Annotated in this window: 274 protein-coding genes and 1 pseudogene (1 of these 275 running past the window's edge); 125 read left to right on the top strand and 150 right to left on the bottom strand. The window is 74.6% G+C overall.

Annotated elements, in window-relative coordinates:
• The 3 genes from NHH00_RS16780 to NHH00_RS16790 all read left to right on the top strand — a co-directional run.
• Positions 1-870, top strand: partial view of an NAD(P)/FAD-dependent oxidoreductase gene (locus NHH00_RS16780; RefSeq protein WP_253054349.1) — the 3' portion only. Its footprint begins 450 nt before the window's first position; the window shows 870 of its 1,320 coding nt (coding positions 451-1,320); its start codon lies off the left edge, out of view; the stop codon is at positions 868-870.
• Positions 871-983: 113 nt separating this feature from the next.
• Positions 984-1,577, top strand: a complete 594-nt coding sequence (locus NHH00_RS16785) for a hypothetical protein (RefSeq protein ID WP_253054351.1) — start codon at positions 984-986, stop codon at positions 1,575-1,577.
• A 147-nt stretch (positions 1,578-1,724) separates the two neighbouring features.
• Positions 1,725-2,408 carry an SDR family oxidoreductase gene (locus NHH00_RS16790; protein WP_253054353.1) on the top strand — a complete coding sequence of 228 codons (684 nt, stop codon included), beginning with the start codon at positions 1,725-1,727 and terminating at the stop codon, positions 2,406-2,408.
• Positions 2,409-2,411: 3 nt separating this feature from the next.
• On the opposite strand, the gene NHH00_RS16795 is transcribed toward NHH00_RS16790, so the two are convergent.
• Positions 2,412-3,671, bottom strand: a complete 1,260-nt coding sequence (locus tag NHH00_RS16795) for a hypothetical protein (RefSeq protein WP_253054355.1) — start codon at positions 3,669-3,671, stop codon at positions 2,412-2,414.
• A 122-nt stretch (positions 3,672-3,793) separates the two neighbouring features.
• Positions 3,794-5,560: a M28 family peptidase gene (locus NHH00_RS16800; protein WP_253054357.1), complete on the bottom strand. Its 1,767-nt coding sequence runs from the start codon at positions 5,558-5,560 to the stop codon at positions 3,794-3,796.
• Between the two features lie 208 nt (positions 5,561-5,768).
• Between NHH00_RS16800 and NHH00_RS16805 the strand changes: the two genes are divergently transcribed.
• The 4 genes from NHH00_RS16805 to NHH00_RS16820 all read left to right on the top strand — a co-directional run bounded on the left by NHH00_RS16805 (position 5,769) and on the right by NHH00_RS16820 (position 10,295).
• Positions 5,769-7,106 carry an exonuclease domain-containing protein gene (locus NHH00_RS16805; protein ID WP_253054359.1) on the top strand — a complete coding sequence of 446 codons (1,338 nt, stop codon included), beginning with the start codon at positions 5,769-5,771 and terminating at the stop codon, positions 7,104-7,106.
• A complete protein-coding gene (locus tag NHH00_RS16810; RefSeq protein ID WP_253054362.1) occupies positions 7,103-8,122 on the top strand; it encodes a hypothetical protein in 1,020 nt (339 codons plus the stop codon). The genes NHH00_RS16805 and NHH00_RS16810 overlap by 4 nt, the downstream gene beginning before the upstream one ends.
• A 153-nt stretch (positions 8,123-8,275) precedes the next feature.
• Entirely contained in the window at positions 8,276-9,622 is a 1,347-nt protein-coding gene (locus NHH00_RS16815) for a carbohydrate-binding protein (RefSeq protein ID WP_253054364.1), read from the top strand.
• 139 nt (positions 9,623-9,761) lie between these two features.
• The gene (locus NHH00_RS16820) at positions 9,762-10,295 is read left to right on the top strand and encodes an Hsp20/alpha crystallin family protein (protein WP_253054366.1); all 534 of its coding nucleotides are present in this window, start codon (positions 9,762-9,764) and stop codon (positions 10,293-10,295) included.
• Between the two features lie 127 nt (positions 10,296-10,422).
• Here NHH00_RS16820 and NHH00_RS16825 read toward each other — a convergent pair whose 3' ends face one another.
• Positions 10,423-10,902 (bottom strand): heme-degrading domain-containing protein, encoded by a 480-nt coding sequence (locus tag NHH00_RS16825; protein WP_253054368.1) that lies wholly within the window; start codon positions 10,900-10,902, stop codon positions 10,423-10,425.
• Positions 10,903-10,928: 26 nt separating this feature from the next.
• On the opposite strand from NHH00_RS16825, the gene NHH00_RS16830 reads away from it, so the two are divergent.
• On the top strand, positions 10,929-12,305 hold the full coding sequence (locus NHH00_RS16830; protein ID WP_253054372.1) for an ADP-ribosylglycohydrolase family protein: 1,377 nt from the start codon (positions 10,929-10,931) through the stop codon (positions 12,303-12,305).
• A 70-nt stretch (positions 12,306-12,375) separates the two neighbouring features.
• Here NHH00_RS16830 and NHH00_RS16835 read toward each other — a convergent pair whose 3' ends face one another.
• The 7 genes from NHH00_RS16835 to NHH00_RS16865 form a co-directional block, all read right to left on the bottom strand.
• Positions 12,376-14,526: a fibronectin type III domain-containing protein gene (locus tag NHH00_RS16835; protein ID WP_253054374.1), complete on the bottom strand. Its 2,151-nt coding sequence runs from the start codon at positions 14,524-14,526 to the stop codon at positions 12,376-12,378.
• Positions 14,527-14,698: 172 nt separating this feature from the next.
• Entirely contained in the window at positions 14,699-15,034 is a 336-nt protein-coding gene (locus NHH00_RS16840; protein WP_253054376.1) for a nuclear transport factor 2 family protein, read from the bottom strand.
• A gap of 19 nt (positions 15,035-15,053) precedes the next feature.
• Positions 15,054-15,941, bottom strand: a complete 888-nt coding sequence (locus NHH00_RS16845) for a PaaX family transcriptional regulator (RefSeq protein WP_253054378.1) — start codon at positions 15,939-15,941, stop codon at positions 15,054-15,056.
• Complete coding sequence (locus tag NHH00_RS16850; protein ID WP_253054380.1) at positions 15,938-17,182, bottom strand: kynureninase; 1,245 nt, start codon at positions 17,180-17,182, stop codon at positions 15,938-15,940. The genes NHH00_RS16845 and NHH00_RS16850 overlap by 4 nt, the downstream gene beginning before the upstream one ends.
• Positions 17,179-18,336: a hypothetical protein gene (locus tag NHH00_RS16855; RefSeq protein ID WP_253054382.1), complete on the bottom strand. Its 1,158-nt coding sequence runs from the start codon at positions 18,334-18,336 to the stop codon at positions 17,179-17,181. Before NHH00_RS16855 ends, NHH00_RS16850 begins: the two co-directional genes overlap by 4 nt.
• Positions 18,333-19,202 carry a tryptophan 2,3-dioxygenase gene (locus tag NHH00_RS16860; protein ID WP_374615174.1) on the bottom strand — a complete coding sequence of 290 codons (870 nt, stop codon included), beginning with the start codon at positions 19,200-19,202 and terminating at the stop codon, positions 18,333-18,335. Before NHH00_RS16860 ends, NHH00_RS16855 begins: the two co-directional genes overlap by 4 nt.
• Before the next feature lie 61 nt (positions 19,203-19,263).
• The gene (locus NHH00_RS16865) at positions 19,264-19,953 is read right to left on the bottom strand and encodes a histidine phosphatase family protein (RefSeq protein WP_253054384.1); all 690 of its coding nucleotides are present in this window, start codon (positions 19,951-19,953) and stop codon (positions 19,264-19,266) included.
• Between the two features lie 97 nt (positions 19,954-20,050).
• Between NHH00_RS16865 and NHH00_RS16870 the strand changes: the two genes are divergently transcribed.
• Both NHH00_RS16870 and NHH00_RS16875 read left to right on the top strand, forming a co-directional pair.
• Positions 20,051-20,992, top strand: coding sequence for a ribonuclease Z (locus NHH00_RS16870; RefSeq protein ID WP_253054386.1), 942 nt, complete (start codon positions 20,051-20,053; stop codon positions 20,990-20,992).
• A 108-nt stretch (positions 20,993-21,100) separates the two neighbouring features.
• Positions 21,101-21,670: a dihydrofolate reductase family protein gene (locus tag NHH00_RS16875; protein WP_253054392.1), complete on the top strand. Its 570-nt coding sequence runs from the start codon at positions 21,101-21,103 to the stop codon at positions 21,668-21,670.
• A gap of 54 nt (positions 21,671-21,724) precedes the next feature.
• On the opposite strand, the gene NHH00_RS16880 is transcribed toward NHH00_RS16875, so the two are convergent.
• The 4 genes from NHH00_RS16880 to NHH00_RS16895 all read right to left on the bottom strand — a co-directional run bounded on the left by NHH00_RS16880 (position 21,725) and on the right by NHH00_RS16895 (position 25,912).
• Positions 21,725-22,510, bottom strand: coding sequence for a glycerophosphodiester phosphodiesterase (locus tag NHH00_RS16880; RefSeq protein WP_253054394.1), 786 nt, complete (start codon positions 22,508-22,510; stop codon positions 21,725-21,727).
• Positions 22,507-23,895: an ABC transporter substrate-binding protein gene (locus NHH00_RS16885; protein ID WP_253054396.1), complete on the bottom strand. Its 1,389-nt coding sequence runs from the start codon at positions 23,893-23,895 to the stop codon at positions 22,507-22,509. Before NHH00_RS16885 ends, NHH00_RS16880 begins: the two co-directional genes overlap by 4 nt.
• A 152-nt stretch (positions 23,896-24,047) precedes the next feature.
• A complete protein-coding gene (locus tag NHH00_RS16890; protein ID WP_253054400.1) occupies positions 24,048-24,956 on the bottom strand; it encodes a carbohydrate ABC transporter permease in 909 nt (302 codons plus the stop codon).
• The gene (locus NHH00_RS16895) at positions 24,953-25,912 is read right to left on the bottom strand and encodes a carbohydrate ABC transporter permease (protein WP_253054944.1); all 960 of its coding nucleotides are present in this window, start codon (positions 25,910-25,912) and stop codon (positions 24,953-24,955) included. Before NHH00_RS16895 ends, NHH00_RS16890 begins: the two co-directional genes overlap by 4 nt.
• A 703-nt stretch (positions 25,913-26,615) precedes the next feature.
• Here NHH00_RS16895 and NHH00_RS16900 point away from each other — a divergent pair.
• Positions 26,616-27,044: a DUF6318 family protein gene (locus NHH00_RS16900; RefSeq protein ID WP_253054402.1), complete on the top strand. Its 429-nt coding sequence runs from the start codon at positions 26,616-26,618 to the stop codon at positions 27,042-27,044.
• A gap of 342 nt (positions 27,045-27,386) precedes the next feature.
• A complete protein-coding gene (locus NHH00_RS16905; protein ID WP_253054404.1) occupies positions 27,387-27,950 on the top strand; it encodes a hypothetical protein in 564 nt (187 codons plus the stop codon).
• Between the two features lie 99 nt (positions 27,951-28,049).
• On the opposite strand, the gene NHH00_RS16910 is transcribed toward NHH00_RS16905, so the two are convergent.
• Complete coding sequence (locus NHH00_RS16910) at positions 28,050-28,913, bottom strand: DUF4352 domain-containing protein (protein WP_253054406.1); 864 nt, start codon at positions 28,911-28,913, stop codon at positions 28,050-28,052.
• Positions 28,914-29,118: 205 nt separating this feature from the next.
• Between NHH00_RS16910 and NHH00_RS16915 the strand changes: the two genes are divergently transcribed.
• On the top strand, positions 29,119-30,564 hold the full coding sequence (locus tag NHH00_RS16915; protein ID WP_253054409.1) for a sensor histidine kinase: 1,446 nt from the start codon (positions 29,119-29,121) through the stop codon (positions 30,562-30,564).
• 167 nt (positions 30,565-30,731) lie between these two features.
• Here NHH00_RS16915 and NHH00_RS16920 read toward each other — a convergent pair whose 3' ends face one another.
• Entirely contained in the window at positions 30,732-32,912 is a 2,181-nt protein-coding gene (locus tag NHH00_RS16920) for a family 43 glycosylhydrolase (protein ID WP_253054411.1), read from the bottom strand.
• Between the two features lie 292 nt (positions 32,913-33,204).
• Here NHH00_RS16920 and NHH00_RS16925 point away from each other — a divergent pair, with 292 nt between their 5' ends.
• Positions 33,205-34,515: an FAD-dependent oxidoreductase gene (locus NHH00_RS16925; protein ID WP_253054414.1), complete on the top strand. Its 1,311-nt coding sequence runs from the start codon at positions 33,205-33,207 to the stop codon at positions 34,513-34,515.
• Positions 34,516-34,548: 33 nt separating this feature from the next.
• Here NHH00_RS16925 and NHH00_RS16930 read toward each other — a convergent pair whose 3' ends face one another.
• Positions 34,549-34,854 (bottom strand): hypothetical protein, encoded by a 306-nt coding sequence (locus tag NHH00_RS16930; protein ID WP_253054416.1) that lies wholly within the window; start codon positions 34,852-34,854, stop codon positions 34,549-34,551.
• A 142-nt stretch (positions 34,855-34,996) separates the two neighbouring features.
• Between NHH00_RS16930 and NHH00_RS16935 the strand changes: the two genes are divergently transcribed.
• On the top strand, positions 34,997-35,650 hold the full coding sequence (locus NHH00_RS16935) for a response regulator (RefSeq protein WP_253054420.1): 654 nt from the start codon (positions 34,997-34,999) through the stop codon (positions 35,648-35,650).
• Between the two features lie 382 nt (positions 35,651-36,032).
• Here NHH00_RS16935 and NHH00_RS16940 read toward each other — a convergent pair whose 3' ends face one another.
• Complete coding sequence (locus NHH00_RS16940) at positions 36,033-36,554, bottom strand: hypothetical protein (RefSeq protein ID WP_253054423.1); 522 nt, start codon at positions 36,552-36,554, stop codon at positions 36,033-36,035.
• A 153-nt stretch (positions 36,555-36,707) separates the two neighbouring features.
• Here NHH00_RS16940 and NHH00_RS16945 point away from each other — a divergent pair, with 153 nt between their 5' ends.
• Entirely contained in the window at positions 36,708-37,685 is a 978-nt protein-coding gene (locus NHH00_RS16945; protein WP_253054425.1) for an SHOCT domain-containing protein, read from the top strand.
• A gap of 186 nt (positions 37,686-37,871) precedes the next feature.
• Positions 37,872-38,501 carry a glycosyltransferase gene (locus NHH00_RS16950; protein ID WP_253054427.1) on the top strand — a complete coding sequence of 210 codons (630 nt, stop codon included), beginning with the start codon at positions 37,872-37,874 and terminating at the stop codon, positions 38,499-38,501.
• Between the two features lie 241 nt (positions 38,502-38,742).
• On the opposite strand, the gene NHH00_RS16955 is transcribed toward NHH00_RS16950, so the two are convergent.
• From NHH00_RS16955 to NHH00_RS16975, 5 genes are all read right to left on the bottom strand, one after another.
• Entirely contained in the window at positions 38,743-41,208 is a 2,466-nt protein-coding gene (locus NHH00_RS16955) for an OmpL47-type beta-barrel domain-containing protein (RefSeq protein ID WP_253054429.1), read from the bottom strand.
• A gap of 167 nt (positions 41,209-41,375) precedes the next feature.
• A complete protein-coding gene (locus NHH00_RS16960) occupies positions 41,376-45,308 on the bottom strand; it encodes a ThuA domain-containing protein (RefSeq protein ID WP_253054432.1) in 3,933 nt (1,310 codons plus the stop codon).
• A 184-nt stretch (positions 45,309-45,492) separates the two neighbouring features.
• Positions 45,493-46,659: a multicopper oxidase domain-containing protein gene (locus NHH00_RS16965; protein ID WP_253054435.1), complete on the bottom strand. Its 1,167-nt coding sequence runs from the start codon at positions 46,657-46,659 to the stop codon at positions 45,493-45,495.
• A gap of 568 nt (positions 46,660-47,227) precedes the next feature.
• Complete coding sequence (locus NHH00_RS16970; protein ID WP_253054437.1) at positions 47,228-48,094, bottom strand: alpha/beta fold hydrolase; 867 nt, start codon at positions 48,092-48,094, stop codon at positions 47,228-47,230.
• A 136-nt stretch (positions 48,095-48,230) separates the two neighbouring features.
• Positions 48,231-48,959 (bottom strand): hypothetical protein, encoded by a 729-nt coding sequence (locus NHH00_RS16975; protein WP_253054439.1) that lies wholly within the window; start codon positions 48,957-48,959, stop codon positions 48,231-48,233.
• A gap of 347 nt (positions 48,960-49,306) precedes the next feature.
• Here NHH00_RS16975 and NHH00_RS16980 point away from each other — a divergent pair, with 347 nt between their 5' ends.
• Both NHH00_RS16980 and NHH00_RS16985 read left to right on the top strand, forming a co-directional pair.
• Positions 49,307-50,545: a hypothetical protein gene (locus NHH00_RS16980; RefSeq protein WP_253054441.1), complete on the top strand. Its 1,239-nt coding sequence runs from the start codon at positions 49,307-49,309 to the stop codon at positions 50,543-50,545.
• Between the two features lie 193 nt (positions 50,546-50,738).
• Complete coding sequence (locus tag NHH00_RS16985; RefSeq protein WP_253054443.1) at positions 50,739-51,413, top strand: histidine phosphatase family protein; 675 nt, start codon at positions 50,739-50,741, stop codon at positions 51,411-51,413.
• 109 nt (positions 51,414-51,522) lie between these two features.
• Here the strand turns inward: NHH00_RS16985 and NHH00_RS16990 are convergent, their stop codons facing one another.
• Positions 51,523-51,981 carry a DUF6194 family protein gene (locus NHH00_RS16990; protein ID WP_253054445.1) on the bottom strand — a complete coding sequence of 153 codons (459 nt, stop codon included), beginning with the start codon at positions 51,979-51,981 and terminating at the stop codon, positions 51,523-51,525.
• A 39-nt stretch (positions 51,982-52,020) separates the two neighbouring features.
• Here NHH00_RS16990 and NHH00_RS16995 point away from each other — a divergent pair, with 39 nt between their 5' ends.
• Entirely contained in the window at positions 52,021-52,842 is an 822-nt protein-coding gene (locus tag NHH00_RS16995) for a MerR family transcriptional regulator (RefSeq protein WP_253054447.1), read from the top strand.
• Between the two features lie 167 nt (positions 52,843-53,009).
• Positions 53,010-54,899, top strand: coding sequence for a glycerophosphodiester phosphodiesterase (locus NHH00_RS17000; RefSeq protein ID WP_253054449.1), 1,890 nt, complete (start codon positions 53,010-53,012; stop codon positions 54,897-54,899).
• Between the two features lie 64 nt (positions 54,900-54,963).
• On the opposite strand, the gene NHH00_RS17005 is transcribed toward NHH00_RS17000, so the two are convergent.
• The gene (locus tag NHH00_RS17005) at positions 54,964-56,349 is read right to left on the bottom strand and encodes a hypothetical protein (protein ID WP_253054451.1); all 1,386 of its coding nucleotides are present in this window, start codon (positions 56,347-56,349) and stop codon (positions 54,964-54,966) included.
• A gap of 66 nt (positions 56,350-56,415) precedes the next feature.
• Entirely contained in the window at positions 56,416-57,249 is an 834-nt protein-coding gene (locus NHH00_RS17010; RefSeq protein ID WP_253054453.1) for a VOC family protein, read from the bottom strand.
• A gap of 150 nt (positions 57,250-57,399) precedes the next feature.
• Between NHH00_RS17010 and NHH00_RS17015 the strand changes: the two genes are divergently transcribed.
• Together NHH00_RS17015 and NHH00_RS17020 are read left to right on the top strand one after the other, a co-directional pair.
• The gene (locus tag NHH00_RS17015; protein WP_253054454.1) at positions 57,400-58,713 is read left to right on the top strand and encodes an endonuclease/exonuclease/phosphatase family protein; all 1,314 of its coding nucleotides are present in this window, start codon (positions 57,400-57,402) and stop codon (positions 58,711-58,713) included.
• A gap of 284 nt (positions 58,714-58,997) precedes the next feature.
• Positions 58,998-60,146, top strand: coding sequence for a ScyD/ScyE family protein (locus tag NHH00_RS17020; RefSeq protein ID WP_253054456.1), 1,149 nt, complete (start codon positions 58,998-59,000; stop codon positions 60,144-60,146).
• Between the two features lie 84 nt (positions 60,147-60,230).
• Here the strand turns inward: NHH00_RS17020 and NHH00_RS17025 are convergent, their stop codons facing one another.
• Positions 60,231-60,773: a hypothetical protein gene (locus NHH00_RS17025; RefSeq protein WP_253054458.1), complete on the bottom strand. Its 543-nt coding sequence runs from the start codon at positions 60,771-60,773 to the stop codon at positions 60,231-60,233.
• A gap of 91 nt (positions 60,774-60,864) precedes the next feature.
• Entirely contained in the window at positions 60,865-62,316 is a 1,452-nt protein-coding gene (locus tag NHH00_RS17030) for a pyridoxal phosphate-dependent decarboxylase family protein (RefSeq protein WP_253054460.1), read from the bottom strand.
• 220 nt (positions 62,317-62,536) lie between these two features.
• Between NHH00_RS17030 and NHH00_RS17035 the strand changes: the two genes are divergently transcribed.
• Both NHH00_RS17035 and NHH00_RS17040 read left to right on the top strand, forming a co-directional pair.
• Positions 62,537-64,156, top strand: coding sequence for an asparaginase (locus NHH00_RS17035; RefSeq protein ID WP_253054462.1), 1,620 nt, complete (start codon positions 62,537-62,539; stop codon positions 64,154-64,156).
• Between the two features lie 215 nt (positions 64,157-64,371).
• Entirely contained in the window at positions 64,372-65,025 is a 654-nt protein-coding gene (locus NHH00_RS17040) for a chitinase (RefSeq protein ID WP_253054464.1), read from the top strand.
• Positions 65,026-65,147: 122 nt separating this feature from the next.
• On the opposite strand, the gene NHH00_RS17045 is transcribed toward NHH00_RS17040, so the two are convergent.
• The 11 genes from NHH00_RS17045 to NHH00_RS17095 form a co-directional block, all read right to left on the bottom strand.
• Complete coding sequence (locus NHH00_RS17045) at positions 65,148-67,667, bottom strand: alpha/beta hydrolase-fold protein (protein WP_253054466.1); 2,520 nt, start codon at positions 67,665-67,667, stop codon at positions 65,148-65,150.
• Positions 67,668-67,813: 146 nt separating this feature from the next.
• A complete protein-coding gene (locus NHH00_RS17050) occupies positions 67,814-68,623 on the bottom strand; it encodes an HpcH/HpaI aldolase/citrate lyase family protein (RefSeq protein WP_253054468.1) in 810 nt (269 codons plus the stop codon).
• A gap of 74 nt (positions 68,624-68,697) precedes the next feature.
• Positions 68,698-69,918 (bottom strand): CaiB/BaiF CoA transferase family protein, encoded by a 1,221-nt coding sequence (locus tag NHH00_RS17055; protein ID WP_253054470.1) that lies wholly within the window; start codon positions 69,916-69,918, stop codon positions 68,698-68,700.
• A complete protein-coding gene (locus NHH00_RS17060) occupies positions 69,915-71,993 on the bottom strand; it encodes an SUMF1/EgtB/PvdO family nonheme iron enzyme (protein ID WP_253054472.1) in 2,079 nt (692 codons plus the stop codon). Before NHH00_RS17060 ends, NHH00_RS17055 begins: the two co-directional genes overlap by 4 nt.
• 53 nt (positions 71,994-72,046) lie before the next feature.
• Positions 72,047-73,099 carry a ribokinase gene (locus NHH00_RS17065; protein WP_253054474.1) on the bottom strand — a complete coding sequence of 351 codons (1,053 nt, stop codon included), beginning with the start codon at positions 73,097-73,099 and terminating at the stop codon, positions 72,047-72,049.
• Positions 73,096-74,595: an ADP-ribosylglycohydrolase family protein gene (locus NHH00_RS17070; RefSeq protein WP_253054480.1), complete on the bottom strand. Its 1,500-nt coding sequence runs from the start codon at positions 74,593-74,595 to the stop codon at positions 73,096-73,098. The genes NHH00_RS17065 and NHH00_RS17070 overlap by 4 nt, the downstream gene beginning before the upstream one ends.
• Complete coding sequence (locus NHH00_RS17075) at positions 74,592-75,797, bottom strand: ADP-ribosylglycohydrolase family protein (protein ID WP_253054482.1); 1,206 nt, start codon at positions 75,795-75,797, stop codon at positions 74,592-74,594. The genes NHH00_RS17070 and NHH00_RS17075 overlap by 4 nt, the downstream gene beginning before the upstream one ends.
• 137 nt (positions 75,798-75,934) lie before the next feature.
• Positions 75,935-77,224: an ABC transporter substrate-binding protein gene (locus tag NHH00_RS17080; RefSeq protein WP_253054484.1), complete on the bottom strand. Its 1,290-nt coding sequence runs from the start codon at positions 77,222-77,224 to the stop codon at positions 75,935-75,937.
• Between the two features lie 42 nt (positions 77,225-77,266).
• Positions 77,267-78,094 carry a carbohydrate ABC transporter permease gene (locus NHH00_RS17085; RefSeq protein ID WP_253054486.1) on the bottom strand — a complete coding sequence of 276 codons (828 nt, stop codon included), beginning with the start codon at positions 78,092-78,094 and terminating at the stop codon, positions 77,267-77,269.
• Positions 78,095-78,097: 3 nt separating this feature from the next.
• Entirely contained in the window at positions 78,098-79,060 is a 963-nt protein-coding gene (locus NHH00_RS17090; RefSeq protein ID WP_253054488.1) for a carbohydrate ABC transporter permease, read from the bottom strand.
• Positions 79,057-80,157 carry a LacI family DNA-binding transcriptional regulator gene (locus NHH00_RS17095; protein ID WP_253054490.1) on the bottom strand — a complete coding sequence of 367 codons (1,101 nt, stop codon included), beginning with the start codon at positions 80,155-80,157 and terminating at the stop codon, positions 79,057-79,059. The genes NHH00_RS17090 and NHH00_RS17095 overlap by 4 nt, the downstream gene beginning before the upstream one ends.
• Before the next feature lie 265 nt (positions 80,158-80,422).
• On the opposite strand from NHH00_RS17095, the gene NHH00_RS17100 reads away from it, so the two are divergent.
• Both NHH00_RS17100 and NHH00_RS17105 read left to right on the top strand, forming a co-directional pair.
• The gene (locus NHH00_RS17100) at positions 80,423-81,403 is read left to right on the top strand and encodes a glycoside hydrolase family 19 protein (RefSeq protein WP_253054492.1); all 981 of its coding nucleotides are present in this window, start codon (positions 80,423-80,425) and stop codon (positions 81,401-81,403) included.
• Between the two features lie 100 nt (positions 81,404-81,503).
• Positions 81,504-81,947 carry a YchJ family protein gene (locus NHH00_RS17105; RefSeq protein ID WP_253054494.1) on the top strand — a complete coding sequence of 148 codons (444 nt, stop codon included), beginning with the start codon at positions 81,504-81,506 and terminating at the stop codon, positions 81,945-81,947.
• An 87-nt stretch (positions 81,948-82,034) separates the two neighbouring features.
• Here NHH00_RS17105 and NHH00_RS17110 read toward each other — a convergent pair whose 3' ends face one another.
• The 6 genes from NHH00_RS17110 to NHH00_RS17135 form a co-directional block, all read right to left on the bottom strand.
• Complete coding sequence (locus tag NHH00_RS17110) at positions 82,035-83,558, bottom strand: FAD-dependent oxidoreductase (RefSeq protein ID WP_253054496.1); 1,524 nt, start codon at positions 83,556-83,558, stop codon at positions 82,035-82,037.
• A gap of 100 nt (positions 83,559-83,658) precedes the next feature.
• Positions 83,659-84,951 (bottom strand): ABC transporter substrate-binding protein, encoded by a 1,293-nt coding sequence (locus tag NHH00_RS17115; protein ID WP_253054498.1) that lies wholly within the window; start codon positions 84,949-84,951, stop codon positions 83,659-83,661.
• Positions 84,952-85,034: 83 nt separating this feature from the next.
• A complete protein-coding gene (locus tag NHH00_RS17120) occupies positions 85,035-85,868 on the bottom strand; it encodes a carbohydrate ABC transporter permease (protein ID WP_253054499.1) in 834 nt (277 codons plus the stop codon).
• Between the two features lie 85 nt (positions 85,869-85,953).
• Positions 85,954-86,895 carry a carbohydrate ABC transporter permease gene (locus tag NHH00_RS17125; RefSeq protein WP_253054501.1) on the bottom strand — a complete coding sequence of 314 codons (942 nt, stop codon included), beginning with the start codon at positions 86,893-86,895 and terminating at the stop codon, positions 85,954-85,956.
• A 28-nt stretch (positions 86,896-86,923) separates the two neighbouring features.
• Positions 86,924-87,793, bottom strand: a complete 870-nt coding sequence (locus NHH00_RS17130; RefSeq protein WP_253054503.1) for a dihydrodipicolinate synthase family protein — start codon at positions 87,791-87,793, stop codon at positions 86,924-86,926.
• Entirely contained in the window at positions 87,790-88,485 is a 696-nt protein-coding gene (locus NHH00_RS17135; protein WP_253054505.1) for a GntR family transcriptional regulator, read from the bottom strand. Before NHH00_RS17135 ends, NHH00_RS17130 begins: the two co-directional genes overlap by 4 nt.
• A 192-nt stretch (positions 88,486-88,677) precedes the next feature.
• Here NHH00_RS17135 and NHH00_RS17140 point away from each other — a divergent pair, with 192 nt between their 5' ends.
• Positions 88,678-89,688: a LacI family DNA-binding transcriptional regulator gene (locus NHH00_RS17140; protein ID WP_253054507.1), complete on the top strand. Its 1,011-nt coding sequence runs from the start codon at positions 88,678-88,680 to the stop codon at positions 89,686-89,688.
• Between the two features lie 9 nt (positions 89,689-89,697).
• On the opposite strand, the gene NHH00_RS17145 is transcribed toward NHH00_RS17140, so the two are convergent.
• Complete coding sequence (locus tag NHH00_RS17145) at positions 89,698-90,684, bottom strand: ketose-bisphosphate aldolase (RefSeq protein ID WP_253054509.1); 987 nt, start codon at positions 90,682-90,684, stop codon at positions 89,698-89,700.
• Between the two features lie 83 nt (positions 90,685-90,767).
• On the opposite strand from NHH00_RS17145, the gene NHH00_RS17150 reads away from it, so the two are divergent.
• Positions 90,768-91,826, top strand: coding sequence for a LacI family DNA-binding transcriptional regulator (locus NHH00_RS17150; protein ID WP_253054511.1), 1,059 nt, complete (start codon positions 90,768-90,770; stop codon positions 91,824-91,826).
• A gap of 57 nt (positions 91,827-91,883) precedes the next feature.
• Here NHH00_RS17150 and NHH00_RS17155 read toward each other — a convergent pair whose 3' ends face one another.
• Genes NHH00_RS17155 through NHH00_RS17175 form a run of 5 tightly spaced genes read right to left on the bottom strand, consistent with a single transcriptional unit; the run spans position 91,884 to position 97,255 of the window.
• A complete protein-coding gene (locus NHH00_RS17155; RefSeq protein ID WP_047231098.1) occupies positions 91,884-92,528 on the bottom strand; it encodes a class II aldolase/adducin family protein in 645 nt (214 codons plus the stop codon).
• Positions 92,525-94,024 (bottom strand): FGGY-family carbohydrate kinase, encoded by a 1,500-nt coding sequence (locus NHH00_RS21150; RefSeq protein ID WP_253054513.1) that lies wholly within the window; start codon positions 94,022-94,024, stop codon positions 92,525-92,527. The genes NHH00_RS17155 and NHH00_RS21150 overlap by 4 nt, the downstream gene beginning before the upstream one ends.
• Entirely contained in the window at positions 94,021-94,950 is a 930-nt protein-coding gene (locus tag NHH00_RS17165; RefSeq protein ID WP_253054515.1) for a carbohydrate ABC transporter permease, read from the bottom strand. Before NHH00_RS17165 ends, NHH00_RS21150 begins: the two co-directional genes overlap by 4 nt.
• Positions 94,947-95,915, bottom strand: coding sequence for a carbohydrate ABC transporter permease (locus NHH00_RS17170; protein WP_052877364.1), 969 nt, complete (start codon positions 95,913-95,915; stop codon positions 94,947-94,949). Before NHH00_RS17170 ends, NHH00_RS17165 begins: the two co-directional genes overlap by 4 nt.
• A gap of 2 nt (positions 95,916-95,917) precedes the next feature.
• Entirely contained in the window at positions 95,918-97,255 is a 1,338-nt protein-coding gene (locus NHH00_RS17175; RefSeq protein ID WP_253054517.1) for an ABC transporter substrate-binding protein, read from the bottom strand.
• A 459-nt stretch (positions 97,256-97,714) separates the two neighbouring features.
• Between NHH00_RS17175 and NHH00_RS17180 the strand changes: the two genes are divergently transcribed.
• Both NHH00_RS17180 and NHH00_RS17185 read left to right on the top strand, forming a co-directional pair.
• Positions 97,715-99,319: an FGGY-family carbohydrate kinase gene (locus tag NHH00_RS17180; RefSeq protein WP_253054519.1), complete on the top strand. Its 1,605-nt coding sequence runs from the start codon at positions 97,715-97,717 to the stop codon at positions 99,317-99,319.
• Complete coding sequence (locus tag NHH00_RS17185) at positions 99,316-100,962, top strand: fucose isomerase (RefSeq protein WP_253054521.1); 1,647 nt, start codon at positions 99,316-99,318, stop codon at positions 100,960-100,962. Before NHH00_RS17180 ends, NHH00_RS17185 begins: the two co-directional genes overlap by 4 nt.
• Here the strand turns inward: NHH00_RS17185 and NHH00_RS17190 are convergent.
• Positions 100,952-101,404, bottom strand: coding sequence for a VanZ family protein (locus NHH00_RS17190; protein ID WP_253054523.1), 453 nt, complete (start codon positions 101,402-101,404; stop codon positions 100,952-100,954). The genes NHH00_RS17185 and NHH00_RS17190 overlap by 11 nt on opposite strands.
• A gap of 118 nt (positions 101,405-101,522) precedes the next feature.
• Between NHH00_RS17190 and NHH00_RS17195 the strand changes: the two genes are divergently transcribed.
• Both NHH00_RS17195 and NHH00_RS17200 read left to right on the top strand, forming a co-directional pair.
• Positions 101,523-102,512, top strand: coding sequence for a TIGR03885 family FMN-dependent LLM class oxidoreductase (locus tag NHH00_RS17195; RefSeq protein ID WP_253054525.1), 990 nt, complete (start codon positions 101,523-101,525; stop codon positions 102,510-102,512).
• Positions 102,509-104,212, top strand: coding sequence for an alpha-amylase family protein (locus NHH00_RS17200; RefSeq protein WP_253054527.1), 1,704 nt, complete (start codon positions 102,509-102,511; stop codon positions 104,210-104,212). Before NHH00_RS17195 ends, NHH00_RS17200 begins: the two co-directional genes overlap by 4 nt.
• A gap of 48 nt (positions 104,213-104,260) precedes the next feature.
• Here NHH00_RS17200 and NHH00_RS17205 read toward each other — a convergent pair whose 3' ends face one another.
• The gene (locus NHH00_RS17205; protein WP_253054529.1) at positions 104,261-104,500 is read right to left on the bottom strand and encodes a hypothetical protein; all 240 of its coding nucleotides are present in this window, start codon (positions 104,498-104,500) and stop codon (positions 104,261-104,263) included.
• Between the two features lie 223 nt (positions 104,501-104,723).
• Between NHH00_RS17205 and NHH00_RS17210 the strand changes: the two genes are divergently transcribed.
• From NHH00_RS17210 to NHH00_RS17220, 3 genes are all read left to right on the top strand, one after another.
• A complete protein-coding gene (locus tag NHH00_RS17210) occupies positions 104,724-105,119 on the top strand; it encodes a hypothetical protein (protein ID WP_253054532.1) in 396 nt (131 codons plus the stop codon).
• Between the two features lie 67 nt (positions 105,120-105,186).
• Entirely contained in the window at positions 105,187-106,323 is a 1,137-nt protein-coding gene (locus tag NHH00_RS17215) for a threonine aldolase family protein (RefSeq protein ID WP_253054534.1), read from the top strand.
• A gap of 19 nt (positions 106,324-106,342) precedes the next feature.
• Positions 106,343-106,837 carry a nucleoside deaminase gene (locus tag NHH00_RS17220; protein WP_253054536.1) on the top strand — a complete coding sequence of 165 codons (495 nt, stop codon included), beginning with the start codon at positions 106,343-106,345 and terminating at the stop codon, positions 106,835-106,837.
• Positions 106,838-106,889: 52 nt separating this feature from the next.
• Here the strand turns inward: NHH00_RS17220 and NHH00_RS17225 are convergent, their stop codons facing one another.
• On the bottom strand, positions 106,890-107,792 hold the full coding sequence (locus NHH00_RS17225; protein WP_253054538.1) for a hypothetical protein: 903 nt from the start codon (positions 107,790-107,792) through the stop codon (positions 106,890-106,892).
• 90 nt (positions 107,793-107,882) lie between these two features.
• Here NHH00_RS17225 and NHH00_RS17230 point away from each other — a divergent pair, with 90 nt between their 5' ends.
• Positions 107,883-108,311, top strand: coding sequence for an SRPBCC family protein (locus NHH00_RS17230; protein WP_253054540.1), 429 nt, complete (start codon positions 107,883-107,885; stop codon positions 108,309-108,311).
• Positions 108,312-108,329: 18 nt separating this feature from the next.
• On the opposite strand, the gene NHH00_RS17235 is transcribed toward NHH00_RS17230, so the two are convergent.
• Both NHH00_RS17235 and NHH00_RS17240 read right to left on the bottom strand, forming a co-directional pair.
• On the bottom strand, positions 108,330-117,770 hold the full coding sequence (locus tag NHH00_RS17235) for a DUF5979 domain-containing protein (protein ID WP_253054541.1): 9,441 nt from the start codon (positions 117,768-117,770) through the stop codon (positions 108,330-108,332).
• A gap of 210 nt (positions 117,771-117,980) precedes the next feature.
• Positions 117,981-121,547 carry a DUF5979 domain-containing protein gene (locus NHH00_RS17240; RefSeq protein ID WP_253054543.1) on the bottom strand — a complete coding sequence of 1,189 codons (3,567 nt, stop codon included), beginning with the start codon at positions 121,545-121,547 and terminating at the stop codon, positions 117,981-117,983.
• A 147-nt stretch (positions 121,548-121,694) separates the two neighbouring features.
• On the opposite strand from NHH00_RS17240, the gene NHH00_RS17245 reads away from it, so the two are divergent.
• The gene (locus tag NHH00_RS17245; RefSeq protein ID WP_253054545.1) at positions 121,695-122,918 is read left to right on the top strand and encodes a glycoside hydrolase family 3 N-terminal domain-containing protein; all 1,224 of its coding nucleotides are present in this window, start codon (positions 121,695-121,697) and stop codon (positions 122,916-122,918) included.
• 23 nt (positions 122,919-122,941) lie between these two features.
• On the top strand, positions 122,942-123,994 hold the full coding sequence (locus NHH00_RS17250) for a LacI family DNA-binding transcriptional regulator (protein WP_253054547.1): 1,053 nt from the start codon (positions 122,942-122,944) through the stop codon (positions 123,992-123,994).
• Between the two features lie 26 nt (positions 123,995-124,020).
• Here the strand turns inward: NHH00_RS17250 and NHH00_RS17255 are convergent, their stop codons facing one another.
• From NHH00_RS17255 to NHH00_RS17270, 4 genes are all read right to left on the bottom strand, one after another.
• Positions 124,021-124,299 (bottom strand): hypothetical protein, encoded by a 279-nt coding sequence (locus NHH00_RS17255; protein WP_253054549.1) that lies wholly within the window; start codon positions 124,297-124,299, stop codon positions 124,021-124,023.
• 25 nt (positions 124,300-124,324) lie between these two features.
• Positions 124,325-125,623 carry an inorganic phosphate transporter gene (locus NHH00_RS17260; protein WP_253054551.1) on the bottom strand — a complete coding sequence of 433 codons (1,299 nt, stop codon included), beginning with the start codon at positions 125,621-125,623 and terminating at the stop codon, positions 124,325-124,327.
• 212 nt (positions 125,624-125,835) lie between these two features.
• Positions 125,836-127,569, bottom strand: a complete 1,734-nt coding sequence (locus NHH00_RS17265; protein WP_253054553.1) for a hypothetical protein — start codon at positions 127,567-127,569, stop codon at positions 125,836-125,838.
• Positions 127,570-127,583: 14 nt separating this feature from the next.
• Positions 127,584-128,486, bottom strand: coding sequence for an NUDIX hydrolase (locus NHH00_RS17270; protein WP_253054555.1), 903 nt, complete (start codon positions 128,484-128,486; stop codon positions 127,584-127,586).
• A 97-nt stretch (positions 128,487-128,583) separates the two neighbouring features.
• Between NHH00_RS17270 and NHH00_RS17275 the strand changes: the two genes are divergently transcribed.
• From NHH00_RS17275 to NHH00_RS17285, 3 genes are all read left to right on the top strand, one after another.
• A complete protein-coding gene (locus tag NHH00_RS17275; protein WP_253054557.1) occupies positions 128,584-129,660 on the top strand; it encodes an SPFH domain-containing protein in 1,077 nt (358 codons plus the stop codon).
• A gap of 2 nt (positions 129,661-129,662) precedes the next feature.
• The gene (locus NHH00_RS17280) at positions 129,663-130,580 is read left to right on the top strand and encodes a hypothetical protein (RefSeq protein ID WP_253054559.1); all 918 of its coding nucleotides are present in this window, start codon (positions 129,663-129,665) and stop codon (positions 130,578-130,580) included.
• A gap of 151 nt (positions 130,581-130,731) precedes the next feature.
• Positions 130,732-131,376 carry a zinc ribbon domain-containing protein gene (locus NHH00_RS17285; RefSeq protein ID WP_253054561.1) on the top strand — a complete coding sequence of 215 codons (645 nt, stop codon included), beginning with the start codon at positions 130,732-130,734 and terminating at the stop codon, positions 131,374-131,376.
• Between the two features lie 47 nt (positions 131,377-131,423).
• Here NHH00_RS17285 and NHH00_RS17290 read toward each other — a convergent pair whose 3' ends face one another.
• Both NHH00_RS17290 and NHH00_RS17295 read right to left on the bottom strand, forming a co-directional pair.
• A complete protein-coding gene (locus NHH00_RS17290) occupies positions 131,424-132,434 on the bottom strand; it encodes a hypothetical protein (RefSeq protein ID WP_253054563.1) in 1,011 nt (336 codons plus the stop codon).
• Positions 132,435-132,451: 17 nt separating this feature from the next.
• Positions 132,452-134,818 (bottom strand): S9 family peptidase, encoded by a 2,367-nt coding sequence (locus NHH00_RS17295; protein ID WP_253054565.1) that lies wholly within the window; start codon positions 134,816-134,818, stop codon positions 132,452-132,454.
• A 73-nt stretch (positions 134,819-134,891) separates the two neighbouring features.
• Between NHH00_RS17295 and NHH00_RS17300 the strand changes: the two genes are divergently transcribed.
• Positions 134,892-135,728, top strand: coding sequence for a MerR family transcriptional regulator (locus NHH00_RS17300; RefSeq protein ID WP_253054567.1), 837 nt, complete (start codon positions 134,892-134,894; stop codon positions 135,726-135,728).
• Positions 135,729-135,732: 4 nt separating this feature from the next.
• Here NHH00_RS17300 and NHH00_RS17305 read toward each other — a convergent pair whose 3' ends face one another.
• On the bottom strand, positions 135,733-137,202 hold the full coding sequence (locus NHH00_RS17305; RefSeq protein WP_253054569.1) for a DUF1254 domain-containing protein: 1,470 nt from the start codon (positions 137,200-137,202) through the stop codon (positions 135,733-135,735).
• A 141-nt stretch (positions 137,203-137,343) separates the two neighbouring features.
• Here NHH00_RS17305 and NHH00_RS17310 point away from each other — a divergent pair, with 141 nt between their 5' ends.
• The gene (locus tag NHH00_RS17310) at positions 137,344-138,279 is read left to right on the top strand and encodes a transglutaminase-like domain-containing protein (protein WP_253054571.1); all 936 of its coding nucleotides are present in this window, start codon (positions 137,344-137,346) and stop codon (positions 138,277-138,279) included.
• A 52-nt stretch (positions 138,280-138,331) separates the two neighbouring features.
• Here NHH00_RS17310 and NHH00_RS17315 read toward each other — a convergent pair whose 3' ends face one another.
• Entirely contained in the window at positions 138,332-140,059 is a 1,728-nt protein-coding gene (locus NHH00_RS17315; RefSeq protein ID WP_253054573.1) for an outer membrane protein assembly factor BamB family protein, read from the bottom strand.
• Between the two features lie 21 nt (positions 140,060-140,080).
• A complete protein-coding gene (locus tag NHH00_RS21155) occupies positions 140,081-141,925 on the bottom strand; it encodes an outer membrane protein assembly factor BamB family protein (protein WP_253054575.1) in 1,845 nt (614 codons plus the stop codon).
• A gap of 167 nt (positions 141,926-142,092) precedes the next feature.
• On the opposite strand from NHH00_RS21155, the gene NHH00_RS21160 reads away from it, so the two are divergent.
• Positions 142,093-143,079, top strand: coding sequence for a GGDEF domain-containing protein (locus tag NHH00_RS21160; protein WP_253054576.1), 987 nt, complete (start codon positions 142,093-142,095; stop codon positions 143,077-143,079).
• Positions 143,080-143,123: 44 nt separating this feature from the next.
• Here the strand turns inward: NHH00_RS21160 and NHH00_RS17330 are convergent, their stop codons facing one another.
• The 5 genes from NHH00_RS17330 to NHH00_RS17350 form a co-directional block, all read right to left on the bottom strand.
• A complete protein-coding gene (locus NHH00_RS17330; protein ID WP_253054577.1) occupies positions 143,124-143,843 on the bottom strand; it encodes an ABC transporter ATP-binding protein in 720 nt (239 codons plus the stop codon).
• Positions 143,830-144,906: an ABC transporter ATP-binding protein gene (locus NHH00_RS17335; protein WP_253054579.1), complete on the bottom strand. Its 1,077-nt coding sequence runs from the start codon at positions 144,904-144,906 to the stop codon at positions 143,830-143,832. Before NHH00_RS17335 ends, NHH00_RS17330 begins: the two co-directional genes overlap by 14 nt.
• A complete protein-coding gene (locus NHH00_RS17340) occupies positions 144,903-146,297 on the bottom strand; it encodes a branched-chain amino acid ABC transporter permease (protein WP_253054581.1) in 1,395 nt (464 codons plus the stop codon). Before NHH00_RS17340 ends, NHH00_RS17335 begins: the two co-directional genes overlap by 4 nt.
• Positions 146,294-147,352 carry a branched-chain amino acid ABC transporter permease gene (locus NHH00_RS17345; RefSeq protein WP_253054583.1) on the bottom strand — a complete coding sequence of 353 codons (1,059 nt, stop codon included), beginning with the start codon at positions 147,350-147,352 and terminating at the stop codon, positions 146,294-146,296. Before NHH00_RS17345 ends, NHH00_RS17340 begins: the two co-directional genes overlap by 4 nt.
• Before the next feature lie 114 nt (positions 147,353-147,466).
• A complete protein-coding gene (locus NHH00_RS17350; RefSeq protein WP_253054585.1) occupies positions 147,467-148,720 on the bottom strand; it encodes a branched-chain amino acid ABC transporter substrate-binding protein in 1,254 nt (417 codons plus the stop codon).
• Between the two features lie 346 nt (positions 148,721-149,066).
• On the opposite strand from NHH00_RS17350, the gene NHH00_RS17355 reads away from it, so the two are divergent.
• The 3 genes from NHH00_RS17355 to NHH00_RS17365 all read left to right on the top strand — a co-directional run bounded on the left by NHH00_RS17355 (position 149,067) and on the right by NHH00_RS17365 (position 151,096).
• Positions 149,067-149,543 (top strand): nitroreductase family deazaflavin-dependent oxidoreductase, encoded by a 477-nt coding sequence (locus NHH00_RS17355; protein ID WP_253054587.1) that lies wholly within the window; start codon positions 149,067-149,069, stop codon positions 149,541-149,543.
• Between the two features lie 239 nt (positions 149,544-149,782).
• The gene (gene cspE / locus NHH00_RS17360; RefSeq protein ID WP_047231069.1) at positions 149,783-149,986 is read left to right on the top strand and encodes a transcription antiterminator/RNA stability regulator CspE; all 204 of its coding nucleotides are present in this window, start codon (positions 149,783-149,785) and stop codon (positions 149,984-149,986) included.
• Between the two features lie 363 nt (positions 149,987-150,349).
• Entirely contained in the window at positions 150,350-151,096 is a 747-nt protein-coding gene (locus tag NHH00_RS17365) for a hypothetical protein (RefSeq protein ID WP_253054589.1), read from the top strand.
• A 213-nt stretch (positions 151,097-151,309) separates the two neighbouring features.
• Here the strand turns inward: NHH00_RS17365 and NHH00_RS17370 are convergent, their stop codons facing one another.
• The gene (locus NHH00_RS17370; RefSeq protein ID WP_253054591.1) at positions 151,310-155,194 is read right to left on the bottom strand and encodes a TM0106 family RecB-like putative nuclease; all 3,885 of its coding nucleotides are present in this window, start codon (positions 155,192-155,194) and stop codon (positions 151,310-151,312) included.
• A gap of 318 nt (positions 155,195-155,512) precedes the next feature.
• Here NHH00_RS17370 and NHH00_RS17375 point away from each other — a divergent pair, with 318 nt between their 5' ends.
• A complete protein-coding gene (locus NHH00_RS17375; protein ID WP_253054593.1) occupies positions 155,513-156,607 on the top strand; it encodes a hypothetical protein in 1,095 nt (364 codons plus the stop codon).
• A 29-nt stretch (positions 156,608-156,636) separates the two neighbouring features.
• Here the strand turns inward: NHH00_RS17375 and NHH00_RS17380 are convergent, their stop codons facing one another.
• The gene (locus NHH00_RS17380) at positions 156,637-157,077 is read right to left on the bottom strand and encodes an SRPBCC domain-containing protein (protein WP_253054596.1); all 441 of its coding nucleotides are present in this window, start codon (positions 157,075-157,077) and stop codon (positions 156,637-156,639) included.
• A 188-nt stretch (positions 157,078-157,265) separates the two neighbouring features.
• On the opposite strand from NHH00_RS17380, the gene NHH00_RS17385 reads away from it, so the two are divergent.
• Positions 157,266-157,490 (top strand): hypothetical protein, encoded by a 225-nt coding sequence (locus NHH00_RS17385; protein ID WP_253054598.1) that lies wholly within the window; start codon positions 157,266-157,268, stop codon positions 157,488-157,490.
• 112 nt (positions 157,491-157,602) lie between these two features.
• Here the strand turns inward: NHH00_RS17385 and NHH00_RS17390 are convergent, their stop codons facing one another.
• From NHH00_RS17390 to NHH00_RS17405, 4 genes are all read right to left on the bottom strand, one after another.
• Positions 157,603-158,367, bottom strand: coding sequence for an amino acid ABC transporter ATP-binding protein (locus tag NHH00_RS17390; protein WP_253054946.1), 765 nt, complete (start codon positions 158,365-158,367; stop codon positions 157,603-157,605).
• A gap of 74 nt (positions 158,368-158,441) precedes the next feature.
• The gene (locus NHH00_RS17395) at positions 158,442-159,458 is read right to left on the bottom strand and encodes an amino acid ABC transporter permease (RefSeq protein WP_253054600.1); all 1,017 of its coding nucleotides are present in this window, start codon (positions 159,456-159,458) and stop codon (positions 158,442-158,444) included.
• Between the two features lie 157 nt (positions 159,459-159,615).
• Entirely contained in the window at positions 159,616-160,560 is a 945-nt protein-coding gene (locus NHH00_RS17400; RefSeq protein ID WP_253054602.1) for an ABC transporter substrate-binding protein, read from the bottom strand.
• Positions 160,561-160,854: 294 nt separating this feature from the next.
• Positions 160,855-162,150, bottom strand: coding sequence for an FAD-binding protein (locus NHH00_RS17405; protein WP_253054604.1), 1,296 nt, complete (start codon positions 162,148-162,150; stop codon positions 160,855-160,857).
• A gap of 190 nt (positions 162,151-162,340) precedes the next feature.
• Between NHH00_RS17405 and NHH00_RS17410 the strand changes: the two genes are divergently transcribed.
• The gene (locus NHH00_RS17410) at positions 162,341-163,246 is read left to right on the top strand and encodes a CPBP family intramembrane glutamic endopeptidase (protein WP_253054606.1); all 906 of its coding nucleotides are present in this window, start codon (positions 162,341-162,343) and stop codon (positions 163,244-163,246) included.
• A gap of 11 nt (positions 163,247-163,257) precedes the next feature.
• Here NHH00_RS17410 and NHH00_RS17415 read toward each other — a convergent pair whose 3' ends face one another.
• From NHH00_RS17415 to NHH00_RS17425, 3 genes are read right to left on the bottom strand one after another with little or no spacing between them, the layout of a single operon-like run.
• Complete coding sequence (locus NHH00_RS17415; RefSeq protein WP_253054608.1) at positions 163,258-163,893, bottom strand: hypothetical protein; 636 nt, start codon at positions 163,891-163,893, stop codon at positions 163,258-163,260.
• Positions 163,894-163,942: 49 nt separating this feature from the next.
• On the bottom strand, positions 163,943-165,112 hold the full coding sequence (locus NHH00_RS17420) for a DNA glycosylase AlkZ-like family protein (RefSeq protein WP_253054610.1): 1,170 nt from the start codon (positions 165,110-165,112) through the stop codon (positions 163,943-163,945).
• A 22-nt stretch (positions 165,113-165,134) separates the two neighbouring features.
• Positions 165,135-165,824 carry an LmeA family phospholipid-binding protein gene (locus tag NHH00_RS17425; protein ID WP_253054612.1) on the bottom strand — a complete coding sequence of 230 codons (690 nt, stop codon included), beginning with the start codon at positions 165,822-165,824 and terminating at the stop codon, positions 165,135-165,137.
• Between the two features lie 118 nt (positions 165,825-165,942).
• Here NHH00_RS17425 and NHH00_RS17430 point away from each other — a divergent pair, with 118 nt between their 5' ends.
• Positions 165,943-166,728, top strand: coding sequence for an LLM class F420-dependent oxidoreductase (locus NHH00_RS17430; RefSeq protein ID WP_253054614.1), 786 nt, complete (start codon positions 165,943-165,945; stop codon positions 166,726-166,728).
• 103 nt (positions 166,729-166,831) lie between these two features.
• On the opposite strand, the gene NHH00_RS17435 is transcribed toward NHH00_RS17430, so the two are convergent.
• Positions 166,832-166,972: a hypothetical protein gene (locus NHH00_RS17435; RefSeq protein WP_253054616.1), complete on the bottom strand. Its 141-nt coding sequence runs from the start codon at positions 166,970-166,972 to the stop codon at positions 166,832-166,834.
• A gap of 116 nt (positions 166,973-167,088) precedes the next feature.
• Positions 167,089-167,862, bottom strand: a complete 774-nt coding sequence (locus tag NHH00_RS17440; protein WP_253054618.1) for a DUF1266 domain-containing protein — start codon at positions 167,860-167,862, stop codon at positions 167,089-167,091.
• A 218-nt stretch (positions 167,863-168,080) separates the two neighbouring features.
• On the opposite strand from NHH00_RS17440, the gene NHH00_RS17445 reads away from it, so the two are divergent.
• From NHH00_RS17445 to NHH00_RS17455, 3 genes are all read left to right on the top strand, one after another.
• Complete coding sequence (locus NHH00_RS17445) at positions 168,081-170,753, top strand: tetratricopeptide repeat protein (protein ID WP_253054620.1); 2,673 nt, start codon at positions 168,081-168,083, stop codon at positions 170,751-170,753.
• Between the two features lie 78 nt (positions 170,754-170,831).
• Positions 170,832-172,307 carry a multidrug effflux MFS transporter gene (locus tag NHH00_RS17450; RefSeq protein ID WP_253054622.1) on the top strand — a complete coding sequence of 492 codons (1,476 nt, stop codon included), beginning with the start codon at positions 170,832-170,834 and terminating at the stop codon, positions 172,305-172,307.
• 113 nt (positions 172,308-172,420) lie between these two features.
• Positions 172,421-173,242, top strand: coding sequence for a uracil-DNA glycosylase (locus NHH00_RS17455; RefSeq protein WP_253054624.1), 822 nt, complete (start codon positions 172,421-172,423; stop codon positions 173,240-173,242).
• Between the two features lie 176 nt (positions 173,243-173,418).
• Here NHH00_RS17455 and NHH00_RS17460 read toward each other — a convergent pair whose 3' ends face one another.
• A complete protein-coding gene (locus NHH00_RS17460) occupies positions 173,419-173,583 on the bottom strand; it encodes a hypothetical protein (RefSeq protein WP_253054626.1) in 165 nt (54 codons plus the stop codon).
• 210 nt (positions 173,584-173,793) lie between these two features.
• Positions 173,794-174,222, bottom strand: coding sequence for a VOC family protein (locus NHH00_RS17465; RefSeq protein ID WP_253054628.1), 429 nt, complete (start codon positions 174,220-174,222; stop codon positions 173,794-173,796).
• A gap of 87 nt (positions 174,223-174,309) precedes the next feature.
• Here NHH00_RS17465 and NHH00_RS17470 point away from each other — a divergent pair, with 87 nt between their 5' ends.
• Positions 174,310-175,203 (top strand): helix-turn-helix domain-containing protein, encoded by an 894-nt coding sequence (locus tag NHH00_RS17470; RefSeq protein WP_253054630.1) that lies wholly within the window; start codon positions 174,310-174,312, stop codon positions 175,201-175,203.
• Here the strand turns inward: NHH00_RS17470 and NHH00_RS17475 are convergent.
• The 8 genes from NHH00_RS17475 to NHH00_RS17510 all read right to left on the bottom strand — a co-directional run bounded on the left by NHH00_RS17475 (position 175,157) and on the right by NHH00_RS17510 (position 186,574).
• On the bottom strand, positions 175,157-175,828 hold the full coding sequence (locus tag NHH00_RS17475; RefSeq protein ID WP_253054632.1) for a class I SAM-dependent methyltransferase: 672 nt from the start codon (positions 175,826-175,828) through the stop codon (positions 175,157-175,159). The genes NHH00_RS17470 and NHH00_RS17475 overlap by 47 nt on opposite strands.
• 219 nt (positions 175,829-176,047) lie before the next feature.
• Complete coding sequence (locus NHH00_RS17480) at positions 176,048-179,323, bottom strand: AAA family ATPase (RefSeq protein ID WP_253054634.1); 3,276 nt, start codon at positions 179,321-179,323, stop codon at positions 176,048-176,050.
• Positions 179,323-180,630: an exonuclease SbcCD subunit D gene (locus NHH00_RS17485; RefSeq protein WP_253054636.1), complete on the bottom strand. Its 1,308-nt coding sequence runs from the start codon at positions 180,628-180,630 to the stop codon at positions 179,323-179,325. Before NHH00_RS17485 ends, NHH00_RS17480 begins: the two co-directional genes overlap by 1 nt.
• Positions 180,631-180,693: 63 nt before the next feature.
• Positions 180,694-181,068 (bottom strand): STAS domain-containing protein, encoded by a 375-nt coding sequence (locus NHH00_RS17490; RefSeq protein WP_253054638.1) that lies wholly within the window; start codon positions 181,066-181,068, stop codon positions 180,694-180,696.
• Between the two features lie 272 nt (positions 181,069-181,340).
• Positions 181,341-181,871 (bottom strand): aminoacyl-tRNA deacylase, encoded by a 531-nt coding sequence (locus tag NHH00_RS17495; RefSeq protein ID WP_253054640.1) that lies wholly within the window; start codon positions 181,869-181,871, stop codon positions 181,341-181,343.
• A gap of 60 nt (positions 181,872-181,931) precedes the next feature.
• Positions 181,932-182,465: a DUF2087 domain-containing protein gene (locus NHH00_RS21165; RefSeq protein ID WP_253054643.1), complete on the bottom strand. Its 534-nt coding sequence runs from the start codon at positions 182,463-182,465 to the stop codon at positions 181,932-181,934.
• A gap of 93 nt (positions 182,466-182,558) precedes the next feature.
• Complete coding sequence (locus tag NHH00_RS17505; RefSeq protein ID WP_253054645.1) at positions 182,559-184,298, bottom strand: ABC-F family ATP-binding cassette domain-containing protein; 1,740 nt, start codon at positions 184,296-184,298, stop codon at positions 182,559-182,561.
• 287 nt (positions 184,299-184,585) lie between these two features.
• Positions 184,586-186,574, bottom strand: coding sequence for a PASTA domain-containing protein (locus tag NHH00_RS17510; RefSeq protein ID WP_253054647.1), 1,989 nt, complete (start codon positions 186,572-186,574; stop codon positions 184,586-184,588).
• Between the two features lie 197 nt (positions 186,575-186,771).
• Between NHH00_RS17510 and NHH00_RS17515 the strand changes: the two genes are divergently transcribed.
• Together NHH00_RS17515 and NHH00_RS17520 are read left to right on the top strand one after the other, a co-directional pair.
• Positions 186,772-187,290 (top strand): hypothetical protein, encoded by a 519-nt coding sequence (locus tag NHH00_RS17515; protein WP_253054649.1) that lies wholly within the window; start codon positions 186,772-186,774, stop codon positions 187,288-187,290.
• Positions 187,291-187,440: 150 nt separating this feature from the next.
• Positions 187,441-188,013, top strand: a complete 573-nt coding sequence (locus tag NHH00_RS17520; RefSeq protein ID WP_253054651.1) for a hypothetical protein — start codon at positions 187,441-187,443, stop codon at positions 188,011-188,013.
• Between the two features lie 230 nt (positions 188,014-188,243).
• On the opposite strand, the gene NHH00_RS17525 is transcribed toward NHH00_RS17520, so the two are convergent.
• A complete protein-coding gene (locus NHH00_RS17525) occupies positions 188,244-189,026 on the bottom strand; it encodes a tetratricopeptide repeat protein (RefSeq protein ID WP_253054653.1) in 783 nt (260 codons plus the stop codon).
• Between the two features lie 198 nt (positions 189,027-189,224).
• On the opposite strand from NHH00_RS17525, the gene NHH00_RS17530 reads away from it, so the two are divergent.
• Complete coding sequence (locus tag NHH00_RS17530) at positions 189,225-190,412, top strand: GAF domain-containing sensor histidine kinase (RefSeq protein ID WP_253054655.1); 1,188 nt, start codon at positions 189,225-189,227, stop codon at positions 190,410-190,412.
• A 180-nt stretch (positions 190,413-190,592) separates the two neighbouring features.
• On the opposite strand, the gene NHH00_RS17535 is transcribed toward NHH00_RS17530, so the two are convergent.
• Positions 190,593-191,066, bottom strand: a complete 474-nt coding sequence (locus NHH00_RS17535) for a pyridoxamine 5'-phosphate oxidase family protein (RefSeq protein WP_253054657.1) — start codon at positions 191,064-191,066, stop codon at positions 190,593-190,595.
• A 142-nt stretch (positions 191,067-191,208) separates the two neighbouring features.
• Positions 191,209-191,937, bottom strand: coding sequence for a response regulator (locus NHH00_RS17540; protein WP_253054659.1), 729 nt, complete (start codon positions 191,935-191,937; stop codon positions 191,209-191,211).
• 213 nt (positions 191,938-192,150) lie between these two features.
• Between NHH00_RS17540 and NHH00_RS17545 the strand changes: the two genes are divergently transcribed.
• Positions 192,151-193,050, top strand: a complete 900-nt coding sequence (locus NHH00_RS17545; protein ID WP_253054661.1) for a universal stress protein — start codon at positions 192,151-192,153, stop codon at positions 193,048-193,050.
• 7 nt (positions 193,051-193,057) lie between these two features.
• Here the strand turns inward: NHH00_RS17545 and NHH00_RS17550 are convergent, their stop codons facing one another.
• Positions 193,058-193,498: a MarR family winged helix-turn-helix transcriptional regulator gene (locus NHH00_RS17550; RefSeq protein ID WP_253054666.1), complete on the bottom strand. Its 441-nt coding sequence runs from the start codon at positions 193,496-193,498 to the stop codon at positions 193,058-193,060.
• Positions 193,499-193,589: 91 nt separating this feature from the next.
• Here NHH00_RS17550 and NHH00_RS17555 point away from each other — a divergent pair, with 91 nt between their 5' ends.
• Genes NHH00_RS17555 through NHH00_RS17565 form a run of 3 tightly spaced genes read left to right on the top strand, consistent with a single transcriptional unit; the run spans position 193,590 to position 195,741 of the window.
• Positions 193,590-194,279, top strand: coding sequence for a maleylpyruvate isomerase family mycothiol-dependent enzyme (locus NHH00_RS17555; RefSeq protein WP_253054668.1), 690 nt, complete (start codon positions 193,590-193,592; stop codon positions 194,277-194,279).
• Positions 194,276-194,653, top strand: coding sequence for a DUF1304 family protein (locus NHH00_RS17560; protein WP_154797551.1), 378 nt, complete (start codon positions 194,276-194,278; stop codon positions 194,651-194,653). Before NHH00_RS17555 ends, NHH00_RS17560 begins: the two co-directional genes overlap by 4 nt.
• A gap of 41 nt (positions 194,654-194,694) precedes the next feature.
• Positions 194,695-195,741, top strand: a complete 1,047-nt coding sequence (locus NHH00_RS17565) for an arginase family protein (protein WP_253054670.1) — start codon at positions 194,695-194,697, stop codon at positions 195,739-195,741.
• A gap of 33 nt (positions 195,742-195,774) precedes the next feature.
• On the opposite strand, the gene hutI is transcribed toward NHH00_RS17565, so the two are convergent.
• The 6 genes from hutI to NHH00_RS17595 all read right to left on the bottom strand — a co-directional run bounded on the left by hutI (position 195,775) and on the right by NHH00_RS17595 (position 204,202).
• Entirely contained in the window at positions 195,775-197,154 is a 1,380-nt protein-coding gene (gene hutI / locus NHH00_RS17570; RefSeq protein WP_374615255.1) for an imidazolonepropionase, read from the bottom strand.
• Positions 197,151-198,827, bottom strand: coding sequence for a urocanate hydratase (gene hutU, locus NHH00_RS17575; RefSeq protein ID WP_253054674.1), 1,677 nt, complete (start codon positions 198,825-198,827; stop codon positions 197,151-197,153). Before hutU ends, hutI begins: the two co-directional genes overlap by 4 nt.
• 31 nt (positions 198,828-198,858) lie before the next feature.
• Complete coding sequence (gene hutH / locus NHH00_RS17580) at positions 198,859-200,559, bottom strand: histidine ammonia-lyase (RefSeq protein ID WP_253054676.1); 1,701 nt, start codon at positions 200,557-200,559, stop codon at positions 198,859-198,861.
• 166 nt (positions 200,560-200,725) lie between these two features.
• On the bottom strand, positions 200,726-203,110 hold the full coding sequence (locus tag NHH00_RS17585) for an ATP-binding cassette domain-containing protein (protein WP_253054678.1): 2,385 nt from the start codon (positions 203,108-203,110) through the stop codon (positions 200,726-200,728).
• A gap of 208 nt (positions 203,111-203,318) precedes the next feature.
• Positions 203,319-203,792 carry a nitroreductase family deazaflavin-dependent oxidoreductase gene (locus NHH00_RS17590; RefSeq protein ID WP_253054680.1) on the bottom strand — a complete coding sequence of 158 codons (474 nt, stop codon included), beginning with the start codon at positions 203,790-203,792 and terminating at the stop codon, positions 203,319-203,321.
• A 119-nt stretch (positions 203,793-203,911) separates the two neighbouring features.
• Positions 203,912-204,202, bottom strand: coding sequence for a hypothetical protein (locus tag NHH00_RS17595; protein ID WP_205205596.1), 291 nt, complete (start codon positions 204,200-204,202; stop codon positions 203,912-203,914).
• Between the two features lie 132 nt (positions 204,203-204,334).
• Here NHH00_RS17595 and NHH00_RS17600 point away from each other — a divergent pair, with 132 nt between their 5' ends.
• On the top strand, positions 204,335-205,255 hold the full coding sequence (locus NHH00_RS17600) for a LysR family transcriptional regulator (RefSeq protein WP_253054682.1): 921 nt from the start codon (positions 204,335-204,337) through the stop codon (positions 205,253-205,255).
• 6 nt (positions 205,256-205,261) lie between these two features.
• Here the strand turns inward: NHH00_RS17600 and NHH00_RS17605 are convergent, their stop codons facing one another.
• Positions 205,262-205,672 carry a VOC family protein gene (locus tag NHH00_RS17605; protein ID WP_253054684.1) on the bottom strand — a complete coding sequence of 137 codons (411 nt, stop codon included), beginning with the start codon at positions 205,670-205,672 and terminating at the stop codon, positions 205,262-205,264.
• Between the two features lie 223 nt (positions 205,673-205,895).
• A pseudogene (locus NHH00_RS17610) lies at positions 205,896-206,288 on the bottom strand (helix-turn-helix transcriptional regulator); the annotation flags it as partial.
• Here NHH00_RS17610 and NHH00_RS17615 point away from each other — a divergent pair.
• The 8 genes from NHH00_RS17615 to NHH00_RS17650 all read left to right on the top strand — a co-directional run bounded on the left by NHH00_RS17615 (position 206,287) and on the right by NHH00_RS17650 (position 214,027).
• Positions 206,287-207,087 (top strand): IclR family transcriptional regulator, encoded by an 801-nt coding sequence (locus tag NHH00_RS17615; RefSeq protein ID WP_253054686.1) that lies wholly within the window; start codon positions 206,287-206,289, stop codon positions 207,085-207,087. The pseudogene NHH00_RS17610 and the gene NHH00_RS17615 sit on opposite strands and share 2 nt — an antisense overlap.
• Before the next feature lie 137 nt (positions 207,088-207,224).
• Positions 207,225-208,193: a metal ABC transporter substrate-binding protein gene (locus tag NHH00_RS17620; RefSeq protein WP_253054688.1), complete on the top strand. Its 969-nt coding sequence runs from the start codon at positions 207,225-207,227 to the stop codon at positions 208,191-208,193.
• Complete coding sequence (locus NHH00_RS17625; protein ID WP_253054690.1) at positions 208,190-208,954, top strand: metal ABC transporter ATP-binding protein; 765 nt, start codon at positions 208,190-208,192, stop codon at positions 208,952-208,954. Before NHH00_RS17620 ends, NHH00_RS17625 begins: the two co-directional genes overlap by 4 nt.
• Positions 208,951-209,823: a metal ABC transporter permease gene (locus NHH00_RS17630; protein WP_253054692.1), complete on the top strand. Its 873-nt coding sequence runs from the start codon at positions 208,951-208,953 to the stop codon at positions 209,821-209,823. Before NHH00_RS17625 ends, NHH00_RS17630 begins: the two co-directional genes overlap by 4 nt.
• Positions 209,824-209,947: 124 nt before the next feature.
• Positions 209,948-210,448, top strand: coding sequence for a hypothetical protein (locus tag NHH00_RS17635; RefSeq protein WP_253054694.1), 501 nt, complete (start codon positions 209,948-209,950; stop codon positions 210,446-210,448).
• 139 nt (positions 210,449-210,587) lie between these two features.
• Positions 210,588-212,234: a bifunctional phosphatase PAP2/diacylglycerol kinase family protein gene (locus tag NHH00_RS17640; protein ID WP_253054696.1), complete on the top strand. Its 1,647-nt coding sequence runs from the start codon at positions 210,588-210,590 to the stop codon at positions 212,232-212,234.
• 165 nt (positions 212,235-212,399) lie between these two features.
• A complete protein-coding gene (locus NHH00_RS17645) occupies positions 212,400-212,702 on the top strand; it encodes a hypothetical protein (RefSeq protein WP_204538222.1) in 303 nt (100 codons plus the stop codon).
• Between the two features lie 224 nt (positions 212,703-212,926).
• Positions 212,927-214,027 carry an LLM class flavin-dependent oxidoreductase gene (locus NHH00_RS17650; protein ID WP_253054698.1) on the top strand — a complete coding sequence of 367 codons (1,101 nt, stop codon included), beginning with the start codon at positions 212,927-212,929 and terminating at the stop codon, positions 214,025-214,027.
• Between the two features lie 136 nt (positions 214,028-214,163).
• Here the strand turns inward: NHH00_RS17650 and NHH00_RS17655 are convergent, their stop codons facing one another.
• On the bottom strand, positions 214,164-215,219 hold the full coding sequence (locus NHH00_RS17655; protein WP_253054700.1) for an NAD-dependent epimerase/dehydratase family protein: 1,056 nt from the start codon (positions 215,217-215,219) through the stop codon (positions 214,164-214,166).
• A 159-nt stretch (positions 215,220-215,378) separates the two neighbouring features.
• Here NHH00_RS17655 and NHH00_RS17660 point away from each other — a divergent pair, with 159 nt between their 5' ends.
• Together NHH00_RS17660 and NHH00_RS17665 are read left to right on the top strand one after the other, a co-directional pair.
• Complete coding sequence (locus NHH00_RS17660; RefSeq protein ID WP_253054702.1) at positions 215,379-215,633, top strand: type II toxin-antitoxin system Phd/YefM family antitoxin; 255 nt, start codon at positions 215,379-215,381, stop codon at positions 215,631-215,633.
• Positions 215,630-216,022, top strand: a complete 393-nt coding sequence (locus NHH00_RS17665) for a type II toxin-antitoxin system VapC family toxin (RefSeq protein ID WP_253054704.1) — start codon at positions 215,630-215,632, stop codon at positions 216,020-216,022. The genes NHH00_RS17660 and NHH00_RS17665 overlap by 4 nt, the downstream gene beginning before the upstream one ends.
• Positions 216,023-216,056: 34 nt before the next feature.
• Here the strand turns inward: NHH00_RS17665 and NHH00_RS17670 are convergent, their stop codons facing one another.
• Positions 216,057-216,968, bottom strand: coding sequence for a siderophore-interacting protein (locus NHH00_RS17670; RefSeq protein ID WP_253054706.1), 912 nt, complete (start codon positions 216,966-216,968; stop codon positions 216,057-216,059).
• Positions 216,969-217,046: 78 nt separating this feature from the next.
• Positions 217,047-217,922, bottom strand: coding sequence for an aldo/keto reductase (locus tag NHH00_RS17675; RefSeq protein WP_253054708.1), 876 nt, complete (start codon positions 217,920-217,922; stop codon positions 217,047-217,049).
• Between the two features lie 42 nt (positions 217,923-217,964).
• Between NHH00_RS17675 and NHH00_RS17680 the strand changes: the two genes are divergently transcribed.
• Complete coding sequence (locus NHH00_RS17680) at positions 217,965-218,441, top strand: MerR family transcriptional regulator (RefSeq protein ID WP_253054710.1); 477 nt, start codon at positions 217,965-217,967, stop codon at positions 218,439-218,441.
• A gap of 39 nt (positions 218,442-218,480) precedes the next feature.
• On the opposite strand, the gene NHH00_RS17685 is transcribed toward NHH00_RS17680, so the two are convergent.
• A complete protein-coding gene (locus NHH00_RS17685) occupies positions 218,481-219,608 on the bottom strand; it encodes an epoxide hydrolase family protein (protein ID WP_253054712.1) in 1,128 nt (375 codons plus the stop codon).
• 130 nt (positions 219,609-219,738) lie between these two features.
• Between NHH00_RS17685 and NHH00_RS17690 the strand changes: the two genes are divergently transcribed.
• Together NHH00_RS17690 and NHH00_RS17695 are read left to right on the top strand one after the other, a co-directional pair.
• Positions 219,739-220,689: a helix-turn-helix transcriptional regulator gene (locus NHH00_RS17690; protein WP_253054714.1), complete on the top strand. Its 951-nt coding sequence runs from the start codon at positions 219,739-219,741 to the stop codon at positions 220,687-220,689.
• A gap of 210 nt (positions 220,690-220,899) precedes the next feature.
• Positions 220,900-221,463 carry a GNAT family N-acetyltransferase gene (locus NHH00_RS17695; protein WP_253054716.1) on the top strand — a complete coding sequence of 188 codons (564 nt, stop codon included), beginning with the start codon at positions 220,900-220,902 and terminating at the stop codon, positions 221,461-221,463.
• On the opposite strand, the gene NHH00_RS17700 is transcribed toward NHH00_RS17695, so the two are convergent.
• Positions 221,441-222,124, bottom strand: coding sequence for an AlbA family DNA-binding domain-containing protein (locus tag NHH00_RS17700; protein WP_253054718.1), 684 nt, complete (start codon positions 222,122-222,124; stop codon positions 221,441-221,443). The two genes, NHH00_RS17695 and NHH00_RS17700, sit on opposite strands and share 23 nt — an antisense overlap.
• 984 nt (positions 222,125-223,108) lie before the next feature.
• Between NHH00_RS17700 and NHH00_RS17705 the strand changes: the two genes are divergently transcribed.
• Genes NHH00_RS17705 through NHH00_RS17720 form a run of 4 tightly spaced genes read left to right on the top strand, consistent with a single transcriptional unit; the run spans position 223,109 to position 229,786 of the window.
• Positions 223,109-224,560, top strand: a complete 1,452-nt coding sequence (locus tag NHH00_RS17705; RefSeq protein ID WP_253054720.1) for a DUF3375 domain-containing protein — start codon at positions 223,109-223,111, stop codon at positions 224,558-224,560.
• Positions 224,557-225,261 carry a DUF4194 domain-containing protein gene (locus tag NHH00_RS17710; RefSeq protein WP_253054722.1) on the top strand — a complete coding sequence of 235 codons (705 nt, stop codon included), beginning with the start codon at positions 224,557-224,559 and terminating at the stop codon, positions 225,259-225,261. Before NHH00_RS17705 ends, NHH00_RS17710 begins: the two co-directional genes overlap by 4 nt.
• Positions 225,258-228,557 carry an ATP-binding protein gene (locus tag NHH00_RS17715; protein WP_253054724.1) on the top strand — a complete coding sequence of 1,100 codons (3,300 nt, stop codon included), beginning with the start codon at positions 225,258-225,260 and terminating at the stop codon, positions 228,555-228,557. The genes NHH00_RS17710 and NHH00_RS17715 overlap by 4 nt, the downstream gene beginning before the upstream one ends.
• Positions 228,554-229,786: a Wadjet anti-phage system protein JetD domain-containing protein gene (locus NHH00_RS17720; protein ID WP_253054726.1), complete on the top strand. Its 1,233-nt coding sequence runs from the start codon at positions 228,554-228,556 to the stop codon at positions 229,784-229,786. The genes NHH00_RS17715 and NHH00_RS17720 overlap by 4 nt, the downstream gene beginning before the upstream one ends.
• Before the next feature lie 14 nt (positions 229,787-229,800).
• On the opposite strand, the gene NHH00_RS17725 is transcribed toward NHH00_RS17720, so the two are convergent.
• A complete protein-coding gene (locus NHH00_RS17725) occupies positions 229,801-230,229 on the bottom strand; it encodes a type II toxin-antitoxin system VapC family toxin (protein ID WP_253054728.1) in 429 nt (142 codons plus the stop codon).
• A complete protein-coding gene (locus tag NHH00_RS17730) occupies positions 230,226-230,513 on the bottom strand; it encodes a FitA-like ribbon-helix-helix domain-containing protein (RefSeq protein ID WP_253054730.1) in 288 nt (95 codons plus the stop codon). The genes NHH00_RS17725 and NHH00_RS17730 overlap by 4 nt, the downstream gene beginning before the upstream one ends.
• Positions 230,514-230,620: 107 nt before the next feature.
• Here NHH00_RS17730 and hrpA point away from each other — a divergent pair, with 107 nt between their 5' ends.
• A complete protein-coding gene (gene hrpA / locus NHH00_RS17735) occupies positions 230,621-235,336 on the top strand; it encodes an ATP-dependent RNA helicase HrpA (RefSeq protein ID WP_374615224.1) in 4,716 nt (1,571 codons plus the stop codon).
• A 43-nt stretch (positions 235,337-235,379) separates the two neighbouring features.
• On the opposite strand, the gene NHH00_RS17740 is transcribed toward hrpA, so the two are convergent.
• From NHH00_RS17740 to NHH00_RS17750, 3 genes are all read right to left on the bottom strand, one after another.
• Positions 235,380-236,315: an endo alpha-1,4 polygalactosaminidase gene (locus NHH00_RS17740; RefSeq protein WP_253054732.1), complete on the bottom strand. Its 936-nt coding sequence runs from the start codon at positions 236,313-236,315 to the stop codon at positions 235,380-235,382.
• A gap of 82 nt (positions 236,316-236,397) precedes the next feature.
• Entirely contained in the window at positions 236,398-237,246 is an 849-nt protein-coding gene (locus NHH00_RS17745; protein ID WP_253054734.1) for a class II fructose-bisphosphate aldolase, read from the bottom strand.
• Positions 237,243-238,559: an alpha-glucosidase/alpha-galactosidase gene (locus NHH00_RS17750; RefSeq protein WP_253054736.1), complete on the bottom strand. Its 1,317-nt coding sequence runs from the start codon at positions 238,557-238,559 to the stop codon at positions 237,243-237,245. Before NHH00_RS17750 ends, NHH00_RS17745 begins: the two co-directional genes overlap by 4 nt.
• A gap of 144 nt (positions 238,560-238,703) precedes the next feature.
• On the opposite strand from NHH00_RS17750, the gene NHH00_RS17755 reads away from it, so the two are divergent.
• The gene (locus tag NHH00_RS17755) at positions 238,704-239,561 is read left to right on the top strand and encodes a DeoR/GlpR family DNA-binding transcription regulator (protein ID WP_087470278.1); all 858 of its coding nucleotides are present in this window, start codon (positions 238,704-238,706) and stop codon (positions 239,559-239,561) included.
• 12 nt (positions 239,562-239,573) lie between these two features.
• Here the strand turns inward: NHH00_RS17755 and NHH00_RS17760 are convergent, their stop codons facing one another.
• From NHH00_RS17760 to NHH00_RS17785, 6 genes are all read right to left on the bottom strand, one after another.
• On the bottom strand, positions 239,574-240,509 hold the full coding sequence (locus NHH00_RS17760; RefSeq protein ID WP_253054738.1) for a 1-phosphofructokinase family hexose kinase: 936 nt from the start codon (positions 240,507-240,509) through the stop codon (positions 239,574-239,576).
• Positions 240,506-241,513, bottom strand: a complete 1,008-nt coding sequence (locus NHH00_RS17765) for a carbohydrate kinase family protein (RefSeq protein WP_253054740.1) — start codon at positions 241,511-241,513, stop codon at positions 240,506-240,508. The genes NHH00_RS17760 and NHH00_RS17765 overlap by 4 nt, the downstream gene beginning before the upstream one ends.
• Entirely contained in the window at positions 241,510-242,451 is a 942-nt protein-coding gene (locus tag NHH00_RS17770; protein WP_253054742.1) for a carbohydrate ABC transporter permease, read from the bottom strand. Before NHH00_RS17770 ends, NHH00_RS17765 begins: the two co-directional genes overlap by 4 nt.
• Entirely contained in the window at positions 242,451-243,371 is a 921-nt protein-coding gene (locus tag NHH00_RS17775) for a carbohydrate ABC transporter permease (RefSeq protein WP_253054747.1), read from the bottom strand. Before NHH00_RS17775 ends, NHH00_RS17770 begins: the two co-directional genes overlap by 1 nt.
• A complete protein-coding gene (locus NHH00_RS17780; RefSeq protein ID WP_253054749.1) occupies positions 243,368-244,666 on the bottom strand; it encodes an ABC transporter substrate-binding protein in 1,299 nt (432 codons plus the stop codon). The genes NHH00_RS17775 and NHH00_RS17780 overlap by 4 nt, the downstream gene beginning before the upstream one ends.
• A gap of 129 nt (positions 244,667-244,795) precedes the next feature.
• Positions 244,796-245,683 carry an SIS domain-containing protein gene (locus NHH00_RS17785; RefSeq protein WP_253054751.1) on the bottom strand — a complete coding sequence of 296 codons (888 nt, stop codon included), beginning with the start codon at positions 245,681-245,683 and terminating at the stop codon, positions 244,796-244,798.
• A 195-nt stretch (positions 245,684-245,878) separates the two neighbouring features.
• Here NHH00_RS17785 and NHH00_RS17790 point away from each other — a divergent pair, with 195 nt between their 5' ends.
• Complete coding sequence (locus NHH00_RS17790; protein WP_253054753.1) at positions 245,879-246,973, top strand: amidohydrolase family protein; 1,095 nt, start codon at positions 245,879-245,881, stop codon at positions 246,971-246,973.
• 9 nt (positions 246,974-246,982) lie between these two features.
• On the opposite strand, the gene NHH00_RS17795 is transcribed toward NHH00_RS17790, so the two are convergent.
• Positions 246,983-247,210 carry a hypothetical protein gene (locus tag NHH00_RS17795; RefSeq protein ID WP_253054755.1) on the bottom strand — a complete coding sequence of 76 codons (228 nt, stop codon included), beginning with the start codon at positions 247,208-247,210 and terminating at the stop codon, positions 246,983-246,985.
• Between the two features lie 182 nt (positions 247,211-247,392).
• Between NHH00_RS17795 and NHH00_RS17800 the strand changes: the two genes are divergently transcribed.
• The 3 genes from NHH00_RS17800 to NHH00_RS17810 all read left to right on the top strand — a co-directional run bounded on the left by NHH00_RS17800 (position 247,393) and on the right by NHH00_RS17810 (position 249,589).
• Positions 247,393-248,601, top strand: a complete 1,209-nt coding sequence (locus tag NHH00_RS17800) for a beta-ketoacyl-[acyl-carrier-protein] synthase family protein (protein ID WP_253054757.1) — start codon at positions 247,393-247,395, stop codon at positions 248,599-248,601.
• A gap of 121 nt (positions 248,602-248,722) precedes the next feature.
• Positions 248,723-249,259, top strand: coding sequence for an O-acetyl-ADP-ribose deacetylase (locus NHH00_RS17805; RefSeq protein WP_253054759.1), 537 nt, complete (start codon positions 248,723-248,725; stop codon positions 249,257-249,259).
• Positions 249,260-249,370: 111 nt separating this feature from the next.
• Positions 249,371-249,589, top strand: coding sequence for a PspC domain-containing protein (locus NHH00_RS17810; RefSeq protein ID WP_053370472.1), 219 nt, complete (start codon positions 249,371-249,373; stop codon positions 249,587-249,589).
• Between the two features lie 102 nt (positions 249,590-249,691).
• Here the strand turns inward: NHH00_RS17810 and NHH00_RS17815 are convergent, their stop codons facing one another.
• Positions 249,692-252,754: an esterase-like activity of phytase family protein gene (locus NHH00_RS17815; RefSeq protein WP_253054761.1), complete on the bottom strand. Its 3,063-nt coding sequence runs from the start codon at positions 252,752-252,754 to the stop codon at positions 249,692-249,694.
• 411 nt (positions 252,755-253,165) lie between these two features.
• On the opposite strand from NHH00_RS17815, the gene NHH00_RS17820 reads away from it, so the two are divergent.
• Entirely contained in the window at positions 253,166-255,193 is a 2,028-nt protein-coding gene (locus NHH00_RS17820) for a beta strand repeat-containing protein (protein WP_253054763.1), read from the top strand.
• 238 nt (positions 255,194-255,431) lie between these two features.
• Positions 255,432-256,280: a hypothetical protein gene (locus tag NHH00_RS17825; RefSeq protein WP_253054765.1), complete on the top strand. Its 849-nt coding sequence runs from the start codon at positions 255,432-255,434 to the stop codon at positions 256,278-256,280.
• On the opposite strand, the gene NHH00_RS17830 is transcribed toward NHH00_RS17825, so the two are convergent.
• The 3 genes from NHH00_RS17830 to NHH00_RS17840 form a co-directional block, all read right to left on the bottom strand.
• Positions 256,277-256,573 carry a hypothetical protein gene (locus NHH00_RS17830; protein ID WP_253054767.1) on the bottom strand — a complete coding sequence of 99 codons (297 nt, stop codon included), beginning with the start codon at positions 256,571-256,573 and terminating at the stop codon, positions 256,277-256,279. The genes NHH00_RS17825 and NHH00_RS17830 overlap by 4 nt on opposite strands.
• A gap of 115 nt (positions 256,574-256,688) precedes the next feature.
• Positions 256,689-257,540, bottom strand: a complete 852-nt coding sequence (locus NHH00_RS17835) for an ABC transporter permease (protein WP_253054770.1) — start codon at positions 257,538-257,540, stop codon at positions 256,689-256,691.
• On the bottom strand, positions 257,537-258,553 hold the full coding sequence (locus NHH00_RS17840; protein WP_253054775.1) for an ATP-binding cassette domain-containing protein: 1,017 nt from the start codon (positions 258,551-258,553) through the stop codon (positions 257,537-257,539). The genes NHH00_RS17835 and NHH00_RS17840 overlap by 4 nt, the downstream gene beginning before the upstream one ends.
• A 120-nt stretch (positions 258,554-258,673) precedes the next feature.
• Here NHH00_RS17840 and NHH00_RS17845 point away from each other — a divergent pair, with 120 nt between their 5' ends.
• Positions 258,674-259,549 (top strand): TetR/AcrR family transcriptional regulator, encoded by an 876-nt coding sequence (locus tag NHH00_RS17845; protein ID WP_253054777.1) that lies wholly within the window; start codon positions 258,674-258,676, stop codon positions 259,547-259,549.
• A 52-nt stretch (positions 259,550-259,601) separates the two neighbouring features.
• On the opposite strand, the gene NHH00_RS17850 is transcribed toward NHH00_RS17845, so the two are convergent.
• Together NHH00_RS17850 and NHH00_RS17855 are read right to left on the bottom strand one after the other, a co-directional pair.
• Positions 259,602-261,311 carry a tetratricopeptide repeat protein gene (locus NHH00_RS17850; RefSeq protein ID WP_253054779.1) on the bottom strand — a complete coding sequence of 570 codons (1,710 nt, stop codon included), beginning with the start codon at positions 261,309-261,311 and terminating at the stop codon, positions 259,602-259,604.
• Positions 261,312-261,331: 20 nt separating this feature from the next.
• Complete coding sequence (locus NHH00_RS17855) at positions 261,332-262,888, bottom strand: ATP-binding protein (protein ID WP_253054781.1); 1,557 nt, start codon at positions 262,886-262,888, stop codon at positions 261,332-261,334.
• A gap of 220 nt (positions 262,889-263,108) precedes the next feature.
• Here NHH00_RS17855 and NHH00_RS17860 point away from each other — a divergent pair, with 220 nt between their 5' ends.
• Entirely contained in the window at positions 263,109-263,744 is a 636-nt protein-coding gene (locus tag NHH00_RS17860) for a DNA-3-methyladenine glycosylase I (protein WP_253054783.1), read from the top strand.
• Positions 263,745-263,897: 153 nt separating this feature from the next.
• Positions 263,898-265,340 carry an L-serine ammonia-lyase gene (locus NHH00_RS17865; RefSeq protein WP_253054785.1) on the top strand — a complete coding sequence of 481 codons (1,443 nt, stop codon included), beginning with the start codon at positions 263,898-263,900 and terminating at the stop codon, positions 265,338-265,340.
• A gap of 127 nt (positions 265,341-265,467) precedes the next feature.
• Here NHH00_RS17865 and NHH00_RS17870 read toward each other — a convergent pair whose 3' ends face one another.
• Together NHH00_RS17870 and NHH00_RS17875 are read right to left on the bottom strand one after the other, a co-directional pair.
• A complete protein-coding gene (locus tag NHH00_RS17870) occupies positions 265,468-266,010 on the bottom strand; it encodes a DapH/DapD/GlmU-related protein (protein ID WP_253054787.1) in 543 nt (180 codons plus the stop codon).
• Between the two features lie 20 nt (positions 266,011-266,030).
• Positions 266,031-267,335 (bottom strand): glycosyltransferase, encoded by a 1,305-nt coding sequence (locus tag NHH00_RS17875; RefSeq protein WP_253054789.1) that lies wholly within the window; start codon positions 267,333-267,335, stop codon positions 266,031-266,033.
• 158 nt (positions 267,336-267,493) lie between these two features.
• Here NHH00_RS17875 and NHH00_RS17880 point away from each other — a divergent pair, with 158 nt between their 5' ends.
• Genes NHH00_RS17880 through NHH00_RS17890 form a run of 3 tightly spaced genes read left to right on the top strand, consistent with a single transcriptional unit; the run spans position 267,494 to position 269,593 of the window.
• Complete coding sequence (locus tag NHH00_RS17880) at positions 267,494-268,141, top strand: TetR/AcrR family transcriptional regulator (protein WP_253054791.1); 648 nt, start codon at positions 267,494-267,496, stop codon at positions 268,139-268,141.
• A 39-nt stretch (positions 268,142-268,180) separates the two neighbouring features.
• The gene (locus NHH00_RS17885) at positions 268,181-268,780 is read left to right on the top strand and encodes a molybdopterin-dependent oxidoreductase (protein WP_253054793.1); all 600 of its coding nucleotides are present in this window, start codon (positions 268,181-268,183) and stop codon (positions 268,778-268,780) included.
• Between the two features lie 9 nt (positions 268,781-268,789).
• Positions 268,790-269,593, top strand: a complete 804-nt coding sequence (locus tag NHH00_RS17890; RefSeq protein ID WP_253054795.1) for a ferredoxin reductase — start codon at positions 268,790-268,792, stop codon at positions 269,591-269,593.
• An 18-nt stretch (positions 269,594-269,611) separates the two neighbouring features.
• Here the strand turns inward: NHH00_RS17890 and NHH00_RS17895 are convergent, their stop codons facing one another.
• Positions 269,612-269,797, bottom strand: coding sequence for a hypothetical protein (locus NHH00_RS17895; protein WP_253054797.1), 186 nt, complete (start codon positions 269,795-269,797; stop codon positions 269,612-269,614).
• A 97-nt stretch (positions 269,798-269,894) separates the two neighbouring features.
• Between NHH00_RS17895 and NHH00_RS17900 the strand changes: the two genes are divergently transcribed.
• The 3 genes from NHH00_RS17900 to NHH00_RS17910 all read left to right on the top strand — a co-directional run bounded on the left by NHH00_RS17900 (position 269,895) and on the right by NHH00_RS17910 (position 276,623).
• Positions 269,895-271,205: a serpin family protein gene (locus NHH00_RS17900; protein WP_253054799.1), complete on the top strand. Its 1,311-nt coding sequence runs from the start codon at positions 269,895-269,897 to the stop codon at positions 271,203-271,205.
• Positions 271,206-271,226: 21 nt separating this feature from the next.
• The gene (locus NHH00_RS17905; protein ID WP_253054801.1) at positions 271,227-272,537 is read left to right on the top strand and encodes a serpin family protein; all 1,311 of its coding nucleotides are present in this window, start codon (positions 271,227-271,229) and stop codon (positions 272,535-272,537) included.
• A gap of 705 nt (positions 272,538-273,242) precedes the next feature.
• On the top strand, positions 273,243-276,623 hold the full coding sequence (locus NHH00_RS17910) for a discoidin domain-containing protein (RefSeq protein WP_253054803.1): 3,381 nt from the start codon (positions 273,243-273,245) through the stop codon (positions 276,621-276,623).
• 31 nt (positions 276,624-276,654) lie between these two features.
• On the opposite strand, the gene NHH00_RS17915 is transcribed toward NHH00_RS17910, so the two are convergent.
• Positions 276,655-277,236 carry a pyridoxamine 5'-phosphate oxidase family protein gene (locus NHH00_RS17915; protein ID WP_253054805.1) on the bottom strand — a complete coding sequence of 194 codons (582 nt, stop codon included), beginning with the start codon at positions 277,234-277,236 and terminating at the stop codon, positions 276,655-276,657.
• 195 nt (positions 277,237-277,431) lie between these two features.
• Between NHH00_RS17915 and NHH00_RS17920 the strand changes: the two genes are divergently transcribed.
• From NHH00_RS17920 to NHH00_RS17935, 4 genes are all read left to right on the top strand, one after another.
• Positions 277,432-278,460 carry an App1 family protein gene (locus NHH00_RS17920; RefSeq protein WP_253054807.1) on the top strand — a complete coding sequence of 343 codons (1,029 nt, stop codon included), beginning with the start codon at positions 277,432-277,434 and terminating at the stop codon, positions 278,458-278,460.
• Positions 278,461-278,561: 101 nt separating this feature from the next.
• Positions 278,562-279,185, top strand: coding sequence for a SigE family RNA polymerase sigma factor (locus NHH00_RS17925; protein WP_253054809.1), 624 nt, complete (start codon positions 278,562-278,564; stop codon positions 279,183-279,185).
• Complete coding sequence (locus NHH00_RS17930) at positions 279,182-280,282, top strand: hypothetical protein (protein WP_253054811.1); 1,101 nt, start codon at positions 279,182-279,184, stop codon at positions 280,280-280,282. Before NHH00_RS17925 ends, NHH00_RS17930 begins: the two co-directional genes overlap by 4 nt.
• 49 nt (positions 280,283-280,331) lie before the next feature.
• Positions 280,332-281,183 (top strand): hypothetical protein, encoded by an 852-nt coding sequence (locus NHH00_RS17935; RefSeq protein WP_253054813.1) that lies wholly within the window; start codon positions 280,332-280,334, stop codon positions 281,181-281,183.
• Between the two features lie 93 nt (positions 281,184-281,276).
• On the opposite strand, the gene NHH00_RS17940 is transcribed toward NHH00_RS17935, so the two are convergent.
• From NHH00_RS17940 to NHH00_RS17950, 3 genes are all read right to left on the bottom strand, one after another.
• Positions 281,277-282,437, bottom strand: coding sequence for a hypothetical protein (locus NHH00_RS17940; protein ID WP_253054815.1), 1,161 nt, complete (start codon positions 282,435-282,437; stop codon positions 281,277-281,279).
• Positions 282,438-282,522: 85 nt separating this feature from the next.
• Positions 282,523-283,173, bottom strand: a complete 651-nt coding sequence (locus NHH00_RS17945) for a response regulator (protein WP_253054817.1) — start codon at positions 283,171-283,173, stop codon at positions 282,523-282,525.
• Positions 283,170-284,507 carry a sensor histidine kinase gene (locus tag NHH00_RS17950; RefSeq protein WP_253054819.1) on the bottom strand — a complete coding sequence of 446 codons (1,338 nt, stop codon included), beginning with the start codon at positions 284,505-284,507 and terminating at the stop codon, positions 283,170-283,172. Before NHH00_RS17950 ends, NHH00_RS17945 begins: the two co-directional genes overlap by 4 nt.
• A gap of 132 nt (positions 284,508-284,639) precedes the next feature.
• On the opposite strand from NHH00_RS17950, the gene NHH00_RS17955 reads away from it, so the two are divergent.
• A complete protein-coding gene (locus NHH00_RS17955) occupies positions 284,640-285,383 on the top strand; it encodes a ZIP family metal transporter (protein WP_253054821.1) in 744 nt (247 codons plus the stop codon).
• 3 nt (positions 285,384-285,386) lie between these two features.
• Here the strand turns inward: NHH00_RS17955 and NHH00_RS17960 are convergent, their stop codons facing one another.
• The 3 genes from NHH00_RS17960 to NHH00_RS17970 form a co-directional block, all read right to left on the bottom strand.
• The gene (locus tag NHH00_RS17960; protein ID WP_253054823.1) at positions 285,387-286,031 is read right to left on the bottom strand and encodes a lysophospholipid acyltransferase family protein; all 645 of its coding nucleotides are present in this window, start codon (positions 286,029-286,031) and stop codon (positions 285,387-285,389) included.
• A gap of 89 nt (positions 286,032-286,120) precedes the next feature.
• A complete protein-coding gene (locus NHH00_RS17965) occupies positions 286,121-287,575 on the bottom strand; it encodes an amino acid permease (protein ID WP_253054825.1) in 1,455 nt (484 codons plus the stop codon).
• Between the two features lie 156 nt (positions 287,576-287,731).
• A complete protein-coding gene (locus NHH00_RS17970; protein ID WP_253054827.1) occupies positions 287,732-289,378 on the bottom strand; it encodes a nucleobase:cation symporter-2 family protein in 1,647 nt (548 codons plus the stop codon).
• A 182-nt stretch (positions 289,379-289,560) separates the two neighbouring features.
• Between NHH00_RS17970 and NHH00_RS17975 the strand changes: the two genes are divergently transcribed.
• On the top strand, positions 289,561-290,055 hold the full coding sequence (locus NHH00_RS17975; RefSeq protein ID WP_253054829.1) for a GNAT family N-acetyltransferase: 495 nt from the start codon (positions 289,561-289,563) through the stop codon (positions 290,053-290,055).
• 49 nt (positions 290,056-290,104) lie between these two features.
• On the opposite strand, the gene NHH00_RS17980 is transcribed toward NHH00_RS17975, so the two are convergent.
• Positions 290,105-291,481 carry an 8-oxoguanine deaminase gene (locus NHH00_RS17980; protein ID WP_253054831.1) on the bottom strand — a complete coding sequence of 459 codons (1,377 nt, stop codon included), beginning with the start codon at positions 291,479-291,481 and terminating at the stop codon, positions 290,105-290,107.
• 236 nt (positions 291,482-291,717) lie between these two features.
• Between NHH00_RS17980 and NHH00_RS17985 the strand changes: the two genes are divergently transcribed.
• Positions 291,718-292,920: a cation:proton antiporter gene (locus tag NHH00_RS17985; protein ID WP_253054833.1), complete on the top strand. Its 1,203-nt coding sequence runs from the start codon at positions 291,718-291,720 to the stop codon at positions 292,918-292,920.
• A gap of 72 nt (positions 292,921-292,992) precedes the next feature.
• On the opposite strand, the gene NHH00_RS17990 is transcribed toward NHH00_RS17985, so the two are convergent.
• Positions 292,993-294,327 (bottom strand): ricin-type beta-trefoil lectin domain protein, encoded by a 1,335-nt coding sequence (locus NHH00_RS17990; RefSeq protein ID WP_253054835.1) that lies wholly within the window; start codon positions 294,325-294,327, stop codon positions 292,993-292,995.
• Positions 294,328-294,578: 251 nt separating this feature from the next.
• Complete coding sequence (locus NHH00_RS17995) at positions 294,579-295,148, bottom strand: TetR/AcrR family transcriptional regulator (protein ID WP_253054950.1); 570 nt, start codon at positions 295,146-295,148, stop codon at positions 294,579-294,581.
• Between the two features lie 109 nt (positions 295,149-295,257).
• On the opposite strand from NHH00_RS17995, the gene NHH00_RS18000 reads away from it, so the two are divergent.
• Complete coding sequence (locus NHH00_RS18000; RefSeq protein WP_253054837.1) at positions 295,258-296,100, top strand: alpha/beta fold hydrolase; 843 nt, start codon at positions 295,258-295,260, stop codon at positions 296,098-296,100.
• 8 nt (positions 296,101-296,108) lie between these two features.
• Here the strand turns inward: NHH00_RS18000 and NHH00_RS18005 are convergent, their stop codons facing one another.
• The 3 genes from NHH00_RS18005 to NHH00_RS18015 all read right to left on the bottom strand — a co-directional run bounded on the left by NHH00_RS18005 (position 296,109) and on the right by NHH00_RS18015 (position 298,490).
• The gene (locus NHH00_RS18005; RefSeq protein ID WP_253054839.1) at positions 296,109-297,401 is read right to left on the bottom strand and encodes a PIN domain-containing protein; all 1,293 of its coding nucleotides are present in this window, start codon (positions 297,399-297,401) and stop codon (positions 296,109-296,111) included.
• Positions 297,402-297,625: 224 nt separating this feature from the next.
• Positions 297,626-297,997, bottom strand: coding sequence for a hypothetical protein (locus NHH00_RS18010; RefSeq protein ID WP_253054841.1), 372 nt, complete (start codon positions 297,995-297,997; stop codon positions 297,626-297,628).
• Position 297,998: 1 nt separating this feature from the next.
• A complete protein-coding gene (locus tag NHH00_RS18015; protein WP_253054843.1) occupies positions 297,999-298,490 on the bottom strand; it encodes a hypothetical protein in 492 nt (163 codons plus the stop codon).
• A gap of 181 nt (positions 298,491-298,671) precedes the next feature.
• Between NHH00_RS18015 and NHH00_RS18020 the strand changes: the two genes are divergently transcribed.
• The 3 genes from NHH00_RS18020 to NHH00_RS18030 are packed head-to-tail and all read left to right on the top strand — an operon-like array spanning position 298,672 to position 301,126.
• Positions 298,672-299,955, top strand: a complete 1,284-nt coding sequence (locus NHH00_RS18020; RefSeq protein WP_253054845.1) for an MFS transporter — start codon at positions 298,672-298,674, stop codon at positions 299,953-299,955.
• A complete protein-coding gene (locus NHH00_RS18025) occupies positions 299,952-300,545 on the top strand; it encodes a sugar O-acetyltransferase (protein WP_253054847.1) in 594 nt (197 codons plus the stop codon). Before NHH00_RS18020 ends, NHH00_RS18025 begins: the two co-directional genes overlap by 4 nt.
• Before the next feature lie 2 nt (positions 300,546-300,547).
• Positions 300,548-301,126, top strand: a complete 579-nt coding sequence (locus tag NHH00_RS18030) for a TetR/AcrR family transcriptional regulator (RefSeq protein WP_253054849.1) — start codon at positions 300,548-300,550, stop codon at positions 301,124-301,126.
• A gap of 12 nt (positions 301,127-301,138) precedes the next feature.
• Here the strand turns inward: NHH00_RS18030 and NHH00_RS18035 are convergent, their stop codons facing one another.
• From NHH00_RS18035 to NHH00_RS18045, 3 genes are all read right to left on the bottom strand, one after another.
• Positions 301,139-301,693, bottom strand: a complete 555-nt coding sequence (locus NHH00_RS18035) for a GNAT family N-acetyltransferase (protein WP_253054851.1) — start codon at positions 301,691-301,693, stop codon at positions 301,139-301,141.
• Positions 301,694-301,732: 39 nt separating this feature from the next.
• On the bottom strand, positions 301,733-302,458 hold the full coding sequence (locus tag NHH00_RS18040) for a hypothetical protein (RefSeq protein WP_253054853.1): 726 nt from the start codon (positions 302,456-302,458) through the stop codon (positions 301,733-301,735).
• Positions 302,459-302,531: 73 nt separating this feature from the next.
• Positions 302,532-305,285, bottom strand: a complete 2,754-nt coding sequence (locus NHH00_RS18045; protein ID WP_253054855.1) for a hypothetical protein — start codon at positions 305,283-305,285, stop codon at positions 302,532-302,534.
• Between the two features lie 197 nt (positions 305,286-305,482).
• Here NHH00_RS18045 and NHH00_RS18050 point away from each other — a divergent pair, with 197 nt between their 5' ends.
• The 4 genes from NHH00_RS18050 to NHH00_RS18065 all read left to right on the top strand — a co-directional run bounded on the left by NHH00_RS18050 (position 305,483) and on the right by NHH00_RS18065 (position 309,405).
• On the top strand, positions 305,483-307,768 hold the full coding sequence (locus NHH00_RS18050) for a carbon starvation CstA family protein (RefSeq protein ID WP_253054857.1): 2,286 nt from the start codon (positions 305,483-305,485) through the stop codon (positions 307,766-307,768).
• Positions 307,765-308,055 carry a YbdD/YjiX family protein gene (locus tag NHH00_RS21170; RefSeq protein ID WP_308202341.1) on the top strand — a complete coding sequence of 97 codons (291 nt, stop codon included), beginning with the start codon at positions 307,765-307,767 and terminating at the stop codon, positions 308,053-308,055. Before NHH00_RS18050 ends, NHH00_RS21170 begins: the two co-directional genes overlap by 4 nt.
• A 167-nt stretch (positions 308,056-308,222) precedes the next feature.
• Positions 308,223-308,753 carry a hypothetical protein gene (locus NHH00_RS18060; RefSeq protein WP_253054859.1) on the top strand — a complete coding sequence of 177 codons (531 nt, stop codon included), beginning with the start codon at positions 308,223-308,225 and terminating at the stop codon, positions 308,751-308,753.
• On the top strand, positions 308,746-309,405 hold the full coding sequence (locus tag NHH00_RS18065) for a hypothetical protein (RefSeq protein WP_253054861.1): 660 nt from the start codon (positions 308,746-308,748) through the stop codon (positions 309,403-309,405). The genes NHH00_RS18060 and NHH00_RS18065 overlap by 8 nt, the downstream gene beginning before the upstream one ends.
• 39 nt (positions 309,406-309,444) lie before the next feature.
• Here the strand turns inward: NHH00_RS18065 and NHH00_RS21175 are convergent, their stop codons facing one another.
• Both NHH00_RS21175 and NHH00_RS18075 read right to left on the bottom strand, forming a co-directional pair.
• Positions 309,445-310,392, bottom strand: a complete 948-nt coding sequence (locus NHH00_RS21175) for a siderophore-interacting protein (protein ID WP_253054863.1) — start codon at positions 310,390-310,392, stop codon at positions 309,445-309,447.
• Positions 310,379-311,344, bottom strand: a complete 966-nt coding sequence (locus NHH00_RS18075; RefSeq protein WP_253054865.1) for an ABC transporter substrate-binding protein — start codon at positions 311,342-311,344, stop codon at positions 310,379-310,381. The genes NHH00_RS21175 and NHH00_RS18075 overlap by 14 nt, the downstream gene beginning before the upstream one ends.
• A gap of 86 nt (positions 311,345-311,430) precedes the next feature.
• Here NHH00_RS18075 and NHH00_RS18080 point away from each other — a divergent pair, with 86 nt between their 5' ends.
• From NHH00_RS18080 to NHH00_RS18125, 10 genes are all read left to right on the top strand, one after another.
• On the top strand, positions 311,431-312,633 hold the full coding sequence (locus NHH00_RS18080) for a sensor histidine kinase (RefSeq protein ID WP_253054867.1): 1,203 nt from the start codon (positions 311,431-311,433) through the stop codon (positions 312,631-312,633).
• Positions 312,630-313,499 (top strand): LytR/AlgR family response regulator transcription factor, encoded by an 870-nt coding sequence (locus tag NHH00_RS18085; protein ID WP_253054869.1) that lies wholly within the window; start codon positions 312,630-312,632, stop codon positions 313,497-313,499. Before NHH00_RS18080 ends, NHH00_RS18085 begins: the two co-directional genes overlap by 4 nt.
• Before the next feature lie 125 nt (positions 313,500-313,624).
• Positions 313,625-314,053, top strand: a complete 429-nt coding sequence (locus tag NHH00_RS18090) for a heavy metal transporter (RefSeq protein WP_253054871.1) — start codon at positions 313,625-313,627, stop codon at positions 314,051-314,053.
• Positions 314,050-315,573 (top strand): sodium/solute symporter, encoded by a 1,524-nt coding sequence (locus NHH00_RS18095; protein WP_253054873.1) that lies wholly within the window; start codon positions 314,050-314,052, stop codon positions 315,571-315,573. The genes NHH00_RS18090 and NHH00_RS18095 overlap by 4 nt, the downstream gene beginning before the upstream one ends.
• A 189-nt stretch (positions 315,574-315,762) precedes the next feature.
• The gene (locus tag NHH00_RS18100) at positions 315,763-317,028 is read left to right on the top strand and encodes an ATP-binding protein (protein ID WP_253054875.1); all 1,266 of its coding nucleotides are present in this window, start codon (positions 315,763-315,765) and stop codon (positions 317,026-317,028) included.
• A 136-nt stretch (positions 317,029-317,164) separates the two neighbouring features.
• On the top strand, positions 317,165-317,686 hold the full coding sequence (locus tag NHH00_RS18105; protein WP_253054877.1) for a hypothetical protein: 522 nt from the start codon (positions 317,165-317,167) through the stop codon (positions 317,684-317,686).
• A 144-nt stretch (positions 317,687-317,830) separates the two neighbouring features.
• Positions 317,831-318,208, top strand: coding sequence for a hypothetical protein (locus tag NHH00_RS18110; RefSeq protein ID WP_253054879.1), 378 nt, complete (start codon positions 317,831-317,833; stop codon positions 318,206-318,208).
• Positions 318,205-318,444 carry a BldC family transcriptional regulator gene (locus NHH00_RS18115; protein ID WP_253054881.1) on the top strand — a complete coding sequence of 80 codons (240 nt, stop codon included), beginning with the start codon at positions 318,205-318,207 and terminating at the stop codon, positions 318,442-318,444. Before NHH00_RS18110 ends, NHH00_RS18115 begins: the two co-directional genes overlap by 4 nt.
• Before the next feature lie 344 nt (positions 318,445-318,788).
• Positions 318,789-319,622, top strand: coding sequence for a class E sortase (locus NHH00_RS18120; RefSeq protein WP_253054883.1), 834 nt, complete (start codon positions 318,789-318,791; stop codon positions 319,620-319,622).
• Positions 319,622-319,792, top strand: coding sequence for a hypothetical protein (locus NHH00_RS18125; RefSeq protein ID WP_253054885.1), 171 nt, complete (start codon positions 319,622-319,624; stop codon positions 319,790-319,792). The genes NHH00_RS18120 and NHH00_RS18125 overlap by 1 nt, the downstream gene beginning before the upstream one ends.
• A 71-nt stretch (positions 319,793-319,863) precedes the next feature.
• On the opposite strand, the gene NHH00_RS18130 is transcribed toward NHH00_RS18125, so the two are convergent.
• Positions 319,864-320,256, bottom strand: coding sequence for a hypothetical protein (locus tag NHH00_RS18130; RefSeq protein ID WP_253054887.1), 393 nt, complete (start codon positions 320,254-320,256; stop codon positions 319,864-319,866).
• Positions 320,257-320,608: 352 nt separating this feature from the next.
• On the opposite strand from NHH00_RS18130, the gene NHH00_RS18135 reads away from it, so the two are divergent.
• Positions 320,609-321,265 (top strand): RNA polymerase sigma factor, encoded by a 657-nt coding sequence (locus NHH00_RS18135; RefSeq protein WP_253054889.1) that lies wholly within the window; start codon positions 320,609-320,611, stop codon positions 321,263-321,265.
• A gap of 246 nt (positions 321,266-321,511) precedes the next feature.
• Here NHH00_RS18135 and NHH00_RS18140 read toward each other — a convergent pair whose 3' ends face one another.
• Positions 321,512-321,736 carry a hypothetical protein gene (locus NHH00_RS18140; protein ID WP_253054891.1) on the bottom strand — a complete coding sequence of 75 codons (225 nt, stop codon included), beginning with the start codon at positions 321,734-321,736 and terminating at the stop codon, positions 321,512-321,514.
• Positions 321,737-321,748: 12 nt separating this feature from the next.
• A complete protein-coding gene (gene wecB / locus NHH00_RS18145) occupies positions 321,749-322,936 on the bottom strand; it encodes a non-hydrolyzing UDP-N-acetylglucosamine 2-epimerase (protein WP_253054893.1) in 1,188 nt (395 codons plus the stop codon).
• 516 nt (positions 322,937-323,452) lie between these two features.
• Between wecB and NHH00_RS18150 the strand changes: the two genes are divergently transcribed.
• Positions 323,453-323,819 (top strand): hypothetical protein (locus NHH00_RS18150; protein WP_253054895.1); only part of this gene is annotated, 367 nt, incomplete at its 3' end.

Genomic DNA, 323,819 nt, shown 5'->3' on the forward strand with positions numbered 1-323,819 from the left:
ACGCTCTTCATCCGGCTCGAGAAGGCGGCGGCGAACCCCGGGACGGACGAGGGTCTGCGCGTCGTGGTCGTGGGTGGCGGCGCGACGGGCGTCGAGGTCGCGGGCGCGCTCGCCGAGCTGCGAACCGCCGGGCTGCGCCCGGCGTACCCCGAGATCCACGGCGACGCGTTCGAGGTGAAGATCGTCCAGCGCGGCGGCGAGGTGCTCAAGTCGTTCCACCCGAGGCTGCGCCGGTACGCCGCCGAGGAGCTGCGACGTCGCGGCGTCGGCCTGCACCTGGGGGCCGGGGTCGCCGAGGTGCTGCCGGACGCCGTCGTGCTCACGGACGGCACGCGCATCCGGTCCGACCTCACGGTCTGGTCGGCGGGCGTCCACCCGCACGAGGAGGTCGACGACTGGGGTCTGCCGCGCGGCGAGGGCGGGCGCGTCGTCGTCGGGGACGACCTGCAGGTGGAGGGTCTGCCCGGGGTCTTCGCGGCCGGCGACATCGCGATCTCCCCGGCGGGGCTGCCGCAGCTCGCGCAGCCGGCGATCCAGTCGGGCGCTCAGGTCGCGCGCAACATCGAGGCGCTGCTCGCGGGGCGCCCGACGACGTCCCTGCGCTACTTCGACAAGGGCACCATGGCGGTCATCGGGCGACGCGCGGCGATCGCGGAGGTCGTCGGGCGGCTGCGGCTCACGCGAGGCGTGGCGTGGCTCGCGTGGTTGTTCGTCCACATCATGGGGCTCATCGGGCCCCGCAACCGGCTGACGACGCTCGCCGGCCTGGTCACGCGCTACGGCTTCCCGTTCCACCGGCGGCCGATCCCCATCGTCGGCGACGTCCCGACCGTGCGGCCGCCCAGGCGCACGGCCCCGCGCCGCGGCTGACCCGCGCTCGAGGATCACCCGGCCCTGCCCCCCTCCCCCGGCCGCACGCGCGGCGACCGTCACGTACCCTCGAAGACGCAGGGAAGTTCGCAGGGGCAACGGGGGCACGTGTGGTGGCAGGACGAACGACGGCACCGTCGACGACGACGGGCCGGCAGAAGGACATCTCCCAGGAGCACGGGGCGCACCGCGTCGGGCGTGCGCGCACGACGGCGGTACCGCGACGGACGCGCGTCGTCGTGCTCGCGGCCGTGGCGGTGGCGGCGCTGGCGGGCTGCCGCGTCGAGGGGGTGCCGGGCGGTCCCGGGACCCCGACGCCGTCGCCCACCGTAGAGCCGACCACGGTGCCGACCGGGGAGCCGACCGGCGACCCGACGACCGGCCCCACCGACGGCCCGACGACCGGGCCGGGCAGCCCGGTCCCGCCGGGCGGGTCCGACGGCATCGAGCTCTCGGTCGAGATCGAGCCCGCGTTCCCGATGCCGAACCTCGTCGAGACGAGGCTCAAGCAGGCGCGCGCCGACCTGGAGCAGCGGGGCGCGGTGACGGTGGTGGTCGTCGACGCACGCGACCCCCAGGCGGGCGCTCTGCCGGGCGCGTCGAACGGCTGGACGGTCTGCGTGCAGGACCCGACGGGCGGCGACCTCGTCCGGGCGTCGGAGACGGTCGTCCTCGGCGCCGCCCCGAACGCCCGCCAGTGCCCCTGACCAGTCCCTCGGGTGGCGGCGCGGCCGGTGCGGGAGCACCGTGGGACCAGACCGCGAGATCGGCCTGACGGTCTCGAGATCGGCCCTCCGGGGGTCGATCTCGGCCACTCGGGTCGATCTCGACGCCCGCAGACAGGAGCACGCCGCATGAAGATCGCCCTCGTCGGTGCCCACGGCAAGGTGGGCCGGCTGCTCGTCCCGATCCTCGTCGACCACGGCGCCGCCGTGACGGGGATCGTGCGCGCCGAGGAGCAGCTCCCGCTCGTCCGGCGCCTGGGCGGCGACCCGCTCCTGCTCGACGTCGAGAGCGCGTCCGTCGACGAGCTCGCCGCCGCGCTCGGCGGGTTCGACGCCGTCGTGTGGTCCGCGGGGGCGGGCGGCGGGAACCGGGAGCGCACCTACGCCGTCGACCGCGACGCCGCGAGCCGTTCGATGGACGCCGCCTCCGCCGCCGGCGTGAGCCGGTACCTCATGGTGTCGTGGATCGGGTCCGTGCCCGACCACGGCGTCGACCCCGACTCGAGCTTCTTCGCCTACGCGGACGCCAAGCTCGCCGCCGACGACCACCTGCGCGGCACCGACCTCGACTGGACGATCCTCGGGCCCGGCACGCTGACCGACGACGGCCCGACCGGCGCGATCCGCGTCGTCGGTGACGGCCCCGACGGGCTCGACGGCGCCGACGACGTCCCGAGCGGCGCCGCGTCACGGGTGTCGCGCGCAGACGTCGCGATGGTCGTCGCGCAGGCCGTGCGCACCCCGGCGACCGTCGGGCGCTTCGTGCGGTTCACCGCGGGCGGCACGCCGATCCTCGAGGCGCTCGACAGGTAGCCGTCAGCGCCCGAGTCGGCGGCCCACCCGCTCGCGCAGGTCGAGCGCCGTGCGGCGCCACGTCGCCGCGCGCGCCACGACCGACCCGACGCTCGTGTCCTCGGCGCGCACGTGCACGACCTCGACGCCGCGCTCGGCGGCCGTGCGGACGATCGTGTCCGTGGCGCCGCGCAGCGCGAGCTGCAGCAGGACGCTCGTCGTGCTCGCCTGCGCCTCGCCCGTCCCGAACCGCCGCCGGTAGACCACCTGCGTCACCACCCGGTCGAACATCGGGTCCGACGGCGCGTCCGCGACCGTGTCGGCGACGTCCGCGCCCGGGGCCTCCGCATCGTCGTCGGGCAGGTCCGGGACGCTTCCCTCGACGCCGGCCGTCCCGAGGAGGGCCTGGGCGTCGGCGACGGCGTCGTCGCCGTCCGCTTCCGGCGGGAGCACGGCGAGGTAGAGCGAGAGCAGGAGCTCGCTGATCTTCCGCAGGACCCACGCTCGGCCGGGCAGCGGGGGCAGCGCCACGACGTACTGCGCGAGGTTCACCTCCAGCGCCTCGGCCGACAGGCACGTCCACGCGGGCGCCGTGCGCACCTCGACCACGCGCTCCCAGTCCACGTCCTTGCCGTCGAGGCCCACCCGCCGGGGGCCGATCGTCACCGCGCCGAACCGGTCGAGCAGCGCGAGCGGCGCCGTCGCGAACCGCGGCACGTAGGGGACGAGCCGCACGACCCCTTGGACCGACACGTCCCACTCGCGGTCGAGCGGGTACGACGGCCGCGGGTACGCGGCGATCGCGCGCCGCACCCACTCCGCGACGACCTCGTCGAACGCACCGTCGTCGGCGGGACCGGCGCCCGTCCCGCCGTCGGCCTCCGCACCGTCGGCCGCGAGCGCCTCGACGAGCGCGTCCTCCAGCGCGGCGTCGAGGTCCGGTCCGGCGCCATGGTCGGCCCCCGGGTCGACGGCGCCGCGCACGGCCGCCTGTCCGCCCTCGAGCAGGTCGACCGGGTGCTCGCCGGGCCGGGTGCCGGGCTGCTCGGCCGGCTGCCCGGCCGGCTGCCCGACGTCGCCCCGAGCGCGCCGGCCGAGCGGGCCGGGCAGCGAGAACGAGGGGCGCGGGAGCGTGGGGCGCGGCACCGCCGGGACGCGCAGGAGGCGCTTCTCGCCGAGCAGCCGTGCGAGGGTGCTGCGCCCGTCGCCCGATGTCGTGCCGGGCAGGTCGGGGCCCTCGCCCGGCTCGTCGTCCGTCGTCGTGAGGAACGGTTCCTTCGCCACGTGACCCCCTGTCCGTCGCGCCTCCCGACGGCGCACCGCGGGCCAGCGTAGACCTGGTGGGGGCGCAGGCGGGGCCGCCCTCCCGTGGAGGACGGCCCCGCCGTCGTGCGACCCGCGCGGCGTCAGCCGCAGGCGATCGCGTCGTACGCGACGTCGTACGTCTGCGCGTGGTTCTCCCCGCCGCCCGCGAGGCGCGCGACGACGCTCACGGTGCCCGCGTCGACCGAGGCCGACCGGGTGGAGAACGACTGGTACGCGTTCGCGTCCGGAGCGACCTGGCCGAACGCCCGCTGGCCGAACGGCGTCACGAGGCGCAGCGACACGGGCTGGTCCTCGCCGTTGGTCGCGCGGACGGCGACGTACGCGGTGCCGTTCAGGCACCGCGCCTCCGCCTCGATCGCGTCGACGCGGGGGTTGCCGACGCCGTTGATCGCGAACGTGTCCTCGGACAGCGAGGCGACCGCGTGCCCGATCGCGCGGGACATGATGTCGAGCGCGGTCGCGTCGACGTTGTCGATCGTGTCCGCGGGCGAGTGGTAGTTCGGGTCGTAGAAGATGCCCTCGGTGCCGCCGAACAGCGCGACCTCCTCGGCTGTCTTCGAGCCGTCCGCGCCGGTGAACAGGCCGGACGCCGGGATCCCGTTCTCGATGAACGCCTGGTAGTCGGAGCGGCCCGAGAACTCGGTGTCGACCCACGCCTGGTCGATGCCGTCGAAGTAGTCGGTGAACACCGCCTCGGTCTCGGCCGAGCCCGGCGGCACCTCGACGGGCGCGGGGTACGTCGACTCGTTCGCGTCGTACACGCCGATGATGTAGTTCGGCGAGCCGACCATGTCGAAGTTGAGATAGGTCGCGATGTCGTCGAGCGCCGCGGGGTCGTTCTCGACGAGGTCGCTCACGTAGTGCGTCGAGCCGCGCAGCCCGACCTCCTCCGCGCCCCACCACGCGAACCGGACCGCGTTCTCGACGTCCTGGCCGCCGTCGGTCGCGGCGGCGAGCTGGACCGCGACCTCCAGGATCGCGGCCGACCCAGAGCCGTTGTCGTTGATGCCCGGGCCGTCCTCGACGCCGTCGAGGTGCGCGCCGACCATGACGACGTTGTGGTCGCGACCGCCCGGCGTCTGGGCGAGCACGTTGAACGTCTCGAACTCCTCGACGTGCGTCTGCAGGTCGTAGGTCGCGACCGCCTCGGCACCGCCCGCGATCGCCGCGAGGATCGCCTGGCCGTCGGCCTGCGTGATGCCGACGGTCGGGACCCAGACGTCGCTGGCCTCGCCGAGGGTCGGGTTGAGCGCGCCGTCGGTGTTGTTGTAGAGGATCACGGCGGCGGCGCCGGCCTCCGCGGCGAACCGTGCCTTGTCCGCGAACGGGCACGACCCGCGGCTGACCAGCGCGACGGCGCCGTCGACCGCGACCCCGTCCCAGGTGTCGGCGGTGCAGCCCTGGACCAGCGCGTCGGCGGGCTGGACGATCGGGCCCGTGACGCCGTCGTCCGGGGTGTCGGGGGCGAACTCGGCGGGGTACACGTCCGACGTCACCTCGACGCCGGCCGCGGTGAGGGACAGGTCGTCGGTGACCAGGTCCTCGAACGTGAAGTACTGGCGCTCGGGCTCGTAGCCCGCGGCCCGCAGGGCGTCCTCGACGTAGACGGCGCTCGCCTCGTAGCCGGGCGTCTCCATCGCGCGGTTGCCGCCGTTGGCGTCCGCGATGTCCTGGAAGTCCTGGAGCCGCTGCATGACCGCGTCGCCGGTGACGAGGTCCTCGAGCGGGGGAGGCCCGTCGGCGGCGCGGAGGCCGCCCCCGGGGGCAGCGCCGACGGGCGCTGCGGTCAGAGCCGCGAGCACGAGGCTCGCGGCGGCGGCAGACGGGACGATCGTTCGTGGTCTCACGCATCCTCCTCGACAGTGGCCCCCGCCGACCGACCCCGGTCGTGTCGGGGTCCGGCCGAGTCGCACACGAGACGCGACGCTGCGAGGGCTCGTGTGCTCGCGAGCGTAGGCCCACGCGGCCACGCGCGAAACCCCTGGGCGCGCACGGGTCGGCTGTGGTCGGCCCGGGTGGCGACCAGGCGTGGGCGGCGTCGGGCAGACTGTGCCCGTGCCCGGATTCGCCGTCGTCGACCTCGAGACCACGGGGTTCTCCCCGCGTCTCGGCGACCGGGTCGCCGAGGTCGCGGTGGTGCTGGTCGACGCCGCGGGCCGGGTCGAGGACGAGTGGTCCACCCTGGTCAACCCCGAGCGCGACCTGGGGCCCCAGCACGTGCACGGCATCGCGGCGGCCGACGTCGCCCTCGCCCCGACGTTCGACCGCGTGGCCCCCGCGCTCCTGCGCCTGCTCGCCGGGCGCGTCCTCGTGGCCCACAACGCGGCGTTCGACACACGGTTCCTGCGCGCGGAGATCGGGCGCGCGGGCATCGCGGCCGCGATCGACCCCGTCGCGTGCCTGTGCACGCAGCAGCTCGCGGGCCGGTACCTCACGGGCTCGCGCGCGCTCGCCGCGTGCTGCGCGGCCGTGGGCGTCGTGCACGACGGCGTCCACTCGGCCCTGGGCGACGCGCGCGCCACCGCGGGGCTGCTCGGGTACTACCTCGACGTCGCGGCCGACGACGAGTGCTGGGACGTGGCACGCGCCGCGGCCGACGGGGTGCGGTGGTCGCTGCCCGCCTCGCTCCCCGGCGTGGAGCCGGTCCTGCGCGGCGCGAGCCGCGCCCGCGGGCACTGGCTCGCCGGGCTCGACGAGGCACCGAGCACCCGCGCGGGCGACGCGCGCGCCCAGGCCGAGCGCCCGGACGTCGACACCGAGACCTACCTGCGTCTTCTCGACGCCGCGCTCCTCGACCGCTACGTCTCGCACTCGGAGCGTGCGGCGCTCCTCGCCGAGGCGCGGCGGGCCGGGCTGGACCGGGCCGCGGTCGAGGGCCTGCACCGCGACTACCTGACCGCCCTCGCCCGGGCGGAGCTCGACGCCCTCGACGGCGCGACCGCCACGGGCGATCGCGACGACGGCGGCTCCGTCCGCGACGACCCCGCGCTGCACGAGGTCGCCGGCCAGCTCGGCCTCGACGCCGACGACGTCGCGGGAGCCGTCGAGGCGGCGCTCGGGGCGCGCCTCGCGGCCGAGCTCGCCGTCGCGCCACGCCCGGCGTTCGTGCTCGCCGACGGCGACGAGGTCGTGCTCACCGGGTCGATGTCGCGCACGCGCGAGGCCTGGGAGCGCGACGTGCGGGCCGCCGGCCTCTCGCCCTGGCCCTACGTGACGCGCCGGAGCCGGCTCGTCGTCGCCGCCGATCCGGACTCGCTCTCGACGAAGGCCCGCACGGCCCGGCGGTACGGCATCCCCGTCGTCACCGAGGCAGCCCTCGTGGCACTGCTCGCCGCCCGGGGAGGGCCGAGCGGACGCACGTCGGGCGCCGGGGTGCGACGCTGGGCGTCATGAGCCCGCACGCCTCGCCCGGCACCGGCACCCCGGCGGACGCCGGTACCGACGCCGACGCGCTCGTCGACGGGCTCTTCGCGCTGCCGCTCGAGCAGTTCGTCGTCGCCCGCACCGCGGCGGCGAAGGAGATCAAGGCGTCGGGGGACGCCGTCGGGGCGGAGCGCGTGGCGCGGCTCGCGAAGCCGACCGTGGCGGCGTGGGTCGTCAACCAGGTCGCGCGCGAGCGACCCGACGACGTCGCCGCCCTCGTCAGCCTCGGGGACGAGCTCCGCGACGCGACGGCCGACCGCGACCGCACACGCATCCGCACGCTCGACCGGCTGCGGCGCGAGCGCGTGGAGCGCGTCGTGGGCGAGCTGCGCGACGCGGGCGAGGTCGCCGGCCGGGCGGTCTCCGCGACGGCGCTCGACCGGCTCGCGGAGACGCTCACCGCCGCCGTCATGGACCCGGACGCGGGCGCGCTCGTGCGCGCGGGGCGGCTCTCGCAGGCGCTGCAGCACGTCGGGTTCGGGATCGTCGACGAGGGCGGCGAGCCCGCCGACGTCGTCGAGCTGCGGGCGCGGACCGGCGGCACCGCGGGGCCGGGCGGGCCTGGGACCGCGGACCCGGGGACGAGCACGACGCGCGGCGGGCGCGGAGCCCGGTCCGCGCGGGCCGACGCCGGCTCGGCCGACGGGGAGAGCCCCGCGGAGGACGCCGTGGCGGCCGCGGAACGGGAGGTCGAGGAGACGGCCGCCGAGGTCGACCGCATCGAGGCCGAGCGCGACGAGGCGGGCACGCGCGTGCGCGCGGCGAGCGACGCCGTCGGGCAGGTCGAGGACGAGCTCGGGCGCGTCGAAGACGAGCTGGCCCGGCTCGCCGACGAGCGCGAGGACCTGCGCGCGCGGCTCGCCGAGGCGCGCGACGCCGTCGCAGCGGCCCAGGAGTCGCTCGACGACGCCGACGCGCGGCTCGACGCCGCCGAGGAGCGCGCCGCGGCCGCCCGCAAGGCCCGGCGCACCGCGCGCCGCGGCTGAGCGGACCCACCGGGTCCCGGCGTCGGACGCGTGCGTGCCGCGCCGACCGACGCGCTACGGAGCGGTAGGGATTCCCCGTACGCCGGTGCGGGAGAACCACACGATCGGCCACCGACCGTTGACCTACAGCGGGTGCGGCGGCACCGTCGGCCCATGCCCCGCACCGCACGCGGCGACGCCGCCGCCGCTCACTCGCTCCCGGCCCTGCACCCGGCCTCGACCTCGGCTCCGACCCGGCCTGGTCGCGGCCTCACGGCGCTCGTCGGGCTGGTCGTCGGAGCCTGCGCCGTGCTCGCCGGGGCGCCTGCCGGCGCGACGAGCGCGGTGGCGAGCGACGCCGTCGTGCACGTCGCCACCGCGAACGAGCTGCGCGCTGCGCTCGGCGCCGCTGTGCCGGGCCAGACGATCGAGCTGGCGGACGGGACGTACGTCGGCAACTTCAAGGTCACGGGCCGGGCGGGGACGGCGAGCGACCCCGTCGTGCTGCGCGGGAGCGCCGCGGCCGTGCTGCGCACGTCGAGCGGGGGCGGCAACGTCCTGCACCTCACCGACGCCGACCACTGGACGGTGCAGGGCATCACCGTCCAGCACGCGCAGAAGGGCATCATGGTCGACTCGTCCGACCACGTGACGATCGACGCCGTCACGGTGCACGACCTCGACATGGAGGGCATCCACTTCCGGTCGTCGAGCTCGTACGGGATCGTGCGCGGGTCGACCATCCACGACACCGGCCAGAACCTGCGCGGCATGGGCGAGGGGGTCTACGTCGGCTCGGCGAACGACTACTCCGACCGGTCGGACCACGTGCAGATCGTCGACAACACCATCGGCCCGCTCGTGCGCGGGGAGAACGTCGACGTCAAGGAGGGGACGACGGGCGGCCGGATCGCGGGCAACACGTTCGTCGGCGACGGGCTCACGGGGGCGAACTACGACGACTCGTGGGTCGACGTGAAGGGCAACGACTACGTCGTCGAGGACAACGTCGGGACGGTCACGACGAAGTCCGGGTTCCAGACGCACCAGCAGTCCCCGGGGTGGGGCTGCGGCACCGTGTTCCGCGGCAACCACGCCGACCTCACGGGCGCGACGGGCAGCGGCCGGTACGCGATCGAGGTGACGGTGCACGACCCCGTGACCTGCCCGGTCACGGTGACGGACGACAACACGGTCGTCGGCGGGGACGGGCTCGTGAACCCCGGCGTTCCCGTGACGGGCACGGGCGGCGGCACCCCGACGCCCGACCCGACGGAGCAGCCCACGCCCGACCCGACCGACGAGCCGGACCCCGACCCGACGGACACCCCGACGCCGGAGCCCGAGCACCCCGCGGAGTGCGACGACCCGTCGCTCGCCGGATGGTCCGCGACGACGGTCTACGTCGGCGGCGACCGGGTGCTGCACGGCGGGAGCCTGTGGCAGGCGCGGTGGTGGACGCAGGGCGAGACGCCGTCGTCCGCGGCGTGGGGGCCGTGGCAGCACGTCGCGCTCTGCTGACGCCCGCGGGTCGGGCGGAACGGGTCGGGCGCGGCGTCGTTCGTCGTCCGCGAACGCGGGACTGAGCCGGGCACGCTCAAGGTTGGACAGGTCAGGACGCCACGGGCCGACCGTGGCACGACAGACCTGGAGGACCACCATGATCAGCACCTACACCGTGGCGCCGTTCCGCCCGCTGCCCACCGAGCGCGTCGTGCGCCAGCTCTGGGCGCGGCCCGCGGGTGCGCCCGTCGCGCGGACGGGCTACGCGCCCGCCGCAGACGTCTACCGCGAGGGCGACGACCTCGTCGCCCGCTTCGACCTGCCGGGCGTCGACCCGGAGCGGGACGTGACCGTCGAGCTCGAGGGTCGTCGCCTCGTCGTCCGCGGCGAGCGTCGCGACCAGCGCGTCGTCGAGGCCCCCGCGGCGGAGACGACCGAGGCGGCCGACGGGGAGCAGCCCGAGTCGGGCACGGACGAGACCGGCGCCGACGAGGCGGCCGAGGTCGCCCCGGCCGGGCGCCGCGTCCGCGAGGTGCGGTTCGGCGCGTTCCGCCGCACCGTCACCCTGCCGAAGACCGCGGAGGCCGACGCCGTCCGCGCGTCCTACGACGCGGGCGTGCTCACCGTGACGGTCGCCGGCGTGTTCGCCGGCCGCGCTCCCCAGCGCATCGAGGTCACGCGCGCGGCCTGACGCCGCACCGCCGGCGCGGCGGACGACGTCGCGCCGGCGCTCCGACCCCGGTCGCGCCCGCCCCTGCGCGCCCGGACCACGGACGGGGCCGGCACCTTCGGGTGCCGGCCCCGTCCGTCTGCCCGGCTCAGCCGAGGAACGACCGCAGGGCCTCGGTGACCAGCGCGTGGTCGTCGCCCTGGGCGAGCCCGGACACGGTCACGACCCCGACGATCCCGACGCCCTCGACACGCACCGGGAACGCTCCGCCGTGGGCGGCGTACTCCTGCAGCGGGAGCTGGTGCTGGTCGGCGAACGTCGTCCCCTTCGCGCGGGCGCGCAGGCCCACGAGGTACGACGACGCCCCGAACCGCTCGACGACCCGCACCTTGCGCTCGACCCAGGAGTCGTTGTCCGGGGTCGTGCCCTCGCGCGCCGCGTGGAACACCTGCTGCGGTCCCTTGCGGACGTCGATCGTCACGGGCAGGTCGCGCTCGTCGGCGAGCTCGACGAGCAGGCAGCCGAGACGCCAGGCGTCGTCGTGCGTGAAGGTGCGGAGCACGAGGTCGCGCTCGTCCGCCTCGACGGAGGCGATCAGGGCGGCGAGGTCGTCGGGCGTCGTCGTCATGCCGCTCATCGTGGCACGATCACGCCGTGACGACGACGCCGCCCCCGCCCGCCCGCGAACCCCTCGACCCGCTCGGCTTCTCCCTCCTCGACCGCGCGTCGGGCGTGCTGCTCGCCCAGGCGGCGGGCGACGTGCTCGGGGTCCCGTACGAGTTCGCGCAGCCGCCCGGCCCGGGCCAGCCAGAGTCGGTCGCGGTCATGCGCGGCGGCGGTCTCGGCCCGTACGCGCCGGGCGAGTGGAGCGACGACACGCAGATGTCGGTGTGCGTCGCGCGGGTCACGGCCGCCCGCGACGTGCTCTCCCCCGTCCCGGACGCGTTCGGCGCGACGCCGCTCGACGAGGTCGCCGCCGCGTTCGAGGCGTGGCGGACCGGGGGCGCGACCGACGTCGGGACGCAGACCGCCGCCGTGCTGCACGACGCCGCCGCCCGCCGGGGACCCGCCGCGACGCGCCTGCGCGAGGCGTCGGCCGCGCTGCACGCGGCGACCGGACGCACGGCCGGGAACGGCGCGCTCATGCGCACGGGCGTCGTCGGGCTGGTGGCCCTGGACGACCGGGACGCGACCGCCCGCGCGGCGCGGGCCGTCGCGGAGATCACGCACACGGACCCGCTCGCTGCCGAGTCGTGCGTGCTCTGGTCGGAGGCGGTGCGGGTCGCGGTGACCGAGCAGCGGCTGGACGTGCGCGCGGGGCTGGACCTCCTCGACCCGGACGCCGGGGCGCGCTGGTCGGCGTGGATCGCGGACGCCGAGCTCGCGCGACCCACGGCCGACCTGCGGCAGAACGGCTTCACCGTCACCGCGCTCCAGGCGGCGTGGCACGCCATCGCGACGACCTCCGCGCCGCAGGGCTCGACGTTCGCCCACCGCGACCACCTCGTGGCCGCGCTCCAGGCCGCCGTCTCGATCGGCGGCGACACGGACACGGTCGCGGCCATCGCCGGCGCCCTGCTCGGTGCGTGCTACGGAGCCCGGGCCGTGCCGTACGAGTGGGCGACCGCCGTCCACGGCTGGCCCGGGATCGCCGGGCGCCAGCTCACCGCGCTCGCTCGGCACACCGCGCAGGCCGGCCTCGTCCGTACGGGCGCGCTCGAGCCGACCGGCGCCGAGCCGGTGCGCACGCAGTTCTGCCCGCTGTGCGGGACGCTCGTCCGCTGGAACCCCCGCTACCCGCGGCACGTGTGCACGTGGTGCGAGCGTGACGTCACCGACGAGGCCGGGCGCGCGGTCTCGCTGTCCAACGTGGACTTCGGCGGCGGCTACCAGGCGCACTACCTCGACCGCTCCCCCGCCTCCGACGCGGTCCGGGACGGCCGCGTCTGGATCGGCGGCGTCGAGCACCGGGCACGCGAAGCCCGCTTCGGCGGCATCGTCGTCGAGCCGCTCGACGAGCCGTCGACCTGACACGCCGAACCCGGGGTCGCTCCCCAGCGCGAGCGTGCGCTGGGGAACGACCCCGGGTTCGGCGGCGGGCTCAGCCGCAGGCGACCGCCGGGTAGGCGGCGTCCTGGACCGTGGGGGCAGCGTCGTCGGGTCGAGTGCCCGTCACCGTGACGGAGCCCGCGTCGGCCGCGACCGACCGCGTCGAGAACGACTGGTACGCGGCCTTGCCGGGCGCGACCGCCGCGAACGTGCGCGTGCCGAACGGCGTCGTGAGCGTGACGTCGGCGGGCACGTCGCCGGTGTTCGTCGCGCGGACCGCGACGTACGCCGTGCCGGCGAGGCAGCGCGCGCTGGTCTCGACGTCGAGGGCGGGGCCCGCCGCGTCCTCGCGCTGGAGCGTCACCCGGTCCACGACGCGCTGCGACCCGGTCGCGTAGGTGGTGACGGTCAGCGACGTGGGCGTGACGTCGAGGTCGGAGTAGCTGGCCTCGCGCGACTGCTCCCAGCGCGCCGTCCACGGCTTGGCGCCGTCGAAGTCGTAGAACTTGGAGCCCGACGACGAGTTGCCCGTGAGGTAGAGGACCTGGTCCTCGTCCGGGGTGAGCACGTCACCCTCGGCCGGCGCCTCGGCCGGGACGACGGGCGTCGCGCCCTCCATGAGGTACGAGCGCGTGTAGATGTGGTCGTGGCCCGCGAGGACGAGGTCGACGCCCAGGTCGCTGAAGACGGGCGACAGCGCCTCGCGCATGCGGACCACGTCCGTGTCGCGCGAGTGGAACGCCTGGCTGTACAGCGAGTGGTGGAACGTCACGACGACCCAGTCGTACGCGTCGCCGTGCGTGCCGATCACGTCGCGCAGGAACGCCTCGTGGCCGGCGATCTCGGCCGGGTCGGAGTCGTTCGAGTCGATCGCCACGACGAGCACGTTGTTGTACGCGTACCAGTAGTCCCGGCGCTGCTCGGTCGACAGGTTCGGCATCGCGTAGTGCTGGTCGTAGAGCGCGGACGCGGTGTCGTGGTTGCCGTCCTGGACGGCGAAGCGCAGCTCGCGCATCTGGCGCGGCGCGAGGAACCCGGCGTACTGCGCGGTGCTCCCCGCGTTCTCCACCTGGTCGCCCGCGGAGATGAGGAACGCGGTGTCCGGGTGGCGCGCGGTCATCGTGTCGAGGTTGGCGGCCCACCGCGTGGCGTCGTTCGTCGCGTTGCCGCTCGCGCCGATCTGCGCGTCGCCGATGAACAGCGCGCTGAACTCGTCGCCGAACGTGCCCGTGGTGAACGTCGTCGGCGTGGACCAGCCGGTGCTCGCGCTGCCGACGCGGTACGCGTAGGCCGAGTCCTCCTCGAGCCCGGTGATCGTCGCGTGGTGGTACGTCGCGCCGTCCGCGGCCGTGCCGTCCCGGGACGACGACGTCGCGGCCGCCTGCCAGTCGACCTCGCCGCCCGCCTCGTCGGCACGGGTCCACTGCACCTCGCCCGCGCCGGGCAGGGTCGAGAACCACGCGACGTTGGCCTGCGTCTCGTCCGCGCCGACGTTGAGCGCGACGTCGCGCACCTCGCCGTGCGTCGGGACGAGCGAGCGGACGTCGAGGTAGATGTCCGAGCTGGTCGGCGCGTCCTGGTAGAGCGCGACGGAGATCGTGTTCTCGCCGGGCTCGAACGCGTCGGCCGGCACGACGAACGTTCCCGTCACCGGGTCCGTGCGCCCGTTGCCGTGGTACTGCAGGTTCTCCGTGATCTCGCGGCCGTCGTCGCCCAGGCGCACGACCTCCTCGCCGTTCACGTAGACGATCACCGCGTCGTCGTAGACGATCTCGCCCTCGAACGCCGGGACGCCGTCGAGGTCCTCCGCGGTGAGCTCCACGTCGGTGCGGAAGAAGAACGTGGGCACGTCCGTCGTCGTGCCCTCGATGTACTGGGTGAGGAGCGTCGTGATCGGGAACGCGTCCCCGATGCCCGTCGCGGCGCCGCGCTTGGCGCCGAACGCGCCGGTCGCGGACTTCCACGCGGAGTCGTCGAACGCGGTGGTCGTCCACACGCGCTGGTCCGCGGCGGTGCCGGCTGGGTTCGTGTTGTCGTCGAGGTAGCGCCAGGTCGTGCCGGACGTCGAGAGCAGGGACTCGTCGGCGGCGGCCGTCGAGGTCGCGGTCGCGGCGACGAGCACCGTCCCCACCAGGGAGACGGCGAGCGCCGACGCCGCCGCGCGCGTCAGCGCGCCGGGCAGCCGGGAGGCGTGCGGGTTCATGGGTTCCTTCGCAGGTCAGGGGTCCGCGCGGCGACGACCGTCGGACCACCGTGGCGGCGCCGGACCCGTGGTGGGAAGCGCTGTCACGCTAGAGGCCCGGGATGGCGGGCACCCGTCGCCCCGGTGAACGCACGAGGACCGACCGGCGAACACGGCGCGCGCGGTCGACCCGTCAGGAGATGACGAGGCTCGCGATCAGGCCCTCGCGCAGGAGGATCGTGAACGTCGCGGGCCCGTTGTACCCGTCGCCGGAGACCGTGAGGTCCAGCAGCACCTCGTCGGGCGTGGCACCGTCGCGCAGCCCGGTCACGTCGAAGCGCGACCTCTTGCCGATGTTGTCCGTGCGGTCCCAGCTCGCGAGCTCGTCGTGCCCGCGGAACTGGCGTCCCCAGTCGTCGAGGAAGCCGTCGTCCGTGAACGCCGTGAGGAACCGGGCGGCGTCGCCCGCGTTCGTCGCGTCCACGAGCGTGCGCAGGGCGGGCGGGAGGTCGGGCGTCGTGTCGCTCATGCCACCCACTGTGCCCCGATCATCTCCCGACGACGACCCGGACGTGGTACGCCGCGGCCGCGGCGAGGTCCGCGCGGAGCCCGTCGAACAGCGCGACGCTCGCCGCGCCGGGCCAGTCCGCGGGCAGCGCCGAGAGCGGCAGGCCCGGGTCGGCGTACGGGACGGGTCGCCAGTCGTCGACCGCGCGCACCCACCGGGCGAACGCCGCGCGGGGCGAGGCGTCCCCACCGTGCGGCCGGACGCCGTCGGGCCGGACGCCGTCGGGCCGGACGCCGTCGGGCCGGGCGGCCCCGGGCCGCGAGCCGCCGTGCCGGGCGAGGAAGTCGCGGTGCAGCGCGGCGACCCGGTCGAGGTCCCACCACCGCGCGGCGGCGTCGGCGAACGACCCGGCGACGCGCGGCGGCCCGGCCACGAACACCGTCGCGGCCTCGCGCACGCCCAGCCCGACGAGGATCTCCTCGACCTCGTCCACGAGGTGCCCCGGCGCGATCCACAGGCCGTCCGCGACGGTGCCGGCACCGATCCACGCGAGGTGCCGCCGGAGCTGGTGCCGCACGGCACGCCGCTCCTCCGGGAGCGAGAACGACACGAGGCACCACGGGTCGTCGTCGCCCTGCTGCCGGTAGGCGAAGATCCGCCGGTCGCCCCGCGCCAGCATCCGCGCGGCGTCGGGCGCGAGCGAGTAGCCGGCCCGGCCGCCGACGGTCTCCGGGACGAGCAGCCCCTTCGCCTTCGCCCGCGAGACCGCGCCGCGTGCGCCGACGGGCGGGACGTCGAGCGCCCCCAACAGCTCGACCAGGTCGGCGACGGCGACCGCCCCGCCGAGGTCGCGCAGGTACAGCCCGACGACGGTGCGCAGCAGCGACGTCGTGCTCCCCGGGCGGGAGTCGAGGTCGTCGAGGATCACGCGGCCCCGTCCGCGAGGACCTCCACCAGGGCGTCCCGCACCGCCTCGACGCCGACGCGCACCTCGTCGAAGCTCGTGGAGAGCGGGGACAGGCCGAGGCGCAGGCCGTCCGGACGACGGAAGTCGGGGATGACGCCGCGCTCCCACAGCAGCGGGAGCGTCGCCTCGAACGCGTCGTGGTCGACGGTGACGTGGCTCCCCCGGCGCTCGGGGTCGCGCGGCGACGCGTACCGGGCACCGAGCGGGAGCAGCAGGTCGTCCACGAGGGCCGTCGCGTGCGCGGTGAGCGCGACCGACTTCGCGCGCACCGCCGCGATCCCCGCCGCGTCCACCAGGTCCAGCATGTCCTGCATCGCGAGCATCCCGACGATCGCGGGCGTCCCCGAGAGGAAGCGCCGGACGCCGTCGTGCGGGGCGTACGCCGGGCCCATCTCGAACGGCGCGGCGCTGCCCATCCACCCCTGGATCGGCTGGGTCAGGGCGCCCTGGAGGTCGGCGCGGACGTAGCCGAACGCGGGCGCACCGGGCCCGCCGTTGAGGTACTTGTACGTGCAGCCGGCCGCGAGGTCGACGCCCCACGCGTCGAGCTCGACCGGCAGCGCGCCGACCGAGTGGCACAGGTCCCACAGCACGAGCGCGCCGGCGTCGTGCGCGAGCGCGGTGATCGCCGCCGCGTCGCTCACGTACCCCGACCGGTACGCCACGTGGCTGAGCAGCACGAGCGCGGTGCGGTCGGAGAGGGCCCCCGCGACCTGCTCCGGGGTCACGCCGGCGTCGTGGTCGGGCGCGATCCACCGCAGCGTCGCGCCGTGCTCGCGCGCGACGCCCTCCAGCACGTAGCGGTCGGTCGGGAAGTTCCCGGCGTCGAGCACGATCTCGTCGCGGCCCGCGACCTGCGGCGCCGAGAGCGCGGCGCGGACGAGCTTGTAGAGGATCACCGTCGTCGAGTCGCCGACGAACGTCTGGCCCGGCACCGCGCCGAGCGCGACCGCGCCGATCCGGTCGCCGACCGTGAGCGGGAGGTCGTACCACTCCTCGTCCCAGCCGCGGATGAGCCGCGAGCCCCAGCGCTCGGTCGCGAAGCGGGCCAGCCGCTCGGCGGACGCGCGCGTCGGCCGTCCGAGCGAGTTCCCGTCGAGGTAGGCCGTCACCTCGTCGGAGCCGACGAACGCGTCGCGGAACCGCGCGAGCGGGTCGGCGGCGTCGAGCGCGGCGGAGCGCGCGGCGTGGTCCTCGGTCATGGTCGTCCTTCCGACGGGGCGGGGTCGGCGGGGTCGCTCGCGGTGTCGCGGGCGAGGTCAGGGGTGGGGTCGCGCTCGACGACGACGGCGCGCGCGAGCCACGCGGCGACGGCGTCCGCGTCGTCGGTGTCGGGCGGGTCGCCGGGGACCCAGGTCGCGAACGATGCGTCCGCGCTCGAGTGCTGCGACCCGGGACGCAGCGCTCGGCCGGGAACGCCACGCCGGGCGGTGGCGTCGCGCGTGAGGGCCGCGACCAGCGCGTGCGCGTCGAGACCCGCCGCCGCGAGCGCCCGCAGCTCGCGCGCGTCGACGCCGGTCGGCAGCGGCCCGTTGCCGAGGTCGGTGCCGTAGACGACCGTCCCGCCGAGCGCGACGAAGCGCCGCACGTTGTCGATCGCGACGTCCTGCTCCGCCGTCGGACTCCCCCAGCCATGAATGTCGAGGGTGCTCACCCAGCTCACAAGACTCCCCACACCTCCGCCGAACACGACATGAGGGTCGTTATCCGGGCTATTCCGACCTTCAGGTCGTGTTCGGCCGCGGGCAGGGTCGTGCTCGGCGGCCGGGCGTGAGCGAGACCGCGTCTGGGAGCGAGCGCGCGGGCGGGCCATCGCGCGCAGCAGGTCGTCGGGCAGGCGCTCGCTGAACGGGGCGTGCGCGAGCCTGTCCACCCCCGCCTCGAACGCGCGGGCCGCCATGCCGCGCCCCTCCACGTGCGCGACGACGTCCCGGCCCCGCGCGTGGGCGTGCCCGACGAGCGCGGCGAGGGTGGCGTCGTCGGGCACCGGACCGGCGTCGGAGTGCAGGGCGACCTTGACGAACGACGCGCCCGCGGCGACCTGGCGGTCGACGGCGGCGACGGCCGCCTCGGGCGATCCGACCTCCTCGACCGACCCGGCGGGCGCCCACGACCGGTCCGACGGGTAGCCGCCGGGGGCGGTGAGGAACGCGCCCGCGAACACGACCTCCGGGAAGCCGGGCCGCCCGAGCCACGTGCGCGCGACGTCGGGCACCCACCCGAGGTCGTGCACGACGGCGATCCCGCCGCGCCGCACGGCGACGGGGTCGACGAGGCCGAGGTGCACGTGCGCGTCGACGAGCGGCGGGAGCCAGGTGCCGCCGTCGCCGGGCCGGCCGAGGTGCCTCCCGTTCACGACCGCCCGATCTCCGTGCGCACCGCGAACAGCTCGGGGAAGAACGTGAGGTCGAGCGCCTTCTGCAGGAACCCGACGCCGCTCGACCCGCCCGTGCCGCGCTTGGTGCCGATGATGCGCAGCACCGTCCTCATGTGCCGGAACCGCCAGAGCTGGAAGTTGTCCTCGAGGTCGACGAGCTCCTCGCACGTCTCGTACGCGGACCAGTGCGCCTCCGGGTCGTCGTAGATGCGGCGGAAGACCTCGACGAGGTCGTCGTCGAGGGTGTGCGCGACGGTGACGTCGCGGTCCAGGACGCGCTGCGGGACGTCGTGGCCGTGGCGCGCGAGGTGGCGCAGGAACTCGTCGTAGACGCTCGGCTCGGCGAGCAGGCGGGCGAGCTCGGCGCGCGCGTCGGGCTCGGCGTCGAACACGTCAAGCATGCGCGCGTTCTTGTTGCCGAGCAGGAACTCGACGGCGCGGTACTGCCACGACTGGAAGCCCGACGCGTGGCCGAGGAACCCGCGGAACTGCGCGTACTCGCTCGGGGTGAGCGTCGCGAGCACGGACCACTGCTCGGTGAGCGTGCGCTGCACGTGCTTGACGCGTGCGATGCGCTTGAGCGCGGCGCCCAGCTCGTCGGCGGCGAGCAGGTCGCGCGCGGAGAGCAGCTCGTGCAGCACCAGCTTGAGCCAGAGCTCCGTCGTCTGGTGCTGGACGATGAACAGCATCTCGTCGTGGTGCTCCGGGTCGCTCACCGGCGCCTGGGCCGCGAGCAGCGTGTCGAGGTGCAGGTACGACCCGTAGGTCATCTGCTCGCGCAGGTCCGTGACGATGTCGGGCTCGAGCGCGCGCTCGTTCGGTGCGGGCAGCGGTGCGTAGGCCATCCGCCGAGCGTATGTCACTCCCGTGACGCGCGCCAGGTTCTCGCCATACGCTCGCGAACCGTCAGTCGTCGGTCGCCGCGCGACGCTCCTCCTCGGCGACGGACTCGCCCGTCGGGTCCTCGGCCGCGAGGTCGTCCAGCGCCGCGCCGCCCAGCGGGCCGTCGCTCAGGCCCGCGAGCCGCCAGCCCGACGACGGGTCGCCCTCGACCTCGACCAGCCCGGTGTTGGCGAGCGGGGTCCGGGCGAGCAGGTCGAGGTCGACCCCCGCGACGCGCGCGCACGCCCACGCGCGGATCGCCGCGCCGTGCGAGACGACGACGGCGGTGCGCCACCCCGTGCGCGCGACGCTCGCGACGGCGTCGTCGTAGCGGGCGAGGAACTCGGCACCGTCAGGCCCGCCGGGCATGCGACGGCCGGGCTCGCCGCGGCCCCATGCGAACACGGTCTCGAGGTAGGTCGCGTGGTCGTCGTGCGCGGCCGACATCTCCAGGTCGCCCGCGTCCACCTCGCGGAACCCGTCGAGCTCCAGCAGGTCGAACCGGTGCCGCTCGGCCAGCGGTGCGGCGGTCAGGTGCGTGCGCACGAGGGTCGAGACCGCGACGCCGTCGACGACGCGGTCCGCGAGCGCCTCCGGGATCGCGGCTGCCTGGCGCGTGCCGAGCGCGGTGAGACCGGGGCCGGGCAGCGCGGTGTCGAGGAGGCCGGCGACGTTGGACGGGGTCTGTCCGTGACGGACGAGGAGCAGGCGCATGGTTCTCCAGGTTCTCCGGGTTCTCCGGTTCTCGGCAGGGCCTCCTGCCACCCTACGAGCCGCGCCACGACCCGCCGCGTCGTGGCACGCTGGGGCCATGTCCCGCCGCGAGCTCGTCGTCCTCGGGACCGCCAGCATGGTCCCGACCCGCACGCGCAACCACAACGGCTACGTGCTGTTCTGGGACGACGAGGCGATCCTCTTCGACCCGGGCGAGGGCACGCAGCGGCAGATGTCGTTCGCGGGCGTGTCCGCGACCGACCTCACGCGCATCGCGATCACGCACCTGCACGGCGACCACTCCCTCGGGCTCGCGGGCGTCTCCCAGCGCATCAGCGGCGACGGCGTGCGGCACACGATCGGGGTGACCTATCCGGCGTCGGGCCAGCGGTGGGTGGACCACCTGCTCGACGCGAGCGCCCACTTCCGCCGCGGCCACCTGGAGCTGCAGCCGCTGACGACGGACGGCGTCGTCCCACCCGTGACCGGCCGCCCCGAGCCGGGGTTCACGCTGCGCGCGGAACGCCTCGACCACACCCTGGAGGCGATGGGCTACCGCCTCGACGAGCCCGACGGCCGGTCGCTCGACCCCGCGCTCCTCGTGGACCGCGGCCTGGCGGGCCCGGTGGTGGGCGAGCTGCGCCGGACCGGGGCGGTCGTCGCGCCCGACGGGCGGACCGTCACCCTCGACGAGGTGAGCGCCCCGCGTCCGGGGCAGTCGTTCGCGTTCGTCATGGACACGCGTCTGTGCGACGCCGTGCACCGCCTCGCGGACGGCGTCGACCTGCTCGTCATCGAGTCGACGTTCCTCGACCGCGACCGCGACCAGGCCGAGCGGTGGGGCCACCTCACCGCGCGGCAGGCGGCGACCGTCGCGGCCGAGGCGGGCGTGCGCTCGCTCGTGCTCACGCACTTCTCGCAGCGCTACCCCGACCCGACGGAGTTCTGGCGCGAGGCGCGCGAGGTGTTCGACGGCGAGCTCACGGTCGCGCAGGACCTCGACCGCGTGCGGGTCCCCCACCGCAGCCGACCCGGCTGACGGTCGTCGACGCCGCCGGTCGCCGATGAGAAACGGTGCGGGCGGCCGTCTCACCACGGACGGGTGAACACGGGGGCGCCTCGCTGCGCGCCACGGGAGAGGACCGAGATGAGACCGCTGCGCTACTCGATCAACGTCACGCTCGACGGCTGCTGCCACCACGAGGCGGGCCTGCCGCCGGACGAGGAGTCGATGCGCCACTGGACCGCCGAGATGGAGCGCGCCGACGCCCTCCTGTTCGGCCGGGTGACCTACCAGATGATGGAGTCGGCCTGGCGGCGCCCGGCCACGGGCACGTGGCCCGACTGGATGGACGAGTGGGAGGTCCCGTTCGCCGAGGCGATCGACGGGGCGCGCAAGCACGTCGTGTCGAGCACGCTGAGCGCGCCCGACTGGAACGCCGAGCTGCTGCGGGGCGAGCTGGGGCCCGCGGTCGAGCGGCTCAAGCAGGAGCCGGGCGAGGGCCTGTGGGTGGGAGGCGTGACGCTCCCCCTCGCGCTGGCCGACCTGGGGCTGATCGACGAGTACGAGTTCGTCGTGCAGCCGGTCCTCGCCGGCCACGGGCCGACGCTGCTCGCCGGTCTCCGTGAGCGCATCCGGCTCGAGCTCGTGGACCGCCGCGAGTTCCGCTCGGGTGCGGTGGCGTTGCGCTACCGGCCCGCGACCCCGGGGCGGTGAGCCGGAGCCGTCCGGCTCCGCCTCACCCGCACCCGGGGTCCGTCCTCGGGCTTCCTAGACGACGCGCGCCGAGAGCCAGCCCGCGAGGCGGTCGGGACGGTCGGTGATGATCGCGTCCACGCCGAGCTCGACCGCGGCGGCCCAGTGCTCCGGCTCGTTGAGCGTCCAGACCGCGACGTCGAGACCGGCGTCGTGCAGGCGCTGCACGAGCCCCGGGTCTTCCAGGACGAGCAGCCCCAGGGGGTTGCACGCCACGACGTCGAGCTCGGCGCACCGCGCGAGCACGTCGTCGTCGAGCGACGCGACGAGCAGCCCGCGGCGCAGGCCGGGGTCGGCCTCGCGCAGCGCCGCGACCGTCTCGGGCCAGAAGCTCTGCGCCACGACCCGGTCGGCGATGCCCGCGAAGCGGATCGGCCCCGTGACGCGCCGCACCTGCTCGGGGGTCCACGACCCCTTGAGCTCGAGCAGCAGGTCGGTGCCCGGCCGCCGCACGAGGAGGTCGACGACCTCGGCGAACGTCGGCACGCGCTGGCCGCCGAACGCCGGGGAGAACCACGACCCGGCGTCGAGCGCCCGGATCGCCGCACGGTCGAGCCGCGCGACCGTGCCGCTGCCGGACGTCGTCGCGTCCACGGTGTCGTCGTGGATGACGACGGGCTCGCCGTCGGCCGTGAGCTGCACGTCGATCTCGATGCTGTGCGCGCCCGCCCGCCACGCCGCCTCGAACGCGGCGAGCGTGTTCTGCGGCGCGACGGAGCTGTTGCCGCGGTGCGCGATGACGCGCGGGCGCGCGGTCCGTTCCGGCACCGCGCCCGTGGGCGCGAGGGCGGTCGCCGTCACAGGTACGGCTCCACGTTCTCGGAGTACGCCGTCTCGATGCGCGGGGCGACCGACTCGAACGCGGCCGCCGGGTCGGCACCCTCGATGACGATCTGCTCGATCGCCTCGTTGAGGAGCGCGTCGGCGCCCGGGATGAAGACGCGCGCGTCGTCCTGCGGGCGCGCCTTGTCGGCGAGCTGGTCGACGGCGGTGCGGAACTGCGGCGTCGCCTCGTAGACGGCCTTCATCGCGTCGGACTCGACGGCCGACGTGCGCACCGGCATGTACCCCGTGTTCTGCGAGAAGTACGCCGTGTTCTCGGTGTTCGTGAGGAACGCGAGGAACATCGCCGCGGCGAGCTGCTGCTCGGGCGACCGCGACGACGGGATCGCGAGGCCGGTGCCGCCCGTCGGGGTGCCGCCGCCGTCGGGGCCGTCGGGCAGGTACGCCGTGCCGACCTCGAACGACGCCGCGTCGAGCGCGCCCTTGAGCGAACCCGTCGAGCCGATGGTCGAGGCGATGAGGCCCGACGAGAAGTCGACCATCGCGTCGTCCGCGGAGAGCGTCGCGACCCCCTTCTCGTGGAAGAGGTCGTGCAGGAACTGGCCGCCCGCGATCGACTCCTCCGAGTCGAGCGTGAGGTCGAACCCGTCGGAGTACGCGCCGCCCTGGCCCCAGATCATGTTCTCGAACCACCACGCGCCCCACGACGGCCCGGTGGACAGGCCGAACGTCGAGCCGCCGGCCGGGACGAGCGGCTTGAGCGACGCGTCCCACTCCTCCAGCTCGGCCCACGTCTCGGGGCCGCGGTCGGGCAGGCCGGCCGCCGTCCACAGGTCCTTGTTGTAGTAGAAGAGCGGCGTCGAGCGCGCGTACGGGACGGCCCAGTGCTGGTCGTCGTACGCGTAGTCCGCGTAGAGCGCGGGCTGGAAGTCGTCCGCGTCGGCCTCGACGAACTCGAGCACGTCGTCGAGCGGCATGATCTGGTCGTTGAGGTGGTACCGGAACCACCAGACGTCGGACGCGATGACGAGGTCGGGGAGCTCGTCGGTCTGCGACGCGGCCTGGAAGCGCTGGGCCACCTCGTCGTAGTTGGCGCCGGCCGTGACGAGGTTGACCGTGATGCCGGACTCCTCCTCGAACCGGTCGATGAGCTCCTGCTCGATCTCCTGCGACGTGCCGGGGTGGTTGCTCCACCAGGTGATCTCGGACGCCGGCTCGACGGCGGACCAGTCGACGGCCTCGGCCGTCGCCTCGTCGCCCGCGGTGCCGGCGCCGTCGGCCCCGGCCACGCTCGGGCCGGCGCACGCGGTGAGCGCGAGGGCGGTGACCGCCGTGAGGGCGGTGGCGGCGGCGCGGGCCCGACGGCGGCGCGCGGGCCGGCCGGGTGCGGTGCGGTGGGACACAGGTGCTCCTTCAGGTCGTGCACCGGGTCTCGGTGCGCTTCGGGGAACCCGGACCGCTGCGGGCGGACCGGGGAGCTCGGTGGTGGTGGGCGGGCGCGCGGGTGCGCGGCCCGCCGGCTGGGCGCCGTCGTCGGGCACGACGGCGGGGCGGGTCAGCCAGTGACGGCGCCGGCCGTGAGGCCCGCGACGAGGCGGCGCTGGAGGACGAGGAAGACGACGAGGATGGGCAGCGTCACGACGACCGTCGCGGCGAGCAGCACGCCCCAGTTCGTCATGCCGTCGGTGTTCTGCAGCAGCGTCAGGCCGACGGGGAGGGTCATCTTGTCGGGGCGGTCGATGACGAGGAACGGCCACAGGTAGTCGTTCCACTCCGTCACGACGGACACGAGCGCGACCGCCGCGAGCGTCGGCGTGCTCATCGGCACGACGAACCGCCAGAGCTTGCGCCAGTGCCCCGCGCCGTCGAGCTCGGCTGCCTCGAGGATCGAGCGCGGCAGCGTGAGGAAGTGCTGCCGGAACAGGAACGTCCCGAACGCGCTCGCCAGGCCCGGCACGAGGATGCCCTGGTAGGTGTTGAGCCACCCGAGGCTCGCGACCAACGTGTAGTTGGGGATGATCGTGATCTGCGGCGGGATCATGAGCGTCGCGATGACGAGCCCGAACACGACCTTCTTGAACGGGAAGTCGAGGAACACGAGCGCGTACGCGCACGTGAGGCCCAGCGCGACCTTGAGCCCCGCGCCCACGACCGTGATCCCGACGCTGTTGGCGAGCAGCCGTCCGAGCGGGATCGAGTCCGCGGCCTGCGCGTAGTTGTCGAGGTTCACGCTGCCCGGGAGCCACTGCAGCGGGACGGTGTACAGCTCGGCGGGCGTCTTCATGCTCGCGAGCACCATCCACACCAGGGGCGCGCCGAGCACGACCGTCGCGAGGACCAGGGCGAGGTACCCGCCGGGCTGGAGGCCCCGGCGTCGGGCCCGGGGGGTGCGAGGAGCACGCGGCGCGAGCGCGGCCGGCGTGGCGGGCGCCGTCTCGGGACGGGCGGGCGCGACGGCGCTCATGCGTAGTGGACCTTCCGCTGGACGAACCGCATCTGCACCGCGGTCACCGCGAGCAGCACGAGGAACAGGACCGTGGCGACCGCCGACGCGTACCCGGCCCGGCCGTTGACGAAGCTCTCCTCGTAGATCGAGTACATGAGCGTCGTCGTCGAGCCGAGCGGGCCGCCCTGCGTCATCGCCTTGATGATGTCGAAGGACTGGAGCGACGCGAGCAGCATCGTCACGACGAGGAAGAACGTCGTCGGGGTGAGCAGCGGCAGGACGATCGAGCGCAGCGTCCGCGCCGACGACGCGCCGTCGAGCGCGGCCGCGTCCTTCAGGTCCTGCGGCACCGACTGGAGGCCCGCCAGGTAGATGAGCGCGACGTACCCGAGGTTCTTCCACAGGTACACCACGACGATCATCACGAGCGGCCACGGGCGCTGCGTGTACCACTGGGGCGACGCGACGCCGACCCAGCCGAGCAGCTCCTGGACCAACCCGTAGCGCGGGTCGAACATGAACAGCCACAGGATCCCGACCGCGAAGCCCGACAGCACGTACGGCGCGAACGCGACCGTCCGGGCGACCCCCCGGCCTCGGAGGCGGCGGTTCAGCAGCAGCGCCAGGCCCAGGCCGAGGACCATCGCCCCGCCGACCGTGGCGAGGGTGAAGACGAGCGTCGTCGTGACGATGCGGCCCGTCGTCGGGGCGGAGAACCACTCGACGTAGTTGCCCAGCCCGACCGGCCGCGCGACCGGCGACCCGAGGTTCCACTGCAGCGTCGAGAGGTAGAAGCTCTGCAGCAGCGGCCGGTAGACGAACACCAGCAGCAGCACGAGGTTCGGGCCCGCGAGCAGCAGCGCCCACAGCAGGTTCCGCCGACGGCGGCGCGCGCCCAGGCGGCTGCGGTGCAGCGCCTGCGCCTCGCGATCGGCGGGGTCGGACGGCGTGCGTCCGGCGGAGTCGGACGGCATGCGTCCGGCGGGGTCGGACGGCGTGCGGCCGGCGGGCGCGCCGGTGCCGGTCGGCCGGGTGGCGGGGTCGCCGGGCGTGATGGCGCCCGTGGTGGTGTCTGCCGCTGGGGCCGACGACGAGGCGCGGGGCGTGCCGGAGGAACCCGGGGAGTCCGGGGTGAGGACGGTGGTCACAGCAAGGATCCGCTCAGACGAGGGACGTGGTCGCGGCCGGCGTAGCACCCGTCCCGCGGGTGGGCGGCCACGGCGAGCATAGGAAGCGGCCGCGCCGGTTTGGTCCCGAAATGTCCGGTGACGGAACGAGGCTTCGGCCAACGTTCACCGCCTCGTGCCCGGGGTGCCACCTGCACCTGTGGAGCCGCAACGTCGTGGACACCTGCCGGGCCGTCGTCCACAGGGCGGGACGCGCGGTTCCGTCGGCGGTGCGGTTTCGCTAGGTTGCTGGGCAGTCCGCGCGCCCCGTCGGTGTGGCGTGCGGGGTGGTTCGCATCGATCTGCAGGGGGTCTCGTGCGTCGTTCTCGTGTGCTGTCCCGTGCCCGACGGCGGTCGCTCGTCGTGGGCGTCGTCGTCGCGGTGGGGTGCGTGGTCGCCGGGTGCACCGGTGGTGGCGGCCCTGGTCCGTCACCGTCCGTCGACGAGCCGGTCGTGCCGTCGCCGTCGGAGTCGGAGTCGCCCGCGCCGTCACCGACTGAGACCGGACCGGTGAAGCCGGAACGTCCCGCGGCGATGGACCGCGACGACGCCGAGGGTGCCGCCGCAGCGGCGGAGTACTTCCTGTCGTTGTACGGGTACGTCCTCGCGACGGGCGACACCGCCGAGTGGGACGCGATGACGTGGGCTGAGACGTGCGAGTTCTGCACCAACGTACGAGCGGACGCTGAAGCGATCGCCAACGCAGGTGATACGTATGAGGGGGCCGAGATCACGGTCTCGGCTGTCACGCCGGGTGAGCTGGATACGTTCGTTGGCGCTTATCCGGTTGTTGCCAACTTTCAGCAAGCCGCGCTGGTGCGCACGAGCAGGGCCGGCGAAGTGCTGGAAGAGCAAGCTGCGAGTAGCGGCCGTCTTCAGATCGACCTGTTGCACGACGGTTCGAGTTGGCGCGTTCTCTCGCTCACGGTCGGTGAGTAAACCATGCGTCGAGTTGCTCTCGTCAGTTTGGTCGTTGTATTCCTCGGAATTCTCTCGGCTTATTCCGCACAGGCCAATCCGACCGATACGACGACTCTTCAAGGAAATGCACAAGGGGAGAACGTCACTCTCAACGGCGCGACTTCCGGTCAACACGGTCCAAGCGCCGACGGTGCGTCCGATTCGGGTGGTGGTCCGGCGTCGGAGGCGTACCGGCGCGGGCCGGCGTACCGGTGCTACGACGGTGACCATGCCACGACGCTGCCCGGGCTGGTCCCGGTGTGCCCGGACGGGCAGAACGCGGCGGGGTTCGACCCCGGGTGCACCCCGGACGAGGTCGCGTTGGAGCCGTTGTTCCGCCAGACCTGGACCAACACCCCGGACGGCACCCGGACCGCGGTCTCGGGCTGGGAGCTCGTCGCCGACGCGTCCTGCCTCGGCGCCGTCGACCTGGCCGGCGAGGCCGAGGCGGCGTTCCGCACCCTGACCATCGCGCCGTCGCCGATCGTGGTCCAGCCCCCGGACGGGTGGACCCTGGTCAACGTCCCCACCATCACCTACACCCAGCCCGGCGAGCAGACCCTGGACACGACCCTGCTCGGCATCCCCGTGCAGATCCGCGCCACCCCACGCTCGTACGCGTGGGACTACGGCGACGGCACGCCCCCGGTCTCCACGACCGACCCCGGTGCGGCCTACCCCCACCACACGGTCGCGCACACCTACGACCAACCCGCCGAGCAGGTCCAGATCAAGCTCACCACGACCTGGTCCGGACAGTTCCGCATCACCGGCACCACCACCTGGACCGACGTCACCGGCACCGCGACCACCACCAGCACCGCCGACCCGCTACGCGTCTACGAGGCCCGCTCCCGCCTCGTCACCGACGACCTGTCCGGCTGACACCCGCATCGAACCACCGCGAGATCGACCCGAGCGGCCGAGATCGACCCTCAGAAGGCCGATCTCGCGACGCACAGGCCGATCTCGCGTGGTGGTTGCTCAGGCGAGCGACACCTCGACGCCTCCGGAGAGGAACGAGTCGTGGAGCGTGATCGTCGCCGGGACGGCGTCGGCGGGGACGTCGAACACGACGGTGCCCTCGACGCTGTTGCCCGGGTTGATGTCGGTGAGGAACGAGTTCGCGTCGCCGAGGTAGATCGCGGCGCTCGAGTCCGCGGAGTGCTCGCGCCCGGCGGTGTCGACGAGCTTCTGGCTGCTGCCGTCGAACATCTGCGCCCGGTCGCCGATGTTCGTCACCGTCATGTGCACGAGCACGAACTGTCCCTGCGCCTGCGCGTTGAGGTACTCGTCGCCGACCGTCGCGACGCCCGTCTCCACGGACGTCACGGTGAACTCGAACTTGCCGTCGCGCACGGCCGTCCCGACGCCCGGCGCCGCGGGCGCCGGCTCCTCCGCGGCGGGCTCCTCCGGGATGGACTCGGCCTCGGGCGCCTCGTCCGCCGTCTCGGGCTGGACCGCGCCGTCCGCGCCGTCCGTTCCGGCGACGGCGGCGGGCGTGGACGGCTCGTCGCCTCCCCCGCCGCCGAGGCTCGCACCGACGACGGCGAGCAGCACGACGACGCCCACCCCCGTGAGGACTTTGTGCCGCGCGAACCAGTTCTTGCGCGGCGGCGTCGGCCCGACGGGCGGCTGCGCACCGAGGTGCGGCTGCCCGGGCTGTCCCGGGTACGGCGGCTGGCCGGGGTACCCGGCCTGGCCCGGGTACGGGGTCGCGGACGCGTGTCCGGACACCGCCCCCTGCAGGGGTGAGCTGGAGGGCTGGCCTGCGGGCGCCGTCGGGCCCTGCTGGGCCGGGTGCTGCGCGGGCTGCTGGGGGAACGTGCCCCCGTTGGGTGCGGACATCCTGATCTCCTCGTCTCGGCCGCACCGTGGTCGTGCGGCAGGTGCGGTGGTCGTCGCTGCGTTCGAGGACGATCGTGTCTGCGAGGGGGCGGTCGGCGGATCGGCCGAGCGGGTCGTCCCCGCGAGCCGGTCGGGGGACCCCGAGCGTCGTCCCCGAGCCGATCGGGGGACGTCCGACGTCGGCGCCCGTGCGTATGCTCGCCGCATGTACCCCCCTCCGCAGCAGCCTGGTGGCCCCGCGGTGCCGCCCGGCGCCGCGGGGCCACCGCCGTACCCGGGCCGGCCGGCGCCCGGCCCGCCTGTCCCCCCGCCCGGCCCGGTCTCCTACGGCGTGCCGTACGGCCCGGCGCAGCCCGTCCCGTACGACGCCGGGTGGCGCCCGACGCCGGCCCCTCGCCCCGGAGGGGCGCGCCGGTTCTGGTCCGCGGCCGGGACCGCCGTCGCCGTGGCGGCGACGTTCTTCGTGGGCGTGCTGGGCATGTCCTTCGACGCCACACGCCACGGCCCCCAGATCAGCGGCGGCCAGCTCGGGCTCGCGATCCTGTGGATCGTCCTGGCGGCGTGCGTGTCGGCCGCGGTGGTCTGGCGCATCCGCTCTCCGCTCGCCGTCTGCCTCGGCACCGCGGCAGCAGGGATCCTCACGCCCGTCGGCGCGCTCGCGCCGCTGCTCGCGCTGCCGTTCGTCCTCGCGCGCGAGCAGCGCCGTCCGGTGCTCGCCGGCGCCGTCGCGGCGACCGCCGCCGCCGTGGGCGCCTCGTTCTGGCGGGACGCGGCGCGCGGCGGCGACGCCGTGATCTTCTCCTTCAGGCCGACGGACGGCGGAGAGACGTCCTACCTGGCGCCCGCCGGCTACATCGTCATCGGCGCGCTGCTCGTCGCGGTGTCCGTCGGGGCGGGGCTGGTGCGTCGCTATGCGGGGCGTGCGCACGTCGCGCAGCAGACCGCCGCCGTCGAGACGCGCCGCGCGGAGACGCTGCGCACCCATGCCGAGGACCTGCGCTCCCAGACCGACCAGCTCCGCACCGAGATCTCCCGCCAGGACGAGCGCGAGCTCATCGCGCGCGAGATGCACGACACCGTCGCCCACAACCTGTCGGTCATGTCGCTGCAGGCCTCGGCGCTCGAGGTGACGACCGACGACCCCGAGGTCGTCGACGCCGCCCGGACCATGCGCTCGTCCGCCCACCGCGCGCTCGAGGAGATGCGCGCGCTCATCACGTCGCTGCGCGACGGCGCCGAGCAGTACACCGGCTCTGCGCCGGCGCTCGGCGACCTGGCGACGCTCCTCGACGACGCCCGCTCGTCCGGCGTCGACCTCGCCGCGACCGTGTTCGTCACGGACGCCGACTCGGCACCACCCGCGCTCACGCGCGCGGTGTACCGGGTGGTGCAGGAGGCGCTGACGAACGTGATGAAGCACGCGCCGGGTGCGCGTGCGGACGTCGACGTGCGCGCGCGTCCCGGGGACGGCGTGGACCTCGCCGTGCGCAACGCCCTGACGGCGGACGCGTCCGGCGTCCCGGGCAGCGGCAACGGGATCGTCGGGATGCGCGAGCGCTGCGAGGCGCTCGACGGGACGTTCTCCGCGGGCGTCGAGGACGGACGGTTCGTCGTCCGCGCCCACCTCCCGTGGGAGCGGCCCGCGCCATAGCTGTCACGCACCCCGCAGGACGAGGTCGGCACCGGCGGCGACGAGCATGCTCCGGACCGTACGGGCCGCGGGCTGCCTCCCGCGGTCCGCGGGCGCGGTCACGGAACAGCACCCGCGGTGCCGCTCATCGGCCGAGCGGCACCGCGGGTGGTCCTCCCAGGATGCGCCTACGCGCAGGTGAGCGCGTCGTACGCGGCCGTCACCTCCGTCGTCGCGCCCGTGACGTCGGTGACGACGACTAGCGCCTCGCCGGCGTCGAGCGCACCGCGGGCCTTGAACGACTGGTAGGCGTTCTTGCCCGGGTCGACCTGGGCGAAGGACCGCTCGCCGTGGTCCGTCCGCAGGGCGATCGCGACGGTCTCGTCGCCGTCGTTGGTCGCGCGGACGGCGAGGTACGGGGTCCCGGCGAGGCAGCGGGGCTGCGCGGTGACGGTGACCTGCGGGTCGACGGGCGGGGCCTCGGCCGGGAAGACGTCGAGCGCGTCGAGCTCGGTGTACCAGGTGAGCTTGGTCAAGGCGACGGTGTTCCACCCCTGCTGCAGCTCGACCTCGTGCGTCACGGACTGCCAGTTGCCCCACGTGGTGTGCGGGAACGTGACGACGCCGGCGTCCGCGCCGTTCACCGTGACGGTGCTCGACGAGGCGAGCGTGTAGCCGCCCCGCTCGGAGCCGTTCGCGTACCGGACGCCGAGCGTGTACGCCCCGGCCTCGTCGGCGTGGACCTGGAGGGCGACGGAGCTGTCGAGGAAGTCGAGGCCGCCGACCTTCTGCCCGCCCGAGGCGCCCGCGGCGCTCCCGACCGAGCCGCGCGTGATGACGCCGTCCTCGAACTCGTACCGCGTCGCGTCGGACGGGATGACGGGCGGGGCGGACGGGCGCGGGTCGCGCGTCGCCGGGTAGACGTCGAACGCGTCGAGCTCGGTGTAGAACGTCGCGCGGGTCAGGGTGATCGTGTTGGTGCCCGCGACGAGGTCCACGAGGTGCTCGGACGTCTGCCAGTTGCCCCACGCGGTGTGCGGGAAGACGACGGTCTCCGCGACCGCGCCGTTGACCGCGAGCGTGCTCGTGGACGGCACGCGCGTCGAGCCGTCGAAGGAGCCGTTCGCGAACCGGATGCCCAGGAGCGCCGGCCCGGCCGCGTCGGCGTGCACCTCGACCGTCACGGACGAGTCCGCGAAGTCCAGGCCGCCGACCTTCGCCCCGCCCGACGCCCCACCGTCGGCCACGACGCGCGCGTTCGTGACGACGCCGTCCTCCGCCTGGTACCGGTCGGACGCCTGCGGGACGAACGGGACGCCGTCGGCCGTCCACTCGAGGTCCGCGACGTACATCGCGCGGTACGTGAACGCCGCGTTCCAGCCGTGGAAGACGAGAGCGTCCGAGCCGTCCGGCGCTGTGACGACGTCCTGCCCGCCCGGGCCGCGCACGTCGCCCTGGAACCGGTCGCTCGTGAGGAGCTCGGTCGTCGCCTTGGTCCACGGGCCCGCGAGGCTCGACGCCGTCGCGTACGACGTGCGGTACGCCCCGCCGTAGAAGTCGTTCGCGGAGTAGAAGAGGTAGTAGGTGCCGTCGCGCTCCAGGAGCGTCGGGCCCTCGACGACGCGGCCCTCGTAGGGCGTGTCCACACGGATGAGCTCGACGGGCGGACCCGTCAGCGTCGCGCCGTCGGCCGAGAGCGGCTGGGCGAAGATGATCGCCGTCTTGCCCGTGCAGCAGTTCCCGTCGGCCTTCCACAGCAGGTAGAGCTGGTCGCCGTCGACGAACGTCGCGGCGTCGATCGCGCCGCCGAGGTCCTCCGTGCCGGCCTCGCCGTTGGGGCAGACGATCGGGTCGTCGCCGACGGGCTCGAACGGACCCTCGGGGGTGTCGGACAGCGAGAGCCCGATGCACTGGCGCGGGCTCGTCGCGTCGCGCGCCGTGTAGTAGAGCGCGTAGCCGCCCTCGACCGCGGACACCTCCGGGGCCCAGACGCAGCGGTCGGTCGCACCGCCCGGCGAGAAGGTGCAGGACTCGCTGACCCAGGCGCCGAGGTCGGGCGCCGCGTCGGTCGGGGCGCTCCAGGTGACCAGGTCCGTCGACGTGCGGTGCTGCACGTTCTGGCCCTGGTCGTTGGTCGCATAGGCGTGGTAGACGCCGTCGACGAGCAGGATGTCGGGGTCGGGGAAGTTGGCGTCGACGACCGGGGAGATCGTCGGCTCCGCGGCGGCCGCCGGTGCCACGGTGGACGCGGTCGGCAGGGTCGGCGCCGCTGCGGCGGCGGCCGCGCCCGAGACCGCCAGCCCGAGCGCGACCAGCGCACTCGTGACAGCGGTAGCACGCGAGCGCGCGCGGGACAGGGAGAGCTTCATCGGGTGTCCTCTCGACGATGAGGGGGCAAGATCCCGGGACGGCGTCGACCTCGGGGATTCGAGTGTCCCGGGCCAGCCCACACAAGTCAACAACTTCTCGCAAGAATCAACATTCGCTCCGGTGCGCGAGTGCGACGTGGTGCGAGTTCGTGCGACACGTGGCGACATGGTGCGACACGTGGCGGCGTCGGTGGAGAACGGTCGGCGAGCCGGTTCCCCCGCGCGGGAGGCGCGGAGCCCGCTCCGCCGCCGGTAGCGTCGCGGTCGTGAGCTTCTGCAGCAGGGACTCCTGGTGAGCGCGCGGGCCGTCGTCGTGGGCGGCGGGATCGGAGGGCTCGCGTCCGGCGTGGCGCTCGCGCGCGCCGGATGGGACGTCACGGTGCTGGAGCGCGCGCCGTCGCTCGAACCGGTCGGGGCGGGGATCGCCGTCGCACCCAACGCCGTGCGGGCGCTCGCGGCGCTCGGGCTCGGCGACCGGCTGCGCGACCTTGCCGCCCTCCAGGGCGAGGTCGGGCTGCGCCGACCCGACGGGCGCTGGCTCGTCCGCGCGAACGCCTCCGCCGCGAGCGCCCGGTTCGGCGACCAGACGCTCGTGCTCCACCGCGCCCAGCTCGTCGGGCTGCTCGCCGACGCCCTGCCCGACGGCGCGCTGCGGCTCGGCGTCGACGCCGCCGTCGTGGACCCGGGCGACGCGGGACGGCCCGCGCGAGTGCGGGTGCGCGACGCCGTCGGGCGGGAGGGCGACGGACCACGACAGGGTGACGCGCCCGCGGACGAGGAACGGTCGTCGGACCGGTCGAGCGTCGACGGCGGGTCGCCCGGCAGCACCGAGGAGATCGAGGCTGCGCTCGTCGTCGCGGCGGACGGCATCGACTCGCCGACCCGGCGCCGGTGGTGGCCGGAAGCGCCCGGGCCGGTCCCGGGCGGGTCGACGGCGTGGCGGCTGGTCGCGGACGCGCCGCCGACCGAGCCGGGTGGCGAGGTCGGGAGCGAGACGTGGGGTCGCGGGATCGTCGTGGGAGTCGTGCCGCTCGCCGACGGACGCGTGTACGCCTACGTGTCCGTCGCGGACGCGGCCGGAGTGCCCGCCTCGTTCGCCGAGCTGCGCGAACGGCTCGCCGACTGGCACGCGCCCATCCCAGGACTGCTCGCCGCGGTGGATCCGGGCCAGGTGCTGTGCCACGAGCTGCGGCAGCTCCCCGCTCCCCCGGCCTCCCTGGTCACCGGCCGTGTCGCGCTCGTCGGGGACGCGGCGCACGCCATGCTGCCGAACGTCGGGCAGGGCGGGTGCCAGGCGCTCGAGGACGCGGTGGTGCTGGGCGTACGGGCGGGCGGCCTCGCGGGGACGAGCCCCGACCGTGGAGGCGGTGGCCGCGCGGACCTCGCGGCGGTGCCGGAGGCGCTGCGGCGGTGGTCCGACGAGCGGCGGCCCCGCGTCCTGAAGGTCATGAGGATGTCGGCGCAGATGGCCGGGATGTCGCGCACCGTCTCGCCCGTCGCGACGGCCGTGCGCGACCTCGGCGCGCGCCTCGCCGGGCCGTGGAGCGCAACGCTCGGCGCGTGGGCGCTGCGCGGCGTGCTCGGCTGGCGCCCACCGGGCTGAGCAGACGAGCTCCGCGACGTCGGGACGAGTTCCCTACCGGCTCGACCAGTACTCGAAGCAGCGCTGCGCCTCGGTGAACCACGCGTCCTTGCCCGCCGTGAACCCACGCCCCGGTTCCCCGCCGGACTTTCCCACGACCAGGACGGCGAGCGACGGTTCACCGGCGTCGATGCACACGGTCGACACCTTGTCGAGGATCCGCGAGACGTGGCCCGGCAGCGGGATCTTCCGGTCGATCCCCACGGCACGGCCCAGCTCGCCGTACGTCAAGAGCGAGCGGCGCATCGCCGCGACGATCAGCGACGCGCGCGCCTGCGAAGCCATGAGCTCGTAGTCCACCGTTCTCCTCCGTCGCAACCCGTGGACCGCCGTACGCGGCCCGTGGCGGCACCCAGCATGAGGGACACGAGGTGAACTGTCAGCCACCGGCGCGACACTTCACCCGCAGCACGCCGTGGGCGACCGTCGATAGGGTCGCCTCGTGATCAGGGTGCTGGTCGTCGACGACGACCCGATGGTGCGACGGCTGCTCCGGACGATCCTGCGACCGGACGACATCGAGGTCGTCGCCGAGGCTGCGGACGGCGACGAGGTGGTGACCGCCGTGCAGGCCCACCACCCCGACGTCGTGCTCATGGACCTGCGGATGCCGCGGGTCGACGGCGTGGCCGCCACGCGTTCCGTGCGGGGGCTCCCGGACCCGCCCGGGGTCATCGCCATGACGTCGTTCGACACCGAGGCCGTCATCCTCGGCGCCGTGCACGCCGGCGCGTCGGGCTTCCTCGCCAAGGACGCCTCCCCGGAGGAGATCGTGGCCGCCGTGCGGGCCGTCGCTGCCGGCGACGGCGCGCTCTCGCCGCGCGCCGCACGGACCGTGATGGCTCAGGTCAGCGCCGCGTCGGGTGCAGCCGGGCGCCGCGAAGCGTCGGAGAAGCTCGCCACGCTGACCGAGCGCGAGCTCGACGTCGCGCGGCTCGTCTCAGAAGGCCTCTCCAACGCCCAGATCGCGCAGCGGCTGTTCCTCGGCGAGGCGACCGTCAAGACCCACCTCGCCGCCGCGTCGGCCAAGCTCGGCGTCACCAACCGCGTGCAGCTCGCGGTGATCGTGACGCAGTCCGACACCGGCCCCGCGTAGCGATCAGCTCCCGCACGGTCCACGGGTCGTCGACGTCCGCGACCGCGGTCCCGAGCGGCGGGCGGGCGGGGAGCCCGACGTCGGGCGGCCGGCATCGTCCTCGCGGTCGCCCGCGACGCGTCCGGGGACGTCCTGCGCCGCGTCCGGCTCGACGGACCCGACGCCGACGACCTCACCGCACACTTCCTCGCGGGGGGGGCGCCGCCCGTGCCGCCGCAGGAGAGGCCCAGGCGACGGGAGCGCTCGGCCCGGTGCAGGCGTTCGGCCTCCACGCGCTGCTCGCGGCGGCTCGCGAGGCGGGCATCACCGTGACGACCGGTCGCTGACGCCCGCGCTCCCCACCGCCGGGCGACGCGCGAGTCCTCGGGGACACCGCGGTCGGTCAGCGGGCCGCGAGCGCCGCGCGCAGGATCCGCACGGCCCGGGGACCGACCCCGTGCAGGGCGAGCAGCTCCCGATCACTGAGCCGCGCGACGTCGGACAGCGTGACGATGCCCGCGCCCGCGAGCGCGCGCGTCGCGGGGCGGCCGATGGCGACCGGGAGGTCGCCGACCGACCCGGGCTCCGCGGCGTCCGCGGCGACCAGAGCGGCCCCGAGCCGTTGCGGCGCACGGGCGAACCACGCGCGCCGCACCCAGTGGTTGGCCTGCTGGCCGTCGAGGGCGGCGAGCGGCACGCTCGCGCCGAGCAGGTGGTCGCCGCGCGTCCACCGGCGCGCGGCGGGGTGCTCGGCGAGCACGCGCGCGACGTCGTCGTCCGCGAGGCGGAGCTGCACGACGTCGTCCCGCGTCACCACCGCGAATCGTCGCCCGCGCACCACGAAGGACACGGTCCCGGCGGCCACGCCCTCTGCCACCTCGGGCAGGGCGAGAGCGGCCGCGCGGACCTGCGAGAGCGTCGTCATACCGCCACCCTGCCACGCATCGCGACGGTGCTCGAGGCCAGCACGCGGTCATCGACCGCCAGCCAGGGTGTCGTCGACCGTGTTCGGCGCAAGACGATCGTCGACCCCATGGTCGGCGGGAGCGTGACAGCGGTCGCTCGTAGGATCAGGATGATGTCTGACCACACCACGAGGGCGTCCTTCCCGGACCCTCGGCACGACGAACCGCCCCTCCCGCCGTCCGCCGCTCTCGCGCGCAAGGTCGCCGACCCGGGGGCCATCCTGCGGCTGGTGGGCAACGGCGAGTCCGTCGACGACCTGCCGCGCACGCCCGACGGCCTCCTGGACCCGCCGTCGAGCGTCGGGACGAAGATCCGCAACGGCGTGCTGCTCGTGCTGCTGTCCGGGGGCTTCGTCTGGCTCGTCACGGTCAACGCGTGGGACCACGACGGCTTCTTCCCGTGGTTCTGGAACGTCGTGTGGACGATCTTCCCGTGGGTGTTCCTCGGCCCGCTCTGGGCCGGGTACGCGCGGTCGCTGCGGCGGTCGCGCGACGACGCCCCGCTCTACGCCCAGTACCACCGCGACCGGAAGGCCGCGGTCCGCGAGGAGGGCGTCGTGACCGCGTCGGTCACCGACCGCACGGACTCGGGCGGGGTCGCACAGTGCGTGGTCCGCGTGCGGCACGGCGCGCTCACGACGACGGTCACGCGTCTCGCGCCGGTGACGAACCTGCTCCCGTCGGAGGTCCCGCAGCCCGGCGACCCGGTGGTCGTGTGGCGCCTGCCCGGGGAGCGGGTCGTGGTGCAGGCGCGCCGCGACCGCACGCGCGCCTTGCACGACGCCGCACGGGCCGCCGGGTCCGCCGCGGTCACCGATGCGCGGGTCACCGACTCCCCGGTCGCCGAGCCCGTGAGCGCGGTGGCCCCGAGCGCGTCCGAGGACGCGCCGGCCTGGGGCTCACCCGCGCCGGCCTCGTCGACGACCACGACCACCACGACCCGGACGACCCGCGGCGGGAACGCTCCCGAGGTCACCGTGCAGCACGGGATCGCGGCGGCGCTCTCGGAGCTCGCGCACCTGCACGCCTCGGGCGCCCTGACCGACGACGAGCTCGCCGCGGCGAAGCGGATGCTGCTCGGCGGGTCCTGACCGACCGGACGCCCCGGCGAGGACGGCGCACCCAACCGACCGGGCGCGCGTCGTCGGACCCACCCCTGCTGCGCCGTCGAGCACGAGGTTGCGCGCCGTCGAGCACGACATCCGTGTCGTTCTGAGCCTGAGAACGACGTCGATGTCGTGTTCGGCGCCGGTCCGGAGACCCGGCAGACTGTCCCCGTGAGCAGCCGCCCGCCCCGTCCCCCGCACCGGACCGGCATGGTGTGGACCGCCGTGCCCGGCGGGGTGCGGGGGCGCGAGCGCCTGACCCCGGTCGTCGACTACCTCGCGGTCCTGCTCGTCCTGCTCGTGCTGTTCGGCGGGTCGGTGTGGTTCGTCGTGTGGCTGCTGCTCCAGGAGGAGGGGGTCGCCGCGGCGGTCTCGTGCTTCCTGGTCGTCGGCTTCGGCGTCGCGCTGGTGGCCTACGTGCGCGGGCCGTCGAACCAGGCCGTCGTCCTGCGACCGCACGAGATCGAGCTGCCCGTGGGGCCGGAGCCGGCACGCGTCGTCGTGCGGTGGGACGACGTCGCGGGGGTGCGGGTGCTGGAGGGCGAGCGGCGTCCGGCGCTGCGGGTCGAGCTGCGCGACGGCGCGCGGGCCCGGCACGCCGAGGGCGAGGACCTGCTCCAGGTCCGCCCGGCGAACGGGCCGGACCCGGACTCGGTCGACGTCGCGGACGCCGAGGCGGTCGCCCGCGTCCTGCGGCACCTGCTGGACCACCCGGAGGACCGCGCGCGCCTCGCGCAGCGCGGCGGCGTGGGCATCGTCCTCGCGTTCGCGCGCCCGGTCTACGGCGACCCACCTGCCTGACCCGGCCGCCGCCTGCCTGATGTCAGCCCCCCGAACACGACCTCACCCGCCGTCGAGCACGACATGAGAGTCGCCAGACGACCGATAACGACCTTCATGTCGTGTTCGGCGCGGGAACGGGAGGGCGGCAGCCCGGTGGACCGGGTGGAGCGGGTACGACGACGGCCCGAGCCCGCACCTGGGGGGTGCGGGGTCGGGCCGTCGTCGATCGGACTGGTCAGGTCGGACCGTCAGGCGTCGGTCAGCGGCGACCGATGTCGGACAGCTCGGCCGCGGCGATGATGAGCTCGCGCTCGGCGTCGTCGAGCACGCCGTCCCACACGAGGTCCTCGGTCACGAGGCTCACGTGGTCGACGAACTCGCGGTGCGTCGGGTACTCGTCGGTCTCGGCGACGTAGTCGTTCACGGTGCAGCCCGTGCCGTCGTCGTAGTTCTGGACGGTGCTGTCGTGGCCGTCGATGATGACGGTCGGACGCACGTCCGAGCCCACGCAGCGGTCGCGGACGAGCTGCAGGACCGTGAAGGTCACCTCGCCCGTCGTGACGTTGCCGACGCCGTCGACGGCGCGGTAGCGGACCACGTGCTGGCCGTCGGCCGCGAACGCGACGGGGGCCGCGTAGCGCTGCCAGGAGCCGCCGTCGGCCTGGAACTCGATGCGGTCGACGCCCGACTCCTCGTCGACCGCGGTCAGCGTGACCCGGGCGCTGGCGACGAAGTCGCCGTCGCGGGTCCGGCTGCCGCTGACGGCGGCCGTGACGACGGGGCCGTCGGTGTCGCCCGGCTCCTCGCCGCCCGCGATGACGAACGTCGCCGTCTTCAGGGCGGAGACGTTGCCCGCGACGTCCGTCGCGCGGTACGTGACGGTGTGCGCACCGGGGGTCCGCACGGAGATCTGCTTCGCGTACGGGAGCCACTCCCCGCCGTCGACCTGGTACTCGACCGAGGCGACGCCGGAGTCGGCGTCCGTCGCGAGGAGGCGCAGGAAGACGGTCGAGAGGTACTCGCCGGCCTCGTTCTTCGTCCCGCCCATCACGCGGTGGTCGACCGTGGGGGCGACGGTGTCGCCGCCCTGGCCGGCCACGACGTCGAACGTGAGGCTCGCGGGCTCCGTGACGTTGCCCGCCACGTCGGTCGCGCGGTAGGCGAGCGTGTGCCGACCCGGCTCGTCGACGACGACGGCCTCGGTGTACTCGGTCCAGCCCGCACCGTCGAGGTCGTACTCGACGGACGCGACGCCGGAGCCGTCGTCGGTCGCGGTGAGCTGCACGGACGCGGAGCCGACGTAGGCGCCGTCCTCGTCCTGCGTGCCGCTGAGCTGCGTCTCGACGACCGGGGCCGTCGTGTCCTCGCCGGCGTCGGCGACGACGACGAACTCCGTGACGGACTCCTCGGACACGTTGCCCGCGACGTCGGTCGCCCGGTAGACGAGCGTGTGCTCGCCGGGCTCGTCGACGACGAGCGGCGCGGTGTACGGGGCCCAGCCGGCGCCGTCGAGGTCGTACTCGACGGTCTCCACGCCGGACGCGTCGTCCGTCGCGGTGAGCGTCGCCGTGGCGGACCCGACGAACGCGCCGTTGTCGTCCTGCTCGCCCGTGATCTCGGCGGTCACGGTCGGGGCGGTCGTGTCCTGCTCGCCGTCCTCGACGACCGTGAAGGTCACCGAGCCGACCTCGGACACGTTGCCCGCGACGTCGGTCGCGCGGTAGGAGACGGTGTGCTCGCCGAGCTCGGTGAACGGCACCGTCGTCGTGTAGGGCAGCCACGCGCCGCCGTCGACCTGGTACTCGACCGACGCGACGCCCGACCCCTCGTCCGAGGCGTGGAGCATGAACGCGGCCGTGCCGATGTACGCGCCGTTCTCGTCCTGCTGACCCATGACCATGGGCTCGACGGTCGGCGCGGTCGTGTCCTCCTCGACGTCGCCCTCGACGACGGTGAACTCCGCGGTCTGGGCCTCGGACGTGTTGCCCGCCGTGTCGGTCGCGCGGAACTGCAGGGTGTGCGCGCCGACGGCGTCGACGAGGAACGGCTCGGTGTACGCCTGCCAGCCCGCGCCGTCGAGGTCGTACTCGACCCCGGCCACGCCGGACTGGTCGTCGGTCGCGTCGAGCGTGACCGTGGCGCCGCCGACGTACGCGCCGTCGCCGTCCTGCTCGCCCGTGAGGAGCGCGGAGACCGCGGGTGCGGTCGTGTCGTCGCCCCCGCCGCCGTCGGTGACGACGAGCTCGCCCCACATCTCGCCGTGGCCGGGGATCGCGCAGAAGTAGCGGTAGGTGCCGGACGTGAGGGTCACGTCCTTCTCGTGCAGCCCGCCGTTCGCGTCGAACGGGCTCGCGAGGATGTTCACGTCGAGGTCGTGGTTGTAGCCGGCCGTCGACGTGTCGAACGTGAGCGTGTGGCTCATGCCGAACGTGCTGCCGGTCGCGATGCTGTTCTCGAACACGATCGTGGCCGGGCCGGCCTCGGCCGTGGCCGGGAAGGACTTGTAGTCGGTCACGCTGTTGTCCGCGGTCCAGGTGAGGACCTGCGCGGCGGCGACGGTGCTGCTCGCGACGGACGAGACGGCGGACGGTGCCGTCGCTGTGGGGGCCGCCGAGGCCGGGGCGACGGTGAGGACCGTCGTCGCGGTGAGTCCGGCGACCGTGGCGGCGAGGAACCGCCGCGCGCCGCGGCGGCGAGGGCCGCCGGGACTGGTACGTCGTTCCATGAGGGTGCACTCCTCCGGGGGTGTCTGGGGTTCTGTCGGGCTGGTCGGGCTGTCCGGGCGTGGTCGGGGCGGGCCGTGCAGCCTGCCCCGAGGGCCGCCGTCGTGCGGCACGACGGCGGCCCCGGGGTCGGCGGGGACGGCCGGCCGGCCGCCCCCGCCGGGCGGTGCTACAGGTCCGCCACCCGGACGTCACGGAACTCGATGAGGTCCGAGTTCCCGTGGTTCTGCAGCCCGATGAACCCGCTGTCGAACTGGCGCAGGTCCGTGGGCGGGTCGCCCGCGCGGGACGACTGGATCCCCGGCGCGTTCTCGAACTCGTTGATGACGACGCCGTTGCGGATGATCGTGTAGTGCTGGCCCACGACCCGGATCTCGTACTCGTTCCACTCGCCCTTGGGCTTCTCCCCGCCGGTGTTCAGGCCGACCGGGTCGAAGTTGTAGACCGAGCCCGTCTTCTGCGGCTCGCCCGTGGGTCCGTCGTAGATCTGGATCTCGTGGCCGCAGTAGATCGCGACCCAGGCGGGTGACTGGTTGTTCGCGCACTGCGCGTCACCCGGGTCGTTCGGGTTCGGGAACCGGGTGAACACGCCGGTGTTGGCGTGGTGGTCGCCCGCCGAGACGTCGCGGTACAGGAGCTTCACGGAGAAGTCCCCGAGCTCCTCGCCCGCGTACCAGAGCATCCCCAGGCCGCCGCTCGACTTGAGCGAGCCGCCCGGCTCGAGCGTGAACTTGCCGCCCGGAGCCTGGTACCAGTCGTACAGCGACTCCTGCGTGCCGTCGAAGATCGTGCGGTACCCGCCGGGGTACGCGCCGATCTGGGACCGGGCCGCCGCGTCGACGAGGCGAGCACGCTCGCGGTCGCTGATGCGGCTGTCGTCGTACAGGCCCTTGGCCACCGACTCGACGTGCGCCAGGAACCGGGCGTGGGTGCGCCACTCCTTCTCGTCCTGGAACAGGTCGGCGATGTTGCACGCGCCCAGGTCACGGTTCTCGACCGTGGAGTCCACGTCGCCGAAGAACACGGTCTCGCGGTCGTCGGGCAGCGTGCACGACGGCGAGCCGTCGGTCGTGACCGTGGCCGTCGAGCCGTCGGCGTACGTGACGGTGAGCTTGGCCTCGTAGTTCTTGACGCGCGGGTACTTGTGCTTCGGGTTGGCCTGACGCGAGGTCGAGCCGTCGCCGAACTCCCAGAGGTAGGAGACGCCACCGGAACGCGCTCCGGTGAACTGCACGGTCAGCGGGTCGCCCTGGATGCTCGTCGCGGACGCCGCCGGGGCCGGGGTCGGAGCCCCGCCCTGGTAGGTGATCCGCATGAGCTTCTGGTTCGGGTCGAGGCTGAAGAAGCCGCCCGCGTAGTCGACCAGGTACAGCGCGCCGTCCGGACCGAACTTCGCGTCCATCCAGCTCTGCAGCAGCCCGTCACCGCGGCCGCCCGGGATGATCTGGCGCAGGTCCTCCATGAACACGGGCGCGTCCAGGTTCTCCGGGTCGACCGTCACCGCGACGCGGTTGTTCGAGTTCGACTGGTCGCCGATGAACCACTTGCCCTCCCAGTACGACGGCCACGCGACGTCGGACTCGGGGTCGACCTGCGACTGGCGGTAGGTCGGGCCGGACATGACGGCCTGGCCGCCACCCCGCAGCCACGGGATGGTGTAGGTCGCCTCGCTGTCGACGTACGACGGGATGCCGTTGCCGCGGTCCGGGAACACCGGGCCGCCGCCCGAGGGCGAGTACCAGATCATGTTGTCGCGCACCGGCGGGAGGTCGACGAGACCCGTGTTGCGCGGCGACGTGTTCTTCAGGTTGTCGCAGTCGTACCAGCCGGTGAGGACGCTCGCGTCCTCGTTGCTCCGGTCGCGGTACGGCTGCCCGTTACCCATGCAGTACGGCCAGCCCTGGTTGCCCGCGGACGTGATGATCGTCGCGGTCTCGTACTTCGCCGGGCCGAGGTCCGGGTTCGGGAGCGTCGCGTCCGGCCCGACCCAGGCCGCGGTCAGCCAGTCCGTGTCGGGGTCGATCTGCAGGCGCGAGATGTTGCGCACGCCCATGACGTAGATCTCGGGACGCGTCTTGTCCGCGGGGTACTCGCCCACCGGGAACAGGTTGTCGTCCGGGATCGTGTAGGTGCCGTCGTCCTCCGGGTGGATCCGCAGGATCTTGCCGTTGAGGTCGTTCGTGTTGCCGGCGGTGCGGCGCGCGTCCTGGAAGCTCAGGCCCGCGTACTCCTGCGTCCAGTTGTTGCCGGAGTAGCCGCTCGAACCACCGGACGAGTTGTTGTCGCCGGAGCCGATGTAGAGGTTGCCCTTGCTGTCGAACGCCATGCCGCCGCCCGCGTGGCAGCAGCTGTGGATCTGCGTCTCCCACTCGAGCAGGTCGACCCGCGTGCTCTGGTCGATCGTCGGCGTCGCGGGGTCGTAGGTGAACCGCGAGACCGTCCGGTAGCCCACGCGACGCTCACGGTCGATGTTCTCGTGCGGCATCCAGTACACGTACAGCCAGTGGTTGGTCGCGAAGTCGGGGTCGGGCACGATGCCGAGCAGGCCCTCCTCGTTCTTCACGAGCTCGTCGCCGCTGCCGCGGTTGCCCATGACGTCGAGCGTCGTGAGGAGCTTCGCCTCACCCGTCTCCGGGTCCCACTGGTGGATCGTGCCGCAGCCGAGGCCCACGTTCGGGTCGCTCCACGGGACGATCGGGCCGGTCGGGCAGGCGCCGCGACCGATGTAGAAGACCGTGCCGTCGGGCGCGATCGTCAGGCCGTGCTGCTCGCCGTTCTGGTCGAGCGTGCCGGCCGTGTTCACCTTCGACAGGCGCTCGGCCTTGTAGTTCGACGCGATCGTGGCCTGGCAGTCGCCGCGCACGACGCCCGTCGTCCACTGCAGCGCGCCGAGGAGGTGCTCGCGGAACGTCGCGTCCTGCCAGCTCTCGGGCGTGCCGCCCATGCCGGTGAAGAACGAGCGTCCGCCGTCGTAGTCGCGGCACCACGAGACGGGCTGGAACGGGTTGGTCGTCGGGCCGGCGTCGGGGCCGGGCTCGAGCGTCGCGACCGTGTGCACGTCACCGGTCGGGTCGTCGGCCCAGTCCAGCCACCTGTCCTCGCGGTCCCACGTGAGCGGGAGGTCCGCCGTCGCGGGGTGCTGGCGGTCGACCAGGTCGACCGTGCGCTCCTCGAGCGGGATCTCCGGGTCGGGCTGCTCGACGGAGTCGGGGCCGAAGATCGAGAACTCGGCGAGCTGGACCTCGGCGTCGCCCGAGTTCGCGGTGACGTCCAGGCGGTACCAGCCGTACTCCGTCTCGTTCCCGACGTCGAACGTGCGCGGCTGGAAGCGCTGCGGGAAGTCCTCGTCGGTCCGCGTGTCGAGGTCGACCCACGTCTGCCCGTCGGTCGAGCCCTGGACCTTCCAGTTCTTCGGGTCGCGGCCCGCGGAGTCGTTCGCCGAGGTGATGCCGTACTTCACGAGCGCGACGGGCTTCTCCATGCGCAGCGTGAGCTGGCCCGTGCGGGCGAACGTCAGCCACTTGGTGTTGGGGTCGCCGTCGACGGCCTTGGCCGGGGTCTCTGCGGCCGGGCTGCGGCCGGTGCCGGTCGCCTCGGCGACCTTCTCCGCCGTCATCGTCGCGCCCTTGATCCGGGCGCCGACGAGGCCCTCGAACCACTTCGACGCCTCCTGGGCGCGCGCGGCGTCGCGCACGCCGAGGAAGCCGCCGCCGGCGTTGACGTACGCCTGGAGCGCGGCCTCCTGCTCGCCGCTCAGCTCGATGCCCTCCGAGGAGAGCATGACGACGCCGCGGTACTCGCCGAGCGTCGCCTCGCTGATCATGGCCGGGTCGGACGTCGCCTCGACGTCGAACCCGTTGGCGGCACCCAGCTCGGTCAGCGCCGCGGTCGCGGCGACGACCGGGTCGGCCTGCTCGTCGGGCGCGCCGTGGAACACGAGCACGCGCACGGCCGTCGTGGTCGCCGCGGTCGCCACGGGCCCGGCGGCCAGGGCCCCGCTCGAGGCGACCGCGCTGCTCGGCGCCGTGGCGACGGGCTGCGCCGCCGCCGGGATCACGGCGGCGCTCGCGACGAGCGCGGCGCTCGTGAGGCCCACGGTCATGGCCAGTAGTGCTCCTGGTCGGGAGCGTCCCCTCGTGGGGGATGTCGATCGTCTGGACAGCACTCTCCAACTCCTTCGTCATCGGTGCGGCGCTCCCGGGCGGGCCGGGAGCGGGTCGTGCTGGTGCGGGTGGTGCTGGTGCGGGGCGAGCCCGCGGCCCGTCGGTCCTGGATCAGCCGACGGCTCAGTGGCCGGCGTGCCCCGCGAGGTCGACGACGGCCGGCCCGGTCCCTCCGGCCGCGGCACCACCCGTGGTGGCCGCTGCGCCGTCGGTCGTCGCGGCCCCGCCCGACGGTGCCGACATCGTGTGGCTGGCGTGGCCCTGGAACCGGTCGATGGTCTCCTGCGCACCGGGCGGCATGGAGCCGTCGGCGTTGCGCACGAGGAAGACGCCCGCCATCCCGCCGTCGGAGTGGAACTGGACGTGGCAGTGGTACATCCACGCCCCCGGCCCGACCCCGAGGCCCGCGACGACCTGGAACCCGAACGCGTCGCCCGGGTTGAGGTCGCGGTTGTCCACGACCTGGCTCGTGTCGTACTGGTCCGCGAGGAGGCCCGTCCGGTTGTTCGCCCAGCGGTGGGCGTGCAGGTGGAAGGTGTGGAGCTGGTTCCCGTGGCCGATGCAGATGAACTCGACGCGCTCGCCGAGCTTCGCCTCGTACATCGGCGTGTTCGGCGCGACCTTGTTGTTGATCGTCATGTCGTTGAAGACCATCGTGAACTGCTTCTGCGGCAGCACGTCCCCGACGCGGCGCACGACGAGCGCGCCGTAGAGCCCGGCGGCGATCCCCTGCGTGCCGTGGTCGCCCCACGCGTGGTCGTGGTAGTGCCAGTAGCCGGCGCTGCCCGGCATCCAGATGCCGCGGTCACGCGCCATCTTGACGGTCGACCAGGTGTACGTCCGCGTCTCGCCCGGCTCGTTGAACGAGTTGTTGAAGGCGCTGCCGTCGCTGTTGACGTCGTAGTTCACGCCGTGCGGGTGGATCGACAGGCGCTTGTCCGTCGTGTTGACGAGCGTGATCTCGAGGGTCTCGCCCTCCCACATCTCGAGGATGGGGCCGGGGACCGTGGCCTTGCCGCGCTCCAAGCCGTAACCGACGAGCGTGTCGGAGATCCGCTCGGCGTACATCGTGATCTTGCGGACGTCGCCCACGGCGGTGGCTACCGCACCGGTGGCCGCCGCGCCGGTCGTGGTCGCGGCGGCGGCCGGGGGTGCCGCCGCGACGCTGCCGCCGGCGCCCAGCAGCAGGGCGGCCGCGGGGCTCGCGGCGACGACGCCGGCCCCCGCGAGGAGCGCCCGTCGCGAGAGCGGCCTGGCGGGCGTCTCGGTCTCGGTCGTCGGGTCGGGCATGGGGACTCCTTCCGGGCGTACGGGGTCGTCCGGGCGGCTCGCGGGCGCGCCGGACCGGCGTGCCGGCGCTCGCCGTCACGCTGACCGGCGCCACGGGTGCGCGCGGAGGTTCCCCGGGTGGTGCTGTGGGGGGCAGTGTGGGCAGGACTGGGTCGTGCGGGGGTGTCCCGCGTCGCAGAGGGTCGAGACGGTTCTCGGTCGTGCGGGGCTCGACCCGCGACCGGTGGGAGACCGACCGTGGGGCGAGGTCCGGGGCCGCCGTGGCCCCGCCGGGGCACGCGTCGGTGCGCGCCGTCGGCTGTCGGTCCGGACGTCGAGCTCCCCTGCTCCGGCGTCCGGTCCCCTGGTCGGTTCCAGGGGCAACGAGGTTTATGACACCGCAGTCAGAGGCCGATGTCAACAGATAGGCGAAAGTTGTGTCGACAACAAGCAAAAGTCCCCGGTCGGTCGACACTTCTCCGTGTCGTGGCCCGGGGACGCGCCCGGCACGGGGTGGCGACGGGGCCTCGGGAAGGCGGTCGACCACCCCGTGCTCGGGGGTCGCTCAGCACGCGCGCCGCGCGCCAGGTCAGGCGTCGAGCACCTCGCGCAGCGCGGCGGCGAACGCCGCCGGGTCGTTGTGCGGCGACCACTCGCTCACCATGAAGCCGCCGTGGTCGCCGGGGAACGTCACCGCCTCGACGCCCAGCAGCTCCGCGAGCGCCACGCCGCCCCTCCAGGCGAGCGTCCCCTCGCCCTGTGCGCTGACCGCCGGCACGACCCGCGTCCCCGACGCCCGCAGCACCGCGCCGTCGGGAGCCCAGGACGGCATCGTCGCGAGGTTCCGGCCGAGCAGCAGGTCGTCGCGCGACCCGTCGTCCTCCGCGGGGAAGCCGAACGTCGCCGGGTCGGGGGCCGGCCGCCCGAGGTAGTCGGCCGGGAGGGGGCCCACGTGGCTCACGAGCGCGACGAACTTCGCCATCGCCGGGCCGAACCCCTCCCGGCCGTAGGTCTCGACGATGTCCGCCTGCACCGTCGTCGCGAGCTCGGCGTCCTCGAGCAGCGGCGTGATCGGCGGCTCGTGCGACACGAACGTCCGCACGTCCCCCGGGTACCGCTCGACCCACGACAGCCCGACCACGCCGCCACCGCTCGACCCGAACACGTCCACCGGCCCCAGGCCGACCGCCGACGCCACCGCGTGCAGGTCGTCGGCGTGCGCCTCGACCGAGACCTCCCCGTCGGGCGCGAGCGTGCTGCGCTCGGTGCCGCGCGGGTCGTACGTGACGACCACCCTGTCGTCGAGCAGCCCGGCGAGCTGCTCGAACCCGGACGCCGCCATGGGCGACCCCATGACGACGACCGGCCGTCGGTCGCCCGCGACGTCCGGCGTCCAGACGTCGTAGGCGACGACCGCTCCCGGTACGTCCACCGTGTAGGTCTTGCGCGCGCTCATGCCGTCCTCCGTGTCGTCGTGCCCGCGGCCGTGCACCCGGGCTCCCGAGCGTTCTGACGACCGCCGCGCCGAGAACTCATCGGCGGCGGCGACCGACCGCTCGGGCCGTCGCCGCCGACTCGTCAGTCGTCGCCGGTCAGCTCGTCAGGCGCGCGAACTCGTCCTGGGAGACCTCGCGCAGACCCGCGACCGACGGCTCGAGGAGGGCGAGGGACGCGTCGTCGCGCGGGTGCCAGGTGTACTCCGACGTCGTGACCGACAGGCTCGGCTGCGTGGCGCCGTCGAGGAGGTAGTGCTCGGTCCGCTCGTCGGACAGCGGCAGGTGCGTCTGGTCGTCGAAGCACGCGGCCCGCGTCCAGTCGACGGTGCCCGGCGCACCGTCGACCCACATCGGCGCCTCGCTCGCGGGAGCCGCCGACCCGGGACCGGAGAGCTCGAAGCACGTCGCCGCGCGCCCGCCGACCGTCCGCTCCTCGGGGCCGCTCGTGACGACGTCCGGCTGGTCGGCGAGCGCCCGGATCGCCTCCATCTGCGCAGACAGGTCCGCCATCTGCGCGGTGAGCTGCTCCCGGATGGTGCCCTCCCGGACGTCGTCCCAGTTCTCGGCCGGCAGCGTGAACCGCGAGTAGACGCCGGCCGCGGGGCTCACCCACCAGTACGTCGTCTGCCCTTCCGGCCCGGCCGGGTCGGCGTGCTTGACCTCCTCGACGCCCACCATGGGGGCAGCGACCGACGCCGCGGAGTCCCTCTCGGAGACCCAGCGGGTCGCGCTCCCGTCTCCGGCCGTGAAGGTCCGGTCCGCGGACGTGTCGACGCGCCGCACGAGCGCGGCCCGGCGCGAGCCCGCGCGCAGGTGGTTCGCCATGACGTTGCGCGTGACCCGCAGGAGCCACCCGAGCTGTACGGCGGCACCTCCGTGATCCGGCGCCAGGCCACCACGAAGACCTCGCACACGACGTCCTCCGCGTCCTGCGGGGACAGCCGCGTCGCCACGCACCGGTACACGGACCGCGCATGGTCGCGGTAGAGGCGGTCGAGGCGCTCGCGCGCCTCCGCCTCGGGGGGTGGGGACATCCGCCCTCGCTCCTGTCGTCGTCCTCGACGCCGCCCCTCGCGGCGCTCCGCACGGGGATGTCCGGCAGGCGGCCCAGGATGACAGCCGGGACGAACCGGGCGGTGCAGCCGGCGGCACGGTGCCACTACCCTCGCAGGATGCCGTCATCGAGGACCGTCCCCGCCGTCGTCGCCGCCGGAACGCTCACCGCCGTCCTCTGGGTGGTCACGGGCCGCCTCGGGGACTGGCTCTCCGGGGCGCCGCTCCCCGTCCCCGGCACCCTCGTCCGCGCGCTGCTCCCCCACCCGACCGCGTCCGTCGCGGGCGGTGCACCCGTCTCCGGGAGCACGCTGCTCACGGCGGCGCTCGCGGGGGCGATCGTCGCCGCCGGCACGCAGCTCGTGCTGCGGCGACTGCCGTCGGGCACGGGCCGGTGGGCGACGTTCCTCGGCGTCTGGTTCGCCGTCGTCGCCGCGTCGGCCCTCGCCGCGACGGCCGCGTGGTTCGCCGGGGTCACGCTGCCGTGGCGGGCCGACACGATCACGGAGCTCGTCGCCACCGCGCTCGGCGGGTGGTGGGGGCTCGTGAACGGCCTGCTCGTCGGGCTCGCGGTGGTCGTGACGCGCGCGCTGACCGACCGTCGCGACGACCCGGCGGGCACGCGGCACACCCGCGCCCCGGCGACGGTGCGCGCCTGGCCGGCCGCCCTCGCGGCAGGCACGGCGACGGGCGTGCTCTGGGCGGCCGCCGGCGTCGGGCGGACCCTGCTCCCCGGGGCGTCCGACCCGCAGTCCCCGTGGGGCGTCGCCCGGGACGTCGTGCTGCTGCCCTCCGCACGGCTCGCCGTCGACCGGGACGCGCTCCTCGCCGACCCGGTGCACCTCGTGCTGCCGCTCGGGGTCGGGCTGGCCGTGGGGCTGCTCACCGCGCTCGCCGCGCGCCGCCTGCCCCCGGCGGAGGGCCGATGGGCGCTCCTGCTCTCCGTCTGGTTCGCGTGCGTCGCGGGCGCGGCGCTCGCCGCGGCGGTGCCCGTCGTCGTCTCGACCGTCACCTCCGGCGGCGTCCTGCCCGACGCCGGCCGCGTCCTCCCCGTCCTGCAGGCGGGCCTGGGGTGGGGGCTGGTGGCCGGGGTGCTCGTCGCGCCGCTCGCGGTCGTCGTCCACCGGGCGGCCGGCGCGGTGCCGGACGCCGCCGGGGACGCCGAGGAGCCGTGGCCTGCGCCCGCCGCGACGCCCGCGGCCGACACCGAGGAGCGGGGCGCCGCACCGGGCACGGACGGCTCGTCGACGCAGCCCGCGGACGCGGCCGACCGCTCCGACGGCTCCGAGGGCTCCGAGGGCTCGGATCGCGAGCGGGCGGCGCGCGCCGAGCGCGACGAGGTCCCCGCGTCCGTGTGACGGTCGCCGGGTCGCCGAGCCCTGGTCCTCGGAGCCGGTGTGCGGCCGCGCGGCCGTACCGCGGCGCGTCCGGCCCGCGGCGTTCCGGCGTCGGCCACGCGTTCGTCACCGGGACGTCGTCGTCACGACACCGGGACGCCCTAGCGTCGGCCGTGACCAGCAGACCGGGACGACCGGAGAGGGCACAGCGACGATGACCCTGACGATCACGCTCGTACGCCACGGGCAGACCTACCTCAACGCGCGACGGCACCTGCAGGGGTCGTGCGACTCCCCCCTGACCCGCACGGGGCGCGCGGGCGTGCGCGTCACCGCGCAGCACCTCGCGCGGCACGACTTCGCGGCCGCGTACTCCTCGCCGCAGGGCCGCGCGGTCCTCACTGCCATGGAGATCCTGCGCCACCACCCCGACCTCCCGCTGACCGTCGACCACGACCTGCGCGAGCTGTCGTTCGGCTCGTACGAGCGGCGCCCGGAGTCGCACCTCGACGCGGTCGAGCCGTGGGCCGAGCTCGTGCCGCGCATGCTCGCGGGCACGCACCCCGGTGTGGGCGGCGGCGAGCCCGGCAAGGACTTCATGGCGCGGGTGCGCGACGTCTTCGCGCGGGTCGTCGCCGCGCACGACGACGCGTCCCGCCCCGGCGCGGCGCTCGACCGGCACGTGCTCGTGGTCGGGCACGGGCTCACGCTCGGCGCGTGGCTCGCGACGCTCGACCCGTCCGGCCTCGCGGCCCTGCCCAACGCGTCGGTGTCGACCGTCGAGGTGACCGACGGCGTCCCGCACGTCCTCGCGGTCGGCGTCGACGTCGCCGGGCACGGCCACGTCGCCGCGCGCCCCGCGCCGGCGGGCGCCGCCGTCCCGGTCTGAGCCACTCCCGTCGAACACGGGGTTGCTGTCGTTCTCGACCGGAGAACGACAGCAACCCCGTGCTCGGCGCGGTACGACCTCGTGGTCGGCGGGAGCCAGTGGGCCCCCGCTACCTCGCGGTGCGGCGGGCGGCGCGGGCGCGGGCGTCGTCGTGGGCGGCGCGCAGCAGGTCGAGGACGAGCGCGGTCGTGCGCTCGCCCGGGGTGACGACGCACACCCAGCCGAGCGCACCGTAGACGGGGTGCGGCACGACGACGTCGGTCGACTCCGCCTCCGCCGCGTCGCCGTCGCGCGCGTCGTCGCCGACGAGGTCGCGGAACCGGTCGCGGCCCACGTGCACGTTGACCCTCCACCGGCCCTCCTCGCCGAGCCGCGACGCGGAGTCGTCGGGGTAGTCCTTGGTGACGACCGTGCCGTACGGCTGCCCGTGCGGGATCTCGCCGTCGGGGGCGTAGTAGAAGAAGTGGTCGCCCCACGCCAGCTCGGGGAACTCGCTGCCCGGGCCGGGCGAGAGCACGAGGACGCCGTCGAGGGACCGGACCGTTCCGAGGATCTGCTCCATACTCATGGTTCGAGTGTGTGCTTGAAGCGCTTGTGGAGGGTTGGAGTGACGATCTCGGGGCGCGGTGCGGCACGGCGCGAGGAGGCGGACGGCGAGGCGTCGCGGCCGCTGCGGACGTCCGACGTCGCGCGCGCGGCCGGGTGCTCGGTCCAGCAGGTGCGCGACCTGGAGGCCCTCGGCGTCGTGCCGCCCGCGGGCCGGTCCGCGAACGGGTACCGCACGTTCGGCGACGAGCACGTCCTGGCCCTGCGCGCGTACCGCGGCCTCGCAGCCGCCGTCGGGCCGGTCGTCGCGCGACGGGTGCTGCGCGACGCGCGGTCGCTCGGTCTCGACGAGGCGGTGGCCCTCGTCTCCGGGCTGCACGTGACGCTCGCGCGCGAGCGCGACGAGGCTCTCGCCGCACGGCGCGCTCTCCTCGTGATCCGGTCGGAGGACGACCCGGCCGGCTCGCCCGGCAGCACGACCGCAGGGGTGACCGAGCCCGATGGGTCGGAACTCACGATCACGGAGCTCGCCGCGGCGCTGGGCGTCCGGGCGTCGACGCTGCGGTTCTGGGAGCACGAGGGACTCCTCGCGCCGGAGCGCGTCGCGTCCCGCACGGGCGCGGTGTCGGCCCGTCGCTACCCACCCGCGACCGTGCGCGAGGCCCGGGTCGTCGCGGCGCTGCGGGCGGCCGGGTACCGGGTCCCGGAGGTCCGCCACGCGATCGACGCGCTGCGCGGGGCCACCGGTCCGGCCGACGTCACCGACCCGCTCGCCGCGCTCGATGCGCGGCTCGACGCGATCGCGCGCCGCACCCTCGCGCTGCTGGAGGCCGGGCACGACGTCGTGCGCCTGCTGGCGCGCGTGCCGGAGCCGCCCGGGTGACGCTCGGGGCGGCGTTTCGAGGGGGTGCTCGAAGGGGCCCGCGGTGGACGTCGGGGACCTGCGTCCCGTCACCTGCCCGACCCTCCGGCGTCGCCCGGAGTCCACCGGGCCGTCACGCGGCATTCCTAGCGTCGCCGGGGCAACCGTCCCGACGCTCGGAGGACCCGATGACGACCACCCGACGCCGCGCCGTGCGCGGTACCGCGGCCGCGCTGGCAGGAACCCTGCTCGCGAGCACGCTCGCCGTGGCAGCGACCACGACGACGACCGTCCCGTTCGCCACCCCGGCCGCGGCCGAGCCCGGCGACGTGCTGCTCGCCGAGTCGTTCGACGGCGACACCCTCCCGGAGGGCTGGACGCCCGTGCTGGGCGACTGGCAGGTGCGGGACGGCAGGCTCGTCGGTGACGCGCCCGACGGGTCGTCGCCCGCGCGCATCGTCTTCGGGCGGTCGGCGGAGAACTACCGCCTCGACGCGACGCTGCGCTTCGAGAGCGTGGACAACGCGTCGCGCTGGGCGGGCGCGATCCTCGACGTCGCGCCCGACGGGACGGTCCCGTGGTGGCAGGCGGTCCTGCGCAGCACCACGACCGCGCACAACGGCGTCGAGATCGCGCAGCGGACGGCCGCGGACGCCTGGAACGTGCCGTACACGGCGTCCGCCCCGGCGGACGCGGCGACGGGTCGCGACGTGCACCTCTCCGTCGAGGTGCAGGGCGCGGCGGTCACCTACGCGCTCGACGGGAAGACCCTCCTGGAGGGCCGGATCGACCGGTCCCGCGACGGCGCGCTGGGCTTCGTGACCGCCGGGGCGACCGTGAGCGTCGACGATGTCACCGTCACGGAGATCGAGCCGGCGTCCTACGTCGGCGGCGACGGGGAGCTCCCCGTCACGGTCGCGCACCGCGGGTACTCGTCGGTCGCGCCGGAGAACACGCTCGCCGCCGTGGCGGCGGGCATGCGCAGCGGCGCCGAGTACGTCGAGATCGACGTGCACACCACGGCGGACGGGCTGCCCGTGGTGCTCCACGACCAGACCGTGGACCGCACGACCGAGGGCACGGGCGACGTCGCCGTGCTGCCCGGCGAGCAGGTCACCGCGCTCGACGCCGGGTCGTGGTTCTCCCCGGCGTTCGCCGGTCAGCACCTGCCGACGTTCGCGCAGGTGCTCGACCTCCTGGAGACCGGCTCGTCGACCCTCCTGCTGGAGATCAAGGGTCCGGAGACGTCCGCCGAGGTCGAGCGGGTCGTGGACATGGTCGTCGAGGCCGGGCTCGAGGACCGCGTGGTCCTGCAGTCGTTCGACGTCGCCGCGCTGCGGTCCGCGCGCGAGCACGCGCCGCAGATCCCGCGCGGCCTGCTGCGCGGCGCGCTCGACGCCGACCCCGTCGCCGTGGCGCAGGACCTCGGGGCGATCATGTACAACCCGTCGGCGAGCGCGCTGCTCGCGCGCCCGAGCGTCGTCGCGGACCTCAACGAGGCCGGCATCGCCGTGATGCCGTACACCGTGAACTCCGCGGCCGACTGGGCCCGGCTCACCGAGATCGGGGTCGACGGCGTCATCACCGACCGTGCGGGCGCGTTCATCGGCTGGAAGCAGGCGCGCGAGCAGGAGGCACCGGCCCCCGCCGCGCCGACGGTGGAGGTCGTGAGCCCGGCCGACGGCGCCGAGGTCGAGCGCGGCGGCACGCTCGTCGTCGCCGCGAGCGCCACGGACGCGGACGAGGTCGTCGTCGCGCTCGACGGCGAGCCGGTCGAGAACGGCGCGGCCGTCGCCGCCGCGGACCTCGCGCTCGGCGAGCACACCGTCTCCGCGACGGCCCGGGGAGCGGGCGGCGAGGCGACGGCGGAGCGGACCGTCGTCGTCACGGTCACGCCCGAGGGCCTGCGCACGCGCCTCGCGCTGCTCGACCTCCCGCCCGGCCAGCTCGTGGGCGCGCTCGGCGCGGTCGAGGCGGGGCGCTGGGAGTCGGTGCGGCGGACCGTCGAGAAGTTCGTCGACGACGCGGCCGTGCGCGGGCGCCTGCTCGAGGAGATCGCGCACCTCGACGGCCGCTGACGCGCAGCACCCCGCCGGCAGCGGGTCCGTCCCCGGTCGACACGACGGCCGGGGACGGGCCCGCTCACGCGTCGGACAGGAAGCGGCGCCGGTCCGAGCGGGCCGAGCCCAGCCCGGCCCACCCGACGAGCGCGAGCACGGCGCCCGCGATCCAGACGGCGACGTCCCACCCGGGCGAGCCGTCCGACCCGACGACGGCCCCGTCGGTGGCGAGGATCGCCGCACCGAGCCCGAGCAGCCCGAGGCCGAGCACGACGAGGACCACGTCACGGGCGGTCTTCCCCGCGCTGCGACGGGGCGCGCGGGCCGCGAGCGCCCCCTTCTCCTGCGGGGTGAGGGGCGCCGTCGGGCCGAGGGGCTGCACGCGCTCGGACCCGTGGCGGAACCGGGCAGGGTCCTCGACGGCCTCGACGAGCGCCGACGGCAGTCCCAGGAGGTACGCGAGGTCGGCGACGGGGTCGCCGGGCCACGTCGACGCGGCGAGCAGCGCGCGCAGCCGTCCCGGGTCGCGCGGCTCGCCGAACACCTCGACGAGCGCGTCGAACGCGCCCTCGGTCCCGGAGGTCGACAGGTCCGTCCACGTGTCGTTCCAGCTCCCGAAGACCCACGGGCGACCGCGCGTGGTGAGCGTCCACGAGACCCCGGTCCCCGCGCGCTCCAGGCTCAGCATCGCCTCCCCGGCGCGCAGGCCGCGCTCGATCGTCGAGCGCGCGCGGAACTCCCCGCCGAGCGCCGCCGTGAAGGCCTCCCGCACGTCGTCGTCCGGCTCGCCCGGGACGGGCGCGGGCGGACGTTCGAGCGTCCAGACGGCGGTGCGCTCGTCGGTCGCGCGCACCCACGCCGACCCGGCGCGGCGCACCGCGGCACGCACGAACGCGGCGTCGGCGCGCACGAGCTGGACGACGGCGTCGGGCGCCGCCGAGTCGGTCGCGGGGAGGTCCGCGAGCGCGGTGAACACGTCGAGGAGGTCGTCGGGGTGCTCGAGCTCCCGCAGGCGGTCCTGCGCGGTCGCCGCGTCCCGCAGCCCGACGAGCGCGTCGACGGCCGCGAGCACGTCGCCCGGGTCGCCGTAGAGGCGCATCGCGTGGTCGGTGCTCGTCGCGGACGCGTCGACGGGCGCCCAGGTGACGACGACGGGCGGGGCGACGGGGTCCGTCCGGGCGGCGAGGACCGCGCTGACCCCGGGCGGGAGCGGGTCCGACCCGCCGTCGAGCTGCACGACCCACGGTGCGGCGACCAGCTCGTCGACCCGGGCCAGGGCCTCGGCGACCGACCCGGGCACGTCCGGGTCGCGGTCCACCGCCGAGCCGTCGTCGGTCTCGACCTCCGTATCGACCTCGGCGAAGGTCCAGCCGCGCTCGTCCGTGGGGCCCACGCGTCCGTACTCGAGGCGCGCGGCGCGCAGACGGTCGACGACCTGGGCGTGCGGGGTGCGGGTGACGACGTTCACCGCGTCATGATGCCGCACGCGCGCGGCCGGGACGGCGGGGCGACCACGCCGCGCCTGGTCCGTGCGTCAGAAGCCCTCGGGCGGGGTGAACTGCGACAGCGTGAGGACCGCGCCCTGCGGGTCGCGCACCTCGGCCTCGCGCGTCCACTCCGTGTCGGCCGACGAGAGCACGACCGCGCCCGCGCGCTCGGCGGCCGCGGCGGCGGCGTCCCGGTCGGCGACGGCGAAGGTCACCGAGTGCCGCGCGGGCCCGCCGTCCTCGACCACGCCCGCCACGACGTCCCGGAACCCCGGCGGCGCGCCCTCCTGGTTCGCGTCGATCTCCGGGTAGACGGTCCGGGCGAGGTGGTCGCCGTACCCCGGGACGCGGGCCATGCCCGCCCCGAGCCCCGGGTCCACCTCCCAGCCGAGGAGGGGCCCGTAGAAGTGGAGCGCCCGCGCGACGTCGGGCGTGTGCAGCACGCTGAAGTTCCACGTGCCCGGCTCGTTGACCCGCTGCGCGCCGACGCGCGTCCCGGGCTCCCACAGCCGGAACGTCGCGCCCTGGGGGTCGCGGACGGACGCCATGCGGCCGGGCGGCCCGATCGTCGTCGGGCCGTCGAGGACCTCCCCGCCGAGGTCGGGGACGCCGCGGGAGGACGCGTCCACGTCGTCGACCGCGACGTACGTGATCCACGCGGCCTCGCCGGTCCCGGACGCGACCGCGGCGACGTCCTGCCCGCCGAGCGACGCCACGACGTACCGCTCCCCCGTGCCGGGCGGGAGCCTCTCCTCGAACTCCCACCCGAAGAGCGCGCCGTAGAACGCGAGCGCGGCGTCGACGTCGGGCTGCTCGGTGTCCACCCAGCACGGCACGCCGTGCGGGTACGTGCGGGTCGGCCGGGACTGCGTGGTGTCCATGCCTCAGGATCCCACCGGGCGCCCACACCGGCAGGGCCACCGGGGCGTTCACCCGCCGGTCACCTCGTCGCCCTTCCCCGCGGGGGCGGGCGTGCGTACGGTGACGAGGAACCTCTCGACGACCACCGTCCCCGACGACGAGGAGCCACCGTGTCCACGAGACCCGCTCACCCCGCCCCCACCGGCCGTGCCGCCCCCGCCCGCGCCGTCCCCGGCGCCGTGGCCCTCGCCCTGTCCGTCGCCCTCACCGGGGGCGCCGTCGGCGCCGCGGCGAGCCCCGCCGTCGCGCACGGCGGCCACGCGAACGGGCACGGAGACGGCCACGGTCACGACCGCGGGACCCTCCGCGTCGCGACGTACAACGCGAGCCTCAACCGCGCCGCGGCCGGAGAGCTCGAGGCCGACCTCTCGACCCCCGACGACCCGCAGGCCGCGACGATCGCCGAGGTGCTCCAGCGCACCCGGCCCGACGTCGTGCTGCTCAACGAGTTCGACTACGTCCCGGACGGACGCGCCGTCGACCTGTTCCGCGACCACTACCTCGAGGTCCCCCAGGGCGGCGCGGAGCCGATCGAGTACCGCTACGCGTACGTCGCGCCGTCGAACACCGGCGTGCCCAGCGGGTTCGACCTCAACGACGACGGCACGGTCGGCGGGGGCGACGACGCGTTCGGCTTCGGGGCGTTCGAGGGTCAGTACGGCATGGTCGTGCTGTCGCGCTACCCGATCGACACGCGCGGCGTCCGCACGTTCCAGCACTTCCTGTGGAAGGACATGCCCGGCGCGCTCCTCCCCGACGACCCGGCGACGGCCGCGCCCGCGGACTGGTTCACGCCGGAGGAGCTCGAGGTCGTGCGGCTGTCGAGCAAGTCGCACTGGGACGTGCCCGTGCGGGTCGGCCGGGAGACGGTCCACGTGCTCGCGTCCCACCCCACGCCGCCCACGTTCGACGGCCCCGAGGACCGCAACGGGCGGCGCAACCACGACGAGATCCGGTTCTGGGCCGACTACGTGACGCCCGGCAAGGCGTCGCGGTACGTCTACGACGACGCCGGCCGCCGCGGCGGGCTGCACCCGGGCGAGAGCTTCGTCGTCCTGGGCGACCAGAACGCCGACCCGCTCGACGGCGACTCGGTCGACGCCGCGATCGACCAGCTCCTCCACCACCGCCGCGTCCAGGACCCGGCACCCCGCTCCGACGGCGCCGTCGAGGCCGCCACGCTCCAGGGCGGCGCGAACGCGACCCACCGCGGCGACCCCGCGCTGGACACGGCCGACTTCGCGGACAGCGCGCCCGGCAACCTGCGCGCGGACTACGTACTGCCGTCGCGCGACCTGCGCGTGCGCGACGCCGGGGTGTTCTGGCCCGTCCAGGCGGACCCGCTGTCACGGCTCACCGGGGTCTTCCCGTTCCCGAGCAGCGACCACCGGCTCGTGTGGGTGGACCTGGCGGTCCGCGGCTGACGCGGCGCCGGGCGGTCCCCGCCCGCCCCGGGCGCTCGTCGCCCGGGGCGACGGTCCTGGACCAGGACGGTCGCCGGGTGCACACTCGGAGGTCTGTGCTCACCGCCGACGCACAGCAGACTCCCGGCCGGCGCCACGCCGGTCGCACGGCACGCCCGCGGCGCGCCACGTCGTCCGGCCCGACGACCACCCACCCACGTCCCCGGCGCGACGCGCGCGTGCCGCCTCCGCGGCACGGCGACGACACCCCCGCCGCGCCCCGGACCGCCGGACCAGGAGCACCCATGAGACGACTCCGCACCACCCTGCCCGCAGGCGTCGCCGCCGCGACCGCCGCCCTCGTCCTCGTCGCGAGCCCCGCCGTCGCGCACGGCGGCGGAAAGCCCGACCCGCGCCCGCCCACCGTGACCGACGTCGCGACCGGGCTCGTCACCCCGCTCAGCCTCGCGGCCGGACCACGCGGCACGACCTACGTCACCCAGAACTTCCCCGGCCTGCTCACGGCCGTCGGGCGCGACGGCACGCCGAGCGTGCTCTACGCCTCGCCGGACGGCGGCGAGGTGGGCGGCGTCTCCTACGCCGACCGCCGCATCACGTTCACCGAGACGCAGCTCGGCGAGGAGGGGCCGGTCGCGTCGGAGGTCTCGACGCTGCGCACCGACCGCTGGGGGAACCCGACGGGCACGCCCCGCGTCCTCGCGGACACGTTCGCGTACGAGCAGGCGAACAACCCCGACGCCGGCGTGACGTACGGCCTGCGCGAGACCGACCCGGCCTGCGTCGCGCAGGTGCCTCCGGTGCCCATCCCGGGCCTGTACACCGGGATCGCGGACTCCCACCCGTACGCGACGGCCTCGTCCCGCGGCACCACCTACGTCGCCGACGCGGGCGCGAACGCGATCCTGTCGATCAGCGACCGCGGGAAGGTCCGGACCGTGGCCGTCCTCCCCGCCCAGCCCGCGGTGGTGACGGCGGAGGCCGCGGCGGCCGTCGGGTGGCCCGACTGCGCCGTCGGCGAGACCTACTGGTTCGAGCCCGTCCCCACGGACGTCGAGGTGGGTCCCCGTGGCGTGCTCTACGTGACGACGCTCCCCGGCGGGCCCGAGGACGCGAGCCTCGGCGCGCGCGGCGCCGTCTACACGGTCGACCCGTGGAAGGGGAAGGTGCGCCCGCTCGGGTCCGGGTTCGTGGGCGCGACGAACCTCGCCGTGACGGACCAGGGGACGGTCTACGTGGCCGAGCTGTTCGGCGGCAAGATCTCGCAGGTCGGCAAGCGCGGCCCGAGCACGGTCGTCGAGGTCCCGCTGCCCGCCGGGCTGGAGTGGGACGGCACGGGCCTGCTCGCGACGACGAACGCGCTGCCCCCGGACGAGACGACGCCGCCCGACGGGCATCTCGTGCGCGTCGACCTCGGCAAGCACCGCGGTCGCTGACCGCCCTGCTGCAGGGCCCGGGCGCCTCCCGCTGCGGCGGGGACGCCCGGGCCGCGTCCTGCCGGGGCTCTGCGCGTCGGGCCGTCAGCCCCTCCCGAGGGTGAGCGCCAGGACCGCCGCGGCCAGGGCGACCGCCAGCCCGACGCCCGCCGCCACCAGGCTGACGATCGTCGCGGCGCGGTTCCGCGCCGACGCGCCGACGCTCAGACCGAGGCTCTGGGCCGCCTCGGTGACGATCCGGCGCCCGGCCGCCGTGTCGAAGAGGACGCGCGTCCGCGCCCCCGACTCGTCGTCGGCGATCGACGCGGTGAACGTCGAGCTGATGCTGCCGCGCGAGACGGAGCGCACCCAGCCCCGCTCGGGCTCGACGAACCGCCCGTCCGCGTCGAGGGCCCAGTGGGTGTCCCGCACGACGTCGGTGAGCTCGACCCGCAGCCCGTCCGGCAGGACGCGGACCTCGTGGGTGACGAGGGTCGCGTAGTAGCTGTGCGAGAAGATCCGCCACCACGCCACGTCCGGGCGGTCGAGACGCACCGTGAACCCGTCCGGACGCTCGTCGACGATCCGGTACGGCGTCCCGTCGGTGCGCGCACGGACGGCGGCGGCGAGGTCCTCGGCGGTCGGCACGGCAGCGAGTGTAGGCGCCGCTCCCGGGGCCGGGGGCGGGCGGGGCCGAGCCGGTCCGGACCGCGCCGGACCTCGACGTCGGTGCCCGGCCTCACCCCGACGACGCGGCGCGGCGCAGGGCGTCGAGGCTCACCCGGACGTCGTCGTCCGTCGTCGCCCACGAGCTCACCGACACGCGGAGCACCCCGCGGTCGTGCCACCGCGACCCGGACATCCAGGCCGTCCCGTCGTCGAGCACGCGACGCACGACCTCCTGCGTGCGCGCGTCGTCCCCGAACGCCGCGCACACCTGGGTGAAGACGACGTCGTTGAGCACGACCGCGCCGTCGATCGCCCGCATGCCCGCGGCGAACGCGGCCGCGTGGCGGCAGAAGCCGTCCACCAGCTCCGCGACCCCGGAACGCCCCAGGGCGCGCAGCGTCGCCCACACCGGGAACGCGCGCCCGCGGCGCGAGAGCTCGGGCACCTTGTCGAGCGGGTCGCCCGTGTCGCTCTGGATGAGGTAGTCGCCGTGCATCCCCATCGCCGCGCGCAGCGGCGCGGGGTCCGCGACGATCGCGAGCCCACAGTCGTACGGCACGTTGAGCGTCTTGTGCGCGTCGGTCGCCCACGAGTCCGCCGCCTCGTACCCCGCGACCAGGTGGCAGAACGACGGCGACGCCGCGGCGAAGAGCCCGAACGCGCCGTCGACGTGCACCCACGCGCCGTGCCGGTGCGCGACCTCGACGGCCGCGTCGAACGGGTCGAACGCCCCCGAGTGCACGTTCCCCGCCTGGAGCACGACGATCGTCGGGCCGTCCGCCGTCCCCGGCGAGGGAGAGCCCTGGTCCCGCGAGGTAGAGCCCCGGTCAGCCCAGGTAGAGCCCTGGTCCCGCGAGGTAGAGCCCAGGTCCGTCAGCGCCTCGTCGAGCGCGGCGACCGAGATGCGGCCCTGGTCGTCCGCGGCCACGACCTCGGGCGCGCCGAGCCCGAGGTAGGACAGCGCGAGGTCGACCGACTCGTGCCGCTCGGCGCCCACGAGCACGCGGACGCGCGGGGCGCCCGTCAGCCCGTCGCGACGCACGTCCCACCCGGCACGCCGCAGGACCTCGCCGCGCGCCGCCGCGAGCGCCGTGAAGTTCGCGGTCGTCGCGCCGGTGACGAACCCGACCGCACCCGTGGCGGGCAGGCCGAGCAGGTCGAGCAGCCACGCGCTCGCCACGTCCTCGACGGCGGTGTGCGCGGGCGTCACGGTGCGCAGCGCGGAGTTCTGGTCCCACGCGCTCGTGAGCCAGTCGGCGGCGAGCGCCGCGGGGTGGCTGCCGCCGATGACCATTCCGTAGAAGCGGCCGGACGGCATGGCCGTGAGGCCGGGGCCGCACGCGGTCGCGAGGAGGTCGACGACGTCCGCGGCGCTCGTCGGACCGTCGGGCAGGTCCGTGCCGAGCGCGGCGACGACGTCCCCGACGGTCGCCTGCGGCGGGACCGGCCGCGTCGCGAGGGAGTCGAGCCACGCGGCGGCGTGCTCGTGCGCCCGCAGGAGGGCGGCGTCGCGGTCGTCCATGACCGGCTCCTGACCGGGCCGGACCGACGCCGGCCCCTCTCGCCAGGCTGGACCCGCCCCGCGTCCGGGGCAACCGCGGCCCGAGGGTCGGCGCCCGTCGGCGGGACGGCAACCCGCCGATCCGGTACGCGAGTACTTCTTACGTCCAGGCAACCATCAGGCAACACACGGTCCCTAGCGTCGGGCGGGCCAGATGTTCCCCCCGACGGAAGGCCCCCTGTTGAGAACGTTCACCCTGACCCTGTCCGGCCGCGCCGTCGCGGCCGTCGTCGCGCTCGTCCTCGCGTGCGCGGCCCTCGCCGCGACGGTCGCGTACACCGTCGCCGACTCCCGGGCGTCGGCCGCCGCCGCGCGCGCCGAGGGCGCCGCGGCGCCGGTGCTCGCCGCCGGGACGGCCCCGGCCAACCCGCTCGGCATCGCGTCCGCGCAGTACGCGACCGCGACGGCGACCGCCGCCGCGGAGAAGCCGAAGGTCGTCGTCGTCGCGACCGGAGGCACGATGGCCGGCAAGGCGACCGGCCGCGACACGTTCACGAGCTACCGCGCCGGCACGTACCTCATGGAGGACATGCTGAACACGTTGCGCCCCGAGCTCGACGCGGTCGCCGACGTCACGGCCGTCCAGTTCGGCAACGCCGGCTCGTCGGGCTACTCGATGGAGCAGTTCCACGCGCTCACGCTCGAGGTGGAGAAGCAGCTCGAGACGGCGGACGCCGTCGTCGTCACGACGGGCACCGACACGCAGGAGGAGTTCGCGTACTGGCTCGATCTCACGGTGCGGTCGCGCAAGCCCGTCGTCACGTCCGGCTCGATGCGCCCGTGGGGGTCGGGCGCCGGGCCGGACTCGAGCCTCGTGTTCGGCACGGACGCGCCCGCGAACCTGTACAACGCGATCAAGGTCGCGGCGTCGCAGCAGACGTTCTGCTTCGGCACCGTGCTCATGCTCAACGACGAGATCCAGGCGGCCCGCGAGGTCACCAAGACGAACTCCTACCGCACCGACACGTTCCAGACGCGCGAGTACGGCGTGCTCGGCTGGATCGACGGCGACAACATCACGCTGGGCCGCGCGCCGGCACGCGTGCTGGCGTGCGACACCGAGGAGTGGTTCACGCCGTTCGACCTCGCGAAGGTCGACCCGAAGGCCCTGCCGCGCGTCGAGATCGTCACGTCCTACCAGCAGGCGGGAGGCGAGGGCGTCGCGGCGTTCGCGAACGCGGGCGTCCGGGGCATCGTCACGGCGGGCACGGGTGCGGGGGGCATCTCGTCCGCGATGAGCCAGGCCCGCACCGCGGCGATCCGCGACAAGGGCGTCTGGTTCGTCTCGACGACGCGCACCGGGTCCGGGTCGTCGTACGGCGGCGGGAACGGCATCATCGCGGGCGGTGACCTCACGGCCGTCAAGGCGCGGCTCCTGCTGCTCCTGTCGCGCGCCTTCACCGAGGACTTCGCGACGGCGCAGGGCTGGTTCGCGACGTACGGCGACGCGTCGTTCGACCAGTCCGCGACGGCGGCCACGATCGGCGCCGAGCCGGGGTCCACGAGCGTCCTCTTCACGGGCACGGCGACGCCGTCGTGCAAGGCGGCGGGCAAGCAGCTCTGGCTGACCACCTCGGTGACGAACACCGACACGGTACCGATCGACGTCCGAGTCACGACGGTCTCGGGCGAGCACAAGTTCACGAAGATCCCCGCCGGGGAGACGGTCGAGAAGACGTTCTCGGTCAAGGGAAAGACGCTCGACGCCGGCGAGGTCTCGCTCGTCGCGTACAAGAACGTCGACGGCCACGCCGTCCAGACGAAGTCGACGGCGCCCTACCCGGAGACGACGTGCGCCTGACTCTCTGACACCCAGCCGCCGAGCACGACATGAGGGTCGTTATCCAGCCGATAGCGACCCTCATGTCGTGCTCGAGGGCGGGTGGCGTTGTGCTCGGTGCGAGCCGCGGGGAGCGGCGGGCGAACTCGCCGCGGGTTACGCAGGTCTCCTCACGAATCGCCTAGGGTGGGTCGGGGCGTGATGCCGCGCCCACGCCGACCCGACGAGGGGGACCCATGACCGACCCGACGCCGACCGCAGCCACCCCGCCGACGTTCGTCGTGACCGAGCAGCAGTTCGAGGCGATGTTCCCCGAGCGGAGCGCGTTCTACACGTACGCGGGGCTCGTCGCCGCGACGGCCGCGTACCCGGAGTTCGCGACGACGGGCGGCGACCGCGTCGCCCGCCGCGAGGCGGCGGCGTTCCTCGCGAACGTGAGCCACGAGACGCACGGGCTGGTGCACGTCGTCGAGGTGAACACCGCGAACTACCCGCACTACTGCGACCCCGCGCAGCCCTACGGGTGCCCCGCCGGGCAGGACGCCTACTACGGCCGCGGCCCGCTCCAGCTGAGCTGGAACTTCAACTACCGCGCGGCCGGCGAGGCGCTGGGGATCGATCTCCTGGCCGACCCGTGGCTCGTCGAGCAGGACCCGACCGTCGCGTGGCAGACCGCGCTCTGGTACTGGAACACGCAGCCCGGCACGGCCTCGATGACGTGCCACGAGGCGATCGTCGGCGAGCACGGCTTCGCCGAGACCATCCGGTCCATCAACGGCCCGCTCGAGTGCGAGGGCGGCAACCCGCGCCAGATGAACAACCGCGTCCGCCTCTTCCGCCACTACGTCGAGATCGTCGGCACCACGACGGGCGACCACCTCACCTGCTGACCACTCCGGTCCCTGCCGCCCCCACCCCGCGCCGAACACGACGTTGCTGTCGTTATCCGGCGGATAACGACAGCAACGTCGTGTTCGACCGCGCGCGGGGTCGTGGTCGGCGGCAGCAGCGGTCAGGCGCAGGCGAGCGCGGCGTACGGGACGACGGCGGTGCGGCCGTCCGCGGTCGCGGTCGCCTCGCCCGCGGGGACGGTCGCGGCGCGGGCGGGGAACGCCTGGTAGGCGCTCGCGCCCGGAGCGACGTCCGTGACGGCGCGCGAGCCGAACGGCGTGGCGAGCTCGACGTCGACCGGTGCGTCCGCCGTGCTCGTGGCGCGCACCGCGACGTAGGCCTTCCCGGCCAGGCACCGCGACTCGGCGGTGACGGTCAGCGGCGGCTCGCCCGTGCCGGAGCCCGGTACGACGGCGTCCCACGGCACACGCGCGACGAACACGTCCGCAGCACCCGCGTTGGTCGTGCCCGCGGTGGCGCCGTACGTGAGCCCGGTGAGCAACGCCGCTCCCTCGCCGGTCGTGCCGGCTGAGTCGTCCGAGTCTGGCCCGGAGGCCGGGGCCGGAGCCGCGAACAGGTTCGCGTCGTCCCACTCGTCGGCGCCGTCGCGCTCGCGCGACCCGGTCTGGGTCGCCTCGCCCGGGGCGCCGTCGGCCGCGACGGGGATCGTCACGACGTCGACCCCGCCGACGGCCGTGCCCAGCGCGCCGTACGTCGTGCCGACGACGAGCACCGCGTCGTCGGCGCCGAGCACGCCCGTCACGCCGCGGTCGTCGGTCGACGTGCCGACCTGCGTCGTCCACAGGACCTCGCCCGCGGTGTCGAGGGCACGCACGACGACGTCGTTGTCCCCCTTGTTGCCGTCGTCGCCGAGCGCCCCACGCGTGTGCCCGACGGCGACGACCGACCCGTCCGAGCGCGCCACGAGGCCGTTGACCTGGTCGTTCTCGCTCGTCGCGACGGCGCGCAGCCACTCCCGCTCGCCGTCGGCGTCGTAGCGCGCGACCCAGCCGTCGTTCGCGCCCGCACGCTCGGCCCCGGGCATCCCGCCGCCCGACACCCCGCCCACGTACACCGCGCCGTCGGGCGAGGCCGCGACCGCGAGCGCCTTGTCCTCGCCGGGCCCGCCCACCTGGCGCAGCCACAGCAGCTCGCCCGCCGCGGAGACCCGCCCGACCAGCGCGTCCTTGTCCCCGGCGCTCGGCGCGTCGCCCACGGCACCGGTCGTGTACCCGGCGACGTAGGCGCCGCCCGCGCCGTCGGGCGCGACGGCGTAGAAGCGGTCGGCCGCGCCGGGGTCGCCGGTCTGCAGCGTCCAGGCGCGCTCGCCGTCGGCGGTGACGGCCGCGACGAACCCGTCGTCGCGCGTCGTGCCCGCGTGGGCGCCGTCGAGGTCGCCCTTGGTGTACCCGGCGACGAGCACGCCGCCGTCGGCGCCCGGCACGACGCCGTACGCGCGGTCGTCCGCGGCCGTCGCGACCGCGTGCCGCCAGACCTCGGCGCCGTCGGCGTCGCGCCGCACGACGACCGTGTCGAGCCCGCCCGCGGGCTCGTACCCGTCCCACGCACCGGCGAGGTTCAGCGCGACGGCGGTCCCGCCGTCGGGCAGGGCCGCGACCCCGCCCGCGCGGTCGTCGCCCGCGGAGCCGAGGAGCTCGGCGTCCCACGGCGCGGTGGGCGTGGTGCGCAGGCGCGCCGAGACGTCGACGACCCCCTCGCGGAACGCGGGCCGCCAGACGTCCCAGTCGTGGCCGCCGTCGAGCACGCGCAGCTCGGCCGTCACGCCCGGGACGCGGCGCGCCTGGTTGTAGAGGCGTGCGGACTCGAAGTCGATGTCGTGCGTGGCCTCGGCGGGGTCGGGGTTGGCCCACTCGTCGTCGCCGACGGCGACGAACAGGTGCACCGGGAGCGCCGGGTCGAGCGCCGCGAGCGCCGTCGGGTAGGACAGCTCCGTGTACCGGTCGGCGTCGAACGGCGCGGTCCCGACGCCGTAGCCGCCGTGGTCGCGGGCCGAGGAGTCGGCGGGCGGCTGCGGCACGTAGACGGCGGGGCTCAGCACGATGCCCGCGGAGAACGTGTCCTGGTGGGCGAGCGTGAACCGCAGCGCGCCCGCGCCGCCCATGGAGTAGCCGCCGACGGCGCGTGCCTCGCGGTCCTCGACCGTGCGGTAGGTCGCGTCGACGTGCTCGACGAGGTCGCGCGTGAACGCCGTCTCGACGGCGGTGCCGGCCCCGGCCCCCGTCGCGTCCCCGGTGTACAGCGAGTCGGTGTACCAGGAGCCGCGGTCGTTCCACGGCGCGTCGGGCATGACGACGACCATCGGCTGGATCTCGCCCGCCCCGATGAGCTCGTCGAGGTCGCCCGTGACCTGCTGCCACGCGGCCTGCGTGTCGCCGCGGCCGTGCAGCAGGTAGAGCGTCGGGTACTCCTGCTCCGCGTCGTCGTAGCCGGGCGGCAGGTAGACCGTGTAGTCGATCGGCCCGGCCGCCGACTCCGCGACCCGCCCCGGCTCGACCGTGCCCTGCTCCGCGGCCGTCGCGGGCAGCGCGAGCCCCAGCCCGCCCAGGCCGACCGCGAGGGCCAGCGCCGTCCCGACCGCCGTCGTCCCGGGCCGCCGGTGCGGCCGTGGTGCTCCGTCCATCGTGTTCTCCTCGTCGAGATCCGTTGATGTGCTGCCCCCTCCCCCCTCCCCCACGCGCCGAACACGACATGAGGGTCGCTATCCGGTCGATATCGACCTTCATGTCGTGGTCGACGGCGCGCAGGGTCGTGCTCGGCGCCGGGGCGCTAGCCGGCCGGGCGGCGGTCCGCCAGGGCCAGCACGGTGCGCGCGCGCTCGACCATCGCGACGTCGAGGAACGTGCCGTCCGCGAGCGCGACGACGCCCGTGCCCGACGCCGCGGCGTCGCCGACGCGGTCCACCACCTCGTGCGCGCGGGCCACCTCGTCCGGGGTCGGGAGGAACGCGTCGCGGATGGTGTCGAGCTGCGCGGGGTGGATCGCGGTGCGGCCGCAGAACCCGAGCGACCGCCCGGCGCGGCACGACGCCGCGAGCCCGTCGAGGTCGCGCACGTGCGTGTACGCGGACATCGCGGGCGACGGCAGCCCCGCCGCCCGGGCCGCGACGACGACCCGGCTGCGCGCCCACGCGAGCCCGGCCTCGTCGTCGACCCGCAGGTCGGAGCGCAGGTCCGCCTCGCCGAGCCCGAGCGACGCGACCTGCGGCGACGCCGTCGCGAGCTCGAACGCGCGCTCGACGCCGAGGGCCGACTCGACCAGCAGGTGCAGCGCCCGCCCGGGGAGCGCCGCCGCGAGCGCGCGCACCTCGTCGACGGACTCGACCTTCGGCGCGCGCGCCCCGACGGCGAGCGGGAGCCCGGCGAGGGCCGCGACGTCGGCGGCGTGCCACGGCGTCGCGGGGTGGTTGATCCGCACCTGGACCCCGCGCGCGGCGGCGGCCTCGTCCAGCAGCCCGACGGCGTTCCCCCGCGCCTCGTCCTTGCGCGCCGGCGCGACGGCGTCCTCGAGGTCCACGAGCACGACGTCGGCCGCGGACCCGAGCGCCTTGGCCACCCGGTCGGGCCGGTCCGCGGGCACGTACAGCAAGGTCAGCGGCGGCGCACCGGCCCGGGACGCGCGCCGGTCTCCCGGACCCGGCCGAGCGCCCGCACTCATACCGCGCCCTCCGCCCGGAGCTCCGCGACGCGCTCGGGCGAGAAGCCGAGCTCGCCGAGCACAGCGTCGGTGTCGGCGCCGTGCGCGCGGCCGGTGAAGCGGATGACGCCGTCGTTCTCGGACATCCGGAACAGCGGGCCCTGCATGAGCATCGGCCCGAGCTCGGGGTCCTCGATCTCGTGGATCGTGCCGAGCGCGCGGAACTGCGGGTCGTCGACGATGTCCTGGGCGTCGTAGATCGGCGCGACGGCGGCCTGCGCCTCCTCGAACGCGGCGACGACCTCGTCGCGCGTGCGCTGCGCGATCCAGCCGCCGACGGCCTCGTCGAGCAGGTCGGCGTGCTGCGCGCGCTCGACGCCGCTCGCGAACCACGGCTCGTCGACGATCTCGGGGCGCCCGACGAGGCGCATGACGCGCTCGGCGATGGACTGCGCCGACGTCGACACCGCGACCCACTGCCCGTCGCGCGTGCGGTAGGTGTTGCGCGGCGCGTTGTTCGCGGACCGGTTGCCGGTGCGCGGCTGCACGGTGCGGAGCTGGTCCCAGCGCGTGATCTGCGGCCCGAGCATCGCGAGGATGGGCTCGATGATCGCCGTGTCGACGACCTGCCCGTGCCCGGTGCGCTCGCGCGTGGACAGCGCGACCATGACGGCGAACGCGGTCGCGAGCGACGCGACGCCGTCGGCGAGCCCGAATGGCGGGAGGGTCGGCGGGCCGTCGGGCTCGCCGGTCATCGCGGCGAACCCGCTCATCGCCTCGGCGAGCGTGCCGAACCCGGGGCGGGTGCGGTACGGCCCGACCTGCCCGAACCCGCTCACGCGCGCGAGCACGAGCCGCGGGTTGCGCGCGGACAGCTCGTCGTAGCCGAGGCCCCAGCGCTCGAGCGTGCCGGGCCGGAAGTTCTCGATGACGACGTCCGCCTCGGCGACGAGCGCGAGGAACACCTCGCGGCCGCCGTCGCTCCCGAGGTTCGCGGTGACGGTGCGCTTGTTGCGCCCGAGCGTCTTCCACCACAGGTTCACGCCGTCCTTCGCGGCACCGTGCGTCCGCGACGGGTCGGGCTTCGTGGGGTGCTCGACCTTGACGACGTCGGCGCCCAGGTCGCCGAGGTGCATCGCCGCCATGGGCCCGGCGAACAGCGTCGACGCGTCGACGACGCGCAGGCCCGCGAGCGCGCCCGCGGCCGGGTCGCGCGAGACGCGCGGTGCGTCCGTCATGCCGTCACCTCCTCGGCGGGCTGGTCGGCGGCGAGGTCCCACGCGCAGCGGAACCCGACGGTCGCGCCGCGCGCGAGCCCCAGGCCGGGGACGAGGAGCTTGACGGCGTAGTCGGCCGCGTGGCGCCCGCCCTCGACGTACCAGTCGGAGCCCTCGGCGCGGTAGTCGCTGCCGCCCTTGAGCATGACGAACCGGGTGCGGCCGTCGGAGTGCTCGGAGCCCGTCCAGCTCCACACGGCGGGCTCACCGCGCGCCCAGCCGGGCTGCTCGGCCGCCAGCTGCCACTCGTCCTCGGTGGGCAGGCGCCCGCCGCGCCACGCGCAGTACGCCCGCGCGTCGTCGAGGTCGACGAACGTCACGGGCTCGTCCTCCGTGCCGGGCGCGGGACGGCCGTCCTTCCAGTGCGCGAGGAAGCGGTGCGCGACAGCGGGCACGTACCCGGTGGCCGCGAGGAACTCCGCGAACTCCGCGTTCGTCACGTCGCTCCCGACCGCGACCGGAGCGGCGAGCTCGCCGTCGCGCTGGAGGGTCCGCGCGTCGTGCAGACGTGGCGGGAGCGGCTTCCACTCGTCCACGTACGGCGCACCCTGGTACATCCCGGTCTCGCGCGCGCGGTACCGGACGGTCAGCACGTACGGCCCCGCGGGCACGACGACGGCCCCCGCCCCGGGCGCACCGCTCGCCCCGGGAGCCGCGACGGTCTCGGCAGCGGGTGCGAGACGCCGCGCGAGGCGGTGCGGGAACCGCGCGTCGGGGTCGTGCGGCGCGGTCTCGTCGAGCGCGGCGACCGTGTCGCGCAGGTGCGGCAGCCAGTCGGGCTCGCCGACGCCGTCCGCCACGCACAGCACCGCGGCGACCCCCCGCCCCGGCACCCGCACGCCCCGCCGAACCCGGGATTCCTCCCCACCGACGGCCCCGGCCGAGGAACGATCCAGGGTTCGGCGGGAGGGGTGGTCGGGCGGGAGGAGGGGGCCGTCGTAGTCGGACTCCCCGCGGTTGACCAGCGTCCACAGGGTCACGCCGTCGAGGTCCCAGCGCGAGGCGTAGACCCCCGCCTCCTCCGCCTCGGGGGCGAGCTCGGTGAGGGGCGTCCACTCGCCGTCGAGCAGCAGCGGTCGCGCCGCGCGCTGGACCGTGACGAGGCGCTTGACCGTCGCGGCGTCGCGCCGCGACCACCCGACCCACACGCCGAACACGACCTCCCACACCATGACGCCCACGCCGTTGAGCCACGCGGACTGGAGCTCCTCGGAGTGGTCGCGGTGCCAGCGGCGCACGTGGTGCTGCATGTGCCGGCGCTCGTACCAGTGCGCGCGCAGCACGCCGGGCACGGGCGAGTCGGCGAAGAACTGCCCCCACGACGACGAGTGGTCCTCGATGCGCTCGACCGGGAGCTTGGACTCGCCCTCCAGGACGATGCCCGGGCGCGCGGCCTCGAGCCGCGCGACGAGCTCCGGCTCGGCCTTCTTCAGCGTGTCGAGGAAGACGCCGTCGGCGCCGAGGTCTCGCACGACGGCGGCGAGCTCGGTGAGGTCGTCGTCGCCGCGGCGCGTGCCGACGTCCCACGGGTTGTAGTCGACGAACACGTGCAGGCCCGCGTCGTGGAACGTCCGCACGAGGTCGACGATGCCCGGGACGTCGCGGTAGAAGTCCCACTGGTTGCGGTCGTCGATCCCGATGACGGGGTACGCGTGCCACAGCACGACGGCGTCGAGGCCGCCGAACCGCTCGCGCGCGTCGGCGAGGAACCGCTCGGGCGTGAACCGGTGCTCCTCGAACGAGTACAGCAGCTCGTCCCACAGCCACACCTGCGCGACCGTCGAGCACCCCGCGGCCCACGCCGCGTCCGGGCGGTCGTACGCGGCGCCCGTGTACCCGTGGCGGCGGCGCGCGTCGTCGCGCCACGCGGCGAGGCGCTCGCGCCAGGCCGGGCGGTCGGCGGGGTCGGCCGGGCCGACGAAGATCTTCGCCTCGTCGAGCGCGAGGGACTGCTCGGGCGTGAGCGGCCCGTCGAGCGCGACCTCGGTCGGCAGGTCGATCGGGCGCGGGACCAGCGGGTCGAACGTGTAGGTCATGGTGCCTTTCCCTCGGCGGGCCGGGCCCGCGCTCGGTCGTGCGGTGAACAGGCTCAGGTCGGTCGGGTGAGGCCCTCGGCCCGCCGCGCGAGCGCGACGACGTCCGCCGCGTCGGGCACGGCGTCCTGCGCCCCGGGCCGGGTCACCGCGAGCGCGCCCGCGGCGGCGGCGAGCCGCGCGGCGTCGGGCAGGTCGGCGCCGCGAGCGAGCGCCGCGGCGAGGACACCGCAGAAGGTGTCACCCGCACCCGTCGTGTCGACGGCGTCGACGGCGATCGCGGGGACGAGGGTGAGCAGCTTGCCGCCGGGCAGCCGCTCGAGCACGAGACTGCCCCGGCCGCCGAGCGTCACGACGACGGCCGGCACCCGCTCGATCAGGAGCCCGGCGAGGCCCTCGGGGTCGACGTCGCCCGCCGTCTCCCCCTCGGGACCCGGAGCGCCCTCGACGCCCTGCACGTCTCCGGGAGGTGGCGCCGCACGGAGGTCAGCCCCGGCGAGGTCCGCAGCCTCGTGCTCGTTGACGACGAGCACGTCGATCTCGGCCCAGAGGTCGTCCGGGAGATCGCGCGACGGCGCCGCGTTGAGGACCAGCAGCGCGCCCGGTCGGCGCGCCGCGGCGGCGGCGCGCACGACGTCGAGCGGGATCTCGAGCTGCGCGAGCACGACGTCCGCGGCGGCGATCCGCTCGGCCTGCGCCGCGCCGATGCTCACGTACGAGTTCGCGCCGGGCGCGACGACGATCGCGTTCTCGCCGTCGGGCGAGACGGTGATGAGCGCGGTGCCTGTCGCGGCGTCCACGCGCTCGACGAGGTCGGTCCGCACGCCGCCGCGGTCGAGCGACGCGAGCAGCAGGTCGGCCGCGTCGTCGTGCCCGAGCGCGCCGACGAACGTCGTCTCGGCACCGCCCGCGCGCGCCGCGCCGACCGCCTGGTTCGCGCCCTTGCCGCCGGGGTTGCGCCGCAGCTCGCCGCCGAGGATGGTCTCCCCGCCACCGGGGTGCCGCGGCACGTCCACGACGAGGTCGACGTTCGCCGACCCGACGACCACGACCCGTCCCGAGCCGCCCGGGACCGTGGCGGCCTGCTCCCCGTCCGCCGTCGTGCTCATGCCCGTACCTCCTCTGGGGGACCCTGCACGGCTCCCCCGGCCACCACGACCGGGACCGTCGCGAGCGCGACCGTCCGCGCCGCGAGGTCCACGATCCTCTGCTCGCCGCCGGGCAGCGAGGTCGCGATGCGGCCGTCGAGCGGGCGCGTCCACTGCGGGCCGATCCCGTCGACGCCCTGCAGCGCACCCACCACGCCGCCGACCGTCGCGCCGGCGGAGTCGGTGTCCCACCCCGCGGTGACGGCGATCGCGACGCTCGCGCCGAAGTCGCCGCGGCCGTCCGCGCCGCGCCCCGCGGTGAGCGCGTAGGCGATCACCGCGGCGTTGTTGAGCACGTGCACCCAGTGCAGGTCGCCGTACGCGGCGTGGATCGCGTCGAGCCCGGCGCGCACGCCCGCCTCGGACGCCTCGCCGTCGCGGCCCGCGTCCCTGCCGAGCCGGATCGCGGCGGCCAGGCGGCTGCCCGGCGGCACGACGGCGTCCGCCGCGTCGAGCACCTCGTCCACCGTCTCGCAGACCATCGCCGCCGACGCGAGCGCGGCCGCCCATATCGCGCCGTACGCGCCGTTGCGCGTGTGGCTCAGGCGCGCGTCCGTCCACGCGAGGCGCGCGGCCTCGCGCACGTCGCCGGGCGAGACCCAGCCGAGCACGTCCGTGCGGATGAGCGCGCCGATCCACTCGCGGAACGGGTTGTGGTGCGTCGCCGTCTCCGGCACCGGCCGCGCGTCGAGGATGTTGCGGTACGCGGCGCGCTCGGCGGTGAACACGCGGCCCGCGGGCAGCGCGTCGAGCCAGAGCTGCGCGACGTCGTCGGTCGTGAAGCCGCGCCCGTGCCGCTCCAGCAGGGCGAGCGCGAGGATCGGGTAGTTGAGGTCGTCGTCCTCCGGCATCCCGTCGATGTTCTCCTCGAGCGACGTCGGGGCGCTGCGCCGGTTCCACGGCCAGCGCGCGGCGACGTCGTCGGGCAGCCCGACGGCGGTGAACCAGCGGTCGAGCGGCCACCGGCCCGTCGCGCGCAGGATCTCCTCGATCCCGGCGCGCGGGATCTTCTCGACCGGCTTGCCAAGCAGGCAGCCCGCCGCGCGGCCGGTCCAGGCGCCGAGCACGCGGTCGGCGTACGCGGCGTCGGCGGCGGTGGCGGTTCCGGTCGCCGCGCCGGCGGCCGTGCCGCCGGGAGGCCCGACGGCGCCCGGGCGGGTCGGCAGGCCGGGCGCCGCCGGGAGCGTGGCGAGGATCGCGTCCCAGTCGTCGGGCTCGTGCGGCGCGGGCGCCGCGGGCAGCGCGTCCAGCTCGACGAGCAGGTCGCGCGCGAGCGCGCGCAGCGCCGGGGTCGCGGGCACCGGTCCGGCACCGCTCACCGCGGGGACGGGGTCCCCGCCCGCAGCGGTCCAGCGCTCGCGCACGTCGGCGAGCGCCGCAGGGTCCTTGCCCTCCGCCGTCGCCTGGACGAGCTCGTGCGCGAGGAGGTCCTCGGGCTGGGCCCAGGTGAGCCTCACGCCGGGTCACCCGCCCGCGCGGGCTGCGCCGCGCCGTCGGGCACGCCGGGTCCGCTCCCGTCCACGGACGCGCCGCCGAGCTCGGCGAGCGCGCGCAGGCGCGACGTGGCGCGCTCGCGGTCGGAGCGGAGGATGTCCGCCGCCGCGGACGCCATGAGGCGACCCGTCTCGCGGATGTCCATGCGGCTCGCGTCCTCGATCGCGTCGAGCCACTCGTCCGGCACGACGGCGGTCCCGCCCAGCCCGGCGCACACGGCACCGGCCATGACGGCGATCGAGTCGGCGTCGCGCCCGTAGTTCACGGCGCCGAGCACGGCGCCGCGGAAGTCGCCGTGGTGCCCGAGCACGAACCCGAGCGCGGCGGGCAGCTCCTCGATGGACTTGGTGCGCGACGGGCGCCGCGCGTCCATCGACATCTGCCGGTACGCGGGCCCGACGGAGTCGAACGGCGCGACCGTGTCGCGGATCAGCCGCGCGAGGGCGCGCTCCTCCTCGTCGGTGGTGGGCGCCGTCGTCCAGCCGTCGAAGGCGTCGACGACGGCGCGCAGCGCGGCGGCCGTGCCGTCGTGCGCGACGTCGAGCGCGGCGTGCACGACGTCGTCGACCGTCGCCCCGGGCGCGACGGACGCGGCGACCATGGCCGCGAACACGCCCGCGGCCTCGCGGCCGTAGCTCGACTGGTGCGCGCCCGTGAGGTCGATCGCCTCGGCGTACGCGCCGCGGGGGTCGCCCGCGTTCGCGAGGCCGACCGGCGCGACGTACATCGCCGCGCCGCAGTTGACGACGTTCCCGACGCCCGCCTCGCGCGGGTCGACGTGCCCGTAGTGCAGGCGCGCGACGATCCACTTCTCGGCGAGGAACACGCGCTGGAGCAGCAGCGCGGTCGACTCGAGCTCGGGGATCCACCGCGGCTCGCCGATCATGAGCGGCACGAGGTCCTCGGCCATCGCGTACGCGTCGAGGTGCTCGCGCCGCTTCGCGTACACCTCCACGAGCGCGCGCGTCATGAGGGTGTCGTCCGTGACGTGCCCGTCGCCCTTGTGGTAGGGCGCGATCGGACGCGCGTCCTGCCAGTTCGGGTACCAGGGCTCGACGATCCCCGTCACGCGCCCCCCGTGGCGCTCCTCGATCTGCTCGGGGGTCCAGCCCTCGGTGGCGCCCCCCAGCGCGTCCCCCACCGCCGCTCCGGTGATCACTGCCACCGCTCGGTCGTCCAGCCAGGTCACGGTCCACTCCCTGTCGATCTCTCCTCGGCGCGGGTCGCGCCCGGTGCGACCCGTGGGGGCCGCGGTTCCCGGCGGGGGCGGTCGACCACCGACCGACCCCGCCGCTTGTCCTGCTACTTGGTGATCTCGTCCCAGCCCGACTCGAGCTCGGTCGCGAGCTGGTCGGCGTCGATCTCCTGGGCGAGGAACTTCTGGTACGCGGGCGTCGCGACCGTGTCCTTCCACTGCGCGTACGCGTCGACGAACAGGTACGGCGCGGACGTGAGGAACTGACCGGACGAGAGGATCGTCGACCAGCCGTTCTCGTCGCCGAGCGACGTCGCCATGGCCTCCTGCGCCGACGTCGTCGCCGGGATGAGCGCGTCCGCCTCGTTGAGCGCAGCGAGGTTCTCGGTGTCGGTGAAGAACTCGATGAACTCCGCGGACTCCTCGACGTGCTCGGAGTCGATGTTCACCGACAGGGTCTGCGGGTTGGCGGCCTGCTCGGCGCCGTCGGGACCCTCGAGCGGAGGCAGCACGACCCAGTCGAAGCCCTCGGGCGCGTCGTTGGCGATGTTCGCGGCCTGGAACGAGCCCTGGATCGTCATCGCGACCTGGCCGCCGTAGAACGACGCGAGCGTCTCCGACCCGGACTGCGTGAGGGTCACCGGCAGCACCGTGTTGTCGGTGTGCGCCATCTCGTCGACGAGCTCCGGCAGCGCCATCTCGCCCTCGCCGATGGTGATGCTCGCGTCGGCGCCGGTGCCCTCGAAGTACTGGCCGCCGAACCCGGGAGCCATCGCCATGAACGCGGCCGTCGGGCTCGCGAGCCCCCACCCGAGCCCGTACGCGCCGTCCTTCGTGGTGGCCTTGGCGATCTCGCGCAGCTCGTCCCACGTCATGGTCTCGCCCGTGGGGATCTCGACGCCCGCGGCCTCGAGCATCGTCCTGTTCGCGAACACCATGTAGGACTGCAGCTCGGTCGGGTACGCGATGACCTGGTCGTCGACGGTCACGGAGTCGAGGATGCCCTCGGGGATGTCGGCGCGCTTCTCGTCGGACATGTACTCCGACAGGTCGGCCAGGTAGCCGTCCACGGCGAAGGGCACGATGCTCGCCGCCTCGTAGTGGATGATGTCCGGCGCGGCGCCGCCGTTGAACTGCGTGATGAGCTTGTCGTAGATGCCGTCCCAGCCCGCGGGCACGATCTCGACCTGGACGTCGGGGTTCGCCTCGTTCCAGTCGGCGACGATCTTCTCGGTCGCCTCGATCGCGGCGGGCTGGTCGGACAGCGACTGGAACTTCAGCGTCACGGGGCCGCCGTCGGTGCCGTCGTCCCCGCTGCCGCCCCCGCTGGAGCAGGACGCGACGAGCAGGGTCGTGATCGTGAGGCATGCGGCGATGGACGCACCACGAGTCTTCATGGTTCTACCTTTCGGGTGGGGGTGGTTCGGGGGTTCATGGGGTCACCCCTTGACGGCGCCGGACAGCAGGCCGCCGGTGAGCTTCTTCTGCATGATCGAGAAGAAGACGATGCTGGGGATGGCCGCGAGCACGGAGCCCGCGGCGAGGGGACCGAGCGCCACCTTGCCCTCGCCGCCGATGAACATCTTCAGCGTGATGGGCAGCGTGTAGTTCTCGGGCGACTGGAGCAGGACGAGCGCGAAGAAGAACTCGTTCCACGAGGACACGAAGCTGAACATCGCCGTCGCGACGATGCCCGGCATGAGCAGCGGGAAGACGATCGTGCGGAGCACGGTGAACCGGCTCGCGCCGTCCATCGAGCCCGCCTCCTCCAGGTCGACCGGGATCGCGGAGACGTAGCCCTGCATCATCCACAACGCGAACGGGAGGGTGTACGTGGTGTGGACGAGCGTCAGCCCGACGAGCGAGTCCGTGAGCCCGATGGTCCGCAGGATGAGGAACAGCGGCAGGATGATGAGGATCACCGGGAACACCTGGCTCACCAGGATCCAGCCGACGCCCGCCGCGCGGATCTTGCCGCGCAGGCGCGCGAGCACGTACGACGCCGGCAGCGCGATGACGATGACGAGCATCGTCGAGACGACCGCGACGATCGCGCTGTTCCACGCCGAGCGCACGAGGCCCTGCCGCGAGAGCGCCTGGGAGTAGTTCTCCCAGTGGAAGTCCTGCGGGACCAGGCTCACGGTGAGCGAGTTGAGCTCGCCCGACGACTTGAGCGAGGCCGAGATGAGCCACAGCAGCGGGAAGCCGAGGAAGAGGATGTAGAACGCCAGGGCCACGTACTGGGCCGGGCGGACGAGTGCGCGCACGGGTCAGCTCTCCTTCTCGGAGCGGAACTGCGACCGCAGGTAGATCGCGAGCAGGAGGACGACGACGACCACGAGGACCACGCCCATCGCGGCGGCGTAGCCGATGTTCCGGTTCTTGAACGCCTCCAGGTACGTGAAGAGCATCGGCAGCATGGTCCGACCGCCCGGCCCGCCCTCGGTGAGCACGTAGACCAGCGAGAACGAGTTGAAGTTCCAGATGAAGTTCAGCGACGTGATGGACGTGATGATCGGCCGCAGGCTGGGGAGCGTCACCGCCGTGAACCGGCGCCACGCGCCCGCGCCGTCCATCGCCGCGGCCTCGTGCAGCTCCTCCGGGATCTGCTGGAGCCCGGCGAGCAGCGTCACGGTGGTCTGCGGCATGCCGACCCACACCCCGACGACGATCACCGCGGGCAGCGCGGTGGAGAAGTCCGCGAGCCAGTTGACGTCGTCCGGGAGCCCGAGGGCGCCGAGGAACGCGTTGAGCGGCCCGGCGTTGGGCGAGTAGATCATCTGCCACATGATCGCCACGACGACCGGCGGCATGGCCCACGGGATGAGCGCGAGGACGCGCGTCAGCCCCTGGAGCCGGAGCCCGGAGTTGAGCAGGAGCGCGAGGCCCATCGCCGCGACGAGCTGGAGCAGCGTCACCGAGACGGCCCAGATCATGCCGATGCGGAACGAGTCCCAGAAGAACGAGTTGTCCGCGAGGCGCACGAAGTTGTCGACGCCCACGAACTGGTAGTCCGGGTGGCGCACGAGCCGGGCGTCGGTGAACGCCAGGGCCACGCCCATGACGAGCGGCGCGACGCTCAGCACGAGGATCGGCAGGAGCGACGGCATGACGAGCGCGATCGCCTCGCGCCGCTTGGCGCGCGCCATCCCGCCGGTCCGGCGCGGGGCGCCCCGGTCGGGCCGACGCGCCGCGGCGGCGTGCGGGTCGCCCGCCAGGGTCGGGGCGCTCATCGGCGGTCACCTCCGGTCGTGGCGGCCGTGGCGTCCTGCCCGACGGCGCCGCTCACCCCGCCCTGCGCCCCCGCCTCGGGCGTCGCGGCGGTCGACTCGCGCACGACGAGGCGCGGTCCGACGGCGGTGTGCCGCCCGGCCTGCGCGTCGCCGTCCACGAGGTCGACGACGAGCTCCGCGGCGATCCGCCCGCGCTCGGTCGAGCCGAGCGAGACGCTCGTGAGGCTGGGCTGGAACACCCGCCCGATCTCGGTGTCGTCCATGCCGGTCACGGCGACGTCCTCGGGGACCGACAGCCCGCGCTCGCGCACGGCCCGGATCGCGCCGATCGCGAGCAGGTCGTTGGCCGCGACGATCGCGTCGGGGCGGGCGCCGTCGTCGGTCCCGTCGAGGAGCGCGAGCGTGGCCGCGAGGCCCGCCGCGACGGTGAAGTCCGCCGCGACGACGGCGTCGGCACGCTCGCCCGTGAAGTCGTCGGCGCGCGTCGCGGCGTCGAAGCCGCGCTGCCGCGCCTCACCGGGCGTGGTGTCGAGAGGGCCGTTGAGGAACGCGAGGCGGCGGCGGCCGAGGCCGAGCAGGTGACGCACGGCCTCGCCGATGCCGCCCGCCGAGTCGGTGGACACGGAGTCAATGCCGCGGTCGGCCAGGGTGCGGCCGATGACGACGACGGGCACGGGTGCCTGCCGGATCTCCTCGACGAGCTCGTCGTCGGTGCGCAGCGGGCTGAGGATCATCGCGTCGACGAACCCGCTCGACAGGCTGCGCACGAGCTCGACGGTCGACCGCGTGGTGTCCCCCGTCGTCATGACGACCACGCGGTACCCGTGCGGCGCGAGCACCTCGTGGATCGCCGTCATCATCTCGACGTAGACGGGGTTGCCGATGTCGGCGACGGCGAACGCGACCTGGAACGTCTTCTTCAGGCGCAGCGAGCGCCCGATCGCGTCCGGGCTGTAGCCGAGCTCGGTGGCCGCGGCGCGCACGCGCTCGACCATCGCCGGGCTCGCGCCCGTCCCGTGCAGGGCGCGGGAGGTCGAGGCCAGGGAGACCCCGGCCCGCTGTGCCACCTGGATCAGCGTGGCGCGTGATGACGTCACTGTCGTCCACCTCGTCGTCGAAGGACCGTCGCGTTTTGGAAACGTTTCCAGATCGGCGACCATGACCGCTCTGGAAACGTTTCCGGATTGCGCACACTCTCGCACCCGCCGAGCCCGGACGTCAACCCCTCGGCACGCCCTCGCCGAGGACCGGGGCCCTGCCTCGCGCCTCCCCGGGGTACGGGGTTCCGCGTACGGGGGTTGTCCACCGTGGCGACGCCCCACCAGGCTCGAACCGACCCGACCATCGACGAAAGGTGCACCGATGCACACCCGAGCTCTGGCGTCGCCCTCCCCCGCGGCGGCCGCCGCGGTCGCCCAGCGCCCCGCTTCCCGTCCCCTCGCCCTGCTCCTCGCCGTCTTCCTCGTGCTCGCGGGAGCGCTCTCCTGGGCGGTCGCCGGGCCGGCGCAGCAGGCGCACGCCGCGACCTGCGCCCCCGCGTGGAGCTCCGGCGCCGTCTACCTGGGCGGCGCCGTCGTCTCCCACGGCGGCCAGAACTGGAAGGCCGGCTGGTGGACCCAGGGCGAGACGCCCGGCACCACCGGCGAGTGGGGCGTCTGGCGCTCCCAGGGCGCGTGCGGCGGCGGGACCGACCCGGGCAACCCCGGCAACCCCGGCAACCCGAGCGGCTTCGTCGTCTCCGAGGCCCAGTTCAACCAGATGTTCCCGAACCGGAACGCGTTCTACACGTACCAGGGCCTGGTCGACGCGTTGTCGGCCTACCCGGCCTTCGCGACGACGGGCGGCACCGAGGTCGCCAAGCGCGAGGCTGCGGCGTTCCTCGCCAACGTCGACCACGAGACCGGCGGGCTCGTCTACATCAAGGAGATCAACACCGCGAACTACCCGCACTACTGCGACGCCTCGAAGCCGTACGGCTGCCCCGCGGGCCAGAGCGCGTACTACGGCAAGGGTCCGATCCAGCTCAGCTGGAACTACAACTACAAGGCGGCCGGTGACGCGCTCGGCATCGACCTGCTCAACAACCCCTACCTCGTGGAGCAGAACTCGGCCGTCGCCTGGAAGACGGGCCTGTGGTACTGGAACACGCAGTCCGGGCCGGGCACGATGACCGGCCACCAGGCGATCGTCAACGGCGCCGGCTTCGGCGAGACGATCCGCTCCATCAACGGCTCTCTCGAGTGCAACGGCGGCAACCCGGCGCAGGTGCAGTCGCGCATCGCGGCGTTCCAGCGCTTCGCGCAGATCCTCGGCACGACGACGGGCTCGAACCTGTCCTGCTGACCGTCCGTCCGGCGCAGACGACCGTGGCCCGTCCCGACCCGGGGGCGGGCCACGGTCGCGGACGACGAGCCCCGCCCGGGGCACCGGTAGGTTCGGCGGCATGAGCGCGCACCCGACCGCCGACGGCGTCCGATGCCCCTGCCTGTCCGGCGACGCCTACCCGGCGTGCTGCGGCCGCTACCACGCGGGCCTGCGACCCGGCCCGGACGGCGCGGCACCGGGCCCGCACGCCCCGACCGCGGAGGCGCTCATGCGCTCGCGCTACAGCGCGTTCGCCGTCGGCGACGCCGGCTACCTGCGCGCGACCTGGCACGCGTCCACCCGGCCGGCCGACCTCGACCTCGACGACGACCTCGAGTGGCGCCGCCTCGACGTCCTGCGCACGGAGGCCGGCGGCCCGTTCGACACCACGGGCGTCGTCGAGTTCGCCGCGTACCACCGGTCGCGCACGGACCGCTCCGACCGCGGTCGCCTCCACGAGGTCAGCCGGTTCGTGCGCGAGGGCGACCGCTGGTACTACGTCGACGGGGCCCATCCCGCGTAGCCGACCGACCGCGCGCCCGTGGCCCGCCCCCGGGTCGGGACGGGCCACGGCGGGTCGCGAGAGCGCGGCCGGGCGGACGGCGCGTCCTCAGAGGCGCGGGGCGCGACCCGTGAAGGTCTCCGCCTCGGCGAGGTAGGCGTCGTGCACCTCGCCCGCGGCGAGCGCGGCGTTCACGGCGTCGACGGCGAGGCGGCGCTCGCGCTCCACCGCCACGGGGTCGCGGCGCAGCGACGCCCCCTGGTCCAGCAGGGTCGCCTGGACGTCACGGTGGTCGACCTCGCGCGGACGCGTACCGCTCTTCGCCGCCAGCGCCGCGAGCGTGCCCGCCGCGTGGCCGATGGCCATGACGCCGCCTTGCGTCCGGAAGGAGCCGTGCGCCGCCTGGTCGGCGGAGATCGCGCGGCCCGCCATCACGAGCCCGTCGAGCTCCACGGGGATGAGCGCCCGCTGGGGCACGTCGTACGTGTCCTCGAGGTCCTGCCACGTGCCCCCGCCCGTGTACCCCGACTTGCCCTTGAGGTTGTGGATGTCGATCGGGAAGTAGCCGCGCGAGACGACGTCGTCGAACTTCTGCCCGTTGACGACGTCCTCCCCGGTGAGCACGTACTCACCCGTGATGTGGCGGCTCTCGCGGATCCCGAGCGCCGTCCCGGTCCCCGCGAGCTGGGCGTTCTCGAACCCGGGCACCTTCTCGACGAGGAAGCGCGAGAGCGACATGACCTGGCGTCGGGCGTCGATCTCCGCGCGGGTGAGGGACTCCGCGTCGGTGGCGTCGACCTCCGCGACGCGCGTCGAGTTGAAGTGCAGGACGCCGTGGTGCGTGGTCGTGAGGAAGAGGATCGAGTCGCGGCCCAGGTAGAGCTCCTCGTCGGCCATGGCCTTGCCGACCATCTCGACGAAGCCCTGGCCGACGAAGTGGTCCTTCGGCTGCGGGAGCCGGGGCGAGTAGTCGGACACCGCGACGAACTCGGAGGCCCACTCGAAGTCCTCGGGGTGCTCGTCCATGTACCTCTTCACCGCGAGCGTGTCGACTCCCTCCATGTCGAACATGAGCGTCGCGGGCTGGGACAGCCCGTGACCGTTGCCGACGGTGTGGGCGGCACCGGCCCGCGCGGCGACGTCACCGTCGCCCGTCGCGTCGACGACGACCTTGGCACGGATCTCGCTCCTGCCGCCCTTGTTCTCCACGACGACGCCCCGCACGGCGCCGTCCTCGACGATCGTGTCCGCGATCCAGGTGTGCAGGAGCGGGGTGCCGCCGGCTTCGAGGAACAGCGTCATGGCCGACCACTTGTACTGCTCGCGGTCGTAGAAGCACAGGTAGCTCCCGCTCCCGTGCGGGTTCGTGCAGCGGATGTGCCCCGTGGAGCCCCCCGCCGCCACCATGTGCCGGACGAAGTCGTACGGCACGCCCGCGATGACGCGCTCGTCCTTGAAGTAGAAGGGCGAGATGGGACCCAACCACCCGATGGTCGCCATGCCGCCGAGGAACCCGTACCGCTCCACGAGCAGGGTCTTCGCGCCCGTGCGTGCCGCAGCGATCGCGGCGATGAATCCGGACGGTCCGCCCCCGCAGACGATGACGTCGAAGTCGGTCGAGGTGGTGCTCATGGAGTGTCCTTCCTGGGTGGTGGTGCTCGTTGCCGTGCTGCGTCCCTGCGGCGGGACGGTGGGCCGGGACGGCCCGCGGGCCGTCCCGGTGGACCGGTGGTCAGCCGCCCGAGTAGGCGGACGCCGCCGTCTGGAGCGACGGGAGCGGGTCGGCTCCCTTGAAGACCGTCTGCTGGCCGGCCGACACCAGGGCGGCGCTCAGCTCGTTGAACCTCGTCGACGTGACCTCGGGGCGCCCGTGCTCGGCGATGTAGTCGCGCCAGGTGCGCAGCTCCTCGGCGTTGCCGAGGCTCGCGAAGTCGTCCGAGTCGTAGACCGAGGAGCGTGAGGGCAGGACGCCGGCCTCGGCGAACGCCGTCGCCGACTCGACCGACGTGTAGTACTTGATGAACTCCCACGCGCCCTCCGGGTCCGAGGAGTTCGCCCCGATGCCCATCGTCTGGCCGGCGACCGCCGTGGGCAGCGGGCCCGCGGCGTCGAACGGCACCGGGACGACCTGCAGGTTCTCGCCGATCCCGTCCCCGGCACGCGCCGCGCTCACGCGCTGCGTGCCCTCGATCGCCATGCCGATGGTCCCCGCCGAGACCCCCTGCACGACGTCGTCGGCCGTCATGCTGAGCGCCTCGTCGCCGAACGCGCCGGCATCGTGGAAGTCGCTCATGAGGTCGAGCGCCGCGACGCCTGCGTCGCTCGCGAACGCGGGCTCGCCCGAGTCGTCGAGGATCTCGCCGCCGTTCGCCCACGTGAAGGGGATGAACTTCTCGACGAAGTCGGCGCCGAGGCCCTGGTCCGAGAACCCGATCGCGAGACCCGTCGTCACGTCGGTCTCGGCGCTCAGCCGTCCCGCCACGTCGACGAGCTCGTCCATCGTCGAGGGCACCTCGGCGCCGATCTCGTCGAGGAGGTCGGCGCGGTACCAGAGCATCCACGCCCGGACCTCCCACGGCACGGACATGACGTCGCCGTCGAACGTGACGCCGTCGAACGGGAAGATCGAGTCCGCCTCGAGCTCGTCGAGCTCGGTGCCCGCCACGTCCCCGAGGGGTTGGAGCGTGCGCGCGTCCACGTGCGTCGCGAGCTGGGTGCTGTACACGTTGAGGATGTCCGGGCCCTGGCCGCTGCTCGTCGCCCGGATGACCTCGGCGTCGATCTGCGCGTAGTTGATCGAGCGGACGGTCACGGTCACGTCGTCCTGGCTCGCGTTGAAGCCGTCGACGATCTCCTTGAGCGCCTTCCCGCGCGCGTCGTCGGCCGAGCTCGGGTCGAGGAACGTCCAGAGCTCGAGGTCGGACGAGCCGCCGGACGACGAGTCCCCGCCGCATGCGGCGAGCGAGAGGGCGAGCGCCCCGGTCGCTGCGAGCGCGACGGCCCTGCGGGTGGTGGAGGTGCGCATGGTTCCTTCTTCCTTGAAGTGCGTGCGGAGGTGGGTGCTGCTCGAGGACGTGGGCGCGGCGCGCCGGGTCGGCGGGACCCGGCTCACCCCTTGGTCGCGCCCGCGGACAGGCCCGAGACGATGCGCTTCTCCATGAGGACGAAGAGCACGATCATCGGGACGACGGTGACGACGACGGCGGCGGTGAGCTGGCCCCACTCGATGCCGTACTGGGACAGGTAGTTGTAGAGGCCGACGGCGACCAGGCGCTTCTCGTCGGAGCTGACCATGGTCGAGGCGATGAGGAAGTCGTTCCAGACCGCGACGAACGCGACGACGGACGCCGCCGCGATGCCCGGCTTGGCGAGCGGCAGCACGAGCTGGACCATGATCCGCAGGTCGCCCGCGCCGTCGATGCGCCCCGCCTCCTCGAGCGAGCCGGGGATCGACTGGAGGAAGCCCCGCAGCATCCACAGCACGGTCGGGACCTGCCACGCGGTGTAGACGACGATCATGCCGGCGTAGGTGTCGTACAGCCCGGTGCGAACCGCGAGGAAGTACAGGGGCACGAGGATCGCGATGCCCGGGATCATCGACGTCATGAGGATGAGGAACAGGCTCGCGTCGCGGCCGCGGAACGCGAACCGGGCGGTCGCGTAGGCGCCGAGCAGGGCGAGCACGATGGTCAGCACGACCGATCCCGCGGCGACGACGATGCTGTTGAGGAGGTAGCGCGGCACCTGGGACTCGAAGAGGACCTTGGTGTAGTTCTCGAGCGTCGGGGCGGCCGGGATCCAGCCGCTGTCCGAGAGCACCGCGCCCTTGCTCTTGAACGAGGTCGACAGCGCCCACAGGAGCGGGAGCACGGCGAACACGGACGCCGCGACGAGGCCGACGTACGCGAGCGGGCCGGCCGGCCGGTGCCGCCCGTGGGACACCGCACCTCCGCGGGGCCGCGACCGCCGTCCGGCCCGGGTCGAGGACGGCGTCGGCGCGGTCGCCGGCGCCAGGGTCGTGGTCGTCTCAGGCATCACGGTCACCCCGCAGCATCTTGATGTAGGCCAGGCCGAAGACGACGTTGAAGACGAACAGGATCACGCTGTACGCCGCGCCGAGGCCGAGGTTGAAGAAGCTGAACGACTGCTGGTAGGCCTCGAGGCTCACGAGCAGCGTCGCGTTGAAGGGCCCGCCGCCCGTGAAGGTCAGGACGAGCGTGACCATGTTGAAGTAGAGCAGCGTGAGCATGATCGCCACGACGAAGACCGTCGGCATGATCATGGGCAGGGTCACGGAGCGGAACCTGCGGAACGCGCTCGCGCCGTCCACCTCGGCCGCCTCGTGCAGCTCGGCCGGAACGCCCTGGAGCGCGGCGAGCGTGAGGATCGTCGCGAGCGGGTAGCTCAGCCACACGTTCACCAGGACGAGGGCGACCATCGCGAGCACCGGGTCGGCGAGCACGTCGACGCGGGAGCCACCCAGGCTCCCCAGGCCCAGCGGCCCGTAGTCGGGGTTGAGGAGCCAGCGCCACAGGAGCGCGGCCACGGTCTGCGAGATGACCCAGGGCATGAGGATCAGCACGCGGAACACGCGACGGAACCTCGCGGGGCGGTCGAGCAGGTGGGCGAGGCCGACGGCGAGCGGGAGCGCGAGGACCAGCGACCCGAGCACGTAGACCATCGAGCGGCCGATCATGGCCCAGCCCTCGGTGGTGCCCAGCACCTGGGCGTAGTGCTGGAGACCGACGAAGTCCTCGACCTCGGTGTACCGGGTCTCGTGCACGGAGAGGTTGAGCGCGAAGAGGATGGGGAACACCGACACGATCGCGACGAGCACGACCGCCGGCGCGAGCAGCGCGACGGGCAGGCGGGTCGACCGCAGCGACCGGCGTCGGGGCGGGCGTGCCGGCGCACGGGCCGGCTCGACGTCCGCGGGGGGCGGCGTCGTGGGCGGGGTGGTCAGGCTCATGGTCATCGTCGACCTCCGGGCGGGACGGTCAGGCCTGCACGACGGCAGGTGGTTCGGGGACCGGGTCGGTGGCGGGTCGGGACACGTGCGGGACGCGCACGGCAGAGGAGGCGAGCAGACCCTCGGCGACCAGGCGCGCCTTCGTCGCGGCGAGGTCCGGGCCGTATACCCCGACGAGCGCGTCGACGTCCGGCCGGACGGCGAGCGCCGCCGCGACGTCGCCTCGGCGCAGCGCCTCTGCCTGGCGCAGGAACGGCTCCGGTCCCGCCTGCATGACTCCCGAGACGACGCCGGCCCCCCCGGCCTCGACGACCTCGGGCAGCAGAGCGTCGTTCCCGGAGTAGACGACCGCCCCGGCGGGCAGCGCGTCCACCAGGCGACCCACGTAGTCGACGCCTGGGACGCTCACCTTGACCCCGTCGAGACCGGCCGCCACCACGACGGCGGCCAGGTCCTCGGGCGAGATGTCGAGGCCCGTACGGTCGGGAAAGACGTAGGCGAACAGCTCGCACCCGTCGAGGGCGCGGCGCAGTCCCGTGTAGTAGTCGACGAGCGCCGCGCGCGGCACGGCCGTGTAGTACGGGGTGATCGCCGCGAACCGTCGGGCGCCGAGCTCGTGCGCGCGCATCGCGAGCCGGACGGCCGCGTGCTCGGACGCGGCTCCCACGTGGGCGAACACGTGCTGGGGCCCGATCTCGTCGACGGCGGCCCCGATCACGGAGAGCCGCTCGTCGTCGGACAGCGTCACGAACTCGCCGGTCGTGCCGGCGACGAAGTGCGCCTCGACGTCGAGCGTCGCCGCCCGGGCGAAGAGCCGGCGGCACGACACGAGGTCGAGCGCGCCGTCCTGGCCGAACGCCGTCACCAGGGCGGGCAGCAGGTGAGGGGTGGTAGTCATGCGGGAAGCTCTCCGTCGGTCGGGGTCGAGATGCGGGCGTGGGCCTGCACCATGCGCGTGCGGGCGCCGAGCAGGTGCTCCTGCACCTCCGCCACGGCTTCCTCCACGCGGCCGGCCCGCGTCGTCTCGAGGATCGCGACGTGCGAGGCGAACGACGGGCCGAGGTCGATGTCCTCGGCGTTCGTGATCTGGAGGAGCACGGCGAAGGTGGGCTCGTACTGGCGCCAGATGTCGAACAGCCGCCTGCTGCCGGACAGCGCGTAGAAGGACGAGTGGAACGCGAGGTCGGCACGCGCGTAGTCGTCGTACCGGTCGTCGTCGGCCGCGGCACGCATGGTGTCGAGCGCGGCGAGCGCCGCCGCCCAGTCGGCCGCGTCGGCACGCTGGTGCGCGAGGCGCAGCGCGAGGACCTCGATCGCCTCGCGGATCGCGTACAGCTCGACGATGTCGTCCGCGGTGAGCCCCGCGGCGAACACCTTGCGTCGTCGCGTGACGACGAGGCCCTCCGACTCGAGCTGGCGGAGCGCGTCGCGCACCGGGCCGCGGCTCACGTCGAACGACTCGGCGAGCCGCGGCTCGGCGAGGTGGGACCCCGCCGGGACCTCTCCCGCGATGATCATGTGCCGCAGCCTCTCGGCGATGTGGTCGCTCAGTGCCGTCGTCGGCACCGGTTCCACCGCTGTCCAGGTCATCGCCACGCTCCCCTCTGAACGTCAGCAGTCAACTGTTAACAGGTGACAGTAATCGATTACACCCGTCGCCGCAAGACCCCACCGCACCGACCGCCGTCCGGCGCGCGCCCTACGATGAGCGGCACGGCGAGCACAGCCGCCCCGGCGCACCCCGGACCGGGTGCGCACGACCCCCGCCGAGGAGGCGCTCCCATGACCCGTATCGTCGACGTCGCCCGGCACGCGGGCGTGTCCACGGCCACGGTCTCCCGGGTCCTCAACGGCAAGAGCGTGCGACCCGAGCTCGCGGCCGCCGTCCACGCCGCGGTCGAGGACCTCGGCTACGTGCCCGACCGCACCGCGCGCTCGCTCCGCCGCCGCTCCAGCGACGTCGTCGCGCTCGTCCTGCCCGACGTCGAGAACCCGTTCTTCACGGCCGTCGCGCGCGGCGTCGAGGACGTCGCGCAGGAGGCCGGGTACTCCGTCGTGCTCTGCAACACCGACGACGACCCGGCCAAGGAGGAGCGCTACCTCGCGGTGGCGGAGCACGAGAACATGGCGGGCGTCGTCGTCGCGCCCGCGAGCGGGTCTCCCGAGATCGCCGCTCTGCGCGCCCGGCGCCGGGCGGTCGTCGTGATCGACCGCCGCGTGGGCCAGGACGTGGACCAGGTGCTCTTCGACAACGTCGCGCTCGGGCGGCGCGCCGCGCAGGCGCTGGTCGAGCGCGGGTTCCGGCGGATCGCGTGCGTCACGGGGCCGGTCGCGACGAGCACGGCGGTCGACCGCGCACGCGGCTGGCGGGAGGCGCTCGACGACGCGGGCCTCCCCGCCGACGACCTCCTCGTGCACGCCAACTTCCGCGTCGACGGGGGCTACGACGCGACCGTCGCCCTGCTGGCCCGGGCCGACCCTCCGGACGCGGTCGTCGCGACGAACAACCTGGTGGGCGTCGGGGTGCTCCGCGCGCTCGCCGACGCGCACGGCCGCCCCGCGGCGTCCCCGGCGGACGCGGTGGGCGGCCAGGGACCGGGCAGCGGTCCGGCGCTCGGGGTCGGGATCGTGGGCGACCTGCCCTTCGCGACGTCGCGCACGTCCGACGTCGCGCTCGTGCCCCTGGACCCCCGTGCGCTCGGCACGACGGCGGCCCGGCTCCTGCTGGACCGGCTCGCGGGCGACGAGGAGCCGGCCCGGCAGGTCGTCCAGGAGACGCCCGCCGGGCCGTGAACGCCGGGCTCAGCGCCGTGCCGCGGCCTCCCGGGCCCCGACGTCGGCCGCCCGCCCCGCCTGCCCGAACAGGACCATGCGCTCCTCGAGGAGCCGCTGCGCCCAGCGCCGGCCCTCGGCGAGGTAGCCCGCGGGGTCCACGTCCCCGGGAGACTGCGCGAGCGCGACCCGGACGCCGGCGGTGAACGCCATGTAGTGGTCCATGCCCTGGTTGATCTTGCGCACCCCGAGGCTCGCCGCGCGCGCCTTCTCCGCGTCGGGGACGCCCCACGACTCGGGCAGGTCGCCGCCGTGCGCGTTGATGGTCGCGCGCAGGTCGGCCGGCAGGCCCGAGGACCCGTGCATGACGAGGTGCGTGCCGGGCACCCGGGCCGCGATGCGCTCGACGAGGTCCATGTGCAGGACCGAGCCGTCCGGCGGGCTCGTGAACTTGTAGGCGCCGTGCGACGTCCCGATCGCGACGGCGAGCGCGTCGACGCCGGTACGGCGCACGAACTCCTCCGCCTGCTCCGGGTCGGCGAGGACGATCTCGGCGTGGCTGCGCCCGTCCTTGGAGCCGCCGATGGTCCCGAGCTCCCCCTCGACGGACACGCCGTGCGCGTGCGCGTGCTCGACGACGCGGCGCGTGACCGCGACGTTCTCCTCGAAGCCGGCCGGGCGGCCGTCCGGACCGATCGAGCCGTCGATCATCACGCTCGTGAAGCCGGCGGCGACGGCCCGCGCGCAGGTCGCCTCGTCCGGCCCGTGGTCGAGGTGCAGGGCGACCGGCACGTCCGGGTAGGCGCCGATCACGGAGTGCAGGGCCGACCACCAGGTCCGGTCGTCGCCGTAGGGGTGCGACCCGGCGAGCGTCTCCACGATCACGGGGCTCGCCGTCGCGCGCGCGGCGTCGAGCACCGCGGTGGCCATCGCGAGGTCCGCGACGTTGAAGGCGCCGACGCCGTAGCCACCCCGGGCGGCGGCGTCGAGCAGGGTACGGTTCGTGACGAGGGTCATGGCTGACCTTCCTGTCGTGTCGTCGGGAGCGTGCCGCCCGGGCGGACGGCGACGGGTTCGTGCGGGCGACGGGCGGAGGCGACGTGACGCAGGACGACGACCGGACCGCGGGAGCGGGTGGCCGGTCCGTGCGGCTGGCCGACATCGCCGCACGCGCCGGGGTGTCCATCAAGACGGTGTCGCGCGTCGTCAACGACGAGCCGCACGTCGCCGCCGCCACGCGGCGCCTCGTCGAGGACGCGATCGCCGAGCTGGGCCTGGAGGGCGAGGCCCGCCCGCGGGGGCGCAAGCGCCGGACCGGCGTCGTCGGGCTCGTGTTCCCCGACGTGCGCAACGACTACTTCGCCGCGGTGAGCCGCGCGCTCCAGGAGCGGCTGGCCAACGTCAGCCCGACGCTGCTCTCCGCCGACTCGGACGACGACCTGCACACCGAGGAGTCGATCCTCACGGCCTTCCGACGCCTCGACGTCGACGGCCTCGTGATCTTCCCGACCGGCGCACCGGGCCTGGTGGAGTTCGCGCAGTCCGTCCCGACCGTCGTCGTGGACCGCACGGTCCCCTCCGTCCGGGGTCTCGTCGACCACGTGCTGCCCGACGCCCGGCACGCGGCCGAGCAGCTCACCCTGCACATGATCGAGCAGCACCACGTGCAGCGGGTGTGCCTCGTGGCCGGAGACCTCGCGGTCTCCACCCTGCGCAACCGGCACACGGCGTTCCAGCGCGTCGTCAGCCGGACGGGGACCGAGAACCACGTCCTCGCCGGGCTCACGACGTCCGAGGAGGCCGCGACCGCCGCGTACTCGCTGTTCCGGACGCTCGAGCCGCCGTTCGGCGTGCTCGCGACGAACAGCCTCATGTTCTGGGGCGTGCTCACCGCGGCGCAGCGCCTCGGGCTCAAGGTGCCGTCCGACGTCGTGCTCACGACGTTCGACAACGTGCCCGGCGTGGGGACGACGGGCCTGGTGCCGACGAACGCCGTCGCGCCGGCCGCGACGCTCGCCGCGCGGACCGTCCAGCTCCTCACGGAGCGCATGAACAACCCGACGCTGCCGCCGCGCCTGCTCGACATGGACTACGACATCGCCTACGGCACGACGTGCGGCTGCGTGCCGATCGACCCGGCGCGCAACGTCCTCGGGTAGCGTCCGGCGGCGGGCCGCCGGGCCGGCCCCGCGGGGACGGTGCGCACCGGGCACGGGTCAGAGCGTGTGCGTGATGCCCAGCGAGGCGTAGTCGAGCACGATCGGCTCGTCCGTGACGGCCCGCGCCGCGGAGAGCACCTTCGCCGCGCTCTCCACCGCGACGCTCGTCTTGAACGCGTCGCGCAGGTTCGGGCCGACGGTGAGCAGGCCGTGGTTGGCCCACACGACCGCGTTGCGGTCCTCGAGGTAGCGCGCCATGTCGCGGCCGAACTCGGTCGAGTTGCTCAGCGCGAACGGCATGATCGGCACGTCGCCCTTGGTGTAGATGACCATGTTGACGAGCGCGCCGCGGATCGGCTCACCGAGCACGCCGAACACGTTCGCGTACGTCGGCTCGGTGTGGACGATCGCCTGCACGTCGGGGCGGGCGGCGTACACGGCGAGGTGGACCGTCACCTCGGACGACGGCAGCAGGTGGCCCTCGACGACGTTCGCGTCCTCGTCCACGACGACCAGGTCGTCGGGCGTCATGCGGTCGTACTCGAGGTCCGTCGGGGTGATGAGGAACGTCGACGTGCCGGGGATGCGGAGGCTGATGTTCCCCTGCGTGTTGAAGTTGAGCCCGAGCTTCACGGACTCCAGGCAGTACGCGAGGACGTCCTCGCGCGCGGCCTGCAGGTCGAACGTGTCCAGCGTGGTCATGCGATCTCCTTGAGTGCGGTGCCGTCGAGGGGCTCGACGGCGAGGGACGTGCTGACGGGGGTGAGGAGGCGGTGGAGCGAGTCGAACGTCGCGCGCTGCCGCGCGTACCACGCCGCGTGGCGCGGGTCCGGGCTCGCCTCGTGGAGGACGGGTGGAGCGGGCAGGTCGAGCACGTCCCGGAACGTGCCGACCCCGAGGGCCGCGAGCAGCGCTGCGCCCCGCCCCGCGGCCTCGCGCACGACGGCGCGCAGCGGGACGCCCGCGGCGTCGGAGCGCGCCTGCAGCGCGGCGAGGTTGGCCGAGCCGCCGCCGACGGCGTGCACCTCGACCGGGGGGACGCCGCGCTCCGCGAGCGCGGCGCGGATCTTCGCGAGCTCGAACCCGGACGCCTCGACGAACGCGCGCGCGATCTGGGCGGTCGTCGTCTCGAGCGTCAGCCCGAGGAGCGCTCCGCGCGCCGCCGGGTCGTTGTCGAGCGTGCCGGAGCCCGCGAGGTACGGGGCGACGAGGAGCGGGGGCGGGTCCACCGCGCCGACCTCGTAGAGCGACGCCCAGGGGTCGATCCGGTCGTGGTGGACGATGGTCGAGAACCAGTCGAGCGCGAACCCGCCGGCGGCGGTCCCCGCGAGCGTGACCCACAGGTCGTCGCCGACGGGGTAGGTCGCGAGCCCGGTGCCGTCGAGGCCGCCGGGGCGGGCGCGCGTCCCCACCGTGAGGCAGTCGCTCGACCCGAACGAGAACACGGCCCGGTGCCCGGGCCGCCCCCCGCCGCCCAGGAACGCCGCGGCCTGGTCGTGGACGCCGGCCACGACCGGCGTGCCCGGTCGCAGGCCCGTGCGCTCGGCCGCGTCCGCGGACACGGTGCCGACCACCTCGCCCGCGGCCACCGCCGGGGAGAAGAGGTGCCCGGGGACGTCGAGCGCGTCGAGGACGGCGGCCGACCAGGTGCGCGAGCGCACGTCGAACGCGCCGGTGCGCGCCGCCATCGTGAGGTCGACGGCGGGCGCCGCGCCCAGGCGGGTCGCGACGAAGTCGTCCATCGTGCGGACCGCCGCGGGCAGCGCGGCGTCGGGCAGGAGGTCGTGGACCTTGTGCACGGAGAACATGGGGTGCAGCGGCTGGCCGGTGATCTCCTGGGCGACGTCGTCGCCGAGCGCCTCCCGGAGCCGGGCCGCGGAGGCCGCGCCGCGGCCGTCCATGCTCAGCGGCGCCGGACCGAGCGCCCGGCCCGCGCGGTCGACGGGCACGACGGCCTCGCCCAGCGTGGAGAAGGAGAGCGCCTCGACGGGGTCCGCGCGGACCGCGGGCTCGCCGACGACGTCGCGCACGAGCGCCTCGACGCCGTCCAGGACGGCCTCCGCGTCGACGTGCGCGCGGCCGGGTGCGGGTCGCACGACGGTGGTGCGGCGCGAGCGCGCGACGAGCTCGTTGCCGCTCTCGTCGTAGACGCCGACGCGCGTGCCGGTGGTCCCGAGGTCGATGCCGAGGTAGCTCACTTGACCGACCCCGCGAGCCCGTTCACCAGGTACCGCTGGATGAACAGGTAGACGACGACGATGGGCACCGAGATGAGCACGAGCACCGCGAACAGCGCGCCCGGCTGGCTCAGGTAGATCCCCCGGTACGCGAGGGGGACGAGCGTCAGCGGCTTGAGGTCGTTGTCGCTGATCGCCACGAGCGGGAGGAGGAAGTCGTTCCACGTCATCATGAGCTGCCAGATGACGACGACGGCGGCCGCAGCCTTGCCGAGCGGGAAGTAGATGCGCCAGAAGATGGTCCAGGCGGAGGCTCCGTCGACGAGCGCGGCCTCGTACGTCTCGTCGGGGATCGCGAGGTACGTGGTGCGGATCATGATGACGGCGAACGGGAGCCCGAGCGCGGTGTAGGCGAGCACGAGGCCGAGGAGCGAGTCGTAGAGGCCGATCGCCTGGAGGATCTTGAAGACCGCCACGACGATGCTCGCCATGGGCAGCACGAGCGCGAGCAGCAGCCCCACGAACACGACGCCGCGGAACGGCACCCGCAGGCGGGCGAGGGCGAACGCCGTCATGGAGCCGAGGAGGACCACGAGCAGGATCGACGGGACCGACACCAGCAGGCTGTTCAGCAGGTGCTGGAGGATCGGGTTGGTCTCGAAGATCGTCACGTAGTTGCGCAGCGTGGGCTCCTCGGGGAGCAGCCCGAGCGCCGTCGTCGAGGGGTTGGACGTCGGCAGCAGCGAGATCCCGAGCACCATGACCACGGGGATCATCCACAGCACGGCGAGCGGACCGAGCAGCCAGTGCGACCATCGCGGCGGCGCCTCCACGTCCTTGCTGCGTCCGTGACCGCGGCGGCGGCGCCCCGCCGCGACGGTCTCCCGCGCGGCGGCGTCGTCGGGCGCGTGCCCCGCGCGGGCGGTGCCGGAGCTGAGTGCCGTCATGACTTCTCCCCCGTGATGAACCCCGCGCCGAACGTGCGCAGCATCGCGACGGACGAGCCGATCGCGAGGACGAGCAGGACGACCGAGATCGTCGCGCCGTAGCCGAACGACTGGAGCTGGAAGGCTTCCTTGAACATGTACGTCGGCATGAGCTCCGACGCGTGGTTGGGCCCGCCCTCGGTGAGCACCCAGACGAGCTCGAAGGTCTTCAGCGACCCGATGATCCCGAGCAGGACGAGCGACAGGTGGGTGGGCTTGAGGAGCGGCAGGACGATCCGGCGGACCAGCGACCAGCCGCTGGCGCCGTCGATGCGCGCGGCCTCGAGGACCGAGTGGTCGAGGAGCTGGAGCCCGGCGAGGTAGAACAGCATCGAGAAGCCCGACCACATCCAGACGTTGACGACGATCACCGTGACGATCGCGGTCGACGGGTCGGACAGGTAGGGGCGCGTGAGGACCTCGAGGCCGGTGGCCCGGCCGAGCTGCGCGAGCACGCCGTTGAACGGGTCGAGCAGGCGCTGCCACACGATGCCCACGACGACGGGCGACAGGACGGCCGGCAGGAAGAAGATCGCCCGGTAGACCGTCCTCCCGCGCAGCCGGGTGTTGAGGAGCCACGCGAGCGTGAAGCCGATGACGGCCTGCGGCACGATCGTCAGGAGGATCCACAGCAGCGAGTTGCGCAGCGTGATGTGGAAGACCGGGTCCTGCGCGAGGTCCGCGTAGTTCTGGACGCCCGCGGGCGTCCCGGCGTTGACGCCGTCCCAGTCGAGCGTGCTCGCCTGGACGTTGAACACGATCGGGTACACGACGAACACGGCGAAGAGCAGGAGCGCGGGGGCGATGAAGCCGAGCGCGACGAGCTGCTGGCGGCGACGCGTGCTGCGTCCCGTCGGCGTCGTCGCGCGCGACCCGGCGACCCGCGGCGTCGCCGCCGCGGGTCGCCCGGAGACGAGGGCTGCCATCGTCAGCCCAGCCCGTCCTGGACCGCCTGGACCGACGCCGCGGCCTCCTCCGGCGTCGACTGGCCCGCGGCGACCGCGGACAGCGCGTCGGCGACGGCCGTGTCGATGTCCGGCGACTCGAAGTAGCGCGAGTACTGCACCTCGGGCATCCAGTCCTCGGTGAACGTCGTCCACATCTCCTGCTGCTTGTCGCTCGTGAACTCCTCGGGGTCGAGGCCCTGCACGGCGGGCAGGTCGTTGAAGGTGTTGATGAGCACCTGGGCGCCGTCGCCCGCGATCCAGTCCGTGAGGACCTGGCACGCGAGGTCGGGGTTCTTCGCGTCCTTCGAGATGCCGAGCGCGACGTCGATGCCGCCGACGAGCTGCGGCTCCGGAGCCCCGCCCGGGATCGTCGGGAAGAGGAAGGGCTCGTAGCCCTCCATGCCCTGCGAGAGCGGCGGGATGTCCGAGCGCGAGGGGTCGGACTGCTGGATCCACCACGCGCCGAGGGGGATCATCGCGGCGTTGCCCGCCTCGAACTGGTTGACGCCGTTCGGGTAGGCGTCGAGGGCGAGGGCACCCTGCTGGGCGATCCCGTCGGTGAACAGCTTCTGCCAGTACGTGAACGCCTCGACGACGCCCGGGTCGGTCCACGACGCCTCGCCCGACTCCGCCTGGTAGACGAGCCCGGGCTCGATGTTGTTGGCGATCTGCAGGAACACGACGTTCCGCAGCCACGAGTCCTTCGCGGGCAGCAGGAACGGCGCCGCCGAGCCGCCGCCGAGGGTGTCGACGGCGCTCTCGAGGTCGGCCCACGTGGCCGGCGGCTCGATGCCCGCCTCGTCGAGGAGGTCGGAGTTGGCCCAGAGGTTCACCGTCTGCACGAGGAGGGGCAGCGCGTAGTAGTGCTCGTCGCCCTCGGGGTTGCCCATGCGGGCCTGCTCGAGGCCGATGGGGAAGAACTTCGACTCCCAGTCGTCGCCCCAGGTCTCGGCCGCGCAGTCCTCCAGCGGCATGAGGTTCTCCCGGTACTGCTGGGTCAGCGCGCCGGGCTGCAGACCCACGATGTCGGGCATCGTGCCCGAGCTCGCGCGGGTCTGCAGGTCCACGACGTACTCCGGGTAGTTGAAGATCGTGGCGTCGATCGTGACGTCCGGGTTGGCGGTGGTGAACGCGTCGATCATCTGACGCGTGGTCTGCTCGATCGGGCTCCAGGAGCGGAACGACACCGTCGTCCCGCCCTCGCCCCCCTGGCCCGACTGCTCAGGATCCGCGCCGCCCGCGCACGCCGCGAGCGACGTGACGATCGTGAGCGCGACTCCGGCCTGGATGCCGCGGCGCGCAGTTCGGGGAAGCTTCATCGCGTCCGTCCTCTCTCCGTCGTTGGATGCGAGGGCCTCATCGAACGTCTCCGGGTCGAGGTCGTCAACGGCTCCGCCGACCCCGTCGCCGCCGCGCCGGCCGCGTGTCGTCCGTGCCTGTCCGGTGGCCGCCGCCACGCGGGCGCGGCGTTGTCGCCGGTGCCGAGCCACGGGCCGACAGCGCGGTGTCCGTTGTCCGACAACGGCACCACCGCCGAGCGCGGAACGGTGCGGCGCGCACCGCGGGGGCAGGCGCCGCCGGGGCGGGTGACAACCGGTCTCGCCGTCGCTGTCCCGGGGCGGCGCGGGGCGGGCCCCGACCCCGGGACGGCGCGCCGACACCCAGGTCACAGTTGCGTCAACCCTCGAATTCGTCTCACATGGCGAGATATCGCGGAACAAGAGTGCAGGTCGGGGCGACCGTTGTTTCTGTAATCGATTTCTGTCATGCTGGTCGGCATGCCCAGACCTCCCGTGACCCCGGGCCTCGTCGGCGTCGACGTCGGCACCTCGAGCACCAAGGGCGTGCTCGTCGGACCCGACGGCGCGATCCTCCGCTCGACGACCCGCGCCCACACCGTGGACCGGCCCGCTCCCGGCCACGTCGAGATGGACGCCGCCGTCTGGTGGGACGAGCTCGTCGCGATCGTCACCGAGCTCACGGCCGACCTGGCCCCGGGCGCCGTCCGCGGCTCCGACGTGCCCGCCGACCTCGAGGTCGCGGCCGTCGGGGTGTCGGGCATGGGTCCGTGCGTCCTGCTGACGGACGACGTCGGGACGCCGGTGCGCCCGGCGATCCTGTACGGCGTCGACACGCGCGCGACGCGTCAGATCGCCGCGCTCGACGCCGCGCTGGGGCGCGCGACCGTCCTCGACCGCTGCGGCTCCGCGCTCTCGTCCCAGGCCGCGGGACCCAAGATCGCCTGGGTCCGCGAGCACGAGGCCGAGGCCTGGTCCCGCGCCCGGCGGCTGTTCATGCCCGCGTCCTACCTCGCGTTCCGGCTCACCGGCGCCTACGTGCTCGACCACCACTCCGCGTCCCAGTCGACGCCCCTCTACGACCCGCGCACGCACGAGTGGATCGACGACTGGGCCGACCTCGTCGCCCCCGGCCTCGAGCTCCCCGCCCTGCGCTGGCCGGGCGAGGCCGCAGGCGTGACGCGCGAGCCCCTCGCCGGGGTCCCGGCAGGCACGCCGGTCGTCACCGGGACGATCGACGCCTGGTCCGAGGCCGTGAGCGTCGACGCGACGCACGTCGGCAACCTCATGCTCATGTACGGCACGACCCTGTTCCTCGTCGCCACCGTCGCCGAGCCCCTGCGCAGCGAGACGATGTGGGGCACCGTCGGCGCCTACCCCGGGACCCACAACCTGGCCGGGGGCATGGCGACGTCGGGAGCGATCACGTCGTGGCTCCGCGACCTGACCGGGGCCGGCTACCCCGAGCTGCTCGCCGAGGCCGCTGCCTCCGGGCCGGGCGCGCGCGGCCTCCTCATGCTCCCCTACCTCGCGGGCGAGCGGACCCCGGTCCAGGACCCCGACGCGCGGGGCGTCGTCGCCGGCCTCACCGTGACGCACACGCGCGGCGACCTCTACCGCGCGGCGCTCGAGGCCACGGCGTTCGGCGTGCGGCACAACGTCGAGACCCTGCGCGACGCCGGGGCCGACATCTCCCGGGTCGTCGCCGTGGGCGGCGGCACCCAGGGCGACCTGTGGACGCAGGTCGTCTCCGACGTGACCGGGCTCCCCCAGGTCGTCCCGACGCGGACGATCGGCGCGAGCTACGGCGCCGCGATGCTCGCCGCCGGGCTCGTGCACGAGGAGGGGCGGCTCCTCGACGTCGCCGCGTGGAACCCCCCGGCACGTGTCGTCGAGCCCGACCCGGGGACGCGCTCCGCGTACGACGAGCTCTACGGCCTCTACCGCACGCTCTACCCGGCGACGCGCGACGTCGTGCACGCGCTCGCCCGCCGGACCGGCCGCACCGCGGGTCCCGCCGCCCCGGAGCGCCCCTCCGCCACCCTCTCCACCCACCGCGCCACTCTCGAAGGAGCACCCGCATGACCAGCACCTACGCCGTCCCCGAGCTCGCACCGGAGGCCCGGGCCCCCGAGCGCACGGTCTACCTCGTCGCGTCGGGCGACCTGCGCGAGTCCGCGAACGTCGCAGGCTGGCCGACGCAGGTGGAGCTCGAACGCGTGCTCACCGACGCGTTCGCGGCGAACGGCTGGAAGGTCGTGCGCGCCAACGACGTCGACCCCGAGACCGGGCACGGCTTCATCAGCTCGCAGCGCATGGGGCTCGACGTGTTCGCGACCATCCCGCCCGACGCGCCGCTCGTCGTCGCCGAGGCGGTGTGGCAGTACAGCCACCACGTGCTCGCCGGCCTGCGCACGCACCGTGGCCCGATCCTCACCGCCGCGAACTTCGCGGGCGACTGGCCGGGGCTCGTCGGGCTCCTGGGCCTGAACGCCGGCCTCACCAAGATGGGCACGCCGTACTCGACCGTGTGGACCGTCGACGGGACCGACGCCTGGTTCCAGGACGCGATCCGCTCGTGGGTCGCGACCGGGACGATCGACCACGACGACTCCCACGCCCACGCGCTCCCCGCCCTCGCGGACACCCCGGAGAAGCAGCTCGGCGAGGCCCTCGCGGCCCAGCTCCTGCGGGAGAAGGCGATCATCGGCGTCTTCGACGAGGGCTGCATGGGGATGTACAACGCGATCTTCGACGACGAGCTGCTCAACGGGCTCGGCATCTACAAGGAGCGTCTGTCGCAGTCCGCGCTCTGGGCGGAGATGCAGCGCGTGACCGACGACGAGGCAGACGCGGTCCAGCGCTGGCTCGAGGACGCGGGGATGACCTTCCGGCTCGGGACCGACGAGGCGACCGAGCTCACGCCCGCGCAGCTCCGCTGGCAGCACAAGATGTACGTCGCGGCCCTCCGGATCGCCGACGACTTCGGGCTCGACGCGGTCGGCATCCAGTACCAGCAGGGCCTCAAGGACATCTGTCCCGCGTCCGACCTCGCGGAAGGGCTGCTCAACAACGTGCAGCGCCCGCCGGTCCGCTCGCGCGACGGGCAGCGGATCCTGTGGGACGGCCAGGCGTTCCCCCACTTCAACGAGGCCGACGAGGGCGTCGCCGTCGACGCGCTCGTCACGAACCGGCTGTGGACGGCGATGGGGCTCGACCCGGCCACCACGCTGCACGACGTGCGCTGGGGCGAGGAGTTCGACGGGCAGTTCGTGTGGGTCTTCGAGATCTCCGGCTCGGTACCCGCCTCGCACCTCGAGGGCGGCTACGCGGGCGCGGAGGGCTGGCGCCAGGATCCCGTCTTCTTTCCGGCCGGCGGCTCCACCCTCAACGGGGTCTCCCGGGCCGGCGAGATCGTCTGGTCCCGCGTCTACATCGCCGACGGCGTCCTGCAGGTCGACCTCGGCCGGGCCTCGGCGTTGTCGCTCCCCGAGGAGGAGACGCGTCGGCGCAAGGAGGCGACGAACCCGGAGTGGCCGATCATGCACGCCGTGCTCCACGGCGTGAGCCGCGACCAGTTCATGGCCCGCCACAAGGCGAACCACCTGAACGTCGCGTACGCGCCCGACGCCGGCACCGCGGACCGCGCGCTCGAGGCCAAGGCCGCGTTCTTCGCCGCGCTCGGCATGCCGGTCCACCTGTGCGGGGACAGCGCGCTCACCCGGTGACGGGTCGGCGCGCGCCGACGGCGAGCACGACGCCGGCGGCGAGCGCCGCGCCCAGGAGCGCGCCGGCGGTGTTCATCACGACGTCCTGGACGGTCGGGACGCGGCCCGGCAGGATGTTCTGGGTCAGCTCGATCGCGACCGACAGCGCGCAGCCCGCGAGGGTGACGACGCCGACGGTGCGCCGCACGCCCAGGGGTGCGCCGCGCCGTCGGGCGGTCGCGCCGCGCAGGAGCGGGACCCCGAGCACGCCGAAGGGCCCGAACATGACGACGTTCGCGAGCGCCTCGAGCACCGGGAGGGTGATCGGGATCCCGAGGCCGTGGAGGAACCCGAGGGTCGCCGTGGCCCAGCCGGGCGCGTCGGTGGACTGCGGCGACGGCCACAGGGTCACGACGAGGACCGCGGCGAGGTAGGCGGCGAACGTCCAGGTCAGCAGGCGCATCGCGTCAGCGTACGAGGGCCGTCGCGGGACGGGGCGCCTCCTGCGGAGCGCGCACGATCCCTCCACCGGTCCCCCTCCTCGCCGAGCGTGTCACCCGGACCCTCGGTTCACTGGCGCCATGGCCTCCCTCGGTTTTCACGCGTCCCACGAGCAGATCGCCCCGGGCCCTCTGCTGGGTGCCGCACGGCGTGCCCAGGAGGTGGGGTTCGACGCCGCGATGTGCTCCGACCACCTCGCGCCCTGGAGCGTGCGGCAGGGCGAGTCGGGGCACGCCTGGTCCTGGCTCGGCGCCGCGCTCGCCAGCACGGACCTGCCGTTCGGCGTCGTCACGGCGCCCGGCCAGCGCTACCACCCGGCGGTCGTCGCGCAGGCGGTCGCGACGCTCGGTGCGATGTTCCCGGGCCGGTTCTGGGCGGCGCTCGGCTCGGGCGAGGCCATGAACGAGCACGTCACGGGCGACCCGTGGCCCACCAAGGCCGAGCGGGACGCACGCTTGCGCGAGTGCGTGGACGTGATCCGCGCGCTGCTCGCGGGCGAGGAGGTCACGCACCACGGCCACGTCACCGTGGACCGTGCGCGCGTGTGGTCGCTGCCCGACGTCGTCCCGCGCCTCGTGGGCCCGGCCGTCACCCCGGCGACGGCGCGCCGGCACGCGGACTGGGCCGACGGTCTCGTGACCGTCAACCAGCCGGTCGAGTCGCTGCGCCGTGTCGTCGGCGAGTACCGCGACGCGGGCGGCCGGGGGCCGCTGGCCCTCCAGGTCCACGTCGCGTGGGGCGACGACGACGAGGCCGCCTTCGCCGTCGCGCACGACCAGTGGCGCTCCAACCTGCTGCCGCCGAGCGTGAGCTGGCACCTGGAGACGCCCGAGCAGTTCGACGCCGTCGCGGACCTCGTGCGTCCGGAGGAGGTGCGCGGGACGGTCCTCGTCGAGCACGACGCCGAGCGGTTCGCGGACCGCGTCGCCGAGCTCGCGGCGTGCGGGTTCGACGAGGTCTACCTGCACCACGTGGGGCAGGGGCAGGACGCGTTCCTCGACGCGGCGGGCGAGACGCTGCTGCCGCTCCTGCGGACGGCGACCACGACGACCGGCGGGGGTGCGGCGTGAGGATCAGCGACACGGGCGACCTCTGGTGGAAGAACGCGGTGGTCTACTGCCTGGACGTCGAGACGTTCATGGACTGGGACGACGACGGCGTGGGCGACCTCGCCGGGCTGGTGCAGCGCCTCGACCACCTCGCCGACCTCGGGGTCACGTGCCTGTGGCTCATGCCGTTCTACCCGACCGCCGACCGCGACGACGGGTACGACATCACCGACTTCCTCGCGGTCGACCCGCGGCTGGGCGACGTCGGGGACCTCGTCGAGCTGGTCCGGACGGCCCACGACCGCGGCATCCGCGTCATCGCCGACCTCGTGGTCAACCACACGTCCGACCGCCACCCGTGGTTCAAGGCCTCGCGCGCGAGCACGGACAACCCGTACCGCGACTTCTACGTGTGGCGCGCCGACGAGCCGCCGCCCACGACGGACCAGGTGATCTTCCCCGACCAGGAGGAGGGCATCTGGACGAAGGACGATCGCACGGGCGAGTGGTACCGCCACCGCTTCTACCGCCACATGCCGGACCTCAACACCGCCAACCCGAAGGTCCGGGACGCGATCGCGAAGACGATGGGCTACTGGATCCAGCTCGGCCTCTCGGGCTTCCGGGTCGACGCCGTCCCGTTCTTCCTCGGGGACGCGGCGGCGAACCCGTCGGACGAGATCGAGGACCCGCACGACTTCCTGCGCGCGCTGCGCTCGTTCCTCTCGCGCCGCGCGGGCGACTCGATCCTCATGGGCGAGGTCAACCTGCCGTTCGCGGAGCAGCGCCTCTACTTCGGCGACGACGGGACGGGGGACGGGAGCGAGTCCGGACCGTCGAGCTCCGAGCTGACGCTCCAGTTCGACTTCAACGGCATGCAGGCGCTGTACCTGTCGCTCGCGCGGCACGACGCCGGGCCGCTCGCCGCGTCGCTCGCCGCGCGCCCCCCGATCCCCCACGACGCGCAGTGGGCGACGTTCGTGCGCAACCACGACGAGCTGACGCTCGACAAGCTCTCCGACGACGAGCGCCAGGAGGTCTTCGCCGCGTTCGGGCCCGAGGAGGACATGCAGCTCTACGGGCGGGGGCTGCGCCGTCGGCTCCCACCCATGCTGGGCGGCGACCCGCGCCGCGTCCGGATGGTGTACTCGCTGCTCTTCGCGCTCCCGGGGACGCCGGTCCTCTTCTACGGCGAGGAGATCGGCATGGGCGAGAACCTCGCCGCGGACGGCCGGCTCGCCGTGCGGACCCCGATGCAGTGGACGTCGGAGCGCAACGGCGGCTTCTCGCGCGCCCCCGCGCGCCGGCTCGCCGGCCCGGTGCCCACGGATGGCTACGCTCCCGAGCACGTCAACGTCGCGGACCAGCGGCGCGACCCGGACTCGCTGCTGACGTTCGTGCGCCTGCTCGCGCACCGCTACCGCGAGTGCCCCGAGCTCGGCTGGGGCGAGGTGGACGTGCTCGACCAGCCGGAACCGTCGGTCCTCGCGCTGCGCAGCACGTGGCAGGAGGCGTCGATGCTCACCGTCCACAACCTGTCCGCGGACCCGGTCGTCGTCCGGCTCGCGCTCGGCGACCTGCCCGCGGAGGCGCGCCTCGTCGACCTGCTCGACGCGGACGACGTCGAGCCGGACCCCGACGGGACCGCCGAGGTCCGGCTCGACGGCTACGGCTACCGCTGGCTGCGCGTCACGCACCCGGGCTCGCGCCGGCTCCTGTGATCCGGCGGCCGTTCAGCCGCACCCGGGAGCGCGACGCGCGGACCGTCCTCAGTCGTCGTGGCTCGGCTCGTCCGGGCCGACGGGCCGGCCCGGCGACGACGGCCAGTCGGGCGGCGAGTCAGGGACCGGGTCGGACGGTCGCGGCTCGCCGGGGACCGGGTCCGCGTGGCTCGGGTCGCGCGGCGGCTCCGACGGGTCCGGGGGCGGTCCCGGGGACTTCGGCGGCTCGACCGTGGGCTCGACCGGAGGGACCGGCTCCGTGCCCGGCTCGTCAGGGTTCGTGGTCATGGCTGCACCTCCGTGCTGCTCGGTACGGCTCCTCGGGACGCCCGCGGCGTCCCTCCTCGACGCTAGGCGCGCCGCGCCCCGCTCGCGCGCGGCGGGGCCGCCGCTCGTCCCCCATGGGGACGGGTGCCCATGGCCGGTCCGAGCCGGTGGTGCCTACGATCCGGACGTCCGCCGTCACGGCTGGTCGCCGCTCCGGACGGAGCGGCCCCTGGAAGGAGCACACATGAGGACTCGTCAGCTCGTCGCCGTCGCCGCCATGGCCGGCGCCCTGGTGCTCGGGACCGCGATCGGCGCCTCCGCGGGCACCTCCGGCACCGTCTACAGCGCCGGCAGCCCGCACTACGCGAGGGCGACGTTCGCCCCCAACGACCCGGGGCGCCACAGCGCGTACGTCGCGGTCGTCGACAACCGCAAGGACGGCGCCAGCGCCGTCGCGCAGGTCCGGTTCGACGGGACGACGAAGACCGTCCGTGCGAGCGACGGGGTCGGCTCGAGCGTGTACTGGTACTCGAGCGGCATGTCCAAGGGGAAGTCCGTGTCGGTCCGTGCGTGCCGGCAGGACCTCTCGGCAGGCGGCCCGATCAAGGACTGCGGCGCCTGGCGGACCTTCGTCGCGTGAGCCGGTCGCCCGGCCGGTCACGGCCCGCCCAGGGCGGCGGTGACCGGCCGCGGCCTACCCTGGGCACGTGACGTCGTTCGCCTCGGACAACTACTCCCCCGCCCATCCTGACGTCCTCGCCGCGCTCGCCGCGGCGAGCGCCGGGCACGAGATCTCGTACGGCGAGGACCCGTGGACGGCACGCCTCCAGGACGCCGTACGGTCCCGCTTCGGCCCGGACGCCACGGCCTACCCGGTGCTCACGGGGACGGGTGCGAACGTCGTGGCGCTCATGGCCATGCTGCCGCGCTGGGGCGCGGTCGTCGCGACCGAGCACGCGCACCTCAACACGGACGAGAACGGTGCGCCCGAGCGCGTCGGCGGGATCAAGGTGCTCGCGGTCCCGGCGCCGGACGGGAAGCTGACGCCCGACGCCGTGGAGCGGTTCGCGGGCGACCTCGGCGACCCGCACCGCGCGCAGCCGCTCGTCGTGTCCCTCACGCAGGCCACGGAGCTCGGCACGCTCTACACGCCCGCCGAGATCCGCGCGGTGGCCGACGCCGCGCACGCGCGCGGCATGCGCGTGCACCTCGACGGGTCGCGCCTCGCGAACGCCGCCGCCGCGCTCGACGTGCCGCTGCGCGCCCTCACGACCGACGCGGGCGTGGACGTGCTGTCGTTCGGCGGCACCAAGAACGGGCTCGCGCTCGGGGAGGCGGTCGTCGTGCTCGACCCGTCGGCCGTCGACGGCGTCGAGTTCGTGCGCAAGGCGACGATGCAGCTCGCGTCCAAGATGCGCTACGTCTCCGCGCAGCTCCTCGCGCTGTTCGAGCCGGTGGGCGACGCCGTCGCCGAGGTCGACGAGATCGCGGACGCGGACGAGCTCTGGCTGCGCAACGCACGGCGCGCGAACGCGATGGCGGCGCGCCTGCGCGCGGGGCTCGCGGACGTCGTCGTCCCCGCCGCGCTCGGGCCGGACGACGCCGTGCGCGCCACCCCGACCGGCCTCGCCTTCACGCAGCCCACGCTCGTCAACGCGGTCTTCGCGACGCTCCCCCGCGCGGCCGTGGAGCGCCTGCGCGAGCGCCACCGCTTCTACGACTGGGGACCGGGCGAGACCGCCGACCGGGTCGAGGTCCGGTGGATGTGCGCGTGGGACACGACCCCGGACGACGTGGACGGGTTCGTCGCGGACGTGCGCAGCGTCCTCGCGCTCGCGCGCTGACCGGGCGAGGATGGGCGCCATGACTCCCGAGACCCTCCCCACCCCGGACGACCTCGTGCACCTGCGCCGCTGCGTCGAGCTCGCGCGCGAGGCGCTCGACGACGGCGACGAGCCGTTCGGCTCGCTCCTCGTCGACCGCGACGGAGCCGTGCGGTTCGAGGACCGCAACCGCGTGAAGGACGGCGACGCGACCCGGCACCCGGAGTTCGAGATCGCCCGCTGGGCCGCCGAGCACCTGACGCCCGAGGAGCGTCGCGACGCGACCGTCTACACGTCCGGCGAGCACTGCGCGATGTGCAGCGCGGCGCACGCCTGGGTCGGGCTCGGGCCGATCGTCTACGCGTCGAGCACGACGCAGCTCGTCGGCTGGCTCGACGAGTGGCGCGTGGCGCCCGGACCCGTGCGCCCGCTCGCGATCGGCGACGTCGCGCCGGGCGTGCCCGTGCGCGGCCCGGCCTACGAGCTCGCCCCCGAGATCCGGTCGCTGCACGCGCGCCTCCACGGCGTGTCGTGAACCTGTCAGCACGACGTCGCGCCCTGCCGCGACCTCGCGCTGACAGGTCGCGTCAGCCGTCCAGCGCGGCCGCCACCGTGCCCGCCACCTCCGGGAGCGCGAGGTAGCCCGCCGGGCTGCCGTCGGAGAGCAGCACGGCTGCCGCGTGGTGGCCCGGCGCCGCGTTCGCGACGACGAGTTCCTCGATCGCGGGCCTCGGCGGGTCGAGCGGGAACGCCGCAGGTCCGAGGCCGTGGAGCGCGAGCGCGTCCCGGCGGTCGCGCGCCGCGACCCAGCGGCGCACCGGCGCGGGCACGCGCAGCGGGGCGCGCGCGGCGAGGACGTCGCGGATCGCCCGGATCGCGAGCGGGGAGCCCAGCGTGAGCAGCAGCGGCACGTCCCACCGCGCGGCGTCGGGGTGCTCGCGCAGCACCGAGTACGCGACGACCGACCCGAGCGAGTGCGCGACGACGACGGCCCGGCCGTCGGTCGGGATCGCGGCCGCGAGCGCGTCGTCGATCGTCCTGCGCACGGCGTCGTCGTGCAGGTACGCCCACACGTCGCGCGCGAGCAGCACGACGACGCCGCTGCTCAGGCCGGGCACGTACCGGTCGAGCGCGGACAGCAGCAGGTTCAGCCACTCCCCCGCACCGGCCCCGGCGCCCTCGGGGCGCGCCGGCACGCCCGCTCCCGCTCCCCGCAGCACCTCCTCGACGACGGCCGCGACGAACGCGAGCTCGTCGCCGGGCAGGGCCGCCAGCGCGTGCACCGTCACCGCCGGCGGCTCTGCGTCTCCCGCGACGAGCCCCGCGAGGGTGTCGCCGTAGAAGACGAACGACGTGTCGGCGTCGTGCAGCACGCGGCTCGACCCCGCCGCGCGCAGCCCCGCGTCCAGCACGGTGGTCCAGGTGCGGTCGAGGACGTCGGCGTCGAGGCCCTGGTTGTCGCGGCCGTGGACGAGCACGAGTCGGGTCACGCGCCCGAACCTACCGGCTGCCGGTGCCGCCCGGAGGGTCTACCGTCGCCCCAGAAGCGGACCGCGCCCCCGAGCCCCCCGGAGGTACTCATGACCGACCCGACCCTGACCGAGCACAGCACGACCGCCGAGATCCACGTCGCGCGGCCGCCGCAGGTCGTGTGGGCCGAGCTGCTGCACCCGAGCGCCCGCTGGATGCTCGGCATGAACGTCGAGACCGACTTCCGGCCCGGCAGCCCCGTGACGTTCGAGGGGCACTACATGGGCCGCGAGTTCGCGGACTGGGGCACCGTCGTCGCGGTCGAGCGCCCGCGGTTGCTGCACTTCACGCACTTCTCCCCGACGATGGGCCTTCCCGACGTCCCCGAGAACTACCACGACATCGCCATCACGCTCGAGCCGGACGACTCCGGGACGCGCGTGCGCGTCGTCGAGCGCAACATCGAGACGGCCGAGCGCGCGGAGCGCGCGCACGCGCTGTGGACCAAGGCGCTCGGGACGCTCGCGGGCCACGACTGAGGTCGGGCGCCGCTCCCGCTACGACGACGGGCGGCGCCTCGTCACGGTGAGCAGCGCGGCCCCGCCGAGGACGAGGAGCGCGCCCAGGCCGACGAGCCCGCCCGTGGTCGCGCCGGTCACGGCGAGCCCCCCGGTCGTGCTCGCCGTGTTGGTGAGCGTCACGTCCGCCAGCTCGCCGACGGCGACGGTCAGCCCGGTGGTGCGCTCGCCGTCGACCGTGAAGGCCGGCGCGCCCCACCGGACGCCGTCGATGCTCGGCAGGTCGACCTCGCCGAGCGTCACGACGGTCCCCTCGGGGAGGTCCGCGGGGCCCGTGACGACCGTGCCGTCGGCGCGGACCGTGAGGCGCCCCGACGTCGGGCCGTCGTAGAGCGTCCCGCCCGGGACGTCCGCGGTCCAGGTGACCGTGAACGTGGTGTCGTCGGGCACCCGGCCCGCCGCGTTCCCGGTGACGACCTTGTGCACGGCGAACCCGCCGACGAGGTGCGCGTCGTTCGCGGTGTTGGTCAGGGTGACCGCGACCGCGGTGTCCGCGACGACCGTGAGGGTCGCCGGGTCGACGGCCACCCCGTCCACCGCGAACGTCGGCTCGCCCCAGAGGACGCCCCGGACCTCCGGCAGCGGGGTGCGCTCGGTGAACGTCACCGCGGTCCCCACGGGCAGGTCCTGCGGCCCGGCGACCACGGTCCCGTCGGCGAGGACGGTGAGCGTGCCCTCCGTGGCGCCGTCGTACTCGACCCCGGCCGGGAGCACGGCGGTCCAGGCGACCTGGAACGCGGTACCGGACGGGACGAGGCTCGCGGCGTCGCCGCCGACCTCCTTGTGCACGGTGAACCCGCCGGCCTGCGCGACCGCCGTGTTCGTCACCGTGACCGCCACCGGCGCGTCGGCGCCCCCGACCACGACCGTGGCCGGGTCGAACGTCGGCGTGCCCCACGCGATCCCGGGGACGTCGGGAAACGTCGGCTCGGCGAGCGTCACGGCGGAGCCGTACGGCAGCGCGGGCCCGTCGACGACCGTCCCGTCCGCGAGCACGGTGAGCGTGCCGCTCGTCGGGCCATCGAATACGACGCCGTCGGGCACGGTCGCCGACCACGTCACGGTGAACGCCGTGTCCTCCGGGACCGCGCCGGCCGCGGCGCCGGTGAGCGCCTTGGCGACGGTGAACGTGCCGAGCACGGTGTCCGCGGTGTTCGTGACGGTCACCGCCACCGGCTCGCCGTCGTTCTCCGTGATCGTCAGCGCACCCTCGGGGTCGAGGCTCGGCTCGCCCCACGCCACGCCCGGGACCTCCGGCAGCGGCGTCTGCTCCGCGAACGTCACGACCGTGCCCACGGGCAGGTCCCGCGGACCGTCCACGACGGTCCCGTCCGCGAGCACCGTCAGCGTGCCCGCGAGCTCACCCTCGTAGGTGACGCCGTCGGGCAGCGTCGCGGACCAGTCCACGTCGAACGCGGTGTCGCCCGGGACGACGCCCGCCGAATCCCCGTCCACGACCTTCTGGACCGTGAACCCGCCGACGACGCTCGTCGCCGTGTTCGTCACGATGACCGCCGTCGGGGTCTCACCGGTCTCGGTGATCGTCACCGACTCCGGCGAGATCGTCGGGGTGCCCCAGACGACGTCCGGCACGTTCGGCGGCGTCTGCTCCGCGAACGTCACGACCGTCCCCACGGGGAGGTCCTGCGGGCCGTCCACGACCGTCCCGTCCGCGAGCACCGTGACGGTGCCCGTCAGCGGGGCGGGGTAGGTGACGCCCGCGGGGAGCGTCGCCGACCAGTCCACGAGGAACGCCGTGTCGTCCGGCACGATCCCCGCCGCGTTCCCTGCCAGCGCCTTGGCCACCGAGAACCCGCCGACGACGCTCGTCGCCGTGTTCGTCACCGTCACCACGACCGGCTCGCCGCCCTCGGCGATCGTCACCGACTCCGGCGAGATCTCCGGGGTGCCCCAGACCACGTCCGCGATCTCGGGCAGCGGCGTCTGCTCCGCGAACGTCACGACCGTCCCCACCGGCAGGTCGTCCGGGCCGTCGGTGACGGTCCCGTCCGCGAGCACCGTGAGGGTGCCGGTGAGCGGGCCGGGGTACGTCACGCCGTCGGGCAGGGTCGCCGTCCAGTCGACGAGGAACGCCGTGTCGTCCGGCACCACGCCGGCCGCGTTCCCCGCGAGCGCCTTGGCCACCCCGAACGACCCGGTCACCGCGTTCGCGGTGTTGGTCACCGTGACCGCGACGGGCTCGCCGTCGTTCTCCGTGACCGCGAGCTGCGCCGGGTCCACGGACACGGCGCCCCACGTGACGTCCGGGACCGTCGGCGGGGTGGCCTCGGTGAAGGTCACCGTGGTCCCGACCGGCAAGTCCTGCGGTCCGTCCACGACCGTGCCGTCCGCGAGGATCGTCAGCGTCCCGGTGAGGAACCCGTCGTACGTGACGTCCGGCGGGAGGGTCGCGACCCACGTCACGGAGAACTCCGTGTCGCCCGGCACGATCCCCGCGGCGTCACCGATGACGGACTTCTGCAGCGTGAAGCCGCCGACGACGCTCGTCGCCGTGTTCGTCACGGTGACCGTGGTGGGGGTGTCCCCGGTCTCCGTGATCGTCACGGACTCCGGGGAGATCTCCGGGGTCCCCCACACGACGTCCGGCACGTCGGGCAGCGGCATCTGCTCGGCGAACGTCACGACCGTCCCCACCGGCAGGTCCTGCGGGCCGTCCACGACGGTCCCGTCCGCGAGCACCGTGAGGGTCCCGGACAGGTCGCCCGCATACGTCACGCCGTCCGGCAGCGTCGCGGACCAGTCGACGAGGAATGCCGTGCCGTCCGGCACGACCCCCGCCGCGTTCCCGGCGAGCGCCTTGGCCACGGCGAACCCGCCGACGACGCTCGTCGCGGTGTTCGTCACCGTCACGAGGGTCGGCGTCTCGCCGGTCTCCGTGACGGTGACCGACTCCGGGGAGACGACCGGGTCGCCCCACACGACGTTCGGGACCCCGGGCAGCGGCGTCTGCTCCGCGAGCGTCACGACCGTCCCGACGGGGAGGTCCTGCGGGCCGTCCACGACGGTCCCGTCCGCGAGCACCGTCAGGGTCCCGGACAGGTCGCCCGCGTACGTCACGCCGTCCGGCAGCGTCGCGGACCAGCCGACCTGGAACTCCGTCCCGCCCGACACGATGCCCGCCGCGTCGCCCGCGAGCGCCTTCTGCACGGCGAACCCGCCGACGACGCTCGTCGCCGTGTTGGTCACCGTCACCGCGACGGGCTGCCCGTCGTTCTCCACGATCGTCAGCTCGGCACCCGGCGCGAACGACGGCTCGCCCCAGACGACGCCCGGCACGGCGGGGAGCGGCGTCTGCTCCGCGAACGTCACGACCGTCCCGACGGGGAGGTCCTGCGGGCCGTCGACGACCGTCCCGTCGGCGAGCACCGTCAGCGTGCCGGACAGGTCGCCGTCGTAGGTCACGCCGCCCGGCAGGGTCACGGTCCAGTCGACGAGGAACGCCGTGTCGTCGGGCACGATCCCGGCCGCGTCGCCCACGACCGACTTCGCCAGCGAGAACCCGCCGACGACGCTCGTCGCCGTGTTCGTCACCGTCACCACGACCGGCTCGTCGCCCTCGGCGATCGTCACCGACTCCGGCGAGATCTCCGGCGTCCCCCACACCACGTTCGGCGCCTCGGGCAGCGGCGTCTGCTCCGCGAACGTCACGACCGTGCCGACCGGCAGGTCCGCCGGACCGTCCGCGACGGTCCCGTCCGCGAGCACGCTCAGCGTGCCGGATGTGTCGCCGTCGTAGTCGACCCCGGCCGGGATCGTCGCGGTCCAGTCGACGAGGAACGCCGTGTCGTCCGGGACCGCGCCGGCCGCGTTCCCCGCGAGCGCCTTGGCCACCCCGAACGACCCGGTCACCGCGTTCGCGGTGTTCGTCACGGTCACCGCGGACGGCGCCCCACCGTTCTCGGCGACCGTCAGCGTGGCGGGGTCCACGGACACCGCGCCCCACGTGACGCCGTCGACCGCGGGAGGCGTCGCCTCGGTGAACGTCACCGTGGTGCCCACCGGCAGGTCCTGCGGTCCGTCCACGACCGTGCCGTCCGCGAGGATCGTCAGCGTCCCGGTGAGGAACCCGTCGTACGTCACGCCCGCAGGGAGCGTCGCCACCCAGGTCACGGAGAACGCGGTGTCGCCCGGCACGAGGCCCGCGGCGTTCCCGGTCACGTCCTTCTGCAGCGTGAAGCCACCGACGACGCTCGTCGCCGTGTTCGTCACGGTGAGCTCGACGCCCGTCGCGCCCTCGACGATCGTCACCTGGGCGCTCGGCGCGAACGTCGGCGTCCCCCAGACCACGTTCGGCACGTCGGGGAGCGGGGTCTGCTCGGCGAAGGTCACCACGGTGCCCACCGGGAGGTCGGCCGGACCGTCCACGACCGTCCCGTCCGCGAGCACCGTGAGGGTCCCGGACACGTCGCCGTCGTAGTCGATCCCGTCGGGGACCGCCGCGGTCCAGTCGACGAGGAACGCGGTCTCGTCCGGCACCGCTCCGGCGGCGTTCCCCGCGAGCGCCTTGTGGACCGTGAACCCGCCGACGACGCTCATCGCCGTGTTCGTCACCGTCACCGCGACGGGTGCACCACCGTTCTCGGTGATCGTCAGCTCGGCGCCCGGCGCGTACGTCGGGGTGCCCCACACCACGTTCGGCACCTCGGGCAGCGGCGTCTGCTCCGCGAACGTCACGACCGTGCCCACGGGCAGGTCCTGCGGACCGTCCACGACGGTCCCGTCCGCCAGGACCGACAGCGTCCCGGACAGGTCACCGTCGTAGGTCACGTCGTCGGGGAGCGTCGCCGTCCAGTCCACGAGGAACGCCGTGTCGCCCGGCACCGCGCCGGCCGCGTTCCCCGCGACCGACTTGGCGAGCGCGAAGCCGCCGTTCACGGTGCTCGCCGTGTTCGTCACCGTCACCGCGACGCCCGTCGCGCCCTCGACGATCGTCACCTCGGCTCCGGGGTCGAGTACGGGCTCGCCCCACACGACGCCGTCGACCTCCGGGAGCGGCGTCTGCTCCGTGAACGTCACGACCGTCCCCACGGGGAGGTCGGCCGGGCCGGCCACGACCGTCCCGTCGGCGAGCACCGTCAGCGTCCCGGACAGGTCGCCGTCGTACGTCACGCCCTCGGGGAGGGTCGCGCTCCAGCCCACGACGAACTCGGTGTCGTCCGGCACGAGGCCGGCGGCGTTCCCGGTCACGGCCTTGGCCACCGTGAACCCGCCGTCCACCGTCGAGGCCGTGTTGGTGACCGTCACCGTGACGGGGTCGCCCCCGTTCTCCACGACGACGAGCGTCGACGCGGGCGCGAAGGACGGCACGCCCCAGACCACGCCGTCGACCGACGGCAGCGGGGCGCGCTCGGTGAACGTCACCGTGGTGCCCACGGGGAGGTCCTGCGGGCCGTCGACGACGGCCCCGCTCGCGAGCACGGTCACGGTCCCGGTCAGCGGGCCCCCGTACGTGACGCCGTCGGGCAGCACCGCCGACCAGTCGACGAGGAACGCGGTGTCACCGGGCACCAGCCCGGCCGCGTTCCCGGTCAGCGCCTTGGCGACCGAGAACCCGCCGTCCACCGTGGTCGCGGTGTTCGTCAGCGTCACGACGACCGGCGCGCCGGCGTTCTCGGTGATGGTGACCGTGGTCCCCGGGTCGTAGGACGGCGTGCCCCACACGACGCCGTCGATCTCCGGGAGCGGGGTCTGCTCGCTCAGGGTCACGACCGTCCCGACGGGCAGGTCGGTCGGGCCGTCCACGACCGTGCCGTCGGCGAGGACGGTGAGGGTGCCGGACGTGTCGCCGTCGTAGTCGACGCCGTCCGGGATGTCCGCGCTCCAGTCCACGAGGAACGCGGTGTCGCGGGGCACCAGCCCGGCGGCGTTGCCCGCGAGCGCCTTCGCGACGCCGAACGACCCGACGACCGCGTTCGCGGTGTTCGTCACCGTGACCGCGACGGGCTCGCCGTCGTTCTCGGTGACCGTGAGCTGGGCCGGCGAGAACGACGGCGGTCCCCACACGACGTCGCCGACCTCGGGCAGCGGGGTCTGCTCGGCGAAGGTCACCACGGTGCCCACCGGGAGGTCCGCCGGGCCGTCCACGACCGTCCCGTCGGCCCGGACGGTCAGAGTCCCGGTGAGCGGGCCGTCGTAGGCGACGTCCGGGGGCAGGACCGCGGTCCAGGTGACCGTGAAGGTGGTGATGTCGGGCACGATCCCGGCCGCGTTCCCCTGGACGTCCTTCTGCAGCGTGAAGCCGCCGACGACGTTCGACGCCGTGTTCGTCACGGTCACGAGCGTCGGGGTGTCCCCGGTCTCCGTGACGGTCAGCGTGGCGGGGTCGAACGACGGGTCGCCCCAGACGACGTTCGGGATCGTCGGGAGCGACGTCTCGGAGAACGTCACGGTCGTCCCGACCGGGAGGTCCTGCGGGCCGTCCACGACCGTCCCGTCGGCCAGGACGGTCAGCGTCCCCGTGAGGGAGCCGTCGTAGGTGACGCCGGTGGGCAGCGTCGCGACCCACGTCACCGAGAAGGGCGTGGTCCCGGGCACGAGGCCCTCGGCGTCGCCGACGACGTCCTTGGCGACGGCGAAACCGCCCACGGTGCTGGTCGCGGTGTTCGTCACCGTAACCGCGACGGGGGCGCCGTCGTTCTCGGTGACGGTCACCTGAGCGCCCGGGTCGAACGACGGGTCTCCCCAGACGACGTTCGGCACCTCGGGCAGCGGGGTCTGCTCGGTGAGCGTGACGACCGTGCCGACCGGCAGGTCCTGCGGCCCGTCGACGACCGTCCCGTCCGCGAGCACGGTCAGCGTCCCGGACAGGTCGCCGTCGTAGGTGACACCCGTCGGCAGCACGGCCGACCAGTCGACGAGGAACTCGGTGTCGTCCGGCACGGCGCCGGCCGCGTTTCCCGCGAGCGCCTTGCTCAGCGAGAACCCGCCGACGACGGACGTCGCGACGTTCGTGACCGTCACCGCGACCGGCTGCCCGCCGTTCTCGCTCACGACGAGCGACTCGGGCGAGATGATCGGGTCGCCCCACTGGACGCCGTCGACCACGGGGAACGGCGTCTGCTCGGCGAACGTCACGACCGTCCCGACCGGCAGGTCCTGCGGACCGTCCACCACCGTCCCGTCCGCGAGCACCGTCAGCGTGCCGGCGAGCGGCCCGCCGTAGGTCACGTCCGACGGGAGGGTCGCGGACCAGTCGACGAGGAACGCCGTGTCCCCCGGCACCGCACCCGACGCGTTGCCGATGACCTCCTTCTGCAGCGTGAACCCACCGTTCACGGTGCTCGCGGTGTTCGTCACCTGGACGATCGCGGGCTGCCCCTGCCCGACGGTGAGCTCGGCCGGGCTGATGGACGGCGTGCCCCAGACGACGCCGTCGACCGCCGGGGGCGCGACCTCCGTGAACGTGACGACCGTCCCGACGGGGAGGTCGACCGGACCGGCGTACGGGGTGCCGTCCGCGAGGATCACCGCCTGCCCCTCGGTCTCGCCGTCGTAGACGACGCCCGCCGGGATCTCCGCCGTCCACGTCACCGTGAACGCCGTGTCGTCCGGCACGAGCCCCGCGGCGTCGCCGTCCACGATCTTCACGACCGTGAACCCGCCGACCTGCGTGGTCGCCGTGTTCGTCACCGTGACGAGCGTGTTCTGCCCCTCACCGACCGTCACGGTCGAGGGCTCGACGACGGGCGTCGCCCAGACGACGCCGTCGACCGGGTCCGGGGTCACCTCCGTGAACGTCACGGTCGTGCCGACCGGCAGGTCCTGCGGGCCGTCGACGACCGCGCCGTCCGCGAGCACGGTGAGCGTGCCCGTCAGGTCGCCGTCGTACGTCGCCCCCTCGGGGAGCGTCGCCGCCCAGTCGACCTGGTACTCCGTCGCGGGGTCCACGGCGCCCGCCGCGTTGCCCTGGAGCGGCGCCTTCTGCACCGAGAACCCGCCGGCGGGTGCGCCGACGTTCGCCGTGTTGACGACGGACACGCTCGCCATCGTGCCGTCCGCGGGGACGGTGAACTCGGCCGGGAAGCCCAGCTCGTTCCCGTTGACCCGGAACACCGGCGACCCCCACGAGACGCCGTCGACCTCCGGCAGGGTCGGCTCCGAGACCGTCACGACGGTCCCGACGGGGAGGTCCGGGCCCGGGACGAGGTTGCCGTTGAGCGGGACCTCGAGGTCACCCTCGCCGGTCTCGCTGTCCGGTGCCGGCGTGACGTAGGAGTAGTGGACGGTGAACACCGTCCCGGCCGGGACGTCCGCCGCGGCGGCGCCCGTCACCGTCTTCTGCACGACGAAGCTGGAGGTCGGGACACAGTTGAACGGCCCCGGACCGATCCACGGGTAGTTGTGGATCTCCAGGCCGCTCTGCGAGCCCTCGCCGCCGAACGTGAGGTCGCCGCCGACGTACACCCGCCCGTTCATGTGGTTGTACAGCTGGACGTCCGCCGCCGGTGCCATGACCGACCCCATGAACTGCGCCGCCCCGGCCGGGCCGAGCTGGACCGCGTCGGCGTCGACGAAGTTCCACATGATCCGCGAGGCCCAGTTGCCGAAGTCCGGGCTCCCGAAGTCGTCGAACCGGACGTTGTTCGCGGCGAAGTAGTTGGGCTGGAAGTCGACCGGGCCGCCCACCACGTTGATGACGATCGGGGAGCCGTCGGCGAACCCGTCGAAGTTGAGCGTGTTCACGCCGTTGAGCGCCGCGGCGTCCACCGTGAACACGTGCAGGTCGGTGCTCGTCGAGCCGTCGAAGGTCGCGATGTTGCCCGCCACCGCGACGGGTGTCCCGGTCAGACCGGCGAACGTCGTCGACGCCTGGGAGACCTGGTCCCCGAAGTCACCGAACGGCGCGAGCGCGGGCGCCGTGCCGAGGTTCGGCCGCAGCTCCCCGCCGTTCGTGTCCACCGTCCCTCCACCGGTCTTCGCCGCGCCGACCTGGACGTCACCGCCACCCTGGCCCGAGTAGCCGGCCCCCACGATGACGTTCGTCGGTGCGACCACGTCGAGGGTGCCACCCACGTGGAGCATGACCGTGCCGGGGTCCGGTGCGATCTGCGAACCCGCCCCGACCGTGCCGACGTTGAACGAGTTCCCGCTGAGAGTCCGGTTGAACGTCGCATTCCCGCCGACGACCAGCACGCCCTCGGCCTCCGAGGCCGACCCCGTGGCGAGGAAGTTCCCCCCGGCGTACACCGAGACGTTGTTGTCCGTGAACTTCGGGGGCAGGTTCCCGATGCCGGGGAACTGGCCCGGGTCGGGGCACTGCCCGACCGCGGCGAACGAGGGTGCGGCCTGGGGCCCGGTGACGAGCACGACCGCCCCGGCGAGCGCGAGCGTCGCGGCCGTGACGGCGGCGACGACGCGGCGCAGGGGGTCGAGCGTGCGGGGGCGGGAACCTCGGGTCATGCGTGCTCCTGGTCAGGCCGGCGACGGCGCCCCGGGTCGCGGCGCCGTCCTCTGTCTCTGAGACATCGCTGCTCTTCCCCCATGACGCATTCTGCGCTGTGATCTCGGTCTCGTCCTCTTGAGACGGTTTGGTCCGGTCGGTCCTACCTCGTCCTCCCGGCGCGACGACGGCCGACACCCGCGCGGGTGCCGGCCGCCGATCGGTGCGCGTCAGGCGAGGCGGCGCTGCCGGGCGCGGAGCAGCAGGAGCGCGCTGCCGGTCCCGAGGAACGCCAGGGCGAGGACGGTCACGAGCACCGCGTCGGTGCCGGTGATCGCGAGCTCCTCGTCGTCCGCGGTGTTGGTGAGCGTCACGACCACCGTGCCGTCGCCGACCGTCACCTCGGTGACCGCCGTCCCGTCGACCGTGAAGGTCGGCGTGCCCCAGTCGACCCCGCCGATCTCGGGCAGGTCGGTCTCGGTGAGCCGGACGACCGTCCCCACGGGCAGGTCCTGCGGGCCGTCGACGGCGACCCCGTCGGCGCGGACGGTGAGCGATCCGGTGACGGCGCCGTCCGGGCCGTCGTACGCGTAGCCCACGACGAACTCCGTGGTCGGGGGGACGGCGTCGGACGCCTCGCCGGTCACCCGCTTGACCACGGAGAACCCGCCGAGCGCCTGGTTCGCCGTGTTGGTCGCGGTGACCAGCGTGTTCTGCCCGTCGCCGACGACGACCGTCGGCGGGCTGAACGTCGGGACGCCCCACGCGACGCCGGGGAGGTCGGGCAGGTCCGCCTCCGTGTAGGTGACGACCGTGCCGACCGGGAGGTTCTGCGGGCCGGCGACGACCGTCCCGTCCGCCGGGACCTGGAGGTAGCCGCCGACGAGGGTGCCGTCGAGCTCGTACGAGTACGCGACGGTGAACTCGGTTCCGGCGGGCACGAGGTCCGCGCGGTCGCCGGTCACCTCCTTGGCGACGGAGAACCCGCCGACCTCGGCCACGTCCTGCGTGGTGTTGGTCAGCGTGACGAGGGTGTTCTCCTCGTCGCCGACCGTCACGGCCTCCGGGGAGAACGTGGGGGCGCCCCAGACGACGCCGTCGACCTCCGGCAGGTTGATCTCGGTGAACGTCACGACCGTCCCGACCGGGAGGTCCTGCGGGCCGTCGACCACGGTGCCGTCCGCGAGCACGGTCAGCGTCCCCGTGAGGGGGCCGTCGTACGTGAAGCCCGTGGGCAGGGTCGCGGACCACTCGACCTCGAACGCCGTCCCGGGGGGCACGCTCCCGGCGAGGTCGCCCTCGACCGTCTTCGCGAGCGAGAACCCGCCGACCTGCGCGGTCGCCGTGTTCGTCACGACCACGCCCGCGACCGCGTCCCCCTCACCGATGGTGACGGTGCCGGGCGAGACGGTCGGCTGCCCCCAGTCCACGCCGGGGACGTCGGGCATGGTCTGCTCCGCGAACGTCACGACCGTGCCCGCGGGCAGGTCCTGCGGGCCGTCCACCACGGTCCCGTCCGCGAGCACGGTCACCCTCCCGGAGGTCGGACCCTCGTAGCCGGAGTCGGGCGGAACCTCCGCCTCCCAGGCGACGACGAACGCGGTGCCCGGCGGCACGGCCCCGGACGCGTCGCCCGTGACGGTCTTCTGCACCGCGAACCCGCCGACCTCCTCGGGCGCGATCGCCGTGTTGGTCACGGTCACGGCGACGCTCGTCGGCCCCTCGACGATCGTGATCGGAGACGCGGGCTCGAGCGTCGGCAGGCCCCAGACGACACCGTCGACGTCGGGCAGCGGCTGCTGCTCGACGAGCGTCACGGTCGTGCCGACCGGCAGGTCGGACGGGCCGTCCGTCACGGTCCCGTCGGCGAGGACGGTCAGCGTGCCCGACGTGTCGCCGTCGTACGCGACACCCGCGGGGACGGTCGCCGTCCAGTCGACGAGGAACGCGGTCTCGGACGGGACGACGTCGGCCGCGTCGCCTTCGAGCACCTTCTGGACCGTGAAGCCCCCGACCACGGCGTCCGCGACGTTGGTCACCGTGACCGCGACCCCGGTCGCGCCCTCGACGATCGTGATCGGCGACGCCGGGCTGAGCACGGGGTCGCCCCACTCCACGCCCTCGACCTCCGGCAGCGGCGTCTGCTCCGTGAGCGTGACGGTCGTGCCGACCGGCAGGTCGGACGGGCCGTCCACCACGGTCCCGTCCGCGAGGACGGTCAGCGTGCCCGACAGGTCGCCGTCGTACGTGACCCCCTCAGGGAGCGTGGCGTCCCAGTCGACGAGGAACGCGGTGTCGTCGGGGACGAGCCCCGCGGCGTCGCCCGTCACGGCCTTGGCCACGGAGAACCCGCCCACCACCGGGACGGCACCGCCGTTCGCCGTGTTCACCACGGTCACGGTGACGGTCTGGTTCTCCTGGATCGTGAACTGGGCGGGGTCGCCGAGCGGCTCCCCGTTCACCTGGATCACGGGCGTGCCCCACTCGACGCCCGGCACCGTGGGCAGGTCGGTCTCGGTGATCGTGACGACGGTGCCGACGGGGAGCGTCGGGCCGCTGACGAGCGCGCCGCTGATCGGCACGACGAGCGTGTCGCCGCCGGTCGTCCCGTCCGGCTCCTCGTACGTGTACTCGACGTCGAACGTCGTGTCCGCGGGCACGTCGGCGGCGGCCTCGCCCGTGACGGTCTTCTGGACGACGAAGCTCGCCGACGGGATGCAGCTGAACGGCCCCGGGCCGATCCAGGGGTAGTTGTGCTGCTCGTTGCCGCTGCCCGACGTCGTGAGGTCGTTGCCCGCGTAGACGCGCCCGTTGGTGCTCGACGTGAGCGTCACCTGGTCCGCGGACGGGGCGAGGATCGAGCCGACCCACTGCCCCGCGCCGCTCACGGTGACGTCGCCGCTCCCCGTGAAGTTCCACATCAGCCGCGCCGCGGCGTTGCCGATGTTCGCCGGGTCGTCGACGCGCGCGCCGTTGATGTCGACGTAGGCGGCCGAGACCGTGACGGGCGCGTCGCCGACGACGTTCACGACGACGGGTGCGCCGTCCGGGACGCCCTCGAAGAAGAACTCCGACGCGCCGTCGAGGACGGCCGCGTCGACGGTGAACGCCTGGAGCGTCGTGTTGCTCGGGTCGGTGCTGGTGAACGTGACGCGCCCTCCGTCGCGCGCCGCGGTCCCGGTCGCCGGGACCGCGCCGAGCACGGCCGACTCGTCGACGATCACGGTCTGGAACCCCTCCCACGGGGCGAGCGCGGCGTCCGTGCCCATGTTCGTCTCGACCGCGCCCCCGTTGGTGTCGAGCCCGCCCGCGTCCTCCAGGTCGCCCCCGACGTGCACCGCGCCGCCGCCGTCGAGGTTGGCGCCCACGATGACGTTGGTCCCGGCGGCGATGCTCATCACGCCGCCGACGTGCAGCATGGGCGACCCCGGCTCCGGCACGATGCCCGAGCCGGCGCCGACCGTGCCCACGTTGAAGCTCCCCGGGGTGTCGAACGTCGCGTCGCCCCGCACGACGAGCACGCCCTCGCTCTCGGCCGAGGTCCCCGTCGCCGTGTAGTTCCCGCCCGCGTAGACGGCGACGTTGTTGTCGGTGAAACCCGGGACCGGCACGGGTCCGACGTTCGGGAAGTCGTCGGGGTCGGGGCAGAACCCGATCGCCGCCGCGGCGGGCCGGGCCTGCGGGCCGGCCACCAGCGCGACCGCACCCGCCAGCGCGAGCACGGCGGCGACGAGTGCCGCGGTGACCCGACGAGCACGGTCGAGGACGACGGGACGGGTGGGCGAGCGGTAGGTCATGCCGTGCTCCAGGATCGGTGACGTCGGCTGCGGCACGCGTGTCCCGACGCACCCTTGCCCCGGGACGCGGCACCCCGTGCGGGCATCATGTCGCGCCGCACCAGGTTCCGCCCGTCGAACGCGGTCGGGCTACGGTGGCCGCTGGAGGTGCCGCCCTTGACCCCCCGTGCCCGGACCACCTGGATCGTCGTCGCCGTCGTCGCCACGCTCGCCGCCGTCTCGGCGGTCGCGTGGTACCTCACCCGTCCGGGCCCCGCCCCGGTCCCGTCACCGTCGGGCGCGCCGAGCGCCTCGCCCGAGCCGTCGCCGTCGGCCACTCCCCCGACGCCGTCCACCCCGCCCGAGGACCCGCTGGCCGGGTGGACGCTCGAGCAGAAGGTCGGGCAGCTCTTCATGGTCGGCGTCGACGTGAGCGATCCGCAGCAGGTGAGCTACGACGCGGTGTCGCAGTTCCACGTCGGCAACGTGTTCCTCGCCGGGCGGTCGCAGGCGGGCACCGGTCCGACGGCCGACCTCGTCGCCGGCTTCACGGCGCTCGTCTCGCCGGAGACGACGAACGGCACCCCGCTGTTCGTCGCGACGGACCAGGAGGGCGGCTACGTGCAGGTGCTGCGCGGACCCGGGTTCTCGCAGATCCCCACGGCCACGGACCAGGCGACGCTCGACCCCGCGACGCTGCAGGCGGACGCGACGACGTGGGGCGGCGAGCTCGCGGCGGCCGGCGTGAACCTCAACCTCGCGCCGGTGATGGACCTCGTGCCCGAGGGCACGGCTGCGCAGAACCCGCCGATCGGGTACTTCCAGCGGAACTACGGGTCCACGCCGGACGCGGTGACGGCCCACGCGAACGCCTTCAGCGCCGGCATGGAGGCGTCCGGGGTGGACGTGACGATCAAGCACTTCCCGGGGCTGGGCCGCGTTACCGAGAACACGGACACCGACGCGGGCGTCACGGACGACGTGACGACCCGCGACGACCCGTCCGTCGCCGTCTTCGCCTCGGGGATCGAGGCGGGCGCCGCGTTCGTCATGACGTCCACCGCCGTCTACGCGCAGATCGACGGCTCGTTGCCCGCGGCGTTCTCGCCCGTCGTCGTCGACGGGATGCTCCGCGGCGACCTCGGGTTCGACGGCGTCGTCATCACCGACGACGTCTCCGCGGCCCAGCAGGTGCAGGCGTGGTCGCCCGCCGAGCGCGCCGTCCTGACGATCGACGCGGGCGGCGACATGGTGCTCGCGTCCGCCGACCCGAGCGTCGTTCAGCCCATGGTCGCGGCCGTCGTCGAGCGCGCGACGACCGACGCGGCGTTCGCCGCGAAGGTCGACGCAGCGGTGCTCCGCGTGCTCGCCGCGAAGGAGCGTCTGCGCTGAGCCCGGGCGGTATAACTGACGCCATGGCTGCCCGTCGCCCCTCGCCCCGCCCGACGCTCGAGGCCGTCGCGGCCGTCGCCGGCGTCTCCCGCGCCACCGTGTCCCGCGTCATCAACGGGGTGCCGACGGTCGACCCGGCGATCGTCGAGGTCGTCGAGAAGGCGATCGACGAGACGGGCTACGTCCCCAACCTCGCGGCGCGCACCCTCGTGACGCGACGCACCGGGTCGGTCGCGCTCGTCGTCTCCGAGCCGACGGAGCGGCGGCACACCAGCCCCTTCCTGGAGCGCCTGTTCACCGACCCCTACATCGGCCGGGTCACCGCCGGCGCGCAGCAGGTGCTCCGGCCGCGCGACATCCATCTCGCGATCCTGCCCGCCGACCCGCCCGCGCACGACCAGGTCGTGCGCTACGTGCGCCAGGGCCACGTCGACGGTGTCCTGCTCATCACGTCGAGCTCCGGCGACCCGCTGCCCGCGCGGTTCGCCGCGCTGTCCGTGCCGGTCGTGCTCTCGACGCACCTCGACGGGGCCGACGAGTCGGCCGGCGTGAGCTGGGTCGACCTCGACCAGGCCGCGGGCGGCCGCCTCGCGGCCGAGCACCTGGTGGCCCGCGGCCGGACGCGCCTGGCGACCGTCGCCGGGCCCACCGACGTCCCCTTCGCACGCGCCCGGCTGGAGGGCTTCCTCGACGCGGTGCGGGCCGCCGGTCTCCCCGAGCCGTTCGTCGTCGAGGGCGACTTCACGCGCGCGGGCGGCGAGGCGGCCGCGCGCGAGCTCCTCGCCGCACGCCCCGACGTCGACGGCGTGTTCGGCGCGAGCGACCTCATGGCCGACGGCGCGTCCACGGTCCTGCAGGAGGCCGGCCGGCGCGTCCCGGAGGACGTCGCGGTCGTCGGGTTCGACGACTCCACGGTCGCGCACCAGGCGCACCCCCCGCTCACGACGGTGCGTCAGCCCGTCGAGGAGATGGCGGCCGAGATGGCGCGCCTCCTGCTCGCGGCGATCGACGCCCCGGAGACCGAGCCTCGCTCGGTCCTGTTCGACCCGACCCTCGTGGTGCGCGACTCCGCCTGACCCCGCCTCGCGGGGGGTGAGCCGGGTCAGTGGCCGCCGCTCGCGATGAACGCGATGCCCGCCGCGATCGCGACGACGACGACGGCGAAGCACACGAGCGCGCCCGCCCGGCGACCGCGGGTGGCGCGCTCGACGCGCACGGTCCGGCCGTCGGACGTGAAGCGGCCGTCAGGGGTGCCGACCTCCACGGGCACGGCGCGGCCGGCGGCGAGCCGGACCCCGAGCGCGAAGAGGGCGGGCAGGCCCGCGCCGACGACGAGGCCGGCGACGACGACCTTGAGCAGCGAGTCGATCTCGACGAACACGGTTCTCTCCTCCGGGCTGCCGGGGTCAGACGCTCGCGCGCTGGCGCGCGGCGGCCGGGGTCACGGTGGGTGCGCCCGCGGCGGGCACGGGCGACGCGGCCTGCGGCTCGGCGTCGGCGAACGGGTCGGCCGCGTCGAGGCGGCGCTCCAGCGCGGCCTCGCGCGCCTCGACGACCTCGGCCTCGAGCCCGGCGTCCACCGTGCCCTCCTCCCAGGCGTCGTTGACGTTGTTGTGGTCCACGGGCTTGCGGCGCGACGCGACCCAGATGGCGACGGACGTCGCGACGAGGATCGCGAACACGACGACCGTCCCGGCCGCGCCGCCGATCCCGTGCTGGATGCCGTAGCAGGCCGCGCCGACGAGGCCGGCGGCCGGGAGCGTCAGGCCCCACGCGGCGAGCATGCGGCCCGCGACGCCCCAGCGGACCGTGGCGCCCGGCATCCCGACGCCCGAGCCGAGGATCGAGCCGGTCGCGACGTGCGTCGTCGAGAGCGAGTACCCGAACAGGCCGGACATGAGGATCACGGCCGCGGACGACGTCTCGGCGGCCATGCCCTGACGCGTGTCGATCTCGACGAGGCCCTTGCCGAGCGTGCGGATGATGCGCCAGCCGCCCAGGTACGTGCCGAGCGCCATGAAGGACGCGCAGGCGAGGATCACCCAGAACGGGACGCCCGAGTCCGCCGGGACGGCGCCCGCCGCGATGAGCGCGAGCAGGATGATGCCCATCGACTTCTGCGCGTCGTTGGTGCCGTGCGCGAGCGAGACGAGCGAGGCCGAGCCGACCTGGCCCCAGCGGAACGCCCGGGTCGAGACGTCCTCGGGGACGTCGCGCGTGAGGCGCGCGACGGCCCACGTCCCGACGCTCGCGACGCCGACCGCGACGAGCGGGGCGAGCAGCGCGGGGACGAGCACCTTGGCGGCGACACCGCTCCAGATGACGCCCTGCGTGCCGACGGCCGCGAGCACCGAGCCGACGACGCCGCCGATCAGCGCGTGCGACGAGCTCGACGGGATGCCGAGCAGCCAGGTCAGCAGGTTCCAGGTGATGCCGCCCACGAGCCCTGCGAGGACGACCTCGAGGGTGATGACGTCGGCGTCGACCAGACCCTTCGCGATGGTCGCCGCGACCGCCAGGGAGAGGAACGCTCCGACCATGTTGAGGACGGCGGAGAGGGCGACGGCGGTCTTGGGCTTGAGGGCCTTGGTGGCGATGGAGGTGGCCATCGCGTTGCCCGTGTCGTGGAAGCCGTTGGTGAAGTCGAAGGCCAGTGCGGTCACGACGACGAGCACCAGCAGGAGCGTCTCGGTCACGTCGTCCATGGTGGGGTCATCCCCGGAGCGCGCTCGACCATCCTGTGGATTCTTCCGCCACTGTTCACCGACAGTTCATCCGGCGTTCGAAGCCGGTGTTCGAACGCCGGACGAGGCCTGGCCGGGCAGGGCCGGACGGCCCGCGGGAACGGGCGCCCCGGCCCTGGTGAGGACGACCCGCGGGGTGCCGCACAGGGCGACGCACGGCGACGGCCGGGACGTCAGGCGACGGTCGGCGCGCCCAGGTCGGCGAGGGCGTCGTCGAGGTCGTCGACGACGGTCGCGACCGCCTCGCGCTGCGTCCGGGCGCGCTCCGCCTCCGCCGCGACGGCGGTGCGCGCCTCGGCCAGCTCGGCGTCGAACCGCTCGGCGCTCGCCTGCGCGGCGGCACGCTGGTCCCGCGCGCGCTGCTCGCCCGAGAACCACTGCCACGCCGCGACCACGGCCGCGACGACGGTCACCGCGTACCAGGCCGGCGCGACCACGATCCCGAGCACGAGCGTCACCACCGCGAGCGCCCCGACCCCGCCGACGACGCCCCACGACACCCCGTCGACGGGGCGCGCGAGGAGCTCTGCCCGTGCCGTCGCGGCGGGCGACGCGCCGTCGTCGGCCGGCGTGACGGTGACGGTCCGGCCCGCGAGGCGCAGCACGCGCGACGGCGCCGGGGACGCCGCGAGCTCGGAGGCCCGCGCGTGGCTCGCGACGCGCAAGTCGTCGACGAGCAGCGGTGCCGCGATCGCCGCGAGCCCCGGGTCGGTGCCGCGCGCGTCGTCCACGAGCAGGTCGACGAGCGTCCCCGCGGACGCGTCCCACTCCGGGCCGTCGTCCTCGGGCGCGCGGCCCACGCGGTCGGCCAGGAGCTCCGCCCGCTCGAGGAGGCCGCGCTCCACGGGCGCGCCCTCGTTCACGAGCGACCCGACGACCCGCAGCAGCGCCGCGCCGGGGGCGGGTGCGCCGCTCGGCGCCGCAGTCATGCCGGAGGTGGTGCCCGACGGCGCCCCGAGCGCGAGCGGCCCGGGCGCCGGCGACGGCAGCGCGACCTCCCCCGCCACGACGGCCCGCGACCACGCGGTCCAGGATCGCAGCAGCGGCAGGGCGTCGGGCGCCGCGGTGCGGCGACGCGTCCCGGACCCGTCGGCCGCGGCGGCCTCGGGCGATCCCCAGTCGTCCGCGCTCCCGGGGAGCGCGGGCGCGGCCTCGAGGAGCCGGGCGCGCCAGCGGGCGTGCGCGTCGTCGTCGAGCAGGGCCACGCGGTCGGCGAGCGCCGCGCGGACGACCGCGACGCCGTCGTCCCCGAGGTGCCCCGCGGCCGCCGCGCACCACAGCGCCCGCTCGGAGACCGACACGAGGACCTCGTCCGGCCGCTCGCCGGGGCGCTCCGGTGCCGCCTCCGGCTCCCCGTCGGCGCTGCCCCAGCCGCTCTCGGGGAGGACGGGGGCGTCGAGCACCCAGGGCGTCCACTCGCGCGCGAGGCCGGGCTGCCCGACGAGCGCGCACACCGCGACGAGGTACGTCGCGGCCCGACGGCGGTCGCGCAGGAGCGCCTCCTGCGCCGCCTCGGGGTCGAGCCGACCCGCGGGCAGCTCGGCGACGGCGAGCGCCGCGGGGACGAGCCAGTAGCCGGGAACGTCGGCGAGGTCGGGCGACCGGCGCAGGTGCGACACGTCGCCCTCGCCCGCCACGACCGCGCGCGTCAGGGCGCGCGCCGCGTCCCGGGCGCGTCGGGCGGGCGTGAACAGCGCGAGCTCCTCGCGCACCTCGCCGAGCTCGATGAGCGCGTTGACGAGGCGCGTGAGCACCTCGACCCGACTGGACAGGTCGCCCTCCAGCGAGCGCAGGCGCCGGTTGAGCGACGCCTCGCGCGACCGCGCCATCGCGGCCTGCGCGGCGAGCTCGTCCGAGAGGGCCTGCATGTTGCCCTGGTCGCTGCGCCAGTAGCTGTACGTCGACATGCGCGCGAGCGTACTCAGCCGCGCGCCGCTGTCGAGGGGGAGTTCTCCCCCGGGTGCCCCGCCGCTGAGCGTCGCGGACGCATGAGCGGCGGATCGAGGACGGCGGGCACGCTCGCGGGCGCGAGGTCCGGGTCCGCTGCCGAACCCGGGGTCGCTCCCCACGCGGGGCCGGTCGTGGGGAGGGACCCCGGGTTCGGCGCGGCGCGGTAGAGGGTCGCGGGGCGGCCGGTGCCGCCTGAGGTCGTGCGGCCGGTGTCCTGGAGGAAGCCCGGGGTGGTCGTGGCCTTGCGCGAGAAGTTGCGCGGGTCGAGCCGCACGCCCCAGACCGCCTCGTAGACGCGCCGCAGGTCGGCGACCGTGAACTCGGGCGGACAGAACGCCGTCGCGAGCGCCGAGTACTCGAGCTTGGCGCGGGCCCGTTCGACGCCGTCGGCGAGGATCCGCGCGTGGTCGAACGCGAGCCCGGTGCCCGACGGCGCCCGGTCGCCCGACGCCGTCGACCCGGCCGGGGCCTGCGCGAGCAGGGGCGCGACGGGGTGCCAGGCCGCTCCCCCGGCGTCGGACCCGGCGCGCACGACACCGAACTCGGGGGCGAGCAGGAGGTAGGCGACGGAGAGGACCGGCCCGCGCGGGTCGCGGTGGAGCGGCCCGTAGGTGCGGAGCTGCTCCAGGTGGCCGGGCGGGCGGACGCCGGTCTCCTCCGCGAGCTCGCGCCGGGCCGCCCCGGCGAGCCCCTCCTCCGGCAGCACGAACCCGCCCGGGAGCGCGAGCGCGCCGCGGAACGGCTCGATGCCGCGCTCGACGAGCAGCACGTGCAGGGCGTCGTCGCGGACCGTGAGCGCGACGACGTCGACCGTGACGGGCAGCAGCGCGGCGGTCGGCGGGACGCCGGGGGTCGGGCTGACGGACGGGGTCATGCGGCCATCGTCGCACATTAGCGTCAGGTTGACGAGAACAATCGGAGAGGTCTAGCGTCCTTATCGTCAGAACGACGAGAAAGAGATGGAGACGACCATGGCGACTATCCGCACCTACCCGTGGACCCGGCACTTCCTCGGCAGCCCCACCGGGCACGTCGTGCACCTGCGCCGCGGGCGCGTCGCGCACGAGGGCGTGGGTCAGGCGTTCTGGTTCCGGCCGACGACGTCGGTCCTCTCGGAGGTCCCCGTCGACGACCAGGAGCTGCCCGTCTTCTTCCACGCCGTGACCGCCGACCACCAGGACGTCACCGTCCAGGCCGGGGTCACCTACCGGTTCACCGACCCCGTGACCGTCTCGCAGCGCCTCGACTTCGCCGTCGACCCGGGCAGCGGCGAGACGAGCACCGCGGGCCGGGACCAGGTGACCAGCATCGTCGGCCGGCTCGCGCAGAGCCGCGCCGCCGACGCGCTCGCGGCGATGCCCCTCGCCGACGCCCTCACGGCCGGCGTGCCGCGCGTGCGCGACGTCCTCACCGACGCGCTGACCACCGACCCGCGCCTCACCGCGACCGGGATCGTGGTCATCGGCGTCCAGGTGCTCGCCGTCCGCCCCGAGAAGGACGTCGAGCGCGCGCTCCAGACGCCGGCGCGCGAGCGCGTGCAGGCCGAGGCCGACCGCGCGACGTACGAGCGCCGGGCCCTCGCCGTCGAGCGCGAGCGTGCGATCGCCGAGAACGAGCTCGCGAGCACGATCGAGCTCGCGACCCGCCGCGAGCGCCTCGTCGCCCAGGAGGGCGCGAACGCCCGGCGCGAGGCGGAGGAGAAGGCCGCCGCCGCGCTGGTCGACGCCCGCGCGACCGCCGAGCGCGCTCGGCTCGCGACCGACGCGCAGGCCGAGCAGGTGCGCGTCGTCGGCGCGGCCGAGGCCGCCGCCGAGCAGGCCCGCATGGACGTCTGGGCGAGCGCAGGCCCGGGCACGCTCCTCGCTCTCGCGGTCCGCGAGGCGGCCGGCGCGCTCCCCGACGTCCAGAACCTCACCGTCACGCCCGACCTCCTGACGGGTGTGCTGGGCTCGCTGCTGGGCGGCGCGCTCGGTGGGCCCGACGGCGGACCGGACGGCGGGCGGTCGGGGACGGCCGCGGGCGCCGGGACCACGGGGAAGGCGGCCTGACGGTGCTGCGGCGACGCGCCGTCGTCGTGCACCGGCGCACGGAGCTCGACGACCTGCTGGACCGGCACGGGACCCGTGGTCAGGCGGAGTTCTTCCTCCGCTCGCGCGGTCGGTCGCTCGCCGAGGTCCAGGCGCGGCACGACGCGCTCGCGGCGGCGCGCGACGCCGTCGTGACCGCCCTCCCGGCGGGCTGGGCGCGTGCGGACGTCGAGCGCGCCGACCTGTCGCGGTTCCTCCTCGCGCCGGAGGACGTCGTGGTCGTCGTGGGGCAGGACGGCCTCGTCGCGAACGTCGCGAAGTACCTGCGCGGGCAGCCCGTGCTGGGCGTGGACCCCGAGCCCGGGGTGAACCCCGGGGTGCTCGTGCGGCACTCGGTGGGGGCCGCCGCGGCCCTCCTCCGCGGTCTCGGTGACGACGCCCCCGCGGGCGCGCCCGACCCCACGGCGGTCCTGCCCGTCGACGCGCTCACCATGGTCCGTGCCGACCTCGACGACGGGCAGCACCTCACGGCGCTCAACGAGGTGTTCGTCGGGCACGCGAGCCACCAGAGCGCGCGCTACACGCTGTGGTGCGCGGCGGGCGAGGAGCGGCAGTCGTCGTCGGGCGTGCTCGTCGCGACCGGCACCGGCGCGACGGGCTGGTGGGCGTCGCTCGCGCACGACCGCGGCGGCCGCCAGGCCCCGGGGCGCACCGAGCACCGGCTCGGCTGGTTCGTGCGCGAGGCGTGGCCCTCGCCGGCGACGGGCGTCACGCTCACGGAGGGCGTCGTGGAGGAGGGTGCGGACGTCGCGCTCACCGTCGCGTCGGACCGGCTCGTCGTGTTCGGCGACGGTGTGGAGGACGACCGGCTCGTCGCCTCCTGGGGCCAGACCGTGACGGTCCGCACCGCGGACTCGCCCCTGCGGCTCGTCCGCCCCTGACCGCCGGGTGCCCGATTTCACCCGGGTGATCCGTCCGGGCGGCGAGGGTCCGTGGGTAGCATCGCTGCGGTCATGGGATCCCCATGACGCACCCCTCCCGCGGGCGTGGCCTGCGGGGACGCCGACCCCCGAGCCTGCCGAGGTCCCTGCCATGAGCGCGCCCATCGCCTTCACCGACAACGTCCGCGACCTGTCGAACGCGGGCGGCTACCAGTTCGAGTTCCGGTGCGAGCGGTGCGGCAACGGGTACCGGTCCGCGTACCAGGCGGACCTCGTCGCCAAGGGCAGCAGCCTCGTCCAGGCGGCGGGCCGGTTCTTCGGCGGCAAGGTGGCCGACCTGTCGTACGCGGCGGGTTCGTGGGCCGCCGACCGGCAGACCAACTCGTCCGCGAAGGACAAGGCGCTCGACGCCGCCGTCGGCGAGGTGCGCGACGCCTTCCGCCAGTGCCACGGCTGCGGCGACTGGATGTGCCACGAGGTCTGCTGGAACGACGCCGTCGGGCAGTGCGTGCGCTGCTCGCCCCAGCAGGCGGAGGAGCTCGCCCAGCTCCAGGCCGAGGCGCGCCGCTACCAGCTCCAGGAGCAGCTCCGGACGACGGACCTGGTCGGCGGCGCGGACCTGCGGACGCCGGTCGTCACGCAGTGCCCGTCGTGCTCGGCCAAGGTCGGAGGCGGCAAGTTCTGCCCCGAGTGCGGCGAGCGCCTCGCGCAGGTCGCCGCGTGCCGCGAGTGCGGCACGCAGAACGCCGCGGGCGCGCGGTTCTGCGCCGAGTGCGGCAGCCCGCAGGCCGTCTGACCGCGGGCCGCCTCCACGCATACCACCCGGACCGCCGGGCGGCGGACTCAGAGGTCCGGAGGCGTCCCGCCCGACCGGCCCCGACGCGCCGCCTGACGAGCCTCCCGCGCCTCGCGGGCCTCACGGTCCCGGCGCGCGCGGAGCACGGCCTCGCGCCGCTCGCCGATCTCGTCGCTCGTCAGGCTCGTCAGGTGGTCCTCCGCACCGCGCGCCGCCGCCCGCTCCGCCTCGACGCGGGCCCGGTGCTCGGCCGACTGCGGGCGCGTGCGCACGACGCGCGGGTCGAGCCGGTACTCGTCGCCGTGCCGCTCGAGTCGGCGCCGCGCCGCCAGGCGTGCGCGCTCGCGGTGGAACCGCCACGTCCAGGCCCGGCGGAGCGCGACGACGGACCAGAGCGCGAACGGGACCGCGGCCACGACGAGCCCGACCCGCCAGCCGGACGGCAGCGCCGTCGACGCCCCGGTGCTCGCGAGCACCCAGGCGATCCCTGCGGGGACCGCGGGCCAGAACTCGCGGAAGTCGAGGTTCCAGCCGCACGCGTAGAAGCGCATGAGGGTGTCCGTGAGCCGCGTGCGCCGCTGCGGCTGGAGCGACATCGCGACCGGACCCGGCACGGGCGGGCCGAGGGTCGTGCCGGGCGCGACGTGGCTCGTGAACGACAGCCGGTCGCCGCGGTACGCGGGCCGCAGCGCCCGCCCGGCATACACGAAGGACAACGCGGCGAGCGGCCAGATCGCGCACGACAGGTACCACGCGACCGGCCCCGCGAGCACCACGACGATGGGCGCGACCACGGCGAGCCGGCCCAGCACGGCGCCGGGCGAGGCCACGAGCTCGGCCCACGGCTCCTGGTCCGCGGGCGGCTCGAACAGCCCGTACGCCGCGACCGCGAGGTACAGGCCCAGGACGAACAGCCCGATCGTCGTCCACACGAGCCCGATCGCGAGGTAGCCGACCGGGCGCAGCAGCAGCGCCGCCGTCGCCGGGGGCGTCGCGTCGCGCGCGGACCGCGGGTCGGGCGTCGGGCCGCTCACCGGACCGGTCGCCTGTTCGGTCACCGTGTCGTCACCGGCGCTCACCGCCCCGCGAGCCCGAGCACGTCGAGCACCCACGCGTCCTCGTACGCGACCTCGCGCCACCCCTCGTACCGGCCCGAGACGCCGCCGTGCCCGGCGTGCATCTCGATCTTCAGCAGCGCGGGCGCACCGGCGGCGCGCAGGCGCGCGACCCACTTGGCCGGCTCGACGTAGAGCACGCGCGTGTCGTGGAACGACGTCACGGCGAGGATCCGCGGGTAGTGGGCCGCGTCGTCGGGCACGTTCTCGTACGGCGTGTAGGTGCGCATGTACCGGTAGACCTCGGGGTCGTGCAGGGGGTCGCCCCACTCGTCCCACTCGACGACGGTCAGCGGCAGGGACGGGTCGAGGATCGACGTGAGCGCGTCGACGAACGGGACCTGCGCGAGCACGCCCGCGAACAGCTCGGGCGCGAGGTTGGTCACCGCGCCCATGAGCAGCCCGCCCGCGGAGCCGCCCTGCGCCACGAGGCGCTCGGGGCTCGTCCAGCCCGCGTCGACCAGGTGGCGCGCGACCGCGACGAAGTCGGTGAACGTGTTCCGCTTGGCGAGCGTCTTGCCGTCGTCGTACCAGCGGCGCCCCATCTCGCCGCCGCCGCGCACGTGCGCGACCGCGAACACGACGCCGCGGTCCAGCAGCGACAGGCGCGAGATCGAGAACCCCGGGTCGATGCTGATCTCGTACGACCCGTACCCGTAGAGCAGGAGCGGCGCGGGCTCGGCGCCCGTGCCCGTCGCGTCGAGCCCGACGGCGTCGCGCCGCCACACGAGCGAGACCGGCACCTGCGTCCCGTCCTCGGCCGTGGCCCACTCGCGGCGCTGCACGTAGTCCGCGGCGTCGTACCCGCCGAGCACGGGCTGCTGCTTGAGCAGCGTGAGCTCGTCGGTCTCGACGCGCAGGTCGTACACGGTCGACGGCGTGACGAAGCTCGCGTAGGACAGGCGCACGTTCGGCTGGTCCCACTCGGGGTTGCCCGCGAGCGCGGCGGTGTACAGCGGCTCGTCGAACGCGACCTCGCGCACGTGCCAGTGGTCGCCCGAGGGTGCCGGGGTGTCGCCCGTGCGGATCGGGGTCGGCAGGCCCGCCGGGCGCGGCGGCTCGGCCGACGCGAGGTCGATCACCCCGACCCGCGACAGCGCGTCGCGACGGTAGGAGACGACGAGGTGCGAGGCGAAGGCGTCGACCCCCTCCAGCCGGGTCTCGGGGTCGTGCGGCACGACGACGGTCGCCTCGCCCGGCCCTCCCGGGGACGTGCCGCCGTCGGGCACGCCGGTCACGACGAGCTCGAAGTTCTCCGCGCCGTCGTTGTGCAGCACGAGCAGCACGTCCCGCCGCTCCCCCGCCGAACCCGACGTCGCTGTCGTCCTCCCGGCCTCTCCGGCACTTTCCTCGTGCTCGACCGCGGGGAACCACGTGCTCGGCAGGACGGCGTGCTCGACGGTGTACTCGACGCCCTCGCGGCGCGGCCACACGACGCGCGGCTCGGCGGTCGGGTCGGCGGCGTCGATCAGCCAGGTCTCCGACGTGATCTTCGAGCCGACGTCGATCTGCACGAACCGCTGCGAGCGCGAGACGCCCACGCCGACCCAGTAGCGCTCGTCGGGCTCCTCGAAGACGACGACGTCCTGCGTCGCCGGGGTGCCCACCTCGTGGCGCCACACGCGCCAGGGCCGCCACGCGTCGTCCACCGTCGGGTAGAACACGAACCGCCCGTCCGGGGAGAAGACGGCGCCCGGGAACGTGCCGGGGACCTCGTCCACGAGGTCCGTACCCGTGTCGAGGTCGCGGATGCGCAGCGTGTACCGCTCGTCGCCGACGACGTCGACCGCGTACGCGAGCCGCGTGCCGTCGACCGACACGTCGAACGACCCGAGCGAGAAGAAGTCGTGCCCCTCGGCCTCGACGTTGTCGTCGAGCAGCACCTGCTCGCCCGGCACGGGCACGCCCGGCTCCAGCACGGGCGGCACCCAGGACGACGGCGCGTCGCTGCCGAGGCTCGCGTCGATCGGCGCGCGCGCCCGGATCGGGTACTGCGAGCCCTCCACCGTCCGCGCGTAGTACCAGTGCGTGCCCTGCCGCACGGGCACGGACAGGTCCGTCTCGAGCGTGCGCGCCTTGATCTCCTCGAAGATCCGCTCGCGCAGCGGCTCGAGGTGCGCGAGCCGCGCCTCGGTGTACGCGTTCTCGGCCTCCAGGTGGGCGACGACCTCGGGCGACTCCTTGTCCCGCAGCCACTCGTAGTCGTCCTCCACGGTCTCCCCGTGGTGCGTGCGCGGCGCGGGGCGGCGGGGCGCGACGGGCGCTGCCGGCTCCTCCCGCTCCGCGGGGGTCGGCGGCGTGGCGGTCTGCGTGAGGTCGTCAGGCATCTGGCCAGGGTAGTGCCGCCCGACGGCGCCCGGCCGCCGTGGCGCGTCCCGCACCGGTCGTTACGCTCGACGCGTGACGCAGGAGCAGGGGGCCCGCCCGACGTCGGAGACGCTCACGAGCGGCGAGATGGTGCGCGCGTCGGGGCTGTCCATCAAGGCGCTGCGGCTCTACGACGCGAACGGGCTCCTCGTCCCCGCGCGCGTCGACCCCCGCACGGGGTACCGCGCCTACGCGCCCGAGCAGGTCGAGCGGGGGCGCGCCCTGGCGCTGCTGCGCCGGCTCGACGTGCCGCTCGCGCGCGTCCCCGAGGTGCTCGACGCCGACCCGCGCGACGTGCGCGACGTCCTCCTCGGGTGGTGGGACGAGCAGCAGCGGGCGCTCGCGGAGCAGCGCGCGACCGCCGAGGAGCTCGCCCGCCGGCTCGCCGCGCGACGCGGTGAGGCCGAGGTCCGGTGGCGCGACGTCCCGGCGTGCACGGTCGCCACGATCACGTCGTCCACGACCCAGGCCGACCTCGTCCCGACCTTCAGCGCCGACCTGCTGACGATCCGGGCGCACCTCGCCGCCGCGGGCGCCGAGGCGGGCGCCGCGCACTGGGTGATCTACCACTCGCCCGTCGGCCGCGACGTCCCCGGTCGCGTCGAGGCGTGCGTCCCGTACCGGGGGCCGGTCGTCCCCGTCGGGCCGGTCGTGCTCCGCGAGGACCCGGCCCGCACGGAGGCGTACGTCGAGGTCCCCTCGCGCGACTGCCGGTTCCCGCAGATCGTCGGGTACCTCGACGCGCTGCGCGTCGCGACCGGCCAGGCGCACGCCCCGTCCCGCGAGGTCTACGCCGTCCCGTGGTCCGACGAGCCGGACGCCGTCGTCGCGGAGGTCGCGCTCGCCGTCGGGCCCGGCCCCGCGCGCTGACCCGTCAGTCCTCGACGAGCTCCAGGTCTCCGGGGAGCCAGGTGCGGTCGAACCACGGCTCGAGCGGCCCGTACAGGCGCAGCATGGGGAACCACGACCTGCCCGGGACCGTCTCGACCCAGTTGCTCTCGCGCCCCGCGGGCGGCTCGGGCCCGAACCACAGCACGGTGCTCCCGTCGGGCTCCGTCGCGACCGTGCCGCTGAGGCTCATGACGCTGGGGTACGGGTTCGCGGTCTGGAGGAGCGACCGGGTCTGCGTGTCGTAGAGGTCCACCGACCAGAAGTTCTTCGCGGGCGGGTTCGGCGGCAGCACGAGCCGGTACGTGCGGGCCCCGTCGAGGATCCGGCCCTGCGCGTCGTGGGCGGTGTACGCGTAGGCGGACCCGGCCCCGACCTGGGCGTGCGCCATGGCGGGGGTGATGACCGTCGCGAAGAAGTGGAACTGCGTGCGCGCGTCCAGCAGGCGCGCACCGTCGGCGAGGAACTCGTAGGAGCCACCGAGGAACGCCTGGAGCCAGCTCGACCCGGGCGCGATCCGCGCCTCCGGGTCGCGGGGCGAGTACACGAGCGCACGGCTGATCGCCGCGCCGGCCCGCGCGGCGGTGTCGAGCGTCGCGCGCAGCTCCGGGCTCGGGGCGAACGGGCGGCCGGGCACGATGCCCACGGCGCGCAGCAGGCCCGCGCGCTCCGGGTCGAGCGCGCTCGTCGGCTCCTCCGCGACGATCTCGGCGACCTCGTCGAAGAACGAGGCGTCGTTGGCGTGCACCGTGTTGACGCGCGACCCGGCGATGTTGACGAACTCGGTCGGCGCAGGGTCCGCAGCGTCGGCGAGCGGGTAGATCCGCGTCTCCTTCATGGCCGGCACGCCACCCAGCGCGCGCAGCACGACCCAGTTGGTGAACGTGGGCGTCCGGTAGACGAAGTAGCCGTCCGGCACGTCGCCGTCGTAGCCGGGCGGGAGGAACAGGTACCGCCCGCCCTCGCCGCGGTCCGGGCCCGCGATACCCATGTCGGCCACGTAGCGGAACCAGAAGTCGTCGACGACGCACAGCGACTGCTTCGGCGGCTCGATGACGAGCGGTCCCGTCTCGCGCAGGTCGACGAAGAGCGACCCGTACGTCGTCTCCGTGTTCGGCGTGAGGAAGATGCCGCCCGAGTCCGCCCGCGGGTCGGTGTAGCCGACCTGGTTCGACCGCAGGAGCCCGAGGCTGCGGAACCCGCGCCGCATCGCCACGAGCGACGCGCCGGGCATCGCGCTGAGGAACGCCTCCACGCCGCGCAGGAAGTCCAGCGACCCGTAGAGCCGCTCGACGGACTCCGGGGTCGGCACCCCGTCGACCAGCTCGAACCGCCCCAGCGGGGTGTCCACCGGCGACGGCGTGCTCACGGCGGCGACCGCCGCAGCCAGCGCGTCGGCCCCCGCGCTCGTCGCCGTGCTCGTCCCGGTGCTGGTCTCGGTGCTCGCGTCGGGCATGGCCCAGGCCCCTTCGTCGGTCGGTGCACGGCACGCACGCTCGACGCCGAGCGGCTGCGCCGACCGTAGGCCCGGGGCCACCCCACCGCCACCGGGAACACGGCTTGACCCTGCCCCTGGGGCGGACCCGAGGCTCGCGGCATGGACGTCTCGCGCTACGCCACCCACAGCCCCTGCTCCGACCCCCGCCACCACGCGCCGCTCCTCGCGGCCGTGGCGCCCGACCCGGCGAGCCTGCACGCGGCCGTGACGAACGCCGTCGTGCACTACCGCGCCGGGGCGACCGCCGCCACGCCGGACCAGCTCGACGACGTCGACCGGCGCTGGACGGCGTCGATCCTCGACGCGGTCGTGGAACGCTCGCCCGGCCCCCTCGACGCGCCGCGCCCCTCCGAGCGTCAGGTCGGGGGATGCTGCCGCGACCACTCCCTCCTCGCCGTCGCCGTCCTCCGCGAGCACGGCGTCCCGGCCCGGACGCGCCTCGGGTTCGCGGACTACCTCGGCACGGACGGGTTCCACCACGACCACGTCGTCGTGGAACGGCACGACGGCGCGCGCTGGGTGCGCTCCGACCCGGAGCTCGGGCCCGACGACGTCGCGTTCGACCCGTTCGACCTGCCGACCGGCGAGGGGTCGCCCTTCGAGACCGCCGCGGAGGTCTGGACGGCGTACCGCGCCGGACGCCGCGACCTCGCCGACCACGGCGCCGGTCCCGACCTGCCCTGGCTGACCGGGCCCGGGTTCGTCCAGCGGTACGTGCTCGCCGACCTCGCGCACCGGCAGCGGCACGAGCTCCTGCTGTGGGACGTGTGGGGGGCTGCCGCCCTGCCCGGCGCCGCCCCGGACGAGCGCGCCGTGGCGCTCACGGACCGGGTCGCCGACCTCACGCTCCAGGCCGACGCGGGCGACCGGACCGCCGAGGCGGCGCTCACCGTGCTCTGGGCGACGGACGACCGCCTGCGGCCCGGTCGCTACGTCACGACCTGGTCGCCCACCGGCCGGCTCGGCTGGACCGACCTGGTCGCGCGCCGGACCGGCTGGGCCGCCGTCCCGCGCGACGCTGCGCTCGTCGGGTGAGCCCCGCGGGTGAGCCCGGTGGGCAGGTCCCGCCTGCCAAGCCGGGTGCGGCTCAGCCCAGCAGCGCGACCGTCCGGCCGTCCCAGCGCAGGAGTCGACCCTGGGCCGGAACGAACGACGCCCACTCGCCCTCGAGGTCCTGCTCCCAGACGACCGAGCCCGACGACAGCTCGAGCGCGACCACGCGCGGGTGGGTGCCGGTGGACGGGTCGACGAGCACCAGGATCGCGCACCGCCCGTCCGTGAAGGCCTGCGTCACCATCGCCGACCGGCCCTCGTCGCCCCCGAGGTCGTCGAGGAACCGCGACCAGGTCTGCTCGCCCGAGAGCGCGTCGAGCGCCAGGACGGTGCTCGCCGTGCCGACGACGGCCGTGCCCTCCGCGAGCACGTAGACGGCCTCCGGGACGCGCGCGCCGTCGTACGTCCACAGGCGCGCGCCCTCGTCGTCGTACGCGCGCAGGTCGATCCCGTCGCGCACGAGGAGCACGCCGGGCGCCGGGTCGTCGGTCGCCTGCGGGTCGAGCACCTCGCCCGGGGCGTCGAGGACGGGCACCCCGGCCCCGTCCAGCACCCGGTCGGGTCGCAACGCCCCGGTCGTGCCCTGCCGGTCGGCGTCCACGAGGAACCGCCCGCCCGCGAGCGGGACGGCGCCGTCGGTCGGCAGGTCCGGGTCGTCCAGGCGCTCGCCGTCGGGGAGGAACGACGCCGCGACGCCACAGCCGCCGACGTCGACCAGGGTCTCCGTCGCGACGAGCGTGAGCCGGTCCGGGTCGATCTCCTCGCCGCCCGTCTCCGGGTCCCACGTGGTGCACGACCACGGCACGTCCTGGAACGGGAGCTCGCTCCGCCAGCGCACGTCGCCGGTCAGGGCGTCCTCGACCGTCACGACGACGTCGCGCCCCGCGACGCCGTCGACCGACTCCCCGGCGCCCGGGTCGACCGCGACGGGCGGCCCGCTCGGCTCGCCCGGCTCCCCGACGCGCTCGGCCCGGACCAGCCCGCCGTCGGGCCCCGGCACGAGCACCGCGCCGCCCACCTCGACGTCGCGCTCCCCCACGACCTGACCCGCCGCGCCGAGCACCGTCACGTGCGCCGGCGGGACGTCCGCGCCCGGCTCGGGCTGCGACCGCGTCCCGGGGTCGTACCAGAACGGCCCGACCCCGGATCCCGCGACGCACACCACCTCGCGCGACGCCACGCCGGGCAGCTCCCACGGGCTCCAGGACCCGCACACGGCCTCGTCGCCGCCGAGCGGGGCCCGCCACGCCTCGGCGCCGCTGTCCAGGTCCAGCGCGACGGCCTCGTCGCCCTCCACCGTCACGAGCAGACCCGGCAGGAACCCGACGCCGCGGTCCGTCGCGGCCGACGCCGTCCACCTCTCGGTCGGGGCGGCGTCGAGGGGCCGCACCGCCCCGCGCGCGACCTCGAGCCGCTCCTGCGCGTCACGGCTCGTCACCGTGTCGACGACGAGCATCCCGCCCACGAGCACCACCACGACACCGGTCACCACGGCGGCGGCGACCCAGCGCGCTCGCCGGCGGTCCCCGCGCGGCTCGCGCGGATGAGGGGGCGGCCCCTCGACGTCCACCCCGTCCGGGCCGTCGCCGGCGGCCACCGTCGCGTCGTGCGCCCCGAGGCCGGGAGGGGTGTCGCGAGGGAGCGCACCGAGCAGCACGGGGTGCGGCGCGTCGAGGAGGTCGGGGTCGACGTCGATCCCGGCCGACTCGACGAGCTCGAACGTGCGGCGGTCGTCACCGCCGTCTCGTCGTCGGAGCGGCACGAGCCCAGCGTAGGACGGGCGTCAACCGAGCCGCGTGATCTCCGTCTCGCTCATCCGCAGGAGCCGACCCTGGAGCGGCGCGACCCAGGAGCCCCCGTCGTGACCGGTGGTCTGCGCCGTCCACGCGACGCCACCGTCGGCGAGGTCGAGCGCGATCAGGGACGTCGTCCCCGCCTCCCAGTCGGAGACGGCGAGGATCGCCCGGGACCCGTCCGTGTAGGCCACCTCGGCCGACCAGCCCGCCCCGATCTCCAGCCCCGCGATCAGCTCCTCGCGGTCGAGCGACCAGCGTTCGCCGCCCGTCGTGAGGTCGATGCCCGCCAGGGCGCCGTCCCCGTACCCGTGGGCGACGACGAGCGTCCCACCCGCGGCGACGAGCACCGCGTCCGGGGTGCTCTGCTCGGACGTGCGCCAGAGCTCGGTGCCCTCGGCGTCGAACGCGACGAGGTCCAGGCCGTCCCGCACGAAGGTCGGCACCGGGCGCCCGTCGGTCGACGGCGGCGAGAGGACGCTGCCCGGCGGCTCCCAGCGCACCGACCCGTCCGCCCCGAGAATCGCGGGCGCGGACGTCGGCTCGGTCCCGCTCGACGGGCCCCAGCCGTAGTCGTTGCCGGTCGGGTCGCGGGAGTAGGTGCCGTCGACGAGCGCGACGACCCCGTCGACGGGGTTGTCGGGCTCGTCCAGACGCGTGCCGTCGTGCGTGAACCACGACGTGACGCCGCAGCCCTCGACGCGCACCAGGCGCGTCTCGACCGCCGTCCACAGGTTCTCCAGGTCGGCGCGGACCGTCTCGTCGCCGTCGGCCTCGCTCCACACCGTGCACTGCCCGGACCCTGCGACGAAGGGGAGCTCCGCCTCCCAGCGCAGGTCCCCCGTGAGCGCGTCCTCGACCTGGACGACGGCGGGGCGTCCCTCCGGGATCTCGTTCGGCATCCCCGTCAGGTCGTCCACCTCGACCACGGCGCCCTCGCCGGCCGGGACCTCGCCCACGCGCTCGGCACGGACGATCGACCCGTCCGGCCCCGGGGTCAGGAGCGCGCCGTCCGTGCTCGCGTCACGTTGACCCAGCACCTCGCCGTCGTCGTCGACCACCGTGATCGTCCAGGTCGTCGCGACGACGCGGCCGGTCATGGGATCGACCTCCCGCGGCCCGTCGCGGACGATCCCTCCCGAGGGCTCGGGGACGGGCGCTACGCACACGAGCGTGTCGTCCGGCTCCCCGGACGGCGAGAGCCAGTAGAGCCAGCTGCCGCACGTCGCGTCCTTCCCGACGTCGACCCGCCAGCGCTCCTCGCCGCTGTCGAGCGAGACCGCGACCGCCTCCCCGTCCTCCACCGTCACCATGCTGTCGGGCAGCAGCGCGAGACCACCCGTGAGCCCCACGTCGGCGGTCCACTGCTCCCGGGGGGCGTCGGGCAGCGGCTCGACGCCGCCCGGTGCGGCGCGCAGGCGGTCGAGACCGGCCCGGCCGTGCCACGCGTCGACCGCGAGCATCCCGCCGAGCACGAGCGCGACCCCGGCGGCGACCGCCCCGACCATGGCGGGGCGCCGCCCGCGGCGGGGCGCCCTCGGACCGTCCGGGCCGTCCCCCGCGAGACGGGGCTCCTCCCCGTCGGGCGCGTCCTCGGCGTCCTGGTCGCGGGCGTCGGGTCCGAGGGCGGCTGCGTCGAGGTCGACCGGCCGCGCGACGCCCGACCGCACGGCGCCCGGCCAGGTCGCACCCGCGGCGCCACCCCGCGGCGCCTGTCCGGGGCCCGTCGCGGAACCCCATGCCGGCGCGTCGTCCTCGAGGTCCGCGTCCGCGTCCGCAGACTCGACCAGCTCGAAGGTCAGTCGGTCCCGGGCGTCACGGCGTCGGAGCGGCACACCGTCCAGCCTAGGGGACCTCGCGGTCGCTCCATCCTCGGGACTCGCACCACGCCCGCGCCGCTCCGGTGACGCCCGACGACCGGCGCGTGACGCCGTCGTGAACTCTCGACGAACACTCGTGCTCGTCCCGGCCGCGACCGTCGCGGCGCCGCCACACTGCCCCTGTGCACGACGAACTCACCGAGCTGGCTCAGCACACCGCGATGCGCCCGCCGGCGCGCGCGAGCGGCGCCGTCGCGGACCTCGCGCGGCCGGTCCTGTCGGTCGGCTCCGCCATGCCGGTCGGGCAGCTCGAGGTCGTGTTCCGCGACCCCGACGTCGCGTGCGTCGTCGTGCACGACGACGCGGTCCCCCCGCCCGGTGCTCCGGCCCCGCGCACGGGGGTCGTGGTGCGCGCGAGCCTCGTCGCCGCGCTCACCGGCCGGCTCGGCTACGGCCGCGCGGTCCTGGAGCGTCGGCCGGTCGCGAGCGTCACGGACTGGGCGCCGCTCGTCGTCGCGCCGACGGCGGCCGTCACGGAGGTCGCGACGCTCGCCATGTCCCGGCCGGACGACCACCGGTACGACGACGTCCTCGTCCGCGGCGGCCACTGGGCGAGCGTCGGCGCGGCCGAGCTCGTTCGCTCGCTCGTCGGCACGCTCGCGGAGCGGTCCACGCACGACCCGCTCACGGGACTGCTCTCGCGCCGCAGCACGTGGCACTCGCTCACCCGTCGCTGCCGGCTGGTCGCGCACGGCGGCACGCGCGTCGTGCTGCTCCTGCTCGACGTCCGCGACATGGCCGGGATCAACGCCGTCCACGGGCAGGACGCCGGGGACGCCGTCCTCGCGGGGGTCGGGCGGAGCCTGCGGTCGTGGCTCCCCGGGGGCTGCGAGGCGGGCCGCGTCGACGGCGACCGGTTCGCCGTGCTCGCGACGCTGCCCGCGATGGGCGACGTCGAGGCCGCCGCGAGCGCCGAGGCCCTGCGCCACGAGGTGCTCGCCCGGCTCGGCGCACCGGACGGCCCGGCCCGCCCGACGTTCCGCACCTCGCTCACGTGGTCCGTCGCCGGAGCGGCGGACGCCGACGAGCTCGTGCGCGAGGGCGAGGCCCGCCTCGCGAACACCCCCACCCCGCCGAACACGACATGGGTGCCGTTATCCGTCGGATAACGGCACCCATGTCGTGTTCGACAGCGCGTGGGGGCGTGGTCGGGTCAGGCGACGCCCAGGTAGGCCTCCTTGATGCTGGAGTCGGCCAGCAGCTCCTTGCCGCCCCCGGCGCGCACCACCTCGCCCGTCTCGAGCACGTAGGCGCGGTCGGAGCGCGAGAGCGCCTGCTGCGCGTTCTGCTCGACGAGCAGGACCGTCGTCCCCTGGGCGTTGATCTCCGAGACGATGCGGAAGATCTGCTGGATGACCATGGGCGCGAGGCCCATCGACGGCTCGTCGAGCAGCAGGAGCCGTGGGCGGGCCATGAGCGCGCGCCCGATCGCGAGCATCTGCTGCTCGCCGCCGGACATCGTGCCGCCCACCTGCTCCTTGCGCTCGGCGAGGCGCGGGAAGAGGTCGAACACCCGGTCGACGGTCTCGTCGTGCTCGGCCTTCGACGCGAACGTCCGCGCGTACGAGCCCATCTCCAGGTTCTCGATGACGGTCATGCCGGGGAAGATCCCGCGGCCCTCGGGCGCCTGCACGATGCCTTCCAGCACCCGCAGGTGGGCCTTCATCCTGGTGATGTCCTTGCCGTCGAAGAGGACCTTGCCCCGCGAGACCGGGCGGATGCCCGAGATCGCGCGCATCGTCGTCGTCTTCCCGGCGCCGTTCGCCCCGATGAGGGTGACGAGCTCGCCCTCCTCGACGGTGATCGAGATGCCCCGCACCGCCTCGATGCGCCCGTAGGCGACCGTCATGTCCTGCAGCTCAAGCAGTGGCATCGCCGCTGCCTCCTTCGGTCGTCGGCCCGGCGGCACGGTCCGGGCCCGTGCCCCCCTCGTCAGCGGTCAGCTCGGAGTCCGGCACGCCCAGGTACGCCGCGATGACCTTGGGGTCGCTCGTGACCTCGTCGGGCGTGCCGTCCGCGATGACGCGCCCGAACTCGAGCACGACGATCCGGTCCGTCACCCCGCGGACGAGGCGCATGTCGTGCTCGATGAGCAGGACCGTGTAGCCGTCGTCGCGGATGTGGCGGATGAGGTCCATGAGGGACTCCTTCTCCGCCGGGTTGAAGCCCGCCGCGGGCTCGTCGAGGCACAGGAGCTTCGGCTCCGTCGCCAGGGCGCGCGCGATCTCCAGACGGCGCTGGTCGCCGTAGGAGAGGTTGCGCGCCTTCTCCGTCGCTCGTCCGCCCACGCCCACGAACTCGAGCAGCGCGAGCGCCCGGTCGATCGCGTCCCGCTCCTCGCGCCGGTGGCGCGGGGTGCGGAACAGCGCGCCCGGGACCGAGGTGCGGTGCCGCGCGTCCGACCCGACGACGACGTTCTCGAGCGCCGTCATCTCGTTGAAGAGACGGATGTTCTGGAACGTGCGGGCGATGCCGCGCTGCGTGATCCGGTAGCGCTTGAGCTTGCCGACCGGGGAGCCGTCGAACACGACCTGCCCCTGCGTGGGCCGGTAGACGCCGGTCATCGCGTTGAACGCCGTCGTCTTGCCCGCGCCGTTCGGCCCGATGAGGCCCAGGATCTCGCCGCGGCGGATGTCGAACGTCACGTCGTTCAGCGCGACGAGGCCGCCGAACTGCACGGTGACGTTCTGCATCTGCAGCAGCGGCTCGCCGACCTTCGCGTGGACCGTGCGGTCCGGCGCGACCATCGCGTCGACGAGGTCGGGGTTCGCGAGCTCGGGCCGCACCTCGGCGACGTCGACGATCGCGGGCTCCTCCAGGACGGCGCCCGGCATGTAGAGGTCGGCGCGCGAGGAGTCGGCGCGGCCCGACGACGCGAGGTGCTCGTCGCCGTGCTCGCCGCCCGCACCGATACCGCCGGGGTCGTGGGTGCTCATCGGGTCTCCTCCCCGTCCGTCGTGCTCTCTCCCGTGCCGTTCCCGGCCGCCGTCGTGCGGGAGCCGCTCGTCGTGGCCGACGCGCCCGACGCCGTGGCGACGGCCGGGGAGCCCGGCCGCGTACCGTCGTCGGACCCCGACCGCGTGGCGGCCTGCGCCGTGCGGCGCGCGGCCACGTAGAGCTCGCGCCCGTAGGCGAGCAGCTTCTGCCGGACGGGGATCAGGCCCTGTGGACGGAAGATCATGAGCACGACCAGCGCGATCCCGAAGAACAGGTACCGGTAGCTCGCGATCTCGTTGCCGTTGATCGGGATGCCGAAGAGCTCGGTCCGGCCGAGGAAGAAGTTCGGCAGGTACACGATGATGAACGCGCCGAGGATCACCCCGAGCTTGTTGCCCTGCCCGCCGAGCACGACCGCGCAGAGGAAGAGCACGGAGTTGATGACGTTGAAGTTCGTCGGGATGACGAACTGCACCTGGCCCGCGTAGAGCGCGCCCGCGACGCCGCCGATCGACGCGCCGATGACGAACGCCCACAGCTTGAAGCGGAAGGTCGGGACGCCCATGATCTCCGCCGCGTCCTCGTCCTCGCGGATCGCGACCCAGGCGCGCCCGACGCGCGAGCGCTCCAGGTTCCCCACGAGGAGGAGCGAGATGACGATGAACACGAGGCTGAGCCAGTACCACCACACGCCCGAGTTGAGCGTGCCCGCGGCGTTGCCCGCGGAGAAGACGCCGTTGGGCAGCTCCTCCGTGACCCCGACGCGCGGGTAGGCCACGCCGCGCAGGCCCTGGCCGCCGCCCGTGAGCTCGTCGAGGTTGTCCGCGAGGAGACGGACGATCTCGCCGAACCCGAGCGTGACGATGGCGAGGTAGTCGCCGCGCAGGCGCAGCGTGGGCGAGCCGAGGATCAGGCCGGACAACGACGTGATCGCGACGGCGACCGGCAGCGCGGCGAGCCACGCCCAGTCGCTCGACAGCCACTCGTCGGTCTGGTTCCACGGGCTGTCCGGGCTCGTGAGGATCGCGACCGTGTACGCGCCGATGGCGTAGAAGCCGACGTACCCGAGGTCGAGCAGGCCGGCCTGGCCCACCACGACGTTGAGGCCGATGGCGATGAGGGCGATCATGCCGAACTGCGCCATCACGCCGCCGAAGTTGGTGCCCACCGTGGTGAGCACCGGGATGTTGAGGACCGGCACGAGCGCCATGAAGATCACGAACGGCACGCCGATCAGCCACTGGGTGGGCCGCGCCTGGGCGTCCCACCACAGCCGGAACCGGTCGCCGACGCCGCCGTGCGGGCGGTCCTTGGTCGCGACCCGGCCCACGGGAGGCATGGACGTGGGGCGGCCCTCGGGCGCCTGGGGTGCGGGGGTCGAGGTGCTCATGCGCGGGCCCTCCCCAGCGACTCGCCGAGGATGCCCGTCGGGCGGAACATGAGGACGACGATGAGGAGCACGAACGCGACGACGTCGCGCCACTCCGTCCCGAACACGACCTGCCCGTAGTTCTCCATGACGCCGAGCAGCAGACCGCCGAGCAGCGCGCCGCGCAGGTTGCCGATGCCGCCGAGCACCGCGGCGCAGAACGCCTTGATGCCGAGGATGAAGCCGCCGGAGTAGATGATCCCGTTCGGCACGCGCAGCGTGTACAGGAGCGCCGCCGCACCGGCCAGGATGCCGCCGATGAGGAACGTCAGCATGATGACGCGCTCGCGCGAGACGCCCATGAGGGTCGCGGTCACCGGGTCCTGGGCGACGGCGCGGATGCCGCGGCCGAACTTGGTCCGGTTGATGAACATGTCCGTCGCGAGCGCGAGGACGAGCGCCGACAGGATGATGACGAGCGTGATGTTCGTGACCGGCGCGCCGCCGATCGTGAACTGCACCTCGGGCTGCACGAGACGGATCGGCTGCTGCGCGTTGACGCCGCCCAGCGTGCCGCCCGTGAGCTTCGGCAGCACGAAGTGCACGAACTCCTGGATGATGAACGACATCCCGATCGCGGTGATGAGGAACACGAGCGCCGGCGCGCCGCGTCGGCGCAGCGGCCGGTACGCCACGCGTTCCAGCCCGACGGCGGCGCCGCCCGCGACGAGCATCCCGCCGAGCATCGCGATGCCGAGGTAGAGGACGGTGAGGGCGATGCCCTTGTCGTACGCGTTCCCGCTCGGGGCGAAGCCGAGGAGCATGAGGGTCGCGTACTGCCCGAACATGCCGAGCATGAAGACCTCGGAGTGGGCGAAGTTGATGAGCCGCAGGACGCCGTAGACGAGCGTGTAGCCGACGGCCACGAGCGCGTAGATGGCGCCGTACGTGAGGCCCTCGATGGTGAGGCCCCAGAAGTTCCGGGCGAGGCCCGCGATGTTGAAGTCGATGAGGGACTGGTGGACGAGGGGACCGGCGGTCGCGCTGTGCATCAGCGCGTCAGCAAGAGCGGGCATGACGCTCCCTGATTCTTTCTCTGGTGTACGAGGTCGTGGTCCACGACGGGCGCCCCGCCCGGCGTCCCCCGCGCGGTGCGGGGGCGCCGGGGCAGGGCGCCCGTCGTCGTCGGACTACTGGACCTCGTAGATCCAGATGAGCGCGGAGGCGAGCTCGCCCGTGTCGTCCCACTCGTAGGTGCGGGCCAGGCCCTCACCGGAGTAGTTCGCCACGTAGTCGATCAGGCCGGCGCGGTCCGTCACCCCGGACGCGATGCCCGTGAGCATGATCGTCGCGAGGTCGTAGCCCTCGACCGAGTACACGCCCGGCGCCTGGCCGTTCGTCTCCTCGTACGTCGCCGCGAAGTCCTCCGGGGCGGGGCCGCACGGGCAGGAGAGGATCGCGCCCTTCGAGGACGCGCCCGCCTGCGAGACGAACTGCGGGTCGTTCGTGCCGTCCGCCGAGACGAACGGGATCTCGACGCCGCCGTCGCGCAGCTGCTGCACGAACGGCGCCGCCTCCGCGTAGTAGCCGGCGTAGAAGACCGCGTCGGCGTCCGCGCCCGAGATGATCTGGACGGCCGCGGAGAAGTCCTTGTCACCCGTCTTGACCTCGGCGGCGCAGTCCTCGTTCGCGGCGTCGCCCAGGCCCTCGGTGATCTGCTGGGCGAGGCCGATGCCGTAGTCCGAGTTGTCGGAGACGACGCAGACGCTGCCGAACTCCTTCGTGTTGACGAGGTACTTGGCGACCGACGGCCCCTGGACGGCGTCGTTGGCGAGGCCGCGGAAGAAGTTCGTCCAGCCGTTCGTCGTCAGGTCGGGGTTCGTGGCCGACGCCGTGAGCGAGAGCAGGCCCGCCTGGTTGAAGACGTCGCCCGTCGCGGCGGTCTCGCCCGAGAACGCCGGGCCGAGCAGGCCGAGCACGGAGGTGTCGCCGACGATCTGCGGCGCGACCTGGGTGGCCTTCTGCGGGTCGCCCTCGGTGTCGAACTCCTTGATGGTCACCTGGCACCCGGGGTTCGCCGCGTTGAACGCGTCCACCGCGACCTTCGCCCCGTACAGGATGTTGAGGCCGAGCGCGGCGTTCGGACCCGTGAGGGCGCCCGCCATCGCGATCGACGTGCCCTCGGCGCACTCGGCGCTGCCGTCGCCGGCCGGGTCGGCCGGGTTGCCGGCCGCGGTCGCCTCGACCTCGGCGCCGTCGATGTCGATCTGGACCGACGGGACGATGCTCAGGTCGGCCGAGCCACCGTCGTCGGTCTCGGTCGACGTCCCGGTCGTCTCGTCGTCTCCGCCGCCCTGGGACTGGGGACCGCAGGCGGTGAGGACGAGAGTGGCCGCGAGGAGCAGAGCAGCACCCCCGCTCGCCCGTCGTGCTGTGCGATGCATGCCAACCTCCGTGGTCCTGATCCCCGCGGAGGGCGGCCACGCCGCTTCTCTCCGCGGTCGATCGCTGAATTCAACACTGAATTGCGTGCTGAATAGTGACACAGGTCACCCGGGGACGAAACCGGCCCGCGGACGTGTCGCCCGGAGCCCTCCGCGGCATCTCGGAGGGCTCCGGACCCACGAATCCGCGGGAGGTGGCGCCTCCGCGTTCCTGGGTGACGCGAACGTAGGCGGATCGGATTTCGTGGGACGCAGGGAGTTGTTACCGACTCGTAACGTAAGGGTCTCGTTTCGTTCCGTGGACGGTACGGATGTGCCGTTTTCGGCGTCCCTCTACGGTGGAGCGATGACCCTCGCGTCGCGCCTCCTGCACACCCGCTGGTTCGTCCGGGCCCCGATCGTTCTCTTCCGCTCCGGCCTCGGCTTCCTCGCCGGCGGACGGCTCCTGCTGCTCGGGCACCGCGGCCGGTCCACGGGCGAGGCCCGGTACGTCGTCCTCGAGGTGACCGACCGACCGGCGCCGGGGTCGTGGGTCGTCGTCGCCGGGCTGGGGCCGCGTTCGCAGTGGTACCGCAACGTCGTCGCGGACCCGCGCGTGCTCGTGTGGGTGGGGCGACGTCGGCACGTGCGGAGCACCGCCCGCACCCTCCCGCCCGACGACGGCGCCCGCCTCCTGCGCGCGTACGCCGCCCGGTACGCGCGGGGCTGGGCCGTGCTGGAGCCGGTGCTCCTCGAGTGGGCCGAACCGCTCGCCGCCGAGCGGGGGGAGGCGGACTGGCGGCGGGTCGTGCCCGTGGTGGAGCTGACCGCGCTCGGGGCGTGACCTGCGGCGTCAAGACCTCGTGCGGCCGTCGCGACACCCGCGCGACGAGCCATGGCCAAGAAGGGGCATACCCTGTACGGTTGACCCCGAGATTGCAGTGCCTCGCTTGTCCTCGCGTCGATGTGACCGCCACCCGGCGGGCGCCCGGCGGACCTTGTTACCCAAGAGTTGACGACGAACACCGTGATGTACTCCCCTGCGCCCGCGGGGGGTGTTTCCACACTCTTGAAGGAGTAACAATGGCTACCGGAACCGTGAAGTGGTTCAACAGCGAGAAGGGCTACGGCTTCATCGCCCCCGAGGACGGCTCGGCCGACGTGTTCGCGCACTACTCCGCGATCCAGTCGCAGGGCTTCCGCACGCTGGAGGAGAACCAGCGCGTCGAGTTCGACGTGACGCAGGGCCCCAAGGGCCCGCAGGCGGAGAACATCCGCGCGATCTGATCCGATCTCCCCGGTGACGACCCTCACGGGTCGCGCCGACCGATCGTTCACCGAGTGCCCCCGACCCCTCCGGTCGGGGGCACTCGTGCGTCCGGGCCCGTCCGTCCGTCGGACGAGGTGCCGAACCCGTGGCTGCGGGTCACGCGACGGTCGACATGACGCGTCACCCCGGGCTCGGCGGAGAGCGCGCCCCCGCGAACCCGGGGTCGCGGTGTACGGGAGGGCGCGGATGGCGCCCGTCCCCGGGTTCGGCGGCCGGCGGAACCGTGGGGCGCAGCTTCGCGTTGGTCCGGGAGTGAGCCGCACCGGCCACGACACCGCGCGAGCGCACGGCGCCGCGCCATCCCACCCGGAGGACGACCCATGGGATTCCTGGACCGGCTCCTCGGCCGCGAGCCGCGCGACCCGCACGGCGCCCCGCAGGCGGGCCCCTACGGCTCACCGGCGCAGCACCCGACGCAGTACCCGCCCCAGTACTCCGGCCAGCCTGCGTACGGGAGCGCCCCGCAGGACGCGCGCCCCGGGGCGGCCGCACCCCGCACCCCCGACCAGGTCGCCATCGACCGCTACCGGTACCTGCTCCGCACCGCGCCGCCGGACCAGGTCGAGCAGGCGCACGCTGAGGCGTTCGCGCGTCTGACGCCCGAGCAGCGGCGGCAGGTCCTCGCCGAGCTCGGTGAGCAGGTGCCGGCGTCGGAGCGCGCGACGTCCGACGCGCCGCAGGACCTCGCCCGGATGGCGACGCGCGCCGAGATGCGCCAGCCCGGCACCCTGGAGCGCACGTTCGCGGGCCGTGGCCAGGGCGCACCCGGCTTCGGCGCCATGGTCGGCTCGAGCCTGCTCGGCACGATCGCGGGCGTCGTCATCGGCTCGGCGGTCGCGAACGCCCTCTTCGGGCCCGCGTTCGCCGACCCGACGCAGCCCGTCGCGGAGGACGCGGCGGCCGAGCAGGGCGCCGAGGACCCCAGCGCGGGCGAGGGCGGCGACGGCGGAGCCGTCGAGGCCTCGGGCGGGGACCCCGCGGGCGGCGGGCTCGACGACGGTGGAGGTGACGTCGGCGGCGACTTCGGCGGCGGCTTCGACGACTTCGGCGGCTTCGGGGAGTTCTGACCGACCCGCGCGGCAGGCTCCGCCCCGTGACACCGGGTCCGGGACCCCGCGATGCCGGGGCCGGAACCCCCGCGATGCCGGGTCCGGAACCCCCGCGATGCCGGGGCCGGGACCCCCGCGATGCCGGGGCCGGGACCCCCGCGATGCCGGGGCCGGACCCGTGTCGGCGCCGCCGTCGGCCCACCCCGGTGCGCGGGGCAGGTCGACGGCGGGTCAGCCCAGAGGCGCGGAGCCGGTCAGCCCCAGGAACGCGCCGAGCTCTTCCACGCCCCGCGGTGAGTGCGGCAGCGCGTCGGTGAGCCCGGGCGACCGCACGACGACGGCGCGCCACTGCGCACGCGAGACCGCGACGTTGACGCGGTGCCGCGACAGCAGGAACCCGAGCCCGCGCGAGGCGTCGCGGCCCGAGGAGGCAGCGAGCGTCACGACGACGACCGGCGCCTCCTTGCCCTGGAACCGGTCGACCGTGCCCACCTGGACGTCCGGGTACCCCGCCGCCTCCAGCGCGCCCCGCACGGCCCACACCTGCGCGTTGTAGGCCGCGACGACCAGGACGTCCCCCTGCCCGAGCGGGCGTCGCTCCTCGACCCCGTCGACCGTCGTCGTCCACGTCCGCCCGAGGACCCGCTCCACCTGCCGGACGACCTCGGCCGCCTCCTCGGGCGAGCGCACCGAGTTCCCCGCGTGCTCCACGAGCACCTGCTCGATCCCGGGCGGGACGCCGTCGAGGTCGCGGGCCGCGGTGCACGGGTGCGCGTGGAGACGGTCCTCGTACGCGAGGGTCGAGACGGCCTGCGCGAGGCGCGGGTGCATGCGCCAGGTCGTCGGCAGGAAGTAGCCGCGCCCCGGGGGCAGCACGCCGTGGCCGTCGGCCAACCAGCCGAGCGCGGACCGGTCGACGGGCTCGGGGTGCCGGCCCTGGCTCACCTGCGGGAGCTGCTGCGGGTCGCCCAGGAGGAGGAGCCGACGCGCGGCGCGCGCCACCGCGACCGTGGTCGCGAGCGAGAGCTGACCTGCCTCGTCGACGACGAGCAGGTCGAGCGTGCCGGCGGGGAGCCGGTCCGCCGCGAAGTCCCAGGCGGTCCCGCCGACGACGCGCGGTCCCGGCTGCGTCGCGAACGCCGCGAGGTGGGCGCCGTCGAGCTCGTCGTACACGGCGCGCGTCGACGGCCCGTCCGCCGCGATCTTCTTCGCGACGACCTCGCGCGGGACGCCCGCCCCGAGCACGACCGCCCGCAGCATGTTCTCGACGACGGCGTGCGACTGTGCGACGACGCCGACCCGCCAGCCTCGCGCGACGAGCCGTGCGACGACGCGCGACCCGACGTAGGTCTTGCCCGTCCCGGGCGGGCCCTGGACCGCGAGGTACGAGTCGTCGAGACGTTCGACGGCGGCCGTGACCGCCGCGACGACGTCGCCGTCCACGACCGACGGGAGCCCGGGCGCGACCACACCGTCCGCATCCTTCGGGAGGCGCGCGCCGTCGCTGCCCTCCGGAGCACGAAGACCGTCCGCGGGGGCGGCGGGCGCCGACACGAGCCGTGGACGTCGCCGCAGGAGCACGTCGGTCGCGGCGTCGAGCGGGAGCGTCCCCGTCGTCCGCCACGTCCGGAGCGCCGTGCGGGCGGCGGCCTCCGCCGCCGCCTCGAGCCGCTTCGCGCTCGGGCCGGGCGACGGGGTGAGCGCGACGGGGGTCGCGTCGAACGGCTCGGCACCTGTCGGGAGCTGCTCGCGCACGACCAGCACGTCCCGGTCGCCCGCGGCCGTCGCGCGACGCATCGCGTCCACGATCGACGCGCCTGTGAGCCAGCCGCGCACGCCGTCGGCGGCGGTCTTGGCGCACGGCGGCAGCGGTGGGTCGTAGAGCACGTACGGCGCGACGCCGACGCGCAGGTCGCTGCCCTCGGGGAGCCTGCCCACGAGCGCCAGGCGCCGCGACCACGTCCGGCGCCCCGGCTCGACCTCCCAGCCCGAGACGACCTCCGCCTCCTCGACGAGGAACGCGTTGCGCCTCCCCAGCCACTCGTCCACCGGGAGCGAGAGCCGGGAGTAGTGCTCGTGCCAGAACGGCTTCGCCTCGCGCCGGAAGTACCCTGCCGCCGCGCCGTACAGCGCGAGCGCCCGCTCGTCGGCGCCCCGCCGGGCCCGGTCCTCCCCCACGACCTCCCGGATCTCCTCCTCCAGCACCACCGCGGACGCCCGCTCCCGCGGCTCGACGTCCGCCAGATCCCCACCCCGCCTGTCGGGCGCGATCTCGCCCCCGGGAGAGGTGACGGACAGGGCGGGGTCGGGGAAGACGCGCGCCGTCGTGGCGGGCCTGGCGGGAGCATCCGAGGGACGAGGATGCGGATGGTAGACGGCGCGCGTCTCCCCCGACCCCGCACCCGAGGCAACCACCTCGGAGGTGAGAACGGCGTGCCGCAACCAGTCCGCCAGGCGCAGCGTCGACACGCAGTCGTACCGGTTGTAGTCCGCGATCCCGCGGAGCAGCTCGTCCGCCTCGTCGTCGCGGCCGGCCTCACGCAGGGCGGTGTACTCCGCGTACGCGACGACCGACGCCGCGGCGGTGGTCACGTCGCCGGTGCGCAGCTCGTCGCCCATGTAGAGCGGCTCGAGCTTCTTGATCGACCGGGACTTGTCGGAGACGCGCAGCGCCTGGCGCACGACGGCGTACAGGTCGACGAGGACGCCGTCGCGCAGGAGGTCGTCGACCTCCTCCTCGTACACGCCGTGCCGCGCGGCGATGGCGAGCAGGTGCGCGCGCTCGTAGTCGGCGTAGTGGTAGACGTGCAGGTCCGGGTACGTGCGGCGGCGCGCGTTGACGTGGTCGACGAACGCGACGAGGGCGTCGCGCTCCGCCGCGAGGTCGTGCGCCCAGAGCGCGTGGAAGACGGGCCGGTCCTCGGGCGCGGCCGGACGCTCGACCCAGCCGAACAGGTAGTCGAGGCCCCAGCTCGTGCCGCCCTCGTCCGTCCACAGCGGGTCGCCCTCGAAGTCGAAGAAGACGTCGCCGGGGCTCGGCGCGGGCAGCGCCAGCACGGGCGCCGGGTCGTCGATGCGCCACGAGAGCTCGTGCGGCCCCGACGCGTCGGCCCACACGACGGTGCCGTCGGACGGCCCCGTGCCGAGCTGGAGGGCGGCCTGGCGCCGCACCGTCGCGAACGTGGACCGGCTCATGCCCTCGGGGACCGGCGTCTCGTCGGTCGCGGCGGCGAGCTCGTCGATCGTGCGGATCCCCGCCGCGTGCAGCCGTGCGCGCTGCGACTCGTACACCCCGCCCACGAGCAGCACGTCGCGGTGCGACTCGATCTGCGCCCGGCAGTCGGCGCAGCGCCCGCACGCCCGGACGGCAGGGTCGTCCCAGGGTGCGCGGCCGTCGCGCGCGACGTGCTCGGCGGTGAGCCGGACGAGACGGTCCCGGCGGTCCCGGAACACGGGCAGGAGGTCGGCGAGGCGGTGCGACGTGCGCTCGCGCGTGCCGAGCACGAGCGAGACGTCGGGGTCGACAGGCACGCCCGCGGCCTGGAGCTGGTCGCCGTACGCGGCGAGCTGGAGCAGCGCGGGGACCTTGGCGCGCCGCGCGAGCTTGGTGTCGACGACGGCGTAGCGGGCCGCCCCCGCGTCGTCGGTGCCGGTCCGGACGAGGAAGTCGGCGCGCCCGTGGAAGGAGCCGTCGAAGAACGTCGCCTGGTGCACGACGTCGGCGCCGGCCTCGAGCGCGGCGAGCGTGCGCGCCTGCGCCGCCACGAGCTCGTCCCAGGAGACCCCGCGCGGCGGCTCGAGGCGCACCACGCCGCGTCCCGTCGTCGGGTCGAACGCTCCGTGCTCGGCCTCGTAGCGCGCGAGGACCTCGTGCTCGTGCCGCGCCCCGAGCGCCGCCGTGCGCGCGAGCATCGCGTCCTCCGCGTCGTCGGGTCGCGGGGCACGGCCGAGCTGCTCGTCGAGCCGGCACAGGAGCCGGTACTCGCAGTCGGCGGCGACGACGAGGTCGCTCGCCGAGTGCACGAGGACGCGATCGCGCGCGGGCGCGCCGCTCGTGGCGGTCCGGCCGGGGTCGGCCGCGACGGTCCGCAGCGCCGGCTCGTCGACGAGGAACACGCACACCTCCGGGTCGGGGGACGATCGCCGCCGGGGCGGGGGCTGGGCCGCCTCGCCGGTCTGCGTCCGTTCTACCAGCGGCCACCCACGTCGCGACGCGGCGGTCCCCGCCGCACGCCCGAGGCGCCCGCCGGGGTGCCGCGACCTCTGCTCCGGTCCGCGACCGGTCCGTGGCCCGTGCGGGGGCCCCCCGGCCCACGGTCGGTGCGATTCGTGCCCGGGGCCACGACTCCCCTACTGTTCCCGTCGAAGCCGGAGCCCCGTCGAGACCCCGCGTCCCCGTCGACCGTGCACCGGACGCTACCGAAGGAGGACCCCATGGCCGTGCGGTTCGTGCCGCCCCCGGGGTGGCCCGTCCCCGAGGGCTTCACCCCCACGACCGACTGGCACCCGGACCCGTCCTGGCCGGCCCCGCCCCCGGGCTGGGTGTTCTGGGAGGACGCCACGACCTCGGGGTCCCCGGTCCCCGTGCCCCTCCCGGACGCGCCGGTGCTCCGCACGACCGAGCCCCTGCCCGCGGGCGCGTCGCACCCTGCACCCGTGCCCTCGGGGGGCGGGACGCCGACGCGCCGGTCGCTGCGCGAGCGCTCGTCCGGCGCGACGCCGGCGGTCGGCACGACCGGGGCGGTCGGCGCGCACCCCGCGGACCCCGGGGCCGACGCGACGCGCGTGGCGACGCTCGACCCGGTCGGGGCGTCCGCCGTCGACGACCACCCGGTCGTCGGCTCGACGATGATCCTCCCGGCGCTCGGCGCGCTGCTCGACGACCCGGCCGCCCGCCCGACGACCACCGGCGCACCGACGGTCTCGGCCGGGGCCGCGCGCTCCGGCGTCGTCCCCGTCGGCCCGACCCCCACCGGCCCCGCCGCACCACCCGTGCGCACGACGGCGAACCCGGCACCGCGGGCCACCACGGGCGTCGGTCCGCTCGCGCTCCCCGGCGCCGACGACGACGAGGACGCCGCCCCCGACCGCGGCCGCCGGTGGCTCGTGCCGACCGCCGTCGGGCTCGCGGGCGTCGCCCTCGGCCTGCTGGTCGGCATCGGCCTGACGCTCTCCGCGCAGGGCGAGGCGCAGCGCGAGAAGGCCGAGGCGCAGCGCGTCCAGAGCGAGGTCGCGGCCGAGCGCGAGCAGCTCGAGTCGGAGCGGGCCGACCTGGAGGCGCAGCGCGCCGAGCTCGACGCGGCGACGACCCAGCTCACGGAGCGCGAGGAGGCCGTCGCGAAGGCGGAGGAGGACGCGACGAAGCGGTCGCAGGAGCTCGACGACCGGCAGAAGCAGCAGGACGAGCGTGACGAGCAGCAGGACCCGCCCGGCAACGGGAACGGGAACGGGAACGGGAACGGGAACGGGAACGGGAACAACGGCAACGGCGACGACGGCGGGTGGGACTGGGGCGACTGGGGCTGGTGAGAGCGCGGTGGCCCCCGCCAGCCCGGGGCTCACTTCTCCGGGTCGGGGTGCTCGGCGAGGCGCGCGTAGCGGCTGAGGATGCGCGGCCACCCGGTGAAGCGCGACCGCACCCGCTCGCTGCCGGGCGCCCAGCCGCCGTGCTCGAACCGCACGGCGGTCCCGTTCGCGCTCGGCCGCAGGTCGAGCCGGACGAGCGACGCCCGGCCGGGCGGCTGGCCCGGGGTGAACGTGTGCGCGAGGCGGTCCGCCCGTTCCCAGAGCGTGACGCGCCCCCACACCTGCTCGTCGGCGCCGTGGGACGCGACCACGCGACCGCCGACGACGGGCTCGACGACGAGCCCGGAGAACGTCCCGGCGTCGTCGGTGAACCCGGGCGGCCACCACTCCGCGATCCGGTCGGCGTACGTGTCGAACGCGACCTCGACGGGGCACGCGAGGCGGAGCTCGTGGACGATCGGAGCGAGGCTCATGCGGTCCTCCCGGGGACGACCCGGACGCGGCGACGGGCTCGCGTCAGGAGCATTGAACTGCGCCGCCCCACGTCCCGCCACCGGTGGCCCACCGTGGCCGGTCCTCCACGAAGGTCTCCACGAACGCCTCACGGACACGTCACCGCTTCCGGTCGCGGAACGCACGAGGTTCACCGAAGGTGGGAGGCGTGCTGACGCGATCTCCCTCCCACACCCTCGCCCACGCCCAGGACAGCGAGACCCCGATCTACGACGCGCTCGTGGTCGAGCACGAGAACATGCTGCCGCTCGTGCACCTGGGCCGAGCGCTCAGCGGGGAGATGGTCACCGTCGCGCGCCCCACCGGCCTCTCCCCCCGGCTCCTCGCGTCGCACGACGCCCCCGCGCTCCCGCGCCGCCGTCGCGCGGGCTGAGCCGAGCACGCGAGATCGACCCCCACGTCACCACGTCGACCCACCGAGGGTCGATCTCGGACGCTCGGGCCGATCTCGCGGCAGCGGCCGGCACCCCTCGGGCGAACGCCCCCTACAGGACGTGCGCGAGGAAGGACCGCGTGCGCTCGTGCTGCGGGTCGCCGAGCACCTGCTCGGGCGTCCCCTGCTCGACGATGACGCCCTCGTCCATGAAGACGACGGTGTCCGCGACCTCGCGCGCGAACCCGATCTCGTGCGTCACGACCATCATCGTCATGCCGGACCGCGCGAGGTCGCGCATGACGGCGAGCACCTCGCCGACGAGCTCGGGGTCGAGCGCCGACGTCGGCTCGTCGAACAGCATGAGCTCGGGCTCCATCGCGAGCGCCCGCGCGATCGCCACGCGCTGCTGCTGGCCGCCGGAGAGCTGCGCCGGGTAGTGGTCGGCGCGGTCGGCGAGACCGACCCGCGCCAGGAGCTCGGTCGCCTGCGCGCGCGCCGCCGACCTCGCGAGCCCGTGCACCTGCACCGGCGCCTCCGCGACGTTCTCGAGCGCCGTCATGTGCGGGAACAGGTTGAACCGCTGGAACACCATGCCGATCCGCGAGCGCTGGCGCGCCACGACCTTGGGGTGCAGACGGTGCAGGCGGGTTCGCCCGTCCTTGGTCACCTCGCGGTAGCCCATGAGCTCGCCGTCGACGCGGACGCGCCCGCCCGTGATCTCCTCGAGCTCGTTGACGCAGCGCAGGAGCGTCGACTTGCCCGAGCCCGACGGTCCCAGGACGACGCACACCGAGCCGCGCGGCACCTCGAGGTCCACGCCCCGGAGCACGTGCAGGTCGCCGAACATCTTGTGCAGGCCCTCGACCTGCACCATCGGCGTGCTCGGGCCGGCCTGCGCCCGGTCGGCCTCGCGGCCGGCCGCCGAGGATGCCGCGTCGTGCGTCCCGCTCACGGGGTCACCTCCAGGAAGGGGTCGTCCTTGGTCGTGCCGGACGCGGCGATGAGGTCCTGCTTGCTGGGCTTCCTGCGGCCGCCGCCCGCGCCTCCCGGCCCGCGCCCGCGGCGTCGGGCCGCCGTCTGCGTGCCGAACCCGCGGCCGTAGTACCGCTCGATGTAGTGCTGGCCCACCATGAGGACGCTCGTGATGAGCAGGTACCAGATCGCGGCGACCATGAGCAGCGGGATCGGCAGGAAGAGCCGGTTGCCGATGGCGTTGGTGGAGTACTGCAGGTCGAGCGTGAACGGCACGGCGAGCACGAGCGACGTCGTCTTGAGCAGGGAGATCGTCTCGTTGCCCGTCGGGGGCACGATGACGCGCATGGCCTGCGGCAGCACGATGCGCCGCAGGATCTTGCCGTCCTTCATGCCGAGCGCCTTGGCGGCCTCGGTCTGGCCCGGGTCGACGGACCCGAGGCCCGCGCGCACGATCTCGGCGAGGTACGCGGCCTCGTTGAGCGAGAGCCCGATGAGCGCGCACACGAACGCCGTGAACAGGTCCGCCGTGCGGAACTCGAAGAACTCGGGGCCGAACGGGATGCCGAGGCTCAGGCGCGGGTAGAGCACCGAGACCAGCCCCCAGAAGACGAGCTGGGTGTAGATCGGGGTGCCGCGGAAGAACCAGATGTAGCCCCAGCTCACCGACTTCATGACGGGGTTGTCCGACCGCCGCATGATCGCGAGCAGCACGGCGAGCACGATCGCGATCGCCATCGAGCAGAACGTCAGCACGAGCGTCCAGCCCACGCCGCGCACCACCGTCACGTCGCGGAAGTAGAGCCAAACGACGTCCCAGCGGAACTTCTCGTTCGTCAGCAGGGCGTTCGCGGCCATCGCGGCGAGGACCAGCAGCACGACGGCGGAGATCCACCGGCCGGGCCGCGGGACGGGTCGGGCGTGGATGCGGTCGGGGACCGGGTCGTCGCCCGGTGCGCCGGCGGCGTCGCCGCCGGGTGTCCTACCGGTCATGGTGCACCTCGGGGTGTCGGGGCTCGGGGCACGAGCCGGGCCGCGGGGACGACGTCGTCCGCGCAGGCGTCCAGTGTGCCGGTCGCGGGCGCCGCACGGGCGCCCGCGACACGGCGGAGACTGGGCTGGGGATGAGCTGAGAGCAGAACGGGGGCCGTCAGCCGACGGACGGGTTGATCTCCGCGGTGTCGAGCGCGGCGTCGCCGCTGCCCCACGCCCCGAGGATCTCGACGAGCTGGCCGCTGTCCATGAGCGACTGCAGCGCCGCCTGGATCGCGGCGGCGAGCTCGGTGTCGTCCTTCGCGACGACGACGCCCTGCGGCGCGCTGTCGAACACGTCGCCGAGCTGCTCGAGCTGGCCCCCGGTCTGCTCGACCGCGTAGCCGATGACCGGCGAGTCGGCGTAGAGGACCTGCGCCTTGCCGCCCGCGACGTTCGTCGTGGCGTCGGACTGCGACTCGTACTGGAGGATGTCGATCTTCTCCTCGCCCGCGTCGGTGCACGCCTGGCTCTGCACGGCGATGTCCTCGTCCTGGATGGTGCCGGTCTGGACGGCGACGGTCAGGCCGCACAGGCTCGCCGGGTCGATGTCGTCCGGGTTGCCCGCCGCGACCGCGTACGCGGAGCCCGCGTTGAGGAAGGAGATCATGTTGGCCTCCTGCATGCGCTCCTCCGTGATCGTGAAGGAGGAGATGCCGGCGTCGTACTTGGTGCCCAGCGCCGGGATGATCGCCGGGAAGTCGGCCGACTGGACGTCGACGTCGAGGCCGAGCGTCGCGCCGACGGCCTTGATGACGTCGATGTCGAACCCGATCGGGGTCGTGCCGTCCGCGTCGATGAACTCGGCGGGCGCGTACTCCGTGTTCGAGGCGACGACGAGCGTCCCCGCGGACGCGACGTCCTCGGGCAGCAGCGCGGCGGCCGCCTCGTCGACCTCGATCGTCGAGGGGTCGAACGACGGCGCGGACGACGTCTCGTCGGATCCTGCGGTGCTGCCGTCCGTCCCGGTCTGGGACGCGTCGGTGCACGCGGTGAGCAGGAGGGCGCTCGTCGCGGTGAGCGCGACGAGGCCGAGGGGGAGCTTGCGCAGGGTCGTACGCATGGTGTTCTCCGATCGGGTGGGGGCCGGGCAGGGGCAGCGTAGACACCGATCGTCTCCGTCGTGTTACGTCGGCACCCGGCCCGGAGGACCGAGGAACGTACGGGGAACAGAGGACCCGGCGGTGCGCAGCACCTGCGCACGAGTGTGAGGCCGCACCGCTCCACTCACCAAACCGGCGGGGACATCGACGCCGAACCGTGACGAACCACCCCGCCGAGCACGACATGAGGGTCGTCAATCTCCCGATAGCGACCCTCATGTCGTGCTCGACGGCGGGAGGGGGGCGGGCGGGGGTCAGGATGTCAGGAGGCGCTCGACGTAGCCGCCGAGGAAGCGGCCCTCCGGGTCGTGGCGCTGGACGAGGCTGCCGAAGTCGTCGAAGCGGGGGTAGAGCGTCGCGACCGAGCCCGGGTCGTGGACGAGCGCGTGCGAGAGCTTGCCCCAGTGCGGGCGCGCGCCCAGCGGGAGGAGCGCGGCCTCGACGTCGGGCAGGACGCGCGCGACGTCGTCGGGCAGGGGCTTCCACGTGAGGTGGACGCCGACCGCCGGGGCGTCGAACGGGCTCAGCCAGAGCGGCTCCGCGTCGGCCGCGACCGTGCGGATCTCCCCCACCTGGAGCAGCGGGGTCACGCGCGGGCCGAGGTCGCGCATCGCGGCGAACGCCTCCTGCGCGCGGGCGCGCGGCACGAGGTACTCCGACTGCAGCTCGGCGCCGTTGCTCGGCGTGAAGTCGAGCCGGAAGTGCGGCAGCCGCTCGTTCCACGGGCCGGGCTCACCGAGCTGGCGCGTGCAGTGCACGGGATCGACGCCGGGGAGGGGGTGCAGCGTCGTCGCGGCGGGCGTCGCCCCGAAGAGCTCCGCACGCGCGGTCCCGGTCTCCCCCGGCGCGAGGCGCGACTTGCGCCAGACCTGCTGCACGCCGTCGGGCCCCCAGTCCGTGAAGAGGCTCACCGAGTACGCCGACGCCGTGAGCTCGTCGTAGTGCGCGGTCACCGCGTCCCACGGCAGCCTGACGTGCACGTCCTGGCGCACGTCGAACGTCGGGACGGTCTCGAGCTCCACCCGGGTCACCACGCCCAGCGCCCCGAGCGCGACGACCGCGCCGGCGAAGTCCGGGTCCCCGCGCCGCAGCGTCCGACGCACGCCGTCGCCCGTCACCAGCTCCAGCCCGACGACGGCGCTCGCGAGCGAGCCGACGCGGTCGCCCGAGCCGTGGGTCGCCGTCGCGACCGAGCCCGCGACGGAGATGTGCGGGAGCGACGCGAGGTTCGCGAGCGCCCGGCCCGCGGCCTGCACCTGCCGGGTCACGTCGCCGTACCGCAGCCCCGCGGCGACCGACGCCACGCCCGTGGCGGGGTCGACCACGACGGGCGGGCGGCCGTCGTCGAACCGGTCGAGCACGACGTGAGTGCCGGTCGTGTCCGCGACGTCACCGAAAGAGTGCCGCGACCCGAGCGCCTTGACGCGCGGCGAGCGCCGCACGACGTCGGCGAGCTCGTCCGGCGTCGCGGGGTGCACGACCTCCGCCGAGGAATAGGTGAGGTTCCCCGCCCAGTTCGCGGGCCGGGCGGGTTCGGGCGTCGCGGTCACGCCCCCACCCTGCCACCCCCTTCCCGCCGAACACGACATGAGCGTCGTTCTGGGGCCCGGAACGACCTCCAGGTCGTGCTCGACGACGGGCACGCCCGTGCTCGGCGAGCCGGACCGGGGGGGTTGTCCCCACCTTCGGTCGGGGGCGGCCCGGGGTCCGCGGAACGGGACGAAGCGGTGAGATCGAGACATGACGACCAGCGCACGTCCTCTCCCCGCTGCCTCACGGTCCCGGCGCGTCTCGCCCGCCTCGTCCCCGGACGGCTCCGCTCTGTCCCCGGACGGCTCCGCTCTGTCCCCGGACGGCCCCGAGCGGCCCCTCCGCGGCGGGCTCGCCGCGTTCTGGGCGCTCGCGTTCGGGCTGTCCTGGGCGTCGTGGGGCGCCGCCTGGCTGCTCGGCGGCGACCTCGTCGACCCCGTCGTGCTCGCGCTCTTCGCGCTCGGCGGCTTCGGCCCGACGCTGGCGGCGCTCGTGCTGCGCGCGGCGGGGCGCCGCAGCCCGCGCGCGGCGCGCTGGGGCGCGGCCGGCCGATGGCTCCCGGCCGCGGTCGGGATCGGCGCCGCGCCCGCGGTCCTGACCGCGCTCGTCGTGCCGTTCCTCGGCGGCCCGACGGCGGACCTGTCGGCCGGGGCGGCGGCGGTCGCCGGGTCGGGCGGACCGCTCCTGTTCGCCCTCGTCTCGCTGTGCGCGGGGCCGCTGTCGGAGGAGTTCGGGTGGCGCGGCTACGCGCAGCCGCGCCTGCGGCGTCGGCTGTCGCCGCTCGCGACGTCGGTCGTGCTCGGCGCGGTGTGGGCGGTCTGGCACCTGCCGCTGTTCGCCCTCACCGGGACGTGGCAGTCGTCCCTCGGTCTCGTGAGCGTCGAGGCGGCGCTGTTCCTGCTCGCCATGATCCCGCTCTCGAGCGCGTACTGGCTGGTCAGCGAGCGCCTGCGGGGCGGGGTGCCGGCGGCGGTCGTGCTGCACCTCGTGGGGAACGTCGCGCTGACGGTCCTCGCCGTGACGTCGCCCGTCGCGATGGCGGTGTACGTCGGGGTGATCGTCCTGACGTCGGTGCTGATCCACCTCGTCACGCGCCCCGGCGCACCCCGTCCTTGAGCCGGGCGGGGTCAGGGCGTCACGAGCTCCACGGGGTGCTCGGCCAGGACCTCGCCCGTCTCGGCGTCGAGCACGACGACGGTCGACGGCGGGAGCGCGGACAGGTCCGGCGCCGTCCAGTCCTCGACGCCCGTGCAGGTCCGGCGGTCGAACGACTCCAGGACGGTGCCGGTCGTCGTCTCGACCGTGACCGTGGCGGGGTGGTCGAGCACCTGACGGGGCCACTTCTCGACGTCGAGCCACCCACCGGCGTCGCTCGCCGGCGTGCTGTTCCACCAGCCCTCGAGACCGCCGAGCTCGGCCGGCTCGCCGTCGTCGCCCCGGACCTGGACCGGCGTGCCCGCGGTACCGGTGACGGCGCCGCACTGCTGCACCCCGTTCGTCTCGACCGGTGCTGGCGCGGGGGTCTCCGCGGCGAGCGCCGGGTCGTCCCCGGGGGCCTCCGCGGCCGGTGCACCGCCGACGGCGTCGCTCGGCTCGGTGCCCGCCGCGCGGCCGGTCAGGGCCGCGGCGATCCCGACCCCGAGCACGGCGACGACGAGCGCCCCGCCGACCAGCGGCGCCCGCCAGCGGGTCGACCGCCCCGGTCCGCCGTCGTCCCCGGTGCCGTCCGGGCGTGCCCTGTCGTCCCGCGCCGTGTCGCGCATCGTTCCCCCTGTCCCCTGCGTGACCCGCCGCTCTGCGGGTGCCCGCACCCTACCGGCCGCGGCGGGCCGTGTCAGCGGTTCGCCCCCAGTGGGCCGAGACGGCGGCGACCTGCTCGTCGAACGCCGCCGTCTCCGCGCGTGTGGGCGTGCGGCGCCACTGCGGCTCGACGACGACGTCGCGCGTCCCGACGACCCAGCGCCACCGCCCGACCACCACCCCGTCGACCGCGAGCCCGTGGATGAACGACCCGAGCCGGTCGCCCAGGTCGACGCCCTCCGCCACGACGAGCCTGCGCGTCTCGCCGTAGGACGTGAAGAGCTCGTCGTAGCTCTGCAGCAGGTCGACGACCGGGCGGTCCGGGTCGCCGTCGGGCGCGAGGGCGCCCACGAACGGGCCGGGATCGACCACGCGAGGGTCGGCGTCGGCGAGCCGCCACAGGGTCGTGCCCTCCAGCGCTCCCGCGCCGGGCACGGCCACGACCTCCGCCCCGAGCAGGTCGAGCCCGTGCCGCACCTCGGTGAGCGTGAAGCCCGACCACTGCGCGACGTCCTTGACCGTCGCGTACGCGCGGCTCGCGAGGGACCGCCGCAGCAGCTCGACGAGCGCGGCGTCGCGGTCGAACCGCTCGCCGAGCGGCCCGTAGCCCGCGGGGACGCGATCGTCGAACGCGGCGTAGGTCTGCTGCTTGCCGTCGAGCGGCCCGCTGACGAGCTGCCGGTCGAGCTCGGCCTGCATGAGCACGTAGCCGAGCGCGATGCCTTCGAGGGGGCGACCGTGGGCGGCGAGCAGTCCCGCGAGCTCGCGGCGCGTCCGGGGCCGCTCCTGCACGGCCGCGACGACGAGGTCGGTCTCGGCGGCGTGGCCCGCCGTCCCGACCTGCCGGTACATCGTCCCGTTGGCCTGGTGCACCCGAGGTGCGCTGAGCTCGACGAGCCAGCGGGCGTCGTCGGAGCGGACGAGGTGCCAGGTGGGGCGCAGCACGTGCGTGCGCACCACCTCCCCGCGGTCGCAGACCGCCGCGGCACCGGCCGCCCCGGGCCGGGCCTCGGGCCGCAGCCGGCGCGTGAGGCCCCACAGCGCGGGGTGGAACTCCTGGCCCTGGACCGCGACCAGGTGCCCGACGGCGGTCGGCACGTCGGGCAGGTCGGGCGACCGCAGGCGGTGCGCGGCGAGGCGCGCCGCGCGCACGTGGCGTTCGTCGACCGGCGCCTCGGTCACCGCGCCACCCGTGCCGCGCGGGTCACGACGCCACCAGGTCCTCGGCAACGACGTCGGTCCCGGTCACCCCGACGCGCACCCCGCCCTCGACGACGGACACGGAGTCGAGCGCGACGCCGTCGGGCAGGTCGAGCGAGACCCGCAGGTCGGACAGGGCGCGGGAGATCCCCGACGGCAGGTCGTCGACCGACACCGTCCCGAGGCCCGTGCGGACCGCGACGACGTCGACCGCGAGCTCGGCCGGCCCGGAGACGCGCGGCGTCACGTCGACCGTGATCGTCGCGCCCAGCAGGTCGAACGCGAGCGACAGGACGTCGTCGGCCGCGGTGAGCCCCACGTCCAGGCCGGTCTGCTCGGCGACGATCTGCTGCAGCGACTCCACGGCGATGACGCCCGACGCCGTCCCGGACGCGATCCGGTGCGGTTCCGACGTGCTCACGCCCTCGGCCTCGACCTGCAGGTCGGAGATCGCGTAGCCCCCGAACGACGCGGTGTCCGCAGAGCCCGTGACGTGCGTCAGCTCGCCGCGCGCGAGCTGCGTGAGGAACGGGAAGCCCGTGATGTCGAGCTGCGCCCCGGTCACGTCGTCGGCCTGGTCCTCGAACGCCGTCACCGCGCCGCGCTCCGCGGCGCGGACCGCGACCCGGTCCGCCACGACGGCGACCGCCACGATCACCACGAGCGTCACGATCAGGCCCACCAGTCGCTTCATGCGCCCACCCTAGGTCCGCCGACCACGACCTTGCCGTCGTTCTGACGCTCGTGGCGACAGCAACCCCGTGCTCGACGCGGGCTGTCGTCGTCCTCGACCCGGACGTAGATTGCCCGGCATGACCTCATCCCGGCACCCGTACCGCATCGGCGTCCAGCTCCAGCCGCAGCACGCCGACTACGCCCAGGTCCGCGACGCCGTGCTGCGCGCGGACGACCTCGGCGTCGACGTCATCTTCAACTGGGACCACTTCTTCCCCCTGACCGGCGACCCCGACGGCAAGCACTTCGAGTGCTGGACGATGCTCGGCGCGTGGGCCGAGCAGACCTCGCGCGTCGAGATCGGCGCCCTCGTCACGTGCAACAGCTACCGCAACCCCGACCTCCTGGCCGACATGGCGCGGACGGTCGACCACATCAGCGGCGGTCGTCTGATCCTCGGGATCGGGGCGGGCTGGTTCGAGAAGGACTACGACCGGTTCGGGTACGAGTTCGGCACCGCGGGCGGGCGCATCGCCGACCTCGCCGCGGCGCTGCCGCGCATCAAGGCCCGCTGGGCGGCGTCGAACCCGGCGCCCACGCGCGACATCCCCGTCCTCGTCGGTGGCGGCGGCGAGCGCAAGACCCTGCGCGTCGTCGCGGAGCACGCGGACGTGTGGCACTCGTTCGGCGACGCGGACACGCTCGCACGCAAGAGCGCGATCCTCGACGAGCACGGCGAGGCCGTCGGCCGCGACACCGCCGCGCTCGTCGAGCGCTCGGTCGGCGTCTCCCGGCCGCCGTCGGAGTCCGCGGACGCGCTCGTCGCCGCGGGCGCGACGCTGTTCACGGTCGGCACGAGCGGGCCGGACTACGACCTGTCGCTCGTGCGGGAGTGGGTCGCCTGGCGCGACGCCCAGGGGTGACCCCCGCGCCGAGCACGACCTCGCTGTCGTTCTGACGCCCCTGGCGACAACAAGGTCGTGCTCGACGGCGCGTGTCGTCGTGCTCGACGGGGCGGGGCGTCCGTCAGAACAGCGCCCGCGCGAGGTTCGACAACGCGGCGTGGACCTCGGAGCGCAGACCGTCGTCGGCGACCACGACCGCCACGCCGACGCCGACCACGACGAGCAGGAGTCCTGCGCGCCACCACCACGGCGACCGGTGCACCGTCCGCCCTCCCTCGTTCGATCCTTCGGCTCCACGGACCGCCCGACCGGCCCGTGCGTCCCGGGCCGTCGAGCGCGCCGCCCGCTGCCCGGTCGCCGGGCAGCGGGCCGGCACCGTCAGTACGACAGTGTCCGCCACGGAGACGACTCGGTGTCCAGGAGTCGTCGCACCGCGCGCTTGAAGTCGGGCAGGTCCTGGTCGATCGGGGTGCGGTTGCCCGCCGACCAGAACGCGCGCCCGGCGAGGAACCCGTCGCCGAACTGCTCCCACGACGCGTACGCGGGGCGCGACATCACGACGGCCTCCTCGATCGCCGCCCACGCCCGCTCGGGCGAGACGAACCCGGCGTCGACCGCGAGGCGGCTGACGTGCACCACCCGCGCCGCGTCCCACGCCGCGATCGACGGCGGCAGCGGGTCGGTGAGCTCGCCGTGCCCGCCCACCTGCGCCGACGCGCTCCAGCCCTGGTAGAACGCGACCGCGCGCTCGGGGTCGAGCCCGCGCGCCGTCGCCTCCTGCCGCGCCTGGGCGGCGTGCTGCTCGGCCGCACCCTTCGCGTCGCGGCGGCTCAGCCGGCCCGAGTACAGCTCCTCGACCTTGGGCATCGCGATCGCGTAGTAGCCGCGGTGTCCCTGGGTGAGCAGGAACTCGTACGTGCGCTCGACGTCGTCCGCGCCCCGCACGTCCCACCCCGCCGCGAGCGGCTTCGCGGCCGTGCGGGCGTCCGCCTCCACGGTCAGCGCGTTGATGGGCAGCACGCCCTCGACGGCGTAGACCGCGCCGAGCGCGAGCCCGCGCTGCTGCGCCGGTGTGAGCGCGGGAGCGTCCTCCTTCGCGTACAGGTCCGCGGTCCCCGAGAACATGTCCTTGAGCTTGTCGAACAGGCCCACCGTCGCTCCTTCGTCTCCCCGCGCCACCGACGCGGTCCGTCGCGCCGCGGTCGTCGCGGCCTCCGGGCAGCGTGGCCGCCGGGCGGTCCCCGGGGCACGCGCCCCGAACGATCCCGAACGGCGCGGGCGCGTTCTTCACCCGGCCGCCGTCCGCGCCCGGCACCTCCGCGGCGCGGTCACGTCGGGCGCCGGTCGGTGGCCGTCGCTAGCCTGGCGCGGTGCCCCTCGACCCGCCGCCGTCCCCCGTGGGCGCCGGGTCGGTGGACGAGCTCGCGACCCGCCTACGGGCGCTGCGCTCCTGGGCCGGCGACCCCTCGTACACGGAGATCGCGCGGCGCGTCGGCGCGCTCCGCACCGCGCGGGGCGTGCCCGCCGCGGAGGCGCGACCCGGCCGCGTGACCGTCTACGACGTCTTCCGGGAGGGTCGCTCCCGGCTCGACGTCGACCTCCTCGCCGACGTCGCGCAGGCCCTCGGCGACGCACGGCCCGCAGGCTGGCGTGCGGCGTACCGGACGGCCGCGCGGGCGGCCTCCGCGCAGGGCACCGCCGTGGACGCGGCGGCGCGCACCGGGCCGCGCGCCGCCGACCGACCGCACGGCGCGGCGCCGACCGTGCGACGAGGGCCGGTCGCGCCCGACCGTCCGCTCGTCGGCCGGGACGGCGAGGTCGCCCGGCTGGTCGCGGTGCTCGCGGAGCCACCGGACGAGGACGCGCCCGGCAACGCCGCGCCGCGCGTCGTGACCGTCACGGGTCTCGCCGGGACGGGGACGACGAGCGTCGCGCTCGCCGTCGCGCGCGAGGTCCCGGCGGACGTGGTCGTGCGGGTCGACCTCCACGGGGAACCGGGCGGTGCGACGCCGTCGGCCGCCGTCGTGCTCGACGCGCTGCTCCAGGCGCTCGGCGCGCCGCCGCCCGACGCACAGGCGCGCGATCTCCCCGCGCTCGCCGCGGCCCTCGCGGCCGCGCTCGCTGGGCGCCGCACGACCGTCGTCCTCGACGACGCGACCGACGCCGCCCAGGCCGCGGACGTCGTCGCGCACCTGCCGGCCACGGCGCGCGTCGTGGCCACGGCGCACCGCGTGCTCGACCTGCCCGCCGCGGTCGGCACGACCCTGGACCCGCTCCGCGAGGACGACGCGATCGCGCTCCTCGGGTCGGTCGTCGGCGCGGACCGCGTGGCCGCCGAGCCGGAGGCCTCGACCCGGCTGGTCCGTGCGTGCGGGGGCCTCCCCGCCGCGCTGGTGCGCACCGCCGACGACGTCCGTGCGCGGCCCGGCTGGTCGCTCGCCGACCACGCCCGGCGCGTGGAGGACCTGCCCGGGCCGGTCCTCCACCCGGCGCTCGCCGCGGCGCACCGCGACCTTCCCGCCGACCACGCCCGCGCCCTGCGCCTCCTCGCCCTCGTCCCGGTGCCGCTCGACGCCGCCTGGGTCGCCGTGCTCCTCGGCGTCTCGACGAGCGAGAGCCGCGACGCGCTCGCCGCGCTGGGGCGTGCGCACCTCGTCACGCACAGGCCGCGCGGCGAGGTCGTCGTGCCCGACGCCGTCCGCACGCTCGCCGCCGACCTCGCCCGGTCCGACGACCCGTTCTCCGCGCGGGCCACCGCCGTCGGGCGGCTCGCCGCCCGGCTGCTCGACGACGCCCGGCCCGCCGTGCATGCGGCGGCGCCCCACCACGACGCCCCCGGGCGCACGGCCGGGCCGGGCGCGACCGGGCCAGGGGCGGCCGGATCCGACTCGGCCGGGTCGGGGGGCGCGGCGGCGGCGCGCACGACCGACGTCGCGCTCGCGTGGCTCGACGCCCACCGGGACCTGCTCGTCGCGACGTCGACGCTCGCCGCGGAGCACGAGCTCGCCGACCCGGTGACCGACCTCTCCGCCCTGCTCGCGCCGTACCTCGACTCGGCGGGGCACTGGGACGACGCGGTCGCGGTGCACACGGCGGCGGTCGAGCACGGGCGGGCGTCCGGGCGGTCCCAGGCCGGGCGCGACCTCGGGCGCGCGCTCGAACGGCTCGGCCGGTACGACGAGGCGCTCGCCCAGCTCGTCCGCTCGCTCGAGCGCGGCGACGACCCACGCCCCGGCCAGACGCTCAACCGCATCGGCAACGTGTACAAGCGGCTCGGTCGCTTCGACGAGGCGGAGACCGCGTACCACGACGCCGCCGCCGGGGCGCGGACCGCGGGCGACCCGGTCAGCGAAGGCCGCGCCGTCGGGAACCTCGCGGACGTGCACCGGATCCTCGGGCGGCACGACGACGCGCGTGCCGGCTACGAGCGGGCGCTCGCGCTGTCGCGTCGCGTGGGCGACGTCCTCAACGTCGCCATCGTGTCGAGCAACGCCGCGATCCTCTCCGAGGCCGAGGGCAGCGTCGACCGCGCGCTCGCGCAGCACCGCGACGCGCTCGCGAGCGCGACGTCGCTCGGCGACGCGGGCCTCGCGACGCGCGCCCGGGTGCACGTGGGGCGGCTCCTCGCGGGCTCCGGCGAGACCGGAGGCGGCGTCACGGAGCTGCGCGCCGCGGTGCGGGCCGCCGTCGCGCTCGGGGACCCCGACGCCGAGGCCGAGGCCCGCAGCGCCCTCGCGACCGCGCTGCTCGCCGCGGGCTCCGTCGCGGAGGCGGTCGCGGCGGGCGAGGCTGCGGTCGAGCTGGCGCGACGCGTCCGCGCACGACTCGTCGAGACGGAGGCGCTCAACGCGCTCGGGGAGGCCGTGCTCGCCGCGGGCGACGCCCGCCGCGCGGCGGACCTGCACGACGCGGCCCGCGCGCTCGCCGTCGAGCTCGACGACGCCGCCGAGGACGCCCGTGCGCGGCGCGGGCTCGCGGCCGCCGGGCGCGCAGGCGGGTCCGACGCCGCCGACCGCGCCCGCGAGGCGCCCGGCCGCGCCTGACGCTCGTCCGCCGTCTCAGCATGCGATCGCGTACGGCGTCCGGGAACATGTGGCGCCCCGCCCGCGGTTGCCCCTGTCATGGCCTCCACCCCACCCGCGACCCCGGCGCCGACCGCGCCCGTCGCCGCCCAGCCGGGCACCGGACCTTCCACGAGCCCCCCCGCTCCCGCCCGACCCGGGCGCATCAGCGCGGGGCTCGTCCTGCTGCTCTCCGCGCTCACCGCGATCGGTCCGCTGACGATCGACCTCTACCTCTCCGCCTTCCCGCGCATCGTCGACGAGCTCGGCACCACCGAGTCCCGTGTCCAGCTCACGCTCACCGCGACCCTCGCGGGGCTCGCGCTCGGCCAGCTCCTCATCGGGTCGGTCTCCGACGCGATCGGCCGTCGCGCACCCCTGCTCGTGTCCCTCGCGGTGTACGTCGCCGCGTCCGCGGGCATCGTGTTCGCCGGGTCCGTCGCCGCGCTCACCGGCCTGCGGTTCGTCCAGGGCCTCGCCGCGGCCGCCGGGATGGTGCTCTCCATGGCGATCGTGCGCGACTCGTTCGAGGGCTACCAGATCGGCAAGGTCATCGCGCGCCTCATGCTGGTCGTGGGCGTGGCACCCATCCTCGCGCCGACGATCGGCGCGCAGTTCCTGCGGCTCGGCTCATGGCGCGGCATGTTCGTCGCGCTGGCCGTGGTCGGCGCGGTGCTGTTCGTGCTCGTGCTGCTCCGCCTGCGCGAGACCCTGCCCGCGGACCGCCGCCGCTCGGGCGGGACCGTCGCCGCCCTGCGCTCCTACGGCTCGCTCCTCACCGACTGGTCGTTCATCGGGCTCGCGCTCATCGCGGGCTTCTACATGGCCGCGATGTTCACCTACATCTCCGCGTCGACGTTCGTGTTCCAGGACTTCTTCGGCATGTCCGCCCAGCAGTACGCGATCGTGTTCGGCGTCGGCGCGGTGTCCGTGACCGCCGGCAGCCAGATCAACGGCGCGCTCGTGGGCCGCGTGGCGCCCGAGCGCATCCTCCAGGGCGCGGTCGCCGCGGGCTTCGTCCTCTCGGGCGGGCTGCTCGTCGCGGCGCTCGCCGGCGGCGGGCTCGCGTGGCTCGTCCCGCTCATCGTCCTCACGCTCGGCACCGCGGGCTTCGTCATGCCGTCCGTCCCCGCCATCGCGCTCGAGCGCAACGCGCACCGCGCCGGGAGCGCCGCCGCGCTCATCGGGGCCTTCCAGTTCGGCGTCGGGGCGATCATCGCGCCGGTGACCGGGCTGCTCGGCGGGTCGCCGCCCGTGACGATGGCCGCGGTGATGTTCGGCGTCGTCGTCATCGCCGGCGCGGTCCTGCTCGGCCTGCGGCACACGTTCGGCGCGCCCGTCCCGGACGAGGCGGCGGACGCCCTCGGCACCCGGGACGCGGCGGAGGTCGGCAGCACGACCACGGCCGACGAGGAGGCCGGCGGACCCCGTGCCGCGGGCGTCGTCGACCAGACCGAGCGCGAGGCCGCCGTCGGCGTCCCCGACGACGCCGCGGCGCTCGCCGAGGCCACGGTGCTCGCCGACCGCGGCGCCTGACCCGGCGGGCTCTCCCCGCCGAGAACGACCCCACGCGCCGTCGACCACGAGGTTGCTGTCGTGATCCACCGGATGACGACAGCAACCCCGTGCTCGGCGCGGAGAATGGGCGGGTGACGCCCGACGACCCCGAGTACCCGCTCGCCGCACGGGCCGCGCCGTCGCTCGCGGCGCTCGACGACCACCTCGTCGAGTGCCGCGCGTGCCCGCGGCTCGTCGCGTGGCGCGAGCACGTCGCCGACGTCAAGCGGGCGTCGTTCCGGGACGAGGACTACTGGGCCCGCCCCGTGCCCGGGTTCGGCGACGAGCGCGCGGGGATCCTCGTCGTCGGGCTCGCGCCCGCCGCGCACGGGGCCAACCGCACGGGCCGCATGTTCACGGGCGACCGCAGCGGCGACTTCCTGTTCGCGTCCATGCACCGCACGGGCCTGGCGAACCAGGCGACGTCCGTGTCCGCCGACGACGGGCTGCGCCTCACGGGGATCCGCGTCACCGCCCCGGTGCGGTGCGCCCCGCCCGACAACAAGCCGACGCCCGAGGAACGCCGACGGTGCGGGCCGTACCTCGCGCGCGAGGTCGAGCTGCTCGGTGCGACCGTGCGCGTCGCGGTCGTGCTCGGCGGCTTCGGCTGGCAGGCGCTGCTGTCCACGCTCGCGGAGCAGGGCTGGGACGTCCCCCGGCCCCGACCGCGGTTCGCGCACAGCGCGGAGGTGACGCTGCGCCGTCGGGCCCCCGCGGCGGTCGGCGACGCGGCGGGACGCCCCGCGAGCGCCGTGCCCGACGCCGGGCAGGCGGCTCTCGCGCCGACCCTCACCCTCCTGGGGTGCTTCCACGTGAGCCAGCAGAACACGTTCACCGGACGCCTCACGCCGCAGATGCTCGACGACGTGCTCCTGCGGGCGCGCGACCTCGCCGGCCTGGGCGCACCGGGCTGAGCGCCCGCGTTCCGAGAGATGCGCTCCGGGACGAGGGAACCACCCGGACGTGCAGCGCGCGGCCGCAGACGCAGCGCTCGGCCGCGGTGCGACGCTCGACCGGCGTGCGCCCCACGTGCGCCCGACGGAGCGCGTCGGCGGAGTCGCGGCGGCCCGTGGGGTCGGCGCCGGGCCGTCTACCGGGCCGCGGTCGTCGGGGACTGACGGCGCGGGGCGTCCGCCCAGCGACGGCGCTCGGCCACGCGCGGCAGGACGCGGCCCACGAGCCGGAGCTGCTCGCGGCGCGCGATGACCTCCATGCGCCGCAGCTCGCGCTCGAGCGGGGACGATGCTGCTGACATTGCTGCTCTCCTTCGACGGCACCGGGCGGCGGTCCACCCCGTCGCGGTCGCGACGGTCCCGGCGATGACGCGCGACGACCGCGGTCGGCCGTCGCCCTGCCCCCGTAGGAGGGACGGACGCGGCCCGGGTTCGTGACACCCGGCGCCCCGCCCGTCCGGTGCGCTACGCGGGGCGGGGGGCGTGACACCGGGCGCCGCCCACCCGGTCCGCTACGCCGTCGGGAGCGCGGACTCCTCGTACTGCTCCACGAACTCCCCCGTCGGCGGGATCGGCGTGATGACGTCGAGGAGGACGCCGTTCGGGTCGGCCGTGATGAAGTGCCGCTGGCCGAACGCCTCGTCGCGCAGCGAACGGAGGATCGGCAGGCCCGCCGCGACGAACCGGTCGTGGACGGCGTCGACGTCCTCGACCTCCAGGTTGAGCAGGAGGCCGCTCGCCCTCCCCCGCCCGCTCTCGGGGATCGTCTCGTGGTCGCCGTCCAGCACGGCGAGGTTCACCGCGTCGTCGTGCACGGACTGCAGGTGCACGTACCAGTCGCTCGTGAAGAGCGGCCGGAGGTCGAGGTGCTCGACGTAGAACGCCGCGGTCGCCGCGACGTCCCCGGTCATGATCACCGGGTACCAGCTCGTGATGCGCACGGATCTTCTCCTCCTGGTCGGGGCGGGCAGCCGCGTGAGAAAACAAACAGGCTGTATGTATCTAAGGATGACCTACAGTCTGTCGGTATGCAAGAGAGCCGTCGCACCAACGCCGAGCGCACCCTCGCCACCCGGTCCGCCCTCGTCGCCGCCGCGCGCGAGCTGTTCGTCGACCCCGGGTACGCGGAGGCGTCGACGCCGCAGATCGCCGCGGCCGCGCACGTCACGCGCGGCGCGCTGTACCACCACTACGCGGACAAGCGAGACCTGTTCCGGGCGGTCGTCGAGGCCGAGGCGGAAGCCGTCGCGCGCGAGATCGAGGCGCGGACCGGCCCGCTCGGCGGCGTCCACGAGGCCACAGCCGCGAGCGCGACCCGGACGGCACCTCCTACGAGCGACGCACCCCCCGCCCCCCGCTCTCGGCACGAGCCCGACGCACCCGACGCCCGCGGGATGCTCGTCGAGGGCGCGCGGGCCTACCTGGACGCGATGGCGGTCCCCGGCCGGACGCGCCTGCTGCTCGTCGACGCCCCGGCCGTGCTCGGTGCCGTCGAGGCCGACGCCCTCGACGCGCGCCACGCCCGTCGCACGCTGCGCGCGGGCCTCGCCGCCGCGCTGGACACCGCGCCGGACCAGGAGCGCACCCGCGAGGGCAGCGCGCACGACGACCACGGCACCGAGGAGCCGACGGCGGGACCGCACCACGGGGAGCACCCCGCGCCCGAGCGCCCGAGCCCCGTCCCCGCGCGCGAGCACGGGCCGACCGCACCGCGCATCACGGACGACGCCGCAGACGACGTCGCAGACGACGTCGCGCGCGACATCGCGCACGACGACCGTCTCGACGCGCTGACCCTCCTGCTCTCCGCGGCCTTCGACCGTGCGGCGCTGGCGCTCGACGGCGGTGCGCCGCCCCGCCCCGTCCGCGCGGCGGTCACCGAGCTCGTGGACCGGGTGTGCGCGCCGCGAACCACTCGATGACGCCCGCCCGCGTGCGCTCGTGCCGCTCGACGGTGAGCCCCGCGTCGAGCACCCAGCGCAGCGGGCGGCGGCGGAAGTGCTCGCCGGCGAGCGGGACGCTCACGACGTCGGCCGCCGCCTGGAGCGCGCGGAGCGGCCACGACGTCGACCCGACGTGGTCCGCGAGGACGAGCAGGCCGCCGGGCCGCAGCACGCGGACCATCTCCGCGAGCGCGGCACGGTGGTCGGGGATCGCGCAGAGCGAGAAGGTGCAGACCACGGTGTCGTAGGCGCCGTCGGGCAGGTCGAGCCGCTGCGCGTCGCCGAGCCGGAGGTCGACGTCGATCCCCCGCTCCACCGCCCGTCGCCGCGAGAGCGCGAGCATCCCCGGGCTCCACTCGACGCCCGTCAGCCGGCCGTGGAGCACGTGCGCGGGGTAGTGCGCGAGGTTGAGGCCCGTGCCGATCGCGACCTCGAGCGTCTCGCCCGTCGCGAGCCCGCACGCGCGGGGGCGGACGTCCGGGAAGAGACGGCGCTCGGCGACGGCCATGCCGCGGTCGTAGGCGCTCGCCTCCCGGTCCCAGCGCCGCCGCAGCCGCGCGTCGCGCGGGCTCGCCGTGCCGCCCGGCTCGGTCGGTCCGGCCATGCGCACCAACTCTCGCCGCCGGTGGACGGCCGCTGCACCGGCCACCTCGACCGGTCGGCGGCGCGCTCGGCCGACGTTCTCCGCCGGGCGCGCTCGGCCGACGTTCTCCGCCGGGCGCGCTCGGCCGACGTTCACCGCCCGGCGCGCTCGTCGGCGTTCTCCGCCCGGCGACGCCGGACGTTGTCGCCGGGCCGGCGTCTCGGGCGAGCGCCGTCGTCCTCACGCTCGCACGGTGAGCGTGCTCCCGCCTCCGGGCACGCGCCGTACCTCGATGCGCTCCGCGATGGACTGCTTGAGCGCGTCGACGTGCGACACGACGCCGACGACGCGCCCACCCGCCCGGAGCCTCCCGAGGGCGGCGAGCACGGCTTCCAGCGTCTCGGGGTCCAGGCTGCCGAATCCCTCGTCGACGAAGAGCGTCCCCAGCTCGACGCCGCCCGCCTCGGCCGTGACGACGTCGGCGAGCCCGAGCGCCAGGCACAGGGACACGTAGAACGTCTCGCCGCCCGACAGCGTGCGCGGGTCGCGCTCCCGCTCGGTGACGTGGTCGAGGACCTTCATCGCGAGCCCGCGCTTGTGCGCGCGCACGTCCTCGCGCGTCGCGCTGCGCACGAGCTCGTACCGGCCCGACGACATCTCCGCGAGGCGCTCGTTCGCGGCGGCGACGACGTCCTCGAACCGCTGGACGAGGACGAACGTCGCGAGCGTGAGCGCGTGGGCGTTGTCCCCGGAGCCGGACGCCAGCGCCGCCATGCGCGCGACCGGCTCGGCGGCGTCCCGGGCCCGGGCCCAGTCGTCCACCGCCGTCCCGATCCCCTCCGCGGCGACGCGCGCGGCCTGCGCCTGACGGGCGACGAGCTCGTGGCGACGACCCGCGGCCCGGGCCGTCGCCTCGGCCTCGGCGACGGCGGCCCGCGCCGCGGCGACGTCGGGCGCGGCGTCTGCGGGGAGGTCCGCGAGGGCGGGGTCGGCGAGCCCGGCGGCCGTGGCGGCGCACGCCGCCTCGTGCTCGGCGACACGGCGCGCGAGCGCCAGCCGGTCCGGCTCGTCGAGGACGGCGGCGAGCGCGTCGGCGGCGTCCGCGAACCCCGACCGGTCGACGATCGCGCCGAGCTCGGCCGTGCGGTCCGCGACGGCCCGGGCCGCGACGGCGACCGCGGTGCTCGCGTCGGCGAGGGCGTCGATCGTGCGGAGCCGCTCGTCGAGCGCCGCGGCGAGCACGGCGACGGGGTTGCGGGTCCCGCCCTCGTCGGCGAGGGCGTCGGGCAGGTCGGCCAGCTCCACCAGGGGCCCGGCCGCGGCGATCTCCGCGCGGATCTCGGCCCGGTCGGCGTCGAGCGCCGCCTCGAGCTCGTCGAGGCGGGCCGTCGTGCCGGCGATCCCCTCCGCGAGCGCGGCGGCACGTTCCTGGAGCGCGGTCGTGCCGGCGTCGAGGGCGTCGAGCTCGCGCTCGGCGTCCGCGCGGTCGCGGGCCGCCGCCCGCGCGCCCGAGACGAGCGCGTCGACCTCCGCGACGCGCCCCGCCGCCTCGTGGGGCGTCAGGCCCTCGGCGTCCCGACGGCGCGCCGTCAGCCGTTCGGCGAGCACCCCCGCGCGCGCGGAGGCGTCGTGCAGCGCCAGCTCCGCCTCGGCCCGGCCGCGCTCCGCGTCCTCGACGTCCTGCGCGGTGGGGTGGCCGTCCGCGAGCGGCGCCGGGGCCGGGTGGTCCGTCCCGCCGCACACCGGGCACGGGGACTCCTCGACGAGGCCCGCGGCGAGCTCGCCCGCGAGGCCGGCGATCCGGGCCGCCCGGACCCGCGCCTCCTGCTCGACGGCGGCGCGCGCGACCGTCGCGGCCCGGGTCCGCGCGGCCCGGGCCGCCTCCTCCTCCCCCGCGAGCGCCGCGGCCTGCCGCGCCGCTTCCTCGACCGCACGCGCACGCAGCGCCTGCTCCTGGAGGGCACCGAGCGTCCCGGCGGTCTCCGCGAGCGACGTCAGCCGCAGGCGCAGCTCCTCGCGGAGCGCCGGCCGCGCGGCGAGCTCGTCGAGCGTGCGCGCTCGCTCCTCGACGGCCTGCACGACGGCCTTGCGTCCGTCCTCGACCTCCCGGTCCCGGGCCGGGAGCGAGGCGCCCACGGGGAGCAGCCGGGCCACGCGCACCCCGGCCGTCGCGACGTCGGCGCGCAGCGCCTCGAGCGTCGTCGGGTCGGCGTCGGCGAGGGACGCGGGCGCGCCCGTCCGGGCGAGCGCGAGCCGGTCGTGCGCGGCGGCGAGGAGCTGCTCCGCGCGGACGAGGCCCTGCGCCGCGGGGGCGACGACGGCGGCGCGGGTCGCGGCGTCGACGCGGCGGCGGTCGTCGGCGACCCGGGGCTCCTCCTCCGCGAGGCGCGCCTCCTCGGCGCGCAACCGCGCCACGCGCTCCACGGCGTCGGCGAGCGCCCGCTCGGCGTCGAGCCGGTCGCGCGCCGCGACGAGCGTCGCGTTGGTCGCGATCTCGCGCGCGGCGAGCGCCTCCGCCTCGGCCCCGAGCCCTGCGACGTGCGCGAGGGCGAGCGCGTGCACGCCCGGGGCCGGGGCCACCGTCCCCGCGCCCGCCGCCGTGGGCAGGAGCGGGCCCACGTCCGCGACCCGTCCGTCGGCGAGCGCGGACCGGGACGACGGCACGCCGTCCGCGGCGTGGACGCTCGCGGACCCGTCCGCCGCGGTTCGCGCCAGGTCCGCCGCGGCCCGGGCGAGGTCGGCCTCGTCGGCGCGGTGCAGCCGCGCGTCGTCGTGCGCGGCCTCGCGCAGTCGCCGGGCGTCGTCGGGCACGAGCCCCGCCGCCCCGGTGAACCGCTCGACCGCGCCGCGGACGCCCTGGCGTGCGCCGTCCGACCGTGCCCGCGCCGTGCGCGCGAGCTCGGCGAGCCGCACCGTCGCGCGGTGGTAGAGCTCGGTGCCGAAGACCTTCTGCAGCAGCACCGCCCGGTCCTCGGGCTTCGCGCGCAGGAACGTCGCGAACTCGCCCTGCGGGAGCACGACGGTCTGCACGAGCTGGCGCCGGTCGAGCCCGACGATCCGGCGGATCTCCTCCCCGGCCTCGTCGAGCCGCGTCGAGAGCAGCTCGCCCGGCGGGCCGTCGACGCCCGCGCAGGCCTGCGCGGACGGCACGCCCGCGAGCCGCCAGAGCCGGACCGACGCCTGCTGGGTCGTCGTGCCGGTGCCGCGCTTCTTGGGCCGGCGGTACTCGGGCGTCCGCCGCACGCGGTACACGCCCGACGGGACCTCCAGCACCAGGTCGACGAACGACTCGACCTCGGGCGCCGCGAACGCCGACCGGAGCCGGTCGTCGCTCGCCGCGTCGGACGCGACCTTGCCGTACAGCGCGAAGACGATCGCGTCGATGACCGTCGACTTGCCCGCGCCCGTGGGCCCGTCGAGGAGGTAGATCCCGGACGCGCCCAGGGCCGCGAGATCGACGTGCTGGAGGCCCGCGAACGGCCCGATCGCCTGGAAGGTCAGCGAGTGCAGGTGCATCAGGCGCTCCGCTCCTCCGCCAGCGCGAGCTCGAACGCCTCGCGCAGCACGGCGATCTCCGCGTCGCTCGGCGCGTGGCCCGCGACGTGCTCGACGAAGTCCCGCGCGACGTCGAGCGGGTCCCGCCCCGGCCCGACGGCGGTCACGACCTCCCGCTCCTCGGGGCGCGGCGGGCGGTGGGTCACCTGGAGCGCGTGCGGGAACCGCCCCCGGACGCGCGCGTAGAGCTCCGCGGGTCGCACCGCGTCCGTCACGACGACCCGCAGCCAGTCGTCGACGTGGGGTTCGCCGGCTGCCCCGAGCAGGTCGTCGAGCGTCCCCGTGACCTCGGCGAGCCGCCGCGGCACCGGCGCGGGGACGAGCTCGACGGCCGCGTCCGGGTCTCCACCGGCACCCCCTTCCAGCCGGTCCAGGTCGACGAGCGCCGTGGACTTGCGCTGGTGCCGCTCCGAGAAGGAGAACGCGAGCGGAGATCCCGAGTAGCGCGCGACCGTCGCCGAGCTGCTGCCATGACCTGCGGTTTCACGTGAAACGTCGGGCACGGTGACGCGCTGCGGCCCGTGCAGGTGCCCGAGCGCGACGTAGTCGACCCCCCAGCCCCCGAACGTGGCCGCGGGCACGGCGTCGACGCCGCCCACGCGGATGTCCCGCTCCGACTCCGACGCGAGCCCGCCGACCACGAACGCGTGCCCGACGACGACGGCACGGGCGCTCGGGTGCTGCGCGCGGCGACGTGCGAGGTCGTTCCCCACGCGCCGCATCGCCGCGGCCATGACGGCCTCGTGCGACCGGGCGAGCGGCCTCCGCGCACCGCCGGCGCTCGGGTCCGGGCGGTCGGCCGCGGCGTCGTCGCCCTCGGCCAGCGCGTGGCGCGCCGTGTCCGGGTCGAGGTACGGCAGCGCGTAGACGAGCAGCGGAGCGTCGCCCTCGGCCGCCCGACCCCGGGGCCCGGGGTGCGGCGCGAGGACGACGGGCGTCCCGACGTCGGACAGCCGCGCGCGCAGGTGCACGCCCGGCCGCATCACGCGGTCCCCGAACCCGAGCCGGACCGCGGAGTCGTGGTTCCCGGGCGTGACCACGACGTGCGCGTGCTCCGCGAGCCGCGTCAGCGCGTCGGACAGGAGCGAGACCGCGTCGACCGGCGGGACGGCGCGGTCGTACACGTCCCCCGCGACGACGACGGCGTCCACGTCCTCCGTGCGGGTCAGCTCGACGAGGTGGTCGAGGTGCGCGGCCTGGTGCTCCAGCAGGTCGACCCCGTGCAGCGTGCGCCCGAGGTGCCAGTCGGACGTGTGCAGGATGCGCATGACCGCACCGTACCGGCGGGGGCCCACAGCCCCCGGGACCCGGGCGGTCGGGCGCGGACCGGGTCAGACCGCCCCGACGACCTCGATCGGGCCCGTCGACGCGCCGCTGCGCTCCACGGGGATACGGCCGCCCATGCCGATCATGTCGAGCAGCTCGACGATGCTGGTCGACGGGTCGCGGAGCACCACGTCGCGGCCGTCCTCCTCGCCGAGCATGTAGAGCTGGATGATGAACGCGATGCCCGACGAGTCGATGAAGGTCACGTCGGCGACGTCGACCACGACGCGCCCGCGCGTGTCCAGCACGTACGACATCGCCTCGCTCGCGCGGTCGCGCAGCGCCGCGTCGATCTCTCCCCACATCGTCACGACCACGCCGCCGTCAGCCGGGGCGTAGACGATCCCGCTCGTCCGGTCGATCGCGCTGCCTGTGTCCACGGTTCCCGCTCACCGTCTCTCTCGAGTCGTCCTGCGTGCTGTCGGCCGCCCCTCCGGACAACGTCCGGTGACGACGGCCTGTTCCCCGCGCGCCCCCGCGAGGCTCCGTCCGGTCGCGTGCGCCGCCGTCGGGCGACGGACCGCGCCGGGCGACCGTGACCGGAGCAGAACGAGTCTGCACCCGACGCGCTGCGCGCACCAGCCCTCGCGGGGGTGGTCCTCGACCTTTCTCCGAACCCACACAACCGCCGCGCCGCAGCCGGTCGCACGCGCTACAGCGGCTCCGTGACGTCCGCGACCTGCGCGCCCAGCGCGCCGACGAGCGCCCGCCCGTCCACCGTCGCCGCGACGCCGTGCGCGCCCCCGCCGATCGAGACGAGCCGCGCCGCGGCGTCGGGCTCCGCACCCTCGCCCCCCGCGACGTCGACGTCGTCGCCCTCCCCCGGCCCGGCCACGACCCGGACGTCCGCGACCACGGGCCAGGCGTGCGTCGAGCCGAACGGGGTGATCGTGCCGCGCTCGTAGCCCGTGACGTCGCGCGCGACCTCCTTGTCCGGCATCGACAGGCGCGAGACGCCGAGGAGCGCGCGCAGCTTGGGCCACGAGATCTGGCGGTCGCCGGGGACGAGGACGAACAGGTAGTCGTCCTCCGCGCGCCGTACGACGATCGTCTTGAGGACGCGCGACGGGTCCACGCCACGGGCCGCGGCGGCCTCCTCGAGCGACCCCACCCGGCCGTGCCGCGTGACGGTGTAGTCGATGCCCGACGCCTCCAGCGCCGCCAGGGCGCGCTCGCTGCTCATGGCACCGACCCTAGCCGCCCCGTCCGTCGCCCATCCCGGCGCACGCCCCGGCGCCGGGCGTCAGACGTCGTCGAACTCCGTCACGACCGTGCGCCAGTACTCCGCGCCGTCGCGCGTGCGGTGCACGAGGCCGGCGTCGACCATCGCGCGGCGCAGCGACACCGGGTCCGCTGCGCGGGCCGCGAGCCGCTTGGTCAGCGTGAGCTCGGTGACGGGCTCCTCCAGCGGCAGCACCTGTGCCGCCAGGAACCGCACCACGAGCTCGCGGTCCCGCTGCCGCTTGGGCGAGCGCAGCAGGCGGCCGTCGACGAGGAACCGCTCGGGACCCGTCGGCCGGGGCGTGGGCACCGTCGCGAGCAGCGCCGCGAACCGCTCCGGCGCGGCGCGCAGGAACCCGGTCTCGTCCCGCACGACGACCCCTGCCGCGAGGAGCGGCGCGAGCCGCCGCCGCTCGTCGGTCGACAGCACCGCCTCGGCGGGGCTCTCCGTCACGACGCGCGCGAGCACCTCCAGCCGCCCCGCGTCCGCGAGCGACGCGACGACCTGCTTCCACGCGTTGTCCGGCGCCACGGCACCGGTCTGCTCGACGTCCACCCACCGACCCTAAGCACCCTCCGGCGCCCGGGCCAGCGACTTGTCAGCGCCCCACCGGTCGCGAGAGGCGTGCGGCGCTGACCGGCGCAGGGCTCACGCCAGGTGCACGACGTCGCCCGTCCAGCGCTGCCGCAGCCACCGGTCGTGCGACGCGACGACGACGGCGCCCGGCCACTCCTCGACGGCCTCCATGAGCTCCCCCGCGAGCGTGAGCGACACGTGGTTCGTCGGCTCGTCGAGGAGCAGCACGTCCGGCGCCTGCGTGACGAGCATCGCGAGCACGACGCGCCGCCGCTGGCCCACCGACAGCTCCGCGAGCGGACGCCCGAGGTCGCGCGGCGCGAGCAGCCCGTGCGCGTCCACGGCGGCCTCGCGCGCGCCCGCCCGGTCGGCCGGGTCCCAGCCCTGCGCGAGGGCGAGGAGCTCGCGGGGGGTGCGGTCGTCGTCGTGCAGGTGGACGTCCTGCTCCAGCAGGCCGACGCGCACCCCGCGCGCCCGCCCGACCGTGCCCGCGTCAGGCACGAGGTCGCCCGCGAGGACGTGCAGCAACGTCGACTTCCCCGCGCCGTTGGCGCCCGTGACGAGCAGCCGCGTGCCGCGCGCGACCTCGATCGAGGGCACGCCCGACGCGGTCATGTCGAGCCGGTCGGAGCGCTCGCCGGGCGCCCCCGTGCCCGCCGGCCGGTGCACGACGACGCCCCGCGCCCACGCGACGACGTCGCCGCCGCCGGGGGTCGCCGCGCCGCCGCCGTCCGGCGGCGCGAACCGCAACGGCGCCGGGGGCTTGCGCACCTGGTCGCGCTCCAGGGCGTCGAGGCGCTGCTGCGCGTTGCGCACGCGCCGCGACACCTGGCTCTGGACGCGCTCCCCCTTGAAGTCGTAGAGGATCTTCGCCTGGTTGCCGCGCTCGCGGTTCTTCGAGACGTCGCGCGCGGTGACCGCGACGGACCGGCGCAGCTCGACGAGCTCCGCCTGCTCGGCCTCGAACCGCTGCTCCCAGCGCGCGCGCTCGACGCGCTTGGCCTCCAGGTAGTCGCTGTACGTGCCGCCGTAGAGCGTGGCCGTGCCGCCGCCGGGGCGCGGGCTCCCGTTCGCGGCTCCGCGCAGCGGCTCGGCCACCGGGTCGAGGTCGAGGATCTCCGTGCACACCTCGTCGAGGAAGACCCGGTCGTGGCTCGCGAGCACGACGGCACCCGGGAGCGCGCGCAGCGCCGCCGCGAGGAACTCGGCGGCGTCGTCGTCGAGGTGGTTCGTCGGCTCGTCGAGCAGCAGCGCGCCCGGCTGACGGACCAGCAGGGCGGCGAGCCCGAGGCGCGTCCGCTGCCCGCCCGAGAGCGAGCCGACGGCGCGGCCGGCGACGCCGTCGACGTCGAGCCCCAGGCCGGCGAGCGTGCGGGCGGCCCGGGCGTCGGCGTCCCACACGTCCGCGAGCTCGGCCCGGTCGAGGGCGCGCGCGTACGCCGCGTCGGCACCCGCGACGGGCCCCGCTCCGTCGGGACCCGTGAGAGCGAGCGCCGCCTCCTCGAGCTCGCGCTCGATCGCGCGGACGCGCGCCAGCGCGTCGTCGACGACCGCACGCACGGTCGTCGACGGCGGGTACGGGAACTCCTGGTGCAGGAACCCGAGGTCGTCGGGCCGGGTCACCGCCCCGTCGTCGGGCGCGAGCGTGCCCGCGAGCACGCGCAGCAGGGTGGACTTGCCGACGCCGTTCTCGCCGACGAGACCCGTGCGGTGGCCGGGGTCGACGGCGAGGTCGACGCCGCGCAGGACGGGACGTCCTGCGAACGACACGCGGACGTCGGACGCACGCAGGACGGGGGTGGAACGGGCCATGGGTGATCACCTACCAGGGTGCCCGGGCGGCACGCGCACGCGCCGGGACGGCGCGGGGCCACGACGACGGGCTCGACGGGACGGAGCGGGGGCCACGACGACGGGCTCGACGGGACGGAGCGGGGGCCACGACGACGGGCTCGACGGGACGGAGCGGTCGGGGCAGGTGAGGATCACATCGTCGCCGAGGCTACGCGGTCGCCGCGCACGGCGCACGGGAATTACCGGACGGTGCGCAGCGCGGGCGGGGCGAACCCGCCGCCCTCCTGGACCCGACGGGTCACGCGTCAGGGTGCGGTCGTCTCCGTGGCGCCTGCCGTGGGCTCGTCGGCCGGCGCCGACGTCGGCGCGGCGGTCGGCTCCTCCGTGGGATCCGGCGTCGGCTCGGGATCCACCGGGGGCTCCGGGTCGGCGGGCCCGGTCGAGACGACGATCGTCACCGTGCTCCCCGGCGCGACCTGGGCACCGGAGCCCGGGTCGACCGCGATCACGGTGCCCGCCGCGGCGGCGTCCTCCCGGGTCGTCACGCTGGCCTTGAGCCCCACCTTCTCGAGCGCTGCCACGACGTCGGCCTGCGTCCGTCCGACGAGCGCGGTCGGCACGGTGACCTTCGCGGGCTCCGGATCGGGCGGCGTCGTCGGGTCGGGCGGCGTCGTGGGTGTGGTCGGGTTCGTCGGCGTCGGCGTCGGCGTCGTCGGAGGCGTCGGCTTCGGCGCGGGCGGCGGGGTCGGGGTCGACGGCTTCTGCGGGGTCGACGGCGTGGTGCCCTCGGAGGGCGAGTAGCGCGTCGGCATCTTGCCCGCGGCGAAGAACTCGAAGTGCCACGGCTCGGGCTTGGACCCGTTCGGCCGAGCCCAGGCGGGGTTGTCCCAGCCGTAGTCGGGGCCGTGCATGCGCAGCCAGACGTACTCGCGCGACGTGCCCGACGGGACGTTGCCGCCGATGTCGATCGCCAGGCCCCAGCCGTGCTGGGACGTCCCGGGGACCGCGGCGAGGTAGGGCTTGATGGCCTTCAGCCGCACCTGCTCGTCGTAGGGGCGGTACGCGTCGGTGATCTTCAGCGCGTACCCGAACTCCTTCTGGAACTCCGCCGCGAGGGCCTCGAGCTGCACCGCGGCGTCGCAGCGCAGCGTCTTGCCGGGCGCGAAGTCGAGGGCGCACAGCGCCTCGGGCGGGATCCGCCCGTTCTGGTACTGCGCCGTCGAGCCGGCGTACCGAGCGACGACCTCCGCGAGCCGCTCCGCGAGCGTCGTGCCCGCGAGCGCCGTCGCACCGGCTGCCGGCACGACGCCGACGGGAGAGAAGTCGGTGCCGAGCAGGTCCGCGAGGTGCGTCGCCGAGACGACGACGTCCTCGAGCGTCACGTCGCCGTGGGCGTGGTCGTCGTCCTCGGCGTGCTCGCCGTCACCGCTGTCAGACGACGGGTCGGCGGGGTCGCCCGAGGTGCCGTCGAGCTCTCCCGGGGCGACGCCGTCGGGAGCCGGCACGGCGTCCTCGGGGAGCGTCCGGTCCCCGGGCGACGTCGCGCCGCCGGTGGAGCCCGGCCCCGTCGGCGCGTCGCCCGACGGCGACGGGCTCGGCGACCCGCTCGGGCTCGGCGACGCGCTCGGGTCGGGGCTGCTCGTCGGGGTCGGGGACGAGGCGGTGCGGGTGGCGGAGGTGCGCACCACGTCCGCGTCGCCCGCGGCGTCGACCGACGCCGGCTTCTGCGCGGGGCGCCCAGGGGGCGAGCCGGGGACCGCGGCGTCGTCGGGGCCCGCGCCCGGGTCGAGCGGCTCCGGGAGGTCGGGGACCTCCGCGTCGTCGAGCGACTCGTCGAGGTCCAGACCGCCGTCCGGGACCACCTGGACCGGCACGCGGCGCGCGGCGTCCTGCTGGGCGAGGTACGTGGCGAGGAGCATGCCGAGCTCCGCGCGCGCCTGCTCCACGGGCGCGGTGACCTCCCCGTCCGAGAGCGCGTTCGCCGTGGCGAGGACCTCGATCGCGCCGTCGAGCTGCTTGTCCTCGTCGAGGCCGGCCCCGAGGGTGCTCGACAGCGCCGAGACCTGCGTCGCGGTCGTGGCCTCCGCGGTGAAGAACGAGGCGCCCGGTCGGGGCTCGACGCTCCCGGCGAGCGCGGCGGCGAGCGTGATCGCGAGCGCGGAGGAGATGAGGACGTGGGAGACGGTGCGGGCTCGCCGCACGAAGGTGGGCGTCGGGGCGGGTGCGGGCGCAGCAGGCTCAGTGGCCTCGGGGACGTCGTCCGTCGCGCCCTCGTGCTCCGCCGTGGTGCTCACCGCTCACTCCCGTGCTTCGTGCCCTGCCACGGACCTGCGTCCCGCACGCCGGTTCAGCGCGTCGTCGCGCCCGACGTCACGGCTGCGCGCGCCCACCGGTCGGTGTGCCGCACGCCACAGTGCCCTCGTCCGCCTACCGTACACCGCCTCCACGAGGCTCTCACCCCTGTCTCATGTTCGCGGGGGAGAATGCCGACATGAGTTCACCGACGCGTCACCGCAGGTCAACGTCACGCTCGTGCGCGCTCGGCGCGGCCGTCGTGGCGATCCTCGCGCTCGCCGGGTGCGCGGAGGACGGCTCGGTGAGCGTCCCGGAGTTCACCCTCACCGGGGACCAGGTGCAGCAGTTCCTCGACGACGCCCGCTCGCAGGCGGAGACGATCGGCCACGACGTCCGGTCGCTCGCCGACGACCTCGGCTCGCTCTCCGGCGAGACCCGCACGCGCGCCGAGGACGCGGTCGCGGCGGCGCAGGAGGCCGCGGACGAGGCCCGTGCCGCGGCGGACGAGGTGTCGACGGCCACGGAGGACACGCGCGCCGAGGCCGAGCAGCGTCTCGCGGACGCCGAGACCGCGCTCGAGGACGCGTCCACCGAGCTCGACGCCGTCGCGGACTCCCTCTCCGGCGCCGACGCCGCCGTGCGCGACGCGATCGAGAGCCTGCGCACGCGCGTCGACGAGCTGCGCGCCGACCTCGACGGGTCCACGGGCTCCTGAGGGAACGTCGCGCCGGCGAGATCCCGGCACCCCGGGGACCTAGGTCCCCGGGGGCGGCGACCTTTGCCTGACGTCCACCCTTCCTTCACAGGGGTTTGCTTGGTCTCAGGAGCCCGACCGCACCGGCCGGGTCGATGAGAGGGGACAGTGATGAAGGGGACGATCGAGCGGAACGCCAACGCGCCGCTCCCCACGGTCGAAGGCAGCGAGCCGGAGACCCTCAGCCTCGCGGAGCGCGCTCCGCGACACACCCAGGTCGTCCTCGGCGTCCTGCGGATCGTGATCGGCTTCTACTTCCTCTGGGCGTTCCTGGACAAGACGTTCGGGCTCGGGTTCGCGACCCCCGCCGAGCGGTCGTGGATCAACGGGAACAGCCCGACGACCGGCTTCCTGTCGAACCTCGAGGGCACGTTCTCGGGCTTCTTCAGCGGCCTCGCGGGGAACGCGTTCATCGACGTGCTCTTCATGGTCGGCCTGCTCGGCATCGGGCTCGCCCTGATCCTGGGCATCGGGATGCGGATCGCCGCGGTGAGCGGCACGCTCCTGCTCCTGCTCATGTACCTGGCCGAGCTCCCGCTCGTGACCAACCCGATCATCGACGACCACATCACGATGTCGCTGACGATCATCGCGCTCACCCTCCTCGGGGCGGGCAGCGTGCTCGGGCTCGGCAGGACGTGGAAGAAGATCCCGTTCGTCCAGCGCAACACCTGGCTGGTCTGACGGTTCGACCGCCCGCCGTGTGCGGCGGGCCACGGGGCGACCGATACCGCGCGACGATTCTGAGGCCGTCGCTGCAGGGAGTCGCTCCCGGGGGAAGAGGGACGTGCGGGCGGTGGGGAGACCACCCGCACGTCCCGCCCCTCGCGCCCGGCAGGGCGACCGACGCTCGACGGAGCGGGTCGCCCGCCGGGCGCCTCTCTGTCCGTACCTGCGCGGCCCGTCCCCGTGCGTCAGCCGAAGCGCGCGAGCAGCTCCGCCGCCTGGGGGTCGCCCTGGGCGGCGGCCTCGCTCCACAGGGTCATCGCCTCGGCGACCCTGCCGGCCCGCAGCCGCAGGACCCCGAGGCTCGTGCGCGCGGTCGGCTCGCCCGCGAGCGCCGCCTGCTCCAGCAGGTCCTCCGCGTCGAGCGCGCGGCCCGCGCGGACGTAGAGGTCCGCGAGCGCCGCCGCCACGCGGGCCTCGCCCGCCTCGGCCCAGCCCTCCAGGAGGGCGACGGCGTCGTCGCCCGTGAGCGCGCCGCTGCGCGTCAGCTCGACGGCGGCCTCCCAGCTCTCGCCCGACGTCGCGACGAGGAGGTCGGCGGCGGCGTCCTGCTCCCCCAGCTCGGCGAGCACCTCCGCGAGACGCACGGAGGCACCCTCGACCTCCTGCGCCTGCTCGTACCACCTCCGGGCGGCGTGCAGGTCCCCCCGCTCGGTCGCGACCTGCGCGGCCATGAACGCACCGAGCACGTCGCCCGCGAGCCCCGCGAGCTCGAAGCAGCGGAACGCCTCGGCGGCGTCGCCGGCCTCGTGGTGCGCGACGGCCAGACGGTAGACCGCCCCGGGGACGCCGTGCTCGACGGCCGACTCGTAGAACGGCACGGCCGCGGCGGGACTGCCGAGGGCGCGCAGGTCGTCGGCGATCGCGACGAGCTCGGCGGGGTCGTCGGGGTGCAGGTGCCCGACGGCGGCCCGCAGGTCGGCGAGCGCGGTCGCCGTGGCGGGGGTCGCGCTCTGGTCGGTGGTCGGCATGCGGCACCGCGTCCCTTCGGCCCCCTGCGTCGACGGCCTCGGTCGGCTCGCGCCGGGCCGGCCGCGGTGGGCGACCGGCAGGACGGCGACGGACGTCCCGAGATGTGGACGCACGATAGCGCGGGGGTGTCGCCCACGTCACACCTCGACGTCGGGCGGGGTGCTGCCCGGGGCCTCCCGTCTGGGAGACTGGCTCGGGTGAGCGGAACGACGGACCTGCCGGCCACAGCCGGGCAACGTGTGCTGGACGCGGTCGTGGCCGTGACGAGCGACCTCGACCTCCCGCAGGTGCTGCGGCGCATCGTCGAGGCGGCCATGGAGCTGACCGGCGCCCGGTACGGGGCGCTGGGCGTGCTCGACGCCTCGGGCCGCGAGCGCCTCGCGCAGTTCATCCCGCTGGGCCTCTCGGACGACGAGGTCGCCGCGATCGACCACTGGCCGCACGGCGAGGGGCTGCTCGGCGAGCTCATCGACCACCCGGAGCCCATCCGCGTCCCGGAGATCGCCGACGACGTCCGCTCGGCCGGCTTCCCCGAGGGGCACCCGCCGATGCACACGTTCCTCGGCGTCCCGGTCCGGGTGCGCGAGACGGTGTTCGGCAACCTCTACCTCACGGACAAGCGGGCGCCAGGAGCGGACGGCCAGGAGCTCACGGAGGAGTTCACGTCGGACGACGAGGCGGCGGTGATCGCGCTCGCCGCCGCGGCGGGCGTCGCGATCGAGAACGCGCGTCTCTACGGGCGGGCCAAGCAGGTGGGCGTGCTGGAGGACCGCGACCGCATCGCGCGCGACCTGCACGACGTCGTGATCCAGCGCCTGTTCGCGTCCGCGATGACCCTCATGAGCGTGCAGCCGCTCGTGGCCGACCCGAACGCGCGGACCCGGATCGAGGAGACCGTCTCCGACCTCGACGAGACGATCCGGCAGATCCGTTCGACCATCTTCGCCCTGCACACCGCGACCGACCCGGACGCGCCGTCGATCGAGGACAGGTTCCGCGCGCAGGCGGAGGCCGCGACGACGGTGCTCGGCTTCGCGCCGGAGGTCAGCGTGGAGGTCGCGGCCGAGGGGTCCGGCGCGGGCGTGACCGACGGCGGTCCGAGCCTGCCCGCCGAGGTCGCCGACCAGCTCGTCGTCGTGCTCGGCGAGTCCCTGACCAACGTGGCCCGGCACGCGCAGGCGCGTCAGGTCGTCGTGCACCTGTCCGTGACCGCGCACGAGGCGCGCCTGGCCGTCACGGACGACGGCGTGGGCATCCAGCCCGGCGGGCGTCGCTCGGGTCTGCGCAACATGCAGGCGCGCGCGGCGGCTCTGGGCGGGTCGAGCACCGCGACCGCCCTGCCCGACGGCGGGACGCGGCTCGAGTGGTGGGTGCCGCTCGCCTGACGCGGCCCCGGGCGCCTCGGTCCGGGTCGGCCGAGAATCGGCCGAGGATCGGCCGAGGATCGGCCGAGGATCGGCCGAGGATCGGCCGAGGATCGGCCGAGGATCGGCCGAGGATCGGCCGAGGATCGGCCGAGGATCGGCCGAGGATCGGCCGAGGATCGGCAGAGGATCGGCAGAGAGTCAGCGCAGTATCCGCCGCCCGGTGACGATGCGCGGGACGACCTTGATGACGCGGTCGCGCACGCCCGGCACGAACGTCACGAGCGGGAGGGCGAGCAGCCGCGCCCGCTCCACCGGCTCGGTGACCTCGAACGTGCGGCCGACGAGCACGACGGACCAGCCGGAGCGGGCCTCCGCGTCGAACTGGTCCACCTCGAACGCGACGACCGCGCGGCTCGCGGCGACCGCGAGCTTGGAGCCCTCGGCGGTGCGGAACACGACGTCCGGCCCGTCGAGGACGAAGTTCACCGGCTGGATCGCCGGCAGCGCGTGGTCGGTGTAGACGATCCTGCCCACGGGGACGGTCGCGAGGAGCGCGTAGCTCTCCTCCGGCGTGAGCTCCGCGAGCCCTGCCGAGGCGCGCGGGCGCTCGGCCGTCGCGAGCCCCCCGCTCCCCACCGGTGCCCCTGTCCCGGTCCGCTCGACTGTGTCCATCTCCACATCGTCGCGCCGCGGTGTCAGATCCGGGAGTGCCGAAGGTCCCGACGCCGCGCGGTCGCCCGGACCCTCGCCGCCGGCCCCCGGACCGTCCGGCGGCGAGCCCTCGGGCCCCGCGGGGCGCGCCCCCGCGCCGCCCTCAGGGACGGAAGGGCTGGCCACCGTGCTGCCGGTCCCCTGCCGGCGCGCCCGCGCCCGGGGTGCCCTGGCGCGACGCCTCCTCCTGGCGCATCTCGGTCGCGAGCACCGCGACCTGGGTGCGCCGCTGCAGGCCGAGCGTCGCGAGGACGTGCGAGACGTAGTTCTTGACCGTCTTCTCCGCGAGGTAGAGGCGCTTGCCGATCTCGCGGTTCGTCAGCCCCTCGCCGATGAGCGCGACGATCTGGCGCTCCTGCTGGGACAGCCCTTCGAGGCGGTCGGGGGTCTCGTCCGCGGCGTGGCGCAGGCGCTCGAGCACGCGCGCCGTGCTGGCCGGGTCGAGCAGCGACCCGCCCGCCGCGACGGTGCGGACCGCGCCGACGAGGTCGGAGCCGTGGATCTGCTTGAGCACGTACCCCGACGCCCCGGCGAGCACGGCCTGGAACAGCGCCTCGTCGTCGGCGAACGACGTGAGCATGAGGCAGCCGACCTCGGGCAGCTCGGAGCGCACCTCGCGGCACACCTCGACGCCGGAGCCGTCGGGCAGGCGCACGTCGAGGATCGCGACGTCGGGCCGGGTCGCCTTGATGCGCGCGAGCGCGGAGGCGGCGGTGCCGGCCTCGCCGACGACGGTGATGTCACCGGCCGCCTCGAGCAGCGCGGCGACGCCGCGCCGGACCACCTCGTGGTCGTCGAGCAGGAACACACGGATCGGGTGGGGAGAGCCCATGCCCTCAACGTAGCCCGTCGGGGGCGGATTCTCGCGCGCGCGAGGGGGTGACGCCGCAGGTACGGGACCTTCGTCCCACCACCTCGAGCCGTGGGTCCTCGCGCGCGAGGGCGGTCGCAGGGTGCGCACGCCCGGGCTCGGGGGGTATCCAGGAGGTGTGCAGGCGGCGGGCACGACCCGCCGCGAAGGGGACGAGGGACCGAGGTGGGAACCGTGAGCGGATCGACGCAGCAGGTCGTGCTGGTCGGAGTGGACGGCAGCGCGACGAGCGGCAAGGCCCTGGACTGGGCCGTGCGCGAGGCGGCCCGCCGCGGCGCGCAGCTGCGCGTGCTGCACGTCGCCTACGTGCCGGTGGTCGCGACGCCGTTCGTCGGGGGCGCGTACTACCCGAGCGTCGAGGAGCTCGGCGAGATCGCCGGACCCATCCTGTCGGCCGCCGCGGAGCGCGCCGCGCACGTCGACCCCACGGTCCCCGTCCGCACCACGCTGCGCTCCGGCCCGCCCGCGGAGGCGCTCCTGGACGAGGCCAAGGACGCCGACCTCGTCGTCGTGGGGTCGCGCGGCCTGGGCTCGGTCGGCTCCATGTTCTTCGGGTCCGTCGGGACGCGGCTCGCCGCACGCTCGCCCGTGCCCGTCGTCGTCGTGCCGCCCGTCGTGGAGCGGAGCGAGCGGACGACGGACGTCGTGGTCGGCGTCGACGGGTCCGTGCACGGCGACGCCGCGCTGCGGTTCGCGCTCGACGAGGCCGCCCGCACCCGGTCGCGCGTCGTCGCGGTGTGCGCGTGGCGGCTGCCCGTGGGGCCGCTGTGGGAGGAGAACCCGTCGTTCTACACGTCGGCCGAGCGCGACGCGCGCGCCGAGGCGTCGCGCACCGTCGAGGCCGCGCTCGCGCGCGTGCGGACCGCCGACCACGACGACGTCCTCGTCGAGACGTTCGTCGTGGACCGCGAGCCGTCCGTCGCGATCCGGGAGGCCGCGGCGGGGGCCGCGCTGACCGTCGTCGGCTCGCGCGGCCGCGGCGACCTGCGCGGCATGGTCCTCGGCTCCGTGAGCCAGCAGGTGCTGCACCACGCGACGCACCCGGTCGCGGTCGTGCACGCGAGCAAGGGCTGACCCGCCGTCAGGCCCAGGGGTCGGTGATCTCGCGCAGGCGCGCGAGCTGGCGCCGCAGCGACGCCATGCCGCGCGCCCCGAGGTGCGCGGTCCACTCCGCCTCGACGCGGGCCAGCTCCGCCGCGGCGACGCGCGAGGCCGCCTCCCCGCGCGGCGCGACGCGCACGAGGCGCGCCCGACCGTCGGCGGGGTCGGGGACCCGCTCCACGTAGCCGGCGGCCTCGAGCTGGTCGACGAGGAACCCCGCCGTCTGCTTGGTGATCTCGGCCGCCTCCGCGAGCTCGGTGAGGCGCGTGCCGTCCGGCCCGATCCGCTGGAACACCCGGAGCTGCGCAGGCGTCGCGTCGTCGAAGCCCGCCTCGCGGACCGCGGTGTACACCCGGAGCTCGAGCGCGCGGTACGGGATGAACAGGAGCAGCCCGGTGTTGAGCTCGTCCTGCTCGCTCACGGTGCCTCCGTCGGGTCGTCGGGGGGTTGACCATCGTCAGTGCGACTGACTAAAGTAGTCAGATCATCGTATCAGTTCTGGAGGCGCTCCGATGAGTGCACCTGACTACTGGATGACGGAGGACGGCGTGTGGGCGGCCGTCACGGCCGCGCGGACCACCTTCGTGGAGCTCGTCGGCGGGCTCGGTCCTGCCGACTGGGAGCGCCCCAGCCTGTGCGCGGGGTGGCGCGTGCACGACGTCGCCGCGCACCTCACCCTCGCCCCCACCTCCTCGCGCGCGGCGCTCGCCCGCGGTCTCGCCCGGGCGCTCCTCCGGGGCCGCACGAGCTTCGACGGGATGATGGACCTCCTCACGCGCGAGGCAGGGACGCGCCCGCGCGAGGAGATCCTCGACGCCCTGCGTGCGGCCGTCGGGTCGCGCCGCCTCGCGCCGGGGACGAACCCGCACGTCGCGCTCGTCGACGCCCTCGTCCACACCCAGGACGTCGCCGTCGCGCTCGGCATCGAGGTCCCCGCCCCGCCCGTCGCCGCCCGCGAGGCAGCCGAGCGCGTGTGGGCCGTCTCGTTCCCCTTCCACGCCCGACGACGGCTCGCCGGGTTCCGCCTCGTCGCCGCCGACGTGCCCTGGCAGCGCGGCGAGGGCCAGCAGGTGACCGGGTCCATGACGGCCCTGCTCCTGCTGCTCACCGGGCGACCCGCGGCCCTCGCCCACCTGGACGGTGACGGGGCACGCCGCCTCGCCCGCTCGTTCGGGTCGCACGACCGGGAGGAGCTCCCATGAGCACGCTCGCCCAGGTCCTCGCCGTCGCCGCCGGCGTGCTGCACGTCGGCGTCGGGGTCGTCGAGGCCTTCTTCTTCCACCGCCCCTGGGCCCAGCAGTTCCTGCTGCGCACCCGGTCCTCGCCGCGCGAGGTCACCCTGTGGGCGTTCAACGTCGCGTTCTACAACATGTTCCTCGGCGCCGGCACGGTGCTCGGCGTCGTGCTCGCGGCGAACGGTCTCGTGGACGAGGGCCGGACCCTCGTCCTGTACACCGCGGGCTTCATGACGCTCGGCGGGGTCGTGCTGTGGATCTCCGACCACCGCCTGTGGACCGGGACCCTGGGGCAGTCCGGGCTGGGGCTCGCGACGCTCCTCGCGACCCTCGCGTCCTGACGGACCCCTCGGCCGGCGACGCGCGTTGCTACGGTCGAGGCGTGAGCAGCGCCGCGCAGCCCCTGTCCCACGACCCGTCCTGGCCCCGGGCGGGCGGCTGGCCGCCGCTCGGCCAGGACGACGTCGACGTCGCGATCCTCGGCGTCCCGGCCTGGCGCACGTCGCTCTCCCCCACCGGCGCGCACGCGACGCCCGCCGCCGTCCGCGACGCGCTGCGCCGCTTCAGCCCCGCCCTCGTCGCCGACCGCCCCCTGCCCGACGGCGGGCCCTCCGCCCGCGTGCGGCCCGCCGTCGCGAGCGCGTCGGACGCGACGAGGTCCTCCGGGACCGGGCGGGGAGCGACGTCGGGCCGCGCCGTGCCCGTCGACCTCGCGGACTTCGCCTTCGCGGACCTCGGCGACGTCGACGAGCCGGACGGCGCGGACGGCGAGGCGCGGACGCGCGCGACGGTCGGCGCCGCCCTGGAGCGCGCGCGCCTGCTCGTCGCGCTCGGCGGCGACAACTCCGTGACCGTCGCGACGGCGCTCGGCGCCTGGGGCGACGACCTCGCCACCGCGGGCCTCGTGACGCTCGACGCCCACCACGACCTGCGCGACGGCGTGTCGAACGGGTCGCCCGTGCGGCGGCTGGTCGAGGCCGGCCTCGACCCGCGCCGGGTCGTGCAGGTCGGGATCGCCGACTTCGCCAACTCGGCCGAGTACGCGCGCCGCGCGGCCGACCTCGGGATCACGGTCGTGCACGTCGACGAGCTGCGCCGCCGCGGCCCCGAGGACGTCATGCGTGCGGCCATGGAGGTCGCCGGCGCCGCGGGCGGGCCGGTGCACCTCGACGTCGACGTCGACGTGTGCGACCGCGCCGTCGCGCCCGGCTGCCCCGCGAGCGTCCCGGGCGGCATCGCGGCGTGGGAGCTGCGCGCCCTCGTCCGCGCCGCGGCGGTCGACGAGCGTCTCCGCTCCGCCGACGTCGTCGAGGTCGACGCCACCGCCGACTCCGCCGACGGCCGCACCGTCCGCCTCGCCGCCCTCTGCGTCCTCGAGCTCGCCGCAGGCCTCGCCCGACGCGAGGTAGAGCGTCCGGTCGCGACGTAGAACGCGGCGAGCTCTATCTCGTGACCGGAGGCTCTATCTCGGCGGGAGGCGGACGCCGTTCTGCCAGACCGCGGCGACCAGCGGGACGCCGGGGCGGTAGGCGAGGTGGGTGCGGCTCGGGGCGTCGAGCAGGACGACGTCGGCGCGGGCACCGGGGGCGAGGTGCCCGACGTCGTCGCGGCGCAGCGCGAGGGCGCCGCCCGCGGTCGCGGACCAGACGGCCTCGGCGACGGTCATGCGCATCTCGCGGACCGCGAGCGCGACGCACAGCGGCATGGACGACGTGTAGCTCGACCCGGGGTTGCAGTCGCTCGCGAGCGCGACGACGGCGCCCGCGTCGAGGAGGCGTCGCGCGTCGGGGTACGGCTGGCGCGTCGAGAACTCCACGCCGGGGAGCAGGGTCGCCACGGTCCCGGCGACCGCTCCCGACGGCCCGCCCGCCCGCGTCCCGCCGCCGGTCCACGAGCCCGCGAGCGCCGCGACGTCGTCGTCGGTGAGGTAGGTGCAGTGGTCGACCGCGGCGGCGCCGAGCGCGACGGCGAGGCGCACCCCCTCCCCCGGCCCGAGCTGGTTCGCGTGCACGCGCACGCCGAGGCCCGCCGCGGCCCCGGCCTCCAGGACGCGGCGCGACTGCTCGGCCGTGAACGCGCCGGTCTCGCAGAACACGTCGACCCACCGCGCGTGCCGGGCGCACGCGGCGAGCATGTCGCCGCACACGAGGTCGACGTACGCGTCGGCCCGACCCTCGTACTCGGGCGGCACGACGTGCGCCCCGAGGAACGTGACCTCCGGCGTGACCTCGCGCGCGAGCCGCACGGACCGCTCCTCGTCGGCGACTGTGAGGCCGTAGCCGCTCTTCACCTCGACCGTGGTCGTACCCTGCCGGGCCGCCTCGTCGAGGTGCCGCGCGAGGCCTGCCCGCAGGTCGTCGTCGGACGCGGCGCGCGTCGCCGCGACGGTGGAGCGGATGCCGCCCGCCTCGTACGGGCGCCCGGCCATGCGCGCCTCGAACTCGGCGGCGCGGTCCCCCGCGAACACGAGGTGCGTGTGCGAGTCGACGAACCCGGGGATCACCGCGCGCCCGCCCACGTCGACCGTGACATCCGGCGCTCGCCCGTCCAGCGCGCGCCCGACGGCGTCCCGCGCCTCGTGGGCGGGACCTGCCCAGGCGACCCGGCCGCCGTCGAGCAGCACGACGGCGTCCGTCACCAGCCCGGTCGGGTCGCCCGCGTGCGTCCTCGACCCGCCGGGCGCGTTGGTCGTCAGCTCCCCGATCCCGACGAGGAGCGTCGACCCACTCGCCGAAGCGGGGCCGACGGTCCACCCCGACGACGCCGAACCCGGGTTCTCTCCCCAGGATCGGCCGTCCGTGAGGAACGATCCCGGGTTCGGCACCGTGGGGTGGACCATCAGGACTCCCGCGTCGGGATGCGGAGGCCGTTCCGCTCGGCCGTGGCCACCGCGTCGTCGTAGCCCGCGTCGACGTGGCGCAGCACGCCGAGGCCCGGGTCGTTCGAGAGCACGCGTGCGAGCTTGGCCGCGGCGAGCGGCGTGCCGTCGGCGACGGACACCTGGCCGGCGTGGATCGAGCGACCCATCCCGACACCGCCGCCGTGGTGGATCGACACCCACGTCGCGCCCGACGACGCGGCCGTGAGCGCGTTGAGCAGCGGCCAGTCGGCGATCGCGTCGGAGCCGTCGGCCATGGCCTCGGTCTCGCGGTACGGCGACGCGACGGACCCGGCGTCGAGGTGGTCGCGGCCGATGACGACGGGCGCGCGCACCGCGCCCGACGCGACGAGGTCGTTGAACGCCAGCCCCGCGCGGTCGCGCTCGCCGTGCCCCAGCCAGCAGATGCGCGCGGGCAGGCCCTGGAACGCGACCCGCTCCTGGGCGGCGCGGATCCAGCGGTGGAGGTGGTCGTCGTCGAACAGGTCGAGCACGGCGGCGTCGGTCGCGGCGATGTCGCGCGGGTCGCCCGAGAGCGCGGCCCACCGGAACGGGCCCTTGCCCTGCGCGAAGAGAGGCCGGATGTACGCGGGCACGAACCCCGGGACGTCGAACGCCCGGTCGTACCCGCCGCGGCGCGCCTCGTCGCGGATCGAGTTGCCGTAGTCGAACACCTCGGCGCCCGCGTCGAGAAAGCCGACCATCCCCTCGACGTGCCGCGCCATGGACTCGCGCGCGCGGTCGGTGAACTCGTCGGGCTTGGCCGCCGCGTAGTCCGCCCACTCCTCGACCGGCACCCCGACCGGGAGGTACGAGAGCGGGTCGTGCGCCGACGTCTGGTCCGTGACGACGTCGACCTCGACCCCGCGCCGCAGCAGCTCCGGCACGACCGTCGCGCTGTTCCCCTCGACCCCCACCGACAGCGCCCGACGCTCCCGCCGCGCGTCCTCGACGAGCCGGACCGCGGCGTCGAGGTCGTCGGCGACGACGTCGAGGTACCGCTCGCGCACGCGCCGGTCGAGGCGCGACCGGTCGACGTCGACCACGAGGCACGCGCCGCCGTTGAGCGTCACCGCGAGCGGCTGCGCGCCGCCCATGCCGCCGCACCCGCCGGTGAGCGTGAGCGTCCCGGCGAGGGTCCCTCCGAACCGCTTCGCGGCGACCGCGGCGAGCGTCTCGTACGTGCCCTGGAGGATGCCCTGCGCGCCGATGTAGATCCACGACCCCGCGGTCATCTGCCCGTACATCGTCAGGCCCATCGCCTCGAGCCGCCGGAACTCGGGCCACGTCGCCCAGTCCCCCACGAGGTTCGAGTTCGCGAGCAGCACGCGCGGCGCCCACTCGTGCGTCCGCAGCACCCCGACCGGCTTGCCCGACTGCACGAGGAGCGTCTCGTCGTCCGCGAGCGTCGTGAGCGTGCGGACGATCGCGTGGTAGCTCGGCCAGTCGCGCGCCGCGCGGCCGGTGCCGCCGTAGACGACGAGGTCGTCGGGCCGCTCCCCGACCTCGGGGTCGAGGTTGTTCATGAGCATCCGCAGCGGCGCCTCGGTCTGCCACGACCGCGCGGTGAGGGTCGTGCCGCGCGGGGCGCGGACGGGGACGGGGGTGCCGAGTCGGTGGGTCGGCTCGTGGGTCATGTCGTCTCGCTCCTTCGAGGTCGGCTCGGGGTCAGGCCAGGTGCCCGACGGCGGCGCTCGCCGCCGCGACCACGGCACCGCTCGTGACGAGGCGCGTCACGGCCTCGATGTCGGGCGACAGGTAACGGTCCGGTCCGGGACCGTCGACGACGGTCCGCACGAGGTCTCGCACGGCACCGGTCCCCCGCGCGGGGTGCAGGGACCCGCCGTCGCAGCGGAGGTCGAGCGCGCGCGTCGCGGTGAGCAGCTCGATCGCGAGGACGCGGCCCAGCCCGTCGACGGCGCGGCGGAGCGTGCGTGCCCCGGCCCAGCCCATCGACACGTGGTCCTCCTGCATGGCCGACGACGGGATCGAGTCGACGCTCGACGGCACCGCGAGTCGCTTGAGCTCCGAGACGATCCCCGCCGCCGTGTACTGCGCGATCATCAGGCCGGAGTCGACGCCCGGGTCGTCGGCGAGGAACGGCGGCAGACCCTCGTTGCGGGCCTTGTCGAGGAACCGGTCGGTGCGGCGCTCGCTCATGCTCGCGACGTCGGCCGCGACGATCGCGAGGAAGTCGAGCACGTACGCGACCGGCGCGCCGTGGAAGTTCCCGTTCGACTCGACGCGCCCGTCCACGGTGACGACCGGGTTGTCGATCGCCGCCGCGAGCTCCCGGCGCGCGACGGCGGCCGCGTGGTCGAGCGTGTCGCGCGCGGCGCCGTGCACCTGGGGCGCGCACCGCAGCGAGTAGGCGTCCTGCACCCGGGTGCACTCGGGCCGGCCGTCGGCGTCGAGCGTGCGGTGGCTCGCCACGACGGGCGAGCCGTCGAGCAGCGCGCGCAGGTTCGCGGCCGACGCCGCCTGGCCGGGGTGCGGTCGCATCGCCACGAGGTCGGCCGCGAACGGCGCGTCCGAGCCGAGCAGCGCCTCGACGCTCGCCGCCGCCGCGACGTCGGCCGTCGTGAGCAGGGACCGCAGGTCGTGCAGCGCGAGCGCGAGCATGCCGAGCATGCCGTCCGTCCCGTTGATGAGCGCGAGGCCCTCCTTCTCGCGCAGCGCGAGCGGCGCGATCCCGGCCGCGGCGAGCGCGTCGGCAGCGGGCACGAGGGCCCCTGTCGCGTCCCGGACCTCGCCCTCGCCGAGCGCGGCGAGCGCCACGTGCGCGAGCGGTGCGAGGTCGCCCGAGCAGCCGAGCGAGCCGAACTCCCGCACCACCGGGGTGATCCCGGCGTCGAGCATCGCGGCGTACGTCTGCGCGACGACGGGGCGCGCCCCGGTCCGCCCGGTCGCCAGGGTCGCGAGCCGCAGGAGCTGCAGCGCCCGCACGACCTCGCGCTCGACCTCCGGCCCCGACCCCGCGGCGTGCGACCGCACCAGGCTGAGCTGGAGCTGCGCGCGTCGCTCGACGGGGATGTGCCGCCGCGCGAGCGCACCGAACCCGGTCGACACGCCGTAGTGCGGGCGGTCGTCGTCCGCGAGCCCCTCCACGACGGCGCGGCTCGCCGCCATCGCCTCGACCGCCGCGTCCGCGAGCCGGACGCGCGCGCCGTGCCGCGCGACGTCGACCACGTCGTCGATCGTCAGCGGGCCGTCGCCCACCACGACCACGCGCGCGGCGTGGGCCGGGTCGGGAGCGAGGCCCGCCGTCGGGCCTGCCGTGAGGGCCGCCGTCGGGCCGGGCCCGACGGAGCCGGGCGCGCCCGCGCCGGAGCGGTCGGGGACGGCCGGGGAGTGCGTCGTCGCTGCCATGCCCCCAGCACACACCGGGCCCCGGCGCCCCGCGGGCCCGTCACGACAGGTTCCGTCTGGGATCCCAGACTCACCGCCAGGAGCCGTCCACGCCCCCGACCGCCGTCGAGCACGACATGGGGGTCGTTATCGCGCGGATGACGACCCCCATGTCGTGTTCGGCGGGTCAGGCTCCGACGTACGTCGCGAGGTGCTCGCCCGTGAGGGTGGACCTCGCGGCCACGAGGGCGGCCGGGGTGCCCTCGAAGACGACGCGGCCGCCGTCGTGGCCGGCGCCCGGGCCGAGGTCGATGATCCAGTCCGCGTGCGCCATGACCGCCTGGTGGTGCTCGATGACGATGACCGACTTGCCCGAGTCGACGATCCGGTCGAGCAGGCCGAGGAGGTTCTGCACGTCGGCGAGGTGCAGGCCCGTCGTCGGCTCGTCGAGGACGATGACGCCGCCCTTGTCGCCCAGGTGCGTCGCGAGCTTGAGGCGCTGACGCTCGCCGCCGGACAGCGTCGTGAGCGGCTGGCCGAGGCTCACGTACCCGAGGCCGACGTCGTCGAGCCGCTCGAGGATCGCCTTCGCCGCCGGGACCTTGGCCTCGCCGGACGAGAAGAACTCGCGGGCCTTCGCGACCGGGAGGTCGAGCACGTCGGCGATGTTGAGCCCGCCCAGCGTGTAGTCGAGCACCGCGGCCTGGAAGCGGCGCCCGCCGCAGTCCTCGCAGGGGGTCGAGACGGTCTCCATGAAGCCGAGCTCGGTGTAGATCACGCCCGCGCCCTTGCACTCGGGGCACGCGCCCTCGGAGTTCGCGCTGAACAGGGCGGGCTTGACGCCGTTGGCCTTCGCGAACGCCTTGCGGATCGGCTCCAGCAGCCCGGTGTACGTCGCGGGGTTGCTGCGGCGCGAGCCCTTGACCGCGCTCTGGTCGATGGTCACGACGCCCTCGCGCCGCGACACCGACCCCTCGACGAGCGAGCTCTTGCCCGACCCGGCCACCCCGGTCAGGACGACGAGCACCCCGAGCGGGATGTCGACGTCCACGTCCTGCAGGTTGTGCGCGTCCGCGCCACGGATCTCCAGCGCGCCCGACGGCGAGCGCACCTCGTCCTTGAGCGTCGCCCGGTCGTCGAGGTGGCGGCCGGTCACGGTGTCGCTCGCGCGCAGGCCCTCGACCGTGCCCTCGAACGTCACGTGCCCGCCGGCCGTGCCCGCGCCCGGGCCGAGGTCGACGACGTGGTCGGCGATGACGATCGTCTCGGGCTTGTGCTCGACGACGAGGACCGTGTTGCCCTTGTCGCGCAGCTGCAGCAGGAGGCCGTTCATGCGGTCGATGTCGTGCGGGTGCAGGCCGATGGTCGGCTCGTCGAAGACGTAGGTGACGTCGGTGAGCGACGACCCGAGGTGGCGCAGCATCTTGATGCGCTGCGACTCGCCCCCGGACAGCGTCCCTGAGGGGCGGTCGAGGCTGAGGTAGCCCAGCCCGAGCTCGACGAACGACGCGAGGTTGTCGCCGAGGGCGTCGACGACGGGGGCCATGCTCGGGTCGTCGAGGTCCCTGATCCAGGCCGCGAGGTCGGTGATCTGCATCGCGCACAGCTCGGCGATGTTCACGCCGCGGATCTTCGACGAGCGCGCCGACTCCGACAGGCGCGTGCCGCCGCAGTCGGGGCACGGCGCGAACGTCGCCGCGCGCTCGACGAACGCCCGGACGTGCGGCTGGAGCGAGTCGACGTCCTTGGAGAACATCGACTTCTGGATCTTGGGGATCAGGCCCTCGTAGGTGACGTTGATCCCCATCGCCTTGATCTTGGTGGGCTCCTTGTAGAGGAAGTCCTGCATCTGCTGGTCGGTGAACTCGCGGATGGGCCGGTCTCCCGGAAAGAACCCCGACTCGGCGAACCCGCGCACCATCCACCCGTCGGCGGTGTATCCCGGGACCTTGATCGCGCCGTCGCGCAGCGACTTGGAGTCGTCGAAGATCTCCGTGAGGTCGAGGTCGGAGACCGAGCCGCGCCCCTCGCACCGCGGGCACATGCCGCCGTGGTAGATCGCGTTGCGCACGATCGTCTTCTCGCCCGTGGCCGACGTCATGATGCCGCTCGCCTTGCGCGCGGGGACGTTGAAGGAGAACGCGGGCGGCGGGCCGATCTGCGGCTCCCCGAACCGGCTGAACAGGACCCGCAGGATCGCGTTCGCGTCGGTCACCGTCCCGACCGTGGAGCGCGGGTTCGCGCCGAGGCGCTCCTGGTCGACGACGATCGCCGTCGTCAGGCCCTCGAGCACGTCGACGTCGGGACGGTCCAGCGTCGGCATGAAGCCCTGCAGGAACGCCGGGTACGTCTCGTTGATGAGGCGCTGCGACTCGGCCGCGACCGTGTCGAACACGAGCGAGCTCTTGCCGGACCCCGAGACTCCCGTGAACACCGTGAGGCGCCGCTTGGGGATCTCGACGCTCACGTCCTGCAGGTTGTTCGACCGTGCCCCCTGGACCCGGATGACGTCGTGCCCGTCCGCGCCCCGCGGAGCCGCGGTCTGCGTTCCCGTCGTCGTTGCCGTGCTCATCGTGTCTCCTCGTCGTCGAGCCTCGTCGCGCGGCCACCGCCGATCCGGTCGACCGGCCGGTCGACGGCGCCGACCGTCCGACCTCGGCAGCCCCGTGAAAGTCTGCCCGAGAACCGGTCGGTCCGGCGCGCGGATCCTGCCGCGCCGCGCGACCGTCCGGTGCCGGGCGCGCGGCCGTCCCTGTCAGGACCGGCCACGCGGGCGCCGCTCATCGCGGCGTGAGCCGCACGAGCGGGTACTGCCGCTCGGCCTTGCTCTGGTACCGCGCGATGCGCGGCTGCTCCGTCGCGACGCGCCGCCACGCCCGCTCCCGGTCCGCGCCCGCGAGCTCGTGCGGCACCGCGGGGACGGGCGCCCTGCCGGGCAGCTCGATCGCGACGTCGCCGGGGTGGGCCACGAGGTTCGCGTGCCAGTCCGGGTTGCGGCTGCCGCCTCCCGAGGCGACCACGAGGACGGCGTCGCCCTCGTCCGGCAGCCACATGAGCGGCGTCTCGCGCGGCGCCCCGCTGCGGCGGCCCACGGTGTGCAGCACGAGGACGTCCATGCCCATGAACGTGGCCTTGCCGCCCCGGACCTTGCGGACGAGCCGCGCGTTCGAGCGGCGCTGCATCCAGCGCGAGAACCGTCCCGGCGTGCCCGGGGCGCGCCCCGCGCCGTTCGTCGTGCGTCCTTCGGTGCTCATCGTCGTCTCCTTCGTCCTCGTGGTCGGCCCCGCCCGTCGGGCCGGTCCGTGGTGCGTCGTGGTGCTGCGTCGTCGGTGCTGCGTCGACCCCGGGGGTGGCCCGGGGCCGACGGCGGTCCTCACCGCTCGTCGAGCACCTCGCCGTCGAGCGCCTCGTGGTCCGTCGTGAGGCCGAGCGTCGCCCCGACGAGCGGGACGTCGCGCGCGGCCTGGGCCGCGGTCTGCATCGCGGCGGCCGAGTCCCAGCGCCAGATGTCGAGGTACGTCCCGTCCTCGAGCCGGACGAGCGTGGCGGCGGTGAAGGCGGGGTTCGCCGCCCGCAGCCCCTGGATGAGCGCGCTGCGCTGCTCGAGCATCTGGGCCAGCCGGCCCGTCTCCACCGTGTACCGGTGCGTCCTGACGACGGCCATGGTCGTCTCCTCTCCGTCCCGCCCGGCGCCTCTCGCCGCGCCCTTCCAGGCTCGGGCCGCACGCGCGGGCGAACAACGGCCGATCCGGCAACGGTGGTTGCGCCCGGGGTTAACGAACGCGACGATCGTCGGGTGGAGCTGCGCGACATCGAGATCTTCCTGACGCTCGCCGAGGAGCTGCACTTCGGGCGCACGGCGGAGCGCCTGCACGTGTCCGCGCCCCGGGTGAGCCAGGCGATCGCCAAGCAGGAGCGCCGCATCGGCGCCCCGCTCTTCGAGCGCACCAGCCGGCGCGTCGCGCTCACGCCCCTCGGGGAACAGCTCCGGGCCGACCTCGAGGCCGGGTACCGCCGGATCCTCGAGGGCGTCGAGTCCGCCGCGAGCACCGCTCGGGCCGCGCGCGAGACCCTGACGTTCGGCGTCATGGGACCCCTGTGGCAGGAGATCGCCCCCGTCACGGCGCTGTTCCGCGCCCGCAACCCGCACGTCGACCTGCGCATGCGCGAGGTCCGCCTCGACGAGCCCTTCCGCCTCCTGCGCGACGGCGAGGTCGACGTCGCGCTCCTGTGGCTCCCCGTCGAGGAGAAGGACCTCGCGGTCGGCCCGGTGACCTTCACCGAGCCGATCGTGCTCGCCGTCGGGCGGACGCACCCGCTCGCCACGCGCTCGTCGGTGTCCGTCGCCGAGCTGGCCGACGAGAACGTCCTGCCCTCCGGGCTGCCCGTCCCCGACTACTGGGAGGACGCCGTCAGCCCCGTCCCCCGCAGCGAGCCCGACCGCGGCGACACCACCCCGACGCGCGAGGAGGTGCTGTGGCGGGTCATGTCCGGCGACGGCGTCGCGGTCGCGTGCGCCCAGGGCATCCGCTACCTGGAGCGCTCCGACGTCGCCTACGTGCCGCTCGACGAGCGGCCCGTGCTGCGCTGGGGCCTCGTCCGGCGCGCCGGTCCGATCCCGCCGCTGGTCGCGGAGTTCTCCCAGGTCGCGGCCGAGCTCGGTCCGCTCGCGCTCTCGCTCGACCTCGCGGCTGCGGGGTCGAGCGGCCGGGTCTGACGACCCTCAGCGGCGCTGCTGGATGCGGATCTCGTTGCCCGCCGGGTCCCGGAACGCGCAGTCGCGCACGCCGTAGGGCTGGTCGATCGGCTCCTGCACGACCTCCGCCCCCGCGGCCTCGATGCGCGCGAACGTCTCGTCGACGTCGGTCGTCGCGAGGTTCACCCCGAAGTAGGCGCCCTTCGCGACGATCTCCAGGAGCGCGCGCTTGTCGTCGTCGCTGAGGCCCGGCGTCGCGGCCGGCGGGTGCAGCACGATGGCGGTGTCCGGCTGGTCGGCCGGGCCCACGGTGATCCACCGCATCCCCTCGTAGCCGACGTCGTTGCGGATCTCGAAGCCGAGGACGTCGCGGTAGAAGGCCAGCGACGCGTCGGGGTCGGTCTGGGGCAGGAAGCTGGAGTTGATGGTGAGGTTCATGGGATCGACGCTAGGCGCGTCACCCGGCCCGCGCTTCTCGATTCCTGACCGGTCGCGTGACGCGGCGCGCGACGCACGCCGGCATCCCGTCGAGCCGCTCCGCGCCGGGGACGGCGGCGCTCCCGTCCGGCAGCGCCTCGACGGCGTCGGTCGCGGTGCCGGCCCCGCGCGACGCGCCCGCCGCGGCCGTCCGGGACTCCACGGGCGCGGGAGACGCGGCGTCGGCCTCCGCCGCGCGGCGCCGGTAGACGCTCGGCGGCACGCCCACGAGCTCCGTGAACCGCGTGCTGAAGGTCCCCAGCGACGAGCACCCGACGGCGAAGCACACGTCCGTGACGCTCAGGTCGCCGCGGCGCAGCAGCGCCTTCGCCCGCTCGATGCGTCGCGTCATGAGGTACGCGTACACCGACTCCCCGTACGCGGCCTTGAACTCGCGGCTCAGGTGCCCGGCCGACACGTGCACACCGGCCGCGAGCGCCGCGACGTCGAGCGGCTGCGCGTACTCGCGGTCGATCCGGTCCCGCACGCGCCGCAGCCGCGCGAGGTCGCGCAGGCGCTGGTCGTCGGGCAGGGTCGTCACGCCTCGATCGTGCCACGGCCCTACCGTGGTCCTCATGCCGAGCGACGTGCCCGCCGCGCGCCAGGCCGTCCGCGTGCTCACCTACCTCGCCGCGCAGGCCGGCCCGTCGCCCGCGGCCGCCGTCGCGCAGGGCCTCGGGCTCCCCCGGTCGACCGTGTACCACCTGCTGTCCGTCCTCGTGGACGAGGGGTTCGTGACGCACCTCCCCGAGGAGCACCGGTACGGGCTCGGGACGGCGTCCCTCGCGCTCGGCTCCGCGTACGCGCGCCAGGCACCGCTCGCCCGGCTCGCGCGGCCCGTCGTCGCGCGCCTCGTCGAGTCCACGGGCGAGAGCGCCCACCTCGCCGTCCTCAACGGGCGCGAGGTGCTCTACCTCGTCGAGCAGCGCGCGCCGCGCCGCCCCACGCTCGTGACCGACGTCGACGTCCGTCTCCCCGCCCACCTCACCGCGAGCGGGCGCGCCGTCCTCGCCGGGCTGCCCGCCGCCCAGGTGCGCGCCCTCTTCCCCAGCGCCGCCGCGTTCGCCGACCGGACCGGCGTCGGGCCGCAGACCCTGGGCGCGCTGCGCGAGGTCCTGCGCGGCGTCCGCCGGCGCGGCTGGGCCGAGGAGGACGGCGAGGTCACCCCCGGCCTCGCGTCCGTCGCCCACGCGGCGGTGGACCACACCGGCCTCCCCGTCGCCGGCATCGCCCTCACGTTCTGGGCCGACGACGCCCCACCCGCCCGCCGCGCCGAGCTCGCCGCCGCCGTCGGACGCGCCGCCACCGAGGTCAGCCGCCGCCTCGGCGCCCGCGCCACCTCGACCCGCCCGCCCGGCCCGACCGCCCCGAGGTAGAGCCGTGGTCCGCCGAAGTAGAGCCGTGGTTTTCCTCTCGCTGAACCAGGGCTCTACCTCGCGGGACCAGGGCTCTACCTCGCGAGGGGAGGCCGACGACGTTGCGCACGGCCGACGTCCCGACTAGATTTTTCGGTATGCCGAACTTTTTGACGCGGAGGTCCGTACGTCGTGCTGCCGCAGCCGTCGCGGTCCTCGCCGCAGCGACGCTGAGCGGCTGCTCGAGCGCCACGGACGCGGGGTCGGTCCCGCCCGACGACGACCGGCCCGTCGTGCTCACGACGTTCACTGTGCTCGCGGACATGGCGCAGAACGTGGCGGGCGACCACCTGCGCGTCGAGTCGATCACCAAGGTCGGGGCGGAGATCCACGGCTACGAGCCGACGCCCGGCGACGTCCGCAAGGCGGCGGACGCCGACCTGATCCTCGACAACGGCATGGGGCTCGAGGCGTGGTTCGGGCGGTTCGTCGACGGGCTCGACGTGCCGCACGTCGTCGTCAGCGAGGGCGTCGAGCCCATCGCACTGGGCGACGACACCGCCGAGGAGTACCAGGGCAAGGAGAACCCGCACGCCTGGATGTCGCCCGTGAACGCGCAGGTCTACGTGCAGAACATGGCCGACGCGTTCGCGGAGCTCGACCCGGCCCACGCCGACGACTACGCGGCGAACGCCGCGGCCTACTCCGCCGAGCTCGCCGCCGTGCACGACGAGCTCACGACGGCGCTCGACGCGCTGCCCGAGGGCCACCGCGCGCTCGTCACGTGCGAGGGCGCGTTCCCCTACCTCGCGCGCGACGCCGGGCTGGCGGAGAAGTACCTGTGGGCGGTCAACGCCGAGCAGCAGGCGACGCCGCAGTCGGTCGTCGGCGCCATCGAGTTCGTCGAGCAGCACGACGTCCCGGCCGTGTTCTGCGAGTCCACCGTCTCCGACGACGCGATGCAGCAGGTCGCGCGCGAGTCCGGCGCGGCCTTCGGCGGGACGCTCTACGTCGACTCCCTCTCCGCGCCCGACGGCCCCGTGCCGACCTATCTCGATCTCCTGCGCCACGACACCGAGACCATCGTCGCGGGCCTCACCGGCACCACCGCGGGCGGTGACGCGTGAGCGCGGGCGGGCAGGCGCCGTCGGGCACGCCCGCGATCGACGTGCGCGACCTCACCGTCCACTACGGCGACGTCCTCGCGCTCGACGGCGCGACCCTCGCCCTGGGGTCCGCGCACGGGCCGGGGACGGTGTGCGGGCTCGTGGGCATGAACGGCTCGGGCAAGTCGACGTTGTTCAAGGCGGTCATGGGCATGGTCCGCCCGGACCGCGGCACGGTCCTGGTCGACGGCGCACCCCCCGCGCGCGCCCGGCGCGCCCAGGCGGTGGGGTACGTGCCGCAGAGCGAGGACGTCGACTGGGCGTTCCCGCTGAGCGTGCGCGACGTCGTCATGACGGGCCGCTACGGCTACCAGGGCTTCACGCGGCGCACCCGGCCCGCGGACCGGGAGGCGGTCGAGCACGCGCTCGCGCGCGTCGAGCTCACCGACCTCGCCGACCGGCAGATCGGCGCGCTCTCGGGCGGGCAGCGCAAGCGCGCGTTCGTTGCCCGGGGGCTCGCGCAGGGCGCGACGATCCTCCTGCTCGACGAGCCGTTCGCCGGTGTGGACAAGCGCACGGAGGCGACCATCACCACGCTGCTGCGCGAGCTCGCGGCGGGCGGGGCGACCGTCCTCGTCTCGACCCACGACCTGCACGCGCTGCCCGAGCTCGCGGACGAGGCCGTGCTGCTCCAGCAGCGGGTTCTGCTGCACTCGACGCCCGCGGAGGTCCTGCGGCCCGAGAACCTCGCGCTCGCGTTCGGCGTGGAGGTGGCCCCGTGACCGACCTCCTCGCCACCCTCCTGGAGCCCCTGTCGTTCGAGTTCCTGCGCACCGCGCTCGCCGTCACGGTGACCGCCGGGATCGTGTGCGGCGTCCTGTCGTGCTGGCTCGTGCTCGTGGGCTGGTCCCTCATGGGCGACGCCGTCTCGCACGCCGTGCTGCCCGGCGTCGTGCTCGCCTACGTGGTGGGCGCGCCGTTCGCGCTCGGCGCGCTCGTCTTCGGGCTGCTCGCGGTGCTGCTCATCGGCGCGGTGCGCGACACGTCCCGCGTCAAGGAGGACGCCGCGATCGGGGTCGTGTTCACGACGCTGTTCGCGCTCGGCCTCGTGCTCATCTCCGTGACGCCGAGCCAGACGGACCTCAACCACATCCTCTTCGGCAACCTGCTCGGGGTGTCGCGCGCGGACCTGCTCCAGGTGCTCGCGCTCGGCGCGGTGACGCTCGCGGTCGTCGTGCTCAAGCGGCGCGACCTCACGCTCTACGCGTTCGACCCCACGCACGCGCACGCGATCGGGCTGTCCCCGCGACGGCTCGGCGCGCTGCTGCTCGGCCTGCTCGCGCTGACCGTCGTCGTCGCGCTCCAGGCGGTCGGCGTCGTGCTCGTGGTCGCGCTGCTCATCACGCCCGGCGCGACGGCCTACCTCCTCACCGACCGGTTCTCGCGGATGCTGTGGATCTCGCCGCTCGTGGCGGCCGTGTGCGGGGTCGTCGGCATCTACGTGAGCTACTACCTCGACACGGCCTCGGGTGGCACGGTCGTCGTCGCGCTGGGCGTCGCGTTCGCCCTCGCCTACCTGTTCAGCCCGCGCCACGGACTGATCGGGACGCGAGTGGCCGCCGCCCGGCGCCGCCGCCTCGCCCGGGTCTGACCTCGCGCTCGGCGCACCCCGCGCCGTTCCGGACGTGTCGCCCACGTGCGCTGTGTGCGAAATCTCCATGAATTCGCCCACGATTCCCTGGCTCTTCTCAGGTTCGACCGGGAGACTAGGTGCCATGTCAGCGAGGACGAGCGAGCCCACGACGCCGCAGCGCACGCGCACGTCAGCCCGGTTCGCCGCGGCGAGCCTGCTCGCGCTGGCCATGATGCTCCCGATGTGCGCCTCGGCGAACGCCGCGGAGGTCCAGCAGCTCATCGCGGACGCGCAGGTGCAGACCGAGACCATCGGCGACGACCTCGACCGGGTCCACGCCCAGCTCCCCGCCCTGCACCCCGTCCTCCGCAACGACGTGCTCGACGCCGTCGAGTCGGTCCAGGCCGCGACGGACGAGGCCCGATCCGCGCTCGACCGCGCGACCGACGGCGACGAGGCCGCGGACGGCCGGGCCGCCGTCGCGCTGGCCGACGCGCAGGTCGCCCTCGACGCGGCGTCCGCGCAGCTGCGCCACGTGACGGACCTCGCGCACGACGCGGGCGAGGGCGTCGCCGTCGCGCTCGAGCGGCTGCAGGCCCACATCGACGTGCTCCGCGGCGAGACGAGCCGCGCCGGGGTCTGACCCGCCTCCCGTCCCCTCGCGAGATCGACCCGAACGGTCGAGATCGACCCTCGGTGGGTCGATCACGTGACGGTGGGGTCGATCTCGGGGTGCCGACCGCCGCCGCGCGGTCCGTCGCGCGGCTTCCTACGATGGCGGGATGCCGCGCGTCACCGGGATCGTCAAGCCGCACGAGGCGTTCCCCGGGGTCGCCCGGCTCGACCGCGCGGTCAACGACTGGACCAACCGCCGCGCGCTCGGCCCCCGCGCCGACGCCGCGCTCTCGCGGCTGTCCGCCGCGGCCGACCACAGCGTCCTGTGGGCCGGGGCGGCCCTGGGCATCGCCGCGACGGGCCGGCGCGGGCGCGAGGCGGCGCTGCGCGGCTACGGCTCGCTGCTCGTCTCGAGCCTCCTGGCCAACGTCTTCGGCAAGACCGTGTTCGGCGGCGAGCGACCCTCGCTCGAGCCGCTGCCGCTGTGGCGCCGGCTCGCCGACCCGCCGACGTCGCCGTCGTTCCCCTCCGGCCACTCGGCGTCGGCGGCGGCGTTCGTCACAGGCGTCGCCACCGTGTGGCCCACGCTGGGCCTCGCCCTCGCGCCGCTCGCGGGCGCGGTGACGTACTCGCGCCTCCACACCGGCTCGCACTGGTTCTCCGACGTCGCCGCGGGCGCCGCGCTCGGAGCCGGGGTCGCCCTCGTCGGCCGGGCGCTCGTCCCCGACCGAGCCGAGCGTGGCCCCGACGTGCCCGCGGGACCGCCCGCCGTCGTCCCTGCGCTCGACGACGGCGTGGGGCTGTTCGTCGTCGTGAACCCGGCGGCGGGGTCGGGTCGTCTGCTCAAGGAGGACCCGCTCGTGGCGCTGCGCGAGGGCCTGCCCCGCGCCGAGGTGCACGTGCTCGGCGAGGGCGACGACCTCCGGCGCCTCTTCGACGACGCCGCCGGCAGGGGCGTCCGGGCGCTCGGCATCAGCGGCGGCGACGGCACCGTCTCCACGGCCGCGGCGGCGGCCCGCGCGCACGACCTCCCCCTCGCCGTCTTCCCCGGGGGCACGCTGAACCACTTCGCCCGGGCCGCCGACCTCACCTCGATGAGCGCGACGGCGGCCGCCGTCCGCACGGGATCCGGCGTGACGATCGATGTCGCGGACCTCGAGGTCGACGGGCAGGACGGACCGTCGCGGACCGTGCTCAACACCTTCTCGGCGGGCGTCTACCCGGAGCTCGTCACGGAGCGCGAGAAGCACGAGCACCGTCTGGGCAAGTGGCCGGCGGCAGTCCTGGCCGCGGCACGGGTCCTGCGGCGGGCCCACCGTGTGCGGATGGAGGTGGACGGGCACGAGGGCGAGTACTGGTCGCTCTTCGCGGGGGTCAACCGCTACTTCCCGCAGAGCCTCGCCCCGGTCGAACGGCGCCGGCTCGACGACGGGGTGCTGGACGTCCGCACCGCCCGCGCCGAGCGACGCGCGAGCCGGCTGCGCACGTTCCTCGAGGTCGCGGCGGGCGACACGGGGACGCGCCTCGCGCGGCGGGTGCCCGGTGTGCGTCGGCACCTCGTGGTCGACGCGACGACCGTCCCGGCGCTCGAGCTCCGGTTCCCCGCCCGGGGCGCGGTCGTCGGCCCAGGCAGGTCCGCGCCCGACGACGGGACCTCGCCCACGGCCGCCGGGTCGCCGCCCGTCGTGCTCGCGCACGACGGCGAGACGCTCGCGCTCGACGCGGTCGCGGACGCCGAGCCGGTGACCGTCCGTCTCACCATGCGGCCCGGCGCGGTGCGCCTCTACGCGCCGAGCGACCCGACCGCCGGGTAGCGCGCCTGATCCATACTATTTGTCCGCCTTTCACGGACATCGGGGAGAACTCCCCCTGTTCAGACACACACGACATGGCCCACAATGAGCCCCGCACCCGCGGACGGCCCGTCCGCGCATCCTCAGGACCTGGCCTCGACGGCCCACCCAGAAAGCAGAACAACCATGGCCCAGCAGTACCCCGCCGCCCCCCAGGCCCCCGCCGGCTACGCCGCCCCGATCGAGGACCCGGGCAAGACCCTCGGCATCGTGGGCTTCGTGCTCGCGTTCGTCTTCGCCATCGCGGGCATCGTCGTCAGCGCGATCGCGCGCAAGAAGAGCAAGGAGGCGGGCTTCGACAACCAGCTCGCCAAGTGGGGCCTCATCCTCAGCATCATCTTCACGGTGCTCGGCGCCATCGGGACGATCATCTACATCGTCGCGATCGCCGCGCTCGTCGCGAACGGCGCCGTGACCTCGACGTACTGACGTCGCCGCGCCGCTGCCGGCGCACCGTCCGACGGCCGTCGTCCCACCCGGGGCGGCGGCCGTCGTCGTGATCCGCGCGCCCACGGACTGCTCCGGGCCCGTCCACCCGGCACGCTGCCCGGTCGCGGAAGATCCCACGGCCGGGCACCGTTGAGACGGCGCACGACCGCGCCGCCGGTGAGAGCACCGGTCCGCCGACGGTCGACCGACCGCAGGAGCAGACGATGACCGACACGACTCCCCCGACCCCCACCGGACCCGAGAGCACCACCGCCGGACCGCCGTCGGACCCCACGACGGTCGAGCTCGGCCTCGACACGTTCGGCGACGTGACCGCCGGTCCCGACGGCGCGCTGCTCAGCGGGGCGCGCACGATCCGCGACGTCGTCGAGGAGGCGGTCCTCGCGGACGAGGTCGGGGTCGACTTCTTCGGCGTGGGCGAGCACCACCGCGCGGACTTCGCGATCAGCGCACCGGAGGTCGTGCTCGCCGGCATCGCGACCCGGACCTCGCGGATCCGGCTCGGGTCCGCGGTGACCGTGCTCAGCTCCGACGACCCGGTGCGCGTCTTCGAGCGCTTCTCGACGCTCGACGCGCTCTCCGGCGGACGCGCGGAGGTGATCCTGGGGCGCGGGTCGTTCATCGAGTCGTTCCCGCTGTTCGGCTACGACCTCGCGGACTACGAGGTGCTGTTCGAGGAGAAGCTCGACCTGTTCGTCCACCTGCTCGACGAGGGCCCCGTCACGTGGTCGGGCACGACGCGCGCCGGGCTCGCCGACCAGGAGGTCTGGCCCAAGACGGAGAGCGGCCGGCTGCGGACCTGGGTCGGCGTGGGCGGGTCGCCCGAGTCGGTCGTGCGGACCGCACGGCACGGCCTGGGCCTCATGCTCGCGATCATCGGCGGCGAGCCCGAGCGGTTCCGCCCGTACGTGGACCTCTACCACCGCGCCGTCGAGGAGCTCGGCAACCCGGTGCTGCCGGTCGGCGTGCACTCGCCCGGCCACGTCGCCGACACCGACGAGCAGGCGCAGGAGGAGGTCTACGAGCACTTCGCGGCGATGAACAACCGGATCGGCCGCGAGCGCGGCTGGCCCGCCTACCACCGCGGACGCTTCGCCCACGACGTGCGCGACGGCTCGCTCTACGTCGGCTCGCCCGAGACGGTGGCCCGCAAGATCGCCCGCACCGTCCGCCTCCTGGGCGCGGGCCGGTTCGACCTCAAGTACTCGACCGGCACGCTGCCGCACGCGACGATGCTCCGCAGCATCGAGCTCTACGGCACCCAGGTCATCCCGCGCGTCCGCGAGCTCCTCGCAGACTCCTGAGCCGCCCGCCCCGGCCCCCCGCCCCGCCGTCGAACACGACATGAGGGTCGTTATCCGGTCGAAAGCGTCCTCCATGTCGTGTTCGACGGCGGGCGGGGTCGTGTTCGACGGCGGGCGGGGCGGCGGGGTCGGCGGGTCAGCCGGTGGCGGCTGCGCGGAGGGCGGCGGCCTCGAGGTCCGGCGGGAGGCCGACGGCGGGGCGGTCCGCGCGCTGCGGCGTCGCCTCGCCCGCGACGTCGAGTTCGCGGAGCCAGGCCCAGGTGTCGCGCACGGTCTCGTTCACGTCCCGGGGGTGGAGCCCGAGGGCGTACGCGCGCGACGTGTCGGAGCCGTGGAGCGCGTCGTGCAGCTCGCCCGGCGGAAGCCACACCGGGAGCTGGCTCCACGGCTCGATGCCCGCCGCGAGCACGGCCTCCGGCTCGACCCACACGAGCTCGGCGGGCGGGTTCCCGGCCGCGGCGGTGTCGTCGGCCGTCACGGCGACGCACGCGGCGAGCAGCTCGCCCGTCGTCGTGTGGCCCGGTGCGCTGACGACGTCGACCGGTCCCGACGCGCCCGCGAGCGCCGCATCCAGCGCGAACGCCGCGAGGTCGCGCGCGTCGACGTACTGCAGCGGCAGGTCCTCCGGACCGGGCGCGAGCACGTGCCCGCCCTGCGCGACGCGCCGGAGCCACCACGGCAGCCGCCCGACGTTCTCGCGCGGGCCGAGGATCAGCCCCGCGCGCAGCAGGACCGCCCGGTCGCCGAGCGCGTCGACGGCGGCGATCTCCGCCCCCCGCTTCGCGCGGGCGTAGTCGTCGTGGCTCGTGTCGTCCGGGTCGCCGTCGACGACCGACGCCGTCTCGTCGGCTCCGCGGGGCGTCGGGAACGGGTACACCGAGCGCGACGACACGTAGACGTACCGGCTGTCGCCGGGGATCCTGCCGGCGAGAAGCCGCGCGGCGTCGCGGACCGCCGCGGGGGCCCACGACCACGTGTCCACCGCGACGTCCCACGTCTGCGGGACGTCGCCGGCCCGCAGCGCGTCCAGGCCGTCCGCCCGGGTGCGGTCCCCCACGAGCTGTCGGACGCCGTCGGGCACGGGCGTGCTGCCGCGGTTGAGGACGGTCACGTCCCAGCCGCGGGCGAGCGCGTCGTCGACGACGGCACGTCCCACGAAGTCGGAGCCGCCGAGGACCAGGAGTCGGGTCATGGACCCACTCTGGTGTGTCGTCGACTCGCCCGCAGGCGGTTTCGCCGCGGGCAGACGGCCGGAGGCACGCGCGCTCGGACAGGTCCTCTCGACCCGGGTCCCCGCCTGCCCCACCTGGCCAGGTAACCTGGCCATGACGCCCGACACCGAGGAGGCACCGTGCAGGTCAACGTGCTCGAGGCCAAGAACAACCTCTCCCAGCTCGTGAACCGCGCCGCGGCCGGAGAGGACGTGGTCATCGCCCGCCGCGGCGTCCCGCTGGTCCGGCTCGTGCCGGTCCGCGCGGACCTCGCGCACGGCACGGGCGCGGCGATCGTCGAGTGGCTCGACGACCATCCGCCGTCCACGCGCTCGATCCGCCCCGCGGAGCAGGTCGACGCCGGTATCGAGGCCGAGCGCGAGGGCTGGGAGTGATCTACCTCGACTCGTGTCTCGTGATCTACCTGGTCGAGGGCGCGGAGCGCGGGTCCCACGTCCGCGGGCTGCTCGCCCGGCACGGCGAGGAGGAGTTCGCGATCAGCCCGCTGGTCCGGCTCGAGTGCCTCGCCGGGCCGCTCCGGTCCGGGGACGTCGAGCTCGAGGACCGGTACCGCGCGGCACTCGGGCTGTTCGCCGAGGTGCCGCTCGACGCCACCGTCTTCGAGCGTGCCACGCGTCTCCGCGCCACCTCGTCGCTCCGCACGCCTGACGCACTCCACCTCGCCGTCGCGCAGGTGCACGGGTGCACCGCCCTGTGGACGAACGACGCGCGGCTCGCCGTCGCCGGACGTGGGCTCGCGGTGGACGTGCTCCACGACGACTGACCTGGGTCCCGGGCCGAGTGCGCCGGGCACACGCTCAGTCGGGGTCGGTCGGGTCCAGGGGTGCGTCGGGGTCGAGGTTGACGACCCCGCGGCGCCAGTAGCCGTGCACCTCGACCTGGTCGGGCCGCGCCCCCGCCCGTCGTAGGTCGCGACGCACCGGGACGAGGTCGGTCGCCTCTCCGGCGCCGAACACGTACTCGTCGGCGTCGAGCGGGCCGATCGCCCGCACGGCCTCGGCGAGCTGGCCGGGACCGTCCGTGCGGTAGAGGATCTCGAGCGTCGCGCGACCGAGCTCGTCCTCGACGAACGCCTCGTCCACGTCGTCGCCGATCTCGACGATCGCCGTCACCGGCACGTCCGTCCCGACGGCGTCGACCCACCGGGCGAGCGCGGGCAGCCCCGTCTCGTCCCCGACGAGCAGCAGCCGGGCGACGCCGTCGGGCACGCCGCGGCTCGTCGTCGGGCCCGCGAGCACGACCTCGTCGCCGACGGCGGCGCCCGCAGCCCAGGCCGACGCCGGACCACCCTCGCCGGTGGGCGGCACGCCCGGGGCGTCGCCGCCGTGCAGCACCCAGTCGACGTCGACCTCCGCGACCCCGTCGACCGTCCGCGTCGCCCGCACGGTCAGCTCGCGCGAGATCGACACGACGCCGGTCGGGCGCTGGAGCGCGCCGTCCGCCGTCAGGGTCGGGGCGTGCAGGACTCCGCTCGCCGGGTCGGGCAGGAAGACCTTGACGTGGTCGTCCGGGCCGGGGGCGCGCAGCGCAGCGAGCGAGGCCAGGCGCGAGGCGTCGACGACCGGCCCGGCCGCCCGCCCGTCGTCGTGCGCGGCCGGGGCGGCGTCGCGGAACGTGATGCGCCGCAGCGCGCCGGACGTCTCCTGGACGCGGTGCACGCGGACGCGGCGGGGAACGAGGTCGAGGGTGGTGCGGGCTCGGGCGAACACCGCCCCATTCTGCGCCGAGCACGACATGAGGGTCGGTATCCGACGCTTTCCGTCCTTCAGGTCGTGCTCGACGGCGGGTCAGGTCGTGCTCGCCGCGACGGCGTCGATCAGGGCCAGGTCGTGCTCGTCGAGCACGACGTCCGCCGAGGCGAGGTTGTGCGCGAGGTGCTCGACCGACGTCGTGCCCGGGATCGGGACCACGTGCGGCCCGCGGTGGAGCAGCCACGCGAGCGCCACCTGCCGCGGGTCCAGACCGCGCCGGGTCGCGACCTCGACGAGGCCGGGAGTCGTGCGCGGGTCGAACGACACCGGGAAGTACGGGACGAAGGCGACGCCGAGCTCGCGCGTGCGCTCGACGACCGGGTCGTGGTCGCGCGTCGCGACGTTGTAGAGGTTCTGCACCGCGGCGATCGGCGGGACCTCCCGCGCCGCGTCGAGCTGCGCCGTCGTGACCTCGGACAGTCCGAGGTGGCGCACCTTGCCCTCCTCGACCAGGCGCGCGAGGGCACCGACCTGGTCCTCGAGCGGGTACGCGTCGTCCACGCGGTGGAGGGAGAGGAGGTCGATCGTGTCGCGGCCCAGACGGCGCAGGCTCAGCTCGGCCTGCTGGCGGAGGTAGGCGGGATGGCCGAGCGGGACCCACTCGTCCGGCGAGGGGCGCACGACGCCCACCTTGGTCGAGACGGCGACCGGCAGTCCGACGCCCGCGAGCGCCTCGCCCACGAGCTCCTCCCCCGCCCCGAGCGCGTACGCGTCGGCGGTGTCGACGAGGTCCACGCCGCGGTCGACCGCCGTGCGGACGAGACGGACGAGGTCGGCGCGGTCCGCGGGAGCCTGCCAGACCGGGGCGGTCGGGCCGCGCCGCTCGTCGGGTCCGTCGGCGAGGCGCATGGTGCCGAGCCCGATGCGGTGCACGGGAAGATCGCCGCCGAGAAGATGTGTTCGGTTCGTCATGGGACCGATGCTGGGGGCTCACATGCATGGGAGGGGCAAGCGATGGTGACCGAGGTCACGCTGCGCGTGGGGGACGTCGCTCGCGCGACCGGCGCGAGCGCGCGGCTGCTGCGCTACTACGAGGAGCAGGGCCTGCTCGCCCCGGCCCGATCGCCGTCCGGGCAGCGGCTGTACTCGCCCGACGACCTCGAGCGCGTCGCGCGGGTCCGCCGCCTGCTCGACGCAGGGCTGTCCACGACGGTGATCGGGCAGGTCCTCGCGTGCGCGTGCGGCGGGTCGGGCGACGTCGAACCGTGCCTCGACCCGCTCCTCCAGGAAGAGCTGGCGCGCGTCGACGCGCGCCTGGCGCAGCTCGCCGCGCACCGCGAGCGGCTCGCCGGGCTCGTCACCGAAGCACCGGCGTCGGCCAGGCCGACGTCGGGCGGGCGGTCCGGGGTCGGCGACCCGGCCGCGCCGAGCACCCGAGCCCGGCGCGACCCGGCGCTGCTGCTCGCACGGCCCGGCGGCCCGCGGTCCTGAAGGACCGCGACCGCCGGGGGCGCGCACCGCCCTGCGCGCTCATCCGAAGAACACCCGGAGGTCGGCGACGACGTCCTGCGGGACCTCGAGCGAGGCGTAGTGGCCGCCGCGCGGGAACTCGGACCAGTGCTCGATCCGGGCGTTGTCGCGCTCGGCGAAGGCGCGGATCGTCTGGAAGTCGTCCCGGAAGACGGCGACGCCGATCCGGCCCTGGCTCACGACCGGCTCGGCACCGGAGCGCTGCTCCGCGTAGTGGTAGCGCGCGGCGGTCGCGTAGGAGTTGGTGAGCCAGTAGAGCGTCGCCTGCGCGAGCACCTGGTCGGCGCTCACGAGGCTCGTCCCGTTGCCGAAGCTCTCGAACAGCTCGTGGTACGCGAGGACGGCGACGGGCGAGTCGGCGAGGCCCGCGGCCATGGTCTGCGGCCGGGACGCGTTCATCGTGTTGTAGGCGCCCACGGACTGGAACCACTGGAGGTGGCCGAGCGCCGCGTACTCCTTCTCCCCGAAGCCGTCCATCTCGCCCGGCGCACCGGACGGGAAGGAGAAGATCTGGAGCACGTGCGCGCCGCGGAAGCCCTCGGGGTCGAGGATCGCGAGCTCGCGCGAGACCATCGCCCCGCCGTCGCTGCCGTGGATGCCGTAGGACGCGTAGCCGAGGTCGCGCATGAGCGCGTCGTAGGCCCGGGCGACGCGCGCCATGGTCCAGTTCGTGTCCCCCACGACGGGCGTGGAGAACCCGAATCCCGGCATGGACGGGATCACGAGGTGGAACGCGTCCTCGGGGCGACCGCCGTGCGCGACGGGGTCGACGAGCGGGTCGATCATGTCGAGGAAGTCGAGGAACGACCCGGGGTACGAGTGCGCGAGCAGCAGCGGGGTCGCGTCCTCGTGCTGCGAGCGCACGTGCAGGTAGTGGATCGGCTGGCCGTCGATCTCGGTGCGGAAGCCCGGGTAGGCGTTGACCCGGTCCTCGACGGCGCGCCAGTCGAACGCCGTCCAGCGCCCGACCATGTCGCGCAGGTAGGACTCGGGCGTGCCGTAGTCCCAGGAGTCGCCGGGGGCGGCCGGCGCGAAACGGGTCCGCTCGAGCCGCTCGCGCAGGTCGTCCAGGTCGGCCTGCGGGACGGCGACGGAGAACGGGCGGTGCTCGAGGGTGGTGCTGCTCATGATGCCTCCTCGGTCGGAGCGGGCCTCGTGCCCTGCTCTGCTACCGACGTTACGCAGGGTTCCGGAACGTTTTCTTCCGCTATTCTGACCTGGTTCCGACTTTCTTCCGGCGGCCCCTCGGAGGGACCTCGTGGCTTCCACCTCCGCCCGCATGCTCGCGCTGCTCGGGCTGCTCCAGTCCCGCCCCGACTGGTCGGGCGCCGACCTCGCCGCCCGGCTCGACGTCACCGACCGCACCGTCCGCAACGACGTCGCCCGGCTGCGCGAGCTCGGCTACCCCGTCGACGCCGTGCGCGGCCCGGGCGGCCGGTACCGGCTGGGGGCGGGTGCACGACTCCCCCCGCTCCTGCTCGACGACGCCGAGGCCGTCGCGGTCGCCGTCGGGCTGCGGGCCGCGACCGGCACCGCGGGCTTCGAGGAGTCCGGGGCGTCCGCGCTCGCGAAGCTCGAGCAGGTCATGCCCGACCGCCTACGCCGTCGCCTCTCCGCGCTGCGGTCCGCGAGCGCCGCCGGCCCCGCGAACACCGACTCGAACGTCGAGGACCCGGTCGTCGACCCGGACACGCTGACCGCCCTCGCCGACGCCGTGCGCGACCACCAGGGCCTGCGCTGCTTCTACCAGGACGAGCCGGTCGAGCTCGAGCCGTACCGCCTCGTCGCGTGGCAGCGCCGCTGGTTCCTCGTCGCGCGCGACCCGACGACGGGTGCGTGGGCTCCGTACCGCGTCGACTGGCTGGTGCTGCGCGTGCCGGGCGGGAGGCGGTTCACGCCGGTGAGCTTCCCCGGGGACATGACGGAGTTCGTCGTGCGGGAGGTCGCGCGCACGGGATGGGCCGTGCACGCCCGGATCGTCGTGGACGCGCCGGCCGAGGAGGTCCTGCGACGCATCAACCCGACCGTGGGCACGGTCGAGCCGCTCGACGACGACCGCTGCGTCCTCGTCACCGGCGGCGACAGCGTCGAGGTCGTCGCGGTGTGGGTCGGCATGCTCGGCCTCGACTTCCACGTGACGGAGCCGCCGGCCCTCGCCGACCACGTCCGCACTCTGGCAACCCGCTACGCCCGAGCGACCCCCGACTGACCCGTCAGCACCGACTGCCTCGGCGTCCCCTTCCGCCGCAGCCGGAACCCCGACTGCCGCCGAACACGACCTGGAGGTCGTTATCGGCCCCTTTCCGTCCTTCAGGTCGTGCTCGACGGCGGGTGGGGTCGTTCTCGGCGCCGGTCGGTCCTGGGCGGGGCCCGACGGCGGCGCTCGCCCGCGGGGGCGGGCGCGCCTAGCGTGTGGGGGATGGACGTGGAGGTGCGCTCCGCCGTCGGGCGCTACGACGACTTCGCCACCGTGGTCGGACCGCGGAAGGCCGGGGTGCGCGGGTGCTGGTGCATGTCCTACCGCGACAGCCGGGTCAGCGCCGAGGACCGCCCCGGCTTCATGGCCGACCTGTGCACGACCGAGCCGGGGCCGGGCGTGCTCGCGTACGTCGACGGCGAGGTCGCGGGCTGGTGCTCCGTCGCGCCGCGCAGCACGTACCGGCGGCTCATGAACGCCCGGACCATCCCGTTCGTCGACGACCTCGACGCGTGGAGCGCGGTGTGCTTCGTCGTCCGGGCCGGGTACCGGCACCGCGGGCTGATGCACCACCTGCTCGCGGGGGCCGTCGAGCACGCCGCAGCGCACGGCGCGCCCGCGGTCGAGGGCTATCCCGTCGACGCGGGCGGCGAGCGCGTCGACGTCATCTCCGGGTACGTCGGCACCGTCGCGCTATTCGAGCGGGCCGGGTTCGTGCGCGCGGCCCCGACCACCGGCGTGAGCGGCGGCGTGCCGCGCGTCGTCATGCGCCGCGCGCTCGGCTGACCCTTTGCGCCGGGTGTTGCACGTGCTTGCGGGGCGTCGCGAGTCCCTCCACGCCGAGGGCGCGGAGCAGCTCGGCGGTCGCCATGCGCGCCCTCTCACGCCGACGAGGGTCGACCGAGCGCTCGAGCCGGGAGCGGGCGATCGCGACCGCAACCTCGTCGACGTCCTGCACCGAGACCCCTGCGTCGTGCGCGGACCAGTCATCTCCCTGGCGCTCGGCGACGAGGGAGGCGATTCGGTGCGTCGACATCGGCCTGCACGAGGTACCGACCCGTTCGGTGGGCATCTTCGACTTGACCTTGTGGACCGTGACACCGCGTTGCACGTGGATGACCAGCACCTCGCCGCACGCGTGCGCGACATCGTCCACGTCGGCGAGGATCGACGGGTCGGTCAGCTCGTAGATGCGGCGCCTCGTCGCATCGACATCGAGGTCGTGCCCGACGAACGCGTCCGGACCGGGTACACGTTCGGCTACGCCGACGACAACCGTGCCTCCGCCCGCGTTGGCGAAGCAGGCTACAGCGTCGGCAAGATCGTCTGGCGCGTCCTGGACGGATCGACGGTTCTGCGTCTTGAAGTCCGGCACCGACGTCTCTAGCGCGTCGGCAGTGCTGCCCGCGGCGATCAGGTCCAGCACTGCGTCGAGCTCGTCGCGCACCATCGTTTCTCCCCGATTTTGCGCTGCCCTGTCATGCCAGGGCAGCGCAAAAGTCCGGAGAAATGCGGGTCGGTTGGTTGACCGGTTCTTCATCAGCGGGGCTCCGCGCACACCCACAGACCCCAGAACAGGGCCCCGACCTGCGCCGACACCCGCTCGAACGCATGAGTCGTCGTTTGATGCTTGCTTCACTGTCGTGTCGTTCTCACCGGCTCTGGATGGTCCGGACCACGAAGCACTTGAGCGTCAGTGGCTCCTGTCATCCTGATGGGCTGCGGTGACGAGGCACCGCAGGGCGGCCGGCGCAGACGTTCCCGGCCCGAGGAGTGGTCCGATGTGCACCACGACATGCCAGACCGCGCGATGGCCGTTCTGCCGCTGCGAGTGCGGCGGGGCGAACCATGGCACGCTCAGCCCGTTCGGACGACTGGTCCCCCTCTTCCCCTGGCCGACGGGCCGGAAGAACCGGGAACGATCCGCACCGTCCGCCATGCTGTCCCCGGATGCCCGCTCGGCGGCGATGATCGCCGCCGAGCCCACGACCAGGGGTGAGCGACTTCGAGTTCCTGCGCACCGACCTCCCGGAGCTCCACCGGGCGGCGGTCCTCGCCGAGGGGCAGGCAGCACAGGACCTGCGCTCGTCGCTCTTCCGTGCTCGCCACACGCTGGAGACCGCGCTGCGCGGGGTGTTCCGCGCGGACACCGACCTCTTCCTGCCGTACAAGAACGACCTGGCCGCGATGATCCACGACCCGACCCTGCGCCGTCTGACCGGCAACGACGTCCTTCACCGACGTCGCGCCCGTAGGGACCGAGGACGTGTTCGACGACGGTGGCGCGCGTGTGATCGAGTGCGTGCACACCATCGACGCGACCGCGGACGCCCCTGCGGCGTCCTGACCAGCCCCACCCCGTACGAGTCGTGTCGGTGGCGTCCGGCATGCTGGGGGCCGAACCATCGATCACCACCGGTGAGGTGTCGAAGTGTCCGTCCTCAGTACCGCGCTGGGCCTGCAGGAACTCGTCAAGGACGACCCTGCGCTCAAGCTGCTGCGCGCCGAGCACCTGCCCGTCGTCGTCGCGGTGCTCGGAGAGCACCTGGGTGGTGACGTGCATCGCCGCCCGGCAGAAGAGCTGTACGACCTGGTGGACGCGGACCTCGACGAGCTGCGCGCTCACCTCGACCTGCCCCTGACAGGCCGCGCGTACTGCGACGCGTGGCGGGCGAACGGCTTCCTCGTCCGGCGGCCGGCCGCGGAGTCCCGCGGCGAGACGCTCGAGCTCTCACCCGGTGCGCTCGCCGCGATCCGTGTCGTCGAGCAGATCACGACGCCGCGTCAGGCGGTCACGGAGTCGCGGCTCGCGAGCATCGTCGGGCGCCTCGCAGAGCTCGCGGTCGAGACCGACCCAGACGTCACGCGGCGGCTGGCAGCGCTCCAGGCCCAACGCGACCGGCTCGACGAGCAGATCTCCCGGACCGCGGCGGGCGGGCCCACGCTCGATGACCGTCGCGCGGCCGAACGGCTCCTGGACATCCTCAGCCAGGCCCACGACGTGCCCGCCGACTTCGCGCGCGTGCGTGCCCGGTTCGAGCAGCTCAGCCACGACCTGCACGCAAGCGTCCTCGGATCCGACCAGTCCTCGCGCACGGTCCTTGCGGAGGTGTTCCGTGGGGTCGACCTCATCGCCTCCTCGGATGAGGGCCGGACCTTCGCGGCCTTCTCGCGCCTCGTGGTCGACCCGGCGCAGGGGGCCCAGGTGGACGACGCCGTCACGCGCCTCCTGCGCCGCGAGTTCGCCGCCGACCTCGATCCGGGCGAGCGGCGCTTCCTGCGCCGGTTCATGCGGTCCCTCAAGGAGCACTCCGCAGAGATCCAGGGGGTCGTGACGACCTTCGCCCGCGGCCTGCGTCGGTACGTGCAGTCCCAGGACTACCAACGCGACCGGGCCCTGCGCCGACTTCTCGACGAGTCGGTCACCAAGGGTGTTGCCGCCGCACCGCACACGAAGCCCTACTCCCCCACCGAGGTCGTGCTGGAGCTGACCACGGTCCCGCTGACGAGCATCGGCGAGCTACGCCTGCACGACCCGGCCGAGATGGACGCGACCGCGCCCATGGAGGTCAACGCGGGGGGCGTCGCGAGCCTGGAGGACCTCCGCGCCATCGCGCGCGAGACGGAGATCGACTTCGCCGAGCTCGCCGACGCGGTGGACGCCGTGCTGGCCGGGCACGCGACCGCGACGGTCGGCGAGGTTCTCGCCGCGCACCCCGCGACGCAAGGCATCGCGAGCGTCGTCGGCCTCCTCACGCTCGCGGCACGGCACGGCACGCGCGACGACGAGACGACCGAGACCCTCACCTGGACCGGGCTCGACGAGATCCCGCGGCGCGCCGACGTCGTCGTCCATCGCTTCACGGAGAGGACCGCACGATGACGGACGTGACCACGACCGCCCCGGCCCACGCAGGAACCGGCCCCGCGGGCACCGACGACCCGCTAGCCCGCACGTCCGCGGACGCGCTGTGGCACGAGGACACCGGGACCCTCGCGAGCGAGTCCGCACGCCGCGCGCTGCTGACCCTCGTCCGCGGCCCGTACCTGTCCGCGGTACGACACCCCGCCCTGTGGTCGGCCCTGCTCTCGGACGAGTCGGCGATCCGATCCCGGCTGCACGACCTGTTCCTCGACCTCGTGGTCGACCTGGACGCCGAGCTCGCGTTCGTGCGGCGGGCGCGCACGGACGAGGTCGAGGTGCCGAGCACCGTCCGCACCGTCCAGCTCTCGTTCCTCGACACCGCGATGCTGCTCGTCCTGCGGGAGCTATTGCTCTCCGGGCAGGGTGAGCGGCGCGTCATCGTCGGGCGCGACGAGGTGTTCGAGCGGTTGCAGGTGTTCCGCACCCGGGACCGCGACGAGCAGGACTTCGCCCGGCGGCTCAACGCCTCGTGGACGAAGATGCGCAACACGCTGCGGGTCGTGCACTCGGCCGGCGCGGCCCGTGACGACGACACCGACCGCGTCGAGATCTCCCCCGTGCTGCGGGTCCTCGTCGACGAGGAGCAGGTGCGGGCGATCGGCAGGGAGTACGACCGGATCTCCGCACAGGACGGCCAGGGCGAGGGAATCGACCGATGACCGCGGTGACCACGAACCCCCTGGCCGCGGGCCAGTGGCGGCTCGCGCGCGTCGAGCTGTTCAACTGGGGAACGTTCGGCGGGTTCACCCCGATCGACGTCGCCCGCAAGGGACACCTCGTGACCGGGGCCTCGGGCTCGGGCAAGTCGTCCCTGCTCGATGCGGTCGCCGCCGTGCTCACACCGGACAAGTGGTTGCGCTTCAACCTCGCCGCACAGGACACGGGCGGACGCGGCGAGGACCGCAACCTCGTCAGCTACGTCCGCGGCGCGTGGAGCAAGTCCGCGGACGAGCACGTGGACCGCGTCGTGACGACGTACGCACGCACGGGCTCTGTGTGGAGCGGCATCCTGCTGCGCTACGAGGACGGCGAGGGCGGCACGGTGGTCGCGGCACGCCTGTTCCACCTGCGCGGCGCGAGCACCGACCGCTCCGACCTGCGCGACGCGTGCCTCCTCCTGCGCACGCCCGTGACGCTCCAGGACCTAGGCCCCTTCGTCGAGAAGGGCATCGAGGCAAGGGCGCTCAAGACGGCGTTCCCCGGCGAGACCGTGACGACCTCCGGCAGCCACTCGCAGTTCTACCTCCGGCTCCGCCGCGCGCTCGGCATCGACCACGAGAACGCGCTGCTGCTCCTGCACAAGACGCAGTCCGCAAAGAATCTCAGCACGCTCGACCAACTCTTCCGCCAGTACATGCTCGAGCCGCCCACGACGTTCGCCCAGGCGGACAACGCCGTGGCTCAGTTCGGGGAGCTGCACCGAGCGCACCAGCACGTCGTGACGCTGCGCGAGCAGGCGGAGCACCTGGGCCGGATGGCCGAGGTCGGCGACGAGCACGAGAAGGGCCTCGCGCTTCGGGACCAATCCGACCAGCTGCTCGCCGCACTCGACGGCTACGCGACCGGGCTCGAGCTTGACCTGTCCCGCACCGTGCACCACGAAATGGTGTCGCTGCACGCCCAGGCCCAGGATGACGCGCGCGCCGCCCGTGACGGGGCGAAGCGAGCGCGCGAGCGCTACGACCTCGCGGTGGAGCACACGGCCCGGCTGGGCGGGGGCGAGGTCGGGGCGCTCGCCGGGCGCGTCGAGGACGCGAAGCGTGCGCTGCACGAGGTCGAACGACGCTGGGAGTCGTTCGCGCACGAGCTGCGCGACGTGGGCATAGTCAACACCCCGACGACCCGTACCGAGCTCGCGGAGCTCGCCGAGGTGGCTCGCCGCACCCTCGCGGCGGAGCCCACGGCGGTCCCGCACGACGTCCTCGACCGCGCCGCTCGCACCCGACGGGAGCTCGCGCGGCTCGAGGCGGAGGTGGACGCCATGCGGCGCGGACGTCCGACGAACATGGACCCGGTGCTGACCTCGATCCGCACGCAGGTCGCGACGGAGGTCGGGGTACCGGAGGCGGCGCTGCCGTTCGCGGGCGAGCTGATCGACGTCCGACCCGAGCACGCGGCGTGGACCGGGGCGATCGAGCGCGTGCTGCGCCCGTTCGCCCGGACCCTGCTCGTCCGGCCCGAGCACCTCGCGGGCGTGCGGCGCGCGATCGACCGCCGTCATCTCGGCACGCGGTTCGTCGTCGAGGTCGCCGGGCGCGTGGGCGAGGCACCGCGCCCCGCCACATCGCCCGACTCGCTGCTGCACAAGGTCGACGTCGCATCCGGGCCGCTGCACGACTGGCTCGTCCACGCCCTCACGCACCGCTACGACTACGCGTGCGTCGGGTCCGCCGACGACCTCGACGCCGTCGCGCGGGGCGTGACGCCCGCGGGGCAGGTCAAGACGTCCGCGACCCGGTACGAGAAGAACGACACGCACCCCGTGGACGACCGCCGGCGCTGGGTGCTCGGGACGGACAACGCGGCGAAGCTGGGCGTGCTGCTCGAGGCCCTGGCCGTCGCCCGCAACGAGCGGGACGCCGCGGAGCAGGCGGCCGACGCGGCGCAGCAGACCCGGTACCGGGAGGCCGCGCGTCGGCTCACGCTGACCCGGGTGACCCGCACGACGTGGGACGAGATCGATCGCGAGGCCGCACGGACGCTGGTCGCGGCGCGGCGCCGTCAGCTCGAGGACGCGACGCGCACAAGCCCCGACCTGCGGGACGCGCAGCTGCGCCGCCAGGAGGCTGCGGACGAGGACGCCGCCGCCAACGAGCGTGCGAACGCCGCAGAGCAGGCCCTGGCAGAGCTCGGGCACCGGCTCGCCGAGCGTGAGGAGCGCATCCGCGAGCTCGAGGCCCGGCTCACGGACGGTGACCGTCTCGACGCGGAGGTCCTCGAGCAGCTCGACCGGAGGTTCCACAGCGACCGGCGCCGCCTCGGACCTGACGACGTTGCACGGGTCGCCACGCAGGTCACCCACCGCCTGTGGGAGGAGCGGTCGGGCGCGGAAGCGTCGTTGCGCGCCTCGGGCGAGCAGTTCGTCCGTCTCGCCACGCAGTTCCGCGGCCGGTGGCCCTCCACGGCCGCCGACCTGACTACGACCGTCGACGATCGTGCCGGCTACCGCGCGGTCCTTGACGACATCGTGGCGCGCGGGCTTCCCGAGCACGAGGCCGACTTCCTGCGCCTGCTGCGGGACCGGTCGGTCGAGCTCGTCGGTCACCTGCGCGGGGAGATCCTCGACGCGCCGCAGCGGGTCGCCGAGCGCGTGGACAGCGTGAACGACTCGCTCGCCCTGTCGCCGTTCGACGAGGGGGTCACCCTCATGATCGAGCCCAAGGTCCGGCGGTCGGAGGAGGTGACCGCGTTCCTCGCTGACCTGAGCACCGTCATCGACGGGTCGTGGGAGGCCGACGACCTCGACGCCGCCGAGCAGCGCTTCGCCGTCCTCGCCGAGCTCATGAGGCGGCTCGCGTCGAGTGAGAGCGCGGACCGGCGGTGGCGGCAGCGCTGCCTCGACACGCGCGAGCACGTCACGTTCCTCGCGAAGGTGCTAGACGACGACCGCCGGGTGGTCGACGTCTACGACTCCGGCGGCGGTCGGTCCGGCGGTCAGCGGCAGCGGCTCGTGATCTTCTGCCTCGCCGCAGCACTGCGCTACCAGCTCTCCGACGAGGGCGAGGTCGCCCGGTACGGGACCGTGATCCTCGACGAGGCGTTCGACAAGGCCGATGCGGAGTACACCCGGATGGCCATGAACGTTTTCGTCCGGTTCGGTTTCCAGATGGTGCTCGCGACGCCCCAGAAGCTCCTGCAGACCATCGAGCCCTACGTCGGTGCGGTCACGCACGTCACGAACCCCGACCGCCGTCAGTCTCTCGTGGCCGACGTGACGTTCGAGGAGCGGAGTTGACGGCGCGCCGTCCTGTGCCCGTCACCCCCGCCGACGTCCGGGGACGCGCACAGCGCCTCGTCCAGCAGCGGCGCGGTGGGTGGGCCGCGGGGGACGACGCGCGACCCGCGGTTCTCGATGTCCCGCTGCATCCCCCGACCGAGGACGACGTCCGGCGCGACGAGGCGGCAGCGCGCGCGTGGGTCGACTCGTGGCGCGCGGTGCGCCCCGCGGACGCTGTCGTCTGGACCGAGCGTCGCTGGCCGCGCGTCGGTCGACAGCGCGTGCCCGAGCGTGTCGTGCTGGCCGGGCCGGACGCGATCGCGTCCTTCGCGGGCCACGAGGTGCACGCCCGCTGGAAGGCGCTCGACGAGCAGGCCGCCGTCGTGCGGGCGCGGCTCGCACCGGAAGGTTCGGGCACCGAGCTCGATCCTGTCGCGCGTGCGATCCGCCGGAACGCCGCGACCCTCGGCATGATCGAGCCGGACGACCTGGACCGCGCTCTCGGTGTCGCGACGTGGCTCGCGCAGCGCCCGGGCTCGGGATTGCGCGTCCGGCAGGTCCCCGTCCGCGGGGTCGGCACGAAGTGGCTCGAGCGTCACGTCGGCCTGGTCACCGCGTTCCACGAGGTGCTGACCGGTTCGCCGACGCTCGGGCTGGCCCAGGACCAGAGCCTCGTGCGCGTCCGGCTCCTCGACCCCGGGCTGCTCCCTGACGCGCCACGAACCTTCGGCGCATCTCCCGCCGAGCTCGCCCGGCTCGCCCTCGACCCGGGCGCCGTCCTCGTCCTGGAGAACCTCGAGTCCTTGCTGTCCCTCCCTAGCGACGACCCAGCGCTCGGTCGCGCCGTTGCCGTGCATGGCTCTGGCTACGCCCTGCCGCGGCTCCGCGACGTCCCGTGGGTCGCCGCACGCCCGCTCGTCTACTGGGGAGACGTCGACTCCGACGGGCTCGCGATCCTCGACGACCTCCGGAGCTGGCACCCCCGCGTGACGAGCATCCTCATGGACGAGCAGACGTTCACGGCGCATCGCGACCTGTGGGACGTCGAGGCCCGCCCGGTCCTGCGCGAGCCGACGCACCTCACGCCCGACGAGCGCGCGAGTCTCGACCGTGTTCGCGCCGAGGGTGGTCGACGGCTCGAGCAGGAGCGCATCCCGTGGGAGACGGCGCTCGCCGCCGTCCGGGCCGCATTCTCCGGGGCGGCTTGCCCTGCCGGGCGCTCGTCGGGTGTCCTCGCTCCTGGCTGAGTCCGCCGCGCGGCTCAGGGCATCGGCGACTCCCACGGGTCGACGACGGCCACGCCAGTACCGGCGAAGTCGCGGACGTTGCGCGTCGCGAGCGTCGCGTCGTGCACGCGACAGATCGCGGCGATCTGCGCGTCGGCCATGCTCATCGGCCGCCCCGCTCGCTCGCGGAGCGCGAGGAGGGTGCCACCGACGCGCGCGGCGTCGGCGTCGTACGCGAGCACCCGGCCCGAGAAGGTCGTGGTGACGTGCTCCTCGACGAGCGCGGCGAGGCGGTCCCGGCGCCGCCCCTCGGGCAGCCGAGCCACGCCGTGGACGATCTCGCCGACGGTGACGGCCGTGATCCACAGCGCCTCCGGAGCCTGCGCGTCGAGCCAGCGGAGCACGCGCGCCTCGGGTACCGGGCGGATCGCCTCGGACACGACGTTCGTGTCGAGGACGATCACGCGTCCGCGACCTCGCGGTCCGGCCCGCCCGGCTCGTCGGAGAAGTCGACGGCGCGTCCGTGCTCCGAGCGCGGGGGCAGGTCGAGCTCGACCGTCAGCCCGGCGTCGGCGAACGAGCTGTGGATGAACGTGCCGAGCCCGCGTTCCAACCCGCTCGGTGCCGTCACCGCAGACGTGAGGATCGCGCGGATCTCCGCCTCCATCGACCGGCCGTGCTCTGCGGCACGCGCTCGCAGCCGCTCGCGCACGTCGTCGTCGAGCCCTCGGATCGTCAGCGTCGCCATCTCGACCACCTCCGATCACCACGCTAGCAAAACGACAGCACTCCCCACCAGGGTCGCCCCGCCCTCGGGAGCAATGAAGTTGCGGCGGGTTGAGAGAATGGACCGTCGTGAGTACCGAGCCCGCAGCGAACCCGCCTGACGCGCGCCCTCCCCAACAGGGCGGCGCCGCCGAGGGCACCCCGCGCGACGGTCGTCGGCGCCGCGGCAACCGCCGTGGCCGCGGGCGGGGCGACCGCCCGACGTCGGGCACCCCGACGACCGGCACGACGGCGCGGCGCAGCCGGGGCGAGCGAGCGACGTCGGGCCCGCGACAGGTGAGCCGCGCGCAGCTCGAGCGGGCCGCGCAGGCGCGCGAGACCGTGACGGTCCCGCCGATCACGTACCCCGAGCAGCTCCCCGTCAGTGCCCGACGCGCGGACATCGCCGCCGCGATCCGCGACCACCAGGTCGTCATCGTCGCGGGCGAGACAGGGTCCGGGAAGACGACGCAGCTCCCCAAGATCGCGCTCGAGCTCGGCCGGGGCCGTGCGGGGCAGGTCGGGCACACGCAGCCCCGCCGCATCGCCGCGCGGACCGTCGCCGAGCGCATCGCGGAGGAGCTGGGCACGGAGCTGGGCGGAGTCGTCGGGTACCAGGTGCGGTTCACCGACACCTCCAGCGAGGACACCCTCGTCAAGGTCATGACCGACGGCATCCTGCTCGCGCAGATCCAGCGCGACCCGGAGCTGCTCGCGTACGACACGATCATCGTGGACGAGGCGCACGAGCGGTCCCTCAACATCGACTTCCTGCTCGGCTACCTCGCGCGGCTCCTGCCGCGCCGCCCCGACCTCAAGCTCGTCATCACGTCGGCGACGATCGACTCCGAGCGATTCGCGCAGCACTTCTCCCCCGCACACCTCGCGTCGCTCGGCGGCGCGCCGGACTACGTCGTCGACGCGCTGCCCGACGCCGCGCCCGTCGTCGAGGTGTCCGGCCGCACCTACCCGGTCGAGATCCGATACCGGCCGCTGTCCCCCGACGTCGACCCCGGCGCCTCCACCGGCACCGGCACGAAGGCGAAGGGGCGCGCCGGCGCCGAGGAGAAGGACCTCGTGACAGGCATCGTCGACGCGTGCGACGAGCTCATGCGCGAGGGGCACGGCGACATCCTCGTGTTCCTCTCGGGCGAGCGCGAGATCCACGACGCCGCCGACGCGCTCACCGGCCACCTCAAGGACCGCGTGACCGACCCGAAGCACCCGCAGCGCGTCGAGATCCTGCCGCTGTACGCGCGGCTGTCGTCGGCCGAGCAGCACCGCGTGTTCCAGGCGCACTCCTCGCGGCGCATCGTGCTCGCGACGAACGTCGCCGAGACGTCGCTCACCGTGCCGGGCATCCACTACGTCGTCGACCCCGGCACGGCCCGCATCTCGCGCTACTCCAAGGCGACGAAGGTCCAGCGCCTGCCGATCGAGCCCGTCTCGCAGGCGAGCGCGAACCAGCGCTCCGGCCGCTCCGGCCGCGTCGCCGACGGCATCGCGGTGCGCCTCTACTCCGAGGACGACTTCCTCTCCCGGCCGGAGTTCACCGAGCCGGAGATCCTGCGCACCTCCCTCGCGTCGGTGCTGCTCCAGATGATCTCCGTCGGCGTCGTCGAGACCCCGGACGAGGTCGCGCGCTTCCCGTTCGTCGAGCCCCCGGACACGCGCGCCGTGCGCGACGGCGTCCAGCTCCTCACCGAGCTCGGCGCCCTCGCCACGTCCGACGGCGTCGCGCGCCTCACCGAGGTCGGGCGCGTCCTCGCGCAGCTCCCCATGGACCCGCGCCTCGCGCGCATGATCTGGGAGGGCTCGAGGCTCGGCGTCGCGCGCGAGGTCGCGATCATCGCCGCCGTCATGTCGATCCAGGACCCGCGCGAGCGCCCCGCCGAGGTCCGCGCGCAGGCCGACCAGGCGCACGCGCGCTTCACCGACCCGCACTCCGACTTCCTCACCTACCTCAACGTCTGGGAGTACGTCCGCGAGCAGCAGCACGAGCTCTCGTCGTCGGCCTTCCGCCGCCTGTGCAAGGCCGAGTACCTCAACTTCCTGCGCATCCGCGAGTGGCAGGACGTCGTCGCGCAGCTCCGCGAGATGTCCAAGCCCCTCGGCATCGACATGTCGTACAAGCCGCGCGCACGCGGCGCGGCCGGCAGCCCGAGCACCTCGGGCGCAGTCGCGGCGGACCCGACCACCGCCCCCGACCCGACTCCCGACAGCCAGGCCTACAAGCGCGCCTGGGACGGCGACACGATCCACAAGGCGCTCCTGTCCGGCCTGCTGTCGCAGATCGGGATGCAGGACACGGGCGACGTGAAGGCGTCGTCGGTCGCGCACCTCAAGGGCGAGGCGCGTGCCAAAGCGCTGCGGCGCGCGCAGAAGCAGGCGCGCAACGAGTACACCGGCGCGCGCGGCGCACGGTTCGCGATCTTCCCCGGCTCGCCGCTGAGCAAGAAGCCGCCGGCCTGGATCATGGCGGGCGAGCTCGTCGAGACGTCGCGGCTGTGGGCGCGCGACGTCGCCCGGATCCAGCCCGAGTGGGCCGAGGACCTCGCGGGCGACCTCGCGCGGCGCACGTACTCCGAGCCGCACTGGTCGACCAAGCGCGGCGCGGCGATCGCGACCGAGAAGGTGCTGCTGTACGGCGTGCCGATCGTCGCGGACCGCAAGGTCCTCTACGCGAAGGTCGACCCCGAGGCCGCGCGCGAGATGTTCGTGCGGCACGCGCTCGTGCAGGGCGAGTGGACGACGCACCACCGGTTCTTCCACGACAACCGGAAGCTCCTCGCCGAGGCGGAGGAGCTCGAGGCGCGCTCCCGCCAGCGCGGGCTTGTCGTGGACGACGACGTGCTGTTCGACTTCTACGACGAGCGCGTGCCCGACGACGTCGTGTCCGCCGCGCACTTCGACCGCTGGTGGAAGACGGCGCAGCGCCGCGACCCCGACCTGCTCACCTTCACGCTCGAACAGCTCGTGCCCGACGCCGAGCAGGTCGACACGTCGCAGTTCCCCGAGACCTGGCCGCAGGGCGAGCTCACCCTCCCGCTCACCTACCAGTTCCAGCCCGGGACCGACGCCGACGGCGTGACCGTGCACGTCCCGATCTCCGTGCTCAACCGCGTCGTGCCCGACGGGTTCGACTGGATGGTCCCCGGCCTGCTCGACGAGCTCGCCACGGCGACGATCCGCTCGCTGCCCAAGCCGGTCCGCGTCCAGCTCGTCCCAGCACCGGACGTCGCGCGCGACGTCGTCGCCTGGCTCCGCGAGCACACGCCCGCCTGGGAGGACATGGCCCGCGCGGGCGACATGGCCGAGCCGTTCCCCGTCGCGTTCACGCGCGCCGTCCGGGCGCTGCGCGACGTCGTCATCCCCGACGACGCGTGGGGCCCCGAGCAGGAGGCACGCCTGCCCGCGCACCTGCGCATGACGTTCCGCGTCGAGGACACCCGCGGGCGCGGCTCCGTCGTCCTGGACGAGTCGAAGGACCTCGTCGCCCTCCAGCGCCGTCTCGCCGCCCAGAACCAGGCGGCGGTCCGCGCGGCGGTCAAGGGCGCGGTGGGCGCTGCTCTTCGCGAGGCGGCGTCGGGATCGGTTCCCGGGTCGGGTGCGTCGGTCTCTGGGTCGGGTTCGGCGGCGGAGGGGGCGTCGGTGCTCGGGCTACCATCCGCGCCGCTCGTTCCTCACGGCGCTCCCGCCAGGCCCGCCACGCCCTTCGCATCCGACGCCCCCTCCCCCGCCTCCGCGTCCGGCTCGCCGACGCGCCGCGGACAGGGCACGGCGCCGGACGGCGCAGGGTCGCCCTCGGCGTCCGGTTCGCCGCGGCGAGGCGACGCACCGCCCGCGGACCCCACCACAGCCGCGCTCGTGAGCGAACGCGCCAACCTGATCACCTGGCCCGACGACCTCACCGACAGGCGGCTGCCCGCGACGGTGTCGACGGACCTCGGGGGTGGGGTCGTGGTGCGGGGGTACCCGGCGGTCGTCGAGGAGCAGGACGCGAAGGGGAAGCCGGTCGTCGTGCTGCGCGTGCTCGCCGACGCGAACGCGCAGGCGCGCGAGCACGCGCGCGGCGTGCGGCGTCTGCTGCTGTCGGAGACGGCGCTGCAGACCGGCAGGATCACCAGTCGGTGGAACGGGACGCAGTCGCTCACGATGGCGGCGAGCCCGTACCGGAACACGGACGCGCTCGTCGCGGACCTCCAGCTCGCCGCGGTGATCGCGCTGACGAGCGGGGGCAGCGGGCAGTACGGCACGCAGCCGGACGCCACGGCGATCCACGACGGCGAGGCGTACGCGGCGGCGCGGACGTTCGTCCGGGCGCACCTGGAGGACCAGGTGCACCAGGTGGTCGGGCACGTCGTGGCGGCGCTCACGGCGTCGCGGAACCTCGACGCGGAGATCCGCGCGTCGAACAGCCTCGCGCTGCTCAACACGCTCACCGACCTGCGCGACCAGGCCGCGGGCCTGATCCACGACGGCTTCGTGTCCCAGACCCCGCCCCGACGCCTGCCGCACCTCACGCGCTACCTGCGCGCGGCGTCGTACCGGCTGGAGAAGGCGCAGACGAACCCGAACCGCGACGCCGAGCTCGCGTGGCGCGTGCACGACGTCGAGGAGGCGTACCAGCGCGCCCGCGCCGCCTACGCCCAGGGCTCGGCCGACCCGGTCCGCGCGGCGGACCTGGCCGAGGTCCGGTGGCTGGTCGAGGAGCTGCGCGTGTCGCTGTTCGCGCAGCAGCTCGGCACGGACGGCCCGGTGAGCGAGAAGCGCATCCGCAAGCTCCTCACGCCCGACGGCTGGTGACACGAGGCCGCGCACGGCGCGGGCGCCGCCCGCCGCCTCGCGGTCAGCAGGTCTCGAACACGTACGAGTACGGCTCGCCCGTCTCCTCGACGGGGTCGAACCCGCTCACGTCCGTGTCGGGCGTGACGAGGTAGAGGTCGCGCAGCACGGTGAGCGGTGCGCGGTCGGGCAGGGCGCACGCGTCGGCGAACGTCAGCCCCTCGCCTGCGAGCGGGCCCGGGTACTCGACCTGCAGCACGTGGTCGCCGTACACGTCGGTGTACGCGGCGCACTCGTCCCAGACGGCGCACTCCTCGGTCACGGCGAAGTCGAAGCCGAGGTCGTCGTGCGCGACCTGCGTGATCTCCGCGGCGTTCTTCTGCGCGATGGCGAGCCCGGCGTCGTGCGCGAGGTCGACGTACGCCGTGGCGAGCGCGTGCGCGCCGGCCTCGTCGATCTCGGCGAACCGGGTCCAGGTGTCGAGGTTGTCGATCTCGACCGCGTCGAACCCGTCGCCCGCGCAGCCGGTGACCACCGGACCGAGGATGTCGAGGATCCCGTCGCGCTGCGCCGCGGTCGACGGGTCGAGCACGAACTCGTCCGGCCAGTCCGGGTCGACGACGAGCAGGCCGTCGGCGTCGTGCAGCAGCAGGTCCTCGTGCGCGAGCCACAGGTCGGCGTCGTCGGGCTGCGTCTGGAAGCCGTTCACGTAGCAGACGTTGTACGCACCGGAGAGCGGCGCCGCCGTCGCGTCGCGCACCACGACGTCGGGAGTCACCGGACCGGAACCGGCGTCGACCTCGTCGTACGCGCCGCCGAGCTGGTAGTCGAGGACCCCGCTCGTGGGCGGCAGCTCGACCAGCGCCGCGGTCGTCGCGTCGGTCGTGGTCGTGCGCGCCGTGTCCGGGACGGGGCTCGTGCCGCCGACGGCGGGGCCGCCCGCGCACGCGGTCAGCACCAGCGCCGAGCCGAGTGCCAGGCCGGTCGTCGTTCGTCTCATGTGCTCGTTCCTCTCGTCGTGACGCGCTGCCCGCGCGCCATGGTGGGGGTGCCGATCAGGAGATGCAGGACGGCCCGAGGTGTCAGGCGAACACCTGCGTGCAGAGCCGGTCGACGGCGTCGCGCACGGCCCCCCGCGCCGGGGCGAGGTACTTGCGGGGGTCGGTGACGGCGTCGTGCGCGTCGAGGAAGTCTCGCACCTGACGCGTGTAGCCGACGTTGAGCGCGGTCCCGACGTTGATCTTGCGGATCCCCCGCGCGACGGCGTCGCGCAGCATCGGGGCAGGGACACCGGACGACCCGTGCAGCACGAGCGGGACGGGGACCTCCGCGGCGATCCGCTCGACGAGGTCGAGGTCGAGCTCCGCGGTCGTGCTCGTCATGGCGTGGGAGCTGCCCACGGCGACGGCGAGCCCGTCGACACCGGTCGCGGCGACGAAGGACGCCGCCTCGTGCGGGTCGGTCCGCACGCCGGGTGCGTGCGCACCGTCCTTGCCGCCGATCTCGCCGAGCTCGGCCTCGACCCACAGCGTGGTGTCGTGCGCGGACCGGGTGAGGTCGCGGGTCGTGGCGACGTTGTCCGCGTAGTCGAGGTGGGCGGCGTCGACCATGATCGACGTGATCCCGAGACGCCACGCCTGGTCGACGACCTGGCGCGCGAGGTCGACGTCCTGGACGTGGTCGAGGTGCAGCGAGACGGGGACGCGTGCCGCGACGGCGATCTCGCGACAGGCCGCGACCAGGGCCGTCATGCGACCCTCGTGGTAGCGGACGGCGTTCTCGCTGATCTGCAGGATGCCGGGAGCCCCGGCGTCCTCGAGGCCGGCGACGATGCCCTCGGCGTGCTCGAGCGTGATGACGTTGAACGCGAGCACGGCGCCGCCGTCGCGCGCCGCCGCAGCGACGAGGTTCCCCGTCGCGGCCAGGGTCACAGGGCACCAGCCGGCACGAGGGCGCGGAGCGGCTCGGGGAGCAGGTCGCCGTGCGCCGTGACGAGCTCGTCGCACAGGGCCCAGATCTGCTCGGGGGTGAGGGTCGAGGACGCGTTCGGGTCCATGAGCACGGCCTGGCGCACGAGCCGAGGGTCGCCGGTGCGCGCCGCCTCGACGGTGAGCGCGCCGACCGAGACGTACGGCTGGTTGAGCGCCGCGCACTGGGCCGGGAGCGAGCCCATCGGCACGGGGCGCAGGCCGTCGCCGTCGACCGCCGCCGGGACCTCGACGACCGCGCCCTGGGGCAGGTTGTCGATCAGCCCGTGGTTGGGGACGTTGACGTGCACCTCGCGCGGCGTCCCGGTGACGAGCGAGTGGATGATCTGGGGCGCGTACTCGCTCGCGCCGTCCTCGAGCGCGAGGTCCTCGCCGGCGGCGAGCGCACGCCGCGCCGCCTCGAACTCCGCGACGTTCTCCCGGCTGATGCCGACGTACTCGAGCGGCTGCAGGCGGTAGCGCTCGATCTGCTCGTCGGAGCGGAGGAACCACGGCAGGTACTCGGAGGAGTGCTCGCTCGTCTCCGTCGGGTAGTAGCCGAGGCGACGAAAGATCTCGACCCGGACGCGACGCTCGAGCCCGGGGTCGCGGCGGATCGTCTCGCGCAGCCGGGGGTACAGCGACTCGCCCTGGTGCTCCCACTCGAGCAGCCACGCCTGGTGGTTGACGCCCGCGGCCCGGTACCGCGTCTCCTCCACCGGGACGCCCACGAGCTCCGCGAGGTCGTGCGCCGTCCAGTAGACGGAGTGGCAGAGCCCGGCGACCTTGAGGTCGGGAGCGACGGTGGAGACCCACCACACGTTCATCGCCATCGGGTTCGTGTAGTTGAGCAGCCACGCCTCGGGGCACAGCTCGCGCATGTCGGTCGCGATGCCCTCGAGCACCGGGAACGTGCGCAGCGCGCGGAACACGCCACCGACGCCGGTCGTGTCGCCGATGGTCTGGCGCAGTCCGTGGCGCGCGGGGATCTCGAGGTCCTTCAGCGTCGCGTCGATGCCGCCGACCTGGATCATGTTGACGACGAAGTCGGCACCGTCGAGGGCCTGGCGACGGTCGGCGTACGCCTCGACGGTGGCCGACGCCCCGAGCTGGCGGCTCACCTGACGCGCGGTGCCCTCGGCGACGCGGAGCCGCTCGGGGTCGATGTCGTGCAGCACGAGGCGGGCGTCGGCGAGCTCCGGGTAGCGCAGGATGTCGGCGACGAGCTGGCGGGTGAAGACGACGCTCCCGGCGCCGACGAACGCGATGCTGACCATGTCGACGATCCTCGGCGCCGTCGAGCGCACTGTGCAAGAATACGATCAGATTTCGCTGATAACACTCACTTTGAATGAGCGATTTGCCTCGTCCGGGCGCCGAGGGCCTCGGGCGTCCGCCCCACAACCGCCGGAAGGAAGCGCATGTCCGTCGCACCCGACGCCGCGCCCCGCGCGATCTCCCACAAGCGCAGCGACCGCATGATGCGGGCGCTGACGTACGTCAACGAGCACGGCACGGCACGCCTCACGGAGCTGGTCCGTGAGCTCGGCGTGTCCTCGGCCACGATGCGGCGCGACCTCGCGGACATGGAGGAGCAGGGCCTCGTGCTCCGCACGCACGGCGGGGTGCGCGCCCTCGACCCCACGACCGAGGTCCCGGTGCTCCTGCGCGACTCCCGGTTCCGCGAGGCGAAGCTGCGCATCGCCCAGCACGCCGCCGGGCTGCTCCCGCCGGGGCGCTACTCCGTCGCGATCAGCGGCGGCACGACGGCGGCCGCCGTCGCGCGCGCCCTCGCGACGCGACCCGACCTCGCGATCGCCACGAACGCCCTGACGACGGCGACCGAGCTCGCCGCGCGCAGCAACCTGCAGGTCATCATGACCGGCGGGTTCGTCCGGTCGAGCTCGCTGGAGGCCGTCGGCGTGCTCGCCGAGCACACGTTCAACGCGATCAACGTCGGCACGGCCTTCCTGGGCACGGACGGCATCAGCGTGCGCGGCGGCGCGACGACGCACGACGAGACCGAGGCGCGCACCAACCACGCGATGGTCGCGCACGCCGAGCGCGTCGTCGTGGTCGCGGACGGGTCGAAGGTGGGGCGCGTGACGCTCGCCAAGATGGCGGACCTCGAGGAGATCGACGTGCTCGTGACGGACTCGTCCGCCGACCCGGAGGCCCTCGACGCGATCGCGGCGGCCGGTGTCGACGTCCAGGTCGTGCCCGACGACGGTCCGGTCACGGCCGTGCAGCCGGCCGAGGGGCCGACCACGCCGCTCTGACCCGCAGCGGGTCTACGGCACCGGGAGCGCCACGGTCTCGACCTCGACCTCGCCGACGAGACGGCGGGCCAGGTCCGCGTCCAGGACGGCCGCACCGGGGACCTGGGCGTTGGCCGTGCCCGCGGCGGCACCGAGCGCCACCGCCGCGGCGAGGGAGGCCCCCGTGTCCAGCGCGACGAGCATCCCGCCCAGGAACGAGTCGCCGCTCCCCACCGGGAAGCGGCCGACGTGGCCCCCGAGCCGCACGCGCAGGACGCTCGTGCCGTCGCTCGCCCACGCCCCCTCCGCGCCGTCCGTGACGACCACGAGGCCGCCCGACCGGTCGCGGATCCCGGTGACGAGCGCTGGCCCCGGGGTGTCCTCGGGGACGCCCAGCAGCTCTGCCGCCTCGACCCGGTTCACCTTGACCAGGTCGGGCCCCTCCCCCACGGCACCCGCGAGCGCCGGACCGTGGCTGTCCACGGCGACGCGGGCACCCGCCGCCCGCAGCCGACCGACGACGGCGCCGACCACGCTCGGCGCGATGGTGCCGGGGAGGCCGCCGGACAGCAGCCACCACCCGCCGTGGTGCGTGGCGAGGTCGAGCGCGAGCCCGACGGCACGGTCGAGCGTGTCCGGACCCACCGGGACGGCACGCTCGTAGATCTCGGTGAGCGCACCGGTCTCTGCGGCCAGGACCGAGACGCACGTGCGCGTCGGGTGCTCTCCCGGCACGACGCGCAGGTCCACGCCGTCGGCTCTCGCCCCCGCCGCGACGTCCTCGCCCGATCCCCCGGCGAGGACCGCGACGGCGGTCGTGCGGGCGCCGAGCGACGCCGCGGCGCGGACCGCGTTGAGCGCCTTCCCCCCGCCGACGCGACGGACCTCGCGCGGGCGCTGGATCCCCTCGAGCGCGTCGACGACGTACGTGACGTCGAGCGAGGGGCTGAGGGCGAGCGCGGAGATCATGCGAGCGCGGCACGCAGCGCGGCCAGCGTGGCCTGCGCCCCGGTGCCCCCCGGGCCGCGCGTCGACAACGAGCCGGCGCAGGCCGCCCAGCGCACGCGTTCGGTCTCGTCCTCGATCCCGTGCGCGAGGGCCGCGAGGTAGCCGGCGTCGAAGCTGTCTCCGGCGCCGGTCGTGTCGACCACGTCCACGGCGAGCCCCGGGGCACGCACGTCGGCTCCGGCCGGTCCCACGGACCACCCGCCGCGCGCACCGTCCTTGACCACGACGCGGGGGCCGCGCGCGGCGACCGCCCGGGCGAGCGCGACGTCGGGATCGCCGGTGTGCGGCGCGTCCCGCACGCCCGCGCCGAACGCCGCCGCGACGGCTCGCAGCTCGTTGCGGTTCGGCAGCAGCACGTCCACGTGGGGCAGCAGGTCCGCGAGCCCGGTCCAGCGCTCGGCGGGATCCCAGTTCGTGTCGAGGCTCGTCGTCCACCCCCGCGCGCGTGCGGACGCGAGGACCGCGGGCAGGTCCGCGGCGAGGCGCGGCTGGAGGAAGAACGACGCGACGTGCACGACGCCGGGCGGCCCGTGCCAGCCGTCGAGCACGGCGAGCGCGTGGGAGCCGGTGAGGGTCGGGATCGTGCCCGGGACCGTGAGGATCGCCCGGTCGTCGGGCGTGGAGAGGATGACCGAGAGCCCTGTCGGCTCGTCGTGGGCGACGTCGACGGCGGAGACGTCCACCCCGGCGGCGCGCAGCGCGTCGAGCGTGAAGGTGCCGAACGTGTCCGCGCCGACGCGCGCGACGAGCGTCGTCGGCACCCCGAGGCGCGCGACGCCGGCCGCCGCGATGCTGGCCGAGCCGCCGAGGACGAGGTCGCCGGAGTCGGCGAGCTGCTCGGCCTGGCCGAAGCGCGGGACGACGTCGCCGCGCAGCACGAGGTCGACGTTCGCGTCGCCGACCACGACGACGGGTCGTGCAGTCGTCCGGTCGGTTCCGTGGGGCAGGGTGTGGGGCGTGGTCATCCCTTGACTCCGGTGAAGGTCATGGTGGCGATGAACTGGCGCTGGGCGAACAGGAAGAACAGCACCAGCGGCAGGGTCGCGACGACGTTGCTCGCCATGAGCAGCGACCAGTCGGTCCGGCGCGCGCCCTGGAAGTTCGTGATCCCGAGCTGGAGCGTGAACGACGACGGGTCGTTGATGGCGATGAGCGGCCAGACGAGGTCGTTCCACGAGCCGAGCAGCGTGAAGATCGCGAGCGTCGCGAGCGCGGGCCGCGCGAGCGGGAGGATGATCCGCCAGAACGTCGCGAGCCGGGAGCACCCGTCGAGGACGGCCGCCTCCTCGAGCTCGGGCGGGAGCGACAGGAAGAACTGGCGCATGAGGAAGATCCCGAACGCCGACGCGAGCCACGGGACCATCGCGGCGGCGAGCGTGTCGATGATGCCGATGCGCGCGAAGAGGACGTACGTCGGGACCATGAGGAGCTGGGTCGGGATCATGATCGTCGCCATGATCGCGAGGAACCCGAACGTGCGGCCCGGGAACTTGAGGCGCGCGAACCCGTACCCGGCGAGTGAGCACAGCACGATGTGCGACGCGACGGCGACGACCGAGACGAGGACGGTGTTCGTCGTCCAGCGCAGCACGTCGGTCTCGGTGAAGAGCTTGACGTAGCCGTCGAGCGTGAGCTGCGAGGGCCAGAACCGCGGAGGGAACCGGTTGATCTCCGCCTCGGGCGTGAGCGACGTGAGGAACATCTGCACGAACGGCGTCGCGAACAGCGCGGCGACGGGGACGAGGAGCAGGTGCCACAGCCAGGCGCGTCGCCGCCGGCGCCGCGGTGCGGGGGTGGCGGTGGTGGTGGCAGGGAGCGGGCCGTCCGGGGCGCCGGGTGGCGCCGCCTGCGGTCCGCCGGGCGTCGTGGCGTAGGCGGCAGGTCCGGGAACGGTCGTCGACATCAGAGTCCACCAACCTTCGTGCGGCGGGAGTAGAGCGTCACGGCGATGGTGATGAGCAGGGTCACGGCGAACAGCCCGTACGCCACGGCCGAGGCGTACCCGAACTCGAGCTCCTTGAACGCCGCCTTCCACAGGTAGTACACGATCGTCTCGGTCGATCCGAGCGGGCCGCCGCGCGTCGTCGTGTAGACGAGGTCGAAGAGCTGGATCGCCTGGATCGTCTGCCAGATGGCGACGAACACCGTGACCGGGGCGAGCTGGGGGAACGTCACGTGCCAGAACGACTGCCACCGGTTCGCGCCGTCCACGCGGGCGGCCTCCGCGAGCTCGACCGGGATGTCCTGGAGCGCGGCGAGGTAGATGACGGTCGTGAACGCGGCCTGCCCCCACAACGACATGATCGTGATGACGACCATCGCCTGCGACGGGTCCTCGAGCCAGCCCTGCTGCGGGAGGCCGAGGACGCGCAGCACGTTGTTCACGAACCCGAACTGCGGGTTGAACAGGTAGGTCGTGAGGATGCCGGTGGCCGCCGCGGAGACCACGAACGGCAGGAACACGAGGGTGCGGTAGACCCCGACCAGGACGAGCCGGCGGTTGAGCGCGACCGCGAGACCGAGCCCGAGGAAGAGCGACGCCGGGACGAACAGCGCGGTGTACAGGAGCGTGTGCCCTACCGCCGCTCCCAGCTCGGCGTCGGTCAGCATGCGCCGGTAGTTGTCCGCGCCCACCGGTTCCGGGGCGGAGAAGCCGTTCCAGTCCTGCAGCGACAGCAGGAACGCCCAGACCGCGGGAAAGATCGACAGGCCGACGACGAGGAGCGTCGCCGGTGTGACGAAGCCCCACCCGGCGAGCGCCTCCCCCGTCCGGCGGCGCCGCGGGGGCCGCCGGACGGGGGTGGGCGCGATCGTCGTCGTCACTGGTCCGCCAGCGCTTCGTCCGACCGGTCGGCGGCCCGCTCGAGCGCCTCGCGCGGTTCTCCCTTGCCCTGGAGGACCTCCGAGACCGCCGTGCCGACCGCCTCGGAGAGGTTCACGTACCCCGGCACGGTCGGGCGGGGGATCGTCGCGTTCTCGCTGTTCTGCGCCATGACGTCCAGGCCGGGCATCGCCGCGACCTGTGCCTGGAACTCCGGCGAGTCGATCTCGCTCTCGCGCAGCGGGAGGTTGCCGTAGACGACGTTCCAGCGCACGTCCTGCTCGGGGTCGGTCAGCCACCTCGTGAACTCGTACGACCAGTGCTCACGGTTCGCGTCCTGGTGGTCGAACAGGACCCAGAGGTCGGCGCCGGAGATCGTCGTGTGCTCGCCGTCGTAGGCCGGCAGGGGGACGACGCCGTACTGCGTGCCCGCGACCTGGAGGTCGTACAGCGTCCACGGCCCGGACGTGACCATGCCGATCTGGTCGCTCGCGAAGATCTGCGTGAACTTGGTGTCGGTCTGGTCGAGGTAGACCGACCCGTCCTCGACGGCCATGTCGCGCAGGAACGTCAGCGCGTCCACGCCGGCGTCGGAGTCGAACGTCGCGGTCGTGCCGGACTCGTCGAGGATCTCCCCGCCCCGCTGCCACAGGTGCGGCCAGAACTGCCACGTCGTCTCCTCGGAGCCGGAGACCCCGTAGGCGTAGCCGTACGTGCTCGTCGCGGGGTCCGTGAGCTCCTTCGCCGCGGCGCGGAAGTCGTCCCACGTCCAGTCCTCGGTCGGGTAGTCCACGCCGGCGGCGTCGAACACCGTCTTGTTGTACAGGAGGGAGAGGTTGTCGACGACGGCCGGGAAGCCGATGGTGGTCTCGCCGTCCGGCTGGGCGGTGGCGCGAGCGGCGCCGGAGAACTCGTCCCAGCCGACGTCGGGGTCGCTCACCTGGTCGGTGATGTCGAGCGTGCGCTCCGACTCGGCGAGCTCGCTCGCCCAGGAGCCGAACGCGTAGGAGATGTCCGGGTAGGTTCCGCCGGCGAACGAGGACGACAGCTTCTGCAGCAGGTCCTCCGTCGACGGCGCGCCCGACGACACCTCGATCGTCACGTTGGGGTGGAGCTCCTCGAACTCCTCGGCGAGGCCCGTGAGGATCGTCTGGGCCTGGTCGGCCTGGCCGGTCCACCACGTGAGCGTGACGTCGGCCTCGGGGTCGAGGGTCGTGGCGCCCTGCGTCCCGGACGAGCACGCGGCGAGCAGCAGCGCGCCGGAGACGACGACCGCTCCGGCGGCTCCCCGGGCCACGGTGAGAGGACGGTCGGGACGGCGGCGGGTGGGATGACGGAACATTGTCGGCCTTGTCTCTTGGGCGGTCTCTTCGTCGAGTGTCCGGGTACTGCGTCCCCGTCGGTGACGGGCTGTCGCGGGTCGTCCTCAGCCGAGGACGACGGAGCGGGTGAGGTGGCGCGGCGCGTCCGCGTCGAGGCCGCGGTCGGTGGCGAGGGCGACGGCGAGGCGCTGGCACTGCACGAGCTGGACGAGCGGGTCCCCCTCGAGGTGCACGACGGTCGCGCCGGTACGCCGCACGTCGTCGGCGAGCGCCGGGTCGTCCTCGCCCAGCAGGATCACGAGCGTCGCGTCGGTCGCGACGGCGACCGGCCCGTGCCGGTAGTCGAGCGCCGGGTACGACTCGGACCACGCCTGCGCCGCCTCGCGGATCTTCAGCGCCGCCTCCTGCGCGAGGCCGTAGGTCCACGAGCGGCCGAGGAACACGAAGTGCTCGAACGCGCCCGGCTCGACGGGCAGCGGCGCCGCGAGCGCCTGCTCGGCCTGCTCGACGAGGTCGGAGAGGTCCTCGCCGAACGCCTGGCGGGCGACGGCGAGCACGGTGGTCGGGAACCGCGTCTGGACGACCGACTCCTCGTCCGCGAGGTCGAGCACGAGGACGTCGTCCGCCGCGAGGGCGACGGGCGTACCCGCGACCCCGACGACCGCGGCGGTGCGCGTTCCTGCGGGGACGGCCGCGAGCGCCTCGAGGCACTCGCTCGTGGTCCCGGAGCGGCTGATGACGACCACGCGGTCGTAGGGACGCGTCGGGTTCCACTCCGACGCGTACGCGGCGTCGGTCTCGCCGAGGCCCGCGTCCTCACGGAGGACCGCGATCGCCTCGGCGACGAACGCGCTCGTCCCGCACCCGAGCACGAGGACGCGCTCGCCGGGCGCGCCGAGCACGGAGCCGGTGGCGGGTCCGCCCGCGAGGGCCTTGGCCCACACGTCGGGCTGGCTGTGGATCTCTCGCTCGGTGACGGCGCTCGGGCTCACGTGCTTGTCCTGTCGTCGGCGGGGTCGTGACCCCGGGTCCAGCGGTGGTGGGTGCCGCGCGGCGCGGACCCGATGCCCAAGATCCTGCTCATCGTCTGCGCGATAGTCACGCAGAGTGGCACATTCACTCACTCTGGATGATCGGTTCGCGTAACATCCGTGAAATCTGCGCGCGGGGGGCAGATGCTCGGGGACGTGACCGATCCTCTCCACCACGCCACCCCGCCCCCGGTGCCGCCCGCACCCGACCTGCGGCTCGCCGACTGGGAGCCGCGTGCCCGCGTGCGGCTCCCCCGGACCGACGTCATCCGGGCCGCGGTGCCCGCCGTCGACGTCCACAACCACCTGGGCCGCTGGCTCACCGCCGACTGGTGCGCGCCGGACGTTCCCGCGCTGCTCGACCTGCTCGACCGCACGAACGTGCGCACGGTCGTCAACCTCGACGGCCTGTGGGGCGACGAGCTCGAGGCCAACCTCGACCGGTACGACCGCGCGCACCCGGGCCGGTTCCTCACCTTCTGCCAGGTCGACTGGGGGGCGCTCGCCCACGCGGGCGGCGAGCGCGAGGTGCAGCGGCAGCTCCGCGACGCCGCGGCGCGCGGGGCGCGCGGCCTCAAGGTGTGGAAGGACCTCGGCCTGACCGTCACCGGCCCCGACGGTGCGCTCGTCGCGCCCGACGACCCTCGCGTCGTCGAGACGCTCGCGCTCGCGGGCGAGCTCGGGCTGCCCGTCCTGATCCACGTCGCCGACCCGAAGGCGTTCTTCGACCCGCTGGACCGGTACAACGAGCGCGTCGACGAGCTCACCGCGCAGCCGTCGTGGTCGTTCGCCGACCGGTCCCGGTTCCCGTCGTTCGAGCACCTGCTCGACGCGTTCGAACGCCTGCTCGTCGCGACGCCGGGGACCACCTACGTCGGCGCGCACGTGGGCTGCGTCGCCGAGGACCTCGACCACGTCTCACGGCTCCTGCGGTCCGCACCGAACCTCGTCGTCGACGTCGCGGGCCGGCTGGCGGAGCTCGGGCGTCAGCCACGGCGCTTCCGCCGGCTCGTCGAGGACTTCCCCGACCGCGTCCTGTTCGGCACCGACGCGTTCCCGTTGTCCCGCGAGCAGCTCGAGACGCACTTCCGGTTCCTCGAGACGGCCGACGAGCACTTCTCCTACGCTCCCGGCGACCCCGTTCCGCCGCAGGGTCGGTGGGCCATCTCGGGCGCGGACCTCCCGGCGCACCTCCTGCCGGCCCTCTACGCGGGGAACGCGTGCCGGGTGCTCGGGCTCGACGGGGCCTGACCCGCCGGGTCAGGGCAGCACGACCTCCCGCGCCGGGTGCACCGACGCGTCGAGCACGACGCGGTCGCCCAGCGGCTCGTCGAGCTCGACGACGAACGGCGTCGGCGGGTTCGACGGGCAGTCCGCCACGCCCGTGCGCGGCTCGACGCCGACCGTCACGGCGATCGCGTCGTCGCGCACCGCGAGGTCGGAGAGCCGCACCCGGCCCTCGGCGTCCTCCCCGCTGTTGCACTCCATCTCGGTGACCTTGCGGGCCCGCCGTGGCCGGGATGACGACCCGCCGCTTTACTCGTGGTGGGTGACAGCGTGCGCACTGTCACACTGTCGGACAAGACAAACCCCATACGGATGTCTTGAAATGGGACCCATCGACCACAACCGTCGTCCGACGAGGCGACGCCCGCAGGTAGGGGGACACCATGACACGAGCCGTCGTCACGGGCTACGGGGCGGTGACCCCGGTCGGGCTCACCGCGGCAGGCACCTGGGACGCGCTGCTGCGCGCCGAGCCCGGGGTGCACGCCATCAAGGACGACTGGGCCGCCGACCTGCCCGTGCGCATCGCGGCGCGGGTGGACGACGCGTTCGCGGAGGGGCTCGCCGTGCGCGAGGCGCGCCGCACGGACCGGGCGGAACAGCTCACGCTCGTCGCGGGCCGGGAGGCCTGGGCCTCCGCGGGGTCGCCCGACGTCGACCCCACGCGCCTCGCGGTCGTCGTCGGGTCCGCGAACGGCGGCATCGCGACGACGCTCGACCAGTCCCACGTGCTCGACGAGCAGGGGCCCCGCCGCGTCTCGCCGCACACGGTCACCATGCTCATGGCCAACGGGCCGGCGGCGTGGCTGTCGATCGACCTGGGTGCCAAGGCCGGTGCGCGTGCGCCCATCAGCGCGTGCGCCGCGGGCTCCGAGGCGATCACGATGGGTCGGGAGATGATCCTCTCCGGGTCCGCCGACGTCGTCGTCTGCGGCGGGGTGGAGGCGGGCGTCCGGCCGTTCTCCCTCGCCGCGTTCGCGGCGGCGCGCGCCATGTCGACCCGCAACGACGAGCCCGAGCGCGCATCGCGCCCGTTCGACGTCCACCGGGACGGCTTCGTCATGGGCGAGGGGGCGACGCTCCTCGTCCTCGAGAGCGAGGAGCACGCGCGGGCGCGGGGCGCCGCGGTGCACGGCGTCGTCGCCGGGGCCGCGCTGACCTCGGACGCGTTCGACATCGTCGGCGGGGACCCCGAGAACCAGGCCCGGACGATCGGGATGGCCCTGCGCACCGCGGACCTCTCCCCCGCCGACGTCGGCCTCGTCCACGCGCACGCGACGTCGACCCCGGTGGGCGACGTCAACGAGTCGGACGCCCTGCACGCGGCGCTCGGCGTGCCCCCGCCCGTGACGAGCACCAAGGGCGCGACGGGCCACCTGCTCGGCGCCTCGGGCGCGCTGGGCATCCTCGTCGCGCTGCTCGCCGTGCGCGACGGCCGTGTGCCGCCCACGCTCAACCTCGACGCGCTGGACCCGGCGATCGACCTCGACGTCGTCCACGGCGCCGCCCGGGACACGACCGCTCGCCACGCGCTGGTCAACGCGTTCGGCTTCGGCGGCCACAGCGCGAGCGTGGTCGTCTCGCGCGACTGACCTCCCCCGCCGAACACGACCTGAAGGTCGTTATGGGGCGCTTTCCGTCCTTCAGGTCGTGCTCGACCGCGCGTGAGGACGTGCTCGGCCGTCGCGACGCGCCGCGAGGCACGATGGGGGCATGGACCTCGACGCCCGGCTCGCCGACATCACGACGCTCGCCGTCGACGCGATCGTCAACGCCGCGAACTCGTCGCTGCTCGGCGGCGGGGGCGTGGACGGCGCGATCCACGCCGCCGCCGGTCCCGGACTCCTGGAGGAGTGCCGCCGGATCCGGCGCACGACCCTCCCCGACGGCCTGCCCGTCGGCGACGCCGTCGCGACCGGCGGCTACGACCTCCCCGCCCGCTGGGTGGTCCACACCGTCGGGCCGGACCGCCACCGCGGCCAGACCGACCCTGCGCTCCTCGCGTCGTGCTTCACGCGCTCGCTCGACGTCGCCGCGGGCCTCGGCGCCGCGACCGTCGCCTTCCCCGCCGTGAGCGCGGGCGTCTACGGCTGGGACGTCGACGACGTCGCGCGGGTCGCGGTCGAGGCGGTGCGCGGGTGGTCCGCCGCCCGTCCGAGCGCCGACCGCGGCGACGGTGTCGCCGCCGCGACGTTCGCGCTCGTGTCGCCCCGCGCCCTGGCCGCGTTCGAGGCCGCCCTCGCGAGCTGAGCCGGGCCCTGCGGAGCTGAGCCCGGGGTCAGGGTCGGCGTCGGGAGGATCAGGGTCGGTTCGGGGGACATCCCGATACCGCCGCGACGAGCGTGCTCCTACCGTCGAGGTATGAGCACCTCCGACGCCTCCGCAGCCTCCTTCCGGCCGACCCTGTCCCGGCCGCGTCACGGTCGGATGATCGCGGGCGTGTGCGCAGGGATCGCCCGCCGCTTCGGCTGGGACCCGACCGTCGTGCGCATCGTCGCCGCGGTCTCGATCCTGCTCCCCGGCCCGCAGGTCATCGCCTACCTGATCCTCTGGGCCCTCATGCCCAACGACCGCGACTGACCCTCCGCGCCAGCCGCGGGACGCGGCCGAACCCGGGGTTGCGGGTGGTGGCCTCGGACTCGAGACCGCCCGCAAGCACCGGTTCGGCGCTGGGCCGGGCCGTCAGCCCGGGAGGCCGCGCATGCGGCGCCGGGCGACGACGATCGTCGCGCCGCCGGCGACCAGCACGACCGCGAGGCCCACCAGGGCGCCAACGTGCGCTCCGGTCGTGGCGAGCCCGTCGGGGCGACCCGACCCTGCGCCGTCGGACCCGCCGGCCGTGCCGTCCGCGGCGAGCACCTCGAGCTCCGTCCACAGGACGCGGCCGTCCACCTGCCCGACGAGCGCGAACCGGTGCACGCCCGCCGCGACGTCAGCGGGGACCGTCACGGTCGCGGTGAGGGCACCCGAGGCGTCGGCGCGGACCATGCCCAGGTCCGCCGGGGTCGAGAAGAGGGTCGCGGAGACCCACTCGCCGGGCGCGAAGCCCTCGGCCGTCGCCGTGACCTGCTCGCCCGCGCGGACCCGCGCCGGGGAGAGGGTGACCCCGCCGTGGTTCGCGTCGGTGAGGTCGTCGGCGTCGACCGTGTGGAGCGGGGTCGACGGCGGCTGCTCGCCCGCACCGGGCGTCTCGCCGGGCTCGCCCGGACCGCCCGGGTTCTCGCCGTCGAGGTGGCCCTCGAACACGTCCGACGCCGCGCCGAGGCGCAGGAGCACCGTCTCGCCCGTGGCGTCGGCGAGGCCGTCGTTGTCGGTGATCGCCCAGACCGTGCCGTCGCCGCCGAGCGTGAGGCCCTCGAGCTTCTCCTGCGTCCAGCCGTGCGTGGCGCGCAGGTCGGGCAGGACGTCGTGCGCGAGCGTCTTGGTCACGGCGACGGGGGTCGTGGCCGCGGCCCCGACGGCGACGTCCGGCACGTCGACCGCGTAGACGCGCTTCACCGCGGCGGCGGGGCCGTTGAGCTTGTCGCGCTCGATCACGGCGAGCGTGTCGTGGTCGACGACGGTCACCTCGCTGAGGCCCAGCCAGTCGCCGTCCGTCGTGGTCTGCTCGAGCGGGTAGGCGAACCAGTCCCACGTACCCGACGCGACGTCGTAGCGGCCGAGGCGCGCCGTGCCCGCCGTGCCGCCCTCGTCGGTGGTCAGGCCGCGCTGGAGCGCGACCCACACCTGCTCGCCCGCGGCCGCGGACCCGTCGTCCGTCGAGACCGCCGGAGCGACCGCGACGCCCTCGATGCCCTGCTTGCCGAGGCCCGCGGCGACCGCCTCCGGCAGCGCGACGGTCTCGACCACCGCTCCCGCGGCGTCGACGCGCACGATCGCGTTCTCCGCGCCCTTCGCGCCCTCCACCCCGAGCCAGAATCCGCCGCCGGGGCGCGCCGCGACGCCCTCGACGTCGAGGCCCACCGGGACGCCGTCGCGCGTGAGGGTCACGGTCCGGTCGATGACGGCCGGGGAGCCGGCGCCGTAGCCGCGGACGTCGAGCGACAGGAGCTGCGTCGTGGCGTACGCGGCGTCGGTCGCCGTCCACAGGCGCTGGGGATCGGTCGGGTCCGCGGTCAGCGCGCCGAGCGCGCCCCAGCCGATCGGGGCGCCGGCCTGCGGGCCCTCGGTCGCGTCCGCCGAGACGACGCTCGGGAACTGCGGCGTCCCCGCGCCGTCGGCCCACTGCGCGCCGCGGCCGAACACCGTGACGGCCGACCGCACGCCCGCACCGGCGTCGTCCTCCTCGCTCGACACGACGAGCAGGTCGCGCTGCGGGACGACGAGCAGGCCCTCGGGGCCGTTGGTCGTCGCGAGCACCTGGACGAACCGCGGGGCGCTCGGGTCGGAGACGTCGTAGACGGCCACGAAGTTCGAGCGCTCCGAGCCGACGAACGCGTAGCGCGTGCCGCCGAGCGTCGCGACGGTCAGGCCCTCGGGCTCGACGCCCTTCTTGGCCGCGCGGTCCTCGGTGTGCAGGCCGACGCGCACGGCGAGGCGCTCGAGCTCCGCGCCCGCGTCCCACACGACCTCGCCCGACGCGGCGTCGAACACCGACCAGCCGCGCGACCCGCCCTTCCAGTCGCCCTCGTTCGCGGTCGCGACGTGCGCGTCGTCGAGCCAGCCGATCGCGTCGGGCTCGCGCGGCGTCGCCGGGATCGACCCGGTCTGGTCGATCACGCCGTCCTTCCTCACGTCGATCCCGGACACGGCGACCGCGCCCGCGGAGAAGACGTTCTCGACCTCGCCCGTGGCGATGTCGACGACGGCGACCCCGTTGTTCTCCTGGAGCGTCACCGCGACCTTCGTGCCCGCCGGGTTGACGGCGACGTACTCGGGCTCGGGGTCCTGCGGCGTGTCGAGGCCGGCGGCCGCGACGACCGGGAGCGGCGCCCCGGCCTCGTCGAGGAAGGAGACGGCGCGGGTCGACCAGGCGGCCGGGTCGTCGCCCAGCAGGTCGAGGATCTGGAGGAAGCCGCCGGGGAGCTGCGGGAGGTCGCCCTCGTCACCTCCGCCGGCACCGCCCTCGGGCGTCGCCTCCTCGTCGCGCTGGTTCTCGATCGCGACGACGGCGTGCGCGCCGTCGGGCGTGACGGCGATCGAGTCGGGCTGGCCGCCGAGGTCGAGCGACCGCACGCGCTCGCGCGTCGCGAGGTCGACGACGTCGAGGCGACCGCTCGGCTCGGTGAAGCTCACCGACGTGTCCACGACGACGAGGACGTACCCGCCGACGACCGCGACCGACGTCGGCTCGTCGTGCTCCGAGCCGAGCTCGGCGAGGCTCAGCGTGCCGAGGCCCTGCGGGGCGCTCGGGTCGGTGAGGTCGAGGAAGCCGATGCGGCGCGCGAGCGCGTCCGTGTGGACGACGGTGCGCCCGTCCTCGCTCACCGCGGAGATCTCGGCGACCGTCTCGGCGGCGGCGTCCTCGCCGGCCGGGCGGTTCTGGAACACCGGGTACGTGGCGAGGCGGTGGAACGTCTCGTCCGCGGCGGGCGCCGTCCAGGCCGCTTCCGTCGCAAGACCGAGCGCCGTCGTCGGGGCCGACACCGCCCCGGCCGGGTGCGCGGGAGCCGCCGCGAGGGCGGGCAGCGCGCCCAGGCCCAGGGTGAGCGTCGCGCCCGTGGCGACGAGCGCTGCGATGCGCGTGCGGCGGGCCGGGGTGCGCGCGGACGTGCGCGCCAGGGTCCGCTCGGGGATGGCTGACATGTCTCTCCTTCGACGTGGGTCGAGCAGAGGGTGGTGGTCCGCCGTGGCGCGGCGACGACCGGCCCGGGGCCACCGGGTGACCGCCGGATGAACAGTGCGCGACGGCCCGCTCGGCCCGGGAGCGGGGCGCCCGTTGCCCTGGGCGACGGGTTCCGGGACGGAGTACCTGATACTTCGACGCCGTGACCGAATCGTGACGGCGCAAGTACCTAGTACTCGCTGTCCGGCCCGTCCCGGCGGTTGCTAGCGTCTTTCGAGATTTACCTGCTACTCCACGTCCCACCAACGGTGGCGGGCCGCGGCCCCGGCGCACTCCCGCGTCGGGCGGACGCACGACCCGCCTCTCTCCCCGCTCCTCTCCCCTTGTGCCGACCGCCCCGCGACGACGCCGGGCGCGAGGAAGGACGACCGATGACGCAGCACGCCTCTCCCCGACCGTCGCGCACCCACACGGTCCTCACGTCCGTCGCGCTCGCCGTGCTCGCCCTCGCGGTGGCCGGCCTGATCGCGTTCCTGCTCGTGTACCACGGCAAGGTCGCCGACGGCGCGACCCGCCTCGACGACGGCGCCGCACAGCTCTCCGACGGCGCCGCGACGCTCGCCGACGGCACCGCCGAGGCCCAGGCCGGCGCCCAGCGGCTCTCCGACGGGGCGGGCGACCTGCGGGACGGCGCCGGCGACCTCGTCGCCGGGGCGCAGAAGGCGTCCGACGGCGCGACCCAGCTCGCCGCGGGCGGCACCACCGCGCTCGACGGCGCGAGCGAGCTCGCCGCCGGTGCGGACGAGCTGAACGCCGGAGCGGCCCGCCTCGCCGCAGGCACGGGCGACGCGGCGAGCGGTGCGGCCCGCCTCGCCACGGGCAGCACGGACCTCGACGCCGGGGCCGCGCGCCTCGCGGCCGGCAGCACGCGCGCCGCCGACGGTGCGTCGCAGCTCGCCGCGGGAGCGGGCGACCTCAGCACGGGCGCCGGCGACCTGAGCGCGGGGGCTGCCCGCGCCGCGACCGGCTCCGCCGACCTCGCGACCGGAGCCGATCGGCTCGCGACCGGGGCCGGCACCCTCGCGGCGGGCACCACCGAGCTCCGGACGGGCGTGCGCGACAGCCTCGGCGCAGGGGTCCTGGCCCTCGACCAGGGCCAGGCCCAGCTCTCCGCCGGTGCGGCGCGCCTCGCCGGCGGGGTCGCCGCAGCGGGAGCAGGGGCGGACGCGATCCAGGCAGGAGTCGATCAGCTCCGCGAAGGAGCGACCGGGGTGCGCGGTGGTGCGGTCACCCTGGGCGGGTACGCCGAGCAGCTGCAGGGTTCTGCCGGCGAGCTCCAGCGCTCCGCCGTGACCGTCGGGACCAACCTGGACGGCCTCGCGGCGCAGCTCGACACGATCGCGCGCGGCGAGGTCGCGGCGACCCCGGAGACCCTCGGGACGATCGCCGCGACCCTCCGCGCCCTGGGCAACGGCACCGAGTCGGCTCCCGGCGCGTCCGCGCAGATCGCGGGCGGCGCGGGACGACTGGCGTCGGGCGCGGGCGAGCTCTCCGCGGGAGCGGCCGCCGTCACCGCCGGGATCGACCAGCTCTCGGCCGGCCTCGGGACCGGCACCCCGGACCGACCCGGGCTCACCGCGGGGCTCGCGCGGCTCCGCACGGGCCTCGGCGAGGGCACCCCCGCGCAGCCGGGCCTCGCCGCCGGGGTCCAGCAGCTCCGGACCGGCATCGACGTCCAGCTCGCCGGCGGGATCGACGCGCTCGCCGCCGGTGCCACCACGCTGGACGGCAAGATCGGCGAGCTGGAGACCGGCGCCGCGACGCTCCACGGGAAGGTTGGGGAGCTCAGCGCGGGCGCCTCGACGATCGCGGACGGCACCGCCGACCTCGCCGCCGGCGCGGCGCGCGTGAGCAGCGGCAGCACGCTCCTCGCGACGAAGACCTCCGAGCTCGCCGCCGGCACGGCCGAGCTCGCGACCGGCGCGTCCGACCTGCACGCCGGGACGACCCGGGCCGCCGCGGGTGCCGCCGACCTCTCCGCCGGGACGGTGCGGCTGCGCACGGGCGCCGGCGACCTGTCCGCCGGGACCACGCGCCTGGAGGACGGGACGCTGCGGCTGCAGAACGGGCTCACGACGCTGTCCACCGGCGCGACGACGCTCGCCGCCGGCAACGCGGCGCTCGCCGAGGGCTCGACGACGCTGCACGCCGGGACGACGACGCTCGCCGACGGCGCGTCCGACCTGCACGACGGCAGCACGCGCATCGCGGACGGCGCCGCCACGCTCTCCGACGGCACGGAGACCCTCTCCGACGGCACGACCGAGCTCAAGGACAGCGTCGAGAACAGCCCCGTCGGACGGGTGTCGCTCGGCATGTCGGCGCTCGTCGGCGGGACCGTGCTCGCGGGCGTCGCGGGCGTCGGGCTCGGGCTGCGCCGTCGGCTCGCGGCGGTCTGACCGACCGTCGCGCACGGCCGGGCGGCATCTCCTCACCGCCCGGCCCCCTGCTCGAGGGCGGCTGCACGTCGACGGTGTCGCCCTCGCGGGCGGCGGTCCCGGTGGACAGGACTCCGGGCCCGCCGCCCTTCTTCGTGCACGCCGGCCGCAGCAGCCCGGGGTCGACCGCTCGGCGCGGACCCGGCACGGCCACCCGACCGGCACCGACCACCGGACCGGCACGGGCTACCGTGACCGCGTGACGCTGCTCCTCAAGCTCGTGCTGGCACCCGCCCTGGTGGTCGCGTCCACGCTCGCCGGACGGCGCTGGGGAGCGCGGCTCACCGGGGTGCTCGTCGGGCTGCCCGTCGTGGCCGGGCCGATCCTCCTCATCACCACGCTCGACCACGGCACCGGGTTCGGCGCCGCCGCGGCGTCGTCAGCGCTGCTCGGCCTCACGTCTCTCGCCCTGTTCGCCGTGGTGTTCGCCCGGTGCTCTCGCCGGACGGGCTGGCTCGGTGCGCTCGCGGCGTCCTGGGCCGCGTGCCTCGTGGCGGACGTCGCGCTCGCCCGGCTGACGCTGCCCGCCGGGATCACGTTCGTCGTGGCGCTCGCGACGTTCTGGGGCGCGTCCCGGGTCATGCCGCCCGACGTGGCGGCCCCCCCGCCGTCGACCGTCCCGTCGCCCTGGTGGGACCTCCCCGCCCGCGCCGCGACGACGGCGGCGCTCGTCCTCGCCGTCACCACCGCGTCGGGTGCGCTCGGCCCGGCGATGACGGGCGTGCTCGCGCCGTTCCCGATCGCGTCGAGCGTGGTCGCCGCGTTCGCGCTCGCACAGCGCGGGTCGGCCGAGACCGTCCGGCTCCTGCGCGGTCTGCTGGCCGGGCTCACCGGGTTCGCGGTGTTCTGCCTCCTCGTCGCGCTCCTCGTGGACCGGCTCGGCATCGCCGCCGCCTTCGGGATCGCCCTCGCCGCGAGCGTCGCCGTGCAGGCCGCCGTGCCGCTCGCCGGGCGACTCGTCGGCGCAGGACGGGACGCCCAGGACGACGACGCGCCGACCACTCCAGGCGACGGAGCCCGCGACTCGGCGCGGACAGGTCGTCGCTAACCGCCGGCGAGCACGCTCAGCACGCCGCGGACGACGATCACCGGCAGGGCGACGAGCATCGCGCCGAGCCCCCACCGGGACACGTCCGACGCCCCCAGGTCGGGGCGGTCGAGCCGGACCGAGTCGGGGTCGCCCGCACGCCGGACGACGGGCACGACCTGACCCGGCCGGTACTGGCCCGCGGGCACCTTCTGCTCCGGACGCACGCCGCGCGGCCGGTCACGGGTCGCCGGGACGACCATCTCGGTGGGGTGCTCGACGACCGAGCGTCGGTTGAGCAGGGGCGTGGGCACGACCTGCACGACGACCCCCGTGCCGCGCGGACCGCGGCGGCACGTCCCCGCGATCCGGTCGGTCGCCGACCCTCTCGCCCTGCGCGGCACCGCCGCGGCGACCGCCGGCCCACGCCTACTGCCGACGGCGCCGGGCGAACACGGACGCCGCCCCGCCGAGGAACACCGCGACCAGGCCGAGGCACCACGCGAGGGCGAGCGCCGCCGTCGGGCCCAGGTCGGTGACCGGCGCCCCGGTCGAGCCCGTCCCGACGAGCAGGCCGCGGATCGTCTCGATCACGGGCGTGACGGGCTGGTGCTCCGCGAACCCGCGCAGCCACGACGGCATGGTCTCGGGCGGCACGAACGCGCTCGACACGTACGGCAGGAACAGCATGAAGAAGCTGAACCCCCCGGCCGCCGCGGGCGAGCGCACGAGCACGCCCACGAAGGCCGCGACGCTCGTGATCGCGAGCACGTACGCGGCGACGACCCCGACGGCTCCCAGCCACTCGAGCGCGGTCGCGTCGGGCCGGAAGCCGATGAGGAACGCGACGCCCAGCACGACGGCCGTCGTCACGAGGTTCTTCACGACGCTCGCCACGACGTGCCCCACGAGCACCGTCCCGCTCGCGATCGGCATCGACCGGAACCTGTCCATGATGCCGCCGGACATGTCCTGCTCCACGGCGATCGCGGTGTTCGACGCCCCGTAGCCCGCGCACAGCAGGATGATCCCCGGCGTCGCGTACGTGACGTAGTCCGTGCCGACGCTCATCGCGCCGCCGAACACGTACACGAACAGGATCATGAGCATCACCGGCAGCACGAGCGCGAGGATCAGCTCGTCCGGCTCGCGGCGCACGAGCCGCAGCGAGCGCGCGACCATCGTCCCGGCGTCGGCGAGCACGTGGCGGCCCGGCCGGGCCGTAGGGGCAGGGAGGCGCGGCGTCGTGCCCGACGGCGCAGCGGCGGTCTGGGCGGTCATGCTGCGGTCTCCTCACGGTCGGCCTGGTGGTCAGCCTCGGTCGTGCCGCGGTCCCGGTCTCGGGTCCGCGCGGCGTGGCCCGTCAGGGTGAGGAACACGTCGTCGAGCGTCGGCTTCCGCACCTCCCACCGCATCGGCTCGACGCCGGTCGCCGCCACCGCGGCGAGGACGTCGCGGACGTGCTCGACCGACCCGTCGGTGGGGACGCGGAGCGTCGCGGAGGTGAGGTCGAGCGCCTCCGGCCACGGTCCCGCGGCCCCGACCGACGCCGCCGCGGCGGCCGACGCGAAGGTGAGCTCGATGCTCGCGTCGCCGACGCGGCGCTTGAGGTCGGACGGGGAGCCCTGTGCGACGACGCGGCCGTCGTCGATCAGCGCGACGCGGTCGGCGAGCTGGTCGGCCTCCTCGAGGTACTGCGTCGTGAGGAACAGGCTCGTGCCGTCGGCGACGACGCCACGGATCACCTCCCACATCGTCTGGCGGCTGCGCGGGTCGAGGCCGGTGGTGGGCTCGTCGAGGAACATGACCTGGGGACGGGTGAGGAGCCCGGCCGCCAGGTCGAGCCGGCGGCGCATGCCGCCGGAGTAGGTCCCGACGCGGCGGTCGGCGGCCGCGGCGAGGTCGAACGCGTCGAGCAGGCCGTCGACGCGGGCGCGCGCGGCCCGGCGGGGCAGGTGCGCGAGGCGGCCCATCATCGTGAGGTTCTCGCGGCCCGTCTGCTTCTCGTCGACCGCCGCGTACTGGCCGGTCAGGCTGATGAGGCCGCGGACGCGTGCGGCCTCGCGCACGACGTCGTGGCCCGCGACCGTCGCCGTGCCGCCGTCGGGACGCAGGAGGGTGGCGAGGATGCGGACCGTGGTGGTCTTCCCCGCCCCGTTGGGGCCGAGCAGGGCGAGGACCTCGCCGCGGCGCAGCGTGAGGTCGACGCCGTCGAGCACGCGCACGGGGCGGCGCGGTGTCCCGTAGCTCTTGCGCAGGCCGTCGGCGTGCACGAGCACGTCCGGTGCGGGCATGAGGCCTCCAGGGTTCAGGCGGCAGAACCGCGTGTGGAAGAAACTGTTTATGTAATCCACTGTTCTGTGTACGGTAGACACGGTTTCGTGGGCGGTCAAGGCCCGCGGGAGGATGACGAGATGACCACGCCCGAACCCACCGAGCGGCACGCGCCCGACGAGTCGGCCCCGACGACGGAGCTGCCGCCCGCGATCGCGCGCCTCTGGGGTCGCGCACCCGGCCCGCGTCGCGGCCCCAAGCCCGCGCTGACGGTCGAGCAGGTGGTGCGGGCCGCCGTCGACCTCGCCGACGCCGAGGGCCTGCCCGCGGTCTCCATGGCGCGCGTCGCGGAGGCGCTCGGCTACACGCCGATGGCGCTCTACCGGTACGTCGAGAGCAAGGACGAGCTCCTCGTCCTCATGGCCGACGCCGCAGCGGACGTGCTCACCCTGCCCCCGTACGACGAGGGCGACTGGCGCGCCGGGCTCGAGGCCTGGACCCGCGCGCAGATCGCGGGCGTCCTCGCGCGGCCGTGGTTCCTCGACCTACCGCTGACGACGGCGCAGGTCGGGCCGAACCGCCTGCGCTGGATCGACCGCGCGTTCGCGATCCTCGCACCGCTCGACCTGACGGTGGACGAGAAGCTGCAGATCGTCGGGCTCCTCGCCCAGCACGTACTCGGCGAGGGCCGCGTCCAGGTCGAGACCCGGCGTGCGGCCGCGGAGGCCGTGCGCCGCGCCCAGGGCCTGCCCGCCGACACCCCCGAGTCCGACCTCGACGCGGACGCGGTCGCCGCCGCCAACCCGTACGCCGACTACGAGCTCGTGCTCACGCGGCTCGTCGATCCCGAGACCTACCCCGCGCTCACCGGCGCGCTGGCCTCGTGGTCGCCGACCGCACCGCAGCCCGACGACTGGGAGAGCGACATCGGCTTCGGCCTCGACATCCTCCTCGACGGGATCGAGGCCTTCGTCGCCCGGCGCGCCACCGCCCGCGGGGCCGCCCACCACGGCTGACCGCCCACGGTGCCCGGGTCGCGAGCGGGACGCCGTCGGCGCTCGGAGCCGGTCAGGGCGTCGGCTGGACCGGGGCGTCGGGCACCTGGACGTCGGGCAGGTCCGGCAGGTCGAGCGTCGGGACGTCGATGCTCGGGATGTCGACGTCCTCCATCCGGTCGCGCAGCTCCTCCTGACGGATGCGGTTGTTCTCCTGGATGCAGGAGAGCCGGGTCACGGGACGGCCGCCGCACTCCTGGACCTCCGAGTCCGGGTCGCGCGGGGCCTTCGGCGACTGGACGTAGCGGCCGTCGGCGTCGTGCGCGTTCGGCGTGACGGGCAGCGCGACGACGGCCGCGACGCCGCCGACGGCGAGGAGCGCCGTCGTGACGAGGAGGACCGCCGCGCCCAGCCCGGCGCGGACCGCGGCGCCGGCGCTCACGGGCAGGCGCTCGTCCGACGCCGCGCGCTGCCGCTCCGCCGCACGCCACGCGACCCACAGACCGACCGTCACCGGGAGCACGAACGCCACGGCGGCCAGCGCCGCGACCGAGCGGGCGTCCTCGCGCGCGAGCGCCCCCGGCCCGATCGCCGCGACGACGACCGCGACGATCCCCGTCACGACCGTGCGGCGCACCGCGGCGCCACGCAGACCCGAGCGCAGCCCGGCGATCCGCGCCGCGCCCACCGGGCCGGGCGGGAGGTACCCCAGGTCGCGCGTCTGCGTGACCATGGCCGCGTACAGGACGGCCGAGGTCACGGTCGTCACCGCGAGCACCGCACCGAGGGCGACGAGGAACCACCGCACGACGACGGCGTCGCGCACCACGTACAGCAGCGCGAGCCCGGCGAGCACGCCCGCCCAGCCCACGACGACCGCCGCGACGGCCCCGCCGCGCAACGGCGTCTGGCGGAGGGTGCGGCGCAGCAGCCCGCGGGGGACCTGGAGGAGCACCGGGAGCACGCGCAGGGCCGTGATCGCCGTCCACAGCAGGACGACGATCCCCCAGAGCGGCACGCCGCCGACGTGCGCGTCGCTCATCGAGAACGTGACGACGAGCGCGACCGCCCCGACGAGCAGCACCGGCATCTCGACGAGGCGCAGCACCTGCTGCCACACGCTGAGGTGCAGCAGGTAGCCGGCCTCGGCGTGCTCCGGGTTCGTCGCGAGGACGCTGCTGTACCCCTTCGCGCTGCGGCCGGTGTCGAGGGCGAGCGCCGCGTCGAGGTAGAGCAGGTCCTCGTGCTCCGGGGCGACGCCGAGGCCCTGGCGCACGAGGGCGCGCGCCCGGTCGTCGTCCCCGAGGCGCGACCACAGCCGCGCCGCCTGCGCGAGCCGGTCGGGGTTCTCGGGCGCGAGCGCGAGCGCCGCGTCGATGCGCTCGCGCGCGAGCCTCCGGTCGGCACCGCGCACCCGGCCCGACAGGTGCGTGTCGGCGAGCTGCAGGTGGTACCGCGCGTCGTCGGGGTCGAGCTCGAGCGCCTTCGCCGCGGCGTCGCGCGCTCCCGGCACGTCGCCCGTGTTCTGGCGCGCGATCGACAGCAGGTGGAGCGCGCCGTCGGCGGTGGGCCGGGCGCCCACGACCTGCTCCAGCAGCGGCAGCGCCTCGGCCGACCGCTGCAGGTGCAGCCGCACCCAGGCGGCGGTGAGGAGCAGCCGCGGGTCGTCGGGCACGCTCGCGAGCGCGTCGTCGACCTCGTCGAGCGCACGCTCGGGCCGCCCCATCTGGACGAGCAGCTCCGCGCGCGAGGCGACGGCGCGCGGGTCGGTCGTGGTGCTCACGGTCCGGGGTCCTCCGGCGCTCAGAGCATGCGCCGCGCGCGCAGGTACGCGGCGAGGTCGTCGTAGCGGCCGTCGTTGTTCGCGAACGTGACGACGTTGCGCGCGGACTGGAGCCACGCCGTCGTCGAGGGCCGCACGTCCGCGAGCGCCGCGTCGAGGTCGGCCATGGTGATCGGGCGCACCTGCCCGGTCGCGATGGAGTCCATCATCGCCTTCTCCGCCGCCGTCGCCGCGAGGTGCTCGAGGTCGGCGCCGGAGAAGCCGTCGGTGCGCTGCACGACCGCGCGCAGGTCGATCCCCGCGACCGGGCGGCCCGCGAGGTGGTGGCGCAGGATCGCCTCGCGCGCGGGCTCGTCGGGCGGCAGCACGAGCACGACGCGGTCGAACCTCCCGGGCCGCAGCAGCGCGGTGTCGACGTCCCACGGGTGGTTCGTGGCGCCGAGGACGAACAGCCCGTCGTTGTCGGAGCCGATGCCGTCCATCTCCTGGAGGAGCTGGTTGACCACGGTCCGCATGCCCGACGAGCCGGAGTACTGCGCGCGCTTGCCGCCGATCGCGTCGACCTCGTCGAGGAACAGCACGGCCGGCGCGAGCTGGCGCGCGCGCTGGAACAGCGCGTGGAGGTTCTGCTCGCTCTCCCCCATGAACCTGTCGAGGATGTCCGCGAGCGTCACGGTGAGGAATCGTGCGCCGAGCTCGCCCGCGACGGCCCGCGCCATGTACGTCTTGCCGGTCCCGGGAGGCCCGTAGAGCAGGAGCCCGCCGCGCAACGACTTGCCGAACGCCTTCGCGATCGCCTGGTGGCGCATCGGCTCCAGGAACGCCTCGCGGATGCGCTGCTTCACCGGCTCCAGGCCGCCGACGTCCGCGAGCGTCACCGTCTCGCGCGAGACCTCCAGCAGGCCCGAGCCGTCGTCGGGGGCGTCGTCGCGCGCGGGGACGAGGAACGGCCCGTCGCCCGGTGCGGGCGGGACGGCGTCGTCGTCCGTGCGGGGCACGCCGCCCGGGCCGGCGGGCGGTGCGGCGGGCACCTGTGCGGGCGGCGCCTCGACGACGGGTGTCTCGACGAACGGTGCCGGGACGTGGACGCCCACCTCGTGCTCCAGCCGGTCCCAGTCGATGCCCGACGGCGCCGCCGGGCCCGGGGCTGCGGGGGCGCCGGGCCCGGCGGACGGGGCGGGCTCGGCGGGGATCCCCGCGGTCGGGGTCGCGGGCGCGCCGGGGGCGCGCGGGACGGTCGCGTCGGACGGGACGCCCGTGATGATCCCGTCGTCGGGGCCGCCGGGGGCGGACGCCGGCGCGTGCAGGCCGGTGACCGGGGCCGGCGGTGCAGCGGGGGCCGTCGCGGGCCGGTCGGCCGCGGGGCTGCTCCCCGTCGCCGCGGCGACGGCCGAGTCCTGGACCAGGCGCAGCGCCTCGCCGTCCGCCGGGTCGATCCGGAGCGCGGCGCTCGCCTGCTCGAGCGCCTCGACCGGACGCCCCGCCGCCAGCAGGAGGCTCGCGTAGTGGACGCGCAGCGGGGCGCTCGACGGCGCGGCCGCCACCGCGGCGGCGAGCGCGGCCAGGGCGTCGGACATGGGTGCTCCTCGGGTGGGCGGGGACGACGACGCCGGTGCGCCCGTGAGCGCGGCCGGCCGGGAACAGTGTGCCCCGGACCGGTGACGCCGACCATCGGCGCCCTGCCACCCGCGCCGTCCCCGGGAACCTGACCGTGCACAGGCCCGGACACCGCGGTCCCCGTCCACAGCGCGCACCGGAGGGCGCCTCCGTGTCGGCGGGACCGGGCAGAGTGGACGCATGACGACCGACACGACCGCGTCGACACCCCTCGCGGTGCCCGACGACGCGCCCGCCGAGGCCCCCGGCGGTCCCCGACCCGGCGCCCGCTGCTTCGGCGACGGCGACCCGCTCTACGAGGAGTACCACGACACCGAGTGGGCGGTCCCGGTCCACGGGGACACGGCACTGTTCGAGCGCCTGGCGCTGGAGGGGTTCCAGTCCGGCCTGTCGTGGATCACCGTGCTGCGCAAGCGTCCCGCCTTCCGCGAGGTGTTCGCGGGGTTCGACCCGGAGGCCGTCGCCGCGTTCGACGAGCCCGACGTCGAGCGCCTCCTCGCCGACGCGCGCATCATCCGCAACCGGCAGAAGATCACGGCCACGATCGACAACGCGCGCGCCCTGCTGGCGCTCCAGGAGAGCGGGCGCACGCTGGACGAGCTGATCTGGTCGTTCGCGCCACCGGCCCGTCGCGAGCGCCCCGCGACCTGGGGCGACGTCCCGGGGCTCACCCCCGAGTCGACCGCGCTCTCGAAGGCGCTCAAGAAGCTGGGCTTCCGGTTCGTCGGACCGACGACGGCCTACGCCGCGATGCAGGCCTGCGGGCTCGTGGACGACCACCTCGCGACCTGCCCCGTCGTGCTGCGCCGCCCGTGAGCGGCGGCGAGCCGCACCTCGGTCCGCCCCGCCGCCTCCGGGGACGGCTCGCGACTCCGGTGTGGCAGGGCGAGCGGACCGTCGGGCGTCTCCGTGCGCGGCCCTGCCCCCTGGCGGCGACCACATGGTGAGACGAGGTGCGACGATGGCCTCATGAGCGCGTACGTGTCCGTCCTCGACCTCTTCTCCGTCGGCGTGGGTCCGTCGAGCTCGCACACCGTCGGGCCGATGCGGGCCGCGAAGGCGTTCGTCGCGACGCTGGACGACCGCGGCGTGCTGGGCGAGGTCGCCGGGCTGCGGGTCGTGCTGTGCGGGTCGCTCGGGGCGACGGGAGCGGGCCACGGCACGCCGGACGCCGTGGTCGCGGGGCTGCTCGGCCTCGACCCCGAGACGTGCGACCCGGCGCGCGTCCCCGGCTCGTGGGAGAAGCTGGGCGACGGCGCGCCCGTCGCGCTGCTGGGCCGGCACCGCATCACGATGACGAGCGCCGACGTGCGCCTCGCGCCGCTGACCCGGATGCCGGGCCACCCCAACGGCATGCGGTTCACCGCGCTCGACGCGAGCGGGGCTTCGCTCGCGGAGGAGGCGTACTACTCGGTCGGCGGCGGCTTCGTGCTCACCGCCGCCGCGCTCGAGTCCGCGGCCGCGAACGAGGCGGCGCAGCTCGGCGCCGAGCTCGCGGGCGAGGCGATCGACCCCGGGACGGAGCCGTCGGGCGTACCGTTCCCGTTCGCCAACGCCGCCGAGCTCCTCGCGCTGTGCGAGCGCGAGCGCACCTCGATCGCGGCGGTCGCGTGGGCGAACGAGTCCGCCCTGCGCCCCGCCGCCGAGGTCGGGGCGGGCGTCGACCGGATCTGGGACACCATGAGCGCGTGCGTGGACGCCGGTCTCGAGCGCGATGGGGTGCTGCCCGGTCGTCTCCAGGTCCGCCGTCGGGCACGGGCGCAGCGCGAACGTCTCGAGCTCGCCGACGAGCGCGGCGCCGACACGACGATCGAGTGGCTCCAGGCGTTCGCCATGGCCGTCAACGAGGAGAACGCCGACGGGCGCCGCGTCGTCACCGCCCCGACGAACGGCGCCGCGGGGATCATCCCCGCGGTCGGGCGCCACTTCCTGCGCACCCACCCGGACGTCGCCGCGGACCCCGCGCGCCGGCGTCGGGCCATGCGCACGTACCTCCTCACCGCCGCCGCGATCGGCGCGCTCTACAAGCGCAACGCGTCCATCTCCGGCGCGGAGGCGGGCTGCCAGGGCGAGGTCGGCTCGGCGTGCTCCATGGCGGCGGGCGCGATCTGCGCCGTCCTCGGCGGGACGCCCGCCCAGGTGGAGAACGCGGCCGAGATCGCGATGGAGCACAACCTCGGGCTCACGTGCGACCCCGTCGGCGGGCTCGTCCAGGTCCCGTGCATCGAGCGCAACGCCATCGCCGCGTGCACCGCCGTCTCCGCGGCGCGCCTCGCCCTCCAGGGCGACGGCTCGCACGTCGTCTCGCTCGACGCCGTCATCGAGACGATGCGCCAGACCGGCGTCGACATGTCGACCAAGTACAAGGAGACCTCGACGGGGGGCCTCGCCGTCAACGTCATCGAGTGCTGAGCCGGAGCGCAGCGAAGCAAGCAAAGGCTTCAGCACGACCACCAGGCCGAGTGCTCAGCCGGAGCGCAGCGAAGCAAGCGCAGGCGCCAGCACGACCGACAGACCGAGTGCTGAGCCGGAGCGCCGCTCACCAGGTGCGGCGCACGGACGCCTTGGTGCCGGTCACCAGGCTGCGCGGCGGGACGTCGTCGGCCACGACCGCACCGGCGGCGACCACGGCGTCGCGGCCGATGGTCACGCCGGGCAGGATCGTCGCCCCGGCGCCGATCCACACGTTCTCGTGCACGTCGATCGGACCGCCGGTCAGCCAGACCTTGCGGTCGTCGGTGTCGACCGGGTGCCCGACGGTGACGAACGTGACCTTCGGCGCGACCATGACGCGGTCGGCCAGCCGGATGCCGGCGTAGTCGAGGAACGTGCAGTTCTGGTTGACGAAGACCCGCTCCCCCAGGTCGAGGTTCAGCCCGTGGTCGGTGAAGAACGGTGGGTAGATCGTCACGCTCGGGGGCAGTGGGCGGCCGAGGATCTGCGCGAGCAGCCGCGCCCGACCGTCCTCGTCGTCGAACGGCAGGACGTTGAGCCGGGAGGTGAGCTCGGTGGCCCGCAGCACCCTCTCGGACATGGCGCGGAACTCGGGACCGTGGATGCGCATGAGCAGGTCGCTGGGCATCCCCCGATCCTGCCTCCGGGTCAGCGGGCGGCGCGCGACGCCTCGCGGGCGGCGACGACCTCCTCGACGACGTCGGCCACGCCGGCCTCGCCCGGCGAGGCGGCGATGTGCTCGCCGAGGCGCTGGCTCGCGCGGGCGTACGACGGGTCGTCGAGCAGTCGCCGCACCGCGCGCCGGACCTGGCCGGGGCGCGGGGTGCTCGTCCGCAGCCGCACGCCGGCGCCGGTCCACGCGACGCGTGCGGCGACCTCCGCCTTGTCCTCGGTCTTGCCCGCGACGACCACGGGGACGCCGTGCCGCAGCGCGTGGTGCACCCCGCCGTAGCCGCCGTTCGTGACGAGGACCGAGGTGCGCGGGAGCAGCGCGTCGTACGGGAGGTACTCGGCCGCGCGCGCGTTCGCCGGGAGCGGCCCGAGCGACCCGACGGGCCGTCCGCCGGTCGCCGCGACGACCAGCACGTCCTCGCCCGCGAGCGCGCGCAGCGTGGGGACGAGGAGCTGGGTCGGGTCCTCGTTCGCGACGGTGCCCTGCGTGACGTGCACGACCGGCCGGCGGGTGTCGAGGTCGCCCCACCACGCGGGGAGGTCACCGTTGCCCGGCGCCGGGCGCGGCGGGCCGACGAACCGGACCGGGGTCACGACGTCGGGCCGCGGGTACTCGAGCCCGGGGACGGTGAGCTGCACGACGGCGTCGGCGTCGGCAGGCCAGCCGAGGAAGAACGTGCCGCTCGGCTCCCCGCCCGCCGCCCGGACCATGTCCTGCGCCGCGCGCTGCGGGGCGGCGAACGCGACCCGCTCGACGACGGCGTGGAGGGCCCGGTTGCGCAGGACGCCGAGGGGGCCCCGCGCGGGCAGCACCCCGAGGCCGAACGGCGCGGTGTGGTCGCTCTTCAGCCCGAGCGGGAAGATCCCGAGCGCGAGCACCGGTGGTCGACGGTCGGCGGGCACCGAGACGAGCGGCATCGCGCCGAGGAACAGGGGCTCGACGAGCACGACGTCCGCCGGGCGCTCGGCGAGGGCCGCGAGCACCGCCCGGTGCTGCGCCGCGCCGGGCGCCACGAAGATCTCGAGCATGTCGTGCCGGATCGCGTCGAGCCCGGTGCGTCCCGCGCGGCCGGGGAACGCGGCGGCGAGGTCGCGGTCGTCGAAGTCGGCCGCGGCCGGGAGCGGGACGTGCTCGGCGCCGGCGGCCTCGACGGCGGCGGCGAACCGTGCGCCGGTGAGGAACCGGACGTCGTGCCCGCGGGCGACGAGCGCGCGGGTGACGGCGAGCAGCGGGGTGACGTGGGCGTGCACCGGGGTGGAGCAGAGCAGGACGGTGGCCATCGGTGGGGCCTCTCTCGTGGCGGCGCGCGTCGCGCCGGTCGGACGGGAAGGCGCAGGACCGGGCCGTCTGCGCGGGGGACGCCGGTGGGGAGACGGCGTGTGAGAAGATCGATCAACCGTCAGGAGTATTCATCACCTTCGAGGGGTAGTCAATAGTGGTGCCTCGCGCCTACACGTCCGACCTCCGCACCGAGCAGGCCGCGCGCACGCGCGAACGGGTGGTGCGCGCCGCCGCGCACGAGCTGACCGAGCACGGCTACGAGCGCACGACGCTCGCGCGCGTCGCCGCGCGCGCAGGCGTCTCGCTCGAGACGGTGAAGGCGCACGGCCCCAAGCGCGCCCTGCTGCTCGCCGCGTTCGAGCTCACGTTCGCCGGGTCGGAGGGCCAGGAGTCCCTGGGCGAGCGGCCCGAGGGACGCTCGGTGGCCGGCACGACCGACCCCGAGGAGTTCCTCGACGGCCTCGTCGCGCTCGTCGCCGCGGCGAACGAGCGCGTCGCCGGCCTGTGGTCCGCCTTCACCTCGGCGGCGCGCTCCGACGACGCCGTCGCCGCGGAGCTCGACGCGCTCCTCGAACGCCGCCGCGCGGACCTGCGCGCGAGCGTCGACGTGCTCGCCGCGCACGGGTTCCGCCCCCGGGCACCGCGGGACGAGGCGGCCGAGTCGCTGTCCTACCTCCTCGCACCCGAGGGCTGGACGCACTTCGTCGCGGGCGCCGGCTGGTCGGGCGAGCGGTACCGCGCCTGGCTCCGCGACGGCGTCGTGCGCCTCGTCGCGGCGCCCCCGGAGGACGACGCCGACGCCTGAGCCCTGGCGCGCCGTCGGGCACCGCGCCTACGGTGTGCCATGAGCACGCTCACCCCCGGCTTCCACGGCCGGCCGCGCCCGCAGGGCGTGGCGCTCCCGCCGGGCCAGTACGTCGAGACCGGGTTCCCCGTGCTCTCGGCGGGGCCCACACCGCGCGTCGACACCGCGACCTGGCGGCTCGACGTCACGACCGAGACCGGCGCGACGCGCGCGTGGTCGTGGTCGGACCTCATGGCGCTCCCCCAGGACGAGCCGACGGTCGACATCCACTGCGTCACCCGCTGGTCGAAGTTCGGCACGTCGTGGCGCGGCGTCTCGCTCGACACGCTCCTCGCCGACGTCGAGTCGACCGCCGACTTCGCGATGATCGGCTGCTACGGCGGGTACACGACGAACCTCCCCGTCGCGGAGCTGCTGGGCGGCAAGGCGTGGGTCGTGCACACGTTCGACGGCGCCCCGCTGCACCCCGTGCACGGCGGCCCGGCGCGGCTGCTCGTGCCGCACCTGTACTTCTGGAAGTCGGCCAAGTGGGTCAACAGCATCACGCTCATGCCCATGGACCGGCAGGGCTTCTGGGAGCGCCTCGGCTACCACGACCTCGGCGACCCGTGGCGCGAGCAGAGGTACCAAGGTGATTGAGGTCTCACGATGACCGAGGCGCCGGTCCGCCTCGGCGCCCGCTACGCGACGCCGTCGGGCTGGCAGGTCGCGACGCTCGTCGACGCGTGGGCCGAGAGCCCGTCCGCGCGGACGCTCGTCCTCGAGGTCCCCGCCTGGCCCGGGCACCTGGCCGGTCAGCACGTCGACCTGCGCCTCACCGCGCCCGACGGCTACACCGCCGAGCGCAGCTACTCGATCGGCAGCACGGCGACGCGCGCGTCGGTGCCCGACGACGGCTCCCCCGCGCGCGTCGAGGTCACCGTGCAGCGCGTCCCCGGCGGGGAGGTCTCGACCTACCTCACCGACGTGTTCGCGGTGGGCGACGCGATCGAGCTGCGCGGGCCGGTCGGCGGCTGGTTCGTCTGGTCCCCCGAGCGCGACGGCGGGACGCCCGTCCTCCTCGCCGCGGGCGGGTCGGGCCTCGTTCCCCTCATGGCGATGCTCCGCACGCGCCGCGACGCGGGCGACCGGACCCCGTTCCGGCTCGTGTACTCGGTCCGCCGCCCCGAGGACCGGCTGTACACCGCGGACCTCGACCGGCTCGCCGCCGCGCACGACGGGCTCGACGTCCAGGTCGTCTACACGCGCTCGGTGCCGCTGGGATCGATGCGCGGGCCGGGTCGCCTCGAACGACGCGATCTCGCGGCGTGGGGCTGGCCCGCCGAGATCGAGCCCGCGTGCTTCGTGTGCGGGCCGACGGGGTTCGTCGAGGCCGTCGCCCGCCAGCTCGTCTCGCTCGGCCACGACCCGGCGCGGGTCAAGACCGAGCGCTTCGGGCCCGCCGTGGACTGACGGGCGCGTCGCCGTCGATCAGGACGAGGGCGGGAGCGGGCTTCCCGCCGCGCCGCCCGTCGACCCGCGTGCCGCACGCTCCGCGAGGACGCTGCGCAGCAGCATGATCGTCAGGACGAGCGCCCAGATGACCAGCACGGCGATCGTCGCGAGGACGAGGACGTAGAGCAGCCCGACGAACCCGAGACCTGTGGACATGACCATGGGCGGACCCTACCGGTGCGCAAGCCCGGCCCGCGGTACGACATAGTCAGGTCGTGAGCGTGGCGCGTGCGCCACGGCAGTTCCACGAGGGGGCGGCATGACGACCTGGACGAGGCACCGGTACGGCGGGGAGCGCAAGACCGCTCTGATCGGGGTCGCGACCTTCGCGACCCTGGTGCTCGGGGCGTGCGCGACGGCGTCGGGCGAGCCGCCCACGGTGACGACCGCGGACGTCGAGCGCCGTGTCGTGACCGTCGCCGACGCCCCGGCGACGACCCCCGTCGTCGAGGCGACCGAGCGGCTCGGCCTGACGATGCTCGACGCGGCCCCGCGCGAGGGCAACGTCGTCGTGTCGCCGGCGAGCGCCGTCGTCGCCCTGTCCATGCTCGCGGAGGGCGCACGCGGCGAGACCGCCGCCTCGCTCGACGCCGCGCTCGGCGCGAGCGGCCAGGACCGGACCGACGCCGTCAACGCCCTGCTCACCGCGCTCCAGACCTACGACGGCGACCCCGCCCTCGTGCAGAAGGACGAGCTCCCGAAGACCCCGCTCGTGCACGTCGCGAACCAGGTCGTGCTCGACGACCAGGCCCAGGTCCACGACACCTACCTCGAGGCGCTCGCCGCCGGGTACGACGCGGGCGTGCTCGAGACCGACCTCGGCTCGACGGCGGGCCTCGAGCCGCTGGACCGGTGGGTCCGGCACCACACGGGCGGGTTGATCGAGGAGTCCGCGGTCGAGCCCGACGCCGACTCGCGTCTCGCGCTCCAGAACGCGGCGCTGCTCGCGGCGCGCTGGTCGTCGCCGTTCGAGGAGCAGGCGACCCGTCCGGACTCGTTCGTCCTCGCGGACGGGACCGAGGTCGACGCCGAGGCGATGCACCAGGAGCACGACTGGCGGTACGCCGAGGTGGACGGGTGGCAGGCCGTCCGGCTCCCGTACACCGAGGGCTTCCACGCCGACGTCGTGCTCCCACCGGACGGCGTCGACCCGGCGACGCTCGCGCCCGAGACGAGCGCCGCCCTGCGTGAGGCGCTCGACTCCGCACGGCGCCGCAGCGTCGCGCTCACCCTCCCGACGCTCGACGTCGACGCCGCGGCACCGCTCGACCTGGCGCCCGCGCTCACCTCGGCCGGGCTCGGCGGCCTGCTGGACGAGCCGGACCTGACCGGCATCAGCGACGAGCCCGGCCTCAGGGTGACGCAGGCGTGGCAGCAGGCCGTGCTGCGCGTGGACGAGGACGGCACCGTCGCGGCGGCGGTGACCGAGGTCGTCGGCGGCGTCGAGTCCGCGCCGATGGTCGAGGACGTCGTCGAGCTGCGTGTCGACCGGCCGTACGTGTTCTCCGTGTCGCACACGGACACCGGGTGGCCGCTCTTCACCGCCGCGATCCGCGACCCCCGCCACTGACGAGAGGACGGCGAGAGCACCATGGCTCCGCAGACGAGCAGAGTCCGGACCGGCGCGGCAGTCGCAGCGGCGGCAGCCGTCGTCGGGCTGGTCGCCGCGTGCGCGACCGGTGTCCCGGCCGGACCGGACCTGCCCCTCGCGACGTCCGATGCGGCACGGCACGTCGTGGCGGTCTCCGAGGCGGACGCCACGCCCGACGTGGTCGGCGCGACCGAGGAGCTCGGCCTGACGATGCTCGACGCGGCCCCGCGCGAGGGCAACGTCGTCGTGTCGCCGGCGAGCGCCGTCGTCGCGCTGTCCATGCTCGCGGAGGGCGCACGCGGCGAGACCGCCGCCTCGCTCGACGCCGCGCTCGGCGCGACCGGCCAGGACCGGACCGACGCCGTCAACGCCCTGCTCGCCGCGCTCCAGGACTACGACGGCGACCCCGCCCTCGTGCAGAAGGACGAGCTCCCGAAGACCCCGCTCGTGCACGTCGCGAACCAGGTCGTCCTCGACGACCAGGCACAGGTCCACGACACCTACCTCGAGGCGCTCGCGACCGGGTACGGCGCAGGGGTCCTGCACACGGACCTCGGGACGGCGTCGGGCATCGCCCCGCTGAGCGCCTGGGTCCGGTTCCACACGGGCGGGCTCATCGAGAAGAGCGCGATCGAACCGGACACAGACCTCCGCCTCGTGCTCCAGAACGCCGTGCTCTTCGCCGCGCGGTGGGAAGCACCGTTCGACGAGGGCGAGACCCGGCCCTCGCCCTTCGTGCTCCCGACCGGTGAGGGGGTGGACGTCGAGTCGCTGTCGCTCACCGAGTCGTGGGCGTACGCGGAGCACGACGGCTGGCGCGGGCTGCGCCTCCCCTACGTCGACGGGTTCCACGCGGACGTCGTCCTGCCTCCGGAGGGGACCGACCCCGCGACGAGCACGCCGACACGTACGGCTACGCTGCGCGAGGCCCTCGACGCCGCGGCACCGCAGCGGGTGGCGCTGACGATGCCGACCCTCGACATCCCCGTCGAGCGCGCGACGGACCTGCGCCCCGCGCTCGCCGCCGCCGGTCTGGGCGGGTTGTTCGACCCCGTCGACTCTCCGGACCTCGGCGGCATCAGCGACGAGGACCTGTTCGTGTCGCAGGCGAAGCAGCAGGCGATGCTCCAGGTCGACGCCGAGGGCACCGTCGCAGCGGCCGTGACGGAGCTCGGCGCGCAGGCGATGTCGTCCGAGGTCGAGGTCGTCCCGGTTACCTTCCGCGTCGACCGGCCCTATCTCTTCTCGGTCTCCCACACCGAGACGGGCTGGCCGCTGTTCACCGCCGCGATCCGCGACCCCCGCCACTGACTCCCCCGGCGAGAACCCCCGGTCCACCGAGATAGACCCGTGGTCACCATGCCCGACGGCGCTCGGGTCGCCGCCCGAGGTGGGCGGGTCGTCCGAGGCGGACCCTCGGGAACAGCGTGGCGGTCCCACGCGGACGACGCGGCGCGGACGGTCCGGCACCGCAGGCGGTCCGCCCAGGCGAGCGAAGACCACGGCGAGACGAAGCCGGGTCGGGGTGGGTGGTGGTGCCGCGTCGTGGTCGGGCCTGGCGGGAGCGCCGCGAGGAACGAGCGGCGCGGATGGTAGACGCGGCACCACCACCCACCCCGACCACCCAGGGCGACCACGCGCCGTCGGGCGCAGGAACCACGCCTCTACCTCGCGTGACTACGCCTCTACCTCGGCGGAACGGGGCTGGTCTTCCTCGCGGGGCCAGCGGTCCAGGGCCCTGTCTCGACGAACCGGGCGCATCGGGTGCTTGCGGCATCTCTTGACGCGTCCTTCACCCGGCAGTAGCGTTCTTGCGTGTTGATGCAAGAAATCAACACTCCGTTGTGCGGTGCGGCGCAGCGGGTCCGCAATTCTCGAAGGTACTGACCCGAGCCACCCGGCCCTGGCCGGACGTGCGCCGTGGCCTGTCCTCCGAACCGGGCGTCCGGTCCGGTGCGAGGTCGCGCGCGGCGCGGCCTGACGCCCGTCGACGACGACGGGAGATCGAGGACATCGATGAGACATCGACCCAGCACGTCGAACCGCACACCCGCCGGGGCGCCGACGCGCCGGCTCCGCACCCTCGCCGCCACGGCGACGGCGACGGCCCTGCTCGTCCCGCTCGGCCTGACGACCACGGCCACGGCTGCGCCCACGGTGCTGTCCGCCGGGAAGTCGACGGCCGCGAGCAGCAACAACTCGCCGTACCTGTCCGGCAACCTCACCGACGGCAACCAGGGCACCTACTGGGAGTCGACCAACAACACGTTCCCGCAGTGGGCGCAGGTCGACCTGGGCGCGGCCGCCACGGTCGAGGACCTCGTGCTCAAGCTGCCCGCGGGCTGGGAGACGCGCAGCCAGACCCTCAGCGTGCAGTCCAGCACCGACGGCTCGACCTTCTCCACGATCAAGGCGTCGCAGGCGTACGCGTTCGACCCCGCGTCGGGGAACACCGTGACGGTCGACGTGCCGGACACGTCCGCCCGCTACGTGCGCGTGCAGATCACCGCGAACACGGGCTGGCCCGCGGGCCAGCTCTCCGAGCTCGAGGTGCGCGGCACCGCCGGCAGCACCGATCCCGGTGGCCCCGGTGACCCGGAGCCCCCGACCGGCACCAACCTCGCGCTGAACAAGCCGATCGAGGGGTCCTCGACGGAGTGGCAGTTCGTCGCGAAGAACGCGAACGACGACAGCACCTCGACCTACTGGGAGGGCGCGGGCGGCCAGTACCCCAGCACGCTCACGGTCTCGCTCGACGCCGCGGCCCAGCTCACGGACGTCGTCGTCAAGCTCCCGCCGGCGTCCGTGTGGGGCCCGCGCACCCAGACGTTCGAGGTCCAGGGTCGCGCGACCGCGACCGGCGCCTGGCAGACCCTCAAGCCGTCGGCGGGCTACGCGTTCTCCCCGGCCACGGGCAACACCGTCACGATCCCGGTCACGGGCACGGCCAAGGACGTGCGCCTGCGGTTCACCGGGAACACCGGCTCCGGCAACGGCCAGGTCGCCGAGCTCCAGGTGTTCGGCACCGCCGCCCCCAACCCCGACCTCGTCGTCACGAGCGTCACCGCGACGCCCGCGTCGCCGCTCGAGTCGCAGGCGATCACGCTGTCGGCCGTCGTGAAGAACATCGGCACGCAGGCGTCCGCCGCGACCGACGTCGCGTTCACGCTGAACGGCCAGACCGTCGCCACGAAGCCGGTCGCTGGCCTCGCGGCCGGCGCCCAGGCGACCGTCACCGCCGACGTCGGCGCGCGGCCTGCCGCGAGCTACACGATCGGCGCGGTCGCCGACGCGGGCGGTACGGTCGCGGAGCAGAACGAGGGCAACAACGCCTACGCGAACCCGACCCCGCTCGTCGTCACGGCCGTCCCGAGCTCGGACCTCGTCCCGACGCTCACGTGGTCGCCCAGCAACCCGTCCGCGGGCGGCACGGTGACGTTCTCCGCGACGATCGCGAACCAGGGCAACGTCGCGACCTCCACGGCCGCGCACGGCCTCACCGTGACCGTGACGAACAAGGCGACGGGCGCCGTCGTGCGCACCCTCACCGGCTCCGTGAGCGGCGCGATCGCCGCGGGCGCGAGCAGCGCGAGCGTCGACCTCGGCACGTGGACCGCCGCGAACGGCAACTACGACGTCAAGGTCGTCGCCGCGCCGGACTCCACCGAGGTCGCCGCGAAGCAGGCCAACAACACCGCGACCCGTCCCCTGTTCGTCGGCCGGGGCGCCAACCTGCCGTTCGACACGTACGAGGCCGAGGACGGCGTCACGGGCGGCGGCGCGACCGTGCTCGCGCCCAACCGCGTCGTCGGCGACCTCGCGGGCGAGGCGTCCGGCCGCCGGGCGGTCACGCTCAACCAGACCGGCGCGTACGTCGAGTGGACCACCAAGGCCCCGACGAACACCCTGCTGACCCGCTTCTCCATCCCCGACTCGGCGGGCGGCGGCGGGACGAACGCGACCCTCGCGATCTACGTGGACGGCCAGTTCCTCAAGAACATCGACCTCACCTCGCGCTACGCGTGGCTCTACGGCAACGAGACCAACCCGGGCAACCAGCCGGGCCAGGGCGCGCCGCGCCACGTCTACGACGAGGCGAGCACGCTGCTCGGCACGACCGTCCCGGCAGGCTCGACGATCCGCCTCCAGAAGACCGCGCAGAACACGTCGCAGTACGCGATCGACTTCGTGGACCTCGAGCTCGCGACGCCGCAGGCGAACCCGAACCCCGCGCAGTACACCCAGCCTGCGGGCTTCACGCATCAGGACGTCCAGGCCGCCCTCGACAAGGTCCGCATGGACTCCACGGGCACGCTCAAGGGCGTCTACCTGCCCGCGGGTGACTACCAGACGTCCAGCAAGTTCCAGGTCTACGGCAAGGGGGTCGACGTCGTCGGCGCCGGGCCGTGGTTCACGCGGTTCTTCGCGCCGCAGGGCCAGGAGAACACCGACGTCGGCTTCCGCGCCGAGGCGAGCGCGAACGGCTCGACGTTCCGCGACTTCGCGTACTTCGGGAACTACACGTCGCGCATCGACGGACCGGGCAAGGTGTTCGACTTCGCCAACGTGAAGAACATGACGATCGACAACATCTGGGTCGAGCACATGATCTGCATGTTCTGGGCCTCCAACATGGACGACTCGGAGGTCAAGAACTCCCGCATCCGCAACACGTTCGCGGACGCGATCAACATGACCAACGGCAGCGCGAACAACCACGTGCACAACAACCAGGCGCGCGGCACGGGCGACGACTCGTTCGCGCTCTTCGCGGCCACCGACAACGGCGGCAGCGGGCAGCGCGGCAACGTGTTCGAGAACCTCACGTCGACCAACACGTGGCGTGCGGCGGGCCTCGCGGTCTACGGCGGCCAGGACAACACGTTCCGCAACATCTACATCGCGGACACCCTGGTCTACTCGGGCGTCACGATCAGCTCGCTCGACTTCGGGTACCCGATGGAGGGCTTCGGCCCGGCGCCCACCGTGTTCGACGGGCTCACCGTCGTCCGCTCGGGCGGGCACTTCTGGGGAGACCAGGTGTTCGGGGCCGTGTGGATGTTCTCGGCGTCCAAGGCGTTCGGGAACATCCAGGTGAACAACCTCGACGTCATCGACCCGACGTACTCCGGGATCATGTTCCAGACGAACTACGTCGGGGGCCAGCCGCAGAACACGTTCCAGAACCCGACCTTCACCAACGTGACCATCACGGGGGCGAAGAAGAGCGGCGACCGGTACGACGCCAAGTCGGGCTACGGCATCTGGGCCAACCCGATGCCGGAGGCCGGCCAGGGCCCGGCGGTCGGCACGGCGACGTTCACCAACCTCACATTCTCGGGCAACTTCCGGGACATCGAGAACACGACGTCGACCTTCACGATCACGCGCAACTGAGCACGTCCGCGCTCGACGCCGCAGCCCGCCCTCACGGGGCGGGCTGCGGTGCGCGCGCCGCGCCCAGGCCGGTCGACGGCGCGTCGGCACCGAACCGCCACCGCATCGCCGTGTGCTCGGCGCCGCGCGCGTACGCGAAGACGACGTCCGGCCGCACGGCGAACACGTACGCCTCCCCACCCCCGTCCGCGGTGTCCCAGAACGCGCCGTCGCGGACCTCGAAGTGCCAGTCGTACTTGCAGCGCCACCGCTCCGCGAGGCGGTGCAGCATCGCGTCGTCGGTGACGCGCGCCGCGTCACCCTCCACCACGACGTCCATGCCCTCCTCGAACCGGTTCGCGCCGGTCGTGAGGACGACGTGCGCGTTCGCCGCGAGGTTGCGCGCCTTCCGCTCGTCGCGGCCCGTGCAGAAGAACAGAGCGCCGTCGGCCGTCACGGTGAGCAGCGGCGTGACGTGCGGACGCCCGTCGGGCCGGACCGTGGACACCCACGACACCCCCGCGCGCTCGAGCGCCTCTCGGACGGCGGACCACGGCACCCGTGGCGCCTCCGGCGTGCTGTAGGCGGCGAGCAGGTCGCCGTGGTCGGCGGTCGGGGCAGGCGTCTCGGTCATGGGGTTGCTCCTGTCGAGGCTCGTCGGACGTCGGGGTCGACCCGGGCGGCGCCCGGAACTCATCGGTGCCCGGCCCGCGGGACGGCCGCGTCGGGACGGTGCGCCGTCACCGGGATGTGACACAGTGGGCAGCAGCCCCCGACGTCGACCGGAGACCGCCGCGCCCTCATGACCTCGACCCCGACCGAGCATGCCGTGACCCAGCGACCGCACCGGGCGGCCCGGATCGAGGACCGGTGGCGCGCCGTCGTCTCCCGTTTCCAGAAGGCGCGGGGGTGGCGCCCCCGCGTCGAGCCGTTCGCGGGGTACGGCACCCCCCGGCGCGTGCGCGTGCTCGCGCGCGTGCTCCTCGCGAGCCCCGCGTTCGACCCCGCCCTGCACGAGCGCGAGTCCGCCGACCGGCGCGGCTGGCGCTACTTCTTCACCGCCCCCGCCCCGCGCGAGGAGGTCCGCGTGCACGTGGGCGACGCGACGGTCGACCTCGTGTCCGACCGCAGCGGCTACCTCGACGCGACGATCGACGTCGCGCTCACCCCGGGATGGCACGACGTGACGTTCCGCCCGTCCTCGGGCGCGGTCGCGAAGGGCCGCGTGCTCGTCGTGGCCGACGGGCGCCGGCTCGGCGTCGTGTCCGACATCGACGACACCGCGATGGTGACCGCCGTCCCGCGCCCCCTCATCGCCGCGTGGAACACGTTCGTCCGGCACTCGAGCGCGCGCGTCCCCGTGCCGGGCATGGCCGCGCTCTACCGCGGGATCGCGACGGAGCGCCCCGGCACCCCGTTCGTCTACCTGTCGACCGGCGCGTGGAACACCGCCGCGAACCTGCGCCGGTTCCTCCAGCGGCACGGGTTCCCGCCCGGCCCGCTCCTGCTCACCGACTGGGGCCCGACGAACACCGGCTGGTTCCGCAGCGGCCAGGAGCACAAGGACACCTCGCTCGACCGCCTCTTCCGCGAGCTGCCCGACGTCGACTGGCTGCTCGTGGGCGACGACGGCCAGCACGACCCCGAGATCTACGCGCGCGCCGCGCGGCTGCACCCCGACCACGTCGCCGCCGTCGCGATCCGCGAGCTGACTCCCGCGCAGCAGGTCCTCGCCCACGGCTCGCCGCTGCCCACGCCGGGCAGCCTCCCGGGCGAGGTCGGCCCCGGTGTCCCGACGGCGTTCGGCCCTGACGGCGACGCGCTCACCCGTGCCCTCGCCCGGGCCCTGCGCCGCTGAGAGCCCGCGGCGGACGAGTCACCGGTCACGTGGCACCGGCAGCAGCAGCGGCCGGTTCTTCCGCGAGGGAACTTTTCCCGCTCCCGCTGCGTGCTGAGGGCGTGACGATCTCGACGAGGGCCACGCTCATGACCGCGGACGACCCGCCACGACCGGGCGCCTGGGTCGACCGCGACCTGCACCTGGTCACCGGCGCGGGCCACGCCGAGGAGTTCGTGGCGTTCGTCGAGACGGCGAAGGACCCGCTCTACCGGCTCGCGTACCTGCTCTCGGGTGACCACCACCGCGCGGAAGAGCTCACCCAGCAGACGTTCGAGCGCACGTGGCGCTCGTGGCGGCGGGCGCGGCAGGGCGACCCGCTCGCGTACGCCCGCACGATCCTCGCGAACCTCCGCGTCGACACCTGGCGGCGCACGCGCCGTGAGGTGCTCACTGGCCTCGACCACGACTCACGCCGCCACGCGCCCGACGCGACCGGGCTGGTCCACGACCGCGACGCCGTCGTGCGGGCGCTCCTCACCCTCCCGCTGCGGCAGCGCCGCGTGGTGGTGCTGCGGCACCTGCTCGACCTCTCGGAGGCGGAGGTGTCGCGCGAGCTCGGGATCCCGGTGGGGACCGTGAAGTCCACGGCCTCTCGCGCGCTCGCCCGGCTCCGCACGGCCCTCGCCGACACCGGCTCACGCAGCGGCCCGCCGACCGCTCCGACCGAAGGAGACCCCTCGTGACCGACCACGACGACGCGGCGTTCGCCGCCGGGCTGCGCGCCGCCGTCGCACCAGACCACCTGCACTCGGCCCTCGACGCCCACCGCGTCCTGACCTCGTCGCGTCGCGCGCAGCGCCGCCGCCGGACGGCCGCGCTCTCCGCGACGGCCGGGTGTGCCGCGGCGGTCGGGCTGCTCGCGGGGCCGCTGTCGGCCCGGACGGGGACCGACGACGCTCCGCTGCCGGCGGCCGCGCGCAGCACGGGTGCCGCGGGGGTGGTCGAGCTCGCCCCGGGCGTGACGGCCGCCGTCGACCCGCGCGTCCACGACCGCGCCGGGGGCGGGGTCGTGGTGGACCTCGGCCTGCCGACGTGGGAGCCCGGGACGCGGTTCCTTCTCACGGTCGAGCCGGACGACGTCGACCAGCCGCTGCGGGTCTGGGCCGGCGACGACACCGACCTCGAGACGCTGCTGGCCGGTGGGAGCCTGCCCACCGGCCCGGTCGCCGGGTCGCGGGGGGACCTCGCCCTCGTGACCGGTCCGGACGGCAGCGACCAGCTCGCCGTCGGGCTCGTGGACGACCCGGGCACGACTGAGAACCCGACGATCGCGACCGTCGTGGCGCGGGAGACGCTGCTCGGTCCGGGGGAAGAGGCGCGCGCCACCGTCGACCTTCCCGTGACTGCCCTGGCCCCCGGCCCGTGGGGCGGCGTCTTCGCGATGCGGGTCACGGACGCGCGGACCGGTCTCCCCGCCCCCGCCGTCCGAGGGGTCTTCGTGCGCAGCCTGTACGACAGCGGCTACGGGTACGGCGGGTGCGACACCGACGGCGACGTCTGCACCACGGTGTGGGACGCGACGGAGGGCTCCCGGTCGGCTCCGACACGCAGCAGCGCGCTGTCAGCGGACGACGTCGCCATCCAGACCTTCGCCGAGGACTACGTGGCCGACGACCCGTGGGCCAGCCCCGCCGGGTTCGTCGCGGCATGCGTGGACGAACGCCGGGCGCTCGACGCATCGAGAGGGATCACCCGGGACGACGAGGACGACCTGACCTGGCAGTGCACCGCGGACGACATGCTCGACCCGCTCCGCTGGGAGCGTGACACCACACCGTGACGCGGCGCGCCGGGGTGCCACGCGTCGTCGCGGGTGGTTGCCTGAGGGAATGACGACGCCCGAGCTGCCCTTCCCCACGCCCGAGCCCGAACCCGAGCAGCCACGGCGGACCTGGCCGTGGATCGTGCTCACGATCGTCGCGGTCCTGGTGATCGCCCTGGTCGTGTGGCTCGTCAACCGTCCGACGCAGGACGCTCCCGCGGCGGAGACCCCGACCGCGACGGAGTCCCCGAACCCGTCGCCGACGGACACGGGCACGCCGACCGACGACACGTCGTCGCCCGCCGCCGAGGGGTGCCCCGCGGCGGGCGACGGCGTCCCCGCGGGCGCGGGCACGCACGAGATCGTCGACGTCGACGGCGACGGCCGCCCGGACACCGCGTGGCTGACCGGCGGCGCGGACCGCGCGTTCGGGATCACGACGGCGTCGGGCGCGACGTTCTCCGCGCCGATCGAGTCCGCGAGCCCGGTCGCGGCGAGCGCGATCGTCCAGCTCGTCGCCGCGGGCGACGCGACGGCCCCGATCGCGCTCGTCGACACGGGCCGCGAGGTCCTGCTGTTCTCCGCCGCCGACTGCGCCGTCACGCCGACGCAGAACGCCCAGGGCGAGCAGTACACGTTCGACAAGGGCTTCACCGGGTTCGGCACGGGCGTCGGCTGCACCGAGGTCGACGGGGAGCTGCACCTCGCGGGCCTGAACGCCGTGTCCGACGACGGCACGTCCTTCACCGTGTCGCGCACCTTCGTCGACCTCGACACGGGCGCGCAGACCGCCACGAACGGCGAGGAGGAGACGGTCGCCCAGGACGCAGCCCCGGACGACCCGGTGGTCACGACCGCCCAGGAGACCACCTGCGGCACCCTGGTAGCGGGCCAAGACGGCCCGGTAGAACCCCAGTAGCCCGCCGAGCACGACGTTGCTGTCGTTATCGGGCTGATAACGACAGCAACATCGTGCTCGCCGGGGGGTAGCGTCGTGGTCGGCGGAGCGGGCTCACCCGCGGCCGCAGGCGCGGCAGGTGCCGCGGCGGCGGAGCCAGTAGGCGTAGGTGGCCGCGCCGAGGGCGAGGGACCACAGCGGCCACAGGAACATCGGGCCGACGGCGCCCCACGAGTCCGCGGTGAGCGCCAGGCGGCTCTCGCCGAGGCCGAGGACGATGAGCGAGAGCCCCGCGGGGAGGACCGCGACCGCCACGATCGTCGCGGGGATCACCGCCAGCCCGACCGGGACCCGCCGGCCCGCGAGCCCGACCATCCACCGGGGGAAGACCTCGCCCCAGCGCTGGAAGAGTCCGAGCGTGAGCACCGCGCCGACGAGCGCGAAGCCGCCCAGCCCGAGCGCCGCGACCCACCCGTCGTCCCCGGCGAGCTGTGCGACGTCGTCGGGCGAGAAGCCGAGCGGGATGCCGAGGACCCACGCGATGCGCGTCACCGCGTAGAGGGCGGGGACCGCAGCGGCGACGAGCGCGGCCGTCCGGCCCCAGCGGGCCGCGGCGGCGGGCGTCGTCCAGGCGGGGTCGTGGCCGTCGTGGCGGCGCCCGCACGACGCGCACGCACCGACCCCACGGCGCACGAACCGCCACGTCGAGGCGACGAGCAGCGCGCCGCCGGCCAGGAGCGCGAGCTGCGTGAGCGGGCCCGCGCCGACAAAGTTCTCGAAGGCCGCCCGCATCACGGGGTCGAACGGCGCCATGACGAGCGTGACCGGCAGGTACCCGAGCCGGGCCAGGATGGACGCGTCGGTGAGCGCGAGCACCCCGGCCGAGACGACCGCGGTGGCCGCGACCGTCAGCGCGCGGTCGGCCCGGGCGACGGGGCCGTGCCGGGCCCCGAGCCACGCCCGCAGCGCGGTCGCCGCGCCGACGAGCGCGAGGACCGCGACCCAGGGCGTGAGCGTCGCGCCCGCGACCTCGCTCAGGGCGCCGAACGACAGGTCGTTCGCGTCACCCACCGCGAGCGTGCCGCCGGTCAGGGTGACGACGAGGGCCGCGACGCCTCCGACCGCCCACCACGCGGCGGCGGTCGGGGCGATCCACCGCCCGCGGGCGGCGTGCCGGCCGGGGCCGGGCGGCGCACCGGCGAGGGAGCCGACGATGACCGGGCGCGGGCCGGACGGCGCGGTGACGGAGGACGGGGGCGGGGTTCGTGTGCTCATGACTCGACCCTCGCGTCCGGCGGTCCGCGCCGGATCCCCCGCGGCGACGACGTCGCTCCCCCGTGCGGGGGAACGCTCGCGACGGTCAGCCCGCCCGGACGAAGCCCGACTCGTAGGCGCGCACGACGGCCTGCGTGCGGTCGCGCACCCCGAGCTTGGCGAGGACGTTGCCGACGTGCGTGCGCACCGTCTCGACGCCGAGGTAGAGCTCGCCCGCGATCTCCGCGTTCGACAACCCCTGCGCCACGAGCCGCAGCACCTCGCCCTCGCGCTCGGTGAGGTGCGCGTCGCGCAGCGCGTCACCCGCGGGCGGTCGCGCCGTCGCGAGCCGCCGCACGGCGTCGGGGAACAGGAGCGACTCGCCCCGCGCGACGACACGGACCGCCTGCGCGACCTCCTCGGGCCGCGCGCGCTTGAGCAGGAACCCGTGCGCGCCCGCGCGCAGCGCGTCGAGCACGTGGTCGTCGTTCTCGAACGTCGTGAGGACCAGCACGCGCGGCGCGTCGTCGCGCTCGAGGAGGGCGCGCGTCGCCGCGATCCCGTCGACGCGCGGCATGCGCACGTCCATGAGCACGACGTCGGGTCGCGTCCGCGCGACGACGCCCGGCACCTCCGCGCCGTCGCCCGCCTCGCCGACGACCTCGAGGTCCGGCTCCGCGCCGAGGATGACGCGCAGCCCCGCGCGCACCAGGGGCTCGTCGTCCACGAGCACCACGCGCGTCGTCCCGTCGGTCATCCGCCCGATCCTGCCAGCGGGAACGTCGCGCGCACGACCCACGCGCCGCCGTCGGGCGCCGGACCCGCCGACACCTCGCCGCGCAGCAGGTGGGTCCGCTCGCGCATGCCCGCGAGACCGCGACGCTCGCGGCCGGGGTCGCCGGGTGCCCGACGGCGCGTACCCGGTCCGAGCGCGTTGCGCACCTCGACGACGAGCGCGCTGCCCGGACCCCGCGCCACCGCGACGGCGACCGGCTCGCCGGGCGCGTGGCGGAGCGCGTTCGTGAGCGCCTCCTGCACGACCCGGTACGCCTCCTGCGACACCGCGCGCGGGACGTCGGGCAGCAGGACCTCGTCCTGCGCGAGGTGCACGTCGACGCCCGTGCGGCGCGCGTCGTCGAGCAGGGCGTCGAGGTCGGCGAGCGTGCGCGCCGGGCTGCGCACGGGCGCGCCGCCACGCGTGGCCGCGGCGGCGTCCGCGCGGAGCAGGCCGAGCACGTGGTCGAGGTCCGCCATGGCGGTACGGCCCGTCTCCTCGATCGCGGCGAGCGCGGCACGCGCGGCGACCGGGTCGCGGTCGAGGAGGCGGGCGGCCGCGGCGGCCTGGAGGGTCGTGACGGTCAGCGCGTGGCCGACCGAGTCGTGCAGCTCGCGCGCGAGCCGGCCCCGCTCGGCGTCGCGGTCGGCCGCCGCCTCGAGCTCGGCGATGCGCTCCGTCTGGTCGGGGCCGAGGAGCGGGAGCGCCGCCTGACGCAGCACGGCGCGCGCGAGCGCGACGGCGTACGGGACGGCGAGCAGCGCGAGCACCGCGGTGACCAGCCACGCCCACGGGGGCAGCGCCTCCCACGGGCGCCAGTCGGCGAGGAGCACCGGCTCCACGCCCGTCGCGGAGAGGACGAGCTGGGTCGCCACCGGGACGAGGAACAGCACCACGACGAGCACCGCGGCGCCGAGCGCGAGGTGGAGCCCGTACCAGGCGGCGGCGCGCCAGCGCGTGGCTGCGCCCGGCGGCGGGGCGCCCGGCGCCGGCTGAGGCACGGCCACGTCGAGGAACGTCCGCACCGCCGCGATTTCGAGCGCGCGGACGGGAGCGAGGAACGGCGGCGTGCTCACGAGGACCGCCGAGACGAGCGCGAGGACGACCGTCGCGACGCGCGGCGTCTGCAACGAGGCGAACATCTGCACGAACCCGCCGACCAGCGTCACGTACGCGCCGGCGACCACGCCGCCGACCACGAGGTAGACCCCGGCCCGCACCGTGGCCGCGCTGCGCAGCGGCGCGACGACGCGCTCCCACCCGGCCTGCCCCGGCGCGGGCGCCGCACGGGTCGTGCGGGCGTCGTCGGGCGTCATGCCCCCAGTCTCGCGGGACGGCGCGGGGAGCGCCTCCCCCGGCCGGGGGAACGTGGCACCCTCCTGCGGCCCTCCCCGCGTGCCGCGCACGTCCCCCGCGCGGTCCCGCCCCGCCGCTGGTCCAATGGGCCCATGATCGGCTTCTGGTGGGGTCTCGTCGGGGCGTCGTCGCTGCTCCTGGGTGCCGCGCTGGTCTTCTGGCGACCGCCGGGACAGCGGCTCGTCGGGCTCATCATGGCGTTCGGGTCGGGCGTCCTCATCAGCGCGGTCGCGTACGACCTCGTGGAGGACGCGTCCACGCACGCGAGCGGGCTCGTGCTGCTCGTGGGCCTCGCGGGCGGGGCGCTCACGTTCTTCGTCGGCGACCGCATCATCGACCGGATGGGCGGCGAGGGCCGCAAGCGGTCCACCGGCGTGCAGGCGGAGTCCGTCCAGGCGGCGGGCGGCACGGGCGGCGCGGCGATCGCGCTCGGCACGGTGCTCGACGGCATCCCCGAGTCCGTGGTGCTCGGCGCGACCCTCATCGGGGGCGGCGGCGTGAGCGTCGCGATGCTCGCCGCCGTGTTCGTCTCGAACCTGCCCGAGGCGATGTCCGCGACGTCGGGACTGCTCAAGGCGGGCACGAAGCCGTCGCGGCTCTGGGTGCTGTGGGGGTCGACGACCCTGGTCTCGGCGCTCGCGGCCGGGATCGGCTACGTCGCGCTCGACGGCGCGTCGCCCGCGGTCGTGGCGATCACGCAGGCGTTCGCCGCGGGGGCGCTGCTCACCATGCTCGTCGACACGATGATCCCGGAGGCCACCGAGTTCGGCGGCCCGGTCACGGGGCTCGTGACGGTGCTGGGCTTCGCGACGGCGTTCGGGCTGAGCTCGCTCTGAGCCTCAGGCCGCGAGGTCCTGGCCGCTCATGCGGTGGATCGACGCCATGACCTCGTCCGTGAGCTCGCGCCGCGCCTGCGCGGGCTTGGTGCCGGCCGTGATCTGACGCTGCGGGTCGATCGGCTTGCCGAAGTGCACCTCGACGCGGTGCAGGCGCGGGATCCGCTTGCCGATGGGCTGCACCTTGTCCGTGCCGCGCACCGCCACGGGGACGACCGGCGCGTGCCCGGCGAGCGCGAGCCACGCGACGCCCGTGCGGCCCGGGTGGAGCTTGCCGTCGCGCGAGCGCGTGCCCTCGGGGTAGATGCCGAACGCGCCGCCGCGCTGCAGCACCTCGAGCGCGTCCTCGAGCGAGCGCTGCCCCGCCCGCGGGTCGTCGCGCTGGACGGGGATCATGCCGATCGTCGTGAAGAACCAGCGCGACAGCCGGCCCTTGAGCCCGCGGCCCGTGAAGTACTCGGCCTTCGCGAGGAACGTGACGTGCCGCGGCGCGACGATCGGGATGAGGATCGAGTCGATGAACGACAGGTGGTTGCTCGCGAGGATGACCGCCCCGTTGCGCGGGATGTTGTTGCGTCCGGTCACCTGTGGCCGCAGCAGCACGTAGGCGAGCAGCGACAGGATGAGCCTCAGGACGCGGTAGGTCATCCGTTCATTGTGCACCGTCGTCGGCGCACGTCCGTGCACGCTGCGTTCGACGCCGGCGTTCCCGCAGGTCGTCCGACGTCACCTCCGGTTCATGCGTCGCCGCGCGCCCCCGCCGACGCCACGCGGCGCGCGCGGCCGCCGCGCGTCACCGCGTAGAGCGCCAGGATGACGACCACGAGACCGGCCGTGGACAGGAGCTGGGCGCGCGCGGCGTCGTCGGTCAGCATGAGGACGGCCAGCGCCGCGAGCCCGGCGAGCACGGCCCACGTGAGCCACGGGAAGCCCCACATGCGCAGCGTCATGGGCTCGCCCGACGCGCGCGCCTGCGCCTCGATCCGACGGCGCAGCCGGAGCTGCGACACCGCCACGAGCACCCACACGACGAGCAGCGCCGCGCCCACGGCGTTGAGCAGGATGCCGAGCAGCGCCTCGGGCAGGAGCCAGTTGAGCCCCACCGCGACGAGCGCGAAGAACACCGAGACGAGCACTGACACCCACGGGACGTCGCGACGTGACACGCGCCGCAGGGCCCGCGGGCCGTCGCCGCGCCCGGCGAGGGAGTACGCCATGCGAGAGGTGCCGTACACGTTCGCGTTGAACGCGGACAGCAGCGCGACGACCACGACGACCTCCATGACGCGGGCCGCGCCCGGCAGCCCCGCGAGGTCGAGCACCGCGACGAACGGGCTCTCGGCGAGCAGCGGCGAGTCCCACGGCAGGACGAGCACCATGATCGCGACCGAGCCCAGGTAGAACACGAGGATCCGCCACACGATGCTGCGGGTCGCGCGCGCGACCGCGGTACGCGGCTCGCGCGCCTCCGCCGCGGCGATCGTGACGATCTCGATGCCGCCGAACGCGAAGACGACGACGAGCAGCCCCGCGGCGATCCCGCCCCACCCCTCCGGCGCGAAGCCGCCGTGGCCCAGGAGGTTCGACGTGCCGACCGGGTCGGTCCCGGGCAGCAGCCCGAGGACCAGAAGGACGCCGACGACGAGGAACCCGACGATCGCCGCGACCTTGACGAACGCGAACCAGAACTCGAGCTCGCCGAACTGCCGGACGCCCCACAGGTTGATCACGGCGAACACGACGACCACGACGAGCGCGACGCCCCACTGCGGCACGTCCGGGTACCAGCCGGTGACGATGCGCGCGGCGCCCGTGATCTCGGCGCCGAGCACCATGACGAGCATGAACCAGTAGAGCCAGCCGAGCAGGAACCCGGCCCACGGCCCGAGCGCCTCCTCCGCGTACACGGAGAACGACCCGCTCGCGGGCCGCGCGCTCGCCATCTCCGCGAGCATCCGCATGACGAGGATGACGACGACGCCCGCGATCGCGTACGACACGAGGACGGCGGGACCGGCGGTCGCGATCCCGACGCCCGAGCCGAGGAACAGCCCCGCGCCGATCGCGGAGCCCAGCCCCATCATCGTCAGGTGCCGCGTCCGCAGCCCGTGCCCGAGGTGGTCGGCCGCCGGGCTCTCGGTCGGTGCGCCGCTCGCGGTCGGTGCCGGACGCTCGGGCGTGGGGGTGCTCATGGTGCGGTCCTGCGGTCGGGGTGCCGGCGTCGTGCTCGACGCCGACCCACGACGCTACACGTCCCGGGCACGACGGCGCCCCGCACCCGGCGCGAGGGGGTCGCTCGGGGGCGGGGCGGCGTCGGGCACGACGCTGTGCCTGCTCGGCGGATGCGTCTACGGGGTCGCGGTCCGCGGGAGCGGGGCGACCGCGTGCTGCCGGGGCGCGGTGCTCTCGCCGTCGGCCGCACCGTCCGCGGGAGCCGCCCCGGGTGCCGGGGAGGGCACCCCGTCGACGTGCTGGTCTCCCGCGACGGTCGCCGGGTTGGCCCCGGGCTCGGCGGCGGGAGCGACCGTGTCGGTGGCCGCGGGCCGGCGCGTCGAGCCGTTGATGACGCCGTCGTCCTCGAGATCGTCGAGGTCGTCCTCGTCCACCGCGCTCGCCCCGTGCTCCGCGCCCGCGGCGAACACGGACGGGTCGGGCGGGTTGCCGAGCTTGACGTGGTTGAAGAGCAGGTTGAGCAGGATCGCCATGACCGCGGCGGAGCTGATGCCCGAGTGGAAGATGATGCCGAACCACGTGGGGAACTGGTCGTAGAAGTCGGGCTTGGCGATGGGGATCATGCCGAACGAGATCGACGCCGCCACGATGATGAGGTTCATGGGGCGCGAGTAGTCGACCTTCGCCAGGGTCCGGATGCCCGACGCGGCCACCGAGCCGAACAGCACGACGCCCGCACCGCCGAGGACCGGCGTCGGGACGGCGGCCACGACGCGGCCCAGGACCGGCAGGAGACCGAGGACCACGAGGATCGCGCCACCCGCCGCCACGACGAACCGCGACTTCACGCCCGTGATGGCCACGAGCCCGACGTTCTGCGCGAACGCCGACTGCGTGAACGAGCCGAAGAACGGCGAGACGACGGACGACGCCATGTCGGCGCGCAGGCCGTTCGCGATGCGCTTGCGGTCCACCTTGGTGCCGACGATCTCGCCCACGGCGATGATGTCCGCCGTCGTCTCGGTGAGGGTCACGAGGATGACGATGAGCATCGAGATGATCGCGGCGATCTCGAACGTCGGGGCGCCGAAGCCGAGGAACGACGGGAAGGCGGCGACCGGGCCGTCGCCGACGCCGGAGAAGTCCGCCTTGCCGAGCGCGAGCGCGATGAGCGTGCCGACGACGATCGCGATGAGGATGGACAGGCGCGAGATCGTGCCGCTGCCCACCTTCGACAGCAGGATGACGATCGCGAACGTCAGCGCGGCGAGGCCGATGTTGCTCACCGAGCCGTAGTCGGGCGCGCTCGCGTTGCCGCCCATCGCCCAGTTCGCCGCGACGGGCATGAGCGTCAGGCCGATCGTCGTGATGACCACGCCCGTGACGACCGGCGGAAAGAACCGGATGATCTGCGCGAAGAACGGCGTGATGAGCAGGCCGACCGCCGACGCGACGAGCACCGCGCCCAGGACGCCCGGGATCCCTCCCCCGCCGTTGACGATCGCGACCATCGTGGACACGCCCGCGAACGACACGCCCTGCACGAGCGGGAGCTGCGACCCGAAGAACGGGATGCCGAGCGTCTGGAGGATCGTCGCGAGGCCGCCCATGAAGAGGGACGCCGCGACGAGCGTCCCGATCTCGGCCCCGGTCAGCCCGGCGGCGCCACCCACGATGAGCGGCGGGGCGATGATGCCGCCGTACATCGTGAGCACGTGCTGGAACCCGTACCCGAACGTCGACTCGATGGGCAGCCGCTCGTCCTCGGGGCGTACCGGACGACGTTCGGCGCCGTCCGTGGCCCTCGTGGCTCGCGCGTTCATAGCGGACCTCCTCGTCAGCTATCGTTCCGCTTGGCGGAAAACTACTTCCACTATTCGAACGCCAAGTGTGACGTGTGTCAAGTCCCTCCCGGCAACTCGCGCGTGGCCTGCGGTGACGGCCCTCGGTCGTCGGCCGCCGCAAAGCACTGGCACCTGCCCGCCCGGCTCCGTAGCCTCCAGCCGTGACCGCCACGCTCCGCCCCTACCGCCCCACGGACCTCGACGCCGTCGTCGACCTGTCGCTGCGCGCGTGGGAGGACGCCTTCACCTCGTGGCGCGCGATCCTCGGCGAGCGCCTCTACGGGCTCGCCTACCCGGACTGGCGACGCAGCCAGGAGGCGGACGTGCGCGGCGCGTGCGAGAAGCACCCCACGACGACGCTCGTCGCAGAGCGGGCCGGCCGCGTCGTCGGGTTCGCCACCACGGTGATCGGCGAGCCTCCCGCCGAGGGGGCCCGCACCGCCGACCTCGAGATCATTGCCGTCGACCCCGACGCTCAGGGCGACGGCATCGGGAGCCTCCTCGTGGACGCCGCCCTGCAGCTCATGCGCGACGCCGGGTGCGCGTACGCCAACGTCTGGACCGGCGGTGACCCGGGGCACGACGCCGCGCGCGCCCTCTACGAGTCGCGCGGCTTCACCGCCCTCCCCGTCGTCCACTACTACCGCGAGCTCTGAGCGGGGACGCCCCGGCCGGTGGCCGGGCACGTCCCCGCTCGGCCGCGGGTCAGCCCGCGACGAGGCGCCGGGCCGCGGCCGAGTGCTCGGCGACCAGGGCGCCGAGGTCGAGGTCCGGGATCGCGCCGTCGACCACGCGCCACTCGCCGCCGACCATGACGCGGTCCGCGCGGTCGGCCCCGCACAGCAGGAGCGCCGCCACCGGGTCGTGCGCGCCGGAGAAGCGCAGCTCGTCGAGGCGCCACAGCGCGAGGTCGGCCTGCTTGCCGACGGCGAGCACGCCGACGTCGTCCCGGCCCAGCACGCGCGCGGAGCCCCGCGTGCCCCAGCCGAGCGCGCGCGCCACGGGGATGTCGGCGCCGTACCGGAGGCGCTGGAGGTAGAGCGCCTGCCGTGCCTCGAGGATCATCGTCGAGGCGTCGTTCGACGCCGAGCCGTCGACCCCGAGCCCGACGGGCGCGCCCGCGTCCTCGAGCTCCACGGCGCGCGCGATCCCGGACGCGAGGCGCATGTTCGACGTCGGGCAGTGCGCGACGCCGGTTCCCGCGGCCCCGAGGCGGCGCACCTCCTCGTCGTCGAAATGGATGCCGTGGCCGAGCCACGCGCGGTCCGTGAGCCATCCCACCGACTCGAGGTAGTCGACCGTGCGCATCCCGAAGCGATCGCGGCAGAAGTCCTCCTCGTCGATCGTCTCCGCGAGGTGCGTGTGCAGGCGGACGTCGAGGTCCTCCGCGAGGGCCGCGCTCTCGCGCATCGCGTCGGTGGTCACCGAGAACGGCGAGCACGGCGCGAGCGCGATCTGGACCCGCGCCCCGGCGCCGCGCTCGTGGTACCTCTCCACGAGGCGCTGCGAGTCGGCGAGGATCACGCCCAGGCTCTGCACGACCGACTGCGGCGGCAGACCGCCGTCGTCCTGGCCGAGCGTCATGGACCCGCGCGTGAGGGTCGCGCGCATCCCGAGCCGCTGGACGGCGGCGACCTGGAGGTCGATCGCGTCGTCGAGGCCGGCCGGGAAGACGTAGTGGTGGTCGGCGGCCGTCGTGCAGCCGGAGAGCAGCAGCTCGGCGAGCGCGACCGTCGTCGCGAGCTCGTGGTCGCGCGGGGTCAGGCGCGCCCACACCGGGTAGAGGCGCTGGAGCCAGGGGAAGAGCGGGGCGTCGGCGACCGGCCCCCAGGCGCGCGTGAGCGTCTGGTAGAAGTGGTGGTGCGTGTTGATCAGCCCGGGCGTGAGCACGTGCTGGGACGCGTCGAACGTCGCGTCGACCGGGGCGGACGGCTCCGCGCCCGCCGCGACGACCTCGGCGATCACGCCGTCCTCGACGACGACCCCGCCGCGCGCGTCCGGCGCGTCCGGGGAGTCGTCGGCGGTGAAGACGCCGAGCGGGTCACGGACCCAGGTGCGGGTGCCGGACGACGGGCTGGTCATGGTGCCTCCTGGTGGCTCGTCGCTCACCGGGGCGCGGCTCCGGCGCCACGGTGCGCCGGCTCAGTGGTCCTGTCTGCCGATCCAGGTGCCGCGGGATCCGCGGCTGGGCCGACCGTAGGCCGGGGCGCGACGCACCGTCAACCCCGACGGACGACGCCGCGGGCCTCCGCCGCGCGCGACCTGCGGCGCTGCGGGATCCTGGGACCCGCCGCCCGCCGACACCCGGAGAACCGCCCGTGAACGTCTACGCCCCGCTCGTCCCGGTGTTCGTCGTCGCGCTGCTGGCGCCGCTGCTCGCGGGGCTCATGCCGGTGCGGTCGCGCGTGCCGCAGGTCGTCGTGCTGCTGCTCGGCGGCATCCTCATCGGGCCGGCCGCGCTCGACCTCGCGACGCCCGACGACGTCACGCTCCTGTCCGACCTCGGCATGGGGTTCCTCTTCCTCCTTGCCGGGTACGAGCTCGAGCCGAACCTCCTGCGCGAGCGCGTGGGGCGACGTGCCGGGGCGGCGTGGCTGACGTCGCTCGTCGTCGGGGCGGCCCTCGTCCTCGCCGTCGTCGGCCACGACTCCCCGCACGCGGTCGCAGCGGGGGCGATCGCGCTCACGACCACCGCGCTGGGCGTCGTGCTCCCCATCCTGCGCGACGGCGGTCAGCTCGGCTCGCGACTCGGCCGCGCGGTGCTCGTGGTCGGGGCGGTGGGCGAGCTGGGACCGATCGTCGCGATGGCCGTTCTCCTCGGGACGCGCGAGAGCGGGGTCGCGGCGGTCCTGCTGGTCCTGTTCGCCGTCGTCGCGATCGCGCTGTCCGCGCTACCGGGGAGGCTGGGGCGCCTCAAGGCGCTCGGCGGCGACCGCCTCTTCAGCGCGGCGGAGCACGGGACCGGCCAGAGCACCCTGCGCCTCACCGTGCTGCTGCTCGTCGCGCTGCTCGCGCTCGCCGCGGGGCTCGGGTTCGACGCGGTGCTGGGCGCGTTCGTCGGCGGGATGGTGCTGCGCCGCTGGGCGCCCGGCGACGTCGAGGCGCTGGAGAAGAAGCTCGACGCGGTCGCGTGGGGCGTGTTCGTGCCGGTGTTCTTCGTCAGCTCCGGCATGGGCCTGGACATCGACTCCATCGTCGCGTCCCCGCTGCTGCCGCTGACGTTCTTCGCGCTCATGGTGGTCGTGCGGGGCGGCCCGGTGCTGCTGTGGTTCCGGCGCGAGCTGCCGTCGGTCGAGCGCGTCCAGACCGCGCTCTACGCGGCGACCGCGCTGCCGCTGCTGGTCGCGCTCACCGAGATCGCGGTCGAGCAGGACGCGATGACGTCACGCGTCGGCGCGGCGCTCGTCGGCGCGGGCGTGCTGTCCGTGATCGTGCTCCCGATGGTCGCGAGCCGGCTCGGCCCCCGGCTCGCGACCACCGACGGCGCCGACCCGCCGAGCGGTGCACGTGCGCACGAGTGAGGCACTCCGGGGTGCACCGTCCGTGCGCACGCGCAGCGCCCGACGCGGGCCGTCAGGCGAGCGGGCCGGACGTCAGAAGGTCCACTGCTGGTTCGTCGAGCCGTGGCAGTCCCAGATCACGAACCGCTGGCCCTCGTAGAGCGGGTTGCCGCCCTCGGCGTCCAGGCACCGACCCGACTGCGGGTTGCGCAGCGTCTTCGACCCCGCGTCGTAGACCCACTTCTGCGCGCCCGTGCCGTTGCACGTCCAGAGCTGGACCGCCGTCCCGTTCGCCGTGCCGCTGCCGCTCACGTCGAGGCACTTGCCGAGCGCCCGGATCGTCCCGTCGCTCCCCCGCGTCCACGACTGCGCGACGTTGCCGTTGCACGGGACGATCTGCACGCGGTTGCCGTCGTGCGTCTGGCCCCACGGGACGTCGAGGCAGTACCCGTTCGCGATCCGGATCGTCCCGGTCCCGGTCGGCAGGCTGCCACCGGGGTTCGGGTTGGAGGTTCCCGAGCCGTTGTCGTAGACCCGGACGTAGTCCACCTTCATCTGCTGGGGGAACGAGGTCGTGCCGTCGGGGTACCCCGGCCACTGCCCGCCGACCGCGACGTTGAGGATGAGGAAGAACGGCTGGTCGAACACCCACGCGTTCGCGCCGACGCTCGCGCGCGTGACGCGGTGGAACTGCTGGCCGTCCACGAACCACGTGATCTCGCCCGGCTTCCAGTCGACCGCGAAGGTGTGGAAGTCGTCGGCGAACGACCAGCCCTGCGGGTGCTGGTACATGCCCGTGATGCCGGCGCCGCCCGAGTACCCCGGTCCGTGCACCGTGCCGTGCACGCGGTGCGGCTCGAAGCCGACGTTCTCCATGACGTCGATCTCGCCCGACGCCGGCCAGCCGACCCCCGGCAGGTTGCCGCCGAGCATCCAGAACGCCGGCCAGATCCCCTGGCCGCGCGGGATCTGGATGCGCGCCTCCACGCGCCCGTACTGCGGCTGGAACTTCCCCTGCGTCGTCATGCGGGCGGAGGTGTAGGACCCGTCGGCCTCGCGGCGCGCGGTGATGACGAGGTGGCCCTGTCCGTCGAGCGCCGAGTTCGCGCGCGACGTCGTGTAGTTCTGGAGCTCGGCGTTGCCCCACCCTCCGGCGCCCGTCTCGTGGTTCCAGCGGGCGGAGCTCGGGGCCGAGCCCGCGGCGCCGTCGAACTCGTCCGACCAGATGACGTCACCCGGCGCGGCCGTCGCGGCGGGGGCTGCGACGAGCGCCCCGGCGCTCACGGCGAGCACCGCGACCGCGCCCGCCAGGACGCGGCGCGCGGCGTCGCCGAGGCGCGGTGCCGGACGGCGTCGTGGCCTGCCAGGTCGTGGACGGGCGCCCCGCAGGGGCGTGGGACGGGGTGAACGCTGACGTGCGAGGTCCATCGATCCTCCAGGTCCGGCGGCGACTGCCACCTGCGTCTCGCCACGGTGCGCGACGTGCTTCGGCGCGACTCCGCACCGGGCGGGGGCCGTTCCTCGGCCCTCCGCCCGCGAACCTACGGGCGGTCGCCGCGCCCGAGCAAGCGCTCTCTCGGCGTGTCGTGGAATCGCTCCCACTCCCACGCCTCCGTCGGGCGTCGGCGCCCGCGAGCGCCCCGAGCTCAGACCCCGGGGGCGCGGGCCCTTCGGGCGCCTCAGGCCGTCGCCGGGACCGCCGCGTCGAGGATCGCCTCGGCCGCACGGCGCGCCTGGCGCGCGACGTCGACGTCCTGCGTGATCGCCGCCGTGGTCTGCGCACCCTCGGCGAGCAGGACGACCTGGAGCGCGACGTCGTCGGGCAGGCCCGCCTCGCGCACGACGTCGCGCGCGTACCGCTGGAACGACTCCTTGTGCTCGCGGACCGCCGCGGCGACGGCGGGCGACGTCGCACCGAGCTCGCCGAAGGAGTTGATGAACGCGCACCCGCGGAACCCGTCCTCGCGGAACCACGCGTCGAGGAAGTCGAACACCGCGAGCAGCCGGTCGCGCGGGACGGTGAGACCGGCTGCCGCGCGGGCGATCCCCGCGTCCCACTGCTCGGTGCGGTGCCGCAGCACGGCGACGACGAGGTCGTCCTTGGACGGGAACAGCGCGTAGATGCGCTTGAGCGACACCCCGGCCTCGGTGCGGACCGCGTCCATCCCGACCGACTGGACGCCGCGCGCGTAGAACAGCCGGTCGGCGGCGGCCACCACCAGCGCGCGAGCGCTCGCGTCGTCGAGCATCGTCACCTCCTGTTCATCGCCCCCCTCTTGCGGGGAGAACCAGCGTTCTCTAGTGTAGCGACTCACGGGAGAACGACCGTTCTCCCGACTCCGCGAAGGGAGCACGACCATGGGGTACATCACCGTCGGGCAGGAGAACTCCACCGACATCGAGCTCTACTACGAGGACCAGGGCACCGGCCAGCCGGTCGTCCTCATCCACGGCTACCCGCTCGACGGGCACAGCTGGGAGCTCCAGAAGCGCGAGCTGATCGACGCCGGCCACCGCGTCGTCACGTACGACCGCCGCGGGTTCGGCGCGTCGAGCAAGGTCGGCAGCGGGTACGACTACGACACCTTCGCGGCGGACCTCGACACCGTCCTCGAGACGCTCGACCTGCGCGACGTGATCCTCGTCGGGTTCTCCATGGGCACGGGCGAGCTCGCCCGCTACGTCCACAACCACGGGCACGAGCGCGTCGCCAAGCTCGCGTTCCTCGCGTCGCTCGAGCCGTTCCTCGTCCAGCGGGACGACAACCCCGAGGGCGTCCCGCAGTCGGTGTTCGACGGGATCGTCGACGCGGCCCGCGCCGACCGGTACGCCTGGTACACCGACTTCTACAAGAACTTCTACAACCTCGACGAGAACCTCGGGAAGCGCATCAGCGAGGACACCGTGCGCGCGAGCTGGATCACCGCGATCGGGTCCGCGCCGGTCGCCGCGTACGCCGTCGTGCCCACGTGGATCGAGGACTTCCGGGCCGACGTCGAGGCCGTCCGCGCGGCGGGCAAGCCCACGCTCATCCTCCACGGCACGAAGGACAACATCCTGCCGATCGACGCGACCGGGCGCCGCTTCCGCCGGCTCGTGCCGGACGCCGAGTACGTCGAGATCGAGGGCGCGCCCCACGGTCTGCTCGTGACGCACGCGGCCGAGGTCAACGCAGCGCTGCTCGCCTTCGTCGCCCGCTAGGCGACCTGCTAGGCGACCGACACGCGATAGTCGTCGGCGTCGTCGTCCCAGGCCAGGTCGACGGCGCCGGCGGCCTGCGCCGCCTTGCAGAACTGCAGGAACCCGCGGTAGCCGAGCGCCTTCTCGCTGAAGTCCGGGCGCTTCTTGCGGATCGCGTTCTTCAGCCCGGACAGGACGGTCGAGCCGCCCTCCTCCTGCACGACCTCGCGCACGAGCGCGAACGCCTGGTCGGTGTCGCCCTGCGCGGGCAGGGAGACCTCGGGGTCGCCCGTCGCCGGCCCCGGTGCGAGCTCGACGAAGCCCCGGTCGGCCAGGAACCGCAGGAACTCGCCGAAGTTGCGGAACCCGTAGTCGGCCTCGCTGAACGTCGGGTCCTTGCGCAGCAGCGTGCGCTTGAGCACGGACGCGGTCACCGCGCCGCTCGTCGAGGCCTCGAGGTCGGCGAGCGTCTGCGCGACGCGCACCTCCATGGGGAGGTCCTCGCCGGAGGGTGCGTCGTCGTCGGCCTCGGACGCGGGCGGCTCGACCGCCGCGGACGCCTCGACGGAGCCCGACGCCTCGGCGACCGGCGTCGTCGTCACGTCGACCTCGTCGCTCTCCGTCACGACGGGCTCGCCGCGGCGGGTCGTCCGGCCGACGGCCTCGCCCAGCTCGGCGAGCGCCGCGGCAGCCGGCGTCTCGACCTCCGGCTCGGCGATCTCGGTCGCCTTGCGGCGCCCGGTCGAGCGCCCGCCGCCGCGCTTCGCCTTGCCGGCGCCCGTCGTCGTCCCGCTCGCCCCGGCGCGCGAGCCCCGGACCGACCGGGGCTCCGGCTCGTCCGGCACGTCGACGCCCTCGAGCCGGTCGTAGAAGAGGAACTCGTCGCACGCGGGCGGCAGGAGGCGCGACGTCGACTTCTCGACACCCACCCCGATCACGCGCTTGTTGAGCTCGCGCAGCTTGTGGACGAGCGGGGAGAAGTCGCTGTCCCCGGTGCACATGACGAACGTCGAGATGTAGTCGCGCTCGAACGCCATCTCGATCGCGTCGACGACCATCTTGATGTCGGCGGCGTTCTTGCGCGACGCGCCCATGCGCTGCGGCATCTCGATGAGCTCGACCTGGTGCCGTGTGAGCGAGCGCCGGTCCTCGTCGAAGTACGACCAGTCGGCGTAGGCGCGCCGCACGACCACCCGCCCGCGCACCGCGAGCGCGTCGGCGATCGGGCCGAAGTCGAACGTCATGCCGCCCAGGTGCTCGCGCGCGCCGAGCGCGAGGTTCTCGTAGTCGATGAAGACGGCCAGGCGTTCCTCGGTGTCCATGCCCGCCAGCCTAGGTGCACGACGACTGGAGTGCGGATTGGCACTGGACCCTGCCGAACACGCCTCCCGCGGAGCGGCATCGATACGACCGTGAATCACCGCGCCGCGCCGTATTCGCGCGGCAGGGCTCGCTACCCGCGACCGCGGACAGAGACTCCGGCACAGGAGCAACGGAGCCACATGTGTTCAGATCGAGCTTCAGTGAGCCGCCGCGGCGAACACGTTCATTCCGAACCTCGCTCAAGTTCATCGAGCGCGCTGAACATTTCGGCCTCGATAGTGTCAAGCTTGAAAACTCTGCGCTTGACAAGCGAGTACAATTCTGCGAGCAGCGCATTTAAGTCCGGCCGGTCAGTGCCTGTCAGAATCTCATCGACAGCCTTAGGCTCCTTCAAACGCAGGTCGAATACGGTTAGCTCGAATGGCGCGTAGTCGTCATCGTCGCGACTCGAAATGGCAAAGCCAAAGCTACCAGCCCGCAGGACAAAGTTGTACTCGCTATCGCCAATACTCGACCACTCGTACAAGCCCTTCTGTGTCCCACGAGTAAGCCGTTCGAGCAATTGGAGCCGTGCAGTCTCGTCCAAGACGTCCATCTCACGCAACCTTCGATTGGTATTGGGCGATTAATCCAGCTGCCAGGCCCGCAATTTCGCCAATTTCACTAGATACATCCTTTGTGGCAGTCTTTACTGTACTTCGGGAGGTACTGACAAGAGTAGCCTTCGAGGCGCTGGCGAGTCGAGCGCTCGTGCGCAGTTTTCCGACAAGTTCTGAATCCACAGGCTCCTCGGAACTCTCTAGCAAGGAAGCGACCTGGCTCGCGGTGTGCGCGTAAGAAATCAGAGTCCGTTGAGCGAGGCGGCGGTCGTCATCGTGCGCCGCTTGATCCAGATCATTCTCTATGATCCGCAGTTGCGGCAGCAGAACAAGGAGATGATTCACATTCATCCGATGCAGGGCTGACTTCAGCGCTGCCGCAGTTGCAGCCGTCGCCTTAGCGGTCCGCCGCAGCTGAACAATAGCCACCCAGAAGCCGACAACGGAGACGGCAAGCCCAGCAAAGCCGATGGCGTCGCCAAGACTCATCACGTCTCCCTGAACTAGCCCGGAACGGGCACCGATACTCGACCGCCGAACCCGCTGGCGCCTGAACTCTATCGCAGCCGCCCTGGCGTTGCAGGCCTTGGCGTGACCCTTTGCGGCATCTTCATTCAGGAACGAGGGAGGCATGTGTACAGACGTACGCATCGTGTGTACGATCGTCCTCATGTGTGCGACCACCCTCGTGCGCCCGGCACGGGACGTGCGCCACGCGCGCGTCGCCGTCGCTGGGCTGTTCTTCACCAACGGCGCGCTGTTCGCCAACCTTGTCCCTCGCTACCCCGAAATCAAGGCCGCGCTTGAGCTGAACAACGCGAGCTACGGCCTCGCGGTTGCAGCGTTCCCGGCCGGGGCGATCGCGGCCGGCCTCGCCGCCGCTCCGCTGCTGCGGCGCTTCGGGTCGGCCATCGTCGCGGTGGCAGGCACAATTCTCACGAGCGTCGGCGTGCTCCTCGCGGGCGTCTCACCGGCGCTCGCGATCCTCGTCGGCGCGCTGTTCCTCGCGGGCGCGATGGACTCGTTCACGGACGTCGCGCAGAACGCGCACGGCCTGCGCGTCCAGCGCCGGTACGGCCGCTCGATCATCAACTCGTTCCACGCGGTCTGGTCGATCGGTGCGGTCACCGGCGGGCTCATGGCGGCCGCGGCCATCGCGCTGCGGCTGCCGCTCGGTATGCACCTCGCGAGCACGGCCGTGCTGTTCTCGGCAGTCGCGCTCCTCGCGTGGCGCTGGTGCCTGCGCGGCACCGACCTGGTGCCCGACGACGCGTCCCCCGGACACGCGTCGGGTGCGCCGGGGCGCGTCACGGGGCGAACGGTGTGGCTGCTCGCCGCGCTCGTCCTCGTCGCCGTCGCGGGCACGCTCGTGGAGGACGCGGGCAGCACGTGGGCGGCGGTCTACCTCTCCGGGTCGCTCGGCGCCCCGGCGACGCTCGCCGCCGCCGGGTTCGTCGCGCTCGTCGGCGCGCAGTTCGTCGGTCGGCTCGTCGGCGACCGCCTCGTCGACCGCTTCGGCCAGCGCGCCGTCGCCCGGACGGGGGGCGCGCTGGTGCTGCTCGGCACCGGGCTCGCGCTCGCGTTCCCCTCCGTCCCGGGCACGATCGCCGGGTTCGCCGCCGCCGGGTTCGGCGTCGCGACCCTGGTCCCCGCCGCGATGCAGCAGGCCGACGAGCTCCCGGGACTGCGCGCGGGCACGGGACTCACCCTCGTGTCGTGGCTCATGCGCCTCGGGTTCCTCCTGTCCCCGCCGATCGTCGGGCTCGTCGCCGACGCCACGAGCCTGCGCGCCGGGCTGCTCGTCCTGCCGCTGGCCGGCCTCGTCGTCGTGCTCCTGGCCGGCGTGCTCGCCCCGGGCCGGCGCGCCGCGGGCCGACCGGGCCCGGCCGGCCACGACCGGCATGATGCCCACGACCGCCGCACGACCGCGCCCGAGGAGGCCGCCACCGCATGACCACCGACTACTTCGCCGGCGACGACCGCACGAGCTACGAGCGCATGGCCGCGGGCGACCTGTACGTCGCCGACGACCCCGAGATCGCGCGCGGGGTCCACCGGGGCATGGTCCTCGTCGACGCGTTCCACCGCGCCGTCCTCGACGGCGACGGCGACGACACGCACGCCCGCGCGATCCTCGCCGACCTGCTCGGGTCGCTCGGCGAGGGGTCGTGGGTCAAGCCGCCGCTCGCGGTCGACTTCGGCAGCAACGTGCACCTCGGCGACCGGACGTTCGTCAACTCCGGGCTCACCGCGCTCGACGTCGCGGCGATCACCGTCGGCGACGACTGCCTCCTCGGGCCGAACGTCCAGCTCCTCACGCCGACCCACCCCGTCGACCCGCAGCCCCGGCGCGACAAGCTCGAGGCGGCCGAGCCCATCACGCTCGGCGACAACGTGTGGCTCGGCGGCGGCGTGATCGTGTGCCCCGGCGTGACGATCGGCGACAACACCGTGGTGGGCGCGGGGTCCGTGGTGACGCGCGACCTGCCCGCGAACGTCGTGGCGGTGGGCAACCCGGCCCGGGTGATCCGCGAGAACATCTGACCATGAGCGCCCCCGAGGCCCCGACCGGGCCGACCCCCCGCGCCCGCCGCCACGACCCGGAGCGCCGCGACCGCATCGTCGACGCGTGCCTCGACGTCGTCGCCGAGCACGGCGTCGCCGGCACGTCGCACCGGCGCGTCGCGGCCGCCGCCGACGTCCCGCTCGGGTCGATGACCTACCACTTCGCCGGGATGGACGAGCTGCTGCGCGAGGCGTTCGGCCGGTTCGCGCGCGACGCGGCCGCCCAGTTCGAGCGCCGCATGAGCGCCGCGCGCACGCCCGAGGAGGCCGTGCAGGCGGTCACGACGCTCATCACGCACGACGTCTTCGCGACCCAGCGCGACCTCGTCCTGTCGCACGAGCTCTACACGCTCGCGGCGCGCGACCCGGCCTACCGGACGCTCACCAACGACTGGATGCGCCGCAGCCGCGACGCGCTCGGGCGTCACTTCGACCCCGCGACGTGCCGCGTGCTGGACGCGTTCATCGAGGGCATGACCATCCACCGCGCGCTCGACACCGAGCCGCACGACGACGTCGACGTCCTCGGCGCGGTCCGGCGCCTCACGCAGGTCCTCTGACCGGCGCTCCCGTCAGGGGGCGGTCACGTCGAACAGCTCGCAGGTCGTGTCGTAGTACGCGTCGGTCGTGCCGCGGTGCGTCATGCCGATCCGTCGGCACACCGCCTGGGACGCCGCGTTGTCGGGGTGCGTGACGGCGACGACGCGGTCGAGCCCGCGCTCGAAGGCGTGCGCGAGCACCGCGGCGGCCGCCTCCGTCGCGTAGCCGCGCCCCCACACGTCGGGGTGGAAGTGCCACCCGATCTCCGTGTCGCCCGAGGGCTGCGACGGGTCGCCCGTGCCCGACGCCGGGATGAGCTTGAGCAGGATGGTCCCCACGGGCGCGGCGTCCGGCAGGTCCGCCCCGTCGCCCTCGCGCGGGACGACGGCCCAGACCCCGTGCGTGCCGTCGTCGACGGCTGCCCAGCGCTCGACCCGCTCCAGCGCCTCGTCGCGGTGCTCCAGGACGCGTGGCGTCACCCCGACGAACCGCATGACGTCCCAGCGCGAGTAGATGTCGAGGGCGGCGTCGGCGTCGTCGGGCTGCCACGGGCGGAGGGTGAGCCGGGCCGTCGTGAGGGTCTGCATGGCCCCAGGCTACGAGGGTGCGCGCCCCCCGAGGCGGGGTCAGACGATCTTGGGGAAGGTCGCGAGGAAGACGACGCCGACGACGAGGACCGCGCACGCGAGGCCGACCATGGCCCACGCCGCGCGCTCGGAGCGGAACCGGCCGGCGAACGCGCCGAAGAACAGCACGAGCGCGAACAGCACGGTGGTCAGCGTGTAGTTGTCGCCCCGCTGGTTGTTGACGAGCGCCTGCGCGAAGAGGGCGTCCGCGCGCTCGTCGGCCTCGACCGCCTCGACGGCTCCTGGCGGGACGTAGGCGTCGAGCGCGAACGGGCTCGGGGCGGCGTCGGGGTTCTGGAGGGGGCGCGAGGCGAGCCACTCCTCGAACGCGGGCCGGAAGTGCGGCGTGAAGCGCGCGCGCGTGAACTCCTCCAGCTCCGTGTCCCCCGTCGCGTACGCCTCGAGCCAGAGGCTGAAGACCTGGAGATCGATCGAGCGGGCGGTGTCCGCGTGCGCGCGGTGGGTCGAGGCCTCGATGCGCTGCGTTGACGCGCGCGAGAACGCGATCGACATCTCGCCGCCCCACTTGCTCGCCTCGAACCCGCTCCACGCCGTGAGGACGGCCGTCACCGCGAGCAGCACGACGGTGACGGTCTCGCGCCACGACCGGCCCGTGTGCCCGCCGTGCTGCGCCGTCTCACTCGTCTCGCCCGGGTCGCCCTGCCCTGCCCGCGCGACCTGCTCCGGCTGCGCGGTCCGCTCGGTCTGCTCGCCCTCGTCGGCCACGGCAGGACAGTAGCCCGCAGGACCGGGTGTCGCGCGGCGAGCCGCGGTCAGCCGCGGGCCGGAGCGGTCCCGCTCACCCGCGCCGGCGCCGGACCCCGAGCAGCGTCCCGCCCGCGACGAGCGCCGCGAGGGCCGCGGCGAGCAGCACGACGACGTCGGTCCCGGTCGTGGCGAGGTCCTCGCCGGGCGTCGCTCCCGGCGTGGGGGTGTCGTCCGTGCCCGGCGTCGGCCCGTCGGTCGGGGGCGAGGTCGGGTCGGTCGGGGTCGGGGTCGGGGTCGGCGGGTCCAGGACCGTGTTCACCACCGTGCACTCGACGTCCGCGCCGTCGTCGACCCGCACGGTGTCCGCGTCGACGAGCACGCCGCCGTCGCACGCCCACTCCTCCTGGGTGTAGTCCCAGTCGCTGCCCGACTCGGTGAGGTCGTACGTCCCGGCGGCCACCGGGACGAGCGTGACGTCCTCGCTGCCGTCGAAGCCGGAGATCGCCGTCGGTCCCGCGGCGGTGAGCTGCCAGTCGTCGGCGGGCGCGGCGCCGTCGACCACCTCCTTGTGGAGCGTCAGCGTGCCCGCGAGCCAGTGGTTGGTGACCGTGCACGTCACGTCGTCGCCGGGCTCCACCACGACGGTCGAGATCAGCGACCCGGCCTGCGGCGTCTGCACGACGCGGGCGTCGTCGCACACCCAGCGCAGGGCCGTCCAGCCGTCCGGACCTCCGGACTCGGACAGGAGGTACCGGCCGGGCGCGACGGTCACGTGCGACACGTCGGCGGACCCGGTGACACCCGAGATCTCCCGCCCCTCGCCCGTGGCGGTCAGGGTCCAGTCCGTCGCGGCGACGTCGCCGGTGAAGCCGCGGTCGTCGAGCTCCTTGACGAGCGTGAGGTGCGGCAGCTCGGCCCGGTTCGTCACGACGCACGTGACGTCGTCGCCGGGACCGAGCGTCACCGTCGACCCCTCGACCGGTGCGGGCCCGCACGTCCACCCCTCCGACGCGTAGCCGCTGTAGCCCCCCGACTCCGCCAGGTCGTAGGCCCCGGGTGGGAGCGGCACCGCGGTGACCGCGTCGCTGCCCACCGGCCCGCTCGCGACGGTCTGCCCGCCCGCGTCGGCCGCCGTGAGGGTCCACGCCTCCGGGTCGCCCGACCCGCCGACGACGACCTTCACGAGGGTCAGCATCGACCCCACGTAGGTGTTGGTCACGGTGCAGACCACGTCGTCGTCCGGCCCGACGAGCACGCTCGCACCGCCGAGCTGGACCCCGCCGACGCAGACCCACTCCCCCGGCTCGTACCCCTCGGGCCCGCCGGACTCCGACAGCTCGTGGATCCCCTCCCCCACGTCGACGTGGCTCACCGCCGCGCCGCCCGAGGGGCCGGAGATCGTCCCGGTCGTCCCGTCGGCCTGGGGACCGGTCGCGGACAGGGTCCAGTCCCGAGGAGCCGCGGGTCCGCCGTCGACCACCTTGACGAGGGTGAGCCGCGAGGGCAGGGGTGTGTTGACGATCGTGCACGTGACGTCCGCGCCCGGCTCGACCGTCACGACGGCGCCGGTCACCGGGCCGCCGTCGCACACCCAGTCGCCCGCGGTGAAGCCCGACCAGCCGTCCTCCGCGAGCGTGTAGGCGCCCGGGGGCACCGGGACGTCCGTGACCGCCGCGGTCCCGGAGCGGCCCACGACCTCGGCGTCCGACCCCGTCGCGCTGAGCGTCCAGTCGACGGGGCGGGCGAGGGTCTCGCCCGCGAGCTCCTTGACGAGCGTGAGGGTGCCGCCGCTCCACGTGTTCGTGGCCGTGCAGACGACGTCGTCGCCCTCCGCGACGGTCACGGCGCCGTCCGAGCCGTCGCCCGACGTCGCGCCCATGCACGACCACGCGCCGTCGTACCCGGCGGGACCGTCCTCGGACAGTGCGTACCGCCCGGGGCTCACCTCGGCCGCCGTGACCGCCGCGTCCCCCGTGGTCCCGGTGAGGGTCGCCGCGCCGTTCTCCGCCGTGAGCGTCCAGTCTGCTGCCGTGGCCGGACCGCCGACGACCTCCTTGACGAGAGTCAGCGTCGGCACGGTCGGCGGCATCGGCGCGACGTTGGTGACGACGCACGTCACCGAGTCGGCGAGGTCGATCGTCACCGTGCTCCCGACGACCTCCGCGCCCTCGCACACCCACCCGTCGTCGCGGTAGCCAGCCGGTCCACCCTCCTCGGAGAGGGTGTACTGGCCGATACGGACCGCCTGGTCGGTCACCGCGTCAGACCCGGACGGGCCGGCGATCGACGACGGTCCCTGCGCCCGCAGCGTCCAGTCCGCGGGCGACGCCGTGCCCCCGACCACCTCCTTGACGAGCGTGAGGGTCGGAGAGATCGCCTCGTTGTCCACCGTGCACGTGAGCGTGCCGCCCGGCGGGACGACGACGTCGGGAGTGGGGTCGAGGATGTCCTCCCCGCCGCAGTTCCAGTTCTGGAACCGGAAGCCCGCGACGCCGCCCGTCTCCCAGATCCGGTACGTGCCCGCCGGGACCTCGAGCGACTGCACGCCGTTGAGGCCGTCGCCCTCGATCACCTCTCCGGTCTCGACGTTCCGCGCGTGCATCGTCCACAGCTCCCGCCGCCCCTCCGACGAGCCCGTGTCGAGGTTCTCGATGCGCTTGAAGAGCGAGAGCCTGCCCGTCTCGGCCTGCGCGGACGCGGGCAGGGCACCGGCCGCGGCGAGCGCGAGCACGGTGCCGAGGGCGAGCACGAGCGCGACGACCGCCGCGAGCGCCGCGAGCGCCGCGGCGGGACCGGGCGTGCGGGACGTCGGGTGCGTCGAGTGCGGCGGCGAGGGGGACGGCATCGGTACGGGCACCTCCGGCAGGGTCGGATCGAACGTATCGCCGGGCTCGTCGCGACGCGCGGCGGGCGCCGTTCGTCGCACGCGGGGCACCGTTCGTCGCACACCTCGACCGCCGGTCGACGTGACCTGGATCACCCCCGCGCGGGCTCCCTAGCCTTCCGAGGTCGGACGCAACGACGCGACCCTGGAGAGGCTCGATGACGACAGACACCCGCGCGGCGCGGAACGCCGCCCCCGACGAGCCGGAGATCGTGCCGGACCCGTCGCTGCCCCCCACGGCGGTGCCCGAGGACCGCACCCGGACCCGCTGGACCCCGCAGAAGATCGCCCTCTGGGTCGCGATCTCGCTGCTCGGCGGCATCGCCTGGGTCATGCTCGCGGTCGTCCGCGGCGAGACCGTCAACGCGATCTGGTTCGTGTTCGCCGCCGTGTGCACGTACCTCATCGGGTACCGCTTCTACTCCAAGGTCATCGAGCGCTACATCACGCGCCCCGACGACCGCCGGGCGACGCCCGCCGAGTCGCGCGAGGACGGCAAGGACTACGTCCCGACCGACCGCCACGTGCTGTTCGGCCACCACTTCGCCGCCATCGCCGGCGCCGGCCCGCTCGTCGGCCCGGTGCTCGCCGCCCAGATGGGGTACCTGCCGGGCACGATCTGGATCATCGTCGGCGTCGTGCTCGCGGGCGCGGTGCAGGACTACCTCGTCCTGTTCTTCTCGATGCGCCGGGGCGGGCGGACCATCGGCCAGATGGCGCGCCAGGAGCTCGGGCGCGTGGGCGGCACCGCCGCGATCGTCGCGTCGCTGCTCATCATGATCATCATCGTCGCGATCCTCGCGCTCGTGGTCGTCAACGCGCTCGGCGAGAGCCCGTGGGGCGTGTTCTCCGTGTCGATGACGATCCCGATCGCGCTCTTCATGGGCGTCTACCTGCGCTACCTCCGCCCGGGCAAGATCACCGAGGTCTCGGTCATCGGCTTCGTCCTGCTGCTCGCCGCGATCATCGGCGGCGGCTGGATCGCCGACACCGCGTGGGGCGCCGACCTCTTCACCCTCGACCGCACGACCATCGCCGTCGGGGTGATCGTCTACGGCTTCGTCGCCGCCGTCCTGCCCGTGTGGCTCCTGCTCGCCCCGCGCGACTACCTGTCGACGTTCATGAAGGTCGGCGTCATCGTCGTCCTCGCCGTCGCGGTGATCGTCGTGCGACCGGAGATCACCGTCCCCGCGATCAGCGAGTTCGCGAGCGGCGAGACCGGCCCGGTGGTGTCCGGCGCCCTCTGGCCCTTCCTGTTCGTGACGATCGCGTGCGGTGCCCTGTCCGGGTTCCACGCCCTCATCGCGTCGGGCACGACGCCCAAGCTCGTCGAGAAGGAGCGCCAGACGCGCTTCATCGGCTACGGCGGCATGCTCATGGAGTCGTTCGTCGCGATCATGGCGCTCGTCGCCGCGATCTCCATCGACCGCGGCATCTACTTCGCGATGAACTCGTCCGCGGCCGCGACCGGGGGCACCGTGGAGGGCGCGGTCGCGTTCGTCAACGGGCTCGGCCTCATGGGCGTCAACCTCACGCCGGACATGCTCACGTCCACGGCCGAGGCCGTCGGTGAGCCGTCGATCGTGTCCCGCACGGGCGGCGCCCCCACGCTCGCCCTGGGACTCGCGCACATCATGCAGCAGCTCGTGGGCGGCACCGCGATGATGGGCTTCTGGTACCACTTCGCGATCATGTTCGAGGCGCTGTTCATCCTCACCGCCGTCGACGCCGGCACGCGCGTCGCGCGGTTCATGCTCCAGGACACGATCGGCAACGTCGTGCCGAGGTTCCGGGACGTGACGTGGCGCCCCGGGGTGTGGTTGTGCACCGCGATCATGGTCGCCGGGTGGGGATCGATCCTCTACCTCGGCGTGACCGACCCGCTCGGCGGCATCAACACGTTCTTCCCGCTGTTCGGCATCGCCAACCAGCTCCTCGCGGCCATCGCGCTCGCCGTCGTGCTGGCGATCGTCGCCAAGCGCGGGCGCAGCTACCAGCGCTGGCTGTGGATCGTCGCGGCGCCGCTCGCATTCACCGCGGTCATCACCATCTGGGCGTCGATCGAGAAGATCTTCTCGCCCGTCCCCGCGGTCGGGTACTGGGCCAACCACGACGCGTTCAAGGACGCCCTCGCCGCCGGAGAGACGTCGTTCGGCACCGCCGGCTCGGTCGAGGCCATGGAGGCGGTCGTCCGCAACACGTTCGTCCAGGGCACGCTGTCGATCGTGTTCGTCGTCCTCGCGATCGTCGTCATCGTCGCGTCGGTCCTCGTGACCGCGAAGGCGCTGCGCGACGGCGGCGGCACGAACCACGAGGACCCGCCCGTCGCGTCGCGCCGGTTCGCCCCGGCCGACCTGTTCGCGACGAAGGCCGAGAAGGAGATCCAGAAGGAGTGGGCGGCCCTGCCGCCCGAGAAGCGTCCTGCCGCGACGGGGCACCGGTGACGGTGCGGCAGGGCTCGCAGGGCTCCGCCGCGACGGTCGTCCCGGCCGTCGCGGCGGGGTCCCGCTCCCGTCTCCCCGCGCTCGCGGCGGGCGTCGCCCGTCGGGTGCGCGACGGCGCCGCGTCCGTCCGCTGGTACGTGCGGCAGGTCATGGGCGACGACGCGTACGCGACCTACGCCGCGCACCAGCGTGCGGTGCACCCGGGCGGGGTCGTGATGACCGAGCGCGAGTTCTGGCGCATGCGCCACGCCGAGCAGGACGCCAACCCGGGCTCGCGCTGCTGCTGACCGGCCCGCACGCGGTCCCCTCGCGGCCCTCTAGCCGGTCGAGCACGACCCTGCGCGCCGTCGAGCACGACGTCGGTGTCGTCATCCACCCGATAACGACACCGACGTCGTGTTCGGCACCTGGCCCGGGGGCGCGGACGGCGCCTCTGGAGCGCTAGCGTGACCGCGTGGCTCGTCCTCCTGTTCCCATCACGCTCGACCCGCCGCGCGGTCAGATCCCCACCGTGTCGGTCGCGCTCGCCACCGATCCGGCGACCGCGGCCGGCTGGGTCGCCGAGGCGTTCGGCTCCCAGCGCTGGAAGCGCCGTGCCTCGGACGCCGCCCACCAGGCCGGTGCGGCGCTGTGGGAGATCGGGGGCGCCGGTCGCGCCTTCTTCCTCGACGACCTCGACGTGCTGCGCTGGGTCACCCCGCGCGCGACGGCGTTCGTCGCGCACGGCCGGGCCGTCGCGACGATCGGCCCGCTCGACCCGGGGACGGGCCACGCTCCCGCCACGACCGTCGCCCTGTCCCTGGTCGACGGCGCCATCTCGTGCCGCGAGAGCCTCGGCGCCGTCGCCCGCGGCCTGTGCGACCGTGCCGTCCGCGCCGGAGCGCTGCGCCCGGACGACGTCCCGGTCTGGGCGAACGCCGTCGAGATCCCGGCGGGGTCGCCCCTGCACCCGGCCACCGGGCGAGAGCTCTTCCGCCGTGGCTGAGGCGATCGCGGGTCGCGGGACGGTCCCGGCCCTGACCGTGCTGGCCATGGGCGACGCGGCGAAGCGTCAGGTGCTGCGCTCCAACATGACGGTGATCTCGATCCTCGCGCCGCTCGTGGGCCTCGCCCAGCTCCCGGCGGCGATCATGGGCGGCTACCCGTGGCTCGCCCTCGGCCTCCTCGCGTTCGCGCTCGCGATGATCCCGCTGACGTACGCGCTCGCGCGCCGCATGGTCGACCGCGCGCGGATCGTCCTCGGCGACGGGACGTACACCGTGCACGGCTGGGGCCGGTCGAAGCGGTTCACGGTCGCGGACGTCGACCGCGTCGTCACCGTGGACCACATGGCGTTCGGGGCGGCCGGAGCGACGCACCACCTCATCGTGGTCGGGCCGACCAAGCGGCTGCTCCTGCTCGTCGGGCAGATGTGGGACCGCGACCAGCTCTCGACCGTCGCGCTCGACCTGGCGCGCCGCGGCGTCCCGCTCACGCCCTGGCGCCAGCCGGTCACGCCGGTCCAGCTCCGTGCGTTCGACCGGCGGCTCGTGCCCTGGCCGCAGGCCCACCCGGTCGCGCTCGCCCTGCTGGTCGGGATCGGCACGCTGCTGGCGTGCGTCGTGGTGTTCGTCGTCGTGGTCGCGATCCTCGTCTGAGCGTCGCGAGGGCGTGGCCCCGGAGGACACGTGCGGTCCTCAGGCGCGCGCCGCGCCGTCGTCCGGCTCCGCCTCTCGCCGGGCCCGGTCGTGCCAGTAGCCCTGCGCGTGCACGCGCGACCTCTGGATCCCCGCCGCCACGAGCTCGGCGCGGACCCGCGCGACGGTCGCGCTCTCCGTCGCGCACCACGCGTAGAAGCCCGCGCCCGCGTCGGCCGCGGACCGGCCGTGCTCGACCGCCCAGGCGCGGACCGCGCCCAGCACGGCCCGCTCGCCCCCACGGCGGCGGCGTACGTGCTGGACGCGCACGGTCCCGGGCACATCACCGACCGGCGCGTCCGCCGGGTCGTCGGCCTCGACGACCACGTGCGCCCGCACGTCGGGACGCAGGCTCCCGAGGATGCCGCGCACCGCGGGCGCCGAGGTCTCGTCCCCGACGAGCAGCACGTGCGCGACGTCCGGCCCCGGGTCCCACTGGGTGCCGTGGTCGGTCACGCCGAACCGCACGTGCGGCGCGGACAGCAGCACGCGGTCCCCGGGTGCCGCGCGCCGCGCCCAGGCGCTCGCCGGGCCCGCCGGCTCGTGCAGGTACACGTCGAGGTCCACCTCGGCGTCCCGTGACCGGACGGCGACGGGCGTGTACGACCGCATCACCGGACGCACCGCGTCGTCGAGCGCCGCCCACTCGCGCCGCCACGCGCTCTCGCCCGCCAGGCGCGCCCGCCGCGCGAGCTCGTCCGCCCCCGGTCCGGGCAGGAGGATCTTCACGCGCTGGTCGAGCCCGACGTCGGCGCACCCCGCCAGGTCGGGGCCAGCGAGGGTCACGCGCACCAGGCGCGGGCCGACGTCGTGCACGCGCACGACCGCCGTCGGGAAGAGGACGTTGGGCGACCGGTGGAACCGGCACCCGGCCTCGCCCCCGACCGTGGTCCCGGCCGGGCTCCCGACCGCGACCGGAGGCCCGGCCGGCCGGTCAGGACCCGGCACGGTCCTGGAGGAACTGCTCGACGTCGTCGAGCACGGCCTGGCCACCGAGCGGGCCGACGCCGCTGATCCAGTACGACTGGTCGACGACGCGCACGTCGGGGAACGACGACGCGTTGAGCGGGATCTCGGCCGGGACGGCGGACGCGTCGTCGGGGTCGGCGGCCGAGACGAGGACGAGGTCGGCAGCGGCCTCGGTCACGCGCTCGGGCGAGAGGTCGACCGAGATGTCCTCGCCCCAGTCCTGCGCCGGCGTCGAGAACCCGACGCACTCGAGCGTGCTGCCGGCGAACGACCGGGGCCCGTAGGCGGACACGATGCCGTCGCGCGGGCGCAGGAGCTGTGCCGTCCCGCTGACGTCGTAGTCCTCCTGGAGCTGGGCGCACCGCGCGTCGTAGGCGTCGAGCAGGGCCTGGGCGTCCGTCTCGCGGCCGAGCGCGCGGCCGACGAGCAGCACGTTCTCCTGCCACGGGTCGGTCTGGGTCGCCATGAAGACGGTCGGTGCCACGCTCGCGAGCTGGTCGTAGAGGTCGGAGTGGCGTGACTCCGTGCCGAGGATGAGGTCCGGCTCGAGCGCCGCGATGGCCTCGAGGCTCGGCTCGGGCACGGTCCCAACGACCTCGATCGACTGCGCCTCCTCGCCGAGGTACGCGGGCACGCCCGCCTCGACGCTCAGCACGGCGGCGCCCACGGGGACGACGCCGAGCGCGACCGCGGTGTCCGTCTCGACGGGCTCGAGCGTCACGACGCGCACGGGCGCCGCGTCGAGCTCGGCGGTCCCCCGCGCGTGCTCGACGGCATACCCCGACGCGGTGTCGTCCGGCGCGGGCGCACCGGTCGCGGCGGGCGCGGGGTCGGACGAGCAGGCCGCGAGCAGACCGGAGGCGAGCACGACGGCACCGGCGAGCACGACGCGCACGCGAGGGCTGGACGAGGTGGTCCGGGAGATGGGCACAGGGGTTCCTTCGCCTTCCGTAGGGTTGCCTCACCTTACCTTCGCGCCGACACAGGACGGGACGTGACGCTGGTTACGATCGCTGCATGTCCGGGCCCGTGTTCGCCGGCGCCGTCGCCGGTCTCGTCGTGGGCGTGCTGCTCACCCTCGGGCTCGTGCTCGCGTGGCGGCTCGCGCGCGGGTCGCGCGAGCTCGGGAGCGACTCGGACCGCGCGACGTTCCGCACCCTGCACCTCGCGTCGCGTGCCGCGACGCACCTGCGGGGCGGGCTCGACGGCGACGACGTCGGGCGCGCGGCCCGCTCGCTGCGCCAGCTCCTCGGCGCGGACGCGCTCGCCGTCGTCACGGCCGAGGGCGCGGTCGCGCTCGACGGCAGCACGACGCTGGAGCCCGACGCGCGCCGGGTCGCCGAGCGGGTGCTCGCCACCGGTCGGCGGCACGTCGAGAGCCGGGACCACAAGGACGGCGACGAGGCGGGCGGCGACGTCGCGGACGCCGTCGGGGCGCCGGTCGTGACGGGCGGGCGCGTCGCGGGCGTCGTCGTCGCGTTCGCGGGCACGGTGCGCCCGCCGCTCGTGCGCGCGACGGGCGAGGTCGCGCAGTGGTGCTCGGCGCAGCTCGAGCTCGGCGAGCTCGAGGCCTCGCGCACCGCGCTCGCACAGGCCGAGCTGCGCGCGCTGCGCGCCCAGATCAGCCCCCACTTCGTCTACAACGCGCTCGGCGCCATCGCGTCGTTCATCAGCACGGACCCGGAACGGGCGCGCGACCTCGTGCTCGACTTCGCCGACTTCACGCGCTACTCGTTCCGCGGCCGCGGCGACTTCACGACCCTCGCCGACGAGCTGCGCTCCATCCACTCCTACGTCGAGCTGGAACGGGCCCGGTTCGGCGAGCGCCTCGCCGTGACCCTGCAGATCGCGCCCGAGTCCCTCACGGCCGTCATCCCCTTCCTGTCGGTGCAGCCGCTCGTCGAGAACGCGGTCCGGCACGGCCTCGAACCCCAGGAGCGGGGCGGGACGATCGTCATCACCGCGCGCGACGAGGGCACCCAGACGGAGATCACGGTCGAGGACGACGGCGTCGGCATGGACCCGGCCGTCGTGCGCGAGCTCCTCACGTCGCGCGGGAGCGAGCACGTGGGCCTGCGCAACGTCGACCGGCGCGTGCGCCAGCTCTACGGCGACGACCACGCGCTCGACATCGAGACCGCCCCCGGCTCCGGCACGCTCGTGCGCCTGCGCGTGCCCCGCTCCCAGCCCCTGCACGAGACGGAGGTGAGCGTGCCGTGACCGGCACCGACCCGGCCCCCGGCCCGGCGCCCCAGGACCCGCCCGCCGTCGGGCTGGACGTGCTCGTCGCCGACGACGAGCGGCCCGTGCTCGACGAGCTCGTCGCCCTGCTGCGGCGCGACCCGCGCGTGCGGACCGTGCTCGGCGTCGCGACCGGGTCGGAGGCGCTGCGCGAGCTCTCCTCGCGCACGGTCGACGCGGCGTTCCTCGACATCCACATGCCCGGGCTGACCGGCCTCGACCTGGCTCGCGCGCTCTCGCGGTTCTCCGACCGCCCCGCGGTCGTGTTCGTCACCGCGGACGAGGCCCGCGCGCTCGAGGCGTTCGACGTCGAGGCCGTCGACTACGTGCTCAAGCCCGTGCGCCGCGAGCGCCTGACGCGCGCCGTCGACCGGGTCGTGGAGCGCGTCGCGGACCGCGCCGGGCGAGGTGTCGGGGCCGGCGGCGTGCCCGACGGCGCAGGGTCGCCGCCCGTGAGCGCCGCCCCTCCCGCCGCGCCGGCCGCCCCGCCGCGCGGGGCCCCGGAGGACGAGACGCTCGTCGTGACGGTCGGGACGACGACGCGCCTCGTCCGCCGCAGCGCGGTGCGGTGGGTCCAGGCGCAGGGCGACTACTCGCGCCTCGTCACGGACACCGAGCAGTTCCTCGTGCGCGAGCCGCTGTCCGACCTCGAGGAGCGGTGGGCGCCCGCCGGGTTCCTGCGCGTCCACCGGTCGTACCTCGTGGACCGGGCCGCCGTGACTGCGGCGCGGTTCGGCGGGGCGCAGCCCGCGCTCGTCGTGGCGGGGCACGAGGTGCCGGTGAGCCGCCGCATGGTCCCGGCCGTGCGGGAGGCGCTGCTCGGTCCCCACCGGGGCCCGTCGTGAGCGGCCCGGACCCCTCGTCGGCCCCGCCCCCGACCGACGACGGACGCGCTCCCGGTCGAGAGCCGCACCCCGGGGTGCATCCCCCGGCCCGGAGTGCGGCGCCCGACGGGCGTCGTCCCGAGCGCGTGCGCGTCCGGTCGACCGATCCCCCGGCCGGCGTCCCGGCGGGCGGACCGTCGTCGGGCACGCCCACGGCGTCTCCGCGTCGCCCCGAGGAGCCGGACGACGCCGCCGCGCACTACACGCGCGGCCTCGTCCGGGCGCAGCTCCGGCTCGGGCTCGCGTGCGTCGTCTCGTTCCTCGCGGTCGTCGCGCTGCTCACGGTGACGATGAGCGCGGTGCCCGCGCTGGACGCGGTGGTGGTCGCCGGCGTCCCGCTCCCGTGGCTCGTGCACGCGTACGGCTTCTACCCCGTGATCGTCGCGTTCGCGGTCGTGTTCGCCGTCGCGGCGGCGCACAACGAGCGCCGGTACCGCGCGCTCGCAGAGGGATCGGGCGGGTCCGCCGAGGCCGGCCCGGACGAGGCAGGACCCGACGAGGCGGGCGCCGCGTGAGCGCGCTGCCCCTCGTCGCGATCGGGCTGCTGCTGCTCGCGACCGGCCTCATCGGGTTCTACGGTCTGCGCATCTCGCGCACCACGAGCGACTTCTTCGTCGCCTCGCGCACGGTGCGGCCGGTGTGGAACGCGTCGGCGATCAGCGGCGAGTACCTGTCCGCGGGCACGTTCCTCGGCCTCTCGGGGCTCGTGCTGCTCTCGGGCGCCGAGGCGTTCTGGTTCCCCGTCGGGTACGCGGCCGGCTACCTGCTCGTCCTGCTGTTCGTCGCGGGCCCGCTGCGCCGCAGCGGCGCCTACACGATCCCGGACTTCGTGCACGCCCGGCTCGACTCCGTCGTCGCACGCCGCGTCACGAGCGTGCTCGTGCTCGTCATCGGGTGGCTGTACGTCGTGCCGCAGCTCCACGGCGCGGCGCTCGTCATCACGAGCGTCGCGCCCGTCCCGCCGTGGGTCGGGTCGGTGGGGATCGCGGTCGTCGTGAGCGCGGTCGTCGCGGCCGGCGGCATGCGCTCCATCACCTTCGTCCAGGCGTTCCAGTTCTGGGTCAAGCTGACCGCGCTCGCGCTGCCGCTCGTGTTCGTGCTCATGGCGCTCGGCGGTGCGTTCGAGCCCGGGGGCGCCGTCGTCACGTTCGACCCCGCCGCCGTCTTCCCGCCCGAGGCCGGGCCGGGCGGTCTCGACGCGTACGCGACCGCGTCGCTCCTGCTCGCGCTGCTGCTCGGGACGACCGGGCTGCCGCACGTGCTCGTGCGCTTCTACACCTCGCCCGACGGCGGCTCGGCCCGCCGCACGACCGTCGTCGTGCTCGTGATGATCAGCGTGTTCTACATGGTGTCGAGCACGCTCGGGCTCGTCGCCCGGGTGGTGGCGCCCGACCTCGCGGCGCCCGGCGTCGCCGACACGGTGGTGCTCACCCTGCCGACCCGACTCGTGCCGGGCCTCGGCGGCGAGCTGCTCGCGGCGCTCGTCGTCGCCGGCGCGTTCGCGGCGTTCCTCGGCACGTCGTCGGGGCTGGTCGTGGCGCTCGCCGGCGTCGTGAGCCAGGACCTGTTCGGCGGGACCGTGCGCTCGTTCCGGTGGTCCGCCGTCGCGTGCACGCTCATCCCGCTCGCGTTCGCGCTCGTCGCCATCCCGCAGGGCCTCGTGACGAGCGTCGGGACGGTGTTCGTCTTCGCCGCCTCCGCGCTGTCGCCGGTGATCCTGCTCGGCGTGTGGTGGCGCCGCCTCACCGCGCGCGGCGCCGTGGCGGGGATGGTCGTGGGCTCCGTCCTGTGCGCGACGGCGCTGCTCGCCTCGTCCGCGCTCGTCGCCGCGGGCTACGGGACGGTCTCGTCAGGCGCGACGGCGGACGGCGTCCCCGGCGTCGTGCGCGCGCTGCTCGCCCAGCCCGCGGCCTGGACCATCCCGCTCGCGACCGCGACCGTCGTCGTCGTGTCGCTGCTCGACCGGCACGGCCCGCCGCTACGCACCGACCGGTTCCTGCAGCGCCTGCACGTGCCGGAGCGCCGCCGGCCGTGACCCCCGGCAGACAGGCAGGGTGAGGACGCGAGCACCGGAACACGTAGAAGGGCCGGGAATCTGTAGCGTGGAGGGCATGAAATTTGTAGCGTAAGAGTCCTGAAATCTGTAGCGTAGGAGGCCGACGAGCCTCCTGGTCGGTTCTCTACCGGGGCCGGGAGCACGCGAGCACCAGGGAGCCGATCAGTGATGGACTACCGCAGGCGCGTCATCGACGACGTGCTCGACGAGCTGGTCGCAGAGCTGCCGACGATCGAGCTCCACGGGCCGAAAGGCGTGGGGAAGACAGCCACCGCGCAACAACGCGCCCGCACGGTGATGCGCCTGGACGATCCTCGCGAACGTGAGTTGTTCGCCAGCGACCCGGCACGAATCCGCGCCGTAGAGCACCCGCTGCTCGTGGACGAGTGGCAGCGGGTCCCGGAGTCGTGGGACGTGGTTCGACGAGCGGTCGACGACGGCATCGGGACCTACCTGCTGACCGGCAGCTCCGTCCCCCTCGAAGCACCCGTCCACTCCGGGGCAGGCCGGTTCGTCACGTTTCGCATGCGTCCCATGAGCCTCCTGGAGCGAGGGTTTGCAGAACCCACCGTCAGCCTCGGCGACCTGCTGGACGGGTCTCGGCCCGAGATCACCGGGTCGTCGAGACGCGGCACACGTGACTACGTCGACGAGATCGTGCGTTCCGGGTTCCCGGACATCCACGCCCTCGCGCCGCGAGCCCGTCGGCACCGGCTCGAGGGATACGTGGACCTGATCGTCACGAGGGCGTTCCCCGAGCAAGGACTCGTCGTGCGTCGCCCGGGCGTCCTGCGCGCGTGGCTCACGGCCTATGCAGCCGCGACGTCGACGACTGCGACCTACCAACGGATCCTTGACGCCGCCACACCCGGCCTCTCCGAGAAGCCCGCTCGGAGCACCGTGACCGCGTACCGCGACGTGCTTGAACAGCTCTGGATGCTCGATCCCGTCGAAGCGTGGCTCCCAGGCAGGAATCACCTCACCCGGCTCGCGCGCGGACCCAAGCACCAGCTCGCGGACCCCGGTCTCGCCGCTCATCTGCTCGGTGCAGACCAGTCCGCGCTTCTCGGGGGCAGCGACGGCCCGGTCCCCAACCTGCGCGACGGGACCTTGCTCGGATCGCTGTTCGAGCACCTCGTCACTCTGGACGTCCAGGTCTATGCCGAACGGTCCGAAGCACGGGTACGTCACCTCCGGACGGCTGACGGCGCGCACGAGGTCGACATCATCGTCGAGCGTCCGGACGGCCGGGTCCTGGCGATCGAGGTCAAGCTCGCGACCACGGTCACCGACCACGACGTCCGGCACCTCGCATGGCTCCGCGACAGGATCGGCGCCGACCTCCTCGACGCGGCCGTCGTCACGCCCGGGCCCCACGCCTATCGGCGGCGGGACGGGATCGCCGTCGTACCGGCCGCGCTGCTGGGTCCTTGACCGTCACGATCGGTGACCTGGCGGGGGGGCGACGACCACGGCCCCCGACCTCGGCCTCGCGTGACGCCCGTCACGGCAGGAGCCAAGCGCCGTCTGAACACGTGACGGGGTGGGCCCGCACGTGGGAGGACGGGACATGGAACTGGCACGCTCGACGACGGCTGCGCTCCCGACGATCTGGGGGTACGCCACGCTCACCACGACGCGCCACCGAGCGCTGCCGTGCGCCACCACCCAGCGGGTGGACACCGTGCTGGCGCCCGTGCTCACGCCCGACGAGCTGGAGGACCTGCACGATCGTCTCGACGCCCGGCCTCGCAGGTGGTGGGGCCGTACCCCACTGCTCCTCGGCGCGAGCCGCTCGGCACGCCATGCCCTCTCGCACGCGATCGACGTCCGGACGACGACCGTGCTGCAGTGCCCACCGGACCACCCCGGTCACGGCTCTCCGGTGGCCCGCCTCCTGCGAACCATGGTCGTCGTGGAGGCCGCCCCGCTCACCGTGACGGGCGAGGCCCTCGCGCGCGAGCTGCTCTGGGCGGGCCTGTGTGCCGCACGCGTGGGCGAGACGGACAGCGTCCTCAGGGCCGCCGGTGCACTCCGCGGGCTGACCGCGGCGAACCGGCCGGACCTGCGCAGCCTCGCGGAGGACTCGTGAAGCCCTGCTCGGGCCGGTTCGGCCGTGTTCGCCCGATCTCATCCCACTCATCACCCTCGTCCGACCGGTCGCAACGAGCGCGGGCGACGTCTGATGTGGAGCGGGGGGTCGACCGGAGAGAGGCGGACGGGCGTGGATGACTTCGTGCACGAGATCGGGGCGTACGTGAACCGGGTGGAGCGCCTGCACTGGCGGCGTACCGGCCTGTTCAGCAGGACGGTCGTCGACGCTATCGTGCCGCTGTGCCAGGCCTACGCGGCCGGAGCGGACGCGGCCCTTCTCTACCTGGCCGTGCAGGACCTGTGCGCGACGCTCCGCGCGCTCGGCGTCCCACCGGGCTGCCGGGCGCGCGCTGCGGCGGCAGTGGCCGACGACCTCGATCTCGCACTGCTCGCGTGGCTTCCCCAGCCCGATCTCGGGGTACGAGACCCGCTGCTCGCGCGAGCCTTCCGCTCGGCCGAGCCGCTCGACCGAGACGACCTCGACCCCGTGCCCGCCACGGCCGTAGGAGCCGCCGCATGATCGCACGACGACGCGCGGCCGCGGGCCGCGACGAGGGCGAACGGCCGTCACTGCTCACCCCGGCCGAGGTGGCGGCTCTCTTCCGGGTCGACCCAAAGACCGTCACCCGCTGGGCCCAGGCGGGCAAGATCACGTCCGTCCGGACGCTCGGTGGCCACCGACGCTTCGACGCCGACGAGATCGAGCGCCTGATCGAATCCGCACGCACCGGCCGGACGAGCGAGACACCGTCGTGACGGGATCGCGACTCGGCACATGGCTCGCAGCCGCCGTCTGCGCGGCGGGTCTCTGCTGCGTCGCGGCCTCCCTGCTGCTCGCGCTGGGCAGCTGAAGAAGCTCAGAGGCCCTGCGGGGCCTCCCCAGCTTCACGGACGGCCGCGAGATGCGCGTCCGTCCCACCGCGCCCTGTCCGCGGGTTCGAGCGACGCCCGGTGGCTCCCTGCGTGACGGGGGCGCGGCACGCTACCGACAAGCTTCACCTGCCAGTTCACCCACGGTGGTCCGCCATGACCGTCCGCTTCACCAGTCTGTCTTCACAGAGAGGCACGCCTCGGGGGCCTCTGCGGACGAGGAGCAGACCATGACGCATCCCACGCTGTGGGACCAGCTCGAGGAGATGGCCGCCGGGAGTCCGCTCCCCCCACCCCCTCCGCACCATCGTCGCGCCGCCACCGGACCGGGCTCCGGGCGTGGTGCGGTGTCGTCGGTCGTGGGTGTTCTCGGGGAGCTGCTCATCACGCTCGGGATCGTGCTGGGCCTGTACGTGGTGTGGCAGCTGTGGTGGACGGACGTGCAGGCCGACCGCGTGCAGGCGCAGGTCCTGGAGGAGATGGACGCGCCCACGCCGGACACCGGGGACGTCGCGACGGCCGTGCGCCGGGACGAGCCGCCGGTCATGGAGGCGCCCGCGCTGGGCGAGGTGTGGGGCACGCTCTACGTGCCGCGGTGGGACGGCAAGATGATGCCGATCGCGGAGGGGACGGACAAGCGCTCGATCCTCGACCAGGCGATGGCCGGGCACTACCCGGAGACGGTCATGCCGGGCGCGGTCGGGAACTTCTCGGTCGCGGGGCACCGGCAGACGTACGGCAAGATCTTCCACGACGTGGAGGAGCTCGAGATCGGCGACCCGATCGTCGTGGAGGCCGGCGGGGTCTGGTACGTGTACCGCGTGGACCACATGCAGGCGGTGAAGCCGGACCAGGTGGAGGCCGTGGCGCCCGTCCCGTGGCAGCCCGGCGTCGAGCCGACGGAGCGGTACCTCACCCTGACGACGTGCCACCCGATCGGGCTGAACTCGCTCGTGGCACGGTTCATCGTCAACGCGAAGCTGGACTACTGGATGCCGGTCGAGGACGGCACGCCGCCGGACCTCGTCGGCCAGACGGCTCCTGCCGCTGAAGGGAGCGCGTGATGTACGGGGCGCTGTGGCGCGTGCTGCCCGGGCCCGCGTGGGTCCGGGTGCTGATCCTGCTCGTCCTCGCGGCCGCCGTCGTGCTCGCGTGCTTCGAGTGGCTGTTCCCGCTCCTGTCGGAGTACATGCCGTTCAACGACCCCAACATCCAGACCGACGCCGCCGACTGAGCGGATCCGGCTTCTCGTGGCGGCTCCGAGCGCGTCGAGGACCGCGGCGCAAGCGGGGGGGCGTCCGTCCTTCACCGCTCGGGCAGCGGAACGCTCCCGAGAAGATCGTCGATCTCGAGCTCTACCGGCGCACCCCCGGCACCGGGCATCTCCGCCACGGGGTCGGCCACCACGACGTCGTACCCCTCCTCCCGGAGGACACGGCGGACCTGCGCGAGGTCTGCCTCCGGGAGGACCAGCCAGTCGGGATCCTCGAGCGGCGCACAGACCACCTGGTGATCGGCGTCCAACGTCGTGCGCAGCTCCTGGAGCCACTCCACGCGCACCGGGCAGTACCCGTCGTCTGCTGCGGCGTCGGCCTCCGTGTCCCACACGCTCGCGCTCAGCGGCATGACGACCACGGCCGTCCCCGCTGCCCAGATCGCCACGCTCTCCCGCACCGTCACGTGCTTCTCCTCAGGCACATTCCATCCACCCCTGTCCAACCGTTCCGTTCCGGAGGACGACTCGTGTCGCCTCCGTCCTCACGTGGCCCGACGTGTGATGGTGCCGCATCCCGGCACCGTCCCTCGCCCCGCCTCATGCACCCGCCGTTCGGCTCTCGTCCGACCCCCAACACCCTGACCAGCCTCGACACCGCACGAGAGCATCCCTGCCTCACCCCTTCCGGGCATGTTGAATCACCCTCTCGATCACCACCTCGATCCGCGACACGATGTGCACCGTCTCGCATCTCAGTGGGTGAAGTCACACACGACCTGCCTCGTCGGGGCGGCGGCGCGGCCACGACGAGCATCTGAGGACGGGGCACCACGGATGGACCTGAGCACTACCGACGAGCAGACGACGACCGGGCGCCGGTATGCACCGCGCCACCTCGACACGGGCGATACCGACACCGTGCTCTGCGAGCGTGCACGCGAGGGAGACCAGGAGGCGGTCGCCGAGCTCTGGCGCAGGCACTACCCGTACGCCCTGGTGGTCGCCCGCCGCTACACCCGCTCCCAGTGGGAAGCGGACGACCTCGCGGCGGAGGCCTTCACCCGCATCCTCATCCTCTTCCGACGCGGTCAGGGACCCGTCGAGTACGCACGGACCTACATCGCCCGGGCCGTGCGCAACGCCGCCACCGACCGTTCTCGACGCAAGACGCTCCCGACGGTGGAGATCGACGAGGCCGTCGACGTCCCCTCGGCCTACGACCTCGGTTCGCACGCGACGAGCTCGGTGGAGCTGGACGAGGCCGTGGAGGGCATGTCCGGCTGCTCGGAACGCCAGCGCTACGTCCTCTGGCAGGTCGCCATGGCCGGACGGACCGTGGCAGAGCTCGCGACCGAGCTCGACACGACTCCGAACGCCGTCTCCGCGCTCCTCGTCCGCGCTCGTGCGACGGTGCGTCGCACGATGGACGCGAACCGGGAGGCGCGCCGCACGGCCGCGCGACTGCGAGGCGCGGAGGCGGCCGGCCTCTGAGCCGGCACCAGCGCTATCCCGCGGGCGGCGGAGACGATCTGCCGCCCGCGTGACTCACCACCGTCCGATAGACCCGCAGTCTCTCCACCTGGAGCTCGGCGAACAGCGGCGCGTCGACCTCGTCCGCCGGCACCGCGAGGAGCCGCTCGAGGATCTCCCGCTGCGCCGCGTCGAGCTCGTCCAGGCGACGCCGGTCTGCCGAGGTGAGGAGAGGCCACGTCTCCGTGTAGGTAGGAAGGTCCGCCGTCATCGGTCGTTCTCCCGCGGGGACCCGCTGCGCACGACATCGAGCAGGTCGCCCGCCGTGTAGAGCGCGCGCCCGTCCGATGCTCGCAGGGTGCGCAACGCACCGCGTCGACCGAGCTCGACGAGGACGGTCTCGTCCACGCCGAACAGCCGGGACGCGGTCGAGGACGTCAGCAGACCGCAGTCCGGGTCGGCAGGATCGCTCGTCGCTCCCCAGAGCGTCATCGCGACCACTACCTACGAGACCAGGATCTCGGCGCGGTCCGCCGCCCCGGCATCGGTGGCCGCTCCACGCGCTGTGAGCATCGCTCGTAGCGCGATCACCGTACGCTCGGCCGCCCTACCGTCCCCGAACGGGTTCTCGGCACGAGCCATGCGGGCGTGGAACTGCTCGTTCGTGAGCAGCTCGCGCAACGTGCGCACGATGCGGTTCTGGTCCGTGCCGACGAGGACCGCGCCGCCGGCCTGGACGACCTCGGGCCGCTCCGTCGTGTCCCTCGTGACGATCACTGGCACGTCGACCGCCGGCGCCTCCTCCTGGATGCCACCCGAGTCCGTGACCACGACGGTCGAGCGCGCGAGCAGATGACAGAACGGCGCGTAGTCCATGGGCTCGGTCAGGTGGACGTTCGGCACCTCGGACAAGATCGGGACGACGATCTCTCGCACGAGCGGGTTGCGATGCATCGGGAGGACCACGAGAACGTCCGGGTAGAGGTTGGCGACGCGGACCAACGCTCCCGCGACCTCCCCGATCCCCGCACCCCACGACTCACGACGATGCGCAGTGACGAGCACAATACGGCGCCCCTGGGACACGGCCACATCGATCACCGGGTCGCCCGTCGAGCCCTGCCGCTCGACCGTACGCAGCAGGGCGTCGATCACGGTGTTGCCCGTGACGACGACGTTCTCGCGCGGAACGTTCTCGACGTAGAGGTTGTGGGCCGCAGCCTCGGTCGGGGCGCAGTGCAGCGCCGCGACCGACCCCACGAACTTTCGGTTTCCCTCTTCAGGGAACGGCGAGTACACGTCACCGGTCCGCAGGCCGGCCTCGACGTGCACGACCGGGATCTGACGGTGGTACGCGGCGAGCGCCCCCGCGAAGGCGGTGCTCGTATCCCCCTGTACCACGACCGCGTCGACCGGGTGACGGTCCAGGTAGGCACCGAAACCCTGGAGAGCGCCGGCCACGACGTCGTCAAGCGACTGGCCGTGCCGCAAGAGCCCGAGATCGTGGTCCGGAACGATCCCAAACAGGTCGTTCACCTGGTCGAGCATCTCGCGATGTTGACCCGACGTGACCACGATGGGCGTCAGATCGCGCGACGACCGCAACGCCGCCACCACGGGCGCCATCTTCACCGCCTCGGGCCTCGTCCCGTAGAGCACGGCGATCCTGCGCCGGCTGCCATCAGTGCTCATCGTCTTGCTCCTCGTCATCGTCCCGGAACGCCCCGTGCAGCGGGACAGACGAGAACGACCGAGCGCAATGACGGGGGGATGCCGTGCCGATACAGGCCGGGCTCGGTCGATGGGCTCACCCTGCGGTTCACACCGTCAGACCCACCCCCGACCCACCGTCTACCCCAGAGCAAGCCCAACCCGGTCACGGCACACACGCGCCCACAGACCGGCACACGGAAAGGGAAAAGACATGTCCTTTACCCCCCCCCCCCCCCCGCAGATAGGGGACTGAGAACAAGGGCGCGCCACTCCCTAGGACGCGCCGCCCGCGCCACCGCCGTAATCGGCCTGTGCGCCGGACTCACCCTCAGCAGCGCCACGCTCGCGAACGCGGCCCCGGCAACCGGCGAGGGAACCCAGTCCAACCTGCTCTACTCCGTCGACGGCGGGACCACCTGGACCGACACCGTCACCGCCGAGCGTGGCCAGCAGGTCCTGGCCCGCCTGTTCTACGACACCACCAAGGACACCCCGGTGACGGGCACGTCCCTGACCACCCAGATCCCCGACGGATTCACCTACGTCCCCGGCACCACCCGCAACGTCCTGGCCCCCGGGTCGGACGTCACCACCGGCGCGGTCGGCGCGGAGACCAAGGCCGCCGCCGTCACCGACTCCGTCTGGACCGGCGACAACCTCCAGGTCTCCCCCTCGGCCGGGTTCAACGGCGAGTCCCACGCCTCCCAGACCGGCATCCTGCGCAACGGCACGAAGCGCTACCTCAACCTCCACCAGTGCAACTGGAGGTCGGCAGCCGGCGGCGACACCAGCTGGGTCGGTAACACCACCGCCACCGCCGGCTTCGCCGGGTTCCAGACCGGAACAAACGCATCCAACTCTG

The sequence above is a fragment of the Cellulosimicrobium cellulans genome (assembly GCF_024124905.1).
In the GTDB taxonomy this organism is placed as follows: domain Bacteria; phylum Actinomycetota; class Actinomycetes; order Actinomycetales; family Cellulomonadaceae; genus Cellulosimicrobium; species Cellulosimicrobium cellulans_G.

What these genes read in the sequence shown, in the direction of transcription:
- NHH00_RS17835 (WP_253054770.1), bottom strand. Translation starts at nt 257,540, where the DNA reads ATGACCGCCCAGACCGCCGCTGCGCCGTCGGGCACGACGCCGCGCCTC.
- NHH00_RS17535 (WP_253054657.1), bottom strand. Translation starts at nt 191,066, where the DNA reads ATGGACACAGTCGAGCGGACCGGGACAGGGGCACCGGTGGGGAGCGGG.
- NHH00_RS16990 (WP_253054445.1), bottom strand. Translation starts at nt 51,981, where the DNA reads ATGAGTATGGAGCAGATCCTCGGAACGGTCCGGTCCCTCGACGGCGTC.
- NHH00_RS17080 (WP_253054484.1), bottom strand. Translation starts at nt 77,224, where the DNA reads ATGAAGACTCGTGGTGCGTCCATCGCCGCATGCCTCACGATCACGACC.
- NHH00_RS18140 (WP_253054891.1), bottom strand. Translation starts at nt 321,736, where the DNA reads ATGACGCTCTGGGGAGCGACGAGCGATCCTGCCGACCCGGACTGCGGT.
- NHH00_RS16890 (WP_253054400.1), bottom strand. Translation starts at nt 24,956, where the DNA reads ATGAGCGCCGTCGCGCCCGCCCGTCCCGAGACGGCGCCCGCCACGCCG.
- NHH00_RS17055 (WP_253054470.1), bottom strand. Translation starts at nt 69,918, where the DNA reads ATGACGGACGCACCGCGCGTCTCGCGCGACCCGGCCGCGGGCGCGCTC.
- NHH00_RS16860 (WP_374615174.1), bottom strand. Translation starts at nt 19,202, where the DNA reads ATGGCCTACGCACCGCTGCCCGCACCGAACGAGCGCGCGCTCGAGCCC.
- NHH00_RS17180 (WP_253054519.1), top strand. Translation starts at nt 97,715, where the DNA reads ATGCCCAGACCTCCCGTGACCCCGGGCCTCGTCGGCGTCGACGTCGGC.
- NHH00_RS18030 (WP_253054849.1), top strand. Translation starts at nt 300,548, where the DNA reads ATGAGCGCCCCCGAGGCCCCGACCGGGCCGACCCCCCGCGCCCGCCGC.
- NHH00_RS17430 (WP_253054614.1), top strand. Translation starts at nt 165,943, where the DNA reads ATGACCTCATCCCGGCACCCGTACCGCATCGGCGTCCAGCTCCAGCCG.
- NHH00_RS17380 (WP_253054596.1), bottom strand. Translation starts at nt 157,077, where the DNA reads ATGAGCCTCGCTCCGATCGTCCACGAGCTCCGCCTCGCGTGCCCCGTC.
- NHH00_RS18020 (WP_253054845.1), top strand. Translation starts at nt 298,672, where the DNA reads ATGTGTGCGACCACCCTCGTGCGCCCGGCACGGGACGTGCGCCACGCG.
- NHH00_RS17865 (WP_253054785.1), top strand. Translation starts at nt 263,898, where the DNA reads ATGAGCGCGTACGTGTCCGTCCTCGACCTCTTCTCCGTCGGCGTGGGT.
- NHH00_RS16945 (WP_253054425.1), top strand. Translation starts at nt 36,708, where the DNA reads ATGTCTGACCACACCACGAGGGCGTCCTTCCCGGACCCTCGGCACGAC.
- NHH00_RS17485 (WP_253054636.1), bottom strand. Translation starts at nt 180,630, where the DNA reads ATGCGCATCCTGCACACGTCCGACTGGCACCTCGGGCGCACGCTGCAC.
- NHH00_RS17895 (WP_253054797.1), bottom strand. Translation starts at nt 269,797, where the DNA reads ATGGTCATGTCCACAGGTCTCGGGTTCGTCGGGCTGCTCTACGTCCTC.
- NHH00_RS17645 (WP_204538222.1), top strand. Translation starts at nt 212,400, where the DNA reads ATGGCCCAGCAGTACCCCGCCGCCCCCCAGGCCCCCGCCGGCTACGCC.
- NHH00_RS17770 (WP_253054742.1), bottom strand. Translation starts at nt 242,451, where the DNA reads ATGTCGACGACCGTTCCCGGACCTGCCGCCTACGCCACGACGCCCGGC.
- NHH00_RS17845 (WP_253054777.1), top strand. Translation starts at nt 258,674, where the DNA reads ATGACCACGCCCGAACCCACCGAGCGGCACGCGCCCGACGAGTCGGCC.
- NHH00_RS17685 (WP_253054712.1), bottom strand. Translation starts at nt 219,608, where the DNA reads ATGAGCAGCACCACCCTCGAGCACCGCCCGTTCTCCGTCGCCGTCCCG.
- NHH00_RS17195 (WP_253054525.1), top strand. Translation starts at nt 101,523, where the DNA reads ATGGCCTCCCTCGGTTTTCACGCGTCCCACGAGCAGATCGCCCCGGGC.
- NHH00_RS17840 (WP_253054775.1), bottom strand. Translation starts at nt 258,553, where the DNA reads ATGCCCGCACCGGACGTGCTCGTGCACGCCGACGGCCTGCGCAAGAGC.
- NHH00_RS17695 (WP_253054716.1), top strand. Translation starts at nt 220,900, where the DNA reads ATGGACGTGGAGGTGCGCTCCGCCGTCGGGCGCTACGACGACTTCGCC.
- NHH00_RS17950 (WP_253054819.1), bottom strand. Translation starts at nt 284,507, where the DNA reads ATGACGCCCGACGACGCCCGCACGACCCGTGCGGCGCCCGCGCCGGGG.
- NHH00_RS17970 (WP_253054827.1), bottom strand. Translation starts at nt 289,378, where the DNA reads ATGAACGCGCGAGCCACGAGGGCCACGGACGGCGCCGAACGTCGTCCG.
- NHH00_RS17155 (WP_047231098.1), bottom strand. Translation starts at nt 92,528, where the DNA reads ATGACCACGCTGGACACGTTCGACCTGCAGGCCGCGCGCGAGGACGTC.
- NHH00_RS18025 (WP_253054847.1), top strand. Translation starts at nt 299,952, where the DNA reads ATGACCACCGACTACTTCGCCGGCGACGACCGCACGAGCTACGAGCGC.
- NHH00_RS16840 (WP_253054376.1), bottom strand. Translation starts at nt 15,034, where the DNA reads ATGAGCGACACGACGCCCGACCTCCCGCCCGCCCTGCGCACGCTCGTG.
- NHH00_RS17175 (WP_253054517.1), bottom strand. Translation starts at nt 97,255, where the DNA reads ATGAAGCTTCCCCGAACTGCGCGCCGCGGCATCCAGGCCGGAGTCGCG.
- NHH00_RS17755 (WP_087470278.1), top strand. Translation starts at nt 238,704, where the DNA reads ATGTCCGTCGCACCCGACGCCGCGCCCCGCGCGATCTCCCACAAGCGC.
- NHH00_RS17900 (WP_253054799.1), top strand. Translation starts at nt 269,895, where the DNA reads ATGACGACCTGGACGAGGCACCGGTACGGCGGGGAGCGCAAGACCGCT.
- NHH00_RS17210 (WP_253054532.1), top strand. Translation starts at nt 104,724, where the DNA reads ATGAGGACTCGTCAGCTCGTCGCCGTCGCCGCCATGGCCGGCGCCCTG.
- NHH00_RS17400 (WP_253054602.1), bottom strand. Translation starts at nt 160,560, where the DNA reads ATGCGTACGACCCTGCGCAAGCTCCCCCTCGGCCTCGTCGCGCTCACC.
- NHH00_RS16815 (WP_253054364.1), top strand. Translation starts at nt 8,276, where the DNA reads ATGCCCCGCACCGCACGCGGCGACGCCGCCGCCGCTCACTCGCTCCCG.
- NHH00_RS17800 (WP_253054757.1), top strand. Translation starts at nt 247,393, where the DNA reads ATGACACGAGCCGTCGTCACGGGCTACGGGGCGGTGACCCCGGTCGGG.
- NHH00_RS17525 (WP_253054653.1), bottom strand. Translation starts at nt 189,026, where the DNA reads ATGCCGACCACCGACCAGAGCGCGACCCCCGCCACGGCGACCGCGCTC.
- NHH00_RS17955 (WP_253054821.1), top strand. Translation starts at nt 284,640, where the DNA reads ATGATCGGCTTCTGGTGGGGTCTCGTCGGGGCGTCGTCGCTGCTCCTG.
- NHH00_RS18010 (WP_253054841.1), bottom strand. Translation starts at nt 297,997, where the DNA reads ATGGACGTCTTGGACGAGACTGCACGGCTCCAATTGCTCGAACGGCTT.
- NHH00_RS16910 (WP_253054406.1), bottom strand. Translation starts at nt 28,913, where the DNA reads ATGTCCGCACCCAACGGGGGCACGTTCCCCCAGCAGCCCGCGCAGCAC.
- NHH00_RS17560 (WP_154797551.1), top strand. Translation starts at nt 194,276, where the DNA reads ATGAGCACGCTCGCCCAGGTCCTCGCCGTCGCCGCCGGCGTGCTGCAC.
- NHH00_RS17870 (WP_253054787.1), bottom strand. Translation starts at nt 266,010, where the DNA reads ATGCCCAGCGACCTGCTCATGCGCATCCACGGTCCCGAGTTCCGCGCC.
- NHH00_RS17940 (WP_253054815.1), bottom strand. Translation starts at nt 282,437, where the DNA reads ATGAGCACACGAACCCCGCCCCCGTCCTCCGTCACCGCGCCGTCCGGC.
- NHH00_RS17355 (WP_253054587.1), top strand. Translation starts at nt 149,067, where the DNA reads ATGACCCTCGCGTCGCGCCTCCTGCACACCCGCTGGTTCGTCCGGGCC.
- NHH00_RS16940 (WP_253054423.1), bottom strand. Translation starts at nt 36,554, where the DNA reads ATGACGACGCTCTCGCAGGTCCGCGCGGCCGCTCTCGCCCTGCCCGAG.
- NHH00_RS17285 (WP_253054561.1), top strand. Translation starts at nt 130,732, where the DNA reads ATGAGCGCGCCCATCGCCTTCACCGACAACGTCCGCGACCTGTCGAAC.
- NHH00_RS17520 (WP_253054651.1), top strand. Translation starts at nt 187,441, where the DNA reads ATGAAGGGGACGATCGAGCGGAACGCCAACGCGCCGCTCCCCACGGTC.
- NHH00_RS17470 (WP_253054630.1), top strand. Translation starts at nt 174,310, where the DNA reads ATGCAAGAGAGCCGTCGCACCAACGCCGAGCGCACCCTCGCCACCCGG.
- NHH00_RS17240 (WP_253054543.1), bottom strand. Translation starts at nt 121,547, where the DNA reads ATGACCTACCGCTCGCCCACCCGTCCCGTCGTCCTCGACCGTGCTCGT.
- NHH00_RS17740 (WP_253054732.1), bottom strand. Translation starts at nt 236,315, where the DNA reads ATGAGACGAACGACGACCGGCCTGGCACTCGGCTCGGCGCTGGTGCTG.
- NHH00_RS17110 (WP_253054496.1), bottom strand. Translation starts at nt 83,558, where the DNA reads ATGAGCACCACCTCGACCGACTTCGACGTCATCGTCTGCGGGGGCGGA.
- NHH00_RS17390 (WP_253054946.1), bottom strand. Translation starts at nt 158,367, where the DNA reads ATGGTGCAGGTCGAGGGCCTGCACAAGATGTTCGGCGACCTGCACGTG.
- NHH00_RS16955 (WP_253054429.1), bottom strand. Translation starts at nt 41,208, where the DNA reads ATGGAACGACGTACCAGTCCCGGCGGCCCTCGCCGCCGCGGCGCGCGG.
- NHH00_RS18125 (WP_253054885.1), top strand. Translation starts at nt 319,622, where the DNA reads ATGTACGGGGCGCTGTGGCGCGTGCTGCCCGGGCCCGCGTGGGTCCGG.
- NHH00_RS17010 (WP_253054453.1), bottom strand. Translation starts at nt 57,249, where the DNA reads ATGGACACCACGCAGTCCCGGCCGACCCGCACGTACCCGCACGGCGTG.
- NHH00_RS17230 (WP_253054540.1), top strand. Translation starts at nt 107,883, where the DNA reads ATGACCGACCCGACCCTGACCGAGCACAGCACGACCGCCGAGATCCAC.
- NHH00_RS17270 (WP_253054555.1), bottom strand. Translation starts at nt 128,486, where the DNA reads ATGACCCCGTCCGTCAGCCCGACCCCCGGCGTCCCGCCGACCGCCGCG.
- NHH00_RS18000 (WP_253054837.1), top strand. Translation starts at nt 295,258, where the DNA reads ATGGGGTACATCACCGTCGGGCAGGAGAACTCCACCGACATCGAGCTC.
- NHH00_RS17965 (WP_253054825.1), bottom strand. Translation starts at nt 287,575, where the DNA reads ATGAGCACCCCCACGCCCGAGCGTCCGGCACCGACCGCGAGCGGCGCA.
- NHH00_RS17710 (WP_253054722.1), top strand. Translation starts at nt 224,557, where the DNA reads ATGACGGACGTGACCACGACCGCCCCGGCCCACGCAGGAACCGGCCCC.
- NHH00_RS17605 (WP_253054684.1), bottom strand. Translation starts at nt 205,672, where the DNA reads ATGAACCTCACCATCAACTCCAGCTTCCTGCCCCAGACCGACCCCGAC.
- NHH00_RS17635 (WP_253054694.1), top strand. Translation starts at nt 209,948, where the DNA reads ATGTCAGCGAGGACGAGCGAGCCCACGACGCCGCAGCGCACGCGCACG.
- NHH00_RS17760 (WP_253054738.1), bottom strand. Translation starts at nt 240,509, where the DNA reads ATGATCTCCGCGCTCGCCCTCAGCCCCTCGCTCGACGTCACGTACGTC.
- NHH00_RS17410 (WP_253054606.1), top strand. Translation starts at nt 162,341, where the DNA reads ATGACGACCAGCGCACGTCCTCTCCCCGCTGCCTCACGGTCCCGGCGC.
- NHH00_RS17905 (WP_253054801.1), top strand. Translation starts at nt 271,227, where the DNA reads ATGGCTCCGCAGACGAGCAGAGTCCGGACCGGCGCGGCAGTCGCAGCG.
- NHH00_RS17375 (WP_253054593.1), top strand. Translation starts at nt 155,513, where the DNA reads ATGGCCGTGCGGTTCGTGCCGCCCCCGGGGTGGCCCGTCCCCGAGGGC.
- NHH00_RS17715 (WP_253054724.1), top strand. Translation starts at nt 225,258, where the DNA reads ATGACCGCGGTGACCACGAACCCCCTGGCCGCGGGCCAGTGGCGGCTC.
- NHH00_RS17275 (WP_253054557.1), top strand. Translation starts at nt 128,584, where the DNA reads ATGGCGACTATCCGCACCTACCCGTGGACCCGGCACTTCCTCGGCAGC.
- NHH00_RS17060 (WP_253054472.1), bottom strand. Translation starts at nt 71,993, where the DNA reads ATGACCTACACGTTCGACCCGCTGGTCCCGCGCCCGATCGACCTGCCG.
- NHH00_RS17615 (WP_253054686.1), top strand. Translation starts at nt 206,287, where the DNA reads ATGCCGAGCGACGTGCCCGCCGCGCGCCAGGCCGTCCGCGTGCTCACC.
- NHH00_RS16850 (WP_253054380.1), bottom strand. Translation starts at nt 17,182, where the DNA reads ATGACCGAGGACCACGCCGCGCGCTCCGCCGCGCTCGACGCCGCCGAC.
- NHH00_RS17330 (WP_253054577.1), bottom strand. Translation starts at nt 143,843, where the DNA reads ATGCCACTGCTTGAGCTGCAGGACATGACGGTCGCCTACGGGCGCATC.
- NHH00_RS18100 (WP_253054875.1), top strand. Translation starts at nt 315,763, where the DNA reads ATGGACTACCGCAGGCGCGTCATCGACGACGTGCTCGACGAGCTGGTC.
- NHH00_RS17945 (WP_253054817.1), bottom strand. Translation starts at nt 283,173, where the DNA reads ATGACCGACGGGACGACGCGCGTGGTGCTCGTGGACGACGAGCCCCTG.
- NHH00_RS16970 (WP_253054437.1), bottom strand. Translation starts at nt 48,094, where the DNA reads ATGAGCGCGCGCAAGACCTACACGGTGGACGTACCGGGAGCGGTCGTC.
- NHH00_RS17890 (WP_253054795.1), top strand. Translation starts at nt 268,790, where the DNA reads ATGACCGAGGCGCCGGTCCGCCTCGGCGCCCGCTACGCGACGCCGTCG.
- NHH00_RS17595 (WP_205205596.1), bottom strand. Translation starts at nt 204,202, where the DNA reads ATGGCCGTCGTCAGGACGCACCGGTACACGGTGGAGACGGGCCGGCTG.
- NHH00_RS18115 (WP_253054881.1), top strand. Translation starts at nt 318,205, where the DNA reads ATGATCGCACGACGACGCGCGGCCGCGGGCCGCGACGAGGGCGAACGG.
- NHH00_RS17640 (WP_253054696.1), top strand. Translation starts at nt 210,588, where the DNA reads ATGCCGCGCGTCACCGGGATCGTCAAGCCGCACGAGGCGTTCCCCGGG.
- NHH00_RS17820 (WP_253054763.1), top strand. Translation starts at nt 253,166, where the DNA reads ATGACGCAGCACGCCTCTCCCCGACCGTCGCGCACCCACACGGTCCTC.
- NHH00_RS17620 (WP_253054688.1), top strand. Translation starts at nt 207,225, where the DNA reads ATGCCGAACTTTTTGACGCGGAGGTCCGTACGTCGTGCTGCCGCAGCC.
- hutU (WP_253054674.1), bottom strand. Translation starts at nt 198,827, where the DNA reads ATGACCCACGAGCCGACCCACCGACTCGGCACCCCCGTCCCCGTCCGC.
- NHH00_RS17185 (WP_253054521.1), top strand. Translation starts at nt 99,316, where the DNA reads ATGACCAGCACCTACGCCGTCCCCGAGCTCGCACCGGAGGCCCGGGCC.
- NHH00_RS17460 (WP_253054626.1), bottom strand. Translation starts at nt 173,583, where the DNA reads ATGTCAGCAGCATCGTCCCCGCTCGAGCGCGAGCTGCGGCGCATGGAG.
- NHH00_RS17915 (WP_253054805.1), bottom strand. Translation starts at nt 277,236, where the DNA reads ATGACCGAGACGCCTGCCCCGACCGCCGACCACGGCGACCTGCTCGCC.
- NHH00_RS17505 (WP_253054645.1), bottom strand. Translation starts at nt 184,298, where the DNA reads ATGGCCCGTTCCACCCCCGTCCTGCGTGCGTCCGACGTCCGCGTGTCG.
- NHH00_RS17875 (WP_253054789.1), bottom strand. Translation starts at nt 267,335, where the DNA reads ATGGCCACCGTCCTGCTCTGCTCCACCCCGGTGCACGCCCACGTCACC.
- NHH00_RS16810 (WP_253054362.1), top strand. Translation starts at nt 7,103, where the DNA reads ATGAGCCCGCACGCCTCGCCCGGCACCGGCACCCCGGCGGACGCCGGT.
- NHH00_RS18045 (WP_253054855.1), bottom strand. Translation starts at nt 305,285, where the DNA reads ATGCCGTCCCCCTCGCCGCCGCACTCGACGCACCCGACGTCCCGCACG.
- hutH (WP_253054676.1), bottom strand. Translation starts at nt 200,559, where the DNA reads ATGGCAGCGACGACGCACTCCCCGGCCGTCCCCGACCGCTCCGGCGCG.
- NHH00_RS17040 (WP_253054464.1), top strand. Translation starts at nt 64,372, where the DNA reads ATGACCGACCCGACGCCGACCGCAGCCACCCCGCCGACGTTCGTCGTG.
- NHH00_RS17480 (WP_253054634.1), bottom strand. Translation starts at nt 179,323, where the DNA reads ATGCACCTGCACTCGCTGACCTTCCAGGCGATCGGGCCGTTCGCGGGC.
- NHH00_RS16975 (WP_253054439.1), bottom strand. Translation starts at nt 48,959, where the DNA reads ATGGCGAACCACCTGCGCGCGGGCTCGCGCCGGGCCGCGCTCGTGCGG.
- NHH00_RS17910 (WP_253054803.1), top strand. Translation starts at nt 273,243, where the DNA reads ATGAGACATCGACCCAGCACGTCGAACCGCACACCCGCCGGGGCGCCG.
- NHH00_RS17365 (WP_253054589.1), top strand. Translation starts at nt 150,350, where the DNA reads ATGGGATTCCTGGACCGGCTCCTCGGCCGCGAGCCGCGCGACCCGCAC.
- NHH00_RS17250 (WP_253054547.1), top strand. Translation starts at nt 122,942, where the DNA reads ATGGCTGCCCGTCGCCCCTCGCCCCGCCCGACGCTCGAGGCCGTCGCG.
- NHH00_RS17125 (WP_253054501.1), bottom strand. Translation starts at nt 86,895, where the DNA reads ATGAGCCTGACCACCCCGCCCACGACGCCGCCCCCCGCGGACGTCGAG.
- NHH00_RS17310 (WP_253054571.1), top strand. Translation starts at nt 137,344, where the DNA reads ATGGACGTCTCGCGCTACGCCACCCACAGCCCCTGCTCCGACCCCCGC.
- NHH00_RS17190 (WP_253054523.1), bottom strand. Translation starts at nt 101,404, where the DNA reads ATGCGCCTGCTGACCTGGACGTTCGCCGCCTACCTCGCCGCGGTCCTC.
- NHH00_RS16865 (WP_253054384.1), bottom strand. Translation starts at nt 19,953, where the DNA reads ATGCGCCTGCTCCTCGTCCGTCACGGACAGACCCCGTCCAACGTCGCC.
- NHH00_RS17130 (WP_253054503.1), bottom strand. Translation starts at nt 87,793, where the DNA reads ATGACTACCACCCCTCACCTGCTGCCCGCCCTGGTGACGGCGTTCGGC.
- NHH00_RS17540 (WP_253054659.1), bottom strand. Translation starts at nt 191,937, where the DNA reads ATGGGCTCTCCCCACCCGATCCGTGTGTTCCTGCTCGACGACCACGAG.
- NHH00_RS16895 (WP_253054944.1), bottom strand. Translation starts at nt 25,912, where the DNA reads ATGCCGTCCGACTCCGCCGGACGCACGCCGTCCGACCCCGCCGATCGC.
- NHH00_RS17140 (WP_253054507.1), top strand. Translation starts at nt 88,678, where the DNA reads ATGACCCGTATCGTCGACGTCGCCCGGCACGCGGGCGTGTCCACGGCC.
- NHH00_RS17805 (WP_253054759.1), top strand. Translation starts at nt 248,723, where the DNA reads ATGGACCTCGACGCCCGGCTCGCCGACATCACGACGCTCGCCGTCGAC.
- NHH00_RS16960 (WP_253054432.1), bottom strand. Translation starts at nt 45,308, where the DNA reads ATGACCGTGGGCCTCACGAGCGCCGCGCTCGTCGCGAGCGCCGCCGTG.
- NHH00_RS17030 (WP_253054460.1), bottom strand. Translation starts at nt 62,316, where the DNA reads ATGGACGACCGCGACGCCGCCCTCCTGCGGGCGCACGAGCACGCCGCC.
- NHH00_RS17860 (WP_253054783.1), top strand. Translation starts at nt 263,109, where the DNA reads ATGACGACCGACACGACCGCGTCGACACCCCTCGCGGTGCCCGACGAC.
- NHH00_RS16870 (WP_253054386.1), top strand. Translation starts at nt 20,051, where the DNA reads ATGTCCCGCCGCGAGCTCGTCGTCCTCGGGACCGCCAGCATGGTCCCG.
- NHH00_RS16915 (WP_253054409.1), top strand. Translation starts at nt 29,119, where the DNA reads ATGTACCCCCCTCCGCAGCAGCCTGGTGGCCCCGCGGTGCCGCCCGGC.
- NHH00_RS17115 (WP_253054498.1), bottom strand. Translation starts at nt 84,951, where the DNA reads ATGCGCACCTCCACCACCCGCAGGGCCGTCGCGCTCGCAGCGACCGGG.
- NHH00_RS17765 (WP_253054740.1), bottom strand. Translation starts at nt 241,513, where the DNA reads ATGACCACGCCCCACACCCTGCCCCACGGAACCGACCGGACGACTGCA.
- NHH00_RS16920 (WP_253054411.1), bottom strand. Translation starts at nt 32,912, where the DNA reads ATGAAGCTCTCCCTGTCCCGCGCGCGCTCGCGTGCTACCGCTGTCACG.
- NHH00_RS17170 (WP_052877364.1), bottom strand. Translation starts at nt 95,915, where the DNA reads ATGGCAGCCCTCGTCTCCGGGCGACCCGCGGCGGCGACGCCGCGGGTC.
- NHH00_RS17395 (WP_253054600.1), bottom strand. Translation starts at nt 159,458, where the DNA reads ATGACCGGTAGGACACCCGGCGGCGACGCCGCCGGCGCACCGGGCGAC.
- NHH00_RS17020 (WP_253054456.1), top strand. Translation starts at nt 58,998, where the DNA reads ATGAGACGACTCCGCACCACCCTGCCCGCAGGCGTCGCCGCCGCGACC.
- NHH00_RS16965 (WP_253054435.1), bottom strand. Translation starts at nt 46,659, where the DNA reads ATGCCCGACCCGACGACCGAGACCGAGACGCCCGCCAGGCCGCTCTCG.
- NHH00_RS17855 (WP_253054781.1), bottom strand. Translation starts at nt 262,888, where the DNA reads ATGTCCGACGCCCTGGCCGCGCTCGCCGCCGCGGTGGCGGCCGCGCCG.
- NHH00_RS17345 (WP_253054583.1), bottom strand. Translation starts at nt 147,352, where the DNA reads ATGCCCGCTCTTGCTGACGCGCTGATGCACAGCGCGACCGCCGGTCCC.
- NHH00_RS16985 (WP_253054443.1), top strand. Translation starts at nt 50,739, where the DNA reads ATGACCCTGACGATCACGCTCGTACGCCACGGGCAGACCTACCTCAAC.
- NHH00_RS17585 (WP_253054678.1), bottom strand. Translation starts at nt 203,110, where the DNA reads ATGAGCACGGCAACGACGACGGGAACGCAGACCGCGGCTCCGCGGGGC.
- NHH00_RS17980 (WP_253054831.1), bottom strand. Translation starts at nt 291,481, where the DNA reads ATGACCAGCCCGTCGTCCGGCACCCGCACCTGGGTCCGTGACCCGCTC.
- NHH00_RS17260 (WP_253054551.1), bottom strand. Translation starts at nt 125,623, where the DNA reads ATGGACGACGTGACCGAGACGCTCCTGCTGGTGCTCGTCGTCGTGACC.
- NHH00_RS16835 (WP_253054374.1), bottom strand. Translation starts at nt 14,526, where the DNA reads ATGAACCCGCACGCCTCCCGGCTGCCCGGCGCGCTGACGCGCGCGGCG.
- NHH00_RS17065 (WP_253054474.1), bottom strand. Translation starts at nt 73,099, where the DNA reads ATGAGCACGACGGCGGACGGGGAGCAGGCCGCCACGGTCCCGGGCGGC.
- NHH00_RS17655 (WP_253054700.1), bottom strand. Translation starts at nt 215,219, where the DNA reads ATGACCCGACTCCTGGTCCTCGGCGGCTCCGACTTCGTGGGACGTGCC.
- NHH00_RS18105 (WP_253054877.1), top strand. Translation starts at nt 317,165, where the DNA reads ATGGAACTGGCACGCTCGACGACGGCTGCGCTCCCGACGATCTGGGGG.
- NHH00_RS17100 (WP_253054492.1), top strand. Translation starts at nt 80,423, where the DNA reads ATGCACACCCGAGCTCTGGCGTCGCCCTCCCCCGCGGCGGCCGCCGCG.
- wecB (WP_253054893.1), bottom strand. Translation starts at nt 322,936, where the DNA reads ATGAGCACTGATGGCAGCCGGCGCAGGATCGCCGTGCTCTACGGGACG.
- NHH00_RS17730 (WP_253054730.1), bottom strand. Translation starts at nt 230,513, where the DNA reads ATGGCGACGCTGACGATCCGAGGGCTCGACGACGACGTGCGCGAGCGG.
- NHH00_RS17990 (WP_253054835.1), bottom strand. Translation starts at nt 294,327, where the DNA reads ATGGACCTCGCACGTCAGCGTTCACCCCGTCCCACGCCCCTGCGGGGC.
- NHH00_RS17590 (WP_253054680.1), bottom strand. Translation starts at nt 203,792, where the DNA reads ATGAGCACCGAAGGACGCACGACGAACGGCGCGGGGCGCGCCCCGGGC.
- NHH00_RS17335 (WP_253054579.1), bottom strand. Translation starts at nt 144,906, where the DNA reads ATGAGCACCCACGACCCCGGCGGTATCGGTGCGGGCGGCGAGCACGGC.
- NHH00_RS18080 (WP_253054867.1), top strand. Translation starts at nt 311,431, where the DNA reads ATGTCCGGGCCCGTGTTCGCCGGCGCCGTCGCCGGTCTCGTCGTGGGC.
- NHH00_RS17045 (WP_253054466.1), bottom strand. Translation starts at nt 67,667, where the DNA reads ATGGACGGAGCACCACGGCCGCACCGGCGGCCCGGGACGACGGCGGTC.
- NHH00_RS17495 (WP_253054640.1), bottom strand. Translation starts at nt 181,871, where the DNA reads ATGAGCAGCGAGCGCGCCCTGGCGGCGCTGGAGGCGTCGGGCATCGAC.
- NHH00_RS16790 (WP_253054353.1), top strand. Translation starts at nt 1,725, where the DNA reads ATGAAGATCGCCCTCGTCGGTGCCCACGGCAAGGTGGGCCGGCTGCTC.
- NHH00_RS17960 (WP_253054823.1), bottom strand. Translation starts at nt 286,031, where the DNA reads ATGACCTACCGCGTCCTGAGGCTCATCCTGTCGCTGCTCGCCTACGTG.
- NHH00_RS17650 (WP_253054698.1), top strand. Translation starts at nt 212,927, where the DNA reads ATGACCGACACGACTCCCCCGACCCCCACCGGACCCGAGAGCACCACC.
- NHH00_RS17145 (WP_253054509.1), bottom strand. Translation starts at nt 90,684, where the DNA reads ATGACCCTCGTCACGAACCGTACCCTGCTCGACGCCGCCGCCCGGGGT.
- NHH00_RS16825 (WP_253054368.1), bottom strand. Translation starts at nt 10,902, where the DNA reads ATGACGACGACGCCCGACGACCTCGCCGCCCTGATCGCCTCCGTCGAG.
- NHH00_RS16980 (WP_253054441.1), top strand. Translation starts at nt 49,307, where the DNA reads ATGCCGTCATCGAGGACCGTCCCCGCCGTCGTCGCCGCCGGAACGCTC.
- NHH00_RS17415 (WP_253054608.1), bottom strand. Translation starts at nt 163,893, where the DNA reads ATGCGCGACACGGCGCGGGACGACAGGGCACGCCCGGACGGCACCGGG.
- NHH00_RS17795 (WP_253054755.1), bottom strand. Translation starts at nt 247,210, where the DNA reads ATGGAGTGCAACAGCGGGGAGGACGCCGAGGGCCGGGTGCGGCTCTCC.
- NHH00_RS17350 (WP_253054585.1), bottom strand. Translation starts at nt 148,720, where the DNA reads ATGCATCGCACAGCACGACGGGCGAGCGGGGGTGCTGCTCTGCTCCTC.
- NHH00_RS17935 (WP_253054813.1), top strand. Translation starts at nt 280,332, where the DNA reads ATGACGACGCCCGAGCTGCCCTTCCCCACGCCCGAGCCCGAACCCGAG.
- NHH00_RS17220 (WP_253054536.1), top strand. Translation starts at nt 106,343, where the DNA reads ATGACTCCCGAGACCCTCCCCACCCCGGACGACCTCGTGCACCTGCGC.
- NHH00_RS17475 (WP_253054632.1), bottom strand. Translation starts at nt 175,828, where the DNA reads ATGGCCGGACCGACCGAGCCGGGCGGCACGGCGAGCCCGCGCGACGCG.
- NHH00_RS17235 (WP_253054541.1), bottom strand. Translation starts at nt 117,770, where the DNA reads ATGACCCGAGGTTCCCGCCCCCGCACGCTCGACCCCCTGCGCCGCGTC.
- NHH00_RS17165 (WP_253054515.1), bottom strand. Translation starts at nt 94,950, where the DNA reads ATGACGGCACTCAGCTCCGGCACCGCCCGCGCGGGGCACGCGCCCGAC.
- NHH00_RS17555 (WP_253054668.1), top strand. Translation starts at nt 193,590, where the DNA reads ATGAGTGCACCTGACTACTGGATGACGGAGGACGGCGTGTGGGCGGCC.
- NHH00_RS18050 (WP_253054857.1), top strand. Translation starts at nt 305,483, where the DNA reads ATGACGACAGACACCCGCGCGGCGCGGAACGCCGCCCCCGACGAGCCG.
- NHH00_RS17450 (WP_253054622.1), top strand. Translation starts at nt 170,832, where the DNA reads ATGGCCTCCACCCCACCCGCGACCCCGGCGCCGACCGCGCCCGTCGCC.
- NHH00_RS17105 (WP_253054494.1), top strand. Translation starts at nt 81,504, where the DNA reads ATGAGCGCGCACCCGACCGCCGACGGCGTCCGATGCCCCTGCCTGTCC.
- NHH00_RS17680 (WP_253054710.1), top strand. Translation starts at nt 217,965, where the DNA reads ATGGTGACCGAGGTCACGCTGCGCGTGGGGGACGTCGCTCGCGCGACC.
- NHH00_RS17090 (WP_253054488.1), bottom strand. Translation starts at nt 79,060, where the DNA reads ATGAGCGCCCCGACCCTGGCGGGCGACCCGCACGCCGCCGCGGCGCGT.
- NHH00_RS17340 (WP_253054581.1), bottom strand. Translation starts at nt 146,297, where the DNA reads ATGAGCACCTCGACCCCCGCACCCCAGGCGCCCGAGGGCCGCCCCACG.
- NHH00_RS17425 (WP_253054612.1), bottom strand. Translation starts at nt 165,824, where the DNA reads ATGAAGCGACTGGTGGGCCTGATCGTGACGCTCGTGGTGATCGTGGCG.
- NHH00_RS17750 (WP_253054736.1), bottom strand. Translation starts at nt 238,559, where the DNA reads ATGGTCAGCATCGCGTTCGTCGGCGCCGGGAGCGTCGTCTTCACCCGC.
- NHH00_RS18005 (WP_253054839.1), bottom strand. Translation starts at nt 297,401, where the DNA reads ATGGACACCGAGGAACGCCTGGCCGTCTTCATCGACTACGAGAACCTC.
- NHH00_RS17810 (WP_053370472.1), top strand. Translation starts at nt 249,371, where the DNA reads ATGAGCACCTCCGACGCCTCCGCAGCCTCCTTCCGGCCGACCCTGTCC.
- NHH00_RS17205 (WP_253054529.1), bottom strand. Translation starts at nt 104,500, where the DNA reads ATGACCACGAACCCTGACGAGCCGGGCACGGAGCCGGTCCCTCCGGTC.
- NHH00_RS18015 (WP_253054843.1), bottom strand. Translation starts at nt 298,490, where the DNA reads ATGAGTCTTGGCGACGCCATCGGCTTTGCTGGGCTTGCCGTCTCCGTT.
- NHH00_RS18120 (WP_253054883.1), top strand. Translation starts at nt 318,789, where the DNA reads ATGACGCATCCCACGCTGTGGGACCAGCTCGAGGAGATGGCCGCCGGG.
- NHH00_RS17000 (WP_253054449.1), top strand. Translation starts at nt 53,010, where the DNA reads ATGACGACCACCCGACGCCGCGCCGTGCGCGGTACCGCGGCCGCGCTG.
- NHH00_RS17815 (WP_253054761.1), bottom strand. Translation starts at nt 252,754, where the DNA reads ATGTCAGCCATCCCCGAGCGGACCCTGGCGCGCACGTCCGCGCGCACC.
- NHH00_RS16875 (WP_253054392.1), top strand. Translation starts at nt 21,101, where the DNA reads ATGAGACCGCTGCGCTACTCGATCAACGTCACGCTCGACGGCTGCTGC.
- NHH00_RS18035 (WP_253054851.1), bottom strand. Translation starts at nt 301,693, where the DNA reads ATGCAGACCCTCACGACGGCCCGGCTCACCCTCCGCCCGTGGCAGCCC.
- NHH00_RS17515 (WP_253054649.1), top strand. Translation starts at nt 186,772, where the DNA reads ATGAGTTCACCGACGCGTCACCGCAGGTCAACGTCACGCTCGTGCGCG.
- NHH00_RS18135 (WP_253054889.1), top strand. Translation starts at nt 320,609, where the DNA reads ATGGACCTGAGCACTACCGACGAGCAGACGACGACCGGGCGCCGGTAT.
- NHH00_RS17305 (WP_253054569.1), bottom strand. Translation starts at nt 137,202, where the DNA reads ATGCCCGACGCGAGCACCGAGACCAGCACCGGGACGAGCACGGCGACG.
- NHH00_RS17995 (WP_253054950.1), bottom strand. Translation starts at nt 295,148, where the DNA reads ATGCTCGACGACGCGAGCGCTCGCGCGCTGGTGGTGGCCGCCGCCGAC.
- NHH00_RS16820 (WP_253054366.1), top strand. Translation starts at nt 9,762, where the DNA reads ATGATCAGCACCTACACCGTGGCGCCGTTCCGCCCGCTGCCCACCGAG.
- NHH00_RS17885 (WP_253054793.1), top strand. Translation starts at nt 268,181, where the DNA reads ATGAGCACGCTCACCCCCGGCTTCCACGGCCGGCCGCGCCCGCAGGGC.
- NHH00_RS17295 (WP_253054565.1), bottom strand. Translation starts at nt 134,818, where the DNA reads ATGCCTGACGACCTCACGCAGACCGCCACGCCGCCGACCCCCGCGGAG.
- NHH00_RS17675 (WP_253054708.1), bottom strand. Translation starts at nt 217,922, where the DNA reads ATGACGAACCGAACACATCTTCTCGGCGGCGATCTTCCCGTGCACCGC.
- NHH00_RS17135 (WP_253054505.1), bottom strand. Translation starts at nt 88,485, where the DNA reads ATGACCTGGACAGCGGTGGAACCGGTGCCGACGACGGCACTGAGCGAC.
- NHH00_RS17265 (WP_253054553.1), bottom strand. Translation starts at nt 127,569, where the DNA reads ATGTCGACGTACAGCTACTGGCGCAGCGACCAGGGCAACATGCAGGCC.
- cspE (WP_047231069.1), top strand. Translation starts at nt 149,783, where the DNA reads ATGGCTACCGGAACCGTGAAGTGGTTCAACAGCGAGAAGGGCTACGGC.